Source organism: Candidatus Fukatsuia symbiotica, assembly GCF_003122425.1.
Classification (GTDB): domain Bacteria; phylum Pseudomonadota; class Gammaproteobacteria; order Enterobacterales; family Enterobacteriaceae; genus Fukatsuia; species Fukatsuia symbiotica.
In genome coordinates this window covers 634,385-1,095,757 of record NZ_CP021659.1, presented here as the reverse complement: position 1 = coordinate 1,095,757, position 461,373 = coordinate 634,385, and the positions used below count along the sequence as shown (strand labels likewise).

The 461,373-nt window shown below is 43.8% G+C and carries 408 protein-coding genes, 4 tRNA genes, 4 rRNA genes and 67 pseudogenes (2 of these 483 only partly in view); 235 read left to right on the top strand and 248 right to left on the bottom strand.

Features of this window, described 5'->3' with window-relative positions; translation table 11 throughout:
• Positions 1-88, bottom strand: partial view of a DNA polymerase III subunit psi gene (locus tag CCS41_RS05295; RefSeq protein WP_072550971.1) — the start only. Its footprint begins 350 nt before the window's first position; only the first 88 of its 438 coding nucleotides appear in the window; it begins with the start codon at positions 86-88; its stop codon lies beyond the left edge, outside the window.
• Positions 89-230: 142 nt separating this feature from the next.
• Between CCS41_RS05295 and rsmC the strand changes: the two genes are divergently transcribed.
• The 12 genes and pseudogenes from rsmC to CCS41_RS05235 all read left to right on the top strand — a co-directional run bounded on the left by rsmC (position 231) and on the right by CCS41_RS05235 (position 13,938).
• Positions 231-1,259 (top strand): 16S rRNA (guanine(1207)-N(2))-methyltransferase RsmC, encoded by a 1,029-nt coding sequence (rsmC, locus tag CCS41_RS05290; protein WP_072550965.1) that lies wholly within the window; start codon positions 231-233, stop codon positions 1,257-1,259.
• Positions 1,260-1,384: 125 nt separating this feature from the next.
• Entirely contained in the window at positions 1,385-2,623 is a 1,239-nt protein-coding gene (gene fabB / locus CCS41_RS05285) for a beta-ketoacyl-ACP synthase I (protein WP_072550964.1), read from the top strand.
• 499 nt (positions 2,624-3,122) lie between these two features.
• Positions 3,123-3,515 (top strand): succinate dehydrogenase cytochrome b556 subunit, encoded by a 393-nt coding sequence (sdhC, locus tag CCS41_RS05280; RefSeq protein ID WP_162860099.1) that lies wholly within the window; start codon positions 3,123-3,125, stop codon positions 3,513-3,515.
• Positions 3,509-3,856, top strand: a complete 348-nt coding sequence (gene sdhD / locus CCS41_RS05275) for a succinate dehydrogenase membrane anchor subunit (protein WP_072550962.1) — start codon at positions 3,509-3,511, stop codon at positions 3,854-3,856. Before sdhC ends, sdhD begins: the two co-directional genes overlap by 7 nt.
• Positions 3,857-5,623 (top strand): succinate dehydrogenase flavoprotein subunit, encoded by a 1,767-nt coding sequence (sdhA, locus tag CCS41_RS05270; protein WP_072550961.1) that lies wholly within the window; start codon positions 3,857-3,859, stop codon positions 5,621-5,623.
• A 100-nt stretch (positions 5,624-5,723) separates the two neighbouring features.
• A complete protein-coding gene (locus CCS41_RS05265; protein ID WP_072550960.1) occupies positions 5,724-6,440 on the top strand; it encodes a succinate dehydrogenase iron-sulfur subunit in 717 nt (238 codons plus the stop codon).
• A gap of 318 nt (positions 6,441-6,758) precedes the next feature.
• A complete protein-coding gene (gene sucA, locus CCS41_RS05260) occupies positions 6,759-9,569 on the top strand; it encodes a 2-oxoglutarate dehydrogenase E1 component (RefSeq protein WP_072550959.1) in 2,811 nt (936 codons plus the stop codon).
• A gap of 31 nt (positions 9,570-9,600) precedes the next feature.
• Positions 9,601-10,814: pseudogene (gene odhB, locus CCS41_RS05255) on the top strand (2-oxoglutarate dehydrogenase complex dihydrolipoyllysine-residue succinyltransferase).
• An 81-nt stretch (positions 10,815-10,895) separates the two neighbouring features.
• Positions 10,896-12,062, top strand: a complete 1,167-nt coding sequence (gene sucC, locus CCS41_RS05250; protein ID WP_072550957.1) for an ADP-forming succinate--CoA ligase subunit beta — start codon at positions 10,896-10,898, stop codon at positions 12,060-12,062.
• Complete coding sequence (sucD, locus tag CCS41_RS05245) at positions 12,062-12,940, top strand: succinate--CoA ligase subunit alpha (RefSeq protein WP_072550956.1); 879 nt, start codon at positions 12,062-12,064, stop codon at positions 12,938-12,940. Before sucC ends, sucD begins: the two co-directional genes overlap by 1 nt.
• Positions 12,941-13,304: 364 nt before the next feature.
• A complete protein-coding gene (locus CCS41_RS05240) occupies positions 13,305-13,514 on the top strand; it encodes a cold-shock protein (RefSeq protein ID WP_072550955.1) in 210 nt (69 codons plus the stop codon).
• A gap of 214 nt (positions 13,515-13,728) precedes the next feature.
• Complete coding sequence (locus CCS41_RS05235) at positions 13,729-13,938, top strand: cold-shock protein (RefSeq protein ID WP_083429655.1); 210 nt, start codon at positions 13,729-13,731, stop codon at positions 13,936-13,938.
• Positions 13,939-13,993: 55 nt separating this feature from the next.
• On the opposite strand, the gene speD is transcribed toward CCS41_RS05235, so the two are convergent.
• The 5 genes from speD to can form a co-directional block, all read right to left on the bottom strand.
• Positions 13,994-14,782, bottom strand: coding sequence for an adenosylmethionine decarboxylase (speD, locus tag CCS41_RS05230; RefSeq protein ID WP_072550953.1), 789 nt, complete (start codon positions 14,780-14,782; stop codon positions 13,994-13,996).
• A 108-nt stretch (positions 14,783-14,890) separates the two neighbouring features.
• Complete coding sequence (gene tnpA, locus CCS41_RS05225) at positions 14,891-15,322, bottom strand: IS200/IS605 family transposase (RefSeq protein WP_119797021.1); 432 nt, start codon at positions 15,320-15,322, stop codon at positions 14,891-14,893.
• A gap of 332 nt (positions 15,323-15,654) precedes the next feature.
• Positions 15,655-16,518 carry a polyamine aminopropyltransferase gene (speE, locus tag CCS41_RS05220; RefSeq protein ID WP_072550248.1) on the bottom strand — a complete coding sequence of 288 codons (864 nt, stop codon included), beginning with the start codon at positions 16,516-16,518 and terminating at the stop codon, positions 15,655-15,657.
• A gap of 128 nt (positions 16,519-16,646) precedes the next feature.
• A complete protein-coding gene (locus tag CCS41_RS05215) occupies positions 16,647-16,994 on the bottom strand; it encodes a YacC family pilotin-like protein (RefSeq protein WP_072550247.1) in 348 nt (115 codons plus the stop codon).
• Between the two features lie 75 nt (positions 16,995-17,069).
• Positions 17,070-17,726, bottom strand: a complete 657-nt coding sequence (gene can, locus CCS41_RS05210; RefSeq protein ID WP_072550256.1) for a carbonate dehydratase — start codon at positions 17,724-17,726, stop codon at positions 17,070-17,072.
• Positions 17,727-17,995: 269 nt separating this feature from the next.
• Here can and CCS41_RS05205 point away from each other — a divergent pair, with 269 nt between their 5' ends.
• The 4 genes and pseudogenes from CCS41_RS05205 to CCS41_RS05190 all read left to right on the top strand — a co-directional run bounded on the left by CCS41_RS05205 (position 17,996) and on the right by CCS41_RS05190 (position 25,906).
• On the top strand, positions 17,996-18,913 hold the full coding sequence (locus CCS41_RS05205; protein WP_072550246.1) for an ABC transporter ATP-binding protein: 918 nt from the start codon (positions 17,996-17,998) through the stop codon (positions 18,911-18,913).
• A 20-nt stretch (positions 18,914-18,933) separates the two neighbouring features.
• Positions 18,934-19,703 (top strand): annotated as a pseudogene (locus CCS41_RS05200) (ABC transporter permease).
• 31 nt (positions 19,704-19,734) lie between these two features.
• Positions 19,735-21,078: a TcdA/TcdB catalytic glycosyltransferase domain-containing protein gene (locus CCS41_RS05195; protein ID WP_072550244.1), complete on the top strand. Its 1,344-nt coding sequence runs from the start codon at positions 19,735-19,737 to the stop codon at positions 21,076-21,078.
• 19 nt (positions 21,079-21,097) lie between these two features.
• Positions 21,098-25,906, top strand: a complete 4,809-nt coding sequence (locus CCS41_RS05190; RefSeq protein WP_083429599.1) for a membrane-targeted effector domain-containing toxin — start codon at positions 21,098-21,100, stop codon at positions 25,904-25,906.
• Here the strand turns inward: CCS41_RS05190 and CCS41_RS05185 are convergent.
• From CCS41_RS05185 to CCS41_RS05030, 34 genes and pseudogenes are all read right to left on the bottom strand, one after another.
• The gene (locus CCS41_RS05185) at positions 25,876-26,940 is read right to left on the bottom strand and encodes an EscU/YscU/HrcU family type III secretion system export apparatus switch protein (RefSeq protein ID WP_162860098.1); all 1,065 of its coding nucleotides are present in this window, start codon (positions 26,938-26,940) and stop codon (positions 25,876-25,878) included. The genes CCS41_RS05190 and CCS41_RS05185 overlap by 31 nt on opposite strands.
• A complete protein-coding gene (sctT, locus tag CCS41_RS05180; RefSeq protein ID WP_072550241.1) occupies positions 26,937-27,722 on the bottom strand; it encodes a type III secretion system export apparatus subunit SctT in 786 nt (261 codons plus the stop codon). Before sctT ends, CCS41_RS05185 begins: the two co-directional genes overlap by 4 nt.
• 1 nt (position 27,723) lies before the next feature.
• Positions 27,724-27,993: an EscS/YscS/HrcS family type III secretion system export apparatus protein gene (locus CCS41_RS05175; RefSeq protein ID WP_072550240.1), complete on the bottom strand. Its 270-nt coding sequence runs from the start codon at positions 27,991-27,993 to the stop codon at positions 27,724-27,726.
• A complete protein-coding gene (gene sctR, locus CCS41_RS05170; RefSeq protein WP_119797307.1) occupies positions 27,990-28,640 on the bottom strand; it encodes a type III secretion system export apparatus subunit SctR in 651 nt (216 codons plus the stop codon). Before sctR ends, CCS41_RS05175 begins: the two co-directional genes overlap by 4 nt.
• Positions 28,641-28,673: 33 nt before the next feature.
• On the bottom strand, positions 28,674-28,985 hold the full coding sequence (locus tag CCS41_RS16485) for a FliM/FliN family flagellar motor switch protein (RefSeq protein WP_240313853.1): 312 nt from the start codon (positions 28,983-28,985) through the stop codon (positions 28,674-28,676).
• Between the two features lie 14 nt (positions 28,986-28,999).
• Positions 29,000-29,635: a hypothetical protein gene (locus tag CCS41_RS05165; protein WP_240313852.1), complete on the bottom strand. Its 636-nt coding sequence runs from the start codon at positions 29,633-29,635 to the stop codon at positions 29,000-29,002.
• The gene (locus tag CCS41_RS05160; protein WP_072550237.1) at positions 29,613-29,999 is read right to left on the bottom strand and encodes a hypothetical protein; all 387 of its coding nucleotides are present in this window, start codon (positions 29,997-29,999) and stop codon (positions 29,613-29,615) included. Before CCS41_RS05160 ends, CCS41_RS05165 begins: the two co-directional genes overlap by 23 nt.
• Positions 29,980-30,411: a type III secretion protein gene (locus CCS41_RS05155; RefSeq protein ID WP_083429601.1), complete on the bottom strand. Its 432-nt coding sequence runs from the start codon at positions 30,409-30,411 to the stop codon at positions 29,980-29,982. The genes CCS41_RS05160 and CCS41_RS05155 overlap by 20 nt, the downstream gene beginning before the upstream one ends.
• On the bottom strand, positions 30,360-31,685 hold the full coding sequence (locus CCS41_RS05150) for an EscN/YscN/HrcN family type III secretion system ATPase (RefSeq protein WP_072550236.1): 1,326 nt from the start codon (positions 31,683-31,685) through the stop codon (positions 30,360-30,362). Before CCS41_RS05150 ends, CCS41_RS05155 begins: the two co-directional genes overlap by 52 nt.
• Positions 31,672-33,732: an EscV/YscV/HrcV family type III secretion system export apparatus protein gene (locus tag CCS41_RS05145; RefSeq protein WP_072550235.1), complete on the bottom strand. Its 2,061-nt coding sequence runs from the start codon at positions 33,730-33,732 to the stop codon at positions 31,672-31,674. The genes CCS41_RS05150 and CCS41_RS05145 overlap by 14 nt, the downstream gene beginning before the upstream one ends.
• Positions 33,723-34,094, bottom strand: coding sequence for a type III secretion system protein (locus CCS41_RS05140; protein WP_072550234.1), 372 nt, complete (start codon positions 34,092-34,094; stop codon positions 33,723-33,725). Before CCS41_RS05140 ends, CCS41_RS05145 begins: the two co-directional genes overlap by 10 nt.
• 216 nt (positions 34,095-34,310) lie before the next feature.
• On the bottom strand, positions 34,311-35,315 hold the full coding sequence (locus tag CCS41_RS05135) for a TyeA family type III secretion system gatekeeper subunit (RefSeq protein ID WP_083429598.1): 1,005 nt from the start codon (positions 35,313-35,315) through the stop codon (positions 34,311-34,313).
• Entirely contained in the window at positions 35,315-35,953 is a 639-nt protein-coding gene (locus CCS41_RS05130; protein ID WP_072550233.1) for a type III secretion protein, read from the bottom strand. The genes CCS41_RS05135 and CCS41_RS05130 overlap by 1 nt, the downstream gene beginning before the upstream one ends.
• The gene (locus tag CCS41_RS05125) at positions 35,950-36,522 is read right to left on the bottom strand and encodes a type III secretion system domain-containing protein (protein WP_072550253.1); all 573 of its coding nucleotides are present in this window, start codon (positions 36,520-36,522) and stop codon (positions 35,950-35,952) included. The genes CCS41_RS05130 and CCS41_RS05125 overlap by 4 nt, the downstream gene beginning before the upstream one ends.
• A 99-nt stretch (positions 36,523-36,621) precedes the next feature.
• Positions 36,622-37,353, bottom strand: coding sequence for an EscJ/YscJ/HrcJ family type III secretion inner membrane ring protein SsaJ (gene ssaJ / locus CCS41_RS05120; RefSeq protein ID WP_072550232.1), 732 nt, complete (start codon positions 37,351-37,353; stop codon positions 36,622-36,624).
• On the bottom strand, positions 37,350-37,595 hold the full coding sequence (gene sctI / locus CCS41_RS05115) for a type III secretion system inner rod subunit SctI (RefSeq protein ID WP_072550231.1): 246 nt from the start codon (positions 37,593-37,595) through the stop codon (positions 37,350-37,352). The genes ssaJ and sctI overlap by 4 nt, the downstream gene beginning before the upstream one ends.
• A gap of 15 nt (positions 37,596-37,610) precedes the next feature.
• Positions 37,611-37,907: an EscG/YscG/SsaH family type III secretion system needle protein co-chaperone gene (locus CCS41_RS05110; RefSeq protein ID WP_072550230.1), complete on the bottom strand. Its 297-nt coding sequence runs from the start codon at positions 37,905-37,907 to the stop codon at positions 37,611-37,613.
• Positions 37,904-38,119, bottom strand: a complete 216-nt coding sequence (gene sctF, locus CCS41_RS05105) for a type III secretion system needle filament subunit SctF (protein ID WP_072550229.1) — start codon at positions 38,117-38,119, stop codon at positions 37,904-37,906. The genes CCS41_RS05110 and sctF overlap by 4 nt, the downstream gene beginning before the upstream one ends.
• 9 nt (positions 38,120-38,128) lie before the next feature.
• Positions 38,129-38,830 (bottom strand): helix-turn-helix domain-containing protein, encoded by a 702-nt coding sequence (locus tag CCS41_RS05100; protein WP_072550228.1) that lies wholly within the window; start codon positions 38,828-38,830, stop codon positions 38,129-38,131.
• 116 nt (positions 38,831-38,946) lie between these two features.
• Positions 38,947-39,918 carry a hypothetical protein gene (locus CCS41_RS05095; RefSeq protein ID WP_072550227.1) on the bottom strand — a complete coding sequence of 324 codons (972 nt, stop codon included), beginning with the start codon at positions 39,916-39,918 and terminating at the stop codon, positions 38,947-38,949.
• 27 nt (positions 39,919-39,945) lie between these two features.
• Positions 39,946-40,404, bottom strand: coding sequence for a SycD/LcrH family type III secretion system chaperone (locus CCS41_RS05090; protein ID WP_083429597.1), 459 nt, complete (start codon positions 40,402-40,404; stop codon positions 39,946-39,948).
• A 511-nt stretch (positions 40,405-40,915) separates the two neighbouring features.
• Positions 40,916-41,746: a hypothetical protein gene (locus CCS41_RS05085; protein WP_072550226.1), complete on the bottom strand. Its 831-nt coding sequence runs from the start codon at positions 41,744-41,746 to the stop codon at positions 40,916-40,918.
• A 39-nt stretch (positions 41,747-41,785) separates the two neighbouring features.
• A complete protein-coding gene (locus CCS41_RS05080; protein WP_072550225.1) occupies positions 41,786-42,241 on the bottom strand; it encodes a tetratricopeptide repeat protein in 456 nt (151 codons plus the stop codon).
• Between the two features lie 391 nt (positions 42,242-42,632).
• The gene (sseE, locus tag CCS41_RS05075; protein ID WP_072550224.1) at positions 42,633-43,058 is read right to left on the bottom strand and encodes a type III secretion system effector protein SseE; all 426 of its coding nucleotides are present in this window, start codon (positions 43,056-43,058) and stop codon (positions 42,633-42,635) included.
• 9 nt (positions 43,059-43,067) lie between these two features.
• On the bottom strand, positions 43,068-43,676 hold the full coding sequence (locus CCS41_RS05070; protein ID WP_072550223.1) for a hypothetical protein: 609 nt from the start codon (positions 43,674-43,676) through the stop codon (positions 43,068-43,070).
• 13 nt (positions 43,677-43,689) lie between these two features.
• The gene (locus tag CCS41_RS16040) at positions 43,690-43,833 is read right to left on the bottom strand and encodes a hypothetical protein (protein WP_205411493.1); all 144 of its coding nucleotides are present in this window, start codon (positions 43,831-43,833) and stop codon (positions 43,690-43,692) included.
• A gap of 35 nt (positions 43,834-43,868) precedes the next feature.
• Positions 43,869-45,092, bottom strand: coding sequence for a type III secretion system translocon subunit SseC family protein (gene sctE, locus CCS41_RS05065; protein ID WP_119797306.1), 1,224 nt, complete (start codon positions 45,090-45,092; stop codon positions 43,869-43,871).
• A gap of 1 nt (position 45,093) precedes the next feature.
• Entirely contained in the window at positions 45,094-45,552 is a 459-nt protein-coding gene (locus CCS41_RS05060) for a CesD/SycD/LcrH family type III secretion system chaperone (protein ID WP_072550221.1), read from the bottom strand.
• A gap of 59 nt (positions 45,553-45,611) precedes the next feature.
• Positions 45,612-46,265 (bottom strand): hypothetical protein, encoded by a 654-nt coding sequence (locus tag CCS41_RS05055; RefSeq protein ID WP_072550220.1) that lies wholly within the window; start codon positions 46,263-46,265, stop codon positions 45,612-45,614.
• A gap of 17 nt (positions 46,266-46,282) precedes the next feature.
• On the bottom strand, positions 46,283-46,621 hold the full coding sequence (locus CCS41_RS05050) for a hypothetical protein (protein ID WP_205411492.1): 339 nt from the start codon (positions 46,619-46,621) through the stop codon (positions 46,283-46,285).
• 77 nt (positions 46,622-46,698) lie between these two features.
• Complete coding sequence (locus tag CCS41_RS05045; protein WP_072550251.1) at positions 46,699-46,920, bottom strand: EscE/YscE/SsaE family type III secretion system needle protein co-chaperone; 222 nt, start codon at positions 46,918-46,920, stop codon at positions 46,699-46,701.
• 21 nt (positions 46,921-46,941) lie between these two features.
• Complete coding sequence (gene sctD / locus CCS41_RS05040; RefSeq protein WP_072550218.1) at positions 46,942-48,156, bottom strand: type III secretion system inner membrane ring subunit SctD; 1,215 nt, start codon at positions 48,154-48,156, stop codon at positions 46,942-46,944.
• Between the two features lies 1 nt (position 48,157).
• A pseudogene (locus CCS41_RS05035) lies at positions 48,158-49,653 on the bottom strand (EscC/YscC/HrcC family type III secretion system outer membrane ring protein).
• Positions 49,650-50,048, bottom strand: a complete 399-nt coding sequence (locus CCS41_RS05030; RefSeq protein WP_072550216.1) for a type III effector — start codon at positions 50,046-50,048, stop codon at positions 49,650-49,652. The pseudogene CCS41_RS05035 and the gene CCS41_RS05030 overlap by 4 nt, the downstream one beginning before the upstream one ends.
• 197 nt (positions 50,049-50,245) lie before the next feature.
• Between CCS41_RS05030 and CCS41_RS05025 the strand changes: the two are divergent.
• The 4 genes and pseudogenes from CCS41_RS05025 to thyA all read left to right on the top strand — a co-directional run bounded on the left by CCS41_RS05025 (position 50,246) and on the right by thyA (position 55,545).
• Positions 50,246-53,010, top strand: a pseudogene (locus tag CCS41_RS05025) (two component system sensor kinase).
• 40 nt (positions 53,011-53,050) lie between these two features.
• Positions 53,051-53,788, top strand: coding sequence for a response regulator (locus CCS41_RS05020; protein WP_072550214.1), 738 nt, complete (start codon positions 53,051-53,053; stop codon positions 53,786-53,788).
• A gap of 86 nt (positions 53,789-53,874) precedes the next feature.
• Positions 53,875-54,729 carry a prolipoprotein diacylglyceryl transferase gene (gene lgt / locus CCS41_RS05015; protein ID WP_072550213.1) on the top strand — a complete coding sequence of 285 codons (855 nt, stop codon included), beginning with the start codon at positions 53,875-53,877 and terminating at the stop codon, positions 54,727-54,729.
• A gap of 21 nt (positions 54,730-54,750) precedes the next feature.
• Positions 54,751-55,545 carry a thymidylate synthase gene (gene thyA / locus CCS41_RS05010; protein WP_072550212.1) on the top strand — a complete coding sequence of 265 codons (795 nt, stop codon included), beginning with the start codon at positions 54,751-54,753 and terminating at the stop codon, positions 55,543-55,545.
• A gap of 87 nt (positions 55,546-55,632) precedes the next feature.
• Here thyA and CCS41_RS05005 read toward each other — a convergent pair whose 3' ends face one another.
• The 5 genes from CCS41_RS05005 to CCS41_RS04985 all read right to left on the bottom strand — a co-directional run bounded on the left by CCS41_RS05005 (position 55,633) and on the right by CCS41_RS04985 (position 59,751).
• Positions 55,633-56,313, bottom strand: coding sequence for a DUF1454 family protein (locus CCS41_RS05005; RefSeq protein WP_072550211.1), 681 nt, complete (start codon positions 56,311-56,313; stop codon positions 55,633-55,635).
• Between the two features lie 27 nt (positions 56,314-56,340).
• A complete protein-coding gene (fpr, locus tag CCS41_RS05000; protein ID WP_072550210.1) occupies positions 56,341-57,090 on the bottom strand; it encodes a ferredoxin--NADP(+) reductase in 750 nt (249 codons plus the stop codon).
• 75 nt (positions 57,091-57,165) lie between these two features.
• Positions 57,166-57,675 (bottom strand): PTS glucose transporter subunit IIA, encoded by a 510-nt coding sequence (gene crr, locus CCS41_RS04995; protein ID WP_072550209.1) that lies wholly within the window; start codon positions 57,673-57,675, stop codon positions 57,166-57,168.
• 50 nt (positions 57,676-57,725) lie between these two features.
• Positions 57,726-59,450, bottom strand: a complete 1,725-nt coding sequence (gene ptsI, locus CCS41_RS04990) for a phosphoenolpyruvate-protein phosphotransferase PtsI (protein WP_072550208.1) — start codon at positions 59,448-59,450, stop codon at positions 57,726-57,728.
• Positions 59,451-59,493: 43 nt separating this feature from the next.
• Positions 59,494-59,751, bottom strand: a complete 258-nt coding sequence (locus tag CCS41_RS04985; RefSeq protein ID WP_072550207.1) for an HPr family phosphocarrier protein — start codon at positions 59,749-59,751, stop codon at positions 59,494-59,496.
• Between the two features lie 537 nt (positions 59,752-60,288).
• Here CCS41_RS04985 and zipA point away from each other — a divergent pair.
• Together zipA and ligA are read left to right on the top strand one after the other, a co-directional pair.
• Positions 60,289-61,122, top strand: a complete 834-nt coding sequence (gene zipA / locus CCS41_RS04980; RefSeq protein ID WP_072550250.1) for a cell division protein ZipA — start codon at positions 60,289-60,291, stop codon at positions 61,120-61,122.
• 2 nt (positions 61,123-61,124) lie between these two features.
• A complete protein-coding gene (gene ligA, locus CCS41_RS04975) occupies positions 61,125-63,161 on the top strand; it encodes an NAD-dependent DNA ligase LigA (RefSeq protein WP_072550206.1) in 2,037 nt (678 codons plus the stop codon).
• A 27-nt stretch (positions 63,162-63,188) separates the two neighbouring features.
• Here the strand turns inward: ligA and ubiA are convergent, their stop codons facing one another.
• Together ubiA and ubiC are read right to left on the bottom strand one after the other, a co-directional pair.
• Positions 63,189-64,037 (bottom strand): 4-hydroxybenzoate octaprenyltransferase, encoded by an 849-nt coding sequence (ubiA, locus tag CCS41_RS04970; RefSeq protein ID WP_072550205.1) that lies wholly within the window; start codon positions 64,035-64,037, stop codon positions 63,189-63,191.
• A complete protein-coding gene (ubiC, locus tag CCS41_RS04965) occupies positions 64,037-64,543 on the bottom strand; it encodes a chorismate lyase (protein WP_072550204.1) in 507 nt (168 codons plus the stop codon). Before ubiC ends, ubiA begins: the two co-directional genes overlap by 1 nt.
• Before the next feature lie 442 nt (positions 64,544-64,985).
• Here ubiC and aroQ point away from each other — a divergent pair, with 442 nt between their 5' ends.
• The 3 genes from aroQ to accC all read left to right on the top strand — a co-directional run bounded on the left by aroQ (position 64,986) and on the right by accC (position 67,366).
• Entirely contained in the window at positions 64,986-65,474 is a 489-nt protein-coding gene (gene aroQ / locus CCS41_RS04960; RefSeq protein ID WP_072550203.1) for a type II 3-dehydroquinate dehydratase, read from the top strand.
• A gap of 73 nt (positions 65,475-65,547) precedes the next feature.
• Positions 65,548-66,006, top strand: a complete 459-nt coding sequence (gene accB, locus CCS41_RS04955) for an acetyl-CoA carboxylase biotin carboxyl carrier protein (protein ID WP_072550202.1) — start codon at positions 65,548-65,550, stop codon at positions 66,004-66,006.
• A 10-nt stretch (positions 66,007-66,016) separates the two neighbouring features.
• On the top strand, positions 66,017-67,366 hold the full coding sequence (gene accC, locus CCS41_RS04950; RefSeq protein WP_072550201.1) for an acetyl-CoA carboxylase biotin carboxylase subunit: 1,350 nt from the start codon (positions 66,017-66,019) through the stop codon (positions 67,364-67,366).
• A gap of 69 nt (positions 67,367-67,435) precedes the next feature.
• On the opposite strand, the gene glyA is transcribed toward accC, so the two are convergent.
• Positions 67,436-68,725, bottom strand: a complete 1,290-nt coding sequence (gene glyA / locus CCS41_RS04945) for a serine hydroxymethyltransferase (RefSeq protein ID WP_072550200.1) — start codon at positions 68,723-68,725, stop codon at positions 67,436-67,438.
• A gap of 317 nt (positions 68,726-69,042) precedes the next feature.
• On the bottom strand, positions 69,043-69,774 hold the full coding sequence (gene ubiG / locus CCS41_RS04940) for a bifunctional 2-polyprenyl-6-hydroxyphenol methylase/3-demethylubiquinol 3-O-methyltransferase UbiG (RefSeq protein ID WP_072550199.1): 732 nt from the start codon (positions 69,772-69,774) through the stop codon (positions 69,043-69,045).
• A gap of 182 nt (positions 69,775-69,956) precedes the next feature.
• Here ubiG and gyrA point away from each other — a divergent pair.
• Both gyrA and CCS41_RS04930 read left to right on the top strand, forming a co-directional pair.
• Positions 69,957-72,518, top strand: a pseudogene (gene gyrA / locus CCS41_RS04935) (DNA topoisomerase (ATP-hydrolyzing) subunit A); the annotation flags it as partial.
• 406 nt (positions 72,519-72,924) lie between these two features.
• A complete protein-coding gene (locus CCS41_RS04930) occupies positions 72,925-73,872 on the top strand; it encodes a hypothetical protein (RefSeq protein ID WP_072550198.1) in 948 nt (315 codons plus the stop codon).
• Positions 73,873-74,097: 225 nt separating this feature from the next.
• Here CCS41_RS04930 and nfuA read toward each other — a convergent pair whose 3' ends face one another.
• Both nfuA and gntX read right to left on the bottom strand, forming a co-directional pair.
• Positions 74,098-74,673, bottom strand: a complete 576-nt coding sequence (nfuA, locus tag CCS41_RS04925) for a Fe-S biogenesis protein NfuA (RefSeq protein ID WP_072550197.1) — start codon at positions 74,671-74,673, stop codon at positions 74,098-74,100.
• Between the two features lie 49 nt (positions 74,674-74,722).
• Positions 74,723-75,418, bottom strand: coding sequence for a DNA utilization protein GntX (gntX, locus tag CCS41_RS04920; RefSeq protein ID WP_072550196.1), 696 nt, complete (start codon positions 75,416-75,418; stop codon positions 74,723-74,725).
• Positions 75,419-75,471: 53 nt separating this feature from the next.
• Between gntX and bioH the strand changes: the two genes are divergently transcribed.
• From bioH to CCS41_RS04900, 4 genes and pseudogenes are all read left to right on the top strand, one after another.
• On the top strand, positions 75,472-76,248 hold the full coding sequence (bioH, locus tag CCS41_RS04915; protein WP_072550195.1) for a pimeloyl-ACP methyl ester esterase BioH: 777 nt from the start codon (positions 75,472-75,474) through the stop codon (positions 76,246-76,248).
• Positions 76,249-76,386: 138 nt separating this feature from the next.
• Positions 76,387-76,611, top strand: coding sequence for a ferrous iron transporter A (gene feoA, locus CCS41_RS04910; protein ID WP_072550249.1), 225 nt, complete (start codon positions 76,387-76,389; stop codon positions 76,609-76,611).
• A 354-nt stretch (positions 76,612-76,965) separates the two neighbouring features.
• A pseudogene (feoB, locus tag CCS41_RS04905) lies at positions 76,966-79,262 on the top strand (Fe(2+) transporter permease subunit FeoB).
• 47 nt (positions 79,263-79,309) lie between these two features.
• Entirely contained in the window at positions 79,310-79,555 is a 246-nt protein-coding gene (locus tag CCS41_RS04900) for a FeoC-like transcriptional regulator (RefSeq protein WP_072550194.1), read from the top strand.
• 276 nt (positions 79,556-79,831) lie between these two features.
• Here the strand turns inward: CCS41_RS04900 and CCS41_RS04895 are convergent, their stop codons facing one another.
• Positions 79,832-80,107 (bottom strand): hypothetical protein, encoded by a 276-nt coding sequence (locus CCS41_RS04895; RefSeq protein ID WP_072550193.1) that lies wholly within the window; start codon positions 80,105-80,107, stop codon positions 79,832-79,834.
• Between the two features lie 424 nt (positions 80,108-80,531).
• On the bottom strand, positions 80,532-80,678 hold the full coding sequence (locus tag CCS41_RS15590) for a hypothetical protein (protein WP_162859998.1): 147 nt from the start codon (positions 80,676-80,678) through the stop codon (positions 80,532-80,534).
• An 835-nt stretch (positions 80,679-81,513) separates the two neighbouring features.
• Between CCS41_RS15590 and CCS41_RS17105 the strand changes: the two genes are divergently transcribed.
• Positions 81,514-81,708, top strand: coding sequence for a phage holin (locus CCS41_RS17105; RefSeq protein ID WP_083429600.1), 195 nt, complete (start codon positions 81,514-81,516; stop codon positions 81,706-81,708).
• A 157-nt stretch (positions 81,709-81,865) separates the two neighbouring features.
• Entirely contained in the window at positions 81,866-83,167 is a 1,302-nt protein-coding gene (locus CCS41_RS04880; protein ID WP_119797305.1) for an IS4 family transposase, read from the top strand.
• A 10-nt stretch (positions 83,168-83,177) separates the two neighbouring features.
• Here the strand turns inward: CCS41_RS04880 and CCS41_RS04875 are convergent, their stop codons facing one another.
• Both CCS41_RS04875 and CCS41_RS16035 read right to left on the bottom strand, forming a co-directional pair.
• On the bottom strand, positions 83,178-83,657 hold the full coding sequence (locus tag CCS41_RS04875) for a transposase (protein ID WP_275887690.1): 480 nt from the start codon (positions 83,655-83,657) through the stop codon (positions 83,178-83,180).
• A gap of 25 nt (positions 83,658-83,682) precedes the next feature.
• Positions 83,683-83,829, bottom strand: a complete 147-nt coding sequence (locus CCS41_RS16035) for a hypothetical protein (protein WP_205411491.1) — start codon at positions 83,827-83,829, stop codon at positions 83,683-83,685.
• Positions 83,830-84,021: 192 nt separating this feature from the next.
• Here CCS41_RS16035 and CCS41_RS04870 point away from each other — a divergent pair.
• Positions 84,022-84,770, top strand: a pseudogene (locus CCS41_RS04870) (winged helix-turn-helix domain-containing protein).
• 2 nt (positions 84,771-84,772) lie between these two features.
• On the opposite strand, the pseudogene CCS41_RS04865 reads toward CCS41_RS04870, so the two are convergent.
• The 3 genes and pseudogenes from CCS41_RS04865 to CCS41_RS04855 form a co-directional block, all read right to left on the bottom strand.
• Positions 84,773-85,447 (bottom strand): annotated as a pseudogene (locus CCS41_RS04865) (IpaD/SipD/SspD family type III secretion system needle tip protein); the annotation flags it as partial.
• Positions 85,448-85,545: 98 nt separating this feature from the next.
• Positions 85,546-85,818: a hypothetical protein gene (locus tag CCS41_RS04860; protein ID WP_119797302.1), complete on the bottom strand. Its 273-nt coding sequence runs from the start codon at positions 85,816-85,818 to the stop codon at positions 85,546-85,548.
• A gap of 536 nt (positions 85,819-86,354) precedes the next feature.
• Positions 86,355-87,377, bottom strand: a complete 1,023-nt coding sequence (locus CCS41_RS04855) for an IS630 family transposase (RefSeq protein ID WP_119797301.1) — start codon at positions 87,375-87,377, stop codon at positions 86,355-86,357.
• Here CCS41_RS04855 and CCS41_RS04850 point away from each other — a divergent pair.
• Together CCS41_RS04850 and CCS41_RS04845 are read left to right on the top strand one after the other, a co-directional pair.
• A complete protein-coding gene (locus CCS41_RS04850) occupies positions 87,327-90,002 on the top strand; it encodes a TipJ family phage tail tip protein (protein WP_162859997.1) in 2,676 nt (891 codons plus the stop codon). The genes CCS41_RS04855 and CCS41_RS04850 overlap by 51 nt on opposite strands.
• Positions 90,003-90,242: 240 nt before the next feature.
• Positions 90,243-90,782 carry an endonuclease I family protein gene (locus CCS41_RS04845; protein ID WP_205411490.1) on the top strand — a complete coding sequence of 180 codons (540 nt, stop codon included), beginning with the start codon at positions 90,243-90,245 and terminating at the stop codon, positions 90,780-90,782.
• A gap of 364 nt (positions 90,783-91,146) precedes the next feature.
• Here the strand turns inward: CCS41_RS04845 and CCS41_RS04840 are convergent, their stop codons facing one another.
• From CCS41_RS04840 to CCS41_RS04825, 4 genes are all read right to left on the bottom strand, one after another.
• Positions 91,147-92,046, bottom strand: coding sequence for an ankyrin repeat domain-containing protein (locus CCS41_RS04840; RefSeq protein WP_072551028.1), 900 nt, complete (start codon positions 92,044-92,046; stop codon positions 91,147-91,149).
• An 11-nt stretch (positions 92,047-92,057) separates the two neighbouring features.
• Entirely contained in the window at positions 92,058-92,552 is a 495-nt protein-coding gene (locus CCS41_RS04835; protein ID WP_205411489.1) for a hypothetical protein, read from the bottom strand.
• 127 nt (positions 92,553-92,679) lie between these two features.
• Positions 92,680-93,846 carry a leucine-rich repeat domain-containing protein gene (locus CCS41_RS04830; protein WP_072551026.1) on the bottom strand — a complete coding sequence of 389 codons (1,167 nt, stop codon included), beginning with the start codon at positions 93,844-93,846 and terminating at the stop codon, positions 92,680-92,682.
• Between the two features lie 421 nt (positions 93,847-94,267).
• Positions 94,268-94,669 carry a YchJ family metal-binding protein gene (locus CCS41_RS04825; protein WP_083429662.1) on the bottom strand — a complete coding sequence of 134 codons (402 nt, stop codon included), beginning with the start codon at positions 94,667-94,669 and terminating at the stop codon, positions 94,268-94,270.
• 804 nt (positions 94,670-95,473) lie between these two features.
• On the opposite strand from CCS41_RS04825, the gene CCS41_RS04820 reads away from it, so the two are divergent.
• Positions 95,474-96,412: a hypothetical protein gene (locus CCS41_RS04820; RefSeq protein ID WP_162859996.1), complete on the top strand. Its 939-nt coding sequence runs from the start codon at positions 95,474-95,476 to the stop codon at positions 96,410-96,412.
• Entirely contained in the window at positions 96,361-96,858 is a 498-nt protein-coding gene (locus CCS41_RS04815; RefSeq protein ID WP_072551023.1) for a hypothetical protein, read from the top strand. Before CCS41_RS04820 ends, CCS41_RS04815 begins: the two co-directional genes overlap by 52 nt.
• 1,044 nt (positions 96,859-97,902) lie before the next feature.
• Here the strand turns inward: CCS41_RS04815 and CCS41_RS04810 are convergent.
• From CCS41_RS04810 to CCS41_RS17625, 20 genes and pseudogenes are all read right to left on the bottom strand, one after another.
• Positions 97,903-98,960, bottom strand: a pseudogene (locus CCS41_RS04810) (site-specific integrase).
• Positions 98,935-99,165 (bottom strand): excisionase, encoded by a 231-nt coding sequence (locus tag CCS41_RS04805; RefSeq protein WP_072551021.1) that lies wholly within the window; start codon positions 99,163-99,165, stop codon positions 98,935-98,937. The pseudogene CCS41_RS04810 and the gene CCS41_RS04805 overlap by 26 nt, the downstream one beginning before the upstream one ends.
• 305 nt (positions 99,166-99,470) lie before the next feature.
• Positions 99,471-99,617, bottom strand: coding sequence for a hypothetical protein (locus CCS41_RS15585; RefSeq protein WP_162859995.1), 147 nt, complete (start codon positions 99,615-99,617; stop codon positions 99,471-99,473).
• Positions 99,618-99,721: 104 nt separating this feature from the next.
• Positions 99,722-99,865: a hypothetical protein gene (locus CCS41_RS15580; RefSeq protein ID WP_162859994.1), complete on the bottom strand. Its 144-nt coding sequence runs from the start codon at positions 99,863-99,865 to the stop codon at positions 99,722-99,724.
• Positions 99,866-99,876: 11 nt separating this feature from the next.
• Positions 99,877-100,563, bottom strand: a complete 687-nt coding sequence (locus tag CCS41_RS04800; protein ID WP_240313851.1) for a helix-turn-helix transcriptional regulator — start codon at positions 100,561-100,563, stop codon at positions 99,877-99,879.
• A gap of 153 nt (positions 100,564-100,716) precedes the next feature.
• Complete coding sequence (locus CCS41_RS04795) at positions 100,717-100,983, bottom strand: transcriptional regulator (protein ID WP_119797300.1); 267 nt, start codon at positions 100,981-100,983, stop codon at positions 100,717-100,719.
• 164 nt (positions 100,984-101,147) lie between these two features.
• On the bottom strand, positions 101,148-101,912 hold the full coding sequence (locus tag CCS41_RS04790) for a Rha family transcriptional regulator (protein ID WP_119797299.1): 765 nt from the start codon (positions 101,910-101,912) through the stop codon (positions 101,148-101,150).
• 22 nt (positions 101,913-101,934) lie between these two features.
• The gene (locus CCS41_RS04785) at positions 101,935-102,288 is read right to left on the bottom strand and encodes an ORF6N domain-containing protein (RefSeq protein ID WP_119797298.1); all 354 of its coding nucleotides are present in this window, start codon (positions 102,286-102,288) and stop codon (positions 101,935-101,937) included.
• 62 nt (positions 102,289-102,350) lie between these two features.
• A complete protein-coding gene (locus tag CCS41_RS04780; protein ID WP_119797297.1) occupies positions 102,351-102,950 on the bottom strand; it encodes a Rha family transcriptional regulator in 600 nt (199 codons plus the stop codon).
• Positions 102,951-103,280: 330 nt separating this feature from the next.
• Positions 103,281-103,664: a KilA-N domain-containing protein gene (locus CCS41_RS04775; protein ID WP_240313890.1), complete on the bottom strand. Its 384-nt coding sequence runs from the start codon at positions 103,662-103,664 to the stop codon at positions 103,281-103,283.
• A gap of 83 nt (positions 103,665-103,747) precedes the next feature.
• The gene (locus CCS41_RS04770; RefSeq protein ID WP_205411488.1) at positions 103,748-103,957 is read right to left on the bottom strand and encodes a hypothetical protein; all 210 of its coding nucleotides are present in this window, start codon (positions 103,955-103,957) and stop codon (positions 103,748-103,750) included.
• Positions 103,958-104,094: 137 nt separating this feature from the next.
• Entirely contained in the window at positions 104,095-105,084 is a 990-nt protein-coding gene (locus tag CCS41_RS04765; protein ID WP_119797294.1) for an Rpn family recombination-promoting nuclease/putative transposase, read from the bottom strand.
• 107 nt (positions 105,085-105,191) lie between these two features.
• A complete protein-coding gene (locus CCS41_RS04760; protein WP_119797724.1) occupies positions 105,192-105,812 on the bottom strand; it encodes a lambda exonuclease family protein in 621 nt (206 codons plus the stop codon).
• Between the two features lie 150 nt (positions 105,813-105,962).
• On the bottom strand, positions 105,963-106,649 hold the full coding sequence (locus CCS41_RS04755; protein WP_119797220.1) for a group II intron maturase-specific domain-containing protein: 687 nt from the start codon (positions 106,647-106,649) through the stop codon (positions 105,963-105,965).
• Entirely contained in the window at positions 106,597-108,276 is a 1,680-nt protein-coding gene (locus tag CCS41_RS04750; protein WP_119797219.1) for a recombinase family protein, read from the bottom strand. The genes CCS41_RS04755 and CCS41_RS04750 overlap by 53 nt, the downstream gene beginning before the upstream one ends.
• Before the next feature lie 306 nt (positions 108,277-108,582).
• Entirely contained in the window at positions 108,583-109,302 is a 720-nt protein-coding gene (locus CCS41_RS04740) for a reverse transcriptase domain-containing protein (protein ID WP_119797293.1), read from the bottom strand.
• A 510-nt stretch (positions 109,303-109,812) separates the two neighbouring features.
• Positions 109,813-110,163, bottom strand: coding sequence for a hypothetical protein (locus tag CCS41_RS04735; protein WP_119797292.1), 351 nt, complete (start codon positions 110,161-110,163; stop codon positions 109,813-109,815).
• Positions 110,160-110,510, bottom strand: a complete 351-nt coding sequence (locus tag CCS41_RS04730) for a helix-turn-helix domain-containing protein (protein ID WP_119797291.1) — start codon at positions 110,508-110,510, stop codon at positions 110,160-110,162. The genes CCS41_RS04735 and CCS41_RS04730 overlap by 4 nt, the downstream gene beginning before the upstream one ends.
• Before the next feature lie 395 nt (positions 110,511-110,905).
• Complete coding sequence (locus tag CCS41_RS04725) at positions 110,906-111,928, bottom strand: IS630 family transposase (protein WP_119797078.1); 1,023 nt, start codon at positions 111,926-111,928, stop codon at positions 110,906-110,908.
• Positions 111,929-111,970: 42 nt separating this feature from the next.
• Positions 111,971-112,039 (bottom strand): annotated as a pseudogene (locus tag CCS41_RS17625) (hypothetical protein); the annotation flags it as partial.
• A 142-nt stretch (positions 112,040-112,181) separates the two neighbouring features.
• Here CCS41_RS17625 and CCS41_RS04715 point away from each other — a divergent pair.
• The 8 genes from CCS41_RS04715 (at position 112,182) to rrf (CCS41_RS17895) (ending at position 118,832) form a co-directional block, all read left to right on the top strand.
• Positions 112,182-113,036, top strand: coding sequence for a carboxylate/amino acid/amine transporter (locus CCS41_RS04715; protein WP_072551178.1), 855 nt, complete (start codon positions 112,182-112,184; stop codon positions 113,034-113,036).
• Between the two features lie 361 nt (positions 113,037-113,397).
• Positions 113,398-114,944: ribosomal RNA gene (locus tag CCS41_RS04710) — 16S ribosomal RNA — on the top strand.
• Positions 114,945-115,056: 112 nt separating this feature from the next.
• Positions 115,057-115,133 (top strand) — tRNA-Ile (locus tag CCS41_RS04705).
• A gap of 114 nt (positions 115,134-115,247) precedes the next feature.
• Positions 115,248-115,323 (top strand) — tRNA-Ala (locus CCS41_RS04700).
• A gap of 172 nt (positions 115,324-115,495) precedes the next feature.
• Positions 115,496-118,408: ribosomal RNA gene (locus CCS41_RS04695) — 23S ribosomal RNA — on the top strand.
• A 70-nt stretch (positions 118,409-118,478) separates the two neighbouring features.
• A 5S ribosomal RNA gene (gene rrf / locus CCS41_RS04690) occupies positions 118,479-118,594 on the top strand.
• A gap of 22 nt (positions 118,595-118,616) precedes the next feature.
• Positions 118,617-118,692, top strand: a tRNA-Thr gene (locus CCS41_RS04685).
• A gap of 32 nt (positions 118,693-118,724) precedes the next feature.
• Positions 118,725-118,832, top strand: a 5S ribosomal RNA gene (gene rrf / locus CCS41_RS17895).
• Together the 16S, 23S and 5S rRNA genes with 3 tRNA genes alongside form the textbook arrangement of a ribosomal RNA operon.
• 45 nt (positions 118,833-118,877) lie before the next feature.
• On the opposite strand, the gene clpB is transcribed toward rrf (CCS41_RS17895), so the two are convergent.
• The 3 genes from clpB to rluD form a co-directional block, all read right to left on the bottom strand.
• Positions 118,878-121,466, bottom strand: coding sequence for an ATP-dependent chaperone ClpB (gene clpB, locus CCS41_RS04680; RefSeq protein WP_072550501.1), 2,589 nt, complete (start codon positions 121,464-121,466; stop codon positions 118,878-118,880).
• A 245-nt stretch (positions 121,467-121,711) separates the two neighbouring features.
• Positions 121,712-122,449 carry a purine nucleoside phosphorylase YfiH gene (gene yfiH, locus CCS41_RS04675; protein ID WP_072550500.1) on the bottom strand — a complete coding sequence of 246 codons (738 nt, stop codon included), beginning with the start codon at positions 122,447-122,449 and terminating at the stop codon, positions 121,712-121,714.
• Positions 122,449-123,426 (bottom strand): 23S rRNA pseudouridine(1911/1915/1917) synthase RluD, encoded by a 978-nt coding sequence (rluD, locus tag CCS41_RS04670; RefSeq protein WP_072550499.1) that lies wholly within the window; start codon positions 123,424-123,426, stop codon positions 122,449-122,451. Before rluD ends, yfiH begins: the two co-directional genes overlap by 1 nt.
• Before the next feature lie 168 nt (positions 123,427-123,594).
• Between rluD and bamD the strand changes: the two genes are divergently transcribed.
• The 4 genes from bamD (at position 123,595) to epmA (ending at position 127,518) form a co-directional block, all read left to right on the top strand.
• Positions 123,595-124,350, top strand: a complete 756-nt coding sequence (bamD, locus tag CCS41_RS04665) for an outer membrane protein assembly factor BamD (RefSeq protein ID WP_072550498.1) — start codon at positions 123,595-123,597, stop codon at positions 124,348-124,350.
• 346 nt (positions 124,351-124,696) lie between these two features.
• Positions 124,697-125,014 carry a heat shock protein HspQ gene (gene hspQ, locus CCS41_RS04660; protein WP_072550497.1) on the top strand — a complete coding sequence of 106 codons (318 nt, stop codon included), beginning with the start codon at positions 124,697-124,699 and terminating at the stop codon, positions 125,012-125,014.
• Between the two features lie 117 nt (positions 125,015-125,131).
• On the top strand, positions 125,132-126,094 hold the full coding sequence (tal, locus tag CCS41_RS04655; protein ID WP_072550505.1) for a transaldolase: 963 nt from the start codon (positions 125,132-125,134) through the stop codon (positions 126,092-126,094).
• A 437-nt stretch (positions 126,095-126,531) separates the two neighbouring features.
• A complete protein-coding gene (epmA, locus tag CCS41_RS04650; RefSeq protein WP_072550496.1) occupies positions 126,532-127,518 on the top strand; it encodes an elongation factor P--(R)-beta-lysine ligase in 987 nt (328 codons plus the stop codon).
• On the opposite strand, the gene lnt is transcribed toward epmA, so the two are convergent.
• The 5 genes from lnt to CCS41_RS04625 all read right to left on the bottom strand — a co-directional run bounded on the left by lnt (position 127,480) and on the right by CCS41_RS04625 (position 132,331).
• Positions 127,480-129,042, bottom strand: a complete 1,563-nt coding sequence (gene lnt / locus CCS41_RS04645; protein WP_072550495.1) for an apolipoprotein N-acyltransferase — start codon at positions 129,040-129,042, stop codon at positions 127,480-127,482. The two genes, epmA and lnt, sit on opposite strands and share 39 nt — an antisense overlap.
• Before the next feature lie 6 nt (positions 129,043-129,048).
• Positions 129,049-129,927: a CNNM family magnesium/cobalt transport protein CorC gene (gene corC / locus CCS41_RS04640; RefSeq protein ID WP_072550494.1), complete on the bottom strand. Its 879-nt coding sequence runs from the start codon at positions 129,925-129,927 to the stop codon at positions 129,049-129,051.
• Positions 129,928-129,994: 67 nt separating this feature from the next.
• Positions 129,995-130,471 (bottom strand): rRNA maturation RNase YbeY, encoded by a 477-nt coding sequence (gene ybeY, locus CCS41_RS04635; RefSeq protein WP_072550493.1) that lies wholly within the window; start codon positions 130,469-130,471, stop codon positions 129,995-129,997.
• Positions 130,472-130,746: 275 nt separating this feature from the next.
• The gene (locus CCS41_RS04630) at positions 130,747-131,475 is read right to left on the bottom strand and encodes a LuxR family transcriptional regulator (RefSeq protein WP_072550492.1); all 729 of its coding nucleotides are present in this window, start codon (positions 131,473-131,475) and stop codon (positions 130,747-130,749) included.
• Between the two features lie 94 nt (positions 131,476-131,569).
• A complete protein-coding gene (locus tag CCS41_RS04625; protein WP_072550504.1) occupies positions 131,570-132,331 on the bottom strand; it encodes a LuxR C-terminal-related transcriptional regulator in 762 nt (253 codons plus the stop codon).
• Between the two features lie 149 nt (positions 132,332-132,480).
• Here CCS41_RS04625 and CCS41_RS04620 point away from each other — a divergent pair, with 149 nt between their 5' ends.
• Positions 132,481-133,782, top strand: coding sequence for a cytosine permease (locus tag CCS41_RS04620; RefSeq protein WP_072550491.1), 1,302 nt, complete (start codon positions 132,481-132,483; stop codon positions 133,780-133,782).
• A gap of 456 nt (positions 133,783-134,238) precedes the next feature.
• On the opposite strand, the pseudogene smrB reads toward CCS41_RS04620, so the two are convergent.
• The 7 genes and pseudogenes from smrB to CCS41_RS17100 form a co-directional block, all read right to left on the bottom strand.
• Positions 134,239-134,768, bottom strand: a pseudogene (gene smrB / locus CCS41_RS04615) (endonuclease SmrB).
• A 156-nt stretch (positions 134,769-134,924) separates the two neighbouring features.
• The gene (locus tag CCS41_RS04610) at positions 134,925-136,814 is read right to left on the bottom strand and encodes a DEAD/DEAH family ATP-dependent RNA helicase (protein ID WP_072550489.1); all 1,890 of its coding nucleotides are present in this window, start codon (positions 136,812-136,814) and stop codon (positions 134,925-134,927) included.
• Positions 136,804-136,878 carry a protein YrbN gene (gene yrbN, locus CCS41_RS17620; RefSeq protein WP_420836470.1) on the bottom strand — a complete coding sequence of 25 codons (75 nt, stop codon included), beginning with the start codon at positions 136,876-136,878 and terminating at the stop codon, positions 136,804-136,806. Before yrbN ends, CCS41_RS04610 begins: the two co-directional genes overlap by 11 nt.
• A 182-nt stretch (positions 136,879-137,060) precedes the next feature.
• A complete protein-coding gene (gene nlpI, locus CCS41_RS04600) occupies positions 137,061-137,945 on the bottom strand; it encodes a lipoprotein NlpI (RefSeq protein ID WP_072550488.1) in 885 nt (294 codons plus the stop codon).
• A gap of 130 nt (positions 137,946-138,075) precedes the next feature.
• On the bottom strand, positions 138,076-140,241 hold the full coding sequence (gene pnp, locus CCS41_RS04595; protein WP_072550487.1) for a polyribonucleotide nucleotidyltransferase: 2,166 nt from the start codon (positions 140,239-140,241) through the stop codon (positions 138,076-138,078).
• A 100-nt stretch (positions 140,242-140,341) separates the two neighbouring features.
• On the bottom strand, positions 140,342-140,611 hold the full coding sequence (gene rpsO, locus CCS41_RS04590) for a 30S ribosomal protein S15 (RefSeq protein ID WP_072550486.1): 270 nt from the start codon (positions 140,609-140,611) through the stop codon (positions 140,342-140,344).
• A gap of 223 nt (positions 140,612-140,834) precedes the next feature.
• Positions 140,835-140,966 (bottom strand): hypothetical protein, encoded by a 132-nt coding sequence (locus CCS41_RS17100; protein ID WP_275887682.1) that lies wholly within the window; start codon positions 140,964-140,966, stop codon positions 140,835-140,837.
• A 451-nt stretch (positions 140,967-141,417) separates the two neighbouring features.
• On the opposite strand from CCS41_RS17100, the gene CCS41_RS16030 reads away from it, so the two are divergent.
• From CCS41_RS16030 to fre, 3 genes are read left to right on the top strand one after another with little or no spacing between them, the layout of a single operon-like run.
• Complete coding sequence (locus CCS41_RS16030; protein WP_205411487.1) at positions 141,418-141,555, top strand: hypothetical protein; 138 nt, start codon at positions 141,418-141,420, stop codon at positions 141,553-141,555.
• Positions 141,556-141,606: 51 nt separating this feature from the next.
• Positions 141,607-143,097, top strand: coding sequence for a 4-hydroxy-3-polyprenylbenzoate decarboxylase (gene ubiD / locus CCS41_RS04585; protein ID WP_162860097.1), 1,491 nt, complete (start codon positions 141,607-141,609; stop codon positions 143,095-143,097).
• Between the two features lie 16 nt (positions 143,098-143,113).
• The gene (fre, locus tag CCS41_RS04580; protein WP_072550484.1) at positions 143,114-143,815 is read left to right on the top strand and encodes an NAD(P)H-flavin reductase; all 702 of its coding nucleotides are present in this window, start codon (positions 143,114-143,116) and stop codon (positions 143,813-143,815) included.
• Positions 143,816-143,873: 58 nt separating this feature from the next.
• Here the strand turns inward: fre and nadA are convergent, their stop codons facing one another.
• From nadA to thiB, 4 genes are all read right to left on the bottom strand, one after another.
• Positions 143,874-144,929 carry a quinolinate synthase NadA gene (nadA, locus tag CCS41_RS04575; protein WP_072550483.1) on the bottom strand — a complete coding sequence of 352 codons (1,056 nt, stop codon included), beginning with the start codon at positions 144,927-144,929 and terminating at the stop codon, positions 143,874-143,876.
• Between the two features lie 140 nt (positions 144,930-145,069).
• Positions 145,070-145,783, bottom strand: coding sequence for a thiamine ABC transporter ATP-binding protein ThiQ (gene thiQ, locus CCS41_RS04570; RefSeq protein ID WP_072550482.1), 714 nt, complete (start codon positions 145,781-145,783; stop codon positions 145,070-145,072).
• Positions 145,770-147,377: a thiamine/thiamine pyrophosphate ABC transporter permease ThiP gene (thiP, locus tag CCS41_RS04565; protein WP_072550503.1), complete on the bottom strand. Its 1,608-nt coding sequence runs from the start codon at positions 147,375-147,377 to the stop codon at positions 145,770-145,772. The genes thiQ and thiP overlap by 14 nt, the downstream gene beginning before the upstream one ends.
• Complete coding sequence (gene thiB / locus CCS41_RS04560) at positions 147,353-148,348, bottom strand: thiamine ABC transporter substrate binding subunit (protein ID WP_162859992.1); 996 nt, start codon at positions 148,346-148,348, stop codon at positions 147,353-147,355. The genes thiP and thiB overlap by 25 nt, the downstream gene beginning before the upstream one ends.
• 301 nt (positions 148,349-148,649) lie before the next feature.
• Here thiB and sgrT point away from each other — a divergent pair, with 301 nt between their 5' ends.
• Positions 148,650-148,817: a glucose uptake inhibitor SgrT gene (gene sgrT / locus CCS41_RS04555; RefSeq protein WP_072550480.1), complete on the top strand. Its 168-nt coding sequence runs from the start codon at positions 148,650-148,652 to the stop codon at positions 148,815-148,817.
• 74 nt (positions 148,818-148,891) lie between these two features.
• On the opposite strand, the gene CCS41_RS04550 is transcribed toward sgrT, so the two are convergent.
• The 5 genes from CCS41_RS04550 to leuA all read right to left on the bottom strand — a co-directional run bounded on the left by CCS41_RS04550 (position 148,892) and on the right by leuA (position 154,480).
• On the bottom strand, positions 148,892-149,209 hold the full coding sequence (locus tag CCS41_RS04550; RefSeq protein WP_162859991.1) for a hypothetical protein: 318 nt from the start codon (positions 149,207-149,209) through the stop codon (positions 148,892-148,894).
• 546 nt (positions 149,210-149,755) lie between these two features.
• The gene (gene leuD / locus CCS41_RS04545; RefSeq protein ID WP_072550478.1) at positions 149,756-150,376 is read right to left on the bottom strand and encodes a 3-isopropylmalate dehydratase small subunit; all 621 of its coding nucleotides are present in this window, start codon (positions 150,374-150,376) and stop codon (positions 149,756-149,758) included.
• Positions 150,376-151,803: a 3-isopropylmalate dehydratase large subunit gene (leuC, locus tag CCS41_RS04540; RefSeq protein ID WP_072550477.1), complete on the bottom strand. Its 1,428-nt coding sequence runs from the start codon at positions 151,801-151,803 to the stop codon at positions 150,376-150,378. The genes leuD and leuC overlap by 1 nt, the downstream gene beginning before the upstream one ends.
• A 2-nt stretch (positions 151,804-151,805) precedes the next feature.
• On the bottom strand, positions 151,806-152,912 hold the full coding sequence (gene leuB / locus CCS41_RS04535; protein ID WP_072550476.1) for a 3-isopropylmalate dehydrogenase: 1,107 nt from the start codon (positions 152,910-152,912) through the stop codon (positions 151,806-151,808).
• Between the two features lie 2 nt (positions 152,913-152,914).
• The gene (gene leuA, locus CCS41_RS04530; protein ID WP_072550475.1) at positions 152,915-154,480 is read right to left on the bottom strand and encodes a 2-isopropylmalate synthase; all 1,566 of its coding nucleotides are present in this window, start codon (positions 154,478-154,480) and stop codon (positions 152,915-152,917) included.
• Between the two features lie 1,012 nt (positions 154,481-155,492).
• Here leuA and leuO point away from each other — a divergent pair.
• The gene (gene leuO, locus CCS41_RS04525) at positions 155,493-156,449 is read left to right on the top strand and encodes a transcriptional regulator LeuO (RefSeq protein ID WP_072550474.1); all 957 of its coding nucleotides are present in this window, start codon (positions 155,493-155,495) and stop codon (positions 156,447-156,449) included.
• A 72-nt stretch (positions 156,450-156,521) separates the two neighbouring features.
• On the opposite strand, the gene sbcB is transcribed toward leuO, so the two are convergent.
• Positions 156,522-157,964, bottom strand: a complete 1,443-nt coding sequence (sbcB, locus tag CCS41_RS04520) for an exodeoxyribonuclease I (protein ID WP_162859990.1) — start codon at positions 157,962-157,964, stop codon at positions 156,522-156,524.
• A 109-nt stretch (positions 157,965-158,073) separates the two neighbouring features.
• On the opposite strand from sbcB, the gene barA reads away from it, so the two are divergent.
• A complete protein-coding gene (gene barA / locus CCS41_RS04515) occupies positions 158,074-160,890 on the top strand; it encodes a two-component sensor histidine kinase BarA (RefSeq protein WP_072550473.1) in 2,817 nt (938 codons plus the stop codon).
• 165 nt (positions 160,891-161,055) lie between these two features.
• Here the strand turns inward: barA and CCS41_RS04510 are convergent.
• Together CCS41_RS04510 and radA are read right to left on the bottom strand one after the other, a co-directional pair.
• Positions 161,056-161,879, bottom strand: a protein-coding gene (locus CCS41_RS04510) for an IS5 family transposase (RefSeq protein ID WP_240313850.1) whose coding sequence is annotated in 2 segments (ribosomal slippage) — positions 161,056-161,492 and positions 161,492-161,879 — 825 coding nt in all. Because the reading frame shifts where the segments join, the coding sequence is not laid out codon by codon here.
• Between the two features lie 189 nt (positions 161,880-162,068).
• The gene (gene radA / locus CCS41_RS04505; protein ID WP_119797288.1) at positions 162,069-163,457 is read right to left on the bottom strand and encodes a DNA repair protein RadA; all 1,389 of its coding nucleotides are present in this window, start codon (positions 163,455-163,457) and stop codon (positions 162,069-162,071) included.
• Positions 163,458-163,486: 29 nt separating this feature from the next.
• Between radA and CCS41_RS04500 the strand changes: the two genes are divergently transcribed.
• Positions 163,487-164,398, top strand: coding sequence for a sulfatase-like hydrolase/transferase (locus CCS41_RS04500; RefSeq protein WP_119797287.1), 912 nt, complete (start codon positions 163,487-163,489; stop codon positions 164,396-164,398).
• A 44-nt stretch (positions 164,399-164,442) separates the two neighbouring features.
• On the top strand, positions 164,443-165,264 hold the full coding sequence (locus CCS41_RS04495) for a sulfatase-like hydrolase/transferase (protein ID WP_240313889.1): 822 nt from the start codon (positions 164,443-164,445) through the stop codon (positions 165,262-165,264).
• Here CCS41_RS04495 and CCS41_RS04490 read toward each other — a convergent pair.
• The 6 genes and pseudogenes from CCS41_RS04490 to CCS41_RS04465 form a co-directional block, all read right to left on the bottom strand.
• Positions 165,248-166,033: pseudogene (locus CCS41_RS04490) on the bottom strand (TatD family hydrolase); the annotation flags it as partial. The gene CCS41_RS04495 and the pseudogene CCS41_RS04490 sit on opposite strands and share 17 nt — an antisense overlap.
• A gap of 180 nt (positions 166,034-166,213) precedes the next feature.
• Positions 166,214-166,864 (bottom strand): molecular chaperone OsmY, encoded by a 651-nt coding sequence (gene osmY, locus CCS41_RS04485; RefSeq protein WP_119797284.1) that lies wholly within the window; start codon positions 166,862-166,864, stop codon positions 166,214-166,216.
• A 146-nt stretch (positions 166,865-167,010) separates the two neighbouring features.
• A pseudogene (prfC, locus tag CCS41_RS04480) lies at positions 167,011-168,599 on the bottom strand (peptide chain release factor 3).
• Between the two features lie 126 nt (positions 168,600-168,725).
• A complete protein-coding gene (locus tag CCS41_RS04475; protein WP_119797283.1) occupies positions 168,726-169,034 on the bottom strand; it encodes a phage filamentation protein Fil family protein in 309 nt (102 codons plus the stop codon).
• A complete protein-coding gene (locus CCS41_RS04470) occupies positions 169,031-169,240 on the bottom strand; it encodes a hypothetical protein (protein ID WP_119797282.1) in 210 nt (69 codons plus the stop codon). Before CCS41_RS04470 ends, CCS41_RS04475 begins: the two co-directional genes overlap by 4 nt.
• 7 nt (positions 169,241-169,247) lie before the next feature.
• Positions 169,248-169,607 (bottom strand): hypothetical protein, encoded by a 360-nt coding sequence (locus CCS41_RS04465; protein ID WP_119797281.1) that lies wholly within the window; start codon positions 169,605-169,607, stop codon positions 169,248-169,250.
• Positions 169,608-169,701: 94 nt separating this feature from the next.
• Between CCS41_RS04465 and CCS41_RS04460 the strand changes: the two genes are divergently transcribed.
• Positions 169,702-170,010, top strand: a complete 309-nt coding sequence (locus CCS41_RS04460) for a helix-turn-helix domain-containing protein (protein WP_119797280.1) — start codon at positions 169,702-169,704, stop codon at positions 170,008-170,010.
• Between the two features lie 168 nt (positions 170,011-170,178).
• Here CCS41_RS04460 and CCS41_RS04455 read toward each other — a convergent pair whose 3' ends face one another.
• The 3 genes from CCS41_RS04455 to CCS41_RS04445 all read right to left on the bottom strand — a co-directional run bounded on the left by CCS41_RS04455 (position 170,179) and on the right by CCS41_RS04445 (position 172,620).
• Complete coding sequence (locus CCS41_RS04455; RefSeq protein WP_119797279.1) at positions 170,179-170,751, bottom strand: type III secretion apparatus protein OrgA/MxiK; 573 nt, start codon at positions 170,749-170,751, stop codon at positions 170,179-170,181.
• Positions 170,744-171,499, bottom strand: coding sequence for an EscJ/YscJ/HrcJ family type III secretion inner membrane ring protein (locus tag CCS41_RS04450; RefSeq protein ID WP_119797722.1), 756 nt, complete (start codon positions 171,497-171,499; stop codon positions 170,744-170,746). The genes CCS41_RS04455 and CCS41_RS04450 overlap by 8 nt, the downstream gene beginning before the upstream one ends.
• Before the next feature lie 236 nt (positions 171,500-171,735).
• Complete coding sequence (locus CCS41_RS04445) at positions 171,736-172,620, bottom strand: PrgH/EprH family type III secretion apparatus protein (RefSeq protein ID WP_119797278.1); 885 nt, start codon at positions 172,618-172,620, stop codon at positions 171,736-171,738.
• Between the two features lie 170 nt (positions 172,621-172,790).
• Between CCS41_RS04445 and crcB the strand changes: the two genes are divergently transcribed.
• Positions 172,791-173,186, top strand: coding sequence for a fluoride efflux transporter CrcB (crcB, locus tag CCS41_RS04440; RefSeq protein WP_119797277.1), 396 nt, complete (start codon positions 172,791-172,793; stop codon positions 173,184-173,186).
• A gap of 180 nt (positions 173,187-173,366) precedes the next feature.
• Positions 173,367-173,813, top strand: coding sequence for a hypothetical protein (locus CCS41_RS16475; protein ID WP_240313849.1), 447 nt, complete (start codon positions 173,367-173,369; stop codon positions 173,811-173,813).
• A 364-nt stretch (positions 173,814-174,177) separates the two neighbouring features.
• On the opposite strand, the gene CCS41_RS04430 is transcribed toward CCS41_RS16475, so the two are convergent.
• Together CCS41_RS04430 and envC are read right to left on the bottom strand one after the other, a co-directional pair.
• Positions 174,178-175,110 (bottom strand): divergent polysaccharide deacetylase family protein, encoded by a 933-nt coding sequence (locus CCS41_RS04430; protein WP_420836479.1) that lies wholly within the window; start codon positions 175,108-175,110, stop codon positions 174,178-174,180.
• A gap of 57 nt (positions 175,111-175,167) precedes the next feature.
• A complete protein-coding gene (gene envC, locus CCS41_RS04425; RefSeq protein WP_420866973.1) occupies positions 175,168-176,499 on the bottom strand; it encodes a murein hydrolase activator EnvC in 1,332 nt (443 codons plus the stop codon).
• Here envC and CCS41_RS16470 point away from each other — a divergent pair.
• The 10 genes and pseudogenes from CCS41_RS16470 to asmA all read left to right on the top strand — a co-directional run bounded on the left by CCS41_RS16470 (position 176,405) and on the right by asmA (position 185,124).
• A complete protein-coding gene (locus CCS41_RS16470; RefSeq protein WP_240313847.1) occupies positions 176,405-176,716 on the top strand; it encodes a hypothetical protein in 312 nt (103 codons plus the stop codon). The two genes, envC and CCS41_RS16470, sit on opposite strands and share 95 nt — an antisense overlap.
• Before the next feature lie 375 nt (positions 176,717-177,091).
• The gene (locus CCS41_RS04415; RefSeq protein WP_119797273.1) at positions 177,092-177,535 is read left to right on the top strand and encodes a rhodanese-like domain-containing protein; all 444 of its coding nucleotides are present in this window, start codon (positions 177,092-177,094) and stop codon (positions 177,533-177,535) included.
• A 113-nt stretch (positions 177,536-177,648) separates the two neighbouring features.
• On the top strand, positions 177,649-178,230 hold the full coding sequence (locus CCS41_RS04410) for a protein-export chaperone SecB (protein ID WP_119797272.1): 582 nt from the start codon (positions 177,649-177,651) through the stop codon (positions 178,228-178,230).
• A pseudogene (gene gpsA / locus CCS41_RS04405) lies at positions 178,230-179,224 on the top strand (NAD(P)H-dependent glycerol-3-phosphate dehydrogenase). Before CCS41_RS04410 ends, gpsA begins: the two are co-directional and overlap by 1 nt.
• A gap of 65 nt (positions 179,225-179,289) precedes the next feature.
• Entirely contained in the window at positions 179,290-180,084 is a 795-nt protein-coding gene (gene cysE / locus CCS41_RS04400; protein WP_119797271.1) for a serine O-acetyltransferase, read from the top strand.
• 322 nt (positions 180,085-180,406) lie between these two features.
• A complete protein-coding gene (locus CCS41_RS04395) occupies positions 180,407-180,904 on the top strand; it encodes a lysozyme (RefSeq protein WP_119797270.1) in 498 nt (165 codons plus the stop codon).
• Complete coding sequence (locus CCS41_RS04390; RefSeq protein ID WP_119797269.1) at positions 180,889-181,383, top strand: lysis protein; 495 nt, start codon at positions 180,889-180,891, stop codon at positions 181,381-181,383. Before CCS41_RS04395 ends, CCS41_RS04390 begins: the two co-directional genes overlap by 16 nt.
• Before the next feature lie 127 nt (positions 181,384-181,510).
• The gene (apbC, locus tag CCS41_RS04385) at positions 181,511-182,674 is read left to right on the top strand and encodes an iron-sulfur cluster carrier protein ApbC (protein WP_119797268.1); all 1,164 of its coding nucleotides are present in this window, start codon (positions 181,511-181,513) and stop codon (positions 182,672-182,674) included.
• Positions 182,671-183,252: a dCTP deaminase gene (gene dcd / locus CCS41_RS04380; protein WP_119797267.1), complete on the top strand. Its 582-nt coding sequence runs from the start codon at positions 182,671-182,673 to the stop codon at positions 183,250-183,252. The genes apbC and dcd overlap by 4 nt, the downstream gene beginning before the upstream one ends.
• A gap of 52 nt (positions 183,253-183,304) precedes the next feature.
• Positions 183,305-185,124 (top strand): annotated as a pseudogene (gene asmA / locus CCS41_RS04375) (outer membrane assembly protein AsmA).
• A gap of 36 nt (positions 185,125-185,160) precedes the next feature.
• On the opposite strand, the pseudogene CCS41_RS04370 reads toward asmA, so the two are convergent.
• Positions 185,161-186,743 (bottom strand): annotated as a pseudogene (locus tag CCS41_RS04370) (TerC family protein).
• A 310-nt stretch (positions 186,744-187,053) separates the two neighbouring features.
• On the opposite strand from CCS41_RS04370, the pseudogene galU reads away from it, so the two are divergent.
• Positions 187,054-187,940, top strand: a pseudogene (galU, locus tag CCS41_RS04365) (UTP--glucose-1-phosphate uridylyltransferase GalU).
• 15 nt (positions 187,941-187,955) lie between these two features.
• Positions 187,956-189,367 (top strand): annotated as a pseudogene (gndA, locus tag CCS41_RS04360) (NADP-dependent phosphogluconate dehydrogenase).
• A gap of 166 nt (positions 189,368-189,533) precedes the next feature.
• Here the strand turns inward: gndA and CCS41_RS04355 are convergent.
• Positions 189,534-190,277: pseudogene (locus CCS41_RS04355) on the bottom strand (integrase core domain-containing protein); the annotation flags it as partial.
• A 17-nt stretch (positions 190,278-190,294) separates the two neighbouring features.
• On the bottom strand, positions 190,295-191,254 hold the full coding sequence (locus CCS41_RS04350) for an IS110 family RNA-guided transposase (RefSeq protein WP_162859989.1): 960 nt from the start codon (positions 191,252-191,254) through the stop codon (positions 190,295-190,297).
• Between the two features lie 381 nt (positions 191,255-191,635).
• On the opposite strand from CCS41_RS04350, the gene CCS41_RS04345 reads away from it, so the two are divergent.
• The 4 genes from CCS41_RS04345 (at position 191,636) to CCS41_RS04330 (ending at position 200,035) form a co-directional block, all read left to right on the top strand.
• Entirely contained in the window at positions 191,636-194,263 is a 2,628-nt protein-coding gene (locus tag CCS41_RS04345) for a hypothetical protein (protein WP_119797264.1), read from the top strand.
• 55 nt (positions 194,264-194,318) lie between these two features.
• A complete protein-coding gene (locus CCS41_RS04340) occupies positions 194,319-196,970 on the top strand; it encodes a hypothetical protein (RefSeq protein WP_119797263.1) in 2,652 nt (883 codons plus the stop codon).
• A gap of 91 nt (positions 196,971-197,061) precedes the next feature.
• Positions 197,062-198,753 (top strand): hypothetical protein, encoded by a 1,692-nt coding sequence (locus CCS41_RS04335; protein ID WP_119797262.1) that lies wholly within the window; start codon positions 197,062-197,064, stop codon positions 198,751-198,753.
• The gene (locus CCS41_RS04330) at positions 198,671-200,035 is read left to right on the top strand and encodes a glycosyltransferase family 32 protein (protein WP_162859988.1); all 1,365 of its coding nucleotides are present in this window, start codon (positions 198,671-198,673) and stop codon (positions 200,033-200,035) included. The genes CCS41_RS04335 and CCS41_RS04330 overlap by 83 nt, the downstream gene beginning before the upstream one ends.
• On the opposite strand, the gene CCS41_RS04325 is transcribed toward CCS41_RS04330, so the two are convergent.
• Positions 200,016-200,324, bottom strand: coding sequence for a hypothetical protein (locus tag CCS41_RS04325; RefSeq protein WP_119797260.1), 309 nt, complete (start codon positions 200,322-200,324; stop codon positions 200,016-200,018). The genes CCS41_RS04330 and CCS41_RS04325 overlap by 20 nt on opposite strands.
• 60 nt (positions 200,325-200,384) lie before the next feature.
• Here CCS41_RS04325 and CCS41_RS04320 point away from each other — a divergent pair, with 60 nt between their 5' ends.
• The 3 genes from CCS41_RS04320 to CCS41_RS04310 all read left to right on the top strand — a co-directional run bounded on the left by CCS41_RS04320 (position 200,385) and on the right by CCS41_RS04310 (position 208,205).
• On the top strand, positions 200,385-202,967 hold the full coding sequence (locus CCS41_RS04320) for a hypothetical protein (RefSeq protein WP_119797259.1): 2,583 nt from the start codon (positions 200,385-200,387) through the stop codon (positions 202,965-202,967).
• A gap of 136 nt (positions 202,968-203,103) precedes the next feature.
• Entirely contained in the window at positions 203,104-205,323 is a 2,220-nt protein-coding gene (locus CCS41_RS04315; protein WP_162859987.1) for a hypothetical protein, read from the top strand.
• Positions 205,324-205,718: 395 nt separating this feature from the next.
• Positions 205,719-208,205 carry a dermonecrotic toxin domain-containing protein gene (locus CCS41_RS04310; protein WP_119797257.1) on the top strand — a complete coding sequence of 829 codons (2,487 nt, stop codon included), beginning with the start codon at positions 205,719-205,721 and terminating at the stop codon, positions 208,203-208,205.
• A 333-nt stretch (positions 208,206-208,538) separates the two neighbouring features.
• Here CCS41_RS04310 and CCS41_RS04305 read toward each other — a convergent pair.
• A pseudogene (locus CCS41_RS04305) lies at positions 208,539-208,682 on the bottom strand (recombination factor protein RarA); the annotation flags it as partial.
• Positions 208,683-208,913: 231 nt separating this feature from the next.
• Here CCS41_RS04305 and CCS41_RS04300 point away from each other — a divergent pair.
• Positions 208,914-209,099 (top strand): transposase DNA-binding-containing protein, encoded by a 186-nt coding sequence (locus CCS41_RS04300; protein ID WP_119797256.1) that lies wholly within the window; start codon positions 208,914-208,916, stop codon positions 209,097-209,099.
• 14 nt (positions 209,100-209,113) lie between these two features.
• Here CCS41_RS04300 and CCS41_RS17615 read toward each other — a convergent pair whose 3' ends face one another.
• Both CCS41_RS17615 and CCS41_RS04290 read right to left on the bottom strand, forming a co-directional pair.
• Positions 209,114-209,305: a transposase gene (locus tag CCS41_RS17615; protein ID WP_240313880.1), complete on the bottom strand. Its 192-nt coding sequence runs from the start codon at positions 209,303-209,305 to the stop codon at positions 209,114-209,116.
• Between the two features lie 265 nt (positions 209,306-209,570).
• The gene (locus tag CCS41_RS04290) at positions 209,571-209,939 is read right to left on the bottom strand and encodes an IS630 transposase-related protein (protein WP_072549715.1); all 369 of its coding nucleotides are present in this window, start codon (positions 209,937-209,939) and stop codon (positions 209,571-209,573) included.
• Positions 209,940-209,956: 17 nt separating this feature from the next.
• Here CCS41_RS04290 and CCS41_RS04285 point away from each other — a divergent pair, with 17 nt between their 5' ends.
• The gene (locus tag CCS41_RS04285; protein WP_119797255.1) at positions 209,957-211,045 is read left to right on the top strand and encodes an IS4 family transposase; all 1,089 of its coding nucleotides are present in this window, start codon (positions 209,957-209,959) and stop codon (positions 211,043-211,045) included.
• 30 nt (positions 211,046-211,075) lie between these two features.
• Entirely contained in the window at positions 211,076-211,957 is an 882-nt protein-coding gene (locus tag CCS41_RS04280) for an IS630 family transposase (protein ID WP_119797254.1), read from the top strand.
• 58 nt (positions 211,958-212,015) lie between these two features.
• Here CCS41_RS04280 and CCS41_RS04275 read toward each other — a convergent pair whose 3' ends face one another.
• The 11 genes from CCS41_RS04275 to CCS41_RS04230 form a co-directional block, all read right to left on the bottom strand.
• Positions 212,016-213,083 (bottom strand): tyrosine-type recombinase/integrase, encoded by a 1,068-nt coding sequence (locus CCS41_RS04275; RefSeq protein ID WP_119797253.1) that lies wholly within the window; start codon positions 213,081-213,083, stop codon positions 212,016-212,018.
• Entirely contained in the window at positions 213,058-213,237 is a 180-nt protein-coding gene (locus CCS41_RS04270; RefSeq protein WP_240313846.1) for an excisionase, read from the bottom strand. The genes CCS41_RS04275 and CCS41_RS04270 overlap by 26 nt, the downstream gene beginning before the upstream one ends.
• Before the next feature lie 337 nt (positions 213,238-213,574).
• A complete protein-coding gene (locus CCS41_RS04265; RefSeq protein WP_119797251.1) occupies positions 213,575-213,772 on the bottom strand; it encodes a hypothetical protein in 198 nt (65 codons plus the stop codon).
• Between the two features lie 104 nt (positions 213,773-213,876).
• The gene (locus CCS41_RS15575; RefSeq protein ID WP_162859985.1) at positions 213,877-214,020 is read right to left on the bottom strand and encodes a hypothetical protein; all 144 of its coding nucleotides are present in this window, start codon (positions 214,018-214,020) and stop codon (positions 213,877-213,879) included.
• Positions 214,021-214,031: 11 nt separating this feature from the next.
• Positions 214,032-214,670 carry a helix-turn-helix transcriptional regulator gene (locus tag CCS41_RS04260; RefSeq protein WP_240313845.1) on the bottom strand — a complete coding sequence of 213 codons (639 nt, stop codon included), beginning with the start codon at positions 214,668-214,670 and terminating at the stop codon, positions 214,032-214,034.
• 400 nt (positions 214,671-215,070) lie between these two features.
• A complete protein-coding gene (locus tag CCS41_RS04255; protein WP_119797145.1) occupies positions 215,071-215,334 on the bottom strand; it encodes a helix-turn-helix transcriptional regulator in 264 nt (87 codons plus the stop codon).
• Between the two features lie 130 nt (positions 215,335-215,464).
• On the bottom strand, positions 215,465-216,181 hold the full coding sequence (locus CCS41_RS04250; RefSeq protein WP_119797248.1) for a Rha family transcriptional regulator: 717 nt from the start codon (positions 216,179-216,181) through the stop codon (positions 215,465-215,467).
• Positions 216,182-216,536: 355 nt separating this feature from the next.
• Positions 216,537-217,508 carry an Rpn family recombination-promoting nuclease/putative transposase gene (locus CCS41_RS04245; protein ID WP_119797250.1) on the bottom strand — a complete coding sequence of 324 codons (972 nt, stop codon included), beginning with the start codon at positions 217,506-217,508 and terminating at the stop codon, positions 216,537-216,539.
• Between the two features lie 110 nt (positions 217,509-217,618).
• Entirely contained in the window at positions 217,619-218,239 is a 621-nt protein-coding gene (locus CCS41_RS04240; protein WP_119797720.1) for a lambda exonuclease family protein, read from the bottom strand.
• A gap of 150 nt (positions 218,240-218,389) precedes the next feature.
• Complete coding sequence (locus CCS41_RS04235) at positions 218,390-219,076, bottom strand: group II intron maturase-specific domain-containing protein (protein WP_119797220.1); 687 nt, start codon at positions 219,074-219,076, stop codon at positions 218,390-218,392.
• The gene (locus tag CCS41_RS04230) at positions 219,024-220,703 is read right to left on the bottom strand and encodes a recombinase family protein (protein ID WP_119797219.1); all 1,680 of its coding nucleotides are present in this window, start codon (positions 220,701-220,703) and stop codon (positions 219,024-219,026) included. The genes CCS41_RS04235 and CCS41_RS04230 overlap by 53 nt, the downstream gene beginning before the upstream one ends.
• A 175-nt stretch (positions 220,704-220,878) precedes the next feature.
• Here CCS41_RS04230 and CCS41_RS04225 point away from each other — a divergent pair, with 175 nt between their 5' ends.
• The 10 genes from CCS41_RS04225 to CCS41_RS04185 all read left to right on the top strand — a co-directional run bounded on the left by CCS41_RS04225 (position 220,879) and on the right by CCS41_RS04185 (position 228,025).
• Entirely contained in the window at positions 220,879-221,697 is an 819-nt protein-coding gene (locus tag CCS41_RS04225) for a group II intron maturase-specific domain-containing protein (protein WP_119797721.1), read from the top strand.
• Between the two features lie 150 nt (positions 221,698-221,847).
• Positions 221,848-222,468, top strand: coding sequence for a lambda exonuclease family protein (locus CCS41_RS04220; RefSeq protein ID WP_119797720.1), 621 nt, complete (start codon positions 221,848-221,850; stop codon positions 222,466-222,468).
• A 110-nt stretch (positions 222,469-222,578) separates the two neighbouring features.
• A complete protein-coding gene (locus CCS41_RS04215; RefSeq protein ID WP_119797249.1) occupies positions 222,579-223,538 on the top strand; it encodes an Rpn family recombination-promoting nuclease/putative transposase in 960 nt (319 codons plus the stop codon).
• Positions 223,539-223,894: 356 nt separating this feature from the next.
• Positions 223,895-224,611 (top strand): Rha family transcriptional regulator, encoded by a 717-nt coding sequence (locus CCS41_RS04210; RefSeq protein WP_119797248.1) that lies wholly within the window; start codon positions 223,895-223,897, stop codon positions 224,609-224,611.
• A gap of 130 nt (positions 224,612-224,741) precedes the next feature.
• Positions 224,742-225,005, top strand: coding sequence for a helix-turn-helix transcriptional regulator (locus tag CCS41_RS04205; RefSeq protein WP_119797145.1), 264 nt, complete (start codon positions 224,742-224,744; stop codon positions 225,003-225,005).
• A gap of 400 nt (positions 225,006-225,405) precedes the next feature.
• Positions 225,406-226,044 (top strand): helix-turn-helix transcriptional regulator, encoded by a 639-nt coding sequence (locus CCS41_RS04200; RefSeq protein ID WP_240313844.1) that lies wholly within the window; start codon positions 225,406-225,408, stop codon positions 226,042-226,044.
• Positions 226,045-226,055: 11 nt separating this feature from the next.
• Positions 226,056-226,199, top strand: a complete 144-nt coding sequence (locus CCS41_RS15570; protein ID WP_162859984.1) for a hypothetical protein — start codon at positions 226,056-226,058, stop codon at positions 226,197-226,199.
• A gap of 104 nt (positions 226,200-226,303) precedes the next feature.
• Complete coding sequence (locus CCS41_RS04195) at positions 226,304-226,501, top strand: hypothetical protein (RefSeq protein ID WP_119797247.1); 198 nt, start codon at positions 226,304-226,306, stop codon at positions 226,499-226,501.
• A gap of 260 nt (positions 226,502-226,761) precedes the next feature.
• Complete coding sequence (locus CCS41_RS04190) at positions 226,762-226,992, top strand: excisionase (protein ID WP_119797246.1); 231 nt, start codon at positions 226,762-226,764, stop codon at positions 226,990-226,992.
• Positions 226,967-228,025, top strand: a complete 1,059-nt coding sequence (locus CCS41_RS04185; RefSeq protein WP_119797245.1) for a site-specific integrase — start codon at positions 226,967-226,969, stop codon at positions 228,023-228,025. Before CCS41_RS04190 ends, CCS41_RS04185 begins: the two co-directional genes overlap by 26 nt.
• Before the next feature lie 298 nt (positions 228,026-228,323).
• On the opposite strand, the gene CCS41_RS04180 is transcribed toward CCS41_RS04185, so the two are convergent.
• Positions 228,324-228,398 (bottom strand) — tRNA-Arg (locus CCS41_RS04180).
• A gap of 99 nt (positions 228,399-228,497) precedes the next feature.
• Positions 228,498-228,626 (bottom strand): hypothetical protein, encoded by a 129-nt coding sequence (locus tag CCS41_RS17090; RefSeq protein WP_275887681.1) that lies wholly within the window; start codon positions 228,624-228,626, stop codon positions 228,498-228,500.
• Positions 228,627-228,720: 94 nt separating this feature from the next.
• Between CCS41_RS17090 and CCS41_RS04175 the strand changes: the two are divergent.
• Positions 228,721-229,810 (top strand): annotated as a pseudogene (locus CCS41_RS04175) (IS481 family transposase).
• Between the two features lie 85 nt (positions 229,811-229,895).
• Here CCS41_RS04175 and mutS read toward each other — a convergent pair.
• From mutS to CCS41_RS04160, 3 genes are all read right to left on the bottom strand, one after another.
• Positions 229,896-232,460 (bottom strand): DNA mismatch repair protein MutS, encoded by a 2,565-nt coding sequence (gene mutS / locus CCS41_RS04170; protein ID WP_072551167.1) that lies wholly within the window; start codon positions 232,458-232,460, stop codon positions 229,896-229,898.
• A gap of 237 nt (positions 232,461-232,697) precedes the next feature.
• Positions 232,698-233,711, bottom strand: a complete 1,014-nt coding sequence (locus CCS41_RS04165) for an IS630 family transposase (protein WP_119797244.1) — start codon at positions 233,709-233,711, stop codon at positions 232,698-232,700.
• A gap of 72 nt (positions 233,712-233,783) precedes the next feature.
• Positions 233,784-234,806: an IS630 family transposase gene (locus CCS41_RS04160; RefSeq protein WP_119797243.1), complete on the bottom strand. Its 1,023-nt coding sequence runs from the start codon at positions 234,804-234,806 to the stop codon at positions 233,784-233,786.
• Between the two features lie 403 nt (positions 234,807-235,209).
• Here CCS41_RS04160 and yaaA point away from each other — a divergent pair, with 403 nt between their 5' ends.
• The 5 genes from yaaA (at position 235,210) to CCS41_RS04140 (ending at position 237,961) form a co-directional block, all read left to right on the top strand.
• Complete coding sequence (gene yaaA / locus CCS41_RS04155) at positions 235,210-236,049, top strand: peroxide stress protein YaaA (RefSeq protein ID WP_083429680.1); 840 nt, start codon at positions 235,210-235,212, stop codon at positions 236,047-236,049.
• Positions 236,050-236,176: 127 nt separating this feature from the next.
• Positions 236,177-237,000 (top strand): IS5 family transposase gene (locus tag CCS41_RS04150; protein WP_240313793.1). Its coding sequence is split into 2 segments (ribosomal slippage): positions 236,177-236,564 and positions 236,564-237,000, totalling 825 coding nucleotides; the frame shifts between segments, so codons are not numbered across the junction.
• A gap of 139 nt (positions 237,001-237,139) precedes the next feature.
• Entirely contained in the window at positions 237,140-237,319 is a 180-nt protein-coding gene (locus CCS41_RS17085) for an IS630 transposase-related protein (protein ID WP_119797570.1), read from the top strand.
• Positions 237,310-237,504: an IS630 transposase-related protein gene (locus CCS41_RS17080; RefSeq protein WP_205411424.1), complete on the top strand. Its 195-nt coding sequence runs from the start codon at positions 237,310-237,312 to the stop codon at positions 237,502-237,504. Before CCS41_RS17085 ends, CCS41_RS17080 begins: the two co-directional genes overlap by 10 nt.
• The gene (locus tag CCS41_RS04140) at positions 237,428-237,961 is read left to right on the top strand and encodes an IS630 family transposase (RefSeq protein ID WP_323586501.1); all 534 of its coding nucleotides are present in this window, start codon (positions 237,428-237,430) and stop codon (positions 237,959-237,961) included. Before CCS41_RS17080 ends, CCS41_RS04140 begins: the two co-directional genes overlap by 77 nt.
• A gap of 184 nt (positions 237,962-238,145) precedes the next feature.
• Here the strand turns inward: CCS41_RS04140 and thrC are convergent, their stop codons facing one another.
• From thrC to thrA, 3 genes are read right to left on the bottom strand one after another with little or no spacing between them, the layout of a single operon-like run.
• The gene (gene thrC / locus CCS41_RS04135; RefSeq protein WP_119797241.1) at positions 238,146-239,462 is read right to left on the bottom strand and encodes a threonine synthase; all 1,317 of its coding nucleotides are present in this window, start codon (positions 239,460-239,462) and stop codon (positions 238,146-238,148) included.
• 3 nt (positions 239,463-239,465) lie between these two features.
• Positions 239,466-240,395 carry a homoserine kinase gene (gene thrB / locus CCS41_RS04130; RefSeq protein ID WP_072550345.1) on the bottom strand — a complete coding sequence of 310 codons (930 nt, stop codon included), beginning with the start codon at positions 240,393-240,395 and terminating at the stop codon, positions 239,466-239,468.
• 2 nt (positions 240,396-240,397) lie between these two features.
• Positions 240,398-242,866, bottom strand: a complete 2,469-nt coding sequence (gene thrA, locus CCS41_RS04125; protein WP_072550344.1) for a bifunctional aspartate kinase/homoserine dehydrogenase I — start codon at positions 242,864-242,866, stop codon at positions 240,398-240,400.
• Positions 242,867-243,370: 504 nt separating this feature from the next.
• Here thrA and arcA point away from each other — a divergent pair.
• Entirely contained in the window at positions 243,371-244,087 is a 717-nt protein-coding gene (arcA, locus tag CCS41_RS04120; protein WP_072550343.1) for a two-component system response regulator ArcA, read from the top strand.
• Between the two features lie 12 nt (positions 244,088-244,099).
• Here arcA and gpmB read toward each other — a convergent pair whose 3' ends face one another.
• The 11 genes and pseudogenes from gpmB to CCS41_RS04065 form a co-directional block, all read right to left on the bottom strand.
• Positions 244,100-244,738, bottom strand: a complete 639-nt coding sequence (gene gpmB, locus CCS41_RS04115) for a 2,3-diphosphoglycerate-dependent phosphoglycerate mutase GpmB (protein ID WP_072550342.1) — start codon at positions 244,736-244,738, stop codon at positions 244,100-244,102.
• A gap of 78 nt (positions 244,739-244,816) precedes the next feature.
• Positions 244,817-245,125: a trp operon repressor gene (gene trpR / locus CCS41_RS04110; RefSeq protein ID WP_072550341.1), complete on the bottom strand. Its 309-nt coding sequence runs from the start codon at positions 245,123-245,125 to the stop codon at positions 244,817-244,819.
• Positions 245,122-245,697 carry a UbiX family flavin prenyltransferase gene (locus CCS41_RS04105; protein WP_072550340.1) on the bottom strand — a complete coding sequence of 192 codons (576 nt, stop codon included), beginning with the start codon at positions 245,695-245,697 and terminating at the stop codon, positions 245,122-245,124. The genes trpR and CCS41_RS04105 overlap by 4 nt, the downstream gene beginning before the upstream one ends.
• Positions 245,698-245,950: 253 nt before the next feature.
• Complete coding sequence (gene purF / locus CCS41_RS04100; RefSeq protein WP_072550339.1) at positions 245,951-247,468, bottom strand: amidophosphoribosyltransferase; 1,518 nt, start codon at positions 247,466-247,468, stop codon at positions 245,951-245,953.
• A gap of 52 nt (positions 247,469-247,520) precedes the next feature.
• Positions 247,521-248,009, bottom strand: coding sequence for a colicin V production protein (cvpA, locus tag CCS41_RS04095; protein WP_072550338.1), 489 nt, complete (start codon positions 248,007-248,009; stop codon positions 247,521-247,523).
• Positions 247,996-248,505, bottom strand: coding sequence for an SPOR domain-containing protein (locus CCS41_RS04090; protein ID WP_072550337.1), 510 nt, complete (start codon positions 248,503-248,505; stop codon positions 247,996-247,998). Before CCS41_RS04090 ends, cvpA begins: the two co-directional genes overlap by 14 nt.
• Positions 248,506-248,581: 76 nt before the next feature.
• On the bottom strand, positions 248,582-249,862 hold the full coding sequence (gene folC, locus CCS41_RS04085; RefSeq protein ID WP_072550336.1) for a bifunctional tetrahydrofolate synthase/dihydrofolate synthase: 1,281 nt from the start codon (positions 249,860-249,862) through the stop codon (positions 248,582-248,584).
• Positions 249,855-250,760: an acetyl-CoA carboxylase, carboxyltransferase subunit beta gene (accD, locus tag CCS41_RS04080; RefSeq protein WP_072550335.1), complete on the bottom strand. Its 906-nt coding sequence runs from the start codon at positions 250,758-250,760 to the stop codon at positions 249,855-249,857. Before accD ends, folC begins: the two co-directional genes overlap by 8 nt.
• Positions 250,761-250,825: 65 nt before the next feature.
• Positions 250,826-251,502: pseudogene (locus CCS41_RS04075) on the bottom strand (DedA family protein).
• A 198-nt stretch (positions 251,503-251,700) separates the two neighbouring features.
• On the bottom strand, positions 251,701-252,495 hold the full coding sequence (truA, locus tag CCS41_RS04070; RefSeq protein WP_072550333.1) for a tRNA pseudouridine(38-40) synthase TruA: 795 nt from the start codon (positions 252,493-252,495) through the stop codon (positions 251,701-251,703).
• A gap of 11 nt (positions 252,496-252,506) precedes the next feature.
• A complete protein-coding gene (locus CCS41_RS04065) occupies positions 252,507-253,634 on the bottom strand; it encodes a DUF3410 domain-containing protein (RefSeq protein ID WP_072550352.1) in 1,128 nt (375 codons plus the stop codon).
• 221 nt (positions 253,635-253,855) lie between these two features.
• On the opposite strand from CCS41_RS04065, the gene guaB reads away from it, so the two are divergent.
• From guaB to CCS41_RS04040, 5 genes are all read left to right on the top strand, one after another.
• A complete protein-coding gene (gene guaB, locus CCS41_RS04060) occupies positions 253,856-255,325 on the top strand; it encodes an IMP dehydrogenase (protein ID WP_162860096.1) in 1,470 nt (489 codons plus the stop codon).
• Positions 255,326-255,342: 17 nt separating this feature from the next.
• Entirely contained in the window at positions 255,343-256,923 is a 1,581-nt protein-coding gene (gene guaA / locus CCS41_RS04055) for a glutamine-hydrolyzing GMP synthase (RefSeq protein ID WP_072550331.1), read from the top strand.
• Between the two features lie 13 nt (positions 256,924-256,936).
• Complete coding sequence (yebS, locus tag CCS41_RS04050) at positions 256,937-258,184, top strand: membrane integrity lipid transport subunit YebS (protein ID WP_072550330.1); 1,248 nt, start codon at positions 256,937-256,939, stop codon at positions 258,182-258,184.
• Positions 258,153-260,495 carry a PqiB family protein gene (locus CCS41_RS04045; RefSeq protein ID WP_072550329.1) on the top strand — a complete coding sequence of 781 codons (2,343 nt, stop codon included), beginning with the start codon at positions 258,153-258,155 and terminating at the stop codon, positions 260,493-260,495. The genes yebS and CCS41_RS04045 overlap by 32 nt, the downstream gene beginning before the upstream one ends.
• Before the next feature lie 180 nt (positions 260,496-260,675).
• Complete coding sequence (locus tag CCS41_RS04040; RefSeq protein ID WP_072550328.1) at positions 260,676-261,632, top strand: hypothetical protein; 957 nt, start codon at positions 260,676-260,678, stop codon at positions 261,630-261,632.
• 71 nt (positions 261,633-261,703) lie between these two features.
• Here the strand turns inward: CCS41_RS04040 and CCS41_RS04035 are convergent, their stop codons facing one another.
• Complete coding sequence (locus tag CCS41_RS04035; RefSeq protein ID WP_072550327.1) at positions 261,704-262,330, bottom strand: hypothetical protein; 627 nt, start codon at positions 262,328-262,330, stop codon at positions 261,704-261,706.
• Between the two features lie 188 nt (positions 262,331-262,518).
• Between CCS41_RS04035 and btuC the strand changes: the two genes are divergently transcribed.
• Positions 262,519-263,535, top strand: coding sequence for a vitamin B12 ABC transporter permease BtuC (gene btuC, locus CCS41_RS04030; protein WP_072550326.1), 1,017 nt, complete (start codon positions 262,519-262,521; stop codon positions 263,533-263,535).
• Positions 263,513-264,304, top strand: a complete 792-nt coding sequence (gene btuD, locus CCS41_RS04025) for a vitamin B12 ABC transporter ATP-binding protein BtuD (protein WP_072550325.1) — start codon at positions 263,513-263,515, stop codon at positions 264,302-264,304. Before btuC ends, btuD begins: the two co-directional genes overlap by 23 nt.
• Before the next feature lie 66 nt (positions 264,305-264,370).
• On the opposite strand, the gene recO is transcribed toward btuD, so the two are convergent.
• The 6 genes and pseudogenes from recO to relA form a co-directional block, all read right to left on the bottom strand.
• Positions 264,371-265,075 carry a DNA repair protein RecO gene (gene recO, locus CCS41_RS04020; protein ID WP_072550324.1) on the bottom strand — a complete coding sequence of 235 codons (705 nt, stop codon included), beginning with the start codon at positions 265,073-265,075 and terminating at the stop codon, positions 264,371-264,373.
• Positions 265,076-265,078: 3 nt separating this feature from the next.
• Positions 265,079-265,990 carry a GTPase Era gene (gene era / locus CCS41_RS04015; protein WP_072550323.1) on the bottom strand — a complete coding sequence of 304 codons (912 nt, stop codon included), beginning with the start codon at positions 265,988-265,990 and terminating at the stop codon, positions 265,079-265,081.
• Complete coding sequence (rnc, locus tag CCS41_RS04010; RefSeq protein WP_072550322.1) at positions 265,983-266,669, bottom strand: ribonuclease III; 687 nt, start codon at positions 266,667-266,669, stop codon at positions 265,983-265,985. The genes era and rnc overlap by 8 nt, the downstream gene beginning before the upstream one ends.
• Before the next feature lie 193 nt (positions 266,670-266,862).
• Positions 266,863-267,840, bottom strand: a complete 978-nt coding sequence (gene lepB, locus CCS41_RS04005; RefSeq protein WP_072550321.1) for a signal peptidase I — start codon at positions 267,838-267,840, stop codon at positions 266,863-266,865.
• An 8-nt stretch (positions 267,841-267,848) separates the two neighbouring features.
• Positions 267,849-269,647 (bottom strand): annotated as a pseudogene (gene lepA, locus CCS41_RS04000) (translation elongation factor 4).
• Positions 269,648-269,795: 148 nt separating this feature from the next.
• On the bottom strand, positions 269,796-272,027 hold the full coding sequence (relA, locus tag CCS41_RS03995; RefSeq protein ID WP_072550320.1) for a GTP diphosphokinase: 2,232 nt from the start codon (positions 272,025-272,027) through the stop codon (positions 269,796-269,798).
• 734 nt (positions 272,028-272,761) lie between these two features.
• Here relA and cspE point away from each other — a divergent pair.
• Positions 272,762-272,974 carry a transcription antiterminator/RNA stability regulator CspE gene (cspE, locus tag CCS41_RS03990; protein WP_072550319.1) on the top strand — a complete coding sequence of 71 codons (213 nt, stop codon included), beginning with the start codon at positions 272,762-272,764 and terminating at the stop codon, positions 272,972-272,974.
• A gap of 358 nt (positions 272,975-273,332) precedes the next feature.
• Here the strand turns inward: cspE and CCS41_RS03985 are convergent, their stop codons facing one another.
• From CCS41_RS03985 to CCS41_RS03975, 3 genes and pseudogenes are all read right to left on the bottom strand, one after another.
• Positions 273,333-274,058 (bottom strand): amino acid ABC transporter ATP-binding protein, encoded by a 726-nt coding sequence (locus CCS41_RS03985; RefSeq protein ID WP_072550318.1) that lies wholly within the window; start codon positions 274,056-274,058, stop codon positions 273,333-273,335.
• A 66-nt stretch (positions 274,059-274,124) separates the two neighbouring features.
• Positions 274,125-275,041: pseudogene (gene lpxP / locus CCS41_RS03980) on the bottom strand (kdo(2)-lipid IV(A) palmitoleoyltransferase).
• A gap of 168 nt (positions 275,042-275,209) precedes the next feature.
• On the bottom strand, positions 275,210-275,818 hold the full coding sequence (locus tag CCS41_RS03975) for a TfoX/Sxy family DNA transformation protein (RefSeq protein ID WP_119797240.1): 609 nt from the start codon (positions 275,816-275,818) through the stop codon (positions 275,210-275,212).
• A 650-nt stretch (positions 275,819-276,468) separates the two neighbouring features.
• On the opposite strand from CCS41_RS03975, the pseudogene ompA reads away from it, so the two are divergent.
• The 3 genes and pseudogenes from ompA to CCS41_RS03955 all read left to right on the top strand — a co-directional run bounded on the left by ompA (position 276,469) and on the right by CCS41_RS03955 (position 280,887).
• Positions 276,469-277,526, top strand: a pseudogene (gene ompA, locus CCS41_RS03970) (porin OmpA).
• Between the two features lie 169 nt (positions 277,527-277,695).
• Entirely contained in the window at positions 277,696-278,361 is a 666-nt protein-coding gene (folE, locus tag CCS41_RS03965) for a GTP cyclohydrolase I FolE (RefSeq protein WP_072550315.1), read from the top strand.
• 639 nt (positions 278,362-279,000) lie between these two features.
• On the top strand, positions 279,001-280,887 hold the full coding sequence (locus CCS41_RS03955; RefSeq protein ID WP_072550314.1) for an ankyrin repeat domain-containing protein: 1,887 nt from the start codon (positions 279,001-279,003) through the stop codon (positions 280,885-280,887).
• Between the two features lie 488 nt (positions 280,888-281,375).
• Here CCS41_RS03955 and bla read toward each other — a convergent pair.
• From bla to CCS41_RS03940, 3 genes and pseudogenes are all read right to left on the bottom strand, one after another.
• A pseudogene (bla, locus tag CCS41_RS03950) lies at positions 281,376-282,262 on the bottom strand (class A beta-lactamase).
• A gap of 142 nt (positions 282,263-282,404) precedes the next feature.
• Entirely contained in the window at positions 282,405-282,875 is a 471-nt protein-coding gene (locus CCS41_RS03945) for a YehS family protein (protein ID WP_072550312.1), read from the bottom strand.
• Positions 282,876-283,060: 185 nt separating this feature from the next.
• The gene (locus tag CCS41_RS03940) at positions 283,061-283,309 is read right to left on the bottom strand and encodes a GlsB/YeaQ/YmgE family stress response membrane protein (protein ID WP_072550311.1); all 249 of its coding nucleotides are present in this window, start codon (positions 283,307-283,309) and stop codon (positions 283,061-283,063) included.
• 191 nt (positions 283,310-283,500) lie between these two features.
• Between CCS41_RS03940 and CCS41_RS16450 the strand changes: the two genes are divergently transcribed.
• On the top strand, positions 283,501-284,103 hold the full coding sequence (locus CCS41_RS16450; protein WP_240313843.1) for a glycosyltransferase family 39 protein: 603 nt from the start codon (positions 283,501-283,503) through the stop codon (positions 284,101-284,103).
• 5 nt (positions 284,104-284,108) lie between these two features.
• Positions 284,109-284,951, top strand: a complete 843-nt coding sequence (locus CCS41_RS16445; protein ID WP_240313842.1) for a hypothetical protein — start codon at positions 284,109-284,111, stop codon at positions 284,949-284,951.
• 21 nt (positions 284,952-284,972) lie between these two features.
• Here the strand turns inward: CCS41_RS16445 and rhlE are convergent.
• A pseudogene (gene rhlE, locus CCS41_RS03930) lies at positions 284,973-286,184 on the bottom strand (ATP-dependent RNA helicase RhlE); the annotation flags it as partial.
• 478 nt (positions 286,185-286,662) lie between these two features.
• Between rhlE and CCS41_RS03925 the strand changes: the two are divergent.
• Both CCS41_RS03925 and CCS41_RS03920 read left to right on the top strand, forming a co-directional pair.
• Positions 286,663-287,486 (top strand): IS5 family transposase gene (locus CCS41_RS03925; protein WP_240313821.1). Its coding sequence is split into 2 segments (ribosomal slippage): positions 286,663-287,050 and positions 287,050-287,486, totalling 825 coding nucleotides; the frame shifts between segments, so codons are not numbered across the junction.
• A gap of 20 nt (positions 287,487-287,506) precedes the next feature.
• A pseudogene (locus CCS41_RS03920) lies at positions 287,507-288,238 on the top strand (IS5 family transposase); the annotation flags it as partial.
• Between the two features lie 82 nt (positions 288,239-288,320).
• Here CCS41_RS03920 and ftsH read toward each other — a convergent pair.
• Together ftsH and rlmE are read right to left on the bottom strand one after the other, a co-directional pair.
• Positions 288,321-290,237, bottom strand: a pseudogene (ftsH, locus tag CCS41_RS03915) (ATP-dependent zinc metalloprotease FtsH).
• A 57-nt stretch (positions 290,238-290,294) separates the two neighbouring features.
• The gene (rlmE, locus tag CCS41_RS03910) at positions 290,295-290,924 is read right to left on the bottom strand and encodes a 23S rRNA (uridine(2552)-2'-O)-methyltransferase RlmE (RefSeq protein ID WP_072551037.1); all 630 of its coding nucleotides are present in this window, start codon (positions 290,922-290,924) and stop codon (positions 290,295-290,297) included.
• Between the two features lie 216 nt (positions 290,925-291,140).
• Between rlmE and yhbY the strand changes: the two genes are divergently transcribed.
• A complete protein-coding gene (yhbY, locus tag CCS41_RS03905; protein ID WP_072551036.1) occupies positions 291,141-291,434 on the top strand; it encodes a ribosome assembly RNA-binding protein YhbY in 294 nt (97 codons plus the stop codon).
• 137 nt (positions 291,435-291,571) lie between these two features.
• Here the strand turns inward: yhbY and greA are convergent, their stop codons facing one another.
• Positions 291,572-292,048, bottom strand: coding sequence for a transcription elongation factor GreA (gene greA, locus CCS41_RS03900; protein ID WP_072551035.1), 477 nt, complete (start codon positions 292,046-292,048; stop codon positions 291,572-291,574).
• 293 nt (positions 292,049-292,341) lie between these two features.
• Here greA and dacB point away from each other — a divergent pair, with 293 nt between their 5' ends.
• From dacB to lysS, 6 genes are all read left to right on the top strand, one after another.
• The gene (gene dacB, locus CCS41_RS03895; protein ID WP_072551039.1) at positions 292,342-293,763 is read left to right on the top strand and encodes a serine-type D-Ala-D-Ala carboxypeptidase; all 1,422 of its coding nucleotides are present in this window, start codon (positions 292,342-292,344) and stop codon (positions 293,761-293,763) included.
• A gap of 94 nt (positions 293,764-293,857) precedes the next feature.
• The gene (nlpD, locus tag CCS41_RS03890; RefSeq protein WP_083429664.1) at positions 293,858-294,787 is read left to right on the top strand and encodes a murein hydrolase activator NlpD; all 930 of its coding nucleotides are present in this window, start codon (positions 293,858-293,860) and stop codon (positions 294,785-294,787) included.
• Between the two features lie 56 nt (positions 294,788-294,843).
• A complete protein-coding gene (gene rpoS, locus CCS41_RS03885) occupies positions 294,844-295,863 on the top strand; it encodes an RNA polymerase sigma factor RpoS (RefSeq protein WP_072551033.1) in 1,020 nt (339 codons plus the stop codon).
• 137 nt (positions 295,864-296,000) lie between these two features.
• A complete protein-coding gene (locus tag CCS41_RS03880) occupies positions 296,001-297,545 on the top strand; it encodes a hypothetical protein (RefSeq protein WP_119797239.1) in 1,545 nt (514 codons plus the stop codon).
• Positions 297,546-297,667: 122 nt separating this feature from the next.
• A protein-coding gene (gene prfB / locus CCS41_RS03875; RefSeq protein WP_119797238.1) for a peptide chain release factor 2 occupies positions 297,668-298,766 on the top strand; the annotation gives its coding sequence in 2 pieces (ribosomal slippage) (positions 297,668-297,742 and positions 297,744-298,766; 1,098 coding nt in all).
• A 9-nt stretch (positions 298,767-298,775) separates the two neighbouring features.
• A complete protein-coding gene (gene lysS / locus CCS41_RS03870; protein WP_072551031.1) occupies positions 298,776-300,326 on the top strand; it encodes a lysine--tRNA ligase in 1,551 nt (516 codons plus the stop codon).
• A gap of 90 nt (positions 300,327-300,416) precedes the next feature.
• Here lysS and mlaA read toward each other — a convergent pair.
• Positions 300,417-301,060 (bottom strand): annotated as a pseudogene (mlaA, locus tag CCS41_RS03865) (phospholipid-binding lipoprotein MlaA).
• 714 nt (positions 301,061-301,774) lie between these two features.
• On the opposite strand from mlaA, the pseudogene CCS41_RS03860 reads away from it, so the two are divergent.
• Positions 301,775-302,796 (top strand): annotated as a pseudogene (locus tag CCS41_RS03860) (IS630 family transposase).
• A gap of 70 nt (positions 302,797-302,866) precedes the next feature.
• On the top strand, positions 302,867-303,151 hold the full coding sequence (locus tag CCS41_RS03855; protein ID WP_205411486.1) for an IS630 transposase-related protein: 285 nt from the start codon (positions 302,867-302,869) through the stop codon (positions 303,149-303,151).
• Positions 303,152-303,229: 78 nt separating this feature from the next.
• On the opposite strand, the gene CCS41_RS15565 is transcribed toward CCS41_RS03855, so the two are convergent.
• The 5 genes and pseudogenes from CCS41_RS15565 to djlA all read right to left on the bottom strand — a co-directional run bounded on the left by CCS41_RS15565 (position 303,230) and on the right by djlA (position 307,402).
• Positions 303,230-303,493 (bottom strand): helix-turn-helix domain-containing protein, encoded by a 264-nt coding sequence (locus CCS41_RS15565; RefSeq protein ID WP_162859983.1) that lies wholly within the window; start codon positions 303,491-303,493, stop codon positions 303,230-303,232.
• 407 nt (positions 303,494-303,900) lie between these two features.
• Positions 303,901-304,133: pseudogene (locus CCS41_RS03840) on the bottom strand (M15 family peptidase); the annotation flags it as partial.
• Positions 304,120-304,239 (bottom strand): annotated as a pseudogene (locus CCS41_RS17610) (holin); the annotation flags it as partial. The pseudogenes CCS41_RS03840 and CCS41_RS17610, both read right to left, overlap by 14 nt.
• Positions 304,240-304,710: 471 nt before the next feature.
• Positions 304,711-306,306 carry an anthrax toxin-like adenylyl cyclase domain-containing protein gene (locus CCS41_RS03830; RefSeq protein ID WP_072550579.1) on the bottom strand — a complete coding sequence of 532 codons (1,596 nt, stop codon included), beginning with the start codon at positions 306,304-306,306 and terminating at the stop codon, positions 304,711-304,713.
• A 262-nt stretch (positions 306,307-306,568) separates the two neighbouring features.
• Positions 306,569-307,402 (bottom strand): co-chaperone DjlA, encoded by an 834-nt coding sequence (gene djlA / locus CCS41_RS03825; protein ID WP_072550578.1) that lies wholly within the window; start codon positions 307,400-307,402, stop codon positions 306,569-306,571.
• A gap of 130 nt (positions 307,403-307,532) precedes the next feature.
• On the opposite strand from djlA, the gene lptD reads away from it, so the two are divergent.
• The 7 genes and pseudogenes from lptD (at position 307,533) to uvrB (ending at position 316,384) form a co-directional block, all read left to right on the top strand.
• The gene (gene lptD / locus CCS41_RS03820; RefSeq protein WP_119797237.1) at positions 307,533-309,863 is read left to right on the top strand and encodes an LPS assembly protein LptD; all 2,331 of its coding nucleotides are present in this window, start codon (positions 307,533-307,535) and stop codon (positions 309,861-309,863) included.
• Positions 309,864-309,904: 41 nt separating this feature from the next.
• Positions 309,905-311,206: a peptidylprolyl isomerase SurA gene (gene surA / locus CCS41_RS03815; protein WP_072550576.1), complete on the top strand. Its 1,302-nt coding sequence runs from the start codon at positions 309,905-309,907 to the stop codon at positions 311,204-311,206.
• Entirely contained in the window at positions 311,184-312,233 is a 1,050-nt protein-coding gene (gene pdxA, locus CCS41_RS03810) for a 4-hydroxythreonine-4-phosphate dehydrogenase PdxA (protein ID WP_119797236.1), read from the top strand. The genes surA and pdxA overlap by 23 nt, the downstream gene beginning before the upstream one ends.
• A gap of 36 nt (positions 312,234-312,269) precedes the next feature.
• Entirely contained in the window at positions 312,270-313,097 is an 828-nt protein-coding gene (gene rsmA / locus CCS41_RS03805; protein WP_072550574.1) for a 16S rRNA (adenine(1518)-N(6)/adenine(1519)-N(6))-dimethyltransferase RsmA, read from the top strand.
• Positions 313,097-313,474, top strand: a complete 378-nt coding sequence (apaG, locus tag CCS41_RS03800) for a Co2+/Mg2+ efflux protein ApaG (protein ID WP_072550573.1) — start codon at positions 313,097-313,099, stop codon at positions 313,472-313,474. The genes rsmA and apaG overlap by 1 nt, the downstream gene beginning before the upstream one ends.
• 2 nt (positions 313,475-313,476) lie before the next feature.
• Positions 313,477-314,279 (top strand): annotated as a pseudogene (apaH, locus tag CCS41_RS03795) (bis(5'-nucleosyl)-tetraphosphatase (symmetrical) ApaH); the annotation flags it as partial.
• An 86-nt stretch (positions 314,280-314,365) separates the two neighbouring features.
• Positions 314,366-316,384, top strand: coding sequence for an excinuclease ABC subunit UvrB (gene uvrB, locus CCS41_RS03790; RefSeq protein WP_072550571.1), 2,019 nt, complete (start codon positions 314,366-314,368; stop codon positions 316,382-316,384).
• Positions 316,385-316,652: 268 nt separating this feature from the next.
• Here uvrB and crl read toward each other — a convergent pair whose 3' ends face one another.
• The 5 genes from crl to efp form a co-directional block, all read right to left on the bottom strand.
• Positions 316,653-317,051 carry a sigma factor-binding protein Crl gene (gene crl, locus CCS41_RS03785; RefSeq protein ID WP_072550570.1) on the bottom strand — a complete coding sequence of 133 codons (399 nt, stop codon included), beginning with the start codon at positions 317,049-317,051 and terminating at the stop codon, positions 316,653-316,655.
• Between the two features lie 183 nt (positions 317,052-317,234).
• Complete coding sequence (gene nhaA, locus CCS41_RS03780; RefSeq protein ID WP_072550569.1) at positions 317,235-318,416, bottom strand: Na+/H+ antiporter NhaA; 1,182 nt, start codon at positions 318,414-318,416, stop codon at positions 317,235-317,237.
• Positions 318,417-318,745: 329 nt separating this feature from the next.
• Complete coding sequence (gene dnaJ, locus CCS41_RS03775; protein ID WP_072550568.1) at positions 318,746-319,855, bottom strand: molecular chaperone DnaJ; 1,110 nt, start codon at positions 319,853-319,855, stop codon at positions 318,746-318,748.
• A 109-nt stretch (positions 319,856-319,964) separates the two neighbouring features.
• Positions 319,965-321,923 (bottom strand): molecular chaperone DnaK, encoded by a 1,959-nt coding sequence (dnaK, locus tag CCS41_RS03770; RefSeq protein ID WP_072550567.1) that lies wholly within the window; start codon positions 321,921-321,923, stop codon positions 319,965-319,967.
• A gap of 200 nt (positions 321,924-322,123) precedes the next feature.
• A complete protein-coding gene (efp, locus tag CCS41_RS03765; RefSeq protein ID WP_072550582.1) occupies positions 322,124-322,690 on the bottom strand; it encodes an elongation factor P in 567 nt (188 codons plus the stop codon).
• Positions 322,691-322,724: 34 nt separating this feature from the next.
• Between efp and epmB the strand changes: the two genes are divergently transcribed.
• The 4 genes and pseudogenes from epmB to lpdA all read left to right on the top strand — a co-directional run bounded on the left by epmB (position 322,725) and on the right by lpdA (position 329,512).
• On the top strand, positions 322,725-323,747 hold the full coding sequence (gene epmB / locus CCS41_RS03760) for an EF-P beta-lysylation protein EpmB (protein WP_072550566.1): 1,023 nt from the start codon (positions 322,725-322,727) through the stop codon (positions 323,745-323,747).
• Positions 323,748-323,948: 201 nt separating this feature from the next.
• Positions 323,949-326,638 (top strand): annotated as a pseudogene (gene aceE, locus CCS41_RS03755) (pyruvate dehydrogenase (acetyl-transferring), homodimeric type).
• Positions 326,639-326,690: 52 nt separating this feature from the next.
• Positions 326,691-327,997, top strand: a pseudogene (locus CCS41_RS03750) (2-oxo acid dehydrogenase subunit E2); the annotation flags it as partial.
• Positions 327,998-328,033: 36 nt separating this feature from the next.
• Entirely contained in the window at positions 328,034-329,512 is a 1,479-nt protein-coding gene (lpdA, locus tag CCS41_RS03745) for a dihydrolipoyl dehydrogenase (protein ID WP_072550563.1), read from the top strand.
• 94 nt (positions 329,513-329,606) lie between these two features.
• Here lpdA and CCS41_RS03740 read toward each other — a convergent pair whose 3' ends face one another.
• Positions 329,607-329,894, bottom strand: coding sequence for a GrxA family glutaredoxin (locus tag CCS41_RS03740; protein WP_072550562.1), 288 nt, complete (start codon positions 329,892-329,894; stop codon positions 329,607-329,609).
• An 896-nt stretch (positions 329,895-330,790) separates the two neighbouring features.
• Between CCS41_RS03740 and CCS41_RS03735 the strand changes: the two genes are divergently transcribed.
• From CCS41_RS03735 to potI, 5 genes are all read left to right on the top strand, one after another.
• Positions 330,791-331,333 (top strand): type III secretion system chaperone family protein, encoded by a 543-nt coding sequence (locus tag CCS41_RS03735; protein WP_072550561.1) that lies wholly within the window; start codon positions 330,791-330,793, stop codon positions 331,331-331,333.
• A gap of 236 nt (positions 331,334-331,569) precedes the next feature.
• Positions 331,570-332,673 carry a spermidine/putrescine ABC transporter substrate-binding protein PotF gene (gene potF / locus CCS41_RS03730; protein WP_072550560.1) on the top strand — a complete coding sequence of 368 codons (1,104 nt, stop codon included), beginning with the start codon at positions 331,570-331,572 and terminating at the stop codon, positions 332,671-332,673.
• Positions 332,674-332,694: 21 nt separating this feature from the next.
• Positions 332,695-333,828, top strand: coding sequence for a putrescine ABC transporter ATP-binding subunit PotG (gene potG / locus CCS41_RS03725; RefSeq protein ID WP_072550559.1), 1,134 nt, complete (start codon positions 332,695-332,697; stop codon positions 333,826-333,828).
• A 1-nt stretch (position 333,829) separates the two neighbouring features.
• Positions 333,830-334,798, top strand: a complete 969-nt coding sequence (gene potH, locus CCS41_RS03720; RefSeq protein ID WP_072550558.1) for a putrescine ABC transporter permease PotH — start codon at positions 333,830-333,832, stop codon at positions 334,796-334,798.
• Positions 334,799-334,939: 141 nt separating this feature from the next.
• Positions 334,940-335,827 (top strand): putrescine ABC transporter permease PotI, encoded by an 888-nt coding sequence (potI, locus tag CCS41_RS03715; RefSeq protein ID WP_119797235.1) that lies wholly within the window; start codon positions 334,940-334,942, stop codon positions 335,825-335,827.
• On the opposite strand, the gene CCS41_RS03710 is transcribed toward potI, so the two are convergent.
• The 7 genes and pseudogenes from CCS41_RS03710 to artP form a co-directional block, all read right to left on the bottom strand.
• Entirely contained in the window at positions 335,787-336,533 is a 747-nt protein-coding gene (locus CCS41_RS03710; protein WP_205411485.1) for an ABC transporter permease, read from the bottom strand. The two genes, potI and CCS41_RS03710, sit on opposite strands and share 41 nt — an antisense overlap.
• 79 nt (positions 336,534-336,612) lie before the next feature.
• A complete protein-coding gene (locus CCS41_RS03705; RefSeq protein WP_072550555.1) occupies positions 336,613-337,461 on the bottom strand; it encodes an ABC transporter ATP-binding protein in 849 nt (282 codons plus the stop codon).
• Positions 337,451-338,491: an ABC transporter substrate-binding protein gene (locus CCS41_RS03700; protein ID WP_072550581.1), complete on the bottom strand. Its 1,041-nt coding sequence runs from the start codon at positions 338,489-338,491 to the stop codon at positions 337,451-337,453. The genes CCS41_RS03705 and CCS41_RS03700 overlap by 11 nt, the downstream gene beginning before the upstream one ends.
• A 32-nt stretch (positions 338,492-338,523) precedes the next feature.
• Complete coding sequence (gene artM / locus CCS41_RS03695; RefSeq protein WP_072550554.1) at positions 338,524-339,279, bottom strand: arginine ABC transporter permease ArtM; 756 nt, start codon at positions 339,277-339,279, stop codon at positions 338,524-338,526.
• Positions 339,272-339,994 carry an arginine ABC transporter permease ArtQ gene (gene artQ / locus CCS41_RS03690; protein ID WP_072550553.1) on the bottom strand — a complete coding sequence of 241 codons (723 nt, stop codon included), beginning with the start codon at positions 339,992-339,994 and terminating at the stop codon, positions 339,272-339,274. The genes artM and artQ overlap by 8 nt, the downstream gene beginning before the upstream one ends.
• A gap of 20 nt (positions 339,995-340,014) precedes the next feature.
• Positions 340,015-340,760, bottom strand: a pseudogene (gene artJ, locus CCS41_RS03685) (arginine ABC transporter substrate-binding protein).
• Positions 340,761-340,779: 19 nt separating this feature from the next.
• Entirely contained in the window at positions 340,780-341,508 is a 729-nt protein-coding gene (gene artP, locus CCS41_RS03680; protein ID WP_072550551.1) for an arginine ABC transporter ATP-binding protein ArtP, read from the bottom strand.
• Between the two features lie 187 nt (positions 341,509-341,695).
• Between artP and CCS41_RS03675 the strand changes: the two genes are divergently transcribed.
• From CCS41_RS03675 to CCS41_RS03655, 5 genes are all read left to right on the top strand, one after another.
• Positions 341,696-342,100 carry a hypothetical protein gene (locus tag CCS41_RS03675; RefSeq protein ID WP_072550550.1) on the top strand — a complete coding sequence of 135 codons (405 nt, stop codon included), beginning with the start codon at positions 341,696-341,698 and terminating at the stop codon, positions 342,098-342,100.
• Positions 342,101-342,148: 48 nt separating this feature from the next.
• Positions 342,149-342,481, top strand: a complete 333-nt coding sequence (locus CCS41_RS03670) for a heavy metal-binding domain-containing protein (protein WP_072550549.1) — start codon at positions 342,149-342,151, stop codon at positions 342,479-342,481.
• Between the two features lie 365 nt (positions 342,482-342,846).
• Positions 342,847-343,200 carry a hypothetical protein gene (locus CCS41_RS03665; RefSeq protein WP_072550548.1) on the top strand — a complete coding sequence of 118 codons (354 nt, stop codon included), beginning with the start codon at positions 342,847-342,849 and terminating at the stop codon, positions 343,198-343,200.
• A gap of 465 nt (positions 343,201-343,665) precedes the next feature.
• Entirely contained in the window at positions 343,666-344,640 is a 975-nt protein-coding gene (locus CCS41_RS03660) for a hypothetical protein (protein ID WP_072550547.1), read from the top strand.
• Positions 344,612-345,202 (top strand): hypothetical protein, encoded by a 591-nt coding sequence (locus CCS41_RS03655; RefSeq protein WP_072550546.1) that lies wholly within the window; start codon positions 344,612-344,614, stop codon positions 345,200-345,202. Before CCS41_RS03660 ends, CCS41_RS03655 begins: the two co-directional genes overlap by 29 nt.
• 438 nt (positions 345,203-345,640) lie before the next feature.
• Here CCS41_RS03655 and CCS41_RS03650 read toward each other — a convergent pair whose 3' ends face one another.
• The gene (locus CCS41_RS03650) at positions 345,641-346,663 is read right to left on the bottom strand and encodes an IS630 family transposase (protein WP_119797028.1); all 1,023 of its coding nucleotides are present in this window, start codon (positions 346,661-346,663) and stop codon (positions 345,641-345,643) included.
• Positions 346,664-346,788: 125 nt separating this feature from the next.
• On the opposite strand from CCS41_RS03650, the gene CCS41_RS03645 reads away from it, so the two are divergent.
• From CCS41_RS03645 to CCS41_RS03635, 4 genes and pseudogenes are all read left to right on the top strand, one after another.
• Complete coding sequence (locus tag CCS41_RS03645) at positions 346,789-347,433, top strand: DUF1640 domain-containing protein (protein WP_119797233.1); 645 nt, start codon at positions 346,789-346,791, stop codon at positions 347,431-347,433.
• 59 nt (positions 347,434-347,492) lie between these two features.
• Positions 347,493-347,828: pseudogene (locus CCS41_RS03640) on the top strand (helix-turn-helix domain-containing protein); the annotation flags it as partial.
• Positions 347,829-348,062: 234 nt separating this feature from the next.
• On the top strand, positions 348,063-348,188 hold the full coding sequence (locus CCS41_RS17075) for a hypothetical protein (protein ID WP_275887647.1): 126 nt from the start codon (positions 348,063-348,065) through the stop codon (positions 348,186-348,188).
• Positions 348,152-349,021 carry an IS110 family RNA-guided transposase gene (locus tag CCS41_RS03635; protein WP_338025031.1) on the top strand — a complete coding sequence of 290 codons (870 nt, stop codon included), beginning with the start codon at positions 348,152-348,154 and terminating at the stop codon, positions 349,019-349,021. The genes CCS41_RS17075 and CCS41_RS03635 overlap by 37 nt, the downstream gene beginning before the upstream one ends.
• Before the next feature lie 39 nt (positions 349,022-349,060).
• Here the strand turns inward: CCS41_RS03635 and CCS41_RS03630 are convergent, their stop codons facing one another.
• From CCS41_RS03630 to radC, 4 genes are all read right to left on the bottom strand, one after another.
• On the bottom strand, positions 349,061-349,678 hold the full coding sequence (locus CCS41_RS03630) for a trimeric intracellular cation channel family protein (protein ID WP_072551107.1): 618 nt from the start codon (positions 349,676-349,678) through the stop codon (positions 349,061-349,063).
• A 241-nt stretch (positions 349,679-349,919) separates the two neighbouring features.
• Positions 349,920-350,093, bottom strand: coding sequence for a 50S ribosomal protein L33 (rpmG, locus tag CCS41_RS03625; RefSeq protein ID WP_072551106.1), 174 nt, complete (start codon positions 350,091-350,093; stop codon positions 349,920-349,922).
• Positions 350,086-350,367 carry a 50S ribosomal protein L28 gene (gene rpmB, locus CCS41_RS03620; RefSeq protein ID WP_083429672.1) on the bottom strand — a complete coding sequence of 94 codons (282 nt, stop codon included), beginning with the start codon at positions 350,365-350,367 and terminating at the stop codon, positions 350,086-350,088. The genes rpmG and rpmB overlap by 8 nt, the downstream gene beginning before the upstream one ends.
• 413 nt (positions 350,368-350,780) lie before the next feature.
• Positions 350,781-351,449, bottom strand: coding sequence for a RadC family protein (gene radC / locus CCS41_RS03615; protein WP_072551105.1), 669 nt, complete (start codon positions 351,447-351,449; stop codon positions 350,781-350,783).
• Positions 351,450-351,673: 224 nt separating this feature from the next.
• On the opposite strand from radC, the gene coaBC reads away from it, so the two are divergent.
• Positions 351,674-352,906: a bifunctional phosphopantothenoylcysteine decarboxylase/phosphopantothenate--cysteine ligase CoaBC gene (gene coaBC / locus CCS41_RS03610; protein ID WP_119797718.1), complete on the top strand. Its 1,233-nt coding sequence runs from the start codon at positions 351,674-351,676 to the stop codon at positions 352,904-352,906.
• Positions 352,884-353,342: a dUTP diphosphatase gene (gene dut / locus CCS41_RS03605; protein ID WP_072551103.1), complete on the top strand. Its 459-nt coding sequence runs from the start codon at positions 352,884-352,886 to the stop codon at positions 353,340-353,342. The genes coaBC and dut overlap by 23 nt, the downstream gene beginning before the upstream one ends.
• 328 nt (positions 353,343-353,670) lie before the next feature.
• Here the strand turns inward: dut and zitB are convergent, their stop codons facing one another.
• Positions 353,671-354,600: a CDF family zinc transporter ZitB gene (zitB, locus tag CCS41_RS03600; RefSeq protein WP_072551102.1), complete on the bottom strand. Its 930-nt coding sequence runs from the start codon at positions 354,598-354,600 to the stop codon at positions 353,671-353,673.
• Positions 354,601-355,667: 1,067 nt separating this feature from the next.
• Between zitB and CCS41_RS03595 the strand changes: the two are divergent.
• A pseudogene (locus CCS41_RS03595) lies at positions 355,668-356,407 on the top strand (dermonecrotic toxin domain-containing protein).
• Between the two features lie 10 nt (positions 356,408-356,417).
• Positions 356,418-356,678: pseudogene (locus tag CCS41_RS17605) on the top strand (dermonecrotic toxin domain-containing protein); the annotation flags it as partial.
• Here the strand turns inward: CCS41_RS17605 and CCS41_RS03580 are convergent.
• A protein-coding gene (locus tag CCS41_RS03580) for an IS5 family transposase (protein ID WP_240313793.1) occupies positions 356,631-357,454 on the bottom strand; the annotation gives its coding sequence in 2 pieces (ribosomal slippage) (positions 356,631-357,067 and positions 357,067-357,454; 825 coding nt in all). The pseudogene CCS41_RS17605 and the gene CCS41_RS03580 sit on opposite strands and share 48 nt — an antisense overlap.
• A gap of 124 nt (positions 357,455-357,578) precedes the next feature.
• Between CCS41_RS03580 and CCS41_RS03575 the strand changes: the two genes are divergently transcribed.
• The 8 genes from CCS41_RS03575 (at position 357,579) to CCS41_RS03535 (ending at position 363,125) form a co-directional block, all read left to right on the top strand.
• Complete coding sequence (locus tag CCS41_RS03575; protein WP_119797231.1) at positions 357,579-358,016, top strand: hypothetical protein; 438 nt, start codon at positions 357,579-357,581, stop codon at positions 358,014-358,016.
• A 28-nt stretch (positions 358,017-358,044) separates the two neighbouring features.
• On the top strand, positions 358,045-358,290 hold the full coding sequence (locus CCS41_RS03570; protein ID WP_240313841.1) for an IS630 transposase-related protein: 246 nt from the start codon (positions 358,045-358,047) through the stop codon (positions 358,288-358,290).
• A 387-nt stretch (positions 358,291-358,677) separates the two neighbouring features.
• The gene (locus tag CCS41_RS17600) at positions 358,678-358,896 is read left to right on the top strand and encodes a transposase (RefSeq protein ID WP_240313886.1); all 219 of its coding nucleotides are present in this window, start codon (positions 358,678-358,680) and stop codon (positions 358,894-358,896) included.
• A 175-nt stretch (positions 358,897-359,071) separates the two neighbouring features.
• Entirely contained in the window at positions 359,072-359,788 is a 717-nt protein-coding gene (locus CCS41_RS03555; RefSeq protein WP_119963832.1) for a hypothetical protein, read from the top strand.
• Positions 359,789-359,961: 173 nt separating this feature from the next.
• A protein-coding gene (locus CCS41_RS03550; protein WP_240313840.1) for an IS5 family transposase occupies positions 359,962-360,785 on the top strand; the annotation gives its coding sequence in 2 pieces (ribosomal slippage) (positions 359,962-360,349 and positions 360,349-360,785; 825 coding nt in all).
• A 25-nt stretch (positions 360,786-360,810) separates the two neighbouring features.
• The gene (locus CCS41_RS03545; protein WP_162859981.1) at positions 360,811-361,527 is read left to right on the top strand and encodes a phage tail tip fiber protein; all 717 of its coding nucleotides are present in this window, start codon (positions 360,811-360,813) and stop codon (positions 361,525-361,527) included.
• 130 nt (positions 361,528-361,657) lie between these two features.
• The gene (locus CCS41_RS03540) at positions 361,658-362,680 is read left to right on the top strand and encodes an IS630 family transposase (protein ID WP_119797227.1); all 1,023 of its coding nucleotides are present in this window, start codon (positions 361,658-361,660) and stop codon (positions 362,678-362,680) included.
• A 172-nt stretch (positions 362,681-362,852) separates the two neighbouring features.
• Positions 362,853-363,125, top strand: a complete 273-nt coding sequence (locus CCS41_RS03535; protein WP_240313839.1) for an IS630 transposase-related protein — start codon at positions 362,853-362,855, stop codon at positions 363,123-363,125.
• Between the two features lie 35 nt (positions 363,126-363,160).
• On the opposite strand, the gene CCS41_RS17595 is transcribed toward CCS41_RS03535, so the two are convergent.
• Both CCS41_RS17595 and CCS41_RS03525 read right to left on the bottom strand, forming a co-directional pair.
• Complete coding sequence (locus tag CCS41_RS17595) at positions 363,161-363,352, bottom strand: transposase (protein ID WP_240313880.1); 192 nt, start codon at positions 363,350-363,352, stop codon at positions 363,161-363,163.
• Positions 363,353-363,617: 265 nt separating this feature from the next.
• Positions 363,618-363,986 carry an IS630 transposase-related protein gene (locus tag CCS41_RS03525; protein ID WP_119797717.1) on the bottom strand — a complete coding sequence of 123 codons (369 nt, stop codon included), beginning with the start codon at positions 363,984-363,986 and terminating at the stop codon, positions 363,618-363,620.
• A gap of 107 nt (positions 363,987-364,093) precedes the next feature.
• Here CCS41_RS03525 and CCS41_RS03520 point away from each other — a divergent pair, with 107 nt between their 5' ends.
• From CCS41_RS03520 to CCS41_RS16430, 10 genes and pseudogenes are all read left to right on the top strand, one after another.
• Positions 364,094-364,315 (top strand): hypothetical protein, encoded by a 222-nt coding sequence (locus CCS41_RS03520; RefSeq protein WP_119797090.1) that lies wholly within the window; start codon positions 364,094-364,096, stop codon positions 364,313-364,315.
• A 21-nt stretch (positions 364,316-364,336) separates the two neighbouring features.
• Positions 364,337-364,678 (top strand): phage tail protein, encoded by a 342-nt coding sequence (locus CCS41_RS03515; protein WP_072551155.1) that lies wholly within the window; start codon positions 364,337-364,339, stop codon positions 364,676-364,678.
• 15 nt (positions 364,679-364,693) lie between these two features.
• Entirely contained in the window at positions 364,694-365,446 is a 753-nt protein-coding gene (locus CCS41_RS03510; protein WP_072551154.1) for a phage minor tail protein L, read from the top strand.
• Positions 365,447-365,448: 2 nt separating this feature from the next.
• Positions 365,449-366,156, top strand: coding sequence for a C40 family peptidase (locus tag CCS41_RS03505; protein WP_072551153.1), 708 nt, complete (start codon positions 365,449-365,451; stop codon positions 366,154-366,156).
• Positions 366,153-366,293 (top strand): hypothetical protein, encoded by a 141-nt coding sequence (locus CCS41_RS15560; protein WP_162859953.1) that lies wholly within the window; start codon positions 366,153-366,155, stop codon positions 366,291-366,293. Before CCS41_RS03505 ends, CCS41_RS15560 begins: the two co-directional genes overlap by 4 nt.
• Before the next feature lie 297 nt (positions 366,294-366,590).
• The gene (locus tag CCS41_RS03500) at positions 366,591-366,791 is read left to right on the top strand and encodes a cold-shock protein (RefSeq protein ID WP_072551152.1); all 201 of its coding nucleotides are present in this window, start codon (positions 366,591-366,593) and stop codon (positions 366,789-366,791) included.
• A 604-nt stretch (positions 366,792-367,395) separates the two neighbouring features.
• A complete protein-coding gene (locus CCS41_RS03495; RefSeq protein WP_162859952.1) occupies positions 367,396-367,842 on the top strand; it encodes a DUF3757 domain-containing protein in 447 nt (148 codons plus the stop codon).
• Positions 367,843-368,028: 186 nt separating this feature from the next.
• Positions 368,029-368,605: pseudogene (locus CCS41_RS03490) on the top strand (tail assembly protein).
• A 61-nt stretch (positions 368,606-368,666) separates the two neighbouring features.
• Positions 368,667-371,196 (top strand): annotated as a pseudogene (locus tag CCS41_RS03485) (TipJ family phage tail tip protein); the annotation flags it as partial.
• Positions 371,197-371,421: 225 nt separating this feature from the next.
• Entirely contained in the window at positions 371,422-372,633 is a 1,212-nt protein-coding gene (locus CCS41_RS16430) for a phage tail tip fiber protein (protein WP_323586429.1), read from the top strand.
• 57 nt (positions 372,634-372,690) lie between these two features.
• Here CCS41_RS16430 and CCS41_RS03480 read toward each other — a convergent pair whose 3' ends face one another.
• The 13 genes from CCS41_RS03480 to CCS41_RS03430 all read right to left on the bottom strand — a co-directional run bounded on the left by CCS41_RS03480 (position 372,691) and on the right by CCS41_RS03430 (position 383,083).
• On the bottom strand, positions 372,691-373,689 hold the full coding sequence (locus tag CCS41_RS03480; RefSeq protein WP_119963819.1) for a hypothetical protein: 999 nt from the start codon (positions 373,687-373,689) through the stop codon (positions 372,691-372,693).
• Positions 373,690-373,748: 59 nt separating this feature from the next.
• The gene (locus CCS41_RS03475) at positions 373,749-374,150 is read right to left on the bottom strand and encodes a hypothetical protein (RefSeq protein ID WP_119797225.1); all 402 of its coding nucleotides are present in this window, start codon (positions 374,148-374,150) and stop codon (positions 373,749-373,751) included.
• Between the two features lie 526 nt (positions 374,151-374,676).
• A complete protein-coding gene (locus CCS41_RS03470) occupies positions 374,677-375,687 on the bottom strand; it encodes a tyrosine-type recombinase/integrase (RefSeq protein ID WP_119797153.1) in 1,011 nt (336 codons plus the stop codon).
• Positions 375,687-375,920, bottom strand: a complete 234-nt coding sequence (locus tag CCS41_RS03465; RefSeq protein WP_119797152.1) for a DUF4224 domain-containing protein — start codon at positions 375,918-375,920, stop codon at positions 375,687-375,689. Before CCS41_RS03465 ends, CCS41_RS03470 begins: the two co-directional genes overlap by 1 nt.
• Positions 375,921-376,275: 355 nt before the next feature.
• On the bottom strand, positions 376,276-376,419 hold the full coding sequence (locus CCS41_RS15555) for a hypothetical protein (RefSeq protein ID WP_162859961.1): 144 nt from the start codon (positions 376,417-376,419) through the stop codon (positions 376,276-376,278).
• A gap of 11 nt (positions 376,420-376,430) precedes the next feature.
• On the bottom strand, positions 376,431-376,739 hold the full coding sequence (locus CCS41_RS16425) for a helix-turn-helix transcriptional regulator (protein WP_240313817.1): 309 nt from the start codon (positions 376,737-376,739) through the stop codon (positions 376,431-376,433).
• 75 nt (positions 376,740-376,814) lie between these two features.
• Positions 376,815-377,132 (bottom strand): PAS domain-containing protein, encoded by a 318-nt coding sequence (locus tag CCS41_RS16420; protein ID WP_240313816.1) that lies wholly within the window; start codon positions 377,130-377,132, stop codon positions 376,815-376,817.
• Positions 377,133-377,268: 136 nt separating this feature from the next.
• On the bottom strand, positions 377,269-377,535 hold the full coding sequence (locus tag CCS41_RS03455; protein WP_119797224.1) for a transcriptional regulator: 267 nt from the start codon (positions 377,533-377,535) through the stop codon (positions 377,269-377,271).
• A gap of 167 nt (positions 377,536-377,702) precedes the next feature.
• Positions 377,703-378,467 carry a Rha family transcriptional regulator gene (locus CCS41_RS03450; protein WP_119797223.1) on the bottom strand — a complete coding sequence of 255 codons (765 nt, stop codon included), beginning with the start codon at positions 378,465-378,467 and terminating at the stop codon, positions 377,703-377,705.
• A gap of 462 nt (positions 378,468-378,929) precedes the next feature.
• On the bottom strand, positions 378,930-379,886 hold the full coding sequence (locus CCS41_RS03445; protein ID WP_119797222.1) for an Rpn family recombination-promoting nuclease/putative transposase: 957 nt from the start codon (positions 379,884-379,886) through the stop codon (positions 378,930-378,932).
• Between the two features lie 111 nt (positions 379,887-379,997).
• Positions 379,998-380,618 (bottom strand): lambda exonuclease family protein, encoded by a 621-nt coding sequence (locus CCS41_RS03440; protein WP_119797221.1) that lies wholly within the window; start codon positions 380,616-380,618, stop codon positions 379,998-380,000.
• Positions 380,619-380,769: 151 nt separating this feature from the next.
• Positions 380,770-381,456 carry a group II intron maturase-specific domain-containing protein gene (locus CCS41_RS03435; protein ID WP_119797220.1) on the bottom strand — a complete coding sequence of 229 codons (687 nt, stop codon included), beginning with the start codon at positions 381,454-381,456 and terminating at the stop codon, positions 380,770-380,772.
• Positions 381,404-383,083 carry a recombinase family protein gene (locus CCS41_RS03430; RefSeq protein ID WP_119797219.1) on the bottom strand — a complete coding sequence of 560 codons (1,680 nt, stop codon included), beginning with the start codon at positions 383,081-383,083 and terminating at the stop codon, positions 381,404-381,406. Before CCS41_RS03430 ends, CCS41_RS03435 begins: the two co-directional genes overlap by 53 nt.
• Before the next feature lie 175 nt (positions 383,084-383,258).
• Between CCS41_RS03430 and CCS41_RS03425 the strand changes: the two genes are divergently transcribed.
• The 8 genes and pseudogenes from CCS41_RS03425 (at position 383,259) to CCS41_RS03390 (ending at position 389,233) form a co-directional block, all read left to right on the top strand.
• A complete protein-coding gene (locus tag CCS41_RS03425; protein WP_119797716.1) occupies positions 383,259-383,810 on the top strand; it encodes a reverse transcriptase domain-containing protein in 552 nt (183 codons plus the stop codon).
• A gap of 146 nt (positions 383,811-383,956) precedes the next feature.
• Positions 383,957-384,373, top strand: a complete 417-nt coding sequence (locus CCS41_RS03420) for a hypothetical protein (protein WP_072551120.1) — start codon at positions 383,957-383,959, stop codon at positions 384,371-384,373.
• Positions 384,374-384,598: 225 nt separating this feature from the next.
• Positions 384,599-384,939: pseudogene (locus tag CCS41_RS03415) on the top strand (phage tail protein).
• A 30-nt stretch (positions 384,940-384,969) separates the two neighbouring features.
• On the top strand, positions 384,970-385,722 hold the full coding sequence (locus tag CCS41_RS03410) for a phage minor tail protein L (protein WP_072551118.1): 753 nt from the start codon (positions 384,970-384,972) through the stop codon (positions 385,720-385,722).
• A gap of 2 nt (positions 385,723-385,724) precedes the next feature.
• The gene (locus tag CCS41_RS03405; protein WP_072551117.1) at positions 385,725-386,444 is read left to right on the top strand and encodes a C40 family peptidase; all 720 of its coding nucleotides are present in this window, start codon (positions 385,725-385,727) and stop codon (positions 386,442-386,444) included.
• A 72-nt stretch (positions 386,445-386,516) separates the two neighbouring features.
• On the top strand, positions 386,517-387,500 hold the full coding sequence (locus tag CCS41_RS03400) for a Tle-like phospholipase domain-containing protein (protein ID WP_072551116.1): 984 nt from the start codon (positions 386,517-386,519) through the stop codon (positions 387,498-387,500).
• A gap of 614 nt (positions 387,501-388,114) precedes the next feature.
• Positions 388,115-388,570, top strand: a complete 456-nt coding sequence (locus CCS41_RS03395) for a hypothetical protein (RefSeq protein WP_119797218.1) — start codon at positions 388,115-388,117, stop codon at positions 388,568-388,570.
• Positions 388,571-388,654: 84 nt separating this feature from the next.
• A complete protein-coding gene (locus CCS41_RS03390; protein ID WP_072551114.1) occupies positions 388,655-389,233 on the top strand; it encodes a tail assembly protein in 579 nt (192 codons plus the stop codon).
• 170 nt (positions 389,234-389,403) lie between these two features.
• On the opposite strand, the gene CCS41_RS03385 is transcribed toward CCS41_RS03390, so the two are convergent.
• On the bottom strand, positions 389,404-390,210 hold the full coding sequence (locus CCS41_RS03385) for a hypothetical protein (RefSeq protein ID WP_119797217.1): 807 nt from the start codon (positions 390,208-390,210) through the stop codon (positions 389,404-389,406).
• Between the two features lie 231 nt (positions 390,211-390,441).
• Here CCS41_RS03385 and CCS41_RS03380 point away from each other — a divergent pair, with 231 nt between their 5' ends.
• Positions 390,442-390,846, top strand: coding sequence for a helix-turn-helix domain-containing protein (locus CCS41_RS03380; RefSeq protein WP_162859980.1), 405 nt, complete (start codon positions 390,442-390,444; stop codon positions 390,844-390,846).
• On the opposite strand, the gene CCS41_RS03375 is transcribed toward CCS41_RS03380, so the two are convergent.
• Complete coding sequence (locus CCS41_RS03375; RefSeq protein WP_119797215.1) at positions 390,829-391,851, bottom strand: IS630 family transposase; 1,023 nt, start codon at positions 391,849-391,851, stop codon at positions 390,829-390,831. The two genes, CCS41_RS03380 and CCS41_RS03375, sit on opposite strands and share 18 nt — an antisense overlap.
• A gap of 562 nt (positions 391,852-392,413) precedes the next feature.
• Between CCS41_RS03375 and iscR the strand changes: the two genes are divergently transcribed.
• From iscR to pepB, 3 genes are all read left to right on the top strand, one after another.
• Positions 392,414-392,908, top strand: coding sequence for a Fe-S cluster assembly transcriptional regulator IscR (gene iscR / locus CCS41_RS03370; protein WP_119797214.1), 495 nt, complete (start codon positions 392,414-392,416; stop codon positions 392,906-392,908).
• A gap of 82 nt (positions 392,909-392,990) precedes the next feature.
• Positions 392,991-394,175: an IscS subfamily cysteine desulfurase gene (locus CCS41_RS03365; RefSeq protein WP_119797213.1), complete on the top strand. Its 1,185-nt coding sequence runs from the start codon at positions 392,991-392,993 to the stop codon at positions 394,173-394,175.
• 26 nt (positions 394,176-394,201) lie between these two features.
• Entirely contained in the window at positions 394,202-395,509 is a 1,308-nt protein-coding gene (gene pepB, locus CCS41_RS03360; RefSeq protein ID WP_162859979.1) for an aminopeptidase PepB, read from the top strand.
• 147 nt (positions 395,510-395,656) lie between these two features.
• Here pepB and CCS41_RS03355 read toward each other — a convergent pair whose 3' ends face one another.
• From CCS41_RS03355 to CCS41_RS03345, 3 genes are all read right to left on the bottom strand, one after another.
• Complete coding sequence (locus CCS41_RS03355; RefSeq protein ID WP_119797212.1) at positions 395,657-396,379, bottom strand: SDR family oxidoreductase; 723 nt, start codon at positions 396,377-396,379, stop codon at positions 395,657-395,659.
• A 596-nt stretch (positions 396,380-396,975) separates the two neighbouring features.
• Positions 396,976-397,989 (bottom strand): IS630 family transposase, encoded by a 1,014-nt coding sequence (locus tag CCS41_RS03350; RefSeq protein ID WP_119797211.1) that lies wholly within the window; start codon positions 397,987-397,989, stop codon positions 396,976-396,978.
• A gap of 10 nt (positions 397,990-397,999) precedes the next feature.
• Positions 398,000-398,266, bottom strand: a complete 267-nt coding sequence (locus CCS41_RS03345) for a hypothetical protein (RefSeq protein ID WP_119797210.1) — start codon at positions 398,264-398,266, stop codon at positions 398,000-398,002.
• A 17-nt stretch (positions 398,267-398,283) separates the two neighbouring features.
• Between CCS41_RS03345 and CCS41_RS03340 the strand changes: the two are divergent.
• The 3 genes and pseudogenes from CCS41_RS03340 to CCS41_RS03330 form a co-directional block, all read left to right on the top strand.
• Positions 398,284-398,651, top strand: a pseudogene (locus tag CCS41_RS03340) (phage antirepressor N-terminal domain-containing protein); the annotation flags it as partial.
• Positions 398,652-398,835: 184 nt separating this feature from the next.
• The gene (locus tag CCS41_RS03335) at positions 398,836-399,072 is read left to right on the top strand and encodes a TA system antitoxin ParD family protein (protein ID WP_119797714.1); all 237 of its coding nucleotides are present in this window, start codon (positions 398,836-398,838) and stop codon (positions 399,070-399,072) included.
• A pseudogene (locus CCS41_RS03330) lies at positions 399,041-399,375 on the top strand (type II toxin-antitoxin system RelE/ParE family toxin). Before CCS41_RS03335 ends, CCS41_RS03330 begins: the two are co-directional and overlap by 32 nt.
• Positions 399,376-399,449: 74 nt before the next feature.
• Here the strand turns inward: CCS41_RS03330 and CCS41_RS03325 are convergent.
• The 4 genes from CCS41_RS03325 to CCS41_RS03310 form a co-directional block, all read right to left on the bottom strand.
• Positions 399,450-399,974 (bottom strand): calcium-binding protein, encoded by a 525-nt coding sequence (locus CCS41_RS03325; RefSeq protein WP_162859978.1) that lies wholly within the window; start codon positions 399,972-399,974, stop codon positions 399,450-399,452.
• Positions 399,971-402,316 (bottom strand): hypothetical protein, encoded by a 2,346-nt coding sequence (locus CCS41_RS03320; RefSeq protein ID WP_162859977.1) that lies wholly within the window; start codon positions 402,314-402,316, stop codon positions 399,971-399,973. Before CCS41_RS03320 ends, CCS41_RS03325 begins: the two co-directional genes overlap by 4 nt.
• Positions 402,313-405,036: a C80 family cysteine peptidase gene (locus tag CCS41_RS03315; protein WP_119797206.1), complete on the bottom strand. Its 2,724-nt coding sequence runs from the start codon at positions 405,034-405,036 to the stop codon at positions 402,313-402,315. Before CCS41_RS03315 ends, CCS41_RS03320 begins: the two co-directional genes overlap by 4 nt.
• A 101-nt stretch (positions 405,037-405,137) precedes the next feature.
• Positions 405,138-406,232, bottom strand: a complete 1,095-nt coding sequence (locus tag CCS41_RS03310) for an ISAs1 family transposase (protein ID WP_119797205.1) — start codon at positions 406,230-406,232, stop codon at positions 405,138-405,140.
• Between the two features lie 196 nt (positions 406,233-406,428).
• On the opposite strand from CCS41_RS03310, the gene CCS41_RS03305 reads away from it, so the two are divergent.
• The 5 genes and pseudogenes from CCS41_RS03305 (at position 406,429) to CCS41_RS03285 (ending at position 410,133) form a co-directional block, all read left to right on the top strand.
• The gene (locus CCS41_RS03305) at positions 406,429-407,109 is read left to right on the top strand and encodes a hypothetical protein (RefSeq protein ID WP_119797204.1); all 681 of its coding nucleotides are present in this window, start codon (positions 406,429-406,431) and stop codon (positions 407,107-407,109) included.
• A gap of 71 nt (positions 407,110-407,180) precedes the next feature.
• Positions 407,181-407,527: pseudogene (locus tag CCS41_RS03300) on the top strand (transposase family protein); the annotation flags it as partial.
• Between the two features lie 957 nt (positions 407,528-408,484).
• A pseudogene (gene tehB, locus CCS41_RS03295) lies at positions 408,485-409,350 on the top strand (SAM-dependent methyltransferase TehB).
• Positions 409,351-409,456: 106 nt separating this feature from the next.
• Positions 409,457-409,699: a hypothetical protein gene (locus tag CCS41_RS03290; protein WP_205411483.1), complete on the top strand. Its 243-nt coding sequence runs from the start codon at positions 409,457-409,459 to the stop codon at positions 409,697-409,699.
• 17 nt (positions 409,700-409,716) lie between these two features.
• Positions 409,717-410,133 carry a hypothetical protein gene (locus tag CCS41_RS03285; RefSeq protein ID WP_205411482.1) on the top strand — a complete coding sequence of 139 codons (417 nt, stop codon included), beginning with the start codon at positions 409,717-409,719 and terminating at the stop codon, positions 410,131-410,133.
• A gap of 35 nt (positions 410,134-410,168) precedes the next feature.
• Here the strand turns inward: CCS41_RS03285 and CCS41_RS16015 are convergent, their stop codons facing one another.
• Positions 410,169-410,384 carry a hypothetical protein gene (locus CCS41_RS16015; protein WP_205411481.1) on the bottom strand — a complete coding sequence of 72 codons (216 nt, stop codon included), beginning with the start codon at positions 410,382-410,384 and terminating at the stop codon, positions 410,169-410,171.
• The gene (locus CCS41_RS17590) at positions 410,309-410,581 is read right to left on the bottom strand and encodes a hypothetical protein (protein WP_420866977.1); all 273 of its coding nucleotides are present in this window, start codon (positions 410,579-410,581) and stop codon (positions 410,309-410,311) included. Before CCS41_RS17590 ends, CCS41_RS16015 begins: the two co-directional genes overlap by 76 nt.
• Before the next feature lie 62 nt (positions 410,582-410,643).
• Between CCS41_RS17590 and CCS41_RS03275 the strand changes: the two genes are divergently transcribed.
• Complete coding sequence (locus CCS41_RS03275; protein WP_119797201.1) at positions 410,644-411,666, top strand: IS630 family transposase; 1,023 nt, start codon at positions 410,644-410,646, stop codon at positions 411,664-411,666.
• A 17-nt stretch (positions 411,667-411,683) separates the two neighbouring features.
• Here the strand turns inward: CCS41_RS03275 and CCS41_RS03270 are convergent, their stop codons facing one another.
• Complete coding sequence (locus tag CCS41_RS03270; RefSeq protein WP_119797200.1) at positions 411,684-412,058, bottom strand: hypothetical protein; 375 nt, start codon at positions 412,056-412,058, stop codon at positions 411,684-411,686.
• A gap of 1 nt (position 412,059) precedes the next feature.
• Here CCS41_RS03270 and CCS41_RS03265 point away from each other — a divergent pair, with 1 nt between their 5' ends.
• Together CCS41_RS03265 and CCS41_RS17585 are read left to right on the top strand one after the other, a co-directional pair.
• Entirely contained in the window at positions 412,060-412,428 is a 369-nt protein-coding gene (locus tag CCS41_RS03265; protein ID WP_072549715.1) for an IS630 transposase-related protein, read from the top strand.
• A gap of 265 nt (positions 412,429-412,693) precedes the next feature.
• Entirely contained in the window at positions 412,694-412,885 is a 192-nt protein-coding gene (locus tag CCS41_RS17585) for a transposase (protein WP_240313880.1), read from the top strand.
• 7 nt (positions 412,886-412,892) lie between these two features.
• On the opposite strand, the pseudogene CCS41_RS03255 reads toward CCS41_RS17585, so the two are convergent.
• Positions 412,893-413,461, bottom strand: a pseudogene (locus CCS41_RS03255) (DUF4055 domain-containing protein); the annotation flags it as partial.
• A gap of 98 nt (positions 413,462-413,559) precedes the next feature.
• Between CCS41_RS03255 and CCS41_RS03250 the strand changes: the two are divergent.
• Together CCS41_RS03250 and CCS41_RS03245 are read left to right on the top strand one after the other, a co-directional pair.
• Complete coding sequence (locus CCS41_RS03250; RefSeq protein WP_119797199.1) at positions 413,560-413,871, top strand: type II toxin-antitoxin system RelE/ParE family toxin; 312 nt, start codon at positions 413,560-413,562, stop codon at positions 413,869-413,871.
• A gap of 2 nt (positions 413,872-413,873) precedes the next feature.
• Positions 413,874-414,164: a helix-turn-helix domain-containing protein gene (locus CCS41_RS03245; protein ID WP_119797198.1), complete on the top strand. Its 291-nt coding sequence runs from the start codon at positions 413,874-413,876 to the stop codon at positions 414,162-414,164.
• A gap of 26 nt (positions 414,165-414,190) precedes the next feature.
• Here CCS41_RS03245 and CCS41_RS03240 read toward each other — a convergent pair.
• Positions 414,191-414,721: pseudogene (locus CCS41_RS03240) on the bottom strand (terminase); the annotation flags it as partial.
• A 29-nt stretch (positions 414,722-414,750) separates the two neighbouring features.
• Here CCS41_RS03240 and CCS41_RS03235 point away from each other — a divergent pair.
• The 7 genes from CCS41_RS03235 to CCS41_RS03210 all read left to right on the top strand — a co-directional run bounded on the left by CCS41_RS03235 (position 414,751) and on the right by CCS41_RS03210 (position 418,417).
• The gene (locus CCS41_RS03235; protein WP_072549715.1) at positions 414,751-415,119 is read left to right on the top strand and encodes an IS630 transposase-related protein; all 369 of its coding nucleotides are present in this window, start codon (positions 414,751-414,753) and stop codon (positions 415,117-415,119) included.
• A 265-nt stretch (positions 415,120-415,384) separates the two neighbouring features.
• Positions 415,385-415,576, top strand: a complete 192-nt coding sequence (locus tag CCS41_RS17580) for a transposase (protein WP_240313880.1) — start codon at positions 415,385-415,387, stop codon at positions 415,574-415,576.
• A 32-nt stretch (positions 415,577-415,608) separates the two neighbouring features.
• On the top strand, positions 415,609-415,767 hold the full coding sequence (locus CCS41_RS17575) for a phage antirepressor KilAC domain-containing protein (protein ID WP_323586526.1): 159 nt from the start codon (positions 415,609-415,611) through the stop codon (positions 415,765-415,767).
• Positions 415,768-415,777: 10 nt separating this feature from the next.
• Positions 415,778-416,656, top strand: coding sequence for a helix-turn-helix domain-containing protein (locus CCS41_RS03225; protein WP_119797011.1), 879 nt, complete (start codon positions 415,778-415,780; stop codon positions 416,654-416,656).
• A gap of 4 nt (positions 416,657-416,660) precedes the next feature.
• Positions 416,661-417,533, top strand: a complete 873-nt coding sequence (locus CCS41_RS03220; RefSeq protein ID WP_119797197.1) for an ATP-binding protein — start codon at positions 416,661-416,663, stop codon at positions 417,531-417,533.
• A 36-nt stretch (positions 417,534-417,569) separates the two neighbouring features.
• Positions 417,570-417,932 carry a RusA family crossover junction endodeoxyribonuclease gene (locus tag CCS41_RS03215; RefSeq protein ID WP_119797012.1) on the top strand — a complete coding sequence of 121 codons (363 nt, stop codon included), beginning with the start codon at positions 417,570-417,572 and terminating at the stop codon, positions 417,930-417,932.
• Positions 417,929-418,417, top strand: coding sequence for an antiterminator Q family protein (locus CCS41_RS03210; protein ID WP_119797196.1), 489 nt, complete (start codon positions 417,929-417,931; stop codon positions 418,415-418,417). The genes CCS41_RS03215 and CCS41_RS03210 overlap by 4 nt, the downstream gene beginning before the upstream one ends.
• A gap of 306 nt (positions 418,418-418,723) precedes the next feature.
• On the opposite strand, the gene CCS41_RS03205 is transcribed toward CCS41_RS03210, so the two are convergent.
• Positions 418,724-419,980, bottom strand: coding sequence for a hypothetical protein (locus CCS41_RS03205; RefSeq protein WP_119797195.1), 1,257 nt, complete (start codon positions 419,978-419,980; stop codon positions 418,724-418,726).
• A gap of 549 nt (positions 419,981-420,529) precedes the next feature.
• On the opposite strand from CCS41_RS03205, the gene CCS41_RS03200 reads away from it, so the two are divergent.
• From CCS41_RS03200 to CCS41_RS03140, 13 genes and pseudogenes are all read left to right on the top strand, one after another.
• Positions 420,530-420,733 carry a class II holin family protein gene (locus CCS41_RS03200; RefSeq protein ID WP_119797194.1) on the top strand — a complete coding sequence of 68 codons (204 nt, stop codon included), beginning with the start codon at positions 420,530-420,532 and terminating at the stop codon, positions 420,731-420,733.
• Positions 420,730-421,248, top strand: coding sequence for a lysozyme (locus tag CCS41_RS03195; protein ID WP_119797099.1), 519 nt, complete (start codon positions 420,730-420,732; stop codon positions 421,246-421,248). Before CCS41_RS03200 ends, CCS41_RS03195 begins: the two co-directional genes overlap by 4 nt.
• Positions 421,249-421,310: 62 nt before the next feature.
• Entirely contained in the window at positions 421,311-421,700 is a 390-nt protein-coding gene (locus tag CCS41_RS03190) for a lysis protein (RefSeq protein ID WP_119797100.1), read from the top strand.
• A 142-nt stretch (positions 421,701-421,842) separates the two neighbouring features.
• Positions 421,843-422,085, top strand: coding sequence for a hypothetical protein (locus tag CCS41_RS03185; RefSeq protein ID WP_162920494.1), 243 nt, complete (start codon positions 421,843-421,845; stop codon positions 422,083-422,085).
• 17 nt (positions 422,086-422,102) lie between these two features.
• The gene (locus CCS41_RS03180; protein WP_119797193.1) at positions 422,103-422,663 is read left to right on the top strand and encodes a hypothetical protein; all 561 of its coding nucleotides are present in this window, start codon (positions 422,103-422,105) and stop codon (positions 422,661-422,663) included.
• A complete protein-coding gene (locus CCS41_RS03175) occupies positions 422,626-424,116 on the top strand; it encodes a terminase large subunit (RefSeq protein ID WP_119797103.1) in 1,491 nt (496 codons plus the stop codon). The genes CCS41_RS03180 and CCS41_RS03175 overlap by 38 nt, the downstream gene beginning before the upstream one ends.
• Positions 424,117-424,158: 42 nt before the next feature.
• Positions 424,159-425,533 (top strand): annotated as a pseudogene (locus CCS41_RS03170) (DUF4055 domain-containing protein).
• A 94-nt stretch (positions 425,534-425,627) separates the two neighbouring features.
• Entirely contained in the window at positions 425,628-426,722 is a 1,095-nt protein-coding gene (locus CCS41_RS03165; protein WP_119797091.1) for a hypothetical protein, read from the top strand.
• 201 nt (positions 426,723-426,923) lie between these two features.
• On the top strand, positions 426,924-427,844 hold the full coding sequence (locus tag CCS41_RS03160; RefSeq protein WP_240313838.1) for a transposase: 921 nt from the start codon (positions 426,924-426,926) through the stop codon (positions 427,842-427,844).
• Positions 427,845-427,878: 34 nt separating this feature from the next.
• Entirely contained in the window at positions 427,879-428,103 is a 225-nt protein-coding gene (locus CCS41_RS16405) for a transposase (RefSeq protein WP_240313837.1), read from the top strand.
• A gap of 30 nt (positions 428,104-428,133) precedes the next feature.
• Positions 428,134-428,757 (top strand): annotated as a pseudogene (locus CCS41_RS03150) (phage integrase central domain-containing protein); the annotation flags it as partial.
• Between the two features lie 59 nt (positions 428,758-428,816).
• A pseudogene (locus CCS41_RS03145) lies at positions 428,817-429,838 on the top strand (IS630 family transposase).
• A gap of 8 nt (positions 429,839-429,846) precedes the next feature.
• Positions 429,847-430,065 (top strand): annotated as a pseudogene (locus CCS41_RS03140) (site-specific integrase); the annotation flags it as partial.
• 265 nt (positions 430,066-430,330) lie between these two features.
• Here CCS41_RS03140 and CCS41_RS16400 read toward each other — a convergent pair.
• Positions 430,331-430,444: pseudogene (locus CCS41_RS16400) on the bottom strand (site-specific integrase); the annotation flags it as partial.
• 61 nt (positions 430,445-430,505) lie between these two features.
• Here CCS41_RS16400 and vapB point away from each other — a divergent pair.
• The 4 genes from vapB to CCS41_RS03110 all read left to right on the top strand — a co-directional run bounded on the left by vapB (position 430,506) and on the right by CCS41_RS03110 (position 433,670).
• Positions 430,506-430,739 (top strand): type II toxin-antitoxin system VapB family antitoxin, encoded by a 234-nt coding sequence (gene vapB / locus CCS41_RS03130; protein WP_119797192.1) that lies wholly within the window; start codon positions 430,506-430,508, stop codon positions 430,737-430,739.
• Complete coding sequence (locus tag CCS41_RS03125; RefSeq protein ID WP_119797191.1) at positions 430,732-431,157, top strand: type II toxin-antitoxin system VapC family toxin; 426 nt, start codon at positions 430,732-430,734, stop codon at positions 431,155-431,157. The genes vapB and CCS41_RS03125 overlap by 8 nt, the downstream gene beginning before the upstream one ends.
• Positions 431,158-431,713: 556 nt before the next feature.
• Positions 431,714-432,537 (top strand): IS5 family transposase gene (locus tag CCS41_RS03115; protein WP_240313836.1). Its coding sequence is split into 2 segments (ribosomal slippage): positions 431,714-432,101 and positions 432,101-432,537, totalling 825 coding nucleotides; the frame shifts between segments, so codons are not numbered across the junction.
• A 110-nt stretch (positions 432,538-432,647) separates the two neighbouring features.
• Positions 432,648-433,670: an IS630 family transposase gene (locus CCS41_RS03110; RefSeq protein ID WP_119797190.1), complete on the top strand. Its 1,023-nt coding sequence runs from the start codon at positions 432,648-432,650 to the stop codon at positions 433,668-433,670.
• 17 nt (positions 433,671-433,687) lie between these two features.
• Here the strand turns inward: CCS41_RS03110 and CCS41_RS17570 are convergent.
• A pseudogene (locus tag CCS41_RS17570) lies at positions 433,688-434,326 on the bottom strand (IS982 family transposase); the annotation flags it as partial.
• A 128-nt stretch (positions 434,327-434,454) separates the two neighbouring features.
• Here CCS41_RS17570 and CCS41_RS03095 point away from each other — a divergent pair.
• Positions 434,455-434,565: pseudogene (locus tag CCS41_RS03095) on the top strand (IS5/IS1182 family transposase); the annotation flags it as partial.
• Positions 434,566-434,739: 174 nt separating this feature from the next.
• On the opposite strand, the gene CCS41_RS16010 reads toward CCS41_RS03095, so the two are convergent.
• Together CCS41_RS16010 and CCS41_RS16005 are read right to left on the bottom strand one after the other, a co-directional pair.
• The gene (locus tag CCS41_RS16010; protein WP_240313884.1) at positions 434,740-435,096 is read right to left on the bottom strand and encodes a hypothetical protein; all 357 of its coding nucleotides are present in this window, start codon (positions 435,094-435,096) and stop codon (positions 434,740-434,742) included.
• 17 nt (positions 435,097-435,113) lie between these two features.
• A complete protein-coding gene (locus CCS41_RS16005) occupies positions 435,114-435,818 on the bottom strand; it encodes a S66 peptidase family protein (RefSeq protein WP_205411479.1) in 705 nt (234 codons plus the stop codon).
• Positions 435,819-435,820: 2 nt separating this feature from the next.
• Between CCS41_RS16005 and CCS41_RS16390 the strand changes: the two are divergent.
• Positions 435,821-436,057, top strand: a pseudogene (locus CCS41_RS16390) (integrase core domain-containing protein); the annotation flags it as partial.
• Between the two features lie 7 nt (positions 436,058-436,064).
• Here CCS41_RS16390 and CCS41_RS16385 read toward each other — a convergent pair.
• From CCS41_RS16385 to srmB, 3 genes and pseudogenes are all read right to left on the bottom strand, one after another.
• A pseudogene (locus CCS41_RS16385) lies at positions 436,065-436,339 on the bottom strand (phage integrase); the annotation flags it as partial.
• Between the two features lie 5 nt (positions 436,340-436,344).
• Positions 436,345-436,696, bottom strand: a pseudogene (locus CCS41_RS03075) (transposase); the annotation flags it as partial.
• 244 nt (positions 436,697-436,940) lie between these two features.
• The gene (srmB, locus tag CCS41_RS03070) at positions 436,941-438,266 is read right to left on the bottom strand and encodes an ATP-dependent RNA helicase SrmB (protein WP_072550917.1); all 1,326 of its coding nucleotides are present in this window, start codon (positions 438,264-438,266) and stop codon (positions 436,941-436,943) included.
• Between the two features lie 1,082 nt (positions 438,267-439,348).
• On the opposite strand from srmB, the gene CCS41_RS03060 reads away from it, so the two are divergent.
• Entirely contained in the window at positions 439,349-440,134 is a 786-nt protein-coding gene (locus CCS41_RS03060) for a GNAT family N-acetyltransferase (RefSeq protein ID WP_072550918.1), read from the top strand.
• Between the two features lie 41 nt (positions 440,135-440,175).
• Positions 440,176-440,967, top strand: coding sequence for a class I SAM-dependent methyltransferase (locus CCS41_RS03055; protein WP_072550919.1), 792 nt, complete (start codon positions 440,176-440,178; stop codon positions 440,965-440,967).
• Between the two features lie 133 nt (positions 440,968-441,100).
• Here CCS41_RS03055 and CCS41_RS17565 read toward each other — a convergent pair whose 3' ends face one another.
• The 6 genes and pseudogenes from CCS41_RS17565 to CCS41_RS03030 all read right to left on the bottom strand — a co-directional run bounded on the left by CCS41_RS17565 (position 441,101) and on the right by CCS41_RS03030 (position 447,471).
• On the bottom strand, positions 441,101-441,235 hold the full coding sequence (locus CCS41_RS17565) for a hypothetical protein (RefSeq protein ID WP_420836481.1): 135 nt from the start codon (positions 441,233-441,235) through the stop codon (positions 441,101-441,103).
• Between the two features lie 327 nt (positions 441,236-441,562).
• Complete coding sequence (fhuB, locus tag CCS41_RS03050) at positions 441,563-443,548, bottom strand: Fe(3+)-hydroxamate ABC transporter permease FhuB (RefSeq protein WP_072550920.1); 1,986 nt, start codon at positions 443,546-443,548, stop codon at positions 441,563-441,565.
• Positions 443,545-444,459 carry a Fe(3+)-hydroxamate ABC transporter substrate-binding protein FhuD gene (gene fhuD, locus CCS41_RS03045; protein WP_072550921.1) on the bottom strand — a complete coding sequence of 305 codons (915 nt, stop codon included), beginning with the start codon at positions 444,457-444,459 and terminating at the stop codon, positions 443,545-443,547. The genes fhuB and fhuD overlap by 4 nt, the downstream gene beginning before the upstream one ends.
• Complete coding sequence (gene fhuC, locus CCS41_RS03040) at positions 444,459-445,241, bottom strand: Fe3+-hydroxamate ABC transporter ATP-binding protein FhuC (RefSeq protein WP_119797713.1); 783 nt, start codon at positions 445,239-445,241, stop codon at positions 444,459-444,461. Before fhuC ends, fhuD begins: the two co-directional genes overlap by 1 nt.
• A gap of 115 nt (positions 445,242-445,356) precedes the next feature.
• Positions 445,357-446,242: pseudogene (locus CCS41_RS03035) on the bottom strand (siderophore-interacting protein).
• Between the two features lie 5 nt (positions 446,243-446,247).
• Positions 446,248-447,471: an MFS transporter gene (locus tag CCS41_RS03030; RefSeq protein ID WP_072550923.1), complete on the bottom strand. Its 1,224-nt coding sequence runs from the start codon at positions 447,469-447,471 to the stop codon at positions 446,248-446,250.
• Positions 447,472-447,600: 129 nt separating this feature from the next.
• On the opposite strand from CCS41_RS03030, the gene CCS41_RS03025 reads away from it, so the two are divergent.
• The 6 genes and pseudogenes from CCS41_RS03025 to CCS41_RS03000 form a co-directional block, all read left to right on the top strand.
• Positions 447,601-449,370, top strand: coding sequence for an IucA/IucC family protein (locus tag CCS41_RS03025; RefSeq protein WP_072550924.1), 1,770 nt, complete (start codon positions 447,601-447,603; stop codon positions 449,368-449,370).
• Positions 449,352-450,298: pseudogene (locus CCS41_RS03020) on the top strand (GNAT family N-acetyltransferase). The gene CCS41_RS03025 and the pseudogene CCS41_RS03020 overlap by 19 nt, the downstream one beginning before the upstream one ends.
• The gene (gene iucC / locus CCS41_RS03015) at positions 450,295-452,043 is read left to right on the top strand and encodes an IucA/IucC family protein (RefSeq protein WP_072550926.1); all 1,749 of its coding nucleotides are present in this window, start codon (positions 450,295-450,297) and stop codon (positions 452,041-452,043) included. Before CCS41_RS03020 ends, iucC begins: the two are co-directional and overlap by 4 nt.
• Positions 452,040-453,383 (top strand): lysine N(6)-hydroxylase/L-ornithine N(5)-oxygenase family protein, encoded by a 1,344-nt coding sequence (locus CCS41_RS03010; protein ID WP_072550927.1) that lies wholly within the window; start codon positions 452,040-452,042, stop codon positions 453,381-453,383. Before iucC ends, CCS41_RS03010 begins: the two co-directional genes overlap by 4 nt.
• A gap of 17 nt (positions 453,384-453,400) precedes the next feature.
• Positions 453,401-455,596: a TonB-dependent siderophore receptor gene (locus tag CCS41_RS03005; RefSeq protein ID WP_072550928.1), complete on the top strand. Its 2,196-nt coding sequence runs from the start codon at positions 453,401-453,403 to the stop codon at positions 455,594-455,596.
• Between the two features lie 54 nt (positions 455,597-455,650).
• Positions 455,651-455,776 (top strand): annotated as a pseudogene (locus tag CCS41_RS03000) (IS5/IS1182 family transposase); the annotation flags it as partial.
• Between the two features lies 1 nt (position 455,777).
• Here the strand turns inward: CCS41_RS03000 and CCS41_RS02995 are convergent.
• Positions 455,778-456,439, bottom strand: a pseudogene (locus CCS41_RS02995) (IS5 family transposase); the annotation flags it as partial.
• Positions 456,440-456,636: 197 nt separating this feature from the next.
• Here CCS41_RS02995 and CCS41_RS17560 point away from each other — a divergent pair.
• A pseudogene (locus CCS41_RS17560) lies at positions 456,637-456,852 on the top strand (transposase); the annotation flags it as partial.
• Positions 456,853-456,880: 28 nt separating this feature from the next.
• Here the strand turns inward: CCS41_RS17560 and CCS41_RS02985 are convergent.
• The 4 genes and pseudogenes from CCS41_RS02985 to CCS41_RS02970 form a co-directional block, all read right to left on the bottom strand.
• A pseudogene (locus CCS41_RS02985) lies at positions 456,881-457,587 on the bottom strand (IS5 family transposase); the annotation flags it as partial.
• Between the two features lie 114 nt (positions 457,588-457,701).
• Positions 457,702-457,809: pseudogene (locus tag CCS41_RS02980) on the bottom strand (phage tail length tape measure family protein); the annotation flags it as partial.
• Between the two features lie 63 nt (positions 457,810-457,872).
• Positions 457,873-458,631, bottom strand: a pseudogene (gene istB / locus CCS41_RS02975) (IS21-like element helper ATPase IstB).
• The gene (locus CCS41_RS02970; RefSeq protein WP_162859974.1) at positions 458,576-458,737 is read right to left on the bottom strand and encodes a hypothetical protein; all 162 of its coding nucleotides are present in this window, start codon (positions 458,735-458,737) and stop codon (positions 458,576-458,578) included. The pseudogene istB and the gene CCS41_RS02970 overlap by 56 nt, the downstream one beginning before the upstream one ends.
• 19 nt (positions 458,738-458,756) lie before the next feature.
• On the opposite strand from CCS41_RS02970, the gene CCS41_RS02965 reads away from it, so the two are divergent.
• The 3 genes from CCS41_RS02965 to CCS41_RS02955 form a co-directional block, all read left to right on the top strand.
• The gene (locus CCS41_RS02965) at positions 458,757-459,203 is read left to right on the top strand and encodes a hypothetical protein (protein WP_119797185.1); all 447 of its coding nucleotides are present in this window, start codon (positions 458,757-458,759) and stop codon (positions 459,201-459,203) included.
• A 418-nt stretch (positions 459,204-459,621) separates the two neighbouring features.
• On the top strand, positions 459,622-461,055 hold the full coding sequence (locus CCS41_RS02960; RefSeq protein WP_162859973.1) for a hypothetical protein: 1,434 nt from the start codon (positions 459,622-459,624) through the stop codon (positions 461,053-461,055).
• A 14-nt stretch (positions 461,056-461,069) separates the two neighbouring features.
• On the top strand, positions 461,070-461,373 hold the 5' portion of the coding sequence (locus tag CCS41_RS02955; protein WP_119797183.1) for a YadA C-terminal domain-containing protein. 8 nt of this gene lie beyond the right edge of the window; the window shows 304 of its 312 coding nt (coding positions 1-304); its start codon is at positions 461,070-461,072; its stop codon lies beyond the right edge, outside the window.

The window sequence follows — 461,373 nt, the reverse complement described above, 5'->3', positions numbered from 1 at the left end:
TAACATCACCCCGCAAGACGGTTGGGCGATACAGTGTCCACTGCGTTATCCCAAGCTGTTGTAACAGCCAGTCTCGTCTTGATGCCATTCTTTTTCCTGTCAACAACAAGCCTTCATTCATTGCTATGCTAACAAACCCATCGGATATACGCCAACAAACCTTTATAATAATCAAGCCACGTGACACGGCATTCATAACGATTTCGAACAGGTTCTAAGGAAAAATTCTGATGTCAACACTAACCCCCGCCAGTGAAATGATACTGCGCCATCGTGATGAATTTGCTCAACGCTCTATTTTATTTGCCGGTGATTTACAAGACAACCTACCAGCACAATTCAAAGCAGCAAAAGTGCAGGTTCACACTAGTCAGTATCATCATTGGCAAGCACTAAAAAATACTTTAGAAGAAAAAGTTCAATTTGGCCTACTAGCAAGTAGAAATATGATTGCAGAGTGCAATACGTTACTTTATTACTGGCCAAAAAGTAAACAAGAAGCCGAATTTCAACTGTCCAACCTACTTTCTTTGCTAGCAATCGGTAGCGATATTTTTATTATCGGAGAAAACCGTAGCGGTGTGCGCAGCGTAGAAAAAATGCTGACCCCTATGACAACACTGAGAAAAACTGACCGTGCACGCCGTTGTGGACTTTATTATGGTCGCTTGGATAGACAGGTCGAATTTGATCATAATAGTTGGTGGCATAACTACCAGGTTGGTGACACGATAATAAAAACTCTGCCAGGTGTTTTTAGCCGTGATGGCTTGGATGCAGGTAGCCAATTACTACTTTCCACTTTCAGACCAAATCTAGAAGGAAACGTGTTGGATATCGCGTCTGGTAGTGGTGTATTAGCCGCAATTTTGGCTAAACATTCACCCAAAATTAAGCTGACCCTCAGCGACGTTAGTGCTGCCGCGATCGAAGCCAGTCGTGCCACTTTAATCATCAACAATATTGAAGCAAAAGTGATCGCCAGTAACCTTTATTCTGATATTGACGGTCGTTTTGATCTCATTATCTCTAATCCGCCATTTCATGAAGGATTACAAACCAGCCTACACACCACAGAGAGGCTGATCCACGGTGCCAAGGCACATCTCAATATCGGCGGAAAATTGCGTATTGTCGCGAATGCGTTTTTGCCTTATCCCTCTCTGCTCGATGCCACCTTCGGCAGCCATGAAACCCTTGCGCAGAATGGTCGCTTCAAGGTCTATCAAGCCACGTTAAGCAGACAGAGAAATCAATAGCAAAATATGAAACAGGTTCCAGGTGATCAGTGAATTTTATTCTGATCGGACTTGTTCAGCGTACAACTGTACGCTAAAGTGCGGGATAACGTCCCGGATATAATAAAATTTTGAAGAGGTATTGAATGAAACGTGCGGTGATCACTGGCCTAGGTATTATTTCCAGCATAGGTAATAACCAGAAGGAAGTGCTAGCATCTTTGGAAGCAGGACGTTCTGGCATCACTTCATCGCAAGAGTTTAAAGATGCCGGTATGCGGAGCCAGGTATGGGGTAACATTAAATACGAGACCGATCCTATTCATTTGATTGAACGCAAGGTGTCACGTTTTATGAGCCATGCATCCGTTTATGCTTACCTCGCCATGCAAGAAGCCATTGAAAATTCCGGCCTCGAACCTGACCAGATATCCAATGAACGTAGTGGTCTGGTGGTCGGTTCTGGTGGGGGGTCTCCCAAAAATCAAGTTGCCGGCTCCAATGCAATGTGTTCTCGTGGTTTGAAAGGTGTTGGCCCTTATATGGTGACTAAAGCGATGGCTTCTGGGGTTTCAGCTTGTTTAGCAACCCCTTTTAAGATCAAGGGCGTAAATTATTCCATTAGCTCTGCCTGTGCTACCTCTGCTCACTGTATCGGTCACGCCGTTGAATTGATCCAGCTGGGTAAACAAGATGTGGTTTTTGCTGGTGGAGGTGAAGAGCTTTGCTGGGAAATGGCGTGTGAATTCGATGCTATGGGTGCACTTTCGACCAAATATAACGACGAACCGGAGAAAGCTTCACGTCCTTACGATCAGGATCGAGATGGTTTTGTTATCGCCGGTGGCGGCGGTATGGTGGTAGTTGAAGAGCTTGAACACGCGTTAAAGCGTGGTGCTCATATCTATGCTGAAATCATTGGCTATGGTGCAACTTCTGATGGTGACAATATGGTGGCACCTTCCGGTGAAGGCGCCGTTCGTTGCATGAGAATGGCAATGACAGGTATGGATGGTGATACCTCCATCGACTATATCAATGTACACGGCACTTCCACACCTTTGGGTGATCTGAAAGAATTAGGTGCTATCGAAACAGTCTTTGGCAATCACACACCAGCGATCTCAGCAACCAAAGCACTGACCGGCCACTCTTTAGGTGCCGCGGGGGTACATGAAACCATTTATACTTTACTAATGGTTGAACACGGTTTTATCGCCCCTAGTATCAATATCGACAACATCGACGAAGCGGCACGAGGCATGAACATCATTACCGAAATGACGAAGCGTGAATTAACCACAGTGATGTCGAACAGCTTTGGTTTTGGTGGTACTAACGCCACCTTGGTAATGCGCAAATACCCAGCACATCTTAATTTGTAATAAAAATCAATAAATTTTAAAAAGGTCACAATCAATCGAACTGAATTGGCCGTGAATGCGCATGGTATGCCCGTCAGAATTTTATTACATCAAGTACCACAGCAGATTGTACAAAGGCTGTGGACTTAACCGGCGGATACTATTCTCAATACTACCGGGTCCAACCTACCTATGATCCCTCGTTGCCGTTGCATTGTACATCTTCCAGAATAACAAAGACTATGCTCTCTAAAGAGTCAATCTTATCACAGATTAAATCGTGATCTTAATCACTGTTCAGGGGAAATATCACCAATCATTTTAGGGGAGAATTGTAATAAGAATGTGAACCCCTTATACTCTCGCTGGGTTTTCGGATTCCCCTGAAGTAAGAACATCCAGCGTTATAGCGATCATAGCGTTTAAGCATACTGTTTGTTTACACACTACCTCGATGATTTTCTGCCCTTAGCGCTGCTTGAGCCTTATCCAGAGCCGGAAGAAATAAAATAATATAAAGCTGTATAGGCAAACCGTGAAAAAACAAAGACCTGTCAATTTGGATCTACGAACGATTCAAATGCCTGTTACTGCGATAGCGTCCATCTTACACCGTATCTCCGGCATAATCACCTTCGCCGCCGTCGGTATCCTCCTGTGGTTGTTGAGTATTTCTCTTTCTTCTCAAGAAGGATTTATGCAAGCTGCTACCATTCTGAGTAGCCCCGTGGTCAAATTTATTTTTTGGGGAATACTCACCGCACTTGCCTATCACATTTGTGGAGGCATACGTCACTTATTAATGGATTTCGGTTATATCGAAGAAAATTTAGCAACAGGTACCCGCTCTGCCCAAGTGGCAATGATGCTAACCTTAGTGCTATCAATTTTGGCTGGGGTGCTTCTATGGTAGGCAATGCCTCTGCGTTAGGGCGTAATGGTGTACATGATTGGTTGTTACTGCGTGCTTCCGCAATTATTATTCTTTTATACATTCTTTATCTCTTCGGCTTTATTGCCACTGTTCCGCATATCACCTATGAAATTTGGCGCAGTTTTTTCTCTTTGACCCTCACTAAGGTGTTTACCCTGCTGACATTGCTCTCGATTCTAGTGCATGCTTGGATCGGGTTGTGGCAAGTACTTACTGACTATGTCAAGCCTCTGGCGATACGACTGGTATTACAACTGGTGGTCGTTATCGCATTGTTGGTTTATTTACTGTACGGAACCATTGTGATATGGGGTATTTAAATGAAACTGCCCGTCAGAGCGTTTGACGCTGTTGTTATCGGCGCTGGTGGTGCCGGTATGCGTGCTGCACTACAGATTTCTCAAATGGGGCTATCTTGTGCACTGATATCTAAAGTTTTTCCTACTCGTTCTCATACAGTATCGGCGCAGGGTGGTATCACCGTCGCGCTGGGTAATAATCATGAAGATAATTGGGAATGGCACATGTATGACACCGTTAAAGGCTCCGATTATATCGGTGATCAAGATGCCATCGAATACATGTGTAAAACTGGTCCAGAAGCAGTGCTAGAACTCGAGCATATGGGGTTACCTTTTTCTCGTTTAGACGATGGACGTATTTATCAACGTCCTTTCGGTGGGCAATCTCTCAATTTTGGCGGCGGGCAGGCGGCACGCACTGCCGCGGCAGCTGACCGTACAGGGCACGCTTTGCTACACACCCTCTATCAGCAGAACCTAAAAAATCACACTACCATTTTTTCTGAATGGTATGCACTGGATCTGGTCAAGAATCAAGACAATGCTATCGTTGGTTGTACTGCCATTTGCATCGAAAGCGGCGAGGTAGTTTATTTTAAGGCACGTGCCACTATCTTGGCTACTGGGGGAGCTGGACGTATTTATCAATCTACCACCAATGCTTACATTAATACCGGCGATGGCGTAGGTATGGCGTTACGTGCGGGTGTTCCGGTGCAAGATATGGAGATGTGGCAGTTTCATCCGACAGGCATCGCTGGTGCCGGCGTATTGGTCACTGAAGGATGTCGCGGCGAAGGCGGCTATCTGCTGAATAAGCAGGGCGAGCGCTTTATGGAACGTTACGCCCCTAATGCCAAAGATTTGGCAGGGCGTGATGTGGTAGCACGTTCCATCATGATCGAAATCCGCGAGGGTCGCGGTTGTGACGGTCCCTGGGGGCCACATGCTCAGTTAAAACTGGATCACCTAGGTAAAGAAGTACTGGAATCACGTCTGCCAGGTATTCTTGAGCTATCACGCACCTTTGCACATGTAGATCCAGTAAAAGAACCCATTCCGGTTATTCCCACCTGCCACTATATGATGGGTGGTATTCCAACAAAAGTCAGTGGTCAGGCCATTACCGTTAATGAAAAAGGAGAGGATGTGGTGATACCAGGTTTGTTTGCCGTGGGGGAAATTGCCTGTGTTTCTGTACATGGGGCTAATCGTCTCGGCGGTAATTCACTACTGGATCTCATTGTATTTGGTCGTGCCGCCGGTATGCATTTAGAAGAATCACTGCAGGAACAAGGTGTAAGCCGTGATGCCAGTGAATCTGATATTGAAGCTTCTTTGCAACGGATGAACCGTTGGCAGAGTACCCGTACTGGCGAAGATCCCGTTACAATCCGCAAAGATCTACAATCTTGCATGCAAAATAACTTCTCTGTATTCCGTGAAGGGGATGCAATGGCGAAAGGGTTAGCCGAACTGAAAGACATTCGTGAACGTCTGAAAAATGCGCGTTTGGATGATACCTCCAGCGAGTTTAATACTCAGCGTATTGAGTGTCTTGAACTGGATAATCTGATGGAAACCGCGTTTTCAACAGCCGTATCGGCCAATTTCCGCACTGAAAGTCGGGGCGCCCATAGTCGTTTCGACTTTCCAGAACGTGATGATGCTAATTGGCTATGTCACTCATTATACATGCCACAAACCGAAAGCATGACACGGCGTGAAGTGAATATGCAGCCAAAGCTACGCGCGCCCTTTCCGCCAAAAGTACGCTCTTACTGAGACGACTTGAGGATCGAGGGAACTTGAATCAGGGGAGCGAAAGCGCCGTCGATGCGGCGTGAATTCTGTATTGAGTTAACCGGTTGCAGAGGAATAGGTGATGAAACTCGAATTTTCAATTTATCGTTACAATCCAGATGTAGATAATGCACCACATATGCAAGATTATAGCCTGGAAACGGTAGAGGGTCGGGATATGATGTTGCTGGATGCACTTATCCAATTAAAAGAAAAAGATCCGACCTTGGCCTTCCGCCGTTCATGTCGTGAGGGCGTCTGTGGCTCTGATGGTCTGAATATGAATGGTAAAAATGGCCTAGCCTGTATCACGCCCTTATCAACGCTGACGAGAGGTAATAAAAAGGTCGTCATTCGTCCACTGCCGGGTTTACCGGTGGTGCGTGATTTGGTGGTCGATATGGGGCAGTTTTATACTCAATACGAGAAAATCAAGCCGTATCTGCTCAATGATGGCAAAAATCCGCCGGCGCGCGAACATTTACAGTCGCCGCAAGAACGAGCAAAACTGGATGGATTGTATGAATGTATTCTCTGTGCCTGTTGTTCAACATCCTGTCCGTCATTTTGGTGGAACCCAGATAAATTTGTTGGTCCCGCAGGGTTACTGGCAGCCTATCGTTTCCTGATCGATAGCAGGGACACGGCAACACAATCACGTTTGGATGATTTAGACGACGCTTTTAGCGTTTTTCGCTGCCACAGTATTATGAATTGTGTCAGTGTTTGTCCTAAAGGTCTTAATCCAACGCGGGCAATCGGCCACATTAAGTCAATGTTGCTGCAGCGCAGTGCATAATAGCGTAGTACTAAGAGCCTGTTCCAAATCTTTTTCTCTGTGCTCAGAAGAGGAAAAAATGGGTGAAAAGACGTAGATTACTCTTTGTATACAACAAAAAAGGAGTGAGTGAGCATTTTGAGCGTGTTTTTGGCGAATGACTTAACCAAAACACGGCGAGCACAAGAGATTTCGAATAGGTTCTAACAGAGTAAAGTGTATAACAAACAGTAGACCTCTTGCTTAATCTGGCATGAGCATCTCCGGTGAGCCGTTTTAATAACGGTGTAGATATTAACCACAGTGAAAACTAAAGCTTCAAAACTTTAAGGGATCATAATGCAGAACGGCACCATGAAGGCTTGGCTGGATTCCTCCTATCTGGCTGGCGCGAATCAGTCTTATATAGAACAGCTCTATGAAGATTTTTTAATCAACCCTGCTTCCGTTGACGATAGTTGGCGTATGATTTTTAATCAACTGCCAACGACGACGGAAAGAAAACCTGATCAACTTCATTCGCAAACACGTGATTATTTCCGCCGTCTGGCACAAAATGCCACTCGTCATCACTCCCCGATTAGCGATCCTGATACTGATGCTAAGCAAGTCAGGGTGTTGCAGCTGATCAATGCCTTCCGCTTTCGTGGTCACCAACACGCAAATCTTGATCCCCTTGGTTTATGGCAACAAGAACCTGTTCCTGATCTTGATCCCGCCTATCATCATTTGACTGAAGGCGATTTTCAGGAAACGTTTAATGTCGGTTCTTTTGTTATCGGCAAAGAAACCATGAAATTAGCTGATCTATATGATGCTCTTAAGCAGACTTACTGTGGTTCGATCGGCACTGAGTACATGCATATTACCAATACTGAAGAAAAACGCTGGATCCAACAGCGCATTGAATCAGTAGTGGGTGAATCTATGTTCGAAGAACATGAAAAACGCCGTTTTCTCGACGAACTCACTGCAGCTGAAGGTCTAGAACGTTATCTTGGAGCAAAGTTCCCAGGCGCTAAACGTTTTTCATTGGAGGGCGGTGATTCACTGGTCACTTTACTAAAAGAAATGATCCGTTATGCCGGTAAAAACGGCACCCGTGAAGTCGTACTAGGCATGGCTCATCGTGGGCGTTTAAATGTTCTTATCAACGTGTTGGGTAAAAGACCCGACGATTTATTTGATGAATTTGCCGGTAAACATAAAGAAAATTTGGGCACCGGTGACGTTAAATATCACCAGGGCTTTTCATCTGATATAACAACAGACGGCGGCCTGGTTCACCTCGCGTTAGCTTTTAACCCATCCCATTTAGAAATTGTCAGCCCGGTAGTGATAGGCTCGGTACGTGCCCGTCGTGATCGTCTGGATAAAACACAAAGTGATGGGGTACTGCCGATCACTATTCACGGGGATGCTGCAATTACTGGCCAAGGTGTGGTGCAAGAAACACTGAATATGTCACAGGCTCGTGGTTACGAAGTGGGAGGTACCGTACGTATTGTGATTAATAATCAGATTGGTTTTACTACCTCTAACCCGCAAGATGCCCGCTCTACACAATATTGCACCGATATTGCCAAGATGGTACAAGCGCCGATTTTTCACGTTAATGCTGATGATCCTGAAGCTGTTGCCTTTGTCACCCGCGTAGCATTAGATTTTCGTAACGAATTTAAACGCGACGTGATGATTGATCTCGTCTGTTATCGTCGACACGGCCATAACGAAGCGGATGAGCCCAGTGCGACACAACCGGTTATGTATCAGAAAATCAAAAAACACCCCACTCCGCGCAAAATCTATGCTGATAAGCTAATTGAACAAAAAATAATTAATCAGGAAGATGCGACGGAAAGAGTCAATTTATACCGTGATGCTTTGGATCGCGGTGATTGCGTCGTCGAAGAATGGCGTCCGATGACATTGAACTCTGCCACTTGGTCTCCTTATCTCAATCACGAATGGGACGCCAAATACCCCAATAAAGTCGACAAAGCACGTTTAAAAGAGCTAGCCGAGTCTATTAGCAAAGTGCCGCTGGAAGTCAAAATGCAATCCCGCGTCGCTAAAATTTACAGTGATCGCACCGAAATGGCGGGAGGAAATAAAGCATTTGACTGGGGTGCCGCGGAAACGTTGGCCTACGCTACCCTGGCTGATGAAGGTATTCCTGTGCGTCTATCTGGTGAAGATGCCGGACGCGGTACTTTTTTCCATCGTCATGCCGTTGTTCATAACCAGGAAAACGGCTCTGTTTATGTACCATTAGCGAATATCAAGAAGACACAAGGCGAGTTTCAAGTATGGGATTCCGTGTTATCAGAAGAAGCGGTATTGGCCTTTGAATACGGCTATGCGACAGCTGAGCCACGCACCCTGACTATTTGGGAAGCCCAATTTGGTGACTTTGCCAATGGAGCGCAGGTGGTTATCGACCAGTTCATCAGCTCAGGCGAACAAAAATGGGGCAGGATGTGTGGTCTGGTGATGCTATTGCCGCACGGTTATGAAGGGCAAGGCCCTGAACATTCCTCGGCGCGTTTGGAGCGTTATCTGCAGCTCTGTGCTGAACAAAATATGCAAGTGTGTATTCCGTCAACACCCGCACAGGTTTATCACATGCTGCGTCGTCAAGCCTTGCGTAGTATGCGCCGCCCCTTGGTGGTCATGTCACCGAAATCATTGCTACGTCATCCATTGGCTACCTCTTCTCTTGATGAGTTGGCTAGTGGCTGTTTCCAACCCGCAATAGATGAAATTGATAAATTGAAAGCGAATGAGGTCAAACGTGTCGTTATGTGTTCAGGCAAAGTCTACTATGATTTATTGGAACAGCGCCGTAAAAATAATCAAACAGATGTCGCCATTATACGTATCGAGCAGCCTTATCCGTTTCCACATGAAGCCATCGAACTGTTGCTGAAAAAATATGTTGGAGTACGTGATTTTGTTTGGTGTCAGGAAGAGCCACTCAACCAAGGAGCCTGGTATTGTAGCCAACATAATTTCCGCGAAGTGATACCACATGATGCCTCTTTACGTTATGCCGGTCGTCCCGCTTCGGCGTCACCGGCCGTGGGTTATATGTCAGTACATCAGAAACAGCAACGAGATCTGGTGAATGACGCGCTGAACGTTGAGTAGCTAAACATTTAATAACAAGGTATGGAGAGATATGAGTAGCGTAGAGATTTTGGTTCCTGATCTACCTGAATCCGTCGCTGATGCGACAGTGGCCACCTGGCATAAAAAACCAGGCGATGCTGTCCAGCGTGATGAAATTCTGCTAGAAATTGAAACTGATAAGGTGATTTTAGAAGTACCGGCCAGCCAATCGGGTATTTTGGGTGATGTTTTACAAGATAAAGGGCCACCGTGACTGCGAAACAGGCTGTTGGCTCTATTCTTTCAAGTGATAGTTCAAATAAAACAACAGAACAGAAACCGCCAGAAAAGAAGACCGAGAATAATATCACTCAGGATCAACCCGTTAACCCAACAGAAGTGGCTAACGATACGCTTAGCCCTGCCATTCGTCGTTTGATAGCAGAGCATAATCTGGATGCCAGTACAATTAAAGGCAGTGGTGTCGGTGGTCGTATCACACGTGAAGATGTCGATCAATGTTTAGCCCATCGGAAAAACTCAACGGAATCAAAGATAAAATCTGACATCCCTGTGCTAGGTCAACGCAGTGAAAAGCGGGTACCAATGACACGTCTGCGCAAACGGGTCGCTGAACGTTTGCTGGAAGCAAAAAACAATACCGCCATGTTGACTACCTTTAATGAAATCAACATGAAGCCAATTATGGATCTGCGTCAACAATATGGCGAATCTTTTGAGAAACGCCACGGTGTTCGTTTAGGTTTTATGTCTTTCTATATCAAGGCAGTGCTTGAAGCGCTAAAACGCTACCCAGAAGTGAATGCTTCCATCGATGGTACAGATGTGGTGTATCACAGCTATTTTGATATCAGTATTGCGGTTTCCACGCCACGAGGTTTGGTCACCCCCGTGCTACGTGATGTTGACGCCCTGCATATGGCAGAGATTGAAAAACAAATCAAAGCACTCGCAGTAAAAGGGCGTGATGGCAAACTAACAGTAGAAGAATTAACCGGCGGTAATTTCACCATTACCAATGGCGGCGTATTCGGCTCCTTGATGTCAACACCGATCATCAACCCGCCACAAAGTGCGATCCTCGGGATGCATACGATTAAAGATCGTCCGATGGCGGTCGATGGTCAGGTGGTGATCCTTCCTATGATGTATTTGGCACTTTCTTATGATCACCGTTTGATCGATGGTCGAGAATCAGTAGGCTTCCTGGTTACAGTAAAAGAAATACTGGAAGATCCCATTCGTTTGCTACTCGACATATAAAAAAATCATCGGCAAGGCAAAATCCGGGTGTCAGATCGTGCGCTTTTGGCATCTTTCCAGCGTTTATATGGATAAAACAACATGAATTTACACGAGTATCAGGCAAAACAATTATTTTCTAAAAATAACTTACCGGTTCCAATTGGTTACGCTTGTAGCACAAAACGAGAAGCTGCTGACGCCACCACAAAAATCCCTGGTAATAAATGGGTAGTTAAATGCCAGGTACATGCTGGCGGGCGTGGTAAAGCCGGGGGAGTAGAAGTGGTGAATAGCAAAGAAGCTGTCGAAGCTTTTGCTGATAAGTGGTTAGGTAAAAATCTGGTGACTTACCAGACAGATGCCACTGGTCAGCCTGTTCGCCAGGTTTTAGTTGAAGCGGTCACGGATATCGATAAAGAATTGTATCTCGGTGTTGTCGTCGATCGTTCTTCACGCCGTGTGGTGTTTATGGCATCGACTGAAGGTGGTGTTGAAATTGAAGAAGTGGCAGAAAAAACACCTGAATTGATCCATAAGCTGGCATTAGACCCATTAACAGGGCCACAACCCTTCCAAGGGCGTGAATTGGCATTTAAATTGGGCCTGAGCGGTAAACAGGTGGCTCAGTTTACCAAAATCTTTATGGGACTCGCTGAGTTGTTCTTGACACGTGATCTTGCGTTAGTTGAGATCAATCCCCTCGTCATCACTAAGCAAGGGGATTTTATTTGCCTCGACGGTAAATTATCGGTTGATGGTAATGCGTTGTTTCGTCAAGCAGAATTACGTGACATGCGTGATCCAAGCCAGGAAGATGAACGTGAAACTCATGCCACTGAATGGGAGCTGAACTACGTGGCACTGGATGGCAATATTGGTTGCATGGTCAACGGTGCCGGTTTAGCCATGGCCACCATGGATATCGTAAAACTGCACGGTGGTAAACCCGCTAACTTTTTGGATGTCGGCGGTGGTGCGACTAAAGAGCGTGTCACTGAAGCCTTTAAAATTATTTTGTCGGACGACAGCGTAAAAGCAGTATTGGTCAATATTTTTGGTGGTATCGTACGCTGTGATCTGATCGCAGACGGCATTATTGGGGCAGTGAGTGAAGTGGGTGTTAAAGTGCCGGTGGTGGTGCGTCTTGAAGGGAATAACGCCAAATTGGGTGCCAAAAAATTAGCCGACAGCGGTTTAAATATCATCGCTGCCACTAGCCTGACAGATGCCGCGCAACAAGTTGTTGATGCAGTGGGGACTAAATAATGTCTATTTTAATCGATAAAAACACTAAAGTTATTTGCCAGGGCTTTACTGGTAGTCAAGGGACTTTCCACTCCAAACAAGCGATCGCTTACGGTACTCAAATGGTGGGCGGTGTAACACCGGGTAAAGGGGGCACAGAGCATTTAGGTTTACCTGTGTTTAATACTGTCCGTGAAGCAGTCGAAAAAACAGGCGCTACAGCATCAGTTATCTACGTACCGGCACCCTTCTGTAAAGATTCGATTCTAGAAGCGATTGATGCAGGTATCGAGTTAATTATCTGTATTACCGAAGGCATACCAACATTAGATATGTTAACGATAAAAGCCAAGCTGGATCAAAGTGATGTACGCATGATCGGCCCTAACTGCCCAGGGGTGATCACACCAGGTGAATGTAAAATCGGTATCATGCCCGGACATATACACTTGCCCGGTAAAGTCGGTATCGTTTCTCGTTCTGGTACTTTGACTTACGAAGCAGTAAAACAAACCACTGATATTGGCCTAGGTCAATCAAGCTGTGTCGGTATTGGTGGTGATCCGATCCAGGGATCTAACTTTATTGATATTCTTAACTTGTTTCAGCAGGACGAAAAAACTGAAGTGATTGTTATGATCGGTGAAATCGGCGGTAATGCGGAAGAAGAAGCCGCTGCTTACATCGCCGAGCATGTTACGAAGCCTGTGGTTGCCTATATTGCAGGTGTTACTGCACCACCAGGCAAGCGTATGGGACATGCAGGTGCAATCATTGCCGGTGGTAAAGGTACAGCAGAAGATAAATTTACTGCGTTAGCCGCAGCGGGAGTAAGAACAGTCCGTAGTCTGGCAGAAATTGGTGATGCGGTGAAAAAAGTATTATCTAATAACGAATAAAAATAAAGAGTAAAATCATTGACCACCTTCGGGTGGTCTTTTTTGTCGTAATGCTGCGTTCCAGGCACTTTGACTTCGCATAACGAACTACGGTTTCGCAAAAAGTCTAATAAAATAGTTGCACTCTTGGTATATTTATGGGTAAAATGCGCCCGGCCTGTAGTGCAGAGCTATTTATGAGTATGAAGTAGAGAATAAAGCAGTTCCTCCCAAATCGTTATCTTTTTGATTCCGCTGTAAAGACGAACCTTCGATAATCTCCAATAAACAGCTCCCATAAGTAACCTTGCTCAATGTGGTCAAGTTGCTTGAAAATAGCGATGTGCTTTTGTGGCAAATTTATTCAGATTTGAAGGTAAAAATTATGTCGAAGAAAACGGGTAAAGTGAAGTGGTTCAATGAAGGTAAGGGTTTCGGCTTTATTGAACAGGACGATGGGGAGAAAGATTTATTTGTACATTTCTCTGCAATCCAAGCGGGAGGCTTTAAAACTTTGCAGGAAAATCAGCGGGTTGAGTATGATATTCAGGATAGCCCTCGCGGGGCGGCCGCCGCAGACGTTACTGCTATTTGACAATGATGTCTCAGTTATATCAGGAAAATAAAATGACAACGTGACTACGTTGCGTGTCCCTGAGTAACCAAACTTTGAAACCCGCATTAAGGCGGGTTTTTTCTGTTAATACTGCTCACGAGAGGTTTAATTAAGAAAACTTTAGGATGGGCAACTGCATCTAAACAATAAATAAAAATAATTTGTTAGGATGCCCAAGAAAAGGAAATTTATCATGATGTTAAAAATGGGTCGAGTGAAGTGGTTTGATCAAGGTGCAGGCTATGGTTTTATTTCACTCTACGGTGATGAGTTGGATGTTTATGTCAACAAAACTGCTATTGCCAATACTAAGAATAAGTCGTTAAAGGAGAATCAGCATGTTGAATTTTCTCTTTATCACGGCGCTCATGGACTTTCAGCCGCAGATGTGATTGCTCTATAATCGATATTAACCCGCCCTATTGGGCGGGTTAATAAAGTCATGACAACCATGACAACTAGGAAAAATTGCACCCGTAGTAAATTTCTTGCATTTCTTTGTACAGTCTGTCACTAATCCTCTTCTTCTCTTCCCCACTCAGTTGTTCCAGTTTGGCATCAAACAGATAGTGCTTTAAATCAAGATTTTTTACCATCATCTTGGTATGGAAGATATTTTCTGAATAAACGTTGGCATCTACCATGTTGTATAATTCCTCTATATCTTTAGGTATAAAATTTTGGATAGAATCGATTTTATGATCGATGTAATGTTTAACGCCTGTTGTATCCCGAGTAAAACCACGTACCCGGTAATCTACAGTGACAATATCGGATTCCAATTGACGAATCAGATAGCCAAGCGCTTTCAACGGAGAAATAAGACCACAGGTAGAAACTTCAATATCAGCACGAAAGGTACACAATTCGTCTTCGGGATGACTTTCCGGATAGGTATGAACACAGATATGACTTTTATCCAAATGTGCTACCACTGAGTTTGACGATGATCCAAGGTGTTTTGCAGGATCAGTGGCACCTGAGTCAATAGGTTCTTCACTAATTAATACAGTGACACTGGCACCTTGGGGATCGTAATCCTGTGGAGCAATATTTAAAATGTTAGCACCGATAATCGAGCAGGTTTCTTTCAGGATCTCGGTCAGACGCTCGGCATTATATCGTTCGTCAATGTAGGTGATGTACTCTGCACGGCCATCTGCAGTTTTAGCATAACAAATATCGTAAACACAAAAACTTAAGCTTTTAGTCAGATTATTGAAGCCATGTAGTTTAAGCTTATGCAATTTTATCTCCTCATGGATATGATAGTAAATATCCCCGGCAAAGCCGGGGGCTTTAATTATTAGCCCCTAGAAGAGGCCAACAAACCTTGAACCGCCTGAAGGCGGTCATTACATCCTAAGCTTCAATTGTTCATAATGATTGTCTTGTTTTTCTTGGTATCGAATGTAAGCTCGTATCAGCTCTTCGTTCAAACCCACTGTAGATACAAAGTAACCTCTAGCCCAAAAATTCTCACCACTATAATTCCGGACTTTACCCATAAACCGTCGTACGATTGAGATTGCACTTTTTCCTTTTAGATAACCCATTACATATGACACTGAATATTTCGGCGGAATACTTATGCAAATATGGATATGATCAATCATCAAATGTCCTTCAATAATTTTGCATTCCTTCTGACTTGCTAACTCGTGAAACATCTCACCGAGATGCTTTCTAATTTCACCAAATATTGTTTTTTTACGGCCTTTCGGGATAAAAACAATGTGATACTTACAATCCCATTTCGTATGGCTAAGACTCTGGTAATCTTTCATTTGAATTTCCTATCTCTTGGTCGAGATAGAAGATTCGGGTGACCGCACCACACGGTCAAACCTTACGGAGTCCCCCGGCAAAGCCGGGGATTACCTAATTTTATTTAACAGACCTCTTTCGAAATCGACTACGCAGCACAGGATCACGTAGGTCGATTTCGGAAGAGGTCTCATGTCTTATTAGACTTCTTGCAAAACCGTAGCGAGTACTGCAAATTCAAAGCGCTTGGTGCCAGTAACACGGTGTACAGGCGAGGACATGAGAATTGCGAGCACCACGTAACGCAGAATCTGCTGCACACAGTCGATTTTGCAAGAAGTCTATTGATTCCTTATTTAGGTGACAGTGTATCAAGCAAATATTGTGGCAGCGCAAAACTGCTAATATGGATGGTTGGATTATAATAACGGCATTTTTCCAGGTTAGCTGTGGCAAAACGTTGTTGCAACGTTGTGAGATCTAACTGATGTAAGGCCGAATTGTTTGATGCCCAAGCGAACGTCATCACACCACCGTAATAGCTTGGAATAGCAGCCTGATAAAAACCGACATCAGTAAAAAGCTCTTTCAGTCTTTTGTCGCTGTTAATCACTTCTTCTTCCTGTAAAAAACAGACTCCATTTTGCGCAACAAAGATACCGTCGTCATTTAAACAACGCTCACAACCTTTATAGAACTCAGAAGTAAACAGACTGCTACCTGGACCCACAGGGTCGGTACAATCCGAGATGATCACATCGAACTTTTCTACTGTGTTCTGAACAAAATCAGTCCCATCATCAATCACCAGCTTAAAACGTCGATCGTTATAAGCCCCAGCGCTATGATTGGGTAAATATTTTTTGCAAAGCTCAACGACCTTGGTATCAATTTCTACCATAGTAATCTTGTCAATTTGTTTATGGCGACAGACTTCACGTAACATGCCACCATCACCACCACCGATAATCAATACATTCTTCGTTTTTCCATGAGCCAATAACGGCACATGAGTCATCATTTCATGATAAATAAACTCATCGCCCTCAGTAGTTTGTACCACACCATCGAGCGCCATCACCCTACCAAAAGCCGCATTTTTGAAGATAATGATATCCTGGTGTTCGGTTTTTTCAGTGTATATCCTTTCTTCGACTGAAAAATATTGACCGACGTTGTTATGTAACCTTTCACGCCAGAACTCTGTTGCTGACATCTTTAGCTCCTCTGCTGACGGTAAATACCATAAAAAGGTAACTGCTATAAAAATAAGCGCAGTATGATAGCCAACTTTGCTGGATGTTGCACGACGGAATTTCAAGTAGTGGGATAATCCACGGGATCTTACTTAGTGTGAGACAACGGTACCAATGAGCTACGTGCTAAAAAGCGGCATTTTTTCTGTCTTGAAATGGCAATGCCTCTGAGATCGTGATAACTGTCGTTACCTAACTTGCTCATATTAAAACTGTTATAGTTACTTAAATCCCAACGATTTTGTTGTGCAAAATAAACCAAAGCCTGTTTAATATCGGCATTTGGCAAATTGTTATAGCCACATTCATTTTGCAGATAAACGAAAACAGCAGCCAGATTAGCAAATTCCTCTGCCTCCGGTTGACTCAACGCTTGAGTGATAGAGGAAAATCCAATAAAAAAAAGAACTAACGCAATCAAAGTGATTTTTTTCATCATTGTTAGAGTTATCTCGCAACGTATCCTGTTCACGGATCTTGCTTTTTATTTGCTGTACAGCAACCCGACTATTTATGGCACTGTATTATTATGTAGCGTAGCAATAGCTTTACGGTAATTCATTTCCAATGTTTCCTTGCTGGTTGAGGAGATGTTTAAATCACTGAGACGACCATCTTTAATACCGTAAATCCACCCGTGTAACACCACTTTTTTTCCACGTTTCCAGGCAGAGTTAACAATGGTTGAATGCCCAAGATTATAAACTTGCTCAATCACATTGATTTCACACAGCCTATCGGGGTGAACTTCCACAGGCAGTGTACCGAGTATATCTTTATGCTTATACCAAAGGTCGCGGATATGTAGTAGCCAATTGTCGATCAACCCTCTCTCCTCGTTTTCTAGCGCCGCTTTAACACCGCCACAACCGTAGTGACCACACACAATGATATGTTCGATGGCTAATATATCGACTGCGTATTGCACTACGGACAGACAGTTGAAATCGGTGTGAATCACTAAATTAGCAACATTACGATGAACAAACAATTCTCCTGGCTTCAGACTCGTCAAGCGTTCTGCAGGTACACGACTGTCGGAACAACCAATCCACAGAAAGCGGGGCTTTTGCACTTGAGCAAGACCGGTGAAAAACCCTGGATCTTCTTTGTTCACTAAGTCTGACCAAGTTTGATTATTGGCGAGAAGATCTGTTATTTCTTTCATCGATGGAAATGACCTGTAATAAATGGATTGGCGTAGGATGTTATCAAGAGGTAGCGAACGCAACAACTTATTTGCAAATACATGAGGGTTAACAACAGCACGCACCGCGCTCCATGCGCTTTGACTTCGCAGCACTCTCTGCGGTCTTGCAAGAAGTCTATTGCAAAGATTTACATTAATACATTGATATGAATTAATAAAAACAATCATGTTACCTAAACCACGCTATATACTATAGCCAAGAAATATTCATTAAATAAGGTCTTTTTATGGCTTACGCACTGGAATTATCCCGACTCACCAAAATCTACTCAGGAGGGGTACAAGCACTACGAGGTATCGATTTGCAGGTCGAAGCAGGAGATTTCTATGCTCTACTTGGCCCAAACGGGGCGGGTAAATCCACAACCATCGGTATCATTAGCTCTCTGGTTAACAAAACAGCCGGTAAAGTTCAGGTGTTTGGTTACGATACTGATAAAAATCCTGTTCATGCTAAACATCAGCTTGGCTTAGTACCACAGGAGTTTAACTTCAACCCATTTGAAACTGTGCTACAAATTGTTACAACTCAAGCTGGTTATTACGGTGTCACTCGCAAGCAAGCCAAAATAAGAGCAGCAAAATATCTCGGGCATCTCGATCTTTGGCACAAGCGTAACGAACGTGCTATCCGTTTATCCGGCGGGATGAAACGCCGTTTAATGATTGCTCGCGCACTCATGCATAAACCCAAATTGCTGATCCTAGATGAACCGACTGCCGGAGTGGATATCGAATTGCGACGCACCATGTGGAGCTTTCTAAAAGAACTCAATACCGAGGGAACAACCATTATTCTGACGACACATTATTTGGAAGAGGCAGAAATGCTGTGCCGCAATATTGGTATTATCCAAGGTGGGGAGTTAGTGGAAAATACTTCAATGAAGAAGCTATTGAATAAACTAGAATCGGAAACATTTATTTTTGATCTGGCACCCAAAAGCCCACTGCCGCAGTTAGCGGGTTATCGCTTTTGTTTGCAGGATACTTCTACACTAGAAGTTGATGTCAAACGTGAACAAGGGCTAAATAGCCTGTTTAGCCAACTCAGCTCACAGGGTATTCAGATACAAAGTATGCGCAATAAAACAAACCGCTTAGAACAACTATTTGTTGACCTGCTCAATAAGCCTGATCAATAAAAGGGATGGGAGAAAACAATATGATCCGCTTATGTTGGATTGCATTACAAAGTATTTGGATCAAAGAAATTACGCGTTTTAGTCGCATCTGGATCCAGACACTCGTACCACCGATTATTACCATGTCACTTTATTTCGTTATTTTCGGCAGTCTGATTGGTCCAAGGATTGGTGAAATGGGCGGCGTTGATTACATGCAATTTATTGTCCCAGGGTTAATTATGATGGCGGTTATTACTAACGCTTACGCGAATGTTGCAGCATCATTCTTCAATGCCAAATATCAACGCAATATTGAAGAACTCCTGGTGGCACCCGTACCAACACATATCATCATTATTGGCTACATCGGAGGGGGGTAGCACGAGGGATTATCGTCGGCATATTGGTGACGCTGATCTCTCTATTTTTTGTGCCATTACGGGTGCATTCCTGGTCAATGCTGGCTTTGATCTTACTGCTAACCGCGATTTTATTTTCGCTGGGTGGTTTGTTAAATGCCGTATTTGCTAAAACTTTTGACGATATTAGCCTGATGCCTACCTTCGTTCTCACCCCACTGACTTATCTGGGAGGTGTCTTCTATTCGTTGACGTTATTGCCTCCCTTCTGGCAAGCAGTTTCCAAACTTAACCCGATCGTTTATATGATCAGCGGTTTTCGTTATGGTTTTCTCGGCGTTGCTGAAATGTCACTGACTGTTACCATTGCAGTATTGGCCACCTTTATTGCTGTTTTTTATGCTTTTGTCTGGTATTTGATCAACCGTGGTTGCGGTTTACGTACGTGACTATTGCAAATAGTCTCTTGGAGACAGGCTCATGACTTATCCCGTTAATGTCAGCCCCTCTGCACAACGACAAGATATCGTCAAAAATTTACATTTCGTTTGGTTAGGTAAACTGGGTGGCATACAACAAGACTATATTCAGGCCTGGGGCGGCATCAATGGCGGTGAGCAGGGTTACACAATAAAAGTCTGGTATGATCCTCAAGCACTATTAGCGAGTGAACTGGGTCGACAGATAAAAAGTTTTGCCGCCAAAGATACCTTAATCGGTGAAGGAGATTGGGTTGATAAAGTCATTCAACTGCAAAATCAAGCACACAGAGAAATCAGTCTCGCACTGAGTCATCAAACCTTTGATCAGGCTGCGTCCCATTTTATCTGTACCCATTTAGCAGGATCAGCAGAAAAGCTTGAGCGTATCAAATCTGATAATCAGGCTTCTTTCGATCATTTCATCGCTAACGCCGGTACAGACTATGTACTGCAAGACATTAATAGCCTGGCGTGGCAAGGGATAGATAAAAGATACTACTATCAGGAACTGGCTTTACGACAAAACTTCGCGGCGGCTTCCGATCTTTTACGACTAGAGATACTGCATCAGCAGGGAGGCGCCTACTTTGACATCGATTTTTTACCTCAATGGAAACCCCTCCCCTTCCCCGCAGAGATAACGACAAAAATTGAACACTTGCAGGTGAGAGGCAGTGTCAATCTTCTGAAAACACAGTTAGTACTGGAACATTTACAGGCAGATTTTCCCCATCGGCAGGCGTTGGCTAATGCGAATCAATATCACAATTATGCTGCCGAATTTGCCAGGCAAAGTACAGAACATGCCGCTCTCGTCAATAGGCTGCGTACCTTTCTCCAAAGTGTCGGTCACTCACCAAGTCATTTCTTCCAAGCATTAGGGCAACAAAAATTACCGCCAGACGGTATTCAACTGGCAAAAATATTATGGGGTACCTCGAATGCCGCTATTGTAGCACCGGCTAACAGCCGATCCTTAACCGAGGTGCTGCGACAAATAGGCAACAATTATCGCCGTTTGTCAGAAGCTGGACTGATTAATATTAAGCAAAGCAGTGATATTAGCCAAAAAAAAGGTCTTGAGTACGCCAGTAAATTCGAGCACGATTATGGTTATGCACGGAATGCTGATCCTCAGCTTTTCCTGGCAATGGATTACCGTTTGGATGGTCTTGCCGACGAAGCAAAAGCAACCATCGGTATTAGTGGGCCAGGCGCAGTAAAACGTGCTTTACAAAAGTTATCACATGAAAGCGATCCAACACTCCCCTTTAGCGGTGATGTGTTTGAGCAATTTAATGCGAATACCGAAGAGGATAGAATAACACTCCTGGCTTATTAAAACAGAAAGCATCTCAGATATGGGATTTCGACGGGTGATGTCTCGTGATCAACTGTTGAAAGAAGCGAGGGTACCCTTGAAACCCATAGGTACGTTATATCAAAATATTCTTACTTCCCTGTACAAGCTTCATCGCACTCGAGGTACCGAACGTGTCGAAACGGCCTTTATCCTGAAAAACCAAATACGCACTTATATTGAAAAAAATCCGAATTCTAATCGTCGTCGTGCAGCTTTTTTACAGTTGGAAAAGCAAATTAATCAAGCACTCTTCCCCGTTGCTGTAGCAGATTTCGCCGAAGTGATCACGCCTATTGCGATCGAACAACCGACGCTAGCAAAAGAACTTTATCGCGATACCTTTAATACAACCAGAAGTTACCTCCTCGATAATCCCGTACAAGGTCAGCATCTCGATCTAACTGATTTGTCCTTAACCCATAATCTGGCGATACGATTGGAGAAAATTATTATTCTGGTAGATAATTTAGCATCAGGTAACAAAAAATATCATTCACTGGATACGCAAGATTACCTTTTGCTCACTGATTTTTTCCACCAACATGACGGTAAGTTGGACATCAAACGCGTCATACTGACCGCCTTTAATGAAGTACATTATTTAGCCTGGCGTAAAAATGTACATCATGGGCTGCAACTCCAAGACCTTTCTCCTCAGTCAGGTTTAAGTGGTCAAGCAGCACTGCAACAGATTCAACACTGGAATGAGATACAAACTGAAGGAGCCGTGGCTCTGATAGATGCGGGAAGAAATAATCACGAACCGCGGGTAAAAATCGACACACGACTTGTCTTACAGGGGCTGTATACCGACAACAAGGCATCTCATACCTCTCACCAAACACCTTCGCACACTGCAACCTTAGCTCTGGCATGGCTTGATGCCCGCTCTCAAGGAGAGAGAACGGCAAACCAGTTTTTGACAGGATTAGAAATTCATACCGCATTAAACGAACAAAGAGCCGATAGCCTTCTTTCACAGCAAAAAACACAACAAACAGATCACTTGCGTGAGTTATTTAATCAGATAAAAAGAACACTAGGCAATCAACCATTTTTTACCCACCAGCAGATAGCGGCTTTTAACGGAGAGACCGGTCATTATTTATTAAAAGTGGGTAACCATGTCCTGGCACTGACCCATCAGCAGCAAGGTGAACAATACACTTCGTTGCTCTACGCACCCAATATCGGGGAAATGCGCGTCACGGGTTCAGATCCTAACGATAATATGCGAGCACTTTATGCCGCTGTACAGCAATACCTGGCAGGAAAAAATAGCGTTTGGGGTAGCACAACTCGAGCGGAACACTGGGGATTAACGCAGGTAGAGGGTCAGTATCCCGTTGAGGTTTTTAAGGTCAATATCGATACGACCAAGGAAAGGTTTCCTGAGCTGGCTAAGCTAACGAAACTGTTGGTAGATGCCGACACCAAGCCAACACAAATCGACGCTACATCGGATACATTATGGTCATCATTGCATAAAAAACGGACTGACTGGCAACAGATCAGACAAATGAACCACTATGCTAACAAAATAATGAAAAAATACGGTTACTGGAGCGGAATATCCGGCATTTTTCAATATAGCAGCCTGTTAACACGTAATGATCTGACAAAAAGGCAAAGGGAAGATTTAATCTTTGAAAGAAACATTACTATCGCATCTATGGGTTTAGATAAAGTACAGGATATCAGTCTGACTGGTATGAATCGCTATCTCGCTCGCTTACAATCCGCCAATCACGTTATTCGGGCTGGCCACACCCACCTTGGGATCAAACTGTTCGGCTCCCGCACCGGGCAGATCAGTATTCACACGGCGACTAAATTAACTAAATTTGCTGCCCCAACCTTAGGGCTTTTATCCAGTAGTCTAGACATCGTCAACGCTGCCCGTTTATTTTCCCAACTGTCATCAGAAATTAATCCCGATGTCCGACGTGATATTATCGTTAATGCTTCCCTTTCTACAATCAATGCCGCTGTCGGCATCAGCAGTGGTGTTGCTTTAGCAGCAGGAGGCAGAGTAGCGGTAATCGCCACGCCAGCATCGATTGCCATTAGCATGGCGATTACCGTGGTAACACAAAATTATGCTGCTATTCGCACACTTCGGACAATCGAAAAATATACCCGATTAACTTTCTCTGAAAAAATAGATAATTATGTCCAATTATTCTGGGGAGCAGGGCCAAGAGCCGAGGTGCAAAATCGCATACAGAGGGAACAGACCAGGGAAAATGCGCGTGCATACTATGATCGCATTGTAGATGAATACGCAGATAAAATGGTCAACACATCAACACGCGGTATCAATACAGTCTATTACAGCCGCGGTGATTTTGATCTGCAAAAAAATAACTATCGCATATTATTCGTTTATAAAATAATTGGTCGAAAAAGAAATAAACTGAGAATACTGCCACTCACCAATCAGGACAGGATATACCCAGAAGATATACCTCGTGTCAAAACAGAGTACCGTAATCATCATAAATATAAATACTTTAAACTTCATTTTTCAGAGAGAAGCAGCCAGTATCACTATTTTACGCCAACTAATCTGCATGATGTTGATGATGTCGTTGATGCAAGTGATCCACTGGGTGGCCTGACGGCCAGTGTAAGAAAAACGCTAGCAGTACCCACCAGTGCGGATCAGAGACAGCCCGATCAACAAGCAGGAGCGATGGTACAAGAAGGTGCCATTCTTTTTTATCTTGGCGGCGGTAACGATGTTGCCATTGGCCACCCCAACAAAAAAAACATATTTCAAGTGGCTGCAGGCAGTAAAGACTACACCGGTGGTCAATTAGCTGATGTTTTTTACCTCACAGGCGCGGCAGCACCGACAACAGCCAGCAAACTCAATGGCGGCAAGAGTCATGGCAATATTATTATTGCTGACAGCAAACCTTCGGCAGGCACAGGTTATAACATCGATCTCAAACTGGGTACTGTTCGCTATCACGAACAAGAGGCTTTAATTGCCCGTATTGATAATATTGAACATGCGGTTGGGCATGCTGAGACTAACGATATTCTGATCGGTAATCAAGAGAGCAACCATCTCGATGGTAAAGGGGGTGACGACAAACTCTATGGTAACGATGGCGATGATATCCTGGTATTAGCCAGAGGCTTCGCTGACGGGGGTAACGGAATAGATACCTACCATATTTTGCAAAACCCAAAAACTGATCTGAGTGTTATCAATATAGATGAAAGCTCATCGCAAGAAACATCCAGGCAAGAAGTTAGTAATATCATGCTCGATTATCACGTTGATCACATCAAGGCCGTCACATTTATTAAGCCAGACAAAAGGATAACCGGGCTTAATACAAAAAGCAGGCGCTACGGAATTGAAATATTGTTGCAAAACGATAATGGTACAGAAACGATTTTGAGATTACAGGATGTCTATCGGCTCGCTGATAATGACGAAACTCAGGTTGAGCAGGTTAAACAGTATCTTTTATCAACCCGTGATGGCATGCAGCTATTCCCTGAATGGCCATCAGTCATAAAGTGGAATACTGAAGATAACTGCTGGCCATTTTCACCCTCATTCAAAGCACAATATAGGGTGACTTATGATCACAGAAAAAGCAGCCTCGATTTTTTCAACACCCCCACAACAAACGGTTTTATTCATCTAAAACAACAGTATATGGAGCAACCAGGAGAGGTAACGGTGGCGGGTACTAGGGTGGTCTTGCCCAGCTTTGTCCAGTTGATGGCTGAAGATACTGCCTTTAATGATCACCTGGAAGGGAATAAACAAAATAACCAATTATACAGCCGCTACGGCAATGACAGATTGAAAGGAGATGCTGGGACGGATATCTACCATATTTACAGCAATCAAATTTCGCCAAACCGGGCTACCTTGCGCCGAGAAATAACCCTCGATAACCAGGACACCCAACCCGATCCTCAATTAGATCTGTTGGTACTACATAACCTATCTATTGAACAACTGAATAAAATTGACCGAGACGGTGACGATATTCTTTTGAGCAGAGCGATTGCTGATCCAGATAATAATGTCGATATGGCAATACGTATTAAAAATTTTATGCGTGATGCCAGTTATCGCCATATTGCCTTGATGGATAAATCAGGAGGTTTTTATCAATTAAATGTTGACCAACAAGAACAACCCTATCTTGATAAGACACAGAGTGACATGCAGGCGACAGAAGGGAACGACATCATTAGATTATCTGGCGCAGTAGTCCTCACTGACAATACCTTTGATGCGTTGGACGGTGACGATATTATCATTGATATCAGTGAACGCGATCGGTGCTTAATCGGTGGTGCAGGTAATGATATTTTAATCGCCACGGGCGCAGGAAAAAAAACATTTATCGGTGGCCTTGGAGACGATAAATTATTTGGCGCTAACGGAGATGACACCTATCATTTTGCCCGTGGTGATGGTTATGATGAAATTGAAGACAGCGGCGGTACTGATACCTTGTTGTTGAGTGGAGCGATATGGAGAGAAGAAATGCTTTTTCAAAGAAATAAAGATAATTTGCAAATTATGATCAGATGGCGAAATACCTATGATGCTATTACCATTAAAAACTATTTCACCTCCTCGGAAAATAAAATCGAAAAAATACGAACAGAGGAAGAGGAAATAACTGCTGCCGAGATAGAAACCTTAGTACAGACGATGCCTCTATTCCCCACTGATGCACCCAGCTCTCTTCAGCCGACACCAACGGCGGCAATCAACGGTGCAAACCTGCTCACTCATCCCTCTTCCTCTTCCTCAGCTTGGTAATCCAATTGCAATACCATCCGCAATAATGCGGCGACAGGTTCAAACAGATGTTCGGGGATAACATCACCACAATTGACATCACTATGTAATGCCCTCGCTAGCGACACATTTTCTACTACTGGCACCTCCATTTGTTCCGCTAGCCTGATAATGGTTCTTGCCACCTCAGCATGTCCCTTTTCGATCACCACGGGCAAAGGCGCTTCTTCTGGATGATAAAACAAACAAACGGCAAAATGCGTGGGATTACGCACCACAGCGGTTGATCGCTTCACATTGGACGCCAAACTACCGCTCTGTATTTGCTGTTGCAATTCCCGCCGTTTCTGTTTGATATGGGGATCGCCCTCGGTATCTTTATGTTCCCGTTTAACTTCTTCCTTCGACATTCTTAGCTGCTTCATCACGCTATGGCGTTGAAAAGAATAGTCGAGCAGAGCAAACAATAAATAACAGGCAATTAATGAACCGAGCAGCCAGCTCATTAACGTACCAAATACCGGAACGGCGCAGGCACTGCCACAATAGGATAAATAGCCAAAGGTAGGAGCATAACGACTGAGTAAATAACCGAAAATTAATGACAGTAAAATAATTTTAGTTAATGATTTCGCCAATTCGAACAGGCTACGTAATGACACTAAATTACGCAAATTACTGATAGGATTAATCCTCTCCCCTTTAAAAGAAAGCGCCTTGGTTGCCAATAAGGGGCCCACTTGGACAATCCCCATCAATAAGGTTATCAATACTAAGGCACCGCCCAAAATACCTGTCACATGCACCAGCAGTGACGTTGCTTCTGAACCAAGACGCAATGCCGCAATATTGAGCGGCTGATTTAGTTGTTCAATACTACTCATAATTAACGCAGCGACTTGATCGACCAGATCGTAACCCGTCAACATAAAATAGACCAACACCACTACCAGCTGTGCACCCGAAGTGATTTCCACACTTTTAATTACCTGTCCTTTTTCACGGGCGTCCTTAATTTTTTTCGGGGTGGGTTGTTCGTTTTTTTCAGCCACTATTCACTACTCCTTAATGACTGAATGATCCTACCCATATCTTGCTCAATATTATCAATTTGAGACAAATAATGGTGGAACGCAAAGGGCAAACCAATAAGTAATAAAAATAGGGCCATCGCGCTTTTGATCGGCATAGCGAGAAAAAAAACATTAAGTTGCTGTGCTGAGCGGTTAATTAACCCCAAGGCTAAATCTGTTAATAACATCACCAATAATGCAGGCAAGGCAAAAGTCATACAGAGTTCAAACATGAGTCTCCACTGTATTTTAATAAAGGTAAAAAAGGATGCAGAAGGCATGATCCCTTGCCCAAGAGGCAACAGTTTATAAGAACCGTACAGCACCAAAAGTAATTGATTAAAACCACCAGAGATCAAAAACAGCACGGATAAAACCTGGGTGAATAAAATACCGAAAATAGAGGATTGCATCCCCATCGTCGGGTTAAGCAAGGTCGCCATAGTGGCACCGCGCATGGTATCTATCAAAAAGCCGGCCATATCTATCGCCCAAAACGGCAAAGCGGCAAAAAAACCAATGATCACCCCGATCAATAATTCGACCAACACCAGTGAAAACCAGGCGATCAGTGAGCCGGAAGTAATCAATGGCGATGAAACAAACAACGGCGTCATGGGTAAAGCAATCGCCACCACTAAACCATTACGCAGTAAACTACTACCCAGACTACGAGCAGTAAACAAAGGTAAAATCAATAACATACCAAATGGTCGCACCATCGCCAGTGCTAATGCTGCTACCCAAAATAGATGCTCAGCCACTTCAGTTACGCATATTGCCGATTTGTGAAAAAACCTGGTGGGTATAGTTCAACAGCGTACTGCCCATCCAATGATAGCTGGCTAACAAAGTCACCGAGACTGCCAATAATTTAAGCAAAAACTGTAATGTTTGGTCCTGTATCTGAGTTAAGGCCTGAAACAGGCTGATCAATAATCCAACGACTGAAGCAACGACCACGACTGGCATGGAAAGCATTAAAACAATCCACAACACCTGGGTGGTGAGTTGAACAACAATGGCATTACTCATGTGTATGATCCTACTAATTGCCCCAACAACAGATGCCACCCACCGACCATAAGAAAGACAAGTAGCTTAAAGGGTAAAGAGATGGTCATCGGTGATACCATCATCATTCCCATCGCCAGTAATATATTAGACACAATGAGGTCGATAGCCACAAAAGGCAGATAGAGTAATAGCCCAATTTTAAACGCCTCTGTCAGTTGGCTGACAGTAAAGGCTGGCATCAATATCAGCAATGAATCAGATTTAATTTTATCGCGATATTTTTCCGGCCAATCGTTTTTAACGATATCAGAGAAAAAACTGGTTTGTTCGGACGCCGTATGACGCAGTAAAAAAGCGCGATAAGGCTCCAATGCTTTTTTATCAATTTCTTGCGCAAGAGCGGCAATATCATCTGGCAATTTTTCTCCTTGCAGGCGTTCATACGCATCTAACCCAACCGGTGCCATAATAAACACCGTTAATACTAACGCCAGGCCATAAATAGCAATATTCGGCGGCACTTGCTGCACGCCGAGCGCGTTACGTAGCAGAGAAAATACCACTGATAACTTTAGAAACGACGTCCCCATCACCACCAAGAGTGGTAATACAGATAATAAAAACAGCAAAACGATCAACTGGTAGGAGCTATTAAGTAATTCCATTGCCGATTCCACTAGGGCTTGTTGTTTATACCACTAAGGTGTTAGCCACCACTGTTCGATTTTCACCAATAATTCATCGTCACAGCTGACTAGGTAGCCAGAGCCTACTGGCTGCCCACGTAATCGAATGCTGACTTCACCGTAGTGATTGCTTTGACAGTTCAATGTCTGCCCCACCTTGAGTTGACCAATTTTAGCCGTCGGGAGGGTGAGGCAGCCAATCTCCATCGTTAGTGTCTGAGGCAATTGATGTAAAGAAACGGATTGGTTTTTTGATGGCGACAGAGCGGCACTATCCAGCTCCAGTAATTCATCAATATCCTGATTTATATTTAGTATTGTCATCTGGTTTTCCTCACTTAACCTGATATGAATCTGCGGCCCCGCGACCTGCCACAACCAGCAGCAGCCCCCTCAAGATCGGCAGCAGCAGATAACCGCAACCCATCACCAACGTGAATCCTTTGCAATTGTACCAACGATAAGCGACACCAACCCACCACCAATCCGCATTGATACTGCAATGGTAGACGCTCACCTGACGCAGACGATTTATTACGTGGCCAATCCGCTAAAATTTGAGATAACACCCGCAACGGCCAATCGACTAACACAGCATGAAATTGCCGATCTTCCTGGCTAAACGTGCAGACCACTGCCCACTGTTTTAATAAATGCTCTTCACGCGGCAACTGATCAGTCACCGCCAATGGAAGAAATACCGATGTTAATGGCGCAAGCGCCCAGTGAGACACACCAACCAATAAATCCTCGTCCAGACAGCTGGCGTCAGGAACAGCAAGCACAGTTTCTAGCCAGTCAGTCCACTCTTGTTGAGGCAGCCAAACGCCAGCGCTAACCCGATCCAGCGTCACCGGCAGATAAACGCCAGCACCTTCGACCACTTTCAGACTCACTGTTACCGCATTTTGTGTCCGGCCGTCTCCCAGTAGTGAACTTAACGATGTTAACTCAGGGGATAGATTCAACGGCATCAACGACCTCCAACGAACAGGGAACACCAAGCCGTGTTAGCGCGCGCTGCCAACGCGCTTTGAACCGGGACAGCAAGCGTTTCGTCTTACTGTTGGAACAGCGCAACTGTAACACCCAGCCGCTTGCGGTTAGCGTGACACGCACTTGCGTTCCATTAAGGACCCCAGAAACAATACGGTAATCCGCCCACTGATCCGGTGATGCCAATCCGTGTTGCGCGGCCTTAGTTGCCACCAATTTATGAGATAACTGTGGTTGCAGATAACCGGCAAAACGTTCTCGGTCTCGCTGATCGCCCTGTTTAGGGTCATTAGCGATGCTTGCCCTCACGGGTATGGCACCTTCAATATCGATTCGACTCATCTTCAATCAGTATCCGTAGTTTTTCCTGCTCACGCAAATTACGCTGCAACAATGCTCGTTGTTCTTCTACCTTTTCGGCAAGCTGCTGACCTTGTTCCAACAATTCACTAATTTGCGATTGTTGACCACGTTCTTGTTGATAAAGCTGGTGTAATTGATCTTTTTGTTCACTGAATTCAGCCGGCGCTAACAAACCACACCATTGTGTCAGCTCACGTAATTGCTGGCAAAGTTGTTGACGTTTAACACGACTGGCCGCTAGCTGCTCATTCAGCTCCGCTTGTTGTTGACAATACTGCGCAATACCACGACGCAAACTTTGTTCCCTGCGCTCGCGGATCCCCAACAAACGGCCCAGGGTTATGACTCCAGCACGTGCTCGAGCTGCTTTAATGTTTGTTCCAGATCGCAATGTGTCTCTCTCCCCTGTTGCAAAAAAGCACAAACCGCGGGATAACGGCGCAAGGCTTCATCCGCCTCAGGATCATGACCGGTTTGATATTCACCTACACGGACCAATAATTCAATCTCCTGATAGCGTGCCTGTATCAGGCGTAGTTTTTGCGCCAGTGCCAAATGCTTTGCGGATACCACCTGTGGCATAATTCGGCTGACACTGGCCGCAATATCGATCGCTGGATAATGCCCCGCTCCTGCCAATTGCCGTGACAAAACGATATGACCATCCAAAAGTGAGCGAACTTCGTCAGCTACCGGTTCGTTCATATCATCCCCTTCGACCAATACCGTGTAAAACGCAGTAATACTGCCGCGATCGCTATTGCCGGTTCGTTCCAGCAAACGCGGCATCGCTGCAAAGACGCTGGGAGGAAAACTACCGGCTGCTGGCGTTTCACCCGCGGCCAGGCCGATTTCGCGCGCCGCCCTGGCATAACGTGTTAACGAATCGGCCATCAATAATACTTTTAAACCCCGGTCGCGATAATATTCGGCAATGGTGGTTGCTGTGTAGATACCTTTGAGGCGTTCCAATGCCGGACGATCAGACGTTGCGACCACCATTACCGTGCGGGCGCGCGCTTTTTCTGTCAGCACCTGTTCAAGAAATTCCCTGACTTCACGTCCACGCTCGCCGATCAGCGCTAGCACCATCACATCGGCATCACTGCCCTCACACAACATACCGAGTAAAGTACTTTTCCCAACACCCGCAGCAGCGAAAATGCCAATACGCTGACCTTCTCCACAGCACAACATAGCATCAATTGCACGTACACCCGTGACCAAGGGTTTTTCTATCGGATTACGCGTCAGCGGGTCCGGGGGCGCACGATCCAGTTCACGCCAATTGCCACCCAATGGCGCACCATTATCCATCGGTTGCCCTAACCCATCGAGGATTCGGCCCGTTAACCCCGATCCTACCGCTACACGGTGAGCATGTCTTAAAGGAGACACTCTTTGCCCACTACGCAACCCTTCGGAGGAGGAGAAAGGTGACAACAGTGCCACCTGTTGTTCAATAGAAACCACTTCAGCCAGTATCCCCTCAGGCTCTATGCGGCAAAGTTCCCCCATGCTGACTCCTGGCAAGCTAGCGCGCAGCAAAGTGGACCCGACATCCAGTATCGAACCACTGTAACTTAAGCCACTCGGCGGTGAGGTTGCAAAACTCAATTGCCGTTGTAAATTTGCACTCAGTAGATGAATATCAGGCAAATTCATCGAGTTCTTCCCCAATCAGCTCAACCATACCCACCACTTTAATATTAATTTCATCACCCAATTCCTGCCAGGAAAGCACGGGTAAGATAAACATGTCACGTTCAATAATTTTGCGCAAAAAACGGCGTACATCAATAGCCGTTAATAATGCAACATCAGGGTGCTCTTCAACAGCAGCTTTAATTTTATCCAAGATCAAACGTGATTGCTTTGGATCCAACGACGAATAGGTTCCCGCAGAAGTCTGGCGGATAGATTCACGGATAAGATTTTCGACTCCCTCACCAATACGCAACGCTGGCAACCAACTGTTACCCTTACCGAAACGTAAACAGAGATGACGGCGCAAAGCAATACGCGCATATTCTGTCAACATGATGATATCTTTTTCTTTGGGTGCCCATTCCACCAAAGCACCAAAAATCGTCCGTAAGTCACGGATTGAAATACCTTCTTCTACTAGCCGTTGTAAAATCTCTGTCACTTTGCCTACGGGCATCTGACGTTGTAATTCTTTCACCAGTTCGGCATAACGCCCTTCCATCGCATCCATTAAATAACGTGCTTCCTGCACACCGATAAACTCTGAGGTATGGCGTTCCAACACCCGTTTCAAACAGTGAATGATACGTTGATTCCCTTCGGTATAGGGGATACCTAGCGTTTTTGCGCGTTCTTTCTGGGAGGCGGGGATCCAATGTAATTCGCCTATATTATGAGCCAGTGTCTCGCTACGTGATCCTAATTGTACATTAGGCGTATTGAGCAACAGATCGTCAGGCGGTAACACCAGTTTAAGTACCTGCTCTTGATAAACACGAATCGATAAACTGTTATCCGCCCAAGAAGGATCACAACGTATCACCACCTCAGGGAGCGGCACGCCAAGATATTCAAAACGTCGCCAACGGAGTCCGTCCACATCACGCTTTAAATCCTTGTGATGCAGATTGGTAGAACAGTACAACATCAGTGGTACTGCCCCTGGTGTCATTTCTGCGCCTTCCTGATAGTCAACATCTTCACCGTCCACACTCATGCTATTGCCTGCTTGCGTGCCACGGCGTTTTTTACGGTAGATAATAAAAGCCGGGGCCACAATAAGTGCCGCCAGCCCGGCGAAATCTAGAAACGGAAAGCCAGGCAATAACGCAAACATCAACAGTAGTCCTGCAGCCATCCACAATGCTTCTGGTTGTCGAACAATCTGACTGGCCACATCTTTCGCCAGACTCTGCTTTTCATCGGCAGGAACACGTGTAACCACAATCCCGGCAGTAATCGAAATCAGCAATGAAGGAATTTGCGCCGCTAACCCATCACCCACGGAAAGCACGGAATAAGTCTGTACCGCATCTCCTGCCGACATCTGATGCTGAAAAACACCGATGGCAATACCGCCAATAATATTGACTAAAATAACAATGATGCCAGCGATAGCATCACCTTTAACAAATTTCATCGCACCATCCATGGCACCAAATAGCCGACTCTCTTTTTGCACCCTCGCCCGCTGGCGACCCGCTTCCGCGGCGTCGATAACACCTGCTCGCAAATCACCATCGATGCTCATCTGTTTGCCTGGCATCCCATCGAGAGAAAAGCGTGCGCTGACTTCGGCTACCCGTTCAGAACCCTTGGTGATGACAATAAACTGTACCACGGTGATAATGGTAAAGATGATCAAACCCACGGTGAGATTTCCACCCACGACAAATTGACCAAACGCCTCAACAATTTCTCCCGCATCATGCTGTAGCAATACCAAACGGCTGGTACTGATGGTTAATGCCAGCCGATATAAGGTGGTAATCAACAACAATGAAGGAAAAACCGAAAAATCCAGCGGATCACGTAAGTAAATCGCAATCATCAATAAAGTAACGGAAAGCGCGAGATTGATAACAATCAACACATCGACCAATGCCGTCGGCAATGGCAGGATCATCATAAAGATGGCGACCAACAACATCACCGCCAGAAATATATCTTGCCGGGCAACTATCAGCATTAGCCCACGTTTAATTGGTTCGAACATTATGACCATTCGCCTTGAAGAGATCTAAGTAGTACACATTGCTGCTTATAGAGTTGATACCAGAATTCAGCGCCAGCAGCGGCATGAGGACAGCAACTTACCATAATACCCGTACCCAATCGATAGATGCGTTGCGGGATACCCTGAAAACGCTCAAGCCGCCAACGTTGCTGTAAAGTACGCAATTCATCGAGACTCGGCATGGCTTTTAAACGCCCCGTCGTCAGTAGTAACCTTTGCTGCTTAATCTCAATAAATACTGCACGCTGACCTATGCGCCATTCCATACAGGATGCAACCGCTTTACAGGGTAATTCCGCTAATTTAACAAATAATTGCAAATTGCGGGTCATTACCAAATCCATATCCACTCTCGGCTCCGCTTAAAACCTGTTCGACATCTCTCGTACTCGCTGATACACCGTTAAAAACGCGCTCAACATGTTCATTGACTCCCTTTTGTTGTATACAAAGAGTAAACCGCGCGCCTTCGCCCGTTTTTTCCTCTTCTGAGCACAGCGAGAAAGATTTAGAACAGGTTCTGATAGATAATTGAGTGCCCTCTCCAGTCTAGCAGAGGAAAACACTCATGAGGATTCAAAATTAACCAACGTCTCTAGTATTTGCTCACGTTGATCATCATCTTTAAAGCAGGTCGCTGGCATCAGTTTAAACAGCTCACATAATCGCAAGACAAAACCGGGTTGTCGCTGCGGTGTTAACTGTTCCAATTGAGAAAACCGCTGCTGTAACCATTCACTGAATAGCCACGATTGCCCAACAATAGTCAATACTTCCTGCAACACCACTTCCCCTTGCAAACCACATGCACACCCAACCTGGTTACAATGATCTTCTAATCCAAGAAACAGCAGCACACGCCGCAGTTGGCGGAGCATGGCAGCCAATCGATGGCTTCGCCTGGAGGTGGGTGGTTGAGTGCTCATATCAAACGCTAACGCACGCAACAATACGCGGATCTTACGTTTACGATCCTGCCACCGGCTTACCCGTTTAAACCATTCATCGAGTGATTGCTCTTCTTCATCATCAATGCTTTGTTGAAACAGCCGTTTCATCTGGCGCAACGCAGCCGGATTGAGCTGACCGAATTCTAACAAACCAAACAACTCGACTTCCCAACCGGCTTCTTCCATCAATGCTGCCAATTGTTGAGACAAGGTACGGCGACGTGCGGGATTATCGTGGTACTGCAATAACAGGGAACTGATCTGTAACATTTTCTGGGCGCGATTTAACTCGCTATCCTGCCCAGCAAAGGAGAATTTTGCTAATAGGTTTTTATCGCCACTGCTCTCAAGCATTTTCTGAATCAGTGCCAACAAGGCCTGCATACTGCGCTCTTGACGTGTGGTTTTTGCCTGTTTCTCATCTTGCCGTCTTGTGCCTAAGAGCAGGCTCATTTCTTCTACGGTTTCGTACAATGCTCCAGCCCTTGTTTCTTCGGCGATAAGACTCATTATTGAGCTGGCATTTAAAACTTGACCCTCGTCATGAGGCTGCCCGGGATGCGGATCGTTACGGTGAATAACTGGCTGAATACCTTGCACCGAGTTGAGTGGTGTAACCATTAACTTTCATCCTGTAATATCACCGATGACTCATGTAGCCATGATACTAACTGCGACAAATGATCACTGAGCGAGATTTTCAGCGAAAGCAGTGGTGAAGCCAAAATCGCTTGATCCGGCGCGAGATTAGCGTCGGCACGCAGCTTGAGTCGATCGCCCATCGCTTGCTCTAACGCGGTGAGTTGTTGTGGATGGGCACTGAGTATCATCACCCCTTGTTCCGCCATTTCCTCAACCTGATCACTCAGACGCGTGATCAAAATCTTATCGACCGACTGTTCACCTGCCCAGGATTGGACCACAGTCGTGATCGCTTGCATGATCCTGCTGCGTGCCTGTTCCACCAGCACCTTATCAAGCTGTTCAGCCTGAACTAACCAGTTAACATGGCGTTGCAGCAAGGTGCTTTCCATTTCAATCCGCTTTTGCTCCACGATTTCTGTCGCCTGCTGTTGAGCGGCAGCCAAGAGTGCTTTTTTTTCTTTTTCTGCTTGCTGCACAATCAATTGTGCCCGCGCGTGAGCCTGTGCCTCTATTTCCAGGCTAATATCTATTTTTTTAAAGATATCTGCGGGGATATAAGTACCAAGCGGCAAAACGTAATGACGCTTTTGTATACTGATGTGGAATGGATTCATAATAGACGTTCCAGTCTGGCTAACCAGAGATCTGCCGATGGTAGCCACAGAGCACGTGGCAGAGGCGGTAACAAAATAGATAAAGCCTGCCAGGTGATCGCCGCTGACGTTGTCGCATGCAAAATACCGCGACCGAGCTGTAATGCGACAGCGGGTAATTGCTGTGGACTAAAGATAGCAGCGCGCCCTCCTGGACAACCCATGCCTAAAAGTTGACACAGATGCTCATCAGTTAACAACGGATGTAACGCCTCTCGATAGCTGCGTATCCGCAAATAGTCAGTGCAACGCAAACTCACCAACCCCAATGCCATACATAATGCATCCAGTCGTGGCTCTAATGCCATTTGTGCGATTTGTTTATCCGTTAAAACGGCAGGAAGGGGTTGCCTGGGAAAACCACGCAAACGGATCAAACACCGGTTTACAGCCCGATCACGCGCATGACAGTCTCCATAACGGTATTTTTTACTCTGTAACCCCATTCTGACGAGCCACAATGGATGCGCGAAACGCACGGGTTGCCAAGCCAATTGGTGTAACCGTATTACCGGTTGGTTAAGGGGCATCTGTTGACCGGAAATTGTCCGTCGTTCGACAGCCACCGATTGTTCAGGCATGCTGTTATGATCAGAAACTCTCTGTGGGTCAACCATAATCAAATACCATCATCTGCGTAAATATTTGATCCAAGCGATAAACGCCAAAGCACCGATTAACACACCCAACCCTGCCAATACAATCTGAACCGTTTTGACGTTTGCCAACAACCATTGAATATTCCACGAATGGGCTGGCTTCAATTGTGCTGTTTGCGCGCTAAAACGAAAATTAGCGGGCTGCATCAATACACTGATTTGTTCATAATCAATACCTGGGATAGCATCATGAATCAAACTTTTTATCTGTGAGCTGTAGCTTTCCAGGTTAACTTCTGGCGAAAATTTGATAAACACCGAGGCAGCATTTGGCACACTGCTTTTGCCGTCGGTAGGTGCGGCTATGGCAATGGTCACATCAGCACGGATCACACCGTCCATATGACTCAGCATGCTTTCTAATTGCTGCTCCTTCAGATAAACCATTTTGGCTTGTTCTTGCACCGGTGACGTGACCAACTGGTTAGAAGGAAAGAGCTGATCGACAGTCACATAACTTTTGCGTGGATAACCGTTTTGCCGCAGTAACTCAACCGCATTGATAAAGTGATCGCGGTCAACTTTCAGTGCCACCGTTCCACCTTTTTCCTGCTCTTTTTCGGCACTGATACTGTGCAACATCAACAGCGCAAGCATCTGATTGGCTTCATTCTCGGCTAAACCGGAATACAGCTCGACCTTACAACCGGCAAGTGATAACACTATCAGTAACATCACTACACCACGTTGCATTATTCTCATGACATATTGACCAATTTGTTAATACATTCACCACCTTTCCCAACGACTTTCGCCAGTAGATTCACTTCCACATCAATACGTCCTATTGTTACTTGATCGGATGCCGTTTTTTCTAGTGTCATAGGTTGAGCATTAAGCATCTGCGTGAAAGTATCAATTTGTTTCTGAGTAGCGTTAAGTGGCGCTTGAGACGCTACAGGCTTGGTCACTGCTTCAATGGCTTCAACAGGAACATAACTCATAATGTATTTCTCCTATCAATGAGATAGACGGCCCGGCTGCTGTGTATCTGCTGGAAACAATTCCGGCGCTAATAACTGACGTAGTGCCAAAGCGTCTGCCGATTGACTTTTCTCCAGTAACTGCAACGCTTGCTGACGTTCTCCCAAGCCAAATAATAACATTGCCTGGCATAACAAACGCACTTCAGGATCGGGCACCAATAGTGGTAAGGCTTCCAGGATCGTGCGTGATTCTTTGAACAAACCGTGATTAACCCCAGCCAGAGCGGCTTCAACCACCAGTTGTCGACAAGATTGAGTCAATAATGTCATATTTTAGCAATTATCCCACTGCATACATCGAAAATCTTTTTCGTTACTGAGCTTCCAAAAGAAACAAAATTTGAATATTGCTGAAGAGCGAACTGCATTTTCATCATTTCTGCCGGATTTTGCAAATCGCTAGTCGACATTTTATTTTCAACACTTTGAGAAGCTCGTGCTATCTGACGGCTAATACTATCTAATATTTGTTGAATGTCCATTTGCTTCTCCTAATCCGTCAACGTACGTAGCTGTGAAGGACACTGCTGATAACGGCGACGAAAGCTGTCAGAAAAGTGAGCATGATTGCTAAAGCCACACTCCATAGCGATGTCTGCTACCCGTAAACGAGTCGAAAGCAATAATTCACACCCTTTTTTCAAGCGCTGATCCAGTAACCATTGCTTTACTGACATACCAAATTTCTGATAGAAAAGAAAATTAAGTTTACGGGTTGAAATGCCCAGCTCATCGGCATAACGCGAAACACTCCAAGGATTGAGACTATTCTGCTCAAAGAATTCTAGCAGCTCATTATTGGTTCCGACGATCAAATTGAGTAGGCTTGAGAAATAAGCGTTTTCCATGCCTAGGCAATAGAGATAAAGAAAGCGCAATGATACGCCACGTTCCATATGCGTTAACTGCTCAGCAGCCTGCATCATATCTGCTTGTAGCGGCAACATTTTACAGGTCTCAAATACCACGCGCTGACGCTGTTTAGATTGTACTGACTGTTCCGCCAGTGTTTGATACAGCGGTAATAAATCGATGGGGTAACAAAATACGGTGGTCAATGTGCTACGGCAGAAAGTAGAGGCAATGGCGTTTTCATCTGCCACAACCAGGTGACCCGCGGGTATGGTGCTACGTTCACTACCACACCGTAATGTCCCGTCTTGCCGGAATAAAATAAATTGAATTGATTTCATGTTCACCTCCGGAGGACTCTTGACTCTTACAGTCTTGCTCAATTTCAAGCATTACCCCATCAGGTGTATACCTCATATTTTCTGATATAAGGTATATGGAATTTTATTGATATCCTTTATGCGTATGTATAGGCACGATGACGCCGCGTGGCGGAAGCTTCTTTGAGTATGTGATGGCAAGCACCCAGTAGGGTCTCTATAAGTTCGCTATTACTTTCTGCCCTTTCTGCCCTTTTTAGCCTATTGGCTTCTTCCTCTCTTTGTGCACATTCTATTTCTGCCTGACATTTTGCCGCTGCCTGTGCAAGTGATGCCTCTCTTCCTGCATCACATCCCTCTGTAACAATTTGAGTGCATTTCAGGGCGTAATTTAATACGTTGAGCGCTGCTGTTGCCAGCCCCCCCACAGTACTCGGAACACTAAATAGACTGAACGATGGCAGAAAAGCTAAAATCCCACGGATAATTACCGAAATCACAGCCGATGCAATGGCAGCTTGTTTTTCCGGTAGTTTGAGAAGAACAAAAATTTTATTAACAAGGAAAGCAAGACAATCATTGCCGGTAGACAACTCATCCTTTCCTGATTTACTCTGCTTAAAATTATAATATTCACAGCCGATATCACCTAAGGCCACTGCCAATTGGACGCAGGCCAATATCAAAAAGGGTGATGTTGCCCCTCCAGTTAACACTGTTGCGATTGCAGCTACCACCACTGCCGTTGCAGGAAGAATTGTAGCCATAAGCGTTTTTCGCAATCCCCTCAAGGCTTCGCTAACCTTAATAATTTTTAAGTTTTCTTTTTTAAGAAATGCTACATCTCTTGGCGGTATTGTCTCTTCTAATCCTACCTTATCACTATTTGAAGCTCCTGGATGGCAAAGATCCCTAAGAACGGTAGTAACCGCAATAATTTCTTGTTCTTTTTCAAGCGGTGTTATATTTCCTGGCAATCTTTCCTTTTCTAACCCCTCCTTAGAAGGCAATGGGATTTCTAATTTATCGGACGCTACTACATCATGGTTATAATTTCTTTTATCTATTTCATCGCCAATAATCTTAATAGATGTTGTAGGATTTAACATACTGTTTTACCTCGCTACATATATACATTAAATTTTAGCCAATAATCGATTTGCTTTTTCTCTTATCGTTGTATAAGCAGGATCAACGTAGCTTATTTCAATCACTGTTTGCAGTACTTCTCTAGCATCTGCTTTTCTTCCCAGAGCTTGTAAACAGACTGCCATTTCACATAACGGTGCTGGGTCGCAAATATCTAATGCCTGTGCATGGTCGTAACAGGTTAATGCTTTGAGATACTCTCCTTGCATCTGTAAAGCACCCGCCATGGCCAAATGAAAGCGGCGTTCTCCAGGATAATGTTGCGTTAGCCAGGTAAAATCGGTCAATGCCGCCACATAATCTTTTTTTTGCCATGCCTCATAGCCACGGGCATAGAGTTGTTCCGCATCTAGTCCATCGTCATGGTGAACTTCTTGTCGTGTTGTCAATAAATTAGTACGGGAAATTTTTTTTCGATTATTCGCAGCTTGGTAAGAAATATTCACAAATAATTCTCCACTGGCCGACTAATTTTACGAATAGCAATAAAATATCACACTTGCGAATATAAAAAAATAATCAATTAGAATATTTTTATTATATTTTCATATCATTTATACCCAATGAATTTCGAGTTACGGCAAGGCGGCAATCAATCGAATCCCAGGCGTGTACAGGTAGTACATGACTGGGATGAGTGCGAGCAACCAACGCCGCCGTAACTTGAAAAGCGAAGGGTATATTTGTGATAATGAATCAATCAATCAATCTTTATTATCTAATGGTTTTTACTTATTGCATTTTTAGAAAAAAATAGAATGTATCATAGTGATTAAATATAAATCACAGATTGTTTCTATTATAAACAAGAGGACTATCCTTACAAAAAATAAGGATAATATATATCGGTTTTATTATAAGTTGGATGGGAAATTTAATAATATTTAACTTAGTCTGTGCCTATTATTTTGCCCAATGTATATGTTTTTCGAGATATTTGAGAGGGTGTGATGTTTATCAATCTCCAGTAGGAACAGTAAAAATAGAGGGTCCATGATCTATGTTGTCTACCTTGGATGACATTAACAGTGTTTGTAATGATCTAAATCTACCTTCAGCTGCCTCAGCTCGTTGTAAAGCGGCGAGGTATTCTTCTTGAAAAAGCGTTGTAACGTTTGTTTGCTGTTGAGAAGAAGGTTCGGTTTCGCTATCTTCTTTTGGTTCTTTTCTATTGAAATATGCCTCTATCCCTGCTTTAAGCAGGGTCATCACATTAAGTAGCCAAGTGATCCCCATAATGACTGCTGGAGGCATGGCGGCAACCTTAACTATACTGGAGGTTCCTCCGACAACGATAAGAGACACACGAGTAACAGATGCAATTATGGATGAATATTTAAGATTGTTTCTACGCGACATACCGCAGCAACTGAATATTTTAAAAAATAGGTTAGCGATAGAATCAGAATGCATAGGCAACAGCGCATGGCCAGATTTAGCGGCTTCCAAATCATGCCATGCGCATAAAAAATCGGCCGAAACGACCATAAAATAAACACCAGCCAGTACTACTGGCAGAATCGGGCATGCCACGCCCGTTGCTACTATTGCTGCAAAGGCTGCAGTAAGTCCTAAAGCGGATAAGACTAACTTACCAATATTTAAGTAAAATGCACGACGAGAAAATTCAACCAGGGACTTATTATGCTCAGTCTTAGCGATCTTTGCTTGCTGTATATTTATCACCTCAAAACCGGGTGCGATAAGTGTTGGTTTTTCATCTATTGCGAAAGAATGATAATCTGTATCGCCCTGTATAGACATAGCTCTGCCACAAACCTCGCCCATATTTCCTCCAAAGATGATGAAAATGGTAAATACAGGGTATTAAATCTCGGCAAGTAACCGATTAGCCTTTTCCCTTGTCACCGCATAAGCGGGATCGCAATAACTCATTTCAATCGCTGTTTGCAATGCTTCTCTGGCGTCGGTTCCTTCTCCCAGTTTCTGCAAACAAATCGCCATCTGATATATTGGCTCTGGATCACAAGGCTCTAAGGTTTGGGCATAGTGGTAACAAGCTAAGGCAGCAATATATTCTTTTTCCATTTGCAATGCTCCTGCCATTGCTAAATGAAAACGCCGTTCATAAGGATAATTTAATGCCAACCAAGAAAAATCGACTAATGCCGCTGCATAATTTTCTTCTTGCCATGCTTGATAACCCCGTGCATAAAGCTGTTTTGCATCGAGACTACCGTTATCATGCACTGCCAACCGTGCCAGTTTCTCCGTAAGTGACGTGTTTTCTCGATGATGGGTTGCTTTATAATGAATACTCATCGCTCATCTCCCTTTAGCACAATCAATTTTACTGACAGTAATAAAATATTATGTTTCTGAACATTAAGAATTGACGAATACTATGCCTTTTTACTTAGCATAATAGTAATAATATTGTGTATTAATTTGTCGCAACTTATTACAGACATAAAAAAAGTAAACAAGAAGATGTTTACTTTATCAGATGTGCAATTTTCGTTTATCGCCCATTAATTTTTCGATAATTCTTCACCATTATGCCTTAGAGCCTGTTCGAAATCTCTTGTGCTCGCCGTGTTTTGGTCAAGTAATTCGTCAAAAACGCGCTCAAAATGCTCATTTACTCCCTTTTTTGTTATATACAAAGAGTAAACTGCGCTTTTTCGCCCGTTTTTTCTCGTCTGAGCGTCGCTCAAGAAGATTTGGAACAGGCTCTTAGCTTATTTAGGCTGAACACTAGCCAGTTGTCGCCATTTTCATCTGTTGAAAATTCAGCACCTTTTTTCAATAATAGTTGGATCAATCTCGCCCTTATTTCATGCAGCTTGTCATCAAAGACATTATCGATCACCATGCCTTTTATTTCAGTGAGTTCACCTTTTTCCAGGGTCATTTTTTTCAGCAAAGAAAATAAGCGTAATAATCCTGTTGGGGACGTTGTTTCATCGTCCAAGCGTGCCAAGTCACATATTATCAAGCCACCCTGTTCGATACGATAAGTGATTTTGTAGTTATCGTATTCGAACTGGTAGCCTAATAATATTTTACTGCCCAAAAAATAGGAGGGTTGCACAGGGATCCCTCCCTGATTTAAGTAATTAGCGATGGGATCTGTCATGGTTTTCTCTCATCCCCCCATTGCTTTTGTCATAGCACCCGTATTTGCTCGCATAATTGTTTCACACGTATCTTGCAACTGCTTAAGATAATCCCGAATCTTATTGATAGATTCCTGCACCAATTTTTGAATTTGCTGCGCCATCTTTTCTTGCATATCAGCGTTTGCTCTATCGATATTTACTTGGTTATTGATCGAATTAACTGGAATTTTTCCAACACTCGTTACAAGTTTATCTGCCATTTGAGCTAAACTATTGACCAGTTCTGTGAGTTTGAAACTACTGCCCGCAGCGGCTACTCCGATCACTCCCATCACTATGCCTATAATAGCTTCAACATTACCCGCCTTTCGCTGCTTTTCTGCTGCTTCCAATTTAGTCTCGAAGTTTTTTACCATCATCTTAAATTCAGCCAATACATTCGCCGTAAGAGTTTCAGATGCAGTTTGAGCCAATTTATTAAAAAGTTTTTTTACCTCAATCATTAGCTGATCCATATTCATGAGAAGATCAGAAATGGAGGTCGCTAGACGCTTATCTTGATCCAATTCATTAACATTTTTTGTTTCACCGAGTGCATTTGAATACACTTGGTCTACTGTTGTTATCTTGCACATAATAACTTCCTCTCTATATAAATGATGCTGATAACCCTAATTGAGTAAATTTGATATTGTTGTCTACGATAAATTGCACAGTGTCTTGAGTTTGTTTATTTGCATTTTCCATTACGCTCTGTTGTCTTTCTTGTATCTCTTTAGCCCACTCTTGCATCCATTCCAGGACACTTCGACTAGCACTCAGATCGTTTATTTGTTTTTCAATGTTATTGTTAATAACAGCATGAGCATGTTTACTGATAGCCTGCCCCCGTGTGCTGCACCGGACACAACAGCTAACACGTTAGAACTCAACATCACATTTTTAAGCATCTTGAGGGACATGTCTTTACATAGACTCAGTATAATCTGCTGGGTCAATTTCTTGGCTGAAAGTCGAGCTCCCTTCTGAATTGTCTTAACCACGGCCTTTTCAATAACTTCAACGACCAGTTTTTCCATCACCTCTTTAGTCAAAGATTTTCCTATCGTACCCGTCATTTGTTCAGTCGCTGTTCTCGCTACAACTGTTGCCGTACGTTGGACACTCTCTTGTAAAAAAAGATTAGCAGAGCCTTTTGTTGCTGTACTGGAAACTGCGCTTAGTGCTTCAGCAGCTCCCTCTTTCAGAGCACTTGATGCTCCTTTAACCACAGTATAAGCACCTTTAACCATTCTACCAATCTGCAAGACATCTAACGCCATTGCCGCCATCTCAAAGCCAAATTGCACTTCTCCTGCTTTTTCAATCACTTGATCTAGTGTTTTTTTATCCCCTACACCGGCCAACAGACAGGTCTCTGCCGCGGCCTTGACTAAACAGGCAACACCCGCCGTGACGTAAGAGACCCCTGCTGCTAAAGATAGAGGATCGAAAGTTGCCAGTGCTGCCGCGATTTTAAATGCACCATATACCACTTCTGCGGCACCTATTACCCAATCAAAAACTGCGGAAAAAATCCCCCCTTTTCTCGCTTTATCGGCTTGGTCTACCGATTTTTCAAATTGTTCCATGTACTCCTTAGATTGCTTTGTACGTAACAGCTGCTCTAAGTCAGCATTACTTTTTATCTGTTGACCCGATCCGGTAGAAATTTTATTCTGCGCAGACACTACAGTCACTGAAGCTTCTTCAGCGATAGACATCATCCCGCCAGCAAGTAAATTTTCCAAATTTGTACCAGGCAGTAGACGTGCCAATACTTCGTTGACCCGAGACTCTGAAATCTTCGGACCTAGAACGTTTGATCGATCAACATAAAATTCAACTTTATTAGCATCGTTCTCCCAGTTAGCAAAAGGAGTACTTAACGACTTGTCGAGGTGCCGCCGTCGTATCTGGCTCTTATCAGAACCTACCTGATCAATATCAGACGGACCAAAATTTGAAGGTGTTGCTGCGCTACTTACCTGGTTTTCAGTGTAGGTATCCATTTCATACCTCTAGTGTCAAACTCGCCAATCCATTTTCTGCGCGTACCCGAATATCATTCATTTCAGGATGAACACAGCACCAATTTAAAGCAGCCCGGAACGCTTTTTCTGCATAAGCCTGGTTACCACAGGCAAGATAACACTCACCTGCCAAACAAGACGGTCGAGGATCGTCAACACATATTTGCCCTGATCTGCTGAAACAATAAATGGCTTGATGGTAATCACAAGTCTGTTTATAGCATTGACCTAATGTTTGCCAATATGAAAAATTGTGATGATCCAAATGCACCAATAAAGTCAATAATACTTTGGCATTTTCATATTCGTCCCCTTCACATAACTGAATACAGTATCGATATAATAATGCTAAGTCTTCCGGTGCTCTATCCGCTAATACATGTAGAGAGCCACCACGGCGCATAAAATTAATTAATGCCTCATTGTGTTGATCACTCATAGTCTATCAGTTCCTATATTAATCACCAACTATGGAGAATGTGTTTCAGCAAATCTATATTAACGCCATATCGTCTTAAGTAAGTCGTTATTATCAGATTGTTGTTTATTAATGAAACCCACTAGCATTTGATAAACCTGAGTGATTTTTTGTATCTGCAAATTATCACTGGTGACCTGACTATTATTACGTGTCACCATGTTATCCAACGATGCTTTTATTGCCTCAAGTTGACCTTTATTCAGCTTACCATCGGTTTTTAATCCGTTTATATAGTCATCAATACTCTGATTATTGACGGTAAGATGCAAATCACGTAAAGCTTGACGTATGTCATCTGGCAATACTAGGGTGTCTTTGGTAGGATCTTTACCACCACTCAGAGTGTTAATATCCACGTTAATATTATTCGCCTCTTCTTGAGCCTCATCCACTATTTTTGATCTGCTCTGCATCGCTGCAAGTTGTTCAGCTCCCAATTTGTTTTGCTGTTCCATCAGTCCATATGCTTCCGCAGCGGCTGCTAGCAATAAACCACAGTCTTCTATAGATTGTAAAAATTCGTTAGTAAAATCATTAATCCCAGCTGTCAATTTCCCACTATTTCCGGCACCCGGTGTAAGTCCAGAAGGAGAAGTCGCTCTATTGCTATTTGGTGTAGAAGGTAGTTCATAAGGTAGTGGTGCATAACCAGGTAACATTGTAGAAGCCATAATCTTATCCCTCTGATTTACATCATTGATAATCGAATATTGTTTATTTTTGTTTTCAACTGATTAGTTTGATTTTTAAAATTCGCTACAACAACTTTAAGTGCTTCCCGTTCTTTCTTAAAACCATCGGGATAGGTTACTGCTAATTCAGCTAATTTCCTTTTCGCTTCAGGATCATGAGCAGCCCTTGCATCCAGAGAAGATATTTCTTGTTGTAACTTTTTAAATTTTTTATAATCTTTTTTTATTTTTTCATACTGAATTTTCATCACGTGCAAAGTAGATTCAAACTGCTCTGTGTTTGTCATATTTGCCTCCTGATACCAATTTGTATAATTTATATCTGCTATAAACACATCCTAGTCAACAATTTTTTTCCTGTCTTTCACTTTTCTACGCTTTCTAACCGAAATTAGCCAAAATGATATTTTTTTTAAGATTTTTTGTGATAACGGTATTCCAATGTCTCAATTATCTTTTTAGCACTGAGAACTGCTTCGGCAAGTTGACAATATTCTTTTTGAATCTCAGGTTTTTCCGGTATTGTAATAACTTTTTTTAATTCGATCAGCGCTTGTATTAATTCATCCAGCTTGGCCTGAGTTTGTTCTGGATTAGATTTGATACAACGTTCAAGATCCGTAATACGTGGCATGGTAATCATTACTCCAAAAAATTAAAAATCAAGTGGGATGTGCACCAGATTATTTCCTCTCATTAATTGAATACCATGAGCACTGAGAAAAATAACTTTATAACCATTCGGTAAAATCGTGCCTTGCTGTAAACGCAAACCGTTCGCCAATTCCATAAATGCAGATTCCTGATTGCCACCATAACTGACAATTTCCGCGGGAAGTAATTGTTTAGATTGGTCTGACGCAGGAATATTTTGATAAACGATCGGCAGGAAATCAGGTTGTTCCTGATGAACGACGGTCAATATGTTGTTGAGTTTTTGCTGCTGTTCGCCAGAAAGTTGCCCACTGATGACAATATTTTTTTTATTTTGTGTCAAGCTGAGGTAACCCAACAATCCTGAAGACCGTAATTTACCAACCAGTAATTGCAACAATTCTCCATCATGGTTGATAACGTTCCATCCTTGTAATCCAGGCATCGCCGTTAGCACATCCTGTACCTTTTTCCACTGGGGACCCGCCTGAATGGTGCCGTGAATGGTCACACGACCCGGTTGATTACCTTCGCTTACCTCGGCGTCCTGATACCCATATTGACGTAACACATCGCTAACACTGACAATCAGATGATCATCGCAAACCAGTTCGTTACGGTATACCACCGCATTCATCGTCAAAAAATTTTGCAGCCGCCGCATAGCTTCGGAAGATAAGCAGTAGCCACTCAGTTGTACACTGCCATCAGGCTGCCAGCTACTTTTAATATCTTTCAATTTCAGCAACTGAAGTTGATGTGCCAATTGACTTTCGATACCTGTCGGTTGATCCGACTCGTCAACTTTATGATGGCCAGATAACCAAAATAAACCGATGGAGACGACCAGCAATAGCAACAATGCACAGCCCGATAGCAACAGCAACGATCCCCGCCCAGAACTTGAGGGGATACTGATCCCACTCAACGTATCGTTATGCTCACCTAACACCATCATGACACCAGACGCTTCGATCACTTGGTGCAAAGGCAGCGCATTTTTTACATCGAAAACGCGACCATTGACCCAAACACGCCCTGGCGCTTGCATGAAAACCTGATTTTCTGCGACTTTCAGGATCAGGATCTCGCCTTTTTGTAAAGGCAGGAGGACATCACATCCTTGTTCTCCGAGCGTAAAATCTCCGGCAGGCAAACGAACTTCACGCCCATTGAGCTCCCCGTTTAACAGACGCACTTTCAGCTGTGCATTCATTTTAATGCCCCGTGTTAACCGGTACTGCTTTAATTAAGAAAAGTCTGACTACGCTATGTGATTGTTTATCGGTACTACGGAATAATCCACCGATTAAAGGAATATCGCCCAATAATGGAATTTTGTTTTGTATTTCACTTTGTTTATCCTGAATAAAGCCACCCAACAGTAAACTCTGCCCCACCCTTAAGGTCGCTTGGGTCGATATTTCAGATTTTTGTATTTGTGGTAAGGGTTCATTAACGATCTCCGACGCTTTTTGTACCCCATCCTGAATATTCAGATTAAGTAGTACCTCTTGTTGACCGTTATCGTTAATCATACGTGGCGTGACTCGCAACAAAGAGCCGGAAGTCACAGACTCAAGTTTTGCTACTTTATCGCCTTGTAATTTTGTATAAAAAGTGATGTTTTTATCCAGCACCGCCTGAATATTATTCAGCGTAACAATAGAAGGCCGAGATAATACCCTAGCCCGAGAATTTTGCTGTAATGCATTGAGACGCACCATAAAATTACCGGTATTACCAATGACAGTAGAAAAACCATTACCGCCTTGCGGCATTAAGCTGCTATTGAAAGAGATTTTGCCCCCCCTAAAGAGGCGGACGCTGCCCAATCAATCCCCAGCTGGTTGATGTTGGCGGCATCGACGTCAATGATAGCAACAGAAATTTCTATTTCAATCGGACGTACATCCAGTTGATTAATCAGACTTTGGTAGATCGGCATGTTCAGCTGACGATCGCGGACAATAATCGCATTCTGCCGTGGATCCGCCGAGAAAAGAGGCAATCCTGTGCTTTGGGCCTTCACACCATCAGTAGCGGCAGCCGCCATACTACCCATAGGCAAACTACTTGAGGCGCTCATCTCACGTAAAACACTGACCAGGCCTGGCACTTTAACTTGTTGATCGCGATATTGATAATCTGAATCTGTTGCCGAGGCATATTTAAGCGTGAAGACTTTTACCGCTTCTTTATTATTGCCGTGCTCACGCACCTGTTCATTAAGGAGTTTTGTTAAGCGGGAAGCACGTTCAATACACACAGGAACCCCGCTAACTTCGAGGGCATTGAGCGGAGAGACAGCCCTTATAGCGCAATTTTTTCCATCGGATAAACCACTTTTTTTGAGATAGTTGATCAAAGTGGTCATGGACAAACCTTCTGGCGAGATGATTTTTTTTCTCACTTCCTGTGTTTTATAAACATAAAGCACATCGCCGTCGGAATACCACGTCAGATTATATTTGACTGATAATTCGGCTAATATCTCTCCGGGGGTTTTATCCTGTAACTTGCCACTAAAGCTGTCGGTGATCTCAGGGCTAACCATAACCGGAATACCGTAGTTTTTTCCGAGTTCCTGCAATAAATTAGCAACCGTGATCCCTTTGCTGTAAATAAAAAAAGGAGAACCCTGCCAATTAATCGGCTGTGCGTAGACCAATGACCCTGATAGCAGACAAATCAAGCCGGCAATTTTCTTCATGCCGTGATCCCGCCTGTTTTTTTTCCGCCAAAAGACGTCACCATAGGTACCTGGGAAACCAGATAGCGATTAAGCGCCACCAGCTGTTCTAACAAAACAGCCACTTCATCGGTTTTACTGTCAGAATCATAACGCCGCCATAACCACCAGCCGTCTTCACCGAGCTGCAAAGCATAGTCTTTAGTCTCTTCTATCGATGCCAATAATAGGGTGACATGTTGTAATGCTGTATCGGGTAAGCCATTTTTTTCTAATAAAAACAATCCAATACAAATAGAATGGGCAAAATCTTTCGCCATACCCTGAATTTCATCCACTTCGAAGCGAACCATATTGGAGCTGGCTACTACTAGTATATTAGTAATCAACGGTTGCATTTTCAATATTTCGAGCATTAAGTATACTGGCTCCTACGCTGCCTTTTTGTATTATTCATCACATGAAACCTTACCCTATCGGTAGAAGACCTGAACTTAGTAATAAATTACCTGATTTTGCTCTAAATATACCAAAATTTGCAACAAAATGCACTTAACCCTTGATCTCCATTACCTCCTATGGCGTACTGATAAAAAGAATTGGATGACTTTCTATGGGAAATACCTCATCACTGGTCACTAGGTTGACATTATTATTGGGCGCCACACTGGTAGCAATATGGTTAATATCGATTGCTACCAATGCTTTTTTTTCGTTTGAAAACACGCGTCATCGCCTGATTGAAGATTTAACACATGTTGCCATGCTACGCGCTGACTTAAGCAATCAGCAATTCGAAGGCGCAGAACGTGATGCTAATTTGCTTGTTCACCGTCGTGAACATTACCAGACACAGAAAGAGGCCCCCTACCACAATCTTCTAACAGTTATGACAGCTTTTATATCCCGTTGGTGAGAACAGGAAGCTGTACTTCACCAGAGAATAGCGATGACTGTTGGGTTATTCAGGCTTATGGTGCTGCCGATCAAACCTATTATCTTGATAGCTTCATTATGAATCGCGGCACGGGCATTGCCTTACTGCCTCCACAGAAAATCTCTAAAGACTATCTTGCTAAACGCCGTCGTGAACTGTTTCAGCTACCTGCTTTTCCAACCCATGGCAATGTCTTTTGGGGAACGCCAGTCTATACACCCAACAATGGATGGCATGTTTCTGTTGCTGTCTGTGGTAAAAACGGAATACTGGCTGGCTTTGCCTTAAAGCTCAACGGTATACTTTCTTATGGTCAATCGACAGAACAAAAAGATATTAATCTACTGCTGGACAGTAACGGTGACCTCCTCCCCATTTCTCAACAGGCTGCGCCTGCTGCACAACTCGATAAAATCCTCGAACAGTTGGGCAGAATAAAACTGCATGATGGATGGCAACAGAGCGAGGATTACCTGATATTTCGCACTCAGCTTAAGGGACCAGGATGGCAACAATTGGTGATCTACCCACGTCTCGGGTTTGCCTGGGAAGCCGCAAAACCAGCATTACATCAATTACCTTTCGCGCTGGCTATTTTAGTCTTACTCACACTGGCGCTGTTTTTCCTACTGCGCTACTACTTGGCTATCCCATTATCGAATTTTGTTAACATCATTGGTGCCACTGGCCCAGATGCGATGGATGCACGGCTACCCATAATCCGTGCTGATGAGTTGGGACACATCGCCCGAGCGTATAATCACCTGTTAGATACCCTCAACGAGCAATACGATACCCTAGAACTAAAAGTGAAGGAACGTACCTTGGAACTGGCGGAGGCAAAACAAGAGGCAGAACAGGCTAGTAGCCGTAAAAGCCTGCATCTGACAACCATCAGTCACGAGATCCGCACACCTCTCAACGGCTCGCTTGGTGCCATCGAATTATTACAAAACACGCCACTGAGTCCAGCCCAGTCAAGACTGGCAGATACCGCGCGATTATGTTCACTTTCCTTGTTGGGGATTATTAATGATTTACTCGATTTTTCACGTATAGAATCGGGTCAAATGATGTTGGCACTGGAGGAAACCGCCCTACTACCGTTGTTAGATCACGTCATGCTGGCTATTCAAAGTTCGGCAACGACTAAATCGTTAACCCTATATACACAGGTTGGTCAAGATGTTCCTCTGAAATTGCAATTAGATGCCCTACGTTTAAGACAAATTTTGATCAATTTATTAGGTAATGCGGTAAAATTTACTGAATCGGGTAACATCAGCCTTCATGTTAAACGTAAGAACGATAAACTGTGTTTTATTGTTGAAGATACTGGCTGTGGTATTGATGCCGCAAATCAGCAAAAAATATTCGAACCTTTTTTTCAAAGTGGTACTCATGGTCAGGGAACCGGGTTGGGGCTGGCGATAGCCAGTAATCTTGCCAAACTGATGCAGGGCACTTTGCAATTACAAAGCACGCCTGATTTGGGCACCCGTGTTTCATTACTACTGCCACTGAACGAAACACGTGCTTCCCTCGTTTTCAGCGGCAGTTTAGCGGCACCTGCGCTGTTGCATCCACAGCTAACAGCCTGGGGGATCACCTGTCTACTGGATGACGATAATGAACATCTCTCTGATGCAGAACTTGCCTATCTACCAGGGCGCCTCTATGCACGTGTCAAACGTCTCCTTTTTGAATACCAACCACAAACTCCAGCTGCACTACCAATACAACCCTGGCGGATGAAAATCCTGCTAGTGGATGACGCGGAAACCAACCGTGATATTACCGGAATGATGCTCACTCAATTAGGTCATCACGTCGAATTGGCTGAAAGCGGTGAGCGCGCTCTTGAATTAGGTCGTCAACAATATTTTGATTTGGTTCTGATGGATATCCGCATGCTCGGATTAGATGGATTAGAAACCACTGTTCGCTGGCGTGCTGATGAGAAAAATAAGGACAGAGCCTGTATGATCACCGCCCTCACCGCAAACGCCAGCCCGGCAGAAAAAGAGCGCGTGCAGCAAGCCGGGATGAATGACTATTTATCGAAACCTGTCACTATGGCACAATTGGCTGAGATGCTCGATTTAGCAGCACAGTTTCAGTTGCAGCGTGATATTGTGCTTTCACCCCAACTGTCAGCATCCAAGTCAATATTAGATCTGACTGATCAAAACTTTACCCTAAAAATACATCAGGCATTATTGACGTTAATACAGCAGGTTGCTCAATCAATCGATGATCCCGCCGCGCTATCACATTATCTCCACACATTAAAAGGTTGTGCAGGGCAAGCAGGATTAACCGAACTTTGGGACAGTACCAGCAAATTGGAAGCGCGCATCCACAATGGTGACACGGTAACGCCGGAAGATATAGAAAAGTTAGATCAGATAATCAGTTTGGTAACAGAGTCTAAACTATAATCTGGGCTCTTGGAAAACTCGAGGAAAAGGAAATGCATTTATGAATCTCACAGCTAAAGTCAAGGTAGTCATTGCTGATGACCATGAGCTTATTATTGATGCGATAAAAAACATCATCAACCTCCTGCCAAATTATCAAACCGTTGGTCAGGCAAAAAATGGGCTTGAGGTTTATGGTGTATGTCTTGAAACAGAACCGGACATGATCATCCTTGATTTAGGACTACCAGGGATGCATGGACAGGATGTGATCACGCAATTGCTACGCCGTTGGCCTTCGTTGCGCATTCTCGTATTCACAGCACGAACAGAAGAACACTGCGCGAGCACAATATTAAACAATGGTGCATTAGGTTATGTACTAAAAAACAGCCCACAGCGTACTTTGCTTACTGCAATGGATACCGTAAGGCTAGGTAAACGTTATATTGACCCCAAACTAAAAGAGGATGTGGTACAACAATTGATGGAACAATGTCCTGATAGCGATCCTTCATGGCTCGCCGCTCCAACAAGCACCGCACCAGCGACAACAGCTGCAGACAGAAAAATCATAACAAGAAATGCGCAACTTATTCCAAATAAAAAACTCACTACACGCGAGCGGCAAGTGCTTAAACTCATCACAGAGGGCGCTTGTAACCGTATCATCGCTGATCAGCTCTCTATCAGCCAAAAAACGGTAGAAACTCATCGTCTCAATATGATGAGAAAACTCGATGCACACAAAGTCGCTGACCTTGTCCGATGTGCATATCGAATAGGATTAATCTATTAGAAATCGTCATCCCTAGCCAACGGAGCCATGTCATCATGCAACTCCATTGATTTTATTGAGTAAAAACAGACATTTCGGGGTGATAGATGAGCAATAGCTATCTGGCGTTTCCTGACTTCGATCCGATCATTTTCTCCATCGGTCCGATTTCCCTTCACTGGTATGGTCTAATGTACCTGGCGGGCTTTATTTTTGCCATGTGGCTTGCTGTTCGCCGAGCAAATAAGCCAAATAGTGGTTGGAGCAAAGAAGAAGTCGAAAACCTACTGTATGCGGGTTTTTTGGGTGTTTTTGTCGGTGGTCGTGTTGGTTATGTATTGTTTTATAATTTCGAATATTTTCTAGATAATCCGCTTTATTTGTTTAAAGTGTGGGATGGTGGTATGTCATTCCATGGTGGGCTGATTGGGGTTATCTGTGTCATGATGTGGTTTGCCCGACACACCAAGCGCAATTTTTTGCAAGTATCGGACTTTGTCGCTCCCCTGATCCCTTTTGGCTTGGGCGCGGGTCGTTTAGGTAATTTTATTAACGGTGAACTCTGGGGTAGGGTAACAACCAACACCCCTTGGGCAATGTTATTCCCTGGTTCCCGTAACGCAGATATCGCCATCGCTTCCACCAATGCCGATTGGCAAAGCATATTCAACCAATACGGTCTTTTACCACGTCATCCATCACAACTCTATGAAATGATCCTTGAAGGCTTGGTACTATTTATCCTCCTGAATCTATTTATTAGAAAACCACGTCCAATGGGCAGTGTTTCCGGTTTTTTTCTAATAGGTTATGGATTTTTTCGTATTATTGTCGAATACTTTCGTCAACCAGATGCACAAATCGGTTTGTTCGATGGGCTGATCACCATGGGGCAAATTCTCTCTATGCCGATGGTGTTAGCGGGTATGATAATGATGATTTGGGCGTATCGCCGTATTTAGCCGTAACTTTCGTGAGGTAATATGCAACAGTATCTGGATCTGATGAACAAGGTGTTAACCAAAGGCGCTGAGAAGACTGACCGTACCGGTACGGGTACGTTATCAATCTTCGGGCATCAGATGCGTTTTAACCTACAGAATGGTTTTCCACTGGTAACGACTAAATGTTGCCATCTACGCTCCATCATACATGAGCTGTTATGGTTTCTTAAAGGTGAAACCAACATCAAGTCTTTAAAAGACAATAATGTTAACATCTGGAATGAATGGGCGGATGAAAAAGGTGATCTTGGGCCAGTATATGGCAAGCAATGGCGTGCCTGGTCCACTGCTGATGGACATCAAATTGATCAGCTTGCTAGAGTGATTGAACAATTGAAGTGTGATCCCGACTCGCGCCGTCTCATCGTTTCCGCGTGGAATGTCGGCGAATTGGAGCAGATGGCGTTAGCACCTTGTCATGCTTTTTTTCAGTTTTACGTAGTAAACAAGGTGCTTTCATGCCAATTGTACCAACGTTCATGTGATGTCTTCCTCGGTTTGCCGTTCAATATTGCCAGCTACGCATTACTGGTACACATGATAGCTCAGCAGTGTGGTCTCACTGTTGGGGATTTTGTTTGGACTGGAGGAGATGTTCACCTTTATAACAATCATCTGGAACAAGCAAGATTACAACTGAGCCGAAAGCCACACGCGTTACCTAAATTGGTAATAAAAAACAAAAAAGAATCGTTATTTGATTATTGCTTCGATGATTTTACCATCGAAGACTATCATCCTCATCCAGCGATTAAAGCCCCGATTGCCATCTAAGGATCTGTCCGAAACCTACTGCACCACTCACACAACGCGCAATACAGGATCTACCTGACACAATAGGCGCCGCAAGAAATCCCGTGATTAGCTGGTGCTGTCATGTTCAGACAGCACCAGCTTAACAGGTTCAACAGCAAAGGTTAGCCCCTTTTTATCATTATCCACTACCACATAACGAACGGCTCCCACCGAATAAGCATAAAAATGAACACCTTTTCCACGTTCCAATAAATTTACAATGTCGCTGATGCTCTGTTGTACAGAAAGCCTGGCCTGGAATTGACGCATTAATGCCGCCATGTAGCTGATCGCCACTGATTTTGCTTCCTTTCCTTTTTCACCGTTGATGGGCAAGTAAGTTATTTGTAACGTCTTGATTTTACTGCTACCGTTTTCTAATACAGTCGAGGCATAGAGATTTTCATTAATTTTGCTGGCCGCTCGTGTGAACGGGGTAAGGGATCCTTTTTCATGGACAGCTCGAAATTTATTGATTGGTAGTGTTGGATTTGTCTGGTTATAGTGTTTACGAAATTGTATGAGTGTTACACCAAAAGTCGGGGCACTAGCAAGCAAATAAGGTGCGGTAGAGGATTTGCTATGGATGCTAATACTGGTGGCGACGGTATTGGCTGCATTAGGATTGGCGATAGCAGCATTGACAGAATGGGCGAGAGCAGCATCGGCACTAACACTACTCGCTGTCACTACTAGCAGTAATAGGACTAGCACAGCCGCCCTCTTTTTCTTCGTCGCTGACACCATAGTGATACCTTGATTTTTATCAGATAATTACCAATATTGTTCGCTACTAATATGCCCTACTTTACTACTCCTCAGATATTTTTTCATCTGGCGGATATCTTGCAGCATTTGTTGTGTATCACGTACCATTTGCGGATTACCACATAACATGACATGACTGTCTTTGGCAGCGATTTTTAACCCCACAGCTTTTTCCAGAGCATCATTTTCAATCAGTGCGGGTATACGTCCATGCAATGAGCCGACGAATTTTTCTCTACTAACGAGGGCACAGGTACGCAATTTGCCGTTGTACTCCTCTTCAAGCCGTTGCATCAAAGGTAAATAGCTGAGATCACAGCCTAATCTGACAGAATGTACCAACACCAGATGCTTAAAGCGTTCCAGATCCTTTTTTTCCTGCAAAATCGACAAATAAGGGCCAATACCCGTACCCGTTGCCAGCATCCATAAGGTATCACACTGGGGGATTTCCTTTAAAACGAAAAAACCAGCGGCTTGTTTACTCACCATGAGCGCCGCTCCGGCCGATAACCGACACAGGTGAGGGCTAAGTTCGCCTTGGGGTACGTCAATCAGATAAAACTCGAGATTATCATCACTTGGAGCATTAACGTAAGAATAAGCACGTTGTATCCGTTTCTCATTAATCTTCAACGCCAATTTAGCGTATTGACCGGGGAGAAAAGGATCTACCGGCGCCGTGACTTTAATACTGTATAAACTACCCGCACAATGCACAACATTAATGACTTTGCCACTAACCCATTCAGCCATAACTTTTTACTGCTCCCTATCAGACTACATTTTTTATTCAATCTACTTCTGCATAATGTGATGTTTCTTCATTTTTTATTTTTTGATGCGAAGAATGGGTGTCTTGCCCACGATGACAGTGCCAGAGAGTTTAATCAGTCCTTTCATTTCATCCATGTTGGAAATAACCACTGGTGTTAAAATAGATTTCGCTTTTTTTGTCAGCAAGGCGAGATCGAACGTAATGACAACATCACCTTTTTTAACCCGTTGGCCTTCTTTAGCAATACGCGTGAAACCGTCGCCTTTGAGTTCAACCGTATCAATACCAAAGTGGACAAACATCTCAATACCATCATCAGATTCGATAGAAAATGCATGATTAGTCTCAAAAATTTTACCAATAACCCCATCAACCGGAGCGACCACTTCATTGCCAGTGGGGTTAATGGCAATCCCATCGCCTACGATTTTTTCAGCAAAAACAACGTCGGGTACATCTTCAATATTAACGATTTCTCCGGACAACGGTGCGACAATCTCAATGGTACTGTCGTCTTTCTTATCATCTGAAACCAGAGATTTTAGTCTATCAAACAACCCCATGATTTTCTCCTAGTTATTGATTTTGGGTTATATTCCATAAATTAACGGTATTAAGCTTTTTTTGCTACGACAAAGTCGTTGATCAATTTCATTACGTCCGACACCGTCGCTTGAGCAAGAGCTTCTTCTGCTAATGCTTTGACATCTGCAAAACGAGTATTACGAATGATTTGTTTGATACGCGGAATTGAAGGGGCACTCATGCTAAACTCATCCAGTCCCATGCCAAGAAGCAACAGTGTAGCGCATTTATCTCCTGCAAGTTCGCCACACATACCTGTCCATTTACCTGCGGCATGCGAAACATCGATAACCTGTTTGATTAAGCGCAAGACGGCTGGAGACATTGGCTTGTAGAGATCAGAAATCAGCTCGTTACCACGATCGACGGCCAAAGTATACTGAGTTAAATCGTTTGTCCCAATACTAAAAAAATCAACTTCTCTTATTAAGTGATCGGCAATAACCGCAGCTGCCGGTGTTTCCACCATAATGCCCACTTCGATATTTTCATCGAAAAGCTGACGTTCTTTTTGCAATTGCTCTTTCAGCTCGGCAAGCTCTGTTTGCAATTGACGCACTTCTTCAACCGAGATAATCATCGGAAACATAATACGCAGTTTACCGAAAGCCGATGCACGTAAAATCGCACGCAATTGAGTACGCAGGATCTCTCTGCGATCAAGACAAATACGGATGGCCCGGTAGCCTAAAAAGGGATTATCTTCTTTCGATAGCCTCATATAGGGCAAATTTTTATCACCACCGATATCCATAGTGCGAATGATCACTGGCTGTGAACCGAACGCTTCTGCAACAATTTTATATGCCATGAACTGTTCTTCTTCTGTTGGCAGATTATCACGATCCATAAACAGAAATTCGGTGCGATACAGGCCAATACCTTCTGCACCATGGCGCTCAGCCATCGGAATATCACGCGGGGTACCAATATTAGCTACCACTTCAACCTGATGCCCATCCAGCGTCATGGCAGGGAGATTTTTCCCTTGCGCTAAAGCATTTTTCTCCGAGAGATAGCCATTCCTCTGCTTTGTTAACAGAGCGATCACCTCAGTGGTTGGATTAATATAGATACAGTTTTTAATCGCATCGAGGATCAAATAATCATCATTTTTCACTTTTTTACTGATATCACCCGTGCCGACAATCGCGGGTAATTCTAAAGAGCGTGCCATAATTGATGTGTGGGAAGTACAACCGCCGACGTCGGTAACAAAACCGAGTACCTTGTTGAGATCAAGCTGTGCAGTTTCGGATGGCGTCAAATCTGTCGCTACTAGGATCACTTCTTCTGAAATAGTACCCAGATCGACAATGGCCAAACCAAGAATATTTCTTAGCAGGCGTTTGCCAAGATCAGCCGTATCGGCAGCACGTTCCCTGAGATATTCATTATCTAATTCCTGCTGCTCTTTTACTTGTTTTTGGAACACGGAGTCAACAGCAGCACCTGCCGTTATATGCTGTTCCTTAATCAAGATAATAATTTCCTGCTCAAGTTCTTCGTCTTCTAACAGCATGATATGGCCTGCGAAAATATCTGCTTTTTCTTCTCCCAAGCTTTCAACCGCTTTGCTTTTAATCACAGCCAGCTGCTCACAAGCTTTCGCCCGACCCGCCCTAAAAGCAGCGATTTCTTCTGCCACTTGTTCACTCGAGATCTTTTCTCGATCGAGAACAATTTCATCTTCTTGCAACAAAAGTGCTTTACCGAAAGCAATACCTGGTGATACTGAAATGCCTGACGTCATACCTTACCTTACTCATATACTGGTTTAAAAAAATGGCGCTCTCTTATTCAAGCTCACTCATTAGCTTTACTAGGTGTTCCACAGCCTCCTTTTCGTCTTTACCCTCAGCGGAGATAGTCATGACAGTTCCTTGATTCAGATCCAAAATTTGTAGTTTAAATAAGCTTTTCGCATTGGCAGTCTTATCGCCTGTAGTGATGGTAATCTCAGCAGAAAATTTTTTCGCTTCTTTGACAAATTGGGCAGCAGGGCGGGTGTGCAAACCATTGGGTGAGGTAATAGTAACTTTTTGCTTGAACATGATATTTTCTCAACTTATTGGATTGATATTATAAGGATCAAGTTTAATGTAAAGTGTAGAGTTAAACCTATTAAAATAATGGGGCAGTTAACTACTAAACCCCGAGGGCTAAATCAACCATAGTGCGGTAAAAACCTTTATCTAGTCTATACAAGAACTATTTAGATCAATGTTTTTTAAGTTTTTAGTGTAATAGTGCCGCTTTTTATCGTTCAACCGTTCTTGATGACATCCATGATGTTCACCATGCCTCTTAATTCTCTACAATATCGAAACTTAGGCTATCATATCGGTAAGCTTTTTCATTAGCTAGCCATAAGTTATGTGAGTAATACGTCAAACAACGGGTATAATTTTTTTGTTAGTAGAAAATTGAGCACAGATTTGTACTGGTGTACATTAGACTTGTTGTTTAGCGGCTCGATTATGTAACAGAGTAACAAAACCTGTAGTGGATCTGTTGGCAACAAGAGTTAAAGGATGGATGTACGCCCTGGCGGCAATCTATGGAAACCCCAAAAAATTGTAGAGATTCTAATGATGCAAGATTTGCGTCTGATATTAATCGTTGTTGGCTCGAGCGCCATAATCGCCTTGTTGTTGCACGGCTTGTGGATCAACCGTAAAGAACGTTCTTCATTTTTTCGCGATCGCCCGGGTAAACGTCCACGACAGGAAGATAAAGAAATCCTGTTTGACGAAGGTGTAGGAGAAGTGCGTGTGGTTGCGCCCTCTTCTCGTCAAGCGGATCCTGTCTCATTGGCCACAGCTTCGGCAACTTTACAACGGATCGAGGACAATCTTGCATCCATGCCAACAGCATCGACGAATGAAAATAACCCAATTACACCACCGATACCACAAACTGTAACAACACCGTCAGCACCGGCTAGAGAAACCAAACAGGAAACAAAAGCCGAGCAAAAAACAGAAACGGAGCAAGAAATATTGAAAGAAACCGTACTGGTACTCAATGTTGCAGCTCATCCGGGTGGTTTAATTGCAGGGGAGCCACTATTGCAAAGTATTCTTCAAGCGGGCTTCCGCTTTGGCAAGATGAATATCTTTCATCACCACTTCAATTCAGCGGGCAATGGTGCGATATTATTTAGTCTGGCAAACATGGTTAAACCAGGATCTTTTGATCTTGGAGCTATGACCAATTTTACCACGCCCGGTATCTCGCTCTTTATGGTAGTGCCCTCTTATGGCGACGCCCATCAAAACTTTAAGCTCATGTTGCAATCAGCTCAGCGTATTGCTGATGATGTTGGCGGCGTAGTGCAAGATGATGAACACCGTATGATGACACCGCAGAAACTGGAAACCTATAAGGCGCGTGTCCGTCAAGTGTTGGATGAAATTGGCTAACTATGAAACCGATAATTCAACAAATCAATCAACTACGAACTGTACTGCGCCGTCATGAACATCAGTATCATGCTTTGGATACCCCAGAAATACCGGATGCAGAATATGATCGTTTGATGAATGAACTGTGTCAATTAGAAACCGAATACCCTGAATTTATCAGCGCGGATTCACCGACTCAGCGAGTTGGTGCAACGCCGCTGAGTACGTTCGAACAGGTGACACATGTGGTTCCGATGTTATCACTGGATAACATCTTTAATGAAGAAAGTTATTTAACCTTTAATAAACAGTTACATGAAAATTTAAACAGTAAATACTTCAATATTAGTGAGCAACTGGCTTTCTGCTGTGAACTTAAAATAGACGGTGTGGCGATCAGTTTGTTGTATGAAAATGGTGAATTGGTGCAGGCAGCAACCAGGGGCGATGGTAACATTGGAGAAAATGTTACGCGTAATGTAAAAACCATTCGCAGTATACCGTTACGTCTACATGGTGATGATATTCCACAGAAAATCGAGATCCGTGGTGAAATTTTTATGCCGCAACGCGATTTTATACGCTTCAATGAAGAAGCAAGGCGCAAAGGGGATAAGGTTTTCGCTAATCCACGTAATTTGGCAGCAGGTTCTTTACGTCAACTTGATCCTCGTATCACGGCTAAGCGACCATTGGCATTTTTTTGCCACAGTGTGGGATTATTGAACGGGGGATTGTTGCCACAGAGCCATATGCAGTGCCTACTACGATTTAAAAACTGGGGTTTACCGGTTAATGATCACACCAAACTTTGTATTAGCAGCGATCAAGTTATCGCTTTTTACCGTCAGATTGAACAACAACGGGATAGCTTAGGTTTTGATATTGATGGCCTAGTGATCAAAGTTGATGATCTGTCATTACAAAAACAATTAGGTTTTGGCACCCGAGCACCCCGTTGGGCAACAGCGTTTAAATTTCCGGCTCAAGAGAAAATGACGCAAGTGCATGACGTGGAATTTCAAATCGGGCGAACGGGGGCTATCACTCCAGTCGCTCGGTTAGAGCCTGTTCAGATAGCGGGCGTGGTGGTGAGTAATGCGAGCTTACATAATGCCGATGAGATAAAACGCTTAGGTTTACGTATCGGTGATACCGTGATAGTGCGGCGTGCGGGTGATGTTATTCCACAGATTGTTAGCGTGATAATCGATGCACGACCGACAGATACACGAGAAATCATTTTTCCTTTGCGTTGCCCAATTTGTGGTTCAGATATTGAGCGAATTGAAGGTAAAGCCATCGCGCGTTGTAGTGGTGCACTGTCTTGTGCTGCACAACGTAAAAAGGCGATAAAACATTTTGTTTCTCGCCGAGCATTAGATATAGAAGGTATAGGTGAAGAATTAATCGAACAATTGGTAGAAAAAGAGTATGTGCAACATCCCGCTGACTTATTCCATTTAACCGTCGAAAAATTAATCGGACTGGATAGGATGGGTGCTAAATCGGCGCAAAATCTGATTTCCGCATTAGACAAAACGAAGCAAACAACGTTTGCCCGTTTTCTTTATGCGCTGGGTATCCGTGGTGTGGGCGAAGCGATGGCAGTAAATCTGGCCACACATTTCCGCAATCTGGAAAATTTACAAGCCGCTGATGTTGAGGTGTTAAAAAAAGTACACAATATGGGCACGGTGAATGCTGCACACATCATCCATTTTTTAGCGCAAAAACATAATCAACAGGTTATTGCCGCACTTGAAACCATTCTCTGTTGGCCGGAAGCCTCGGAACCGATGGAAAATACTGCCGCCAAAATTGATAGTCCATTCGCAGGTAAAACCGTAGTATTAACCGGTCGTTTAACTATGTTAACCCGTAGTGATGCCAAAGATCGCCTACGCGCCTTAGGCGCGGAAGTCAAGAGTTGTATTTCGAGTAAAACCGATTTAGTCATTGCGGGTTTAGCTGCTGGCGAGAAACTGCAAGAAGCGCAGAGACTGAATATCAAAATTATCAACGAAACTGAAATGATGAGTCTATTCGACGATTGATCTTTCTGCCCCCCCTCTGGGCGGGCGTCAGTAACTGAAGAAAATACCAAGAAACAGGCTTAACCCCACATAATTATTGTTCAAAAAAGCGCGCAAATAGAGATCAGACTCAGATTTCCACATGATTTTTTGCTGATAAATAAAGAGTAAAGCGGCAACTAAAATCGCACCATAATAGAGATTGCCAAACTGCATTACATAGCCCAGTGTCATCATCAGTAGCAACGTTATCAGTTGCAATAACCCAATGATTAATTGGCTATATCGACCAAATAGGATCGCTGTGGATTTCACATTAATTTTTAGATCGTCGTCACGATCGACCATGGCATATTGAGTATCGTAAGCCACAGTCCAACACACATTCACCAGCAATAACAACCAACAAACCCAGGGTAGACTACTGTTAACCGCGGCGAATGCCATCGGAATCGACCAGCTAAACGCCATCCCCAATACCAGTTGTGGTAATTGGGTGATACGTTTCATAAACGGATAAATCCAGGCTAATACCAAAGCAACCAATGATAAGCCGATAGTCATCAGGTTTAGCGTTAATACCAAAGTAAAAGCCAGTAGCAGCAATAGAACGAATAAAATTTTGCTCTCTTTTTCGCTGACAGCACCACTGACTAAAGGCCGCACCGCAGTGCGTTTTACATGACCATCAATATAGCGATCAACATAGTCGTTGATCACGCAGCCAGCACTGCGCATAAGGAAAACACCCAATACAAACACGAGCAATATTTTTATCTCAGGCACGCCTTTTTGTGCTAACCATAACGCTGACAAAGTTGGCCACAGTAAGAGTAATGACCCAATGGGTTTATCGAGTCGTATTAAACGACAATACGCTTTCCATTTGTGTAGCATTATATTTGATACATTGGTGATGCCGATAAAAAAACTTCCGTCAGTAATAACGGCTTACCGGATAAACGTAATAATGAGCGCCTCGCCCATAGATCATCCTGTCGCCCAATTTGGATGTAATCACGGGTTAACTTATTATCTCTAAATAGATAGCGTCCAAGCGGAGTGCTACCCAAATCCAATAACTTTTCATGAACGCCTGAGAAGGTTTCCTCTGGGATCACAGTACGCCCCTGTAACCAGGGCATGCCATCTCCATACATAATCACTTCCCGCAACCAATAGCGTTGACTCTCTGGCAACAGTGCCTGCTCATTACCCAAGTCTTGCCGCGTAATAAAACGCTGTTGCTGTGGCTCGACAGTAACACTCCGGCAATAGCGTTCAAAACGTTCCGTCATCGAACCTTGTTCGTGCAACCAATCAGTAATATTTGTAGCCAGTTTTTGTGGCTCCATCGTCCACCATTGGACAGGCTTTAGAATTGATACCCCGCCATCGATCATTTAAATTACTCCCTGCAATGAGTAAAAGAAGAAACATTGTAGCTCAGAATAGAGTACTTTCGAAACCAGTGCTTATCGTGCTCAGTGCGTCTCGATTTTGGAATATTGGCAAAGTTTTATACCCAATGAATTTCGAGTTACGGCAAGGCGGCAATCAATCGAATCCCAGGAGTGTACAGGTAGTACATGACTGGGATGAGTGCGAACAGCCAACACCCCCGTAACTTGAAAGACGAAGGGTATACAAGCACCATATGAAATATCTTCGCTGATAAATGCAGTCTTTTGCTGCTAATTGCTACGATATCATTATAATGCTCGACCTTAACACCGATTGTTATAGCAATCTCATGGTAAAGGGGTGACAAATCGGCCATATCGGGTTATTTTGAAGACAATCAAAAAATTGCTGAGAATGACAGAATGATAATTAGGATAGAGAATGTCAGATAATTTTCATATTTTGCTGCTGAACGGGCCTAATTTGAATTTACTCGGATCCCGTGAAACGGAAAAATACGGTGCTACTACTTTAGAAGAGGTAGTTGATCGATTAAAGGAACAGGCACGATGCCTGAAAGTACAGCTATCTCATTTGCAAGCGAACGCAGAGCCAGCGTTAATCGATAAAATTCATCAAGCACGGGGTAACACCGATTTTATTTTGCTTAATTTTGCTGCGTTCACCCACACCAGTATCGCGCTGCGTGATGCATTGTTGGCGGTAAAAATTCCTTTTATTGAAATCCACCTGTCTAACCTGTATGCCCGTGAAACTTTCCGTCATCATTCCTATTTTTCCGATATTGCGCTTGGCGTAATCTGTGGGCTAGGGGTAGACGGCTACCATTTTGCTTTACAAGCGGCAGTCAATAGACTTCGTGCAAACCGTAGTTCGTTATGTGAACTCAAGACACCTGACACACAGTAGGGTTTGCAAGAAGTCTAATCATTTATCAGCATCTCATTAAATTACAACATGTAAAGAGTACGGAATCATACTTATGGATATTCGTAAAATTAAAAAGCTTATCGAACTGGTTCAAGAATCTGGCATTGCAGAATTGGAAATTTCAGAAGGTGAAGGGTCAGTACGCATCAATCGAACGCCAGCAACACCCTATTACCCCATGATGCAACAACCCCCTTCTACACCCGCACAACAGCCTATGTCTGTAACCCCAACAGGACCCACAGCAATTGAACCCTCTGCATCGGTTGCGACTAGTGGTCACATTGTGTGCTCACCCATGGTCGGTATCGGCTACCTCTCTCCAAGACCAGGAGAGGAAGCGTTCGTTAAAGTGGGACAACAAGTGACTGTCGGTCAGACTCTGTGCATTGTTGAAGCAATGAAAATGATGAACCAAATTGAATCAGATAAAGCCGGTACAGTAAAAGCTATTTTAGTAAAAAATGAACAACCGATTGAATATAACCAACCTCTTATCATCATCGAATAAAGAGGCATCTATGCTGAAGAAAATTGTTATTGCCAACCGAGGTGAAATTGCGTTACGTATCTTACGAGCCTGTCAAGAACTCGGAATCCACACGGTGGCGGTTCATTCCACTGCCGATCGTGATCTAAAACATGTATTACTGGCAGATGAAAGCGTGTGTATTGGTCCTGCGCTTTCAACACAAAGTTATTTGAACATTCCAGCGATCATTTCAGCCGCTGAGATCACCAATGCGGACGCCATTCATCCCGGCTATGGCTTCCTGTCTGAAAATGCAGATTTTGCTGAACGGGTAGAACGTTCAGGATTTGTTTTTATCGGTCCCGAGCCAGAAGCTATTCGTATGATGGGAGATAAAGTGTCGGCAATCACTGCCATGAAAAAAGCCGGTGTCCCCTGTGTGCCTGGTTCTGATGGTTCATTGCAGGATGATACAGAACAAAATAAAAAGATTGCAAAACAAATTGGCTATCCCATTATTATTAAAGCATCTGGTGGGGGCGGCGGCCGTGGAATGCGTGTGGTGCGTAGCGAGGCCAACCTGGAACAGTCCATCACCCTGACCCGTACGGAGGCCAAAGCCGCTTTCAATAACGATAGTGTTTATATGGAGAAATATCTTGAAAATCCACGCCATATCGAAATTCAGATCCTAGCTGATGGCCAGGGTAACGCTATTTATTTGGCTGAACGTGATTGTTCGATGCAACGCCGTCATCAAAAAGTGCTCGAAGAAGCGCCAGCTCCTGGTATTCTCAGCAGTGTGCGGCATCGTATTGGTAAACGCTGTGCAAAAGCTTGTATTGACATCGGCTATCGTGGTGCCGGTACTTTTGAATTCCTCTATGAAAACGAGGAGTTTTATTTTATTGAAATGAATACTCGGATCCAGGTTGAACATCCAGTCACCGAAATGATAACCGGTGTGGATATGATTAAAGAACAGCTACGTATTGCTGCCGGTCAAATACTTAGCATGAAACAAGACGACGTAAAAATCTCTGGTCATTCCATTGAATGTCGTATTAACGCTGAAGATTCGAACACTTTTCTACCCAGCCCCGGTAAAATCACGCGTTTCCATGCACCAGGCGGATTAGGCATACGTTGGGATTCACATATTTACGCAGGTTATACTGTGCCACCTTATTACGATTCGATGATTGGCAAACTTATTACTTATGGTGAAAATCGTGACGTCGCTATCTCTCGCATGAGGAATGCACTAGGCGAGTTAATCATTGATGGCATCAAAACCAACATTGAGTTGCAAAAGCGGATTATTGATGATCCCTCTTTTCAACAGGGAAGCACCAATATCCACTATTTGGAGAAAAAACTCGGATTACAGGAAACCTGATTTCGAACAAGTTCTAAGGAGCTGTCCGCTCCTTAGACTCTTTCCATCAACAAAATATACCTGGAAAAATCAGCCGTAAACTGGGAATTTTTTGCAAATCTCCAGAACTTTTGCTTTAGTTGCCTGGATAACGCCTTCGTTCTTGATATTGTCCAAAATATCACATATCCAACCCGCTAATTCACGAGATTCAGTCTCTTTGAAACCCCGACGCGTGATCGCTGGCGTGCCAATGCGAACACCCGAAGTAACAAATGGGCTAAGAGGATCGTTAGGCACCGCATTTTTGTTGACGGTAATATTAGCGTGACCTAAGGCAGCATCGGCGTCCTTACCAGTCAGTTCTTTACCCACTAAACTTAGCAAAAACAAATGATTATCGGTACCACCTGAAACCACTTTGTAACCCCGCTCCAGAAATACCTTCACCATCTCTTTGGCATTCTTAACCACTTGCTGCTGATAAGTCTTAAAGTCAGGTTCCGATGCTTCTTTAAACGCGACAGCTTTAGCAGCAATCACATGCATCAGTGGCCCTCCCTGAGAACCAGGGAATACGGCAGAATTCAGCTTCTTGTGGAGAGCTTCACTATCTAGCCTTTTATCATCGTACGCAGCAACACTCGCTCTACTTTTAGCAAGGATCAGACCACCGCGTGGACCCGCCAACGTTTTATGGGTGGTGGTGGTAACAACATGAGCATGAGGAAGCGGAGTATCATAGACTCCAGTAGCCACTAATCCCGCAACATGAGCCATATCAACAAATAAGTAGGCGTTGATGCTATCGGCAATTTCACGCATTTTAGCCCAATCAATCACACCAGAATAGGCGGAAAAACCACCGATAATCATTTTTGGTTTATGAGTACGAGCCAAATGTGCCAGCTCCTGATAATCAATTTTTTCAGACTCATCAACACCATAGGGAATGATATGATAAAGCTTGCCAGAAAAATTTACGGGTGAACCATGAGTCAGATGACCACCGTGAGCCAAATTCATCCCCAGCACGGTATCACCTGGTTCAAGCAGTGCCATATAAACAGCCGCATTCGCTTGCGAACCAGAATGCGGCTGTACATTCGCGTAATCAGCACCAAACAATTGCTTGGCGCGCTCAATCGCCAACTGTTCGACCAGGTCGACATATTCGCAACCACCATAGTAACGCTTGCCTGGATAACCTTCAGCGTATTTATTCGTCAACTGTGAACCCTGAGCCTGCATCACCCGCGCACTGGTGTAATTTTCAGACGCAATCAACTCAATATGCTCTTCCTGACGCTCTACCTCTTGCTCCATTGCCTGCCATAATTCTTTATCATAATCGGCAATGTTCATTTCACGCTTTAACATCCGGATCTCCTGACTAAATGCACCTAATGAGCTACCCACTTGGGTTGGTGAGCCTAGTATACTCTGGTATGCCAGAAAATTTAACACAAGTTAGATCAGGAACAGTCGCTTGCTTTCACATAATAGACCTCTTGCATAACCTGCTATGTGATGTGAACTAGTTTGCCTGATAGCGCGAAAAAACAAATAAAAAAGTAGATTTTACCTTTAAAAGGTGTATATTGTCCTCTTCCCTGGTGTTAGCCAATTGGCAACCCTTCTCCAAGTTACACTTGCAGAAGGTTTTTTTTTGCATCAACGGCTCATGATGACACAGGTTAGTCCTGAGTATCTCGTTGAGTATGCAACATATAATTAACGTCCACATTTTGTCCTAGTTTAAAACGGTCACTCAACGGGTTGTAATGCAGTCCGATAATATGGCGTTCATTTAGTGATGCCTGATCGGCCCATCTTATCAATTCTGCAGGACGGATAAATTTTTTCGCGTCATGCGTACCCTTCGGAACCAAACGTAAAATATATTCCGCAGCCACCACCGCCATTAACCAGGATTTTATATTACGGTTGATAGTGGAAAAAAAAACATGACCACCTGGTTTAACCAGATCGGCGCAAGCACGGACAACCGACTCAGCATCAGGAACATGCTCAAGCATCTCCATACAGGTGACGACATCATATTGCTGTGTATGATTTTTTGCATGCTCTTCAATAGGTTGCTGAATATAATCCACCTTTACACCGCTTTCCAATGCATGTAACCGTGCCACTTTCAATGGCTCACTACCCATATCTAACCCAGTCACCAACGCTCCTTCACGCGCCATACTTTCGGCTAAAATACCGCCACCACAGCCAACATCCAGCACTTTTTTCGCAAAAATCCCCCCAGCACGTTGCAAAATATAATCAAGACGCAAGGGATTGATGCGGTGTAACGATTTAAGCTCACCGTTTAAGTCCCACCAACGCGAGGCGACTGCCGCAAATTTAGCGATTTCCTGTTGATCAACGTTTACTGGATTATCTGTATATTTTGTCTGCATAAATAAATATCACACTAGTTTGTTCGTTATGCCAAGATTATACTTGTTCTTTACTAGACTTCTTGTAAAACTGTTAGTGGACCGCAACTAATCAATAACCTTTGAATTTCCCCAAAAATGACGCTTTGTGGTATAGTTTGTTACCTTTGAACCCGGTAATTGTGTAGAGGGATAGCGGCTTAATGAACGACCTTGCCAGAGAGATCACCCCGGTCAACATCGAAGAAGAGCTGCAATGCTCCTATTTGGATTATGCGATGTCCGTGATTGTGGGACGCGCGTTACCTGATGTTCGTGATGGACTAAAGCCCGTACACCGTCGTGCACTGTTTGCAATGAGTGTATTGGGTAATGATTGGAATAAAGCATACAAAAAATCTGCCCGCGTAGTCGGCGACGTTATCGGTAAGTATCATCCCCACGGTGACAGCGCAGTCTACGACACCATTGTGCGTATGGCTCAACCGTTCTCACTACGCTATATGTTAGTAGATGGACAGGGTAATTTTGGTTCAGTTGATGGCGATTCTCCTGCCGCAATGCGTTATACCGAAATTCGTATGTCAAAAATTGCTCACGAACTGCTGGCAGATTTAGAAAAAGAAACTGTCAATTTCGTGCCCAACTATGACGGTACGGAGCAAATTCCAGAAGTCATGCCAACCCGGATCCCCAATCTTCTGGTTAACGGTTCAGCGGGTATTGCTGTGGGGATGGCAACCAATATCCCGCCACATAATCTTTGCGAAGTCATTGATGGCTGCCTTGCTTATATTGAAGATGAAAATATTAGCATTGAAGGTTTAATGAAACATATTAAGGGCCCGGATTTCCCTACAGCAGCGATTATTAATGGTCGACGAGGAATTGCAGAAGCCTATCGTACTGGACGTGGCAGAATTTATCTTCGGGCGCGGGCCGAGGTGGAAACCGATGCCAAAACCAAGCGTGAAACCATTATCGTGAGGGAAATCCCCTACCAGGTGAATAAAGCACGACTAATCGAGAAAATTGCTGAGTTAGTGAAAGATAAGCGCATGGAAGGCATTAGCGCACTGCGGGATGAGTCTGATAAAGACGGGGTGCGTATCGTCATTGAAGTAAAACGTGATGCCACTGGAGAAGTGGTGCTGAATAATCTCTACTCACTCACGCAATTGCAAGTAACTTTCGGCATCAATATGGTGGCTTTGTACAAAAATCAACCCCGGTTACTGAATCTGAAAGATATTTTGCGGGCATTTATCCGTCACCGCCGTGAAGTTGTCACCCGTCGTACTCTCTTTGAATTGCGTAAGGCACGTGATCGCGCCCATATTCTCGAGGCTTTAGCGATTGCTTTGGTGAGTATTGATGCCATTATCGAACTTATCCGCACAGCAAAAGACAGTGCTGAAGCAAAAGATAACCTGATGAAACAGCCATGGCAGCTGGGCGATATTGCCAAGATGTTGGAACAAACCGATGGTGGTGCCACACGTCCTGAAACACTGGAAAATAACTACGGTATTCACGAAGGACGATATCATTTTAGCGAACAACAAGCACAGGCTATTTTGGATCTACGCTTACAGAAGTTAACTGGTATTGAGCATGGAAAGCTGATCAATGAATATGAGGATCTGCTGAAAAAAATTGGCGAGCTGATTTTTATTCTGGCTGATCCGGAAGAACTTTTAAAAGTTATCCGTGAAGAATTAACGAAGATTAAAGACCAATATAAGGATGAGCGTCGTACCGAGATCACCGATAATGCTACAGATATTAATATGGAAGATTTGATTGATCAGGAAGATGTAGTCGTGACTTTATCACATCAAGGTTACGTCAAGTATCAGCCACTGACCGATTATCAAGCGCAACGCCGCGGTGGTAAAGGTAAATCAGCAGCACGGATCAAGGAAGAAGATTTTATTGATCAACTGCTGATCGCAAATACCCACGATACCATCCTATGCTTCTCCAGCCGAGGTCGCCTCCACTGGATAAAAGTTTATCAGCTGCCAGAGACCAGTCGTAACGCACGTGGTCGCCCGATTGTCAATTTATTGCGATTGAAAGAAAATGAACGTATTACCGCTATTCTTCCGGTACAGGCATATGAAGCGGAGCGCCACGTTTTTATGGCCACAGCCTGTGGTACTGTGAAAAAAAGCGCCCTGACTGATTTTCGCAATCCGCGCAAGGATGGTATCAATGTCATTAATCTGAAAGAGGATGATGAATTGATAGCCGTTGCGCTAACAGATGGCAACGACGAAGTAATGTTATTTGCTACCTCCGGTAAAATGGTGCGTTTTCCAGAAGAACGCGTGCGCTCTATGGGGCGTGGTGCGACAGGTGTACGAGGGATGAAACTCGAACGTGATGATCGTCTGGTATCACTCATCATCCCACGTGGTGAAGGTGAGATCCTGACAATCACTGAAAATGGCTTTGGTAAGTGTACCCCGTCCGACAAGTATCTAACGAAGTCCGGTCGTGGTAACGGGGGAGTACGCTCGATCAAAGTCAGCGAGCGTAATGGCAAGCTCGTCGGTGCTATTCAGGTTGTGGCCAGCGATCAAGTCATGATCATTACTGATGCAGGCACATTGGTACGTATCAGAGTAGCCGAGATAGCCACTGTGGGTCGTCAAGCTCAAGGAGTGACCCTGATCCGCACGAAAGAAAATGAGCATGTGGTTGGCCTGCAACGCGTAGCAGAACAGGACGACGAAACCTTTGATAGTGAAGACGATGATCAGGGAGCACTACCTACGGAGTAATCGACACCAAACAGGGAGGTTCCTCCCTGTTTGACCTTCCTTTAACAACGATCCAATAGACCTCTTTCCAAACCCTAGCGAGTGATGTGAAGTCAAGGCGCACAGCGCACAGCAACCGTCGTTAACACACAGTACATGAGGATTGTGCGCACCGGGCAACGCAGGATTCGAGTCACACAGCAGGTTTGGAAAGAGGTCTAATATCATTACTGACTATTTATAATAATGTCATGGTCACAAGGTATAAGCGCAATATTTTTTTATAATAGAAAGTGCTCTTTTTCAACAGCAGAATAAAAATTTTTTAACTAAGTTTTAAAGAAGCTTAATAATTCGTATTGTTCATCGCGGCTACAGTTGTTTATACAACGAGGATATGCATATGACGACGTCTATTAGTTCTTTGCATGGTTCATTTAATTTTAGTCACTACAATATCCTTTCATTATGTAATGATAATTATAAGGTAAATTTTAAACCCGATTTAACTCAGTGCGATAAATTCGTTAATTTTTTTAAACGCATATTTTCATCCACACGCAAGGAAAAAGCGCTAACCGAGTTATACCATCGTATACATTCAAATTGTCGAGAGAATCAATTAAACGCATTAATTGAATTAAAAAATAATACTAAAAAAGAACTGCAAGATAATTATAAGACCACCATCATTTATGGTGAAGACTATGTTTATAGTGTTAGATTTACCTATGATAATCATCTATTGCAAGAAATTTCACTGAATGCAGATAATATTGAAATAGAAACTAAAAATGACTTTAAAACATCCATTACGGAGGGTAATTTTATAATAGAAGAAGCATTTCATGGTACCTACTTCATTGCTCTCAATAAGGTTTTACACAAATTATTGGCTAATGTTGAAGAAATGGTGAAAATTGTTAGACAGTATAGGGATGAGTTTCACAATACTTCTGATAATGGTGTAGGCAGTTACATACAGATAACGATATCAGAGAGTGTAATGAAAATTTTGACGAAAATAGCAGAACCCATCCCGTATTATTCAATGATAATAGAAAAAATTTTTCAACTGGATTCGCATCACCGTTCTTTATCTGTTGATGATAAAAAAATATTTTTATCTAAGTTAAAACGTGAAGTTATATCATCACAAGCCCTCACTGACAGCATAAAAGGGACAAGTTCAAGGCTGTATCCGGCAAATATAAAAGAATTTGACAGCCAGTTAAAAACTCTGCACAACAATACCCGTGATACTACAATGGCATTCTACAACGGCTTCATCGAAAATCCGGGACGGTCCGCCACAGACCCTACTATTCCACGTGATATTATTTGGCAATAATCATACGTTCAAACGGCCTCCTGATTAGCAAGAAAGCTAAGCCATGCTAATCAGTCATTTCGGTGGAGCCAGTACTGAAGCCATTTTTTGATATGGAAAGATAATTCTCTCACTGAAATTGAAATATTTTTAAGTCAATGAGTTACTTGTTTTAGGCATTGGAGGCTTGGCTTCGGTTCCTTGCTAATCAGTAACGGCCTTAACTGGCCGTTACTGATCACTAAATCAATAGTAAGAATGTTCACCACGCTGATGTTCAGTGATATCTCTCACTCCTTTCAGTTCAGAGAATGTTTGCAATAACTCTTTCTCAATACCCTCTTTCAAGGTGACATCAACCATAGAACAGCCGTTACAGCCGCCACCGAATTGTAAAACAGCGAACGCATCATCAGTAATCTCAATCAAGGTTATCCTCCCACCGTGGCTTGCCAACTGTGGATTAATCTGTGATTGTAATACGTACTCTACCCTTTCCATTAACGGCGCATCGTCGGCGACTTGACGCATTTTCGCATTAGGGGCTTTTAGGGTAAGCTGGGAACCAAGCTGATCGGTAACAAAATCAATTTCAGCATCTACCAGATAAGGTGCACTCAGTTCATCAACGAAGGCGGACATCTGTTCGAACTTCAGCTCAGTATCTGTTACTTCAATCGCGTCTTGAGGGCAATAGGACACACCACATTCAGCCGTAGGGGTACCAGGGTTGATAACAAATACACGAATTTGCGTCCCTTCTTTTTGATTTGCTAACAATTTGGCAAAATGATTTTGGGCGTTGTCTGTTATTTTTATCATGGCATTTAACTCAACAATTAATTTTTTTCTGTCAGCTATAATACGCCCATTAATGGCGTGACGACAAGGTACGGCAGATACACCATATTTGTAACGATGCAGCTCCTTGGGCCAGGAGCAGATTGGCAATTTCGGTCACAGTACTGCCAGTAGTCACAACATCGTCTAGCAAGGCAAGATGTTGCCCACGGATAGGGTCAACACAGTGAAATACACCGCGTAAATTTTTTCGGCGCGTGGCTGCATTCAACTGCTGTTGCGGCGGTGTCGAATGTAAACGTATTAAACTGCGGGGGTGATAATCACAATTGAGCCAGCGTGCCAATGGACGTGCTAGCAGATCGCTTTGATTAAACCCCCGTTGCCAACAACGGTACTTGTGTAAAGGAACACTGATGATCCGTTGCGGTTTTATTCTCTCACCATGACGCTTGGCATTTAGCCAACGTAACAGTAACAAGCGAGCCAACAGCGGGGCCAATTGTGTCATACCATCAAATTTCATTCTTTTTATCAACGTACTCAGCGGTGGTTGATAGTTGCTGACAAAGGTGATGTTCGTCCAGCAGGGCGGATTGAGCAAACAACGACCACAAGGCAAGCTCGGCGTCTCTGAAGGCAAACCACAACACGCACAGCACGAAGGCGTATTAGCCAAGTTACGGAGACAAAAACAACAAATTCCATGATGGGACAAATACAATGGCTGCATGCATAACCAACAGTGACTCGCGATTGTTAACATAGCTCCTCCTTGAACAGTAACCATTTGATAGTGACACAACAGGATAATAACCCATGACACAACTTTATTGGCATACCTGTGGTAAAGGTCATCACGATTTTGTGTTGTTACACGGATGGGGGCTGAATGCTGAAGTATGGCGTTGCATAATTGATAGATTTGTACCGCATTTCCGCTTACATCTGGTGGATCTTCCCGGTTACGGCCGGAGCAACGGATACGGCGCAATGTCCCTTGCTGAGATGTCAGCACGAGTATTAACTCAAGCTCCGACCAAAGCGTTATGGCTAGGTTGGTCGATGGGAGGACTGGTTGCTAGTCAGATTGCATTGAGCCAGCCAGAACGGGTGCAAGGGTTAATTACCGTTGCCTCTTCACCTTGTTTTAGCGCACAGGATCAATGGCCGGGGATCAAACTAGAAGTACTGAATGAATTTCAGCAGCAATTGAACAATAATCTCCAACGCACCATTAAACGTTTTCTATCACTGCAAGTCTTAGGTACTGCAAGTGCACAGCAAGATAGGCAGTTACTACAATCATTGGTGCTTCATCACCAGCGTCCAGAGGTACTGACTGCCGGACTAAAAATTCTACACACTACTGATCTGCGAACCGCATTGACCGATTTTTCACGGCCTTTCCTACGTATTTACGGTAATTTGGATGGACTAGTCCCCTCTAAGATAGCCACATTGCTGGATGGCGTGTGGCCAACAACCCAATCAGCGATTATAGATAAAGCAGCTCATGCTCCATTTATCTCCCATCCTGATGATTTTTCATCACTTATTATCCGTTTTTCTCAGCAAAATGATCTTTGTGATTAAAGTATGGTTGCGGCGCAACCGCTTCTTGATATAGATTAGAATAATAAGGATTCTCATTAAGATTTTTATTGAGTAGGTTATGCAAAAAGTCTAATGTATTCCATCAGCAACTATCCAGAGGTTAACATGAGAGATCATATGCAGCTTATTCCTAAAAAATGTTACAAAATCATCAAATTCTTTCCTGAGATTAGCCCCACCTACCGGCAAAAATTACTCTCCTTGGGAATGCTACCAGGTTCGTCATTTAAGGTCATTCGCTCGGCTCCCTTTGGTGATCCTCTACAAATTGAAGTCAGGGGAGTCAGCTTACTATTAAGACAAAAAGATTTGTATCTCTTGAGTTTAGAACCCCAATCCTAGACCATGACCTAGAATGGCATCAACTAGCAAGATGTCTGATGAAAGATTTTAAGCAGTCAGGACAAACAGTATCAGAATTTAAAGACCTGTTCGAAATCTTTTTCGCTGTACTTAGACGAGGAAAAAACGGGCGAAAGAGCCGCAGTTTACTCTTTGTGTACGACAAAAGGGAGTAAATGTGCATGTTAAGCGCGTTTTTGACGAATTACTTGACCAAAACACGGCGAGTACAAGAGATTTCGAACAGGTTCTAAGGGCTAGCGAGTGGATAGAAGTCACAGTATGATGATAACCCCACGTCAATTGTACTGACCTGTAAATTTTAATTTATTGAATTTTAAAGAATAAAAAACAATGATAACAATCGGTTTAATTGGAAATCCCAATGCGGGTAAAACTACGCTGTTTAACCAGCTAACGGGGGCGCGGCAACGAGTAGGTAACTGGGCTGGAGTAACGGTGGAGAAGAAAGAAGGCCATTTTTCCACAGCCAAGCGTCAAGTGACTTTAGTGGATTTGCCCGGAACCTATTCTCTTACCACCATATCAGAACACACTTCACTTGATGAACAGATCGCCTGCGATTACATACTGAATGGTCAAGCTGATCTGCTGATCAATGTCATCGATGCTTCTAACCTGGAGCGCAATCTCTACCTGACCCTGCAATTAGTCGAATTTGGTATCCCTTGTATTGTCGCTCTCAATATGCTAGATATCGCTGAGAATCAAAAAATCAAGATTGATATCAATGTGTTGACTCAACAGTTAAGCTGCCCCGTCATTCCATTGGTTTCTACTCGTGCAGCAGGCATTAACGAATTAAAAAATAGCATTGATCACTATCCCTCAGCGCTGTAAAAATACAGGGTAACTCTCTGGTTAACTATTCACCAGTCCTACTAAAAGAAGTGAATAAATTGGCACAAGCTATGCCAGAATCGCTCTCTTTGCAGCAGCGTGACTGGCTAGCTTTACAAATATTGGAAGGCGATATCTATGCGCTAGCACATTCAGGTATCCCGCAGATTTATTAACCGATGCACACCAACGGCTACAGCAGCAAAATGAAGATCCAGAGCTATTGATTGCCGATGCTCGCTATCAAAGTATCGCCAAGATCTGTGAAGCGGTCAGCAATCCACAACAGGCAGAACCCAATCTTTTGACACAACGGCTCGATAACATCATCCTTAACCGCTGGTTGGGCGTGCCTATCTTCTTGTTTGTTATGTATCTGATGTTTGTTCTAGCTATTAATATCGGTGGTGCGTTACAGCCAATATTTGATATCGGTTCCTCGGCAATTTTTATTCAGGGATTACAATGGCTAGGTTATACCCTACATTTCCCACAATGGTTAACTGTTTTTCTGGCTCAAGGCGTAGGTGGCGGTATCAATACCATGCTACCGTTGGTACCACAGATTGGCATGATGTACCTTTTCCTTTCTTTCCTTGAGGACTCAGGTTACATGGCTCGAGCTGCATTTGTCATGGATCGGCTGATGCAAGCACTCGGACTACCTGGCAAATCTTTTGTGCCGTTGATTGTTGGTTTTGGCTGCAATGTGCCATCCATTATGGGGGCACGCACCCTGGACGCGCAGCGCGAACGTTTAATTACTATTATGATGGCTCCATTTATGTCATGCGGCGCACGCTTAGCTATTTTTGCCGTTTTCACTGCCGCATTTTTCGGTAAAGGGGGAGCCAGCGTTGTTTTTTCCCTCTACTTGTTAGGTATTGTAGTCGCAATCTTTACCGGTTTGGTATTGAAATACACGGTTATGCGCGGGGAAGCCTCTCCCTTTGTGATGGAACTGCCCGTCTACCATGTTCCACATTTAAAAAGTTTGTTATTACAAACCTGGCAACGGCTGAAAGGTTTTGTGCTGAGAGCCGGTAAAGTGATCATTCTTGCCTGTATCTTTATTGGTGGACTCAATAGTTTCTCTTTCAAAGGTCAAGCGGTAGACAGTATTAATGACTCTGCACTCGCATCCGTCAGTAAGGTTCTGACCCCGTTATTAACACCTATGGGGGTTCATCCTGATAACTGGCAAGCGACCGTAGGTTTGATCACCGGTGCCGTTGCTAAAGAGGTGGTAGTGGGTACTTTAAACACCCTTTACACTGCTGAAAAAATCACCAACGAGCCCTTTGATGTAGAGGGATTTAACCTCTTCGAGGAACTCAGTGGAGCGTTAAACGAAACCTGGCAAGGGCTAAAAGATACTTTCAGCTTTGATGTGCTATCCAACCCGATAGAAGCCAGTAAGGGTGATGGAGAAATGGCTACCGGTTCGATGGGGGTCATGAGTAGCAAGTTTGGCTCTCGTCTCTCCGCTTACAGTTACCTGATATTTGTTTTGCTCTACGTACCCTGTGTTTCTGTAATGGGTGCCATCGCTCGAGAAACTAGCCGTGGCTGGATGATTTTTTCGATTTTGTGGGGCCTAAATCTTGCTTATTCGTTATCGACCCTGTTTTATCAAGCCGCAACCTTTGGCAACCATCCACAGCAAAGCTTTATGATTATCACTATTGTTATTGTTATCAATGTACTGATTCTATTCGGTTTACGCCGTTCACGCAGTAGGATCATCACCAGATTCAAACAGGAAAACAAGCAGTTGCTGCAATAATTAAGTAAACTGTCGTTAATGCGTCGGAGGTCTGTTTTGGGAGATTAATCTATGGCGAGTCTATTACAGGTGCGGGATGCAATAGCGCTCAACGGCATTGCAGAAGCACATCAACTTAGCCGACAATTGGCGACACCTTTACGCCTGGTAGAGGCCATGTTAGAACGATTGAGCATCATGGGAAAAATCGAACGTATCGAACAAAATGACCGCAGCTGTCTATGCGGTGGTTGCAAGCGCTGCCCTGAAGGGCAGCGACATCATAGAATGATGTATCAATTAACCACACCTCGCTGAGAGCCTTTTCCAAACCCCTTTCGCTATGCTCAGACGAGGAAAAAACGGGCGAAGAAACGCAGTTTACAGAGAGTCAATGAGCATTTTGAGCCCGTTTTTGACGAAGTACCAGCAAGCATAAAAAATTTCGAATAGGTTCTAATAAAAATCCGAATATTTTTTAGGCATTTTTAGGGGTGCGTTTTGCATTACCTTGCGCGAAAAAATCACTTAGAGGCCCTTTAGACGCCCATTGTTACTTAATAAACACCTAACCGCTATTAGGCAACAAATCTACTACAGAAAAAGAGTCAATTTTCTCAATCTACGCAATTCGTTTCTATTCAATTCATTTCTACGGTGATCATCTTTTACTCGTACAGAAGATGAAGCATCTGTATCTGAAGGTATTGCTTTTTCTGTAAGCATTTGTTGTTCCACGCATGAAAAAAAAGGAAGACCTGGCTGAAATTTACAGACAAAGACCGCCGGGGCTTTTTCTTGATAAGCCGAAACAAACAGAGGTAATAGCAAAATCGGTAACACTGTTAACACAGCCTTTATTTTTTTCATCGGATGCCTTTTTATTTTGTCATATTTAGTGTGACTCTATTATAGCAGAACGACTCTCTTCTGATTACACCATCAAAGATGAATCGTGCCATATATTCATATCGAATGGTATTCATTATGTAATCAAAACTACACCGCACCGCTATACTGTCTATTCTACTCACATTCACCCCCATAATAGGTGAGCAAAGATAAGCTGGAAAAGACTTAATTTAGGCTTCTCACGTTTATTTTCACCAGAGGAACTAGAAGATTTTGTTTGCTCTGGGATAATTTCTTGTTTGTTACACACTTTTACGAGACCCCAAAAAGTGACCTCCCACGTGGTAGTGGGACAAACAACGGAAGAGGCCCAAAGCAGGTGTTGATAATGCTGGCAATGATAAGATGAGTAATATTCCTAATGTATTAACTATTTTTGTTATCACCATGACCAGGCTCTCCACATTTTTGCATTGAATTCATCTTCTTGTTTTTGCATAGAGAAAGATTGGCGTTCTCCACTAGAGAGTATTATTTCTTGCACTGAATCTTTTTCTTCGATGCATACTGATACTGATGAAATCCCCATATATTTATGCTTCTACTGAATTTTACAACTAATAAGACTATCAGTAGCATAAGCCCAAGTGGACATTGGCAATAATAAAATGACCAATATTCTTAAAAAAGTCTTTATCTTTTTCATTTAATACTCCTTATTTTCGTAATAATTTGAAAAAACAGACTACCCAACCTACTGGGAAGAAATAGAGAGACGGTACAAAGCTTTATCGTATATAGCAGAACGATTCTATTTTAATTACAGCATAAAGATCAGTCGTGTCGTATATTTATACTTAACAGTATTCAGTATGTAATCAAAATTACACCGTACCGCTATATATGCTTCATATTCTGATTAAGAAAATGTATTATCTGCATCAACAGGGGGTTTCTCATATGAACATATTTTTGATGGGAAGAACTGGATCCCACCCACCTTCCAAAGTTCTTGGCATACATTCGAAATTGTTTTTTCATGAGAAGCCCAAATAGATGTTGGCAATAATAAGATGGATAATAATTTTAATAGAATCTTTATTTTTTTCATATGCTCATTTCCTATTTTTCGATTAGCGTCATTTGAATATGCACTGGATCTCTGTCTCCTATTAAGCATAGTCACAAAACCAGTTGTTTTCCTTTTCAATCTTTATTACTTGTTTATCGCTTAAATTAATTGACTGCTTTTGATTTCAAGGGCTGCGCATGACGTGGCCTTTTTTACTTTTAGCATCTAGCCCATTACCTATCAGTGCTCAACCCTTTTAATTCACGAGAGTTTAGGGTGCGACGCTATTTCTATAACACCACCCCCGACTCTTAGTGGAAAACGGTATCCCCACTGAGAGACGAAAATGACCATGGAAAAACTGACCACCGGTGCAGCCTATGGTGTTTCCGCCGGTAGCATCTTGAATGGTTTGCTAAACAGCTACAGCCCAGAACAATGGAACGCCATTGGTGTACTCGCGGGCGTCTCACTTGCTGCATACATGAAAAACATAATAATAATCACATCATATATTCTAAAAATAAGGTATCGATGTCGCAATTGAGGTCTCTTCTTTTACTTTTAGCCTGGGCCCATTTATGTTCAATGGGATTGAGGTCTCACTTTTACCCACAACGTTGAATGAAAAATGATTCAGGTGGAATTGGATTATTGGTAGAGTCAATAGTAAAGAAGAACAAGGTAAATCAGGAAACAGGCACATGAAAACAGTAACGGGTAATGGGAATGAGTGGATCCGTGAAGAATTTCATCAAATTGATTTCGGAGATAAACGCCTTAAAGAGCGTTTTTTTGAAACAGCGGGCTTATTATCATCAAAAGCGTCAGGTTCAATTTACCCAAGCTGTCATGGCTCCTGGTCACAGGCCAAAGGAGCTTATCGATTTTTTAGCAATGAGAGAGTGAGCGAGAGCGCGCTATTCCGTACACATTGTGTGCAAACACAAAAACGTCTGGAGGGGCATTCACTGGTTTTTTCTCTTCAGGACACATCAGAGTTGAACTTTGACTCACATAAAAAGACAGAGGGGTTGGGAAGTATATCTAAAGCCTATCACAAACATAAAATGGGGTTGATGCTTCATGCAAGTTTGATGGTAACTCAGGAGGGCTTGCCGCTTGGGTTATCCTCGCTTAAATGCTGGTCACGTGTTTCCCGAGAGGAACCCCCTCAGGAAAAACAGCGGCGGCTTTATCAATCGACAATGAAAGAGAAAGAAAGTATTAAGTGGATAGAGACCCTCTACGAGACAGCGGCGCTGATACCCAAAGATACCTGCTTAATCACGCTGGGAGACAGAGAAGTGGATATTTTCGAACTTTTTCGGGTTGCAAGCTCACTAAAAACATTTTTTATTATCCGCAACCGGAAAGACAGAAAATTTATCGATGAAAAGGGGAAAAAAACAACGGTGCAAACCGCCTTGTCAAAGACGCCGATTTTAAAAACCATAGCACTCACCCTGCCCAAAAATCAGCAAAGGGTAGCAAGAACGGCTTATGTGGATATTCGCTCCATTTCAGGCTGGCTCCCCATTAGAAATAATCTAGTTTATGGGCCTACCAATAAAGACGCTTCACGGCATATCCATGAAAAGGTTCACGTATCTGCCATCAGTGTTAAAGAACAGCCTCCTCCAGAAGGAGTAGCGCCTGTCGAATGGGTATTATTGACCAATTTGACGGCCACTGACGCCTTTGAAGCAGAAGAGAAAGTGAATTGGTATAGACTGAGATGGAAGATAGAAGAGTTCTTCAAAACACTGAAATCAGGATGTTGTGTTGAACAATGTCGTTTAAATACGGCAACCAAACTAACGAAAATGATCACCCTCAAAAGCATTATCGCCTTCAAACTGATGCATATGACCAAAATGGCAGCGTTGTGTCCTGAGGCTACCTGCACCGATGTGTTGTCAAAGATAGAATGGCAAACGCTGTATTGCAGAATACAGACAACAAGCCGCCTTCCCGAGCATCCCCCACAGTGCTTCAGGCAATAACATGGCTGCGTCAATTGGGAGGATTTCTTAACCGACGTGCCGAGGATTTACCGGGAATCATGTCGCTTTGGCGAGGGTATGAGATCCTGCAAGAAAATGTGAGATTGTTCATTATTCTTAATAACAAAAATTGTGGGTAAAAGTGAGGATTGAGAGCAGGTGAGTAGGGAGTGAGATATTCAATCCAATGCCCGGCTTTACTGATAGCCTGCTGAATGTCGAGACGTTTGTGGAAACTGGCGTTATCCATCACGATGACACAATGAGGAGGACGAGTAGGCAAAAGGCGCTGGGTAACCCAGGCGTAAAAAACATCACTGTTAATGGAACAAAAAAATAATCCGACCGCCATCAGGACGGTTCCCAGTAACGCGCCAATGACATTTGTTCGGCCCTTAGGCTGCCCATCCTGGGTACCCCAACAGCGTTGACCTCGTGCAGCATAACCGTGGGTTCGTGGCATATCGTGTGCGAAACCGCTTTCATCCAGATAAACGACCGGTTTTCCCTGCTTTTTATAGCAGGCTATCGTGTCCTGGAAGGCGCGCCGTGTCTCTTCGTCTGCCTTGGGATGACGCAGGGTTTTTTTTATAGGTGACGCCCAGGTTTTTCAGTGCCTGCCAAATGGCTTTCTTGTTCTGGTCAAGTAATTTTGGACACAAATTCAGGTGTTTTATGCCGCCTGGTATCTTTCATCATTGGCGTTTGGTAATCATTAACACTATGTAGCCTGACTTGATTGTAATAATGAGTGAGGTAGGGAAGTACATCAGCTTGTGCTTGTTGAACGGTACTATACCCGTGATCAATGAAGATGCTTGATTTTGAAGTCGATAAGGATCATGCTCATAGCCATGAAAATAGAGCTGACTGCTGACCAGAAAATTACCCTCGAAGCCCAACATCGTCAAAGCCATGACCGCCGTGTCTGTGACAGGATCCGGTGTGTTTTGTTGTCCGCAGACGGCTGGACTTCCCCTATGATTGCTCACTCACAGCTCATTAATGAAACCACGGTGCGGCGCCACCTTACAGACTATCATAAACTCAACAAGCTCAAGCCTGAAAATGGCGGCTCCGATGGCTATCTCAATGCGGAACAGACCACGTCGCTGGTTGAACATCTCACCCAGCCGCTCTACCACCACAATCACCAAATTGTGGCCTATATCGCTGGACGCTGGAACATCACCTTTACCGTATCAGGTCTGTATAAAGGGTTGAAGCAGCATGGCTTTAGCTATAAAAAGCCGAAAGGTGTTCCGCATAAATTTGCCGTTGAGAAACAGCAGCAATTTATAAAGACCTACAGCGAATTGAAAGACGCCGCGGGTAATGACCCCATACTGTTTATTGATGCCGTTCATCCGACACAAGCCACCAAAATAAGCTACGGCTGGATACGAAAAGGCCAGGATAAAACGAGATAGAGCGATTGTGGAAGGTGATGAATGAGCAAACACGAAACAATAGATATTACCCATCTAAACAGAGTTTTAAGAACGATATCTTAAACTTCTTTGAGGTGAAGCTACCACAAATGGCAAGTTCTCTGGTATCTCGCTTAAACGATAATTTCCAGGCGCTAAATCCTGCATCTTGATTTCACTTGGGTATATCAATACCAACAACATGTCCTACTCCTTCAACTTTAACAATATCCGTGGATAATCCCAGATTTTCTACCCACTTTTTCGTTCTCTTATCACTATCATCAACATATAACTGTCCAGCCTTTTCCGTAACAGCATATTTATCTTTCAATTTGATTAAATCAAGGTATATTTCTCCCGTCTGGATAACAACCTTATCACCACTACTGCTATTTGATTTACCCATTTTGGTAACAATATCACTAAATTCTTTATAAAAATCAGAATATTTTTTCGAGGCATTTTGATGAATATCTAAATAATGCTCTTTTACAGTGTTGATTCCTTCAATAAGTTTGTTAGCAATTTCAGAACTGGATAACATCTTTTCTTTCGTTGCTCCCTTTGGCTGTATAGGAGAAGAAAACAGATAATTACTAGATAATGCATCGGATACAGTCTGCATTTCAAGCTCTTTCAGTACTGTAGCCATCTCTCCCTTTATTTCTTCTTCTAATTTTTCTGGGTCTATTTTAGATAACCAAGGCGTTACCTGTTTTAAAATAGTCTGATATGCTGCTGCACTGCTTGACATTGAGTGTGTGGCTAATTCTATTTTAGCATCACTACTGGATAAATGTTCTTCTAAACTGGCGAGACGTCGTAACTCGCGATTTTTTTTCTGTTTAAATCTTCTAGTTTTTTGCTGGTCTCTTTTATTTCTTCGCTATTTTTTTCTATATCATTTTCTGAACTGCTGTTACCCTGTAATAAATGATCTCTTTTTTAATTTAACCTGGTTAATTTTTCAATGTTCTGATGTATTACTATATTATTTTCACTGTGTTCTTTTCTTAATTTAAAGACAGAAGATAAAAAACTATGTTCTTCCTGATTTAATTCATCAACTTTTTTGTTGTCAATCCTTAATTCTCTGGTGAATTTTTTTAACTCTTCTACTCGTTCATTACCTGTCGTAAGGCTATTAACGCTTTCTTTTTTCAATTGGACCAAACCGCCAGCCGGCTTGGTATCTGGTTCAATGACCCCTTGTTGCATTATGAAGCCCCACAGAAAGAAATGTAATATTATTTGATGTATTAAGAACCTCACCCATAGTAGAGTATCCTTTTATCTGTTGCTTAATTTAAGCATTAAAATTGCCTGATGCTATTATAATGAGATTATTTTGATTAACCGTCAGGAAATGTAATTTCATGACGGTGATTATTAAAGTTATTTAAAGAACAATCCGAAAATAAAAGCATGTCGTCTTTATCATTGGAAGTGTTAGAAATTCTGTGTTATTCCTATAATATAGCAGGCGCCGTATAAGTTGATTATGAAAATTAGCAATAACATATTGATATTAAATAATATTTATTAACAAAAGTGATCACGTTACATGGCGCCTGCTATAGCAGCTCAAGTGAAAGCGATAGTAGCATGGAAGGGATTGATGCTTGATCTGAAGGTATTCGTTTTGGCATTTGGAGACTATTGTTTACTTTTATAAAAATTATAATTTTGTGTCCTATTAAATAATTTATTTTTTCCAGTGTTTTGAATGGTGATAAGTATATACCCAAGTGAAATCAAGATGCAGGATTTAGCGCCTGGAAATTATCGTTTAAGCGAGATACCAGAGAACTTGCCATTTGTGGTAGCTTCACTTCAAAGAAGTTTAAGATATCGTTCTTAAGACTCTGTTTAGATGGGTAATATCTATTGTTTCGTGTTTGCTCATTCATCACCTTCCACAATCGCTCTATCGGGTTTAGATTCGGGCTATACGGCGGAAGGTAATGAAGCTGGATATTCAACGTAAGCGCGGCGTCTTGCACAAGCTGTGAACGGTGATAGCCTGCACCCTCGAGGATCACATGTGCCGTTGTCGTGATGGGATAATGCGCGCGAATGGCAGACAGGAAGTGAACCACATTTTCGCTGTTAATCGTCTCATCATCACGGATTATGGGGTTAGCCACATTCTGGATGTTCAAGGCTCCCATGATATTCAACCGCGTTCTGCTCCCGGTGGTCTCTATCGTTTTATCCTGGCCTTTTCGTATCCAGCCGTAGCTTATTTTGGTGGTTTGTGTCGGATGAACGGCATCAATAAACAGTATGGGGTCATTACCCGCGGCGTCTTTCAATTCGCTGTAGGTCTTTATAAATTGCTGCTGTTTCTCAACGGCAAATTTATGCGGAACACCTTTCGGCTTTTTATAGCTAAAGCCATGCTGCTTCAACCCTTTATACAGACCTGATACGGTAAAGGTGATGTTCCAGCGTCCAGCGATATAGGCCACAATTTGGTGATTGTGGTGGTAGAGCTGCTGGGTGAGATGTTCAACCAGCGACGTGGTCTGTTCCGCATTGAGATAGCCATCGGAGCCGCCATTTTCAGGCTTGAGCTTGTTGAGTTTATGATAGTCTGTAAGGTGGCGCCGCACCGTGGTTTCATTAATGAGCTGTGAGTGAGCAATCATAGGGGGAGTCCAGCCGTCTGCGGACAACAAAACACACCGGATCCTGTCACAGACACGGCGGTCATGGCTTTGACGATGTTGGGCTTCGAGGGTAATTTTCTGGTCAGCAGTCAGCTCTATTTTCATGGCTATGAGCATGATCCTTATCGACTTCAAAATCAAGCATCTTCATTGATCACGGGTATAGATGGGGCGATCCCGTTACCGGGGCATATTATTGCTGTCGCCGATGAAATGTTATCAGGCAGAAAAATAGGAGGGCGCATCAATCAAGCAGCGGACTGTGACATCACGTTAGATCGATCCGCTGACGTCAAACCCGGCGATCGACTTCTGGTTAATCTGCCCAGTGGCACCGCCCAAGCACGCACCGTCCACGCGGTTAACGGTCAACTTATCACCGTCAGTGTGGCTTACAGTGAAACGCCGCAAGCGGAGGCGATTTGGTCGGTGGAGGCCGATGACTTAGCCCTTCAACACTACCGTGTGACGCGTATCGAGGACAATAACGACAACACTTATCGTATTAACGCTGTCCAACATGACCCCGATAAATATGAACGTATCGACAGCGGTACACGTCTTGACGAGCGGCCTATCAGTGTTATTCCGTTGACAATTCAAGCGCCTCCGACGCACATCACGCTGACCAGTCATGCGGTGATTGCTCAAGGTCTAGCCGTCACCACTTTACAGGTTAATTGGCAGGCAGCCAGCGGTGCGACCGCTTACGACGCCCAATGGCGGCGGGATAAGGGCAATTGGACGCCGCTGTTGCGGGTATTAACTTGCGGCTTTGAGGTCCCCAACAGTTATGCCGGGTGCTATCAGACCAGAGTGAGAGCCATTAACGCGACGGGCAGCGCTAGCCTGTGGGTTACGACGCCAGAGACGACTCTCCAGGGGAAAGAAACCCCGCCGCCTCAGCCAATTGGCTTGACGACCACGCCGATTGTGTTTGGCATCACGCTAAACTGGGCCTTTCCTGCGGGAGCCGAAGACACTTTAAAAACCGAGGTGGAATGCAGCCATTCTGCCCATGATGCTAATCAGAAGCCACTGACCGACATCGCCTACCCGCAGCGTCATTACACCATGCAGGGTCTGGCTGCGGGCAGAACCTTTTACTTTCGTGCCCGTCTGGTCGATCGACTGGGCAATCAAGGCGCCTGGACACTGTGGGTGCAGGGTAAATCGAGTGACGATGCGGATATTGTGCTCGATCACATCCGTGATGATATCATGACCACGCAGGCCGGTAAAAGACTGACTTCTCAACTCGATACGCTCATAAAAACCAACCAGGCCAATGAACAAAAACAGGCGCGCACCCGTATTACCCTCGAAAATGAGGTAAAAAGCAAGATAGAAGAAACATTGCTACAGGTGAATGAGAGGCTAGAGCGACAAGACAAAACATTGCAACGGTATAATCAGGGACTTAAATCCCGCTTCAAAATAAGCCAATTACAAACACAAGACGTGCAAAAGACCGCCACGCATCTGGATACCGCATTTGTCACCTACAAAGAGGAGATGGACACGCAATTTGACCGTGCTAACGCGGATATGCTGGCACTCAGACAGGCTCAATCCGATGCTCAGCAGGCGTTCAGCCTTTACCGCCTGGATATCACTGCCCGCTTTGATAAAAATGACTCGTTAATAACCGACATCCACACGGCGCACGCCACGGCGACCCAGGCCCTGGCCGACTATCAAAACCGGATAAGTGCCCGATTCGGCAAAAATGAAACGGCGATAAGTCAGACTAAGCGTGCTCAAACCCTGGCGACCCAGGCGTTAGCGGAATATAAAAACATGATTGCGGCGCGATTCCGTGACAATGACGCGGCCATTGAAACCAAAGCCACAACACAATTTACCTCATCAGGCGGTAATGCCCTGTACAGTATTAAGGCAGGGATTACTCACCAGGGTAAGTATTATGATGCCGGCATGGTGGTAGGTGTGGAAACCCAGGGGGGCAAAGTGAAATCGCAAATCGGTTTTAATGCGGATAATTTTATTCTGTTAAGCGGGCAAAATGGCAAAAAATTCTCGCCCTTTGCGGTAAAAAATAATCAGGTCTTTATACGCGAAGGCTTTATTCAAGATGCGACCATTGACACGGCTAAAATAAAAGATGCCGCCATCACTCATGCGAAAATTGGCGGGCCTCTCCAGTCGACCAACTGGGCGGCAGGCCGTTCTGGGTGGAAAATAGATAAAGCCGGTCACGCTGAGTTCAACGATGCCACCTTCAGAGGGACGATTTATGCCACCCATGGCTGGTTTAAAGGGACGGTGTATGCGGATAACATTGAAGGGGATATTCTGGACATGTATCCCAATTTTTTAAAAGAAGAAAGGAGGGGACTTTTAGGTGATTACCAATCTATAATATTACCCCTGTTTTATGTAAAGAAATCACACTCACCGAGAAGAGTACTGCTATTAGGAAGAGAAGGAAAAGGGATCGTTGTCAATGCTTGGGCAAGAATGGGGGTCATCGTGAATATCACCTGTGATGGTGTTAATCTTCAATACCTCGGGCGGACAGGAAATGTCGAAGATTACGTCGGCCCCAGTCCCGTCAGGGCAGATATTGATATCATCATTCCGGCAGGTGAGGGGGAGGCATTAATTGGATTAAACTTGCGGGCCGTAGAGGACAGTTGCTATTTTTCCTGGAAGGCAAGTGGTAACATATTCACCATGAAAAACGCATCCAGTATAAAACTGGCTTGATTAAGATGAATACCCACCGATGAATTTTACCGTATGTGGGATGACGTTTTCTGTCATCCAAAGTTTTATATAAAAATAGATGATACATGATCATACCAATGAAGAGGAATAAGAATGACCTGATATAGCTGGGCAATTTAATTTTAATTGGCACACAAATATGAGCCACTCCCTAGATTTACTCTTCAATGTATGCGTTAGGCAATCAAAATTAAATCGTACAGCTATACAGGCCGCTCGGTGCCCCAAAATTTTAGGTCAGGACAAACGGACGATCAGGATGCTTGGAGCCGCGAGCATGTTTGGGCTAAAAGCCACGGCTTTCCTAAACCTAGTCAGTTTGCTTATACCGATATTCACCATTTACGACCGGCTGATATCAGTGTGAATAATACACGCCGGAACAAGGATTTTGATTGGGGCGGCACTCCCTTGGCAGAGTCACCGGAAAATAAAACTGATCGCGACAGTTTTGAGCCTGCCGATAATGTCAAAGGTGATGTCAGTCGAATGCTGTTTTATATGGATGTGCGCTATGAAGGCGACATTGATTCCAAAGTGGGTGATTTGAGTCTGGTCGATGAAGCGGGCACCAATGGCAACGAGCTGGGAAAACTCTGCACATTGCTAGAGTGGCATAGGCAAGACCCTGTTTCCGACTGGGAACGCCGACGTAATGAGCGTATCTACGCGCGTCAAGGAAACCGCAAGCCTTTTATTGACTATCCCAAATGGGCAATCGGTATTTACGGGGAGAGGTGTGGGAAAGACGCGAAATAACATGACCGTTTTTAGAGAATAAATATGTTGCCTAGGTCTGTCGACGTTTCGCTATAATTGATTGAATATGATATTTCACTTTTTTCCAATTAATTATAGCGGAACGCTAACAACCCATCGGCAAATAACGAAAATATTGACACTACAATATTCCTGCTCGTTTCAGGATATCACTCATTTTTGGGTTAATTCTATCGCGTGCAATATTGTAAGGTTTCTTCCCTTCATTATTAGGTTGGTTGAGCACACGGACAATATCAATATGATTCTTCAATAAAAAATCGACTATTTTTACTAAGTTTCTTTGAACTAAATAATGAAGAAACGTATTTCCCGACTGACTTATAATCTCTTTCAGATAAATTTAAAAGTTTTCTTTATCGAGTATTCTAGCTATATTTTTTAGGCGATTATAAGATATATCAGCGTCTGAAAGATGAATACCAAGAGCAATCCAAGAAGGGATCCTATTATTGTGATTATGCTGAGTGATAAGATCAGGGGCAATTTCGAGCAATCGATCAATTTGTTTCGCTTTCCTTCCTTCAACGGCATAGTGAAGAGCCGTATTTCCCTTTGCATCAACATGCTTGCATAGGCGCGTGAGAATCTCCAAGTTCTTTTTATCGAGTGCAATATCTAAAGACGTTTTTCCTGCATGATTAGTTAGTTTGAAAACAAGATTATCAAATTGATTTGTATTGAGTAAAACCTCGACCATTTTTTCTCGCCCATTTATAATTGCCTGATGAAGCAAGGAATTTCCCTTTGCATTAACCAGCCTGGGCAGATGTGAGAGAATTTCTGGATTATTTTTAACGAATGTATCATACGTTTCATCTGGAAGATTAAGCAACCAGTCGAAAAAAGGAGAAAGTTGAACACCCCCAGTAGCGCTAGTACGTGCCACTGAAAATCCTGTTCCTAACCGCATCAATGTTACTTCCTCATCATTAAAGTTGATTTTGCTAATTACGCGAAAGGCTGTATCGTGAATTATTCCCTTTTCGCTAAATACATTCAATTGTCGTGCTAGTAAACGAGGGCTTATATTTGCATCGATTTCATATAAGTTATAGTCGTCATTACTTTCTTCTACAAGCGTCGAAAAATACTGTGCGGATACGCCTAAATTCTTTTCAACTTCTTTTACTGCTTTCATGTGATCTTCAATCTCTATATTGTATATATTTCCACCAATCTTTTGCCGAAGAGAATCTAACTCCTCTTGAATTAATTTTTTTGCTATATTTAAGGGACTCACAAGTAAACGTACTATGGGTCAGGAGGAAAGGAAATTAAGTCTTTTATCTCTAACAGTAGTTTTTGAGCTGTATGTATGTTACCAAATTCATACTTTATCACTAATTCTTGTGCATACGCTTTGGCAATCGTTCTTATTGTCTTTGGTACTCTCGTCAACAAGTTCTCCTCGTGTGAATTCAAAGTTGTAACTACTTCTTGAATACGGTCACTTATAGCGGTAGTGCAGTAACCCCATACTTTTTCATCATCTAACAATTTGATGGTATCCAAACGAACCTGATTAAGGATATTCTCATCTTGTAACGTTTGATTCAAAATCTGAAGGGTGTTTATCCACAGAGTGGCGTCGCTCTTTTCCTGTCTGTTTTTTGCCTTTAACATCCACGTTCTTATTCTATTTGTCATATCCTGCTGCTGATGATCTTTTAGAAACTTTAAAAAGTCTTCTATGGGGTCATCACCGAGTACCTGCATTGTTTGTGTCTTTGGAATTACAGGGTTCAAAAAACCATGAATATACCCAGGTATTAGATAGTCTTGATCAATCAGAAAACCTTTGATGTTTAAATCCTCTGTATAAAAGACTAGATCTTGACCTTTATTACCAAAGAGGAACTTTATCAGTATGTTATTAAATAATGTACATTTCGATATTCTTTCCGGCTTTGAGGTAGCCTATTATCAGATTCAGTAGCGATCTTATGTACGTTTTCTCTTCGACCGTAGCAGGTATTTTAATTTTCTCCAGTTTTTGCAGGATTTTGCTTAAATTTGTATCAAAAAAGAAATGCATAGCTTTCAGATTAAGATTGCTGAGATTAGTACTGATCTGTTTTAGATTAATGTCAGCAAGTAACGTGTCACGCAGTGCGATCTCCTTATAGAGATCAGGCCAGTCATTGCAATTTTTACCTTTTATGTCCAGAATTGCTATGGCTTGGTTCTTATCTTTTCTGTGATTGACTTCTTTTTGGCTGTATTTCACCATATCGTTAAACAATGATTCGATTCTTTTTCTTTGACCAGGGATACCGATAAAAGAACGCCAACCAGAGAGAAATAGCTGTGGGTGCTTCTCCAGCATATTGTCAGTGAAAGCACGAAGGGCGCAGTCTTCATTCCAAGGAAAAGGGTTTGTGTCTGTTGGCGCCGTATTACTATGCAGGAACCAATGTATCTCTTGCATAACATCTTTGGCTGCATGTTCATCTAAGTGATACTTAGTATTTAATTGCCGGAGAATACGGTAAGAAGGTTCGATGTCGGAGACATTATGTTTGTTATCTTTAAACACTTGTATATTTTTTTTTGTGTTTTCTGATAGTGATAGCTTGGCCAGGCAAGCAGGTAGATGATGAGAAACAATTTTTATTGGCTTCTTTCGTTCCGCTATTTTGTTTAACAATTCCAATAAGATCTTCTGGCTGTCATCACTTTTATCCCCTGTTAACAGCTCGCTTTGATCGACTGGATTGCCTGTAATGTTTACTTCTTCCAAGTGAGGTGACGCTAATATGAAGCTGAGTAGGTCTTGCAAAGAATTTATACCGTTATTACTGAAGCTTACCTTAGTTGTCTCCGCTGATGTCGGCAGAGATGTGATCTTCTTGAGCTCACATCCTTCTAGATCTAGATACTTTCCCCCACATAACACTCTTGCTTTTGTCATGGAATAGTCTGTACCCTCTCCTGCTTGGCATTGTTCTTCCCATGCGTCGAACTTATTTTCTAGTGATGACGATGGGTCAAAGCATGGAAAACAGGATGAGATGAGAGAATAAAAACCATTTATTAGCATGATGAAAAACCTGTTAAATAGTAACTAGCTTACAATAAGTGCTTAGAGCCCGTTCAAAATCTAACATCAACCACATTACACAGTAGTTAATGCCTTATTTTTCAATTATGAAGTAACCTTGTAGCATAAAAATATATTTATTTTTGTAATGAAATGTATCTAAATAATTACAATGCTCCGTTTCACAAATATTCAATAAGCTAAACGGTTATTAACCATTTCATGACAGACAACGATAAGACGAAAACAGAAAGGGGCACATATGGGACAAAAAATTATCGCAAGCTCACTCGATATCGAATTTTTCTTGCGGTAATATGTTTATTCTCTTTAGAATAAACTGGTATCTTCAGATAAAATGGGTATATCCAGTGCCAGAGAAGTATCATAACAGTGTCACTGGTTTCACGTCATTGTTTTACTACCTGGAGTATTTAGAAATACCATCTATATAATACCAACGTTTTTTTAGACGGAGAAAACGTGAACATTCATATATCATACTTGTTTTTGTAGTATTCCTATCAGTAAAGCCCGCACAGAATTCAACAAAACCTTCATCGGTATGAGATCCTGCCATTTCTTTTATCACGATCAGTCCATGCCATTCAGTGTCACATTGTATTAGCATTGTACGAAATTTTTCTGCATGACAATCCGGATGCCAACTGATAATCAAATAATCAACATTGTGTTTCACATAGGCACTATAGCGTGAACGCATCAAAATTCCGGGCGATGAGGCTATTTTTTCACCTATTACATAGGGTTCACAGCAAACATTATATTTTAATATACTACCGCATGGGCACAATTCTGACACGATATCCCCCTGGTATAAGCAAATTGATGCCAGACATACTACGTAATTTTAACTTAAAATTCAAAGTCATTGCTCAATTGACCCCGGGCTGAAGTTATTTATGAATGTCAAAAAAGCCGTAGTCCATTTATTGACTATCCTGAATGGGTAGTCAGTCTTTACGGGGAGAGTTGTGGGAAAGAGGCTCTTCATTGATTTAACTTTTCAAGTTTCTTCGCTAACTGTCGCTTAACCCTCCCTTTTTTTCAATCGTGCATATGATAATCGATGCCCGCACAAAACGGGCGTCAGACACACAGTCATTTTATGATTATATACTCGTAATAAGTATACAAGTATTTACGATAAATAGGTAGTTACACAATTGAATCAGGGCAAGAGCGCGAATATTTTTTAATCTAAAAATGCGCATTATTTATATTTTATTAGTTCAGTAAATGGAAGAGAGCATTATTCTTTAGGTGTTTTTTAGATTAAAAATTAATCAATCTGTTTATTTTTTGCCAACTCGTACTCTCGTCCTAGACTGTGTGTAGAATCCATTCAGTTAGAGTCAGGTATTTCACTGATTGAGTTATAGCAATTTTAGTCACTATAATCCGGAACTGTATTCATTTATATAAACGAATTTATAGTATCACGTATCTTAAAAAAATCAACAATGACAAATTCAGTTGAAACAGAATTATTTAAACTGACATTGCGATATCTAAATATGTTATCCATACAGTTAAATATAAAAACTTTATGTCATAACCAGACATAATATATGTATTAATGAAACATTTTAGTAATAAATTCAATATGATAGGTACCGTTACACAAAACAATTTTTTTGTTAGTTATGATAATACTAATAGATATAATATTTTTTTAAAAAAACAAGTTGTTAATTATGGACATGCTTTGAAAGAAAAAATATCTAATCATAATAAAGTCGTTATTAATAGTAAATTAAATAATATTGCGACAAGAATTCAAAAAAGGATTAATCGAGCCAATTTGAGTAGTGATGATTTATCAAGATACCCAAAAGAGTTAGATAACTTGCTTAAAGAAGACTCTGGATCTCAAAAAGAAAATATAAGAAATTTTTTTAAATGTTGTATTTTTTTATCTAAGCACAATACTGAAAAAAGCACTAAAAATAATTATTTTTACTTTACAAATAAAACACATTCATTAAGAATGCTATCTAAAATGGATTGTTTATATTCAAACATACCTGAGATTACAGAAGAAAAGTTAAATGTAGTACTAAGTGATATACTCCTTCATATAGATTATTTTCGTGAAGATCAGTCTATAGAAATAGAGAAAAAGACAGAATCATACGTTGTAGAAAGAAAAAAAGAAAATATATATTCATATAATAAATTTAAATTTCTATATAGTTCTGAAGAGTTAAGTGTTACAGAAAAAATGGTAGAAGAAGATACCTATGCGCTTAAAATACTCAATTCTGAAGACAGTAAAAAATCAGTAATTAGTGTAGCTAGAATGCTTCATTATTATCTAAAAAAGAACCTGTCTTCTATTCGAAAGCAAAATGATTTCTTTGAAACATATAAATTTTGCATGCAAAATAGAATTGGAACATATCCTATTTTTAAAATAAAAAACCATTCTTTTAAGGATATTTTAGAAATCTTTAAAAAAAATGAGGATCATATTATTTTGCTATCTTTAATATGGCCTATTTTTATAGAAGGAAATGGAACCGGTTCAGATATAAAAAAATAAACAATATTTATTCAAAAAAAATTCGCCCAACCAAAGATTATATTGATGTTCATATAGACGTAAAAATAAATGAACTATCTAGTAGATTTGGAAATTATAAAACTATTTGTAGTAATATTTTTTCTGACCAAAAATTTCATCCTTATTATAGAGATGTGGATTATAGAAAAATAAATATTAATTCAACAAACAAAAAAGTAAGAAAATTTATAGAGCGTAAGATCCCTTACATTGCTGGCAATTCTGGGATGGCAAACATGACATGCAAGGTTCTTAGTAAATTACATATCCCCCCTTATTCAGAAGAAGGGCGTAGCTTTTGTGAAGCCATGTCAGCTTTTATAGTTGGGAGTGGTATGCATTCCTACTATGAAGTATATAAATCATTTAATCTCTATGCGAAAGAAATTCATTATCCTTGGCTATTTTCTTCTAAAATGGCTTAAGCTTAATAAAAATTCATTAAAACCATGAGATTATTTAGTCAATATTTAAATAGTGTCGTCACGTAATAAAAAATAGATTATCATTCCCATTGAGAAGAAATGGACTCATGCCAAAGCCCAGTGTAGAAAAGAGAGGTGTGATGTCGATCACCTCTTTTCCTTCTTTAATTGAACCATTTTATAAGGCCACCGCTATATGTACTCCTTAGTTGTCACTCAAGTAAATTGAATATAAAAATGAGTAGCAAATAAAACAAGAAAATTTTGAACTTGTTGTACATGAGCAACAATAATCTTGGGAAATTGAGAGGGGTACTATTATGCAAAGGAAAAGGTAACGATCACTTTGATAAAATGATTATGTGGAAGTTGTTTGGGGGTGATAATGACTGTGTCGTATTTGTGTCGTCACTGAACGGTGTTAAATGCCGATCAAGGACATTAGAATGCACTTAATGACATAAACCACGCCACTGACATAGATTTTATCAATAATGACAATAAGTTAAATTATCACCCGTGGATTTTTAAGCCGTAGGTCACAGGTTCGAACTCTGTAGGGCGAAGCAATCTTTTCAATTAGTTAGCATCCTTTTTCTTACCTGTTTTTAAAAGTGTCAGATGGGTGACATGAAGATCGAAGAAAAAGATAACATTACCGATGCCGATGAAACAGGTTTCAAACAAGGCTACCTTGGATGCTGGGAAAATGAGTTATTTTACGATGAATGACAGAAAGGAACCTTCGCTCGGTGCAAGACGATAGGTCGAAATGAAGAGGCAACATATTGATAAATAATGGCTGAAAAGTTGTGCTTTGTTGTGTTTTGTCACCTATTATATAAGCAATAATATTTTATCTTTTTGTTTTTTATTGGTTATTTCATCACAGGGGTATAGGCGTTAGTGGACGTATTTTATTTGTTATAAAAATCAATAAATTAAAAACAAAAAGTCACAATCGATCGAAATTAGGTCAAAATGTCGAGTGGATTATCTCATATCTAACGTCTCATTCTATAACCCAAGAATCATAAAAATGTATCAGATCTCGTCCCATTCACTTCCTCGGCTATCACGGTATTTGTCCGTCATGGCAGAGGATTTGTGTCCCAGTAATTTCTGTGCAAAATCCTTACCTCTGGCTTCACTGTGTAGCCTGGCGGATAAAATTCTGATTTCGTGAAATGAAGGCGGTGTGCCTTGCCATTTCAAGCCAGATTGTTCTCGTGAGTCTGTAAATCCTTGCGACAATCTTTTAGGATTGAGGTTAATTTTCTTGTTTCCTATAAAGACATATTCTTCTCCGCCTATTTGTTGTCGACACGCATTAAGAATACCTTCAAGGTTTTTATTAATTATCTCCAAACTCAAGGTTAAGGGTATCACCAATTTCATCCCGGTTTTCTGTTGCTCTACCCACCATTTCCCACCATAAACATCTTGCCATTTCATCCGTTGGATATCCCCTACTCTCTGACCCGTCAGTAAAGCCAAGTCCATGCTTAAACCTATCCAAGGCTGCCGTTGGTTTGCTGCCTCTCTGATCACAAGAAACTCTTCTAGAGATAAACGCTCTCTCTGTACCTGTATACGAGGGCTTCTCGTGGCTGTGACGGGATTGGTTTCCAGATGCCCCTCTGCAATGGCCTCATTAAACATATCAATCAACAAGCTGTGGATTAATTTTGCGCTGGTAGTTTTACCTTGATCACTGTAACTATTTAGAAATTCAGCAATCTCTTTAGTTGTGAGGGTATTCAGTGCCTTATCAGAAAAAGCACGGGTGATGGCCGTTAATCTTGATTGGTAGTCTCTGAGAGTGTTAGACCGCAGGCCGCGTTGATGCAATTTTCTGTAAATTTAGCGACCCATTCTGTCACCGACAGCGTATTCACCTCGTTGATTCTATCTACTAAACTGTAGCGTTGGTCAAAAATCTGCATGTTCATGGCAATCGCTTCGTTAATCGCGATACGTTTCACGCTCCCTACGCCGTATTCCTTACCTGTGCGGGGGTCTCGGTAGCAATAGTAGCCGTTATTACGGACATACAGATTGGGCGGCAGGTCTCGGTTAGCCGGCTTTCTTTTGCGTGCCATGATACAGTCTCTCCATTAAGCGTTTTCCGGCGTAACTGGCGGGGTTTGTTGGGTCAATTTTTACGGCATGCGCCTCGACAAGGTATTCTCGGCCATCAAGCCGTGGTGGCGGTTGAATGACGCCAGAGCGTGCCCATCGACGTACTTGTTCCATGCAACGCGGACGAGGCTGGTTTTGATTCCATTGCTTGAGGCTGATTTCCATATAGCGGCTCTCTCTTTATTAAAGTGAAAAATGTCATCACGGCGTCCGTATTTTAGACGGAAAAGTCATAGAGGGTAATGTGAATAAATTTATTTCAAGAATAAAAAATAATGAGAGGAATAATCAATATTAATAAATAATAGCGTCCTTCATTGTTATGAGGGGTAGTATTAATAGGGTCCAATTTATTCAATAAAAATAGCCTTGACGAGCAAGGCTATCCTATTTTATTTATTCTTTAATAAAATCCATTTTTACTCTTTCAATGTAGCAATAATCCTGTCTTTGGCTATTTAACCGTAATGTTAGATAAGGTATTCAGTGAAATGAGCCACAGTGATTCCGTGTTCACAGTGAGCATTGATAGATGCAGAAAATGTTTCAAGTTCTTTGTATAGTGTTATTCCAATATAAATCATTTCTGACGGTTCTCTCATCACTTCTTGTAACATAAGGCTTCCTTTTTTTAGAGATAAAATATAAGCCTTCCACTTGTTTTGACAAGACGAAACCCTACGTTAAACGTATTATTTTTTAAAAAATAAATAAAATGTATTTATGGCAATCTACGTTCAATCTTCTTTTTGTTCTTGAACCAACTTCTTAATCGATTAAACCAATTTTTATTTTCATTTCTCTTAGCTTCCAAGAGTTTATTTTTTAACTCTCTTTTTCTCGCTCTGCTCTGTCTGTTGCTCATAATTAAATCTCCTACTCAATAAACTGTATTCCAAGAGGGATAAGCACTTGAGGAATAGTGCGATCAAAGCCGGTTTGATGACAAAAGTGTTTAAAGTCTCGCAATGAATGCACTTTCGCTTTTTGGTATAGAATCCGAATTCTATTTTCGATTGTGCGATGAGAACGTGCCAATTTTTTACCTATTTCCTTGGCACTCATCGTGCGTAATAAATAAAAGATTATCCTCAATTCAGATTGTGTGAAGAGAGTCGAGGGAGGTTCAAATAATAGCGTGGCAGTCAGCTTATCTACGTAGTGGGGCAGTGAAATAATAGCCAATTTTCTGCCATAAAAAACGGTGCCGATGCATTTGTTTCTTTTATTATTCAACGGAAAGGTTTCGTATAAATAAGGTTGCAGTTTTTGCTCACGACCAAAGAAATGCGTTTTAATGAGGGTAATTTTTTGTCCGCTTTTTATAACCTCTCTTTCCAGTTTTTCAATTATTAAAGCAAATTCTGCAATACACGTAGGAAGTTCATCATCACGTCGCCCTACCACATCAAATCCTTGTGGCAAATTTAAAAAGTCAAAAAAAGCACGATTGGTATAAATAAAGCGTGAATCACGGTCTTTTATTCCCCAAACATCTTGACTGTTTTCCATAATAGATGTCAGAGGCAATGAACTTGATACCTTTGCTATTTTTTTCATCATCTGTCCTAACTCTATTCAGTCCCTTTCATTGTGGATGACGCTCTATCTAGGAGAGGGTAAATTACTTAGTCAGTGCGAAAGTCTAATTAGAAAAATAAAATGAGATAGTCTCCACAAGAGAGACTATCTTTTCTATTTTTATCATGCTAAACGCTATCGCTTTCTACATCCCTTCAAAGCAAAAAGCGCAAGGCGGACATGAAATACGGTAAACAGACCATGCAGCGAATACGGTTCAAATTTGAGTTTTGCACTTGCCAATGTCTGTTTCACGGCGGGATAGGACACCGAGCGTAATAAAGCGATGTCTTTTTGTGATACGCCTAACGCGAAAAGCATCGCCGTTTCAAATTGAACAGTCGTTAACTCAGGAAACACTTCCCGTAATTCAGGAAATTGGGTAATATCGATGTTAGCCATTGTAGCCTCCGCTAGAGGTTATGGTGGTTAGCTACAGGGGTGGTTCGAGCCACCTCTGTTAGCGCTAGGGTTAATATGTATATGGAAAGGCGATTGGGGTCGCCGTTACTATCTTATAACTTGTTGTGAATGTTTATGTTTTCATGGTGTATGGCTCCATTAATTTATGATGCGATGTTGAGTTCTTTGTCATGGGTCAATTGCCCATCCCAATAAGTTTTCATTGGCAACTTATTTTTGCGATAGAGGTCAAATAGTCGGATTGCCCCTTTGCGCAGTAAAACCGGTTGGTATTTGATAAAGTCATCGCTCCCGTGCACACTGATTTTATGCTGATGTTCCGTCAAATATCGGTCACGTGCATAAGAGGTTGCACGCCAGCGGATATGGGATTTACTTTCGTTATAGAGCCAATTTTTTTCTGCCAAACAGTGATTAATCTGTTGTGTATTAATACCGTTGAGCATTTTGCAAAACTGAGTCGTCGTTATTCCTTCCTTAAACAGGCTCTTCAACTCCTGTAATTCCGCTTCCTGTGCTTTGTTCACTAAGGCTAACCTGGTTTTTTCACGAAACTGCTCTGCCCATGCCATAGCCGCAACAGGGGGATCTTCGAAATTAGGTAATACGCAGACAGGCCGTGTTGCTTTCTCTTCCAGCTCCCGCCAGCGAGTGGCGACTTTATAGCGTAGCGAAATGCTGTAGCCCATGACCAATGTCATGGTTAAATCCTGGTCAAGCACATACTCTTGATAGGTGCGCCCATTGGCGTCTTTATAATCAGCCGAAAACTCGGCCGATTGAATGTTGATCGATTCGAACATTTTTCGACAATCATCGAGAACATGTTTATGCTGTTTGCCCGTTAGTTGATCAATTTCACGGCTAGACATTTTTACCTGTTGATAGATATTAATGACATTTGACATGCAGAAATTCCTTATCCTGAATTTATGTGGTGATTAACTCATAAGAAGTGTGATTTGCGGGCACTTCCCACCCTATGACCGAAAAGGTACCTATTTTGGGATAGCTCCAGCGTGTTGTGTGTTTATTAACCGACTGACTGTCTGTCAATTGGTTCCTGAACGCTTTAAGCTCTTCACCTTCTACCTTGTGGTAATGCTTACCCGCAATGAACCTTTCTTTGTCCCGTTTAAAATTTTGCTGAATATTATTACTATCCGTACCGTATCCTTGTGCCAACAGTTCGGTGGTGATAACACGTTGTTTGTGGTAGGTGATCACCGGTAAGTTTTCGGAATTTAATGGGGCTTGTTGATGAATATCAATGATATTTGGCATGCAAAATTCCTCACAAATGAATTGCGATTCATAAAACCCCTGTAGGTTACAGGGGTAGGGGATTAATTATGTCTTGGTATTGCGCCGACGGGGAGCTGGGCTTTTAGGCTTCTATTAACAAAATTGGCGAATATCATCCCATCTTTGAAACGATCACAAAGACGATAAGCTAAAGGTGAATTTAGTTTTACTAATGCTGGATATATTTCATGCCACCACGCATCAGAAATGACGGTGAAATGTTTCATAAATATTTGAATATGATAGCAATCTATTTCAATCTGAGTGGGTTTGCTATTGTTCTTGGATATTCTTGAAGTATCGTACAATTCAGCCTCCATGCGATTAAATTCTGCAACGTAGGCTTCTTTAAATGCTGCTGCTCTCTTGCCGGTGAAGCCCATAACCAGGAAGATGAAGCCGTCTTTGGTCATTTGGTAAAATTTAGATTTTCGGGTTGCACCATTGCCGATAGTTACAATCTGAGCATCAGCCGAAAAGTTGGCTGATGTAAATGTCTGCGAGCAGTCCAATTTTTCTATCTTGGCAATAACATGTTTGTGCTGCTTACTGAAGTAGTTTGCAACTGCCTGTGAGGTAGTAACAACTTTACCGTTATGGATAGTGATTTCAGGGGTTAATGCGAATATTTGAGTAGTCATTTTTACATCCTCTTTGTTTGTTCATTACCCCATGTTCATCGGGGCGGTCGGGCACTTGAACACCGCAAAGAGACGGCCAGTAGATTTCCCTCCTCGGCAGAGGTGTTATATAGCTACTCGCTACCCGACCATAATACTCTATGGACGTAAAAAAACCGCATAACTTTCGGGCGCGGTATCCGCTCTTTGAAGGTGTGTTCAGCACCTGTAGCGAATGTAGCTTACAGCTGAGTAACAGTCAACCCACGCTAGTTTCTCATTCAAATTATTCGTCAATATTTGCGAGGCAGCATGAAGATTTTCTCCAACTCGCTGCTGCTATTATGTACTTTAGTAACCCTCCATCGCTATTTGCATCGCTCTTGCCTTCCGAAATTCCGGTAATCCACTGCCTTCGTCACGGTGGGTTTTTCTTTTTTGCTCTTTATCTGCTAATTTTCCACTGTGGTAATCAATAAACGTCTGGTTAACCATGATCCGAAAGTCAGGGCGTATCCAGCCTGCGTATTCAACAGCAAGGATTTCATGAGCGTAGGTGCCTGGATTTTTTCCACCATGTTTAACATTGATGACTTTATGAGCAAAGCCCGAATTCGGGCTTTGACTATTCTTCAAGAGGCTGGACTCTAATTCTGTCATTAATTCCCGAGCCTGAGCGGTGGCAAGCCATTTGGAAGGGCGTTTATGTTCACCTTCGCTACTTGCTTTATGAATATAGCCGCGACTGTATAAATTGATTGTGAAATTTATACTAATGCACTGATATTAAATAATATTTTTTTAAAAAATCAATCATATTACATAGCCACTGCTATAGCATTGAGGTTAAAACGGTTCTCTTCATCGGTTGTCACTGCAACACCTGCAACGACGGGCAGATTTTCTTTAGACATAATCAGTTTTCGTTGATTGATTTGTTTATCTGGGAAGGTGTAAATAGGTTTACACGAATGTTTATTGCGCACGATATTTTCTAACGTTGTCTGGTGACAGTGAGCTAATGGCAATTTATGGGCGTAAAAAAACCGCACTACTTACGTATGCAGCATTCGCTAGTTAAAGTTATTTAACACCTTTAACGAAACACTCCCCCGAGGCTGAATCATCATTCAGCCCGTCCGGGTATAGCAGGTGCTAAGACACCTTAATGTAGCAATACTTCAATATCTTTAATATCTTGGTCAGAAAGTCCAGTATATTTTTTAATCTTTTCTTTGCTTGCTCCGTCAGCAAGAAGTTCTTTCGCGATTTTTAAGGACGCTTGTTTTTCTCCCTGTTGCATGCCCTGTTGCATGCCCTGTTGCATGCCTTGTTGCATGCCTTGTTCTATGCCGCGTTTTTCGCCCCGTTTTTCGAGTTGTTGTGCAAATGTCATAATGTCTTCCTTTGCTTGTGGAACGGAATTAAGCCACAGTGCTAATGACTTGTCCAGCTCATCTGATTCTGCCAAATCACTGGCTCTACCACATATTTCAATAAAGTACCTCAGTACGTCTTTGAAATAGTCACGGCTCACTTGTGTGTAAATTGTAGTCATTTTCTCTTCAGATAACAACGCCTCTAACCAGGTGAGGGGAGATTGCTTTTCGCGGTAGTGTTTGAATAAGATTTCCATCACTGACGCTAAACCATGTCGATTTATCTCTTCATCTGACATGACCGTTAAATCAATCAGTTGAAAGGGCTTCAGGGCCAATTTTTTTGCTAATTTTGGCTCCTCAAAACATTCCCAGATTGCTCGTGAGTGGGGATAAGGCGATTTTTCTCCGTGATAGAGCACTAAGGGCAACACAATCGGCAATTTTTTATGACCCTGCTTTAAGTGGTAGTTCATCAACTCGACAACGTAACAGAGGATACGAAATGCCATCATTTCATCATCACTGCTTTGATGTTCCGCCAAAATATAGATGTAGCTCAGTTGGCCTTTAATCTTACAACTGAAAACCACATCGCTATACAGTGTATCAGGCCATTTAGGGGATAACTCGTTGGGTACCATCTTTAACGTGGAGATATCAATTAACTTCAGGATCCTCTTTGGAAGATGTGCCTTCAACCAATCCAACGTAATCTGTTGATGCTGTAGGGTCCCTTTAAATAATTTGTCATGAGGCTTCGATATGTCAGGCACGGTCTCTCCCTGTGGTTCTCTCTACAATGTGGCGTTGATATTATCGACAGGCAACTCTACGCGTATTTCATCCGCTAAACGATCACTTTTTTTCAGTGGCGTTATCTTCATGCCACTTTTCCATACGTTTTAATCTGTTCGATTTCATCTTCAAGTTCCTGCAGAAATTTTCGCACTTCTGTTTCAATTTCCTTGCCCAGTGCCTCATCAAAGTGAATGCGCTTTTTGAAGTAGGCTAATGTGTCAGGCAGTCGATTATCATAACTGACAAAGTCACACCATCTTCGCCCCGTACACAGCATTTGCGCGTGCATTTGCAGGAGGTATTTTTTTTCGAGTACACCTGTTCTTATCGTTTTCAGATGCGTCCAGGTTTTGGGGCATTTAATCTCGATCAGGCCATCCTCATTAACCAGTCCGTCGGGACTGGCGGCAAACCCCTCAATAGTGGGGTGGTCGACGAGACCGACCTCCGTGACTTCTACTGCAAATTCACGCAAGATGTAAGCCTCACGTGCGACGGGTTCCAGTGCCGTCCCGTGCTTCATTTCAGGTGTGACAAAGGTGTCTTCCCGTTGCCCCGTCAGACGCTGGCAAATCAGCTCGGCCCTGTATTTTTTTCGCGTTGCGGCATCGCCGGTTTTGACTTTTGCCATCACCTCTGCCAATTTGCTGGCTGTGACCTTGCCGCTTCTTGCAGCAAACCAGGCTTCTGTTCGTTGTTCCATTTTTACCTCGATAAATTGTCTTGTCATCAAAACGGAGAACCCCTCGTAGAGTAGGTCTCTGGTTTGACATCATCTCCCCAGCGACCTCTCGTCAAACCGTGCTTGCAGTTTTCCCGCACACGGCTTTCCGACTGTCTTCTTTCCACAGCGTTACGACGGCACAGGTCGGGCATACCGACTCCCTTCATCTCCGGTTACGGACAGGCTGTACAGCTTAAACAGCCCGTGGTAATCGTAGAACCAGGACGGCGGGTGGTCCCTCCACCCCTTACCCCGTTTCTTGTGCTTCTTCCGCAACATGATGCAGAGTGTCCATATCGTGTAATTCGCTATGCTCAAGAAATGCTTCCTTGAATTACCTGTCTTGAAGTAATTCCCCCATCCGCGAAGAATCGGGTTTACCTTTTCTTTCAACAATGTGGGCCAATCCCAGTGCTGCCCTTTTCGGACAACATCACGGATTTTCTGCTTAACAGACTTCATAGCCTTGGGAGTCGGATAGTAAAAGGTCTTCAACTCGCCCGTCACTTTCGATGGTTGAACTGCGAACCTGTGACCTAGAAAGTCAAACGGCTCTTTCATGGCATTAACTATCCGCGTTTTCTTGGCATTAAGCGTCAACCCAAGTCGGTCTAAGACTTTCTTGGCCTGATCCAGATAAAACTCCGGGCGCTTGCTGCACAAAATCACAAAATCGTCGGCATATCGCACGATATGAGCATCATGCGGACGTTTACCGAACGCCTTTTTCTCCCACGTCGAATCAAGCCAGTGCAGGTAGAGATTAGCGAGCAAGGGAGAAATTACTCCGCAAACAATCTGGCAAACTTCTGCCATATGTTTTGTCTGATCCTGCTTCTAGGCTGGTATCATTCCCGGGATTCACCCGAAAAACCACCACAATTTCATCACGATAAATTTCTATCCGTTTCACCAGCGCACGCAGAATTTCTCGCTTCATCAGAAAATCGTCCGTACTCAGGCGTTCCGTGACCGCAGCAGCAAAATCCTCCACCCGGTTAACCAGTAGCAGCAACTCATGCTGGTTCTCTGTGGCCTGTTTCACCTTCACTCTCTGGCGCGCAAGTTCCGCCAGCCTGAGCGTCATCACTCTGATCCGTGGTTCAAAGTCTGTTTTGCCAATCAGCCCTTCGGCAAAACTATCAATCAATCGGGATCGCCCCACGTTTAGCTGATTTTCTTGCTTTTTCAGACGCTCAGCATCTGCGGTCTGTCCACTGTGCTCTGACGCCTGCGTTAGACGCTGCTCATATTCTTTTTTCAGCCGTTCCGGCTCAGACAGCAGCGCAATGACCTGTGCCCAGACCGTTTCATCCAGCATGGATGTCCTGACCTGTTTATTGTCACACACCCGAATGCCCCCAAAGCGGTAAGCATCCGTCCCAGTACAGTGGTAATAAGAATACTGCGCCCCCCCTTTTGCCGCAGATTTACTGACTTTTTTGCCATAATACGCATAGCGACAGTGGCCGCACACAGTCAGCCCCTGTAAGAGATAAGCGGCTCCCCGGCGCCCCTGTCGTGCATGTCGGCGGTTTTCTTCCAGCTGTTCGTTGACCGTCAAGAAAAGAGCGCTGTTGATGATGGCAGGCACAGGGATCCCGATGCCGTCATCCGGCTTACTTCGTATTACTGAATAACCGTTCTTGAGGATATCTGCACTGTTGCGCGCTGCTCTCACCCGGGGACGGGGGGCGCAGTTTTTCGTTTTTCCGAACACAGCAAGTCCTTTGTAAGCGGGGTTCTTTAACATGCCCCATACCGTACTGCGGTCCCAGCCGGGTTTGCCGGTGGCGCTTTCTATGCCTTTCTCAGCCAGACGTCTGACCACACCGCCTAGACTCAGGCGCTCTATGCCCGCCCAACTAAATATCTTCCTGACCACGGAGGCTTCATGAAGGTTGACAATATACTGTGCGGGTGTCCCGTCCGGCTGCCTGCGGATATACCGATAACCGTAAGGTGCACCGGAAAGGACACCGACATTACCACAGCGTGCACCGTGAAGCTTACCACGCCGGTTGCGCTCCATAATCTTTGCCCGCTCATATTCAGCAAACATCCCCTGCATCTGCAGAAGCATCATGTCTTCCGGCGTGTCGCCGGGGGTGTGACAGATAAAGATAACCTCCACGCCGCAGGCGCTGAACTCTTCCATCAGCAGAGCCTGATAGGCGTATTTACGGTCTAGCCTGTCGGGCGACAGGATGTACAGGCATTCAATATCGCCTGCCGCCGCGTAGTCCCTCAGGCGCTCTAGTTGCGGGCGGATAAGTGTAGCACCGCTGACACCATCATCGATAAAGAGCATGGCGTCAGGCAACACGTGGCCGTCCTCACGGATGCGGTCCTTGATTGCTGCAAGCTGACTGCCGATGGTGCCATTTTTTACCTGTTGCCCGGAAGAAACGCGGGCGTAGAGTGCGACCAGTGCCTTGTTCATAACATTTTGCTCCGTCTAGCGGTTGAGCGGGCAGGAGCCCGGTGAGGTTTGGCCTGGGCCTGGTCGTGAGGGGTAAGCACGTGGTGGTTAACGGGAGTCAGCTGTTCATAAACATCCGTCAGCTGGTCGTCAGAAAACCGGCTGGGCTCGAAAGTGATACGTACGTGTTGTGAAAATGGCTTCGGTTTCATTGCTGAGGGTCACTCCGTGTGCCGTTATCAGTCTCAATAACGAGGGAAAACTCAGTGATGCTCCCATCCGGATGACCAGACTTGAGGCAGCGCCGGTGAAAACGCAGGCCCCAGCTTACGCGAAAGTTTGCACTATTGTTTGCGGAGTAATCACTCCCCCTTGCGGCGTACCGGTCGTCTCCTTCCGGATTTTCATCTCTTCCATCGCTCCAGCTGTAAGCCACATCTCGATCAGCTTTACAACCGAGCGATCAATGACTCTGGTTCGAACGGACAGCAGTAATTTATCGTGCGGAATTGTGTCAAAGTACGACTTCAAATCCGCATCTACCACCCAGTGGCACTTGAAATTCAGCCACTTGTAGATTTCCCGCAATGCTTGTTGTGCATTCTTCCGAGGCCGGAAGCCATACGAGCAATCCTTGAAGGTAGCCTCAAAAAGAGGTTCGATAACAATTTTCACCGCTGCCTGAACAACACGATCTGCGATAACGGGAATGCCTAGAGGTCTTTGCGTTCCGTCAGCCTTGGGGATGTACACCCGTTTGACCGGCAGAGGCGTGTACCTCTTTTCCATGAGTTTTGTTTGGATTTCAGCCAAGAATGACCCAACTCCAACTTCCTTTTCAATGACTTCAAAAGTCTGCTGGTCGATGCCTGGGGCACCTTTGTTGGCTCGGACTTGCTTGTAGGCCATCCATAACACATCGATCTGACACACCTTGTCATACAGCACGCCGAATTTCCGTGTTGGATTCGTCTTGGCTGCTAGGTATAACTTTCGTTGCAGTACTCGCACTCTTTCTAGCGACGTGTTTTCAGCTTTCGCAATCACGTAATGCCTCCTACAAAAAATAGCATGACAGAAGCAGAGGCCCTTCTCTCCGACGAGGTTATGTTGTCCTCATCATCAACAGTACTATGGCCTCCTCCGACTCCTCTATCCCGCGTCTATTCGAACTTCGGCGGTTACCTTATATCTTCAATTACGCGGTGGGTTAAACCACGACGGGTAGAGGTCTCGTTCGTTCCGCTCAGTTCTATGCGCACATCCCATCCTCAATACCCCGAGTTCCCGTTCTAGCTTCAAGTGGTTAGTTAATCCACTAGAACTCGATGACCTTCGCCCCCATTCCAAAGGCTCGGCGGAACCACCCTACACCACACTCTCCCAGCATTGCCGTGTGGCTGACATTTACGAGGCTTGTTCAGGTTCACTTTCGTTACGGGCTGTGTGCTTGCGCGCGCCCACGGACTGGGTCAGGGGCAACGTTTATCCGGCGTTGCTTCCATGTTTCAGTCGCCCTCCACATGTACGCCATAGCTACGCAATCAAACTAACCAATTATTGCAGCAGGACTCGCACCTGCAAGAAACTGAGCAGCTTAGCGAACCGCTCAAAATGGGATGTCATCATGGTGCTCAATTCAATGGCACCCATGACATTAACCCGTGTTTTTGCCCCTGTTTTGACCAGCGGCTTATCTTTGCCTTTCCTTATCCAACCGCAGACCACTTTGGTGGCCATCGTTGGAGGGGCTGAATCCATAAAAACAATCGGTTCATTCTTAAGAGCACTCTCTAGCAAAGTGAAATAAGACGCGATAAACGCTTCTTGCTGAGCAACATCCACTTTAACCGGCGTCGCTTTGGGCTGCTTATAGCTAAAACAATGCGCTTGCAGCCATTTTGTCATGCCAGATACGGTGTAACAGACGCCAAATTATAAGCACAGATATCGATGACACGGCTATAAGTCGTGCTTTCAATGTGTTTTTCAAGCAATAAAGATTCATGCACGCTCAACTTACTATACGAGCCGCCATTTTCAGGCTTTAATTTTTCGTCTGAAAGCCAATCTGTTACATGTTGCCTCACTGTTTCTTCATGAATACGTAATGCTTGGGCAAGCGCTTTGTTATTCCAGCCTTCATTTTTCAACAACACGGCTTTGATTCGATCTCGAACACGGCCATCGTGTTCGTAACGATGAAGGCGTTCCAAATCTTGTTTTTGAGAGGCTGTCAGTGAGTTTATTTTCATGACCTTATTTTTAATCTAGTTGAGCAAATTTTCCAGTGGTTTTGATGCCGATGGGTATAAACTGTATTTTTTGTAGGAAAATCAAGATGCAACATGTTCCATTGATAACCATTTCTGAGTCAATACAAAATGGCGCTAAAAATGTCGTATAAGTCGATTTGTCTTGGTCTTCTTTTCTTCCGGGCGTTCTCTGGTAACGGTTTTATCTTGTTAAATTCTTCTTCACGGATGTCGCTTAAGTATTTTTTTTCATCCTCTCGATTTACAGTAAAACAGATAAAATTTAAAAAAAATTTCGAACAGGCTCTAACGCTCTCACTGTTCTATCGATCATGTGCCATTCGTGATCCCCTCTTTTTTTAAAACGCTAAGATGGCGTCTATACCCAAGTGAAATCAAGATGCAGGATTTAGCGCCTGGAAATTATCGTTTAAGCGAGATACCAGAGAACTTGCCATTTGTGGTAGCTTCACCTCAAAGAAGTTTAAGATATCGTTCTTAAAACTCTGTTTAGATGGGTAATATCTATTGTTTCGTGTTTGCTCATTCATCACCTTCCACAATCGCTCTATCGGGTTTAGATTCGGGCTATACGGCGGAAGGTAATGAAGCTGGATATTCAACGTAAGCGCGGCGTCTTGCACAAGCTGTGAACGGTGATAGCCTGCACCCTCGAGGATCACATGTGCCGTTGTCGTGATGGGATAATGCGCGCGAATGGCAGACAGGAAGTGAACCACATTTTCGCTGTTAATCGTCTCATCATCACGGATTATGGGGTTAGCCACATTCTGGATGTTCAAGGCTCCCATGATATTCAACCGCGTTCTGCTCCCGGTGGTCTCTATCGTTTTATCCTGGCCTTTTCGTATCCAGCCGTAGCTTATTTTGGTGGCTTGTGTCGGATGAACGGCATCAATAAACAGTATGGGGTCATTACCCGCGGCGTCTTTCAATTCGCTGTAGGTCTTTATAAATTGCGGCTGTTTCTCAACGGCAAATTTATGCGGAACACCTTTCGGCTTTTTATAGCTAAAGCCATGCTGCTTCAACCCTTTATACAGACCTGATACGGTAAAGGTGATGTTCCAGCGTCCAGCGATATACGCCACAATTTGGTGATTGTGGTGGTAGAGCTGCTGGGTGAGATGTTCAACCAGCGACGTGGTCTGTTCCGCATTGAGATAGCCATCGGAGCCGCCATTTTCAGGCTTGAGCTTGTTGAGTTTATGATAGTCTGTAAGGTGGCGCCGCACCGTGGTTTCATTAATGAGCTGTGAGTGAGCAATCATAGGGGGAGTCCAGCCGTCTGCGGACAACAAAACACACCGGATCCTGTCACAGACACGGCGGTCATGGCTTTGACGATGTTGGGCTTCGAGGGTAATTTTCTGGTCAGCAGTCAGCTCTATTTTCATGGCTATGAGCATGATCCTTATCGACTTCAAAATCAAGCATCTTCATTGATCACGGGTATACACCGTCTTCCAAGGTCCAAATTCAGGGGGCAAATCACGCCACGGGGCGCCTGTCTACGACTGTAGTACTCGTAAGGTCCTGCGAGCAGCTGGGGGGAGGTTTCCACGGTCTATTCACCACTTTATTTACACTAAATATTCCGTTGACTTTCGTTACAATAAGCGCTCGTTTCTCTGATGAGTAAAATTTATTGTGTTATTACTAGTTATTACTACCTTGATATGGGCGTTTTCTTTTAGCCTCGTTGGCGAGTATCTAGCTGGACAGGTGGATAGCTGGTTCTCTGCGCTGATACGTGTAGGCTTGGCAGCTTTGGTTTTTTTACCATTTCTACGCTGGCGTCATCTTACCCTACGAGTGATTTTGTTTTACATGGTGGTAGGTGCTATTCAACTAGGTATAATGTACCTGTTTAGTTTCCGTGCTTATCTTTATTTATCAGTACCAGAGTTTCTATTGTTTACCGTAATGACTCCGTTATATGTGACACTGATTTACGATTTACTTAAACGTCAGCATTTACAGCGGAGTTATGTACTGAGTGCGTTATTGGCAGTGCTTGGTGCGGTAATTATCCGTTATGATCACCTAAGTGAGCACTTCTGGCTAGGGCTACTACTAGTACAGGCTGCTAATCTCTGTTTTGCTATCGGGCAGGTGGGTTATAAACGCCTGATGGAAGTGTATCCGATACCGCAACATGTCGCGTTTTCTTGGTTTTACCTCGGAGCATTAGTGATAACTTTTTTCGCTTGGTTTCTCTTTGGTGATCTCCAGAAATTACCCACTACCCAGATTCAATGGGGGATTTTACTATGGCTAGGTATCATTGCTTCGGCATTAGGTTATTTTATGTGGAATTATGGTGCCACTCAGGTGGACGCGGGTACCTTGGGTATCATGAATAATATGCATATTCCTGCGGGATTGTTAGTGAACTTTGCTCTTTGGCAACAACAGCCTAATTGGTCTCATTTTGTTATCGGAGGGGGATTGATTATGGTTTCATTGTGGATTCACCAGCGTTACATCGTTCAACGTCCATAATAAACGGTGCTGTATAGTCATTTAGTGGGACTGATTTGCATTAACACTGCTCGTATTGATTTTTTTTACCTAAAAATATTCGGAATAGTTTTTTTTTCAAATTAAGGGTTGCAGGTTGAGATAAACTCCCTATAATGCGCCTCCACTGACGTAAGGTGATTTAACGAACCTTCGCAGTAGCTCTTTAACAATTAATCAGACAATCTGTGTGGGCACTGGCAATATGCTATCGCTTGGTTTTGAAAAAGACTGGGCAAAAGCAAGAATAAAGTGCTGAAGAATGTATGAATCCGTGATCGTTTTGTTTTTTACTGCAAAGTGGTTGAGGCTGATTTCATATTGAAGCGCAGAGCAGTAAATAAAATTGAAGAGTTTGATCATGGCTCAGATTGAACGCTGGCGGCAGGCCTAACACATGCAAGTCGAGCGGCATCGGGAAGGTAGCTTGCTATCTTTGCCGGCGAGCGGCGGACGGGTGAGTAAAGTCTGGGGATCTGCCTGATGGAGGGGGATAACTACTGGAAACGGTAGCTAATACCGCATGATGTTACGCGACCAAAGCGGGGGACCTCCGGGCCTCGCGCCATCAGATGAACCCAGATGGGATTAGCTAGTAGGAGAGGTAATGGCTCCCCTAGGCGACGATCCCTAGCTGGTCTGAGAGGATAACCAGCCACACTGGAACTGAGAGACGGTCCAGACTCCTACGGGAGGCAGCAGTGGGGAATATTGCACAATGGGCGCAAGCCTGATGCAGCCATGCCGCGTGTGTGAAGAAGGCCTTCGGGTTGTAAAGCACTTTCAGCGAGGAGGAATGAAGCAATGCAAAGAGTGTTGCTAATGGACGTTACTCGCAGAAGAAGCACCGGCTAACTCCGTGCCAGCAGCCGCGGTAATACGGAGGGTGCGAGCGTTAATCGGAATTACTGGGCGTAAAGGGCACGTAGGCGGTTTCTTAAGTCAGATGTGAAATCCCCGAGCTTCACTTGGGAACGGCATTTGAAACTGAGAGTCTAGAGTTTTGTAGAGGGGGGTAGAATTCCAGGTGTAGCGGTGAAATGCGTAGATATCTGGAGGAATACCGGTGGCGAAGGCGGCCCCCTGGACAGAGACTGACGCTGAGGTGCGAAAGCGTGGGTAGCAAACAGGATTAGATACCCTGGTAGTCCACGCTGTAAACGATGTCGATTTGTAGGTTGTGGTTATAAACTGTGGCTTGCGGAGCAAACGCGTTAAATCGACCGCCTGGGGAGTACGGCCGCAAGGTTAAAACTCAAATGAATTGACGGGGGCCCGCACAAGCGGTGGAGCATGTGGTTTAATTCGATGCAACGCGAAGAACCTTACCTACTCTTGACATCCAGAGGAGTCGACAGAGATGTTGACGTGCCCTTCGGGGAGCTTTGAGACAGGTGCTGCATGGCTGTCGTCAGCTCGTGTTGTGAAATGTTGGGTTAAGTCCCGCAACGAGCGCAACCCTTATCTTTTGTTGCCAGCACGTAGAGGTGGGAACTCAAGAGAGACTGCCGGTGATAAACCGGAGGAAGGTGGGGATGACGTCAAGTCATCATGGCCCTTACGAGTAGGGCTACACACGTGCTACAATGGCGTATACAAAGAGAAGCGAGCCTGCGAGGGTGAGCGGACCTCATAAAGTACGTCGTAGTCCGGATTGGAGTCTGCAACTCGACTCCATGAAGTCGGAATCGCTAGTAATCGTGGATCAGAATGCTACGGTGAATACGTTCCCGGGCCTTGTACACACCGCCCGTCACACCATGGGAGTGTTTTGCAAAAGAAGTAGGTAGCTTAACCTTTGGGATGGCGCTTACCACTTTGTGAACCATGACTGGGGTGAAGTCGTAACAAGGTAACCGTAGGGGAACCTGCGGTTGGATCACCTCCTTACCTGAAGATAGGTATTGCGTGGTGTCCACACAGATTGTCTGATGAAGTAATGAGTGTTTTTTATAGAAAAAGCGAGCCGAGCTAAGGAATTGGTTTGGTTTTGTACCTTGTTGGGTCTGTAGCTCAGGTGGTTAGAGCGCACCCCTGATAAGGGTGAGGTCGGTGGTTCAAGTCCACTCAGACCCACCAACAGGCTCCGATGTTGCGTTAGTATGGTATTTATTGTGCCATCAAGGGTTACGTCTCTGCGTTTTGCTTGGGGAGCTGTTGCGATGAGGTCGTCGCTTTTTTTATACGTTGCATGGGGCTATAGCTCAGCTGGGAGAGCGCCTGCCTTGCACGCAGGAGGTCAGCGGTTCGATCCCGCTTAGCTCCACCATGTAAAACCGTTTCAGAATATATTGATGCTGCAAGGTGGAAATGTATTGTGGAACAGTTGCTCTTTAATAATCTGGAACAAGCTGAAGCTGAGGCGATGAAGTCATGCGTGATGAAAATTAGGCGTGTGTCGTTGTGAGAACTCAGTACCCGAAGACAATTTCGGGTTGTAAGGTTAAGTAATGAAGCGTACAGGGCGGATGCCTAGGCAGTCAGAGGCGAAGAAGGGCGTGCAAATCTGCGAAAAGCGTCGGTAAGCTGATATGAAGCGAGAGAGCCGACGATCCCCGAATGGGGCAACCCAGTGCAATAAGTTGCACTATCGTTAGATGAATAAATAGTTTAACGAGGCGAACCGGGGGAACTGAAACATCTAAGTACCCCGAGGAAAAGAAATCAACCGAGATTCCCCTAGTAGCGGCGAGCGAGGGGGGAGCAGCCCAGAGTGTGTATTGTTAAGAGTGGTTAGGGGAATGACCTGGAAAGGTCGGCGATAAAGGGTGATAGCCCCGTACCTAAAAATGCGCTGACATTGCACTCAAAGAGTAGAGCGGGACACGAGAAATCCTGTTTGAAGACGGGGGGCCCATCCTCCAAGGCTAAATACTCCTGACTGACCGATAGTGAACCAGTACCGTGAGGGAAAGGCGAAAAGAACCCCGGCGAGGGGAGTGAAAGAGACCCTGAAACCCTGTACGTACAAGCAGTGGGAGCCTTGAATAGGGTGACTGCGTACCTTTTGTATAATGGGTCAGCGACTTATATTTTGTAGCAAGGTTAACCGTTTAGGGGAGCCGTAGGGAAACCGAGTCTGAATAGGGCGACGAGTTGCAAGGTATAGACCCGAAACCCGGTGATCTAGCCATGAGCAGGTTGAAGATAGGTTAACGCCCGTTGGAGGACCGAACCGACTTATGTTGAAAAATGAGCGGATGACTTGTGGCTGGGGGTGAAAGGCCAATCAAACCGGGAGATAGCTGGTTCTCCCCGAAAGCTATTTAGGTAGCGCCTCGTGAGATTATCTTCGGGGGTAGAGCACTGTTTCGGCTAGGGGGCCATCCCGGCTTACCACCCCGATGCAAACTGCGAATACCGAAGAATATATCACGGGAGACACACGGCGGGTGCTAACGTCCGTCGTGAAGAGGGCAACAACCCAGACCGCCAGCTAAGGTCCCGAAGTCATGGTTAAGTGGGAAACGAAGTGGGAAGGCGAAGACAGCCAGGATGTTGGCTTAGAAGCAGCCATCATTAAAAGAAAGCGTAATAGCTCACTGGTCGAGTCGGCCTGCGCGGAAGATGTAACGGGGCTAAACCATGCACCGAAGCTGCGGCAGTGGTGATTACAGATGTAATGACTGTTGGGTAGGGGAGCGTTCTGTAAGCCGCAGAAGGTGAATAGAGATGTTCACTGGAGGTATCAGAAGTGCGAATGCTGACATAAGTAACGATAAAGCGGGTGAAAAACCCGCTCGCCGAAAGACCAAGGGTTCCTGTCCAACGTTAATCGAGGCAGGGTGAGTCGACCCCTAAGGCGAGGCTGAAAAGCGTAGTCGATGGGCAACAGGTTAATATTCCTGTACAGTTTGTTATGACGAAGTGGTGACGGAGAAGGCTATGTTATCCGGGAGACGGTTTACCCGGTTCAATCGTGTAGGGAGTGCAGTTAGGCAAATCCGGCGGCACACAATCTTGAGGCGAGATGAGGAGGTACGTAAGGTACGTAAGTAACAGATGCCCGGCTTCCAGGAAAAGCCACTAAGTGAGATGTAACAGACGATCGTACCCGAAACCGACACAGGTGGTCAGGTAGAGCATACTAAGGCGCTTGAGAGAACTCGGGTGAAGGAACTAGGCAAAATGGTGCCGTAACTTCGGGAGAAGGCACGCTGATGTAGGTGAGGCACTGAGAACGTGCTGAGCGTATGTGAGTCGCAGAGACCAGCTGGCTGCAACTGTTTATTAAAAACACAGCACTGTGCCAACACGCAAGTGGACGTATACGGTGTGACGCCTGCCCGGTGCCGGAAGGTTAATTGATGGTGTAATCTGCGAGGAGAAGCGCTTGATCGAAGCCCCGGTAAACGGCGGCCGTAACTATAACGGTCCTAAGGTAGCGAAATTCCTTGTCGGGTAAGTTCCGACCTGCACGAATGGCGTAATGATGGCCAGGCTGTCTCCACCCGAGACTCAGTGAAATTGAACTCGCTGTGAAGATGCAGTGTACCCGCGGCAAGACGGAAAGACCCCGTGAACCTTTACTATAGCTTGACACTGGGACTTGAGAACTAATGTGTAGGATAGGTGGGAGGCGACGAGATGTGGACGCCAGTTTGCATGGAGCCGTTGTTGAAATACCACTCTTTATTTTTTGATTTTCTAACTTAGCGCCGTGACCCGGCGCAAGGACAGTGTCTGGTGGGTAGTTTGACTGGGGCGGTCTCCTCCTAAAGCGTAACGGAGGAGCACGAAGGTTAGCTAATCACGGTCGGACATCGTGAGGATAGTGCAAAGGCATAAGCTAGCTTGACTGCGAGAGTGACGGCTCGAGCAGGTACGAAAGTAGGTCTTAGTGATCCGGTGGTTCTGAATGGAAGGGCCATCGCTCAACGGATAAAAGGTACTCCGGGGATAACAGGCTGATACCGCCCAAGAGTTCATATCGACGGCGGTGTTTGGCACCTCGATGTCGGCTCATCACATCCTGGGGCTGAAGTAGGTCCCAAGGGTATGGCTGTTCGCCATTTAAAGTGGTACGCGAGCTGGGTTTAGAACGTCGTGAGACAGTTCGGTCCCTATCTGCCGTGGGCGTAGGAAGATTGAGGGGGTCTGCTGCTAGTACGAGAGGACCGGAGTGGACGCATCGCTGGTGTACGGGTTGTCATGCCAATGGCATAGCCTGGTAGCTAAATGCGGAAGAGATAACCGCTGAAAGCATCTAAGCGGGAAACTTGCCCCGAGATGATTCTTCCCAGAGATAGTAATCTCCGAAGGGACGTTTAAGACGAAGACGTAGATAGGCTGGGTGTGTAATTGCAGTGATGCATTGAGCTAACCAGTACTAATGACCCAGGAGTCTTAACCTTACAACACCGAAGTTGTTTTATGTTGATTCAGCTTGCTTCTAGAAGCAGACATGTTGAGAGAAAGAATTTGCCTGGCGGCCCTAGCGCGATGGTCCCACCTGATCCCATTCCGAACTCAGAAGTGAAACATTGTAGCGCCGATGGTAGTGTGGGGTTTCCCCATGCGAGAGTAGGACACTGCCAGGCATCCATTTTAATTTATCAATGCGCTGATATAGCTCAGCCGGTAGAGCACACCCTTGGTAAGGGTGAGGTCCTCAGTTCAAATCTGGGTATCAGCACCAGTGGTTTTGATTGATCTTGCTAAAAGAATTTACTTGGTGATAGTAGCGCGCTGGGACTACCTGAATCCATGCCGAACTCATAAGTGAAACACTGTAGCGCCGGTGGTAGTGTGGTGTGTCCCCATGTGAGATCGCCAAGCTACTAATAAGAAATAAAACCCTGCGTGAGAGCGCGGGGTTTTGTTTTACTGTTTGGCGATAATGTATCTGTTCTCCGCATCTAATTCAGTATCTAAAGTGATCGGCATATTTGGTATTAATTTGCCCGAAAGTATTTTTTGTGCCAGGGGATTTTCGATTTCTCTCTGAATGGCTCGTTTTAATGGTCGTGCACCATAGATAGGGTCAAAGCCCGTCTTGCTCAATAATTCTAATGCAGATTCACTCATGTTGACCTGGTGATAACCTTGTTCTGCTAAACGTTGATATAATCGTTGCAGCTGTATTTGCACGATAGACGTTAAATGTGTTTTTTCTAGCGGATGAAAAATAATGAGTTCGTCTATACGGTTGATAAACTCAGGACGGAAATGCTTACCCACGATTTCCATGACCATATTTTTTATTTTAGCGAAGTCCATTTGAGTGGAATATTCTTGAATTAACTCCGAACCTAAGTTAGATGTCATAATAACCACAGTGTTACGAAAATCGACGGTTTTCCCTTGTCCGTCAGTTAAGCGACCATCATCCAATACTTGTAATAAGATATTGAATACATCGGGGTGTGCTTTTTCTACTTCATCGAGCAAGATGACAGAATAGGGGCGACGGCGTACTGCTTCTGTTAGATAACCTCCTTCCTCGTAGCCGATATAACCAGGAGGTGCTCCAAGTAAGCGTGATATCGAATGTTTCTCCATAAATTCGGACATATCAATCCGTACTATGGCATCGTCACTCTGGAACAAAAAAGCGGCGAGCGCTTTGCATAATTCCGTTTTACCGACCCCAGTTTGACCGAGAAATAGGAAAGAACCGATGGGGCGACTAGGATCTGCCAAACCGCTACGACTCCGCCGAATTGCATTGGATACTGCTTCGACCGCCTCGTTTTGACCAATGACTCGTTTGTGTAGATCCCGTTCCATGTGCAATAGTTTACTTCGCTCACTTTCCATCATGCGGGATACTGGGATCCCTGTCCAACGTGCTAATATTTCGGCAATTTCAACGTCAGTGACCCGATTACGTAGCAGTTTTATGGTTTTGTTTTCTAGCTGAGTGGCTGCGGTGAGTTTTTTTTCTAATTCTGGGATCTTACCGTACTGGAGTTCGGACATCTGTGCTAAATTGCCGATACGCCGAGCTTGCTCTAAGGTAATTTTGGCTTGCTCTAATTCTGTCTTGATATTTTGAGTGCCAATCAATGAAGCTTTTTCGGCTTTCCACTCTTCTTCAAGTGTCGAATACTCAAGCTCTTTTTGTTCTAATTCGCCATTGAGTATTTCCAACCGCTTTTTGCTGGCCTCATCAGATTCCTTCATTAACGCTTGTTTTTCCAATTTTAATTGAATAATCCGACGATCTAATCGATCGAGTGATTCGGGTTTCGAATCTATCTGCATACGTATACTGGAACCTGCTTCATCAATCAGGTCGATGGCTTTGTCGGGTAGTCGGCGATCTGTAATATAGCGGTGTGATAGGGTTGCTGCTGCCACAATTGCCGGATCAGTGATTTGTACATGATGGTGTAATTCATAGCGTTCTTTCAAACCACGCAAAATGGCAATAGTGTTTTCTACGCTGGGTTCGTCAACATAAACTTGTTGAAAGCGGCGTTCTAAAGCAGCGTCTTTTTCGATATATTCGCGGTATTCATCTAGGGTGGTGGCACCCACGCAATGTAACTCACCTCGAGCTAGCGCCGGTTTTAGCATATTGCCGGCATCCATCGCACCATCACTTTTCCCTGCACCGACCATAGTATGCAACTCGTCGATAAACAAGATCACGTTGCCTTCTTGCTTCATTAGCTCGTTAAGTAATCCTTTCAATCGTTCTTCAAAATCACCACGGTATTTGGTACCTGCTACTAGTGTTCCCATATCTAGTGACAGTACTCGTTTATTTTTTAGACCTTCTGGTACTTCACCATTAATAATACGTAGTGCTAAGCCTTCGACAATGGCAGTTTTGCCGACACCCGGTTCTCCAATGAGTACTGGATTATTTTTGGTTCGACGTTGTAATACTTGGATGGTACGACGAATTTCTTCATCTCGACCGATAAGTGGGTCAAGTTTGCCTTGTTCAGCGCGTTCGGTTAGGTCGATGGTAAATTTTTTCAAAGCCTGGTATTGATCTTCTGCTTTAGGACTGTTCATTTTATTACCACCACGGATATTCTCAATAGCTTTAGTTATTTTTTCTATTGAAGTACCTGCTGTCTTTAACAGATCAGCTAAGGTACCCTGTTTTTCAAGTGCTGCTAAAACGAATATTTCGGAAGAGATATATTTATCCGCTCGTTTTTGTGCACATTTATCGCAAAGGTTGAATACTTGTATCAGATCTTTTGATATTTGCACATTGCCGTCAGTACCGTTAACCTGTGGAATTTTTTCTAAAGCATGATCGATTTTAATATTCAAATCGTCGGTATTAATACCGATGCAAGAGAGCAAGGGTAAAACTGTTCCTCCATCTTGATTGAGTAAAGCACTCATTACATGGAGTGGTTCAATAAATTGATGATCACGACCGATGGCTAAAGAGTTAGCCTCAGAGAGGGCAGATTGGAATTTTTCGGTAAGACGATCCGGATGCATAATACTTCCTCATCGGTTGGAATTTATACTAGAAATAAAGTAAGGTCATCCCTCAAATTTTCAAGGTTATCTTAGAGTATATTCCGAGTTATTGATTATGCTTTATAGAGCCTGTTCGGGATCTATTGCGTTCGCTGATACTCGGTCATAAATAGGCTTAAACTGCGTATTTATTACTCAATTTGTATATAACAAAAGGTAACTGCGTTTTTTAGAGCGCAATAAGTCTAATAGATCAGTTAAATTTAGATCCTCCAAATTAAACTGGCCATACGTCCAGTAATAGCCTGACGTCTATAAGAAAAAAATTGCTGTGATTCAGTCATGGTACAGCGGTTCCCATCGTAAATAGCGTGAATACCGCTGGTTTGTAGCCGTAACCGTGCCAGCAAATAAATATCGGCAAAATATTTAGTGCCGTAGGGGGTAAAAGCGAGTGTAGATTGTTCATCAACATTAATAAATGTTTGTTTGACTTCTTCACCTACAATAAATTGCTGTGCGCTAATCGCCGCGCCTAGCCAGGCAATTATAGTGTCCGGTTTAGCGTGAAATTGCGCCAAAGTATTTTCAAGCACACCAGCGCATAAACCACGCCACCCGGCATGAACCGCAGCAATTTCATTGCCGTCTAATGAACAAAGCAGCACTGGCAGGCAATCTGCTGTCATGACGGCACAAATCTGTCCTCGCGTGTTGCTATATACGGCATCTGCTTGCAGATCTAGACTTGATGGGGGAGAGTGGGTCAGATGAAGTACATGGGTGCCGTGTACCTGATGGGGCCAGATGGGTATTTGGGGTAATTTGGCTAGTATTTTCAGGCGTTGGCGGTTTGCCGCTACACTAGCAGGATCATCACCGACTTGAGTGCTTAAATTTAACGAATCATAGGGAGACTGACTGACGCCACCATGACGTGTGGTACTATAGGCTTTGATGTTAACAGGTACCGGCCAATCAGGGATTATGAGAAAACTCATTATGGATCCATTTGATCTTTAAATGCTTCTTTATCGGCCTGGAGTGCGGTGATTAAAGTAACCATATCTTCTGGCAAAGCCGCGTGCCATTCCATTTGAATCCCGCTAATAGGATGATACAGACGCAACATTGTGGCATGTAGTGCCTGACGATCAAAACTACGTAGTGTATTGATAAAGAGATCGGATGCGCCTTTAGGATGACGTGATCGACCGCCGTACAGTGGATCGCCTACCAATGAATGTTGAATATAGGACATATGAACACGGATTTGATGAGTTCGCCCGGTTTCCAAACGTAGTCGCAAGCGAGTATGTGCGCGAAAATGCTCCATAATGCGATAATGTGTAACTGCGGGTTTGCCCGTTGGATGTACCGCCATGTGAGTGCGCTTGGTCGGGTGGCGTGCGATTGGTTTCTCGACCATGCCTCCTGATGTCATATTGCCGATAGCAATGGCTTCATATTCCCGTATGATCTTATGCTCTTGTAATGCTTGTACCAAATGAGTCTGTGCAGGTATGGTTTTGGCGACGACCATTAAACCTGTAGTGTCTTTATCCAAACGATGGACGATACCCGCACGCGGGACGTCGACGATTGCCGGATAAGAGTGTAGTAAAGCATTTAGCATAGTGCCATCGAGATTGCCTGCGCCAGGATGGACGACTAAGCCACGAGGCTTATTAATTACCAAAATGTCGTTATCCTCATATACAATATCCAAAAAAATTGCTTGAGGTATCCAACGGGTATCCTCTTTGGTTTGAGCGTCAATGCTGATAAGTTCGCTACCTAAGACCCTTTCTTTGGGTTTATTGATTTTTTTGCCATTGACCATGACTTGGCCTGCCAAAATCCATTTTTTTATGCGTGATCTTGAATAATCTGGGAACAATTCGGCTAAAGCCTGATCTAACCGTTGTCCAAGCTGTGATTCAGCCACCGTTGTGTTAAGTTGTAATTTTTTTGCCATGTGCAGTTTCTTTTGTTAGCGTTGAGTTTTGACGGCAGAGCCGTTTAATATAATAGACTTCTTGCGAAATGGTATAGAGAAGTCTAATGTGCTGCTGTGTTTACATCTTTATCGGACACTTAATTGGTTAGTCTCTGATAATAACACTTTGAGGATAATCAAAACGTAATGATGCGTATGACATATCTGGTGGCAGTCGCCACACTGAGCTTGCTGCTTATGGGGTGTTCCAGCAACAAAGACAGGGTTCCTGAAAAACCGCCTGCTGAGCTTTATGCTGATGCTCAAAAAAAATTGCAAAACGGTAACTTTGGAGGAGCTATTACGCAACTAGAAGCATTAGATAGTCGCTATCCTTTTGGCCCCTATTCTCAACAGGTACACTTTGATTTAATTTACGCTTATTACAAATCTGCTGATCTGTCGATGGCGCAAGCTTTTATCGATCGCTTTATACGTCTTAACCCCACACATCCTAATAGTGATTATATCTTGTATATGCGTGGTTTGACTGATATGGCACTGGATGACAGTGTGTTACAAGGTCTTTTCGGGATTGACCGTTCAGATCGTGATCCAATATATGCACTAGCCGCATTCCGCGATTTCAATCAGTTACTACGGAACTATCCGCACAGTCAATATGCGCCGGATGGTCAAAAACGGCTACTATACATAGTAAATCGTTTGGCGAAGCATGAATTAGCAGTCGCGCAATACTACACTAGGCGGGGGGCTTATGTCGCTGTTGTTAATCGCATAGAACAAATGTTACAGGATTATCCTGATACACAGGCAACCCGTCATGCTTTGCCTCTGATGGAAAATGCCTATAGACAGCTGCAATTAAATGAACAAGCCGATAAAGTTGCTCACTTGATTTCTGCTAATCCTACGGAAAGCGTCTTGACGGAAAATTTCTAGTTTATTGATAATTAGATAAAAAATTAAATTTATTGAGTAGTAAAGCAAAGTTTTGGCTGTTTAACGCTTAAATATCATAGATATGCTAGAATGCTTCAAGGTGACTACCGGCAATGTAGCAGCAAGGGTAAGGATAAAGGATTGAAATGGCATACTCGGTATAAGTAAGGAACCAAGCAAATGGGCAGGTTCTAGGCTGGATGTGGGAGCCTAGCATGACGATTTCAAATAGGTTTTAGGGCGGAATAGGTGTTAACTGAAAGTATTTTCTTGTTGGATAATATAACTTGAAATATCCTGCGTTGCCCTTATATATGTAGCAACTCAATATTTTCCAGAGGTTATCATGATCGCTAGCAAATTTGGTATTGGTCAGCAAGTTCGCCATAAACTACTTGACTACTTAGGGGTGGTGATTGATATCGATCCTGAATATTCACTCGAACAACCGCAACCCGATGATTTAGCGAGTAATGATAATTTACGCTTATCTCCTTGGTATCATGTAGTGATGGAAGATGACGATGGGCATCCTATTCATACCTATCTGGCAGAAATTCAGCTAGCTTATGAAGCATCAGAGGCACACCCTGAACAGCCTTCGTTGGATGAATTAGCAGCGTCTATCCGTGGTCAGTTGCAAGCTCCTCGTTTACGCAACTGACTATTTTCTATGAAAAGCCGACTAATGTGAGTCGGCTTTTTGGCGTTCTGCGCTTTCTGTTCTTCAGATTCTATTTTTTAGGGCAGAGGTAGCAGTTGCTTAATGAGAAATGACAAAATGAGCGATAAACTGACTTCCCTGCGTCAATTGACAACTGTCGTTGCTGATACTGGGGATATTGCGGCGATAAAGCGCTACACACCACAGGATGCAACTACTAACCCTTCTCTGATCTTGAATGCGGCTCAGCTCCCTGAATACCGTAAACTTATCGATAAGGCTATCGTTTGGGCGCGTCGTAACAGTCGCGATCACTGTCAGCAACTTATTGATGTTGTCGATAAGCTGGCAGTAAATATTGGTTTGGAAATTTTGCAGCTGATCCCCGGTCGTATTTCTACTGAGGTGGATGTACGCCTCTCTTATGATACACAAGCCAGTGTAATGAGAGCAAAACGACTGATTGAGCTTTATAACGAAGCGGGTATTAGTAACGACCGTATTTTAATCAAACTCGCTGCTACTTGGCAGGGTATCCGTGCTGCGGAACAATTGGAAGAAGTAGGCATAAACTGTAACTTGACGCTCCTGTTTTCGTTTGCGCAGGCGCGCGCTTGTGCTGAGGCGGGTGTTTACCTGATCTCGCCTTTTGTTGGTCGTATTTTGGACTGGCATAAAGCGCATGGTGATCAAAAAGAATTTGCGCCGGATAATGATCCTGGTGTGATTTCTGTCACGAAAATTTATCAGTATTACAAACAACATGGTTATACTACTGTGGTGATGGGAGCGAGCTTCCGTAATATAGATGAAATTATCGGACTGGCGGGTTGTGATCGTCTGACCATTGCACCAGGACTATTACAGGAGCTTGCTGATAGCACTGGTGCTTTAGAACGTAAATTGGTGTATGGCGGTGAAAAGCAACCGGAACCTGTGCCACTAACCGAAGCTGAATTCTATTGGCAGCACAGTCAAGACACAATGGCGCTTAATAAATTGGCAGAGGGTATTGTTAAATTTGCAGAAGATCAGGGTAAACTAGAGCAAATGATTTCTGATCTGCTGAAAGCCTACTGATAAGATAATCTTTCAGCAGCGCCGCAATCCAGGATCTGTTCTAAGAGCTTGTTTCAAATTTTCTTGAGCGACGCTTAGACGAAGAAAAAATGGGCGGAAAAGCACAGTTTATTTTTTGTATGCAACAAAAAGGGAGTAAATGAGCATTTGAGCTCGTTTTTGGCGAGTTATTTGACTAAAACACGGCGAGCACAAGAGATTTCGAACAGGTTTTAACAACTTATGTGATCTTTCCCGACTATAAATCACTACCTGATTAGCAAGGAATCTAAGCTAGGTCTCCAATAATTATGCTTAAAATAAATAACTCATTGATTTTAAATTATTTTAATCCCAATGAGGGAATTATCTTTCCATATCAAAAAATGGCTTCAGTACTGGCTCCACCGAAATGACCGATTAGCATGGCTTAGCTTCCTTGCTAATCAGGAATCACTATGAACGTAAACAAAAACCAAATAGTAAGCTGGCGGCCGAGTGCGCCTATCGAAAATTTGCGGAAGCGTGCGGTAATCTTGACAGAGATACGGCGGTTTTTTGCTGATCGACATGTACTAGAAGTTGAAACGCCCGCTATGAGCCAGGCGAGTGTTACAGATGTTCATCTTTTTTCTTTTCAAACTCAATTGATTAGTTCAGGTGTGGCTGTCGGGCGGACGTTATATATGATGACCAGTCCAGAGTACCATATGAAACGTCTGCTGGCGGCAGGTAGTGGCTCGATCTATCAACTAGGGCGCAGCTTCCGCAATGAAGAATCGGGACGTCTCCATAATCCAGAATTTACCATGTTAGAGTGGTATCGCTTAGATTACGATATGATGCAGTTAATCAATGAGGTTGATGAGCTGTTACAGCGGATCCTGGACTGTGATGTTGCTGAGAAATTATCTTATCAGCAGGTTTTTCTAGACTATTTGGCCATTGATCCACTTGTTGCCAATATACAACAGCTCCGTGAAGCGGCGGCTAAGTTGAATCTAAACGATGCAGATAAAGAAGAAGACCCTGATACTCTGCTCCAGTTTTTATTTGTTGAAGGAATCGAACCACTCATCGGGCGCGATAAACCGGTCGTTATATATCATTATCCGGCGTCACAGGCTGCACTGGCAAAGATCAATGATAAGGACTGTCGGATTGCAGAACGTTTTGAGTTTTATTTCAAAGGAATAGAATTGGCCAATGGTTTTCACGAATTAACGAATTTTACTGAGCAACGGCAGCGTTTTGAGCAAGATAATCGTCGTCGGGTTGCTCGAAGTTTAACAGAATCTTTGATCGATGAAAATTTTATTGCCGCTTTACAATATGGTTTACCCGCCTGTTCTGGCGTAGCTCTGGGTGTTGATCGCCTGGTGATGCTAGCACTAAAAGCAACAAAATTAAGTGAAGTCATGGCTTTTACGGTCGAAAGAGCGTGATCTTTGCATGCTACACCATAATGTACTTACTCCGAGGATCAGAGTGATAATCCATAATGGCCAGGAACCGAAACGAACGTAGGGAGTCGTGCCAAAGGTGGGTGCTATTTTAACCTCTAATACTTGGCGAGTGAACTGAGGGATCTCCTCTAGTACTTTGCCGTTGGCTCCAACTGCAGCTGTAATGCCATTATTGGTGCTGCGTAGCAACGGGCGCCCTGTTTCCAAAGCTCGCATACGTGCCATTTGAAAGTGTTGCTGGGGTCCAATGGAGTGCCCAAACCAGGCGTCATTGGAGACGGTTAATAGAAAATCAGTATTTGGGCGGATATTATTTCTAATCTGCTGACCTAGGACGATTTCATAGCAAATAGCCATAGTTAAATTGAAACCGGCTACGTTAAGCGGTGGTTGTCGGTAATTGCCGCGGCTAAAAGAAGACATGGGCAGGTCAAAGAAGGGTGCCAGCGGACGCAGTAAACTTGCTAGTGGCACGAATTCGCCGAAAGGCACCAAATGATGTTTACTATAGCGTTGAGTTGTTGGGTACTGATAATGTTCTTTTCCTCCTAGTACAATGATATTGTTAAAGAAATGGTCGCCAGTTTTTGTATGGCGAGCATCGACAATACCACTGATAAGACTACTGTGATTAGCACGCATTAGCCGATCCATCATCGACAGGAAGGAGAGTTGATCGGTTTCAATATCGGGAATAGCGGTTTCTGGCCAGATAATAATAGGCGCTTTACCTACGTAAGGGCGAGTTTGATCCAGATAGATTTGTAGAATATTAGCTAAGGTCTTTGGATCCCATTTCATTGATTGGGCAATATTACCTTGTACCATAACGATGTTGACTGTTCGCTCTGGTTGTGGTGTGAACCAGGATAACTGGCGTAAAGGCCAAGGCAACAGCAAGAGCGCTAAAGCGATAATGGCAGCCGTAATACATCTTTTCTGACATGCATATACCAGTAAACCACTGATAGCGACTAGCATAAAAGTGATGCCATCAACACCTAAAATTGGTGCAATTCCCTGTAGCGAGCCGTTTATCTGGCTGTAACCAAATTGCAGCCATGGGAATCCGGTTAATACCCATCCCCGTAAAAATTCTGTGATTTGCCATAATACCGGTGCTCCCATTGCTAATCGCCACCAGGTCGCTTGAGGATACAGACGTGCCAATAGACCGGCAAATAATAGGGGATACAGAGAGAGATAGGCTGCCAGCAGCACCACTAGAAAAATATTTGTTGCCATTGGCATTCCGCCAAATTCGGCAATACTGACATAAACCCAATTAATGCCGCTGCCAAAAAGTCCCATTCCCCAAAAAAATCCGATCATCGCGGCCGGTGCGCTACGGCGATTGAGTGTTAGGCTGAGTAAACCAAATAAAGAAACAATAGCGGCAGGCCAAAAATCGAATGGGGAGAATGCAAGCGTACCACAAATCCCGAACAACAATGCCAGTAGCGCCCGTATCCACTGGCGTTCAAGTAATAAGGTGATGGCCATTAGAATTTATTTTTCCAACTTCGGGGGTGCTGCGTCGTTTGGAATTTTAAGATTAATTTGGATAATACGCCTGCTATCGACTGTTGATATTTTGAATAAATGGCCGTCAATTTCAATGGATTCACCTGGAGTTGGTAAATGACCAAAGGCTTGCAGCACGAAACCACCAATGGTATCGACTTCATCGTCACTAAAATGGGTACCAAAAACCTGATTGAAATCTTCAATATCGGTTAGTGCTGAGACGCTGTAGCTGTCATGGCCGATCTGACGAATATTTTGATCGACTTCATCATCATATTCATCTTCAATCTCACCAACGATCAGTTCTAAAATATCTTCAATGGTCACTAGGCCAGAAACACCCCCAAATTCATCAATCACGATAGCCATGTGGTAACGTTGTAAACGGAACTCTTTCAACATGCGATCAACATGTTTGCTTTCTGGTACGACTACGACATTACGTAATACTTTGCTAATACTGAAAGGCTCGGCGTCAGTACGCATAAAAGGCAGCAAATCCTTTGCCAGGAGCAAACCTTCAACGTGATCTTTATCTTCACTTATTACCGGAAAACGGGAATGGGCTGATTCAGTAATGACTTGTAAGCATTCATCCAACGTTTGATTAAGCTTTAGCGTGACCATCTGAGAACGAGGGATCATGATATCCCGTAGACGTTGGTCGGCGATATTCATCACGCCTTCGAGCATGTCACGAGTATCGGGATCGATCAGGTCTTTTTGTTCGGAGTCACGGATAAGTTCTAGCAGATCGTCACGATTTTTAGGTTCATTGTGGAACAAATGGCTCAGGATAAGAGTCAAGAATCCTTTCTTAGGAATAGGGTTATCGTTGCTTAATGGATGGTCGTCGCTCATGGCGTTTTAATTAAGATTACCTATGTTAAGTAATTTATTGTTAGCCGGATTTGCACAGCTAACTCGGTTATTCGGGATTTTTCTCCGCAAGATAAGGATCGGTATAACCCAAAGTTTGCATGATTTCAGTTTCGAGAATTTCCATTTCTTCTGCTTCGTCATCAGTGACGTGGTCATACCCTAGCAGATGCAGGGTACCATGCACAACCATATGTGCCCAATGAGCCAATAGCATTTTATTCTGTTGTGTTGCTTCTTGTTCAACAAGTTGCCGACAAATGACCAAATCACCCAGTAATGGCAATGCAATTTTTGCCGGCGCTTCAAAGGGGAAAGATAGCACATTGGTCGCTTTATCTTTACCACGGTAAGTCAAATTTAGGTGATGACTTTCGGCGTCATCCACCAGTCTAATCGTCACCTCGGATACTGTCTGAAACTGTGGAAGCACGGCGTCTAACCAAGATTGAAATGCAGCTTCAGAGGGTAAATTTTGTTTGTCAACACAGGCAATTTGTAAATCTAGAATAACTTGTTGGTTCATCGAACTTCCTGTTGTCAAGATGATCTTTAGGGTTCTATATACTACGGAAAAGCATCACCTTTGTCTTAAACACCGATAGTATGTTGTTAGCGTTGGGGGGTTAAATCGATTAGAAGAGGTGGGCAATAAATTCGTTGTAGTTGTTGATACTTGCGAACTGATAGCCGCCTGAGTGTTTACATGAACGATCAAACTGGCAAAGATTACCGCGCAGGAAACCCGAAGCTAAAATGACGCCACCCTTTTAGCTTCATTTGGTAACATTTAACGTTAATTTAAAGGAATGTGCAACCAGGAGATATGAACCTTTCTGGGATATGTTGGCCGAAACCCTCACACAGACAAAATTCTCTCAGTGAGCTTAATGAATTTACTTTGGACTTTCCATATATCGCCTGCAGTCTATTTTCTACTGTTCGATCAGAAAGGCACAGCTTTCGTGCTGTTTTTTTAGCGGTCATATCCGGTTTTAACATAAAAAATATCACCTCAAGTTCTTTGTCAGTGAACAGTCCCGTAGGGGGTTCTGTGACCAGTATAGGCGGTATTTTCTTGTCAAATAATTCATACAAAGAGACAAAGTTGAACTTTGTTACATGGTAAACTGTGCCGATACATTTTTTTCCTTTGAAAAAAGGAAATTTTTCGCAAAGAGTATGTTCCTGACCCCACAAATTGGTTTGAATCATTGCTCTGCGCTTTTTCTTCTGTTCTACATCTCTATCTTGCTTTTGTAGCTCCGGAGCAAAGTCCCCCCAAGCAGTAGGACACTCATTATCCAATCGCCCTTCAACATCAAAACCAGCGGGCAATTTGCTAAGCTCAATGGTGGCTCTATTTGCGTACATAAAACGCGATTCGAGATCTTTTATCCCCCACGGCTCTTCATTGTATTCCATAAACGACACGAGCGAACCAAAAGACTTTACGGAGATTCCTTGAGAAGAGTCCACATTTTTTTCTTCTCTATTCTCATTTTCTCTATGATGAGCGTCAGTTGTCATAATTAATCCCCTTTTGAGGCGTTACTTCCAGACGTAAAAAGTACTTTATTTGTACAAATATTGCAAGGCTATCAGAAAATATTCTGTATTTTTTTTAAGCAGTTTTACGTTTTGTCTCACCTAAGTTCCATGCAGTTAAGGGTATTATTATAGAACAGGGTTTGAAAAATCTTTGTGGGACGTAACGGTTATAATTATTTTTCTTGCAAAATTCCTCCAAATCATCTAGCGAATCAACATTCGCTTTTTGGTAAATGGCTTGCCGATAATCAGCGATTTCTTGTTCAGACGTGGGTAATTTTTGCGCTATAACCTTATTGTTGTTGCCTTGAAGTAAATAAAATATTACATCAAATTCTTGGTCCGTGAAAAAATCATCTGGTTTTTCAGACAACAGCGTAATAGGTAATGTTCGATCAAAATATTGACAACATGTAAGAAAATCCATTTTTCTGCCATGAAACATGATACCAATGTATTTTTTTTCACTGTTCCACAATGGAAATTTGTCAAATAGGTAAGACTGTATTTTTTTTTCTCTACCAAAACAATAGGTCTCGATAGAACAAACTCTCTTCTCGGTTTTCTTGGCCAGCTTCTCTTGTTTGCGGAATTCCAGTGCAAATTTGGCAAAAGAAGTCTTTTTCGATTTGCTATCGAACAAATCACTGTCGAGCAAACCTGTAATATTAAATTCGGGATCCAGATTTAATAGATCAAAAAAAGGAGCATTAGCATACACATAACGGCAATTATGGTCTTTGAAGCCCCAGACTTCATCACTGGTTTGCCACAGTGAGACGAATTGTGGCGGGACTTCGTCGGGGAGATATATTGAGCGGATATTATTGGGCATATGACCACCTATAAAAAATTTCATCAATATATTCTAAGATAGGCCTGGGATCCTATTATAGTAAGAGTAACCGTCTCTCTCATTTATAGATATAGGCGAATTGTTTAGCTTTTTGACGCTCATTTTAAAATATTATAAGGATATCAAAGATGAACAAGAATACACTGATTGCTGATGATTATTCCCTGAGCCGTGTTCCCTTGAGTGCTAGGACAAGTCTTCTCAGTGTCACGTTAGTTCGTGTAGGAGCTATAACGACCTTGGCTCAATTTATGTTAGGTGCCACCCTAGGGCATTCAATGACGTTTGGTGAGGCCATGCTAGCTACTTTTCTTGGGAGTTTAATCCTTGAATTCATTAGCTTAGGGCTTGGTGTGGCCGGAGCGCGGGAGGGACTATCAACCAGCTTGTTGGCTCGTTGGTGCGGTTTTGGTCGTGTCGGGTCGATTATTATTGGCGTAGGGATCGCGGTTAGCCTGACAGGTTGGTTTGGCATATTGAACGCAGTGCTTGCGAAGAGTTTGGATCATGCATGGGACATAGGTTTTGTCTGGTCGGCTGGGATCTCAGGAATTGGATTTACCATACTGGTTGCTTTTGGATTTAAAGCATTAAGTTGGACGGCAAAACTGGCGGTTCCACTTTTTTTCCTGGCGATTGGATGGATTTCAGTCAAGCTTCTGGCAGGGCATAGCATTGCCGAGTTGATGGCTTTTGTGCCTACTAGTGCGAAGATGACCATTGGTGCGGGTGCAACCATTGTTGCCGGTGGTTACATTGTCGGAGCCTTGATGACGCCAGATATTAGCCGCTATTGCCAAAACAGTAGGCATGTACTTTGGATGACGATAATTTGTATCCTTATCGGTGAATTTCTCGTCAATAGCATCGCCATATTGATAGCACATGCGCTCAATACGGAAGATGTGGTAACGATAATGACACATACATCAGGGTGGCTAGGGTTGCTTACTGTTATTCTTGCTACCATCAAGATTAACGATGTTTGCTTGTATTCTTCATCACTTGCCTTGGCAAATGTTATGGAAGGCATCACTCGCTATAAGTGGAATCGTACATGGTTGACGGTGGTGTTGGGGAGTGTGGGTACTGTGCTGTCAATGATAGGAATTTTAGATAAGTTTACCTCTTTTCTTATCTTGCTGGGTGTGGTGTTTCCTCCGATAGCGGGTGTCATGTTAGTTGATTATTACGTTTTACGTTCCAGTCGTCATATGCTTGATGCCACACGTCAGAGCCAAACGTTGCCAGAATCAACACAGTTAATTGGTTGGCATGCTCTTTTTGCTTGTAATCTAGGCGTGATAGGAGGTTTACACATTGAATTTGGGATCCCGTCTTTCAATTCCATCATTATTGCCAGTTTCGCCTATTGGATTACCTGCTGTGTAGGCTCCCTTGTCTCAAAAAAGAGACGCTTAATGTATTGATTTTAAATAACTTAAATTTTTCATTTATTTTATGTCGTCAAATAGAGACATAAATGGCGTTTTGTTGTACATTTTTTATTGAATAAACTAAGTTATATCAGTGATGAAAACGAGTTTATCAAAATAATCATAGTGTTATTATTTTTTTGTAATAACTGGCACACTATTTGTGTGAGTGCTGATGAGTTGCTCATTCACCTTTCTATGATAGCGCTGTGATTAAACGGACATACGCTTCATAAGCCACCGAATGATGCCTAAAAACCTGTTCGAAGTCTTTTGTGCTCGCTGATACTTCGTCAAAAACGAGCTCAAAATGCTCGTTTTTGGCGAAGTATCAGCGTCGCGCAAGAGGATTTGGAACAGGCTCTGAGAAATGGTGCCTATTGTCCACTTTTAGCGATATAGTTGCGCAAGTGATTTATCAAAAATCGGACGACACATTGAGTGGGGCACCTATTCTTCTGAGGCTATCAATACCAGTAGCGCGGCGCTTCCCCCCACTTTTTAGGTGCTTGATGAAATGCCAGTACGTCTGGGTGTTGAGCTAACCATAGTGGTATTTGCTGTTTTAAAATATGTTTGCCGTGGCCGTGCATCACACTGGCACAATGTATGTGTTCGTGTTTGCAAACCACAATCATGGCTGCCAGCTCTTGTTTGGCCTGCCTTTGGGTTAAGCCATGTAGATCGAGAAATATATCTGGTGAATAGTCCCCACGACGAAGTTTTTTGATTTCAAAATGTGCAGTGTCCTGGCGGATGTAGCGGGTGGGGCCTTCGTTATCCAGTTGTGGTTGGTATTCATCAGAGAAATAATAGTGGGTGGCAATCTGTTGTTGTAACAGGTGAATAGGCTGCTTTTGCTGTTGTTTTCGAGGCTGGTAATGATGTACGAACGTATCTTGCTTCAGCTTTTTAGTTCCCACTATCGATGTTTTAAAGAGCTGTTGTTCCTCATCACTCAGCTGATATTTTTTCTTCATCTTGTCCGTTGTTCCACTTATTTGTTGTGAATCATCTATCTCATACCTCCATCTGATGATGTTCTTTTTGTTGATACCCCGGTGAACGGATCTTAATAAATTAATAAAAACTAGCCCGGAGGCCAGTTTTTATTATTATTTAAGTTGATCTAATCATTATACATCAGCAAAGCGAGGCCGTACTGGTGCCGCAGAAACTGCCGCATCGCCACCACGAGGCGTGAAACGTAGCGTATCACGACCGTTATTATGACCACGCCGGCCGTTATTTTCACGACGCTCACCACCGTAAGAACGATGCGGAGCAGCATTTTCAGCACCAAATGGGCGACCACCACCACGACGCTCATTGCGTTCGCGCTCCCGCGGCTGTACGTCACCTAACAGTTGCATATTCATAGGTTTATTCAAAATGCGGGTGCGAGTGAAATGTGACAAGATATCCTTTGGCATTGCTTTTGGCAGTTCGATGGTTGAATATGCGGGAAACAATTTAATGTTACCGATATAACGGCTACTGATATCACCTTCGTTAGCGATAGCACCAACGATATGACGCACTTCAACACCATCATCACGACCCACTTCAATACGATATAATTCCATATCGCCGATATCGCGACGCTCACGTCGTGCTGGGCGGTCGCCACCTTCTCGATTATCACGACGGCGTTCCCTACTGTGATCACGATGGTGTGTTTCATGGCGCGGACGCGGTGCTTCAGGCGGTAGAATAAGCGGCCGCTCACCCTGTGCCATTTTCAACAATGCTGCTGCCAGCGTCTCTATATCAAAGCTCTCTTCCGGCTGCAATTTGGCTAGCAGTGCGCGATACTCATCCAAATCACGGCTTTCCAGTTGTTGGCCTACTTTAGCGGAAAATTTAGCTAAACGGCGTTCACTGAGCAATTTCGCGTTGGGTAGTTCAACTTCAGTAATGGTCGAATCTGTTGTACGTTTAATATTGCTCAGCAGACGGCGCTCACGGTGCTCAACGAACAGTAAAGCACGACCTGCACGACCGGCACGACCGGTACGACCAATACGGTGAACATAAGATTCTGCATCCATTGGGATATCGTAGTTAATGACTAAACTGATACGTTCGACATCTAAGCCACGAGCCGCGACATCAGTGGCGATCAAAATATCCAGGCGACCGTCTTTCAAACGCTCTAACGTCTGCTCACGTAGTGCCTGATTCATATCACCGTTCAAGGCTGCGCTGTTGTAGCCACTACGTTCCAAAGCTTCAGCGACTTCCAGTGTTGCATTTTTTGTGCGCACAAAAATGATGGCTGCATCAAAATCTTCAGATTCCAGAAAACGTACTAGTGCTTCATTTTTACGTACACCACCGTAAACCATCCAATGGCTTTGGCTAATGTCGGGGCGAGTCGTCATGCTTGATTGAATACGGACTTCTTGTGGTTCTTTCATAAAGCGGCGAGTAATACGACGAATGGCATCTGGCATAGTGGCAGAGAACAGGGCTGTTTGATGCTCCGCCGGGATCTGCGCCATGATGGTTTCTACGTCTTCGATAAAACCCATGCGTAGCATTTCATCGGCTTCATCCAGCACTAATCCACTCAAGCTAGACAGGTCAAGATTACCACGTTTTAGGTGATCTAGCAGGCGGCCTGGGGTGCCAACGACAACTTGTGGTTTTTGGCGCAGAGCACGTAATTGAATATCGTAACGTTGACCACCATAGAGTGCGACGACATTAACGCCTTTAATATGTTTAGAAAAATCGGTCAATGCTTCAGCAACCTGAATGGCTAACTCACGTGTTGGTGCTAGAACCAGTACTTGTGGAGATTTGAGATCCGCTTTAATATTATGCAATAGGGGCAACCCGAAGGCCGCGGTTTTACCACTACCCGTCTGTGCCATGCCGAGAACATCGCGGCCGTTTAATAGCTGTGGGATACACTGCAGCTGGATTGGAGAGGGTTTTTCATATCCCAAATCAGTGAGAGCAGTAAGAATAGGAGCAGACAGCCCCAAAGCAGTAAAAGAGGTTTCAAACTCAGTAGTCATGTACAAATGCCTCATTAACAATGGCGGCCAGTCTACATAACTCGTCGAAAAAATTTTCTGTCATTTTCATTGAAAAGTGTTAACTGGCTCGATTTAGATTATAAAACAAACAACAAAACCACCCTTTGTCAAGATGATTTTCATTGATAAAAACCAAGATATATCAGGATAATAGTTGCTTGTCAGTTAGTAGACCTCTTTCGAAACCTCCGACAATGCCTCACTCACCAAGGTTTTGAAAGAGGTCTATTGTTGGTACGATTCCGACAGATCGTCTTGCTCTTGGCTCAAAAGTGCCAACTCCAACAATGCATAGCGGTGCTCAACAAAATTATGGATATTGTTAGCTACCGTCAGTTTAAACAACGCGGAAGCGGTGCTCTTATCTCCCTGATTCAGGTAATATTTACCTAAATAGAAGTTAGTTTCACTGAGGTGTTCAGCGAGAGAAGTGTTATCTATCGCATCTTCCTTAAGCTCTTTCAGCAAGGTTTTTTCGCTGATTTTGCTAAGGTAAAACTCGATAATATTCCATCCCCATTGCCCTCTATCCGATTTTTCATAACGCTGTTGCAACGCCACCCTGGCTGCTTTGGTATCGATTTCACTTTCTACCAGATACAGCCACAACAAACGGAAGGGATCATTTGGATTGTCTTCATAAAACGCTTGCAAATCTTTCAGCGCTAACAGAAAACGACCACCGTAATACAGCGAAATACCCCGATTTAAACGTGCGTAATTGTAAGTTGGATCAAGCTCTAACACAGAATCAAACGCTTCATAAGCAGCATCAAAGTTGCCTGCCTGTGTCAAATAAATGCCCAGATAGTTAAAAACCTCTGGCATATCAGGACGAAGAGCCAACGCTTGCGAAAAATCATTTTGCGCTAATGCTCGTAGCCCGAGGCTATCATACAGTACTCCGCGTTCATATAAAAGCTGTGCGCGTTCATCATCTGTTAATGTTCGGCTGATGAGGATTTGTTCCATTCGAGCTAAAACGACTTCCTGCTGCAATGTAGCTTGGATTGGGGTGGCTAAAATTTCGTCTTTACGCCAATCACGGTCGCTACATCCTACCAATATGATCGCTACTGTGAAATAACACCAGCGTAAGAGAAATTTCATTTTTCAACTCCCGAAGATAGACATGGCACAAATATCCTTCATCTTTTTGCTTCGATAAGAACTTTCTCCAATTCGCTACGGTTGAGCACCAGAGGTCTAGGGTAAAACGCTATTTACTTTGCGTCAGGTTTTATTCTGCTTTAGGGGCATTGTCTGTTTCTATATCCGAATTCGAGCTCAGGTTTTCTGGATTGGAGACAGTACCATTAGGGGTACTGAGGGCTTCTTTGATGCTAAGACGTACACGGCCTTGACGATCAATTTCCATCACTTTAACCGATACTTCTTGCCCCATTTGCAGATGATCAGTCACTTTATCTACACGTTTATCAGTGATTTGAGAAATGTGAACCAGGCCTTCTTTACCGCTCCCAATGGCAACAAAAGCACCAAAATCAACGATACGGGTGACTTTACCTGAATAGATACATCCAATCTCAAGTTCGGTGGTAATTTCGTTGATACGGCGGATAGCATATTTTGCTTTTTCGTTGTCCGTTGCTGCAATCTTGATGGTGCCGTCATCTTCAATCTCAATAGTGGTGCGGGTTTCTTCAGTTAATAAACGGATCACTGAACCTCCTTTACCAATAACTTCCCTGATTTTATCAGGATTGATCTTAATGGTATGAATACGAGGTGCAAATTCTGAAATATCACTACGAGAGGTACTAATTGCTTTTTCCATTACCCCTAGAATATGTAAACGTGCTCCTTTTGCTTGATTCAGTGCTTTTTGCATGATTTCACGGGTGATACCTTCAATTTTAATGTCCATTTGCAGTGCTGTGATCCCTTCACTGCTACCGGCTACTTTAAAGTCCATATCACCGAGATGATCTTCATCTCCAAGGATATCCGACAGGACAACAAAATTTTCACCCTCTTTGACTAAGCCCATAGCAATCCCAGCGACAGCCGCTTTGATCGGTACACCGGCATCCATCAACGCCAAAGAAGCGCCACAAACAGAGGCCATCGAAGAGGAACCATTAGATTCGGTGATTTCTGCAACGACACGTATAGTATAAGGGAAGACCTTTTGATCTGGCATCACGGCTAACATGCCACGCTTCGCCAAACGACCATGACCGATTTCACGGCGTTTGGGTGATCCCACCATTCCGGTTTCACCGACACAGTAGGGAGGGAAATTATAATGTAGCAGGAATGTATCAGTACGCTCCCCCATAAGCTCATCGATACTTTGCGCATCACGGGCGGTGCCTAGGGTAGCCGTAACCAGCGCCTGAGTTTCACCACGGGTAAAGAGCGCAGACCCGTGAGTACGGGGCAAAACACCAGTACGTACATCCAAGCTACGTATCATATCTTTTTCACGGCCATCAATACGTGGTTTACCTGTTAATACACGATCACGAACCAGTTTTTTTTCAATGCTGCCCAAAATGTCTTGAATTTCCGATACATTCAAGGTTTCATCTTTCTCTAATAGTTCGTCAATGATTTTAGCTTTGATGGCATCGACTTCAGCATAACGTTCTTGTTTTTCGATAATGCAGTAAGCATCTCCAAGGGATTTGGTGACTAACCCCTCAACGAATTCGTATAATTCCCGGTCAGCTTCTTCTGGTTGCCATTCCCATTTGGTTTTGCCGGCGTCTGCAACCAGAGCGTTGATGTTTTCAATGACAATTTGTTGTTGCTGATGACCAAAAACTACGGCACCTAGCATGTGATCTTCGCTTAAGATATCGGCTTCTGACTCAACCATCAATACTGCGTCAGCAGTGCCGGCAACGACCAAATCGAGACGACTGGTTTTTAATTCTGTCGTCGTCGGGTTAAGTACATATTGATTGTCAATAAAACCAACACGCGCTGCACCTATGGGGCCATTAAATGGGATCCCTGAAAGGCAAAGAGCGGCAGACGCTCCTATCATTGCGACGGTGTCCGGATTAATTTCTGGATTTACCGACACAACAGTCGCAATAACCTGGACTTCGTTAAGAAAGCCTTTTGGAAATAACGGACGAATCGGGCGGTCAATAAGACGTGAAATTAAGGTTTCACCCTCACTCGGGCGACCTTCACGGCGGAAGAAACTGCCTGGGATACGCCCGGCGGCATAAGCTCGTTCTTGATAATTAACTGTTAGCGGGAAGAAATTTTGATCTGGCTTGGCTTTTTTTTGACCGACAACGGTGACAAATACTGCGGTATCATCGACGCTGACCATTACGGCTGCCGTTGCCTGGCGCGCCATCATACCGGTTTCAATGGTCACAGTATGTTGGCCGTATTGGAACTTACGGATAGTCGGGTTTAGCAAAATAGCATCCTTATTACTTAACGAGGGTGTTTGATCGTGAGGCGATCGTCAGAAGAAAAGGGGCCTAAAATTGGCCCCCTTTTTTACGAAATCAGGTCAACTAGCGACGTAAACCTAAACTTTCAATCAAAGTAGAATAAGACTCTACCTTTGTGCGTTTTAGGTAGTCTAAAAGCTTACGGCGCCTGGCCACCATACGCAGCAAGCCACGACGGCTATGGTGATCTTTTTTGTGTTCGGTAAAATGACCTTGCAAATGATTAATTTGAGCAGTCAAAAGCGCGACCTGAACTTCACTGGAACCGGTGTCGTTAGCATTACGACCGAACTCAACAACAATATTAGCTTTTGTTTCAGCATTTAGAGACATTATGTCACTCCAGGTAATGAAATTAAGACAGGTGCCGATCTCTAATTCAGCAACCTAGGACAAAACTGCGCCATTCTACTCCTTGGTATTAGGGATCGCAAGATAACCGTTTATTAATAAACCTCGAAACTAACGCTATTTTGCAAGGCATTAATAATAAAGACAGCTACGACTAACGAGAAAGTTTATCCAGCGTGCCCTAAATCCCCTCCCCTTTAGTTCTTCAGGCATAGGTATCTACACAGCCCCCACTCAGGCTGTCTGGCGATTTTTCAACAATGACCGTATTACCTTCAGCCAACTCAACGCTTCGGTCATGACGCTCGCCCGTGAGGGCATTGCTTCCAGCCCACATTCATACGCCCTCGTGAGATTCATGACGGGTCACATTTACAGTTCCAATCGCATCATAAAAAGCAGAACCGCCTGCAGATGAGTCACGGCAGGGATGTAGGGTATGAACGACAAAGTAGCCTGCTGGTTGATGCCGCCTCCGGCTTGATGGTTGCCCCTCTAGCTTAGACGTTGATAGACAGTGCGGTTTGTCACTCAACGCCGAAAGACGGCACATCTGCCTCGCAGACCCATATAAAAGGTGCAGGGCATAACGTGAAGGCCTGGCTTCAGTGCAAATGCGGATGTAGTGCTGCGTAGGTTACTGATAGCGAGTATGGCGTGTGTGCTGGCGAAGAACTGACCCGGATGGTGGCAAGAGCCCTGGGCCAGTTTGAAAATGTGTAGATACCTATGGTTCTTCAGGACGGGGATATAAGTGCGGTTTTCCAACTAACATGTGTTAAAATGCCGTGGCTGACAGCGGCAGCTTTGGCATAGCTATGACGGCAATCAGTACCGCAGGGCATGCGGGATTGCTCGATGAAACAAAAACCCATCGAAGTGAGTCAGACTTCGGTCTGAATACAGTAGGGATCCTCGCCCTTTAGGGCGGTGAGGAAGTCAAAATGGCTTACCTTGGGAAGATTAAAATAATAAGTATGAAATACAAAGATTTACGTGAATTTATTAAATTGCTTGAACGGGAGGGGGAACTTAAACGTATCCATCAGCCGATTAATCCCTATCTGGAAATGACTGAGATTGCCGATCGCACTTTGCGTGCCGGCGGGCCTGCGTTGTTGTTTGAAAATCCCACCGGCTACAAGATACCAGTGTTGTGTAACCTGTTTGGTTCTGCCAAACGAGTGGCGTTGGGTATGGGGCAGGAAGATGTGAGCGCTTTACGTAATGTAGGCGAATTATTAGCTTTCTTAAGAGAACCGGAACCACCAAAAAATTTCCGTGCTTGGCTTAATGATTTGCCAAAATTTACGCAAGTGCTCAATATGCCCACCAAACGTATCGCTAAAGCACCTTGTCAGGAGCAAATCTGGCAGGGAAATGATGTTGATTTGTACCGTATTCCGATCATGCACTGTTGGCCGGACGATGTAGCACCGCTGGTATCGTGGGGGTTAACCATTACCCGAGGTGCGGATCCCAAAAAGACACGGCAAAATTTGGGTATTTATCGTCAACAGCTGCTGGCAAAAAATAAATTGATTATGCGTTGGTTACCCCATCGTGGTGGTGCCTTGGATTATCAACAATGGTGCGAAAAAAATCCCGGTAAACATTTTTCGGTGGCGGTTGCTTTGGGTGCGGATCCTGCGACCATTCTTGCAGCGGTCACCCCGGTGCCGGATACCTTATCCGAATATGCGTTCGCTGGTTTGCTACGTGGTCAGAGAACGGAAGTTGCCCAATGTCTTTCTAACGATCTTGAGGTTCCTGCTAGTGCTGAAATAGTGCTGGAAGGCTATATTGAGCAAGGCGAAATGGCGCCAGAAGGTCCCTACGGCGACCATACTGGATACTATAATGAAGTAGATAAGTTTCCTGTTTTTACTGTTACCCACATAACGCAACGACAAAATGCGATTTATCACTCAACGTATACCGGTCGACCACCTGATGAACCGGCGGTGCTGGGGGTGGCATTAAATGAGGTGTTCGTTCCTATTTTACAAAAACAGTTTCCAGAAATTGTTGATTTTTATCTGCCACCAGAAGGGTGCTCCTATCGTATCGCCGTGGTGACGATAAAGAAGCAATATGCCGGTCACGCCAGGCAAGTAATGATGGGAGTCTGGTCATTTTTACGCCAATTTATGTACACTAAATTTATTATTGTTTGTGATGATGATATCAATGCTCGCGACTGGAATGATGTTATTTGGGCAATGACGACCCGTGTGGATCCGGTGCGTGATACGCTGTTGATAAAAAATACTCCGATCGATTATTTGGATTTTGCTTCTCCGGTGTCTGGATTGGGATCGAAAATGGGGATCGATGCGACTAATAAATGGAAGGTAGAAACTCCACGTGAATGGGGGCGTCCGATTAAAATGGATCAAAAGGTTTGCGCTTATATCGATGAAATTTGGGATGAGCTAGCTATATTAAACTTGTCGCCTAAGCGCTGATATAGAGAAAGAATGCATGACAATTTTGAGCTGTAAGGTTGCCTCTGTGGAGAGCATTACTGAAACGGTGTATCGGGTGCAATTGGTTCCTGCTGCGCCGTTTTCGTTTCGTGCTGGTCAATATCTGATGGTTATCATGGATGAACGTGATAAACGTCCGTTTTCAATGGCATCGATACCCTCTCAGCAGAAATATCTTGAGCTCCATATTGGCGCTTCGGAACTGAATTTATACGCGATGGCTGTGATGGACAGGATCCTAAAAAATAAAACACTCGACATTGATATACCTCATGGTGATGCCTGGTTCCGTGAAAACCGCCAGCGCCCTTTGTTATTGATAGCTGGCGGCACAGGTTTTTCGTATACTCGTTCTATCTTACTGGCGGCATTGGATGAACAACCGAATCGTGAAATATCCCTTTATTGGGGGGGACGTGTAGCCAAGGATCTTTATGATTTGCATGAGCTGAGAACACTGATGATCGAATATCCACAATTGCATGTAGTTCCGGTAGTTGAACAATCAACCGAAAGTTGGCAGGGTAGAACCGGTACCGTACTGAGTGTGGTGTTGCAGGATTACTGCTCGTTAGCAGAACAGGATATTTACATTGCTGGTCGTTTCGAAATGGCTAAAATCGCGCGTGAGCGGTTTTGTACGGAACGCGCTGCACAAGGATCCCACATTTATAGTGATGCTTTTGCCTTTATTTAGCCCAAATGCGCTCCAGGCGCTTTGGTTTCGTATAACGAACGATGGTTTTGCAAGAAGTTTATCTATTGGAGGATAATTTTAGCCGTTTGGCGAAATCTAACATGCGGTTCAGCGGTAGCAACGCCTGCTGGCGCAATTTTTCATCGATATGGATTTCATGCATCAAGCCGCCTTGCTCTAATCCCTCAGCTATTGCTCTAAAGTCGTTCATTGCCATCCAAGGGCAGTGTGCGCAGGTTTTGCATGTGGCTCCTTCGCCGGCCGTCGGCGCTGCAAATAATTCTTTATCAGGGCAGGCCTGTTGCATTTTGTAAAAAATACCCCGATCGGTAGCCACGATCAGTTTTTTTTGCGTTAATCTCTTGGCGGCTTCAATCAATTGACTGGTTGATCCCACTGCGTCAGCCATATCGACTACCGCAGCAGGAGATTCAGGATGAACCAATATAGCAGCATCGGGATAAAGCGCTTTCATCTGTATCAGGGCTTGAGTTTTAAATTCATCATGCACGATGCAGGTAGCCTGCCAGGATAATATGTCGGCACCGCTTTTCTTTTGTACGTAGTGACCCAAATGACGATCGGGTGCCCAGAGGATCTTTTCTCCCAAACCATCCAGATACTCGACTAATTCTAACGCGATACTTGAGGTGACGACCCAATCCGCTCTTGCTTTGACAGCTGCGGAAGTATTGGCATAAACCACCACGGTACGATCAGGATGACTATCACAAAATGCAGTAAACTCATCAGCAGGACAACCCAGATCTAAAGAACATTCTGCGTTCAATGTTGGCATAAAAACGCGTTTTTCTGGATTGAGAATTTTGGCAGTTTCCCCCATAAAACGCACTCCCACGACCAGCAAGGTGGATGCCGGGTGGCGATTGCCAAAACGTGCCATCTCCAATGAATCCGCTATGCAACCACCGGTCTCTTCTACCAGTGCCTGGATCTCAGGATCGGTATAATAGTGAGCGACCAACACCGCATCTTGTTGTTTCAACAATTTTTTGATTTTTTCACCATAAAACCTCTGCTCATTCGTATCGAGCGGAGCAGGTTTTGCTGGGAATGGATAGCCGGTTGTATTTACATCAAAAGTTTGTTTCATGATTCACATCTCTGTTACTAAGGTCACCATAACCGAGAGTAGACGGCTTGCTTTTTCTTTACCTGAGCGTCGCCTATGACGGTTTCGAATAGGTTGTCACCCTGGACAAAGTAACCAATATCTTGCTAAAAGTCGCCGAATTATACCACGCCTACTGTCTTGTTGATGCCAAGTATTTTTGCTTCGGGTGCAGTACCTTCGAGTAATGCTTGTGTGCTGCCATCGTAATAAATGCTACCGTCGACAACGAGCAAAGTACGTTCGGCAATACGAGCAGCATCGTCCAGATTATGCGATACCATCAACAATGTCAGTTGACGACGGTCGCAGATTTGCTGCAATAATTGTAACATCTCGCTACGTAACGCCGGATCCAGTGCTGAAAAGGGTTCATCCAGCAACAGGATTGGTTGACTACGTATCATACAGCGCGCCAATGCTGTTCGCTGACGCTGACCGCCGGAAAGCTCGGCGGGTAAACGATCAACACAGTGTTGTAGCCCGACTTGCTCGGTGATTTGTATTAACTGTTTACGCTGCCTAGCATCGAGTTTTAGCCCCGGATGTAATCCTAAAGCGATATTTTCCTTTACTGTCAAATGGGAGAACAGATTATTTTCTTGAAACAGCATTGATACGGGTCGTTTGGCGGCAGGAGTCGTACTATGATCCTGATAATTCAATAATATATTACCATCAGTGGGTGTTAAAAATCCGGCGATCAAATTTAGCAAACTGCTTTTACCCGCACCGCTAGGGCCCAAGATGGCAATGCGTTCGCCACTTTGAACCTGCAAATCAAATTTTATCGGCAAGCGTTCATACAAATAGGTAATTTTTTTAAGGGTTATCATGGCGGCTCGGCAATCGTTCTATCAAAGTAAACAGTGATAAACAGAGTAATAGTAATAACAGTGCGGTAACGGCGCCATCATGACTGCGGTAAGCCCCTATTTGTTGATAGAGATAAAAAGGCAGAGTGCGGAACTCGTCATTACCAAATAAAGCGACTACGCCAAAATCTCCAATCGACAAGACACAGGTGAAAGCCAGTGTTTGCGTTAACGGGCGTTTCAGTGCTCGACATTCTATCTGCCGTAGGCGACACCAACCATGAATATCCAATGATAAACATAATCGATTGTAGCGCTCGGCGAGATCTTGCATGGGGTTATCCAGTATTTTTAATGCATAAGGTAGCGCCATCAATGCATTGGTCAGGATCACCAATCCGTAGGGTGATGATGGTAATCCCGAGCTTTCATTCAACAGTAGAAAAAAACCGGTTGCCAGTACAATGCCCGGCATCGCTAAAATAATCATGCCACTTATTTCAAGCGCCTGTCCGTAAGCAGCTTGTTGGCGTAATTTTAGCTCGCGGCTGCTCCATAACAACATCATGGTTAGCATAATACAGAGTATCCCCGCGCCAAGTGCAATCGTTAATGACGTCATAAAGGCTTGCCAGAGCGCCCTTTGTTGCAACACTGTTATCAGTGCCTGATTACAACCATCAATGACGACTGCCAGTAACGGCGGTAACAGCAGCAATGATGCGCAGATAATTAGCAAGTTATCGAGGATACGACACCATCCATGATCTTGTGGATCACGCCAGTATTGATGATGGCTATGCCCGATCGCTAGTACGTTATTTAATCGTTGGCTCAATAATACGAGGCCGAGACAACAGACCAATTGAATCAACGCGAGTATCGCCGCCCGGTTTAAATCGTAGTCGTAACTGAGTGCTTGATAAATCGCCAATTCGATGGTGGTCGCTTGGGGTCCGCCGCCAAGAGAAAGTACGGTAGCGAAACTGGCAAAACATAGCATGAAAATCAGTGCACTACTTGGCAAGATTTGGCGGCGTAAATATGGCCATTCAAGCCAACGGAAATAGTGCCAAGGGTTCATGCCCAGCTGAGCGGCAAGCTGTCGTTGCTCCACGGGGATGGCCTCTAACGATTGTAAGAGTAATCGGCTGGCGAGGGGTAAATTGAAAAAAACGTGCGCTAATAGAATGCCTGGTAGTCCGTAAGGTGAAAAAGAGTAATCGATGCCCAGTTTGTCACATAACTGAGCTAACCAACCTTGACGACCGTAGACACTTAAGATGCCAAAGAGTGCCACTAATGTCGGAAGAACTAATGTCATAGCACAGAGGCGTAGAAACAGTTGTCGCCCAAAAAAACGCCGTCGATAAAGCGCTCGTGCTAGAAAAATAGCAGGTAATACGGCCATCAATGTGGATAACAACGCTTGCCAAAAGGTAAAACGGACCACATGCCATAAATAGCTATCGTGCCATATATTTTGCCAATCGCTGGCGGGGGCATGATGCCAGATGGCGGCAAAGATAAGCAGTGCCAAGCTGATCAACAGACCTGAAGCTAATAGCCCCGGCCATAACCAGCCAGAAATTAGCGGCTGACAGCGTTTTGCCACAGTTGGATCCATGTATTACGGTTTTCCGCCACTTCTTTGGCATCGTATTGTAATGCTTTTTTCGGTACGGTCAGATGGTTGAAACCCGTAGGCAAATCCATTTTTATCATTGGATACATCCAATTACCTGTAGGAATATGCTGTTGAAAAGCCGGGGTGAGAATAAAGTGCATAAAGCGTTGTGCCAGTTTAGGGTGTTTACTGGCGGCCAGCTGGGCAGCGACCTCGACTTGCAGATAATGGCCTTCGCCAAAGTCAGCCGCGGCATAATGATCGTTTTTTTCTTCGATACTGTGATAGGCAGGGGAAGTGGTGTAGCTGAGCACGAAATCGCCTTCACCCTTTAGAAATAAGCCGTATGCCTCGTTCCAACCGCGGGTAACGGTGACGGTTTTTTGCGCTAATTTTTGCCAGGCCTGCGGTGCCTGTGCACCATAAACTTTTTGCATCCAAAGTAATAAACCTAAACCTGGTGTACTAGTACGCGGATCCTGATAAATCACTGTCCATGGTGTTGTACTTTCTACCAGTTGTCGTAGGCTTTTGGGTGGATTTTTTACTTTATCTTTGTGATAGATAAAAGCGAAATAGCCATAGTCATAAGGAACAAAAGTTTTATTCTTCCAAGGTGTTGGCAGATTCAGCACGCTGCTATCGATTTGACTGGTAGCAAACAACCCTGTTTGTTGTGCTGTTTGCAACAGATTATTATCTAAACCCAACACGACATCAGCAGGGCTGTTTTTGCCTTCCATCCGTAAGCGGTTAAGCAAGGAAACACTATCATTCAACGGTACCCATTTAAGTTGACAGTCACACTCAGCCTCAAAAGTTTTTTTGATGGCGGCCCCGGGCCCCCAATCGCTGGTGAAAGCACTATTGGTATAGACGGTCAAAACGGGTTGCTCCGCTGCGACTGTAAAAACAGCAGTAAAAACTAACAGCGTAGAGAGCAAAAATAGTTTAACCACTTTATATTCCTTAGATATAAAGAACCGGATTCCTTGAGCATAAAGGCATTTGACATCGTTGGGTACTTGATAATAGAAATTTTTAAAAATCAGTTAGCCGGCGCATTGCCTGTTAGTACTGTGAAAAAATGATCGGTTGTTACGTGCAGTCAAGTCACAGAGAGTTTTGTCGCCTCAGTTAAAGTACGTAAGGATGGTAAGTGTTTCGGTTTCAAATAAACATCCAGTAAAAGTGTGTGAATTATCTACCCACTATACTATGCTTATAATCGTTTGCTGTAAAAGTTGTGGAGGAAAGATTATGCAAGCTTACTTATCTAGAGAATTTTATCAGCGTTATTTCTCTGCTATTCAGGATGCCGATTGGTTACCTTGGGTGTCAACACAGTGGCGATTACAAACTTTAGCACAATTAATTCAGTGGAATGCTTCACAACTGTCAAACCCAAAGTATAGCCAAAAGCGATGATTACTGATCAATTCGGTGGATTTGCAGGCAGCAAATCCACCCGTGTTCTACGGAGAAACACTATTCTGATAGGGTTATGTAGGGGAAAAGGCTCCTGTAGTAAAATTGCCCATCTTTACGCTGCCTAGTCGGTGGGAAGCGAGTTTGCCTCCCTCCTGATTGTCACTTTCCTGATCTGCCTGACGACCTGGTTTCCGTGGTGTCTCCTCTTTTGTCTCGGCAAGACGATTATGCATCAATGGTGCTGATGAGGACCGAGGGGCTGGTACGCCGCTGCTTTCGTTGAGAATACTTGCGATGTTTACGACAAAACTATGTTTTTGATTTTTTGGAGGATAATTTTTTTCATAATCAGCTAGAGCGAGGTCAGCTTTTGGTTTTATTTTTTTCATTCTTTCCTCCCCCAGTATCAGTTTTTGAAAGCTATTGTTACAAGTTTCTATGAGTCTATAAAAGCAACTCTTAGGACGTGATTGTTGTGAGCTATCGGGTTGCATATTGTGCGTTTGTGAGGCACTGCTGGCAGGGATAGAGGCTGGTTCTGGCATCATTTAATTCCTCTTATTTTTTGTAGGCGAGTTGTCAAAGTAATCTGGTCAATAAAAATTAGCGACAAACAGGTTGATAATTTTATTATTTTGATATCTGTTTTGGTGAAAAAAGCCAATGGGTGGTCTGTCGCTAGTGGACAATATCTCTACACATTGTGCTAGATCGGCACAGTAAAGCGTGTTCATAAGCGGTTACGCAAATAATATTAATTGTATAACTTATTTATAATTAAAGAAAATAGCGATCTAATTATTAGTTATGTTTAAACAGATAGTTTGAGTTTTCTGCAGAAATAGTGTCAGTACAAAAAAGCAGATACCGCTCTGTCACTTTGTTGTCAAGGTGCTATTAAAGGGCATCTGCTTGTAATCACTGATTGATTATCATCAACGCAAAAACGCCGGTTGTTGTTGTTCGTACGCAGAAATATTACTCTCATGCTGTAGTGTTAAGCCAATGCTGTCTAATCCATTGATCATACAATGACGATGAAAGCTGTCGATTTCAAAGGAATAACTTTCCCCCGCCGCGTTAACGGTTTGTGCTTCTAAATCAACAATGAATTCGATGCCTTCATTTTCTGCAACTAACTGGAATAACCTATCGATATCCTTTTCGTTGAGTATGACCGGCAACAGCTGATTGTTAATCGAATTGCCATAAAAGATATCGGCAAAACTTGGCGCAATCATCACCCTGAAACCAAAATCACTCAGTGCCCAGGGCGCGTGTTCACGCGAAGAACCACAACCAAAATTCTCACGAGCTAACAGAATACTCGCTCCCTGATAACGTGGATGATTCAGTACAAATTCAGGGTTGGCTACTTGGCCTGCATTATCCAGAAAACGCCAATCATTAAATAAATGTTGTCCAAAACCTGTACGGCTGACTTTTTGTAGAAATTGCTTTGGGATAATCGCATCAGTATCCACGTTAGCGATGTCTAATGGCACAACCAAACCTTGGTGTTGAGTAAAACAGGGGTGTTGAGTAGGTACTGTCATTATGCTGTCTCCGATGAGTGGCTGATTGTAGAAAATTTGCGCACATCAGTGAAATGACCATTTACTGCTGCCGCTGCCGCCATCGCTGGACTGACCAGATGTGTACGACCACCTCGCCCTTGACGTCCTTCGAAGTTGCGGTTGCTGGTGGAGGCACAACGTTCACCGGGTTGCAAACGGTCGTTATTCATCGCTAAACACATTGAACAACCGGGTAAACGCCATTCAAAACCCGCCTCGATAAAAATTTTATCCAATCCTTCTGCTTCAGCCTGTGATTTTACCGGGCCTGAACCCGGTACTACTATCGCTTGTACGCCGCTGGCCACTTTATGCCCCCGTGCGATCACAGCGGCAGCGCGTAAATCTTCAATACGTGAGTTAGTACAGGAGCCGATAAAGACTTTGTCAATAGCGACCTCGCTTAATTTAATACCTGGGCACAGATCCATATAAGCCAATGCTTTTTCAGCAGATGCTGGTTCAACGGGATCATTGAAAGATTCTGGCGAGGGGATCGTTTGGTTGACCGCGATGACTTGCCCGGGATTGGTACCCCAAGTGACTTGTGGCGCGATAGTACTGGCATCTAGGGTGATAACCGTATCGAATTGCGCATCATTATCCGATTGCAATGTACGCCAGTCATTGAGGCTTTGTTGCCATAATTCACCCGTTGGTGCGAACTGACGGCCTTTTAAATAGGCGAATGTGGTTTCATCTGGTGCCACTAAACCTGCCTTGGCACCCATTTCAATCGCCATATTACATAATGTCATGCGGCCTTCCATACTCAGTGCGCGAATTGCGCTGCCGCAAAATTCCACCACATGACCGGTGCCACCGGCACTGCCGGTTTTGCCAATAATGGCGAGTACGATGTCTTTTGCGGTAATACCTGCACCGACATCACCGTTAACCTCGATTTTCATCGTTTTCGCCCGTGCTTGTTTCAGCGTTTGTGTAGCGAGTACATGTTCGACTTCCGAGGTGCCGATGCCGAAAGCCAGTGCGCCAAAGGCACCGTGGGTTGCGGTATGTGAATCACCACAAACGATGGTCATCCCGGGTAAGGTCATCCCTTGTTCTGGGCCGATAACGTGCACGATCCCTTGATAAGGGTGATTTAAATCATATAAGGAGATACCGAAATCGGCACAATTTTTGATCAGGGCTTGCATCTGGATACGTGCCATCTCACCACTGGCATTAATGTCTTTGCTTTGTGTCGATACGTTATGATCCATGGTGGCAAAGGTTTTTCCCGGTTGACGCACTGGGCGTCCTGCTGCGCGTAAACCATCGAACGCCTGCGGTGAAGTCACTTCATGCACCAAGTGGCGATCAATATACAACAACGGGATTTCATTCTTCGCTTGGTAAACAATATGGGGATCATACAGTTTTTGATACAGTGTCTTGCCCATTTTTATGCCTCCTGGGTAATTAAGCGGGTAATCACATCACCCATTTCGTGCGTTCCTATTGTGTTACCCTCACCGGCCAAATCAGCAGTGCGATGACCTTCTTCCAGTGCTCGGGTGATTGCCTGTTCGATAGCCGTGGCTGCCGCTTTTTCCCTTAAACTAAAACGTAATAACAAAGCCAGAGACAGGATCTGGGCGATAGGGTTGGCAATGTTTTGACCGGCTATGTCCGGTGCCGATCCGCCGGCCGGCTCATACAGCCCAAAGTTTTTTTCGTTTAAGCTGGCAGAAGGCAGCATACCCATAGAACCTGTGATCATTGCGCATTCGTCGGACAGAATGTCACCGAATAAGTTGGAACATAACAACACATCAAATTGAGAGGGATCTTTAATCAACTGCATGGTGGCATTATCAATATAAAGATGAGACAGTGTGACATCTGGGTAATCGGTCGCAATACTGTTGACGACTTCGCGCCATAACATCGAGCTTTGTAATACATTGGCTTTATCGACTGACGTTACCTTGCTGCGGCGTTGACGGGCAGATTCAAAGGCGATACGTGCGATCCGTTCAATCTCATAACGATAATAGATTTCGGTATCAAAGGCGTGTTCTTCCATGCCTTGGCCTGCACGTCCCTTGGGCTGACCGAAATAGATGCCCCCGGTTAGCTCACGAACACACAGAATATCAAAACCTTTAGCCGCAATATCGCTGCGTAGTGGACAAAAATTTTCTAAACCTGGGTATAAGCGAGCAGGTCGTAGGTTGCTAAATAATTTAAAATGTTTACGTAACGGCAACAAAGCACCCCGTTCCGGTTGTTCTGCGGGTGGCAAATGCTCCCACTTTTTCCCCCCGACGGAGCCAAATAAGATCGCGTTAGCTTGTTCACATCCAGCGAGTGTAGTGGCAGGTAATGGGCTGCCGTGGCGATCAATGGCAACGCCCCCGACATCATATTCTGTCGTGGTGACAGTGATAGCAAAGCGTTGTTCAATCGCCTGTAATACTTTTTTTGCCTGAGCCATGACTTCTGAACCGATTCCGTCTCCAGGTAATAGGGCGATATGATATTTTTTTTCCTCGGCGACATTATTCATGCTTATATGACCTCCTGATGATTTTGTTGTAGATATTGTTTTTTCTTTTTTTCGACTTGTTGAGCACGCCAAATATTGTTTAATGCGTGAATCAAAGCATGAGCGGATGAGGCGACAATATCGGTCGCCAGACCTACCCCGTGGAAGTGATTTCCCTGAGATTCGACCGAGATATTGACTTGACCGAAGGCATCTTTACCCTGTCCATTTGCTGACAGTTTGTAACTTGTGAGTTTGATGGCATATCCACTGATGCGGTTGATGGCCTGATAGAGTGCATCGACGGGACCATTACCGGTAGCGGCTTCGGCATTAATTTTTTCTCCGCAGGCCAATTTAACCGACGCCGTTGCTAGAATATTGGAACCTGATTGAACACTAAAATAATCAAGACGAAAATATTCAGTGTCTTCTTGTTGTTTATTAATGAAAACTAAGGCCTCCAGATCATAATCAAAAATTTGTCCTTTGTTATCTGCTAACTTTAAAAAGGCACTGTAGAGAGAATCCAAATTATAATCTTTATCTTGATAACCCATTCTTGTCATCCGATCTTTCACCGCAGCACGGCCTGAGCGAGAAGTTAGATTAAATGGAACTTCTTTCAGGCCAATGGATTCCGGGGTCATAATTTCGTAATTTTTACGGTTTTTCAGCATGCCATCTTGATGAACACCGGATGAATGGGCAAAGGCGTTACTACCCACGATGGCCTTGTTGGCAGGGATTGGCATGTTGCACAATTTACTCACCAATTGACTCGTACGATAAATTTCTTGGTGATTGATGCCGGTATGCACTGCTAACATTTTTTGACGGACTTTAATCGCCATAATAACTTCTTCTAACGAACAATTACCGGCTCTCTCACCCAAACCGTTAATAGTACCTTCTACTTGACGCGCTCCGGCTTGCACCGCAGTAATTGAATTGGCCACTGACATACCTAAATCGTCATGACAATGGACAGAGATAATCGCCTTATCAATGTTAGGAACTCGTTGATATAAATTGCTGATGATTCCACCAAATTGATAAGGTGTGGTAAAGCCAACGGTATCGGGAATATTGATGGTAGTAGCACCTGCATTGATTGCCGCTTCAACAACACGACACAAATTATCAATCGGTGTGCGCCCGGCATCTTCACAAGAAAATTCCACATCATCCGTATAATTGCGAGCGTGTTTTATTGAGGCAATAGCCATTGCCATGACATCGGCAAAAGTTTTCTGTAATTTTGATTCGATATGCAAAGTGGATGTAGCTAAAAAAACGTGGATACGAAAAGCCTTGGCGACACGTAATGCGGCGGCAGCAACATCAATATCGTTAGTAATACAACGTGCTAGCGCACAGACACGGCTATTTTTTATTTCTTGCGCAATAGTTCGTACCGACTCAAAGTCTCCTGGTGAGGAAACAGGAAAACCCACCTCCATCACGTCAACGCCCATTTTTTCCAGTGCCAAAGCAATTTGTGGTTTTTCTTTTACGCCGAGGCTGGCTTGTAATGCTTGTTCACCATCACGCAAAGTGGTGTCAAAAATAATCACTTGTTGGCTCATTGAATTATTCCTTTTTATCGTTGTTTTTGCGTTGGACGAACAAAAAAAAACCGCGCATTTGCGCGGCTTGGTTAATCTTGATGTTCTAATCAGCTTCGATTTCCATCCACCAGGCTACCGCGCAAAAAAGAGGCGCTGAGCAGTAGGCTGAGTAGTAGGTCTCTGTAGAACATAAAAGTTGATCTCAAATTTGATAACCGTTTCGTTAGTCAAATTAGTACGTGAATTTTAAAATGATGTCAACTTGTTTTTTTATGATAAATCACGTGATTTTCATCATAGGATAAGATAGAACAGGCTGTTGTTTATAAATCGAGTTCATTACTTATATTCTTTTAATTGATCTTATTACTCATTCTTGCGCAATAGATAAGCTCAGTAAATAGTATTAGGCTAGTGTGGTATTTTTCAGGTTAGGAGAAAGGTAATATTTTTAAACTATCAGTAAATGTTAAAAATTATCAGTAATGTTAAAACGAATGAGTCGTTACTTTTTTTCGTATTAATTAAAGAGATAATTTACTCTTTACATTTTAATTTTTTTAAAATCATTATAAAAAAATATTTTTCTGTTGAATCATTTGCTCTTTGAATTAATAATTCATAAGCGTTAATTGATGAATTAATTATTTACTAATGGCATGATTAGCGTGAATCACATTTTTTAATATGATTATTCACTGATTCATGCTAAATTTTTTGGCGTGTAACTGTGTTATCATCACGGTGAATCAATGGTATTCGACTTGTAGTCGTAATTAAAAGACATACTTATTTGTATTCTTGTTTAATAATAAATTTATTAATGATTAGGGAGGGTAAATCAGGTAAAAAAATTTAAATTTTGGCAAGGACGAGACTCAATTGTTATCTATAAAAGTGACAACAATTTAGATCATTGATTCTATTAGTTGCGAGAGCTTCAGCATTTCTACCCTCTTGTGTTTAGGATGGTTTTTGTAAAGCTCCTCGGCTGATAGCATCATTTGCATAAAGCTTAGTGGAGTTAAGCATGTCTGAATATAACTTAGTAACAGCTAATCAAGTAACGCGAAAAGAATCATTTGACGTACATCTGAGAGGAGTTGACCTAAATTTGTTAACAGTGTTCGATGCTGTGATGCAAATGCAGAACGTAACGCGTGCGGCACAATCGTTAGGGATGTCACAACCTGCAGTAAGTAATGCGGTAGCGCGCTTAAAAATCATGTTTGATGATGAACTTTTTGTTCGTTATGGTCGCGGTATACAACCAACTTCACGGGCGCGTCAGCTTTTCGGCCCAGTGCGTCAAGCGTTACAATTGGTACACAACGAATTACCCGGTGCCGGTTTTGAACCCACAAACAGTGAGCGTGTATTTAATTTATCAATTTGTAGCCCTTTGGATGTTCGACTCACTGCTCAGATAGTGAACCGTGTGCGACAAGCCGCGCCTTACGTACAGTTGGCGATCAGATCCTATCTGAACGACAATATTGAACATCAATTACGTTACCAAGAAACTGAATTTGTTATTAGTTACACCGAGTTTGAACGTCCAGATTTTCATCAGATACCGCTATTTAATGATGAACTGGTTTTGGCCGTTTCAAAAAATCATCCGCGTATTCATGATGCTATCTCTAAGGAGCAGCTGTTTCTTGAATCTCATGCTGTTGTTTCACTGGATAAAAAAGGTTCATTTAGTGAACCTTATTATCAATCGAGTGAAAGTACGCAAGCGATCGCCTATGAAAGCACAGATATGAATAGTGTGCTCAGTATTGTATCACAAACTTATTTTGTAGCCATTACTCCTCGTTGGTTGCTGCTGTCATGTGGTGAAGCGCTTAATTTAAAACTCATTGAATTGCCTTGGGAAAATACTACCCGAGCTTGTCATCTTACTTGGCATGAATCAACTGACAGAGATAAAGGTCATCAGTGGATGAAAAAGCTATTGGGGCAATTTAGTTTATCGGCTTAATACTGTCACATTGATTTAGTCACCGCTTTAAGTGGCGCTTCGTCAACATTCATGGTGCGCCACGCCATCACATCATTCCGCTAACTGACGGGTATACGCAAATAAGGCTTTCAGCAAGGCCAACTTTTCTTTGTCATCTTGATATTGATTATAAAATAGCTCCAGTTGTAGCACATATTTGTTGATACGTTCTGGGTTGAGAACGGCTTTCCGATGATGTAGCCAGCACTGTTGTTCACCGTCATCCAACGTACTGGGATAATTTCTGGCACGGAACCGGAAAAATAACGTCGCTAATCTTGGATCTTGAAAGTGCAGATCCAATGCAGGCAAATTTTGTGGCAAGGTTTGTTGGATGATTTTCATCGTTGTTCGATCCGCATCGTTGAAAAATCCATCGTACAACTTGGCATCGACATCGTCGATCACAGGAAAAGGTTGTTGTTGTGCAAACAGTGTTACTATTTTTTCCCTTACTTGAGGGTTCTGTAATAATAACTGTCTATTTTTTAAACAAGTTTGGCAATCGATATTCAGTCGTTCACGATTTTCTTCTAGCAAAGTATTCATTTTTGCCAGTACCGGACACTTGTTAATATGCACTAATTTGAGTGGTATTGCCGTTTGCTCTGCGCTGAGTTGATCGTGGCGGGTATAAAGGCGTTGGCGCAAGGTATCGCTATCCAAATTCAATAATGGCGAGATATCAGCGGTCAAATCACAGGTAATCACTTGGTTTTTATTCTCAGGGTGCCAAGCGAGTGGTGCCACCACACTAGTATTACTTTTCAATGCACCAAACATACCAGAGACGTGTACCAAAGGTGTCATCTCCACGATATCGATCAGTTCACTGATTTTGTGTTTATTGCGATATTGGTAAAGATAGTCGAATAAACGGGGTTGTTTTTGCTTTACCAGTTTAGCGATAGCGATGGTGGCATAGACATCCGACATGGCATCATGTGCGTTTAGATGTTCGATACCATTTTCTTTGGTCAAATGTTCCAGTTTAAAACTGGGTAATCCCTCGTTATTTTTTGGCCAGTTAATACCTTCTGGTCGTAGAGCGTAGCAAGCACGGACAACATCGAGCAGATCCCAGCGTGAATTACCGTTTTGCCAATGATAGGCGTACGGATCATAGAAATTGCGGTAAAAAATATTACGACTGACTTCATCGTCGAATCGAATATTGTTATAACCGAGAATACAGGTACCGGCAACGCTAAAAGCTTGATGGATCTGGCGGGAAAACTCGGCTTCTTTAACACCCTGAATCAGGGCATGTTGTGGAGTAATGCCGGTTATCATTACCGCTTCAGGTTGAGGAAGATAATCATCAGCCGGTGCACAATAAATAATCAATGGGTCCTCAATAATATTGAAATCCAGATCAGTGCGTACCCCTGCGAATTGTGCTGGCCGATCCAACGCTGGATTTTGACCAAAGGTTTCATAATCATGCACGTAAAATGTCGCTTGTTGGGTTCTTTTTGACAGGGTATTTGACATAATGTTTGGCTCGTTTAAATGTAAGTTTCGGTGGCTTGGCTGCGCTTTTTCGCTTTCACGCCCCTCGCTACGGTTTTGCAAGAAGTCTATTTTTTCACATTGGAATATCATGACAAAATACAGCCTCCGTACGCGTATGATGGTCTTAATCTTGGCACCTACACTTTTGCTTGGGTTGTTGCTGAGTACTTCCTTTATGATAAATCGTTATAACGACCTGGAAAATCAGGTTGTGAGTGCCGGTACCGGTATTATTGAGCCGTTAGCTGTTGCCAGTGAATATGGGATGACTTTTCGTAATCGGGATGCCATGAGGCAGCTAATTAATTTACTGCATCGTCGACATTCGGATATTGTGCGCTCAATTGCCGTATTTGATGCAGATAATAAGCTTTTTGTCACCTCTAATTATAATTACAATTCTTCACAGCTTCGTTTGAAGCTGCCGGTATTTCACTCATTGATATTGACCAAGCGGGGTAATTCGTTACTTCTGCAAATGCCGATCGTCTCTGAATCCTATTTATCGCGTGATCATTTGCCGCCAAATGATCCGCGAGCCAATATGGCACCTCACTCATTAGGTTATATTGCCATCGATTTGGATCTGCAAGCCGCCCATTCGCAACAATTCAAAGAAGTCTTGATCGCCGTATTATTACTGTTGTTTTGCCTCGGTGTCGCCATGTTATTTGCTTATCGTTTAATGCTCGATGTTACCGAACCTATTCGCAATATGGTGAATACCGTGGATCATATTCGTCGTGGTCAGCTAGACAGCCGTGTAGCGGGCAGTATGCTCGGTGAGTTGGATATGCTAAAAAATGGCATTAATTCAATGGCCATGTCGTTGGCGGCTTATCATGAAGAAATGCAGCAGAATGTTGATCAGGCCACCTCAGATTTACTTGAAACGCTTGAGCAAATGGAAATTCAGAATGTTGAACTGGAATTAGCGAAAAAACGTGCGCAAGAGGCGGCGCGTATTAAATCTGAGTTTGTCGCTAATATATCTCACGAGTTACGCACACCACTGAATGGCGTGATCGGTTTTACTCGTCAGACACTAAAAACATCATTGACACCGACCCAAATCGACTATTTGCAGACCATTCAGCGGTCAGCCAACAATTTGTTGGCTATTATCAATGATGTACTAGACTTTTCAAAGTTGGAAGCAGGAAAATTAATATTGGAACAGATCCCCTTTCTGTTACGAACAACCCTGGATGAAGTGATTATTTTATTGGCGCATACTGCGCATGAAAAAGGTTTGGAACTCATTCTTCATGTCAATAATGATGTGCCAAATCATTTGGTCGGCGATTCCATGCGTTTACAACAGATCATCACCAATCTGTTGGGAAACGCCATTAAGTTTACTGAAAAAGGAAATATTTCTATCTGGGTTAAGGTATCGAGCCAGACCGAAGGTAATGTTAGATTAACGATAGAAATTCACGATACTGGAATTGGAATTTCTGAGGCACAATATCCTCGTTTATTTCAAGCATTTGGTCAGGCTGATGCCAGTATTTCACGTCGTCACGGTGGTACTGGCCTGGGTTTAACTATCACAGAAAGATTGGTACAAGAGATGGACGGTAACATCAATTTTTCCAGCCAATTAAATCATGGTTCGATATTTAAATTTGACATTACTTTAGCAGTGAATGAAAACATGAGCCATCAACCTATTTCAATGAAATCACTGGTAGGTAAACACTTAGCATATATCGAAAGTAACCCGCTTGCAGCGCAGGCCACGTTGCATATTCTAGATAATACGCCATTACATCTCACTCATAGCTTAAATCTGGAGCAACTGCCCAAGCAACATTATGATTTTCTGCTGGTTGGTGTGTCGCTTAATACGGTAGATCATCAGGATAAATTAATCACCGCGCTAGGACTCGCCGATCAGGTGATCCTGGCATTACCCAGTCAATCACAGGTTGATGCAGAACAGCTCAAACAAATGGGCGCAAAAGCCTGCATGATTAAGCCGATATCTGCCAACCGATTATTTCCCTTACTGTTATCGGAAAATTCAATTTGTTATTTGACTCAGCAAAAAGAGCAACCTATCCGGCAGCGTTTACCTTTTCGTGTGATGGCGGTAGACGATAACCCCGCCAATTTGAAACTGATTGGCACTTTGCTGGAAGAACAGGTAACAGAAACTATTTTATGTGAAAGTGGCAGTAAAGCGTTGGCGATTGCCGAAAAGATGGCACTGGATATTATCTTAATGGATATTCAGATGCCGGGGATGGATGGTATCCGTGCCAGTGAATTAATTCATAAGATACCCCAACATCAGAATACACCTATTATTGCAGTGACTGCTCATGCAGTCAGTGGTCAACGGGAACATTTTTTAAAAATGGGTATGGTTGATTATCTCGCCAAACCTATTGACGAAGCACAGCTAACGTTGGCACTTTCTGGTTATCATTTGTCGCATTATCCCTCCTTTCACCGTGATTGTGGTCAGGCCCTTCCTGGCTATGATCAGGTTGATAGCCAGGAGACAACAGAGCAAACAACGATTCAGCTGCACACAGAATCGACACTGAAATCATTAGATTGGTCGCTTGCGGTGCAGCACGCGGCGAACAAAGAGGATTTAGCTCATGACTTACTGCGTATGCTGCTGGAATTACTGCCGCAAGTGACCCTGTGTGTACAAGCTATTGTTGATGATGAAAAAACTCCAATGATCAGTGATGAAGATTTTTTATCTTTAATCCACAAACTGCATGGCAGTTGTGCATATTGCGGTGTACCTCGTTTGAAACAAATTTGTTTCACTATAGAACAACAATTACGCCGACAGCTAGATTTACAAAGCTTACAACCGGAATGGTTGGAATTATTAGATGAGATTAATAATGTCACTCAAGCGGCACGACTGCATTTATAAATATATTATTATAGTTAATCAAAATAATAATCTTATTTCTATAAGATGTTTTTTATAAAAAGTCTACTAACACTTTGCCATAATAAAGCGTGTTGCAACAGAGATAGAATGATATATTGGCAACCAAATTAGCGTGACACAATAGACCTCTTCGGAAACTCTGATTTATCTAATTTCCATGTTATAAATTGCTGCAATCAGATTAAATCGTAATCCAAAACGTTTTCGCCTGTTTCGATAACGATCTGATACGATTTTAAATCGTTTAATCATACCAATGACATTTTCGTTTAATACACGCTGGCTTGATAACTCACGATTGTTGCGTTTATCTTCTTTTGTTAAGGGATTTTTCTTTGTCTTTTTCTTAGGCAACGCCGAGTTTGAATGGATCTTGCCAAGCCCTTGGTAACCTGTATCTGTCACTGTTTTGATTTCAGGATGTATTCGCACGCCAGACTCTTTGAACAACCTAAAATCATGACGCCTCCCATGAGTAAAGCTTGTACAGATGACTGCTTTGCTTTTTTTATCGACGATCACTTGGGTTTTTAAGGTGGGTCGTTTCTTTTTTCCTGAGTAAAACTGCTTTTGTTTTTTTTGGGACGTTCAATCGGCGTTTCTGTGGCATCAATAAGAACGAGCTCATACTCCCTATCACTTTTTAATAAAGCTTTGCGTCCAGGGAGTGCAAAATCAGGATGCTTTATTAGCGTATTTTCTATCCATTTAATCGTTTCATAGCAGGTGCTCTCACTCACCCCATCGCTTCGGCTAACATGAAAATAAGTGCGATATTCGCGTAGATACTCAAGGGCCATTAATAAGCGATCTTCTAAACCCAGCTTGGGTTTCTGACCTCCTTTCCCTTGCTTACATTTATCTGCTTCATTCAATATCTTTATCATCTTTTCAAATGTACTGCGTTTAACTCCGGTTAAGCGCCGAAATTTTTCCTCTTCCAATACCTTTATTTGTTCATATTTCATGGGGGCTCCTTGTTCAGGAGATTTTTAACAACATTCCTACATGAATGCTATAGCAGGCGCCGTATCAGTTGATTATGAAAATCAGAAATAACATATTGATATTAATTAATATTTATTAACAAAAGTGATCACGTTACATGGCGCCTGCTATAGTTTCCGAAGAGGTCTAATAAATAAAAAAGCTATTGATTAAAAGTCATCTAATATTTCCAATGCCGCCGCCAATTTTTTCACACCAAATACCTGCATTGTGGATGGTTTTTTTTTCGGCATATTGGCATAAGGGACAATGGCACGGGTAAAACCGTGTTTAGCGGCTTCAGCGATACGCTCTTGTCCACTGGGTACTGGCCGGATTTCCCCCGACAGACCTACTTCACCGAATACAACGACGTCTTGTGGTAAGGGACGATTACGAAAGCTGGAAACCAAAGCCAGTAATAACGCCAAATCAGCACTTGTCTCGGTGACTTTCACTCCGCCGACAACATTGACGAAGACATCTTGGTCTGACATTTGCAGACCGCCATGACGATGTAAAACCGCCAACAATATCGCCAGACGATTTTGCTCGAGTCCCACGGCTACACGGCGTGGATTAGACAGCATAGAATGATCTACCAATGCCTGGATCTCAACTAATAGAGGGCGGGTGCCTTCCCACACCACCATCACTGAGCTGCCAGCGGTCATTTCATCGCCACGACTAAGGAAAATTGCAGAAGGGTTATTCACCTCACGTAGCCCTTGTTCTGTCATCGCAAATACTCCCAGTTCGTTAACGGCGCCGAAACGATTTTTATGGCTACGTAGCGTACGAAAGCGAGAATCACTCTCGCCGTCGAGCATCACAGAACAATCGATACAATGTTCTAGCACTTTGGGGCCAGCTAGCGCGCCGTCTTTTGTCACGTGCCCGACCATAATAATTGCCACTCCGTGGGTTTTAGCAAAACGGGTCAGATGAGCAGCACTTTCCCGCACCTGTGCTACGCTGCCTGGTGACGAATGGATGTCGGCGATATGCATCACCTGGATCGAGTCGATAACCATCAGTCGTGGCTGCTCTTGCTGAGTGATCAAACAAATCTGTTCAATGCTGGTTTCCGATAGCATATTCAGATTAGCGGTAGCCAGACCAAGACGGTGAGCGCGCATTGCTATCTGTTGTAACGACTCTTCGCCGGTAACGTACAGGGTTTTCATTTGGGGGGCGAGTTTGCATAGTGTCTGCAATAATAAGGTACTTTTACCGGCACCGGGGCTACCACCGATAAGAATGGCGCTCCCGGGGACTATGCCACCACCTAGTACGCGGTCGAATTCCTGAAATCCGCTAGAAAAACGAGGAAGTTCTTTGAGACTGATTGCCGATAATTGTTGCACTTTATTGATACCGCTCTCGCCAGCGTAGCCTACAAAGCGCTCATTACGCATAACAGAAGGAGAGGATGTTGCCGCTATACGCACTTCAGTAATGTTATTCCAGGCGAGACAGGCGCTGCACTGCCCCTGCCAACGTGGGTAATCTGCACCACATTCATTGCAGACAAATGCGCGTTTTGCTACTTTAGCCACTGTGCTTACCTCTATTTGGTTAATGTTAAATGAGTAACAAAAAACTGTCGCATTGCTTTTTATTTGCGTTACTGAACGCGATTGGCATTACCGGTGTGATAAGTGGGTTGTCTTTTGTCGATCTTAACAATCTGTGGGCATTTAAATATCACCTGTTTTTGATAATACAGCTTAATTTGATAATTTTGCCACCGATGGTCGTGATTAATCACTTTTTTTGCCAAAAAAGCGCGCGTATAGTCATTGTGTTGTTTGTTGCTTTGCTAACAATACTGTTTTATACCGATGCGTTGGTTTACAGCCAATATCGTTTCCATCTATCGATCAATGTATTGCGCTTATTTTTTTCTGGTGGTGTCAATTTTGATATTAGCGTGATGTTACGTTTTGCTCTCTATTTTATCGGATTGATTGTTTTACAACTGATTCTATTATGGGGATTGTTGTTGATGGAGAGCAGTGTGGCTAAAAAGATTACGCTGGTGTTATTGTTGTTAATAGGAACAGCTTTGATCACCAGTTTCATTTTTAATAATAAAGGCAATAACGATGCGTTGCGTAAATCCTTTCCGCTGTTATGGATCCCGGTTCATCGTACCGGTAATGATTCTTCGGCTTTCGATTTTCAGCAACTAAGACAACAAATTAATAATTCGACAGCTAATTATCCACGTCATCCGATCAATTATGCGACGGCACAGCCACTAAATTTGCTGTTTGTGGTGATAGATGCCTGGCGTGCCGATGATATGAATATGATAACTACTCCGAATGTGGCGGCTTTTGCCGATAACTCACGGGTGTATAAAAATCACTGGTCGGGAGGGAATGGCACACCTCCGGGTATGTTTTCGCTGTTCTATGGTTTGCCCGAAATTTATTCTTCACTGTTTGTTAAAGAGGGGTACGCCCGTTGTTATTACAGCGGCTTGCAGAGCTGAATTATCAATTTCTTGTTTATGGATCAGCGGCCTTAACCTCACCGGTGTTTAGAAATGGGCTATTCCTCGGTATTGATCATCTGCGTCGTTATACGCCCGGTGATACCCCGTGGTTGCGTGATGTACAAATCACTAAAGACTTTATTAACCATCTAGATGACCGTAAACCTTTCTTTGGTCTGCTATTTTATGATGCTGCTCACGGTTATAGTCTACCCGAAAATAGTACACCGCATTTTCAGCCCTCCTGGACGGCTTTGGATGTATTGAAGTTGACTCCCAATGCTTCATCGGTGGAAGTACATAATCTTTACCGCTCGGCACTGTACAATATCGATGGTTTAATCGGCAACGTCTTGACCCATTTAAAAAACAGGAAGTTACTGGATAACACCATAGTGATCATTACCGCTGATCACGGTCAAGAGTTTAATGATAATAAAAAGAATTATTGGGGGCATGGCAGTAATTTTAGTCGTACTCAACTTCAGGTACCGTTAGTGATCCATTGGCCGGGCAAAGACAAACAGCAGGTGTTAGCAAAGACCCTGCACTATGATATTTCTGCCACGCTACTCAAGGAATTTTTACATGCTCAAGGGAAGACAGATAACTACAGCAGCGGTCACTCGTTATTTGAACCCATTCCAAACTCTGAATGGATGGTTGCCACTGCGTATGGGGAATGCATAGCCTTTATCTCCAGGGATATCATCAAGGTGTTTTATCTTGATGGGACGACAGAAACCTTAAATCCACATTTGGATCCGATTAGCAGCGGCAAAACCCCTCCTTCACTGGGAGCACTGATGGCATCGCTGACTGATTATGTAAAGCCGTCGATTGATAAAGCGGCGGTAAATTAAATAAACGTTGACTGTTGGCATGAAGTTGCTGAGCGATATGTTGTGGTGACTCTGGTCTTAGCCGACACAATGCAGCAAAAACATCGGTTATTCTCTCTGGTCGATTCGCCTGTCCTTGGAAACCAGACAATGGCATGTACGGGGCATCTGTTTCTAATAATAATACGTTCAGGGGGAGCTCTGCCATTACTTGCCGCGTTTTTTTCGCGCGTTGATAGCTGATGATCCCTCCGACGCCGATATAATAACCTAGCCGGATAAAAGTCCGCGCCTGTGCCAAACTACCGGCAAATCCATGTATTACACCGGTGCGCGGTAATGCTATTTTACGTAATAATGCTGCTAATTGATCATGTGAGCGGCGTGAATGTAATATCACGGGAAGATCATATTGCTTTGCTAGCATCAACTGTGCTTGTAGCATTTTAAGCTGTTGTCTTACAGATAGCGCATTGTCTTGGTATAAATCTAAACCAATTTCACCCACTGCCACTAACTTTTCTGGCATTGTCGCTAGTCGATCAGCTAACACTGTCAATTCTGCATCCTGATGTGGGTTTAGATAAAGCGGATGCAACCCTAAAGCAGCAAACAGTGCGGGATAATCACGCGCTAGCGCGAGTACACGATCGAAATAACGCGCCGCCACGGCGGGAACAATCAGTTGTTTAACCTGTGCTTGATGTGCAGCAGCCAAGCTATCAACTTCGGTACCGCTAAAAGGGGAGAAATCAAAATGACAATGGGTGTCGATAAAATAAGATGGCATGTAATTTTATTTATTTAAGCTGGTCGGTGAAAATAGTAGATTCCTTGCAAAACCGTAGTGAGTGCTGCGAAGTCAAGGTGCCTGGCGCGCAGTAACTGCGCGGTACAGGCGAGCACTAGGTAACTCAGAATTTCGCAGCACGTATTTACAAACACGTATGTAAGTTTTGCAAAAAATCTATCAGTGTTTGACCTTTATATCGTTAATGACTTTATTCACGCCGTCAGTCTCTTTGGCAACTTTCTCTGCATTTTTAGATTGCTCTGCATTTTCTACATCACCGGTAAGTTGTACAACACCGCCAGTGGTAACAACTTTGATATCATGCGAAGGCACGCCACCAGTCGTCAGCAATTTTGCTTTCACTTTACTGGTGATGGTTGCATCATCTGTATACGCACTGATGGATTGAGCGGTATTTTCTTTTACTACCTCTAGCTTATTATTGACCGACTTAACACCCATGACTTTAGCTGCCACTGCCATTGCCTTTTCAGACTGAGCGAGGTTATGAACTGAGCCACTGAGAGTAACCACACCGTCTTTGGTTGCGACCGAGATATTACCACCCTGCTTCAAGCTTTCATCCTCAAGCAACGCTTTTTTAACTTTCATGGCAATGCCACTGCTGTCCTCCGTGGCAGCGTTATCGATTTTTTTGAGCGAATCATCCACTTTTTTGAGCGAGTTATCTATTTTTGCACCGGCGTTTTCCATCGTGTTTGATACTTGACTACCGATGGATCCTTCAGCAAGAGTTCCACTACTCAGCGACAATGTACCTAAAGCAGCCACAGCTATCAGCGAATGAATAAATTTTGTATTCTTCATCGATCTCTTCCTTTGTTATCACGAATCCATAAAATTTTGGATCCTCAAAACGAACCCCAGCACTCTAGAGCAAGGCCGTAACAAAATATTTCAATAAACAATATAGACTATAACCAAAATAATGCTGCCAAAGTTGATCGCTATTGTTAATGTTCACGTGTTTCGTGGAATATTACTTCGGGATAACGTTTTTGTGTGAGGTTAAGATTGACCATTGTGGGTGCGATATAACTGAGATTATTCCCCCATCCCAGGCTAGATTCTGTTCGTTCTTATGTTTAAATTCTGCAAACTTTTTCATATCGTTGCACTCTACCCAACGAGCAGTAGAAACATTGATTGATTCGTACACCGCTTCAACTTTGTATTCACTTTTCAGCCGTGCAGCGACCACATCAAATTGCAGTAGCCCCACTGCGCCGACAATCAGATCGTTATTGGTAATGGGGCGGAATATTTGTACTGCGCCCTCTTCCGAAAGCTGAACCAGGCCTTTCAACAGTTGCTTTTGCTTAAGTGGATCACGTAGGCGGATACGGCGAAACAGTTCAGGGGCAAAATTCGGAATACCGGTAAATTTCATTTCTTCACCCTGAGTAAAGGTATCACCAATCTGGATAGTGCCGTGATTATGTAGCCCAATGATGTCACCTGCGAATGCTTCTTCAACCTGGGTGCGATCACCTGCCATAAAGGTCAGTGCTTCGGAAATCACCACTTCTTTTTTGGTGCGCACCTGGCGTAGTGTTATCCCTTTTTTATAACGACCGGAAACGATGCGCATAAAAGCCACCCGATCTCGATGTTTGGGATCCATATTGGCCTGAATTTTGAATATAAAACCGGTAAATTTTTCTTCCGTGGCGACGACTTGCCGTACATTGGTTTGACGTGGCATGGGTGTAGGCGCCCAAGTGGTCAGTCCATCTAACATATGATCGACGCCAAAATTGCCCAAAGCTGTGCCAAAGAATACCGGTGTCAGATCGCCTGACAAAAAATCAGTGTGAGAAAATCTGTGTGATGCTCCCCACACGAGTTTTACTTCTGCACGTAACTGATCTGATAGATCGGCTCCCACTGCTGTATCTAATTCTGTATTATATAACCCTTTGACAAGGTGTACTTGCTGAATGGTATGACCTTGACCTCTCTGATACAGATAAACCTCATCCTTATAGAGGTGATAAACGCCTTTAAATAACTTACCGCAGCCAATGGGCCAAGTAATGGGTGCACAGGCAATATTCAGTTCCTGTTCAACTTCATCCAACACTTCCATAGTGTCTCGGGTATCCCGATCTAACTTATTCATAAAAGTTAAAATTGGCGTATTGCGCAATCGAGTCACTTCCATCAATTTACGGGTACGATCTTCAACCCCTTTGGCTGCATCGATCACCATCAAACAACAATCGACAGCAGTTAGCGTACGGTAAGTATCTTCGGAAAAATCTCCATGCCCAGGTGTATCGAGCAAATTCAGCAAACAGTCACGATAGGGAAACTGCATCACTGAGGTGGTGATCGAAATACCGCGCTGTTTTTCCATTTCCATCCAGTCAGATTTGGCATGATGGCTAGAACCCCGCCCTTTTACCGTACCTGCGGTCTGAATCGCTTGTCCAAACAGCAATACCTTTTCAGTGATGGTAGTTTTTCCTGCATCGGGGTGTGAGATGATAGCGAAAGTTCTTCGGCGAGAAATGTGTTGTTGGATTGCAGTATTTGACATTGATTAAAATCTTCTAATGTATATGCGGTTGATTTCGTAGTGTACCGCAAATGACACTACCGGATACAGTAACCCCATTTTCTAAAGATGAATTCAAAAAATGGGATCAGGGTAGATTTGATGCCATTAATGGAACGTCAATAAACGCTGGTACCAGCAACGTTTTGATCTTGGTTTGACAATAAAAGGTCTACTGTATCCCTTAATAAATGGTACTGCGTGGGTTTTAGGTTGGAAATGGCGCGCGTCAGGTGTTTCTAGCCAGCCCCGTTGTGCGCGCTGTTCTACTGCCATTTTTATTTCTGCTTCATGTTGCAGAAACTGTTGCCAACCTTTTGTCATCTCCTTTTTCTTCGCTTTTTTTCTTGGTGGGTTAAGTGAGACTACCACGAGAATAATGGCGACCAGGATGAGTAATGCGTTGCTATAATTCATCGTAAACTTTCCTCCTCCTTCATCTGATGAAGCCAATCGATATGCTTTGTTGCCTGTTCCAATGTATCTACTTTGCCAAACGAGTGGTTGTTAAACCACAAATGATAACGATTCACCAGGTTGGTTACCGTTTTCGGATGGCGAATAATGACGAATTCACGGTATTGGTGAGAATGGCGGCTTAGTGTAGTCAGACTATGTATCATTATTTTTTTAAGCCTCCATTCCCATTACGTCAAAACCTTCGATAAAAGGGATGGCATAGAGCGCAACCATATTAACGCGTTTTAATTCGCGACGATTGCTGACTGCTGGTTTTAATAATGGAAGGTAACGACGTTCGGCGTCACTTTGAACTTGACGTAATGACATACCGGAAAATTTTGCATATTCATTCAGCGTCATACTAGGCTTTATATTATTCGTTATTAGGTAAGATAGTGCCAACTCCATGGCTTCATTTATCGATGGGCGTAAATTTATATTTTTCTTCAATGGAATTATCTCCCTTTTTAATTTTTCCACTGAAATTCCCTTGTTTTCCCTTAGTTTATTTTGCTGCATTTCTTTCATGAGTTATCCTTACTCTACGGATTGAAGATCCTTTATAATTTCTCCTTGTATGGAGTATTGGTTGAAGGTTAACTCCTATATAGGATATATGTCAATGACACTAAGCGAAAAAGTCAAAGCAATAAGGAAAGCCGAGGAAATGAGTAAGGCTACGTTTTGCAAACTTACTGGCATCCCTTTGAGTACATTAGATAAATATGAAATGGGTAAATTTGAGCCGAGTGGCACAGCACTAACGAAAATTACTCAACATCCCATTTTCATGAAGTACACTTTATGGTTAATGACAGATCATGCAGCACCTGAAGCCGGGCAAATATATCCGGCGCTCTCCCCTGATGGGCACGAAAATATATTCAATCTCCTAAAAAGCCAGAAGGTTGGTTGGTTGCGGAAAAAATAAAGAGAATGTGGGGAAAAGGCGGTATTTGCTACGAAAGGAATTATTTCGATTGATATTGATATCTGTTAGATGTAAAGAAGCTCAATTTTTTCTAAATGTGATTGAGCGATCTTTATCAATATCTCTGTCACACCTCTTTTTTTTGCGATGGAGGCAGAGTACAGTTAGTCATGCACCGATAAAATCGAGAACATAAGGGTGCTTTTGGGCATGTTGTGTGGCTAGAGTAATAAGTAATGATCTTGGATTAGTGTTTTTATTAATATTGGGTGTGATGGTCAGTGTAGAGGGAAATAGAAGCGATATCCGTTGTGATATTGCTGGTGGTATCTCGTTGCTCCCGATCCCGAGTTCACTGACCCCATCAGCAAGCAGTTGGATAAAATCAATTTTTTTATTTACCTGACAGGGTAGTGCAGCAGCAATCTCAAGTTTTGCGAATTGCTGTACCCAGGAAGGTAAACTTTGTAATACTCCCCGCCTTGATAGCAACGCGCGATGGCGCTGACAGGCAATCAAAAAACTAATCTGTGGTAAAATATACCAATGCTTGACCAATTGTTGGTTAAAATCGGCAATGACCGGTCGCTCAATATCCAATTTATATTGATTTATTAACATGTCATTCAGTACTGAACGGGATCGACTCCCACTAAAAAAAAGTGGCAAATGAAATCGGGTGTGATGAATATACGATACAGGGTCGAATAATATCCGATCAATAGTCGTGAGCTTAAGCATCAGACTTTTCCTTATTTTTATTTTTCATCGGTTGTATTTTTATCGGTAATAATTGCTTTTTCCAGGCCAGTAACAACGCTGCAATCAGCATAATCAGGACAATAACAATATAAATCCAGCTTTGATTACCCTGACTCTGTTGTAGCTTGACAGGAGCTTGATGCTGAATGACTGATCGTTTTGATAACACTACTGAAATATTGTCATAGTCAACATCATGAAAGCTATTTTTCAAAAAACGTTTAACATCTCCGATTAATAAACTGGGGTCGACACCTTGATCGTAAGTGACCAAAGTTGTCATATGTATCGGCACTACTTTTCTTCCGCCCTCACCTGAATCCAAATCATAGCTAACATGAACCCGGGCGGTAACGATACCATTCATTGTTTGTAATGATTGTTCCAACCGTTGTTCTATTCCTGAATATAAACGCGCTTTTTCTTCTCGCGGAGACGATATTAATGAATCGCTGGGAAACATGTGCGAAATTTCCATTCGTGGTTTAGAAGGTAAATTATAAACTTTCATTAGATCGACAGCAGCCACAAAATCGACAGGATCTACCGTAATACGATAGCCTTCTTTCACACCATCGATTTTATTGGATGCAATATTATTGCGCTGTAATAGCGCGGAGACTTCATTAGCTTGCTGTTGATCCAATCCTTTAAGCAAATCTTGCTGTTTACAGGCTGCTAGTAGCAAAATAAGTGAAAGGATAATAAGTCGTTTTGTCTTTATCATGGGTGTCATAACGCTTCTATTTTGATGTAAATAAATAATAGACTTCTTGCAAAACCTACTACGTGTTGCAAACTGTGTGCTGCAAATTCGGTGTTACCTGGTGCTCGCAATCCTCATGTATTCGCATGTCAGCGAAGGTTGCTGCTCCAGGCTCCTTAACTTTGCATAACGAACGACGGTTTTGCAAGAAGTCTGATGAAACACAAAAAGGAAAATCAGGTAAAGCCTTATCTTTTTTATAAAGGTTTAGGAAAGTACCAGTAACCAGGAGTCACCTTTATATAACCTTGGTTACCGTATTTAAATGATTCACCTTTTAGCCAATCATCTTTTAATTCAACGGAAAATTTCACATAGTGTTCGCCCCAAGCCTGAATGTAATGAGCGACAAACCTGCGTAGTTGTTGTAGTTGTTCATCATTCAGCGCGCCTTGAATAATAAAGGTGACACTATCTCCATTATCATAGCAGGTGTAAGGAACGGCCATTTTTTTAATTCCAGATTCAGCCTGATAAGAGACTTCTTTATCACTAATCGACAGCAATTGACTTTGACTGGCATAAGGAATTTGTTTATTTAAATTGTTTATCAGCTGTGCCCGTTTTTCATTATTGAGTTGATTACGCTCTTCACTGATTAGTATTATCGGTGCTCGAGGCGTATCTATTCTGACACGATGATATTTCACTGTTGGCCAATTCTCAGCTAACCATGATCCTATCCGTTCTTCTTCGTTTTGAATATTGAGCACTTTCACCGGCTTGGAAAAATGAAGTTGTATCAAATATTGCTGCACCCATGCGGCTTTTTTTTCATTATTTGCCAGGATATAAATCCAACCATCATGACCGTAAAAAATATGGTATTGTTCTCTGCTATCACCAAGCAGTGATGAAAGTTCACGGATTTGCTGTTGCCTGGTATCTCTGGAGTGAACATAAGCAACCATCAACGCTGAAATTAATGCGAATATGCTTAAAGCATACCAAAGAATAGCATGAGATTTTTTTTCTAATGGTGCCACTACTTTTTTTTCCTTGCCACAGCCTTTTAACAAACCATTAAACAGGCGAATAACGACTTGTGGTATCCTGGTTTCTTTTTTTATTTTTCTATGCATAATCGCTTATTACTTTGTTTTAGCAACCTGGTGTGAAATCTGGTCATGTAAATAGTATGAGAAGAGATTAACAAAAGGTGATTATCACATCCTGATAAGAATCTTATGAATTATCCTGATAACCATCATTTTTCGTTTTATTTTTTCATCGAAACAAAGGAGAACGTACCATGTGGAAACCCATTGTTAGCATTATACTAGGTTCAGCACTTGGCGGACTCTTACGCTGGGATCTCGGATTGAAGCTCAATAGTTTGTTTCAGACAGTGTCATTGGGTACCCTGGTTGCTAATTTGATAGCAGGATATGTCGTTGGCGTGGCGGTCGCTTATTTTTCCCAGGCTCAGGGGATCGCTCCAGAATGGCGCTTACCGATTGTAACAGGTTTTTGCGGCGGGCTTTCTACTTTTTCGATGTTCTCTGTTGAAGTGGTGGTGTTAATCCAGCAAGGAAGAGTCGCTTGGGCGGTGGGGGTCATTGCTATTCATATTATTGGGTCGCTGCTGATGACGTTACTCGGTATGGTTTCGTGGCAAGCGCTCGCTACGGTTTTGCAAAAAGTCTAATGTTATAGCTGCGCGATTTAATTTTGATTGGTATTCAAATATGAGCCACTCCATAGATTTATTCCTCAATGTATCCGTTAGGAAATCAAAATTAAATCGTGTAGCTATATTTGTAATTAAATTTATTTAATTATTAATCATTTTTTTTCGTTATACGTTTAAATTAAAAAAGATGATAAAATGGACAGTTCTGTATTTACATTACCTAATAATGTGCAAGTGAAATATAAATTCTCTCCGGCTAAATATGATTGTAAACACCTTTTGATTGTTATGTCTGGATTTAATATACCTGATCCAACGATTTATGATTTTCAGAATACCTTGGCACATTGTCGTTCTAATATTTTATGGATAACAGATGATTTTAATGGGCTACCCGCTTATTGCTTATGTAATGATATGAGATTTGATATTGAGTTAGGTGTCAGTAAATTAATTGATAGTGTAATCATTCTTCTTGACTCTTGTCATGTATCAATTCTAGGTGCTTCTAAAGGAGGGAGTATTACGCTGTATTATGGTATAAAGCATAAGATAAAAAATATTATTTCAGTAGTACCTCAATTTAATATTGGCAGTTATGTTGCAACAGGAACCTATTGGGAACACGTTGGAAAAAAATGATGGGCAATATCAATCAGAAACATGTTGATTATCTTGATAAAATTTTATCTGAAAGTATATATTGAATGATAATGAATTAGATAGAAGTATATATCTTTTTACATCTCCGACAGATACCCAATTTATAAAAGAGATAGAACCTAACTTGTCATTATTTGAAAAATATAATAATTTTAACCTGGTGATGACGGAATCAGAATATGTAACACAGCATGTTGAGGTAACTCCATATAATTTATTATTAATTCTTTCATTAATTTATTAATTTGAAAATGGTATATTTCCAGTATGGGGAGAAATAAAGAAGGGTACTTTATGACGAACAGTTTGATATAACTCTTCCAAGAAGACCTAACCCGCAATGTTACTGAATGTTTCTAGATCTATATTGTTGCCAACGTTTTTTCACGAATATTATTGCTGGATTTTGTCGCAAACTTTCAGCGAGTACGATAAACATTCGATCAGCATAAATTTTTTCGCTTGGCTGTTGAGGTTTTATCTTACACTGCCTGATGTTTTTCATCCTGTTTCGTGCTCGCTTGACTGTTGTCACTGCTTTAGTCTCATGAAGTAATGGTTGTGTTAATAACATACTGGGAGGGACTAAAACGATATCAGAAGGTAATGTCGGTAGCATCTTTTGCAATACATGGATAGTCGTGGGATGAGGATGACCAATAGCGATGACTGAACCATGGCGGTTGGCGAGTTGTAGTGCATGGTTAAATTGTTGACGAATAGCCGCCTGATTGATGACATCATCAAGAAATACCTGCCGTTTGAGTACCTTGACACTGGTACCTATGGCAGCGTGGCTAACCTGACTATTACTCGTGGTCCGGCTATCGAGAAAATACAAGGGATACTGATCTAATATCCGCATCACTTTTTGCATCGCGGATAAACTGGCCGTCATCGCACTACCCATATGATTATTTATTCCCACAGCATAAGGCACATTAGCCAATGCATTACGGATAATACGCTGAATTTCTTCAAGATCCATATCCGGCTTTAGGGTATCAGGTTCCAATCGTTGTTTGCTGAAGGGTGCCATGGGCAGATGAATCAGAATTTCTCGCCCCTGATTATGGGCTTTAATTGCCATTTCTCTGGCATAAGGCGCATTAGGCAGAATGGCTATTGAAATGGCGATCGGCAGCTGTAATATCTGATTTTCATTATCGGGACGATAGCCAAAATCATCCATAACGATGGAAAGTTTACCGGCTTGGGTGCTGTAGGCGATAAACAAGAGTACCGACAGCAATGAGGACATGTTGAAGTAACACAATATCTTTTTCCCTCGTGTTGTTCGATCTGCGGCAAAATTGTCGCGAGGGGCGTTCATTTATCGCCCTAACCAGGGTAGAGGATTAACCGCTTGTCCCTGGCGGCGTATTTCGAAATAAAGCGAAGGTGTTCCCTGACCACCACTGTTGCCAACCAAGGCGACAGGTTGCCCTGCTTTAACCTGTTCTCCAATATTGACCAGTGCACTCTGATTATAACCGTACAGACTCATATCACCTTTACCGTGTTCAACCACCACGACCAGCCCGTAGCCTTGCAGCCAATCTGCCAGTAAGACGCGTCCATCAGCAATCGCTTTGACTTCACTGCCTTCGGCGGCGGCAATAACCATACCTTTCCAGCGTAATTCTCCTTGCAAGGCTTCACCAAAACGGTGGGATAAATGACCATGCACAGGCCAGATAGCTTGCCCATTGGGTTGACCAAGGCCACCGGTCCTTGCCATAAGCGAGCGCTCGCTTTCGCTGGGTGTATATTTGCTGCCGCTTTTCTCTGCCTGCTGTTTTTTGGTTTTTATTTGCGCTCGCACTCGAGCAGCTTCTTGCTCTTCCCGTTTAGCGCGTGCCTTGGCTCTACGTTCAGCTTTGACTATTTTATTGCGTAACCGCTTTTCATTTAATTTTAACTCAGCCAAACTTTGTTGATCTTTTTTTAGTGAGGCTTCCAACGACGTTAGGGTTTGTTTACGTGCTGTACGGGTGTACTCCAATTTTTGCTGTTGGTTCTTTTGTTTATTTAAGAGGACGCTTTGTTGATTCTGTTTTTGTAGCAAACTACTTTTTTGTTCTTTCAGACTCGTGCTAATTTGTTGTAGTTTGCTAATTGAGGTTTCTCGCGCTTGATTAATATAGTTAAAATAGGCGAGAATGCGTTCATTGCGTTGACTTTTTTCACCGTTTAATATTATCCGTAACCCACTGTTTTTCCGTTGCTTAAAGGCGGTATTAAGCTGTTTGGCAAGAAGATGTTGTTGTGTGGCTTGCTGATTTTTGAGGTCATCGATGGATATCGTGATATCAGCAATATTTTTATCGAGTTGTTTGAGTGTGGATTGTGTTTCACGCAGTGTACGGCTAACTAGCGCGATGCTGTTTTCTTGTTGTTTCAGTCGCCCCAATAATGTATTGCGCTGCTGTTCTTGCTGTTTAACACTTTTTTCTTTTTCTTCAATACCTTGTTGAAGTGTCTTCAGTTGGTTTTTACTGTCGATAGTTTTATTAGGCATTGTTTTATCAGCGGTATGACCAGTTATTGGCAATAGGCTAAGGTAAAAAATGCTAGCACAGAACATAAGGGAAAGACATAGTGTAAAACGGTTAGCTTGTTGTTTAGTAAGTACTTTATTTCCCTTGGCGCTTGCATGCTCCATAATTATTGATAAAGAAAATAATATCTTATTAATCATAATGCTAAATTATTCCATGATAAGTAGCCGTTTACCCGTTATTTTGCAGGTGTTTGAACAATTTCCTCTAAGTTTAACAGGATTTAATGGTATCCAAGATATTCTGCTGCCAACATTGCCTGGAACCTATCAAACACAGCGATTTTTTGTATGCGATAACGGCAGTAAAGGCGCATGTTGAGTGCATTTTTGAAGCAGTATCGGCGAATACAACAGAGTTCGAACAGGCTTCAGATAGAGGGTAGTCATCAAAGTAACACTTTGTCGAATGGAACATATTTTGGCGAGTTTCCTCTCAGTTTTTGCATTTGCATTGGCTTACTGGCTGTATTTACTACAGCACGCAGGTATACTCTGCGGTCTTAAATTCTGTGATTTAAATATTAGACCTCTTGCATAGCCTGCTGCGTGGTGTGAATTCGGCGTTACGTGGTACTCGCAATCTTCATGTACTCGTATGTTAACGGAGGTTGACGTGTGCGCTTTGACTTCACATAACGAACGACGGTTCTGCAAGAAATCTGTTGCCTCTTAGCCCACGGGAGTTTTTACCTCAATGTTACAAGAAATGACGCAATTTATTGGTCAACATCCTATTTTAAGTCTGGCTTGGGTAGCGCTGCTGGGTGCTGTAATTATCATCATGCTTAAAAGTTGTTTTTCTAATGTTAAAGAGACGACCCGTAGTGAGATAATACGATTGCTTAATAAAGAAAATGCTACTGTGGTTGATATCCGTAGCCGTGAAGATTACCGTAAAGGTCATATTGCTAATTCGATCAATATAAGTCCAAGCGATATAAAAAATGGCAATTTGGCTGAGTTAAAAAAGCGTAAGGCGCGGCCTGTTGTTGTGGTTTGTGCCACGGGTACGACGGCTGGCAGTGTGGCTGGTGATCTAAATAAGGCGGGTTTTGAACGTGTTTTTATCCTAAAAGAGGGGATATCGGGTTGGAATCGAGAAAATTTGCCTCTGGTATGGCTCAAATCAAAAAAATAGGGTAAGTGGAAGGCAGGGTGAAAATTTGCGTTATTACTGTAACGAGGTGACACCGGTATCTTGACGGCGATTGCCATCTTTCAGAAATGTTTAACTTAAGGGTGTTTATATAAATGTCAGCACAAGGCAAGACAGATATGGTGTTCCATATCCAACGGATTTACACCAAGGATATTTCTTTCGAAGTCCTCCATGCGCCGCAGATTTTTCAGCAAGAGTGGTTGCCGACAGTGAGTATTGATCTTGATACGCATTACGAAAAATTATCGTCATCAGAGCAAGTATCATCATCAGAGAATGAGTTGTTTGAAGTGATGTTGCGTATCACAGTGAAAGCAACTCTGGATGAAGCGGCGAAAAAAGTAGACAACAACACAGGCAAGCAAGACAAAAATCAAGAAGAGAAAGAAGAAGATGGAAAAACCGCTTTTGTCTGTGAAGTTGAGCAAGCAGGTATTTTTTCCATCGGAGGGACTAACAGTGATTCACTGGAGCTTTGTTTGCGTGCTTATTGCCCGAATATACTGTTTCCTTATGTGCGTGAATGTATCACGAGTCTGGTTGCTCGCGGGACCTTTCCTCCACTGTATTTGGCGCCGGTTAACTTTGATGCCTTGTATATGGATTTCCTGGCACAGAAAGCGGAAAGCAAAAAAGCTAAAGGCCAAAATTCTGAATCCCATCAGGATGCTTGATGAATACGAATGATATTTCAATGACGGTTATTGGTGCCGGATCTTACGGCACCGCGTTAGCGATAGCTTTGGCACGTAATGGTCACAAGGTGGTGCTATGGGGACGTAACACCCCCATATTCAGGAACTACAACGCGTTCGCTATAATCAGACTCTGTTGCCTGATGTTTCCTTTCCCAAAAATTTGCTACTAGAAAGTAATTTGGCTCAGGCGCTTGCTGGCAGTCGTAATGTATTGGTTGTGGTTCCCAGTCACTGTTTTAAAAATGTGCTAAAGCAATTACAACCCCATTTACATGCTGATGCGCGTATTGTATGGGCGAGTAAAGGATTAGAAACTGAAAGGGGGTGTTTATTGCAGCAAGTGGCGCAGGAGGTTGTCGGTAAGTCTGTGCCTTTGGCGATTATTTCCGGCCCTACTTTTGCGAAAGAGCTGGCTGCTGGGCTACCGACGGCGATTACACTGGCTTCTAAAGATGACGGCTTTCGTCAGGATTTGGAGCGGTTATTCCATTGTGGGAAGAGCCTCCTTGTATACAGCAGTACTGATGTCATTGGAGTACAGCTTGGTGGCGTGGTAAAAAACGTGATAGCTATCGGGGCGGGTATATCTGATGGTCTTGGTTTTGGAGCCAATGCGCGTGCTGCCCTGATCACTAGAGGTCTAACTGAAATGAGCCATTTAGGTATTGCTTTGGGGGCTGATGCGGCTACATTTATGGGTATGGCTGGGCTAGGCGATTTAGTGCTAACTTGCACGGATAATCAATCCCGTAACCGTCGTTTTGGCATTGAGATCGGTCAAGGTTGTAGTGTACAGCAAGCACAGACAAAAATTGGTCAGTTGGTTGAAGGATATCGTAATACTCAGGAAGTATCGGTTTTGGCAAAACGTTATGCTGTCAGGATGCCAATTACTGAACAAATTTATCAAGTATTATATTGTGATAAAAAAGCGAGTGAGGCTGCGTCTACCTTGTTAGAGGGTTGTTAAATCTCGAACAGGTTTTGTTGATAAAAATCTTCTTCCTGAAAGGATACATCCTGAGAGCTAAAATAATGTTGGCAAAAGAGTTAAAACAGTTATGGAGCAGTATTCAATTAGAAGCGCAAGCACTCTGTAATAATGAACCTATGCTAACTGATTTTTTTCATGAAACATTACTCAAGCATGAAAGTCTGGCGGATGCGTTAAGTCATATGTTGATTAAAAGATTAGCCGATCTTCATATGAGGCCTAGCATAATGGGTACAGTAATAGAAGATGCGTATTGCGCGGATCCTCATCTTGTTATTTCTGCTGCCAGAGATATTCTCGCTGTTCGTTTACGTGATCCTGCTGTTGATCAATATTCAACGGCATTGCTTTATCTAAAAGGTTTTCATGCTTTACAGATTTATCGCGTCGCTCATTGGCTCTGGTTGCAGGATCGAAAGGCACTGGCGATATATTTACAAAACCAGGTTTCACTGATCTTTAATGTCGATATTCATCCTGCAGCAACCGTTGGTTGCGGCATTATGTTGGATCATGCCACTGGTATTGTAATTGGTGAAACTGCGGTAGTGGAAAATGATGTTTCTATTATGCAATCAGTGACATTAGGGGGAACGGGTAAAATGGGCGGAGATCGTCATCCGAAAATCCGTGAGGGGGTGATGATTGGTGCTGGGGCGAAGATCCTGGGTAATATTGAGGTAGGAGTAGGCGCTAAAATTGGTGCGGGTTCTATCGTGCTCCAGTCTGTTCCAGCACATACGACCGCTGCGGGTGTACCTGCTCGTGTTGTCGGAAAACCGGCAAGTGAAAAACCTTCATTTGACATGGATCAATATTTTAATAATCTTGGATAGCTTATCTGAATACGGTAATGAGGGTATTCCATCCATTAGGTAACTTTTGCATTTTGCATAAAATTGGTGTAGGTTAAACCGACAGTAGCGCATGGTCGCATTGGTACCCTTCTTCCAACTATGAGGTTCCGGTTAATAGCCGGAGCCTTTGTTTTTATTATCTTGCCTTAGCTTGTTATCTATAGCGGGTTGTCCAGCCAGGTTATGCAAGAAGTCTATTTTATTCGTCGACATAAATGGGTTGATCTCTATCAGCTCATTAAGTCTATTTTTTGAAAATTTCCCTCCAACGAAGCACCGTCATTTTTTAGGAGACGTGACGATGAGCATATTGAGTAAAAAGATTAAGGAGATGATCGTCACCGGAGCCAGCGCATCGATACTTTTGACGGCTTTTTTAAACGAATGTGAAGGTGATAAACTTCATGCTTATCAGGATAGCAGCGGTATTTGGACTATTTGTCAAGGTGTCACTACTGGTGTTTACGAAGGTATGACACTGACTAAAGCTCAATGTGCGATCAGAAACAAAGTAGAGGCAGAAAAAGCGCTAGCACTTGTCGAACACTATACTGAAGTGCCGTTGACTGAGCCACAGAAAGCCGGTGTGGCTTCTTTTTGTGCCTATAACATTGGGATTGGTCGCTGTCGCCAGTCCGCTTTTTTTCGCAAGTTAAATAGCGGTGATCGTCAGGGTGCTTGTGCTGAAATGAAACGCTGGATATTCGATGGCGGCAGAGATTGTCGTATCCGATCGAACAATTGCTACGGACAAATTATACGTCGTCAACAGGAGAAAGAATTATGTATGGTCGATTAATGATTTTATTTATCACCGTGTTAATTGGGTTGCTCTTTTATTACCACGGACGGTATCTTCAGCAAGAAAAATACTATCAAGGAAGAATGGCAGAAAAAGACACAACCATTACCACTTTGAATGGAGAACTTACCACTAGCAGAAAAAATCTTATAAAACTGAAAAAGTTGCAGGAAACTGTTGCTGCCACAGATAAAAAATACACTGAGGAGTTAGCCTATGCCAAAGCCAATATCGATAGCCTACGTGTTGCTCTTGCTCATGGCAATAAGCGGTTGCGTCTCAACGCCAGCTGCGATATGTCCAAAACCACCACCGCCACCGGCGTGGATGATGCTCCCCGCGCCCGACTTACTGACGCCTCTCAATGGGATTATCTCAATCTCAGAACCAACATAGCCATAGCGACGACCCAGATTGCCGGATTACAGATTTATATCAATAACTTATGTTTAGCTAAATCACCCCCAAAAAACTAACTACTCTCCGCGCATAATTATCCTTGCATGGTTTTATCAAATAAAATTTGATGGGACAGTCCTGTTACGGCAACAGAGTTCTGATATGCTACTGGCTATTGTCTTTAGATCAATTCAAGGAATTAGGATGAGCCGAAAATCTTCTGAGCAGAGCATTCCTGATCTGTTGCGATCACAGGTTATTGAGATACTCACCCGCTTTGTTCATCCGACGCTGAAAAAAGATCTGGGTAAGCTAAATGCTGTACATCATTGCGCTTTGCTCGATAATACGTTGCATATCGAACTGATCATGCCTTTTGTCTGGGTTTCTGCTTTTGCAGCGTTGCAAAAAGAAACCAATAAGAAACTATTGAAAGTGATCGGTGCTAAGGCCATCGACTGGAAGCTTTTACATGATATTAAGAGATTACGTCCACTTAACAAGCAGGCAAACATACAAGGCGTGCGCAATATTTTAGCGGTCAGCTCCGGTAAAGGTGGCGTTGGCAAATCCAGTATTGCAGTCAATTTGGCGTTAGCGTTGGCAAAAGAGGGTGCTAAGGTGGGCATTTTGGATGCAGATATCTATGGTCCATCAGTGCCTAATATGTTGGGGACTATGGGTAAACGACCGACTTCGCCTGATGGTAAACATATGGAGCCGGTTATGGCATATGGGCTGGCAACCAATTCCATTGGTTATTTAGCGAACGATGAAAATGCGATGGTTTGGCGTGGTCCAATGGCGAGTAAAGCGCTAATACAGATGTTGCAAGATACCTTGTGGCCTGATTTAGATTATCTAGTTGTCGATATGCCGCCCGGCACTGGTGATATTCAACTGACGCTGGCACAGCACATTCCGGTCACTGGCGCATTGGTGGTGACTACGCCGCAGGATATTGCATTGATCGATGCACGGAAGGGTATTGTAATGTTTAAAAAGGTGGAAGTACCTGTATTAGGCATTATCGAAAATATGAGTGTGCATATTTGTAGTAACTGCAATCATTCAGAAGCGATCTTTGGCAGTGGTGGGGCAAAAAAACTGGCAGAACAATATGATTGTGAACTGCTGGGTCAAATACCCCTGCATATTGCTTTACGTGAGGATTTAGATTGTGGCGAACCGACGGTGATCCGTCATCCAGGCAGTGATTTTAGCGATATTTATTGTCAATTAGCTTCTCGAGTGGCGGCTGAAACGTACTGGTGTTGTAGTGAGGAGATACTACCAGATATCCCCCTTTCGAGCCTTGTGATTATCCCTTCATCATTCACGACTAAATTAAATGAGAATTTGCAATGAGACTCTGTGATCGTGATATAGAAGCCTGGCTGGACAATGGCACGTTGGCGATTACTCCACGTCCGCCAGTTGAGCGTATTAATGGTGCTACTGTTGATGTCAGTTTGGGCAACCAGTTCCGTGTTTTCTGTGGCCATACCGCTCCTTTTATCGATTTAAGTGGCCCCAAAGAGAACATCAGCGCTGCATTGGAGCTGGTAATGAGTGACGAAATTATTTTAGCGGAAGGAGAAGCTTTCTTTTTGCATCCTGGTGAGCTAGCGCTGGCGGTAACGTTGGAATCGGTAACGCTACCGGATAATTTGGTTGGTTGGCTTGACGGTCGTTCATCTTTAGCACGTTTAGGATTGATGGTTCATGTTACCGCGCACCGTATCGATCCCGGTTGGCAAGGTACTATCGTCTTGGAGTTCTATAATTCAGGTAAGTTGCCGCTGGCACTGCGCCCGGGGATGTTAATTGGCGCGCTAAGTTTTGAGCCGCTTTCTGGTTCTGCCGCTCGTCCCTATAATAGCCGACAAAACGCTAAATACCGCGATCAACAGGGTGCTGTTGCTAGCCGTATCGATAAAGATTGATTTAGAACTTATTCGAAGTCGTCGTAAGCGACGCTCTAAACAAGAGGACGTCATGAGAAGACTACTGACAACGTTGGTTATTTTGTTAGCTGTGCTGGTGGCGGGTATGACTACATTGGTGCTGCTGGTAAATCCTAATGATTTTCGAGCCTACATGGTTAAACAGGTCGCTAGAAAAAGCGGCTATCAGCTTAATTTTGATGGTGATCTGCGTTGGCATGTCTGGCCGCAATTTAGCATTATTGCTGGCAGAATGACATTAACCGTTCCTGGTGCACCCACACCTGTGGTGAGTGCAGAAAATATGCGTTTGGATGTTAAACTATGGCCGTTATTATTTCATCGACTCGAGATCGAAGAAATAATGTTAAAAAGGGCTGTGATCAGTTTAACCCCTGAAAGTCAACCTCTTGATATTCCGGTAGCTGTTGTTAACAGTCGTAGTCCCACTAACGGTAGCAGCGCTTGGGCGTTGGATATTCGTACGGTAAAACTGGTTGATAGTTTGCTTATCTGGCAGAAAATTAACGATGATCAAATCAATATACGCAGCCTTAATCTCGACCTGGTACAAAATAAACCTCGTCAACTAACGGTATCAATTTCCAGCCAGGTGAACCGTAATCAACGAGATTTGACCTTCTCTCTAGGTGCTGATCTCGATTTACGAGATTATCCACAGCAAATTAATGCTAATGTTAATCAGTTTACTTACCGGCTAGAAGGTGCTGATATTCCAGTGATAGGGATCAGTGGAGAAGGAAATACGCAAGCCAGCTACCAGGCTGCTTCTCGACGTTTAGCGTTAAATCAGCTGCAGGTACAGGTTAACAATAACCTGTTCACTGGCAATGCGAGTGCCACGTTAGACGACATTCCTGACTATTTGATAAAATTAACAGCAAAAGACATCAATCTTGATAGCATCGAGGGCTGGCAACCACCACAAGATAAGCGCCAAACAACGGCTGAATATCGGGTGATAACAGCACCGGTTATCGCCAATCAGGATGAAGATATACGGCAGGGTTTACAAAAATTGCGTGATTTTAACGCCCACTTGACCTTGAATGCTGACACTCTGGTTTATCGTGGGATAAAAATAAATCAACTGGAATTGGCGGCGGAAAATAAGCGAGGTAACTTAGTAATACAACGATTATTGGGTCATGCACTCAATGGCGATTTTTCCATATTGGGTACGGCTAACGTCATCGGTAATAGAATGCAACTTGCTATTGAACCTGTAGTCAATCATATGGAGCTCGCACCGATATTGAGTGCATTTGGGCTACCGCCGTTGTTGAGTGGTGCCGGTTCCATGAAGGGGGAATTATCAGGTGATGGCTTGAATATGGAGGCTTTTAGCCGGCGTTGGCAAGGTTATGTAAAATTTGGCATGGAAAAAGCGCAATTTCATGGCATCAATATACAGCAACTTATCCAACAGGCGGTGACCAATAGCACCAGTGAAGTGAGCGGGAAAGATGATTATGTTACTGATACTTCGATACAGAAATTGCGAGCTGATCTCACGTTGCATCAAGGGATATTGAAAGTGAGTAACCTCAGTGGTGATTCAGCATTACTTGCTCTTAAGGGAAGGCTATGATTGATTTACCGATGCAACAATGTGATATCAACTTAAATGTACGGGTGATACAAGATTGGAGAGGAAACTCAGATTTGATCAGGATATTACAAAATACTGAGATACCTCTGCGTATTTATGGTTCCTGGCAGCAATTAAAATATAAATTGGATGTGGAATCATTATTGCGTGATGAGCTAAGGCAAAAAGCCAAAGAAGCATTCGACGGCTGGGTTGAACGCAATATAATCGAAGGTAATAGACCTCTTGTGCAACCGTAGATAGTGGCGTGACGGTTTTACAAGAAGTCCACTGAGTTATGATATGTTATTTTGATTAATGTTAAGCGAAGTGATTTTTACTTTATTGATACGGTGGCTACTGACTTCCAGTGATTCAAACAGATAATTACCGATTTGTAATTGTTCTCCGGTTTGAGGAACCCGTTGACTATATTCCATCAGTAAACCCGCTAAAGTGTGATATTCGCGTTTTTCATCAATAGGGAGTGGTAGATGCAATACTAAATCTTCGAGCGGCATATAGCCATTGGCAATCCAGCTGCCGTCTTCCATTTGTTGGATATCGTGGCGTGCATCCGTTACTTCCCCGCGACGGGTAGATTACCTGCGATAGTCTCCATCAGATCAGTTAATGTCACCACCCCTTCAATGGTACCAAATTCATCGACGACAAAAGCAAAATGTGTTTGAGCTTGACGAAATTGCTCCAGAGCCATTAACAGTGAAGCTTGTTCGGGAAAAATCAAAGGCTGGTGGATCAGGGCACGTAGATCCAGGGATTTTTTTTCTAATTGCTGTTTCAATAGGTCAATGACATGGATCACGCCTAATGGTTCGTCTGTCGTACTGTCCTCGGTCACTACCAGGCGAGTATGCAGATTTTTTGTTAATAGCTGAGTCAATTTTTCAGGTGGATCATTGAGATCCAGGTACTCCACATCATGACGGGAAGTCATAACACTGTTGACGGTACGCTGTGCTAACCCCAGGACTCGCTCAATCATCCGTCTTTCCTGTTGATTGAACACTTCCTGACCTTCACGGGTATTGTCGGCAATCAGATTGGCTGTATGATTATCCAGTTCTGCTTCTTCATGTTTGCCACTTAACATACGTAACACTGCTGCTGCGGTACGTTCTCGTAGTGGTCGTACAGTAGAAAGAAAGCGACGGCGATTAAATTGGGCAAATTGATTGAGGGATTCAATCACGACGGAAAAACCTATTGCGGCGTACAGATAGCCTTTCGGAATAAGATAACCAAAGCCTTCGGCGAGTAGGCTGAAACCAATGGTTAACAAAAAACTCAGACAGAGAATAACAATGGTGGGGTGTGCGTTGATAAAACTGGTCAACGGTTTACTGGCCAGCAGCATCACACCGATGGAAATGACCACTGCTGCCATCATAACGGCGAGGTGATTGACCATACCGATAGCGGTGATCACAGAATCTAATGAAAAAATGGCGTCAAGCACCACGATTTGTGCGATAACAGGCCAAAAACGCGCACTTTTATCTTGACCAGGTTGTTGGTGATCCTTCCCTTCTAAACGAGCATTCAGTTCGACAGTGGCTTTAAAAAGCAAAAATATCCCACCGATTAACATAATCAGATCACGAGCACTAAACTGATGAGCATAAAGTGTTATCAGTGGTGTCGTCAGGCTCGCTATCCATGAGATACCCGTCAGTAACAATAATCGCATCAAGAGTGCACAGACCAACCCGCTAACACGCGCCTTATCCCGTAGATGAGACGGCAGTTTTTCTGCCAAAATAGCAATAAATATTAGGTTATCAATACCTAATACAATTTCGAGCACCACCAGAGTTGCCAAGCCTGCCCAAATAGTTGGATCCAGGATCCATTCCATAGGTTTCGTTATACCTTTTCGTCACGGCTTATACCGTAGCCAGAATAATGGGTACTGATGAGATAAAATTCAACTAGCAATCAAGGATATTGATCCATTAATAAAGCTATCTAGCATGTCATTCTGTAATCAAATTGGTAATAATGATGATTTTTTATTCAATATTAGGCGAATAAATCAGCAGTAGATTTCTTATGAGTGAGCGACCTGGATGCTATATTACGTTAGCGATCCTCAACCTGTGTTAAAGAAGCAAGGCTTGGATTACAATTCAATTGATAAGGTCTATCATCATCAAGGTTAGAAGAAAATGAGAAAAAGATGGAAAGCGGTTATCCCGGTGGCAGGTCTTGGCACGCGTATGCTACCGGCAACCAAGGCGATCCCAAAAGAAATGTTGCCGATTGTTGATAAACCGTTAATTCAATATATTGTCAATGAATGTGGTGCTGCCGGTGTAAAAGATGTTGTCTTTGTTACCCACTCATCAAAAAATGCCATAGAAAACCATTTTGATACTTCTTTCGAATTAGAAACCCTGTTAGAGAGGCGAGTCAAACGTCAATTATTAAAAGAAATCAAAGAGATCTGTCCGCATGACGTTAACATTATGCACGTACGTCAAGGGCAAGCACAGGGATTAGGGCATGCGATACTCTGTGCTAAGCCAATAATCGGAGAGGTTCCTTTTATTGTTCTGCTGCCAGATGTCTTACTCGATGATAAGCTAGCAGATCTTAAGCGCGAAAATCTGTTTTGTATGATTGAAAAATTTGAACATACGGGTCGCAGTCAAATTATGGTAGAACCGGTGCCAGCAGAGGATGTGTCTAAATACGGCATTGCCAGTATTGATGGTGTGGATTTATTACCAGGGAAGAGCGCAGTCATCACCAATATCGTTGAAAAACCTGCTGTAAATAAAGCACCGTCAAATTTGGCAGTGGTAGGGCGTTATGTTCTTGCGGCAGATATCTGGTCATTACTGGAAAAAACCCCGCATGGAATTGGGGGGAAATTCAGTTAACCGATGCTATAGCCATGCTGATAAAACAGCAGTCAGTTGAGGCATTTCATATGACCGGTAAATCATACGATTGTGGTGATAAACTGGGTTATATGAAAACCTTTGTCAGCTATGGTAGGCGTCATGAGACCGAGGGTGAGGCATTCTCGGCTTGGTTAAAACAGCTTTAGAAAGGAGTTTTTGATATGTCGAAACAACAGATTGGTGTTGTCGGTATGGCGGTGATGGGGCGTAACCTGGCGCTCAACATTGAGAGTCGTGGTTATTCAGTGGCGATTTTTAACCGTTCAGAGGATAAAACAAAGGAAGTCGTCAACGAACATCCTGGAAAAAATGTATTTCCTTGTTATAGCATCGAAGAATTCGTTGAGTCACTGGAAATACCGCGGCGTATTCTGCTGATGGTGAAAGCGGGTGAAGCCACTGATAAAACCATTGCCTCTCTGATTCCTCATTTAAAGCGAGGTGATATTCTGATCGATGGTGGCAATAGCCACTATCAGGATACCCTTCGTCGTAATCGCGAATTATCTGCGCAAGGTTTTAATTTTATTGGTACCGGTGTTTCTGGTGGTGAAGAGGGGCATTGAAAGGACCCTCGATCATGCCCGGTGGTCAGAAAGAAGCATACAAGTTAGTGGCCCCGATCTTGGAAAAAATTGCGGCCAAAGTGGATAATGAACCCTGTGTCACCTATATCGGCGCCGATGGTGCCGGACACTATGTCAAAATGGTACACAACGGTATTGAATATGGTGATATGCAACTGATTGCTGAAGCCTATTCATTGCTGAAACTGAAATTGAAGGGTGATAATGACCAATTAGCAGAGATTTTTAGTGAATGGAATAAAGGTGAACTGAATAGTTATCTAATTGAAATAACAGCAAATATACTCATAAAAAAAGGCGATACAGATCGTTATCTGGTTGATGTGATACTCGATGAAGCGGCGAATAAAGGAACAGGCAAATGGACCAGTCAAAGTGCGCTAGATCTTGGCATTCCATTAACATTGATCACTGAAGCGGTTTTTGCCCGTTATCTCTCCTCGTTGAAAGAGCAACGTGTAGCGGCTTCCAAGGTGCTCCAGGGTCCGAACAGTCAGCCTTTTAATGGTGATAACAGCGAATTTTTTGAAAAGGTTCGGTGTGCATTGTATTTGGGTAAAATTGTTTCTTATGCACAAGGTTTTCAGCAACTGAAAGCGGCAGCAAAGGAGCATGGCTGGATGCTGAACTACGGTGAAATTGCGCGTATCTTCCGTGCTGGGTGCATTATTCGTGCCCAGTTCTTACAAAAAATTACTGATGCTTATACTGAAGATAAGGATCTTGCCAACCTACTGTTAGCACCTTACTTCACAAAAATCGCGAATGATTATCATCAGGCATTGCGTGATGTGGTGGCTTATGCGGTACAAAATGGCATCCCAACCCCTACTTTTTCTGCTGCGATTGCCTACTACGATAGCTACCGTGCTGCGGTGCTACCTGCCAATCTGATTCAGGCACAGCGCGACTACTTTGGCGCTCATACTTATAAACGCACTGATAAAGAGGGTGTGTTTCATAGTGAATGGACGAGTATTGACTAGATTATTAAGATAACGATCCCCAGTTAACGTTAAATTTATTAATGTCAGCTGGGGAGTTGGTGGTTGATTATGAATGCTATACGATCTTCTTCTTCATCTGAGTGTGCATGACGATCTCGAATGGTCTTTGAGTGTAGTAGCTCAAACTTAACCTGACAGACACAAGCTAAGCCATCGAATTTGTCAGAGTAGTCTGACTGTGCGATGGTTCAAATAAATTATCGAGTTGTTTTTCTTTTACTAACTCTTTTGATGCAATCCAAGTTTCCCAGGGGGTTTTGCCATAACAATACCAGCCTGAATGAGGTCGCTCTCTGTTGTAGAATGCGAGCCATTTATCGATGTCTTGCTGAATGTCTTCCAATGATGAATAAATTTTACGCCGAAACATCACGTCATAGCCTTCATTTTTCATCGTCTTATGAAACCGCTCACAGATACCATTAGTCTGCGGGCTGTATGCCTTGGTCCGCGTATGCTCGATATCTTCTAGCTCCAGGTAAAGCTGATACGCATGGGTTTCCTTTTTCCCCGAGTATTCTGACCCTCTGTCGGTCAGGATACGCAATAAGGGAACCGCTTGCTCATCATATAATGGCAGCACCTGATCGTTTAACATATCTGCGGCAACCAAGGCATTTTTCTCTGTATAGACCTTGGCAAAAGCGACTCTGGAATAGGTATCAACAAAGGTCTGCTGATACATTTTACCCACACCTTTAATGTGCCCCACGTAGTAAGTATCCTGAGAGCCGAGATAGCCCGGATGTTGCGTTTCAATTTGTCCATGAGCTTCTCGTTTATCCTGCACTTTTTCTAATGCTTGCAGTTGGGCTTCCGTCAGTAAGTACCCCTCCTGCGCTACTTTGGCTTCCAAGGCAGAAAGGCGTTTCTTGATATTTTCCAGGTCAGATACCGTCTTGCCCATCATGATGCAAGTGCTATTTTTGTATCGAATGGGATGCCTGATTTCAGCACACCATACGCCAGTTGGAGTAATTTGCGCATTGCTGCACAGACGCCCATTTTACCCCCTTTATGGCGTGATACGAGTCGTTGCCACTGTGCTTTCACTATCGGATTACAAGAAAGGGCAGCCAGAGCGGGCATATACAACGCTTTCCTGAGCTCGGTATGACCCCGTTTTGATAGGCGGCTCCGTCCTTTAAATAAACCTGATTCACAAAGTTTTGGGTTAAGCCCGGCATAGGCCACCACTGCCTTACTGTTAGTGAATTTTGACACATTACCCACATACGCCAGCAAACTGGCACTTAGTATTTCACCGATACCAGGAATACTCTCCAGCAACGCTTTATTTTTCTTTAAGTCAGGATCGTTATCGATATGGTTTTTTATTTTTTCTTTGGTGGCCTGGATTTGTTGTTTAAGTGCAGAAATGATTTCAAGCAGTGAGGATTGAACGACATCGTCAGCCACTGATTGCCGATTTTCTTGCATTTGCCTCATTTCCTCTAAACTCTTTAGATGGCGTACTAGCGCGGTTAATTGACGTTCGCTCAAGGGAGGAGGAGTCCAGAGGACAGGTGTATGCAGTGCGCAGTAGCGCACTATCATTTTTGCATCCCCCTGATCCGTCTTGTTCCGACTCAGTTCACTCTCACCAAAGGCATGAATACGTGATGGGTTTTCTAGGCTGACGTCAATGCCATTATCAACTAAGAACATAGCCAGTGGAACACTGTAACTCCCTGTGGCTTCGAGACAAATATGACAATCCCCGTAAGGGATAAGCCATTTCAGTAGTTGGCTAAATCCAGAGGGGGTATTCGGGAATGCTTTTGTTTTATACTTTTTTCTCTCTACCCACACTGCAACATCGAATTTTAATTTGGCAACATCAATACCCACTGAGGTCTTGTCCATGGCTGATTCTCCCATGAAAAACAGATAATTAAATGATCGCCCCGACCTTCCTTATAAATACGTGCTCTTAGCACAAGATACCGTTCGGTCTTACAGGCGACGATAAATATGTCACCGGGGTTTTATCTGACTGCACAAGCTTTAAGCCTAAGGGCGCAAACAAACTCTCCGGTGACATCCCAATGATCAGTTGGGGATCATCAACCTTTGAAAGTTAATAATCAAGATATAAGATATAAGGGCGCAAACAAACTCTCCGGTGACATCCCAATGATCAGTTGGGGATCATCAACCTTTGAAAGTTAATAATCAAGATATAAGGGCGCGATTAAAATTGAGAGTAATAATCAAAAAATTGAGTGGATCATTGAAGCTAGCCATTTGCCGTTGATTGAAGTGCGCGATGCTAAAGAAGGCACTAATGGTCGAAAACTCACCTTTTCGAGCAAAAAATTACTCGCCAATGGGTCCTATGAGGATGAAACCATCGCCATCATTACCATTAGCGATAGAACGAAAACCACACTGCGCATTCAGCTAAAGCGAGGCACGATAACATTGGATATTCCACAAGATAGCCATCACTATCCGGTTCGCCACGCGCTGCCTGTGCCAGGTAATGGCAATAGCCATACGCTGCAAGAAGTCAATCAATTCATTAGTGCCGAAGCGAGCTACCCGCGGATCATTCATTATTTGAAAGTAGATAAGTTTAAGTTCAATGGCGTTAACAATGAAAACTGCTTTTATCTTAAAGATCCGGATAAAGTGGTTTATATCCCAGACAGCACCGATCTAAAATTTAATCAAGTTAAATTAATGTTTTACAATGATAAATACGTTTTTTACCAAGGTGACATCACCTTTTCTGTATTGAATGAGCACGCTAATCAAACCTTAAAACAGGTATTTTGGATCAGCTTGTTAAACACCAATCAAGTGCATCGGATCTATCTGCCAATAGTCCATCTTATGGATCATCAGCAAGACGTCAAAACCTCCTCGACCATGATCCAAACGCAAGTGTTAGAAAAAGGCATTCTGTTTAAGCAACAGTTTACTGATTATAGTGGGAAAAAGACGATTTTTTTAACCTATCTGATTGATACCACCAAGACAAGCGATAAACTATATCTACTTGAAATTGAAGGACAAGGGCTGAGCGACCAAGAGCAGCAGACATTAAAAAATAGTGACATCAATCAATTAAAAAAATTAATGAAGAACTTGAAAAAATATCAATGGAAGGAACAGTGGGGAGCGGGAGCCCAACCCTTAGAAGATCCGAAATATACAGCATTAAAACTCTTCTCTCCTTTGGAAATAAAAGAAGCTCTCGGTATTTCAACAGCAACCAAGGCTATTTTTTTACCACCACAGCTACCGCAAAACACCAGCAGTATCACCATCGGTGATCGGCTGATCTGGCCGATGCCAAACAGCTTGAAGGGGGTTACTGGCACCATCACCGCCAGAATAGCAGCGGCAACACTGGATAATGCTAAATACCATATTCATCTGGTAGGAATAGTGCCAGGAACGACAGCGGCTGATCACTATTATTATTGGCAAGTCACTGAAGCGGATAACTACAATCAATTCCATGCGCTATATCTGCAACACGCAGATAATAATGCCGAAGAAATTGATCTCCTCAGACTGGGTTTAACCAAAAAACAGATCAAAAACATCACCGGGGCCAATAAAGGGGTTTACCTGCATAGGCGTGATGGCCTGCGCGCTTACCTCACCAGTCATAGCCTGGAAGACGGCACATTACTCAATGCCAATAGCGCCAGTGCAGTAGCAGCAACGCAGACCAGCATCACCCGCTTCGGTCAATTTTTACTCTGTAAAGAAGATAAAATTTACCTGGGCCACGCCAATGAGAGGCAAGGGGTCTGGATGCTCGACAGCCCGATTACGCGTGAAAAAGTGATCCGCTATCTGCCGGGAGAAAATATTACCGCTGAGATGTTTAGCTACAATGGCAAACCAAGAGGGATCAATACCTTACTCAGCAACGCGGTTATTTTGCCCGCCAGCAGCACAGAGGAGAGTGAAACCGGTAAACTGCCGTACGGTGAAAAGGTAGACGAAGCCAGCATGGCCGCCAATGGCAGTTTGCAAGTGATCACTACCAGCGGATTAGTTTTGGCGGTTACAGTCAATACCCCCTCAAATCCACCCGATTTTACGTTTGATTTAATCGGTGTCACCACCGTCTTTAGTAGGAAATACCAACAGAAGGAGACACAAATCAAGACCCTGTTTTCTGGCATATTCAGTAAACTAACCTTGCCTGAGATCATCACGCTGCCTTATGACCAACAAACCGACTGGTATCATCCTAAAAGTCAAACCCTGTTTATACCACGATCTCATGCGCCCTACCTAGGCTGTAATACAGCAAGCAAAACCGCTTATTTTAGTACCACCAACAGTGCCGGTGACCGCGCCCAACTGAGGACGGCTACCACACAAATTTCAGCAACAGCAAGCTATACTGGAACGTCGGATTTTGCATCATCAGGTCACTATAGCCGTCAAGGCGATATACTGATGCTCAATGCCGATCACATTGACCAACCGCACGATTATTTTAGCCTAGATGGGGTGTCGCATTTTTTGCTGCAGATCCGGCAACCGAAAACTGAAGCCTTCACTTTTGAATTAAAACTCCTCCCCTATCCCGTAATCGGCCTCTTTCATGATGCCGATCGGCAGGTCATTTGCAAAATTGACGCGACCATCACGCCACAAAAGGTGTTGATGAAGCGCCAAAACACAGCACTCTGTTTGTCGATAGGGACAAAATGGCTGGTGATTAATGATGCCTTCGCCCCGATGAAACCAAATCTTGACAAACTGAAATTTACTTTCACTTATGATGGTATTCAACCCACCGCTCAGCAGTTGGTTAATCACTATATTAAAACGCTGGGTGAGCAAAATATCACTGATCGTGCTAATGCGGGGATCAAGATCCCGATATTATTATCGGCCTGATATTTGATTGTAATGATCCGCAACCCGTTTATTTCCGCTCTTTTGGAGAACCAATATGTCTATTACCAACACCACAAACGATCTTGCAGACCATGAAGTAGAATCGACCACCAACCTCTCGAACCTTAATATGCCTAATATGTCGTATCTAACGCGCCTGACAGATGATCAATTATTACAAGCAGTTATTAATGAGTTAGGTAATGATAATGAAAGCGAAATATCCAATGAGATTCGACCTAATATTACTGCCCAATCCGCATTAGTCACTTCCGCAAAGGCATTAAAACACTTTAAGGTGGTCAGGCTCGTGCTAGCGCATCTTTTCGGCGCAGAGATCACTTTCCCTATTGCTGATGTAGTCGCTGGCTCCCATGCCGGTCAGGAAGCCAAGTTGTTAACACTTTACTGCTCGACGCGTAGTAAAACCCTGGTAGAAAAAGTGCTCGGCTGTCCTGCAAATGAGGTCACGCCAGCGCTGGTACATCATTTTTTCGGGCGTCTAGCCTGGATAGACGAATCAACGTTGACTGGCACCAGTGCGCAAGCACAGCTGGAGAAGTATCTATTCGGAATAAATCCTTTTTGGGATAAAGAAATCCAGCTGGGAGCCGGTGATTACTCGGAGCTTGGAGGGCTATTAACCCCTGTCCCTACGGATCTACGTTCATGGATGATACAGTTCAAACGTGGAGAAAGACTTTATATTGCCGCTGAATGGCTTGCCACAGTATCAGCAGCGGATCTGTACGATGGCTTTGCTCAAGGCGAAGGAAAAAAAGATGCCGCTCCCTTACTGGTCTTTACCACTGCTTTTGATCGGTTATTAGCACCGCTACCCCATGAATACCAGGACAATTTGCTCGTACCGGCACTGACTAAACAAATAAGCTCGGTTGCCTCGTGGCTTTCGATCGAGATTTATCTCTCTAAAATGGCTGATGCTAGCACAATCGATTTGGGAGAGCCGGTATCTTTAGCCACAAGAATGTTGTTTTATCATAAGATCACACAATATGTTATCAACCCTGATAATGGAACCTGGCTCGCGACTGATATCGAACGGGCACAAAATGCGCCCGGTATGCAAACCTTATCTCTTGCCATCTCACTGCGTAGAGAGCATTCAACCCTCAAACCGGAGCAAGCATTAAAGATCGCCGCTCTGCTATTAGCACCGATGATCATACAGGCGGGAGAGTCTCAGGAAGTTGAAAATGCGCCTAACCCACTACCACTGATTGATCCATTGCCTAAGCTCAATGTTCTACTGGCAGCGAGCAGCAGCACTGCCCCTGCTGATCAACTTTTTAACCTGATCGGGATCGACACACTTTGTCAGCACAATGGCACACAGCGGCAATTGCGCAAATCGGCGCGTGATACCTGGCAGGCATTGATGCAAACCACACAGTTCACTGAATTTTCCGCTCCTCTGCTAAAAAGAATCGGCTGGTACGGTGGTGAGGCAAAAGAACGCACTTCACCGAGAGTGACTCAGGCACTGGTTGGTAAAGTCATCATTGAGCATTTTCTCGGTGCTACCGTGGGCACCACGCGTTCTATCATGCAAGAGTTCCGAGATAACCAAGCGACGGAATATACCCACGCCCAGATGTTTGATCGACTCAAAGCCTCGATAACATTGCGTAACCCGGGTGTCTCAACCGCTACCCTGGATATGCTGCACTACCTGCTATGCCGTGAAATAGCCCCCGAATTATTCATACTCAATGTGCCAGATTCCCTCTGCTATGGTCGTTCATTGCAAAGTGTAGCCTTGCTACACGGTATAGCACTGTTAGAGGCGATGACGCCGGGAGCCTCTCATGGGGCAAAATTTGACGACGTCGTTACCTTATCTGCCCAGCTAGCGAGTAGCCAGGATCCATCAATCCAAAAATTATGGGTAGAGACGCAGGTGTATCCCGCATTACGCTATGCACAGGCACACAACGCTATCACGCCAATTAATGACATTCACAGGGCAACCACAGAGCAGATCACCACGGCGGTAAATTATCTGCGTGATCAGCAAAATCAGCATGCCAATGCCCTCAATAAATTGCAGAGCAAAGCGCCTGATCGCCGCGCGATAGCCGAGCACCAACTCACCAATGCAGGGGTGGATCAACAGTATTGGTCGGGTGATCCACGACCTCATCAGGAATATTTAACGCGATGTCATGTGTTAGAGGCAACTGAAGAGACATGGGATGAAAGTAAAGCGAATTTCTTTACTAACTGGGGTGCGGGACCACATGAGCGGGGGGGCTATATACCTCACACTCCTGAAGCCTATCCTTCTTTGGTGGATCTGATGATGATGGGTGATCGTTATATAGAGGGCGTTCAAGATGTCCCTCATGCTTTTGACAGCGCTTTTACGCTTTTTTCTCAGACGATAACCGCTGCCGAAACCGATATTATACAGCGGTTATTGTTAGAATTACCGGCCAGTGATCGTACACTACTGGCTACGTCAACCTGTGAACTGAGTCGACTAAAATTTGCTGACGAGCAAGCCTATCAAGGCATTTTTATCCGCTGCCAATCTGGCGATCATAGTCATGATTTTAAACAGCATAACACCGCTACCGAAGCTTATTTTGAAATTATTCCCGCGGCAGGGGTGGCGAGGAAAATCGAGCAGAGTTTTGACTATGGTCATCATTACATAGCAGATCAGCCGGACCGAGCGCAATGACGAAGAGGCGACACGGAGACAGGCCGCGATCATCACTCCACAGCTCCCTTTTGATAGCAGTGCCTATTTGCACGGCACGCCGGCGCGCTCGATGAAAGAGGTGCCCGATCCACGTAAAGCAACACTACTCCCTGCTGCGCCACTGATTTTCACTGCTTCTGCCGATCAAACAGCAGCGATGAATCAAATAGCGACTGCCGCTGCACAACATTTGTTGGCTGATCCCTTGACGGCGACGAAAAAAGTACATTCCGGTGAAACCCGATGGGAGCAGGTATTTGCATCAGAACGTGCCATTGTCGATTTTATGGCCCGTACCTTGATCCCCTTCTTCGGTTGTATTACCGATCTGGCTCAGGGAAAGCGTAGCGCGGGCGTGATTGGCGGCTGTGCATTGGATATTGCTTTTGCTCTGATCCCGCTGGGTCAGTTCGTTGGCTCAACCGCACGAATTATCTGGCGCGCGGGAGAAATGACCCTGCTTTCGCTAGGCGAAGCGATGAGTGACGCTACGGTTAAATTAATTAGCGGCCTAGCGCAACAAAGCACGGTATTCGCCTTGCCGGATATGATCAAAGGTGGCAGATGGCTGCTGACCTCGGCATGGCGGATATTATTGGATCAGGTCCCCACACTCGCCAAATTAACCCAGGCAAGTAGCCGTCTTATAGAAGAGGGCATTATACTTAATGGCAGTTATTATCGCGCGCCACAAGGCTTAACCGCCACCAAATTCCCCACGACTCTGCTGGGTGATCTGGAACAGAAGCGTCATGTATTAACCCGTTCAACCAGCGAAGGTAGCGTTCATGCGGTGGATGCCACCAACAATCTGCCCTACGGGCCTTTATTATCCTTACCCGGCTACGCCGGTGAGCACGCAACATTTTTCTATCCCCGGGAGATCAAGCTAGTACCGAATGTACATAACGGGGGTTTTATCACCGATGTTGCATTAAACGAAACGGCGAGAATTGTTGATCGTGATAGCCTAGGGATTGATTTTGGCGTTGGCAGCCACGTTTATCGCGCCACACCACATCAATCCATTTTACGCGATTTGGAACACCGAGTTTCGACCGAGGCCGAGAATTTAGAATCTGTTTCCTGTGGCCTACGGGTACGACGTAGCCTTGGTAAGCAGTGTTTAGAGAAAGAGCTTAAGTCATTCGATGATCCGCGAGAACTTCGTTACCAGGCACTGACCCACCAACGCTATCAGCATGGTCAGACCGGCGAACAAACTGCAGGCTTACTAGTCTTGGAACGACGCATTTATCGCTACGATCCAGCAGGAAAACAACAGCTAGCATTAGCCGAAGAAAACACATCATTAATTTATAAAAAGGAGGTGCGGGGGCGAGTCGAGTCAGAGCCTCTGTTCGGCAAACCTCATGCGTTTGCTGATCAAGTGCTGGATAAAAACACCTACGTGATAAAACTTGAGGGTATTGTCGACAACATAGCGGATAAACGCACGCTGCGCGCACTCATTATTACAGACCCAGGCAAGGAAGGGGCTGAAATAATTATGTTAGAAGCCGATCCTTTGATTTTTTACGGCGCGAAGATGCCAAATGCACGTAACCTAAAATGGTATGACCAAGTGCAATTTGTTCGCTATAGAGAAAAAAATACACAGGAAAAGGAGATTATCGACCATTATTTGGCAACTATAAAGAAAGAGTATCACCCACAAGGTGAAAACGCATTATTACCTGTTGAAACCGGTACCCGGTGTTATTCCGTTGCCTCTGGCACGCTTCAATGCTCCACTCAGTGAGGATATTGCCCTCGCGTTTAAAGCCAAAGAGGTTAGACTCCCACGGTATCGTGGAATACAGCTAGAGATAGAACCAGATGACTTTGGCAATACAACGCGGCAATTTTCACTTTATCGCGGTCAGACGCGTGATCCCATCTCTGTGGTATACGATACCGATTGGGGCACATGGCGAGAGGTAACAGAGACAACGGTAATGAAAAGAGGACGTGCAATATCTATAAAACAGCTGGGAGATCCCATCTGGCCAGACCCGTCAGGTCAATGGAAATCGGGCAGCTATGCTGATTTTCAACAAATAAAAAATCAATTGCCGAGCGCAATAAGGCACGAAATCATCACATTAGGCAGTATCTCATCAGTACCTCCTGCTCAGGCAGCATTGATCCCACAGCAGATCCATTATATTTGGGTCGGTGAGGTGATACCGGATAAATTGCTCGATAACATCGCTAAAAATGTGAAAAACAGCCCGAACTACAAATCGATTATTCACGTTGATGCGGATAGTTCAACTATTTTCAAAGAGATAAAACGGCAATTAAACAATAAAATTGCCACTAAATTTTCCGAAAAAATAAAGGCTAAGTTGGGCTATAAAGTGGGTAATATCGAAATCCGCGATCTGCACCAAAACGAGTTTTTTCGTAATTTTAGAAAGACAGACTCAGGAGAAATGTATCAACATTTTCGCGCCGGTATCGGAAAAAATTACTCAGCAACATCAGACACATTGCGTTACCCCCTAGTCGATGAGCACGGGGGGATTTACCTCGATACAGATGACACCATTGTACGCAAGGTGCATGGTATTCAACTGAAAGCAATGCCTAATGACATACTGCTAAATGGCGTGGTAACGCATGAACCCACTTTATTCAAAGGTCATAACACCAGTTGTTTTGCCAGTCAGCCGAATAATCCGGTATTAAAGGAAATGATCAAAGAGATGAATCAGCGTTATAAAAAAAATGAAGCATTTTTTGCTACCCCTCGTCCTTATATAAATCAGGGAGCATCCCGAGCGGAATTTAAGGCTTACCAACGAAAAATTTTCGACGTCACTGGCCCCACAATGTTTAATGATGTACTGCGCCAACAGCGACCTGATTATTACTTTCTAGACAAGCTACATGAGAAACACCTCGAGTTTTCATCTGGGGTGGTATCAAAAGACTATATCAAGGCAGCAAAGAACGCGTCTGACTATTACTTCCCTTTCGACTCGATGTTTTTTGAGGTTAATATCGGTGCTGAACAATCTATGCAGCATACGCGTTAGGGGCTATCGCAATCCAATAAGTAAACATTTTCTGGCAGTCGTATTTCAGCTCTTTTTCCCAGTGAAGTACGACCTCGCGTATTGATGCACAGTTTTCCGCTGATGATCTCTGCCGAGGGATGCACAGACAGTCGTTCATCGATAAATCCTTTAACCACATCCCTGATCTCGCGGAAAGCATTGCCCGTACTAGCTGTTGAGCACCTTTCCTGAGCCAGCGCTGTCGCCCGGCGGCAAAATTATGTGCATTTCGCCTGGGATCGGGCCCTATTGCACTCTGAATGCTCACTTTCCAGGTATTAATTCAACCAGTGATCAATCATCCGACATAAAAATAAAGAGGCAACCTATGCTTAAAACTAACGTTAACCAATCCGATATCAATAACCTGACTATTGCCGAGCTGCGTAACAACTCACCCTTTGCTAACACCGCACTGCCAACAGAGACCGAAGCACAGGCCGCTTTTTCTCTTTTATCAAACCTGCTCAGAGAGGCGAGCTTTATAGCCATCCCGGGAGGGATGATAAGCAATATTGATGCATTCAATTCAAGTTCAGTGTGGAGTGACGATGATAGCTTTGCTACTTTCGCGCAAAAACAAAAAGTAAAAGAATTTGTTACTGGCGCCACAAAAATTGAAGGAACAACACCGAGTGAACAGGACGTGCTATTTTTTTGTTTTAAACTCATTCGCCCGATCGTGAATTTATTATCGACTCAGATTCTCTCGCAAACGGCAGCTCAAAGTGCGCCCACGGAGGCAGCGATAGAAATTCAGCTGCATGAACAAGTTGCACGGCTATCTGATCCGCAGATGAAAAAAAACTTAACCGTTGACCCCGGATACTTCTCTTTTATCGCTGAAGTACAAGCCTGTTACTATCAAGAATTAACCAAAGTGGCCTCAGAACAGATAACAGCGATGACCGGTGAAACCATAGTGGCGGCCTGGTGGCGTTATCATAATGCGAATCAAACCTTGCCGACGGCTCACCAAACTCTATTACCCAATTTAAATGAGGTGTTAGGTTTTATTCAGAGCGGTATTTTCGATAAAGATTCCGATTATCGTCGTCATGAATTCGTGCTCTTGATGCTGCAACTCCATGGCGATAAAATCAGGCGCTTTTCTCGCCATCTGGCCAGCAGCCAATTATTTGAACCCTACCTCGGTAAGATCAGCGACAAAGACGCCTGGCAGCTATTAAAGAAAATAGCTACACAATTCTTAGCACAAAATTCGGTGTCATGGTCATTACCAGAAAACAGCCGCCAACAAAAAGCCTTGGTGCTCGCCGAAACATTATTAGACTCGTCTTTATTTGATAGAAGTAACGATGATGATAGTAATATGGCGTATCAGGTCGCCACCTTGCTCACCCGAGAGGCGGAGGGGGAAGTATTTGCATCACCTGCGATCATCTCAGCTGAAGAGCAAGAAACCGCGCGTGCGCAAGTTAGGAATGACAGCACCACCCCACCGGCATTGAAATCGGAGGTCAGCACGGCCTTGACCACTCTGAGCGGTGCGGCGACCAAAAGTGCGTTAATTCGTTATTTGGGCAGTGTTTTACTCAAAAATAAATTATTCAAAGCAGGCCAGCTATCACTGAATAAAATTTTTACTATCGTCACCGATCTGCCGGCGTTTTATCAATTAGCGAACGACTGTGCCGATCAAACTAATCCCGATGACAGTGAAGAAACTTTGCCCGCCAATGATATTGGCAGACTGGAACAGGCACTGAACCCCGTTAATACAGAACGCCCTTTGCCCGCCAATGATATCGGCAGACTGGATCAGGCGCTACAACCCGTTAATCCAGAACGCTCTGCTGGTGAAATTAAAGCGATAGGCCTGGCTGTGATCACCGATTATTTATACCCGCCAAATGAATATAAAGCGGGCTATATTGCTAACTTTAACTTGTATACCGGCGCGCTGGGGAATGATACTTTTACTCAGGTCACCGCTAATTTAGCCATTCGCCTAAGCATCTATTTAAAAATCCCTCTATCCAATACCACGCGCGCAGAAAGCCGGCTGGCGCTGGCGCTTCTGGCCAGCCGCTATGCGCCGGAATTGCTGGTTCGCGATATTCGGCCTCAACAAACCTATGGCTTCGAGATGACTTCCGTCGATTTTCGCCACGGTGTGACCATGGCAGAACGGGTACAACCCGGTTCATCAACCGCTTATTCTTTCAACGCGATCTGTAACCTGGCGACGAATGATGATATGGAATGGGCAATGGATGAACAAAAAATCGCCGTGACATCAGCACGCCTGGCGCCGTTACTACAACATGCGATGAGCCGACGACTGATCCCCGCAAGCGATCTGGATAAAGTGACCGCCGCCAATCAAAAGGTAGCAGTTGACTATGAAATCAATCGTAAAACACAAGAAGCAAAAGATTTGGAGGCCTTAATGGCGTCCGCGCCCGATCGCAAAGTGACCGCTAGCGCACAACTGAAACAATATCATCCGCATATTAGTATCGATGAGAAGATATCCGTCCCTAAGCTACTCAATGCCGGTTCACTTGAAATGACCCGGATTGAACAATATATGACCTACTCAGGCAAGTTTTACTATAACGATCAAGATCTCGGTTTTCAGCGAGGTCAAGCGATGAGCGCCGAAATATTAGATCATGACTTTAATGAGGACTACGCTTCTTTTGAAATAAAATATAAAGCGGCGCTTATTTCGCGCCTATCATGGGCGATTAAAGATTTATTTCGCGTCGATCGGCATCGCTTACTGGGTATCACGGCAAAAAATCTCAAATTGGTTCAGGTTGCTTTTAGCAACGATAAGGATGAAAAAGAAAAAGGGTATCGGGGGCAATCATCAAAGGTGAAGATAACGGTAAGCGATTTGCCTATCAAGTATTGCCATTGGCAGGGAGAATTAAATCATTAACGCTGGAGCCGGGTAAAATACCAGTAACGGTCACCACGACCGAGCAAACAATTCTTCCTGGAACACATGGGTTAGTACAGCCTACCCCCCACCACCACTTTATGTCAATGAAAAAGTGGATGTTAACGCTTACGGGGTGGAAGTCAAAATAAGCAATAAAAAACAGCAAATTCCACAACAGGTCAAATCTTTTAACTTTCCCCCATTGGTTACCACTGATACTGACGATGAGAAAATTGAAAAACTCTCTAAACACATGGTTGACAACGTATTTGGCCTACCTGTTACCGAGGCCCGTAGTTATTATCGCCGTGATACCCCAAAGGAAAAACATGACGCTGCCGCTAATGTGAGAAGTGATGTCGCCAAACGAGTATTGATTCCCTTTTACAGCACTGCCAAAGATTATCACGATGGGCAACTGACTTTTCTGGGAGCGGTATTTGGTCTGCTCGAATTGGCTAGCTTTTTGGTGCCCTTTGGACTGGCGTTCAAAGCGGGGATGAGGGCGGCGCTAGTCGCCAATAAAATCACGGTCACCACCAAAACACTGGCGACGTTAAGAGCTATTTTGGCGGCGAAACAAACGGGTAAAACGTTATTTTGGGGACTGCTTGACGCAGCTAATCCGTTTGGTTTTCTCGTGCCACTCTATCAAGGTGGTAAAAAAATCACCTTAGGACTATACAAAGGTTACCAATGGATGCGTGATAAATTAGCGCTGATCCCTTGTTTAGCACAACTCAAAAAACTGCAAAATTTGCCGCTGCAGACACTGAAAAAAACCATCAGCTATGTCGATGATCTTGATCGCCTCCGTCCTCCCGCCACCATGTTACTCAAGCCGACGGTGATCAACACGGTAAAAAAGATCCGCACTGTCCCTGATATGACAGCGGCAAAGGCCGAAGAATTGATAGAAAAAACATTCCACTATAGCGGCGATCTGGAGAATACATCGATCACAATGGAGATTGTGAGTTATCTTGATAACGCCGCTCAACACAGCCCAACCTTTAGGCGCTTGCTACAACGGCATAAATTTTCAGGTTCAGCACCGATCCACGTCAATCTCTCCAGCACCCACACCCGACCACGCGCTTACCTGGATCCAAAAACCCTAAGTCGCGACTATTTCAACTCACACGGAACTGAAAACCTGACACAATTATTGAATAAACATAAAGCCCATACCATTGACATGCCTTCTGCTGAAAAAATCAGCCAGCTGAAGTATTTTTCCTACGATGGGGAGCATTCATTTACTGTGGCTCAAGCCATGACGCATGAAACCGTCCACATGCTGACCGGTTTAAAAAATATTGATGCGATGGCAATCAATGGTGTCTCCATTGCGGGTCGAGGTGTAGGTCCAGTCGATCATTTAACCGATATTATCCTCGTTGAAATGGGTCAAAAAAACCCAATGCGTATCGTTCACGCGACTGAAGAATTTAAACAGGCCTACACGGCAGGGAGAATGCGCACTCAAGCGCTACAAACCGCTTTTGAACAGACGCTGGCGGAAAGGCGAGTAATTAATCAACAGCTTAAGGAAATATTAGCACAGAGTGACAAGTATACCGTGCTCTTCCGCACTAAAATTGACAAACGGCTCACCGTAGCTCAAACGCTATTTTTTATCAAAGATCTCAATACCATCAGAGATGCCATCGAAAGACTCAGCCCACAGGATACGGCCAACGCATTCAACGGGCTAGTGAAGTGGGAATTCGATGCTGCTTTAGATCCCACTTTACACGCCCGCTATCAGCAAGATTTTCAGAGTTTACTGACGCAAAGCAAAGAAATAAAACAAGATGCCCTGTTGTGGTGGCATAAAAAAGGCCGTGATGTGACAGGCTTCTGGACTCTTCGCGTCGAGCCGGCGGTAATCACCGCCACCTCTACACCGCTAGTGCTAGAGGTAAAACCAGACGAGAAAAAAATCATCGTTCGTCACAGTGATAAGTGGGTCTATTTATCGGATCAAGGCATAAAACCGCTGGAAACCATCAGACTGGCTGCCTTAGCGCTACAAAAAATGTTTATCCAGCCGTTTAAAAGTCAATTACCCACTATATTTTCGGCGGATGTTCCCCCTATCAGCGCAACGGATCGAGGTTACCAGGTGGTGCGCGCCCAGGCAGCATTAATTGATATCGGCTACAGCGCATTGCCGATACAAATCTCACATTTTATAGCGAATAAAGATAATCAAAGCGAAGAAAATTATGACGAAGACGAAGACGATGAAGACAACAACATCAGCATAAAAAAATTATTACAGATACAATACCAAGCCACCTTGGCGGCCTGGAAGGAAGATAGTTTTTTAGCAAAGCCAGACAATTGAAAAAAAACATTAACTGTCTACTGAAGACCAGATTTTATACTCCAGAGAGCGCAAGACTTACTACCCGGTGGCACTAACTGGCTTACGCCCGTAGCCTCCATGCAGAAAATAGCCATGTGGTCTACGATTGAGGATGGGTTTTTCATCCTGTCCTGATGGACAGTGTGTGCGCGACCAAGACACTATCAGTAATTGAAAAATTCGTTACCCTGAGCCTGTTCCAAATCTTCTTGATCGACGCTTAAACGAGGAAAAAATGAGCGAAAAAGTGCAGTTTACATGGCGTAAATGAGCATTTTGAACTCGTTTTTGACGAAGTATCAGCGAGCACAAGAGATTTCGAGCAGGCTCTCAGAATAACGCTTTTATCACGCCTTAATATGAGGGGAAAAAACATGCAATCTCAAACTACGACTGTGCAGCCATTACAAGATCCTGATGCTTCCATCTTAAAAACGGAATGGTATATGAAGCCTTTAGGTCATTCGAGTCCATTCCGCTTAGTGCCTGCTGAAGGTGCTGTTAACGTGCATCAGGAAGATTTTCTCACCAGAGAGCGGAAAAGTTACCTCGAAAAAGTAAACAGCCTGAAAGAGAATTATCCACAAATAATCCAGTCAGCTGCAAACTATCTCAAAGATGCGATCAAAGAAAAATACGGTTTAGAGATTGACCCCAATAAAACTTTTTTTAACAGATTTAATTATGCATCCAGTTCATCTGAAACTTTTACTGGCTGGGAGCATAATGATCCTCCCGCGGAATCAAAAACATTAACGGAACGGTTGTTAAGTAATTTTGGTGCCGAAGACCGCCTTAATTTCGACGAGCTCAGCAGTAACTCCGGGATTTATACTGAAGGTCGTTCAGCCCGTGGATTTGGCAAACATAATGAGGTTCGCCTGTTGCCGGTTGATTTTATGAAAATCGTCACCGAAAGTAACTTTAGCAAGAAATATATCGATAAACTCAGTGAATTCTGGCGAGCGAATGAAGAGACGTTTCGCATCGTGAATAAAGGATTATTTATCGCTTCAGCCAAACATCAGCATGAAGCGGGGGATTTATCTGTACAAGGGCTAGCGCTGGTATTGAAAGCAACGGCAGGAAATCCCCTCAATGATCGAAAAATTTTCATGGCAGAGCTGGAAAAAAGATTTTATGACAGCAAAGAAAACCGCCTGACTACCTTTGATATTTATGGCTATCCGGCAAACGACATGCTGTTGATCCACGGCGACAACGGAAAAATGATTTTATACAAACCCGGTGACGATAAAACATTTCATGAGTTTGATAATAAACAGCAGCTTGGTAATTGGGTGCTGGAACGGGCTCGAGACAGCCATAAGCGCGCGGAACTTGCCAGTCACTTTTCACTCTATAATCGGCAGGATGGTAATACTTATTGTGGCGTTGATACGGCTCTCAGGGAACTTGCCCAAAATCGCTGGGACAGTAAATACATTAATTATGATCCGAAACCCCTCAGAGAAGACGCATTTACCTGGTTAACGCAGCAGGCCAAAGCGCGCACACTAGCGGATGCCAATACGCTGACGACCACTAATGGTGAGGTTTTCAAAGAACAACTCTTAATGAATCTGAGGCCGGTGGCAGATACCGCCGCCGTAAGCGCTCTTCTTTTTCCAGGACTGGGCAGCCTGACGCTGTTGGGAATTGGCCTAACACAGTCTGAACTGGGTACAGATGAAATCATCAACGGTGATACGCAGTCACAACGCAGCCAAGGGGTCAGTGATATTATTAACGGCGGGGTTAATATACTGTTTGGCGCGCTGGGGACAGGAGCACAGATTGATGAGCCTGGCGTCTCAGGCCCAAGAACTTTTGATGTCAATGAGCCCCTGCCAGATTCTTCAAGCGGATCTTCATCACCTGAGATGCCTGTAGAGGAGGTTTCAGGCACATTGATCAATCGAATGTCAGACCATATCAATCGTATGTTAAGTCGAACTGTGGTACATGAACGAGGACTAAAAGCTATCTGGAAAAAAGATATGGTTAATGGCCGGGCAATTAGTGAGGCGGTAGATGAGATGAGAGAGAGCCTTCAGAAGGCAAAGGATGCACTTGATACTAAAGAAGGAAAAAAAATAGCGGCTGAGCATTTGGGATATGAGGATCCCAATGAATTGACTGCTATAGATATTAACAATATTAAGAAAAATATAGAATCTATTGAAGGTACTGGAGAATGGTTGAAGAACGACGACATGAGTGTCAAGAGAGTGTCGATCTACGATCAAAAAAGAGAGGGTGTTGTTGCCTATTATAATCCAGCAGACAAGAAAATAGCGTTTAATGATGCGTTTTTCAAAAGGGATCCAATAGAAAGGTTACAAGTCCTGTTACACGAAAGTGTGCATGCGAGTATTCAAGTGGATGGTGCACCCGTGCCCGATTACTATTATGTGAAAAGTACAGGTCAAAACGGGCAAGAGCACCCTACTACGGACAGAAGAAAACAGCAATTAGGGATATCCCATGGATTCTTAAAGGGTGCGCATATACTAGACAGTAATTTCATGAAAGCAATGGGCGCTGATACTATAGGCCGTGCAAAGAGCAAGTTCCTTTTTGACTCAGAGACCCGACGCGGCTTATTAATGAAAAATCCAGATACGCAATCACTTTTGATAATGGATCTGGCGGGCAAAATACCAGAGACAATACGTAACAGGCGCTCTATTATTGGGAGAGATTTCGCCCCTGCCAATCCGTCTTATACGACATTGACAACAGAAAAAAAGAGAGTCAGACGCGATGCCAATTTGAGTGGTGATCACAGCAAAATTGCGGAAGATCGTGGTACAAAAAACAGTTTACTGCCTGAACAAATGGCGGCCTTCACTTCGTAACCTGACAGGGTATGGGCATCGTCTACATCGGGTATCGCCGTAGATAAAATGGCTCCGCCATTGCTGTCATGTAGCAATAGTCCAGGCAGCTATTCGCCTGCGGCATAATGACGCTGATTCGGTCGCATTAATCTGGATACGTTAACAGAATTTGTGCGGCCGTTTTTTTTGACCGTTGTTTGAGCAAAATCGCTGGCGAAAATGAAAAAACCTTCGATGTGATCTCAAAAAACAGCGAGTTATCAATCATGAAGGCGTCATTAGAGCCAAGGCTGTTGGCAAATATAAGAAAATCCTCCATTGGATCTCAACTCCCAAGTCACTCTCTGATTATCAGTAGCGTTTTACCGGGCTATTTTCATCTTGTTGCGCTAACCATGCCAATTGTTCAGTGATTTTACCTTCAAGGCCACGTGAGGATGGAAAATAATAGCGCGTTTTTGCCATTTCCGCTGGAAAATAACTTTCGCCCGTGGCTAACCATCCGTCAATAAATGCCCCCTTGCGCAGAGAAGTGATTGATACCTACGTCTACATGATAGGCCTTGTCAGTATTTTCAACATATAGCTGAACGACATAATAATGATTATGCACTATATTGAGAGAATAAGGCGTCAAGGCTGCAATTTAAGTCCCTTCTTTTGCTTTTGGCTTGTGCCCATTTATGTTCAATGGGATTGAGGTCTCACTTTTACCCACAAAGTTGAATGAAAAATGATTCAGGTGAAATTGGATTATTGGTAGAGTCAATAGTTAAATCAGGAAACAGGCACATGAAAACAGTAACGGGTAATGGGAATGAGTGGATCCGTGAAGAATTTCATCAAATTGATTTCGGAGATAAACGCCTTAAAGAGCGTTTTTTTGAAACAGCGGGCTTATTATGGCTGTAGCCGTATAAATTGATTCAAAACAAAGGGTCAGAAAAGAGAGTGTCGATATCGCATTGTCGTTTCCTACGAAGGGCTTTAGCCTGAGCCCATTTGTGCTCAATCGGGTTGAGGTCAGGAGAATACGTCGGGAGATATTCCAGAATAAAACCAGATTTTTGTATAGTAGACTGGATATCCTGGCGTTTGTGAAAGCTCACATTATCCATCACGATAACAGCCCCTTGAGGGATTTTTGGCAGTCAGTCTTGGGTTACCCACGCATGAAAAATATCGCTATTGATATTGTATTCAAAGGCACAAACGGTGGTTAATTTTCCGTTAAGCTGAGCGCCAATGACATTGGTACGTGCTTTAGCGTGCCAATCATGTTGACCGTAACACCGCTTACCTTTAGCTCAATAGCCGTAGAGGCGGGGCATGTCATGAGCAAAACCGCTTTCATCAACGTAAATAATAGGGGTCTCGCTGGCTTCATAGGCCTGGATCTTGATCTGAAAATCTTCTCGGGATTGGGCGTTGGCTTTTGGATGATAAAATGTTTTTTTTATAGCTAAACCCTGCCCGTTTCAACGCATGGCAGATACCTCTAGCGCTCACTCCCATACGTTGGGCTCGCTCGTATTGAGACGCGTCAGGGTAGGTTTCCACATCAAGAATCAACGCCGCTCGAGCTATTTTACTGGCGGGTTTATCACGTGTCAGACAGGGTTCTATTCGTTTAGCCCAGCGCATCAGACTTGCGGTCCCAATACAAAAACGTGTGGCCGTTTGGGCATATGTAAGCTTTTCTTGCTCTTTAATAGCCAATACATGTTGGCGAAATTTTAATGGATAAGTCATCTTGAAATTATACATCAATTTATACAGCCTACGCTATATCATCAAAAGCGTCAGGTTCAATTTACCCAAGCTGTCATGGCTCCTGGTCACAGGCCAAAGGAGCTTATCGATTTTTTAGCAATGACAGAGTGAGCAAGAGCGCGCTATTCCGTACACATTGTGTGCAAACACAAAAACGTCTGGAGGGGCATTCACTGGTTTTTTCTCTTCAGGACACATCAGAGTTGAACTTTGACTCACATAAAAAGACAGAGGGGTTGGGAAGTATATCTAAAGCCTATCACAAACATAAAATGGGGTTGATGCTTCATGCAAGTTTGATGGTAACTCAGGAGGGCTTGCCGCTTGGGTTATCCTCGCTTAAATGCTGGTCACGTGTTTCCCGAGAGGAAACGCCTCAGGAAAAACAGCGGCGGCTTTATCAATCGACAATGAAAGAGAAAGAAAGTATTAAGTGGATAGAGACCCTCTACGAGACAGCGGCGCTGATACCCAAAGATACCTGCTTAATCACGCTGGGAGACAGAGAAGCGGATATTTTCGAACTTTTTCGGGTTGCAAGCTCACTAAAAACATTTTTTATTATCCGCAACCGGAAAGACAGAAAATTTATCGATGAAAAGGGGAAAAAAACAACGGTGCAAACCGCCTTGTCAAAGACGCCGATTTTAAAAACCATAGCACTCACCCTGCCCAAAAATCAGCAAAGGGTAGCAAGAACGGCTTATGTGGATATGCGCTCCATTTCAGGCTGGCTTCCCATTAGAAATAATCTAGTTTATGGGCCTACCAATAAAGACGCTTCACGGCATATCCATGAAAAGGTTCACGTATCTGCCATCAGTGTTAAAGAACAGCCTCCTCCAGAAGGAGTAGCGCCTGTCGAATGGGTATTATTGAACAATTTGACGGCCACTGACGCCTTTGAAGCAGAAGAGCAAGTGAATTGGTATAGACTGAGATGGAAGATAGAAGAGTTCTTCAAAACACTGAAATCAGGATGTTGTGTTGAACAATGTCGTTTAAATACGGCAACCAAACTAACGAAAATGATCACCCTCAAAAGCATTATCGCCTTCAAACTGATGTATACCCGTGATCAATGAAGATGCTTGATTTTGAAGTCGATAAGGATCATGCTCATAGCCATGAAAATAGAGCTGACTGCTGACCAGAAAATTACCCTCGAAGCCCAACATCGTCAAAGCCATGACCGCCGTGTCTGTGACAGGATCCGGTGTGTTTTGTTGTCCGCAGACGGCTGGACTCCCCCTATGATTGCTCACTCACAGCTCATTAATGAAACCACGGTGCGGCGCCACCTTACAGACTATCATAAACTCAACAAGCTCAAGCCTGAAAATGGCGGCTCCGATGGCTATCTCAATGCGGAACAGACCACGTCGCTGGTTGAACATCTCACCCAGCCGCTCTACCACCACAATCACCAAATTGTGGCCTATATCGCTGGACGCTGGAACATCACCTTTACCGTATCAGGTCTGTATAAAGGGTTGAAGCAGCATGGCTTTAGCTATAAAAAGCCGAAAGGTGTTCCGCATAAATTTGCCGTTGAGAAACAGCAGCAATTTATAAAGACCTACAGCGAATTGAAAGACGCCGCGGGTAATGACCCCATACTGTTTATTGATGCCGTTCATCCGACACAAGCCACCAAAATAAGCTACGGCTGGATACGAAAAGGCCAGGATAAAACGATAGAGACCACCGGGAGCAGAACGCGGTTGAATATCATGGGAGCCTTGAACATCCAGAATGTGGCTAACCCCATAATCCGTGATGATGAGACGATTAACAGCGAAAATGTGGTTCACTTCCTGTCTACCATTCGCGCGCATTATCCCATCACGACAACGGCACATGTGATCCTCGAGGGTGCAGGCTATCACCGTTCACAGCTTGTGCAAGACGCCGCGCTTACGTTGAATATCCACTGTATTTTATTTATAATAAAAATCAATAAATTACAACACAAAGGTCACAATCGATCGAAATAAGGTCACAATGCCTTCTCTCTTAACGTCTTACTCGATAACCCAAACATCATAACTTGTATCAAACTTCCTCCCATTCACTCCCTCTGCTGTCACGGTATTTATCCGTCATGACAGAAGATTTATGTCCCAGTAATTTCTGCGCGAAATCCTTACCCCTCGCTTCACTGTACAGCCTCGCGGATAAACTTCTGATTTCGTGAAATGAGGGCGGTGTACCCTGCCATTTCAAACCGGATTTTTCTCTTGAATCTGCAAACCCTGTCGATAGAAGTCCCTGACTAAAACACGTTTTCGTCCTTCCCACAAAAACATAATGTTCACCCTTTATGTGTTGCCGACAATCATTGAGAATGCCTTCAACGTTTTTATCAATGATTGCCAAACTCAAGGTTAAGGGTATCGCCAGTTTCATCCCGGTCTTCTGTTGCTGTAACCACCATTTTCCGTCATGAATATCTTTCCACTGCATCTGCCGGATGTCCCCCATTCGCTGACCTGTGAGTAAGGCTAAATCCATGCTTAACCCCACCCACGGTGGTCGCTGATTGGCAACCTCTCTAATCACGAGAAACGCTTCCAGTGATAAGCGCTCACGCCGTACTTGTACACGAGGATTCCTTGTGGCTTCTACCGGATTCGCTTCCAGATGACCTTCTGCAATCGCTTCATTAAACATATCGATAAGTACACTACGGATTAACTTTGCACTGGCGTTTTTACCTTGCTCGGTGTAACTGTTTAAAAAAATAGCAATCTCTTTGGTGGTCAGTGTACTCAATATCCTATCAGGGAAAGCATGAGCGACGGGCGCTAATCTTTTTTGGTAGTCCTGAATCGTCTTAGGACGAAGACCACGTTGGTGCAATTTTTCCGTAAATTGGGCTATCCATTCTGTCACCGATAGCGTATTGCCCGTATTGCCCACGTTGATTCTGTCTACCAGGCTATGGCGTTGGTCAAAAATCTGCATGTTCATGGCAATCGCTTCGTTGATCGCGATACGTTTCACGCTCCCTACGCCGTATTCCTTACCTGTGCGGGGGTCTCGGTAGCAATAGTAACCGTTATTGCGGACATACAGATTGGGCGGCAGGTCTCGGTTAGCCGGCTTTCTTTTGCGTGCCATGATACAGTCTCTCCATTAAGCGTTTTCCGGCGTAACTGGCGGGGGTTGTTGGGTCAATTTTTACGGCATGCGCCTCGACGAGATATTCTCGGCCCTCGCGCCGCGGTGGCGGTTGGATGGCACCAGAGCGGACCCATCGACGTACTTGTTCCATGCAACGCGGGCGAGGCTGGTTTTGATTCCATTGCTTGAGGCTGATTTCCATAGCAGCGCTTTCCTTATCAACGTTAAAAATGTCATGACCTCGTCCGTGTTGTAGACGGAAGAGTTATAGAGGGTCATGTGAATAACTTTATTTTAAGAATAAAAAATAATGAGAGGAATAATCAATATCAATAAATAATAGCGTCTTTCATTGTTATGAGGGGGTAGTATTAAAATAGGGTCTTCTCTTTATAGGTCGAATAATGAGGCAATCATATAAAATTTATCAAATAAAAATAGCCTTGATGAAGAAGGCTATTTTATTTATTCTGTAATAAAATCCATTTTCAATTTTTCAATGTGGCAATAATCGTGTCTTTGGCTATTTCACCATAATGGTCGATAAGGTATTGAGCAAAATGAGCTGCAGTGATTTTATATTCAGAGTGAGCACTGATAGATGCGGCAAAGGTTTCAAGTGCTTGGTGAAGTGTTGCGCCAATATAAATCATCTCTGACGGTTTTCTCATTACTTCTTGTAACATAACGCTTCCTTTTTTTAGAGATAATATGTAAGTACTCCACTTGTATTGATAAGACGAAGCCCTTCGCTAAACGCATTATTTTTCGAAGAAGCAATAAAATGGTTTTATGGCAATCGATGTGTAGGCTTTTTTCTCTTTTTAAACCAACTTCTTAATCGAGTAAACCAATTTTTCTTTTCATTTCGCTTAGCTTCCAATACCTTATCTTTTAACGCTCGTTTTCTCGCTCTGCTCTGTCTGTTGCTCATAAGAAAACCTCCTACTCAATACACTGTATCCCAGGACGTATAAACGCGTGGGGAACAGTGCGGTCAAAGCCGGTTTGATGACAAAAATGTTTAAAGTCCAGCAATGAATGCACTTTCGCCTTTTGGTATAGAATACGAATTCTATTTTCTATTGTGCGATGAGAACGTGCCAATTTTTTACCTATTTCCTTGGCACTCATCGTGCGTAATAAATAAAAGACTATCCTCAGTTCAGATTGTGTGAAGAGATTCGAGGGCGGTTCCAATAATAGCGTGGCAGTCAGCTTGTCCACGTAGTGTGGCAGTGAAATAATAGCCAGTTTTCTGCCATAAAAAACGGTGCCGATGCATTTCTTTCTTTTATTATGCAACGGAAAGGTTTCGTATAAATAAGGTTGCAGTTTCTGTTCACGACCAAAAAAATGCGTTTTAATGAGGGTAATTTTTTGCCCGCTTTTTATAACCTCTCTTTCCAATTTTTGAGTTATTAAAGAAAATTCTGCAATACACGTAGGAAGTTCATCATCACGCCGCCCTATCACATCAAATCCTTGTGGCAAATTGAAAAAGTCAAAAAAAGCACGATTGGTATAAATAAACCGTGAGTCACAGTTTTTTATTCCCCAAACATCTTGACTATTTTCCATCATTTGATGTCAGAGACAATGAACGTAACGACAAGTTAATCTTATTCATAAATTATTCTATGAGTTTTTTTTTGTTTTTTTTCGTGCACATGAGTCGCGAATAAAATAGATAACCGATATTAAAATAAGCGGGGCTAATAGGATGAGAAAAGGCACCGTCATCCAGAATACAACGTTTTCAATCACGGGATTGTTCATCACGGTTTCTCCTTTGAAGTAACATCGGCTTTTGCGTTAAAAATGCGCCTTTTTTCCAATGCAGATTGGAACGTATTAATTACTTAAGCCAGATAATACTAAAGGGAACAAACGGGATGCTGTAGGTGCCTTTAAGGCACCTATGCTCCTATTTTTATTTTGTAGTACGGGTTTGCCGTTGCTATTTAACAGAACGAGAGTCCATTCATTTTACACATTGCTGCAAAGCAAATAACACAAGACGCACATGGAAGATAGTGAGTAGACCATGAAGTGAACGAGGCTCAAATTTGATTTTTGCCGCCTCCAGTGTCTGTTTCACCACTTTGTACGAAATTGATCGCAATTCTGAAATTTCTTTTTGTGACACACCCAAAGAGAACAGCATCGCCGTTTCAAATTGCACCGGTGTTAATTCAGGAAACACTTCCCGTAATTCAGGAAATTGGGTAATATCGATGTTAGCCATTGTAGCCTCCGCTAGAGGTTATGGTGGTTAGCTGACAGGGGTGGCTGAAGACCACTTCTGTTAGCGCTAGGGTTAATTGATGTAAACGGTGATTACGTTGCCGTTGTTGTTTTGCAATTTATTGTGAATGTTATGTTTTCATTGGCAGCTTATTTTTGCGATAGAGATAAAACAATCGAATTGCCCCTTTGCGCAGTAAAACCGGTCGGTACTTGATAAAGTCATCACCGCTATGAATGCTGATTTTATGTTGATGTTCCGTCAAATATCGGTCACGCGCATAAGAGGTTGCACGCCAGCGGGTATGGGATTTACTTTCGTTATAAAGCCAATTTCTTTTCGCCAAACAGTGATTAATCTGTTGTGTATTAATACCGTTGAGCATTTTGCAAAATTGAGGGATCGTCATCCCTTCTTTAAAGAGACTTTTTAACGCGTGTAATTCCTCTTCCTGTTCTTTATTTACTAAGGCCAGTCTCATTTTTTCGCGAAACTGCTCTGCCCATGCCATAGCCGCAACCGGTGGATCTTCGAAATTAGGCAATACGCAGACAGGCCGTGTTGCTTGCTCTTCTAGCTCCCGCCAGCGAGTGGCGACTTTATGGCGAAGTGGAATACTGTAACCCATGACCAATGTCATGGTTAAATCCTGGTCAAGTAAATATTCCTGATAGGTGCGACGACTGGCGTCTTTGTAATCGGCGGAAAAGTCCGCCGATTGAATAGTGAGCACTTCAAACATTTTTCTACAGTCATAAAGTACGTCCTTATGCTGTTTACCCGTTAGTCGAGCAATTTCGCGGCTAGACATTTTTACCTGTTGATAGATAGTGATGACATTTGACATGCAGAATTCCTTGCAAGTGAATTGCGATTAATGACTTCCGGTACGTTACCGAAGCGGAAGATTAATTAAGCTTTGATGTTGCGTCAGCGGGGGGCTTTGCTTCTATTAACAAAATTAACGAATACCATCCCATCTTTGAAACAGTCACAAAGACGGCAGGCTAAAGGTGAATTTAGTTTTATTGAAGGCGTATAGTTGCTCGCTATCTGACCATGACACGCTATGGACGTAAAAAAACCGCACTACTCGCGTATGCGGTATTCGCTAGTTAAGGGTATTTAACACCTTTAACGCAATATTCCCCGAGGCTGAATCATCATTCAACCCGTCCGGGTATAGCAAGTGTTAAGACACCTTAATGTAGCAATACTTCAATATTTTTAATATCTTGGTCAGAAAGTCCAGTAGCCGTTTTAATTACATCGCGATTTATCCCTCGAGAGAGAAGTTCTTTCGCAATTTTTAAGGATGCTTTTTTTTCACCCTGTTGCATGCCCTGTTGCATGCCTTGTTGCATGCCTTGTTGCATGCCTTGTTCCAGACCTTGTTCTATGCCCCGTTTTTCGCCCCGTTTTTCGAGTTGTTGTGCAATTGTCATAATGTCCTCACGGTAAGTGGGTGTCTGATCCACGAGCGCTTTGAAGAACTTTTCAGTATTCTTCGTTTCCCCTTGGTAGGTGATATAATAGAGCAAAGCGTGGAACAATTCACGGTTTGTATAACCTTTATTCAATAGTTCTGCAATGGGTCCGACAATGTTTATCATATCACGCATGTAAATGTGTTTTTGCACCAGTTCCATCAACGCCACATGGCCGTGTGTCATGATTTCCTCATCAGGAATAACGCTAATATCCACCAAAGGAAACGGCTTGGTGTAGATTTCTCTGGCTAGCTCCGGGTCAACAAAACAATCCATCAAATCCCTGCTGTAAGGATAGGGCCGCCTTTTTCCGTGATAAAACAATATCGGCACCACAATAGGTAATTTTTCGTTCGGGTTTTTGTCAAAATATTTTTGCCAAATCCCCACACAATAGCGTAATTCACGAAACGTCATCAAAAGTTGCGGGTTGCTTTGATGTTCGATAATACACTGAATGTACGCCTTGCTGCCGTCGTTCATCTGCATTGAATAAACAATATCAGAGAAATATTGTCTCAAATTTTCATCAACAAAGGAGCAATCTTCTACTTTCAGTGTAGAAAGGTCACATTTCTCCAAAATAGCGGGCGGTAAATGTGTTTTCAAAAAGTCTCGTGCCACCTCAAGATTGCCCAAAAACTTCTTACAGAAGGCGTCGTGAGGAGAAATTATTGCTTTCATCGCTTTATCCTAAGCTTAATATAACGACGTTTCAGAAAGGCATGCCCTGGATCATACCATCTTTGCCCCTGTTTTGATGTTGACGACCACTTTTTTCCGTGGCGTTATTTTCAAGCTGCCCGCCCATAAGTTTTAATCTCTGCGATTTCACGTTCAAGTTCCTGCAGAAACTGACGTACTTCTGTTTCAATTTCCTTGCCGAGTGCCTCATCAAAGTGAATGCGCTTCTTGAAGTAAGCCAATTCCGGTGGCAGTCGATTATCAAAACTGACAAAGTCACACCATTTGCGCCCTGTACACAGCATTTGCGCGTGCATTTGCAGGAAATATTCTCTTTTGAGTTCGCCGGTTCTTAATGTCTTCAGATGCGTCCAGGTTTTGGGGCATTTAATCTCGATCAGGCCATCGTCGTTAACCAGTCCGTCGGGACTGGCCGCAAACCCCTCGATGGTAGGGTGGTCGACGAGACCCACCTCCGTGACCTCTACTGCAAATTCACGCAAGATGTAAGCCTCACGGGCGACGGGTTCCAGTGCCGTCCCGTGCTTCATATCGAGCGTGACAAAGGTGTCTTCCCGTTTCCCCGTCAGGCGTTGGCAAATCAGCTCGGCCCTGTATTTTTTTCGCGTTGCGGCATCGCCGGTTTTGACTTTTGCCATCACCTCTGCCAATTTGCTGGCCGTCACTTTGCCGCTTCTTGCAGCAAACCAGGCTTCTGTTCGTTGTTCCATTTTTACCTCGATAAATTGTCTTGTCATCAAAACGGAGAACCCCTCGTAGAGTAGGTCTCTGGTTTGACATCATCTCCCCAGCGACCTCTCGTCAAACCGTGCTTGCAGTTTTCCCGCACACGGCTTTCCGACTGTCTTCTTTCCACAGCGTTACGACGGCACAGGTCGGGCATACCGACTCCCTTCATCTCCGGTTACGGACAGGCTGTACAGCTTAAACAGCCCGTGGTAATCGTAGAACCAGGACGGCGGGTGGTCCCTCCACCCCTTACCCCGTTTCTTGTGCTTCTTCCGCAACATGATGCAGAGTGTCCATATCGTGTAATTCGCTATGCTCAAGAAATGCTTCCTTGAATTACCTGTCTTGAAGTAATTCCCCCATCCGCGAAGAATCGGGTTTACCTTTTCTTTCAACAATGTGGGCCAATCCCAGTGCTGCCCTTTTCGGACAACATCACGGATTTTCTGCTTAACAGACTTCATAGCCTTGGGAGTCGGATAGTAAAAGGTCTTCAACTCGCCCGTCACTTTCGATGGTTGAACTGCGAACCTGTGACCTAGAAAGTCAAACGGCTCTTTCATGGCATTAACTATCCGCGTTTTCTTGGCATTAAGCGTCAACCCAAGTCGGTCTAAGACTTTCTTGGCCTGATCCAGATAAAACTCCGGGCGCTTGCTGCACAAAATCACAAAATCGTCGGCATATCGCACGATATGAGCATCATGCGGACGTTTACCGAACGCCTTTTTCTCCCACGTCGAATCAAGCCAGTGCAGGTAGAGATTAGCGAGCAAGGGAGAAATTACTCCGCAAACAATCTGGCAAACTTCTGCCATATGTTTTGTCTGATCCTGCTTCTAGGCTGGTATCATTCCCGGGATTCACCCGAAAAACCACCACAATTTCATCACGATAAATTTCTATCCGTTTCACCAGCGCACGCAGAATTTCTCGCTTCATCAGAAAATCGTCCGTACTCAGGCGTTCCGTGACCGCAGCAGCAAAATCCTCCACCCGGTTAACCAGTAGCAGCAACTCATGCTGGTTCTCTGTGGCCTGTTTCACCTTCACTCTCTGGCGCGCAAGTTCCGCCAGCCTGAGCGTCATCACTCTGATCCGTGGTTCAAAGTCTGTTTTGCCAATCAGCCCTTCGGCAAAACTATCAATCAATCGGGATCGCCCCACGTTTAGCTGATTTTCTTGCTTTTTCAGACGCTCAGCATCTGCGGTCTGTCCACTGTGCTCTGACGCCTGCGTTAGACGCTGCTCATATTCTTTTTTCAGCCGTTCCGGCTCAGACAGCAGCGCAATGACCTGTGCCCAGACCGTTTCATCCAGCATGGATGTCCTGACCTGTTTATTGTCACACACCCGAATGCCCCCAAAGCGGTAAGCATCCGTCCCAGTACAGTGGTAATAAGAATACTGCGCCCCCCCTTTTGCCGCAGATTTACTGACTTTTTTGCCATAATACGCATAGCGACAGTGGCCGCACACAGTCAGCCCCTGTAAGAGATAAGCGGCTCCCCGGCGCCCCTGTCGTGCATGTCGGCGGTTTTCTTCCAGCTGTTCGTTGACCGTCAAGAAAAGAGCGCTGTTGATGATGGCAGGCACAGGGATCCCGATGCCGTCATCCGGCTTACTTCGTATTACTGAATAACCGTTCTTGAGGATATCTGCACTGTTGCGCGCTGCTCTCACCCGGGGACGGGGGGCGCAGTTTTTCGTTTTTCCGAACACAGCAAGTCCTTTGTAAGCGGGGTTCTTTAACATGCCCCATACCGTACTGCGGTCCCAGCCGGGTTTGCCGGTGGCGCTTTCTATGCCTTTCTCAGCCAGACGTCTGACCACACCGCCTAGACTCAGGCGCTCTATGCCCGCCCAACTAAATATCTTCCTGACCACGGAGGCTTCATGAAGGTTGACAATATACTGTGCGGGTGTCCCGTCCGGCTGCCTGCGGATATACCGATAACCGTAAGGTGCACCGGAAAGGACACCGACATTACCACAGCGTGCACCGTGAAGCTTACCACGCCGGTTGCGCTCCATAATCTTTGCCCGCTCATATTCAGCAAACATCCCCTGCATCTGCAGAAGCATCATGTCTTCCGGCGTGTCGCCGGGGGTGTGACAGATAAAGATAACCTCCACGCCGCAGGCGCTGAACTCTTCCATCAGCAGAGCCTGATAGGCGTATTTACGGTCTAGCCTGTCGGGCGACAGGATGTACAGGCATTCAATATCGCCTGCCGCCGCGTAGTCCCTCAGGCGCTCTAGTTGCGGGCGGATAAGTGTAGCACCGCTGACACCATCATCGATAAAGAGCATGGCGTCAGGCAACACGTGGCCGTCCTCACGGATGCGGTCCTTGATTGCTGCAAGCTGACTGCCGATGGTGCCATTTTTTACCTGTTGCCCGGAAGAAACGCGGGCGTAGAGTGCGACCAGTGCCTTGTTCATAACATTTTGCTCCGTCTAGCGGTTGAGCGGGCAGGAGCCCGGTGAGGTTTGGCCTGGGCCTGGTCGTGAGGGGTAAGCACGTGGTGGTTAACGGGAGTCAGCTGTTCATAAACATCCGTCAGCTGGTCGTCAGAAAACCGGCTGGGCTCGAAAGTGATACGTACGTGTTGTGAAAATGGCTTCGGTTTCATTGCTGAGGGTCACTCCGTGTGCCGTTATCAGTCTCAATAACGAGGGAAAACTCAGTGATGCTCCCATCCGGATGACCAGACTTGAGGCAGCGCCGGTGAAAACGCAGGCCCCAGCTTACGCGAAAGTTTGCACTATTGTTTGCGGAGTAATTTCTCCCTTGCTCGCTAATCTCTACCTGCACTGGCTTGATTCGACGTGGGAGAAAAAGGCGTTCGGTAAACGTCCGCATGATGCTCATATCGTGCGATATGCCGACGATTTTGTGATTTTGTGCAGCAAGCGCCCGGAGTTTTATCTGGATCAGGCCAAGAAAGTCTTAGACCGACTTGGGTTGACGCTTAATGCCAAGAAAACGCGGATAGTTAATGCCATGAAAGAGCCGTTTGACTTTCTAGGTCACAGGTTCGCAGTTCAACCATCGAAAGTGACGGGCGAGTTGAAGACCTTTTACTATCCGACTCCCAAGGCTATGAAGTCTGTTAAGCAGAAAATCCGTGATGTTGTCCGAAAAGGGCAGCACTGGGATTGGCCCACATTGTTGAAAGAAAAGGTAAACCCGATTCTTCGCGGATGGGGGAATTACTTCAAGACAGGTAATTCAAGGAAGCATTTCTTGAGCATAGCGAATTACACGATATGGACACTCTGCATCATGTTGCGGAAGAAGCACAAGAAACGGGGTAAGGGGTGGAGGGACCACCCGCCGTCCTGGTTCTACGATTACCACGGGCTGTTTAAGCTGTACAGCCTGTCCGTAACCGGAGATGAAGGGAGTCGGTATGCCCGACCTGTGCCGTCGTAACGCTGTGGAAAGAAGACAGTCGGAAAGCCGTGTGCGGGAAAACTGCAAGCACGGTTTGACGAGAGGTCGCTGGGGAGATGATGTCAAACCAGAGACCTACTCTACGAGGGGTTCTCCGTTTTGATGACAAGACAATTTATCGAGGTAAAAATGGAACAACGAACAGAAGCCTGGTTTGCTGCAAGAAGCGGCAAAGTGACGGCCAGCAAATTGGCAGAGGTGATGGCAAAAGTCAAAACCGGCGATGCCGCAACGCGAAAAAAATACAGGGCCGAGCTGATTTGCCAACGCCTGACGGGGAAACGGGAAGACACCTTTGTCACGCTCGATATGAAGCACGGGACGGCACTGGAACCCGTCGCCCGTGAGGCTTACATCTTGCGTGAATTTGCAGTAGAGGTCACGGAGGTGGGTCTCGTCGACCACCCTACCATCGAGGGGTTTGCGGCCAGTCCCGACGGACTGGTTAACGACGATGGCCTGATCGAGATTAAATGCCCCAAAACCTGGACGCATCTGAAGACATTAAGAACCGGCGAACTCAAAAGAGAATATTTCCTGCAAATGCACGCGCAAATGCTGTGTACAGGGCGCAAATGGTGTGACTTTGTCAGTTTTGATAATCGACTGCCACCGGAATTGGCTTACTTCAAGAAGCGCATTCACTTTGATGAGGCACTCGGCAAGGAAATTGAAACAGAAGTACGTCAGTTTCTGCAGGAACTTGAACGTGAAATCGCAGAGATTAAAACTTATGGGCGGGCAGCTTGAAAATAACGCCACGGAAAAAAGTGGTCGTCAACATCAAAACAGGGGCAAAGATGGTATGATCCAGGGCATGCCTTTCTGAAACGTCGTTATATTAAGCTTAGGATAAAGCGATGAAAGCAATAATTTCTCCTCACGACGCCTTCTGTAAGAAGTTTTTGGGCAATCTTGAGGTGGCACGAGACTTTTTGAAAACACATTTACCGCCCGCTATTTTGGAGAAATGTGACCTTTCTACACTGAAAGTAGAAGATTGCTCCTTTGTTGATGAAAATTTGAGACAATATTTCTCTGATATTGTTTATTCAATGCAGATGAACGACGGCAGCAAGGCGTACATTCAGTGTATTATCGAACATCAAAGCAACCCGCAACTTTTGATGACGTTTCGTGAATTACGCTATTGTGTGGGGATTTGGCAAAAATATTTTGACAAAAACCCGAACGAAAAATTACCTATTGTGGTGCCGATATTGTTTTATCACGGAAAAAGGCGGCCCTATCCTTACAGCAGGGATTTGATGGATTGTTTTGTTGACCCGGAGCTAGCCAGAGAAATCTACACCAAGCCGTTTCCTTTGGTGGATATTAGCGTTATTCCTGATGAGGAAATCATGACACACGGCCATGTGGCGTTGATGGAACTGGTGCAAAAACACATTTACATGCGTGATATGATAAACATTGTCGGACCCATTGCAGAACTATTGAATAAAGGTTATACAAACCGTGAATTGTTCCACGCTTTGCTCTATTATATCACCTACCAAGGGGAAACGAAGAATACTGAAAAGTTCTTCAAAGCGCTCGTGGATCAGACACCCACTTACCGTGAGGACATTATGACAATTGCACAACAACTCGAAAAACGGGGCGAAAAACGAGGCATAGAACAAGGTCTGGAACAAGGCATGCAACAAGGCATGCAACAAGGCATGCAACAGGGTGAAAAAAAAGCATCCTTAAAAATTGCGAAAGAACTTCTCTCTCGAGGGATAAATCGCGATGTAATTAAAACGGCTACTGGACTTTCTGACCAAGATATTAAAAATATTGAAGTATTGCTACATTAAGGTGTCTTAACACTTGCTATACCCGGACGGGTTGAATGATGATTCAGCCTCGGGGAATATTGCGTTAAAGGTGTTAAATACCCTTAACTAGCGAATACCGCATACGCGAGTAGTGCGGTTTTTTTACGTCCATAGCGTGTCATGGTCAGATAGCGAGCAACTATACGCCTTCAATAAAACTAAATTCACCTTTAGCCTGCCGTCTTTGTGACTGTTTCAAAGATGGGATGGTATTCGTTAATTTTGTTAATAGAAGCAAAGCCCCCCCGCTGACGCAACATCAAAGCTTAATTAATCTTCCGCTTCGGTAACGTACCGGAAGTCATTAATCGCAATTCACTTGCAAGGAATTCTGCATGTCAAATGTCATCACTATCTATCAACAGGTAAAAATGTCTAGCCGCGAAATTGCTCGACTAACGGGTAAACAGCATAAGGACGTACTTTATGACTGTAGAAAAATGTTTGAAGTGCTCACTATTCAATCGGCGGACTTTTCCGCCGATTACAAAGACGCCAGTCGTCGCACCTATCAGGAATATTTACTTGACCAGGATTTAACCATGACATTGGTCATGGGTTACAGTATTCCACTTCGCCATAAAGTCGCCACTCGCTGGCGGGAGCTAGAAGAGCAAGCAACACGGCCTGTCTGCGTATTGCCTAATTTCGAAGATCCACCGGTTGCGGCTATGGCATGGGCAGAGCAGTTTCGCGAAAAAATGAGACTGGCCTTAGTAAATAAAGAACAGGAAGAGGAATTACACGCGTTAAAAAGTCTCTTTAAAGAAGGGATGACGATCCCTCAATTTTGCAAAATGCTCAACGGTATTAATACACAACAGATTAATCACTGTTTGGCGAAAAGAAATTGGCTTTATAACGAAAGTAAATCCCATACCCGCTGGCGTGCAACCTCTTATGCGCGTGACCGATATTTGACGGAACATCAACATAAAATCAGCATTCATAGCGGTGATGACTTTATCAAGTACCGACCGGTTTTACTGCGCAAAGGGGCAATTCGATTGTTTTATCTCTATCGCAAAAATAAGCTGCCAATGAAAACATAACATTCACAATAAATTGCAAAACAACAACGGCAACGTAATCACCGTTTACATCAATTAACCCTAGCGCTAACAGAAGTGGTCTTCAGCCACCCCTGTCAGCTAACCACCATAACCTCTAGCGGAGGCTACAATGGCTAACATCGATATTACCCAATTTCCTGAATTACGGGAAGTGTTTCCTGAATTAACACCGGTGCAATTTGAAACGGCGATGCTGTTCTCTTTGGGTGTGTCACAAAAAGAAATTTCAGAATTGCGATCAATTTCGTACAAAGTGGTGAAACAGACACTGGAGGCGGCAAAAATCAAATTTGAGCCTCGTTCACTTCATGGTCTACTCACTATCTTCCATGTGCGTCTTGTGTTATTTGCTTTGCAGCAATGTGTAAAATGAATGGACTCTCGTTCTGTTAAATAGCAACGGCAAACCCGTACTACAAAATAAAAATAGGAGCATAGGTGCCTTAAAGGCACCTACAGCATCCCGTTTGTTCCCTTTAGTATTATCTGGCTTAAGTAATTAATACGTTCCAATCTGCATTGGAAAAAAGGCGCATTTTTAACGCAAAAGCCGATGTTACTTCAAAGGAGAAACCGTGATGAACAATCCCGTGATTGAAAACGTTGTATTCTGGATGACGGTGCCTTTTCTCATCCTATTAGCCCCGCTTATTTTAATATCGGTTATCTATTTTATTCGCGACTCATGTGCACGAAAAAAAACAAAAAAAAACTCATAGAATAATTTATGAATAAGATTAACTTGTCGTTACGTTCATTGTCTCTGACATCAAATGATGGAAAATAGTCAAGATGTTTGGGGAATAAAAAACTGTGACTCACGGTTTATTTATACCAATCGTGCTTTTTTTGACTTTTTCAATTTGCCACAAGGATTTGATGTGATAGGGCGGCGTGATGATGAACTTCCTACGTGTATTGCAGAATTTTCTTTAATAACTCAAAAATTGGAAAGAGAGGTTATAAAAAGCGGGCAAAAAATTACCCTCATTAAAACGCATTTTTTTGGTCGTGAACAGAAACTGCAACCTTATTTATACGAAACCTTTCCGTTGCATAATAAAAGAAAGAAATGCATCGGCACCGTTTTTTATGGCAGAAAACTGGCTATTATTTCACTGCCACACTACGTGGACAAGCTGACTGCCACGCTATTATTGGAACCGCCCTCGAATCTCTTCACACAATCTGAACTGAGGATAGTCTTTTATTTATTACGCACGATGAGTGCCAAGGAAATAGGTAAAAAATTGGCACGTTCTCATCGCACAATAGAAAATAGAATTCGTATTCTATACCAAAAGGCGAAAGTGCATTCATTGCTGGACTTTAAACATTTTTGTCATCAAACCGGCTTTGACCTCACTGTTCCCCACGCGTTTATACGCCCCGGGATACAGTTTATTGAGTAGGAGGTTTTCTTATGAGCAACAGACAGAGCAGAGCGAGAAAACGAGAGTTAAAAGATAAGGTCTTGGAAGCGAAAAGAAATGAAAAGAAAAATTGGTTTAACCGATTAAGAAGCTGGTTCAAGAAGATAAAAAAGCCTACACATCGATTGCCATAAAACCATTTTATTGCTTCTTCGAAAAATAATGCGTTTAGCGAAGGGCTTCTCCTTGTCAATACAAGTGGAGTGCTTACATGTTATCTCTAAAAAAAGGAAGCGTTATGTTACAAGACGTGATGAAAGAACCGTCAGAGATGATTTATATTGGCACGACACTTCACCAAGCACTTGAAACCTTTGCCGCGTCTGTCAGCGCTCATTGTGGATACAGTATAACTGCAGCTCATTTTGCTCAATACCTTATCGACCATTATGGTGAAATAGCCAAAGACACGATTATTGCCACATTGAAAAATTAACAAGGGATCGACCGTCATCATGATATTGTAATAATAGGTTTTCTAAGCACAACGACGCGTTATTATTTCTATTATCCGCGTTTATTTATATTTATTATCCCTTCCTTTATTTTCATCACTGACAGCTTTCTCTTAGCAGAGAGAGCCTGTCATTATTTTTTATTTTTGAAATGCATTTATTCAAATTACCTTCTATGACTTTTCCGTCTAAAACACGGACGAAGTGATAACGTTTTAACCTTAATAAAGAGAGAGCCACGATGGAAATCAGCCTCAAGCAATGGAATCAAAATCAGCCTCGCCCACGTTGCATGGAACAAGTACGTCGATGGGTCCGCTCTGGTGCCATCCAACCGCCACCACGGCTCGATGGCAGAGAATACCTTGTTAACGCTAATGCCGTGAAGATTGACCCCACAACCCCCGCCAGTTACGCCGGAAAGCGCTTAATGGAGAGACTGTATCATGGCACGCAAAAGAAAACCGGCTAACCGAGACCTGCCCCCCAATCTGTATGTCCGCAATAACGGCTACTATTGCTACCGAGACCCCCGCACAGGTAAGGAATACGGCCTAGGGAGCGTGAAACGTATCGCGATCAACGAAGCGATTGCCATGAACATGCAGATTTTTGACCAACGCTACAGTTTAGTAGACAGGATCAACGAGGTTAATACACTATCGGTGACGGAATGGGCAGCTAGATTTAAGGAAAAATTGCATCAACGCGGCCTTCGGTCTAACACTATCAGAGACTACCAATCAAGACTAACGGCCATCACTCATGCTTTTCCTGATAGTACATTGAACACCCTTACCACTAAAGAAATTGCTGAATTTTTAAATAGTTACAGTGTTCAAGGGAAAACCTCTAGTGCAAAATTAATCCGCAGCTTGTTGATCGATATGTTTAATGAAGCCATTGCAGAAGGGCATTTGGCAACTAATCCGGCTACAGCGACGAAGAATCCTCGCGTACAGATACAGCGAGAACGTTTATCACTGGAAGAATTTCTTGCGATTAGAGGGGTAGCAAACCAGCAGCAACCGTGGGTGGGATTAGGCATGGATCTAGCGTTACTGACAGGTCAGCGGGTGGGAGATATCCAACGGATGAAATGGCAAGATATTCATGATGGGAAATGGTGGGTAGAGCAACAGAAGACAGGGATGAAATTGGCGATACCTTTAACCTTGAGTTTGGAAATAATTAATAAAAACTTTGAAGGCATTCTCAATAATTGTCGACAACAAATAAAGGGAGAAGAGTATGTCTTTATGGGAAGTAAAAAAATTAACCTCAGTCCTACACGTTTGTCTAAAGGTTTTGCAAGGTCAAGAGAAAAATCAGGCTTAAAATGGCAGGGTACACCACCTTCATTTCACGAAATCAGAAGTTTATCAGCGAGGCTGCACAGTGAAGCCAGAGGTAAGGATTTTGCACAAAAATTATTGGGACACAAATCCTCTGCCATGACAGATAAATACCGTGATAGCAGAGGGAGTGAGTGGGACAAAATTTGATACTAATTATTATCTTTTGAGTTATCGAGTCGGACGTTAAGAGAGAGATTACTTCACTCGGCATTTTGACCTAATTTCGATCGATTGTGACTTTTTGTTTTTAATTTATTGATTTTTATGATAAATAAAATACTTCCACTTATCACCATTAATAGGACTGCCTATTTGGGGGACTAAAAAATAGAGTATAACCGTGCCATACTAGAAGAGAACAGGCAACAAAAAGCCCGCAAACCTAGTCAGAATGCAGGTTTCTTTAAAACTATAGCCAGTAAAAAATACTAGCTAACATTATGTTTGGTGTCCCCAACTGGAATCGAACCAGTAACTAGCCCTTAGGAGGGGCTTGTTATATCCGTTTAACTACAGGGACAGACAGAGCCAATTTCAGCACATCATACCTATTTTATTAAAATCAGGATTTGCGTAAAACGACCATTTTGCAAATCTATTCAAATTCTCACGAACGACGTCATAGATTCAGGGTAAGCTTTACGGCAAGGATATCAGCTTCAATCCCTTTATTGCAAAGAGTTTTCACCGGACCAAGCGGCAAGTCAATACGAGTGATCTGTTTGATTAATTTATCATCAATATCCACAATAGTTGGATTAAATGATGTTGATATATCTGTAAAAGTTTGAATTTAATCTGACATTTCAATATATTTAATATTAAATGAAGGCGTGTTAGAAATGAATCAAACAGCAAAAATAATCAAACCGAAACTCGGCTTACTTGACCTGGCAAAACAGCTGTGTAATGTTCAGTCAGCGTGTAAAGTCATGGACTACAGCAGAGACAGTTATTACCGTTTTAAAAAGCTGTATGAGCAGGGAGGTGAGCCAGCCTTGGTGGAAATAAGCCGTAAAAAACCACTCGAAAAAAATCGAGTGGAGCCGCATATAGAACAAGCGGTGGTGAATATGGCTTACGACTATCCTGCTTATGGTCAGCACCGTGTGGCGAATGAACTTAACCGACAGGGGATAATGATTTCCGGCAGTGGTGTTCGCTCGGTTTGGTTGCGCCCTTATATCTGACCTGGAAAATATCAAGAAACGCCTTTCTGCCTTGGAAGCCAAAGTAGCGCAGGAGGGGTACTTACTGACGGAAGCCCAACTGCAAGCATTAGAAAAAGTGCAGGATAAACGAGAAGCTCATGGACAAATTGAAACGCAACATCCGGGCTATCTCGGCTCTCAGGATACTTACTACGTGGGGCACATTAAAGGTGTGGGTAAAATGTATCAGCAGAGCTTTGTTGATACCTATTCCAGAGTCGCTTTTGCCAAGGTCTATACAGAGAAAAATGCCTTGGTTGCCGCAGATATGTTAAACGATCAGGTGCTGCCATTATATGATGAGCAAGCGGTTCCCTTATTGCGTATCCTGACCGACAGAGGGTCAGAATACTCGGGGAAAAAGGAAACCCATGCGTATCAGCTTTACCTGGAGCTAGAAGATATCGAGCATACGCGGACCAAGGCATACAGCCCGCAGACTAATGGTATCTGTGAGCGGTTTCATAAGACGATGAAAAATGAAGGCTATGACGTGATGTTTCGGCGTAAAATTTATTCATCATTGGAAGACATTCAGCAAGACATCGATAAATGGCTCGCATTCTACAACAGAGAGCGACCTCATTCAGGCTGGTATTGTTATGGCAAAACCCCCTGGGAAACTTGGATTGCATCAAAAGAGTTAGTAAAAGAAAAACAACTCGATAATTTATTTGAACCATCGCACACTCAGACTACTCTGACAAATTCGATCGCTTAGCTTGTGTCTGTCAGGTTAAGTTTGAGCTACTACAATTATACCGCATGGTACTAGCCACACACCTGGTGTATGCCCAAAATCTATTTCATTCAATCATGTTTTTCAAGCGATATAGCCATTCTAAAGCTTGACGAGGGTTTAATATATCTGGATCTAAATCTTCGAGTGCTTTTAGCGCTGGGGAAACTTCCTCGTTTAATAAAATCGCAGGAGAGCTGTCGATACTATTTACTGTGGCATTATTGGTAAGCGATTCCAGCTCTTTTAACTTTTGCCGTGCACGCTTTACTACTTCACGTGGTACACCCGCTAAGGCAGCCACTGCCAGACCATAACTTTTACTGGCGGCACCCTCCTGTACACTGTGCATAAAAGCGATAGTCTCACCGTGCTCTCTGGCGTCAAGATGAATATTCACTACAGCTGCCGTTTTTTCTGGCAAAGTTGTTAGCTCAAAATAATGAGTAGCAAACAATGTCATTGCTTGAATACGGTTGGCGAGGTCTTCTGCGCAGGCCCAAGCGAGAGATAAACCATCATAGGTCGATGTTCCACGACCAATTTCATCCATTAATACCAAGCTTTGCTGCGTTGCATTATGCAGGATATTTGCTGTTTCCGTCATTTCTACCATAAAGGTTGAACGCCCAGACGCGAGATCATCTGCTGCGCCAACGCGCGTGAAAATACGATCTATGGATCCAATGGTCGCCTGTTCTGCGGGAACAAAACTACCTATATGGGCAAGCAGCACTATCAGCGCAGTTTGACGCATATAGGTACTTTTCCCTCCCATATTAGGCCCGGTAATAATCAGCATGCGACGTTGTGGAGAAAGTAATAGAGGGTTGGAAATAAAAGGTTCTTTTAATACTTGCTCAACAACAGGATGGCGCCCAGCGATAATAGTAATCTCCGGCTTATTGCTCAAAATCGGGCAAACATAATTGAGTGTTTCCGCTCTTTCAGCCAGATTGGTCAATACATCTAATTCAGCTAGGGCACCAGCACTACATTGCAGTGCAGCCAAATAGGGCAATAAAAGATCGAAAATTTCTTCATATAAGCTTTTTTCAATGGCTAACGCTTTACTTTTGGCGGTTAACACTTTGTCTTCGTATTCTTTCAATTCAGGAATGATATAACGTTCCGCATTTTTGAGTGTTTGTCTACGCACATAATGAATGGGAACCGCATGGCTTTGGGCACGGCTAACCTGAATATAATAGCCATGCACACCGTTAAAACCCACTTTAAGCGTATCTAGTCCTAGTTTTTCACGTTCACGGATCTCCAAGCGATCCAAATAGTCAGTAGCACCATCTGCTAGTGCTCGCCATTCATCTAATTCAACGTTGTAGCCGGGCGCAATAACACCGCCATCACGCACTAATACCGGCGGTGTTTCAACGATAGCATGTTCCAATAAAGCCAGTAAATCATCAAATTGACCAATTTTTGATCGTAGGGTCTGTATATGAGGCACTTCAATTAATGCTAACGAAAGATGGATCCCAGGAAACTGCTGGAAGGCATGGCGTATTCTTGCTAGATCTCGTGGTCGAGCGGTACACAATGCCAAACGAGCTAAGATACGTTCTAAATCGCCTACCTGGCGCAGAAGCGGTTGTAAATCAGCAGTAATATTTTGTAATCCACTGATAGCCTGCTGGCGATGAGTTAACACTTCGCTATCTCTAATCGGCATATGTAACCAACGTTTCAGCATCCGACTACCCATTGGAGTGACACTACAATCCACAATAGCGGCGAGCGTATTCTCGCTACCACCGGATAAATTTTGTGTGATTTCCAGATTACGACGAGTAGCAGCATCCATAATAATGCCATCTTGCTGACGCACCATAATAAGATCGCGGATATGTGGTAAAGCAGTCAGTTGCGTACTTTTGACATATTGTAACAAGCAGCCCGCTGCCCGTAGTGCCAGAGGAGCTTGCTCTACACCAAAACCGTTTAGATCTTGCGTACCAAATTGTTGGTTTAGCTGTTGCCGTGCCGTCGCAAGCCCAAACTCCCATGCGGGACGACGACGTAACCCGTGGTGATTTTCTATCAACCACATTGCTTTTTGTGAAAAATCTTCAGAATATAATAATTCAGCCGGATTTGTGCGCTGCAACTCTGCGGCTACAGTCGTAGCGTCTACCAGTTCAGTCAACAAAAATTGACCCGAGCTAATGTCTAATGTGGCATAACCAAAACCTTGTGCATCCTGCCAAATAGCTGCCAATAAATTATCTTGTCGTTCTGGTAACAAAGCTTCGTCACTGATTGTGCCCGGAGTAACAATACGAACGACTTTGCGTTCTAGCGGCCCCTTACTCGTCGAAGGATCGCCCATTTGTTCACAGATAGCGACGGATTCACCTAATTGAACCAGCTTTGCTAAATAATTTTCTACCGCATGATAAGGTACACCCGCCATAGGGATGGGATCACCCGCAGATTGACCCCGTTTGGTCAGTGAAATATCTAACAGTTTCGATGCCCGTTTAGCGTCGTCATAAAATAGTTCATAAAAATCTCCCATACGGTAAAACAATAATATCTCAGGATGTTTCGCTTTTAAACGAAGGTACTGTTGCATCATAGGTGTGTGAGCATCTAATTTTTTATTATTATTCATAAGGTTATTTTATCTAATCCATTGAATTTAAAATTAACTGCAATTTTTTAGTACAACCCGCAATGTTATCCTAGTGATTAGTAAACTAACACCGGAAAAAATGCGAAATTTCTCGCAAATTTCGTTTGTAACAACGAATCATGTTGTAGGAGCCTATTTTTGACGACGTATCAGCGAGCACAAGAGATTTCAAACAGGCTCATAGGCATTTATACTCATTCAACTTGAAGGTCTGGATTAGATGGTTTGGAAATTATCGTTAATTCTGCCCCTGAGAAAGGGAGCAATTTTTGCCAATGTACTATCAAAAAATTCGGCTATAGCCCCACGAAACTCTTTGGCTGAAGAGAAAAATCGGTTGTTTCTGACACGCTCGTTCATGACCTTCCATAATCGCTCGATGGGATTAAGATTAGGGCTATAAGGGGGTAAATAATGGAGTACGATAGCCTTCTCTAATGCGGCGTCTTTGACTCGCTGACGGCAATGATAGCCAGAATTATCTAAAATAATGTGTATCTTTTGTGCATCAGGATAAGCAGCTTTGAGCTGCTCAAAAAAAGCGACGGTGGTTTCTGAATTCACCTGCTCAGGACGGGCACTGACCACCTTCATGGTGCTCAATTCAATGGCTCCCATGACATTAACCCGTGTTTTTGCCCCTGTTTTGACCAGCGGCTTATCTTTGCCTTTCCTTATCCAACCGCAGACCACTTTGGTGGCCATCGTTGGAGGGGCTGAATCCATAAAAACAATCGGTTCATTCTTAAGAGCACTCTCTAGCAAAGTGAAATAAGACGCGATAAACGCTTCTTGCTGAGCAACATCCACTTTAACCGGCGTCGCTTTGGGCTGCTTATAGCTAAAACAATGCGCTTGCAGCCATTTTGTCATGCCAGATACGGTGTAACAGACGCCAAATTGGGTTTCCACATAAGCACAGATATCGATGACACGGCTATAAGTCGTGCTTTCAATGTGTTTTTCAAGCAATAAAGATTCATGCACGCTCAACTTACTATACGAGCCGCCATTTTCAGGCTTTAATTTTTCGTCTGAAAGCCAATCTGTTACATGTTGCCTCACTGTTTCTTCATGAATACGTAATGCTTGGGCAAGCGCTTTGTTATTCCAGCCTTCATTTTTCAACAACACGGCTTTGATTCGATCTCGAACACGGCCATCGTGTTCGTAACGATGAAGGCGTTCCAAATCTTGTTTTTGAGAGGCTGTCAGTGAGTTTATTTTCATGACCTTATTTTTAATCTAGTTGAGCAAATTTTCCAGTGGTTTTAATGGCGATGGGTATATACCCAAGTGAAATCAAGATGCAGGATTTAGCGCCTGGAAATTATCGTTTAAGCGAGATACCAGAGAACTTGCCATTTGTGGTAGCTTCACTTCAAAGAAGTTTAAGATATCGTTCTTAAAACTCTGTTTAGATGGGTAATATCTATTGTTTCGTGTTTGCTCATTCATCACCTTCCACAATCGCTCTATCGGGTTTAGATTCGGGCTATACGGCGGAAGGTAATGAAGCTGGATATTCAACGTAAGCGCGGCGTCTTGCACAAGCTGTGAACGGTGATAGCCTGCACCCTCGAGGATCACATGTGCCGTTGTCGTGATGGGATAATGCGCGCGAATGGCAGACAGGAAGTGAACCACATTTTCGCTGTTAATCGTCTCATCATCACGGATTATGGGGTTAGCCACATTCTGGATGTTCAAGGCTCCCATGATATTCAACCGCGTTCTGCTCCCGGTGGTCTCTATCGTTTTATCCTGGCCTTTTCGTATCCAGCCGTAGCTTATTTTGGTGGCTTGTGTCGGATGAACGGCATCAATAAACAGTATGGGGTCATTACCCGCGGCGTCTTTCAATTCGCTGTAGGTCTTTATAAATTGCGGCTGTTTCTCAACGGCAAATTTATGCGGAACACCTTTCGGCTTTTTATAGCTAAAGCCATGCTGCTTCAACCCTTTATACAGACCTGATACGGTAAAGGTGATGTTCCAGCGTCCAGCGATATACGCCACAATTTGGTGATTGTGGTGGTAGAGCGGCTGGGTGAGATGTTCAACCAGCGACGTGGTCTGTTCCGCATTGAGATAGCCATCGGAGCCGCCATTTTCAGGCTTGAGCTTGTTGAGTTTATGATAGTCTGTAAGGTGGCGCCGCACCGTGGTTTCATTAATGAGCTGTGAGTGAGCAATCATAGGGGGAGTCCAGCCGTCTGCGGACAACAAAACACACCGGATCCTGTCACAGACACGGCGGTCATGGCTTTGACGATGTTGGGCTTCGAGGGTAATTTTCTGGTCAGCAGTCAGCTCTATTTTCATGGCTATGAGCATGATCCTTATCGACTTCAAAATCAAGCATCTTCATTGATCACGGGTATATATAGCAGGTGCCGTATAAGTTGATTATGAAAGTTAACAATAATATATTGATTTTAATGAATATTTGTTAACAAAATCGCTCAGGTTACATGGCGCCTGCTATACCTAATGAATTTCGAGTTACGGCAAGGCGGCAATCAATCGAATCCCAGGAGTGTACAGACTGGAATGAGTGCGGGCAGCCAACGCCGCCGTAACTTGAAAGGCGAAGGGTATAGGGTACAAAAAATTATTGATGCGAAGCAGTTCAGGCATGTTGTTGCATGGAGAACAGGGTGCAACTACCTATTCTTGTCGACTGTTTGCTACAGTGTCCTCTTATGTTGATCAACTGGATGTTATTATGCTAATTATTATTTCTCCGGCAAAAACGCTTGATTATCAAAGCCCGTTAGCCACCGATAAATTTACTCAACCTCAATTGCTGGATCAATCCCAGGCGTTAATCAAAATTTGCCGTACACTAACACCGTCACAAATCGCCAGTCTAATGGGGATAAGTGATAAACTCGCCACGTTAAATACTGTCCGTTTTAATGAGTGGCATCCTGAATTTACCTTGGAAAACGCACGTCAAGCTATTTTGGCTTTTAAAGGCGATCTGTATAGCGGTCTCCAGGCTATAGACTTTACTGACGCTGATTTTGGTTTCGCGCAAAGCCATCTGCGTATATTGTCTGGATTATACGGTTTATTGCGTCCACTCGATCTAATGCAACCTTATCGTCTTGAAATGGGGACTAAACTGACAAACCCGCGAGGTAAAGATCTGTACGCTTTCTGGAGATATAGCCTAAACGAACAATTAAATCAGGCGTTAGAACAGCAAGGAGATGATGTGCTGATTAATCTCGCCTCTGATGAATATTTTAAAGCGGTGGATACGAAAAAATTGACAGGAAAATTGATCAAACCCGTGTTTCTTGATGAAAAGAGTGGTAAATACAAAGTCATCAGTTTTTACGCAAAAAAAGCCCGTGGATTGATGAGCCGTTTTATTATCCAAAATCGCTTGAGTAAAGTAGAACAACTCCTCGATTTTGATTTGCAGGGTTATCGCTTTGATCCCTTGTTGTCGCTAGAAAATCAGCTGGTATTTAAACGACCTGAACACAGATCACTTGCTACGATTTCAAATACATTAGACCTCTTCGGAAACTATAGCAGGCGCCATGTAACGTGATCACTTTTGTTAATAAATATTAATTAATATCAATATGTTATTTCTGATTTTCATAATCAACTGATACGGCGCCTGCTATAGCATTCATGTAGGAATGTTGGTAAAAATCTCCTGAACAAGGAGCCCCATGAAATATGAACAAATAAAGGTATTGGAAGAGGAAAAATTTCGGCGCTTAACCGGAGTTAAACGCAGTACATTTGAAAAGATGATAAAGATATTGAATGAAGCAGATAAATGTAAGCAAGGGAAAGGAGGTCGGAAACCCAAGCTGGGTTTAGAAGATCGCTTATTAATGGCCCTTGAGTATCTACGGGAATATCGCACTTATTTTCATGTTAGCCGAAGCGATGGGGTGAGTGAGAGCACCTGCTATGAAACGATTAAATGGATAGAAAATACGCTAATAAAGCATCCTGATTTTGCACTCCCTGGACGCAAAGCTTTATTAAAAAGTGATAGGGAGTATGAGCTCGTTCTTATTGATGCCACAGAAACGCCGATTGAACGTCCCCAAAAAAACAAAAGCAGTTTTACTCAGGAAAAAAGAAACGACCCACCTTAAAAACCCAAGTGATCGTCGATAAAAAAAGCAAAGCAGTCATCTGTACAAGCTTTACTCATGGGAGGCGTCATGATTTTAGGTTGTTCAAAGAGTCTGGCGTGCGAATACATCCTGAAATCAAAACAGTGACAGATACAGGTTACCAAGGGCTTGGCAAGATCCATTCAAACTCGGCGTTGCCTAAGAAAAAGACAAAGAAAAATCCCTTAACAAAAGAAGATAAACGCAACAATCGTGAGTTATCAAGCCAGCGTGTATTAAACGAAAATGTCATTGGTATGATTAAACGATTTAAAATCGTATCAGATCGTTATCGAAACAGGCGAAAACGTTTTGGATTACGATTTAATTTGATTGCAGCAATTTATAACATGGAAATTAGATAAATCAGAGTTTCCGAAGAGGTCTATTCTAATAAAAAAACCGCGCCACCGGGAGCTACCCAGGTGGCGCGCTTGCTTTTATAGCGTAACGTATTAATTTTGATTACAATGTATAGCTAAATTATTTAACAGGGAGTTAGCGATGAGCCACTCTGTCGATTTTCGCCGTAAAGTTCTGGGTATTCGAGAGCAAGAAAACTTGAGTATCAGAGAGACCGCTAAACGCTTCCACATTGGTTCAGCTTCCGTTACTCGCTGGCTCAGTCGTATCGAGGTTAAACCTTCTTCCCCCGTCGGCGTAAGCTTGATAAAGTGGCGTTAGCTGAAGATGTTGCACTTTATCCCGATGCTTACCAACGGGAACGGGCGGCGCGCTTTCAGGTGTGCCAGAAAGCCATTTGGCAGGCACTGAAAAACCTGGGCGTCACCTATAAAAAAAACCCTGCGTCATCCCAAGGCAGACGAAGAGACACGGCGTGCCTTCCAGGACACGATAGCCTGCTATAAAAAGCAGGGAAAACCGGTCGTTTATCTGGATGAAAGCGGTTTCGCACACGATAGGCCACGAACCCACGGTTATGCTGCACGAGGTCAACGCTGTTGGGGTACCCAGGATTGGCAGGCCAAGGGCCGAACAAATGTCATTGGCGCGTTACTGGGAACCGTCCTGATGGCGGTCGGATTATTTTTTTGTTCCATTAACAGTGATGTTTTTTACGCCTGGGTTACCCAGCGCCTTTTGCCTACTCTTCCTCCTCATTGTGTCATCGTGATGGATAACGCCAGTTTCCACAAACGTCTCGACATTCAGCAGGCTATCAGTAAAGCCGGGCATCGGATTGAATATCTCACTCCCTACTCACCTGCTCTCAATCCCATTGAACATAAATGGGCACAAGCCAAAAGCAAAAGAAGGGACTTAAATTGCAGCCTTGACGCCTTATTCTCTCAATATAGTGCATAATCATTATTATGTCGTTCAGCCATATTACACTCTGGCAATAGACTCCTCGCATAACCCGCTTGCGTAGTGTGAATTCGGCGTTACGCGGTGCTCGCAATCCTCATATACTCGTATGTACCCATTACTGTGCTTCAGATGCCTTGACTTCACATAGCGAATTACCGTTTTGCAAGAAGTCTAGTATCTATTTTTTTATCGATTCCGTTGATGTTGCCGATGCCAGCAGGAAGGCCCGTAATTGGGTATATTTTGCGGGCAAATGGTGAGAAAGCAATGGCAAAGTTGCCCGTGTTTCCAAGGCTTGCGGTAATGGCAGCGTTTGTTGCAAAATGTCTTCGACGCTTTCTTTGAATTTCGCCGGATGCGCGGTACCGAGAAACAAACCAAACTCTCCTTCCTGTAGCTGATCACGCAATACGCGGTAAGCAATGGCCGTATGAGGTTCAGAGATATACCCCAAATCGGCAAGCTCACGCATTGTTTCTTTGGTTTCTTGATCGCTAACAGTACCATGCGCTAAATCTTTTAAGCGCCAAATTTTACGGTGAAATAACTCTTCAATGCGCGGCCAGTTATTGGGTGAACTGACATCCATAGCGTTAGATAAAGTGGCAACCGTCTGGTTAGGCTGCCATTGTCCGCTCTTTAAGAAACGCGGGACAGTGTCGTTGGCGTTGGTGGCGGCAATAAAACGTCTGATCGGCAGCCCCAGTGATTTTGCGAGTAGTCCGGCAGTTAAATTGCCAAAGTTGCCACTGGGCACGGAGATAACCAATTGTTTACGTGCTTCAACCGGTAATTGTGCTACTGCTTCAAAGTAATAACAGATTTGTGCCAGTAACCGGCTGATATTGATCGAATTTGCTGAATTAAGACTGAGTGTCTCCTTAACTTCTGTATCATCAAAAGCTTGCTTGACTAACGCTTGGCAAGCATCAAAATCACCGTCGATAGCGACAGTATGAATATTACCACCCAATGTACAAAATAGTTTTTCCTGTAATGGACTGATTTTACCTCGAGGATAGAGGATCACCACGCGTACATTTTTCAAGCCATAAAAAGCATGAGCGACCGCCGCACCAGTATCACCGGATGTCGCCGTTAAAATGGTGACGGGCTGATCAGTTGCCACTTCAGCCAGCATCTGTGCCATAAAACGGGCACCAAAGTCCTTAAATGCCAGTGTAGGACCGTGAAACAATTCCAGTGCCGCAACATCTTGATCTTTCCCTATCATGACCAGAGGCGCAGGAAACGTAAAGGCTGCTTCAACTCTTTTGGTCATCACTTGCGAAACAATTTCATCACCGATAAAGGCAGAGAGGATACGACTACTGCGGGTAATAAAATCCTGTTTTAATAGATCCTCGATTTCTGTCAAGGTAAATTCAGGCAGTTCTAGTGGGAAAAATAACCCCTGCTGCTTGCCAAGACCCTGTTGCAGTGCCTCTATGAAGCTAACATGTTGTTTGTGATCTTTCAGATTATACAGTTTCATACCTTATCCCAGTAATCGTGCGCCTTTTTTGTCCAGACGGCAAATATGAATAAAACCTTCCTCGTTGTTTTGCAGATAGACTTCTTGCAGGCAGTCTGCAACACATTTTGCTGTTTCTTTGTCACGACAAACGGCAAACATAGTTGAGCCAGAGCCAGAAATTCCACAGGCCAGAGCACCTTTAGCCTGTGCGGCCTGACGTGCCTTAATAAAATTAGGCAGCAACTCGGTGCGGTAGGGTTCGGCAATCACATCTTTCATTAATTTAACAGCTAAATCCGTGTTCTTGCTATGACAGGCATGGATAAAACCGGCAAGATGACGTCCATGATTGATACAATCTTGCAGTTTGTATTTCTCCGGTAAAACGCCCCGTGCGGCAGCAGTAGAAACTTTGATTCCCGGATAGGCCATTACCCAAAACCAATCTAAATCAGGAACCTGTTCGATAATGTCGCCGTCTTCTTCCAATATCAATTGCATGCCACCGAGATAACAGGGGGCAACATTGTCGTAGTGAACACCGTTAGAAATTTTTCCTTCCAGTGCGCCCATCATGGTGAGTAGTGTCATTTTATCGAATCGCTGACCACAATATTCATTCAGTGCCATCAGCGCCGCCACTATTGAACAAGCACTCGAACCCAGCCCAGATCCGATTGGCATGTTTTTTTCCAATATTATTTCTACCGCTATGTCTTTGCCGATTTTTTGACAAAAACTCTGCCAACACCGATAGACGATATTTTCTTGCATTTCTTGTGGCAGCTTAGCTGCAAAGCGTCCTGTATTAAATAAGCTGAATTTGTCGGCCGCTTTGACCGTGACGCAATCACCGAGCAGAGTACCATCAATGGGCGAGACTGCGGCACCCAAAACATCAAAACCCACGCTGACATTACCTATTGACGCTGGCGCAAAGACTTTAACCATGATTAATTTCCTTGTTTCCAGGATAAGGTACGTAAAAGATCGGCAAAGACCCCCGCGGCGGTAACGTTATTGCCAGCACCATAGCCACGCAATACCAAGGGTAAAGGTTGATAGTAACGGCTATAAAATGCTAATGCATTTTCACCATTTTTGACTTTATACAGCGGATCATTGCTATCAACCGCCTCAATCTTTACCTGGCAGCAACCCTTCTCGATAACACCGACATAACGCAATACTTTACCCTGTTGCCGCGCTTCTGTTATTTTTTTGTTAAAATCTTCATCCAGTGATGGCAAACGATCCAAAAAGGTTGCTACATCTCCCGACTCATCAAAGCTAGCGGGTAACACCGATTCAACGACGATATCGCACAATTCTAATTGATAACCCGCTTCTCTAGCAATAATCAGTAGCTTACGGGCAACATCCATACCTGACAGATCGTCACGTGGATCCGGCTCGGTGTAGCCTTGCTTCTGTGCTGCTAGGGTGGCGGCAGACAAGGTCATGCCTTCTTCATCTAATTGGCCGAAAATAAAGGAAAGCGAGCCGGATAAAATACCGCAGAATCGCTCCAATTGATCACCGGCATTGAGCAGATTTTGCAAATTTTCGATAACCGGTAAGCTAGCACCGACATTGGTATCGTACAGAAATTTACGGCAGGATTGCGCTGCTGTCGTCCGCAACTGGCGGTAATAATCCATTGAAGCAGTATTGGCTTTTTTATTCGCTGTCACTACATGGCAACCTGCAGCCAGAAAATCGGCATATTGCTTGGCAACAACCTCACTGGAAGTACAATCGACAATGACCGGGTTGAGCAGATAATTTGTTTTCACTAGATGAATCAACTGGCTCATGTTAAAAAGTTGTAGAGAGAGCTTGAGTTGCTCTCTCCAGCCAGTCAGATCGATGCCTCGGATATCCGTCAACATGCTTTTGGAGTTGGCGATACCACACACCCGTAAGTCAATATGTTTTTGTTTCAACCAACGTTGCTGACGACAAATTTGCTCGACTAACGCACCGCAGACACCGCCAGCACCAATGACAAAAACTTCAATCACTTGATCAGTATTGAACATCATTTGGTGACAAATACGCACGGCAGTGGTTGCCATATCGTTATTGATCACCGCAGAAATAGATCGTTCAGAAGAACCTTGCGCGATAGCAATAATATTAATGTTGGCATGCGCCAGTGCCGAGAAAAAGCGGGCGGAAATACCACGTTGTGTACGCATACCATCGCCGATGACCGAAATAATGCTGAGTTGTTCCACTATCGCCAGTGGATCCAGCACTCCCTGTTTGCGTTCCAAATAAAATTCTTCCTGCAGAGCATTATCGGCGCGTAATAATTCACTCTGTGGCACACAAAAACTGATGCTATATTCAGAGGATGATTGCGTTATTAAAGCCACGGAGATACCGCTGCGTGACATGGCAGAAAATACCCGTGCTGCCATGCCAACCATCCCTTTCATGCCTGAGCCGGATACATTAATCATCACCATATTATTGAGATTAGTGATCCCTTTTACTAAATGACCATCATCACTTTTTTTACCGCTAATCAGTGTGCCAGGTGCCTCGGGATTAGTGGTATTTTTGATCAAACAGGGGATCTCAAATTGAGCAATGGGAGTGATGGTACGCGGGTGCAAAACTTTGGCACCGAAATAAGATAGTTCCATTGCTTCCTGATATGACAGTGATTGCAGTAATTTTGCATCTGGTACTGTCTGCGGATCACAGGTGTAGATGCCATCGACATCCGTCCAGATTTCACAACCTTCCGCTTTTAAGCAGGCAGCGAGTACAGCCGCTGAATAATCCGAACCGTTGCGGCCCAGTAGCACCAATTCACCTTTATCATTACCCGCGATAAAACCCGCCATCAAAATAATATGATCACAGGGTATTTTGTGTACGTTAATGCGTAAGGTCGATGCCGCAATGTCAACGGTCGATCCAAGATAGTGCCCACGTGCCAGTAAGTTTTCAACAGGGTTGATAACGGTGACGAGACAATCTTCCGTTCGTAATAATGCGGCCATGATGGCGACAGAAAGTTTTTCACCACGGCTGATAATGGCGGCATTAATGGCTGCTGGACACTGCCCTAGTAAAGAGATGCCACGTAACAGTTGGTTAAGTTGATCGAATTCTTGTTTTAGCAAGTCGTTTAATGGCTCTTTAGCAAGCTTTGGCTGTGCTTCAGTCAGGCCACACAATAAATCAGAAAAAATTTGTTGCGTCTCTCCGATCATCAGAGAAATATCTTGTTCAGGTTTGGCGATGGCACTCTCGATCATCGCAACCAGGTGATTGGTGATTTTTGCCGGTGCAGATAATACACTCGCGATCTGTTCCTGACCCGCCCTGTCTTCAATAATCTTAGCAACGGACATAAACCGTTTTGCATTCGCCACCGAGGTTCCGCCAAATTTCAGCACTCGCATTTTCCATTTCCTCCTGTATTAATTTGAACCACGAGTATCATGGCATTGTTAACCTATAATTTATAACTAGTTGATAAATATACGCACTATTAATATTGCTTACCAGAAAAATAAGTATATATTTCAGATTGTTAATTTTATATACTAACAGCGCCATAATAATTAGCTTGCTATAAACATTATCTAGCCATTTATTAGACTGCTTGCATAACCGTCATTCGTTCTGTGAAGTCAGGGGCGCCCGGCAACCGCCGTGTACGTACGAGTACATGAGTATTACGATCACTGCGTAACGCCGAGTTCACATCACGCAGAGGTTATGCAAGCGATTTATTTTATTTTCCTCGTCTGAACGTCATTGATGGCGATTTGGAACAGGTTCTAAGTGTTTTTCACCAAAGTGTTCACGTGCTACAATTCAACTTCCTCTCGTTCTGTTATATTACCGTTAACACAGTGAAGGGTCGCGCTTTTTTATTTTGTTGGCAATTTTAGGTCGTAAACATGCAAACCCCGCACATTTTGATTGTAGAAGACGAGTTGATCACTCGTGATACCTTAAAGAGCATTTTCGGAGCGGAGGGCTATGTCGTTCACGAGGCCAATGATGGTGTAGAAATGCACCGTATTCTGTCTGAAAATCTCATCAATCTGGTTATCATGGACATCAACCTGCCAGGTAAGAATGGGCTGCTACTCGCTCGGGAATTTCGTGAACAAGTCAGTGTCGCCTTAATTTTTCTGACCGGTCGCGATAATGAAATCGATAAGATCCTCGGTTTAGAAATTGGTGCTGATGACTACATCACCAAGCCTTTTAATCCGCGCGAGTTGACCATTCGTGCTCGTAATCTGCTCTCACGAACCATGAACTTGAGCAGCGTCCGTGAAGAACCAAAGCAGGTAGAAAGTTATAAGTTCAATGGCTGGGAGCTAGATATTAACAGCCGTTCGCTGATAGATCCCACCGGCGAACACTACAAACTACCACGCAGCGAATTTCGTGCCATCCTGCATTTTTGTGAAAATCCGGGAAAAATCCAATCTCGCGACGAATTATTGAAAAAAATGACGGGGCGTGAACTCAAACCTCATGATCGCACCGTTGATGTCACTATCCGCCGTATTCGTAAGCATTTTGAGTCGATGTCAGGTACACCAGAAATCATTACCACCGTTCATGGTGAGGGCTATCGCTTTTGTGGTGATCTGGCGGGATAAGCCAATATTAATTTAGTGGCCAGAGATAGGTGAGAAATGCGCAACGTCTCCGGTGCTTTCAACAATCCAGCCGTCAGCAAGCCACAAACTTTGTTGGTAATCAACCCGGGACAGTGAGCCATTGCGTAAACGCAAGCGGCGCTCAGAGTGAGCCGGTAACCCGAGCAGGGTGTTTATCAGGCAGCTCAACGCGATACCATGACTAACCAGCAATGGCCGACTACCCGGCGGTAGGTTGTGGCAACTGTCCAGTGCGCTGCGCATCCGTGACGCTAATTCTGCCATCGACTCACCGCCCCCGGGAACCCGGGCATCAACAGTGCCATCCACCATATGCCGACGCCATGATTCTTGTTCTTTTGTTAGGCTGTCAATTTTACACCCTTCCAGTTCTCCCATGCGCAGCTCACGCAGACGAGAATCGAAACTAAGCTCGCAACGGCAGATATTAGCAATAATTTCTGCGGTTTGCTTGGTGCGTCCTAAATCACTGCTGATAACATGAGTTATGCCTTCAGAGCGAACCCTTTCAGCCACCGAGTTGATCTGATTTTTACCTTGGATGGTTAGTGGGCTATCAGAGCAGCCCTGAATACGGCCATCGGTATTAAATTCCGTTTCGCCGTGACGAACGAGATATACCTGTAGCATTTCTGTTTCCCGTTATAGTGCATCAAATAAGCTTTCTAATTCATTATGTATCATGTTGTGGTTGCCTGCTAGCTCTGTTCATAGTAAATGAATCGCAAGCCATTCTTTAAGCTCAGACGAAGCTGCCTTGAGGCTATGAGATCCTCGAGTTATGGTGGCAATCCCTGCACCCAGTTGATCTTTTAATTCACGTTGGCTCAGATCACCGTTAATTAACTCTCCAATAATACGCACACGCGTACCCAAAGCAGCACGTTCATCTTCCGTCAGCATCAATTCTAGTAGCGCTTGATGGCAGTCTTGCTGCACTGCATGTTTCAATAGCGTAACAAAATCTACCCAGTTTTTATCCTCTCCAGGGGAAGATCTAGGGCCAGTTTGCATCATAGTCCACTACCTTGCCAACGCTGAAAGAGATCATTGGGTAACTCGATGTCGAATTGATCAATGACTCGGTTGACATTTTGATTGATGATCTCGTCTATAGTCTGTGGCCGATGATAGAAAGCGGGTAGCGGTGGCATAATAACAGCACCTAATTCAGCTGCCTGTACCATCAAACGTAAATGCCCCAGATGCAATGGTGTTTCTCGCAAACCGAGCACTAAGGGACGTCGCTCTTTCAATATTATATCCGCCGCACGGATCAATAAATTATCAGTATAACCATGAACAATGCCTGATAGCGTTTTAATCGAGCAGGGTAATATTACCATCCCCGCAGTTCTAAACGAACCCGAAGAAAGCGAAGCGGCAAGGTTGCGCACATCATGTACCATATTGGCCAAGGATTGTACATCTTTTAAGCAAATATCGGTTTCTGAAGCAAGTGTCCGCCGCGCCGCATTGCTAATAATTAAATGCGTTTCTATTTCGGAAACATTTTTTAATATCTCTAACAAGCGGATACCGTAAATTGCCCCGCTAGCACCTGAAATACCAATAATAAGTCGTTTCATGATACATTGCCTCAATAGACCTCTTTCCAAACCCTAGCGAGTGATACGAAGTCAAGGCGCACGGCGCACAGCAACCTTCGTTAACACACAGTACATGAGGATTGCGCGCACCGGGGGCAACGCAGGATTCGAGTCACGCAGCAGGTTTGGAAAGAGGTCTAATGTCAGATTGCCTCAAACCGGCCAAATACACGACCATCGAAAGCGGGGATGCCCCTATTTGAGTTTAAAAACGTTAATCCGCGAAAAAAAATTAGCCTTCGTTGTACATTTCAAGATTTTCTGCTTCATTTTGGCGATGTAATGCCTGAGCATCATCACGGCGTAGTAATGCAAGAGAATCCAGATAATTCTGATCGACATCTTTGGTGATGTAACTGCCATCGAACACTGAGCACTCAAATTGAGTAATATTGGGATCATTTTCTCTCACCGCATCGATAAGATCAGCCAGGTCCTGAAAAATCAACCCATCTGCGCCTATTAGCTCCCTGATTTTATCCACTTCACGACCATGAGCGATAAGTTCATTGACACTTGGCATATCAATACCATACACATTAGGAAAACGGATTTCTGGCGCCGCTGAGGCAAAATAAACCTGTGTCGCGCCCGCGTCACGTGCCATTGTCACAATTTGTTCTGAAGTAGTACCACGTACAATAGAATCATCCACCAATAATACTTTTTTATCTTTAAACTCTGCCCGATTAACATTCAGCTTACGGCGTACTGATTTACGGCGCTCCTGTTGACCTGGCATAATAAAAGTGCGACCTACATAACGGTTTTTTACAAATCCCTGACGGTAGGGCTTATCTAGAATACGCGCGATTTCTAACGCGATATCACAGGAGGTCTCAGGGATAGGAATAACCACGTCAATGTCTAACTCTGCCCATTTATCAGCGATTTTTTTACCCAGCCTCTGTCCCATACGCACCCGAGCACTGTAGACAGAAATGTTATCCATATAAGAATCTGGGCGAGCAAAGTAAACGTACTCAAACAGGCAAGGATGATACTGAGGATCAGCAGCACATTGGCGAGTAAATAACCCGCCTTTTTCAGTGATGTATACTGCTTCACCTGGTGCGAGATCGCGCAATAATTTGAAGCCTAATGTATCAAGAGCGACGCTTTCTGAGGCGACCATGTATTCAATGCGATCATCTTCTAAAATGCGGTTACCCATCACCAAGGGTCGTATGCCATTAGGATCACGAAAAGCGACCATGCCATGACCGATGATCATCGCCACGCAAGCATAGGCACCCTTTACCAACTCGTGAGTTCTGGTTACGGCGGCAAAAATATCCTCCTCTGTTAAAGGATAGTTCTGCGAGCTATCCAGTGCACTGGCAAAAATATTCAATAAAACTTCTGAATCAGAAGTAGTATTCACATGACGACGCTTTTTTTTGAATAGGTATTCTCTCATTTCCTTCGCGTTAGTTAGATTGCCATTGTGCGCCAAGGTAATGCCAAATGGGGAATTCACGTAAAAAGGCTGTGCTTCTGAAACGCTGGCACAGCCCGCCGTTGGATAACGTACATGACCCAGCCCCATAGTACCCTGTAAGCGCAGCATGTGGCGGATTTCAAAGACATCCTTCACTAAACCATTAGCTTTACGCAAACGGAACCTATTATTGGCGTCAAGGGTAACGATGCCAGCAGCATCTTGCCCCCGGTGCTGAAGCACCATCAAGGCATCGTAAATCGACTGGTTTACCGGTGTAAAACCAGTGATACCGACAATACCGCACATATTGTTTTTCCTTATCAGCGTTAACGGATCCTTACAAGGTTACGTACGAGCTTTACCGATCCGGCAAGAAATTCGACGTGTTCTGCAAGTAGTTAAAGAACCCTCTGATTATATCACTGAACTGCGGGATTAATTGTGACTGTTTCCACTCTATGCTTTGCGCAAAGTCGGTGAAGGTATCCACAAAGAATAATATGGCGGCGACGATGAGAACACCACGTAACGCCCCGAAGCATACGCCAAGCACCCTATCGGTTCCTGATAATCCGGTGCGTACAACCAGGCAGCTCATCACCGAGTTAACAACAGCACCGATAATTAAGGTAGCGATGAACAGGATACCGATGGCAGTACCGTTGCGAATCAATTCATTCTCAAAAGAGGTGAAATAAACTGCAAGGTAGGGATAAAAATGACGAGCGATAAAAAATGCACATCCCCATATCACCAGCGATAACGCCTCACGGACAAATCCCCGGTTCAGGCTGACCAAAGCTGAAAATACGATAATGCCGATAATAACGTAATCAATCCAGACCATGATAAGACTCCAATGCTTTTACCTGGCCGTTGAGGCCACTAAGCGCATTAAGCTCAGGTAGCGCTGCCTGTAATTTCTGTTTCGAATTATTTACCTCTACCATAATACGGGTTATTTGACCGTTCACCGGTGTAGGTGGCAAGGTATAGACGTGATAGCCCGATAAGCGTAATTTCGCGACAATTTCGTTGACATTAGCGGCGTTCTTCAAGGCACCCAATTGCACCACATAAGCGGCACCTCGCTCTGATTTCTCCTCCCGTTGCAGTTTGGCGGCGTTGGCGGCACCCTCCGGTGGTTGCACCGGTAAGGATTGGTTAAGCGGCATTCCCACATCGATTTCTTCGGGATCACCGGGTCTGGATACCAGTGGAATAGCGGCAAATTGATCCTCGTAATGCTTCTTTTTACCGTCAAATAACATCGGCAGTACTGTGATCCCCACAGCGACCAAAATGACAGTACCAACCAAACGGTTCTGAAATTGACTTGCCACTCACCCCCCTCACAGCTAAAAAAGTGTTTACCGCCTGTTGTGTTCGATAAATTACCAATTTTGATGACGACGGCCATTAAACCGTTTTTAACGCTGTCATGACATAAGCAACAGTGTGAAAGGATCCGCAGACAATAATGACATCCTGTGGATCTGCATCCTGCATTGCCTGATGCCAGGCATGGGTAACATCAGCAAATAAACAAGGCACATCTTGATTTGCACGTTGCTCTGGTAAATGTTGTGCTAACCATTCCACGGATGCACCGCGCAGATCGGTTAATGATGCACAGTACCATTTATCGACTTGTTGAGATAAGCAAGCGAGGGTCGCCGCAATATCTTTATCAGCTAGCATCGCCACAACAGCACGTACTTTACCTAATCGTTCTGGCAACTGAGCAAGCCGTCGAGCCAGATAAGCAGCTGCATGAGGATTATGGGCAACATCCAGGATCAACATGGGTTGTTCACTGACGATCTGAAAACGCCCTGGCAAATAAGCGGCCTGCAAACCTTGATGAATAGCTAACTCACTGATCGAAAAAGTAGAATAATGCAGTACCGCCAATGCCGTCGCGGCATTTTGTAGGGGTACTTTGGGCAAAGGCAAATTGGCTAATCGGTATGAGCCACTCTGCCAGCACCAACCGTTATCCTGTTGGCTAAATTGCCAAGCGTCATGATAGCGATAAAGCCTAGCCCCTAACGTTGTGGCAACTGTCTCAATGGAATGAAGCCTATCAGGTTCACCCACTATTGCCGGTTTATCGCGGCGGAATATCCCCGATTTCTCACGCGCAATACTTTCTCGATCAGTGCCTAACCGATCAGTATGATCAAGACCGATACTGGTGATCGCAGCGACGTCGGAATCAATAATATTGGTGGCGTCTAAACGTCCGCCAAGTCCAACTTCTAGGATAACGACATCAAGTGCTGCCTGTTTAAACAGATGCAACGCTGACAAAGTGCCAAATTCAAAATAAGTCAATGAAATATCACCGCGTGCCGCTTCAATCTCAGCGAAAGAGTAACAGTGTGCTGTTTCACTGAGTTCCCGCCCCTGAATACGCACACGCTCGGTGTAACGTAAAAGATGCGGTGAACTGTAGACTCCTACCCGTAAACCTGCAGCAAGTAGAATCTTCTCCAATACGCAGCAGGTTGTACCCTTACCGTTGGTACCCGCGATAGTGAATACATGAGTTGCAGGCTTTAGCAGATCGATACGTTCGGCAACCTTTTTGATGCGTTCCAGGCCTAAATCAATCTCCTGATGGTGCAATGATCCTACATAGGACAACCAGGTTGCCAGAGAAGAAGTCGGCTGAGGGAGAGGAGGAGGATTATTCATTTGGCATCACTGCAAGCTGTTCAACGTTAGCGGCAGTGATGACTGGCTGCGGTTGATGAGTAAGTTTAGATAGGAGACTTGCCAGGGTTTGGCGCATTTGCAGGCGATGCACGATCATATCAATCGCCCCTGTTTCGATCAAAAATTCGCTGCGTTGAAAACCAGAGGGTAATACTTCTCTTACTGTTTGTTCAATCACCCTGGGGCCAGCAAAACCGATCAGTGCTTTTGGCTCCGCGATATTAATATCACCTAGCATTCCCAGACTAGCAGAAACGCCTCCCATCGTTGGATCGGTCAGTACCGAAATATACGGCAGGCCCGCTTCTTGCATTTTGGCCAGCGCGGCGCTGGTCTTTGCCATTTGCATCAGTGACATCAACGCTTCTTGCATACGTGCGCCACCACTGGAAGAAAAACAGACTAATGGGCAGTGATCTTGCAACGCCTGTTCAACCGCGCGCACAAAACGTGCTCCAACGACAGATCCCATCGACCCTCCCATAAAAGAGAACTCAAAACAGGCCGCCACGAGAGGCATAGTAAACAAGGTTCCTTTCATGACGACGAGAGCATCTTTCTCATTGGTTGCTTTTTGTGCCGCAGTATATCTGTCACTGTATTTTTTAATATCTTTGAATTTTAAAGTATCCTTTGGCGTCAGTTCTTCTCCCAGCTCTATCATATCGCTATCTTTGTCCAGGAAGGCGAGTAAACGCACACGTGCGGAAATACGCATATGATGATTACAATTAGGACAAACTTCCAGATTATGCGTCAATTCGATACGGTAGAGAACTTTCTCGCAACCGCTGCATTTGGTCCATACCCCTTCAGGAATATTCGCTTTACGGGAGAATGCAATTTTATTAGTAAGAATTCGTTCAATCCAGCTCATCGTTAATTTCCTATCACAATATTGCTTATAAAACCGCTCCGGGCGTACCGGTTTCACAGCACAAGCTACGGTTTCGCAAAAGGTTTATTTTTTTGATGTATTGCTGCACGCCGATGTCGATAAATTTCAAGCACCGCCGGCAGAATTGAAAACACAATAATCATAACAATTAATAACTTAAGATTTTTCTGTACTATCGGCAAATGACCAAAAAGATAACCAGCATAGGTAAATGACAGCACCCATACTAGCGCCCCAATCAGGTTGTAGGCAGTAAAGCGACGATAGGACATTTTGCCCATTCCGGCGACAAAAGGAGCAAACGTACGAATTATAGGCGCAAAACGTGCCAAAATGATGGTTTTCCCACCGTATTTTTTATAAAAATCATGGGTTTTATCCAGGTAAGCCTGGCGAAATAGTTTGGAATGGGGGTCACTGAAAAGTTTTTTGCCGAATAAATGACCAATAGTGTAGTTGAGTGCATCACCTGCAATAGCCGCAATGACCATCAAAGCAACCATCAGATGGACATTCAAATCATTAGAAGGCAGTGTCGCCAGCGCGCCAGCGGCAAACAATAATGAGTCCCCGGCAGAAAAGGTGTCACTACCAGGCCGGTTTCACAAAACAGGATCAAAAAAAGTATAGCGTAGACCCAAAGGCCGTATTGCGTCACTAGCTCCGCCAGATGGACATCAATATGTAAAATAAAATTGATCACTAAGCCTATAAATTCCATGTGCTACTCTCAGGTTAAATAAACGCTCGTCGAATAGACCTCTTGCATAATCTACTGCGTGGTATGAATTCGGCGTTACCTGGTGCTCGCAATCTTCATGTACTCGTATATTAACGAAGGTTGTAGTGCACCAGCGCCTTAACTTCACATAACGAACGCCGGTTTTCAAGAAGTCTAATGAATCAATTATCGCTACCGTTAGCCATAAAAAAAGGGTACTGATGTGCTTTGTGGCAACGCAAATCTCGTTGGATAATCAACACCCACTAAATACAGGCCATTTGCTTTTGCCGTCGCGGCAGCTTGGGTACGATCTTTTAACATGAGTAGCTGTGCTAACCAATTCTCATTTTTATGACCCACACCAATTTCTATTAAACTACCAACGATATTACGCACCATATGATGTAAAAACGCGTTAGCTTTGATATCTATCATAATATAATCACCATAGCGACTTACTATGACATGTTTCACCTCCCGTCGCGCAGTTTTCGCTTGGCATTGTAACGCTCTAAATGAGGTGAAATCATGCTCTCCCAACAGATATTGTGCTGCGCGTGCCATTTTTTGTGCATCGAGTGATTTCGGGTAATGGGTAACCCCGTGCGCAAGAATAGCGGGACGATAGCGATGATTAAAAATAATATAATGATAACGTCGAGCGTTGGCACTAAAACGGGCATGAAAATCTTCAGTGACAGTTTTCATCCAGCGAACGGTAATATCTGCAGGCAGATGCGTATTAGTTCCTATCGTCCAGGCAGATTCTTCACGTGAAGTCGTAGTGACAAAATGAACCACTTGACCTGTAGCATGGACACCTGCATCAGTGCGCCCAGCACAAAATACGTTTATTGATTGATCAGCGATCTTGGATAAAGCCGCCTCAAGACAACCCTGTATGCTGGCACTCTGTTTTTGGCGTTGCCAACCATGATAGCCGTTGCCATTATATTCAATTCCCAAGGCAATATTATAGTGCTTAGACATGTTGCTTAAAATTATTCCAGTTGAGTATTAAAACCCAGTCGTTGCAAAAGGTCAGCGCTAGCAGCGTCGTCACACTGCACACAGAGAGATGACCATTCCCGTCGCTCCTGATAGTGTTTTCGTAAGCTATCAAACTGAGAAACGTCCCCCGTTATGCGGCACAAAGCACTATCGTCAAGGCGCACATCATACACTAAGTGCATTAATCGTCTTAATTTGCTTTCATCCAATACCGCATGAAGCCGTAGCAGATTCAGCTTTGCGGGCGGTAATAAAGAGGTCAAGGCAATCGACTGGGCCTGACCACAATAATGGCTAAAGGCTTCGAAAAGTTGCGTGGTTCCTCGGGTCTTACCTTCCAAAGTGTAACCGGCAATGTGAGGTGTACCGATATCTACTCGGGCTAGCAAGGGTAAGGAAAGTTGCGGCTCATTTTCCCAAACATCCAAGACCACACTGAGTTTTTTACCTTTTTGTAAGGCCTGTAACAGTGCATTGTTATCTACTACAGCACCACGACAGCTGTTAATCAAAATACGGTTATCCGGTAGTGCTGCCAACAACTCGTGATCAACCAGGTGCAGGCTACGGTAAGCGCCATCTTTATGCAACGGAGTATGAAAGGTAAGTATATCGGCTTCACACACCAGTTTTTCTAGTGGTAGGAACGTTCCCTTATCTCCACGATCAGCACGTGGTGGATCACACAATAAGGTAGTAACACCCCATGCATTGAGGCGTGCATTCAACCGCGATCCCACATTGCCAACACCGATAATACCGACCGTTTTATCTCGTAATGCGAAACCATCACGCTCCGCCAGTGCCATGAGCGCAGAGAAAACGTATTCTACCACTGCAATAGCATTACAACCTGGTGCAGAGGCAAAGTGGATCTCTTGCTGATGTAACCAACTCTCATCCACATGATCCGTACCGGCAGTGGCAGTTCCAACAAATTGGATCTTGGTGTTCTGCAGTAGTTCCGCATTGACTGTCGTCACTGAACGTACCATCAAAGCATCAGCGTCAACCAATGCTGATTGTGGTATCGGACGACCGGGCACAGTCTCAACAACACCCATGCGCTGAAACAAGGGTTTTGCATATGGCATATTTTCATCAACTACAATTTTCACTTTATGCTCCAACAAGATACTGCTTGCTCGATAGATAACGGGGAAACCATTTTGCCACGCCATGAGCGGAAACCCAATCGTCCTACTAAACTCCACAGCACAGCCTTATTTTGGGATCCGTAAAAAATTATATAAAAATGCTGGAGGCAACAGGTGACGCTCTGTATAATGCCACGGCAATATTTTGTCTTTTCTACCTCCACTCTGGTGAGATATTGCCCATGTTGCGTATTTTGAAAGAAGCACTAACCTTTGATGACCTTCTCCTGGTTCCCGCCCATTCGACTGTTTTACCTAATAACGCGAAGCTTGAGACTCAGCTAACCCAAACCATCCAATTGAATATTCCTATGCTCTCCGCGGCTATGGATACCGTCACCGAGTCTCGTCTCGCCATTGCATTAGCACAAGAAGGCGGTTTGGGCTTTATCCATAAAAATATGTCTATTGAACGGCAGGCTGAAGAAGTCCGCCACGTGAAAAAACACGAAAGCGGTGTGGTCACTGAACCGCAAACCGTCACCCCAACAACCACCCTGCGTCAAGTAAAAGAACGAACCGACCGTAACGGTTTTGCCGGTTATCCCGTGGTCACTAAAGATCGTGAGCTGGTAGGCATTATCACTGGACGTGATGTCCGTTTTGTTACCGATTTAGATCAACCCGTCACAGCAGTCATGACGCCAAAAGAACGCCTGGTCACCGTTAAGGAAGATGAAGCACGTGAAGTTGTTTTGCAAAAAATGCATGAAAAACGGGTGGAAAAAGCCTTGGTTGTGGATGAAAACTTTCATCTGCTCGGTATGATCACCGTCAAAGATTTCCAAAAAGCGGAACGTAAGCCGAATGCCTGTAAAGATGAACGGGGACGCTTGCGTGTTGGTGCTGCTGTCGGTGCTGCTGTCAGTAGTGATAATGAAAAGCGAATTGATGCGCTAGTGGCGGCAGGTATTGATATTTTATTGATCGATTCTTCCCACGGTCATTCAGCAGGCGTACTACAGCGTATCAGTGAAACACGTGCTAAATACCCTGATTTGCAAATTATCGGCGGTAATGTCGCGACCGCAGCCGGTGCGATAGCACTAGCCGAGGCGGGTGTTAATGCAGTGAAAGTCGGTATTGGCCCCGGATCAATTTGTACCACTCGAATCGTAACCGGCGTAGGCGTGCCACAGATTACCGCCGTTTCTGACGTAGTGGATGCACTGGCGGAAAGAGACATCCCGGTTATCGCCGATGGTAGTATTCGTTTCTCTGGTGATATTGCCAAAGCGATTGCTGCCGGGGCATCCTGTGTGATGGTGGGATCAATGCTCGCAGGAACAGAAGAATCACCGGGTGAAATCGAGTTGTATCAAGGGCGCTCATTCAAATCTTATCGTGGTATGGGATCACTGGGAGCGATGTCTAAGGGGTCATCCGATCGTTACTTCCAAACTGACAACGCAGCAGACAAACTGGTACCCGAAGGCATTGAAGGGCGTGTTGCCTACAAAGGTTTACTGAAAGAGATCGTTCACCAACAAATGGGAGGGCTACGTTCATGTATGGGGCTAACCGGTTGCGCGACCATCGTTGAATTACGTACCAAAGCGAAATTCGTCCGTATTAGCGGGGCAGGTATTCAGGAAAGCCACGTACACGATGTGACTATTACCAAAGAATCACCTAATTACCGTATGGGCTAATTTTGGAATACAGCAAAATGACAAAAAATATCCACCAGCAGCATCGCATTCTTATTCTTGATTTTGGTTCTCAATATACTCAACTGGTGGCACGTCGAGTGCGTGAGATTGGTGTTTATTGTGAGCTATGGGCGTGGGACGTAACTGAAGAAAAAATCCGTAGATTTCAGCCAAGCGGTATCATTCTCTCTGGCAGCCCAAAGAGCACGACTGAAGATAACAGCCCACGCGCACCAGACTACGTATTCACCGCAGGTGTTCCCGTATTAGGTATATGCTATGGCATGCAAACGATGGCGTTACAATTGGGCGGAAAAGTAGCAGGTTCCGAACAACGTGAATTTGGGTATGCTCAAGTTGAAATTAAAACAAAGTGTGCTTTGACCGATAATCTTCAGGATGCCCGCAACCCTGCCGGCGATCCATTACTGGATGTTTGGATGAGCCATGGAGATAAAGTGATCGCGACTCCGCCAGACTTTGTCACTGTAGCCAGTACGGATAGCTGTCCCTTTGCCATTATCGCCAATGAGACAAAACATTTTTATGGCGTACAATTTCATCCAGAAGTCACACACACCACGCAAGGGCAGCACCTGCTGAAGCATTTTTTGCTGCACATCTGTCATTGTGCAGCGTTATGGACACCTGCTAATATCATTGAAAATACAGTAGAAAAGCTGCGTAAGAAAATTGGGGATGACCAGGTTATCCTGGGTTTATCCGGTGGTGTTGATTCATCGGTGACGGCCATGTTGCTGCACCGCGCGATTGGTAAACGCCTAACTTGTGTTTTTATTGATAACGGTCTGTTGCGTCTAGGAGAAGCAGAGCAAGTACTGGCAATGTTTGGCGATCAATTTGGCCTTAATATTATCCCTATTGCCGCAGAAGATCTTTTTCTAGAGGCGTTGTCTGGCATTGATGATCCCGAAGAAAAACGTAAGACTATCGGACGGGTGTTTGTTGAAGTGTTTGATAAACAGGCCAGTAAACAACAAGGCGTCAAATGGTTAGCACAGGGCACTATCTACCCTGATGTTATCGAATCTGCAGCGTCCGCCGCTGGCAAAGCGCATGTTATTAAATCTCATCATAATGTCGGTGGTTTACCGAAAGACATGAAATTAGGTCTGGTTGAACCGCTAAAAGAACTCTTTAAGGACGAAGTGCGTAAAATCGGTTTAGCACTGGGCTTACCGTATAACATGTTATACCGCCATCCCTTCCCTGGCCCAGGTCTCGGCGTTCGCATACTAGGCTCAGTAAAAAAAGAATACTGTGATTTACTACGACGCGCCGATGCTATTTTTATTGAAGAACTACATAAATCTGATTTATATGACAAAGTCAGCCAGGCATTTACCGTCTTTCTACCGGTACGTTCAGTCGGGGTGATGGGTGATGAACGCAAATACGATTGGGTCGTTTCTCTGCGAGCGGTGGAAACTATCGATTTTATGACAGCACATTGGGCACACCTGCCGTATGATTTTCTGGGTCGCGTTTCTAATAGAATCATTAATGAGGTCAAAGGTATTTCTCGCGTGGTATATGATATTAGTGGCAAGCCTCCAGCAACAATAGAGTGGGAATGATAGACAGAGGTTTATGAAAATAGCAGCTATTCAGCGACCATTATCCACAGAACGCATTCAGCGATGCAGCCAATGTGACCTGTTGCTTAGCTTGCCCGTTTTGCATAATAAACAAAGCGCTTATTGTCCGCGTTGTCGTGCAAAAATAGCCAGTGGACACGACTGGTCACTGATACGTTTGAGTGCGATGGCGGTGACAATGCTGTTATTAATGCCATTCGCTTTTAGCGAACCATTAATCAGTATTCGTCTGCTCGGTACCTGGATCGATGCCAGTTTGCTGACCGGCATTTGGCAAATATCTCGCCAGGGAGACCCGCTGACAGCTGGCATGGTTTTTTTCTGTACTATTGGTGCACCGGCGGTCCTGATATTTTCCATTCTCTATTTAAAGATTGGACGCCGTATTGGCCTCAATTTACGTCCGGTATTACTGATACTCGAACGGTTAAAAGAATGGGCCATGCTCGATATCTATCTTGTTGGTATCGCGATAGCTTGTATAAAAATAAAAGAATTTGCAGTTATTACCGCTGGTGTGGGTCTAATCGCTTATTTATTGTTGACACTACTGACTTTGCTGACGTTAATACATTTGAATGTCGAGCAGTTGTGGGAACGCTTCTACCCTCAGCGACAGGTTGACAGATCTGCAACGACCTTAGAGATTTGTTTGCCATGTCACCATACCTGCTGTCCTGATGAACGTGGCCGCTGCCCACGCTGTCATACCTCGCTACACCATCGTCGTCTTCATAGCTTGCAAAAAACCTGGGCGGCGCTGATTGCCGCGATGGTGTTATTACTACCCGCTAATTTACTGCCTATCTCAGTGGTCTATGTTAATGGAATGCGCGTAGAAGATACTATTTTCTCTGGCGTGGTTGCGTTGGCATCTGCGGGTCATGTGCCGATTGCACTGGTGGTTTTTATCGCCAGTGTGTTAGTGCCACTGACCAAAATTATCGTATTGGTCACGTTATTGCTCAGTATTCATCTAAAAACACAGCATAGCTTAAGAACACGGATACGCTTGCTACGCGTGATTACCTGGATTGGTCGTTGGTCAATGCTCGATTTGTTTGTTATTGCGTTAATGATGTCGCTGATTAATCGCGATCAGCTGATTGCTTTTACTATGGGACCTGCTGCTTTTTATTTTGGATCGGCGGTTATTTTGACTATTCTTGCTGTTGAGTGGCTAGACAGCCGATTAATTTGGGATGCACATGCAACAGGAAACGCCGAATACACCGATTAAGGCTCAGATTAAGCATAAGAGCCGGATTTCTCCCTTCTGGTTATTGCCTTTTATTGCGCTTCTGATCGCGGGTGGACTAGTTTATAACAACTGGCAACAACGTGGTACAGAAGTCACTATCGATTTCCAGTCTGCTGCCGGAATTGTCGCCGGACGTACACCTATCCGTTATCAGGGGGTTGATGTTGGCGTGGTGCAATCTGTCAATCTGAATCAAAATCTGAGCAACATTGAAGTCAAGGCCAATATCAAAAATGACTTGAAAAACGCGTTACGTAGCGGTACCCAATTCTGGCTGGTGACACCTAAGGCCTCTTTGGCCGGCGTCTCTGGGCTGGATGCTTTAGTTGGCGGTAATTATATCGGTATTATGCCGGGTTCTGGCAAACTACAAACACATTTTACTGCATTGGATACCCAACCCAAATTCCATCAAAACACCGGTGAATTGATGGTTCATCTTTATGCTGATGATCTGGGATCACTGAATACAGGCTCGCTGGTTTACTATCGTAAAATTCCAGTGGGCAAAGTTTACGATTATAACATTGCACCACAGCCCCATTATCAGCAAGGCAATGATCAAAAGCACGGTGGTGTTATCATCGATGTCCTGATCGATCGCCGTTTCGCCAAATTAGTCAAAAGTGAGAGCCGTTTCTGGAATGTGTCCGGTTTTAAAGGCACACTCAGCTTGAATGGCCTATCGGTACAAATGGAAAATATGAGCGCGTTAGTCAATGGTGCTATTGCCTTTGATTCACCGCCGCACAGTAGCAACGCCGGTATGGACCAACAGTTCCAACTTTATGATGATTTAGCACAGAGTCAACGTGGGGTATCGATTACACTGGATTTACCCAATGCTAATAACCTAAATGAAGGGCGTACCCCGCTAATCTACCAGGGATTACAGGTAGGAACATTAACCACAGTTACGCTGCAAGCAGATAATAAAATCACAGGCGAACTCACCATTGATCCTTCCGTCGTTGATTTAATGCGCAGTGGTAGCCGTATTGAAATGAGAAGTCCACGTATCAGCTTTAATGAAATAAAATTAAGTGAGATCCTAACGGGTAATACCTTGGAATTATTCCCGGGTGGCGGTGAGCTGCAAAAACATTTTACTGTGCTCGATAGCATCAGTAGTTTGTTACAACAACCTAATGTGTTACAGCTACAATTGAACGCGCCGCAAAGTTATGGCATTGATGTCGGTCAGCCAATTACTCTCAACGGCATTAAAATTGGTCAGATATTGAGCCGTCGTTTGAATAATAAAGGGGTGATGTTTACTGCGGCAATCGAAGCGGCATATCGCCATTTAGTGCACCAGGACAGCAAATTTGCGGTCAATAGCCGAATTAGTGTCAAACTTGGCTTTAACGGTATCGATATTGAGGGAGCCAGTGCGCAGGAATGGATCGACGGCGGTATACTTCTACTACCGGGCAGCAACAGTGGCAAGCCATTGAAACAATATCTACTTTATGGCAGTGTGTCTAAAGCACAGCAGGGTTTGTTTGGTGCTACACCAATAACGCTCACTTTGGTCGCTAATAGCCTGCCAGACGTACAAACTGGCTCGGTGGTGTTGTACCGCAAATTTCAAGTCGGAGAAATCGTCAATATTCGTCCAAAAGCCGAGCAATTTGAAGTAGATGTGTATATTCAACCGCAATACCGTAACTTATTGACAGATAACAGTATTTTTTGGACAGAAGGGGGTGCAAAAATACAACTTGACACCAGTGGATTAAATATTCAAGCCTCGCCACTTAACAGAGTATTAAAAGGTGCTATCAGTTTTGATAATCTGGCTGGAATAACAACAAATAAAAGTGCTAAGCCCCTACTCTATATATCAGAGTCCGTTGCACGTGCCAGGGCGGTAAACCAGGCTACCGAAGGTTTAATTATCGTGCTCGATACAGTAGAAGCAGGGTCATTACAAGTTGGGACGCCGTTGCTGTTCCGTGGGATAGAAGTGGGTACGGTCAGGGCACTCAATCTAGGTGGCATGTCGGACAGGGTACAGATTACGCTATGTATCAGCCCCAAATATCAACACTTGGTGCGGCAGAATAGTGTATTTTGGTTAGCCTCTGGTTATAACCTGGAATTTGGTTTAACCGGTGGTGTATTAAAGAGTGGAACCTTTGGACAATTTATTCGTGGAGGCATTGCTTTTGCCACGCCCCCTACGGTTCCGTTAGCACCCAAGGCTCAAGTTAATCAACATTTTCTTCTAAATACCGAAGCACCTAAAGGTTGGAAAAACTGGGGGACGGCGATCCCCACTCTTTGAAATAAATACTCACTAGACTTCTTTCGAAACCGTAGTTTGTTATGTGAAGTCAAGGTACCCGGAGCACAGTAACTTTGGTTAACATATCAGTACATGGGAATTGCGAGCACCGCGTAACGCCGAATGCGTATCACGCAGTAGGTTTCTAAAGAGATCAATTAATCATCAAGGGATCATCGTATGAACTTATCACGATTTATAGGTATTAGTACCCTGTTATCTGTGCTTTCATTTTCTGGGTTAGCGGCTGTACCACAAAATTATCTCTATACTGCTTCTGATGATTTAAAACAGCTTCAAACATTAATTACTAGACCTGATATTGTAGGTGTACAAATTGTTTACAATTGGAAAATTTTAGAAAAGGGCCAAGATGAATATGATTTTTCTCGTATCGAACAAGATTTAGCGTATCTCAATGGCCTGAATAAAAAATTAGTCATTCAAATCCAGGATCGTTTTTTTGAACCTGATGCTAAAAATGTTCCCGCTTATTTATTGCAACAACCCATTTATCAAGGAGGCGTAGTAGCACAATATGATAATCCGGGCGAAGGAAAGCCAATCGGTCAAGGGTGGGTGGCGCAACAATGGAACCCTGCAGTACAACAACGCTATCAAAAATTGATTGCGGCATTAGCTAAAAAATTTGATGGTCAAGTTTTTGCTGTGAATCTACCAGAAACTGCCATTGATTTGGATATCAAGCATGATAAAACCGGGTTTAGTTGCGATAAATATTTCCAGGCAGAAATAGATAATATGCGTTTTGCCAGAGAAGCATTTAAAAAATCTCACGTGGTGCAATATGTTAATTTCTGGCCTTGTGAATGGAATAATGATCATCAATATATGTCACGGCTTTTCGCTACCGCTGCGAAAAATAATATAGGATTGGGTGGGCCGGATATTGTTCCCAACAAAAAGGGTCAGATGAAAAATGCTTATCCTTTTTTTCATCAATATAAAGGAAAATTAAGCCTAGTCGCAATGGCAGTGCAAGAACCGACCCTGACTTATACTAATCCAGCCACTCAGAAACCCTTTACACGCGCCGAATTTACCGATTATGCCGAGCATTATCTTGGTGCGAATATTATTTTTTGGAGCACGTCATCGCCTTGGTTGAAGTACTAACCTGTGTAACAAAAATGTATTGTTATGCAGGTGTACACCTTTAACGGATATTTAAATATAATTGATATCTGTTAGAGTTTAGTTTCAAGTGTCTTTTCATTGTATATTTTATTTAGTTCATGAACTGTAAAGTCAATTCTTTTAACATTATTTTGCAATGTTTTTATTGCTTTTAGATCGAAAAGATTTCGTTTGTAGCTCGGAGAACCCTTTTCTGTCTTACCCCTATTTTTTATTTGCTTTTCAAGATAAATTATTTTATTTTCTAAATTTTTTTTACATTCGTCAAGTTGACTTATTGTATATTGTTTTTGTATAGTATCGATACTTCTATTTATAGTGCGACACTCATGAATCTCTTTAGTGAGTTGAGTGATTTTTCTTCCTGTGATAGTTGGATTTTGAATTTCATCTACTAATTTTTTAGTCTTAACTTTCATACTCTCTCTTAAATTATCAACCAATTTTTTTCTGTTTTCTCCAGTTTCTTTACTAGCAAGGTTGAGCTGAGAGATTGCTCTACCACCCGCTGCACGTACTTGTGTTATTCTATGATTTATGTGCATTATTGCTTGTGATTGATTTATGCTAAATAATCCTTTGATAAAAGTATCAGCTTTTGGATTCTTCTGCCGTAATAATCCTATACCATGCATTAATACAGGTTTTATTTGATTGTTTAAATTTATAATGCCCATGATTACCTCAATATTAATTTTTTTAAAAATCTAGACAATATTAAATTCAATTTCATGTAAAAAATATAAAAAAACGCCCATAAGACAGATAATAATTATTAAAAATAAAGAAAACACAGCTTTATTTTACTTATTTTTACAAATCTTTTAAAATAATAACCTTAATAGATATTGGGCAAAAAATAATTATGCAACCCCGTGAATTATTTATTTCATTGCACAAAGACCAGCGCAGACGCGATCAGCATTATCTTTGTTTATTATTGACAGCAGCGATAATGACATTTTTGCTGCATTTATGTACGGGCGATGCCTGGATTTGGCCAACACAATGGTTTAGTGAACAAGGACGGTTGTTTATCTGGCAATTGCGGCTACCTCGAGCACTGGCAGTGATGATGGTAGGTGCGAGTTTGGCGGTATCTGGCGCGGTCATGCAAGCGCTATTTGATAACCCTCTAGCAGAACCTGGATTATTAGGGGTGGCTAACGGTGCAGGTGTGGGTTTGGTTTTGGCGATTTTGTTCGGTGGGAGTTTATTAACAGTAAGCCTACTCAGTACCAGTGCGGTTATCGGCGCATTATTGATGACGTTATTGTTATTAGCTTTTGCCCGATATCAGCTCACTAACTCGCATCTATTACTGGTAGGTGTGGCACTGGGCATTGTCTGTGGGGCTATCATGACTTGGGCAGTCTATTTCAGTAGCAGCCTCGATCTGCGCCAGCTCATGTACTGGATGATGGGTGGATTTGGTGGTATAGATTGGCGTCAACAAGGAGGGGTGCTGGCATTATTGCCGGTGGTTTTGTGGTTATGCTGTCAGGGACGGGCACTCAACTTCATTGCCTTGGGTGAACAACAGGCACGGCAATTAGGTATCCGCTATCATTTGTGGCGCAATCTATTGATACTGGCTATAGGTTTATTAGTAGGGATAAGCGTGGCACTGGCGGGTGTAATTAGCTTTATCGGCTTGGTGATTCCGCATATTTTGCGGCTAACGGGTCTAACCGATCAGCGGAGGTTATTGTTGGGTTGCGCCCTGGGTGGCGGTAGTGTGTTGTTGTTAGCCGATATCGTGGCGCGTGTTGCCTTATCCTCGGCGGAGATACCTATTGGTGTGGTAACAGCGACTTTGGGTTCACCGGTTTTTATCTGGTTATTAACGCGGGTACAAAATGGCAGCCAAAATACATGGTAGCACAACTGATTACAGAAATATTATGCAACTTGACAAGGTGGGGGTCCGCTCCCGTCTCGCACCTTTTTCTGCTCAAGTTGAAGCAGGGTTACAAATTCATCTTATTGGTGCGAACGGAGCGGGTAAAAGCACACTACTGGCGCGGATAGCAGGTCTGCTACCAGGAGAGGGAACCGTTCTTCTGGCGGGAAAATCATTACCAGACTATCAGGGGCATGAATTAGCGCGCTATCGAGCTTATCTCCCTCAACAGCAACCGGCGACGGCGGTAATGCCACTATTACAATATCTTGCTTTACATCTGCCAGGCGGCACCTGTGTCGATCGGCCTACTGTAGTGGCCACTATCGGTTATCTATGTCAAAAATTACGTTTAGTAGATAAATTGCCGCACAGGCTAAACCTGTTGTCTGGTGGTGAATGGCAACGAGTTCGGCTAGCGGCGATTTTTTTGCAGGTGTGGCCGGATATTAATAGCGATAGCAAAATATTATTACTCGACGAGCCTGCTAACAGCCTGGATGTGGGGCAAAAAGCAGCGCTGAACGACTTGGTAAGAAAATTTTGTCAGGCCGGACGCAGTGTCATTATCAGTACCCATGATTTAAATCATAGTTTGCAACAGGCCGATCAGATTTGGTTATTAGCTGCTGGTCGAGTTGTTATTCAAGGAAAGGCTAAACAAGTGATGCAGCCCAAAATCTTGTCTAAAATATTCGGCATCGAATTTCAACGACAACGTTTTCATCAACGTGATTGGATTATATAGCGGCTATTATCACCAATGGTAAATTGTCGGTCTAAATATAAATAGAATATTGACACGTACTTCGCTTTATAGAAATAACTCACGGCTTTTCAATGGCTTGTTGCCTAAATAAGGCCGCAACGCCATGCGAGTAAAACGTTTCGCGGCTCGTAAGGTTTCAACATCAGGAAATTCTCCACAAGCCAGAGCCTGTAGCTCTCGACCCGTAAAACTATCATTACTTATTACCGAACTAACGATAAAACCTTTCTTTTGTTGATAGTGGTAAATCATGCCCGCCTTCACCTTTTGTCCACTGAGTGCACAGTGAAGAAAATCGACGCCGTAACCCAGGTTGGCTAACGTCGCCAGTTCAAATTGACGTAAGGCATGTTCAGGTGATCCTTTGGTGAGGCTCTGTAAACTAAGATTTTTTAAACAATGGAGATAGGCAAAAAATAGCTCCGAATAATTGGTGCCAGGCTCCAAAAGACGCGATAATAGCTCATTTACATAGAAGCCACTGTATAACAGGTTGCCACTGAGGGGCAAAGCAAGAGAAATCGGTTCCGCATAACACAAGATTTTTATTTCTCCACGGCCACTCCAACGGGCTAATAACGGGACAAAAGGTTGTAAGCAACCTTTCAGATTAGAATTTCGTCCACGCGCACCCTTGGCGAGGACGGTTATCCGTCCTTCTTTTTCAGTGAAAAGATCCAGTAGTAAGCTGGTTTCACTGTAGGGGCGCCGATGTAAAACAAATGCGCGGTGCCAGGCTTCTCTTAGCACTGCTTATTTCAAATCATCGATGTAGCCTAGGCTACGTAATGCGCGTTCGTCATCTGCCCAGCCCGATTTCACTTTTACCCATAATTCAAGATGGACTTTAACCATAAACATCTGTTCCATATCTTGACGCGCTTCGATACCGATAGTTTTGATTTTTGCCCCTTTATTGCCAATAACCATTTTTTTCTGGCCTTCTCGCTCCACTAAAATTAAACCGTGAATGGTGTAACCACCGCGCGCATTGATTATAAATTGTTCAACTTCAACTGTTACGGAATAAGGCAACTCTTCACCCAAAAAGCGCATCAGCTTTTCACGAATGATTTCCGATGCCATAAAGCGTTGTGAACGATCGGTAATGTAATTTTCTGGGAAGTGATGTTCCGCTTCTGGAATATATCGGCGCACAATATTGGCGATAGTTGTCAGGTTTATGTTCTTTTCCGCCGCAATGGGAACAATATCAAGGAAAGACATTTGTTGGCTAATAAACTGCATATGCGGTAATAGCTTTGATTTATCGATGACATTATCAATTTTATTGATCGCCAACAATACTGGGCACTGTACATGACGCAGTTTATTAACCACCATTTCGTCATCAGCTGTCCAGTGGGTTCCCTCAACCACAAAAATCACTAATTCAACGTCTCCGATGGCACTGCTCGCTGCTCGATTCATTAACCTGTTGATGGCGCGTTTTTCTTCAATGTGTAGCCCAGGTGTATCAACATAAATAGTTTGATAAACCCCTTCAGTATGGATCCCCATAATGCGATGACGTGTAGTTTGTGGTTTGCGCGAAGTAATGGAAACTTTTTGCCCCAGTAACGCATTAAGTAGAGTGGATTTCCCAACATTCGGGCGCCCAACAATAGAAATAAACCCACAGTATTTTTTTGGTACTTCACTCACCTTGCAGCTCCAACTTTATTAATGTTTGTTCCGCTGCTGCTTGTTCAGCTTTACGGCGACTTGATCCACTCCCCACCACAGGTTCACTCAAGCCACTGACGTGGCAGTGGATAGTAAATTTTTGATCATGAGCCTCACCGCTGACCTGGGTAATCAGGTAAGAAGGCAAGGACCTATGCAAACGTTGCAGGTATTCCTGCAAACGTGTTTTTGGATCTTTCTGTTTTTCACCGGGGCTGATTTCTGCTAAACGCTCGGCGTACCAGGTTAGAACTAACTGTCCAACCTTTTGTATATCACTGTCCAAAAATATGCCGCCAATAATTGCTTCCACGGTATCTGCCAAAATAGATTCGCGGCGAAAACCACCACTTTTCAGCTCGCCAGGCCCCAGGCGCAAACATTCACCCAGGTGAAATTCACGCGCCATTTCAGCCAAGGTACCCCCCCTGACCAAGGTCGCACGCATTCGGCTCATATCACCTTCATCTACCAAAGGAAAACGTTGATAGAGTGCATTAGCAATAACAAAATTCAAAATAGAATCACCCAGAAACTCTAAACGTTCATTGTGTTCACTGTCGGCACTACGATGCGTCAACGCTTGCAGTAAAAGTGCCTGTTGCTGAAAAGTGTAGCCCAGCTTGTGCTGTAGCCTATCTATTACGATGGGATTCATGAGTTACCAATAGTTCAACAATACGTTAGAAATAAGACAAATCTCTTTCATTCGGCTTCTTGCAAAACCATAATTCGTTATGTGAAGTGAAGTCAAAGCGCCCCGAGCACAGCAACCGACTGTAGTACATGAGGATTGCGAGCTCCACGTAACGCAGAATTTGCAGCACATAGTAGGTTTTGCAAGAAGCCTATTAATGAATGCCGCCAATACGGTTTAGACGTACTCCCGTTGGCCATTCACCTTCCTGCTTATCAAAACTCATCCAGATAGCCGTTGCTTTACCCACCAGGTTACGTTCAGGTACAAAGCCCCAATAACGGCTGTCTGCACTGTTATCCCGATTATCACCCATCATAAAATAGTGACCTTCAGGCACCACCCACACGCCAAAAGACTGACCAGGTTGTTGATAATAGGAACTTAGCTGATCGTGAGCACCCGGAACGGTTAAAATAGGATGCGTGACTGAACCAATGCGCTCATCACGAGTACGCAGACGTATCCCCTCTTCGGGTATTTCCCGATCCAGTGGGATCTGAAAAAAACCTGCTGATGACTCGCTGTTACCCAGAAAACGGAACGTCTGTACGAGTTCACTCGGTAAGAGTGTACTGTAAGTCATCACCAGTTTACTCTCACAAGTATTGCCACTGCTGCAGGACGGCTGTACCGTGACTTCTTTGCTGACAGGATCATAGCTCACTCGATCACCGGGTAAACCAATAACACGTTTAATATAGTCGAGTCGCGGATTTAACGGATATTTAAAAACGGCAATATCACCACGTTTAGGATGACCGGTTGGGATCAGTGTCGTTAAGCTGATAGGATCTTTAATGCCATAAGCATATTTCTCCACCAAAATAAAATCACCTATCAATAATGTCGGCATCATTGAACCCGAAGGGATCTGAAAAGGTTCGTAAATAAACGAACGCATGATGAATACCAGTGCCAATACGGGAAAAATCGAGACAGTATGCTCGATCCAACCAGGTTGTTTGGCTGCTTTTTGCTGCGCATTATTATCCAGCAGATCACCACCAGCGGTATCAATAGCGGCAACTTTTGCCTGACGAGCCGGTGCCCATTTTAAGCGTTCTAAACACCAAATAATCCCTGTCACCAGCGTTGCTATAGCTAAAAGCAAAGCGAACATGTTAGCCATACGATCTCCTATTTGCTATTTTTACCCACGTGTAAAATGGCCAAAAAAGCTTCTTGTGGAAGTTCAACGTTCCCAACCTGCTTCATCCGTTTTTTGCCTTCTTTCTGTTTCTGCAACAGTTTCTTTTTACGACTGACATCGCCACCGTAACATTTGGCAATGACATTTTTGCGCAATTGTTTTACTGTCGATCGTGCAATAACCTGATTACCAATAGCAGCTTGAATCGCAATATCAAATTGTTGACGTGGGATAAGTTCTTTCATTTTTTCCACTAAATCACGACCACGGTATTGCGCGTTATTACGATGAGTAATCAATGCTAACGCATCGACACGCTCGTTATTGATCAACACATCGACCCGCACCATATCCGCAGTTTGGAATTTGCTGAAATTATAATCCAGAGACGCGTACCCACGAGATGTTGATTTCAGACGATCAAAGAAATCCAGCACCACTTCTGCCATTGGAATATCGTAAGTTAAAGCGACTTGATTACCGTGATACACCATATTGGTCTGTACACCACGTTTTTCGATACATAGCGTGATCACATTACCCAGGTATTCCTGCGGTAACAACATATGACATTGAGCAATAGGCTCGCGCAATTCTGTAATATTGTTTAACGGAGGGAGTTTCGATGGGCTATCAATATGCAGGGTTTCTTTGCCTGTAGTCTGTACTTCATACACTACTGTTGGTGCGGTGGTGATCAGATCAAGATCGTATTCACGTTCCAAACGTTCTTGAATAATCTCCATATGTAATAATCCAAGAAAGCCACAACGAAAGCCGAAACCCAGTGCAGTGGAACTCTCGGGTTCATAAAAGAGAGAAGCATCGTTCAAACTCAGTTTACCCAGTGCATCACGGAAAGTCTCATAATCATCAGAACTGATCGGGAACAAGCCCGCATAAACCTGAGGCTTAACTTTTTGAAAGCCAGGCAAAGCGCTTTCTGCCGGTTGGTGGTTCAATGTCAATGTATCACCAACCGGTGCGCCAAGAATGTCTTTGATGGCACAAACTACCCAACCCACTTCACCGCAATTGAGCTTATCACGATCAATACGTTTCGGAGTAAAAATGCCCAAACGATCCGCATTATAACTTTGACCCGTACTTATTACTTTAATTTTATCACCTTTGCACAGAGTGCCGTTTTTAATACGAATTAAAGAAACAACACCTAAATAATTATCAAACCATGAATCGATAATCAGTGCCTGCAACGGGGCACTGGCGTCTCCTGTTGGAGGGGAATATCACGAACCAGGCGTTCCAGTACATCGCTGACACCCACGCCCGTTTTTGCTGAACAACGCACGGCATCAATTGCGCTAATACCCACGATGTCTTCAATTTCTTGTGCGACGCGATCGGGATCAGCAGCCGGTAAGTCAATTTTATTCAGCACTGGAACCACTTCTAGATTCATTTCCATTGCGGTATAACAATTAGCTAATGTTTGCGCTTCTACCCCTTGACCGGCATCAACCACCAACAGTGCTCCTTCACAAGCAGCCAGTGAGCGGGAGACCTCATAAGAGAAATCAACATGTCCGGGGGTGTCGATAAAATTAAGCTGATAGCTTTGACCATCCTTAGCGTGGTAATCCAAAGTTACACTTTGTGCTTTAATAGTAATACCGCGTTCACGTTCGAGATCCATCGAATCAAGAACTTGTGCTGCCATCTCACGTTCAGCTAAACCACCGCAAATTTGGATAATACGGTCGGATAGTGTCGACTTGCCATGATCGATATGGGCAATAATGGAGAAATTTCGTATGAATTTCATTTGTAAATTTTTTCTCTTAAGAGGCTGTTCAGAACTCAAAAAAACCACCCTGCAAATTTGCCTGCATATTACAGCTTTATCCGATAGGTAGAAAGGACGCAAAACAGAGTGAATGAAGCAAACCGACCAAAAATAATCCAAGGGCTGTTCAATCACCATGTAAACGCCGAGCATCAATCACATCCGGCAACATCTTGAATTTGGCTAATACGCGCCCCTGTACTTCTGCATTATAGATTTCAATATCCATATCGAGGGACGCTAATTGTTTTTTGACATCACAGTGGCTGCTAATCCGCAAAACATTCACTTTCTCATTAGCCAAGACTGTGGTGATATCACGTAATAATCCGCTGCGATCATTAGCGATAACTCGTACTACTAAAGAATAACCGTTCGAGTAATTGTCTCCCCATGTTGCTTCTATGATACGTTCAGGTGCATGAGATCTCAGCTCTGCCAGTTGCTCACAAGCGACCTGGTGAATGGAGACTCCCCGTCCTTGGGTGATAAAACCAACAATTTCATCTGCGGGTATTGGCTGGCAACAACGGGCGATATAGTGCATTAGATTACCTATTCCTTGCACAATAATACGCCCGTTGTCTTTGCTACTGGTATGTAAAGAGTGCTGAGTCTTATGGGTTAGCTGATGTAGAGCCTGCTGATCAGCTTCTTCCGCACTGGGTTTCTTAAACGTGCCCTGTAAGAAATTAACCATTTGGTTAACACGGACATCACCACTGCCAATAGCTGCCAATAATTCATCCAGTGAATTGACGTTATAACGTGAGATCAACAGTTTTTCGGCTTTTTTCAAGCTAATATTGAGTTGTTCCAACTCATTGTCCAATATCTGACGTCCAGCCAGGATGTTTTTATCCCGATCCTGTTTGCGGAACCAATAATGAATTTTAGAACGTCCACGGTGAGTAGTGACATAGCCTAAATTAGGATTCAACCAGTCACGGCTCGGATTCGGTTGCCTTTGAGTAGTAATTTCAATCTGATCACCCATTTTCAGGTGATAGGTAAAGGGGACGATGCGACCACCCACTTTAGCGCCAATACAACGATGCCCAATATCACTATGGATATAGTAAGCGAAATCCAGTGGTGTAGAGTTGACTGGTAAATCAATCACATCACCTTTCGGTGTAAAAACGTAAACTCGATCATCAAATACTTGGCTGCGTACTTCGTCAAGCATCTCTCCTGAATCTGCCATTTCTTCTTGCCAGGCAATCAGTTTACGCAACCACGCGATCCGGTTTTCGTAGCCTGAATGCCCGACCGCGGCCGCACCTTCTTTATATTTCCAATGAGCGGCAACGCCCAATTCGGCATCTTCATGCATTCGTTCAGTACGGATTTGGATTTCTAACGTTTTTCCCTTGGGTCCCAGTACCACGGAATGAATCGATTGGTAGCCATTGGGTTTAGGATTAGCGACATAATCATCAAACTCATCCGGTAAATGGCGGAAATAGGTATGGACCACGCCTAATGCCGCATAACAGTCTTGCAGGCGTTTGACGACGATGCGCACTGCGCGCACATCAAAAAGTTCATCAAAGGTGAGCGATTTTTTCTGCATTTTGCGCCAAATGCTATAGATATGTTTGGGGCGGCCATAAATTTCCGCCTCTATGTTTTCATCCGCCATAGCACTACGCAACGTGGTGGTAAAATTGTCAATAAACTTTTCACGATCAATACGCCGCTCATGAAGTAATTTGGCAATTTGTTGATATCGGGCAGGATGCAAATAGCGGAAGCAGAGATCTTCCAGTTCCCATTTGATTTGACCGATACCCAATCGATTCGCCAGAGGAGCATAAATATTGGAACATTCTTTAGCGGCCAAAACCCGTTCATCTTCTGGAGCATCTTTCACTTCCCGCAGATGTGCGATTCGTTCTGCCAGCTTAATCACTACACAGCGAAAATCTTCTACCATCGCGAGTAACATACGACGAACATTGTCCACTTGTTCGCAACCCATCGTATCATTGTGGGTTGCTTTTAACTGGCGAATCGCGTCCATATCACGCACCCCACGGATCAGTGTCGTGATGCTTATGCCCATATTTTCGTTAAGGGTTGCTTCCTCTACTAAATTGGCATCCACTAACGGAAATAGCAACGCGGCACGCATACTGTCGTTATCCATACTGAGAGTGGCAAGAATTTCTACCATTTCCAGACCACGCCACAGCAACAGAGAAGCATCTGGATGATTTTTCGTCTGCTGTTCACAATAGTGCCACGTTTCAGCCAGTCGCTCGGACGACTGAGGATTCAGCCGTAGATTGGCGATCCACAGATCAAGAGCAAATTCACCCGCCGGGTTCAAATGTGTATTTCTGACAGCAACCATAATTTCCCCGTTATTAAGCGGCCTGTTACCGTTACTTATCTTTGATGGTTTATTACTGACTATGCGAGGCTATTCGAAATCTATGGAGAAACATGTTGCGTGACGTGGATCCTATGTTGCGCGGTGCTCACAATAGACTTCAAACAGATCCTTACTCACCCAAACAGTGGTATATACCCAATGAATTTCGAGTTACGGCAAGGCGGCAATCAATCGAATCCCAAGCGTGTACAAGTAGTACATGACTGGGATGAGTGCGAGCAGCCAACGCCGCCGTAACTTGAAAGGCGAAGGGTATATCTGTATAGAAAACCTCGCCGGATTTTAGTACAACATAAGCCAATGGAGAATACAAATTTCTCGCCTTGACTTCACCCCCTCGCTACGGTTTTGCAAGAAGCCTAATGATAAAAAATGCTTTTTTTCGAAAGGATTTTTTCCTAAATTAGACTAGAATGCCCAGCCGGTAGCGATTTTGTGTAACCACACTGACATGAGCCTAGAAGAAAAAAATATTGCTATTAAAAGCAGTTCATGAGTTAATGCGCCCCAGCCTGTGGTACAGATCTGCCTATTTATGCACGACATCTTGAGTAAAGTAGTTCATATTTAAAGCGTTATCGTTGATAGCCCTTCACTGACGAATTTTCTTCAATAAATGCCTCCATAAGTAACGACTGATAGCTGGCTATAACACGCCCGTGGCGGCAAATTTTTTAATAAAGGAAATACACATGTCTGATACAAAAAAAGGCTCAGTAAAGTGGTTCAACGAGTCTAAAGGTTTTGGTTTTATTACACCAGAAGACGGTAGCAAAGATGTCTTCGTGCACTTTTCTGCAATCAAGAGCGATGGCTTTAAAACCTTAGCTGAAGGGCAACAGGTACAGTTTACTATCGAAAACGGTGCTAAAGGTCCATCTGCAGCAAACGTCACTACTGATTGATATTTAATCATTTTGCTTTGCTGATGCTATGAACCCGCTGATAGGCGGGTTTTTTGAAGCCCCTCACCCAAGTAACCTGTTCGAAATCTCTTGTGCTCGCCGTGTTTTGGTTAAGTCACTCGTCAAAAACAATCTCAAAATGTTCACTTGTTACCTTGTGTTGTATATGAAAAACGCAACTACGCTTTCTCGCCTATTTTTCCCTATCTGAGCGTCACACATGACGATTCCGAATAAATTCTAATATCACTGCATATTAAATGATTTTACTCATCCGATACCTACAGGAATGCTATCATTCGGTGAAAAAATAAAAAGGAGCTGTAGGTTAATACGGATAATACGGATAATACGGAAATTAATGCAAAATCTTCGCCAAAAAATCTTTAGCACGATCTGATTTGGGATTAGTGAAAAAGTCATCTTTGTTACTGTCTTCGAGGATTCTCCCTTCATCCATAAAGATTACCCTGTCAGCCACTCTACGTGCAAAGCCCATCTCATGAGTAACCACCATCATGGTCATACCCTCTTCAGCTAATTTCGTCATTACGTCCAGTACTTCGTTGATCATTTCTGGATCGAGAGCGGAGGTGGGTTCATCAAATAATATGGCAACAGGATCCATACACAGCGCCCTTGCAATAGCTACACGCTGCTGCTGACCGCCAGATAACTCGGATGACAATTTTTCTGCATGCGCAGTAAGCCCAACACGTTGTAACAATTGTAGACCTTTTTCACGAGCTGTCGTTTTATCACGCTTGAGTACTTTCACTTGTGCCAACGTTAGGTTTTTAATGATAGAGAGATGCGGAAATAACTCAAAATGTTGGAACACCATACCAATTTTTGCACGTAATGCAGCCAAATTGATATCCTTATCATTCACTGCAATTCCGTTAACTTTAATATTTCCCTGCTGAATGGACTCCAGGGCATTAACTGTCTTAATCAAGGTGGATTTCCCTGAACCTGAAGGACCACAGACCACCACAACTTCACCTTTTTTCACTTCAATGGAACAGTCGTGCAAAACTTGAAAATGGCCGTACCACTTAGACACGTTTTTCAAGGAAATCATAAAGTTATCCTTTGTATGTTAAAGAGTCAATCAGCATCACAAAAGAAATCAGCGAATACAAGAGATTTAATAAAGCGACTCAGCCCCAAGCGGACGTGTTTTAAAACGACGATGCAACCACAAGTATTGTTCTGGTGCACGCATAATTTCTTTTTCAACCACTTTATTCATAAAACTCGCGGCAGCTACATTATCATCCACTGGATATTCCTTCAGTGCTGGCTGGATCAATAGCTCGTAACCACAACCATTTTGTTTTCTGATCAACACCACGGGTACCAAAGCAGGATTTGCCATCCTCACTAACATAAAAGTACCGTTGGTAGTAGCAGCGCGATCAACCGCAAAAAATGGCGCAAATACACTGCCTTTGGCGCCGTAATCCTGATCAGGGGCAAACCATACCGCTTCACCTTTCCTCAGGGCATGTACCATACCACGTAGATCTTTACGCGCCAACATAGCCTTATTGGAACGCATACGCCCCAAGTTTGTACAAATTCCAGTGCCTTATTGTTGTGAGGACGATACATTGCCATCATTGGCTGACATTGTCCCATCACTCTTCCTCCCAACTCTAATGACATAAAATGTATGCCGATCAGTAACGCACCACGATTATTTTCTTGTGCATGCTGTAAATGATGTAAACCAGACACCGTAAACCAACGTTGAATTCGGGCGTTCGACCAGAACCACGCCATACCTGTTTCCAACAACCCCATGCCAAGTGATTCAAAATTGCTTGTAATAGTCTGTTCCAAAAGCTGTTTATCCATTTGAGGAAAACAAAGTTCCAGATTACGCCTGGCAATAAAAACACGCCTTTTAAGGAACCGCATGGATAAACGTCCCAGGTAGACACCGAGCCTAAGCAGCAGTGGATAAGGAAGCTGGATTAACAAAAAAAGGATACCCAAACCAAACCAGGTCAACCAGTAATAAGGATGCAATAGCAAAAACTTAAACCTTGGTGATCTCATCACATGTAGCCCCGTTTTCATCTATACACTTATACGCTTCCAAGAAAACCTTATCGTGCCATGCGCCAGGCGGGGAAGAGGAGATTTTTTCAGTTAATTTGAGCATGGCAGCTATTTTATTGAAACAAATGAAAATATTTGTAGTGTAAAACCTTTAGCGCCCACCATTCATGGGCCTTTTATCTCTTCAAACCACTCAAGTAATTCATGACGCAAAACCTTTGGTAACACCGCATGATGATAACCATTGATGGCACCCGCCAAAGCTAATAACATATTAACACCCAACGAACTCTTAAGCGCGCGTAGTTGCAAATAACTGCATTTTTCCCCTTTGAGTCGCAGTTCATGAACATTTTTGATGCCCACTTTCCATAACAACCGCTCAATACCAAGACTTAAATTAGGCAAATCTTTCAATCTAATAGCTTTTTGTTTCTTCCTTAAGGCTTCTGCCTCAGCTCCCTGATGGGCAAGATGAACAAAATGGGTTAAGGTCTCCTTTTCTTGCCACAACGTTTGATCGACCCAGTAGTATCGTAAGAAAACTGGTATACCTCGTTTGTAATAAACCAGATTTGTCATTTTCCGTGCCTGGAAAAGATGTTCAACATTATCATTAGCCCGTAAATACAATTCACCGTCAGAAACCAACGCAAACATAATGCCATTAGATAACAAACCATATCCACCGAACTGTGAACGAGAAGTGATAGGTTTTAGGAAGGTAAAATAATCCTGAACCTGAGCTATTTTTTTTTCTGATAAATGCTTCATTACTGCTCCTTTAGTAAAAGCCAGATCACTATTCCGTTGCAATAAGTATTAGAGGAACAACTAACTAGAAAATACGCAATATATATCGAGGATCCAAACACAAAATGAATTTGCATTGGCTTACATCACAATTCTGCGAGGCGCCTTGAAAAATTCTGTTGATCTTCTATCTGACATTAGAAACTGTGCTTAAATACAGCATGGGTAACACAGTTTTCCTAAATAGAGGGGTGGGTGACGGTAAAAACAATAGAAAAACTTGATTAACAAGGAATTTCACAATATTTTTTAAACTTTCAGCCGATTCATTATGCAAATTTTAACACGCATTCCAGATCCACCTTGTCACACTGCCAAGCCAGGTAGAATGCGATTTGTCGGTTAGAATTACGCTGTAATATGGAGCCATTTATGACCATAATTGTTAAACGTCACATACAATTTTGCTTTTTTTTCGGGCACTTTATCACATCATACTTGTAAGTTTTCTACTACGTTGTAGACTTTACATCGCCAAGGTTGCTTTAAAATGCCAAATTAAACTGGCAGCGTCATGAACGGAAGCATAAAAATCTTGGCTGAGAATTTTAACCAAGGGCTTAAAAAGCTTTTAAGGCTCATTGCCTATTTGGATGATAACGAGGCGTAAAATGAAAAAGACAGCTATCGCATTAGCAGTGGCACTGGCTGGTTTCGCTACAGTAGCGCAAGCCGCTCCCGCAGATAATACTTTGTACACCGGTGGTAAACTAGGCTGGTCGTGGTATAGCGATACAGGTATGACTAATGCCTATCAAGGTGTCGGTAACGGGCCTACTCATCAAAGCCAATTGGGTACAGGTGCGTTTGTGGGCTACCAGGTAAACCCATACTTCGGCTTGGAAGGGGCTATGACTGGCTTGGCCGCATGCCTTACAAAGGCGATGTCAACAATGGTGCCTTTAAGGCACAGGGCGTTCAGCTTTCTGCCAAGCTGAGTTACCCCGTTGCTCAGGATCTGGATGTTTATACGCGCCTGGGGGGCATGTTTTGGCGTGCCGATTCTAAGGGCAATTTCGCTAATGGGTCTGCCGGTAGGGTAAGTAACCACGACTACGGCATCTCTCCACTGGCCGCCGTCGGTCTTGAGTACGCACTTACCAAAAACCTGGCTACCCGTGCCGAGTACCAATATACTAACAATATCGGTGATAAGGGTACTGTTGGTGCTCATCCAGACAACGGCCTGTTGAGCCTAGGTCTTGCTTACCGTTTTGGTCAGGATACACCTATACCCGTCGCACCCATCGTCCCCGCCCCAGTGGTTGAAACCAAGCGTTTCACCCTGAAGGCTGATGTTTTATTTAATTTCAATAAGGCAGAACTCAAACAGTCAGGTCAGCAAGCACTGGATCAACTTTATGATCAGTTAAAACAGATGGATCCTAAAGACGGTTCTGCTACGATCGTGGGTTATACTGACCGTATTGGTTCTGAACAATACAACCAAAAGCTGTCTGAAAAACGTGCCCACAGCGTGATGAATTATCTGGTATCTCAAGGTATCCCAGCAGAGAAAATATCTGTGCGTGGTATGGGTAAAGCAAACCCAGTGACGGGTTCTACCTGTGATAGATTAAGAGGAGCAGCTGCACAAGATTGCTTGGCTCCAGATCGTCGCGTAGAGATCGAGGTGAAAGGTATCAAAGAAATTGTTGTACAGTCATAATCTCAACATATTGCTTACGTACCAAACCCCGCACAGCGGGGTTTTTTTAATAGACTTCTTGCAAAACTACCGTTTTCACAGCAGATTATGCAAAAAATCTCATGAGCGTTGATTGGATAAAATTTAGCTATGATTGGGCCGAGGGAACATATGTCCGTTGGAGAAAATAATGTCAGTACTGAGTGAAGAAGCCAAGCTGGTTTATGCAGCGTTGAAAGCCAAGGGCTTTGAAACGCCATTGTGTGGGGAAATGTTAGATGTCAAAACGCGTAAGACACGTATTCAGCAACATATTACCGAGATTATGAAATTACTCAATCTTGACTTAACCAACGATAGTCTAGCGGAAACACCAAACCGTATTGCGAAAATGTATGTCGATGAAATTTTTTCTGGGCTGGATTACACGAATTTTCCCAAAATTACCGTGATTAAAAATAAAATGAAAGTTGACGAAATGATTACGGTGCGCAACATCACCATGACCAGCACCTGCGAACACCATTTTATTACCATTAATGGTAAAGCAACCGTGTCTTACATTCCAAAAGAACATATCATTGGTTTATCAAAGATAAATCGCATTGTGCAGTTTTTTTCCCAGAGACCACAGGTGCAAGAGCGGCTTACCCAACAAATTTTGCTGGCATTACAGACTTTGCTTGAAACCAATCATGTAGCGGTATCCATTGATGCTATTCACTATTGCGTAAAAGCCCGGGGTATCTGTGATGCTACCAGTACCACCACCACCACATCTTTGGGAGGGTTATTTAAATCCAGTCAGAATACACGTCAGGAATTTCTGCGGGCTGCCACCTATCATACTAACTAATACGTATGAAATTGAGATCCTGTTGGTTATGAAATAATTAAAATCCACAATTATTACGTAAAGAATTAGCCTCAATTTGCGTGCTGATTTAATCGGCACACCCGTACGCGTCACCAACGCGGAACCGGCTCTCTGCGGCGATATTGAATTTTCCAAAGTACGCTATCTATTATCAATCAACGGTATTGACTCACAATACCGTTATTCACTATGGAAAAATTTACTCGCAATCTACGATCTAAATTTGCAGAGATAGTATGTGTTACTCTGGATATAAATTGTTACAATAGGTAAATTTATGTTATAAATATGTAAACATATAGTAATTATCTACAATGTAGCAACATTAGGTTAGACCTGAAAGATCCAGGCCATGACGACTGCTGTCATATTCTTGGCATGCTTGATTTTCTACATTTCGTAACAATCCTACATTAACCTGAGTTCGGGATAAATATGAAACTAACTGATTGAAATTATCCTGATATTAAAAATATCCTGACAAAAGGAAGCAGAAAAAATAGCTCTGTATATTTCCAACATTTATTTTTTTAATTATCCAATGGATATTTCCATTGGGTATTTTAAAAAATAGTTATGCAGTTTCTTATCCCAAACTAAGGTTATATTAAAAATACCATGCAAAACAATTCTTCTGATCAATATCGCGCTCTGTTTAATGATATCAAAGCAGGTAAGACAGACAAGTTATCAACGCATTACGCTAATGGCGGTAAAGGTGTTCAAAAAAATGGTCAGACTCTATTGATGTGTGCGATTGATGCCGGGAACCAGGCAGCGATCAATATGATATTAAAAACCCCTGCAGGTCAATGGGGATTAAAAAATCTGGTTGATAAACAAGGTAATACTGCGCTCCATTATGCTGTTGCCGCACGCAACCTCACCCTGGCACAGTATTTAACTTTGAAGGAAGGAGTCGATCCACAGATCGCTAACCATAACGGCGAAAAACCGGCTGATTGGCTACAACAGTATCAAATTAATCTTCATATTCAACAGGATGAATTGCCTCAAAAAATCGCCACAGGGGATCTGTCTGCCATCACTGCGCTATTGAAAATGGGAGGTTCTGTCACATTACCCTATAACGGAGGCAATACCGCGCTCCATTTGGCTATTATTCATAACCAGACTGAAATAGTCAGAGAGCTCCTGAAATATTCTGACAGTACTGCACTGACGAAAAAGAATTTTGCCGGTCAAACTCCTGTTGAGCTTGCGCAAAATATACAACCTGCTGAGCACAGTGAGGGTAACACTATCAGGCAATTATTGCTTGATGCTGAAAATGGAAATTTTCCTTCAGGGCGTGTTCAATTACCCACCTTATTAGAAATTGATTCACAAAAAGTGACTGAATTATCCAGACTGATTGTTCAAGGGGTGTCAGAAAATAGTTTATCCACATTAGAATCCTATTTGCCCACGCTAGTGACTTTAGCCCAAATCGCTTGCCAAAAAAGCATCCAGATACTTAATATGCTACGCACGACTGATGGTCATCTTTCTGAACTATACCCTTCTTATAATAAGTTACTGACCAAGCTTTTTGGGGAAGATTATAATCGCCGTGATTTAGCAGAATTAGAAAGAAAAGCCAGTAATGTTGCACATTATTTAAATGAGATCCAAAAAGGTCATCATAAAATCGTATTGGAATACAAATCTGGAGTATTAGGGCAAGCATCAAAATACACATATAAAACAGTTTCTTTAGATATAGGAGCTGGCACTCTTGAAAAGTTAGTCTGGACTCTGATCCATGAATCTTCTCATCAAGCGAATGGTAACCTGGATTTCTGTTATACCTCGGGAGAGGATTTACAAAATTTACAACGTTTAGCCACTCAGGGAGTACTGCAATATCCGGACAGCACTGGATACTATACACAGGATATCGTGAGAATATTATCTACTCAAGCGTTGTTATCAGGTAACTTCCATAGAGAAAAACTGCCGGAATTAAACACTCTCTTGAATGAGTACGAACAATTTTATCTGCAAAAGGACAGTTTAAACACACAGCTGGCAGAATTAAAAGAAAAATCCGATCAATTATTTGAACAATTTGAGGCACAAGAAAAAAAATTATATGCACAATCAGATAAATCTGATAGTGAAATTAATATTGAAATTGAGGAAATTACTGAGGAACATGATGCAGCTCAAGAAGTATTGAAAAATAAAATCAAGGATGTTGAAAGCAAAATTTATGGTGACTATGAATCAGATATTAATGTATTGATAATCAAAGAAACTAGAAAATTACAGCCACTCAATAATACCGATACGATATCAAGTGTTATTACATACATGCCAGCTATTGAAAGTGGTAGTCTTTATTTTGATCAACAGGATCAACTAGTCCGTAGCAAAGCATTTTTATATAGTCCCCCACAGTCGCAACTCAACAGCAGTGAAAGTGAATTGCTCGATACTGCTGATAATCAAAGGCAGACTTCAACAATGAATAGCAATCAGGATGGAGAGATACAACCTTAAAGCATTCAATGGCTGCTATGGTCACTGATAATAAAACAGTGATATCAGGTAATCAGATCGGCGATAATATGTCTGGCTCTCCTTTATTCTCAGGTATTACTCACAAAACATTAACTTAATTAGATAGTAAACTGGTTGCTTAATAGTATCCTATTACATTCTCGATAAGATTGGAGAAAATAATAAATGTATTGATTCGATGGCATTGGCGATATAAATAACCCGACGTATCGGTCCCATTCCAGGCTATCACATGCACCATTTGGTTTCAGCTCGAATGTTTTGTTACCTACGCTTCACCCTCCAAGTTACCCGGAAAGGCACAAGACTTACTACTCGGTGGTGCTAGCTTCACCTTCCGAGACAAGACGGTAGCTTTCACCTGCAAGATAGGTGCGGCTTTACCCAGCGCACCCTACCGCAAGAGAACAAAATCGCCACTGTTGCAATAGATTTTCTGCAAAAACAGAGCAAATGCTGTGGTACCGTCAATCGAACGCACTGATCAGTATTCGAGTCGCTGATGCGATCACGTCTTTACGTGTCTGAGCATCTTTTTCATTTTGTGTGAAGTAAATAGCGACGACGATAGGTGCTGCCGTGGGCGGCCAAAGCACGCCAATATCATTGGTGGTGCCATAATCACCGCCCCGGTTTTATCGCCAACAACCCAGCCTTCGGGGATCCCTGCACGAATACTCGCATCACCGGTAGTATTGCCTTTGAGCCAAACCTGTAGTTTTTCACGCTGGGCAGGCGGCAGAGCATCACCTAGTACCAGGCGCTGCACACTTTTTGCCATTGCTACAGGCGTGGAGGTATCACGCAAATCACCCGGGATTGCCGAATTTAAATCCGTTTCCCAACGGTCGAGTCTGAAAGTATGATCACCGATTGAACGTGCAAACTCAGTCACTGCTTTTGGTCCACCGAGTAATTTCATCAAAAGATTAACTGCAGTGTTATCACTGTATTGAATAGTAGCAGCACAAAGCTCCTCAACGGTCATACCAAGATGTTTCTCAGTAATCGGCGAATAAGAAACGAGATCTTTAGGATTATAAGTAATACGTTGTTGCAGTAGCTGGCGGTCTGTAACACTTTGTTTTAAAATTGCCGCAACAGCCAATACTTTAAAAGTACTGGTTACAGGAAAACGCTCTACCGCGCGATATTGGACCGTTAAATTATTCGCCGTATTTATCGCAAACAAGCCAAGTCGTCCGCCGGAGATTTTTTCCAATTCTGACAGTTTTTCTTGTATAGATGCTAGGTTAACACCTTGATTACCTGCAAATAAAAGCGGGCAAACACCAACAAAAAGCACAATAATAGTAGCGAGGAACAATGAACGCCGAAGTAGAGAGTGAATCATATATATTTATCCTAATCTTTGAAAAGAACATCATAACTAATGTGATATAACACTCAATTTTTTCGGTCAAAAGAGACGTAGCATCGAATGTTTCAATAAATTGGAAGACTTTCCCTATCTTCAGCTCTTATTAATTCAAACGTTATTTTTTAATGACACGGGTGCGTAAAGTTAGCCCTTTTAAAAAATTGCGTAATAGTTGATCGCCACATAAACGAAAATTTTTGCTACCCTCTTTACGAAAGAGGGTATTTAATTCAGGTTTCGTTACCGGAAAACCAACCGAAATAAAAATATCATGCATATCTGTATCTCTTAGCTCAAAAGCCACGCGTAATTTTTTTAACACAATATTATTGTTTAGTGGGATCTCAATGGCAGGAGCAGGAAATTTATCATCTTTACCACGCTTAAAAAAAATCAGACCATTTAAAAAATGTGCCATCACTTCATCAGGGCAATGCTGATAATTTTTTTCGTCATCTTTTTTAAGAAAATTAATAACATCTGCATTGTTCACTCGATAATTGGTTAATTTAATAATTTCGGTTATTTTAGCATCGTTCACATCAAGCATATAACGAACACTACGGAGTACATCATTATTTATCATTTTTTACCCTATTTTTGCTACGTGCATAAAAACGATCCATTTTAACAGCTAACTAGGGTAGTATAATAATTAATGATTATTTTCTCAATATAAAACAACTAACAATCTGTCTATTATCTAATAGATACAGCAAGGTGGCAATGATTGCCACCTTTAAAAAAAATAAAAAAATATAACAAATAAAATTAACCTTTTATTTTTCGGTAAACAAATAATATAATTAAAGCACCGATTACAGCGACAATAAAACTACCAAAGTTAAATCCATCTACCTTCCCCATTCCGAAAAAGGTACTGATATAGCCACCCACCACGGCTCCAACAATCCCTAAAATGATAGTGATAATAAGCCCACCATCATTTTTACCTGGCATAATCCATTTAGCAAGAATACCCGCTATCAAACCAAAGATAATCCACGATAGGATACCCATATAAGACCTCCAGTTAAAAGCACATTATTAGACAAGCAGGTTATTTTTATACAACTCTCCCTAAGTTAAGACCCTATTAAGTAAATACGCAAATTTGAGTTGCAGTTACCCTCATCTTGATGATGGTAAGTCGTCACCTTCTACGTTAAAATCAAGCGGACATGACGGAAAAAAATTGAGGCATTTGATTGATGAGAGTACCTAATACGAGAAAATTTCGGGTTCTAGCCATTCTTTTTATTGTTCTTTATGCCATGGTATGGACATTCGTTTCTTATTCTTTTGATCCCACAGTACCTTATGATGCTGTTGAAGCGTTAAATTGGGCAAATAATCTGGAATTTGGTTCACCCAAAAATCCTTATATGGTCGGGGCAGTGATGCTCCCAGTGATATTGTTTAGCAAATTCATCCCATTCGATTTCTATTGGTATGCGACACATTTTATCGCGGTTTCTATTGGTATGCTGGGTATATGGCTGCTCAGTCTACGCGTTTTTGGTTGTCATATTATTGCTTTCTTTTTGCTGATGAGTCTAAATTTAAGTGGTGTGATTAATTTTGATATTATTTCCTATAATGACAATTACCTACTAATTATGTTTTGGCCATATTTATTTCTCTTTTTTATCAAAGCACTTTATGACGATAAAAAATATTGGTTATTACTCGCGTTAGTCTGTGGCCTAGCCGTAATGTCAAAATATTCTTCATTGTCTTTCTTGCCGTTTATGCTGTTTTATACACTGATTACTAAGGAAGGAAAGCATTTAAATATAAAGAATTCTATCTAGCCATTTTGCTTTTTTCCTGCATTATTGCACCTAATGCTTGGTGGCTTTATCAACATGATTTTGCAGCATTTGGTTGGGTAGACTCACAAATAAAACCAGGGCTGAATAGCAAAGTTATCGTCGCTTTTTTGTCCGTTTTTTACCCGGTTGTTTTAATAGGATTAATTTTACTGCCACTCGGTGCCCAAATAGCTTCACCACAGACAGCAGAAAAAAAGGCGGTTATCGCTATTTTATTACCCCCTCTTCTGATCATTTTTCTTTATTTTCTTTTTAACAGTGGTGGTCGTATTACAGAATGGTTACAACCTTTTTCATTATTAGCACCGGTGGCAACATTATTATTTATCAATGTAGATAAAATAAAAAATTGGCGAAAAATTAATTTATCCTTATTATCTGTGGCTATCCTTATTTGTTCTGGTTACACCCTCGTATTAGTAAAAAATATTCGTGGAGCAGGGACAAAATTTTATTATATAAAACCCATCAGCCTTGAGCTAAATAATTTATGGCAACAAAATTACCATGTTCCATTAAAGTATGTAGGTGGGGGCTATCTGTCCCAATGGTTGACATTCTATGCGCCTGATCATCCGAAAACTGCAACCCAGTGGTCAAATGAACAAAAACCCAATATTTATAATGTACATCTCACGGAAAATAATATTATTACTGATGGAGGCTTATTTCTTAGTGAACGTGGGGTCGATTGTACTGAAGCCGACTTTGGTGGTGTAAAACAATCTTTTCCAACTATCAATTTGTCAAAAAAACATGACTACAGTTTTACAACGGAGCAGGGCGACACCATCAAACTGTGTTTAGCCTTTGCTCCGCCAAAATAATCCTCTGAGTTACACCACACGCCGCTTTTTACTCGGGCGTGAGGTGCTGCTACGCCCTTGGCGTCCATTTTGAATCGGAGCAGCTTTAATTGTTGGATCTGGCTGATAACCTTCAATAGTGATACGTGGGATCTCACATTTGAGTAAACGTTCAACATCTCGCAATAATTTATGCTCATCGACACAGACCAAAGAAATAGCTTCGCCGGTACAATCTGCACGCCCAGTACGACCAATACGATGCACATAATCTTCAGGTACGTTTGGCAGCTCATAGTTAACAACATGAGGCAATTGATCGATATCCAACCCTCGAGCAGCAATATCTGTTGCTACTAGCACGCGAATTTCACCATTTTTAAAATCAGCCAGTGCACGTGTGCGGGCACCTTGGCTCTTATTCCCATGAATAGCAGCGGTAGTAATACCGTCCTTATTCAATTGCTCGGCCAAATGATTAGCGCCATGTTTAGTACGATTAAACACTAATACTTGCTGCCAATTCTGACTACCGATCATATAAGAAAGCAGTTGCCGTTTACGGTTTTTATCCACAAAATGGACGCTCTGCTTGATCCGCTCAGAAGCAGTATTACGTGGAGCTACTTCAACAGAAGCTGGATTATGTAATAATTTATTGGTTAATAACTTTATTTCATTTGAAAATGTTGCAGAAAATAGCAAATTTTGGCGTTTTGTTGGCAATTTAGCTAACACTCGGCGGATATCATGAATAAAACCCATATCTAGCATACGGTCAGCTTCATCTAACACCAATATTTCAACTTTTGATAAATCGACAGCATTTTTCTGTTCCAAGTCCAATAAACGACCTGGAGTAGCGATTAAAATATCAACACCACCACGTAATTTCATCATCTGAGGATTGATATTAACGCCACCAAAGACCACCAACGAACGCAGTTTAAGACATTGACTGTAATCTCTTACATTTTCAGCAACCTGTGCCGCTAATTCACGTGTTGGCGTAAGGATAAGTGCACGCACTGGACGACGTCCCTTAATTGGAGACTGATTATGACTCAGCAATTGCAGCACCGGCAGGGTAAAAGCTGCCGTTTTTCCCGTACCTGTTTGCGCACAGGCCATTAAATCACACCCCGCCAATACCACGGGGATGGCCTGCTGTTGAATTGGCGTTGGCACAAGATAGCCTTGTTTGGTAACAGCATCCAGGATATTAGCGTTTAAGCCGAGAGAATCAAATGACATAATGATGAAAAGCTCCAAATCTCCCTTTCCCAACGACAATATCAGGGGCAGTTTTTAAGGAGGATTGTCAGACGAGGGATTACCACGAGGGATCGGTACAAACTGCATTGTACTATTTTGAGCAACTGTAACAGATTTTTAGCAGGAAATGATATTTTTATTGATTAGACTTCTTGCAAAACCGTAGTTCGTTATGCAAAGTCAAGGCACTAGAGCACAGCAGCCCTAGTAACATAACGAATACATGAGGATTGCGAGCACCAGGTAACGCGGAATTTACAGCACCTAGTAGGTTTTGCAAGAAGTCTATTAGACCTCTTCGGAAACTATAGCAGGCGCCATGTAACGTGATCACTTTTGTTAATAAATATTAATTAATATCAATATGTTATTTCTAATTTTCATAATCAACTGATACGGCGCCTGCTATAGCATTCATGTAGGAATGTTGGTAAAAATCTCCTGAACAAGGAGCCCCATGAAATATGAACAAATAAAGGTATTGGAAGAGGAAAAATTTCGGCGCTTAACCGGAGTTAAACGCAGTACATTTGAAAAGGTGATAAAGATATTGAATGAAGCAGATAAATGTAAGCAAGGGAAAGGAGGTCGTAAACCCAAGCTGGGTTTAGAAGATCGCTTATTAATGGCCCTTGAGTATCTACGGGAATATCGCACTTATTTTCATGTTAGCCGAAGCGATGGGGTGAGTGAGAGCACCTGCTATGAAACGATTAAATGGATAGAAAATACGCTAATAAAGCATCCTGATTTTGCACTCCCTGGACGCAAAGCTTTATTAAAAAGTGATAGGGAGTATGAGCTCGTTCTTATTGATGCCACAGAAACGCCGATTGAACGTCCCCAAAAAAACAAAAGCAGTTTTACTCAGGAAAAAAGAAACGACCCACCTTAAAAACCCAAGTGATCGTCGATAAAAAAAGCAAAGCAGTCATCTGTACAAGCTTTACTCATGGGAGGCGTCATGATTTTAGGTTGTTCAAAGAGTCTGGCGTGCGAATACATCCTGAAATCAAAACAGTGACAGATACAGGTTACCAAGGGCTTGGCAAGATCCATTCAAACTCGGCGTTGCCTAAGAAAAAGACAAAGAAAAATCCCTTAACAAAAGAAGATAAACGCAACAATCGTGAGTTATCAAGCCAGCGTGTATTAAACGAAAATGTCATTGGTATGATTAAACGATTTAAAATCGTATCAGATCGTTATCGAAACAGGCGAAAACGTTTTGGATTACGATTTAATCTGATTGCAGCAATTTATAACATGGAAATTAGATAAATCAGAGTTTCCGAAGAGGTCTATTGAATAAAGCGGATAAGTGTCAGCAAGGGAAAGGAGGTCGGAAACCCAAGCTGGGTTTAGAAGATCGCTTATTAATGGTACTTGAGTATCTACGAGAATATCGCACTTATTTTCCTGTCAGCCAAAGCGATGGCGTGAGTGAGAGCACCTGCTATGAAGCGATTAAATGGATAGAGAATACGCTAATAAAGCATCCTGATTTTGCCCTCCCTGGACGCAAAGCTTTATTAAAAAGTGATAGGGAGTATGAGCTCGTTCTTATTGATGCCACAGAAACGCCGATTGAACGTCCAAAAAAACAAAAGCAATTTTACTCAGGAAAAAAGAAACGACCCACCTTAAAAACCCAAGTGATCGTCGATAAAAAAAGCAAAGCAGTCATCTGTACAAGCTTTACTCATGGGAGGCGTCATGATTTTAGGTTGTTCAAAGAGTCTGGCGTGCGAATACATCCTGAAATCAAAACAGTGACAGATACAGGTTACCAAGGGCTTGGCAAGATCCATTCAAACTCGGCGTTGCCTAAGAAAAAGACAAAGAAAAATCCCTTAACAAAAGAAGATAAACGCAACAATCGTGAGTTATCAAGCCTGCGTGTATTAAACGAAAATGTCATTGGTATGATTAAACGATTTAAAATCGTATCAGATCGTTATCGAAACAGGCGAAAACGTTTTGGATTACGATTTAATCTGATTGCTGCAATTTATAACATGGAAATTAGATAAATCAGAGTTTCCGAAGAGGTCTATTGTGAAAATCCAAACAGCCTTGGGGCTTTACCCAAGACTGTGTTTTGTTACGTTATTTTTATGAAGCAGTATTACTCGCATTTGGTGTAGCAGAGTCGTCCATTGGAGTCGGTGCTTGTGGTGTCGCATCATTATCAGACGAATTATCCTTCACGACATCGCGTCCCAACCGGCAGGAGCTCGGACATCTTTACGGCTCATAAGATCATCGATCTGAGGGCATCAATAGTCTCATACTTCATTAACGCGTCTTTCATGGTATGTAAAATATCCCTGTTTTCCATGAGCAGATCACGCGTACGCTGATAGTTACTATCTATAATAAGTTTGACTTCCTGATCAATAATACGTGCGGTTTCATCGGACATATGCTTAGCTTTGGCTACAGAACGCCCCAAGAATACTTCGCCCTCTTCCTCGGCATACAACAACGGGCCCAATTTTTCGGAAAAACCCCATTGCGTCACCATGTTACGCGCGATAGACGTGGCTACTTTGATATCATTCGAAGCACCGGTAGAAACTTTTTCCACACCATAGATGATTTCTTCAGCAAGACGACCACCATACAATGTAGAAATCTGACTTTCCAATTTCTGACGACTCGCACTAATCGCATCACCTTCCGGCAAGAAGAAAGTCACCCCGAGTGCACGTCCTCGGGGATAATGGTGACTTTATGCACTGGATCATGCTCTGGTACTAAACGACCAATGATTGCATGACCTGCTTCATGATACGCCGTCGATTCTTTTTGTTCCTCGGTCATCACCATAGAGCGCCGCTCGGCACCCATCATAATTTTTTCTTTAGCTTTTTCAAATTCAACCATAGAAACCGCACGTTTGTTACCTCGGGCAGCAAACAACGCAGCTTCATTAATCAAGTTAGCTAAATCAGCCCCAGAAAAACCAGGAGTACCACGGGCTATAACAGAAGCATTGACATCAATCTCAAGTGGTACACGACGCATATGCACCTTTAGGATCTGTTCACGACCGCGAACATCAGGTAAACCGACCACAACCTGACGATCGAAACGCCCCGGACGTAGTAGCGCGGGGTCTAAAACATCAGGGCGGTTTGTCGCAGCGATAACAATAATACCTTCATTGCCTTCAAAACCATCCATCTCAACGAGCATTTGGTTTAATGTCTGCTCACGCTCATCATGACCGCCGCCTAAACCTGCACCACGCTGCCGCCCCACGGCATCGATTTCATCGATAAAAATGATACAAGGTGCCGTTTTCTTGGCTTGCTCAAACATGTCTCGGACACGGGAGGCACCGACACCAACAAACATCTCGACAAAATCAGAACCTGATATGGTGAAAAAAGGAACTTTTGCTTCTCCGGCGATGGCTTTCGCCAACAACGTTTTACCGGTTCCTGGCGGCCCTACCATCAATACGCCTTTAGGAATTTTACCGCCTAACTTTTGGAAACGAGCCGGCTCACGCAAATACTCAACCAGTTCACTGACTTCCTCCTTTGCTTCGTCACAACCTGCAACATCCGAAAAAGAAGTTTTTATCTGATCTTCTGTCAACATTCGCGCTTTGCTCTTGCCAAAGGACATGGCTCCCCCTCTGCCACCGCCCTGCATTTGACGCATGAAGAAGACCCATACCCCAATCAACAGCAACATTGGGAACCAAGAAATAAAGATAGAGACCAGTAAACTGGGTTCTTCCGGTGGCTCGCCGACAACTTTTACATTTTTTGCCAATAAAGTGTCTAACAACTTAGGATCATTCACCGGAATGAAAGTTGTATACCGACTATTATCCTTTTTGTTGACGCTGATTTCACGCCCATTTATCTGTGTTTCACGAACCTGATCCTGGATCACGTCGGACATAAAAGTAGAGTAGTCTACTCTACGGCCGTTTGATTCGCTGGGGCTAAAACTCTGGAATACAGTCATCAATACGACTGCGATAACTAACCAGAGAATTAGGTTTTTCGCCATGTCACTCAAGGGATTAGCCTCATATTACAACTGTGTTAACAAACAGCGGTTAGGGTACTATAGTTTTCGTCCCGTCGCTACAATGTACACTTCACGCGATCGCGCACGTGAAGCATCTGGCTTACGAACTTTTACTTTCGTAAACAGGGAGCGAATTTCCCGGAGGTATTCATCAAAGCCATTTCCCTGAAACACTTTCACCAAAAAACTACCACCTGGCGAGAGTACATAACGACACATATCTAGCGCTAATTCAACTAGATACATCGATCTTGGTATATCAACTGCTGGAGTCCCACTCATATTCGGAGACATATCAGACATCACCACCTGAATTTTTTTATCCGTTATCCGATCAAGTAAAGCCTGCAATACACGCTCATCACGGAAATCACCTTGAAGAAAATCGACACCGACGATGGGATCCATCGGCAGCACATCACAGGCAATGATGTGTCCTTCCTCCCCGATTTGCTGAACGACATATTGTGACCAACCCCCCGGTGCGGCGCCTAAATCGACAACTGTCATCCCAGGCTTAAAAAGCTTATCACTTTGCTGTATTTCATCAAGTTTAAACCAGGCACGCGAACGTAGCTTCTTTTTCTGTGCCTGTAGTACATATTTATCGCTAAAGTGTTCTTGTAACCAGCGACTAGAGCTAGCTGAACGCCTTTTATTAGCCATATCGTTTTCCAATTATTGCTTTTCAGCTACTCTTTTCAACTCATTGTTTTAAAAAAATTTATTTTCATATTGTCCGTTCTCAGAACATCATGATAAAACCGGTGTAGACCGTTTGATTCCCATAAGGCTTCACATCAGAAGTTAAGTGATTTGGTGATACCTACAAGATGGCGTTAGAATGCGTGCTTTTCAATCCCAAGTTAAGTAAAAAAGAAAATGGACCTTAATAATAAACAAAAACAGTACCTAAAAAGTTTAGCTCATCCGCTAAAACCGGTGGTTATGCTGGGCAACAACGGCTTAACCGCAAAGGTACTGGCAGAAATCAATCAGACACTGGAACATCATGAAGTTATCAAGGTCAAAATTGTCACTGAAGAGCGTGAAGCTAAATCCTTGATTGCTGATACCATAGTTCGTAAAACGGGCGCAAGTAACGTGCAAATGATCGGTAATATTTTGGTGCTTTATCGACCTGCTAAAGAACGTAAAGTCATTCTACCTCGCTAGTGGTCCTTACCTATTTTTTAATCCAGTATTCTGCTAGATCCTCAGACATACCCCAGCCCACCATCCTTGGCGGGCCTTCTGGGTGTTACATAACACCCGTTGAGAAATAGAACATAAGCATGCGTGAGCAAAAGAAATTATAAATGCTCCACTTTAAGAATTTGATACGTAACCTCGCCACCAGGTGTTGCAATGATCACCTCATCGTTGATTTTTTTACTCATTAAGCCTCGTGCTATTGGTGAACTAACCGAAATCAAATTTTGTTTAAAATCGGCTTCATCATCGCCGACAATACGATAAACCAATGTCTTATCTGCATCCACATTGCGTACAGTAACGGTGACACCAAAAATAACACCACCAGTAGGCGTGACTTTAGTAATATCAATGACAGCAGCATGGGAAAGCTTGGTCTCAATTTCTTTAATACGACCTTCACAAAAGCTTTGCTGCTCACGCGCAGCATGATACTCCGCGTTCTCTTTTAAGTCACCGTGCGCACGGGCATCTGCAATAGCCGTAATAATTTCAGGACGGCGTGTGCTTTTTAAATATACTAACTCTTTATTTAGTTTATCGGCTCCATAAACCGTCATCGGGACCTGTTTCATCAATAAATACCTCTAACATTTGTTCTGTTTACATAATCGCCACTAGACCTGTTGTGTAACCTCTTTACATTTTAACGTAGAGTTCCCTTTCGATCATCGTTTACTTTCTCTTGGTTGCACCCTACTATTTGTTGTGGCTTATTATTTATTGTATTTTTACTATTTGTTGCACTTTCCCATTTATTGCTCTTTACTATGGCCCCCTGACTATGGCAGCACCCTATTTGGCAATGATGCGAACTACGTATTTATCACGAATTGTTAGTAGACTGATTTATGCTATTACTCTCACTATGACGCCCAGCATTGGCATTGTAAGCTCTCATGCTGTACCGGTTGCAAGTTATATGCAATCTTTGCCCGATGGTGCGAACCTGGCGTTAGTGGTACAAAAAATAGGTGCCAGCACGCCATTAATAAATTACCACGCTGATCAAATGGCGCTGCCTGCCAGTACTCAGAAAATATTAACCGCTCTGGCAGCTTTATTGCAACTCGGGGCAGATTTTCGTTTTAATACGACGTTAGAAAGTACGGGAACTGTGACCATGGGTGTGCTGCACGGCGATTTAATTGCCCGCTTTGGTGGTGATCCTACTTTAACCCGTCAGAAATTACGTAATATGGTGGCGATGCTCAAAAAAAACGGTATCCATAGAATTGCTGGCGATTTAATTATCGATACTGCTATTTTTTCTAGCCACGATAAAGCACCTGGTTGGTCATGGAACGATATGACCCAATGTTTTAGCGCCCCTCCGGCAGCAGCTATTGTTGATCGTAACTGTTTCTCCGTTTCACTTTCTAGTGCGCCCACAGTGGGTGATATGGCCTTTATTCGTGTCGCTTCCTATTACCCGGTACAGATGTTTAGCGAAGTTCGTACACTGGCTAAAGGTTCAGCAGATGCACAATACTGTGAGCTAGATATTATACCTGGTGAACTAAATCGTTTTACTCTTAAAGGATGTTTGACACAGCGTAACGAACCTTTGCCACTTGCCTTTGCTATACAAAATGGTGCCAGTTATGCCGGTGCCATTCTAAAGGATGAATTGCAAAAGGCAGATATTGACATCGATGATAATTTGCGACATCAAACTGTGTTGCAAACCTTACCTACATCAACAAATACTATATTGGCACGAGCTCAGTCTGCACGTTTGCATGATTTGCTAAAAATCATGTTGAAAACATCAGATAACCTGATCGCAGATACCGTTTTCCGCACCATAGGCCATCAACGTTTTAATGTACCGGGAACCTGGCGTACGGGGGCTGATGCGGTTCGGCAGGTACTAAGGCAAAAAGCGGGATTTGATCTGGGTAACAGCATTGTAGTGGATGGATCAGGGTTATCACGTCATAATTTGATCTCACCTGCGACCATGATGCAAGCATTGCAATATATTGCGCAACACGATAAAGAACTTGATTTTATCTCTATGCTACCTTTATCCGGCCATGATGGTACCTTGCTTTACCGGAGCAGTTTACATGAAGCAGGAGTGACCGGTAAAGTATCGGCAAAAACGGGGGCGTTGCAAGGTGTTTACAATTTGGCGGGTTTTATCACCACCACCACTGGGCAACGTATGGCGTTTGTCCAGTTTTTGTCAGGTTACGCTGTCTCTCCCGGGGAGCAACGTACTCGTAGGGTACCGTTGCTTCGTTTTGAGAGCCGTCTATATAAAGACATTTATAAAAATAACTAATTTTTGCGCTAAACTTTCTGCAAAAGCACAGTGTGTTATGTAAAGTGTATTCGCACCTGTCTCACTAGGGGAAAATATGAGCACGGAAAACCCCATGATTATTTTACGTCGGGTTGTAGTATGTACGGTTATTAGTCTATGGTTGGTCGGTTGTAGCAATGATACGCCAACCTCCGCACCGATCAGCACCGCAGGAGGCAAAACTTTCGGAAAAAAATCGGGTGATAAGAAAAACGCCACTGCTCCTATAATTTATAACCGTAGCTATAATAATATCGCCAAGGGAAGCTACAATGGCAACGTTTATACCGTTAAGCGGGGTGATACTTTATTCTATATCGCATGGATTACCGGTAACGATTACCGCGAGTTGGCAAGTAAAAATAATATCCCCCAACCTTATAGTCTCAACGTAGGACAATCTATTCAATTGGACAACGTATCCGGTCAGAGTATGTTGACAGCCGGTAACACAACGACCAATAGAATAGCCATACCACCATCGGATAAGGCGATGCAAACCAAGCCGGTTGATTTTAAAGTAACGAGCGAGTATTCTCCTTACCCAGGTAAGCAAAATGTTAGTAAAATGTTGCCAAAAATTGATACAACAGCGTCGGCTACTGCTCAGGGGGGCACCCGTGGCGCTTTTGATAATGTCAGTCCAGTTAAGGAGTGGAAATGGCCGGCTGATAATTTCCGAGCTGTTCGAGAAGGCAGTAAGGGGATTGAAATCGAGGGTAAACGTCAGCAACCAATATTTGCGACTGCTCAGGGTAAAGTGGTGTATTCCGGCAACGCGTTACGAGGTTACGGCAAGCTTATCATTATTAAACATAGTGATGACTATCTGAGTGCTTATGCTCATAACGATACTATACTGGTTCAGGAACAAGAAGAAGTGAAGGCAGGGCAAAAAATAGCGACTATGGGTAGCACCGGAGCTGATTCAGTTAGATTACATTTTGAAATTCGTTACAAAGGGAAATCCGTTAATCCGCTGCGTTACCTTCCGCAGCGATAAGTGGGACGGAATACGTTGAAATTCTGTTCTCGGTGTCACCGGAGTAGGAGCTGCATATGAACCAAAACACGCTGAAAGTCGATGAGTTGCTAGATGAAGACGCAGATTTTTATGAGGGTAGTTCGGTGGAGGTAGAGGATGATTCGGTAATAGAGATTTTTGATGAAAAATCATCCCTAGATGAAGTTATTGAAGACGAACTGGCGGAAGATGATCTGCTGCTGCAGGGTGTAACTCAACGTGTACTGGATGCCACCCAGCTTTATCTCGGTGAGATTCGCTATTCGCCTTTGTTGACAGCTGAAGAAGAAGTTTATTTTGCCAGACGTGCACTATGTGGTGATGTGCAGTCGCGGCAACGGATGATCGAAAGTAATTTACGGTTGGTAGTGAAAATTTCCCGTCGTTACGGTAACCGCGGTTTGGCACTGCTGGATCTGATTGAAGAAGGTAATCTTGGTCTGATCCGCGCAGTGGAGAAATTCGATCCTGAGCGTGGCTTTCGTTTCTCTACCTATGCCACATGGTGGATCCGTCAAACGATTGAGCGGGCTATCATGAATCAAACTCGAACGATTCGTTTGCCTATTCATATCGTTAAAGAATTAAATGTCTATTTACGCACCGCGCGCGAACTCGCCCATAGATTGGATCATGAACCCAGTGCGGAAGAAATTGCTGAACAACTTGATAGACCCGTTGATGACGTGAGTCGCATGTTGCGCCTTAATGAACGTATGGCTTCGGTTGATACTCCGTTAGGGGGTGATTCAGAAAAGGCACTGCTGGATGTGCTTCCTGACGATCATGAGAATGGGCCTGAAGACACAACACAGAATGACGATATGCGACACAGTATCGTTAAGTGGTTGTTTGAACTCAATGCTAAACAACGTGAGGTGTTGGCTCGTCGTTTCGGTTTACTGGGGTATGAAGCCGCAACTTTGGAAAATGTCGGTCGAGAAATTGGGTTAACACGTGAGCGCGTGCGCCAAATACAGGTTGAAGGGTTACGTCGTCTACGTGAGATCCTACAGACACAAGGCTTAAGCATCGAAGCACTATTTCGCGAATAACTCCTGCTATAATTTAATTACTAGATTAGTATCGTCCACGGATGAATTAAGGCCATGCCAAAACGTGGTTTTAATTCTTTCCTTCGGGCGTAGTGCGCGGACACAGCAGATTTCGAGTAAGTCCCGAGGAGTTATTTATGCCAATACTCGTATCTTTTAAAGAATATAGTCATATTCATCTGACTTCAGAACGTGTGGCTCGGCTTATTAGAGGAGGTAAAAAAGAGGCCATGTATTTGGGCCCTCTAGATCGAACGAAAGAAATTTTTCGCAAAACTAAGAAAAGAGGGATGTTACTAGCACTTCACGAGTTTCTTCATCAACTTCAGCAGAAAGATAAATTTACAGATCTAGATCTCAACCATAATCCCTATTCAAAAATGGCAGCACTGGTCAATTCTTTTAATAGATTCGTAGAGTTGCTTCCTCCAGACAATCAGCCATTATGTAAAATAAAGCATGATATTAATGCGAACAGTTCAGAATTTATCATTAATAATGAAATGCTGTGTGTGGTACATAATTTAACGACAGACTATCTTCTGTGTTGTGAGGAGCGATTAAATTGTGATGAATATATAAGAAAAGCGCTTTCTTCATCAATTAACAAAGACTACAATACGACTATTGAGAGCAAAAAAAACAATAATAATCAACAATTATTTGCTGATATTTGCAGAGCTAGCTATTACATTGATGGCAATAGAATGCTTATTGATGATCAACTGACATGTTGTCAAAAGAAAAAAAATACAGAAAATTTCTTAAAAAAACTCACTCCAGAACAAAGAATTGCTGTGGATATCTTGTGTACACAAACATTATCGGCCCATATTATAGAGTTACTGGATGAAAATAGCGAAACACATATTTTGTTTACAGGAAAAAATCAGCATTGGAACATAGAGACAGATAATACAGACGGAAGTATTAAAGTAGAATTCCTGATAACACAGGATTTAACTGATAACTTATTTACTGAACGCTGTAAAATGAAAACAGAAAATCAGTATTATCACGAGAAAAAATACAAGGTATCATTGAAAAAACACAATGCCAGTTTTCCTCGATTACACATAAGAGCGGCTTTTTCTATTGACAAAGCCGGTCAGACGAGTTGTCAGGATTTTAATGTTAACGACACCTTAACCTGTTTATCGCAGAAAAATCCCAGTGAAATATTACCATTAACCTATTTTAATAAAATGATCATAGAGACCAATAATGCCTGGCAAAATCTTGGTGAAGAAGGACAAAAAGAATTTTCTTTTGATCAAAGTAATTTTTATCATGTTCAGTTAAATAAGTATTTACAAATTTATTCAGATGAAGAAAAAAAAAAAATGTTAGAAAATCTAGAAGAAAAATCGGGGAAACGTTGGCGTGATATAATGAATTTCGTGGCACAGCAAGTGAAAAAAAATGTAACAAATAATAACAAGTTAGTTGTTACCGTAGAAAAACACGCTTTAATGTGGAACGTTTTACTATCTATGCTACGTGAAATGCACGGAGAAGAAAAAAAGGCAGAAGGAAAGGCAGGTAAAGCGAGTTTGATGAAAGATATGAATGAATTGCAAGCATCAGAAAATATTATATTATCGAGGATCGGCATTGAATCTTCAATGCTGGCATCCCCAGTAAAAAAATTAAAAATAATAAATTACACGCAATATTTATAAACCAATCAATACATTATTGATATATTTTACGGAACTCGCTATAAACCGTCGAGTGGATCCGTTAGAATCGATACTTCGAATAATATTCAGCCATCAAAGGCTTAACGTAAGACGCTAAAATCATGTTTGAAATAAATGCAGTAAAAAATAGCATTCAAGATCTGTCTGAGCGAACGTGCGTTCTTAGGGGGTATCTTTGACTATGACGCCAAGAAGGAAAGATTAGAAGAAGTCAACGCCGAGTTGGAACAGCCTAACGTTTGGCAGGAACCAGAACGTGCACAGGCGCTGGGTAAAGAACGTTCCGTACTCGATGAGATGGTTGCTACTATCGATCAGCTTGAAAAAGGATTAGATGACGTTGCTGGTTTGTTAGAGTTAGCGCTAGAAGCCGAAGATGAAGAGACGTTTAACGAGACACTCACTGAATTAAAAACGCTTGAGGATAACCTCATTCAGCTAGAGTTCCGTCGTATGTTTTCTGGTGAATATGATAGCGCCAGTTGTTATTTAGATCTGCAAGCAGGGTCTGGTGGCACTGAAGCACAAGACTGGGCGAATATGTTACAGCGCATGTATCTGCGTTGGGCCGAGGCAAAAGGTTTCAAAACTGAAATTATTGAACAATCTGACGGTGATGTCGCTGGATTAAAATCGGCAACCATCAAGATTATTGGCGATTATGCTTTTGGCTGGTTACGTACTGAAACGGGAGTGCATCGTTTAGTGCGTAAAAGTCCTTTTGACTCGGGTAATCGTCGCCACACCTCTTTTAGCTCTGCTTTTGTTTACCCTGAAGTTGATGATGATATTGATATCGAAATTAATCCAGCAGATTTACGTATTGATGTATACCGTGCATCGGGTGCGGGTGGTCAACATGTTAACAAAACGGAATCTGCTGTCCGTATTACCCACCTCCCCACGAATATTGTGACTCAATGCCAGAGTGATCGCTCACAACATAAAAATAAAGATCAGGCGATGAAACAGCTTAAAGCGAAACTGTATGAATTTGAGATGCAGAAAAAAAATGCTGATAAGCAGCAGTTAGAAGATAATAAATCAGACATTGGTTGGGGAAGTCAAATTCGCTCCTATGTCTTGGACGATTCCCGTATCAAAGACCTGCGCACTGGCGTAGAAATACGTAATACAGAGTCCGTCCTCGATGGTGATCTGGATAAATTTATTGAAGCAAGTTTGAAAGCCGGGCTATAAGGAACACAAATGTTAGAGCAAAAACGATCGGTTGTTGGACAAACGGTCACTGAAACAGCGCAAGAACTCAATGATGAGCTACGAGTTCGTAAAGAAAAACTGGCTGTATTGCGGAAGGGTAATGGTGTTGCTTTTCCGAACGATTTTCGCCGTAATGCATTATCTGATAAATTGCATCACACATACGGTAGCAAAGAAAATGAAGAATTAGCCACGTTAGAGAGTGAAGTCACTGTTGCCGGCCGCATGATGAGCCGTCGTCTTATGGGTAAAGCTTCATTCGTTACTTTACAGGATATGGGTGGACGTATTCAGTTGTATGTTACCCGTGACGATTTTCCAGAAGGTTTCTACGATGGAGAATTTAAAAAATGGGATCTCGGCGATATTCTAGGCGCTCGCGGCAAACTGTTTAAAACAAAAACCGGTGAACTTTCAATCCACTGTACTGAACTGCGACTTCTGACGAAGGCTTTACGGCCACTGCCAGATAAATTCCATGGTTTAACCGATCAGGAAACTTGCTACCGTCAGCGTTACCTGGATCTGATTGCTAATGATAAATCACGTCGTACTTTTAAGACACGTTCAAAAATCATTGCGACTATCCGCCAATTTATGGTGGAAAAAGACTTTATGGAAGTTGAAACGCCAATGATGCAGGTGATTCCCGGTGGTGCGGCGGCACGCCCGTTTGAGACTCATCATAATGCCCTAGACATTGACATGTACCTGCGTATTGCGCCGGAACTCTATTTAAAACGTTTAGTGGTGGGAGGATTTGAACGCGTATTCGAAATTAACCGTAACTTCCGTAACGAAGGTATTTCGCCGCGCCACAACCCAGAGTTCACCATGATGGAACTCTATATGGCATATGCGGATTACCGAGATCTTATGGCTCTGACGGAAGAACTATTCCGCACACTAACTAAAACCGTGTTAGGCAATAATGTGGTCACTTATGGCGATAATATTTTTGATTTCTCAAAGCCATTTGCCAAATTGACGATGAAAGAAGCGATTTGCCAATATCACAAAGATACTAATATTACCGATTTGGAGGATATCGACAAAGCCAAAAAAATTGCGGGTTCCTTGGGGATTAAACTGGAAAAAAACTGGGAGCTGGGTCGTATTCAGTGTGAAATTTTTGAGGCGACAGCTGAAAGCCATCTAATACAGCCAACTTTCATCACCGAGTACCCGGCAGAGGTCTCGCCATTGGCACGGTGCAATAATGAAAATCCGTTTTTTACCGATCGCTTTGAGTTTTTTATCGGTGGTCGAGAAATCGGCAATGGCTTCTCTGAGCTAAACGATGCACAGGATCAGGCAGACCGTTTTGACACACAGGTACAGGCTAAGAAAAGCGGTGATGACGAAGCCATGCTCTACGATGCAGACTATGTAACGGCATTGGAACATGGCTTACCGCCGACCGCAGGCTTGGGTATCGGTATCGACCGTATGGTTATGTTGTTGACTAACAGTCATACTATTCGTGATGTGATCCTTTTCCCGACAATGCGTCCGGTTGATGTCAGTGATAAAAAATAAAAAAATACCGGCGTCAGATGCGCGCCGGTTTATAAAACCTAAAAGGTTTTTATTTTTGGAACAGCTTATAAAGGTCTAGCGTACATTCTATCAATGACTAGCGTCAATACTCTGCAGATCATCTTGAATCGCTAAAGCGTTCGGGTTAGCTTCAGGGCTTAATACGCCACCATTAGCAAGAAAATCATAACGCTGAAAATAAGCATCTCGCACTATCTGGTAAGGATCGGATGAATTACGCAATAAACCATCGGAATCCAGCAATTGAGCACGGGTTTCTACCCCTTCGATGACCCACTTACCGGCAGACATCCAGAATGTCAGGTAGCTGAGCATGGGGTAAAGCGTATCCACCCATTTTCCGCCATCCTGACGAAGCGTCGCGCTACCGTAAACAGGCAAAACCGCATAAGGACCATAGCCGACATCATAACGACCCAATGTAGAACCAAAGCGATAAGGAACCTCTTTCACCAACTTAGGATTAGCCATACTAGCAACATCGATGAATCCCCCATGCCTAACAACGTATTTAAAAAAAAGCGATTGAAATGCTTCATTGCTTTGTAGGGATCACCAATCAAAAAACCGTTGATCATACTGGCTGGCTCTTCAAGATTACTGAAAAAATTGCTCAAACCATTACGGGCGGGCTGGGGCATACCATCACGCCAAACCACCGCTACCGGACGTATCAGATAAGGATCCACGATATTGTAGTTAAAATTAAACATTGCCCGGTTAAAACATTCTAGCGTATCGACATGCTTTTGTTCATTTTGATGTGGAGAACGACTGGCACAACCTATTAATAATAAAACCGTACAAGCTAGCCCTATTAGGCGATAATTCATATCTCTCTTTTGAACACATCCCGTTTGCAGAAACTACCGGGCGTTTTGACTAAAAAGTTCGGTTACAACCTGTTCCTTTCTTTATCATCACATCCAGTTATTTGAGCAACCTTTCAGCATTCACCCTATGGTAAAAAAATTAATTTTTATGCCAAACATTTTATCAGACTGACCTGACGCCAAGGTAACTTTGATCAAACAGAAAATCAATCAGGCTGACTGGACATTCACCACCACGACACATACCTTAAATGACAACGGTTTTACCACAGCGCGACCATAAAGACCCGCATTCTCACTAGGTTTGCGGTTTTTTTGTTGTCTATTATCTTCTAATATGGCAGCTATACTCTGTTTTTAAGGACTAGATTGACTATTTCCTTTATCAATTGCCTATTTTAACCTGTGTTCGGAACAAGAAGACTATTTTAACCCAAAGGGTGCCGCGTCCCTCTTTTTGAGGCACGGGACACCCTTCAATTAGAAGCCCTTGAAACACCAGGAGCCAGCTCTTGGTGTAGTTTTGTAATACCATATACCCGTGATCAATGAAGATGCTTGATTTTGAAGTCGATAAGGATCATGCTCATAGCCATGAAAATAGAGCTGACTGCTGACCAGAAAATTACCCTCGAAGCCCAACATCGTCAAAGCCATGACCGCCGTGTCTGTGACAGGATCCGGTGTGTTTTGTTGTCCGCAGACGGCTGGACTCCCCTATGATTGCTCACTCACAGCTCATTAATGAAACCACGGTGCGGCGCCACCTTACAGACTATCATAAACTCAACAAGCTCAAGCCTGAAAATGGCGGCTCCGATGGCTATCTCAATGCGGAACAGACCACGTCGCTGGTTGAACATCTCACCCAGCCGCTCTACCACCACAATCACCAAATTGTGGCCTATATCGCTGGACGCTGGAACATCACCTTTACCGTATCAGGTCTGTATAAAGGGTTGAAGCAGCATGGCTTTAGCTATAAAAAGCCGAAAGGTGTTCCGCATAAATTTGCCGTTGAGAAACAGCAGCAATTTATAAAGACCTACAGCGAATTGAAAGACGCCGCGGGTAATGACCCCATACTGTTTATTGATGCCGTTCATCCGACACAAGCCACCAAAATAAGCTACGGCTGGATACGAAAAGGCCAGGATAAAACGATAGAGACCACCGGGAGCAGAACGCGGTTGAATATCATGGGAGCCTTGAACATCCAGAATGTGGCTAACCCCATAATCCGTGATGATGAGACGATTAACAGCGAAAATGTGGTTCACTTCCTGTCTGCCATTCGCGCGCATTATCCCATCACGACAACGGCACATGTGATCCTCGAGGGTGCAGGCTATCACCGTTCACAGCTTGTGCAAGACGCCGCGCTTACGTTGAATATCCAGCTTCATTACCTTCCGCCGTATAGCCCGAATCTAAACCCGATAGAGCGATTGTGGAAGGTGATGAATGAGCAAACACGAAACAATAGATATTACCCATCTAAACAGAGTTTTAAGAACGATATCTTAAACTTCTTTGAGGTGAAGCTACCACAAATGGCAAGTTCTCTGGTATCTCGCTTAAACGATAATTTCCAGGCGCTAAATCCTGCATCTTGATTTCACTTGGGTATAGATATGCACTTTAATTTTGATTACAATGTAAAAAAATAATCCAAACGAGCTAAAGATGAGTTATTCAGTTGATTTTCGGCGAAAAGTCCTCAGTGTTCGAGAGCAGGAAGGCCTGAGCATAAGAGCCACCGCGAAGCGTTTCCACATTGGCACGGATTCACTAACACGTTGGCTGAGGCGAATAGAGCCGCAACAGTCTGGCTCATGTCGGCGTAAGAAAAAAGCCCTGGTCAAAGATGTTGAGCTTTATCCAGATGCTTGCCAACGGGAGTGCGGCCCGTTTTGGGGTGTGCACGAAATCCATTTGGCAAGCCTTGAAAAAATGGGGCATCAGCTATAAAAAAACCCCTGCATCATCCCAGGGCAAACGAAGACGCACGGCACAGCTTCCAGAAAAAGAGAGACGGCTATTGTGACATCATATAGCAGGGGCTTTATAAATTGATTCAAATAAAGTCATAAGAAAACAGAGAGTCAATGTGACATTGTTGCTTTCTACGAAGTGCTTTGGCTTGAGCCCATTTGTATTCGATAGAATTGAGGTCCGGGGAATAATACGACTGAGCCAGCGAGTAACGGAAGCTGAACCAATGTGGAAGCGTTTAGCGGTCTCTCTGATACTCAAGTTTTCTTTCTCTCGAATACCCAGAACTTTACGGCGAAAATCGACAGAGTGGCTCATCGCTAACTCCCTGTTGAATAATTTAGCTATACATTGTAATCAAAATTAATACGTTACTCTATAACGCTGCCATATCTATCTTAGTGGCAGGTTTATTACGCGTTAAGCAGGGGGCGATTCGTTTGGCCCACCGCATCAGACTCGCACTTCCTATACTAAAGCGCATTGCCGTTTGAGCATACGTTAGGGCTTTTTTTTCTTTGACGGCCAACACATGTTAACGAAATTTTAATGGATAAGTCATCTTGATATTGTGCAAGGATAAATCATTTCCACATTATATATCAAGTTATAAGGCCCCTGCTATAAATGGGCTCAAGCCAAAGCGCTCCGTAGTAAGCGACAATGTCACATTGACTCTCTGTTTTCTGATAACTTTATTTAAATCAACTTATAAGGCCCCTGCTATAGGCTTCAGATTTAGTTTGATAAACACCATCAATAAATAAGTTAAAATCAATCGCTAAACGGTCAATATGCAAACTGTTTTTTATCCCAATACCCACTTTGGCATTGCGTTCTGCTTGTTCCTTTAAGCGATAAGCTGCACCGAAAGTAAGCTGATAATTTTGTTCCGTCGCCCAGATGATCAATTTAGCAATAAGTCGAGTAATTTTTTTTGTTTTTCAATTAATGTCATTATCTTTCCTTTTTAATATGCTCTGACTATAACGGCGGAGCCATAACTCGATCGTTTGATACCCGACAATGCCTAATACAGCGCCCAAACCAGCAATAGCTAAAGGTGAAAGACCCGGTGTCTAAATCAGGACAGCTGCAGCGGAAGTTGAAGCAGCCGACCCTAATATCATACGACCCAAAATAATTCGTACTTTAATGGGATCCTTTCTCATTCATGCTTGACCTAAAGCAATAATGGCACCCATGATAGCCAGGCCGATAATAGTAAAAAGATCCATATAGTTTTTTTTGAATTAATAAAAAATAGATTTTTACATAAAAATAAAGATAAAAAACACATAGAGGTTAAACAGATTTTATATATTTTATTTTTTATAATAAAATAATGCGATTGATTAATTCCAATTAGGCATTAACGAGGTTCAGTCACATTAAGCAAGAATCTTGGGTAAAATGTTATTATTTTGTTTATAGTTTTTAATGAAATACCCTCTTGTAACACTAAAAAAGGGCCATGGATTTAGAATAAATTCCAATAAATCGATGTTGTTTCCAACACCGATCTATTCACTCGATTAAGATCTGACAGTATGCAATATTCTATCCACACAAACATCTATACGTTGATATAGCCCATCCAACGCGATAGATAAACCCTCTGACTGACTACTGTGGCGCGCAACAACACCTTTTATTTCTTCTCTAATCACCCTTATTTTCTCTGCTTGAATCGATGGAGTCCCTTTTTTATCTGCATAATAATCAACAAACTGATTTCTAATCATCTTGAGATCATTTAATGCTGCATTACTACCTGATATTTTATCGAATACAGTAAGGTATTGATCAAACTCTTCCAATGAAGGTAAAGCTTCTCCCCAAGGAATTATTTTAACCTGTTGGTTGCCATTTATATCTTCGTTAATAGCCAGTGCATTATAATTACGATTACTGTAACCGATATATCCTCTTTCCTTGACATCATCGATAACAGCCTGTGTTTGCTGCCAATTTTTAGTCATTAACACTTTTCCTTCTGGCGAAATTACAAACAGACACTGGTCTGATTCAGGAAATGGATTATCCATTTCAGAACCATGATTGACCACATTTCCGCCGGTATATCCTACTTCTTTTGCTTTATTATTTAATCCTGCCAGATAGCCGGGCATCCATGAGGTAACACTGCCCATTTCTGGATCTACCGTACGTCTGGTTTTTTGACTGAGTGCTTTTGTCGTTATTAATTCAACAACATTTTTAAATTTTTTCCCTTTATTTTTTAACGCTTTTTTTACCTCGTCACTGTTTATAATTTCCTTCAATTTTGGCGCTACCATAAATAAATCATAATCAGCGGTTAGGGGTTTAATCTGATCACCGATCTTTTGTCCCATTAATTCTAATGACCGCCAAACTGAATGATCCTTTTCCATCATATCAACCTGCCGGTATTCAACTAAATAACCTTGCTGATGTTTAACTAAACGGAACTGATAATCACCTGCCCCCTTACTTAATTCAGTAATCTGCAAGCGGTTCTCATCCCATTTCAACAAACCTTGTTGTTGCAGTTCATTTAATCGTGCCGGCGTAATATAAAGCTGTGTTTTGGCAAAACGCTCACTTTTCTTTTGTAGAGAATCCTGGTTATCTTGATTTCCTTTTGCTACAGCAACCTCATCTCCCAGTTTTTTACTTAAATTTTGATCGAATGGAATATAACCCGCCATCGGACCCCAATCAGAGCTTTTACCATGGACATCCAGCCCTTTAGTCGCCGCACCCTCAGCAATGAGAGAGGTTGAAAAACCATTTACCGGACGAAAAATAAAATAAGTATCTTGCTCTTTTGCTAGTTGAGCAAAAGCAGAAACATGTTCAGCCACCATACCCGATGCTTTGATTGCTGCTTGCCCTTCAACACTGATTGGATCAAAGGAATGATAAGTAACGTTATTATTATCTAGATTTTGCGGTTTTTTAATTGCAACAGCACCATGACATAAAGAGGTAGCGAAATAGAGAATGTCCTCAGCAAATTGAGATGATGGCAAGCCACCTGTACCACCATTAGAGAGTGAGTTGGGTGGATTTTGTTTAGTATCTTTCGCAGTACCGGTATTTAAATGCTTTATTAAGCTACTCCCAATGTAAGATATATTAGACATAGATTATTTTTCCTTGGTGTTAAACTATAATTATTTTCCACAGCTATACAGCAGCAGTGATATTGCGTTAATCACTGTGTTTTTGCCGTAATTTAATGGTTTTTAATATTTTTATTAATACCTTTATCAATATAATCTCTTACAATTGCAAATAACATCAGTGTAACTACTTAGCCAGGACTTAACAGATCTTACTCATTTTTAAATAATAATAGAGAGAGGGTTGATACTCCAAGGAATGATAATCAACCTATCGGGTAATTCACCTAAACCCAAGCTGACGCTTAATTAAATCATAAGCCGCCTGGATCTCCTGGGTTTTTTCTTTCGCCATTTCCATCATTTCAGGAGGTAAACCTTTTGCCAGTAACTTATCAGGATGATGCTCGCTCATTAATTTTCTATAGGCACGCTTAATGACCACACTGTCATCACTAGGCTTCACCCCTAATACTTTACAAGCATCCGCTAATGTAGGTACCTGAGTTGTCTGTTTAAAACTGCCCTGTTGATTTCCACCAGCATAACCTTGCCAATTTTCCTTGCTACCAAACTGACGCCCTCCTTCCATCATACTAATAAACTGATCAAACTGGGTACGAGAAATACCCAGTTCTTCGGCAATCACATACAATACCTGCCGCTCATTCGGATGGAGAGAGCCATCAGCAAAAGCCGCCTGGAATTGGATCTCTAGAAACATGCGGATCAGATCAAAATGTCCAAAACACATGTTGCGCAATTCTTTTAGCTTAGCTCTGAGTGGAAAATGCTGTTGCTTACCCTCACGAAAGGCTTGCTGTGCCGCGATACGTGCGGAACCATGCAAATGCATACGCTCCATTAATTGATTAGCGAGCTGAATATCAACCTCTGTCACTCGCCCTTTGGCTTTACTCAGGTGCCCCATCACTTGAAAAGTGCAACGGAAAAAAAGCGATTGTCGTGTTTGTTGATCGGCAAAAAACCCCCGGCGCCGCATATTGCACGCCTTGTCTACCGTATGACCAATAAACAACCCTAATAATATCCCCCAGAAACCGATACCGGACATCAATCCTAATATCAGACCGAGCAGTTTTCCCCAATACTGCATATACTCCTCAATTCATCATGCCGTCAGTTAAAATTTGCATTATCATACTCGGCATCTAGTTCATAACCCGACGGCGAAACCGACAAACAGCCTAACTTAATCTTAGCGTAACGGTGATGAGTCATAAAATATGAAAAAAAAAGCCCCAACACTGCTGGCTACCCTGATCTGGACGGTATTTTATGGCCAATACGCATTGGCTGATCTCGCCGAGCAATGTATGCTCGGTGTACCTACATACGATGAACCCTTAGTGAGCGGTGATATTAATCAACTTCCCGTTGATATCCAAGCAAATAAAACCGAAGGCCATTATCCATACAATGCGCGATTTATTGGTGACGTCATCATACAGCAAGGTAACAGTACACTGACTGCCAATCAAGTCGAACTACATCAGACGCAAAAAGACCGTCAGACCGTACCAGTACGCACTCTAACTGCAACAGGTAATGTCAACTATGACGACCCAGATATCAAGCTAAAAGGATCGAAAGGCTGGTCGAACCTGAATACCAAAGATACCAATGTGGATCAAGGTCAGTACCAAATGGTCGGTCGTCAGGGCCGTGGTGATGCCGATGTGATGAAGTTGCGCAGTGAAAACCGTTATACTATTTTAGAAAATGGAACCTTCACTTCTTGCCTGCCTGCCGATAACAGCTGGAGCATCAAAGGCTCCGAAGTCATCCATGACCGTGAAGAACAAGTTGCCGAAATATGGAATGCTCGCTTTAGAATTGGTGGAGTCCCCGTGTTCTATAGTCCTTACTTACAATTGCCTGTAGGAGATAAGCGCCGCTCCGGTTTCCTGATCCCCGATGTTGCTTACACTAGCAGTAACTATTTCGAGTTCAGCCAACCTTATTACTGGAATATTGCCCCGAATCTTGATGCCACAATCACTACGCGCTATCTGCGTAAACGGGGGATTCAATGGCAAAATCAGTTCCGTTATCTGTTAGCACCCGGAAACGGTTCTATGGCGTTAGAATGGCTACCCAACGATAAAGCTTATACGGGTACTGACATCCATGATAAAAATAAGACCCGCTGGTTATACAATTGGCGACATGGTGGTGTAATGGATAACGTATGGCGTTTCAGTGTCAATTATACCAGGATCAGTGACGCAAAATATTTTAGCGATCTGGTTTCTCCCTATGGCTCGACCACTGATGGTTATGCCACACAAATATTCAGTGCCGGTTACGCACAAAAAAGCTGGAACGCGACTCTCTCTTCTAAACAGTTCCAGGTATTTACTGGTGGGGGTAATGAAGATGCCTATCGCGCTCAGCCGCAGCTAGATATAAATTACTACAAAAATAATATCGGGCCTTTTGATCTGTATACCTATGGTCAGGTGGTGAAGTTTACTAGCGTTAACCCAAATAATCCTAAAGCTAATCGTTTTCATGTCGAATCGGCAATTAATTTGCCTTTGGCTAATAGCTGGAGCAGCCTAAATACTGAAACCAAACTGATGGCTACCCATTATCAGCAAGACGTTCCCGCGAATTTTGCCGATACCTATAAAGATTCCGTCAATAGGGTAATACCGCAATTTAAGGTTGATGGAAAAGTGGTGTTTGACCGAGTGATGGATTGGAATAGTCGCTTTACACAAACGTTGGAACCGCGAGCGCAATACCTCTACAGCCCTTACCGTAACCAGGACGATATCTATATTTACGACACCACCTTACTACAAACCGATTATAACGGTTTATTCCGTGATCGTAGCTATAGCGGTCTGGACCGCATCGCCTCTGCCAATCAAATTGCTACGGGTTTAACCTCACGTATTTTTGATGATACTCTAGTAGAACGTTTTAACGTTTCTCTTGGTCAGATTTATTACTTCAGTCATGCGGGTTCTGGGCGTAGCACTGTGATCGATGACAATGATGATATTGGCAGTCTGGTCTGGGCAGGAGACAGTAACTGGAAAATTACCGACGAATGGAGGGTGAGAGGAGGAACACAATATGACACCCGGCTAGGAAGTTTGACACAGGGTAATGGAATAATGGAGTATCGACACGATGCCGAGCGAGTATTTCAATTGAACTATCGCTACGCCAGCCCAGAATATATCAAGGCTTCGCTACCAAAACGAAAAGACAACCCCTTCTATCAACAAGGTATTTCACAGATCGGTGTTGCAACCAGTTTGCCACTAGCTGATCGTTGGGCCGTAGTGGGTGCCTATTACTATGATACCAAAGCACGTCAACCGGCTAGCGAGCTAGTCGGTTTACAATACACCACCTGTTGTTGGGCAGTAAACTTCGGTTACGAACGCAAAATCACGGGTTGGGATGGAAAATATAACAACAGTAAATATGACAACCGTATATCATTTAATCTTCAATTACGTGGTTTGAGTAGCAATTACAGCCTGGGTACTCGTGACATGTTAAGTGCAGGAATTTTGCCCTATCAAAGTGCATTTTAATTTTAACCCGCACATGCGGATGACATAAGTGGAAATAAGATATGAAGAACTGGAGAACGCTAATCCTCGGGCTAGTGGTGTGCACCAATAGCGCGTTCGCAGCACCACAGGAGATCGATAGAACCGCAGCCATCGTCAATAACGGCGTAGTACTACAAAGTGACGTCACTAATCTGATGCGGTCAGTGAAGTTGAATGCCCAGCAAACAGGCCAACAACTTCCTGACAATGTAAAATTACATCATCAAATCCTTGAACAATTGATCATGGACAGTATCCAGTTACAGATGGCCCAAAAGATGGGTATCAATATATCTGATGACGATTTGGATAAAGCCATCACCAATATTGCGATACAAAATCGGATGACGATTGATCAAATGCGCAGCCGGTTGGCAAAAGAAGGCATCGATTATAAAAACTACCGCACACAAATCCGTAAAGAAATGCTGACATCAGAAGTGCGCAATAATGAGGTTCGACGCCGTATCACCATTTTGCCACAAGAGGTTGAATCACTGGCACAACAAATCTCTAGCCAGACAGATGAAGACACAGAGCTGAATCTCAGCCACATTCTCATCCCGGTGCCAGAAAATCCGTCTCAGCAACAGAAAGATCAAGCTGAAAGACAGGCGAATAAAATCGTAGCTGAGATCAAGGAAGGCGCTGATTTTGCCAAGTTGGCTATCGCCAACTCGTCTGATCCACAAGCACTAAAAGGCGGTCAAATGGGCTGGAGTAAACGGCAAGAGCTACCAAGCTTGTTTGCCGCAAAATTACATTCAGCCAATAAAGGCGATATTATCGGTCCGATACGTTCCGGGATAGGTTTTCATATTTTAAAAATCAATGATATACGTGGAGCAGATAAAGCGATATCGATAACCGAAGTACATGCACGGCATATCCTACTCAAACCTTCGATTATGATGACCGACAATCAAGCACAAGCCAAATTACAGGCCATCGCGCAGGAAATAAAAAATGGTAAAACTCATTTTGCTACTGTCGCGAAAGAAATTTCTGAAGATCCCGGTTCTGCGGGGCAGGGTGGTGATCTCGGTTGGGCTGCACCCGATATCTATGATCCCGCTTTCCGTAATGCATTACTAAAACTCAAAAAAGGAGCGATTAGCGCGCCCGTTCATTCGTCATTTGGCTGGCATTTGATTGAATTACTTGATACACGTAAAGTAGATCGAACCGATGCTGTGCAAAAAAATCGTGCCTATCGGATGCTTTTTACCCGTAAATTTGCTGAAGAAGCTCAAAGTTGGATGCAACAACAACGTGCAGCGGCCTATGTGAAAATTCTTGATGGTCATGATGTACAAAAATAAGCCGACAAGTTATCAACCCATCGTCATTACCCCTGGCGAGCCTGCTGGGGTCGGACTGGATCTGGTGATCGCCCTCGCCCAACAGACTTGGCCGATTGAACTGGTGGTCTGTGCCGATCGTGATGCATTGCTTGAGCGTGCCGAACAACTACAGTTACCATTAAAATTGCTCGAATATCAGCCGGTTTCTCAGCAAACAAACCCGCCAATAAAAGCAGGTAAATCACAGTTGGCTAGGACATTAACCGTGCTACCAATCAAAACCAACGCGCCTGTGGTGGCAGGTAAACTTGAGGTACAAAACGGCAGTTACGTCGTGGAAACATTGGCGCGTGCCTGTGATGGTTGCCTAAACGGTGAGTTTTCAGCATTAGTTACCGGTCCAGTACAAAAAAGCATTATCAACGAAGCTGGTATTCCCTTTATCGGGCATACCGAGTTTTTTGCGGCGCGTAGCCACTGCCCAGCTGTCGTCATGATGCTAGCCACAGAAGAGCTACGAGTTGCACTGGCGACCACACATTTAGCCTTGTCACAGGTGCCCATAGCCATTACCCAAACGAGTCTGCGCCAAGTTATTACCATTCTCCATCATGATCTTAAAAATAAATTCGCTATTAATCAGCCTAAAATTTATGTCTGTGGATTGAACCCTCATGCAGGCGAAGGGGGTCATATGGGGCGTGAAGAAATAGATGTTATTATCCCGGTATTGACATCATTGCGTGAAGAAGGAATGCAACTTATTGGTCCACTGCCTGCAGACACGTTATTTCAGCCGAAATATCTGAAAGAGGCTGATGCAGTACTTGCTATGTACCATGATCAGGGATTACCGGTGTTAAAATATCAAGGCTTTGGTCGGGCAACGAATATTACTCTTGGCTTACCTTTTATTCGTACCTCAGTCGATCACGGCACTGCATTAGAACTCGCCGCAAGTGGTCAAGCCAATGCCGGCAGTTTTACCATGGCATTAAATTTAGCCATTAAAATGATAACTGACACAGGGACGCTCAAAATATGATCACAAAATTGCGTAACATCCAAATGATAAATAATAATGCATAATAGAATCCACCAAGGGCATTTTGCCCGTAAACGGTTTGGGCAAAACTTTTTAAACGATCACTGTGTTATCGATAGCATCGTTTCGGCTATTCACCCTCTGCCAGGCGAAGCAGTGATTGAAATTGGGCCAGGCTTAGGGGCATTAACCGAGCCAGTAGTAGATCGTCTGGACAAGATGACGGTCATTGAGTTGGATCGCGACCTCGCTACCCGTCTTATTAATCATCCTAAACTCAAAGATAAGCTGATTGTCCATCAGCAAGATGCCATGAAAACAGATTTTTCCGCACTCGCGAAGCTTGCAGGGCAACCGCTGCGTGTATTCGGTAATCTGCCCTATAATATTTCTACCCCATTGATGTTTCGTCTTTTCGGCTATACTAACACAATCAGTGACATGCATTTTATGTTGCAAAAAGAGGTGGTTAAGCGTTTGGTTGCCGCGCCAGATAGCAAGGCATATGGCCGTTTAACGGTAATGGCACAGTATTATTGCCGAATTATTCCCGTGCTAGAAGTACCGTCGACGGCGTTTACGCCCGCTCCTAAAGTTGACTCTGCAGTGGTGCGCTTGACGCCACACCGACAGCAACCTAATCCAGTGAGCGATATTCGTCTTCTTGGGCTCATTACCACTCAGGCGTTTAATCAGCGGCGGAAGACCATTCGTAACAGCTTAGGAGAATTATTCACTCCCGAGCAATTGACCAAGCTTAGTATCGATCCCGCTTTTAGAGCTGAAAATGTCACTGTAGCGCAATATTGTAGACTGACTAATTGGCTTTCAGATCAAGCGACCCATAGCAACAGGAGCCTTTGATGATTGAACAGCCCTTGATTTGTACACAAATACAAAGTGTCTATTTAGAAAGCCAATCGATACCTGAAGAGGAACGCTATGTCTTCGCCTACACCGTGACTATTCGCAATTTAGGACGTTCAAGAGTCCAACTACTCAGTCGTTATTGGCTCATCACGAATGGTAATGGCAGTAAAACTGAGGTTCGAGGTGATGGCGTCGTGGGAGAGCAGCCCGTCATCTTACCGGCGAGTGAATTCCAATATACCAGTGGTGCGGTTCTTGAAACACCTTTGGGTATGATGGAAGGATATTATGAAATGGTTGATCATCTCGGTCATCCGTTTCAGGTTTTGATCCCGGTTTTTCGCCTAGCTATTCCGATTATGATCCATTAATCATGTCTACCTATCTTATCGGCGATGTTCATGGCTGTTTTGCTGAACTTCGTGCTCTATTAGCACAAGTTAATTTTGATGTGCAACAAGATACATTGTGGCTAACTGGCGATTTAGTCGCCCGTGGATCCGCATCATTGGCGGTATTACGTTATCTTCGTGCTCTCGGATCTGGTGTACGCATCGTGTTGGGTAACCATGATCTGCATTTATTGGCAGTACACGCCGGTATCAGTCGTAATAAGCCGAAAGACCACCTTACCGAGTTGCTCAATGCCCACGACATCGATGAGTTGATCAATTGGCTACGCCGTCAACCCCTGTTGCAAATTGATCACGCGTTAAAACTTATCATGGTCCATGCAGGTATCAGCCCACAATGGGATATCAAAACAGCACAAAGCTGTGCCCGTGAAGTTGAAGCCGTACTCAGTAGTGACAGTTATTCACTGTTTCTCAATGCCATGTACAGTGATACACCCAATAGTTGGGATCCTGAACGTTCAGGATTGGCACGCCTACGTTTTAGCACTAATGTACTGACACGAATGCGTTACTGTTTTCCACATGGGCAACTGGATATGCTCTGTAAAGATAAACCTGAAAATGCTCCCTTTCCTTTGGCACCCTGGTTTGAGCTGCCGCGTTTGATTGATGCCGATTATGCTGTTGCTTTTGGTCACTGGGCATCCTTGCAGGGAACAGGAACACCAACAGGTATTTATGCATTGGACACGGGCTGTTGCTGGGGGGTCAACTAACCCTGTTACGTTGGGAAGATAAACGTTATTTTACACAGCCCGCAGAACATATCCCTGTTTAGTCATTATCCGTTACACACCACCCGCATACTTAATCTTCTAACCCGATGTTGTTGCAGGTAGCTAATTCATGAGTAAAGCATTTAAACTGCATACCGATTTAAAACCTGCCGGTGATCAACCCGAAGCAATCCGTCAACTGGAAAAAGGGTTGACAAACGGCCTGGCCCATCAAACCCTGCTAGGCGTAACGGGCTCGGGTAAAACCTTTACTGTGGCTAATGTCATCGCCAATGTTAACCGACCCACCATGATCCTCGCACCCAACAAAACACTGGCGGCACAACTGTACGGCGAAATGAAAGCATTTTTTCCTAACAATGCAGTGGAATATTTCGTTTCTTATTACGATTACTATCAGCCTGAAGCTTATGTCCCCAGTTCAGATACCTTTATTGAAAAAGATTCAGCGATCAATGAGCATATCGAACAAATGCGTTTATCTGCTACCAAAGCTTTGCTTGAACGACAGGACGTGATCGTTGTTGCCTCGGTATCGGCAATTTATGGTTTGGGCGATCCAGAACGCTATCTGAAAATGATATTACATCTTACTCATGGCATGATTATTAATCAGCGTAAAATCTTGGCCAGTCTGACGGAATTACAATATAAACGTAATGATCAGGTATTTCAGCGTGGTACTTTCCGGGTACGTGGTGAAGTCATCGATATCTTCCCTGCCGAATCGGATAAACAGGCGGTGCGAGTGGAATTATTTGATGAGGAAGTAGAGCGTTTATCATTGTTTGATCCCTTGACCGGTCAGTTGTTGTGTGAAGTGCCTCGTTTCACTGTGTATCCAAAAACGCATTATGCCACGCCACGTGAATCTATCCTGCAGGCAATGGAAGCAATAAAAATAGAGTTGCAACAGCGACGCCAAACCCTGTTGTCCAATAATAAACTACTGGAAGAACAGCGGATTACTCAGCGGACTCAATTTGATCTTGAAATGATGAATGAATTGGGCTACTGCTCTGGTATTGAAAATTACTCACGCTATCTTTCAGGCCGTGCGGAAGGAGAGCCACCACCGACGCTATTCGATTATTTGCCAACTGATGGCGTATTAATCGTTGATGAATCTCACGTCACTATACCGCAAATCGGCGCGATGTATAAAGGCGACCGTTCCCGCAAAGAAAATTTAGTGGCCTATGGTTTCCGCTTGCCTTCAGCATTGGATAATCGCCCAATGCGTTTTGAAGAATTTGAAGCCTTGGCACCACAAACTATCTATGTATCAGCGACACCCAGTCAATATGAATTGGAGAAATCCGCCGGTGATGTGGTTGAACAGTTAGTGCGCCCGACAGGTTTACTCGATCCTTTAATTGAAGTACGACCGGTTATCACTCAAGTCGATGACCTCTTATCAGAGATACGCAAACGAGTTGCGAGCAATGAACGAATACTGGTGACAACGCTAACCAAACGTATGGCAGAAGATCTGACCGAATATTTGCAAGAACATGGTGAACGGGTACGTTATTTGCATTCGGATATTGATACCGTAGAACGTGTTGAAATTATCCGCGATTTACGCCTTGGCAAATTTGATGTGTTAGTGGGGATTAACTTATTGCGCGAAGGGCTAGATATCCCTGAAGTCTCATTAGTCGCTATCCTGGACGCAGATAAAGAGGGCTTTTTACGTTCTGAACGTTCACTGATCCAGACTATTGGTCGTGCTGCTCGCAATCTGAATGGTAAAGCTATTTTATATGGCGATAGCATTACCGTTTCAATGGAAAAAGCCATTAATGAAACAGAACGACGACGAGCCAGACAGCATGCCTATAACGAAGAACGCGGGATCACCCCTCAGGGTCTAAACAAAAAAGTTGGCGATATACTGCAATTAGGGCAGTCTTATTCTTTACGTGGTAAGGGAAAAAATCGAGGAACGAGAGCAGAGGAGACTACAGGTAGCTATCAGGCTCTAACAGCGAAAGCGCTGGAACGTAAAATTCGTGAGTTAGAAGAGCAAATGTATATCCATGCACGAGATCTCGAGTTCGAACAGGCCTCAGTGCTGAGGGATCAAGTACAGCAGATGCGCCAGCAATTTATTGCTACTTCCTGACAAGATTCCTTTCCTCACAACAAAGTAGAAGGAGAGATTATTCTCATCGTCTTGTCATATAGCTGCGCGATTTAATTTTGATTAGCACTCAAACATGAGCCACTCCATAGATTTATTCCTCAATGTATCCATTAGCAACAAAATTAAATCGCGCAGCTATACCCTCTACCGGTTACCGCATCATAAAGCCGTTTATTAGACTTCTTGCAGAACCTACTGCATGCTGCAAGAAGTCTATTGATAGGCAACCATCATGCAAAAACACAGTTTATACCAAAAGCTCAGTACACTGATCGCTGTGATCTTGTGCTGCTTCGAGTGTCATTTCCATAGTGATTAACATATCATGCAATCGTTTATGGAAAGTTCGTAACGTGGTTTTTAACGCTTCCTGTGTTTCAGGATCTTTAATCTTTTCAGTCCGCCAGCCTTTCTCTTTACTGTATAAACCTAGCTGATAGCTGTAGGTAAATCCCTCTTCTTTAAATTTGAGTTCCATCCACCACCCCCAAAATTGACGCTTCTCTGCCATCAGTTTCACATTGACGCATATCGCTAAACAATCAAAGAAAAAATAATCGTTTTGACACTGCTCCTCACGCAAATAAGGGCCTAACACTGAGAAACTCTTCATCAATTTACTTTTTGGATGAGCGCTTAACGTCATTCTTCAGTCTCCTTGTTTTCCATCAACTTTTTTCCTAGCGCAACCTGTGACTACAGTAGACTTCTTGCAAAACTGTAGCGAGTACTGCAAAGTCAAGGCGCCTGAGTGCAGCAACCGCGCAGTACATGAAGATTGCTAGCACCCCGTAACGCAAAATGGGTATATCCTGACATATCGATAAATTTAATCGCCTTTCACCGCTCTCAGTGGCGGTAATGTGAAACGTAGCAGAAAGTAACCGACGACTGCCGCGGCAGTCGAACCAAGCAATATTCCCAGTTTAGAATAAGTGAGTAAACTGATATCCACACCGTCAAAAGCCAGTGAAGCGATAAATATTGACATAGTGAAACCGATACCACAAAGGACAGCAACCGAAAAAATCTGTTTGAAATTAATCGAATGAGGCAATTTAGCGACACCGGATTTAACGGCCAGCCAGCTAAAAACAAAAATTCCCAGTGGCTTGCCTATAAATAAACCACAGGCAATGCCTAATGGCAGTAACGCCGTTAACCCTGGGATCGACACCCCTGTTAAAGACACGCCGGCATTAGCAAAAGCAAATAAAGGTAAGATAAGGTAGGCGACCCATGGATGTAAACTGTGTTCCAGAGTCTCAGAAGGCGAGCGTTTATCCGATGTATGTAATGGTATCATAAAGCCAAGGATCACCCCTGCCAAGGTAGCATGTACGCCAGATTTAAGAATACTCACCCACAATACCAGACCGACTATCACATACACCGAGGTTTTCCCTACCCCACGCCAGTTCATATAAGCCAGTAATGCGATAGCCACCGCAGCAATACCAAGCGCCGGCAAAGAAACTTCATTAGTATAGAAAAAAGCGATGATAATGATGACCCCAAGATCATCAATAATAGCCAATGCCAACAAAAAAACTTTTAGGCTGGTTGGCACTCTATTACCCAATAAAGCCATCACCCCAAGGGCAAAGGCAATATCGGTCGCAGCAGGGATAGCCCATCCCTGACGGGTAATCTCATCCGCACCATTAAACAGTAAATAGATCACAGCAGGCACTAACATACCTCCCAGAGCAGCAATAGCCGGAAACACCGCTTTATCACGCCCCGCGAGAGATCCTTGCAATAACTCACGTTTTACTTCCAATCCCACGACCAGAAAGAAAATCGCCATCAAGCCATCGTTAATCCATAGTAATAGCGGTTTATCGATCTCCAATGAAGCAATTTTTACCACAACCGGTGTATCGATAAACATCTGATAAAAATTATACAATGGACTATTTGCGAGAGTCAGTGCCACAATTGCAGTCATTATTAAAATAAGGCCACCTGCTGCCTCTAAACGCAAAAACTGACGAATAATATTTTTCACAATGAATACCCCTTAGCATCGGATGAGGACACCAGTAGACTTCTTGCAAAACCATAGCAAGTGTGATGAAGTCAAAGCGCCTGACGTGTGCCGCAACCGCAGTGTACATGCGAGTACATGAAGATTACGAGCACCACGTAACGCAAAATTCGCAGCACGTAGTCGGTTTTGCAAGAAGTCTAGTACTTTTCCCCCGGAGTCTACACCGATTACACCACCATTACACTTAAGTGTTGATCTAACAACGAAATAAAAAATCCTCGACGAATACCGAGGATTTTTTATTTTACTCACACAGCCTGAATAGACAAGCGATAAAAATATTTTTATCAACGAGTTAAATCATCAAAAAACTTTTTAACACCGTCCAGGAAACTTTTCGAACGTGGACTATTTTTTTCATCCGCCGTACCTGAAAAACTACGCAACAACTGTTTTTGTTCTTCATTCAAGTTAACGGGTGTCTCAACGACAACACGACAGAATAAATCACCTTTATCACTACCACGGACAGATTTAACACCTTTGCCACGGAGACGGAACGACTTGTTCGTTTGCGTTTCCGCGGATATTTTTAATTTAATCCGACCCTCTAAGGTGGGTACTTCAATTTCACCCCCCAAGGCAGCTGCTGCAAAATTAATAGGGACGTCACAATACAGATCATTGCCATCACGCTTAAAAATCGGATGGGATTTTACTTCTACCTGAACGTATAAATCGCCATCACCAGCACCTTCACCAGACAAACGAATACGGTCTCCTGTATCCACGCCAGCAGGAACTTGCACCGACAAAGTTTTAGATTTTTCTCGCTGTCCCTTTCCACCACATTTACTGCACTTATCTTTAGTGATTTTGCCACTACCCGCGCAATGAGGGCAAGTTTGCTGTACAGTAAAGAAGCCTTGTTTTATACATACTTCACCATTGCCTTTGCAAGTAGGACAGGCCGGCTGAGAACTACCGGGTCTCGCACCACTGCCGTGGCAACCATCACAGGTCTTCAGGGTTGAGAAGCTAATTTCTTTGGTAACACCGCGCACAGCTTCTTCCAGTGTCAACTTCAGGTCATAACGCAGATCCGAACCACGGCGGCGTTGGCTGCTGCTCTGGCTACGCCCTCCCCCAAAAAAACTCTGAAATATATCACCCAGGTCTTCGCCAAAATCGCCACCGAAACCGGCAGCTGATGAAGGTCTCCCCATTCCGCCAGCTTGGAAAGCGGCATGACCGTATTGATCGTATGCCGCCCGTTTTTCCTTATCGCTTAAAATTTTATTAGCTTCGTTAACTTCCTTGAATTTAGCTTCAGCGTCCTTCTCCTGATTACGATCAGGATGGTATTTATTTGCTTTCTTTCTATAGGCTTTTTTGATTTCATCATCTGTCGCATTTCTACCGACGCCTAAAACCTCGTAATAATCTCTATCCGCCATTATTTCTTCCTACCCTTCACATACGCGCACGGGCGCAGAGTTGCCTCAACGCCCGTGCCGGTTTTCAGCCGTAGTAACTACTACTACCACCGTGCCCGCTTAAAGGCGATTATTTTTTATTCTTTTTTTGCTCGTCATCTTTTACTTCTTCGAACTCAGCGTCAACAATGTCATCTTCTGTTTTAGCCTTAGCACCGTTATCACTCGATCCCGATGTATCGGCTTGTTGCTGCACCGCTTCCAGTAGTTTGCTTGAGTATTGTTCCAGCTTCTGAATTTTTGCAGTCATTTCATCTTTGTCTTCACCTTTAGCCGCAGTCTTCAGTGCAGTTAACGCTTCTTCAATGGCAGTTTTATCTTCTGCCACCAACTTGTCGCCAACGTCTTTTAGCTGCTTTTCCGTGCTATGAATCAGATGATCAGCCTGATTACGTGTCTGCACCAATTGCTCAAACTTAAGGTCATTTTCAGCGTTAGCTTTCGCATCCTCTACCATTTTTTGGATTTCTGCTTCTTCCAGACCCGAGGAAGCTTTAATGGTGATCTTTTGCTCACGCCCACTGTTTTTGTCTTTCGCAGAAACATGCAAAATACCATCGGCATCAATATCAAAGGTAACTTCAATTTGAGGCATACCACGCTGTGTTGGTGCAATACCATCGAGGTTAAATTGACCCAAGGATTTATTGTCACTAACACGTTTACGTTCACCCTGTAGCACATGAATAGTTACTGCAGACTGGTTATCTTCCGCAGTAGAAAAAACTTGGCTGTGCTTGGTGGGAACAGTCGTATTCTTGGTGATTAATGCTGTCATCACCCCACCCATCGTCTCAATACCGAGTGATAACGGAGTCACATCAAGCAATAACACATCTTTCACGTCACCAGCAAGAACACCACCCTGAACGGCTGCACCGATAGCGACAGCTTCATCTGGGTTGACATCTTTACGGGGTTCTTTACCAAAGAATTCAGCAACTTTCTTCTGTACCATCGGCATACGCGTCTGACCGCCAACCAAAACGACATCCTGAATCTTATCAACAGACAGGTTAGCATCTTTCAACGCCACTTTTAACGGTTCGATGGAACGTTTGACCAAGTCCTCTACCAGTGACTCCAGTTTTGTCCTCGTCACCTTAATATTCATGTGTTTTGGACCAGAAGCATCGGCAGTAACATATGGCAGGTTAACATCCGCCTGTTGAGCGGAAGAAAGTTCGATTTTCGCTTTTTCTGCCGCTTCTTTCAGACGCTGCATTGCCAAGGGATCCTGACGTAAATCAATACCCTGTTCTTTCTTAAACTCTTCAACCAGATAATTAATCAAGCGGTTATCGAAGTCTTCACCGCCGAGATGCGTGTCGCCATTGGTTGCCAGCACTTCAAAGGTTTTCTCACCATCAGTGTCGCTGATTTCAATAATAGAGATATCGAAAGTACCCCCACCCAGATCATAAACGGCAATCGTGCGATCACCCTTTTCTTTATCTAGTCCGTAAGCCAAAGCAGCGGCGGTAGGTTCATTGATAATACGCTTTACTTCCAAACCAGCAATACGACCTGCATCTTTGGTTGCCTGACGTTGAGCATCGTTAAAATAAGCAGGTACAGTGATAACCGCCGCAGTAACCGTTTCACCGAGATAATCTTCCGCCGTTTTCTTCATTTTTTTCAGTATTTCGGCAGAAATTTGCGGAGGCGCCATCTTCTCGCCTCTCACCTCGACCCAAGCATCACCGTTATCAGCGGCAACGATCTTATACGGCATGATACCTTTATCACGTTGTGCTTCCTCGTCTTCAAAACGACGACCAATCAAACGTTTGATGGCATACAGTGTATTTTGTGGATTGGTGACAGCCTGACGCTTAGCCGGTTGCCCCACCAAAATTTCTCCATTTTCAGTATAGGCAACAACAGAAGGCGTAGTACGATCACCTTCGCTGTTTTCCAGAACACGTGCCTTTTTACCATCCATAACAGCGACACAAGAGTTCGTCGTACCCAAGTCGATACCAATAATTTTAGATCTATTCTTTTTTTGCTGCTGTTGTTCAGTCATCTGAAATTACCCCAAAAAAATTTATCATCAACCTGCGGAAGGATGGTTAATTCTCAACTGCCTATTAATTCCATCACACCACAATATTAGTTATTACAGTTAGCAGATAAGATGGGGTCATGCATCACAGCATCAAGGGGAGAAATGAAAAAAATTATTTTTTATCGCCTTAGGCCGTCTTTTTCCCAAGTTAAAAACTGTTATTTAACACGAGAAACATATTCACCAGAGCGGGTATCCACTTTAATTATTTCACCTTGTTGCACAAACAACGGTACCTTAACCACCGCACCCGTACTCAAGGTTGCCGGCTTACCACCGGTACCTGCGGTATCCCCTTTCAACCCCGGATCAGTGTCAACAATTTTAAGTTCAATAAAATTCGGCGGACTCACTGCAATTGGCTGACCATTCCACAAAGTCAAAACACATTCGGCCTGTTCCACCAGCCATTTTGCATTTGCAGCAACAGCCTTCTTATCGGCAGCTAATTGCTCAAAATTGTCGTTATTCATGAAATGCCAAAATTCACCGTCGTTATATAAATAGGTCAAGTTCATATCGACCACATCCGCCGAGGGAACAGTATCAGTAGACTTGAAAGTTTTTTCCAATAATTTACCGGAAACCAGCTTACGAATACGGGTACGGGCAAATGCCTGCCCTTTGCCTGGTTTAACGAATTCACTGTCAATAATGGAACAGGGTTCGCCGTCTAACATGATTTTAAGACCGGAACGAAATTCGTTGCTAGAATAAGTCGCCATGATGGCCCTCTCGGAGCTAGTAGCTAAATAAAAAATGACACGCATTGTAACCCTAAATACATCTGCTAGAGAAGATTGGTTGCAGCAACTCGCTGACGCCATCACCGATCCTGACGAATTGTTGCATCTTTTAGCGCTCAATAAACATCCAGATTTACCACAAGGCCGTGATGCACGTCGCCTATTTCCTCTGCGCGTTCCCAGAGCCTTCGTCGCACGCATGCAAGCCGGTAATGCCAAAGATCCCCTGCTGCTGCAAGTTCTCACCGCCCGGGAAGAGTTTATAGTTGCACCCGGTTTTACGCACGATCCTCTGGAAGAACAACGCACTGTAGTACCCGGTCTGCTGCATAAATATCATAATCGTGCACTGCTATTGGTGAAAGGAGGCTGCGCTATCAATTGTCGCTACTGCTTCCGCCGTCATTTTCCTTATCAGGATAATCAAGGCAATAAAGACAATTGGCGTCAATCATTACAATATATTCGTCAACACACTGAACTTGATGAAATCATTTTCTCCGGTGGTGATCCTTTGATGGCAAAAGATCATGAACTCAATTGGTTAATCACTGAGCTTGAAAACATTCAGCATATTAAACGACTACGTATTCATACTCGTCTGCCTGTGGTGATCCCGGCACGCATTACCAAAGCGTTGTGCCAACAGTTTTCTGATTCAAACCTACAAATATTGATGGTGACACATATCAACCATGCAAACGAAATCGATCAGCCATTGTGTGACAGCATGGCACAATTGAAACGTGCAGGAGTAACATTACTGAATCAGAGTGTCTTGCTAAGAGGTATCAATGATACTGTGATAGCACTGGTAGAACTTAGTAATGCTTTGTTTGATGCTGGTATTTTGCCCTACTACATTCATCTATTGGATAAAGTGCAGGGCGCAGCACATTTTATGATCGATGACAATGAAGCACGGCATCTAATAAAAGGACTATTAAGCCGTGTATCTGGTTATCTGGTGCCGCGCCTCGTGCGAGAAATTGGCGGTGCGATGAGTAAAACACCACTGGAACTCAAGCTCACGTAAAACTGGGTTTAAACTGCTGAGTTTGAAAATAGACGAATAGATTTGGTAAGAGGTCTACTGATATATTGTTAATGTTAAAATGAGTTGAGTATTGAGTATAATGACTTCGGTGTTTTCACCAAGAGCATGTGCTTTGTCCCTGAGAATTAAGCACAGGGTAACCGAGTATAACCCATTGAAAGACAAAGAAGGAATACCACCGTGTCAGATCGTTTACATAACGACCCAGATCCGATCGAAACCAGCGACTGGCGACAGGCTATCGAATCGGTCATCCGTGAAGAAGGTATTGAGCGTGCTCGATACCTACTAGATCAGGTTTTGAGCGAAGCCCGTAAAGGTGGCGTTAACGTGACTCCTGGTTCAATGAATATAAATTCGACAAATAATGATTACATCAATACCATTGCCGTAGAGGATGAACCCGCTTACCCCGGTAATCTCAATCTAGAGCGACGTATCCGCTCTGCTATACGTTGGAATGCCGTGATGACCGTATTACGTGCTTCGAAGAAAAATCTTGACCTAGGTGGGCACATTGCCTCTTTCCAATCTTCGGCAACTTTCTACGACGTGTGTTTTAATCATTTTTTTCGTGCTCGCAACGAAAAAGATGGTGGCGATCTGGTTTATTTCCAAGGTCATATTTCTCCGGGGATCTACGCACGTGCTTTTCTTGAAGGTCGTTTGACGCAAGAACAGATGGACAACTTCCGCCAAGAAATTGATGGAAAAGGACTTTCTTCTTACCCACATCCCCAATTAATGCCTGAATTTTGGCAATTCCCTACAGTTTCCATGGGACTAGGGCCTATCAGTGCTATCTATCAGGCAAAATTTCTCAAATACCTCGATCACCGTGGCTTGAAAAACACCTCAGCGCAAACGGTTTATGCCTTCCTGGGTGACGGTGAAATGGATGAGCCAGAATCCAAAGGCGTGATCACCATCGCCACCCGCGAAAAACTGGATAACCTGATTTTCGTTATCAACTGTAACTTACAGCGCCTTGATGGCCCGGTTACAGGTAATGGCAAAATTATTAATGAATTAGAAGGTATTTTTGCAGGTGCTGGCTGGCAAGTTCTGAAAGTTATCTGGGGAGATCGTTGGGACGCCCTATTGCGTAAAGATAGCAGCGGTAAATTGATCCAATTGATGAATGAAACTTTAGACGGTGATTATCAAACCTTCAAATCTAAAGATGGTGCTTATATTCGTAAACATTTCTTCGATCGTTTCCCTGAAACCCAAGCATTGGTCGCAGACATGAGCGACGATGAAATCTGGTCGCTAAACCGTGGTGGACATGATCCCAAGAAAGTTTTTGCCGCGTTGAAAAAAGCACAGGATACTCAGGGTAAACCGACGGTTATCCTCGCCCATACCGTCAAAGGTTACGGTATGGGTGAAACAGCAGAAGGTAAAAATACCGCTCACCAGGTGAAAAAGATGAATATGCTTGGGGTCAATCACCTGCGTGATCGTTTCGATGTGCCTGTTACCGATACTGATATCGAAAAAATGCCGTATATCACCTTCGATAAAGACTCTGAAGAATATAAATACCTACACGCCCGCCGTCAGGCATTGTCTGGCTATTTGCCAACCCGTTTAAGAAATTTCACTGAAAAACAGAAACTGGAATTGCCTGTGCTGGCAGATTTTAATTCACTGCTAACAGCACAAACGAAAGAAATCTCTACCACCATTGCCTTTGTACGAGTGTTGAATTTACTGTTGAAGAATAAATCGATCAAAGACCGCATCGTGCCTATTATTGCTGATGAAGCACGTACCTTTGGTATGGAAGGTCTGTTCCGCCAGATCGGTATTTACAGCCCCAATGGTCAACAGTACATCCCACAGGATCGCGAACAAGTTGCTTACTATAAAGAGGACGAAAAAGGGCAGATTTTGCAAGAAGGCATCAACGAGTTGGGGCGGCCGCTTCCTGGCTAGCCGCAGCGACATCATACAGCAGCAATGACTTCCCGATGATCCCGTTTTACATCTACTACTCTATGTTCGGTTTCCAGCGTATTGGTGATCTGTGCTGGGCGGCTGGTGATCAACAGGCGCGTGGCTTTCTTATCGGTGGTACTTCAGGACGTACTACTCTCAATGGTGAAGGTTTACAACACGAAGACGGTCACAGTCATATTCAATCACTGACTATCCCCAATTGTCTTTCTTACGATCCTGCCTATGCCTATGAAGTTGCGGTCATTATGCATGACGGTTTAGAACGTATGTATGGCGAAGCACAAGAAAATATTTACTATTATCTGACGACGCTCAACGAAAACTACGCAATGCCAGCGATGCCAGAAGGGGTTGAAGAAGGTATCCGTAAAGGTATTTACAAATTGGAGACGACCGATAAGGAGGGTGGCAAGGGTAAAATTCAATTAATGAGCTCAGGCGCTATTCTGCGTCATGTCCGCAAAGCGGCGCAAATCCTCTTTGAGCAATATGGTATCACTTCTGATGTTTATAGTGTCACTTCGTTTACTGAACTAGCACGTGAGGGTCAAGATTGTGAACGTTGGAATATGTTGCACCCAACAGAAAAACCACGTATCCCTTATGTCACAACAGTCATGCATGATGCACCCACGATTGCCTCTACCGATTATATGAAATTATTCGCTGAGCAGATCCGAAACTTTATTCCTGCTGGTCAATTCCGTGTATTAGGTACTGATGGCTATGGTCGCTCCGATAGCCGTGAAAACTTACGTCACCATTTTGAAATTGATGCTTCTTACGTGGTGGTTGCCGCACTGGGTGAATTGGCTAAACGTGGTGACATCAATACCAATATCGTTGCAGAAGCCATCGCTGAATTTGGCATTAATGCCGATAAAGTCAACCCACGCCTGGCGTAACAGACACACAACAGACCTAGAAATAAAAGGTAACGTATTTATGTCTATTGAAATAAAAGTACCGGATATTGGTGCCGATGAAGTGGAAGTCACCGAAATTATGGTAAAAATAGGTGATCCCGTTGAGATTGAACAATCGCTGCTCACCGTTGAAGGTGACAAGGCGTCAATGGAAATCCCTTCCCCACACGCAGGTATCATAAAAGAAATCAAAGTTGCGCTTGGTGACAAAATCGAAACCGGCAAACTGATCATGATCTGTGAGCGTGGCACCGATAGTGACACCGCGTCTGCTAATGAGGAAGAAAAACCGGCAGTGGAGCCTCCCTCAACACCTATTGCTATCGATAAAAACAATATCAATAATAACAATACCGATAGCAGTAAAATCGATAACAGTAGTGTTAGTAGCAGTAAGACAGAAAGCACAAATGAGTTTACGGAAAATTCCTCTTACGCACATGCAACACCGCTGATCCGTCGTTTGGCGCGTGAATTCGGTATTAATCTGGCAAAAGTGACCGCAACGGGCCGTAAGGGGCGTATCCTACGTGAAGACCTACAGACGTACGTGAAAAACCTGGTTAAACATACCAGCGAGGGAGGGATGTCAGATATCGGCATCTTACCTTGGCCAAAAGTTGATTTCAGTAAATTTGGTGACATCGAAGAAATCGAACTGGGTCGTATCCAAAAGATCTCTGGCGCTAATTTAAGCCGCAACTGGATCATGATCCCACATGTCACACAATTCGATGAAACCGACATCACAGAGCTTGAAGCTTTCCGTAAACAACAGAACATTGAATCAGAAAAGAAGAAATGGGATGTAAAAATCACCCCCCTGGTCTTCCTGATGAAAGCGGCGGCGCAAGCGCTAGAAACTTACCCACGTTTTAATAGCTCTCTTTCTTCCGATGCTCAAAAATTGACACTCAAAAAATATATTAATATTGGTGTCGCCGTTGATACAGCTAACGGTTTGGTCGTTCCGGTGTTCCGTGATGTTAATAAAAAAGGCGTGATTGAATTATCACGTGAACTGGCATTGATTTCCAAAAAAGCACGCGACGGTAAGCTAACCGCTGCCGATATGCAGGGGGATGCTTCACCATATCCAGCTTAGGAGGTATCGGCGGTACAGCATTTACACCTATCGTCAACGCACCGGAAGTAGCAATCCTCGGCGTCTCTAAGTCATCGATGAAGCCGATTTGGAATGGTAAGGAGTTTGTACCACGCTTAATGTTACCGCTATCACTTTCCTTTGACCATCGTGTCATCGATGGTGCTGCAGGTGCTCGCTTTGTCAGTCATATTGGCTGCCTGATGGCGGACATCCGTCGTCTTATTATGTAACGTTTTATCACCAAATAAACCCTATGAGAGAGCATAATGAATACTGAAATAAAAACTCAGGTCGTAGTACTTGGAGCAGGCCCCGCAGGATACTCTGCGGCTTTTCGCTGCGCAGATTTGGGTCTTGAAACTGTATTGGTTGAACGCCATGAGACCTTGGGCGGTGTTTGCCTCAACGTGGGTTGCATCCCCTCCAAGGCGTTATTGCATGTTGCAAAAGTCATCAACGAGGCCAAGGCACTAGGTAATCACGGCATTACATTTGGTGATCCTACCATTGACATGGAAAAAGTACGGGGCTGGAAACAAAAAGTGATCTCTCAACTGACCGGTGGTTTAGCAGGGATGGCAAAAGGCCGTAAAGTCACAGTGGTGAATGGAACAGGTAAATTTACTGGTGAGCACACATTGGTAGTAGAAGGCGAGAAAGGGATAACTAGGACTATTAATTTCGATAATGCGATTATCGCAGCAGGTTCATATCCGATTCAACTCTCGTTTATTCCCCATGATGATCCACGTGTATGGGATTCTACCGATGCACTGAAACTAGACACGATTCCTGAAAAATTACTCATCATGGGTGGTGGGATTATCGGCTTGGAAATGGGTACGGTTTACCATGCGCTAGGTTCTAAAATTGATGTGGTTGAAATGCTTGACCAAGTGATCCCCGCAGCGGACAAAGACATCGTTAAGGTATTCACTAAACGGATCAGTCAGCAATTCAACCTAATGCTGGAAACCAAAGTCACCCAAGTAGAAGCGAAAGAAGACGGTATCTATGTGACGATGGCAGGCAAAAAAGCACCCGCTGAAGCACAGCGTTATGACGCAGTACTGGTCGCGATCGGTCGAGTGCCCAACGGCAAGTCACTGGATGCGGAAAAAGCAAGGGTTAACATTGATAAACATGGCTTTATCCATGTCGACAAACAGTTACGCACCAATGTGCCACATATTTTTGCTATTGGCGATATTGTAGGCCAACCGATGCTGGCTCATAAAGGGGTACATGAAGGTCATATCGCGGCTGAAGTTATCTCGGGGAAAAAACATTATTTCGATCCTAAGGTGATCCCCTCTATCGCTTACACTGAACCAGAAGTTGCCTGGGTTGGTTTAACAGAAAAAGAACTCGTAGCAAAAGAAAAACTACAAGCAGAAAAAGATGGCACTATTTATGATGAAAAAACCAGCGAGAAAAAATATGAAACCTCTACTTTCCCGTGGGCAGCATCAGGGCGTGCGATTGCTTCTGATTGTGCCGAAGGTGTTACCAAACTGATTTTTGATAAAGAAACGCATCGTGTCATCGGAGGTGCCATCGTCGGTACCAACGGGGGCGAGCTATTGGGTGAAATCGGCCTGGCTATTGAGATGGGTTGTGATGCTGAAGATCTCGCCCTCACCATTCATGCCCATCCAACCTTGCACGAGTCTGTGGGTCTGGCTGCGGAGATCTACGAGGGTAGTATTACTGACTTGCCGAATCTAAAAGCCAAAAAAAAATAAATTCTTACCCCATTAAACCCACAAGCACCCGAGAAAATCGGCATAGGAAACAGCAGACGTCCGCTGTTTCCCTATTGTGATCCAAAGTGCCCCATCAAGGAATGCAGGATGCGCTCGTTTGATCAGTTTGACACAAGTATTTTTTAGCATAAGCCTCAAAATCTGTGCAACCACCGATATGTTGTTTATCAATAAAAATTTGTGGCACAGTCTCAACCGGTTTACCCACGCTCTTCTCCAGATCTGCTTTGCTAATACCTTCTGCGTGGATATCAATGTAACTAAATTTAAAATCATTACGTTGCGCCGCAAGCTTTTTTGCTAATTCTTGTGCACGAACACAAAAAGGACATCCAGGACGTCCAAATATCACGGTATACACACCAACATTCCTCATTTTTAAACAGGCTTTTACAAAATTATCCGGTTTTTTGACGTCTCTACTACCATCTAACTATCTAACAGCCTTGGAAAGATGTCAAATGTCATCCCATCCACACCACGCAGCAGGTTATGCAAGAGGTCTAATATTGAGTACATATTTAGCTCAAAACATGACGACACCGCCCACTATTAAAAAATAGAGGCAGAAATTTATAATTATTGTGGTCCAAGAAAAATGAAATATGCTAGATTATTCAGAATGCTATTTTGTAAACTCACAAACAAAAAAAATAGAGATCATTTTCAAAACATTCGTACCACTTTTAATATACTATAAATACACTCTACATTTTGCCATCTGAATATAAAAAAATGGATCTTAATTGGGATTAAGAATTAGAAATCTATCCTAACCATGTTAAGTCAAAACGGTATCATTTCAACTTGCCATTTTGTATATTCATTCTATTGGCAAATAGTTAATTTTTAAATATTGGACAATATAAAGTGATATGATAAACAAACAGCAATATCAGTGTATTGAGATATGAACTACAAGCTAAATAGAGATATCACAGTCTTCATCCTTTATTTAGGTTAATGACTTTGTCAATTAATTTAAACAAAATATTACTCACGCTTACTGTATTTATTGTTGAGGAGAAAAAATTCACAGGAAAAAAAGTAGCAATTATCTGTTATTCTGATTAATAATAGACCTCTTGCTAAGCCCATAGCTTGTGGTACGTACGAGAGCCGCAGATTTCGAATAGGCTCTAAGGAGTGTAAAGCTACGATGGATGCTTATTCTTTAATTTGTCAGAATTGATGATGGCGCTTGTCGTAAATATTCCGTAAGCTATGCCACTTTTCGTCTTAATGAGGTTGATTGTAATGAGTTCACTCAATGCTCTAGATTTCAAGGTTCCAGATTTGGCCTTATTGCGCTGTTGGCTAAGTCAACTGGGATGCCCGTTTTTCGAGTGTGACTCCTGCCAAGCGCTCCACTTATGCCACATGCAAAAATGTGACGGTGTGTCTGATGCCAGAATTGATCTCAAGGATGACGTTATCCTGTTTTCAGTGCTGGCAGAAATCAGGCCAACGGCATTGATCCCGCTAAGCAGCAATTTAAGCCAGATTAATACTCTCTCTCTGACAGCAAAAGCATTTATTAATATCGAAGAAAATGACAATCTGGCACAGCTGATCGTATGCCAATCTATCAGTATCGCCACCGGCATCACTGAACAGCAATTTGACCACTTTATGCAGCAATCTACAGAACAAATCTCGATGATTATTTCCACAGTGGCAGAAAATGATATGCTATTTCTTAGTGACGACTATGAATATGAGGACGACGAAGAAGAGGAGGAAGAGGAGGAAGAAAAAAACTCGCCACCGGTGTCAAGATTTCGTCCAATTATCCATTAATCTTGGAATAGGCGAAAAAACGTCGTCACTTCTTGTATACAACAAGAATACTCATTTTTGATGAAGTATCAACGAGTGTAATAAATTCCTAAGAACCTGTTCCAAATCTTCTTGAGCGACGCTCAGACAAGGAAAAAATGAGTATTTTGAGCGCGTTTTTGACGAATTGCTTGACCAAAACACGGCGAGCACAAGAGATTTCGAACAGGTTCTAATAAGCTTCTAAGGAGTTGTAGATGTTCAACACAAAGTGGTTATCCGCTATAGCTATGGGTCTGTTAATGGCCACATCCGTCTCCGTTGCTGCTGAGGGGAAAAGGTTGCATGTCTACAATTGGTCTGATTACATCGCACCCAATACACTGGCTAATTTCCAAAAAGAAACCGGCATCAAAGTGGTCTATGATGTGTTTGACTCCAACGAAGTGCTGGACGGTAAGCTTATGGCAGGCAGCACCGGTTTTGATTTGGTGGTTCCTTCGGACAGTTTTCTTGAACGCCAATTGACAGCTAAGGTTTTCCAACCTTTGGATAAAAGTAAGTTACCCAACTATAAAAATCTTGATCCACAATTGCTAAAATTGGTAGCCAGTTACGATACAGATAATCAATTTTCTATCCCCTATATGTGGATGACTACAGGGATTGGTTATAACGTTGATAAAGTCAAAAAGGCATTAGGTAACGATGCACCGGTCGATAGCTGGGATTTAGTGCTAAAACCGGAAAATTTGGCGAAACTGCAAAACTGCGGGGTTTCTTTTCTTGATGCACCCAGTGAAGTTTTTGCTACCGTACTGCATTATTTAGGCAAAGATGCAAACAGTTCATTGGCCTCAGACTATACCGGCACGGCAACTGAGCTATTATTAAAATTGCGACCCAGTATCCGTTATTTTCATTCTTCCCAATACATTAATGATCTGGCAAACGGGGATACCTGTGTAGCTGTTGGTTGGAGTGGAGATATGATCCAAGCAGCCAACCGAGCAAAAGAAGCAAAGAATGGTGTTAATTTAGCTTACAGCATTCCTAAAGAAGGTGCGTTAGTGACTTTTGATCTGTTTGCTATGCCTGCGGATGCAAAAAATCCACAGGAAGCCTATCAGTTCCTGAATTATTTGATGCGCCCAAATGTCATTGCCGATGTCAGTAACCATATCTACTACGCCAATGCTAACCAGGCGGCCACACCCTTGATGAATGCAGTGGTACGAGATAACCCTGAGATCTACCCTCCAGCGGACATCCGCGCCAAAATGTTTACTCTGAAATTACACCCACCAAAATTGGATAGAGTAATTACGCGCGCTTGGACTAAAGTTAAAAGCGGTAAATAGAACCATTGGAGAGTCCACTGAGTGAACGAAGTTACTGGCCGCCTACCACCGAAATCCCAGAAGGTTTTTACTCCTTTGCTGGAGATACGCAATTTAACCAAATTTTTTGATGGTCACGCCGCAGTCGATGATGTCGATTTAACCATCTACAAGGGTGAAATTTTTGCGCTGCTAGGCGCATCGGGCTGCGGAAAATCAACGTTATTACGTATGTTGGCGGGCTTTGAACAACCGACTCAAGGACAGATAGTGCTTGATGGGCAGGATTTATCCCGTGTGCCGCCCTATCAGCGTCCCATCAATATGATGTTTCAGTCCTATGCACTGTTTCCTCATATGACGGTAGAGCAGAATATCGCTTTTGGATTGAAGCAAGACAAACTCGCAGCGCAGGAAATTAAAAATCGCGTCGCCGAGATGCTGACGTTGGTACATATGGAAGAATTTGCCAGACGTAAACCACATCAACTCTCCGGTGGTCAGCGACAACGTGTAGCTTTAGCACGCAGTCTGGCTAAGCGACCCAAATTACTGCTGCTGGATGAACCTATGGGTGCGCTGGATAAAAAACTTCGTGACCGTATGCAATTGGAGGTGGTCGATATTTTGGAAGGTGTCGGTGCAACCTGTGTCATGGTGACACATGATCAGGAAGAAGCGATGACAATGGCCGGGCGTATAGCCATTATGAACCGTGGAAAATTTGTACAAATCGGTGAACCGGAAGAAATCTACGAACATCCAAACAGTAGATTCAGTGCCGAATTCATTGGCTCGATAAATGTGTTTGAAGGTTTATTGATTGATAGGAAAGATGATGCATTGCGGATCCATAGCCCTGGCTTGCGCCATTCGCTAAAGGTCCCTTCTGATGCTTCGGTAATCGATGGTGTTCCAGTATTGATCGCACTGCGCCCAGAAAAGATTATGCTTTGCGAAAACATACCGCAAGATGAATGTAATTTTGCAGTGGGAGAAGTAGTAGATATCGCCTATCTGGGAGATTTATCTATCTATCATGTAAAACTGCACAGTGGTCAGATGATCAGTGCCCAATTACAGAACAGTCATCGCTACCGTAAAGGCATGCCAACCTGGGGCGACACAGTACACTTATGTTGGGATGCCGACAGTTGTGTGGTTTTGGGGAGTTGATATGGCAACGTTAGATCCTGCACGTACCTCAGCAAAATCCATCGCTCGCGTTATCCTGTCGGTTAAAACACTATTGCAACGCATTCAGCTGACCCAAGGCCGTAAACTGGTAATAGCACTGCCGTATCTCTGGCTATTTTTGCTGTTTATGTTGCCCTTCCTGATCGTGTTTAAAATCAGTCTGGCCGAGGTAGTACGCACCATCCCACCCTACTCTGATCTCGTTACCTGGTTGGACGGCAAGCTAAGTATTGCGCTGAATCTGGGTAATTACCTGCAATTACTCAACGATCGACTGTACATCGATGCTTATCTACAATCCTTGCAAGTTGCACTTATCTCGACGCTATGTTGTCTACTTATTGGTTACCCACTGGCGTGGGCGATTGCTCAAAGTAAATCTTCTACACGCAATATTTTTCTTTTGCTGATTATCCTGCCATCTTGGACATCATTTTTAATCCGAGTTTATGCTTGGATGGGGTTGCTAAAAAACAATGGCATCCTAAATAACTTGTTGATGTGGTCAGGTATTATTGATCAACCCTTGGTGATCCTGCATACCAATCTCGCGGTATACATTGGGATCGTTTATTCCTACTTGCCTTTCATGGTATTACCTATCTACACCGCGTTAACACGGCTAGATTATTCATTAGTAGAAGCAGCATTAGATCTCGGTGCTAAACCATTTAAAACATTCGTCAATGTCATTATCCCACTGACTAAAGGCGGTATTATCGCCGGCTCGATGCTGGTCTTTATCCCAGCGGTGGGAGAATTTGTTATCCCTGAATTATTGGGAGGACCGGATAGCATTATGATCGGTCGTATCCTGTGGCAAGAATTTTTTAATAATCGCGATTGGCCGGTAGCTTCAGCGGTGGCGATAGTCATGCTGGCCTTACTGATTATGCCAATACTCTGGTTTCATAAGCATCAAAACAAGAGACTTCTTGCAAAACCGTAACAAGTGGTATGAAGTCAAGGCACTCGGAGCACAATAACTGCGTGGTATATATGCGTACATGAGGATTGTGAGCACCACGTAACGCCGAATTCACACCAAGCAGTGGGTTTGCAAGAAGTCTAAGACAATAGGAGCCAGGATGTGAAAAACTCAGTACACTCGGTATGGCGTCGCCTGATCCTATTGATAGGCTACACCTTCCTCTATGCTCCGATGTTAATACTGGTCGTCTATTCATTTAACAGTTCCAAATTGGTGACAGTTTGGGCGGGCTGGTCGGTTCGTTGGTACAGTGAATTATTTAATGACTCGACGATGATTTCAGCCGTAGGGCTCAGCTTGACAATAGCAGCAGCATCGGCAACGATGGCAGTGGTGCTCGGTACCCTGGCCGCTGTTGTGATGATCAGATTTGGGCGTTTTCGCGGTTCAACCGGTTTTGCCTTTATGTTAACGGCACCTTTGGTTATGCCAGATGTGATCACCGGTCTATCATTACTATTGCTATTTGTTGCTATGGGACATGCCATTGGCTGGCCGGCGGAACGCGGCATGGTCACCATCTGGTTAGCACATGTTACTTTCTGCAGCGCCTATGTCACTGTGGTGGTCAGCTCAAGATTACGCGAATTAGACCGTTCGATTGAAGAAGCGGCAATGGATCTCGGCGCAACACCACTGAAAGTATTCTTTGTGATCACTGTCCCCATGATTACCCCAGCATTGGTATCTGGCTGGCTACTTGCATTTACACTCTCTCTAGATGATTTGGTGATCGCCAGCTTTGTTGCTGGCCCTGGCGCGACTACCTTGCCTATGTTGGTGTTCTCTAGCGTACGGATGGGCGTTAATCCAGAAATCAACGCGTTAGCGACATTGATCCTATTAGTCGTGGGTGTTATCGGTTTGATCACATGGTGGTTTATGTCACGAGTAGAAAAACAGCGACTACGTGACCTGCGTAGAGCCGCGCGGGTTGATATTATACCTATTTCACTTGCCGATATCTTAACGCCTTACGTTCAATGACATTAACGCCGACATCTAGTAATAACGCACATAGGGTTAATAATAAGGTACCTGCCAATATCGTATTGATATCAAAGTTACCTTCTGCTTGCAGAATCAAGTAACCAATGCCACGAGAGGATCCCAAATACTCACCCACAACGGCACCCACAAAGGCCAGGCCGATCGCAGTATGCAAGCTGGAGAATACCCATGACGTAGCGGATGGCAGATAGACTGTCAATAATTGCTGTCGCCGGCTCGCACCTAGCATACGCACATTGGCTAACAGTGTAGGATTAACGTCACGCACACCCTGATAAACGTTAAAAAACACGACAAAAAATACTAATGTGATAGCAAACGCAACTTTTGACCAAATGCCCAGACCAAACCACATGGCAAAAATGGGTGCCAAAATCACACGTGGTAGCGAATTCACGGCTTTGATATAGGGCGCTAATAGCGCAGAAGCCAACGGAGAGACACCAAGATAAAGCCCAGCCAACATGCCAGCCAAAGTTCCCAAGGTAAACGCAAGTAAAGTTTCCGTTAACGTAATAATTAAATGAGGGTAAATCTGCGCCGGAAAAGAGAGAGAGAAAAGCAGCCTATCCCCCCACTCAATATCCATTTTTCCTTCTCCCTGAGTAAACCATTGCCAGAGATTCATCAGTACCTTACAAGGTTCGCCGAAAAAAAATGCCAGTTGCGGGTTCCATGACATGATCTCCCATAGCGTCAAAAAACAGCCAAGCAATAGAAGTTTTCCCAGTAACAAGGCGGTCGGGGAGATGTTAACGTTTTTACACTTCATGATCATGAGACAAACCATGTTGATAGTTTTTAAGCACTTCGCTACGTAGCACATCCCAAATATTACGATGTAGTGCAACAAAATCGGGATGGCTTCTGATTTCTGCCACATCTCGTGGACGTGGCAGAGAAACATCAAATTCTCCTATCGGGCGCGTAGCGGGGCCAGCCGAAAGCACAACCACCCGGTCTGCCAGAGCAATCGCTTCGTCCAGATCGTGGGTGATAAATAGCACCGCACTTTTTTTCTTCTCCCACAACGCCAGCAATTCATTTTCCATCAGCTGACGTGTCTGTATATCTAGTGAAGAAAAAGGTTCATCCATCAAAATGATATCTGGATCAAGGATCAGTGTTTGTGCCAATGCCACACGCTTACGCATTCCGCCAGAAAGCTGAGAAGGATAGCGATCTGCTGAGGCTGCCAGCCCTACACGTGTCAACCATTCCCTTCCTCGAGTACTAGACTCTCCGGGTGACATACCACGGTAGGTTAACCCTAATACCACATTTTCCAGCACGGTGAACCAAGGCATTAACACTTCGTTTTGAAACATGTACCCTGCACGCTGATTAATACCGTTCAATGGTTCATTAAATACCAGGATGTGCCCCGAAGAAGGCGCTATCAACCCCGCACAAAGATTCAGTAACGTCGATTTTCCGCAACCCGTTGGACCAACGACAGCAACAAACTCTCCGGCATTGACCGTCAAGGTGGTTTCCGCCAGTACAATCAACCTTTCCAAAGGATCCAGTGAGTTCACATAGTGATATGAAACCGCATGCAACCACAGTGCCTTGTCTTCTATTTTTCCAGAAGGCTGATTAAAGTGCATGCTGCTGCTCAGATAATACCTGTTGTGCAACTAATACATAGTGATTAGTCCAGGTACGAGAAAGATCGATATTTTCAGGGTGAATACTGGGGTTGAATGTCGCCAGCGCATGTAATGCTGTTTTCGCCGCAGCAGGGGAGAATAGCCCATCTTTTGATATAGCATGACGGATATTAGCGTAAGCCGTTTTATAAAGTTCGGGATCGCCTTGTAAATAATTTTTAGGCACCACAGCTGCAACTTCCTCGGGTGAAGCTGTGCTGAGCCAGTGTAGTGCTTTAAGCATGGCTTGGGTCAGTGCCTGTACGGTAGCGGGGTTATCCTTTAGAAAGGATCCTTGAGCGTAAAGAGAACCCGCTGGCATCGCACCACCGAAAATGGCTTCAGTGCCTGACAATGTGCGAGTATCGGCAATAACAGTAATCTCGTTATTTTTTTCGAGTAAAGAAATGACAGGTTCTGTGTTGGCGATAGCATCAATACGTCCTGAGCGTAGCGCATCAACAGCACCAGCTGAAGTGCCAACACCAATAAAAGAGACGTCCTGTGGTGTTAAACCTCCTTTTGCCAGGACAAAACTCGCCACCATATTGGTGGAGGAACCTGGTGAGCTAATACCGATTTTCTTTCCTTTTAAATCGGCAATCTGACGATAATTGGGCAAGGTTTTTCGTGAGACGCCGACAACAATCTGTGGTGCTAAGCCTGTCATGATGAACGCGGTAATGTACTGATTTTTTGCTTGTAATTTGATCGTATGCTCGTACGCACCACTGACCACATCGGCACTGCCGCCAATCATCGCTTGCAACGCCTTGCCGCCACCTGCGAAATCAACAATTTCAACGTGCAATCCGGCCTGTTCGAAATAGCCTCGCTGCTGTGCAATGGTCAGCGGGAGATTATAAAGAACACTCTTTCCTCCCACCGCAATAGTGACACGGGGTTTTTCTAACAAGGTCGATGATGAAATAGCCTGAGCACTAAACAATAATAAGACAACCAAAATTCCTTTAAAAATAGATTGCACCACGTGATCTCCTATATCCAAGCGGTTAATTATCAATTACAGCGTTCAAAAGCCAAGGCGCGCTGCTCGACTAAACGCATTAACAACGTTAATAACCCGTTAATACACAAGTAGACGACAGCGGTTGCAGCAAACACCATGACGTCATAAGTACGACCGTATATCATTTGGCTGTAACCCATTACCTCCATCAACGTAATGGTATAGGCCAAAGAAGTACTTTTAAACACCAATATTACTTCATTAGAGTATGAAGAAAGCGATCGTTTCAATGCGAAAGGAAGTAAAATCCGCAAGGACTGCATCCTTGACATACCTAGAGCAACACAAGCTTGCCACTGACCTTGGGGAATGGCCCGCACTGTGCCATAAAACAACTGAGTACTGTAAGCAGCACTGTTTAGTGCCAGTGCTATCATGGCACACAGCCAAGGTTGTGACAGCAGATCCCATAGCCACGGGTACTCACGAATTGACGGGAATTGCCCTGAACCGTAATAAATCAAAAAAATCTGAACCAGTAGAGGAGTACCGGTAAACAGGGTGATATAGATTTTTACTAAAGGTGCTAGCAACGGTGTTTTGATGATACTTCTTGCCATGAAACCCGCTACAGGGTGTGCATCCTGCATCTTGACGCCACAACACTCGCCACGCTGTCGTAAAAAATCCATTGTCAAAACGATGGTAAATAGCACGGCCAGCAACAATGCAAGCAACAGTGATGCCATAGTCAGCGTCAGACTGGTGTACAATCCTTTGATTATCTCGGGTAAATATTCAAACATCAGCCAAGTTCCGTTCAAAATCTGTAGTACGGAATTCAATCCACTTAATCAGGTACTGACTCAGTAAAGTGATCACCAGATAAATCATTGCCACAATAAGATACCAGGTGAAAGGTTCCTGAGTACGGGTGGCAATGCTTTTAGTTTGTAACATCAAATCGTTAACGCTGATCAATGATACTAATGCGGTATCCTTCAATAACACCAACCATTGATTACCCAAACCAGGCAGTGCATGACGCCACATTTGCGGCATAATCAGCCGGAAGAAAATCACGGCGGGCTTGAGAGCCAATGCCTGAGCCGATTCCCACTGACTGATCGGCACGGCTTTCAGTGCACCACGTAGAGTTTGTGAAGCATAGGCAGCATAGAGCAAAGCCAGAGCAATCACTGCACATAAAAAAGGACTCACTTCAAAACTATCGATATTCAATCTGAGCGGTAATTGAAACAGATAAAAATTCAACGTGAATCCATCAGACAACAACATCAATAACTGAGAAGAGCCAAAATAGATGAAAAGAACCACCAAAATTTCTGGTAATCCGCGTAACAACGTGACAAGAGAGGTACCGAGATAACGAAAAAACCGCCAACGTGACGACTCCCAAACAGCAAATAGCATCGCTAACAGCAAACCAGAAATTAATGCACAGACAGCGAGGCCAACGGTCATCCCTGCAGCATTAACCAAAGACTGAAAGTCATTCATAAAACCCACCCCCGAGCCGTCTACTGTTTAAACCACTTATTGTAGAGGGTTTGATAAGTGCCATCCTGTCTTACCTGTACCAAGGCCGCATTTAATTTATTCAGCAACTCAGTATTGTTGTGACGCACTGCAATCCCCAAACCACTACCGAAATAATGAGCATCGGTAATCTTATCGCCAACAGCGACCAGGGTCTTATTCTTTTTTAGCCACTCATTCACCACGGCGGTATCACCAAATACCGCATCCAGACGATCATTTTTTAGATCTAGGATCGCATTTTGATAGCTGTCATAGGGAACGGTAGTAATTTCGGGATGTTCTTGCTGTAAAAATTGTTGGTGAGTCGTGCCATTTTGCATACCAACACGTTTACCACGCAATGAACCGATATCCGTGATTGTGTTTTTCTGCTTAAGCACGTTACGCGTAATAAATAGCGCGGAATTTTCATAATAAGGTTTACTGAAATCAACTTGTTTCAAACGCTCGGCAGTAATATCCATCCCCGAAATAATTGCGTCAAAACGACGAAATTTCAAACTTGGAATCAAACTGTCAAACGCTTGATTAGTAAAATTACAGGGGACGTCCATTTTTTTACACAGAGCCTGTGCCAATTCAATATCAAAACCCTGTATTTCATTATCGGCGCCAATAAATTCAAAAGGGGGTAAGAGGCTTCTGTCGCAAAGCTAATCGGCTTAGCAGCAAAAACAGTAAAATTGAGACTGGCAATAAACACAGTAATGATTAATTTTTTCATCTTATATCCTTAATAAATATCAATGTGACAAATAATGAGCAAAAGCTGCGGTTTTGGGCGCGGTAAAATGACTGGCATTACCTTGCTCGATCACATGCCCCTTTTCCATATAAACTACTCGACTGGCAGTTTTACGTGCTACTTCAACTTCATGAGTCACTATCACCTGCGTGATCCCGGTTGCCGATAATTCACGGATAATGTTCACTATTTGTGCGGTTATTCCCGGGTCTAATGCCGCGGTAGGCTCATCAAATAACAATACCCGAGGTTCCATCATTAGCGCACGGGCAATCGCCACCCGTTGTTGCTGACCACCAGAGAGATGCAAAGGAAAACGCTGAGCAAAATCGGTTAAACCTAAACGGCTCAGCAATCTTTGCGCACGCTCTCGTGCTTCTTCTTTTGACAGATCTAATACCCGGCAAGGCGCTTCTATCAGATTTTGCATGACATTGAGATGTGGCCACAGATGATATTGCTGAAAAACAATGCCCACATTACGGCGCAGTTCGCGGATAGCGGTTGCTTTCAGCTTTTGGCTAAAATCAAATTGGTTACCCGCAATCGCCAGTGACCCTGAGCGGGGTATTTCCAACAGATTCAACACCCGCAATAACGAGCTTTTACCGGCACCACTGGGCCCCAGCAACACCAATGTTTCTCCTGCAGGGCAGTCTAAGGTAACGTTGAACAATGCCTGATGTGAACCGTAGTAACAATTAATGGCGTTAAGTTGAATATTCATGCTAAAAATCTGAATAATTAATGATGCTGATAAGGGTAACTGTTATCGAATAATTATGCAATTTTTGTGCGTTAATCACAAAATAATCGCATGAAACCATTATCGAACTAGGTTGCATCTAGAGGAAAGATTCAGTACCTTTACCGGATTCGAAGCATTCTACTGCCAAACAATAAGGAGCATACAAATGGCATTGGTCGCATTTGATACACAACAAGTTGTAGAAGACCTTGAAAAGGCCGGTGTCTTGACATCTCATGCTAGAGCCATCTCTTTCGTTATTCGTAAATCTCACGAAGCTGTAGACGTCGCCACTAAGCGTGACCTTGACGACTTACATAGGGATATCGATGCCAGATTTGGAAAGACTGACACAGCAATAGCCGAAGTCCGTAAAGATCTGTCGGCTGCAATAGCCGAAGTCCGCAAGGATATGGATGTACAGTTTGAACAAGTTGATAAACGTTTTGATCAATCTGAAAAACGTTTTGATAAGCTTGAATCCAAATTCGACCGCATTCAATGGTTTCTTTATGCTGCGACCTTGGGTTTGCTGTTCAAGGAACAAATTACCCGGTTGCTTGGCATCTAGTCTAAATGCGAGCACAAGAGATTGCGAACAGGTTCTAAGGAAGCGTGCATGCAATTATCTACTACCCCAACCCTGCAAGGGTTTATCATTAGCGAATACTGCAGCATCGTCAGTAGTGAAGTCATGCTGAATATCAATGCGTTTCAAGGTTTTCTCACCGGTATACGTGATCTCATTGGTGGTCGGGTAAAAGGCTATGAATTAGCACTGCGTAAAGCCCGTGAGAATGCTTTTACTAAACTGCAAATACAGGCTGAAGAATTAGGCGCGCATGCGGTTGTTGGCATCACTATTGATTATCAGATGATAGGTAAAGGCGGTAATATGCTGATGATCTGTATAAAGGGTACGGCAGTAAAACTATTAGCCCAAACCCCGTAGAGCCTGTTCCAAATCTTCTTGAGCGACGCTCAGACGAGGAAAAAACGTGCGAAAAAGCGCAGTTTACAGAGAGTAAATGAACATTTTGAGCGCGTTTTTGACGAAGTATCAGCGAGCACAAGAGATTTCGAACAGGCTCTTAGTAATTATTTTCCACTTATTTACCTGGCAGTAGCATTAATAATATAACATAAATATAATAAATGAATTAATAGAGAAACCTCGATAATTATGTCGTGTTTTTTCTATTTATGTTTTTATTTTAAAATTTTAACCCTTTTTTGATATTTTGAAAATACAACAGGGTGTAATGTGGTTTTACTTTTTAAAAATAACAGTGAGAAAATAACTATGCGAGGATAATTATGAATATTACAACATCTTGTTCAGGAACATTTTTACCTGAAACATCAAAAACCACCGGTGATTTTGGACATTTTGGTCCTTTAACTGCAGTAAGAAATTCCAAATTAAAATTTGAAAAAAGTATACTAAGCCATATAAGTGGACCAATATGTCACTTAATTCGAAGAATAAGTAATAAGAGAGAAAAAATAGAAAAAGAAAAGGAAGAGGAAAGAAAGGAATTTTTAATGATGTTGAAAAAAACATTTGCGTCAGGAGAACTAAAAGACCGCATGGCAGGACTACCTGAAGGAAGTCTAGATGTTGGCCTGAAAATAATAAGACAAACAAGGAGAAATATTGGATTTTCCTAATCTGATGTAGATAATACAAATAGATTCACCTCAATATAATTTACAACAACATCATGCTCAATAATATATTTTCAATGACGAAAAGGGAAAATAGTCTAGCAAACTGATTATACAGTAACAACTCAAGTAATTTGGTAGCCTGTACGTTTAGCTGCTCTGATAAGATTAACTAAACGTACCTCACAATTATAATTTAACCCCATCTCACCTACGTTTAGTTTCTCGTTGACTCTCGCATAAATTCTGCTAACATCCAGAAAATCATTATTACCAAATCGTCAATGTGATTATTTTTAAAGTTTTGTATAAATAAGTAAAATAAAGTCATTTTTTTCTTGAATCAAAAATTATTATCTATTTAATGGGCGTTTTTTGATATTTTTAAAATCAAATAAAATGTAATATTTTGACTATTGAAAATAAATCTTTTAAACCGTTTTTTTAAATAACAATGAGATAATAATTATGTGTCTTCAGGCAACATCACAGCATCAAAATACAATTTCTATAGAGCAAATACGTGGAAAATTTAGTGAGGATAACGGGACGCTCACTGCTACATTCAGTTTTCAGATAACAGGGACAGGTATGTATCCTAAAGGTCCGAGTAGCAATGTATCTGCTAGTACATCTACTGCACCCGCTGCATCTACTGCACCCAAAGGTTTAATAAGAAGAAATCGTTTCACAGAATTTTTCATCGGAAAAATTCTAAATAAAGAACTCAGTTCAACTAAAAAATATGAAATAGCACTCCATAATATAGAGTCTATCAACAAGAAATTGCAAAAACCGGGTCTATCTGCTATTAAAAAAGGAGAATTACAAAATCTTTTAGCTGGACAAGAATATAAAAAAAATAAACATGCAACTGCCCCTACCACAACTCCTGTAGCCACAGATACGACGCTACCCACTAATCCTGCTACAGCGGCTGTGCCTTTACATCCTAGTCGTCCTGCTCCTTCTATTCCTGCTGCAGCGATTGAATCTAATACTGCTTTAACAGCCCCTGTATCAGACTCTAACCTGAAGAAAACTATTCGTTCTTTTGATAACACACTTTCTTCAGAGAAACTGACAGAACTGAATAGATTGCGTGACACCTACAAAAAAGATATGGCAACTGCGGTATTAAGTGGTGATATAAAACAGCCTGAATTAGATAATTTTAAAGGCTTTTTTTATGTACTTAATTTATCTTCAGAGCTGAATCGGCTCATGCCAGAACAACCTAGTAAAGAAGAGAAAATTAAATTTCTTAAAACAATAATTCAATTAGATGAAGATGCAGATTTTGTTGTAAAGGATCAGATGACTACAAAGAAATTCGTAGAAAGAAACGCTTCTGTATACGAAAAAATAAAAGCAGGTAAATCTAATTGCGAAACCGCCTATCAGGCTGCGGAACGTGCGTCAACATCCTCATCTAATATCTAATGCACAGATAACTGCAGATACCGCAAAATCATATGCTAAGATAGCAGAAGAATGTAAACAATTTGCAGGAATACCTAAAGCGATATCTTCAAGTTATGATCCAGCTACGGAAGTTGAAAAACACGCTTCCAACGCTTCAGACGCTGCACATACCGCCCAATCTTATGCAGAAAAAGCTGGAATAGCTGAAGGAGCTGCAAAAACTGCAACAGAAACTGGAGATGCTATAAAAGCTGAAAAAGCAGAACAAGAAGCCAAACAAGCAGAATTAAAAACGGAAAAACATCTTAGTATAGCTAAATTAGAACAAGACAAAGCATTAGAAATAAGTGGATATAAAGTACCCAATAGTGATAACCGAATTACAGAAGCCCAAAAAGAAGCCCAAGCATCAACAATAAGTCAATATACACATCCTATGGCTGCTCACTACGCTACTACCTCTGCACAAGTACAGAATAATACCACTTTACTTGAAAAAATGGCTCAGGATGCAGAAACACAAAGTAGAATAGAGGACGAAGAGTTAAAAATTGCATTAGGCATGTTGAATAAATCTTAATACTTTGGAAACAGCTTTAACAATTATCCGTTACTATAACAGGATCTGTCAGAGCTGGATTTCAAAAGATTAAAACAGAATCAATGATTCTATAAAACACTCACCCCCAATTAAAATTAGTATTGCTAACGTTAACTAGGGGGTTAATTATTTTAGACTACTCATAAAATTTCAACAAAATTTAATATACCAACAATATTAACAGACTCCTCCAATCTACTAAATTTTTGAGTTGATAAATTAATTTTCTATTTCGAAAATAGTTATCTCAAACACGTATCAATGCGAAATTAGCAACAAAGCTGCATTGAAAGCGATAGCATCAGAATTAGATGCAGATAAACATGGCAGAGCTTATGACTTAGGCGTCATTGTCCTGACATAAGACGAAAAAATCTGACTCCCTCAACAAACAAAGAAGTATATACCCAAGTGAAATCAAGATGCAGGATTTAGCGCCTGGAAATTATCGTTTAAGCGAGATACCAGAGAACTTGCCATTTGTGGTAGCTTCACCTCAAAGAAGTTTAAGATATCGTTCTTAAAACTCTGTTTAGATGGGTAATATCTATTGTTTCGTGTTTGCTCATTCATCACCTTCCACAATCGCTCTATCGGGTTTAGATTCGGGCTATACGGCGGAAGGTAATGAAGCTGGATATTCAACGTAAGCGCGGCGTCTTGCACAAGCTGTGAACGGTGATAGCCTGCACCCTCGAGGATCACATGTGCCGTTGTCGTGATGGGATAATGCGCGCGAATGGCAGACAGGAAGTGAACCACATTTTCGCTGTTAATCGTCTCATCATCACGGATTATGGGGTTAGCCACATTCTGGATGTTCAAGGCTCCCATGATATTCAACCGCGTTCTGCTCCCGGTGGTCTCTATCGTTTTATCCTGGCCTTTTCGTATCCAGCCGTAGCTTATTTTGGTGGCTTGTGTCGGATGAACGGCATCAATAAACAGTATGGGGTCATTACCCGCGGCGTCTTTCAATTCGCTGTAGGTCTTTATAAATTGCGGCTGTTTCTCAACGTCAAATTTATGCGGAACACCTTTCGGCTTTTTATAGCTAAAGCCATGCTGCTTCAACCCTTTATACAGACCTGATACGGTAAAGGTGATGTTCCAGCGTCCAGCGATATAGGCCACAATTTGGTGATTGTGGTGGTAGAGCGGCTGGGTGAGATGTTCAACCAGCGACGTGGTCTGTTCCGCATTGAGATAGCCATCGGAGCCGCCATTTTCAGGCTTGAGCTTGTTGAGTTTATGATAGTCTGTAAGGTGGCGCCGCACCGTGGTTTCATTAATGAGCTGTGAGTGAGCAATCATAGGGGGAGTCCAGCCGTCTGCGGACAACAAAACACACCGGATCCTGTCACAGACACGGCGGTCATGGCTTTGACGATGTTGGGCTTCGAGGGTAATTTTCTGGTCAGCAGTCAGCTCTATTTTCATGGCTATGAGCATGATCCTTATCGACTTCAAAATCAAGCATCTTCATTGATCACGGGTATATACTGTGGGACATATTTAGCATTATGCCGGGAATAGCATGGTGATCGATTAAGGAGCATGTAAAAATGGCATTGGTTACACTTGATACACAACAGGTTGTAGAAAACCTTGAAAAGGCAGGTATTTTAACGCCTCACGCTAGAGCAATTTCTTTCGTTATCCGTCAATCTCACGAAGCTGTAGATGTTGCCACTAAGCGTGATCTGGATGATTTAGGTAAGGGTATAGATGCCAATTTTGAAAGAACCGATGCTAAAATAATCGATTTACGTAAGGATATGGACGCCGGATTTGAAAAAACCGATGCTAAAATAACCGACCTACGTAAGGATATGGGCGCCAATTTTGAAAAAACAGATGCTAAAATAACCGACCTACGTAAGGATATGGACGCCGGATTTGAAAAAACTGATGCTAAAATAACCGACCTACGTAAGGATATGGACGCCGGATTTGAAAGAACCGACGCTAAAATAACCGACCTACGTAAAGATATGGACGCCGGATTTGAAAAAACCGACGCTAAAATAACCGACCTACGTAAGGATATGGACGCCGGATTTGAAAAAACAGATGCTAAAATAACCGACCTACGTAAAGATATGGACGCCGGATTTGAAAAAACCGACGCTAAAATAACCGACCTACGTAAAGATATGGATATACGGTTTGAGCAGATTGATAAGCGTTTTGAACAGGTTAATATGTAAAAGTTTGAATTTAATCTGACATTTCAATATATTTAATATGAAATGAAGGCGTGTTAGAAATGAATCAAACAGCAAAAATAATCAAACCGAAACTCGACTTACTTGACCTGGCAAAACAGCTGTGTAATGTTCAGTCAGCGTGTAAAGTCATGGGCTACAGCAGAAACAGTTATTACCGTTTTAAAAAGCTGTATGAGCAGGGAGGTGAGCCAGCCTTGGTGGAAATAAGCCGTAAAAAACCACTCGAAAAAAATCGAGTGGAGCCGCATATAGAACAAGCGGTGGTGAATATGGCTTACGACTATCCTGCTTATGGTCAGCACCGTGTGGCGAATGAACTTAACCGACAGGGGATAATGATTTCCGGCAGTGGTGTTCGCTCGGTTTGGTTGCGCCCTTATATCTTGATTATTAACTTTCAAAGGTTGATGATCCCCAACTGATCATTGGGATGTCACCGGAGAGTTTGTTTGCGCCCTTAGGCTTAAAGCTTGTGCAGTCAGATAAAACCCCGGTGACATATTTATCGTCGCCTGTAAGACCGAACGGTATCTTGTGCTAAGAGCACGTATTTATAAGGAAGGTCGGGGCGATCATTTAATTATCTGTTTTTCATGGGAGAATCAGCCATGGACAAGACCTCAGTGGGTATTGATGTTGCCAAATTAAAATTCGATGTTGCAGTGTGGGTAGAGAGAAAAAAGTATAAAACAAAAGCATTCCCGAATACCCCTCTGGATTTAGCCAACTACTGAAATGGCTTATCCCTTACGGGGATTGTCATATTTGTCTCGAAGCCACAGGGAGTTACAGTGTTCCACTGGCTATGTTCTTAGTTGATAATGGCATTGACGTCAGCCTAGAAAACCCATCACGTATTCATGCCTTTGGTGAGAGTGAACTGAGTCGGAACAAGACGGATCAGGGGGATGCAAAAATGATAGTGCGCTACTGCGCACTGCATACACCTGTCCTCTGGACTCCTCCTCCCTTGAGCGAACGTCAATTAACCGCGCTAGTACGCCATCTAAAGAGTTTAGAGGAAATGAGGCAAATGCAAGAAAATCGGCAATCAGTGGCTGACGATGTCGTTCAATCCTCACTGCTTGAAATCATTTCTGCACTTAAACAACAAATCCAGGCCACCAAAGAAAAAATAAAAAACCATATCGATAACGATCCTGACTTAAAGAAAAATAAAGCGTTGCTGGAGAGTATTCCTGGTATCGGTGAAATACTAAGTGCCAGTTTGCTGGCGTATGTGGGTAATGTGTCAAAATTCACTAACAGTAAGGCAGTGGTGGCCTATGCCGGGCTTAACCCAAAACTTTGTGAATCAGGTTTATTTAAAGGACGGAGCCGCCTATCAAAACGGGGTCATACCGAGCTCAGGAAAGCGTTGTATATGCCCGCTCTGGCTGCCCTTTCTTGTAATCCGATAGTGAAAGCACAGTGGCAACGACTCGTATCACGCCATAAAGGGGGTAAAATGGGCGTCTGTGCAGCAATGCGCAAATTACTCCAACTGGCGTATGGTGTGCTGAAATCAGGCATCCCATTCGATACAAAAATAGCACTTGCATCATGATGGGCAAGACGGTATCTAGCTTGAAAAACAGCGAAGAATCTATCTATCCTGATGTTCATAATTAAAAATAGGCAAGCCTAAACGAAATCGTAATGCAAGTAATCGGGCGCTCAACCCCACTACCAGGGTAATAAAGACAATCCAGTTGTGTGGCAAAACAGTGTACTGAAGTGCTATATAAATCCATGACGCAGCAAAAGATATCCCCGCATAAATCTCCTTCTGGAATACTAAGGGAATACAGTTGCAAAACATATCACGTAATACACCGCCAAAAACACCGGTGATCACCGCAGAGATAGCTGCGATAATGTTACTGTACCCCATATCTAGAGCAACCTGGGTACCAATAATTGAAAACACAATTAATCCGATGGCGTCAAGCACCAGAAACAGCCGCCGCAGATGTTTCATCAGGGGGGCAACCCAAGTAGTGATGATTGCGGCAACGGCAACAATAACAATGTATTTAGGATGTTCGACCCAGCTCAAAGGATAATGACCTAACAACATATCTCTAACTGATCCCCCGCCTATAGCGGTTACAGAAGCAATAATAACGACACCAAAGGTATCCATCTGACGACGACCGGCAGCTAATGCACCTGTCATCGCTTCCGCGGTGATGCCAACAATATAAAGGATACTAAGTAACATAGTGGCTCATAACGATTTTAAATAGGCTCTAAGAAAAAATAAACCTCGCATAACCCGCTATGGTGTGCATGCAAGGTTACGTGATACTAGCAATCCTCACGTACTCGTATGTACACAGCGGTTGCTGTGTGCTTTTACTTCACATAACAAACAGACAGTTTTGCAAAAAGTCTAATATAACACTGATGCTACATGGAAAAAAAAACCCGACCAAGGCCGGGTTTTCATTACGCCAACAAAACTACTTAATCTTCGCTTCTTTATACATTACGTGTCGACGGACAGTTGCAGTAGGATCAAATTTCTTCAATTCTAATTTTTCCGGCTTAGTACGTTTGTTCTTTGTGGTGGTATAAAAATGCCCCGTACCAGCAGAAGAAACGAGTTTGATCTTTTCGCGAGCATTTTTAGCCATGATTCAGCTCCTCAATACTTTTTTTTCCAAGATTTTTCTTTGTGGGATCGGAGATGATGCCGAGGCCGATTAAAACCGTTTCGACACCCTTTTTATCAATAACTCGCATACCTTTAGCAGACACACGCAAAGTGATAAAGCGTTTTTCCTGTTCAACCCAAAAACGGTGACGATGTAAGTTAGGTAGAAAACGGCGTTTAGTCGCATTCATCGCATGAGAACGTTTATTACCGCTCATCGGGCGTTTGCCAGTAACTTGGCAGACTTGAGACATATTTATTTCTCCAAAAATCAAATCAGATCGAGCTTCACAGCAGAATATAGCTGCTTCATCAGGTTTTAGAACAGGCCTCTTGCGAAAGCTGAAAGCTACCTAAAAGCCGAAGGCTACTTGAAACCGGCCACTTGCTGCGTAATGTGGATCCTGCATCACAAGGCATCCCCAATCTTCATGTATTCTGCTGTATACATTCCGCTTGCTGTACTTCGTATGCTTTTCTCCCTCCGCTACAGTTTCGCAAAAGGTCTAATCAAATCAGAAACAGCCAAACGGGTCAAAAACCTACCTAGAGATAGATCCTTCACACCGAACCCAGAGTTCCTAAAAGTCGCGTAGTATACGCCTTACAACGTCAGTGCTCAAGTCCCGAACGAGCAAACACCTTCGAAGGACAGCGAAAAATATCTTTACATCCAACCACGTTCAGCAAAGGAGACACATTCACCATGACCGATAACAAAATGATCTAGCACCCTAATATCTAACAGCGAACAAGCTTTAATCACTTGTGCAGTCATCAAACGATCGGCTTTACTCGGTTCCGCCCTTCCTGATGGGTGGTTATGAGCCAAAATCAATGCTGCAGCATTAAATTTTAATGCTTCCCGCACAATTTCTCGTGGATGAACTTCAACACTGCTGATGGTACCAGCAAACAATTCCTCATGGCGAATAACACGATGCTGGTTATCCAGAAACATCACTAAAAAAATTTCACGATCGCGATGAGAAAGAATACTTTGTAGAAACTCACGGGTGACTTTAGTGTTACACAACGCACTTTCTTTCGCCAAATAGGAAGCGGAGCAGCGGCGCGCCAGCTCCGATATTGCCTGAATTTGCGTATATTTAGATTTTCCCATCCCTTTTTGAGCACAGAGCGTCTGATAGTCGGCAGACATCAAACTGTACAATGAACCAAACTCTGTAACCAGATTTTCAGCCATCGCCATCACGTGCAGTCCTGACATTCCAGTACGCAAAAAAATAGCCAACAGTTCCGTATCAGTCAGTGCCACCGCCCCAAATTTTAGTAATTTTTCCCGAGGTGGCATAACACCAGACCATCTGTCCATCCATGACTCCTGTTTTTTTACGCACCGCAACTTTTCAATATTATTCGGTACTCTTCAAGACCTTTTAGCACCACATTGATTCAATATTATCGGTTGATAAGTATGACATTGAACATTTTCCAGGACGATCTTCCTAACAGGAACATGCGAAGTACCTCGCAAATTTGTTCAACGATTATGCTAACATATTGTTTCTTTCTTCTCTGATAAGGATAATTGTGATGATGGGGTTCGTCGACAATCGTACCGAACTCACTGGCAAACGTATTGTGCTCGGTATTAGTGGAGGGATTGCTGCTTACAAATGCCCAGAGCTAGTGCGCCGTTTACGTGATAAGGGTGCAGTAGTACGTGTTGTAATGACCGAAGCGGCTAAGGCTTTTATTACTCCACTCACATTACAGGCGGTTTCGGGTTATGCCGTCGCTGACAATTTGCTCGATCAGGCCGTAGAAACGGCAATGGGGCATATTGAGTTAGCTAAATGGGCTGATCTTATCGTTATAGCGCCGGCTAGCGCGGATTTACTGGCACGTGTTGCTGCCGGTATGGCGAATGATCTGTTGACAACCCTTTGTTTGGCCAGTTCTGCTCCCGTTGCCGCTATCCCCGCGATGAACCAACAGATGTACCATGCCAGCGCTACTCAGGCTAATCTACAAGTGCTAGCAAGTCGCGCGATTCTACTGTGGGGGCCAGGTAGTGGCAGTCAAGCTTGCGGTGATATTGGCCCTGGTCGGATGCTTGAACCTTGTGAAATAGTTGCTCTAGTACAGAGTCATTTTTTTAGCAAGCAAGACTTAAAGAAGCTACGCATCATGATTACTGCTGGACCAACACGTGAAGCACTGGACCCGGTACGTTTTATCAGTAATCAAAGTTCAGGCAAAATGGGTTTTTCTATCGCTCAAGCAGCGGCAAAACGTGGAGCACAAGTGACCTTGATTTCTGGGGTGGTGCATTTAGCAACGCCGCCAAGCGTAAAACGTATTGATGTGATCAATGCATTGGAGATGCAGCAAATTGTGCAGCGAAACGCGGCAACACAACATATTTTTATTTCTTGTGCCGCCGTCGCTGATTATCGTGTTGAACAGGTATCAGATAAAAAAATCAAAAAACAGGGCGAAGAAATCATGCTAAAAATGGTCAGAAATCCAGATATCGTTGCTGGTGTAGCATCAATGATGGATGACCGTCCATTTGTCGTTGGATTTGCCGCCGAAACCGATAATGTGGAAGAATACGCTCGACAAAAATTGGTACGAAAAAATCTGGATCTTATTTGTGCTAACGATGTATCCCTTGAAAAAAATGGGTTTAATAGTGATACCAATGCATTGCACCTTTTTTGGTCGACAGGAGAAAAACGTTTATCGCACAGCGATAAATCTCTCCTCGGTCAACGTTTATTAGATGAGATTATTAGCCGTTATGAAGAAAAAAATCGACGTTAAGATAATGGATCCTAGAATGGGTAAAGAATTTCCCTTACCGACATACGCAACTGCCGGCTCGGCGGGGCTGGATTTGCGGGCCTGTTTAGATGAAGCGTTAGATTTAGCACCAGGAGAAACCACGTTATTGCCAACCGGATTAGCTATTCATATCGCCGACAGCAGCTTGACTGCCATGATTTTGCCGCGCTCTGGATTAGGCCATAAGAACGGCATTGTTTTAGGTAATCTGGTCGGATTAATTGACTCAGATTATCAAGGGCAATTGATGGTATCTATATGGAACCGCGGTAAAAAATTTTTCACTATCGAGCCTGGTGAGCGTGTTGCTCAAATGGTGTTGGTGCCTGTGGTACAGGCTGGATTTAATATTGTTGAAGAATTTACCAATAGTGAGCGTGGCACTGGTGGTTTTGGTCATTCAGGGCGTCAATAAACATTAGACTTCTTGTAAAACCGTAATTCGTTATGCGAAGTCGATGCACCCGAAGCACAGTAACCGCAGTGTACACACGCAAACATGAGGATTGTGAGCACCATGTAACACCGAGTTCATACCACGCAGTAGGTATGCAAAAGGTCTATTTAGTAAAACTGTAGCAAGCACCGTGACATTAATTTGAGTGATTTTGATTGAACCTGTTCGAAATCGTCGTAAGCACCGCCCACAAGCCCGCCAAAGATGGTGGGCTGAGGTGTGCTTGAACAAGGTTTCATCCTATCATGTAACATTAGTGATAAGTAATGGCTCGACGTAATGTCAATTAATGATGATGTACCTTACAGGTAGTGCTAACTAACTGGCCGATATCACAATCTGCTTTCTTGCAATGTTGATATTCTGTCTGGATAGTGGCGTGGGCAATATTATAGTGTGTTAACAGATACTGTTGAATTCGCTGCAATAAATCATCGTGATCATTGGGTGGAGCAACCTGCACGTGTAGCGTCATTAAACGCTGTTCACCCGCTTGCCACAAATGAACATGATGAACGTCACGAACTTCATCGATGTTAGTGCACAATGCCTGACGTAATTTATCGATATCTACGTCGTGCGGGGCACCTTCGAGCAATTCGTGAAAGCTTTCTTTCAGTAAACGCCAGGCACTACGTAATACTAGTACTGAAACTAAGATAGACAAGATAGGATCTATCGGTGTCCAACCCGTCATTAGGATCACAATCGCAGCGACAATCGCACCTACTGAACCCAATAAATCGCCAAGTATGTGCAAAGTTGCAGCGCGTACGTTGATATTTTTTTCTTCCGTGCCACGATGCAATATCCAGAAAGAGAAGAGATTAGCAAAAAATCCAGCGATAGCAACTATTAGCATAGGAACGCCCAGTACGTCATGTGGTTCCACAAAACGGTGCATCGCTTCCCAGACAATCAATAAAACGATCAAAAATAAAGCGCCGGCGTTAACGAACGCCGCTACGGTGGTCAAACGCAGATAACCAAAAGTATGGCGCATATTGGGTTTACGCTGTGCAAAGTGAACGGCAACCAGTGCGAGCAGTAACGCCATCGCATCAGTTACCATATGACCCGCATCCGCTAATAGTGCTAGCGAGCTAGAGAGTAAACCGCCAATGACTTCTGCAACCATAAATAAGGTGGTGATTATAAAGGCTATCAGTAAACGTCTACTATTACTGTCTTGTAGAAAAAATGAGGAATTAGCCATCGTTTATCCTAAAGTTATGTGCCAAATTTCATTATGGCGGATTTTTTATGATCTGGGATTGTACATCACTTCGCATTATCCACCCGCGGGTGGATGCTTTTTTTATCATTTAGTGGAATGGCTACAGGCTATCAATTACTTTGCCTACGCCAGTGTTTTGCCTTCGTCGCTGATGGCACCTCTAAGATTGGCCCGTGTTTGTCTCTAACAGTGTAAAAAATAAGGCTATCAGCGCACATTAAAGTGGTACTTCACAAGGTTTTAGATGCCCCTATTAGAAAAAAAATTGCCGAGGGAGCCTTTTAGATTAGAGTACCGCCTGGTTATTCACTGTACAATATGGAGGAATGATGCTTAACGTCTACTGGTACAAACTCATATCCATGGTACAAATAAAATTGCGCATAAGGAAGTATAGCCTTTCAAGTCATTTGTTCTGAACGCAACAACCATCACCGTGATGGAAGGAATCTGTACTGATAAATTAGAAACGGTGACGACTGAGGAGATTCGAGCTACCATTAATGCGAACAGTTAAAAAAACTGGACGGTTCGATGCGATAAACCGATTTGGAACGACAAATAACACCTCAACTCCTGTGGGGCAATATACGTGATTCGATCTTTCTTTATGATGATGGCTGTCTCGTGTTCGACAAGATTACTATATCGTTGATAAAAATTTCCTGCATCACATTGAGTTGGTTAGGTGGTAATATAAGGGAATTATTAAGGGAATTGGGGTGGTAATTTGTGTCTATGTTGATGCAAACACACAAGGCCACTGGATTATTGATTACCGTATTTACGATCCATAGGTTGATGGTAAGAAGAAAATCTAAACAATTAACCGGTCTTGAACACTGTCAACACCGTAAAGCATGTATTCAAATCATATCACTTGTGCTTTTTTATTTTGAATACACCTCGCTGATATAAATAGAAAAAATAAACGAACTCTCCATCAAGTTAAATTTGGAGTGCTTGGTGATTCTTTCTATCAGCAATTGAAAAATCCCTCACAGGGAACGACGCTTTTGTAAGTCCTGATATTAAGAGAAAAAAACATGCAAACTAAACCTACTAATGTGCAACCATCTCAGGATGCTCTTGCCTTAACAACCGAATGGCATATGGTACCTTACAGCGAATATAATGCTGGTACATCTTGCTCAGCGCCTGCTGAAGGCGTTATTCAGGAAGATTTGTTGCTCAGGGACAGAAAAAGCTATATCGAAAAAGTAAATAGACTGAAAGAGAATTACCCACAAATAATCCCATCAGCCGCAAAATATCTCAAAGATGCTATTAAAGAAAAATATGGTTTAGATATTAATCCCAATAAAACTTTTTTTAACAGATTTAATTATGCATCCAGTTCATCTGAAACTTTTATTGGCTGGGAGCATAATGGTATTCCCGTGGAATCAAAAACATTAACGGAACGTTTGTTAGGCAATTTTGGTGCCGAAGATCGCCTTAATTCCGACGAACTCAGTAGCAACAATTTGGCAAACACAATGAGGTTCGCCTGTTGCCCGTTGATTTTATGAAAATAGTAATCGAAAGTAACTTTAGCAAGAAATATATAGATAAACTCCGTGAATTCTGGAGAGCGAATGAAGATACTTTTCGCATCGTGAATAAAAGATTATTTATCGCCTCAGCCAGACATCAGCACGAGACTGGGAATTTATCTGCGCAAGGGCTGGCGCTGGTACTGAAGACAACTGCAGGAGACACCCTGAACGATCGGAAAATTTCCATGGTAGAATTGGAAAAAAATTTTCTGACCGCAAAAAAATAGCCTATCTACCTTTGATATTTATGGCTATCCGGCAAACGATATGCTGTTGGTTCACGGTGCCAACGGAAAAATTATTTTATACAAACCAGGTGGTGATAAAACATTTCATGAGTTTGATGATAAACAACAGCTTAATAACTGGGTTCTGGAACAGGCTGGAGACAGTCATAAGCGCGCGGAACTTGCCAGTCACTTTTCATTAGACCTCTTCGGAAACTCTGATTTATCTAATTTCCATGTTATAAATTGCTGCAATCAGATTAAATCGTAATCCAAAACGTTTTCGCCTGTTTCGATAACGATCTGATACGATTTTAAATCGTTTAATCATACCAATGACATTTTCGTTTAATACACGCTGGCTTGATAACTCACGATTGTTGCGTTTATCTTCTTTTGTTAAGGGATTTTTCTTTGTCTTTTTCTTAGGCAACGCCGAGTTTGAATGGATCTTGCCAAGCCCTTGGTAACCTGTATCTGTCACTGTTTTGATTTCAGGATGTATTCGCACGCCAGACTCTTTGAACAACCTAAAATCATGACGCCTCCCATGAGTAAAGCTTGTACAGATGACTGCTTTGCTTTTTTTATCGACGATCACTTGGGTTTTTAAGGTGGGTCGTTTCTTTTTTCCTGAGTAAAACTGCTTTTGTTTTTTTGGGGACGTTCAATCGGCGTTTCTGTGGCATCAATAAGAACGAGTTCATACTCCCTATCACTTTTTAATAAAGCTTTGCGTCCAGGGAGTGCAAAATCAGGATGCTTTATTAGCGTATTTTCTATCCATTTAATCGTTTCATAGCAGGTGCTCTCACTCACCCCATCGCTTCGGCTAACATGAAAATAAGTGCGATATTCCCGTAGATACTCAAGGGCCATTAATAAGCGATCTTCTAAACCCAGCTTGGGTTTCCGACCTCCTTTCCCTTGCTTACATTTATCTGCTTCATTCAATATCTTTATCATCTTTTCAAATGTACTGCGTTTAACTCCGGTTAAGCGCCGAAATTTTTCCTCTTCCAATACCTTTATTTGTTCATATTTCATGGGGGCTCCTTGTTCAGGAGATTTTTAACAACATTCCTACATGAATGCTATAGCAGGCGCCGTATCAGTTGATTATGAAAATCAGAAATAACATATTGATATTAATTAATATTTATTAACAAAAGTGATCACGTTACATGGCGCCTGCTATAGTTTCCGAAGAGGTCTATTATATAACCGACAGGACGTTCATTCTTATTCTGGAGTTGACACTGCTCTCAGGGAACTTGGCCAGAATCACTGGGACAGTAAATACATTAATTATGATCCAAAACCCATCAGAGAAGACGCTTTTACCTGGTTGACACAACAGGCTAAAGAGCGCACGGAAGCTGATGCCAATACACTGACTACCACCAATGGTGAGGTTTTCAAAGAACAACTATTAATGAACCTGAGAGCGGCGGCAGATATAGCAGCCGTGAGCATGCTCATTTTTCCAGGACTGGGGAGCCTGACGTTGTTGGGCATTGGCGCAACTCAGACTGGACTGGGTACAGATAAAGCCATCAACGGTGATACGCAGTTACAACGCAGCCAGGGTGTGGGTGATATAGCGTAGGCTTTATAAATTGATGTATAATTTCAAGATGACTTATCCATTAAAATTTCGCCAACATATATTGGCTATTAAAGAGCAAGAAAAGCTTACATATGCCCAAACGGCCACACGTTTTTGTATTGGAACCGCAAGTCTAATGCGCTGGGCTAAACGAATAGAACCTTGTCTGACACGTGATAAACCCGCCAGTAAAATAGCTCGAGCGGCGTTGATTCTTGATGTGGAAACCTACCCTGACGCGTCTCAATACGAGCGAGCCCAACGTATGGAGTGAGCGCTAGAGGTATCTGCCATGCGTTAAAACGGGCAGGGTTTAGCTATAAAAAAAACATTTTATCATCCACAAGCCAACGTCCAATCCCGAGAAGATTTTCAGGTCAAGATCCAGGCCTATGAAGCCAGCGAGCCCCCCATTATTTACGTGGATGAAAGCGGTTTTGCTCATGAGATGCCCCGCCTCTACGGCTATTGAGCTAAAGGTAAGCGGTGTTACGGTCAACATGATTGGCACGCTAAAGCGCGTACCAATGTCATCGGCGCTCAGCTTAACGGAAAATTAACCACCGTTTGTGCCTTTGAATATAATATCAATAGCGATATTTGTTATGCGTGGGTAACCCAAGACTGACTGCCAAAAATCCCTCAAGGGGCTGTCATCGTGATGGATAATGTGAGCTTTCACAAACGCCAGGATATCCAGTCTGCTAGACAAAAATCCGGTTTTATTCTGGAATATCTCCCGACGTATTCTCCTGACCTCAACCCAATTGAGCACAAATGGGCTCAGGCTAAAGCCCTTCGTAGGAAACGACAATGCGATATCGACACTCTCTTTCTGACCCTTTGTTTTGAATCAATTTATACGGCTACAGCCATATGATTAACGGCGGGGTCAATATGCTGTTTGGCACGATGGGGACAAGAGCCCCCATTGATGAATCTAAAGTATTAGACCCTCAAATTTTTGATGCATATGAAATCCAACCAGGCCTTTCAGCCGGATCTTCTCCACCTGATATACTTCAGAGGATGTTTCAGGAACATTTGCCAATCGTATGTCTAGCCGTATCAATCGTATGTTAAGTCGGACTGTGGTGCATGAACGAGGACTAAAAGCTATTTGGCAAAACGATGTTGTTAATGGCCGAGCAATTCATGATACTGTAGATGATATGGTGGAAACCCTTCGGAAAGCTAGGACTGCGCTTGATACTGAAAAAGGGAGAAAAATAGCAGCTGCGTATTTGGGATATGACACGCCCGGTGAGTTGACTGATATAGACATTAAAAATATTAAGAAAAATATAGAATCTCTTGAAGAGACCGGAAAATGGTTGCAAAGCAATGAAAAGAGTGTAAGGAGGGTGTCGATCCACGATCAAAAAAGAGGGAACGTCGTTGCGTATTATAGTCCAAAGAAAAATAAAATAGCGTTCAATGATGCGTTTTTCACAAAGGATAGAACGGAAAGGTTACAAATTCTGTTACACGAAAGTGTGCATGCAAGTATTAAAGTGGATGGTGCACCAGTACCAGATTACTATTATTTGAGAGGCACTGGTCGACCAGAAGCAGAGGGCATCCTTCCGCACCCCACTACGAGCAGAAGAAATGAGCAATTAGGTATATCCCGTGGATCATTAAGGTTAAATTATTTCATGGGACGGGATGGGCATCTTTTATACAGTAATTTCATTAAAGGAATGGAAGCCGAAAATATAACACATGCTGCGATCATTTTTATGGAAAACCCAGAGGTTCGGCGCGGTTGATTAATAGACCTCTTCGGAAACTATAGCAGGCGCCATGTAACGTGATCACTTTTGTTAATAAATATTAATTAATATCAATATGTTATTTCTAATTTTCATAATCAACTGATACGGCGCCTGCTATAGCATTCATGTAGGAATGTTGTTAAAAATCTCCTGAACAAGGAGCCCCCATGAAATATGAACAAATAAAGGTATTGGAAGAGGAAAAATTTCGGCGCTTAACCGGAGTTAAACGCAGTACATTTGAAAAGGTGATAAAGATATTGAATGAAGCAGATAAATGTAAGCAAGGGAAAGGAGGTCGGAAACCCAAGCTGGGTTTAGAAGATCGCTTATTAATGGCCCTTGAGTATCTACGGGAATATCGCACTTATTTTCATGTTAGCCGAAGCGATGGGGTGAGTGAGAGCACCTGCTATGAAACGATTAAATGGATAGAAAATACGCTAATAAAGCATCCTGATTTTGCACTCCCTGGACGCAAAGCTTTATTAAAAAGTGATAGGGAGTATGAGCTCGTTCTTATTGATGCCACAGAAACGCCGATTGAACGTCCCCAAAAAAACAAAAGCAGTTTTACTCAGGAAAAAAGAAACGACCCACCTTAAAAACCCAAGTGATCGTCGATAAAAAAAGCAAAGCAGTCATCTGTACAAGCTTTACTCATGGGAGGCGTCATGATTTTAGGTTGTTCAAAGAGTCTGGCGTGCGAATACATCCTGAAATCAAAACAGTGACAGATACAGGTTACCAAGGGTTTGGCAAGATCCATTCAAACTCGGCGTTGCCTAAGAAAAAGACAAAGAAAAATCCCTTAACAAAAGAAGATAAACGCAACAATCGTGAGTTATCAAGCCAGCGTGTATTAAACGAAAATGTCATTGGTATGATTAAACGATTTAAAATCGTATCAGATCGTTATCGAAACAAGCGAAAACGTTTTGGATTACGATTTAATCTGATTGCAGCAATTTATAACATGGAAATTGGATAAATCAGAGTTTCCGAAGAGGTCTATTTTGTTAAGTGGGCAAAATGGCAAAAAATTCTCGCCCTTTGCGGTAAAAAATAATCAAGTCTTTATACGTGAGGGCTTTATTCAAGATGCGACCATTGGCAGCGCTCAAATAAAAGAGGCCGCCATCACTAATACAAAAATTGGTGGGCCTCTCCAGTCGACAAACTGGGCGGCAGGCCGTTCAGGATGGAAAATAGAGAAAGCCGGACACGCTGAGTTTAACGATGCCACCTTCAGAGGGACGATATATGCCACCGATGGCTGGTTTAAAGGGACAGTGTCTGCGGATAAAATAGAAGGGGATATTCTGGACATGTCTCCTAATTTTTTTAAAACAAAAAAAGGCAGCATTCCCGATAGCCAATCTGTAATATTCCCTTTGTTTTATATAAAAAAAACAGCCTCACCACGAAGAGTGTTGCTATTAGGGAGAAAAGAGAAAGGGATAGCCTTGAGCGTATCACCTGATTGGGTCAGAGCAACGATAACCCGTGATGGCATGGATGTGCAATACCTTGGGAAAGCCGGGGCGGGGCTATTAGGAGAGTATGTTAACGCTGTCAACGAAGATATTGATATCACCATCCCGGCAGGTGAAGGGGAGGTATTAATTGGTTTAAGATTACAATCTACAAGGGGTAAGCTTAGAATGTTCAACTGGACGGCAAGCGGTGATATCTACACCATGAAAAACGCAGCCAGTATCAAAATAGCCTGATTAAGATGAATATCCTCCTATGAATTTTACCGTATGTGGGAGGACGTGTTCTGTCATCCAAAATTTTATATATACCCGTGATCAATGAAGATGCTTGATTTTGAAGTCGATAAGGATCATGCTCATAGCCATGAAAATAGAGCTGACTGCTGACCAGAAAATTACCCTCGAAGCCCAACATCGTCAAAGCCATGACCGCCGTGTCTGTGACAGGATCCGGTGTGTTTTGTTGTCCGCAGACGGCTGGACTCCCCTTATGATTGCTCACTCACAGCTCATTAATGAAACCACGGTGCGGCGCCACCTTACAGACTATCATAAACTCAACAAGCTCAAGCCTGAAAATGGCGGCTCCGATGGCTATCTCAATGCGGAACAGACCACGTCGCTGGTTGAACATCTCACCCAGCCGCTCTACCACCACAATCACCAAATTGTGGCCTATATCGCTGGACGCTGGAACATCACCTTTACCGTATCAGGTCTGTATAAAGGGTTGAAGCAGCATGGCTTTAGCTATAAAAAGCCGAAAGGTGTTCCGCATAAATTTGACGTTGAGAAACAGCAGCAATTTATAAAGACCTACAGCGAATTGAAAGACGCCGCGGGTAATGACCCCATACTGTTTATTGATGCCGTTCATCCGACACAAACCACCAAAATAAGCTACGGCTGGATACGAAAAGGCCAGGATAAAACGATAGAGACCACCGGGAGCAGAACGCGGTTGAATATCATGGGAGCCTTGAGCATCCAGAATGTGGCTAACCCCATAATCCGTGATGATGAGACGATTAACAGCGAAAATGTGGTTCACTTCCTGTCTGCCATTCGCGCGCATTATCCCATCACGACAACGGCACATGTGATCCTCGAGGGTGCAGGCTATCACCGTTCACAGCTTGTGCAAGACGCCGCGCTTACGTTGAATATCCAGCTTCATTACCTTCCGCCGTATAGCCCGAATCTAAACCCGATAGAGCGATTGTGGAAGGTGATGAATGAGCAAACACGAAACAATAGATATTACCCATCTAAACAGAGTTTTAAGAACGATATCTTAAACTTCTTTGAGGTGAAGCTACCACAAATGGCAAGTTCTCTGGTATCTCGCTTAAACGATAATTTCCAGGCGCTAAATCCTGCATCTTGATTTCACTTGGGTATATATAGCATCGGCAGTATAAATTGATTTATACTGTTGAAATGAACTCTCCATTAAAGTTTCACTTTCTATAGATGACTTATCCCTTAAAATTCCGCCAACATGTGTTGACTATTAAAGAGCAAGAAAAGCTCACCTATGCCGAAACAGCCACCCGTTTTTGTGTGGGGACAGCGAGCCTAATGCGCTGGGCTGGGCTAAACGTATCGACCCTTGCCTAACTCGTGATAAACCGGCGACCAAAATAAATCACGCCGCGTTGCTCCTTGATGTGGAAACCTATCCTGACGCGTCTCAATACGAACGCGCTCAACGTATGGGGGTCAGTGCTCGAGGGATAGGCGATGCGTTAAAACGGGCTGGGTTTAGCTATAAAAAAAACATTTTATCATCCCAAAATCGACGTCCAAGCACGAAAAGATTTTCAGACTAAGATACAGGCTTATGGCTGTAGCCGTATAAATTGATTCAAAATAAAGGGTCAGAAAAGAGAGTGTCGATATCGCATTGTCGTTTCCTACGAAGGGCTTTAGCCTGAGCCCATTTGTGCTCAATCGGGTTGAGGTCAGGAGAATACGTCGGGAGATATTCCAGAATAAAACCAGATTTTTGTATAGTAGACTGGATATCCTGGCGTTTGTGAAAGCTCACATTATCCATCACGATAACAGCACCTTGAGGGATTTTTGGCAGTCAGTCTTGGGTTACCCACGCATGAAAAATATCGCTATTGATATTGTATTCAAAGGCACAAACGGTGGTTAATTTTCCGTTAAGCTGAGCGCCAATGACATTGGTACGTGCTTTAGCGTGCCAATCATGTTGACCGTAACACCGCTTACCTTTAGCTCAATAGTCGTAGAGGCGGGGCATGTCATGAGCAAAACCGCTTTCATCAACGTAAATAATAGGGGTCTCGCTGGCTTCATAGGCCTGGATCTTGATCTGAAAATCTTCTCGGGATTGGGCGTTGGCTTTTGGATGATAAAATGTTTTTTTTATAGCTAAACCCTGCCCGTTTCAACGCATGGCAGATACCTCTAGCGCTCACTCCCATACGTTGGACTCGCTCGTATTGAGACGCGTCAGGGTAGGTTTCCACATCAAGAATCAACGCCGCTCGAGCTATTTTACTGGCGGGTTTATCACGTGTCAGACAAGGTTCTATTCGTTTAGCCCAGCGCATCAGACTTGCGGTCCCAATACAAAAACGTGTGGCCGTTTGGGCATATGTAAGCTTTTCTTGCTCTTTAATAGCCAATACATGTTGGCGAAATTTTAATGGATAAGTCATCTTGAAATTATACATCAATTTATACAGCCTACGCTATATGAAGCCTTATATCTGATGCGCGGTTATGCGGAAGGGGGCCCGGTCAGTCATCGCCAAACAAAATCACCGTGCCCCCTTCATTGGGGAGGCAAGGGAAAGCTACAGCGGTAGCAATCAACGTGGGGGATATTAATATTTTGAATCAAGGGATGGGACAGCAATCCAGCCCAAGCACACAGGATAGCGCCGCCCTGCGAAAACAAATCAAAACAGCGATTACCACGACTATCAGTGAACAGCTCAGCAAGCCCGGTACGCCTTTATGGATGGCGATGCACGGGCGGGGGTGATTAAATAATCAGGATACAATTATGGCAATCGATACCTTCACCTGGCGTACTCAGGGTACCCCGGAGGGCAGTTTTTTACATCGCGTCAGGGTGGCGCAGTTCGGTGATGGCTACAAACAGGTTGCGGGCGACGGAATCAATCCCGAAAGCCAATCTTGGCCGCTAACCTTTCAGGGCACCGAAACAGACATGCTGCCGTTACTCACCTTTGTTCGCCAACACTGCATACAACCTTGCTTGTGGACACCACCCTATGGGGTGCTGGGCCTCTACCGCGTGGCAACCGATTCTATCCGGGTCACTCCGTTGGGAGGTAATATCCTGTCCATCAGCTTTATCTTTGAGCAAGCCTTCCAGCCTTAAATAGCGAGTAACATCATGGCAATCCATACCGACCTGCAACGTCTGTTGCCAGGCAATCGCATTCGTCTGTTCGAAGTCGATGGCACACAATTTAATGCCGATATTTTGCGCTTCCACGCGGATACCTTAGCCCATACACCGGAAGAACTGACCACCGCTGCAGCTGATGAAACCAAGCTCAACGCAAAATCCATCTGGTGGCAAGGTAAGGAATATGCTCCCTGGCCCGTACAGATAGAAGGACTGGAAACCGCCAGTGATGGACAACAAGCGCAACCCAGATTAACCGTTGCCAACCTCGATGGCAGCATTACTGCCCTGTGCTTGAAATTTGACGACATGGTACAAGCTAAAGTTATTATTAACGACACCTTCAAACACTATCTGGATGCGCGTAATTTTCTAGAAGGCAATCCCGAAGCCGATCCGACACAAGAAAAAGTCCAAGTCTACACCATTGACAGTAAATCCATGGAAACCAGCGAGATGGTTGAGTTTACCCTCTCCAGCCCGGCGGATTTGCAAGGCTTGTTAATTCCTACACGGCAAATCCATTCGCTGTGCACCTGGGCGATGCGTGGTGACTACCGCAGCGGCAGCGGCTGTGATTATGCGGGTAGCCAGTATTTTGATGAGCAGGGCAACCCCACCGATGATCTGACCAAAGACAGATGCACTGGCCGGTTAGTGGAATGTAAAAAACGTTTCGGCAAACATAATCCGTTACCTTTTGGCGGGTTTCCAGGCTCAGCACTGATAAAGAGATGATGATGCGTAAAAGAACGCTACAGGCGATGCTGGCTCATGCGGCTGCCGCTTATCCCTTTGAGTGTTGTGGTGTCATCGCGCAGCAATCACGACAAGAGCGTTATTTCCCTTGCAACAATTTAGCAGCCAAACCAACAGAGCAGTTTCATCTCGATCCTCAAGGCTACATGGATGCCGAAAATTGGGGCACCGTCACCGCGATAGTGCACAGTCATCCCGATGCAACTAGTCAGCCATCGGAATTGGACAGGGCACAATGTGACCATACCCAACTGCCCTGGTATATCGTCAGCTGGCCCGAAGGCGATGTGCGCACCATTCAGCCACGGGGTGAGCTACCACTGGTAGGGCGTGAATTTGTCCTTGGGCATACCGATTGTTGGGGATTGATATTGTCTTATTTTCGCCAGACGCATGGCATTGAACTGAACGATTATCGGGTAGCGTACCCTTGGTGGGAGTCCGGTAAGGAAAATTATTATCTGGATAATTGGTATGCCTGTGGATTTCGTGAATTTAGCGGAGAATACCAGCCAGGTGATGTAGTGATGATGCAGGTATCCGCACCGGTTGCCAATCATGCGGGGATTTTGCTGGCAGACGGCATGTTATTGCATCACCTGTATGGCAAACCCAGCCAACGCGTGCCTTACGGCGGCTATTGGCAAGAGCGTACGGTGAAAATGGTCAGACATAAGAGGTTATTATGAGAAGATGTACAGTTAATAAAGACAAATTAAAAAATGATTGTATTCACCGCGCCATTGAAGCAGTGAATATCTCTCCTTCTATAGAGAAACGTCACATCAACTGGATAGTGTCTTCTTTATCTGACGTCATTCAATAAACAGACTTGATGGGTCTTTAACTTCATTTCTTCAGTAATGTCGGTGCCTGAACAAATACCAAATATCACAAAAATACCTTTTGTTAATTAAAACGTGTGCTCCCATTCGACGCGCTACTGTTAATCAATAACAAAAAAGGGTGCTATCATTTTTTAAATTGATAATACAGTGGACGAGAAATGGCGAGTAGAATCAATTTGAGGTGATTTTATATCACAAGCTCATTTGCTAGATTATGACAATCACTGTGCTTTTTTGTCTAATATTCCCCTGTTTATAAACTAGAGGTGATTTTTATGAAAGGTAGTGTTAAGTGGTTCGACGAAAAGAAGGGCTTTGGTTTTATTACTCCTGGTGATGGTAGTCATGATGCATTGGTCTGTTCTGCAGATATTGTTACTGATGGTTTCAAGATACTTAACGAAGGTCAGATAGTAGAGTATGACGTAGAGGAGGGCGCAAAAGGTCCTGTAGCGAAAAACGTCAGATCGACATAACATTTAAACGCCAATCAGCAATCTTAGGCATGAAAGCGTAAACAAATCGTCACTGTAGTTTGAATACCATTTTTTGATAATGGTGCGTCAGTGTGATCTAACCTCCAAACAAAGAGAATATTGCCAGGCTGAATGATATCCGTAACGGTACCACCTTGAGTTGGCAATATGTCAACTTGCATAGAGAATACGATTTCACCATTCAAATGGGAACTAATGTTGTCCGAAAATAGCGCTGCATACACACCAAGCTTACACGAGTCTTTGAATGCGACACAACTGAACTAATTACTGTAAAAAATGATCTCTCATAACGTTTTTTGAAATGGACAGTTTATTTATTTTTTTCTACGTTAGTAGTCCGAAATGGCAAAATTTCATCTTCATTAGCAATGAATAACATTGCATTGTTATTACTGCTGCGATAGAGCTGTAGCCCCGGACCTCATCTTGATAAAGTTATTTTATTTTTTGATGATAAGGTTCACAGCCCAGTAGAACTACAAGGGCTTCATTATTTTTTTAATCTGTATTAATTTGGTCACTTGATGATCCCTGAATGGGATTGCTTGTGTGGTAAAGTGGATATTATGAGGTTAATAAATTGAAAATTATGAAAGTTAGTCATGCTCTTTTTATGATCGTGTCGTACATGAGTGTTACCAGCTCATGGGCAATAGACGGCAGTTGTCCACCATCCTCACAGATAACCAAGCAATGTAATGATAAGGAGTGCACTTATACAGCAACCTACCCTCCTGAGGGACTTGGTTGGACAAGCGCACGACAACGTAAAGAAAATTTAGATAATTCAAGGCCGGAGCTCAATTTCAAAGAAGCCATTATTCTTATTGATAAAAAAGTTGCTCCATTCGTATGTGTCTATAGTTCTGCTGGGTATGATAACAAAGACTTGCGATTGTTGGTTTCAAGTCCTGTCAAATCAACCGTAAATAAAGATAGCAATCATTGGAAAGAGAACAAACAATTAAATCGGTGGTCATGTGTCGATTCCGATCCTGCCAGTTGCGTGTTTGAGTATTCACAATGATGTGGTGTCAGGGCTAATGATAAAATGAGTCTTCCGCAAACAATGTTAGCGACATTAGCAAAAATTACTCAGTATTCTTCTGCTGAATAATTCAAGCTGTGCCCGACTTTAATATCATCTTAACTTTGAACAAGAAACCCTTCTGGCTGCCCCTGCAGCCTTTTTTATTTTTCGGGAGCCAATACCATGGCTGCACTCCACCAAACGTTACGAACAATCCGCCTGTACGGAAAACTCGGGCACCTGTTTGGCCGTGTGCATCAACTCGCGGTCGAGACCCCAGAGAAGCGATAAAAGCGCTGTCGGTTATCCTGCCTGGGTTTGAGCAATTTATGTTACGCAGTCAAGCACAAGGCCTGACCTTTGCAGTATTTAACGGCCAGCACAATATTAGCAGAGAAGAATTAGCCAGCGCCCACGGCAGCCAGGATATTCGCATTGCCCCGGTGATTATCGGCAGCAAACGGGGTGGCGTGTTTCAAACCATTATCGGTGCGATGTTAGTGGCGGCGTCATTTATCCCCGGCGCTCAATTTTTGGCCCCTGTTGGCATTTCCATGATGGTCGGCGGGGTGATTCAGATGCTATCCCCACAACAAAGTGGGTTATCACGCCGTGAGGACCCTGATAACAAGCCGAGCTACGCCTTCGGGGGCCCGTGAATTCCACCGCACAAGGCAATCCGGTACCGATTGGCTACGGCAAGCGGCGTATCGGGGGTGCAGTGATTTCTGCGGGCATTTACGCGGAAGACCAGATGTAAAAATAACAAAGCAGCGAACACAATCCAGGTCGCCAAGGCGATCTTTTTTTATGGGTAAACTATGGTCATCACAGGAAACAAAGGCGGTAGCCAGCGGCCACCTACGCCCACAGAATCCCCGGACAGCCTGCATTCTACCGCCAAAGCTAAAATATTATTGGCCCTGGGTGAAGGGGAATTTGCGGGCGAATTAGACGGCACCCGTATTTATTTGGATGGCACCCCGCTTAATAATGCAGACGGCAGCGCTAATTTTACCGGTGTCACCTGGGACTACCGCCCCGGCACCCCATCGCAAGACTACATTACCGGGATGCCGAACGTTGAAAATGAAGTTACGGTCAACACCGAGTTAAAGGCCGACACCCCGTGGGTGCGGGCTATCAGCAACACCCAGTTATCTGCGCTGCGTATTCGATTTAGCTGGCCGGCGCTGCAACGTCAGACTGATAACGGCGATGTTAACGGCACTCGCGTTGAGTATGAGATAGAGATGGCGACCGATGGCGGGCTTACCATACTGTCCTCAAGACCACAGTGGAGGGCAAAACCAGTACAGGGTATCAGCGTTCACACCGTATTAACTTGCCTGACGCGAAAACCGGTTGGCAACTCCGTGTCCGTCGTCTGACACCGAACAGCACCAGTAACCGACTCGCCGATAACATGCACATTGAGGCATTGGCCGAAATCATTGATGCCAAGTTGCGTTATCCCAACACCGCTCTGCTGTATATCGAATTTGATGCCAGCCAGTTTCAGCACATTCCCGTGATTGCCTGTGAGCCCAAGATGCGTACAATACGGGTGCCCACGACCTACGACCCCGCAACGAGGACGTATAAGGGCACGTGGGATGGCACTTTCAAATGGGCGTACAGCAATAATCCGGCCTGGGTGTTCTATGATATTTTGCTCGCCGACCGCTTCGGTCTCGGCCATCGGTTAACCGCTGCACAGGTGGATAAATGGGAGCTGTATCGCATCGCGCAATACTGTGACCAATTCGTCCCGATGGCAAAGGGGGTAACGGGACCGAACCGCGCTTTCTGTGTGATGTTTACATCCAATCGCAGGCCGAGGCTTTTACCGTATTACGTGATTTGGCGGCGATATTTCGTGGCATGACGTACTGGGCGAATAATCAACTCTGTGCCCTGGCCGACATGCCCGTGACCGAGATTACCTGTACACCCGTGCCAATGTCATCGACGGACGTTTTTCCTACTCGAGTAGCTCAGAAAAAAGCCGTTACAGTACGGCAATGGTCAGCTGGAGCGACCCGGCTAACAGCTATCAGGGTACCCTTGAAGCGGTCTCGGATGAAGCCTTGGTGCGACGCTATGGCATCAATCAACTGAGTACCACGGCAATCGGCTGTGTCCGTCAGACAGAAGCTCACCGGCGGGGTCGTTGGGCGCTGTTGACTAATGCCAAAGACCGCTTGGTGACCTTTGATGTCGGCTTGGATGGCGCTATTCCGTTACCAGGGCACATCATTGCGGTTGCCGATGAAATGTTATCAGGAAGAAAAAGTGGGGGCGACTTCGTCATGCCGTCGGCTGCGACATCACCTTAGAGAGACCCGCTGACGTCAAACCCGGCGATCGGCTGCTGGTTAATCTGCCCAGTGGCACAGCTCAGGCTCGAACCGTCCACGCGGTTAACGGTCAACTTATCACCGTCAGTGTGGCTTACAGTGAAACGCCGCAACCGGAGGCGATTTGGTCGGTGGAGGCCGATGACGTAGCCCTTCAGCACTACCGGGTGACCCGTATCGAGGACAATAACGACAACACTTATCGCATTAATGCTGTCCAACATGACCCGATAAATATGAACGTATCGACAGCGGCACGCGCCTCGACGAGCGGCCTATCAGTGTGATTCCGTTGACCCTTCAACCCCCTCCGACACACATCACGTTGACCAGCCATGCGGTGATTGCTCAAGGTTTAGCCGTCACCACTTTACAGGTTAATTGGCAGGCAGCCAGCGGTGCGACCGCTTACGACGCCCAATGGCGGCGGGATAAGGGCAACTGGACGCCGCTACTGCGGGTATTGACTTGCGGCTTTGAGGTGCCCAACAGTTATGCTGGGTGCTATCAGGCCAGAGTGAGAGCCATTAACGCGACGGGTAGCACCAGCCTGTGGGTCACGACGCCAGAAATCCCTCTCCAGGGGAAAGAAAATCCACCACCCCAACCGGTTGGCTTGACCACCACACCAATTGTGTTTGGCATCACGCTCAATTGGGCCTTTCCTGCGGGCGCCGAAGATACCTTAAAAACCGAGGTGGAATGCAGCCGTTTTGCTCATGACGCCCATCAGAAGCCACTGATTGACATTGCCTACCCGCAGCGTCATTACACGATGCAGGGTCTGGCTGCGGGGAGAACCTTTTACTTTCGTGCCCGTCTGGTCGATCGACTGGGCAATCAAGGCGCCTGGACACCGTGGGTGCAGGGGGCATCGAGTGACGATGCGGAGATGGTGCTCGATCACATCCGTGATGATATTATGACCACGCAGGCCGGTAAAAGACTGACCTCTCAACTCGATACCCTCATAAAAACCAGCCAGGCCAATGAAAGAAAACAGGAACACAGCCGTATCACACTCCAAAAGGAGGTCAAAGACCGGGTAGAAGAAACGCTGCTGCAGGTGAATGAGAGGCTAGAGCGACAAGATAAAACATTACAACGGTATAATCAGGGACTTAAATCACGCTTCAAAATAAGCCAATTACAAACGCAAGATGTGCAAAAGACCGCTACCCATCTGGATACCGCATTTATCACCTACAAAGAGGAAATGGACACGCAATTTGACCGTGCCAATGCTGATGTTCTAGCGGTCAGACAGGCGCAATCCGATACCCACCAGGCATTCAGCCTTTACCGCCTGGATATGACTGCTCGCTTTGACAAAAATGACGCACTGATAACCGACATCCACACCGCGCACGCCACAGCGACCCAGGCCCTGGCTGACTATCAAAACCGGATAGCCGCCCGATTTGGCAAAAATGAAACGGCGATAAGCCAGACTCAGCGTGCTCAAACCCTGGCAACCCAGGCGCTAGCGGAATATCAAAACATGATTACTGCACGATTCCGTGACAACGACGCCGTCATTGAAACCAAAGCCACAACACAATTTACCTCATCAGGCGGCAATGCCCTGTACAGCATCAAAGCGGGCATTCATCATCAGGGCAAATATTATGATGCGGGTATGGTGGTGGGTGTGGAAACCCAGGGTGGCAGTGTGAAATCACAAATAGGCTTTAATGCGGATAATTTTATTCTGTTAAGCGGTCAGAACGGCAAAAAGTTCTCACCCTTTGCGGTAAAAAATAATCAAGTCTTTATACGCGAAGGCTTTATTCAAGATGCGACCATTGACACGGCTAAAATAAAAGAGGCCGCCATCACTAATACAAAAATTGGTGGGCCTCTCCAGTCGACCAACTGGGCAGCAGGCCGTTCAGGATGGAAAATAGAGAAAGCCGGACACGCTGAGTTTAACGATGCCACCTTCAGAGGGACGATATATGCCACCGATGGCTGGTTTAAAGGGACAGTGTCTGCGGATAAAATAGAAGGGGATATTCTGGACATGTCTCCTAATTTTTTTAAAACAAAAAAAGGCAGCATTCCCGATAGCCAATCTGTAATATTCCCTTTGTTTTATATAAAAAAAACAGCCTCACCACGAAGAGTGTTGCTATTAGGGAGAAAAGAGAAAGGGATAGCCTTGAGCGTATCACCTGATTGGGTCAGAGCAACGATAACCCGTGATGGCATGGATGTGCAATACCTTGGGAAAGCCGGGTCGGGGCTATTAGGAGAATATGTTAACGCTGTCAACGAAGATATTGATATCACCCTCCCGGCAGGTGAAGGGGAGGTATTAATTGGTTTAAGATTACAATCTACAAGGGGTAAGCTTAGAATGTTCAACTGGACGGCAAGCGGTGATATCTACACCATGAAAAACGCAGCCAGTATCAAAATAGCCTGATTAAGATCAATATCACTGGATTTAAGCGATACACCTAATTAACGGATTATTACCTACTCAGATTTCTGGTATAAAATTTTCCACACTGGTTAATTCGGCAAGATTATATTCGTTTTTATAACGTATATGAAAATATGTTTGCATATCTGCAACACTATTAAACGAAATAGTGAGATCATTATAATCAAAGAATTTGAAAGTATTAGAGGATTTATCAATATACATGCCAACAACATGTGAATATGTAGTATCATGAGAACGAAGAGTAATTCTATGTCTACCATTGTCACTGGGCCACTCTTTTGTTTTTTCTATTTTTGTTTTGCCAATTTTAGACTCCATATGATTATAAAAATCATGTGTTTCATTTATTTTATTTCTGATTATATTATATCTTTCTTCCATATTTGAACTGTTATCATTAGAGGTATAGTATCTACTTATTTCATTGTATTTCTCATGTATAGGTTTATTGTACATACTATAGTTAGTATAATGTTGAAAAAATAATTTATCTATTTTTTCCTTGGTTATTTCTTTTCCATAAGTATTGATGTATTTAATCGCTGAATCAATTGAACCTGCAATTTTAGTGAAACAATGGATTACCAAATTATGCACTTCTTCTTTGTGAGTTAGACAATATTGAATTGCTGATTCAATTATTCCCGTATCATTTTTGTTTGGGTATTTATTTGCTAATTTTATAATTTCATCATTGTTTTCACCCAGTTCATGAATGAGATTAATAAGAAGACTATCGTTTTTATTACATAAATCAGTTATATTGTTTATATCTTCTTTGTAAGTGTTAAAAATATATTGAATGGGGAATTTAGCTATTTCTTTATTATTTATCCCGAAATATTTAACAAAACCCACTAAATCATTGTGATGCCGATTATAATGTTCAACACACGTGTTCACGAAATCTCTTTTATATTTAAATTTTTCTATTATATTAAGTTCTGCTATTTCTTCAATTCCTCCCTCTGTTTTTAAATCACTCAAAAAATTTTCTTCTAATGGTGTACCCTCTTCAGATAGCCATTTCATTGTAATAGCGGCACACAGTCCAGCTTTCGTTAATGTTGAATTTTTAAAGGAGTCATTTATCAAATCATTTCACAACGACCATTACACTCTTTAGCAAGCTTTATCCATTTATTAATCTCTTCCAATTTTAAATAAATACTATTCCCTTCATATATTTTAATAGCATGAGTATCTTCAACTTTTTGTTTTTTCTGTTTAGTATACAGTTCATTTTTTTCATTAACCTGTTCTAGTGTATCTGTTTTTCTTTTTTTTTGATTGTTAGGATTTGTTTTGTTAAATGAATGAGGTTTAAACAAATCTGCACTCGCAGAGTTTGAAGCCCCGACAATTCTCTTTAAAGAGAGTGTATAATTTTCACCTTTTTTAAATTTTTCTTTTTTATTATCGAGTACTCTACCCAGTTCATTTTTAAATGATGGATCAATATTCATTCTCGATAAAAGAGCATCAATTTTCATTATATTAAAAATCTTTTAGTTTATATACATACCTTTATATTAATTACTCTATGAATAAAAGTATATTATGATTTGTGGTAAAGATACTACATCAAATTTTATTTTATAAATATAAAAAAACGCTCATATCACACCATCGAAGTGTATGGCAAACTCATATAAGTTTCCAGTGACGAAAAAAGCATAAGGTTATGTTCCCTATTAATGAGTGACATGACTGATACAGTAAGTAAGAGCCAAGTCTCAAAAATTCTTCATAATATTGTGACTCAATTTATCTTAACCGATTGATGATTAATGGTCTAAAAACAGTAAAATATTATGAAAAATCAGTTTAACTGATTGATTTTAAATAGAATCAAGGCTGGTTTAAAATCCCTCGGCCTTAAGGCCGTGCGGGTTCAAGTCCCGCCCTGGGCACCACTGGTTTTAAGTTTTAAATCAAATAGTTGTCTTTAAACAAATTGATGATGAGAAGTACATTTTTTAATCAGCTGCACGGTTTTCAGAATATCGCTTCAGAATATTATTGACCTCCTACCACCGGAACTACGTTAATTTTCCTGTCGTAGCGAGCGGTTTGTGCCACATTCTTATGACCTGAAATAGTCTGTTTTTCATACAATGTGCCTTCGAGATCGGAAATTCCCTTCGCTTTTAAATCGTGAAAAGTGAAGTCAAATGCCAGTTCAGGGTATTTCATTTTTGCCTCTTGCTTGGCCTTTAGCCACCGGCTGTTAAATCCATCCCGCGTATACCGCGCACCTGAAACCTGGTGAATAACAAAAATGCTGCTCATTCCCGTATTGAGTGGAAGTGACTTTGCTTGATTAATCACGGCTCTTAGTCGCTCAGTCCAACCTTTTATTTGTGCGACACCTGTTTTACTTTGTTGCAGCAATATACCTTCTTCAAGAACGTGCTCTTTTCTTAAAGCAAGAATGTCTGATTGCCTCGCACAACATAAATAAGCCAGCTCCATAGCAATTTGAACCACCCAAGGTGAAACATGATATAACGCGTCATATTCTTTATGCGTGATATACCGGGTTCTCGCTATTTCTTTGAACTGCTTGACACCTTGGCAAGGATTCATTTTGACTTTTCCTCTCTCATAACCCCAGCGGAATACACGAGAGATAAACGCCTTCTCGCGATTCGCCTGTATCCGACTTTTCACCCCACGGTGGTCCATATATTTCCTAATGTGCTCAGGTTTAATCTTATCAGCAGACATCTTACCGAAAACGGCCAGCGCGTTTTGTGCATATTTTCGGTAATCCTTCTGTGTTTCCCCTGCTAATTCAACAAAATCACCCGAATTAAAAAATTGCTCAACCAGGCCGGAGAAAATACTTTCGTCTTGCTTATGATTTAATAACGCTTCATAAGCCGCCCATACTTGTGAAGGCGTTGCTGTCAAATCACACAGTCTCAGGGTACCACCCAACTTGGGTTTAAACTCATAGGCTGAACGCCCTCTGTAAGTCCGAGGAGGCATCCAGTTATCTGCTGGCTTGCTCCGTTTTCTTCCCATCAGTTCAGTGCCCCAAAGTTAGGTGCAGCTGTTTCTTTGATAGGGTTTAGATGACGGAAACTGAGTGGATTTTGGAAGTGTCCCCATGTCGTCTGTGGACGCCCATCTCGGCGGGTGATAAAAAATATTCCCGCTGAATGTAATGATTCACACTGTTTTGAGGGGATTTTATAGCCTGTCAACTGTATTAAATCTTCAATGCTGATTATCTCATTGGCATCATGTTGAAACATCGTTATTTCCTTAGTCTTGTTATGAGTGAGTTGGTTTTGTAGCGTGAAGTGATATTAGAATTTCAGTTAGGGTGGAGTAATTGGGTAAGTTTGATCATTTGATTGTATTTTCCCATCACGCCTATTTTTTTCTTTATGCAGGTTTCTATAAACGTTTTTGTTACTTCAGCATTGATAGTATTTCTGGAGATTTGTAATCGTACCTTGGGTGGGTGATCCGATTAGCCTCCGGGAATGTGCCGGATCCAGCTGGCCTCCACTTTTATTTAAGGAAAAAAAATCTTGGCAAAATATTTCTGCCAAGATAGAGTTATTGAACAATAAAATTTTTATATGAATAACGGAGAAGGAAATATTAAGGCAATCGATGTTTAGGCTTTTTTTTCTTATTGAACCAACTTCTTAATCGGGTAAGCCAATTTTTCTTTTCATTTCTTTTCGCTTCCAAGGCCTTATCTTTTAACTCTCGTTTTTTCGCTCTGCTCTGTCTGTTGCTCATGAGAAAATCTCCTACTCAATACACTGTATCCCAGGACGTATAAACGCGTGGGGAACAGTGCGGTCAAAGCCGGTTTGATGACAAAAATGTTTAAAGTCTCGCAATGAATGCACTTTCGCTTTTTGGTATAGAATACGAATTCTATTTTCTATTGTGCGATGAGAACGTGCCAATTTCTTACCTATTTCCTTGGCACTCATCGTGCGTAATAAATAAAAAATTATCCTCAATTCAGATTGTGTGAATAGAGTCGAGTGAGGTTCAAATAATAGCGTGGCCGTCAGCTTGCCCACGTAGTGAGGCAGTGAAATAATAGCCAATTTTCTGCCATAAAAAACGGTGCCGATGCATTTATTTCTTTTATTATGCAACGGAAAGGTTTCGTATAAATAAGGTTACAGTTTCTGCTCACGACCAAAGAAATGCGTTTTAATGAGGGTAATTTTCTGTCCGCTTTTTATAACCTCTCTTTCCAGTTTTTGAATTATTAAAGCAAATTCTGCAATACACGTAGGAAGTTCATCATCACGTCGTCCTATTACATAAAATCCTTGTGGCACATTTAAAAAATCAAGAAAAGCACGATTCGTATAAATAAAGCGTGAGTCACAGTCTTTTATTCCCCAAACATCTTGACTGTTTTCCATCATAGCTGTCAGAGGTAATGAGCGTGATACCTTTGCTATTTTTTTCATCATCTGTCCTAACTCCATTCAGTCCCTTCATTGTGAATGACGCCCATTTAGGAGAGGGTAAATTACTTAGTCAGTGCGAAAGTCTAATTAGAAAAATAAAATGGGATAGTCTCCACAAGAGAGACTATCTTTTCTATTTTTATCATGCTAAACGCTATCGCTTTCTACATCCCTTCAAAGCAAAAAGCGCAAGGCGGACATGAAATACGGTAAACAGACCATGCAGAGAATACAGTTCAAATTTGAGTTTTGCACTTGCCAACGTCTGTTTCACGGCGGGATAGGATACCGAGCGTAATAAAGCGATGTCTTTTTGTGATACGCCTAACGCGAAAAGCATCGCAGTCTCAAATTGAACAGCCGTTAACTCAGGAAACACTTCCCGTAATTCAGGAAATTGGGTAATATCGATGTTAGCCATTCTAGCCTCTGTGGTAGGTTGTGGTGGTTAGCTGACAGGGGTGGTTGCTGCCATCTCTGTTAGCGCTAGGGTTAAGTGATATAAACGGTGATTGCGTCACCGTCGCTATTTGCAACTTGTTGTAGCTATTTATGTTTTCATGGTGAGTGACTCCGTGGGTTTATGATTTATGACGCAATATTGAGTTCTTTGGTGTGTGTGAATTGCCCGTCCCAATGGGTTTTCATTGGCAACTTATTTTTGCGGTAGAGGTCAAATAATCGGATTGCCCCTTTGCGCAGTAAAACGGGTTGGTATTTGATAAAGTCATCACCGCTATGAATGCTGATTTTATGTTGATATTCCGTCAAATATCGGTCACGTGCATAAGAAGTTACACGCCAGCGGATATGGGATTTACTTTCGTTATAAAGCCAATTTCTTTCTGCCAAGCAGTGATTAATCTGTTGTGTATTAATACCGTTGAGCATTTTGCAGAACTGAGTCGTCGTTATTCCTTCCTTAAACAGGTTCTTCAACTCCTTTAATTCCGCTTCCTGTTCTTTGTTCACTAAGGCTAGCCTGGTTTTTTCACGAAACTGTTCTGCCCATGCCATAGCCGCAACAGGGGGGTCTTCGAAATTAGGTAATATGCAGACAGGCCGTGTTGCTTTCTCTTCCAGCTCCCGCCAGCGCGTGGCGACTTTATGGCGAAGTGGAATACTGTAACCCATGACCAATGTCATGGTTAAATCTTGGTCAAGCAAATATTCCTGATAAGTGCGACCACTGGCGTCTTTATAATCGGCGGAAAAGTCCGCCGATTGAATAGTGAGCACTTCAAACATTTTTCTACAGTCATAAAGTACGTCTTTATGCTGTTTGCCTGTTAGTCGAGCAATTTCACGGCTAGATATTTTTACCTGTTGATAGATAGTGATGACATTTGACATGCAGAATTCCTTGCAAGTGAATTGCGATTAATGACCTCCGGTACGTTACCGGAGCAGAAGATTAATTAAGCTTTGATGTTGTGTCAGCGTGAGGTTGGGCTTTGCTTCTATTAACAAAATTAACGAATACCATCCCATCTTTGAAACAGTCACAAAGACGGCAGGCTAAAGGTGAATTTATAGCAGGGGCCATGTAAAATGATTTACTTGACCAGTAAATATTATTTAATATCAATATATTAGTGTAAATTTTTACAATCAACTTATACGGCCCCTGTTATAGTTTTATTGAAGGCGTATAGTTGTTCACTATCTGACCATTACACGCTATGGGCGTAAAAAAACCGCACTACTTGCGTATGCGGCATTCGCTAGTTAAAGGTATTTAACACCTTTAACGAAATATTCCCCGAGGCTGAATCATCATTCAGCCCGTCCGGGTATAGCAGGTGTTAAGACACCTTAATGTAGCAATACTTCAATATCTTCAATATCTTGGTCAGAAAGTCCAGTAGATGTTTTAACCAAAGCCCTATCCACACCATTCTTAAGAAGCGCTTTGGCAATTTCTGTGTTTCTTTCCTGACGTCCCTGTTGCATGCCCTGTTGCATGCCCTGTTGCATGCCCTGTTGCATGCCCTGTTGCATGCCTTCCTCACGGCCCTCTCTTCTCAAGTCTTGTGCAATCGTCATGATGTCCTCACTGTAAGTCGGTGCGTGCTCCACAATCGTTTTGAAAAATTGCGGTGTATCCGCTGTTTTTCCTCTCTGAGCAATATAATACATTAATGTCTTAACCAGTTCACTCTCTGTATAACCCGTATTCAGTAAATGTGCAATAGACTGACTTATCACTATGATATCACGCGCATAAATGTGCTTTTGTACTAATTCAAGAAGAGCAACACTGCGGTGAGTCAAGATTTCTTCATCGGGTATCGTGGTCACATCCACCAAAGGAAAAGGCTGAGAATAGACTCTTTGTGCTAAGTCTCTGTCAGCAAAACAATCCAGCCAATCCATACTGTAGGGATAAGGGCTTGTTTCTCCATGATAAAAGAGGATCGGTATTACCACCGGCAACTCGTCATGGCCTTGGTCAAGATGCTGTTGCATGATGGGAATACTGTAGCGGAACAAGCGGAAAGCCATTAATTTTTTTGGCGTGCTTTGATGTTCGATGAGACAATGAATGTAGCAACGCTTACCCTCCTTCGTTTTGAGTGAATAAACAATGTCAGAATAATGTTGTCTCAAATTCGGCTCAATGAATGAACCCGGTTCGATCTTCAACGTAGAAAAATCGCATTGCTCCTTGATTTCAGGCGGTAAGTGGAACTGTAGGAAATCACGGGCAACGTTAACATTGCTCATGCACTTCCTAAATGTTGCATCATGTGGGTTCGGTACCTGAGGCACGGCGCAATCTCCCTGTGATTATTCTCTACAATGTGGCGTCGATATTATCGACAGGCAACTCTACGCGTATTTCATCCGCTAAACGATCACTTTTTTTCAGTGGCGTTATCTTCATGCCACTTTTCCATACGTTTTAATCTGTTCGATTTCATCTTCAAGTTCCTGCAGAAATTTTCGCACTTCTGTTTCAATTTCCTTGCCCAGTGCCTCATCAAAGTGAATGCGCTTTTTGAAGTAGGCTAATGTGTCAGGCAGTCGATTATCATAACTGACAAAGTCACACCATCTTCGCCCCGTACACAGCATTTGCGCGTGCATTTGCAGGAGGTATTTTTTTTCGAGTACACCTGTTCTTATCGTTTTCAGATGCGTCCAGGTTTTGGGGCATTTAATCTCGATCAGGCCATCCTCATTAACCAGTCCGTCGGGACTGGCGGCAAACCCCTCAATAGTGGGGTGGTCGACGAGACCGACCTCCGTGACTTCTACTGCAAATTCACGCAAGATGTAAGCCTCACGTGCGACGGGTTCCAGTGCCGTCCCGTGCTTCATTTCAGGTGTGACAAAGGTGTCTTCCCGTTTCCCCGTCAGACGCTGGCAAATCAGCTCGGCCCTGTATTTTTTTCGCGTTGCGGCATCGCCTGTTTTGACTTTTGCCATCACCTCTGCCAATTTGCTGGCTGTGACTTTGCCACATCTTGCAGCAAACCAAGCTTCTGTTCGTTGTTCCATTTTTTACCTCGATAAATTGTCTTGTCATCAAAACGGAGAACCCCTCGTAGAGTAGGTCTCTGGTTTGACATCATCTCCCCAGCGACCTCTCGTCAAACCGTGCTTGCAGTTTTCCCGCACACGGCTTTCCGACTGTCTTCTTTCCACAGCGTTACGACGGCACAGGTCGGGCATACCGACTCCCTTCATCTCCGGTTACGGACAGGCTGTACAGCTTAAACAGCCCGTGGTAATCGTAGAACCAGGACGGCGGGTGGTCCCTCCACCCCTTACCCCGTTTCTTGTGCTTCTTCCGCAACATGATGCAGAGTGTCCATATCGTGTAATTCGCTATGCTCAAGAAATGCTTCCTTGAATTACCTGTCTTGAAGTAATTCCCCCATCCGCGAAGAATCGGGTTTACCTTTTCTTTCAACAATGTGGGCCAATCCCAGTGCTGCCCTTTTCGGACAACATCACGGATTTTCTGCTTAACAGACTTCATAGCCTTGGGAGTCGGATAGTAAAAGGTCTTCAACTCGCCCGTCACTTTCGATGGTTGAACTGCGAACCTGTGACCTAGAAAGTCAAACGGCTCTTTCATGGCATTAACTATCCGCGTTTTCTTGGCATTAAGCGTCAACCCAAGTCGGTCTAAGACTTTCTTGGCCTGATCCAGATAAAACTCCGGGCGCTTGCTGCACAAAATCACAAAATCGTCGGCATATCGCACGATATGAGCATCATGCGGACGTTTACCGAACGCCTTTTTCTCCCACGTCGAATCAAGCCAGTGCAGGTAGAGATTAGCGAGCAAGGGAGAAATTACTCCGCAAACAATCTGGCAAACTTCTGCCATATGTTTTGTCTGATCCTGCTTCTAGGCTGGTATCATTCCCGGGATTCACCCGAAAAACCACCACAATTTCATCACGATAAATTTCTATCCGTTTCACCAGCGCACGCAGAATTTCTCGCTTCATCAGAAAATCGTCCGTACTCAGGCGTTCCGTGACCGCAGCAGCAAAATCCTCCACCCGGTTAACCAGTAGCAGCAACTCATGCTGGTTCTCTGTGGCCTGTTTCACCTTCACTCTCTGGCGCGCAAGTTCCGCCAGCCTGAGCGTCATCACTCTGATCCGTGGTTCAAAGTCTGTTTTGCCAATCAGCCCTTCGGCAAAACTATCAATCAATCGGGATCGCCCCACGTTTAGCTGATTTTCTTGCTTTTTCAGACGCTCAGCATCTGCGGTCTGTCCACTGTGCTCTGACGCCTGCGTTAGACGCTGCTCATATTCTTTTTTCAGCCGTTCCGGCTCAGACAGCAGCGCAATGACCTGTGCCCAGACCGTTTCATCCAGCATGGATGTCCTGACCTGTTTATTGTCACACACCCGAATGCCCCCAAAGCGGTAAGCATCCGTCCCAGTACAGTGGTAATAAGAATACTGCGCCCCCCCTTTTGCCGCAGATTTACTGACTTTTTTGCCATAATACGCATAGCGACAGTGGCCGCACACAGTCAGCCCCTGTAAGAGATAAGCGGCTCCCCGGCGCCCCTGTCGTGCATGTCGGCGGTTTTCTTCCAGCTGTTCGTTGACCGTCAAGAAAAGAGCGCTGTTGATGATGGCAGGCACAGGGATCCCGATGCCGTCATCCGGCTTACTTCGTATTACTGAATAACCGTTCTTGAGGATATCTGCACTGTTGCGCGCTGCTCTCACCCGGGGACGGGGGGCGCAGTTTTTCGTTTTTCCGAACACAGCAAGTCCTTTGTAAGCGGGGTTCTTTAACATGCCCCATACCGTACTGCGGTCCCAGCCGGGTTTGCCGGTGGCGCTTTCTATGCCTTTCTCAGCCAGACGTCTGACCACACCGCCTAGACTCAGGCGCTCTATGCCCGCCCAACTAAATATCTTCCTGACCACGGAGGCTTCATGAAGGTTGACAATATACTGTGCGGGTGTCCCGTCCGGCTGCCTGCGGATATACCGATAACCGTAAGGTGCACCGGAAAGGACACCGACATTACCACAGCGTGCACCGTGAAGCTTACCACGCCGGTTGCGCTCCATAATCTTTGCCCGCTCATATTCAGCAAACATCCCCTGCATCTGCAGAAGCATCATGTCTTCCGGCGTGTCGCCGGGGGTGTGACAGATAAAGATAACCTCCACGCCGCAGGCGCTGAACTCTTCCATCAGCAGAGCCTGATAGGCGTATTTACGGTCTAGCCTGTCGGGCGACAGGATGTACAGGCATTCAATATCGCCTGCCGCCGCGTAGTCCCTCAGGCGCTCTAGTTGCGGGCGGATAAGTGTAGCACCGCTGACACCATCATCGATAAAGAGCATGGCGTCAGGCAACACGTGGCCGTCCTCACGGATGCGGTCCTTGATTGCTGCAAGCTGACTGCCGATGGTGCCATTTTTTACCTGTTGCCCGGAAGAAACGCGGGCGTAGAGTGCGACCAGTGCCTTGTTCATAACATTTTGCTCCGTCTAGCGGTTGAGCGGGCAGGAGCCCGGTGAGGTTTGGCCTGGGCCTGGTCGTGAGGGGTAAGCACGTGGTGGTTAACGGGAGTCAGCTGTTCATAAACATCCGTCAGCTGGTCGTCAGAAAACCGGCTGGGCTCGAAAGTGATACGTACGTGTTGTGAAAATGGCTTCGGTTTCATTGCTGAGGGTCACTCCGTGTGCCGTTATCAGTCTCAATAACGAGGGAAAACTCAGTGATGCTCCCATCCGGATGACCAGACTTGAGGCAGCGCCGGTGAAAACGCAGGCCCCAGCTTACGCGAAAGTTTGCACTATTGTTTGCGGAGTAATTTCTCCCTTGCTCGCTAATCTCTACCTGCACTGGCTTGATTCGACGTGGGAGAAAAAGGCGTTCGGTAAACGTCCGCATGATGCTCATATCGTGCGATATGCCGACGATTTTGTGATTTTGTGCAGCAAGCGCCCGGAGTTTTATCTGGATCAGGCCAAGAAAGTCTTAGACCGACTTGGGTTGACGCTTAATGCCAAGAAAACGTGGATAGTTAATGCCATGAAAGAGCCGTTTGACTTTCTAGGTCACAGGTTCGCAGTTCAACCATCGAAAGTGACGGGCGAGTTGAAGACCTTTTACTATCCGACTCCCAAGGCTATGAAGTCTTATGGCTGGCTGTGCAGGGGCGGGGGTGATCACGGCGAGAGTAACGAAGAAAAATAGATGCGTAGTTCTGCTCACTTCATCATGTTAATCAGAGGATAAAAAAATATCAGCATGAGATAGTCTGATAAAGTCGTTTATATTAATAATTATTTTATATGTTATAGCTAATAATATTATTTTTAATAAATGAATGGGGCATTCTCATGAAAGCTGTTAATTTAAGCATGGTACATGGTTCTACTGTGCCAAAGCCATGTCAGAAAATTGTCAAACCGAGTCATGAAAATCCGGTATTCGTGGGGAATAATTCTCTAACAATGTCGGATAAATTGAGTTCTTTTAGAGATGCAATTTATTGCCGGGCACATCTTTTCAATCCTCTGAGAATCACTGATGTTGCAGTGCTTGGTATACGCGATACAGTTGGGGGTTTGATAGTAGGATTAGTCCGATACGGTTCTTTTAAATATATGGTGATCGGGGCTAAGTCAGTTGGTAATGAAATAAAAAACACTGTTAATATAGTAGGGGACATTTCCACTGCGGTTAAAAAAGACCTAGAAACAAAAGAAAATAGAAGGGTGCTTGCAGAGCAAAATACCTTACAGTCTCAAGCTTAGCACTGTGAAAAAATGGTAAAAAACTCGGCAAAATACAATGTACAGAGTAAGAAAATACAAGGGTATTTATTGCCCTTTTTTAAAAAATTTATATTGCAAGTGATTCACTACATACGTAGTGACTTTTTCTGATTTTTTAAAAATGAACACCGCTTTTTCTCCGGGGTATTTTCATGAAGAAGATCAGTTAATCATCAAACCGACTCTTTCTTATTGGTACACATCATGACAATCGACACCTTCATCTGGCGTACTCAGGGTACGCCGGAGGGTAACGTTTTACATCGCATCAGAGTAGCGCAGTTCGGAGACGGCTACAAACAGGTCGCAGGCGACGGCATTAACGCTGAAAGCCAATCCTGGCCGCTAACCTTTCAGGGCTCTGAAAAAAACATGCTGCCGTTACTCACCTTTATTCGCCAGCACTGCACACAATCTTGCTTATGGACGCCACCCTATGGGGTGCTGGGTCTCTACCGCGTGGCAGCAGATTCCATCAGAGTCACCCCTTGGGTGGCAATATCCTGTCCATCAGCTTTACCTTTGAGCAAACCTTCCAGCCTTAGTAGCACATAACCCCACTAGCGAGTAACACCATGACAACCCACATTGACCTGCAACGTCTGTTGCCAGGCAATCGCATTCGTCTGTTCGAAGTCGATGGCACGGCGTTCCAGGCAACTATTTTACGCTTCCACGCGGATACCTTAGCCCATACACCGGAAGAACTGACCACCGCTGCAGCTGATGAAACCAAGCTCAACGCAAAATCCATCTGGTGGCAAGACAAAGAATATACCCCCTGGCCGGTACAGATAGAAGGACTGGAAACCGCCAGTGATGGACAACAGGCTCAGCCCAGATTAACCGTCGCCAATTTGAACGGTAGTATCACTGCCCTGTGCTTGAAATTTGACGACATGCTACAAGCCAAGGTGATTATTCACGACACCTTCAAACATTATCTGGATGCGCGTAATTTTGCGCACGGCAATCCCGAAAGCGATCCGACACAAGAAAAAGTCCAAGTCTACACCATTGACAGCAAATCCATAGAAACCAGCGAGGTGGTTGAGTTCACCCTTTCCAGTCCGGCGGATTTGCAAGGGTTGTTAATTCCTACACGGCAAATTCATTCGCTGTGCACCTGGGCGATGCGTGGTGACTACCGCAGCGGCAGCGGCTGTGATTATGCGGGTAGCCAGTATTTTGATGAGCAGGGTGATCCCACCGATGATCTGACCCAGGACAGATGCACTGGCCGGTTAGTGGAATGTAAAAACCGTTTCGGCAGACATAATCCGTTACCTTTTGGCGGGTTTCCAGGCTCCGCGCTTATCAAGAGGTGAGGATGCGTAAAAAAACGCTACAGGCGATGCTGGCTCATGCTGCTGCCGCTTATCCTTTTGAGTGTTGTGGTGTCATCGCACAGCAATCACGGCGAGAACGTTATTTTCCTTGCCGCAATTTAGCCGCTAAACCAACAGAACAGTTTTATCTCGATCCTCAGGGTTACATGGAGGCCGAAAATTGGGGCACCGTCATGGCGATCGTGCACAGTCATCCCGATGCCACGAGTCAACCCTCGGAGCTGGACAGAGCACAATGTGACCATACCGAACTGCCCTGGCATATCGTCAGTTGGCCCGAAGGCGATGTGCGCACCATTCAGCCACGGGGTGAGCTACCACTGGTAGGGCGTGAATTTGTCCTTGGGCATACCGACTGTTGGGGGTTGATACTGTCTTATTTTCGCCAGACGCATGGCATTGAATTGCATGATTATCGGGTAGATCACCCTTGGTGGGAATCAGGTCAGGAAAACAGGTATCTGGATAATTGGTATCAATGTGGATTTCGTGAATTTAGCGGAGAATACCAGCCAGGTGATGTAGTGATGATGCAGGTATCCGCACCGGTCGCCAATCATGCGGGAATTTTGCTGGCAGACGGCATGTTACTGCATCATCTGTATGGTAAACCCAGCCAGCGCGTGCCTTACGGCGGGTATTGGCAAGAGCGTACGGTGAAAGTGGTGAGGCATCGGACACTGCAACATCATTTAGCGTGAATTATATTGCATGTAGTATGCTAGATTGGATATTATCATATCTTATATCATATTGAATTAAAAGAGATTAAAATGCATCAATCACCTAGTTGTTCTTTTCAACCCCAGCCCCCCGGCAATACCTCAACTAATCAACTTCTTCCTCGTCTTCCTGCTAGCCTAAGGAATATTGAGAGTATTGGTAATCAAAATATAAACTTAACACCGCCTGGTCTAACGGTTGTATCGACAAGCAATTTTCAATTACAGGAGGGCGAATTGGGCGAATTGATTGCAAATGTCGCTTTGGCTAATTATTCCTATATGAGAAGTGAGGGAGACTTAAAAGATTATGCTCCAAACTGGACACTGCAAAAAGAACTTGCCAACAGTTTGGCTACAAAGGAACTAACGTTTAACGCTGCTAACGGCATGTTAATGGATAAAAGTTCAGGATTGGTTGCTTATGTGTTTTATAACAAAAATGATAAAGAAATACGCGTTGTTTTTGGTGGTTCCAGTAGTGGTGAAACTGCTGGAGAAATTTTAACACGCTCTTGGGGCAATGCGGTGAGCACCTCACAACAATGGATAAACAACATAACCAACGCAATAGACAACAAAATGCCTAGAAGCTATTGTCAAGCAGCAATCTTAACAGGAAGGCTTATCAATATCTTGAATACGGATCCTCGATATGAAGGTTTCAATGTATCGACGTCAGGCCATTCTAAAGGAGGTGGAGAAGCTGCTTATGCTGCGGTGATGAACTATACAGAGGGAAAACCAATAAAAGCAGAATGTTTTTGTAGCGCAAAATGGGGTACGGCTACTCAGAAAGAAGTGTGCAGGAAATTGGGGACTCTAGACCACGCTAAAAAAGGGACAGCGAAGATAAGACATTATCTGATCGAGGGAGATGTAATAAATACTGTTCAGCGATGGTTTAGTTGGTTAATTCATGTAGGTAACAATACTACTTTGCAGACGAACGTTTCTAGGAAAAACGCGGGGGCAGCTCGTCACGTTCATTTTTTTGAACACGTTCTATCATATAGCAGGGGCCGTATAAGTTGATTATAAAAATCAGCAATAACATATTGATATTAAATAATATTTATTAACAAAAGAGATCACGTTACATGGCGCCTGCTATATGGTGTCGTCAATGGGATTTAGATACGATTACCTTGATATAGCTGTAAGATTTAATTTTGATTTCTTAACGGATACATTGAGGATTAAATCTACAGAGTGGCTCATATTTGTATGCCAATTAAAATTAAATCGTGCCGCTATATCAATACCCGCGTGTTTTGCCTGTGGAACAAATTGAATCATTGTCACTCTTTGACAGTGAAACTTATGCGGCTTTTAAAGTTAACAAACCAGCTTTACCTATCGTGGCAAGTAAGACAGAGTAAACAGCGTCTCCCTACCTGATATTCAAGTGTTCTCGCTGAGGGTTCTGTAACATTCGTTATATTTTATTACGTAATTCTATTGTACATAATATGATCAAACAGGGCATTATTGTTGATAATCCATACAATTAAGAGAGATTAACATTTTGGGTGTTTCTATTGTACCTGCCGTACGCTAGACCCTTATACCCGATTTCATTCCCGCTTAGTATTACAAAGCAAGGTGGCTATTTAGGGGGATTGAGAAAAAGTCGTAATGTTGAGGATATGCCAGCCAATCCTCTAGTGAGAGCTGAAAGCGAGAGTTTAACTGGTAGAAATGAGCTTAGAGCTTCCAAAAAAAGACCTGTAGATGATCGTACTCATCAATCAGCAAAGCGTATAAAACCTTCTGATTCTCCAAATTCCTTCGATGAAAAAGCAAGCTCACTAGTTAGGGTTTCTAATAGGAAGGCTAGCTCTCCTTTGAATGATCCATTTATGCGAGCTCAAATAAAAAAAATACAAAAATTACAGGCGAGCCATAAAGATAACGTTATTCATCCGGTTAGTACCGAAACTGGTCTCTGTAATACACCTAGGTGTTCATTTAACAAAAAAATACAAGAAAAATTTGTCGACCTCATAGAGCCTTATCCAACATCAACTCAAAAGTTTGTTCGCAAGAAATTAAATCTAAAATCAAGCACTGTTTCTAACTGGCAAAAACCTAAAAAAGAATAAACTCAAAACCTCAGGATTAATATCACATTAACTCTGAACAAGGGCTGCCCCTGCAGCCTTTTTTATTTTTCGGGAGCCAATACCATGGCAGGATTCCACCAACCGTTACGAACAATCCGCCTGTACGGAAAACTCGGGCACCTGTTTGGCCGTGTACATCAACTCGCGGTAGAGACGCCGAGAGAAGCGATCAAAGCGCTGTCGGTTATCCTGCCTGGGTTTGAGCAATTTATGTTACGCAGTCAAGCACAAGGCCTGACCTTTGCAGTATTTAACGGCCAGCGTAATATTGGCAAAGAGGAATTAGCCAGCGCCCACGGCAGCCAGGATATTCGCATTGCCCCGGTGATTATCGGCAGCAAACGGGGCGGCTTGTTTCAAACCATTATCGGTGCGATGTTAGTGGCGGCGTCATTTATCCCCGGCGCTCAATTCTTAGCCCCTGTGGGCATTTCCATGATGGTCGGCGGGGTTATCCAGATGCTGTCACCACAACAAAGCGGGTTATCACGCCGTGAGGACCCTGATAACAAGCCGAGCTACGCCTTTGGCGGCCCCGTCAATTCCACTGCGCAAGGCAATCCGGTGCCGATCGGCTACGGCAAACGGCGTATCGGTGGCGCGGTGATTTCTGCGGGCATTTACGCGGAAGACCAGATGTAAAAACAAACAAACAGAGAACACAATCCAGGTCGCCAAGGCGATCTTTTTTTATGGATAAATTATGGTCATCACAGGAAACAAAGGCGGTAGCCAGCTTTTATTAACATGAGCAAAATCTTCGATGCTGACCCAGTCTTCTTAACCACTGAGGACCGCACAGAACGTTATCATCAAGATTCCAGATTTGTCCAAAAAGGGTTTGTGGCAGTCTTGATAACGGGTTCCCACCGGTCATAGGGATTTCTTCCCCTTTCAACTCGGATGAGTTGTTGATGGAAGTAGCGTTTTATCCGCCCTGTTAAGGTAGAATGATCTATTTCGCCGGTAATAACATCAACACCATTCGGGAAGAATTGATCGTGGATTTTTTCTGAATCCCCATATTTTTTGATCAATTTTTCGCTTAATGGGGTCCCCTTGGTACGTACTGTTACCATGGGAGTGAGAGACAGTGTTGGGTTGCGACTACAGTGCCCTATAATCATGCTGAAGTGTTGTACAGCGTCGTCCTTCTGCCCTAATTCTTTGTTATGGGAGATATTCAGTTCTTGTATATTCTTGTGCATTAACATAGTAGTGAGGGAGGATAAGAACTGGTCGGTCAGGCCGGTATTAGATATATCCAACTTCGTTAGATTATGTAACGTTGCTAAATCAGCCAATGCTTTTGGACTAAGGCTTAGAGGATTATTACTGAGATCTAAAGACACTGTTTCTAATGGGATAGGTGGTACTCCTGTCAGTCCAAGGCCTTCAAGACGGACATGAAGCTCTCCCCCTCGTTGCTTACAAACTATAAGATCACCTACTACCATTTCACGTATGCGTCGTTGTTCTGGATCTTCCGCTTCATTTATGAATTTATTGCATGACTTCTGATATTTCTCTGATACTTCTGGTTTATCTGCTTCTCCAGTAGTGAGGAGGGGGGGGGGGGATGGATATAATGCTAAAGCACCATGAACGTGAGAGAACATTAGTTTTTATCCTTATTCAGATGAAAATGATTTCTAAATACAACGCGAAATTAATTATTAGCTAACTTATTATTTAATTCTAACGAAAACAAGACCCCTAATGTAAGAGAATATTAAAGACAAAGGACAGGGATTTTTGAACGGAACCCACCGGCTGAAGCCGGTCAGCCTTACTAAAAGTTATATACCCGTGATCAATGAAGATGCTTGATTTTGAAGTCGATAAGGATCATGCTCATAGCCATGAAAATAGAGCTGACTGCTGACCAGAAAATTACCCTCGAAGCCCAACATCGTCAAAGCCATGACCGCCGTGTCTGTGACAGGATCCGGTGTGTTTTGTTGTCCGCAGACGGCTGGACTCCCCCTATGATTGCTCACTCACAGCTCATTAATGAAACCACGGTGCGGCGCCACCTTACAGACTATCATAAACTCAACAAGCTCAAGCCTGAAAATGGCGGCTCCGATGGCTATCTCAATGCGGAACAGACCACGTCGCTGGTTGAACATCTCACCCAGCAGCTCTACCACCACAATCACCAAATTGTGGCCTATATCGCTGGACGCTGGAACATCACCTTTACCGTATCAGGGCTGGCATATACCCAAGTGAAATCAAGATGCAGGATTTAGCGCCTGGAAATTATCGTTTAAGCGAGATACCAGAGAACTTGCCATTTGTGGTAGCTTCACTTCAAAGAAGTTTAAGATATCGTTCTTAAAACTCTGTTTAGATGGGTAATATCTATTTTTTCGTGTTTGCTCATTCATCACCTTCCACAATCGCTCTATCGGGTTTAGATTCGGGCTATACGGCGGAAGGTAATGAAGCTGGATATTCAACGTAAGCGCGGCGTCTTGCACAAGCTGTGAACGGTGATAGCCTGCACCCTCGAGGATCACATGTGCCGTTGTCGTGATGGGATAATGCGCGCGAATGGCAGACAGGAAGTGAACCACATTTTCGCTGTTAATCGTCTCATCATCACGGATTATGGGGTTAGCCACATTCTGGATGTTCAAGGCTCCCATGATATTCAACCGCGTTCTGCTCCCGGTGGTCTCTATCGTTTTATCCTGGCCTTTTCGTATCCAGCCGTAGCTTATTTTGGTGGCTTGTGTCGGATGAACGGCATCAATAAACAGTATGGGGTCATTACCCGCGGCGTCTTTCAATTCGCTGTAGGTCTTTATAAATTGCTGCTGTTTCTCAACGGCAAATTTATGCGGAACACCTTTCGGCTTTTTATAGCTAAAGCCATGCTGCTTCAACCCTTTATACAGACCTGATACGGTAAAGGTGATGTTCCAGCGTCCAGCGATATAGGCCACAATTTGGTGATTGTGGTGGTAGAGCGGCTGGGTGAGATGTTCAACCAGCGACGTGGTCTGTTCCGCATTGAGATAGCCATCGGAGCCGCCATTTTCAGGCTTGAGCTTGTTGAGTTTATGATAGTCTGTAAGGTGGCGCCGCACCGTGGTTTCATTAATGAGCTGTGAGTGAGCAATCATAGGGGGAGTCCAGCCGTCTGCGGACAACAAAACACACCGGATCCTGTCACAGACACGGCGGTCATGGCTTTGACGATGTTGGGCTTCGAGGGTAATTTTCTGGTCAGCAGTCAGCTCTATTTTCATGGCTATGAGCATGATCCTTATCGACTTCAAAATCAAGCATCTTCATTGATCACGGGTATAAAGGTCTTTCGTACAGGGATAGTCTGACATCTCATTACCATTCTTATCTTTTTTCCTACTCTCCTTTTACCATCATTTAAGTACAGTGCGAAACTCGTGTTTATATGAGTGCAAGTTCTGTCGGCTATCTGAAGCGGACAGCACTACAAATAAAATTTCACTAAGGGTAGAGTTTTCCTCCCTCTATTTTCAAGTCTTCTCGTTCTTCAAAGCACTCTGTAAATTCTTCATTGACTCTACTTTCATTTGCTCTGTCATGCTCTGGTAAAAAAAGAGATAAAAATTACCTTATATAAGACTCGTCAAGTGACATTCGATGGGACAACCATTGAGATCAATGGTTAAATAGTTGACTAAAACACTCAGGAATGACAGACTTCGCGCTTGTTTTCATAATTTATTATGACTTCTTGCAAGACCACTGCTCGTTAGTGAAATCAAGGCTCATAATGTGCAATAGCCGCGGGCAAGAAGTCCATTTTAAAACAGGTGCCCTAAAACTATGAGACTTACATCCAAAGGTCGTTATGCCGTAACAGCTATGCTTGATGTTGCATTACACTCCCAAGATGGATCAGTACGGCTGGCAGATATCTCTGAACGCCAGGGGATTTCGTTGTCCTATCTGGAACAACTTTTTGCAAAATTACGTAAACATGATTTAGTCACCAGTGTACGTGGCCCAGGGGGTGGTTATAAATTGGGTCAAGAAGCCGCACAGATAGCAGTCGGCGCAATCATTAACGCCGTTGATGAGTCTATCGATGCTACCCGTTGTCAAGGCAAAGAGCCCTGCCAGGCGGGTGAACGCTGTTTAACCCATACTTTGTGGTGTGATCTGAGTAAACGAATCAGTAGTTTTTTGAACAATATTACTTTGGCAGAATTAGTTGATAATAAAGATGTTTTAGCCGTCGCAGATCGGCAAGATAATGATATTCTTGGTATCAATAAGCGTCGATCACAAGAAAAACTTAACATTAAGCTGCCGCTCTAAAATTTAGGAGTCAGGTGTCCACAGTTTCCGTGGGATCTATCGTATCACAACGGTTTTCATGTATGGAGTCAGGTGTATTGTAATGAATTTACCTATTTATCTGGATTATGCAGCTACAACACCGGTTGATCCTCGAGTGGCTGAAAAAATGATGCAGTGTCTAACATTGGACGGTATTTTTGGTAATCCTGCTTCCCGATCTCACCGTTTTGGTTGGCAAGCGGAGGAAGCCGTTGATGTCGCACGTAACGATATTGCCACATTAATTGGCGCGGATCCACGTGAGATAGTTTTTACCTCCGGTGCCACTGAATCAGATAATCTGGCAATTAAAGGTGTGGCCAATTTTTACCAAACAAAAGGTAAACACATCATTACCTGCCGAACTGAGCATCCCGCGGTGTTAGATACGTGCCACCAATTGGAGCTCCAAGGCTTCGAGGTCAGTTACCTGTCTCCACAACCTAACGGGATTATCGATGTAGAACAGCTGACAAAGACTCTACGGCAAGAGACTATTCTCGTTTCTATTATGCATGTAAACAATGAAACCGGTGTAATACAGGATATTGCAGCTATTGGAGACATCTGCCGTGGTCAGGGTATTCTTTTCCATGTCGATGCGACACAAAGTGTAGGTAAATTACCGATTGATCTCACAAATTTAAAAGTAGATTTGATGTCTTTTTCGGCACATAAGATTTATGGACCTATGGGGATTGGCGCGCTGTTTGTGCGACGTAATCCAAAAGTACGTATCGAGGCTCAACAACAGGGAGGAGGTCATGAACGTGGTATGCGTTCAGGGACGTTGCCAGTGCATCAAATTGTCGGCATGGGAGAGGCGTGTCGTATCGCCAAAGAAGAAATGAAGCGTGAATCTCAGCATCTGACAAATCTACGTAACCGTCTATGGCATGGAATCAAAGAAATAAAAGGCGTTCATTGTAACGGCGAGATAACACAGCTAGCACCTCATATCTTGAATGTCAGTTTTGACCGTATTCCCGCGGAATTACTGATACTCAATCTGAGAAATTTAGCGGTTTCTTCCGGTTCAGCCTGTACCTCCGCCCGTGTGGAACCTTCACATGTGCTACGCGCATTGGGTGTCAGCGATGAATTGGCTCACAGTACGCTCCGCTTTTCTCTCGGACGTTTTACCACCGAGGAAGAGATCGACTACGCCATTAAATCAGTGTGCGAATGCATTGAGAGTCTGAGTAAGCTCTCTCCAATAAAGTTAGGCAGCTATAAGATGCTCTAGACTACAATCAATTCTGTTGGAATATTATGACTGAAGAAATTATGCAGGTATCGTTATCAAACAAAGCTGCTGATGCCCGTTGGGGCAAAGTGGTGCTTGTCAGCAGCAACGACCAGGGTATCACTGTTCATTTAAACGCTACAGTGAACGGCACTAAATTGAACGCTATCCAGTGTGCTGCTCGTAAGATCGCGGTTCAAGGTATCAAAAAAGTAAAATTGGCAGGTGCCGGTTGGCAGTTAGAAGAAAGCTGGGTCTTCTGGCAAGGGTTTCGTGATGCCAAAAAACAGCACAGAATAGAATGGGCAGCGCTCTCAGTAGATGAATGCCAGGAATTGAAATGGCGTCTAAAGACTATTGACTGGCTTCGTGACACCATCAACATGCCAGCAGAAGATCTCTCCCCTGAGCAACTAGCGGCAGAAGCTATCTCTTTGATGAAGAATGTGACGCCAGAAGGTGCTTTCAACTATCAAATCATTAAGGGAGAAAATCTGCATAAACAAAAGTATCACGGTATTTATACCGTAGGTCGTGGCTCGGATCGTCCGCCACTGTTGTTAATACTGGATTATAATCCGAGCCGTGATGCAAGCGTGCCAGTATTTGCATGTTTGGTAGGTAAAGGGATCACCTTCGATTCAGGTGGCTACAGTTTGAAACCCAGTTCTGCTATGGATTCAATGAAATCCGATATGGGTGGAGCCGCAACCGTTACCGCTGGGTTGGCATTAGCAGCAGCGAGGGGCCTGCGACAACGTGTTAAACTTTATCTGTGTTGCGCGGATAATATGGTTAGCGGCAATGCTTTCAGACTAGGTGATATTATTCATTATCGTAATGGCAAGACGGTCGAAGTCATGAATACCGACGCTAAAGGGCGTTTAGTGTTAGCCGATGGTTTGATTGATGCGGCTCAACAGAATGCACCCTTGATCATTGATGCCGCAACCTTGACTGGTGCTGCAAAAGTGGCACTGGGTAACGATTATCATGCATTGTTCAGCTTCGATGATCAATTGGTACAACAGATGCTCATCAGTGCTAATAGTGAAAACGAACCTTTTTGGCGTTTACCACTGGCAGAATTTCATCGTCAGCAATTACCTTCCCAGTTTGCTCAATTAAATAATGTCGCTATCCCTAGTGCTACCGGTGGTGCCAGCACCGCCGCGGCGTTTTTATCACGTTTTGTAAAAAATTATCAGCAAGGCTGGTTACACATCGACTGTTCAGCAACTTATCGAAAAACAGCGGTAGAACAATGGGCGGCAGGTGCCACCGGTTTAGGAGCCCGCACCCTGGCGAATCTTTTAATAGCCAGAGCAAAATGACAGTACTCTTACACAAGCTGGCGTGTGCTGTAGGTTGAACGCACCACACCGCTGGCCGTTGTTCCGGTGGAAGATGACACCTAGCCTCGCCTGATCACCTTTTTTATATAGATCCTACGGTAAAATAAATTTTTTCATCATGAGCTGTTAATTTTGTTGCTTAGTGGGAGCAATAGCAATTTCACGAATACAGACATTTTGGGGTAATTGGTAACAAAAAACCACAGCTTTTGCTACATCTTGGGCTGAAATAACACCGTTAATACTCGATTTCCACTCAGTGTAACCCTGTTTAATATCCTGTCTAGATGTATGTTCTAGCAACTCTGTTTCCGCCGCCCCTGGTGAAACAGTTATCACTCTTACATTGTAAGGCGCCAGCTCCCAGCGTACGGTTTCAGTGATACCATGTACCGCAAATTTAGTACCAGAATAGGCAGCATGATGCTCAAATGTTTTCCTTCCGGCAAGAGAGCTGATGTTGATTATTGTCCCTGATTGGTTCTTTTTCATTTTTTTCAGAACGAGTTGCATCCCATGTAATAATCCCAATACATTGGTTGCAAACATATTTTCCCATTCTTCGGCGTCTTGTTGCTCTATATTTCCGAGCAACATGACACCCGCGTTGTTAACCAGACAATCCACGTTGCCAAATTGAGACTCTGCCTCCTTAATAGCTTGTTCAAAACTATGACGATCCGTTATGTTTACTTGGCGACAAAGCGTTTTTGGCAATTTCAGCGCTTCAAGACGTTCAATTCGACGAGCAAGAAGCAAAAGAGGGTATCCTAACTCGCTTAATTGTTTAGCAATTTCAGCACCGAATCCAGAACTCGCACCAGTAATAACCACTAATTTCTTTTCCATTAAAAACCTCAGCACTCGCTATAAAATTTGGTGGAGAATTACCAGACAAAAGATTGTCTATAACATATCGTTTCAACCACTTTTGATGGGACTCTCCGTCATACTAACACTTTATTTTTGGGTTCCATCCTATATTCCTTCAGTATGGACGTAAAAAAACCGCACTACTTACGTATGCGGTATTCGCTGGTTAAGGATTCAACAACTTTAACGAAACATCCCCTGTGGCTGAATCATCGTTCAGCCTGTCTGGGTAACGGGTATTCTGGCTTAAGAAATTTGGACCCTGAAACGGGGAAAAACTTTAGTGAACAAATTGAAGGTATAAAAGCAGACCTGATTAGCAAGAAACCTAAGCCATCCGAAGCGTTCGTAATGGGTGTGGCGCACATTAGACCTCTTCGGAAACTATAGCAGGCGCCATGTAACGTGATCACTTTTGTTAATAAATATTAATTAATATCAATATGTTATTTCTGATTTTCATAATCAACTGATACGGCGCCTGCTATAATGGCAGCACCTGATCGTTTAACATATCTGCGGCAACCAAGGCATTTTTCTCTGTATCTACTCATTCAACTTGAAGGTCTGGATTAGATGGTTTGGAAATTATCGTTAATTCTGCCCCTGAGAAAGGGAGCAATTTTTGCCAATGTACTATCAAAAAATTCGGCTATAGCCCCACGAAACTCTTTGGCTGAAGAGAAAAATCGGTTGTTTCTGACACGCTCGTTCATGACCTTCCATAATCGCTCGATGGGATTAAGATTAGGGCTATAAGGGGGTAAATAATGGAGTACGATAGCCTTCTCTAATGCGGCGTCTTTGACTCGCTGACGGCAATGATAGCCAGAATTATCTAAAATAATGTGTATCTTTTGTGCATCAGGATAAGCAGCTTTGAGCTGCTCAAAAAAAGCGACGGTGGTTTCTGAATTCACCTGCTCAGGACGGGCACTGACCACCTTCATGGTGCTCAATTCAATGGCTCCCATGACATTAACCCGTGTTTTTGCCCCTGTTTTGACCAGCGGCTTATCTTTGCCTTTCCTTATCCAACCGCAGACCACTTTGGTGGCCATCGTTGGAGGGGCTGAATCCATAAAAACAATCGGTTCATTCTTAAGAGCACTCTCTAGCAAAGTGAAATAAGACGCGATAAACGCTTCTTGCTGAGCAACATCCACTTTAACCGGCGTCGCTTTGGGCTGCTTATAGCTAAAACAATGCGCTTGCAGCCATTTTGTCATGCCAGATACGGTGTAACAGACGCCAAATTGGGTTTCCACATAAGCACAGATATCGATGACACGGCTATAAGTCGTGCTTTCAATGTGTTTTTCAAGCAATAAAGATTCATGCACGCTCAACTTACTATACGAGCCGCCATTTTCAGGCTTTAATTTTTCGTCTGAAAGCCAATCTGTTACATGTTGCCTCACTGTTTCTTCATGAATACCTAATGCGTGGGCAATCGCTTTGTTATTCCAGCCTTCATTTTTCAACAACACGGCTTTGATTCGATCTCGAACACGGCCATCGTGTTCGTAACGATGAAGGCGTTCCAAATCTTGTTTTTGAGAGGCTGTCAGTGAGTTTATTTTCATGACCTTATTTTTAATCTAGTTGAGCAAATTTTCCAGTGGTTTTAATGGCGATGGGTATATATCTTTTATTGCGGGGAAGCTGTTCAGTTGGCCCAGGTTTGGGCGGTATAGGATTTTTTGCCGGCATACTGGTAAGATTACGAGTTTCGCTCAATCGTGTTGAGAGGTCATTTGGCTGGTCATGATTTTGCTCTAAAGGTGGATCCGCCGCTGCAGCTGCAGTAAAAACCGCATAAGTTTCACTGTCAAAGAGTGAGAGTGACTCGATTTGTTCCACAGGCAAAACACGCAGCTATAACGAGCCAGAAGAATAATTTCACTATCACAGTTCCATTCTATGTTCCAATCTATATCTTGTTAATTATAAAGGTGAACGATATACCCCAATGCGCCCCATAATTGATGGTATGGAGTTGACTTGGCAAGAGCAAATCGAAAAACTTAAATCGCGGTTTTCCAAAGGAGTCAGGGAAATCATGATCCCTACTGCTGGAGGTGATCAAATTATGTGGTGTCTGGCTCTGAGAAAGCTTGCTGCATGGCTCAACACAATCAGCCCGAATAAAGTTAAACCAGAAATCCGTGATAAGGTTATTCAGTATCAGGAAGAATGTGACGATGTTTTGTACGAGTACTGGACGAAAGGAAAGGTTAAAAAACCAACGCACTTGTTCTAAGTCCCCTGAACTGCTTAGCGGCGACGATATTGGCAGTCTCTTAGAACTAGTGGGCTGGCCTGCTGTTGCTGCCTGTTTGTCGCATTATGCAATATTTTGTTGCTTTTCGCATTTTTTTGCTTATTATGCTCTTAACAATAAACAGGGCAAACAACATGGGGGTATGAATATGGCTATCAGTATTCGTCTTGATGAAAATTTCGTAACTGACGTTAAGATTTATGCCGATGTTTCCAGTAGAAGTGTACCAAAACAGATCGAACACTGGGCGAAAATTGGTCGCATAGTTGAAGACAATCCAGATTTACCGTATGGTTTTATCTTGGAAACGTTGCTAGCAAAGAGAGAAATCGAAAAAAATAAGGTATCGCGCTATGTCAGAAGGACTAAACGGACAGAAGGTTGATGTTTATGAATCTAACCGTTTTTCCAAAGCATTAGCCAGACTCCCCGAAAAACTATTGAGACTTGTAGAAGATGAGATTGAACGGGTTATCATAAATCCTGAACTCGGAGAACCAAAAAAAGGTGACCTCAATTATTTACGGGTGCATAAATTCCAACTCAATAGTCAACTTGTTTTATTAAGCTATAGCTGGATAGGGAGTAAGCTGGCGTTATATTTTTTAGGTTTAGTTTAGGCTCACATGAAAATTTTTATCAGGAACAAAAGCGTCAACGAAAATCAGATCTCAAACTGATCGAATAGATTAAAGCCTAGGTTGATCACAGAGGCTTTTGCATTTTGAGTGAACCCGCTTTATTAAACATTTTTTCGGCTATTTAAGATACCATCTTGCTTACATTTGACCACAAGGTTGCATAAAGATGAGAGAACCTTTCATTTTCTGACATCAGGTTCAAACGTTGTTTAGCATCGAATGAAGAAAGGCTGGATACCAATGTATCAATATTATCACCCCTGAGTTCACCATCTATTGTCTGGATTTTTTCGATTCTATTCGCGGGCGATTTAAAATATTCTTCTACTGTGATGCTATGTTCGGCCAGGAGTATTTCTAAATCGTCGCCATTCTTCTGAAGAAAAATTTCTTTTTTGGTGATCCCGCCAATAAAGACAATAGTATCATTCCCCCCTATATCATTGATGAGATCCCAGCCATCATCAGGATCAAAAAGATAGCTATCATCTCCTTGACCGCCAAAGAGATCATCATTGCCTCTGCCACCATAAAGTTTATCGTTTCCTGCATTACCATAAAGTTCATCATTGCCTTTATCGCCAAATAGCTGATCGTCTCCTTCTTCACCATCTACTATTTTTATTCCTTTACCACTGGTGATCAAAATATCATTACCCGTCCCCCGAATAAGCTACGATCGTATTCACTGGTATCAATAACAATATCGTCACCGGCCAGGGCAAAAAAGGTGTTATCCGTAAGTGTGACGGCATTGGATAAGAGAATAACGTCATCCCCTTCCGTTGCTTGTGTTTCACTCAGTTTATGACCGAGATAAGGACGCCCTTGTTTGTCAACATCCAGCTGATGGAAATCCCCTTTTTTATCAACTAGAAAAATATGGCGGTAACTGGCATCACGCATAAAATTCAGCATACGTACCTCAACGTACCCGCCAGATGATTCGAAGGGACCTAAAATAATATCGTTATTTTCTTGTCTAATATGCTTGATCTGTTCAATAAAGACCGGAAGTATTAGCAAATCCAGCTGAGGGTTCCCTGCTGTGTCTTCGTTATTAATCGAAATTATTCGAGAGATATTTTTTTCTATCGGATCATCATGAAGATAATAAATGTCAGCACCTTCTCCACCTGTCAAGACGTCATTACCTCGACGACTGTGGAGCATGTTATTGAATTTATCACCCTTGATGTGATCATTAAACGGGGAATCTTCCGCGACCAGCTGGATATATTCAGGCAACAATTTGACGGTATCATTGATGGTGATTTGTCCTTGCCCGCGCCCATTATCCTGTTGTAGCTCAATTTTTGGCGTTGCGGATGGGTTATTGGCAAAAAATTCTTGCAGGCTTTGATCATGTACAATGCTGTATTGTGCTTTAAAGGTAGAAAAAAACAGCCAATTGCCGCTATTATCTTGTTCAAGGATTTTTGGCCATTCAGGAAATAATAATAATCCGTCACGGGTTGATAAAATGTATTGGTTAACCTGTTTAAGCTGTTTATTATTACCAGCAGCAAGCTGATAAGCGTTTTTTAATAATAGCGTCGTTTGCGTGCCATTATCGTTTCGTAAGCGGATGGATACTGAATACTGTGATCTGCTATGATTTTCTGCTAATAATGAGATGGTTTCTATTTGATCAATATTATGGTTGAGCATAATATTATTGACCTCTGGCACGCCATTATTTGACATTAAGGGATCATACAGCGTTATTGTGACGTCTCCTGCTTGTGAATTCTGCAAAATACAATAAGTATCGATCCCCGTGCCCCCTTCCGCGGCCCCCTGCTCGAGTGACAGAACATCATTGCCTCCCCTCCCCTGAAGATTATCGAAGCCTCCTCGGCCATTGAGCTGGTTGTCACCCTCATCTCCTATCAGAATATCACCCCTTTTATGATGCCCCAACGCATGCTCAATATTAGCGACAGTGGCAACGAGACCGCTCAGGCCAATATAACGGACTTCACCATAGGTAAGATCGATCATATAACCACTGGCTCCGATAGGCGGGGAGCCTGCGGCAACCAGTGTGTCGTTATCTGTTAACTGATTTTTATCAAAAATATGTCCGTCTTGCGGTGCAGCAGCTAATGGCACAGCTTCTTCACCATTGAGGATACTATACCGGTGCGGAGCAAGAGCACCCATTAAATAAAAAGTATCCGCTAATTGACCACCGGTATATTGTTTAAAACCTGCCCCCACGGTAAAGATATTTTTTTTATTCCGATAACCGATGACGGTATCATTACCTTCCCCAAGTTCAAAAAAAGCAGCAGTACCCGCCTGTTGATTTCGATTAATCGCCAAGGGATCATGCGCATTGCCAAGAATATTTTCTGTATCATGGTTTTCTAAATAAGGATTAGTATCACTTGGCTGGTTTAATAACATCTCTGATAACGTCAGCCTTCTCACGCTGCCCTGCGTATAATGGTTAACTGTATCAGTGCTAACATTAATGTTATCGTCAACACTCTGTAACACGGTTGGCTCAAAATAAAGTAATCCACTTTTATGGGTGGCAAACGCTCCCTCGTTTAATCGATGAGCCTGTTCAAGCTGTGCTTTATCGAGGTCTTGTAGCCGAACTTTTTCGCTCAAAATAATCAAATGCTGATCAGCCGGTTTGACAAATGTCACACCAGGAGAAACCAATATTAAGGTCAAATACTCTTCTTCTAATAAAGTAAAACTCCCACGGCTATAATAGACGACATCAACCTGTTGCCCAGATTTTTCCAGAATTTTACCTGCGTGCTCATCTAATTGTCGGTCATATTCTTCACGTACCGCTTTTTGGCTTTCCAATTTTGCCAATCTATTTTGCACGTCTTTGTTCAGATCCATGCCGAAAAAAAGCCGGCCCGTATTTTCCAATTGTTCAAGTGTGGTTAATACGATATTTTTGTTGATTTTTTCCATGGTACGGTTAGCAAAATAAGCTTGACTCACCGCGATGATAGTCATACCCAAAGCAATGCCCAATGGGCCAGCCAGTGTGGCGGATGCTCCCCCATAGCAAAGGCAATGCCAACACTAATATTAACAGCAGCAGAGATAACTGCTAGTGACCCGCTGAAGATAAGATCTTGCCGGGTTTCAGTATTAGCCGTGGTCGCTAGCTGAGCGAATGCACGATGAGTACTATAAATATCAAAGCCACTCGATAGAATAGTTAACGTTGGCCCACCAAATTTTGCTATCCCGGTACTGGCATTAAAGCGCATCTGCCCTAGGCGAGCACCGGTACGCATGGTTGCGCCCGTTATTCTATTCCCGCGAACAAATTTACTGAACACATGCTGGGTGCGGTTGATCATGGCTGCCGGGCCTGTGGAAATAAGCTGTTGTCCCCATTTAACCAAGCCGTATTGGGTCGCATCAATCAAGACATTGGAGCCAAACGAAGCCAGCGCTAAATTTCTTTCGTAGACCAGCTCATTTTTTTCTTCGTCAGTGAGAGAGTCACGTTTGAGCATTTCACGATATTTAATCAAATCATAGATACCGCGAGTGTAGCCATATCCTTGCATTCCTACACCAACACGATGGACTGATCGGTTAAAACGGCTCCAGGCTGTTGCATCATGTAACGATGGCCATAAGCCAGACATGATATGCCCATTTTTTACATGGTAATTAATTTTATCCAATAGCACGATGGAGGCTTCGAGCGTACTGTTATTCTTGCCTGTGGTTAACAGACCGGCCAGCCTCCCTTTTTGCAGAAAAATTTGTTGTTTGAGTAATAGCACCGTCTGGGTGGCAACAGGATCATTTTTATCCAGTTGCATTAGGTAGTTATTCAGTTGCGCGGGGAAAAAACGTAACCTGGCAAGCAGAGAGGTATCAGTGAGATGGCGGGGAGAAAGCGGCTCTCCGTCAATGTTTGCGCCAATTTGGCTAAGTACGCGAGCAGGCAGGGTAATATTACCAAGACGGACATCTCCTGCCTCTGTCATCCTCTGGCGGTGAGTACGAAAATCCATCAACAATGTTTGCAATTGAGTCAGTGCAGGTAACCGCCGAGCGGCATGAGTGACATTCACTTCGTAGATAGTAAAATGATATTGATTGTTTTTTTGTGTGACCCCGTATTGCTCTGCTCGAGTGTCAGGATCCAACAGCGCGTTTCTACCTTGCAGGTAGTCGTTCAGTATCGCTTTAAGAGCCAGACTACTATTACCGCTGTCTTTACCGCTACAGCGTATTTCACCAACATGGGGATCGTACAGATAGTAAGTAGGTTGCCCGTTTTCAATCTGGCTGACTAGCATCAACGCATGGTGTTGGCTTTTAAATAAATAATAGCCGGGTTTCCAATCAAAGGGTGATACCAGCTGCTGAGTAAAAATTTTTTGGTCATTTAAATCAAAATTTTTTAATTCGATAAATTGCTGACGGAAAAGATTGGCCTGGCTCATTTCACCGTCGGTAATCATCCCATCGGTATCCGCTTTTTGTTCGTTAATCAGAGCATGGGTGAGTAAACCATTTAATAGGCGACGGGTTTCCGGTGTTCCCAAACATCGAGCATGTAGCCAGGCCAGCCCTAAACTGATGGCGTTAGATTGCGTGTGCAGCTCATTGCCACCGATATATAAGCCTTGTGGCGCTATTTGCATTTTAACACTGACACCGCTGTTATTTTGTTTCATGCTCGCTTTAGCCAGTGCGACGATATTTTTTTCTTGGATTTTGTTCCAGTATTGGCTCTGCTGCAATGCAGCCTGTACGCTTAATCCGGATAATTGAGGATGATGAGTGTCCTGTAGTTGTAGCAGTTGATAGATTTCGTGACGCCACGCCAAATGTTCCATGTTATTGAACGCGGTTAGCATTAACTGTTTAACATCCAACCTCCCTTGTTTTGATTGAAACGCATCGGTCAGATCAGCCAGCTCTTCCAGATTCAATGCACTATATTTCAGTTCACCTGAGGCCAGGTTATCGACCAGGCTTAATACCCGCTGCAAACGTATCGACAGATCCGTGGTCGGGACTAATCTGCCTTGTTTATTCCAGGTTAGAACTAATTTATTCTCACTGACCTTATGATTCCAGAGGCCTTTGCTATCCAGTGTAATTTTTTGACCATGAGGCGTAACAGCCATGTCAGTACGGTGGGCGGAGACATTGGGGTAGATATCGTACTTACCGAGTTCTTGAGCAAATTGCCAGGCAAAACCCCTTTCTTTACTCATCTCGATCAATGAACAACCCACCAGGCTAACGGAGTGGGGATTGCGATTAATTCTAAATTTAGCACCGAAGGAGTAATGAAAGCCTTGCAGATTGTTCGCCAGTGCTCTAGCGGACTGATATGCCAAGGTCACCTCTCTGTCCTGGACAGAACCATGACTAACCAGCTGCCAACGCAGTTTTCCCTTCAATTTTTTTGCATCACCAAAAACGACACGGTAATAGCCATTTTTATCTAATTGTACTAATACTGACTTCTTATGTTTGCCTGCCAAATAGGCGGCGGATTTGGCAACAACCCTATCATTTTCTAACTGAATAATGATTTGACCGTCATAATGAGTGTCGCCACCATTGTGCGCGGTAACTTCGGGGATATCCCAAAAATCCACCTCAGAGGCGGGGCTACTACTGTCCCTGCTGCTATAACTATTTGTATCATCGAGTAAATCGTTTTGTATTCTATTGCTTCCTTGCATAAACATTGCTTCCTTTCATAAACGTTAAATAAATTCTATATTTAGATTGCATTAAAAATAATTAAGATAGTTCTCTGGTCAGGGCGGGATTCCACTTTGCTAATTTTTTAACCAAAAATAAGTTTACTACGAAAATCGGCTGACCAGGCGGCACGTCTACGTTTACTGGCAATACTATCTTGTTTACCTTTGTGCTGTTTAATCACACCCAACGCGACGCGATTGAAAAGAGCGACATGGGCTGCTCCATCCGGAGCTTTTATCAAGAGTTCATCTTCTCTAAACACCACATCCAATACCCAGTGAAGTTGATTTTCTATCCCCCAATGCAGCCGAATTGCCTGTGCCGCTTGTTCTGCATTCAGCGGTAATGAGCTGACATACCAACGTGACCGACAGTGGGTGACATTATTTTTTGTTCGTTCACTAGCGACCTCAATGAAAGTACGAATGGTAGGCCATTTCGCTTTTAATTCATTGGGTAATTCCGCATTAATTTGCATAACCGTACGTTTTTCTATCCGGCCATGCCACTGATTAGTCTGCGTATATTCGTGCAATTTATCGCTATCATAGGCAAAAGCAAATTGCTGTTTTACCTGTTCAAACAGCTTCTTTTGAGTCGCTTTAAGCTGCACCACAAAATTGCCTTTACGTTGCGTGATAAGTGATAAAGTTGAGGTTTGGCAATGCAATGAATCGAGCGTCACAATAGCATTATCCAGCGCTAACGCGTCAATGCTCTGACGGGCTAATTCTCCTTTTTTTCCCTTATTGTTCGCCGCTTTTTGATAAAGCGTAATACCAGCATCAACATCATAGGCACTCACCACATGCAGCGCAGTGCAAATCTCTTCAGACCAGGTTCTCCGCAAGGTTTTACCGTCGATGGCGAGCAACGTCTTACCGGCTCGTTGGCGTCGTTCGTTAATCCATAAAAACAAGGATTGAATCAGCAAATTTGTATCTAATGCATTGATGATTTTAGCAATACAATGACGACGTGGGCTCCCACCATGATAAGAGCCATATTTTTTTAGCCAATCGAGCTGAGCTTCGCCAAAATCCTGGATGGATTTCCATCCCGAGGCCCCACTTAACACGGCGGCAAAAAACAGGAAAATAACATCAAGCAGGTGATGTTTGATATTAATATCTTTACGCGGGTCAGGGATCAGGGCTAATTGCTTTAAAATACTCATGATTACATATTCTTTAGGATACATAATATTATGATCTTACTGCCTATTATTAGTTCACATTAAAGTGGGATCCCGCCCTGGTTCTCTGGTAGAGATAGATTTATATTCACGGCACCTGGTGAATATCGCTCTGCCGGGTTAAATTTGAGCTACTATATAATAAGTATTCATTTGATATATTATAGAGGAGCTTTCTATGCTTTCAATTACTTCCACGGCACTCGATTTAAATCACGATAGTCAGCCACCACTCAAGACCCCGATAGAAAATCTCGAGGATCTTGTAAATGCAGTTATACAATCACCAAAGCCGGTGAGTAATGAACCACTGGTATTTAACGAAAGTATTAAAAAGAGTTACGATTCCGCAAGGGGTCTATCATTAAATGAGATCGGTGAGGGATCCTACACACGTATTTTGGCGCCTTTGCAGCCTGTCGATGGCGCTTCATGTGATATGAAATTTCTTGAATCAGTTTTAAAGGAATCTAAAGATGAGAATAAAAAGATAGAGGATTCTTTATCTCTTCTAATCTATGATAAATACCTAGTCTTAATTAATAAAGATTATCTAACAGTAGAGCGGCTCAAAGAGCGAGATGATCTTAGTCGTACGTTTAATAGCCTTTTGCTCGAGCTTTCACTATCTGCGCAACATTATGGCTCTGCCGTTCGAACTTTATTTGTTCAAGGGGTTTCCCATTTAATGCGTTACTCGATTGATGAATCTAAATTGGAAAAACTAAAAAAAACCATCTTTGCTTTTCCGATACCAACGCCTGGAAGCGAAAAAACATTAGAAGATTTTGCTGTTCCACCTGGTACAGACGACCCTTTAGATAAAATTGATGCTTATGTTGTGAATAATCATCAGTGAATATGTGTTACTCAGAGCCTCGGCAGACATCTTATTTTAAAGAACGAGTGGGCAACTGCCTGAGTACTTATTGTACAAATTTCAGTAATGGAAAGCCCCCCGATTTTTGGTTATTTAAAGCATCAAAGATTCTCTTTAAAATGAGCACCAAGGTATTGACGAATACGGGTTATCAAGGGTTACATAAGCTCCATGCCAATAGTGCGTGGCCAAAGAAAAAGTCAAAAAAATGCCCACTGACTATTGAGGATAAAAAACAAATAGAGCACTATCAAGTCAGCGAGTTCTGAATGAGAATGTCATTAGAATGTTGAAACGGGTTAAAATTATTGCAGATAAATATCGAAATAGACGAAAGCGATTTGGACTGCGGTTCAATTTAATTACCGGAGTTTATAACTATGAATTGGATTTTTAGGGTTTGGAAAGAACTCTATTAATAAAAATGGCACTATTTCGCCAATGAACAAAAGTGGAGATTGCTACACCCTTTACCCTCATTTCGATGAACTTATCCTGCTTAATTTTGAGTTAATTGATTTCATCGGTATTTCTCAGAATGCAAAATCGCACTCTGGAATAAAATCCACCGGTTGGCTAGGGTTCACGCTGTTTCTTCATGTTCATTTTATTATACCTGATTAGCAAGGAACCTAAGCTAGGTCTCCATAATTATGCTTAAAACAAATAACTCATTGATTTAAAATTATTTAATTTCAATGAGGGAATTATCTTTCTATATCAAAAAATGGCTTCAGTACTGGCTCCACCGAAATGACCGATTAACATGGCTTAGCTTCCTTGCTAATCAGGTAATTATATGTCAGTTAAATGAGCGTATTGCTCTACAACTGGTTGCGGGTTTTTTTAGGCGGTCAAATTGGCGTTGGTGCTGCTCTCCCTGATTATCGTAGGGGTTGCCCTGATGTTAATATTTGACCCGCTGCTCTCTTATTTACGTCAATACGATGCCTGTGCTTAATGGCACTGAAGGGACCGTTATCATTATTTTCGCATTCCTGGTACTGTCCAATGCTGTTTCTGCCACATTGGAGTGTGGGGTTGGTCTGTATGTCGATAACCCTGTATAGTATCAGTTATTTAACAGTTACAAGGGCTCAAGCCCGTAATACGTGCGGGGGTGGCCATCTCTTTACTTGTAAACAAAATATGAGCGCAATTCTGCTTCTTTAGGGGCGGGTCAAGCGAACGGTGTTATCTAAATTTTGCCCAATCTCTTCGGTGCTTTAACCTCATTTTTAGAAGGGGATATTTGTTGGTTTTTTATCCGTTGTAGGTACTACCTATCTGCTGAGAAATAGAAACCTGCGCAATTTCATCCGTTGTTCACAATACCCCGTATTTGGAGAAATCTATGCAACAATTGCTGTGTTATAAGACACTGCTGCAGTGGAATAGTCAGACAGTCCCGGATAATTTTAAACAGAAACATAATACTAAACCAACAACTTGGTCAAAATTGACCGTCCTGCACGGCACATTGACCCTTGCCTTAATGACCGAAGCTGGCAAGGTGACCGAAACCTTAATTTTTAATCCGCAAAGCCGGGTACCGTTTATTGAACCACAGCAGTGGCATCGTATCGTCTCGTTTTCGGATGATATGCAGTGCCAGTTAGCGTTCTATTGCACTGCTGAAGATTATTACAGTAAAAAATATGATCTGACAGCGACGCATTCTGAAGTCGTCGAGGCGGTAAAACTGATACCTGCAGGTAAGACATTGGATCTCGGTTGCGGAGGGGGACGAAATGCACTTTACCTCAATCTGAAAGGTTTTGAGGTTACTGCATGGGATAAAAATGCGGGGGTATAGATGCGCTCAATCGGATCATTGCATCGGAGCGGCTGTCGCATATCAATGTCGAAGTTAGAAATTTGAATACTCATCGCTTTAATGGTGCATATGATTTCATTTTATCGACCGTAGTACTAATGTTTCTTGACCGTCAAAGCATCCCCCAGTTAATTGGAGATATGCAAAACAGTACTATCAGCGGAGGTTATAACTTGATTGTTGCCGCTATGGATATGCCTGATCACCTTTGTACGTTGCCATCGTCGTTTACTTTTACTTTTAAATCCCAAGAACTTGTAAATTATTATCAAGGGTGGAACATTATCAAATATAATGAAGACATAGGGCAATTACACCAAACGGATGCACAGGGTAAAAGGATCACATTACGTTTCGCAACACTGGTGGCGTGTAAAGCATAAATAAGTAGGGAGTAATCCCTATTAAGAAGGGCGTTCTGTTTTCGCTCCGGATGAAGCGTTGGTGCATGGATGATAGCTTTAACTTTTATCGACATCATCTTATGACATGTCGATTGCATCAACACAGGAGCACAATATGTACACGATAAAAGTCAGTTTCGGCGACGATCAAGGCGAAACCGGTTATCCCACCACAGAATGGCACTGGAACCGCAACACCAAACACCTCAATATTGTCTCCAACGGTATCAGCGATGCCATCCATTTTGCACCTGCCGATACGGTCTCGGTGCTTAATGCCGCAGGCCAGACGGTGGTGAGCTACAGCCACCTCGATACCTCCCCCTAACCTAAGGAGCTCTCACAATGGCAAAACCCGATTGGGAGGCCATCGAATCGGCTTCTGTTGTCTTGTCTCATCGAGTTGATTTGGCAGGCTGGCGGCAGATTGCCAACCATCTGAAAACCTTCCTCGCTCGTACCGTTATCACCGAAGACAATCATGCTGCTCTTGTGAGAACGCTCAGCGCCGGGGTGGATGCCCAGCTGAAACTGATTAAGGGCGAGCGCGATGCCTATGGCTTGAACAACGAGACTGCCCCCGGCGCAGAGAAAGAGTTGGCACAATGGATGAAAGACCTCGCGGAAGACGACGCACATGGCATTCAATTCGACGCTGAAAACACAGTTATAGCTGAACAACATAATAATAATGACATCATATATTCTGAAAATAAGGTATCGATGTCACAATTGAGGTCTTTTTTCTTACTTTTAGCCTGAGCCCATTGATGTTCAATGGGATTGAGGTCTCACTTTTACCCACAATTTTTGTTATTAAGAATAATGAACAATCTCACATTTTCTTGCAGGATCTCATACCCTCGCCAAAGCGACATTATTCCCGGTAAACCCTCGGCACGTCGGTTAAGAAATCCTCCCAATTGACCCAGCCATGTTATTGCCTGAAGCACTGTGGGGGATGCTCGGGAAGGCGGCTTGTTGTCTGTATTCTGCAATACAGCGTTTGCCATTCTATCTTTGACAACACATCGGTGCAGGTAGCCTCAGGACACAACGCTGCCATTTTGGTCATATACATCAGTTTGAAGGCGATAATGCTTTTGAGGGTGATCATTTTCGTTAGTTTGGTTGCCGTATTTAAACGACATTGTTCAACACAACATCCTGATTTCAGTGTTTTGAAGAACTCTTCTATCTTCCATCTCAGTCTATACCCGTGATCAATGAAGATGCTTGATTTTGAAGTCGATAAGGATCATGCTCATAGCCATGAAAATAGAGCTGACTGCTGACCAGAAAATTACCCTCGAAGCCCAACATCGTCAAAGCCATGACCGCCGTGTCTGTGACAGGATCCGGTGTGTTTTGTTGTCCGCAGACGGCTGGACTCCCCCTATGATTGCTCACTCACAGCTCATTAATGAAACCACGGTGCGGCGCCACCTTACAGACTATCATAAACTCAACAAGCTCAAGCCTGAAAATGGCGGCTCCGATGGCTATCTCAATGTGGAACAGACCACGTCGCTGGTTGAACATCTCACCCAGCCGCTCTACCACCACAATCACCAAATTGTGGCCTATATCGCTGGACGCTGGAACATCACCTTTACCGTATCAGGTCTGTATAAAGGGTTGAAGCAGCATGGCTTTAGCTATAAAAAGCCGAAAGGTGTTCCGCATAAATTTGACGTTGAGAAACAGCAGCAATTTATAAAGACCTACAGCGAATTGAAAGACGCCGCGGGTAATGACCCCATACTGTTTATTGATGCCGTTCATCCGACACAAACCACCAAAATAAGCTACGGCTGGATACGAAAAGGCCAGGATAAAACGATAGAGACCACCGGGAGCAGAACGCGGTTGAATATCATGGGAGCCTTGAACATCCAGAATGTGGCTAACCCCATAATCCGTGATGATGAGACGATTAACAGCGAAAATGTGGTTCACTTCCTGTCTGCCATTCGCGCGCATTATCCCATCACGACAACGGCACATGTGATCCTCGAGGGTGCAGGCTATCACCGTTCACAGCTTGTGCAAGACGCCGCGCTTACGTTGAATATCCAGCTTCATTACCTTCCGCCGTATAGCCCGAATCTAAACCCGATAGAGCGATTGTGGAAGGTGATGAATGAGCAAACACGAAACAATAGATATTACCCATCTAAACAGAGTTTTAAGAACGATATCTTAAACTTCTTTGAGGTGAAGCTACCACAAATGGCAAGTTCTCTGGTATCTCGCTTAAACGATAATTTCCAGGCGCTAAATCCTGCATCTTGATTTCACTTGGGTATATATCAATTCACTTTCTCTTCTGCTTCAAAGGCGTCAGTGGCCGTCAAATTGGTCAATAATACCCATTCGACAGGCGCTATTCCTTCTGGAGGAGGCTGTTCTTTAACACTGATGGCAGATACGTGAACCTTTTCATGGATATGCCGTGAAGCGTCTTTATTGGTAGGCCCATAAACTAAATTATTTCTAATGGGGAGCCAGCCTGAAGTGGAGCGAATATCCACATAAGCCGTTCTTGCTACCCTTTGCTGATTTTTGGGCAGAGTGAGCGCTATGGTTTTTAAAATCGGCGTCTTTGACAAGGCGGTTTGCACCGTTGTTTTTTTCCCCTTTTCATCGATATAGCGTAGGCTGTATAAATTGATGTATAATTTCAAGATGACTTATCCATTAAAATTTCGCCAACATGTATTGGCTATTAAAGAGCAAGAAAAGCTTACATATGCCCAAACGGCCACACGTTTTTGTATTGGGACCGCAAGTCTGATGCGCTGGGCTAAACGAATAGAACCTTGTCTGACACGTGATAAACCCGCCAGTAAAATAGCTCGAGCGGCGTTGATTCTTGATGTGGAAACCTACCCTGACGCGTCTCAATACGAGCGAGCCCAACGTATGGGAGTGAGCGCTAGAGGTATCTGCCATGCGTTGAAACGGGCAGGGTTTAGCTATAAAAAAAACATTTTATCATCCAAAAGCCAACGCCCAATCCCGAGAAGATTTTCAGATCAAGATCCAGGCCTATGAAGCCAGCGAGACCCCTATTATTTACGTTGATGAAAGCGGTTTTGCTCATGACATGCCCCGCCTCTACGGCTATTGAGCTAAAGGTAAGCGGTGTTACGGTCAACATGATTGGCACGCTAAAGCACGTACCAATGTCATTGGCGCTCAGCTTAACGGAAAATTAACCACCGTTTGTGCCTTTGAATACAATATCAATAGCGATATTTTTCATGCGTGGGTAACCCAAGACTGACTGCCAAAAATCCCTCAAGGGGCTGTTATCGTGATGGATAATGTGAGCTTTCACAAACGCCAGGATATCCAGTCTACTATACAAAAATCTGGTTTTATTCTGGAATATCTCCCGACGTATTCTCCTGACCTCAACCCGATTGAGCACAAATGGGCTCAGGCTAAAGCCCTTCGTAGGAAACGACAATGCGATATCGACACTCTCTTTTCTGACCCTTTGTTTTGAATCAATTTATACGGCTACAGCCATAAGGGGCGGTCTCGACGACAATCTCTTCTTTAATCCGCAGTTCTGTCAGCTGGACCGGCCCTCCCTGGTGGCTGGATTGCCAGCCGATGACCTGACGGGGATTAATCAACACCGCATAGGGACGGGCGCCACGGGCTTTTTCCTCAGCACGGGTTTTCAATGCTTCCACACGGGGGTAGTCAACCAGCGCATGTGCCACGCCGTATTGCAGCGCCAGACTAAAATACGCTTGCGCCCAGACATCCAGTCGGTTGCCCAGCAAATCTATATCCTGGCAGTACTCGACCATCACGGCCGGGGTGGACTCACTCAATTGGGTGGGTTCTGAAAAAACACGACCTAAGTTATTTTTGAGGGTTTCCTCGTAAGCCGGCAGCAGCGTGGCGACGGAGAGACGTTGCTGATAGCTGTGTTTATCTTCATTCGTCCAGCGCGGTAAATAAGTTTCACCCTGTTGCCGTAGGCATAACGTGCCACCCATCAGGGCATCGTTAATATCCCAGGCGGCCAGCAGGCTGGGGTAGTCGAGATGGGGGTGGAAATATCGAACATAATAGCTTTCCAGAGAATAAAATAGCGCCATATATCGGATTGACGTCGTCATTTTAATCTGTACACTGTGTTTACAGTACACCAATGACGTATAAACAATGATTTTTATTGAAACCGATATATTCACAGAAGATTGCAAAGCATTACTTCGCGACGATGAGTATCGGGAATTACAACAATATCTTACTGATAATCCAGAAGTCGGCGATGTCATTACACATACTGGCGGATTACGTAAAGTACGCTGGGCGGCAAAAGGTAAAGGTAAGCGCAGTGGTGTTAGAATTATTTACTATCATAAGGTCGCTGTGTCTCACATCAGGTTGTTGCTGATTTACAAAAAAGGGATAAAAGACGACTTAAGTACGGATGAAAAAAAAGTATTACGTATTCTGAATGAAAGGTGGTAACAATGGATAAAAAACTCTTTTCTCGATTAACCGAAAGCATGAAGCAGATGAACAACATTATCGAGGGTAATGCCTCTCCTTCTCGTGAAACTGTTTGCAGTAATGTCAAGGTAAAAACTATCAGACAGGCAACCGGTTTGACTCAAAGCGGGTTTGCTCGGTTACTGGCTGTTAATGTGGGCACGTTACGTAACTGGGAACAGGGACGACGTGAACCCACAGGCCCAGCTAAAGCTTTATTACGAGCCATTGATAACGATCCGACGCATGTACTAAAAGCACTGTCAGCCTGATGATACCGCGCTAATGGTATTCTCCTCTACATTCTTAATGGTGTCACTTGCCCCCGAAGCTGACGGTGATTTCTTTTGGCGACGGCAAAATAACGAAAGGCATCGGCGGCGTGGGAACTGGCATCGTGCAACGGTTTGTCTTTCCAGCAGCCGTACTGGTTATCCCAGGCTTTGCGGTAGCGCTCCAGGTGGCTGAGGCCTTGTTCACAGGTCACGCTATCAAACGCACAACGTGGCAGGATTTCGCGTACCGATTCAATGCCTTCATCGACACGCAATCGGGGGACTACCTTGAAATTGATGCGGTAAATGTCACCGTCCAGCGCATAACCTTCGTAAGCCAGTTGCCGACGGCTTTTGCCGTCGCCAGCCAATTCTCGATTATCAATATCGTGTGGTGCCCAATGTTCACCGTAGTGATAGGCGCGGGCTTTCAATACCTGCATGTAATGCCGTAGGCCTTCGCCACTGTTTTCGTAATAATCCATCAGGTGAAATTCACTGCCGACTTCACGGACAAACCAGATAACCGTGGCATCGCCTACTCCTATAGCGTAGGCTGTATAAATTGATGTATAATTTCAAGATGACTTATCCATTAAAATTTCGCCAACATGTATTGGCTATTAAAGAGCAAGAAAAGCTTACATATGCCCAAACGGCCACACGTTTTTGTATTGGGACCGCAAGTCTGATGCGCTGGGCTAAACGAATAGAACCTTGTCTGACACGTGATAAACCCGCCAGTAAAATAGCTCGAGCGGCGTTGATTCTTGATGTGGAAACCTACCCTGACGCGTCTCAATACGAGCGAGCCCAACGTATGGGAGTGAGCGCTAGAGGTATCTGCCATGCGTTGAAACGGGCAGGGTTTAGCTATAAAAAAAACATTTTATCATCCAAAAGCCAACGCCCAATCCCGAGAAGATTTTCAGATCAAGATCCAGGCCTATGAAGCCAGCGAGACCCCTATTATTTACGTTGATGAAAGCGGTTTTGCTCATGACATGCCCCGCCTCTACGGCTATTGAGCTAAAGGTAAGCGGTGTTACGGTCAACATGATTGGCACGCTAAAGCATGTACCAATGTCATTGGCGCTCAGCTTAACGGAAAATTAACCACCGTTTGTGCCTTTGAATACAATATCAATAGCGATATTTTTCATGCGTGGGTAACCCAAGACTGACTGCCAAAAATCCCTCAAGGGGCTGTTATCGTGATGGATAATGTGAGCTTTCACAAACGCCAGGATATCCAGTCTACTATACAAAAATCTGGTTTTATTCTGGAATATCTCCCGACGTATTCTCCTGACCTCAACCCGATTGAGCACAAATGGGCTCAGGCTAAAGCCCTTCGTAGGAAACGACAATGCGATATCGACACTCTCTTTTCTGACCCTTTATTTTGAATCAATTTATACGGCTACAGCCATAGGAGTACCTGGAGCGGGACTATTTCACCTTCAGAGAAACGCCCATCGAGACGGAGCACGGGATGAAAATCACCTTCACCCCGCTACTGACCGGCAAGGGCCAAGCGTGGCTAACAAAAAAGCTATGTGAAGCAGGCTTATTGAAAACGATCACAAACGCGGCATAGGGAATAGACAATGAGTATGAAATTAATGACACACGCCATGAGTATCAAAGTGGGGAATCCGCTGAGAAAACTGATTTTACTCAAATTGGCTGATAATGCCAACGACCAAGGCGAATGCTGGCCGTCAGTGCCCTATATCGCTCATCAGTGTGAAATGACAGATCGCTCGGTACAAAAACATCTTCACCAGTTGGCAGTAGACGGCTTGCTGTGGATTGAATATCGTAAAAATGAGCAGGGCGTGAATAAATCGAATGTTTATCATTTGACGTTAAACAATGCCCCAAAAGTGAAGGGTGAAAATAAGTCACCCGGGGAGGATACAGGTTCACCTCCTGGTGAATCAAGAACGCTGGGTGGAGTATCTGGCACACGGGGTAGCGCATCTGGAACACCAGGAAGGGGTGAATCAGGAACACCCAGAATCAGTCATTCTTTTGAACCAGTCATAGAACCTGTCATAGAACCTAACACCCCAACTGCGAGCAAAATTTGTGCAATCAAAGTCGATGAGTGTCCTGCCAAGCGAGAAGACCCCATCCCCCACCCTGACTGTTTTCCTGCTCAGCGTAATTCCCCTCACGTTGACACTCAGACCAGCCTAGCGAGCCGTTACGCCTTCGAAGGGAAGATAATCCGCCTGACCCCGCAAGATTTCGACAGCTGGCAAACGCTATTCCCGCATTTGGACTTGGTCTACGAGCTGACACGATTGGATTTAGAGTTTCGTCACGACACGCCTAAAAGCTGGTTTTGCACCGCCAGTCAGAAACTGAATTACCAGAACAAACGGGCAGTGGATGGCACCACCTTCAAACGGGTTTCTGGCGACCGCTTCGCCAAAAAAGACTACGGCACCACGGTATTTCCGGCGTGGATGGAAGGGTAATGTGATGAATGTCATTGAAAAAATAGAAAATTCGCGTCAGCAGCAAGACCTCACTTTTCTTGAAGACCGGTTGAAAAGTGCCCGTGCCCCGCTGAAGGAAATAGCAGGGGTTCGGGTTGATGTAGCAGAGGTCCTCTGCCCACAACACGGGGCTTTTGAACAACGCTGTCGAACCCTGCAGGGCTTTGCCAACGTGCAACAGAAAACGGACTGTCCGGCGTGTTTACACGAAAAAATCACCGTATTGAAAAAGAATATCGCCTCAGACCAGCAGCGAAATCAGGCCCAATTGATTAAAAATTTGCTGAGCCAGACGGGTATCCCTGCGCGCTTTACCACTGCCAGTTTTGAGTCTTATCAGCCGATTAATGCTGAATCCTTGCGTTGCCAGAAGGTATGCCAGGCCTATGCACAAAAATGGCATGAGCGTTTAGCGCAAGGCGGTGGGTTGGTGATGTGCGGCAAACCCGGGACAGGAAAAAATCATCTGGCGGTTGCGATTGCTAAACACATCATTACGACACACCACGCCTCGGTTGTTCTGACATCCGCGCTACGTATTACTCGAGAGGTCAAGAGCACCTGGGCGAAAGACGCCACCCAAACCGAATCCGAGGTGATTAAGCACTACACCGGTGTCGACATGTTGATTATCGATGAAATCGGTGTGCAGTTTGGCAGTGAGGCGGAAAAGCTGATTTTATTTGAAATCATCAACACCCGCTATGAAAACATGAAACCGACGCTGCTGCTGAGCAATTTGCCGAAAGAAGACTTAACGACTTACCTCGGTGAGCGAGTACTGGACAGAATGAACGAAGGTGGCGGTTGTACCTTGGCGTTTACCTGGGAGAGTTATCGAGCCAGAGCCGTGTAACAAAAATCAACCGGCGCCAGTAGAGACAGATGAAACATGAATGAATATCGAATAGTGCTGCCTTACCCGCCGACAGTGAATACCTATTGGCGACATGCCAGAGGCCGACATTACATCAGCAAACAGGGCAGGCAGTACCGTACCGAGGTTATTGCGTTAATTGCACGTAAGGGGCTTACCCTGTGCCTAAAAAGCAAACTTCGTGTCAAGGTACGAGTTCATGTCCCAGACCGCAGGAAACGCGATTTAGATAATCTGCTAAAGGCACCGTTGGATGCCTTGGTACACGCGGGCATGATTGCCGATGACAGTGTGATTGATGACCTGCACATCATTCGGGGTGAACAGGTGCAAGGCGGCAGGAGGGAGATAATCATAACGGAACAGGAGGCAGCATGAACGTCACACAACTTAGGCTCAATAATGAGCAGTATCACTGGGTTAACAGCTGGCTGGAACGCTGGGGAGCCTGGGTATACAGCGGTCGATTGGAGAAGCCACAGAGTAGCCTCATCGCCCACTGTATGGCGACAAAAAAGCCGCAAGCAAGTCCTACCAGGCCAATGTGTAATGATGATGACGGGTTGTTGATTTCTCGGGTCGTGGATACGGTGATACCGGTGGATAACCAGGCTTTTGGCATCCTGCTCAGTTACTACGTACAACGCCTTTCCCGCTATTCGATAGCGGCTTATAGTCAGAAAGTCGCCATCCCTCGTAATGTCAGCACACGAGGAGGCAACCGCTTTAAAACCCCCTCACTGGCTACCTGTCGTAGAGAAGTCGACCAGATACTAGAGGAAAGTCTATATCTACTCCATCCTTCCCTCGAACAGGCATTTAAATGTCGCAAACGTGTCGGTAAAATTAAAAAAGTGGCGTAATGCTATTGACTGAAAAGAGCAAATGAGCAATGATTGCAGGGTACCCTGCCGTGTCTATGTATTGATAACGAACAACCGTAAAACCCTGACCTTCTCTGTCGGGGTTTTCGCCTTTGATTATAATAAGTACTCGGAGCGACATTGATCTCGTAACCGTGAAATCGGCTACCGAGATTGGTAGCTCGGATATCAACAGAAAAAACGAACGTGTAAAATGTTTTTTACTCTCACATCACGGCCACATTTCGAGAAAGAGTAACTATCTACTTACTCTATAATGCCTTAATTCCAGTCAAAAGGATTAATTTATATATAGAATTGTCCACTATTGTAACTGTGGAATAATATTTCGGCAGAATTCTCTTTCTCTCTAGATACACCTAAATAGAATGCCATCTTGGTAAAGGATGGAATGTTTTTTTCTGTTAATTTGCAAAAAAATAACTTAAATAGGGTTGGAGATGTAATTATATCTAGATTACGTCCATCCTGACACTTAATAATTTCCTGAGACCAGTCTTTCAAAATACTGAATTGCTCTTCTAGACTGTACGCATTCAAACTTTCATTCATCTTAGGAATTTTCTGAGATAGTATCTGCTCTTCATCTTGTCCTTTCGGCAATTCAGCTATTAATTCATCTCTACTTGAGCGGCTCGTTAAATAATTCTCAAATTCTTTACACAGGACTGATGGTTCCTTTCCACCCCTTTTCGCAAGTTCTAAAAAAATAGTGTTTAATTTATCAGACCCCAACGGCAACAATTCTTTTGGATCTAGGTTATTAGCTAGTAATTTATTTATAACATTGTTTATATTATCCTCCGTTAATACTGCTTCCCTGGGGAGTACTTGTTTAGTATTTCCTTGACAAAGAGATTGTTTTTTTATATCCAAGATTTTTAATGCCATAGAACTGATTCTATCTTTTTTACACTGTTCCAATTCCTGGACCTTTGATAAACCTTTAAAAGGTTCATCTAGAGTTTTAGAAACCATATTCCCGGATTCATTTTGCTTTGGGGTAGTTGTCTCTACCGTATATAAGGAACTGGTTTGTAGATCATGTGTGTGTGGATTTGCCACTTGAGACACAAAACGTAGCGATCTACTATAAGGATGATAACGATAATCTCCGTGCGTACTCGATCCTACAAAACCTTTATGAAAAGCAGGTACATCTGTTGCACTAGTTTGATAATCTGTAGGAAGACAGGGATATATTTGAGTATTCTCATTATTATTATTTGTAAAAATGGTTGATGAAATTTCTTCAGACCTTCTAGAAAGTTCTTTAACAATTATGGTTAGCGTCTCGGCTCCTAAAGATAGAAAATATTCCGATTTGAAGTTATCAACTACCAATAGTTGTATAACCTCCTCTGTCGTTAATGCTTTTAATTTGATTTCCTTTTGTACGGTATAATTTGTTTGGTCCGAGGAGTAAGCTTTATCGTTAAGTTTTCTTATTATATTTATTAAGTTGCATGCAATCATTTGCATTTTAATAGGAAGGCGAATACCGTTAACAACACTTGGATGGTCTCGATGGAAAGTAGCCATGGATTCCGGTGAGAGTGGTGTATTATCTACGGACCGGAATTCTTGTGAAAATGGCAGTTTGTCAGATTGCCTCTCCGACGAAGAAGAGAAATTTTGTATATGATTAGTTTGGGATGAATGTGATACGTTACCTGGCATTTTACTCTTCTCTATTGTAATTTAATGAACGTGAACGATAAATTTTTATGTAGTTAAATGAAAAAATTAATTGCCTTTATTTATTCGATGATAATTAAAGATATTTAAAAATAGCAATCCAACCGAGCATAATTGATAAAACTCTTCTTTCAAATAGCATATTTACGTTTGGAGATGTAATAATTACGTATCTTTACATATTAATACAAAGAAACGTTATACAGAATATTTTTGTAACATGCTTGCAAAAAACGCTTATTTAAGGCTGTGCATCACGTGGCCTTTTTCATTTTAGCGCCTACCCAAAATACCCATCAGTGCTCAACCCTTTTATTCACAGGGAGGTGACGCTATTTCTATGACACCCCCCCGACCCCTAGCGGGAAACGGTATCCCCACTCAGAGACGAGAATGAGCATGGAAAAACTGACCACTGGCGCAGCCTACGGGGCTTCCGCCGGTAGCATCCTGAATGGTTTGCTAAACAGCTACAGCCCGGAACAATGGAACGCCATTGGCGTGCTCGCGGGCGTCTCTCTGGCGGTGCTGACCTATTTGACCAATCTGTATTTCAAGATTAAAGAAGACAGACGCAAGAGCGGGACAAGCCAATGAGTAAGTTAAGCAAACCCATGCTGGGACTGATTTTGGCAGGGACGACAGCGACCGCCATTCTTGCACAATTTCTGCATGAAAAAGAAGGTAATCGGCTGAAGGCCTATCGAGATGGCGCGAATGTGTGGACAATTTGCCGCGGTGCGACACGAGTTGATGACAAGCCGGTAATGCAAGGCCTGCAACTCAGTGCAGAGAAATGCGAGCAGGTTAACAAATTTGAGGTGAATAAGGCGATTGCCTGGGTAGAACGTCATGTTCAGGTGCCGTTAAGCGACGCCCAGAAAGCCGGTATTGCCTCGTTTTGTCCGTATAACATCGGTGCAGGCAAATGCCTTTCCTCTACCTTTTATCGCAAACTCAATGCCGGTGACTACCACGGTGCCTGTGCTGAAATTAAACGCTGGCTATTTGACGGCGGTAAAAATTGCCGCATTCGAGCTAATAACTGTGCAGGTCAAGTGATGAGACGCGCGCAAGAAAGTGAACTCACCTGTTGGGGACTCGATGTTTAATCGCTTATTTTTTATCCTGATGAGTCTCATTCTGCTCGTCAGTCTGGTGGCGGTTTATTACCATGCTGAATCAGAAAAAAAAAGACAGCGTCATCAAAATGATAAGGAATGAGCGCGATAACCTCTTTATCATGCTCCAAACAACGCAAAAGCAACACCAACAAATAGCCGTGCTTGATAACAAACACACCCAGGAATTAACCGATGCTAAAACTCAGCTCGCGGCCCTTGAACGTGATGTTCTTGCTGGCCAGCGTCGGATGCAGCTCGCTGCCCGCTCTGAAAAATTGCCCGCCACCCCCACGGCCACCCGCCTGGATGATGCTGCCGGTGCCCGACTTGACGACGCCGTTGTCAACGATTATTTCCGTCTCCGAAAAGGCATTGAAATAGTCACGCAGCAAATTGCAGGCTTGCAGGCGTACGTTACCCAGGTTTGTTTGGCTCAATAAATAATCGAAAAGATAACGTTGGGTTACGGTGTTAGCGCCATGCGCATTTCAAATGCCGAGGGTAAATTCACCCGTAATAACCATGATTCAAGCTATTTCTTCATGTTCATGAAATTCACTTTTATCGACATAACGCGACGACATGTCGATCGCATCAACACAGGAGCACCCTATGTACACCATCAAAGTGACTTTCGGCAACGGTCAAGGCGAAGTCGGCTATCCTAGCGCCCATTGGGGCTGGAACCGCAATGCTCAGCGCCTTGATATCGTTTCCGAGGGTATCAGTGATGCCATTCATCTTGCGCCCTCCGATACGGTCTCGGTGCTTAATGCCGCAGGCCAGCCGGTAGCGACCTATACCCATCTCGATAAATCCCCCTAACCCAAGGAATGCTCACCATGGCAAAACCTGACTGGGAGGCCATCGAATCGGCTTACCGCGCGGGTGCGTTGTCTGTCCGTGCGATAGCAAAACGCTATCAGGTACCTGAATCGACCCTCAGGAAGTTTGCAGTAAGAAACGCGTGGCAAAGAGACCTGACCGAGAAAGTGGCAGCAGCCACAAAAGATAAAGTGGTGCGCAGTGCGGCTGTGCGCACTTTTTCTACTAAAAATACCGTGCGCACCGACCACGATATTATTGAACAAGCTTCGGATGAAGCCTTATCTGTCGTCCTGTCCCATCGTGTGGCCTTAGCCGGTTGGCGGCAGATTGCCAACCATCTGAAAGCCTTCCTCAGCAGCATCGTTATCACCGAAGACAATCATGCCTCGCTCGCTAGAACGCTCAGCGCCGGGGTGGATGCTCAGCTGAAACTGATTAAGGGTGAGCGCGATGCCTATGGCCTGAACAACGAGACGGCCCCCGGCGCAGAGAAAGAGTTAGCACAATGGATGAAAGACCTTGCGGAAGGCAACGCCCATGGCATTCAATGCGACGCTGAAAGCACAGTTAGCTGACCGTTTTTGGCGTCTTAACCACCTGTATTTTATTACCGATAAACACGGTCGCAAAATCCGTTTTACGATGACGGCGCAGCAGCGTGCCTATTTCACGGGCATGCATACCCGTAATCTGATTTTGAAAGCCCGCCAGCTGGGCTTTACCACCGAGGTGTGCCTTATCCAACTGGATGCCGCACTCTTTGAGTCAGCCAAATGTGCCTTGATTGCACATACCTTAAACGATGCCAAACGCCTGTTCCGCGAGAAAGTGAAATACGCCTACGACCATTTGCCTGACCTTCTTAAACGTGCTAATCCCGCCCGCAATGATTCCGCAGGCGAATTGGTGTTTCACAACGGCGGCTCACTGTACATCAGCACCTCCTTTCGCGGTGGCACCTTGCGCTATTTGCATATTTCCGAATTCGGCAAGCTGTGTGCCAAATTTCCTGAGAAAGCCCGTGAAATCGTCACCGGTGCCTTTGAAGCGGTCGCCACAGACTGCGTGGTCACCATTGAATCGACAGCGGAAGGGCGTGCGGGGTATTTTTTCGATTATTGCCAAACAGCGGAAAAAGCCTTACTCAGCAACAAACCCTTAGGCCCATTGGATTGGAAGTTCTTCTTCTTTTCCTGGTGGAACAATCCGCAGTATGCCTTGCCAGTGAGCAGTCCGTTGCCGCCGCGCTTGCAAGCCTACTTTAGCGAGCTGCAAACCAAACAGTCGATTAGGCTAACGGCGGAACAAAAAGCCTGGTATTACGCCAAAGAAAGCACACTGGGTGACGACATGAAACGCGAGTATCCGTCAATCCCGAGCGAGGCCTTTCAGCAATCGATTGAGGGCGCATATTACGCCAATCAGTTCCGTTATCTCTATGAGAATCAGCGCATTGGTACCTTACCGGCTAATCCGCACCTGCCGGTGCACACCTTTTGGGATTTAGGAGTAGGCGATGCCACGGTTATCTGGTTTGTCCGTGAGGTCGGCAGTGAATTTCACCTGATGGATTATTACGAAAACAGTGGCGAAGGCCTGCGGCATTACATGCAGGTATTGAAAGCCCGCGCCTATCACTACGGTGAACACTGGGCACCACACGATATTGATAATCGAGAATTGGCTGGCGACGGTAAAAGCCGTCGGCAACTGGCTTATGAAGGTTATGATTTGGACGGTGACATTTACCGCATCAATTTCAGGGTAGTCCCACGACTGTGTATCGATGAAGGCATTGAATCGGTACGCGAAATCCTGCCGCGCTGTGCCTTTGATAGCGTTACCTGTGAGCAAGGATTGAGCCACCTGGAGCGCTACCGCAAAGCCTGGGATAACCAGCATGGCTGTTGGAAAGACAAACCCTTGCACGATGCCAGCTCCCATGCCGCCGATGCGTTTCGCTATTTTGCCGTCGCCAAAAGAAATCACCGTCAGCTCAGGGGACAGGTGACCCCCTTAAGACTGTAACGGCCCTCCACAGTCGCGTTGACAACCCATGAGAGTCAAACCATGTCCGATATTGCTACTCCCCATCTCGACTACCCCAGCCTGTTGGCTGCCTGGGACATCAATGACGCCCTGATGGGCGGCACCTTATTCCTGCGGCAACAGGGCGAAAGTTATTTACCGCGCTGGACTAACGAAGAGGCACACAGTTATCAGCAACGCCTTGCTGTCGCGACCTTACTGCCCGCTTACGAGGAAACTCTCAAAAATAACTTAGGTCGTGTCTTTTCAGAACCGACCCAATTGAGTGAGTCCACCCCCGCCGTGATGGTCGAGTACTGCCAGGATATGGATTTGCTGGGCAACCGGCTGGATGTTTGGGCGCAAGCGTATTTCAGCTTGGCGCTGCAATACGGCGTGGCGCATGCACTGGTTGACTATCCCCGTGTGGAAACATTGAAAACCCGTGCCGAGGAAAAAGCCCGTGGCGCCCGTCCCTATGCGGTGTTGATTAACCCCGTCAGGTCATCGGCTGGCAATCCAGCCACCAGGGAGGGCCGGTCCAGCTGACAGAATTGCGAATTAGAGAAGAGATTGTCGTCGAGACCGCCCCTTACCGCCAACAGAAAATCGCGCAAATCCGCAAGTTGACGCCCGGTCGGGTTGAACTCTACCGTAAAATCAGGCAAGCCGACGGCACTGACCGCTGGGCACTGCACGACAGCTGGGCCACCTCTTGCCCGCGTATTCCGCTGGTCACGTTGTACAGCAAACGCACCGGTTTTATGTGTGGCGCCCCGCCGCTATTGAATCTGGCGTTACTCAATATCAAACACTGGCAAAGTCAGAGTGAGCAAGACAATATTTTGCATGTGGCCCGGGTGCCCATCCTCAATGTGTTTGGTCTTGAAGCCGGCGAAAAGTTGACCATTGGTGCCTCAAGCGCGACACACTTTACTGACCGCACCAAACAGGGCAGTGCGTACACCGAACATTCGGGCGCCGCCGTAGGAGCAGGCAAAGAGGCACTGACGGATTTGGTCGAGCAGATGCGTCAAGCCGGTGGCAAGCTGTTGCGCAGTCAAAACAGTAGCACCAAGACCCTCGACCAAGTGAGCGAAGAGCGCCTACAAGAACAATCCCCGCTCTACACCCTGTCTAACTCGCTAGAAGATGCCCTCGATACCCTGTTGCAACTGATGGCAGACTGGTCAGGCGAAAAAGACGGCGGCAAGGTGAACATTCGCACCGAGCTTGAAACCACCCAGCAAGCCTTCAATGCCCCGGCCGCCCTGGCGATACAGGCACTGCGGCAAGGCGGGATATTCGTCAGGTGGATGCCATCCGCGCCTTACAGGCACTGAACCTTATTGATGCCGATGCCAACCCGGAAACCCTGTGTGATGAACTTAACAATTTGCCACCGGATTTGCTGTAACGCCCGCGTGGCATCGTGAGGTAACGCGCAGGCTGTATAAAAACACCCCGTTATCCTCATGCCATCAAACCGGTTTTTCTATTAAGGGGTTACCATGTCCACTGTCAACCAGCGGCTGCGTGATGAAGCCCTTGCACACAGTCTGTTTCAATCCCGCTACGCCCACGGTGTGGCTAAAGAAAAGGTGGCGATACTCAATCAATATGATGCTGAACTAACCGCCCGACTTTTCGGGAAATTGGAGAAGGTTAATCCGCAACACATCGAAGTCAAACAGTTAGCCCGCTTGTTAGCCTGTGTCCAAGAGGTGAATCAGCAGGCAATGAGTACCCTGTATTTATCGCTCAGCGAGGAATTGCTAGCCTTTGCCGAGCACGAAGCGGGTTATCACTGCCGTCTTGTTGATAAGCTGCTGCCTGATGTGGTGCTACACCGCTATCCCTTAGCGATTATCACCGCAGAACAGGTTTACGCGGCAGCGATGGCGCAGCCCTTTCAAGGGCGTTTACTGCGCGACTGGGTCAGTCATCTGGAAAGCGATCGCTTTCAGCGTATCAACAACGCGGTAAAAAACGGGTTTCTCTTGGGTGATACCATCGAGCAAATTACACGCAAAGTACGCGGGAGCAGGGCAAAACAGTATCAAGATGGGGTACTGGACATCAGTCGCAAAAATCTCACCAGTGTGGTCAAAACCGCTGTTAACCATGTTTCAGCGGTAGCACGGGATAAATTTGCTGAAAATAACGCCGCAATGATAGACAGAAAACAGTGGCTCAGTACGCTGGATAACAAAACCTCATCACCCTGTGTTATCCGTGACCGTTTGTGCTACACCCTAGCCGGCCAGCCACTCGGCCACAAAATCCCCTATCTGCAAGGACCGGGACGCCTGCACTTTTGCTGTCGCTCAACGGAGACACTGGTCATCAAATCCTGGCGCGCCCTGGGCATTGACTTAGATGAGCTGGACCCGGGCACACGCGCCAGCCTGGACGGGCAAGTGCCTGCGGATACCACCTATGCTGACTGGTTACAGCAACAACCCTACGCACGGCAAGTCCAAGTCCTGGGTAAAACCCGCGCTAAAATGCTGCGAGAGGAGGGACGGCGTCCCGATGACTTTTTCAGCGACAAAGGGGAATGGCTCACCTTGGAACAGCTGCGCGAAACCCTCCATATAGAGTAAAAAATCAACATGTCAGCACAACTTAACATGTTCTCTCATCACGTAAAGTAGCAAAAACTGGACATTTTAAAATAGCGTTGATAACCAACTTTACACAGGCCACCCCAGGGTGACTTTTTTTATGAACAGCTGTGAGCGGAGGCGCCACAGCGCCCGGGTCGGATGACCGGTTAACCCAGCCTGCGGGCGGAGACAATAGCAATGAAATTACACCTCGATACAGAAGGAAAAGCGGTACTGGAAAACGGCATGCCGGTGTATTTGCATGAGGACGGCAAAGCGATCCCCTTTGATGCGGTGGCAGCCTTGAACAAAATTAGCGCCCTCAATGGGGAAGCCAAAAGCCACCGTGAGGCCAAGGAAGCACTCGAAGCCAAGCTCAAGGCGTTTGCGGGCATTGACGACCCGGCGAAAGCCCGTGAAGCACTGCAAACGCTCACCCACATCGATCAAAAGAAATTAATCGAGGCCGGTGCGGTCGACCAGGTGAAAGCACAAATCACCCAAGCCTTTCAAACTCAGCTTGACGAGGCCAGCAGCAAAAATAAAACCCTGGAAGCCCAGTTGTATCAAGAGATGATTGGCGGACGTTTCAGCAGTTCGGCGTTTATCCAGGATAACCTGGCTATTCCGGCGGATTTGGTGCAAGCGCGGTTCGGTCACGCATTCAGCATTGACGCGGGCAAGGTGGTTGCCACGGATGCGGCAGGCAACAAGGTGTTCTCACGCCGTCAGCCCGGGGAAATCGCGGAGTTTGAGGAAGCCTTAGAATACCTCATCGAACAGTATCCGCACAAAGACCACATTCTGAAAGCCTCCGGCCACCGTGGCGGCGGCTCGCAGCCCACACCCCAGCAGCACGGACACAAAACACTCAAACGCAGCGCCTTTGATGCCTTGGACATCGGCAGCAAACAGGCCGCACTCAAAGACGGTATCTGTAATACCCCGATAATTTACGTGGATGAAAGCGGTTTTGCCCATCATATGCCTCGTCTTTATGGTTATTCAATTAAAGGTAAGCGCTATTACGGCCAACACGATTGGCATGCCAAAGCACGAACTAACGTCATTGGCGCTCAGCTTAACGGAAAATTAACCACAGTTCTGCCATATCAATAGCGATATTTTTTATGCCTGGGTCACTCAAGATTTATTGCCAAAATCCCCTCGAGGGGCCGTCCTCGTGATGGATAATGCAAGATTCCATAAACGCCAAGACATCCAGTCTGCTAGACAAAAAGCCGGCTTTATTCTGGAATATCTCCCCACTTATTCCCCTGATATGAACCCCATTGAGCATAAATGGGCTCAAGCAAAAGCACTTCGGAGAAAGCGACAATGTGATATCGATACCTTGTTTTCTGACCCTTTATTTTAAATCAATTTATATCGCCTGAGCCATAAGCAAGACGAAAATATTTTCTCTGGTCTGGTTGAGCAATTTTTTAATTCGGGTGATTTTGTTGAATTAGCAGGGGAAACACAGAAGGATTACCGAAAATATGCACAAAACGCGCTGGCCGTTTTCGGTAAGATGCCTGCTGATAAGATTAAACCTGAGCACATTAGGAAATATATGGACCACCGTGGGGTGAAAAGTCGGATACAGGCGAATCGCGAGAAGGCGTTTATCTCTCGTGTATTCCGCTGGGGTTATGAGAGAGGAAAAGTCAAAATGAATCCTTGCCAAGGTGTCAAGCAGTTCAAAGAAATAGCGAGAACCCGGTATATCACGCATAAAGAATATGACGCGTTATATCATGTTTCACCTTGGGTGGTTCAAATTGCTATGGAGCTGGCTTATTTATGTTGTGCGAGGCAATCAGACATTCTTGCTTTAAGAAAAGAGCACGTTCTTGAAGAAGGTATATTGCTGCAACAAAGTAAAACAGGTGTCGCACAAATAAAAGGTTGGACTGAGCGACTAAGAGCCGTGATTAATCAAGCAAAGTCACTTCCACTCAATACGGGAATGAGCAGCATTTTTGTTATTCACCAGGTTTCAGGTGCGCGGTATACGCGGGATGGATTTATACCCGTGATCAATGAAGATGCTTGATTTTGAAGTCGATAAGGATCATGCTCATAGCCATGAAAATAGAGCTGACTGCTGACCAGAAAATTACCCTCGAAGCCCAACATCGTCAAAGCCATGACCGCCGTGTCTGTGACAGGATCCGGTGTGTTTTGTTGTCCGCAGACGGCTGGACTCCCCTATGATTGCTCACTCACAGCTCATTAATGAAACCACGGTGCGGCGCCACCTTACAGACTATCATAAACTCAACAAGCTCAAGCCTGAAAATGGCGGCTCCGATGGCTATCTCAATGCGGAACAGACCACGTCGCTGGTTGAACATCTCACCCAGCCGCTCTACCACCACAATCACCAAATTGTGGCCTATATCGCTGGACGCTGGAACATCACCTTTACCGTATCAGGTCTGTATAAAGGGTTGAAGCAGCATGGCTTTAGCTATAAAAAGCCGAAAGGTGTTCCGCATAAATTTGCCGTTGAGAAACAGCAGCAATTTATAAAGACCTACAGCGAATTGAAAGACGCCGCGGGTAATGACCCCATACTGTTTATTGATGCCGTTCATCCGACACAAACCACCAAAATAAGCTACGGCTGGATACGAAAAGGCCAGGATAAAACGATAGAGACCACCGGGAGCAGAACGCGGTTGAATATCATGGGAGCCTTGAACATCCAGAATGTGGCTAACCCCATAATCCGTGATGATGAGACGATTAACAGCGAAAATGTGGTTCACTTCCTGTCTGCCATTCGCGCGCATTATCCCATCACGACAACGGCACATGTGATCCTCGAGGGTGCAGGCTATCACCGTTCACAGCTTGTGCAAGACGCCGCGCTTACGTTGAATATCCAGCTTCATTACCTTCCGCCGTATAGCCCGAATCTAAACCCGATAGAGCGATTGTGGAAGGTGATGAATGAGCAAACACGAAACAATAGATATTACCCATCTAAACAGAGTTTTAAGAACGATATCTTAAACTTCTTTGAGGTGAAGCTACCACAAATGGCAAGTTCTCTGGTATCTCGCTTAAACGATAATTTCCAGGCGCTAAATCCTGCATCTTGATTTCACTTGGGTATAACAGCCGGTGGCTAAAGGCCAAGCAAGAGGCAAAAATGAAATACCCTGAACTGGCATTTGACTTCACTTTTCACGATTTAAAAGCGAAGGGAATTTCCGATCTCGAAGGCACATTGTATGAAAAACAGACTATTTCAGGTCATAAGAATGTGGCACAAACCGCTCGCTACGACAGGAAAATTAACGTAGTTCCGGTGGTGGGAGGTCAATAATATTCTGAAGCGATATTCTGAAAACCGTGCAGCTGATTAAAAAATGTACTTCTCATCATCAATTTGTTTAAAGACAACTATTTGATTTAAAACTTAAAACTAGCTGGTGCCGGGGCGGGACTTGAACCCGCACGGCCTTAAGGCCGAGGGATTTTAAAAAATAAAACGTGAACAATAAAAACAAACACTTAATTAATATCAAATAGTTAGTTTTGAGGATAGGTCAGTGTATTTACTTATCAGTCAGATCTGTCGCCATCAAATATCAGTCATTTTCAAGCTGATTATAAGGGTTTAACGTCAACACCGCGTCAAGGTGATCGGGAGCAAAATGAGAATAACGCATCGTCATCACAACGGTGCTATGTCCTAGAATTTGTGATTGACATATGTTTGGCATATGTTAAGGTATTTATGTGATTCAAAGAAGGAGCATGAAAATGAGAACAGTATCTATTTTTAACAATGGTAAAAATAGGGCTATTAGATTACCAAAAGATATGGATTTTGACAATATCACTGAATTGGAAATCATCAAAGATGGCGACAGCTTAATATTGCGTCCCATACGCCCGACATGGATTTCTCTTATAGAACAAGAAAAAGTAGTAGATGATGATTTTCTGTCAGAAAGAGAAAATATTATCGATGAGGGGCGTTTTTGTTATGATTAAAAGAGTTTATATGCTTGATACCAATATTTGTTCATTCATTATGCGAAAACGTCCCACTGAAGTGATAATCAAGTTACAACGGTGTGTCGAACGGAAAGATAAAATAGTAGTATCTGCAATAACCTATGCTGAAATGCGGTTCGGTGCTATTGGTAAGAAGGCGTCCCCCAAACATATTTATCTGGTTGATGAGTTTGTTAAGCGTTTTGATTCGATTCTTCCTTGGGATGTTGCGGCAATTGATGCAACCACTTCAGTTAAACTTGAACTGGCAAAATTAGGGACTCCAATAGGTGGCAATGATGCAGCCATTGCAGGTCATGCTCTTTCTGTTGGTGCCATATTGGTGACAAATAATGTAAAAGAATTTGAACGAGTTAAAGAATTAACAATAGAAGATTGGGTGTCTACCAGTTAACCCACAATATGTGCTAAAGCTAAAGCCAAGATCTGGTAGTCCATTCAATATTATGGTCGGTAAAGCCAAGTAATTAACAACTTTCATAACGGACTGCCACGCCTTTGCGTGAGCTTTATTACGTAAATCATAATGATGTATCTGTGCTAAATTTGTGATATTGATCACAAATTTTATCAAGGCTTCATTCGTGTTACTCTCGGTTTTTTTTAATAAGACATGAGCAATATAAGATAGTTAAGTAATACCAAATTATTACCCGTGAGAATATGCTGGTGTATTTGCGGATAAATCGAAATTTGTCGCCATCAAATATCAGTTGTTTTCAATTTGATCATAAGGGTTTAAAGTCAACGCGGCGTCAAGGTGATCGGGAGCAAAATGAGAATAGACCTCTTCGGAAACTATAGCAGGCGCCATGTAACGTGATCACTTTTGTTAATAAATATTAATTAATATCAATATGTTATTTCTGATTTTCATAATCAACTGATACGGCGCCTGCTATAGCATTCATGTAGGAATGTTGGTAAAAATCTCCTGAACAAGGAGCCCCATGAAATATGAACAAATAAAGGTATTGGAAGAGGAAAAATTTCGGCGCTTAACCGGAGTTAAACGCAGTACATTTGAAAAGATGATAAAGATATTGAATGAAGCAGATAAATGTAAGCAAGGGAAAGGAGGTCGGAAACCCAAGCTGGGTTTAGAAGATCGCTTATTAATGGCCCTTGAGTATCTACGGGAATATCGCACTTATTTTCATGTTAGCCGAAGCGATGGGGTGAGTGAGAGCACCTGCTATGAAACGATTAAATGGATAGAAAATACGCTAATAAAGCATCCTGATTTTGCACTCTCTGGACGCAAAGCTTTATTAAAAAGTGATAGGGAGTATGAGCTCGTTCTTATTGATGCCACAGAAACGCCGATTGAACGTCCCCAAAAAAACAAAAGCAGTTTTACTCAGGAAAAAAGAAACGACCCACCTTAAAAACCCAAGTGATCGTCGATAAAAAAAGCAAAGCAGTCATCTGTACAAGCTTTACTCATGGGAGGCGTCATGATTTTAGGTTGTTCAAAGAGTCTGGCGTGCGAATACATCCTGAAATCAAAACAGTGACAGATACAGGTTACCAAGGGCTTGGCAAGATCCATTCAAACTCGGCGTTGCCTAAGAAAAAGACAAAGAAAAATCCCTTAACAAAAGAAGATAAACGCAACAATCGTGAGTTATCAAGCCAGCGTGTATTAAACGAAAATGTCATTGTTATGATTAAACGATTTAAAATCGTATCAGATCGTTATCGAAACAGGCGAAAACGGTTTGGATTACGATTTAATCTGATTGCAGCAATTTATAACATGGAAATTAGATAAATCAGAGTTTCCGAAGAGGTCTATTATCCTTTCAAAGCTAATAATCAAGATATACCCGTGATCAATGAAGATGCTTGATTTTGAAGTCGATAAGGATCATGCTCATAGCCATGAAAATAGAGCTGACTGCTGACCAGAAAATTACCCTCGAAGCCCAACATCGTCAAAGCCATGACCGCCGTGTCTGTGACAGGATCCGGTGTGTTTTGTTGTCCGCAGACGGCTGGACTCCCCCTATGATTGCTCACTCACAGCTCATTAATGAAACCACGGTGCGGCGCCACCTTACAGACTATCATAAACTCAACAAGCTCAAGCCTGAAAATGGCGGCTCCGATGGCTATCTCAATGCGGAACAGACCACGTCGCTGGTTGAACATCTCACCCAGCAGCTCTACCACCACAATCACCAAATTGTGGCCTATATCGCTGGACGCTGGAACATCACCTTTACCGTATCAGGTTTGTATAAAGGGTTGAAGCAGCATGGCTTTAGCTATAAAAAGCCGAAAGGTGTTCCGCATAAATTTGCCGTTGAGAAACAGCCGCAATTTATAAAGACCTACAGCGAATTGAAAGACGCCGCGGGTAATGACCCCATACTGTTTATTGATGCCGTTCATCCGACACAAGCCACCAAAATAAGCTACGGCTGGATACTAAAAGGCCAGGATAAAACGATAGAGACCACCGGAAGCAGAACGCGGTTGAATATCATGGGAGCCTTGAACATCCAGAATGTGGCTAACCCCATAATCCGTGATGATGAGACGATTAACAGCGAAAATGTGGTTCACTTCCTGTCTGCCATTCGCGCGCATTATCCCATCACGACAACGGCACATGTGATCCTCGAGGGTGCAGGCTATCACCGTTCACAGCTTGTGCAAGACGCCGCGCTTACGTTGAATATCCAGCTTCATTACCTTCCGCCGTATAGCCCGAATCTAAACCCGATAGAGCGATTGTGGAAGGTGATGAATGAGCAAACACGAAACAATAGATATTACCCATCTAAACAGAGTTTTAAGAACGATATCTTAAACTTCTTTGAAGTGAAGCTACCACAAATGGCAAGTTCTCTGGTATCTCGCTTAAACGATAATTTCCAGGCGCTAAATCCTGCATCTTGATTTCACTTGGGTATATAAGGCTTCATGTTGCGACGAACTCGAGTGTTCAAGGCGCCTCCCTTTTCTTTCAGCTGTTGTAACAATGTGTTAGAAATATCTCCTTTATCTGCATAAAGCTGGCCAAAAAGCCCTGTGACCAAGTCAGGAAGGGGTTTTCTATCGTCACCATTCCCACGGGTTAGACGAATACTGAGTAGTTCTCCCCGATGCTTAATCAGCACATGTCATTTAAAGCCAAAAAACCAGCCGGTTGAACTTTTCCCCCGTTCTGCCAAGCCTTGAAAAACATAGGTTATCGCAAACGGCCAGCGGCGTGGAGTCGACAATAGAGAGCCCTGAACAGTCTCCCTTAACTGTGTCAAAGAAAGCATAAAGCGCTATTACACAGCGGGTAAGGGGTTCAATACAGCGAGAATAAGAGGGAAGGGTTGGAAATTCAGCCCTGAGATGCTGACACACATGATGAAGATAGAATGATTTGAACTGGCGATAACGAATTGGATGGAACAATACCACTAGCGTCATCAGCTCTGCCAAAGAAAGAGAACTGGCACGGATACGCCGCTTGGACCCATCAGGAGCTTTGCATTGAGTAGTGGCTCAAATTTTTTGCAAAAATCATCCATTAAGCAATAAAGTTCGGTAATATCGTTCATGAGTGTCTCGCTATTTCGTGATGAATAATGTTCGCAAACATCATTATCTTGAAGTACGAGGCACTTATCTCTTCTTGAGCAAAAAATTAGAGAAAATAAACGTCAATTCCTTATCCCGAACTCAGGTTATGCTTAAGCGTTTCAGAACTATCGCTGAAAAATATCGCAACAGGCGAAAAAGGTTTGGACTCAGATTTAATCTTATTGCCGGAATATATAACTGGGAGCTCAATTTATAAGTTTCGAAAGAGGTCTACTGATGAAAGAATATCAAGCGGCATAAAACTCCTGAATTTGTATCCAAAATTACTTGACCAGAACACGCGACAATCTTTGCCACCATCGAATACCAGTGTTTGATTTCAGCGTACGCCCCGAGGTAGTTTGAGTTTACGATAAAAGGTAGCAGGTTCTCAGCGCTGATTATTGTATTTTAACGTCGTTTTTTCATCACCTACTGTGATGGTGACCGTTGCACCAATAATAAGGGGTTGCGTATCTGCAATATGCCCATTAGGAAAACCAAAGATCTTAGGAATGTTATATTTATTTACATTTTCAGCAATAATTTTATATGCTTTATCGTCATATGGTTCTGCTGCTCCACCTATATTTTTCATCCCACCGACCACAATACCTTTTATTTTGCTTAAAGCGCCAGACAACTCCAAACTTTGCATATACCGGTCTATCTTGTAATAGCCATTTTCCCCAATTTCCTCTATAAACAAGATTGCTCCTTTATAAGAGAAGTCGTATTTTGTCCCCAGAAGAGCGGCGACTATAGTTAAGTTCCCCCAATTAATATTCCTTCAGCGCTTCCTTTCTGGTTGTGCGAGTTTTTCTTAATCTCGTAACAGAGTTTTTTTCCTGCGAGTATATCGAAAATCTTTTCATAAGATACAGGTTTTAGGCTAGGAGTATTAGTAGTCTGAATAACATTTTGCCCATGTATGGAAGGAACGCCATGTTGGGCAAGGTAGCTTTGCAAATAGGTATTATCTGAATGACCAATAAACCACTTGGGGTTATCTAAAAATTTCTTGGGGTTTATTTTTTCAAGTAACTGAACACAGCCATATCCTCCTCTTGTCGCCCAGATTGCATCTATTGAATTGTCATCCAATGCCCACTGCAAATCTTTCAGCCTTTCCTCTACTGTTCCTGCATAACGATAGTGGTTCTGATATGTTTTGTCGACATGTGGTCCAAGTTCTGGTTTATATTCCTTAGCTGTTATTTTCTTTTTTGTGTCATCTAAAATAGCCAGGTCCTTTATAGCACCAGCAGGAGACACAATTGCAATTTTACTGCCTATAGTTAAAGGCTTGGGCCACTTTAGCTGCGTTGATGTCATTGATGTCATTGATGTCATTGATGTCATTGATGTCATTGATGTCACCTCATTTTTATGGTTAAAGTAACAAAATCCTGCCATTTTTGCTGTTATTTCAGTGTAGTAAATATAAAAAATAATATAGCTACGCGACATAAGGGTCAGAATACTCGGGTAAAAAGGAAACACACGCGTATGAGCTTTACCTGGAGTTAGAAGATATCGAACCTACGCGGACTTAGGCGTACAGCCCACAGACCAATGGTATCTGTGAGCGGTTTCATAACACGATGAAAAATGAATGCGATGACGTCATGTTTCGGCGTAAAATTTATTCATCACTGGAAGACATTCAGCAAGACATCGATAAATGGCTCGCATTCTACAACAGAGAGCCCCTCATTCAGTAAAAATGACCCACCCCGGCATGAGTTGTGATTGAGATAACCTTTGTGCCTCACTCCATCTTGCTCCTGTCGCTAGACATAAACGTACAACATGTCCTAAATCTTTATTTGCCGGCTCATCACAAGCCTCCAAAAGTCGTTTTATATCCTCGGATAAAAGAAAGCCAGTTCTTGATATTCCTCTTTAAACTGACGAATTCCATCAAGTGGATTATCTTCTTTCCATTCCCCTGACCGCTTTAATTCAGAGAATACGGCACGGAGATAGGAATATATTTATAGAGACCCCAGTCCATTTTTCCATTACCAATAACTGAGTTACATTTTCTGGGTATGAACCTTTTCACTCCTTTATTTGTAATGTATTCTCTCACGTGTTCACTGTCATAACCTTTATCTGCCACCACAACCCCGAAAGGGGGAGTTTATCCCAAAGAGCGGGTGCCGCTGTACAATCATTAATTTCACCCCCGTGATTTCAAAAGCAATAGGTAATCCATAAGCATCCACACCGAGATGAATTTTTGTGGTGTTACCTGCTCTACTTTTTCCAATTGCCTCCGTACCACTGCTTGCAGCACCTGCACTGTGTTGATGTGTTTTTACATAACTGTCATCATTGAATATCAATTGTGGCACACTAAACTCGTTTTATTGGGTGTTGGAACCGTAATATTACGAGTTTACTCTTCTCTTTCAATTCTTTATTATCAAATGTCAACAGCCTCTAATACCGCTCCCACAAGAAGCGATCCATAACCAAGCCCAAGATAGGTAGAGGAAGTGATAGGTTGTTTTGTCTGCGCTTTCTCGAACCGACTCGTCAAATAAGGGTCAAAATTTATTAGGCCAACCCACCCGGATTGCTGGTTTATTTAGCACCGGTATTTTCAGATTTCTTTGTAGGCTGACGACGCTTACCAATATTTTTACTATCACGATGACGAATTTTAACCTTTATTTTCTCTTTGCTAGCTTTTTGTTTCGCTTTGCGTTTGGCGAGAACTTTTTTCGATGGTTTACCCGTGACTCTGTTGCTCGGTGCTTTACTGGTAGGACGTAACTCATCGATCACGCGCGCTTTAAGCGGTTCGTTAAGGTAACGGCCTATTTTCTGCAGTAATAAATGGTCATGGTTTTCAATTAAAGAAATCGCCACGCCTTTACGACCTGCACGAGCGGTACGACCAATACGATGCAAATAAACATCGGCAGTGTGTGGCATGTCGAAATTGAAAACATGGCTGATATCATCAATATCCAGGCCACGAGAAGCGACATCGGTTGCCACCAACACTTTAATTCGACCATCACTTAAACGTGCCACCGCTTCGTTGCGTTTTGCCTGCACCATTTCGCCTTCGAGATACCAAGCATTAATATTCGCCTCACGCAACCAGCGAACCAATTCATGCACCCGTTCACGGGTACGCACAAAAATGATGGATTTTTTTGCCTCTGATTGGAGAAGCAAATGGCATAACAATGCTATTTTATGTTGAATATTATCAGCGCGGTAATACCATTGGGTAATTTTTTTACGTTCTTTCCGTGATGGATCAGCGTCCAATTCTATGGGATCATTGAGAATGTGTTGAGCAAATTCACGAATAGCTTCGCCTTCTAATGTGGCGGAAAAGAGTAAGGTTTGTTTACGCTCGACAGTTTTAGCAGCGATAATTTCGATATCCCGTGCAAAACCCATATCCAACATACGATCAGCTTCATCAAGGATCAAAATTTCTATGGCACGGCAGTCAAAATTTTCTTCTTTGATATATTGCAGCAAACGACCAGTGGTCGCAACCACGATATCTTGGTTTTTGCTGAATACTTCTGCATGATTCATATAAGCGACGCCACCGGTGATGGTAGCGATAGCCAGTCGAGTATGCACTGCCAATTCATGAGCCTGTTCCGCCACTTGCATCGCCAGCTCGCGAGTGGGTGTGAGGACCAAAATACGTGGCGCTCCCGGTTCTTTACGAGGAAAATCCAGTAAATGCTGCAAGACAGGCAGTAAAAAGGCGGCGGTTTTGCCGGTTCCCGTAGGAGCAGACCCTAAAACATCACGCCCGTCCATTGCTGCCGGGATAGCCATTGCCTGAATAGCAGTCGGGTGCTGGTAGTCTTTATCACATAAAGCTTTAATCAAGCGTTCATCGAGATCAAACGCCGAAAAATGGGTCACAGTCATGGTGTTCCTCTGTTTGGGGCGTCGATTATAGACGGCTTGGCCTACTTCTTCACTTGTTTCAGTGGCAATAATGGTTTTTTAATCAATTATGCGTTGCTAGGGGCTATTGACATTTTATCGTAATCATTTGAAAAAAAGATGAAAACTCGTAATATTACGGTTCTGATACCCAATAAGATGAGTTTGCGATGTCCTGATCGATGTTGAATGATAAAATCTACTCGAAGCTGAAAAGTATCATGCTTCAACACACTATTTATGACAAGCCAAAATTACGTTTAATGGTAGAAGGCATGTTTTATTGACTACGATGAGCAAAAGATGACGTATTCAGTTGATTTTCGGCGAAAAGTCTTCAGTATTTGAGAGTAAGAAGAGTTGAGCGTAAAAGAAACGGCTAAGTGTTTTCACATTGGCACGGATCTGCTAACAAAAACGTGACGTCATCCCAAAGCGGACAAAACCGCCCGGCTCCGGTTCCAAGAAAAAATAGAGGGCCACAAGAAAGAGGGAAAATCCGTCGTTTATCTTGATGAAAGCGGTTTCGAAAAAGATATGCCACAAACCCATGGGTATTCTACACGGGGTCAACGCTGTTTTAGTGTTCAAAATTGGCAGGCCAAAGGCCGTACCCATGTAATTGTATAATAGACCTCTTTCTAAACCTGCTGCGTGACTCGAATCCTGTGTTGCCCGGTGCACGAAATCCTCATGTACTCTGTGTTAACGAAGGTTACTGTGCGCAGTGCGCCTTGACTTCGTATCACTCGCTAGGGTTTGGAAAGAGGTCTAACGAAAAATGAACCATTTTCAAAGAAAGCCTGTGTAGAAAGCTGTAATTAACTTGCTGTTTATAGTGTACATAAGAACATTTTTCTTAATGTGATTAAAAGTATACAATCAGCCTGTTAATGGATTATGTATATCAACACTCTGATTTTAATACATGATCCTTGATAGTCGGATACGTTTTCTGACCCTGACTGAGTCTCATGAATTGTCAGCTCAATACACATTGTCCCTAGGCTAAAAAAGAGGACTATATTTAAAGGAACGTCAAAAAACAGTGTGTTTTATAAACTATGAATTATAAAAACCGTACGCCATTATTTTCTCTTTATTACCAGATAGAAAACTATTTTTTTACATCGATTAGCCAACGCCATCATTACGTTACTGATGGCGCTTGTGCCTATTTCACTGGTGTCGAATCAAGTGGTCTTAATTTGTTGATCGTAAACAAAAAAAATTGCCATATGGATATAGAAGCCGTTTTACAAAGGGGTATACATTTTTTACACACAACTGAATACCCCTTTAGCATTATGATTCGAAGTGAACTGATTGATATTAAAATAAAAAATAAATTAAACAAAGAAAATTTTCACACTGATGATACATCAACTGCTATGCAACTAAATATGGAGAATTTCCCATCGAGTGACCTGCGCAACAATGATAATATTCAATGCACAGACAGGTGTTTGACAGATTGGACCACGCCGCTAGAAAGTGCGTTTGCATCGATCCCAACAGTCATAAACCAATATCAGGAAAGGCATCAAGCCGCGATAGATGCCAAAAAGAATCTTGTCCACTTTTCGCTCTATGTAAAGCAACAGCCTGTTTGTTCACTCACACTTTCCATGCAAAAGGATATTGCTCGTTTGGACGACATTGGAACAAAAGTTGAGTTTCAGGGGCAAGGACACGCTAGTGCTTTAATGCAGCATGCGCTACGCTATGCGAAGTCACGAAGTATTTCTCGATGTTTTCTGGATGCGTCTACTGAAGGTATTTCCCTTTATAAACGTACAGGTTTTTCAACGCTATTTGAGTACATTATTTTTCATCGCGAGCGGTGTTGATTATACAGCCGAACGCCTAAGTAAGAGAGATTAGTTTAATTATGTCAGACCCTAATTTTGATTATCTGACCCATAATTGTGCTGCATGGGATCAACAAGCCATAAATGAAAAAGAATGGTCACGTCCGGTAAGCAGCGACTTGATTGAGAAAGCCCGGAATGGGCAATGGCAAGTACACCTCACACCTCGCCCATTGCCTCGGGAATGGTTGGGTAATGTCAGTGGCAAACAAATTCTTTGCCTAGCTTCTGCAGGTGGTCAGCAAGCCCCTGTTTTAGCTGCAGCAGGGGCCCAAGTGACCGTCTTTGATATTTCAGACAAGCAACTTGAGCAAGATCGCCGGGTTGCACAGCGTGATACTCTCAAACTGGAAACGGTACAAGGTGACATGTGTGATCTGAGCCCCTTTTGCAATTCACGCTTTGATCTTATTTTTCACCCAATTTCCAATCTCTATGTCCCAGATGTTCGCTCTGTATGGAAGGAATGCTACCGTGTTTTGAAGACGGGCGGTGCTTTACTTGCCAGTTTCTATAATCCTGTAGTGTTTATTGGTGATCGCGACCCAGTTTATGCTGAAAAGGGAATTATTCGACCACGGTATACACTCCCTTATTCAGATCTTAAAGACCTTGATCAAGCCATGCTCAATAAAAAATGCGAGTGTGGCGAAACCGTTGTGTTCGGACATACATTGACGGATTTGATCGGTGGCCAACTTGAGGCAGGGTTCAGCATCGACGGATTTTATGAAGACAAACAACCTAATCCTCGCTTTTTAGTGGATAAGTTCATGCCAACTTTTTTGGCTACGCGAGCCGTTAAAAGATAGAAAATTTTGTTTCTTTGGTATGCCAATATTCTGATCCAATAAATTTGGACACTAAAAAAGGCAAACACTTTCCTGTAAAAACAAGGTATCAGAAGGTGTCTGCAGAAGAATCTAACACGAATTTCGCACTGAGCTAGCGGTTGAACGCCAAAACAGCGCTGACCCCGCGTAGAATACCTGTGGTTTCGCGGCATATCTTTTGCGAAATCGCTTTCATCATATCACTGGCATTATCCGCACTTTCTTCGGCATAAACCTGCCAACCCACAATTTTACGGCTAAAAATATCAAGGAAAACTTAGAGGTAAAAATAAATACTGTTCTTTAATACAGCTGGGTAAATAGCTGATGTCCCAACTGTACAGCTGATTGGGCGAGTTAGCACAGAGTGCCCGGGGTTTACTATTTGCTTTGGTCGGGCGTGACATTAGACCACTACATTCGTCGTAACAATTGTATGCCGGATTAAGTGAATAAAAGCGCTTTAATTTCAACATTTCTGGTATCAAGTTGTGCAACAAAATCCTTGATACAATAACCATTACCTATCAGAATAGCTTCTAAATCATCTAGTTAGCGCGGTAATACTGATTCCTCATTTGTCTTGCTTGCGTAGCAGTAAGATAAAGTATGGTACTCCAATCAAAGTTGCAAGCAACCCTGCAGGGATTTGGTATGGGAACATCACCATACGACCACTCCAGTCGGCAAACATCATTAGAACACCACCGATTAAAGCGGCTATCGTCAGTTGTGGCATCGCACGTTTAAAGCCTAACAACCGTGCCATATGTGGAGCCATCAGGCCAACAAAACTTAGTGGACCCGTCATTAGTGTAGCGGCAGCGGTCAGAGACGAAGCAATCAGCAGAATAATAATACGTGACTGTGCCAGCGCCATACCAACGGCTTTTGCCGTAACCGTACCCAACGGTAATAGTACCAGCCAACGACGGCATAACGGTGTTGTTGCAATCAGGATCACTGCCAAGATTAGGGTGCGCCACGCCTGTGCCGCACTTACGTTGTAAGTCGAACCCGCTAGCCAAGCCAGTAGTATCCCCGTTCGTGGATCACCGCTGGCCAATATCATCACCACCAGCGTAGTAAATACAGTGCTCACCGCAATCCCTGCCAGTAACATACGTTGTGCAGAAAAACCGTTACGTCGTCCCGCAACGACCATGACCAACAACAACGTCAATGCCGCACCAATACTTCCTGCAGGTAAAAACCAGACAATAGTATTCTCTGAAACCAACATCATGAGTACCAGTACACCAAGTGCAGCACCAGAACTAATCCCCAACACTTCGGGACTTGCCATCGGGTTGATGGTAAGTTTTTGGATCAGGCTACCTGCGACTCCCAGCATCATACCTGCCGCCAATGCGGCAATAACTCTCGGTAAACGCCAGGGCAACAGTTCCTGAATTTGTTTACCCTGTGCCCAAAACCAGCCGTTACTGCCACGTCCAAACAGCAACGCTACCACGAAGGTTAAAACCAATATCGCTATGCCAATTGTTATCCAGGAGAATACATGGTTGTGCCCTTTCGCCACGTAATAGCCCTGACGTACGGTGGGTAAATTAGCATTGGTAAGCAGCTTGGGTAGAAATAATAACAGTACTGGCGCTCCGACCAAAGCGGTAGCGGAACCTGTTGGAATGTCGTGCCAAACATGAGCCAACGACTGAACGACTTGATCAGTCAGCCAAAGCAGTAGTGCCCCGATCAATGGAGCTAGTACTATGCGTTGTGTCAAACGGCGAGCACCACAGATACGTGCCAGTAAGGGTGAAAACAAACCGATAAAACCGATCACACCGACAGCATTGACTATCTCCGAACTGATAAGTACCGCCAGTGCCAGTGCTGCCAAACGGGCACACTTAAGTCTTAACCCCAAATTTTTAGCTATGCCGTCGTCTATACCGAGCAGCGTCAGAGGACGGATCAACAATGCCGATAGGATCAGGGCCACCAGCAATAGGAAGATCAGTCCAGTCACATTGTGCCAATCATGCTGGTTCAGTGCACCACTGGCCCAGACGAACATACTTTGCAACTTTTCATGGTTGAATAATGCTATCAGCGAGTTGAGCGCACCGCAGTACAGTCCCATTACCAGACCTGCGAGGATCAGTGTGACAGGAGATATTTGTTTTCCCCAAGACAATCCTATCACCATCAGCGCAACCAGTATCGCGCCACTCAGGGCGGCGATTGACATCATCCAGCTGTCTGAGGGAACTGCCAGTAATATCGCCGCTGTAATACCCAATTTGGCACCAGCAGAAACACCAAGCGTTGCCGGTTCTGCAAGCGGATTTTTCAGAACCTGCTGAAACAAGAGTCCAGCCAGGCCGAGCCCTGCCCCAACCAGAAGAGAAACCACGCTCCGTGGCAAGATACTGTAGTGCATCACTATCTGACTGATATTGTTGATATCTGGTGCTGTCATTGCCTGCCACCACAGGGAAAATGGCAGTTGATATTGCATGTTATATAGCGTTAATGCCAGTGCGGGTAACGCCAGTAGTATGGGAAGTAGCCATATTTTGATATTTACGCTCATGCTTGCACGCCCGCCGCAGATTCCAACAGGTCGCAAAAACGCATCGCTGAAAGAGTAGCGCCATAAAACCAGACACCTGGTTGAATGAAAACTTTGCCTTGACGGACAAAAGGTAACGCTTGCCATAACGCTGTTTTTTGTACCTGAGTAAACAATGTGTCATTTCCATGACTAAAAAAAATTGCCTGTGCTTTAGGTACTATAGCCAATTGTTCAATACCGATAGTAGCACTACCCCAAAAATTGGTATGTCCGATCCAAGCATTTTCTAGGTCGAGATCATTCATCACTTCCTGAAACAAACTGCCCCGACCAAATACCAAGACATGGTTACTGTCCAGTAAGGTAAACAACAATAGCGGTGTATCACGCCATACTTGAATCCTCTGTTTACTTTGATTGATACGTTGCTTGTATTGCTCCAAATGTACCATAGCACGATCTTCTACACCCAGGTGAGTAGCCAGTCTGTACAGTGATTGCTTTGCCAGTTTTAGTGGTTTGCCTGACCCATCGTTGAAGGTGAAGCCCATGATTGGCGCGATACTTTTCATTTTTGTTACCGGCGGTCCAAAGCCTGTCGTATGGAGGATCAACGATGGATTGATATACTGGATAAGTTCCATATTGGGTTCCGTTCGGCTACCAACATCCAGGACTGATACAGGTAGTTTTGGTTGCTGTACCCAACGATGGTAGTTAGCGATTTCAGTCACACCAAAAGGGATAATCCCGAGAGTAAGTAGTAATTCGATCGGTAGCCATTCCAATGCCACTATGCGATTAACATCAAAATGAGTATCAGAGGAACAGGCCGCACCCGCTGCTAGAGAGAATTGCGGTAGCGACAAAGGAAATAATGCCAGCACTGTTAATAAACGCCGCCGCATAAGATCGGGATAATTTTTCATTAATAAATAAAGCTCACTGGCGCACCACCGTTCGGATGAGGTAACGTCCCCATCGGAATACCATAGATTTTTTCTAATACTTCAGCGGTCATTAGTTCCTCTGGCGCGCCCTGTGCGATTAGCTGTCCACTACGTAAAGCTATCAGCTGATCACAGTAGCGCGCCGCCATGTTGATATCATGCAGTACGATAATCACAGTGATCCTCTGTTGACGACTCAGACGTTGAATCAATGACAGCACCTCAACCTGATGCATAATATCCAGCGCCGAAATTGGCTCATCCAACAGTAGGCAGCGGCTATTTTGGGCAACCGTCATTGCCAGCCACGCGCGTTGGCGCTCGCCACCGGATAGGCTATCGACTAGGCGTCCTGCCAAAGGTTTGAGGCCGACCATTGCGATGGCTTCTTCTACATATTGATGGTCTTCACACCGAAAACGTCCTAGCGCACCGTGCCACGGATAACGCCCCAATGCTACCAATTCGCGTACGTTCATACCTTCTGCACCCGGCAGTTGCTGCGGTAAATAGGCCACTTCACGGGCAAAGGTTTTACAGTTCCACTGCGTTAGCGGCTTATTGCCTAACAGAATTTCTCCTCCGCTGGGAGAGAGATGGCGTCCAAGCATTTTCAGCAGTGTGGATTTACCCGATCCGTTGTGACCAAGCAGGCCACATACACTACCTTGAGGAAAGGTTAGGGAAACATTCTGTAGCAAAGTGCGATCGGAAATCGTAAAACTGATCTGTTGCAAAGAGAATACTATTGGGATAGACATCACGGTTTTACTCATCATAGGGTTTCCCAGAAACCTCGACCTTGAAGCCTGGGAGGAAGAGGAGTCGGGATCTCCCCTCTCTTTAAGAGGGGAATTGTCAAATTCAGAAATAACCTTAAAATTTACACCAGTACGCCATGAAATTTATTGTTAATCGATCCAGTTTACACTCAGAAAGAAGGTAATGGCGTAGCATCTTAACAGTCGAACATTCCGCCGCCACCCAAGCGTAAAAATCTGTCGTGCTTTCCGCACGTTCCCACAGTAGATCACCATTCTGACTCCTTTCCGCTAGCGCCGGAGTATCTGTACACGCAGCATCAGAGATGTCTACGTGCTGACGCACAGCCTCTACTAGTAAGGTCCCATGTCGCTGTTGCTGGCTAATATCACGAGGTAACCAGTAAACCTCGGCGAACGAAAATTGTGCAACGTTAATGCAGTCTTTCGCCATTGGCACTTCGAAGAAAGCCTGCACGGGCGGCGGGTTTACCTGTAACGACAATTGCTCCAGGATTCCCATTACAGCCGGCACTGCCGTTTCGTCAGCAATTAACAGAATTTTTTTCACCTGTGCGGACGGCATCCACTCATAACCCCCACTTTTTTCCTTTAAAATCAGCATTCGGAGCTACCATTTGGATAGGATCACCTGGGTTAGCATGAGTTACCCAGGCCGAAGCAGGGCCCTTTACACCGTGTAATACGAACTCCACGTCCACCTCACGCTGCTCGCTGCGTAAGGCCCGCAACGTATAAGTGCGCATCACCGGACGCTGTTTTTTCGGGATCACCATGTAGTTACGGTACCAGTCGTCACTGTTTTCCAACTGTCGCAGCTGTCCATCCTCGTTCCGGAACAGTAGCTTAATGCGCTGGTCAGGCGCTTCCAGCTTCATACGATCCACCTCTGGCCCAGTGAAAATACAGCGTAGCAACGAGGGAGAAATATGCTCCTTATGCTTCAGGGTAACATTAAAAATACGATAGCTTGCGGACATGTAAATTACTCTTTAAAAGTATTGATCGTTATTTGTTGCCGACACCATAGCCAACCGCTAAAGCCGCCTAACAGGACGGCCATTACCAGTGCTGCCGCGACCAATTGCGACTCGCCATAGAGTGTTATCACCATCGGCACCATCAATGCGCTCATGCCGTATCCCAGTGTATGGCTGGTTGCGATCATCCCAGCTCCTTTGCCGGTGGATAATTTATCGTTCAGCATGAGCTGGTAACCCGGTGTTGCCATTGCCGCGCCAAACGACGTCAGTGCACACCCTGCATAAAAAATCACCAGTGGTGAGGTACACATCAGCGCCAGGCCAGCAATCATGAGCACTGTGGCAATCAGCAATAACTGTGCCGGGCTAAAGCACTGTGGGCGCACCACTAGGAACTGGGCCAGCAAGGTACAACTGGCCGCCACGCTGAGTAGCAGCGCCACATGATGACTGACGGTAGTGGCATAATCACGAAACAGCAGCATCAGATGTGGCGCTAGACCCAGTTGCATTAGGCTGACCGTTGCCGCCAGCAGCAGCGCACACATAAGGTAAGGTAGGACCTCCCATGTTAGACGGTTTTGTTGGTGTGGTACTGGAGGCAACGGCAGATCATTCTGCTGGCAGCAGATCACCCACAGCGCAATCAAGGGGGCAACGGCCATCAACCACAGAGGTGCCATTGGATGAAGAGCTAACGCAAGTGCGGCACACAGTGGGCCAAGCAAACGACCACAACTCAAGCCAGAGCTGATGGTTGCCAGAGCCGTCATGCGTTGTTCATAACCTGCTCTCTGCAGCGCCCAGATCTGACTAGCGGGCACCATGCCTGACACCGTCAGCCCATAAAGAATCCGTGCGATAATTAGGCCGCCCAAGCCGGTCATTTCCCTCAACCAACCTGCCGACAGCCCCCATACTGACAGTGCCAGTAAAGCAAAACTCAGCAAATAACCGACCAGCGCCATTACCACCACAAATTTACATCCGCGAATTTCTGACTGACTGCCCCAATAAGGAGAGCTAATCAAAAACAACATTGAGCCGAGTGTTAACAGCCCAGCCCAGACAGAAAGGGGAAACTGTGTCATACTGACCAGCATCGGCAATGCCACCAGTAAACCGTTTTGCCCAATGCCCAGCAACCCGGCACAAAACGCCAGCGGCCAATTACCAGCAGACGCATTTCTGACAGTGACGTGTTTCGATTTAGGAGATACGCTCATAAAAAAATCAAAATAATTATTAAGAAAATAAGTACCTTACAAGTAGGCACGAACAAAAATAATTATAATCCAATTGATAATAATTACTATTAATATTACTATTATTATTATTTAAAGTGACTAGGTATCATGACTATCCAGTTTGAAACCACAACAACCGATGTGGCTATACAATGTTTCCTCAACGCATTTATGCGTGAAACTCGGGATTGGCAAATTGTCCCGACGACAGATATCCAGCAACATACTCAAGTGCATATTCCTCTTTCCCATTCCCAAACAATCCGTATCGCCTTACAACATATCTCTCCAACCCAGCATCATCAATACATCTTCCCTGCACGCCTGCATGAGCAGGGTGATGGTAAGGGTGTTGCACTGAGTGTGGAGCAACTGGTGACGCTATTGTTAGAAAAACCGGCGGTACGAGGTGAATTGACGGATGAGGTTATAGCTCGCTTCCGCCAGCGAGTGCTGGAAAGTCATGACAATACCCACAATGCCATTAATATTCGCCTCGAATGGCCTATGCTACGCGATAAGCCGCTAAACTTTGCCCAGGCGGAGCAGGGATTGCTGGTCGGGCACGCTTTCCACCCTGCGCCAAAATCCCGTGAACCCTTTGATAAACAACAGGCACGCCGCTACCTACCCGATTTTGCCGCTCAATTTCCACTGCGCTGGTTTGCTGTGGATAAACGTTATGTGTGCGGTGATAGCCTGGTGCTCACGCTGCAACAACGCCTGCAACGCTTCGTTACTGAAAGTGCACCGCAGCTACTAAAACATTTTACTGATAATGTCTGGCTGGTACCGATGCACCCGTGGCAAGCCGACCATCTGCTGGCACAAGCATGGTGTCGGCAATTAATTGCGCAACAACGGATGCGGGATCTGGGTGAAGCGGGTGAACGCTGGCTGCCAACCAGTTCATCACGTTCGTTGTATAACGCTTCCAGTCACGACATGATTAAGTTTTCTCTCAATGTGCGCCTGACCAACTCAATACGTACCTTGTCGGTGAAAGAAGTGAAACGCGGCATGCGCTTGGCACGGCTTGCGCAAACACCACGCTGGCAGGAACTTCAGGCATGTTATCCCACTATGCGGATAATGCAGGAAGATGGCTGGGTCGGCCTGCATTCAGTCAATGGCGTGATCCAAGAAGATAGCTTGATGACATTCCGCGACAACCTTTTGTTCAGTCTGCCGGAAAGCCAAACCAATGTGCTAGTGACATTGACTCAGGCTGCACTGGACGGTGGTGACAGTTTGCTGGCTGCCACAGTACGACGTTTGGCCGAGCGTCTCAAGCTACCTGAGCAGTGTGCAGCCCATTGTTGGCTAGATGCCTACTGCAACCACGTACTATTGCCACTATTCAGCATCGAGGCCAATTACGGCCTAGTGCTGCTGGCTCATCAGCAAAATATCCTGGTGGAGATGCAGCAGGATCTGCCGATTGGCATGCTGTATCGCGATTGCCAAGGCAGCGGTTTTACCCGAAACGCTATGCCATGGCTGGAAGAGATCGGTGAGGCCGATGCGGAAAACCTTTTCAGTGAGCAACAACTGCTACGTTACTTCCCCTATTACCTTTTAGTGAACTCCACTTTGGCAGTTACCGCTGCGATGGCGGCTGCCGGTTTCGACAGCGAAGAGAACCTGATGGCAAAGGTACGCGATTTACTCAGCCGCCTGCGCACCATAACGGAAAACACTCTGTGCTTGGACTACGTTCTGGATAGTACATATTGGAATTGCAAAGGTAACTTTTTTTGCTATCTGCACGATCACAATGAAAACACCATCTTAGATCCTGCAGTGATTTACTTCGATTTCGTCAATCCATTGCACGAGAGTCAAGGAGGGAGACAATCATGCAGCAGGCCAAACTGATATATGCCGTTGGGGGTTACGCTGTGAAACCCAAGGAAAAAAACTGTCGCTCAGCTTGGGGCTGGATGGAAGCGCAATACTCCATTACCCTGGTCCCCTAACCCAAGGCTGGTTAGTGCAGGCGCTAGACCAACTGTTAGTTGCTGCGCCACAGCTCACCGGCATTGTCCTACCGCACGCCGAATGGCACGAAGAACCGCAGGCTAAGGCGTTATTTACCCTGGCAAGCAGTGACTATTTGGCACGTGAAGTTTTTTACCAGTTGCCACTTTGGTTAATGACAAAGCGTAACAGCGCTTCCAGCAAAATGCAGTACAATGCTGAATGCGAACTCTGGTCCCCGAAACGTCCGGCGCGCCCGGTGGGTGAAGTTTACCGCCGTTTCGATCCGCAAACTCAACACACTTTGAGCTTCCGTCTACCGGAAGTAGCACAAGATGTTGAACAGTTTACTCGTTGGATGAACTTGGCACGTGTCGATGCTTTTTGGAAAATGAGTGGTCCACTGGACATGCAGGCTGTTTATCTGCAACGCCAGCTGGATTCCAGCTATTGCTACCCACTGTTGGGTTGCTTCGACGATCAGCCGTTCGGGTATTTCGAAGTGTACTGGGCGCCAGAAGACCGTATCGGCCGCCACTACCGCTGGCAGCCGTTTGATCGTGGTCTTCATATGCTGGTCGGTGAAGAAAACTGGCGGGGTGCACGCTACATCCGCAGCTGGCTGCGTGGCCTGACCCATTATCTGTACCTTGACGAGCCACGCACTCACCGCGTGGTGGCTGAGCCGCACGTCGATAACCAGCAACTTTTCCGTCATCTGCCAACTGCAGGTTACCAGACCATCAAGGAATTTGATTTCCCGCATAAACGCTCACGTCTTGTCATGAATCAGCGTTGGAATTTCTTCCAAGAGGCATCCGTATGATAAAAAATGACTACGCTGACTGGCAATGTGTCAACCGCCAGATGATCGCTAAAATTCTGGCCGAATTGGAGTACGAACATGTATTCAGAGCTGAAACACAGGGTAGAAAATGGCGTATTATGTTGGGCGACGCTACCTACACTTTCAGCGCTCGACGTGGCATCTGGGGCTGGCTGCATATCGATCCGACTTCACTGACATGTGACAACCCGCCATTATCAGCCGATCAGACACTTCGCCAGTTAGCACAAGTGCTGGATATGGACGATGCACAGATCGCTGAACATCTGGAAGACCTCTACGCCACGCTGCGTGGTGACATGCAACTCCTGGCCGCGCGCAATGGCATGAGTGCGCAGGATCTGATCGCTCTCGATGCCGATATGTTGCAATGCTTGCTGATCGGACACCCAAAGTTTATCTTCAATAAAGGCCGCCGTGGTTGGGGGCTCACAGCGTTGCAGCAATATGCACCCGAATACCAGAGTCAGTTCCGTTTGTACTGGGTGGCAGCAAAACGTGGCAACTTTGTCTGGTGTGCTGACGAAGGTTGCCCGTTGGACAATCTGCTCAATAGTGCAATGGAGCAGGGCGAACGCCAACGTTTTAACCTTCGCTGGGACGAGCTGAAACTAAGCAACGACTGGGTACCTGTGCCGCTGCACCCATGGCAGTGGCAACAAAAAATTGCCCTACATTTTTTGCCACAATTGGCATCCGGTGAATTGGTGGAGCTGGGAGAGTTTGGTGACTACTATCTTGCACAACAGTCACTACGCACCTTGACCAACGTCAGTCGCCACACACCGTTCGATATCAAGCTGACACTGACCATTTACAATACCTCATGTTATCGCGGCATCCCGGGTAAATATATCAGCGCCGGACCCGCAGCATCACGCTGGTTACAGCAGCTCTTCGCCGAAGACCTCACGCTGCAGGCCAGTGGTGCGCAGATCCTCGGCGAGCTGGCAGCGGGCTATATGGCACACCAGACGTATGCCTCTCTGAAGCAGGCTCCATACCGCTACCAGGAGATGCTTGGGGTCATTTGGCGCGAAAACCCTTCCTGTTATCTGCGAGATGGTGAGCAAGCAATCCTTATGGCTACACTGATGGAAACTGACAATGGTGGTGAACCGTTGATTGGCGCCTATATCACACATTCCGGCCTGAGTGCTGAAACTTGGCTGGAGAAAATGTTCCAGGCCGTGGTCATCCCGATGTACCACCTAATGTGCTGCTACGGTGTAGCGCTGATCGCCCATGGGCAGAACATCACGCTAGTGATGAAAGATCACGTTCCGCAGCGTGTGTTACTGAAAGATTTCCAGGGTGACATGCGCCTAGTGGATCAGGAGTTTCCACAGGCGATTTCACTGCCGAGGGTGGTGAAAGAGGTTACCGTGCGACTGTCCGCCGATTATTTGATTCATGACTTGCAAACTGGGCATTTTGTCACCGTACTGCGTTTTATTTCGCCACTGATGGCTGCTTTCGATGTGGATGAATCACGTTTCTACCAAGTGCTGGCGCAGGTGCTAAAATGCTACATGGCTCAGCACCCACAGTTAGTCGAACGCTTTGCCCTTTTCGATCTGTTTACACCACAAATCATTCGTGTGGTGCTCAACCCAGTGAAACTCATCTATTCAGAACATGACGGCGGTAGCCGTATGTTGCCGAATTATCTGAAAAATCTTGATAGCCCTCTTTATCTGGTTACTAAGGAGTTTGACCAATGAATCACCCCCTCGATTTCATCGGCATCGGTATCGGCCCCTTCAACCTCAGCATTGCTGCTCTAAGTAGCGAGGTTCCCCGCTTTAACAACAAGTTTTTCGAGCGTAAGCCAAATTTTTCTTGGCACCCGGGCATGATGGTACCGGATTGTCGCATGCAGACCAGTTTTCTGAAGGATTTGGTCAGCGCAGTATCGCCTACGAATCCGTATAGCTTTCTTAATTATCTGGTTAAACGGAAAAAATTCTATCGCTTCCTGACGACTGAGCAACGCACTGTTTCACGCGAAGAATTCGCCGATTACCTTAATTGGGCCGCCAACGACTTGAGTTCACTGGAATTTAGCCAAAACATCCAAAGCGTGGATTTTGACGACCAGCAACGCCAGTTTGTCGTTACAAGCCATAGCAGCGTCTACCGTGCTCGCCATATCTGTTTGGGTATTGGCAAACAAATCAAACTACCGGAATGCGTGGTCGAGCAGAACGAACGTTGCTTCCACGCCAGCGAGATGGCTCAGCGTAACCCAAACCTGACTGGTAAGCGCGTCACCATCGTTGGCGGTGGCCAAAGCGGTGCTGATCTGTTTCTGAACATCTTCCGTGCCGAATGGGGACAACCGCAGCAGCTGAATTGGATCTCTCGCCGCAACAATTACAACACACTGGACGAGGCAGCATTCGCCAACGAATACTTCACACCTGAATACGTAGAAGGGTTCAATACCTTAAACGATGGCGCCAAGCAACGTATGCTGACGGAACAAAAGATGACTTCCGACGGTATAACCAGTGAATCGTTGCTGACCATTTACCGCGCAATATACCACCGGTTCGAAGTACTGGGCGAAAAGCCTTGGGCGCGCTTACTACCAAGCCGTACGCTTGCCGCACTCCACACCCAGGGTAATGGCTATCAGCTAGTGACCCATCACCATCTCGATCATGGCAAAGAAACTTTCGATACAGACATAGTGATCTTCGCCACAGGCTATCAGCAGGATCGCCCGGCATTCCTCGAGCCGTTAGCTTCTCGCTTGTTTATTACTTCAGACGGTAATTACCATGTAGCGCCTGACTTCACGCTGGGGTGGAACGGACCGCGTGACAATTGCCTGTTTGCCGTCAATGTCGGCATGCACAGCCACGGCATCGCGGAACCACAGCTCAGCATGATGGCCTGGCGTTCGGCTCGCATTCTCAACCGGGCATTAGGACGTGATCAGTTTGATTTAACGTCTACCCCGACAGTGATCCAATGGCGTAGTCAGCAGCAAGACGCCCCTACCTGCACTGAACACACGATGCTCAATATACATCGAGTTTTGGCATACCAACCATGAGAACAATATAAATAAAGATGAAACGCAAACACCTCTGGGGATTAAACATGGGCTTGCTAGCGATACTCCCCCTTGCAGCCTGGGCAGAAGAAAAAAAGAATGAGGAACAAATCGTTGTCTCCGCCAGCCGTATACAACGTCCGGTCGCAGAAATGGCTCAAGCTATCTGGGTAATCGAAGACCATGAAATCGAGCAACAGATGCAAGGTGGTAAGGAGATAAAAGATATCCTGTCTCAGTTAATTCCAGGTATAGACGTCAGTAGTCAGGGGCGCACCAACTACGGTATGAACGTACGTGGTCGTTCGATGATGGTGATGATCGACGGCGTACGGATAAACTCATCACGTAGCGACAGTCGCCAGCTGGATTCGATCGATCCGTTCAATATTGATCATATTGAAGTTATTTCCGGTGCTACCGCTTTGTATGGTGGCGGCAGCACCGGCGGCCTGATCAACATCGTTACCAAAAAAGGCAAGGAAGAGAAGCAGGTCGAACTACAGATTGGTAGCAAAACCGGCTTAAAAAACCACAATGACCACGACGAAAATGTGTCTGCTGCTGTCAGCGGTGGCAATGACTATGCTGCAGGCCGCTTGTCTGTTTCCTACCAGCGCTATGGTGGCTGGTACGACGGTAAAGGCCAAGAGGTGCTGATCGATAACACTCAGACCGGGTTGCAGTATTCCGATCGCATCGACGTGATGGGTACCGGTACCATCAACATTGATGACCACCAACAAATGCAGTTGACCACACAGTATTTTAACAGTGAATCGGATGGTAAACACGGCACGTACCTGGGTAAGAATTTCTCTGCGGTCACCAGCACGAATCGGGCGTCCAACAGCGGAGGCCTGAATGCCGACCGTATCCCGGGTACCAAACGTCATCTGATTAACCTGCAATACTCTAATACCGATTTCTGTGGCCAAGATCTGGTAACTCAGATCTATTATCGAGACGAAAATCTAACCTTTTACCCTTTCCCTAAACTGAGCAAAGGTACGGTGAGCAGTATTAGTGCTTCAGAACAAAAAACCGATTTCTACGGCGGAAAAATGACGCTAAACAGTAAGCCAAGCGACAACCTGGCGCTGGCTTATGGTATCGACGCCGATCACGAAAGCTTTAACACTAACCAACAGTTCTTCAACCTAACGAAGGCACAGCAGTCTGGTGGTATGACGCTAAAAAAAATCTACAATGTTGGCCGCTACCCAAGCTACACGACCCTCAACCTTGCACCGTTCCTGCAGAGCAGTTACGACATCAATCCAATCTTCACCTTAAGTGGGGGTATACGTTATCAGTATACCGAAAACAAGGTAGATGATTTCGTTGGTTATGCACAGCAGCAGGCGATTGCCAACGGAACGGCCGCTTCTGCCGACACAGTGCCAGGCGGCAAGACTGATTACAATAACCTCCTGTTCAACGCCGGTTTGCTGGCGCACCTGACTGAACAGCAGCAAACCTGGTTTAACTTCTCACAAGGCTTTGAGATCCCGGACCTGGCAAAATATTACGGTTCCGGCACCTATAGGCTGGTCAACGGCCATTACCGGCTGCAAAACAGCTTGAACGTCAACAACTCCAAGCTAAAAGGTATAAAGATCGACTCCTACGAGCTGGGTTGGCGTTATACCGGGGATACCCTGCGCACCCAGGTTGCAGCATATTATTCGTTGTCAGATCAGACCATTTCAATTAACAAGACCGATATGAGCATCAATGTACAGTCGTCTAACCGCCGGATTTACGGAATAGAAGGCGCTGTAGATTATTTCTTCGAAGACAGCGACTGGAACATTGGCACCACCTTTAACCTGATTAAATCGGAGACCCAAACCGATGGCAAATGGCGGAAATTAACCATCGATACCGCCAGCCCATCGAAAGCTACAGCTTACGTCGGTTGGACGACTGACAACTGGGAGCTACGTGTACAATCGCAGAATACCTTTGACATGTCCGACGGTCAGGATCGCAAAATCAATGGCTATAATACCATCGACTTCCTTGGCAGCTATGCCCTGCCGGTGGGCAAAGTCAGCTTTGGCGTGGAAAACGTGCTGAACAAGGAGTACGCAACCGTCTGGGGACAGCGTGCACCAATCCTTTACAGTCCAGCCTATGGCTCACCAGATCTCTATAACTACCAGGGCCGTGGCAGAACTTTTCGTTTAAACTATTCTGTGATTTTTTAAAATTAGAAACCCGGCGCTGTTGTTCTGAATACCATCAGTGTAACGACAGCGGATGTGACGGATAGGAAATTTGCTTGGCTCGAAAAATGCCGAAGGGTATGGAAAAACTGCGAGCAACAGCTCAATACCAGCCTGCAGTTCGTTAATCGTCTCTTCATTAGACCTCTTCGGAAACTCTGATTTATCTAATTTCCATGTTATAAATTGCTGCAATCAGATTAAATCGTAATCCAAAACGTTTTCGCCTGTTTCGATAACGATCTGATACGATTTTAAATCGTTTAATCATACCAATGACATTTTCGTTTAATACACGCTGGCTTGATAACTCACGATTGTTGCGTTTATCTTCTTGTGTTAAGGGATTTTTCTTTGTCTTTTTCTTAGGCAACGCCGAGTTTGAATGGATCTTGCCAAGCCCTTGGTAACCTGTATCTGTCACTGTTTTGATTTCAGGATGTATTCGCACGCCAGACTCTTTGAACAACCTAAAATCATGACGCCTCCCATGAGTAAAGCTTGTACAGATGACTGCTTTGCTTTTTTTATCGACGATCACTTGGGTTTTTAAGGTGGGTCGTTTCTTTTTTCCTGAGTAAAACTGCTTTTGTTTTTTTTGGGACGTTCAATCGGCGTTTCTGTGGCATCAATAAGAACGAGCTCATACTCCCTATCACTTTTTAATAAAGCTTTGCGTCCAGAGAGTGCAAAATCAGGATGCTTTATTAGCGTATTTTCTATCCATTTAATCGTTTCATAGCAGGTGCTCTCACTCACCCCATCGCTTCGGCTAACATGAAAATAAGTGCGATATTCCCGTAGATACCCAAGTGAAATCAAGATGCAGGATTTAGCTCCATCACTTACAACCCAATAATAAAATCTCAATGGAAACGATGGGTAAAACGAAATAAAGGGGGAAAAGTCGGTGTCTGTGCTGCAATGCGTAAATTACTCCAACTGGCCTATGGCGTGCTGAAATCAGGTCTCCCTTTTGATACAAAAATAGCGCTTGCAAAGACGTAATCAAGACGGTATCTGTCGAGCACACGGTGTTTGATAACGCCCTTTTGCGTAAACGGTCATTGGTTGAAACCGTTTTTGAACAACTACAAAATATGTGACAAATAGGGCAGATTCGTCACCGCCCACCACAGCATTTTATCGTCAATTTACTCGGCGGCATCGACGCTTACTGCCTTACACCATCCAAACCAAAATTAGCTCTGCATTGTGCAAATATCGTCACATTATAAAATAGTCGGCTTATTCCGAACTCAGGTTAAGCATACCGCTCACATTTTCGTTAACCACTCTTTCACTGGCTAATTGCTGATTACTCTTTTTGTCTTCTTTCGTTAATGGATCATTTTTGCGCTGTTTTTTAGGCAAACAGGTGTTTTCATGAACCTTCTTTATTCCCTGATATCCCGTATCAGTGATGACTTTAATTTCAGGATGAAGGTGAGTACCTGATTCTTTAAACAACCGAAAATCATGGCGTTTTCCGTTTGAAATACTTTTTTGTTTTTCTGTCGACCACTACCTGGCTTTTTAACGTATGTTTTTTCTTCTTGCCTGAATAAAAGTGCTTTTGTTTTTTTGGGGCGTTCAATCGGGGTTTCCGTCGCATCTATTAGTACAATCTCATGCTCCACCTTACTTCCTTGTAGCACTTTACGTCCAGGCAAGGCAAAATTCCGATGTTTTATAAGCGTGTTTTCTACCCACCTACTCGTTTTATACGCTGAATTTTCGCTTACCCCATAATTTTGGCCAATATGAAAGTAGATTCGATATTCCCTGATATATTCCAGTGCCATTAGTAGCTGCTCTTCTAGGGTAAGCTTATTCTTGCACCCCCCGCGCGATTTTTTCTGTTGGTCCGCATCACGGAAAATATCAATCATTTTTTCAAATGTTGGGCACTGTACACCCGTTAACCGCCGAAAGTTTTCATCTTCTAATTCTTTAATCTGATTGTATTTCACACACAGTACCTCCAGTCAGCTATTTTTATAAAATTTCCGCTTTTAACGCTAGTTTCGAAAGAGGTCTAGTGCATTGGCAATACCGCCAAAGCTGTCCCGGATTTTTCCCCCTTACTGGATGGCAATCAGGTACAGCGGCATCCCCCCGCCGGCAATCGAGGTCGCAATGTCGGTAAACTGCATCGGCAATTGATGTAATGCCATCCGGTATTGACCTGCCAATACGGTCCCTTTTTCCACGTGGCTTCTTGCGCGTTATATCAACAACAATCTAAAAGTGATCCACTACACTTTTGGTTTGTCCATTAATCCGGCTTGTTTTTTTTCTCTGATCCGATAGCTTTCTCCTTTGATTTGCAAGATATGTGAGTGGTGTAGTACCCGGTCTAACATAGCGGAGGTGAGTGCTGTGTCGTTTGCAAACACCTGGCCCCACTGACCAAACGCAAGTTGCTCGTTAAGATCACTGAAGCTTTTTCATAGCGTTTGGCTATGACATCAAACAGCAATTTGGCTTCATGTACGGTAAAGGGCAGATAGCCGATTTCATCAATAATTAGCAGCCGGGGTGCCTGTACGGCGCGCAGCATGACCTGTTTATAGTTGTCTTGTCGCTGCGCTGTGGCCGGTTGCAGAATTAAGTCAGATTCACTGATAAACCGGGTTTTGATTCCTGCCTGCACGGTTTTGTAACCTAGCGCTATGGGTCTTGCCCACTCCTGAGGGCCCCAGCATCACCACATTCTCCTGGCGCTCAATAAATGACAACGACGCTAACTCAATGACCTGTTTTTTTGGCATACCAGCGGCGAAGGTAAAATCAAAATCCTCCCGCGTTTTCAGGCTGGGGAATCCAGCCATTCGGGTGAACATATGCTGCTTCCGTTGATGGCGTGAACGCTTCTCACACTGCAGAATCTGCTCCAGGAAGGTCAAGTAATCCCACTCTTGTTGCGCAGCTTACTGGGCTAAATCGCAGGCATTTGCATCAATCCCCGGCAGTTGCAGTTCTGACGTAAGTTCGCCAATACGCGATAATTGCAGCTATATCTTTTGCGAAACCGCGTTCGTCAAGATAAACCAACGATTTTCCCTGCTTTTTATAGCCGTCTCTCTTTTTCTGGAAGCTGTGCTGTGCGACTTCACCCAATGTAGCGATCAGCGATCCTTTGGTTTTTATTATCAATAATCCTTGGGGCTTACAATTCGCTCGGCTAATAAAAAACAGTCGATTTCAGTCGGAGACAATTAAAAGCCAGGAAGAAGAAAAATATTGGTATAAGGTGTATCGATTAGAAGCGGTGGTGCAATTGCAAAATCTGCTGGAAAGCACCATGCATAAGCTGACTTTTGACCAGATCCGGCAGCCTGTTTTAAATCTGTATTATTACAAAAACAAACAACAGCAAGATTCAGTGGTAAAAGTACCCGCCATACTGAAAATGCATCAAGAACTCGCGACAGCGCAACGCAACAAACAAGCCGTGGCTATCCCCAATGCCAATACGCATAAATTAGGTTCTGGAATCCATGCGTACGACTTACCTGCCGTGAAAAATGCTATTAATAAATTTATTGTTGAGGTGTTGAAGTTATCACCTGTATTAAATAAATGACGAACACCAAGCACAGCAAATGGTGTTGAATCCACGGGGCTATCCCACTGAATGAACAGGTTTTCCGGCACACCGGATAAGAGTACAAAACGTGTGATTTTTCTGAAAAATTTGAAGATTGCGTAATATTAGTCCACTCACTGAAAAAAACAGTTCCTATTTTGGTAACTATCGCGTTTTATTTCTTACCCTTAGTCTGAATGCGCTTATCACGAATATATGCATGCATCACTAAGTGGAAAAGAAGTATGAAACATTCAATTTCCCAGCTCCAATCTTGCTCCATAAAAAATAAATTTGCCTGTAAAAATAGGACGTTGCCATTGCGCAACGAAATAATATTATGAATAACAAATTAATTTTATTGTCCATGTTACTAACTAACATGATTCTAGCCAATTATTCATACGGAGAGGAAGTGACTGACGAAACTGGCGACAAGAAGCACATAGATACAGCTGAAATTAAGAATGATAACTATGGAATTATGAGAAAAAATGCTCTTGCAGCAGGTCATCAAGCTACGACTGATGGAGATAATACTGTTGTGTTAGGTAGTCATTCTACAGTTAAGCAGTACGGAAGCACAGCTGTTGGAGCTAGCGTTACAGTATCTGGTATTAATGCCACCGCAATTGGTAATAATGCAAAGGCAGAAGTAGACGAATCTGTAGCCTTAGGTGCTCATTCTATAGCAAACAGATCATCAAAAACCATGACTGAAGCATTTTCGAATAAGGCCGTTAATTCGGAAGGTGAAGTTTCTGTTGGTAATGATGATTATGAAGAATTACGTCAAATAACTCATGTTGCGGGGGGTACTGAAGACACTGATGTCGTTAATGTTAGACAATTAAGAGCGGTAGATAACAAAATCCATGATATGCAGAACGCCATCAGCCATAACGAAACTAACGCCAAAACAGCTTTAACCAGGACGCAACAGCATGAAACTACGGCCAGTACACATGCCACGAATGCTAAAACAGCTTTAGACGCCGTCAGTGATCACGAGGCTAAAGCCAAGACAGCCTTAGACAATATTCAGGAGCATGAAACTACGGCCAGTACACATGCCACGAATGCTAAAACAGCTTTAGACGCCGTCAGTGATCGCGAGGCTAAAGCCAAGACAGCCTTAGACAATATTCAGGAGCATGAAACTACGGCCAGTACACATGCCACGAATGCTAAAACAGCTTTAGACGCCGTCAGTGATCACGAGGCTAAAGCCAAGACAGCCTTAGACAATACTCAGCAGCATGAAACTACGGCCAGTACACATGCCACGAATGCTAAAACAGCTTTAGACGCCGTCAGTGATCACGAGGCTAAAGCCAAGACAGCCTTAGACAATACTCAGCAGCATGAAACTACGGCCAGTACACATGCCACGAATGCTAAAACAGTTTTAGACGCCGTCAGCGATCACGAGGCTAAAGCCAAGACAGCCTTAGACAATATTCAGGAGCATGAAACTACGGCCAGTACACATGCCACGAATGCTAAAACAGTTTTAGACGCCGTCAGTGATCACGAGGCTAAAGCCAAGACAGCGTTAGACAATACTCAGCAATATGAGGCTGATTTCAAGACAGCTATCGAGTCGACTAAAAATTCCGCTCAATTGACCCACTCCAGCGCCCATCAGGCGCGAGCGTTAGTGGGGCAACTCGAAAGTGAAATATCGCACATCGGTAAGATGGCTAAGCAAGCCCCTGATAGCGTCATTCATATCGGTCATGATTTAGGGGCAATGCCATCTCTGTCGCGGGAAAGCAGGGGGATAGAGTGCTTACCGGTGTTACCGATGGCATCAGAGATCATGACGCCGCCAATATCTCCCAGTTAAATCGCGTTAACAGAATGACGACTGTCGCACATGCATTAGCCTATAAAAATGCATCAAAAATTAATAATCTTCAATATGAGTTATCTAAGACAAACAAAAAAATTGACCGAGGACTAGCCACATCTGCGGCGTTAACAGGGCTTTTTCAACCCTATAATGTAGGGAAAGTAAACGTTACGGTTGGAGTTGGAGGGTATAATGCCTCTACGGCCATCGCTATCGGTACCGGATATCGCTTCAATGAATATACGGCGGTGAAAGCGGGTGTCGCTTATTCTGGAGAAAATAACCTCATGTACAATACTTCTTTTAACCTTG

Excerpts from the sequence above, each read along its gene's own strand:
- CCS41_RS03265 (WP_072549715.1), top strand. The coding sequence starts at position 412,060 with ATGACTTATCCATTAAAATTTCGCCAACATGTATTGGCTATTAAAGAG.
- tal (WP_072550505.1), top strand. The coding sequence starts at position 125,132 with ATGAGCGATAAACTGACTTCCCTGCGTCAATTGACAACTGTCGTTGCT.
- CCS41_RS04270 (WP_240313846.1), bottom strand. The coding sequence starts at position 213,237 with ATGGAACAAGTACGTCGATGGGTCCGCTCTGGTGCCATCCAACCGCCA.
- CCS41_RS04210 (WP_119797248.1), top strand. The coding sequence starts at position 223,895 with ATGTCAAATGTCATCACTATCTATCAACAGGTAAAAATGTCTAGCCGC.
- epmA (WP_072550496.1), top strand. The coding sequence starts at position 126,532 with ATGAACGTAAACAAAAACCAAATAGTAAGCTGGCGGCCGAGTGCGCCT.
- thrB (WP_072550345.1), bottom strand. The coding sequence starts at position 240,395 with ATGGTTAAAGTCTTTGCGCCAGCGTCAATAGGTAATGTCAGCGTGGGT.
- artM (WP_072550554.1), bottom strand. The coding sequence starts at position 339,279 with ATGTTTGAATATTTACCCGAGATAATCAAAGGATTGTACACCAGTCTG.
- CCS41_RS16430 (WP_323586429.1), top strand. The coding sequence starts at position 371,422 with ATGGACACGCAATTTGACCGTGCCAATGCTGATGTTCTAGCGGTCAGA.
- CCS41_RS04620 (WP_072550491.1), top strand. The coding sequence starts at position 132,481 with ATGAACAAGAATACACTGATTGCTGATGATTATTCCCTGAGCCGTGTT.
- vapB (WP_119797192.1), top strand. The coding sequence starts at position 430,506 with ATGAGAACAGTATCTATTTTTAACAATGGTAAAAATAGGGCTATTAGA.
- zitB (WP_072551102.1), bottom strand. The coding sequence starts at position 354,600 with ATGGCTAATTCCTCATTTTTTCTACAAGACAGTAATAGTAGACGTTTA.
- yebS (WP_072550330.1), top strand. The coding sequence starts at position 256,937 with ATGAAAATAGCAGCTATTCAGCGACCATTATCCACAGAACGCATTCAG.
- CCS41_RS17075 (WP_275887647.1), top strand. The coding sequence starts at position 348,063 with ATGGACAAGACCTCAGTGGGTATTGATGTTGCCAAATTAAAATTCGAT.
- CCS41_RS03985 (WP_072550318.1), bottom strand. The coding sequence starts at position 274,058 with ATGATTTCCTTGAAAAACGTGTCTAAGTGGTACGGCCATTTTCAAGTT.
- CCS41_RS03060 (WP_072550918.1), top strand. The coding sequence starts at position 439,349 with ATGAATTATAAAAACCGTACGCCATTATTTTCTCTTTATTACCAGATA.
- CCS41_RS03235 (WP_072549715.1), top strand. The coding sequence starts at position 414,751 with ATGACTTATCCATTAAAATTTCGCCAACATGTATTGGCTATTAAAGAG.
- nadA (WP_072550483.1), bottom strand. The coding sequence starts at position 144,929 with ATGAAACAAACTTTTGATGTAAATACAACCGGCTATCCATTCCCAGCA.
- CCS41_RS03435 (WP_119797220.1), bottom strand. The coding sequence starts at position 381,456 with ATGGCAGAAGTTTGCCAGATTGTTTGCGGAGTAATTTCTCCCTTGCTC.
- CCS41_RS03705 (WP_072550555.1), bottom strand. The coding sequence starts at position 337,461 with ATGCACTTTAATCAGCCTTCTGGAAAAATAGAAGACAAGGCACTGTGG.
- guaB (WP_162860096.1), top strand. The coding sequence starts at position 253,856 with ATGTTGCGTATTTTGAAAGAAGCACTAACCTTTGATGACCTTCTCCTG.
- CCS41_RS03190 (WP_119797100.1), top strand. The coding sequence starts at position 421,311 with ATGCTGAATCAGAAAAAAAAAGACAGCGTCATCAAAATGATAAGGAAT.
- CCS41_RS03285 (WP_205411482.1), top strand. The coding sequence starts at position 409,717 with ATGGCAAAACCCGATTGGGAGGCCATCGAATCGGCTTCTGTTGTCTTG.
- CCS41_RS04445 (WP_119797278.1), bottom strand. The coding sequence starts at position 172,620 with ATGCATAGAAAAATAAAAAAAGAAACCAGGATACCACAAGTCGTTATT.
- mutS (WP_072551167.1), bottom strand. The coding sequence starts at position 232,460 with ATGAATAATAATAAAAAATTAGATGCTCACACACCTATGATGCAACAG.
- CCS41_RS03390 (WP_072551114.1), top strand. The coding sequence starts at position 388,655 with ATGGCAGGATTCCACCAACCGTTACGAACAATCCGCCTGTACGGAAAA.
- CCS41_RS03630 (WP_072551107.1), bottom strand. The coding sequence starts at position 349,678 with ATGTTACTTAGTATCCTTTATATTGTTGGCATCACCGCGGAAGCGATG.
- CCS41_RS15560 (WP_162859953.1), top strand. The coding sequence starts at position 366,153 with ATGAGAAGATGTACAGTTAATAAAGACAAATTAAAAAATGATTGTATT.
- CCS41_RS04755 (WP_119797220.1), bottom strand. The coding sequence starts at position 106,649 with ATGGCAGAAGTTTGCCAGATTGTTTGCGGAGTAATTTCTCCCTTGCTC.
- ubiG (WP_072550199.1), bottom strand. The coding sequence starts at position 69,774 with ATGCAGACAAAATATACAGATAATCCAGTAAACGTTGATCAACAGGAA.
- CCS41_RS05100 (WP_072550228.1), bottom strand. The coding sequence starts at position 38,830 with ATGAAATCAATTCAATTTATTTTATTCCGGCAAGACGGGACATTACGG.
- CCS41_RS05205 (WP_072550246.1), top strand. The coding sequence starts at position 17,996 with ATGGCTTACGCACTGGAATTATCCCGACTCACCAAAATCTACTCAGGA.
- CCS41_RS04395 (WP_119797270.1), top strand. The coding sequence starts at position 180,407 with ATGAGCATATTGAGTAAAAAGATTAAGGAGATGATCGTCACCGGAGCC.
- greA (WP_072551035.1), bottom strand. The coding sequence starts at position 292,048 with ATGAAACAGGTCCCGATGACGGTTTATGGAGCCGATAAACTAAATAAA.
- fre (WP_072550484.1), top strand. The coding sequence starts at position 143,114 with ATGACAATTTTGAGCTGTAAGGTTGCCTCTGTGGAGAGCATTACTGAA.
- CCS41_RS17615 (WP_240313880.1), bottom strand. The coding sequence starts at position 209,305 with ATGGATAATGTGAGCTTTCACAAACGCCAGGATATCCAGTCTACTATA.
- CCS41_RS04200 (WP_240313844.1), top strand. The coding sequence starts at position 225,406 with ATGATGGAAAATAGTCAAGATGTTTGGGGAATAAAAAACTGTGACTCA.
- CCS41_RS05020 (WP_072550214.1), top strand. The coding sequence starts at position 53,051 with ATGAATCTCACAGCTAAAGTCAAGGTAGTCATTGCTGATGACCATGAG.
- djlA (WP_072550578.1), bottom strand. The coding sequence starts at position 307,402 with ATGCAGTATTGGGGAAAACTGCTCGGTCTGATATTAGGATTGATGTCC.
- CCS41_RS03320 (WP_162859977.1), bottom strand. The coding sequence starts at position 402,316 with ATGACTATCATCGCGGTGAGTCAAGCTTATTTTGCTAACCGTACCATG.
- CCS41_RS03500 (WP_072551152.1), top strand. The coding sequence starts at position 366,591 with ATGAAAGGTAGTGTTAAGTGGTTCGACGAAAAGAAGGGCTTTGGTTTT.
- CCS41_RS04500 (WP_119797287.1), top strand. The coding sequence starts at position 163,487 with ATGAGTAACAAAAAACTGTCGCATTGCTTTTTATTTGCGTTACTGAAC.
- CCS41_RS04215 (WP_119797249.1), top strand. The coding sequence starts at position 222,579 with ATGAAAGCAATAATTTCTCCTCACGACGCCTTCTGTAAGAAGTTTTTG.
- CCS41_RS03510 (WP_072551154.1), top strand. The coding sequence starts at position 364,694 with ATGGCAATCCATACCGACCTGCAACGTCTGTTGCCAGGCAATCGCATT.
- CCS41_RS05060 (WP_072550221.1), bottom strand. The coding sequence starts at position 45,552 with ATGAGTGATCAACACAATGAGGCATTAATTAATTTTATGCGCCGTGGT.
- bamD (WP_072550498.1), top strand. The coding sequence starts at position 123,595 with ATGATGCGTATGACATATCTGGTGGCAGTCGCCACACTGAGCTTGCTG.
- CCS41_RS04265 (WP_119797251.1), bottom strand. The coding sequence starts at position 213,772 with ATGTTACAAGAAGTAATGAGAAAACCGTCAGAGATGATTTATATTGGC.
- guaA (WP_072550331.1), top strand. The coding sequence starts at position 255,343 with ATGACAAAAAATATCCACCAGCAGCATCGCATTCTTATTCTTGATTTT.
- potF (WP_072550560.1), top strand. The coding sequence starts at position 331,570 with ATGTTCAACACAAAGTGGTTATCCGCTATAGCTATGGGTCTGTTAATG.
- CCS41_RS04790 (WP_119797299.1), bottom strand. The coding sequence starts at position 101,912 with ATGTCAAATGTCATTAATATCTATCAACAGGTAAAAATGTCTAGCCGT.
- CCS41_RS03940 (WP_072550311.1), bottom strand. The coding sequence starts at position 283,309 with ATGGGTATCCTATCGTGGATTATCTTTGGTTTGATAGCGGGTATTCTT.
- potH (WP_072550558.1), top strand. The coding sequence starts at position 333,830 with ATGGCAACGTTAGATCCTGCACGTACCTCAGCAAAATCCATCGCTCGC.
- CCS41_RS03355 (WP_119797212.1), bottom strand. The coding sequence starts at position 396,379 with ATGGAAAAGAAATTAGTGGTTATTACTGGTGCGAGTTCTGGATTCGGT.
- CCS41_RS03025 (WP_072550924.1), top strand. The coding sequence starts at position 447,601 with ATGACTATCCAGTTTGAAACCACAACAACCGATGTGGCTATACAATGT.
- fabB (WP_072550964.1), top strand. The coding sequence starts at position 1,385 with ATGAAACGTGCGGTGATCACTGGCCTAGGTATTATTTCCAGCATAGGT.
- CCS41_RS04805 (WP_072551021.1), bottom strand. The coding sequence starts at position 99,165 with ATGGAAATCAGCCTCAAGCAATGGAATCAAAACCAGCCTCGTCCGCGT.
- CCS41_RS03650 (WP_119797028.1), bottom strand. The coding sequence starts at position 346,663 with ATGAAAATAGAGCTGACTGCTGACCAGAAAATTACCCTCGAAGCCCAA.
- CCS41_RS04350 (WP_162859989.1), bottom strand. The coding sequence starts at position 191,254 with ATGGACAAGACCTCAGTGGGTATTGATGTTGCCAAATTAAAATTCGAT.
- CCS41_RS03710 (WP_205411485.1), bottom strand. The coding sequence starts at position 336,533 with ATGTCATGGAACCCGCAACTGGCATTTTTTTTCGGCGAACCTTGTAAG.
- CCS41_RS04290 (WP_072549715.1), bottom strand. The coding sequence starts at position 209,939 with ATGACTTATCCATTAAAATTTCGCCAACATGTATTGGCTATTAAAGAG.
- CCS41_RS16040 (WP_205411493.1), bottom strand. The coding sequence starts at position 43,833 with ATGCAAGAGTGGGCTAAAGAGATACAAGAAAGACAACAGAGCGTAATG.
- CCS41_RS05130 (WP_072550233.1), bottom strand. The coding sequence starts at position 35,953 with ATGAATCCATTCCACATCAGTATACAAAAGCGTCATTACGTTTTGCCG.
- CCS41_RS03010 (WP_072550927.1), top strand. The coding sequence starts at position 452,040 with ATGAATCACCCCCTCGATTTCATCGGCATCGGTATCGGCCCCTTCAAC.
- CCS41_RS04195 (WP_119797247.1), top strand. The coding sequence starts at position 226,304 with ATGTTACAAGACGTGATGAAAGAACCGTCAGAGATGATTTATATTGGC.
- CCS41_RS04880 (WP_119797305.1), top strand. The coding sequence starts at position 81,866 with ATGAAAACAGTAACGGGTAATGGGAATGAGTGGATCCGTGAAGAATTT.
- CCS41_RS03250 (WP_119797199.1), top strand. The coding sequence starts at position 413,560 with ATGATTTTTATTGAAACCGATATATTCACAGAAGATTGCAAAGCATTA.
- CCS41_RS05030 (WP_072550216.1), bottom strand. The coding sequence starts at position 50,048 with ATGCTCGAAATATTGAAAATGCAACCGTTGATTACTAATATACTAGTA.
- rnc (WP_072550322.1), bottom strand. The coding sequence starts at position 266,669 with ATGAATCCCATCGTAATAGATAGGCTACAGCACAAGCTGGGCTACACT.
- CCS41_RS03645 (WP_119797233.1), top strand. The coding sequence starts at position 346,789 with ATGGCATTGGTTACACTTGATACACAACAGGTTGTAGAAAACCTTGAA.
- sdhA (WP_072550961.1), top strand. The coding sequence starts at position 3,857 with ATGAAACTGCCCGTCAGAGCGTTTGACGCTGTTGTTATCGGCGCTGGT.
- CCS41_RS03290 (WP_205411483.1), top strand. The coding sequence starts at position 409,457 with ATGTCGATTGCATCAACACAGGAGCACAATATGTACACGATAAAAGTC.
- CCS41_RS04830 (WP_072551026.1), bottom strand. The coding sequence starts at position 93,846 with ATGCTAATAAATGGTTTTTATTCTCTCATCTCATCCTGTTTTCCATGC.
- CCS41_RS16420 (WP_240313816.1), bottom strand. The coding sequence starts at position 377,132 with ATGGAGTTAGGACAGATGATGAAAAAAATAGCAAAGGTATCACGCTCA.
- CCS41_RS04460 (WP_119797280.1), top strand. The coding sequence starts at position 169,702 with ATGACACTAAGCGAAAAAGTCAAAGCAATAAGGAAAGCCGAGGAAATG.
- CCS41_RS04040 (WP_072550328.1), top strand. The coding sequence starts at position 260,676 with ATGAACTTATCACGATTTATAGGTATTAGTACCCTGTTATCTGTGCTT.
- fpr (WP_072550210.1), bottom strand. The coding sequence starts at position 57,090 with ATGGCTGAATGGGTTAGTGGCAAAGTCATTAATGTTGTGCATTGTGCG.
- CCS41_RS04185 (WP_119797245.1), top strand. The coding sequence starts at position 226,967 with ATGGCACGCAAAAGAAAACCGGCTAACCGAGACCTGCCCCCCAATCTG.
- sctR (WP_119797307.1), bottom strand. The coding sequence starts at position 28,640 with ATGGAATTACTTAATAGCTCCTACCAGTTGATCGTTTTGCTGTTTTTA.
- crl (WP_072550570.1), bottom strand. The coding sequence starts at position 317,051 with ATGACGTTAAGCGCTCATCCAAAAAGTAAATTGATGAAGAGTTTCTCA.
- CCS41_RS04190 (WP_119797246.1), top strand. The coding sequence starts at position 226,762 with ATGGAAATCAGCCTCAAGCAATGGAATCAAAATCAGCCTCGCCCACGT.
- sseE (WP_072550224.1), bottom strand. The coding sequence starts at position 43,058 with ATGACAGATCCCATCGCTAATTACTTAAATCAGGGAGGGATCCCTGTG.
- surA (WP_072550576.1), top strand. The coding sequence starts at position 309,905 with ATGAAGAACTGGAGAACGCTAATCCTCGGGCTAGTGGTGTGCACCAAT.
- CCS41_RS16485 (WP_240313853.1), bottom strand. The coding sequence starts at position 28,985 with ATGACAATACTAAATATAAATCAGGATATTGATGAATTACTGGAGCTG.
- CCS41_RS03675 (WP_072550550.1), top strand. The coding sequence starts at position 341,696 with ATGGCATTGGTCGCATTTGATACACAACAAGTTGTAGAAGACCTTGAA.
- CCS41_RS04260 (WP_240313845.1), bottom strand. The coding sequence starts at position 214,670 with ATGATGGAAAATAGTCAAGATGTTTGGGGAATAAAAAACTGTGACTCA.
- envC (WP_420866973.1), bottom strand. The coding sequence starts at position 176,499 with ATGGAGCATGCAAGCGCCAAGGGAAATAAAGTACTTACTAAACAACAA.
- CCS41_RS03215 (WP_119797012.1), top strand. The coding sequence starts at position 417,570 with ATGAATGAATATCGAATAGTGCTGCCTTACCCGCCGACAGTGAATACC.
- CCS41_RS03125 (WP_119797191.1), top strand. The coding sequence starts at position 430,732 with ATGATTAAAAGAGTTTATATGCTTGATACCAATATTTGTTCATTCATT.
- CCS41_RS17585 (WP_240313880.1), top strand. The coding sequence starts at position 412,694 with ATGGATAATGTGAGCTTTCACAAACGCCAGGATATCCAGTCTACTATA.
- CCS41_RS04230 (WP_119797219.1), bottom strand. The coding sequence starts at position 220,703 with ATGAACAAGGCACTGGTCGCACTCTACGCCCGCGTTTCTTCCGGGCAA.
- CCS41_RS04035 (WP_072550327.1), bottom strand. The coding sequence starts at position 262,330 with ATGGGCATTATAAATTTAAACAATCAAATAAAACCTGTATTAATGCAT.
- CCS41_RS03660 (WP_072550547.1), top strand. The coding sequence starts at position 343,666 with ATGTGTCTTCAGGCAACATCACAGCATCAAAATACAATTTCTATAGAG.
- CCS41_RS03200 (WP_119797194.1), top strand. The coding sequence starts at position 420,530 with ATGAGCATGGAAAAACTGACCACTGGCGCAGCCTACGGGGCTTCCGCC.
- truA (WP_072550333.1), bottom strand. The coding sequence starts at position 252,495 with ATGTCTAAGCACTATAATATTGCCTTGGGAATTGAATATAATGGCAAC.
- CCS41_RS15570 (WP_162859984.1), top strand. The coding sequence starts at position 226,056 with ATGAGCAACAGACAGAGCAGAGCGAGAAAACGAGAGTTAAAAGATAAG.
- CCS41_RS05135 (WP_083429598.1), bottom strand. The coding sequence starts at position 35,315 with ATGGTTACACCACTCAACTCGGTGCAAGGTATTCAGCCAGTTATTCAC.
- CCS41_RS04160 (WP_119797243.1), bottom strand. The coding sequence starts at position 234,806 with ATGAAAATAGAGCTGACTGCTGACCAGAAAATTACCCTCGAAGCCCAA.
- CCS41_RS04450 (WP_119797722.1), bottom strand. The coding sequence starts at position 171,499 with ATGATAAAGACAAAACGACTTATTATCCTTTCACTTATTTTGCTACTA.
- CCS41_RS15580 (WP_162859994.1), bottom strand. The coding sequence starts at position 99,865 with ATGAGCAACAGACAGAGCAGAGCGAGAAAAAGAGAGTTAAAAAATAAA.
- CCS41_RS04320 (WP_119797259.1), top strand. The coding sequence starts at position 200,385 with ATGCTTAAAACTAACGTTAACCAATCCGATATCAATAACCTGACTATT.
- CCS41_RS04275 (WP_119797253.1), bottom strand. The coding sequence starts at position 213,083 with ATGGCACGCAAAAGAAAGCCGGCTAACCGAGACCTGCCGCCCAATCTG.
- CCS41_RS03195 (WP_119797099.1), top strand. The coding sequence starts at position 420,730 with ATGAGTAAGTTAAGCAAACCCATGCTGGGACTGATTTTGGCAGGGACG.
- CCS41_RS04630 (WP_072550492.1), bottom strand. The coding sequence starts at position 131,475 with ATGACAACTGACGCTCATCATAGAGAAAATGAGAATAGAGAAGAAAAA.
- clpB (WP_072550501.1), bottom strand. The coding sequence starts at position 121,466 with ATGCATCCGGATCGTCTTACCGAAAAATTCCAATCTGCCCTCTCTGAG.
- sctD (WP_072550218.1), bottom strand. The coding sequence starts at position 48,156 with ATGAATGCACAGCTGAAAGTGCGTCTGTTAAACGGGGAGCTCAATGGG.
- CCS41_RS03425 (WP_119797716.1), top strand. The coding sequence starts at position 383,259 with ATGGCTTCGGTTTCATTGCTGAGGGTCACTCCGTGTGCCGTTATCAGT.
- folC (WP_072550336.1), bottom strand. The coding sequence starts at position 249,862 with ATGAATAATCCTCCTCCTCTCCCTCAGCCGACTTCTTCTCTGGCAACC.
- CCS41_RS03475 (WP_119797225.1), bottom strand. The coding sequence starts at position 374,150 with ATGAAAATTGATGCTCTTTTATCGAGAATGAATATTGATCCATCATTT.
- thiQ (WP_072550482.1), bottom strand. The coding sequence starts at position 145,783 with ATGATAACCCTTAAAAAAATTACCTATTTGTATGAACGCTTGCCGATA.
- CCS41_RS04250 (WP_119797248.1), bottom strand. The coding sequence starts at position 216,181 with ATGTCAAATGTCATCACTATCTATCAACAGGTAAAAATGTCTAGCCGC.
- CCS41_RS04255 (WP_119797145.1), bottom strand. The coding sequence starts at position 215,334 with ATGGCTAACATCGATATTACCCAATTTCCTGAATTACGGGAAGTGTTT.
- dacB (WP_072551039.1), top strand. The coding sequence starts at position 292,342 with ATGACGCCCAGCATTGGCATTGTAAGCTCTCATGCTGTACCGGTTGCA.
- CCS41_RS04985 (WP_072550207.1), bottom strand. The coding sequence starts at position 59,751 with ATGTTCAAGCAAAAAGTTACTATTACCTCACCCAATGGTTTGCACACC.
- CCS41_RS03975 (WP_119797240.1), bottom strand. The coding sequence starts at position 275,818 with ATGAAGCATTTATCAGAAAAAAAAATAGCTCAGGTTCAGGATTATTTT.
- rsmC (WP_072550965.1), top strand. The coding sequence starts at position 231 with ATGTCAACACTAACCCCCGCCAGTGAAATGATACTGCGCCATCGTGAT.
- CCS41_RS04310 (WP_119797257.1), top strand. The coding sequence starts at position 205,719 with ATGCAATCTCAAACTACGACTGTGCAGCCATTACAAGATCCTGATGCT.
- CCS41_RS03180 (WP_119797193.1), top strand. The coding sequence starts at position 422,103 with ATGGCAAAACCTGACTGGGAGGCCATCGAATCGGCTTACCGCGCGGGT.
- CCS41_RS04610 (WP_072550489.1), bottom strand. The coding sequence starts at position 136,814 with ATGACTACTGAGTTTGAAACCTCTTTTACTGCTTTGGGGCTGTCTGCT.
- CCS41_RS04105 (WP_072550340.1), bottom strand. The coding sequence starts at position 245,697 with ATGAAACGACTTATTATTGGTATTTCAGGTGCTAGCGGGGCAATTTAC.
- cysE (WP_119797271.1), top strand. The coding sequence starts at position 179,290 with ATGTTGGCAAAAGAGTTAAAACAGTTATGGAGCAGTATTCAATTAGAA.
- CCS41_RS03185 (WP_162920494.1), top strand. The coding sequence starts at position 421,843 with ATGTCGATCGCATCAACACAGGAGCACCCTATGTACACCATCAAAGTG.
- sucC (WP_072550957.1), top strand. The coding sequence starts at position 10,896 with ATGAATTTACACGAGTATCAGGCAAAACAATTATTTTCTAAAAATAAC.
- CCS41_RS04625 (WP_072550504.1), bottom strand. The coding sequence starts at position 132,331 with ATGCCCAATAATATCCGCTCAATATATCTCCCCGACGAAGTCCCGCCA.
- nfuA (WP_072550197.1), bottom strand. The coding sequence starts at position 74,673 with ATGATAAAAATAACAGACAACGCCCAAAATCATTTTGCCAAATTGTTA.
- CCS41_RS03455 (WP_119797224.1), bottom strand. The coding sequence starts at position 377,535 with ATGGCTAACATCGATATTACCCAATTTCCTGAATTACGGGAAGTGTTT.
- CCS41_RS03440 (WP_119797221.1), bottom strand. The coding sequence starts at position 380,618 with ATGGAACAACGAACAGAAGCTTGGTTTGCTGCAAGATGTGGCAAAGTC.
- CCS41_RS04800 (WP_240313851.1), bottom strand. The coding sequence starts at position 100,563 with ATGATGAAAAAAATAGCAAAGGTATCAAGTTCATTGCCTCTGACATCT.
- CCS41_RS17600 (WP_240313886.1), top strand. The coding sequence starts at position 358,678 with ATGGATAATGTGAGCTTTCACAAACGCCAGGATATCCAGTCTGCTAGA.
- CCS41_RS04415 (WP_119797273.1), top strand. The coding sequence starts at position 177,092 with ATGTTACAAGAAATGACGCAATTTATTGGTCAACATCCTATTTTAAGT.
- sctI (WP_072550231.1), bottom strand. The coding sequence starts at position 37,595 with ATGAGTTATGTTCCTGTTGAAGCCATTGAAGCAGTGACCAAGCCTGTA.
- purF (WP_072550339.1), bottom strand. The coding sequence starts at position 247,468 with ATGTGCGGTATTGTCGGTATCACTGGTTTTACACCGGTAAACCAGTCG.
- CCS41_RS03405 (WP_072551117.1), top strand. The coding sequence starts at position 385,725 with ATGCGTAAAAAAACGCTACAGGCGATGCTGGCTCATGCTGCTGCCGCT.
- zipA (WP_072550250.1), top strand. The coding sequence starts at position 60,289 with ATGATGCAAGATTTGCGTCTGATATTAATCGTTGTTGGCTCGAGCGCC.
- CCS41_RS04300 (WP_119797256.1), top strand. The coding sequence starts at position 208,914 with ATGAAAAATGATTCAGGTGAAATTGGATTATTGGTAGAGTCAATAGTT.
- CCS41_RS17100 (WP_275887682.1), bottom strand. The coding sequence starts at position 140,966 with ATGTGGGCTGGAAGCAATGCCCTCACGGGCGAGCGTCATGACCGAAGC.
- ubiA (WP_072550205.1), bottom strand. The coding sequence starts at position 64,037 with ATGCTACACAAATGGAAAGCGTATTGTCGTTTAATACGACTCGATAAA.
- CCS41_RS05215 (WP_072550247.1), bottom strand. The coding sequence starts at position 16,994 with ATGAAAAAAATCACTTTGATTGCGTTAGTTCTTTTTTTTATTGGATTT.
- artP (WP_072550551.1), bottom strand. The coding sequence starts at position 341,508 with ATGAATATTCAACTTAACGCCATTAATTGTTACTACGGTTCACATCAG.
- CCS41_RS15555 (WP_162859961.1), bottom strand. The coding sequence starts at position 376,419 with ATGAGCAACAGACAGAGCAGAGCGAAAAAACGAGAGTTAAAAGATAAG.
- CCS41_RS03205 (WP_119797195.1), bottom strand. The coding sequence starts at position 419,980 with ATGGCTACTTTCCATCGAGACCATCCAAGTGTTGTTAACGGTATTCGC.
- CCS41_RS03160 (WP_240313838.1), top strand. The coding sequence starts at position 426,924 with ATGAAATTACACCTCGATACAGAAGGAAAAGCGGTACTGGAAAACGGC.
- barA (WP_072550473.1), top strand. The coding sequence starts at position 158,074 with ATGACAAAATACAGCCTCCGTACGCGTATGATGGTCTTAATCTTGGCA.
- crcB (WP_119797277.1), top strand. The coding sequence starts at position 172,791 with ATGTGGAAACCCATTGTTAGCATTATACTAGGTTCAGCACTTGGCGGA.
- radC (WP_072551105.1), bottom strand. The coding sequence starts at position 351,449 with ATGGACAGATGGTCTGGTGTTATGCCACCTCGGGAAAAATTACTAAAA.
- CCS41_RS04815 (WP_072551023.1), top strand. The coding sequence starts at position 96,361 with ATGGCCTATTTTTATAGAAGGAAATGGAACCGGTTCAGATATAAAAAA.
- lnt (WP_072550495.1), bottom strand. The coding sequence starts at position 129,042 with ATGGCCATCACCTTATTACTTGAACGCCAGTGGATACGGGCGCTACTG.
- CCS41_RS03335 (WP_119797714.1), top strand. The coding sequence starts at position 398,836 with ATGGCTATCAGTATTCGTCTTGATGAAAATTTCGTAACTGACGTTAAG.
- CCS41_RS05235 (WP_083429655.1), top strand. The coding sequence starts at position 13,729 with ATGATGTTAAAAATGGGTCGAGTGAAGTGGTTTGATCAAGGTGCAGGC.
- CCS41_RS04855 (WP_119797301.1), bottom strand. The coding sequence starts at position 87,377 with ATGAAAATAGAGCTGACTGCTGACCAGAAAATTACCCTCGAAGCCCAA.
- CCS41_RS04850 (WP_162859997.1), top strand. The coding sequence starts at position 87,327 with ATGTTGGGCTTCGAGGGTAATTTTCTGGTCAGCAGTCAGCTCTATTTT.
- CCS41_RS04860 (WP_119797302.1), bottom strand. The coding sequence starts at position 85,818 with ATGCAACAAGGGGTCATTGAACCAGATACCAAGCCGGCTGGCGGTTTG.
- gpmB (WP_072550342.1), bottom strand. The coding sequence starts at position 244,738 with ATGCTACAGGTATATCTCGTTCGTCACGGCGAAACGGAATTTAATACC.
- CCS41_RS05045 (WP_072550251.1), bottom strand. The coding sequence starts at position 46,920 with ATGCCACGTATTACGGATCTTGAACGTTGTATCAAATCTAATCCAGAA.
- CCS41_RS04465 (WP_119797281.1), bottom strand. The coding sequence starts at position 169,607 with ATGAAAGAAATGCAGCAAAATAAACTAAGGGAAAACAAGGGAATTTCA.
- CCS41_RS04750 (WP_119797219.1), bottom strand. The coding sequence starts at position 108,276 with ATGAACAAGGCACTGGTCGCACTCTACGCCCGCGTTTCTTCCGGGCAA.
- glyA (WP_072550200.1), bottom strand. The coding sequence starts at position 68,725 with ATGTTAAAGCGTGAAATGAACATTGCCGATTATGATAAAGAATTATGG.
- CCS41_RS04470 (WP_119797282.1), bottom strand. The coding sequence starts at position 169,240 with ATGATACATAGTCTGACTACACTAAGCCGCCATTCTCACCAATACCGT.
- ligA (WP_072550206.1), top strand. The coding sequence starts at position 61,125 with ATGAAACCGATAATTCAACAAATCAATCAACTACGAACTGTACTGCGC.
- CCS41_RS04475 (WP_119797283.1), bottom strand. The coding sequence starts at position 169,034 with ATGAATTATAGCAACGCATTACTCATCCTGGTCGCCATTATTCTCGTG.
- CCS41_RS04410 (WP_119797272.1), top strand. The coding sequence starts at position 177,649 with ATGTCAGCACAAGGCAAGACAGATATGGTGTTCCATATCCAACGGATT.
- CCS41_RS04235 (WP_119797220.1), bottom strand. The coding sequence starts at position 219,076 with ATGGCAGAAGTTTGCCAGATTGTTTGCGGAGTAATTTCTCCCTTGCTC.
- CCS41_RS16470 (WP_240313847.1), top strand. The coding sequence starts at position 176,405 with ATGCTAGCACAGAACATAAGGGAAAGACATAGTGTAAAACGGTTAGCT.
- sdhD (WP_072550962.1), top strand. The coding sequence starts at position 3,509 with ATGGTAGGCAATGCCTCTGCGTTAGGGCGTAATGGTGTACATGATTGG.
- CCS41_RS04045 (WP_072550329.1), top strand. The coding sequence starts at position 258,153 with ATGCAACAGGAAACGCCGAATACACCGATTAAGGCTCAGATTAAGCAT.
- sctF (WP_072550229.1), bottom strand. The coding sequence starts at position 38,119 with ATGGACATTCAACAAATATTAGATAGTATTAGCCGTCAGATAGCACGA.
- CCS41_RS03310 (WP_119797205.1), bottom strand. The coding sequence starts at position 406,232 with ATGAGTATTTTAAAGCAATTAGCCCTGATCCCTGACCCGCGTAAAGAT.
- lptD (WP_119797237.1), top strand. The coding sequence starts at position 307,533 with ATGAAAAAAAAAGCCCCAACACTGCTGGCTACCCTGATCTGGACGGTA.
- CCS41_RS03175 (WP_119797103.1), top strand. The coding sequence starts at position 422,626 with ATGGCATTCAATGCGACGCTGAAAGCACAGTTAGCTGACCGTTTTTGG.
- CCS41_RS17085 (WP_119797570.1), top strand. The coding sequence starts at position 237,140 with ATGAGCCACTCTGTCGATTTTCGCCGTAAAGTTCTGGGTATTCGAGAG.
- CCS41_RS04550 (WP_162859991.1), bottom strand. The coding sequence starts at position 149,209 with ATGAAAAAAATAAAACCAAAAGCTGACCTCGCTCTAGCTGATTATGAA.
- epmB (WP_072550566.1), top strand. The coding sequence starts at position 322,725 with ATGACACGCATTGTAACCCTAAATACATCTGCTAGAGAAGATTGGTTG.
- CCS41_RS03525 (WP_119797717.1), bottom strand. The coding sequence starts at position 363,986 with ATGACTTATCCATTAAAATTTCGCCAACATGTATTGGCTATTAAAGAG.
- leuD (WP_072550478.1), bottom strand. The coding sequence starts at position 150,376 with ATGACAGTACCTACTCAACACCCCTGTTTTACTCAACACCAAGGTTTG.
- dnaJ (WP_072550568.1), bottom strand. The coding sequence starts at position 319,855 with ATGGCGGATAGAGATTATTACGAGGTTTTAGGCGTCGGTAGAAATGCG.
- CCS41_RS03515 (WP_072551155.1), top strand. The coding sequence starts at position 364,337 with ATGGCAATCGATACCTTCACCTGGCGTACTCAGGGTACCCCGGAGGGC.
- CCS41_RS05080 (WP_072550225.1), bottom strand. The coding sequence starts at position 42,241 with ATGAGTATTCATTATAAAGCAACCCATCATCGAGAAAACACGTCACTT.
- fhuD (WP_072550921.1), bottom strand. The coding sequence starts at position 444,459 with ATGAAAAATTATCCCGATCTTATGCGGCGGCGTTTATTAACAGTGCTG.
- CCS41_RS03005 (WP_072550928.1), top strand. The coding sequence starts at position 453,401 with ATGAAACGCAAACACCTCTGGGGATTAAACATGGGCTTGCTAGCGATA.
- CCS41_RS03450 (WP_119797223.1), bottom strand. The coding sequence starts at position 378,467 with ATGTCAAATGTCATCACTATCTATCAACAGGTAAAAATATCTAGCCGT.
- CCS41_RS03315 (WP_119797206.1), bottom strand. The coding sequence starts at position 405,036 with ATGTTTATGCAAGGAAGCAATAGAATACAAAACGATTTACTCGATGAT.
- rlmE (WP_072551037.1), bottom strand. The coding sequence starts at position 290,924 with ATGGCTAATAAAAGGCGTTCAGCTAGCTCTAGTCGCTGGTTACAAGAA.
- CCS41_RS03470 (WP_119797153.1), bottom strand. The coding sequence starts at position 375,687 with ATGGGAAGAAAACGGAGCAAGCCAGCAGATAACTGGATGCCTCCTCGG.
- CCS41_RS16450 (WP_240313843.1), top strand. The coding sequence starts at position 283,501 with ATGAGAGTACCTAATACGAGAAAATTTCGGGTTCTAGCCATTCTTTTT.
- CCS41_RS05175 (WP_072550240.1), bottom strand. The coding sequence starts at position 27,993 with ATGAGTAATGCCATTGTTGTTCAACTCACCACCCAGGTGTTGTGGATT.
- trpR (WP_072550341.1), bottom strand. The coding sequence starts at position 245,125 with ATGATGCAAACTGGCCCTAGATCTTCCCCTGGAGAGGATAAAAACTGG.
- ssaJ (WP_072550232.1), bottom strand. The coding sequence starts at position 37,353 with ATGAGAATAATGCAACGTGGTGTAGTGATGTTACTGATAGTGTTATCA.
- srmB (WP_072550917.1), bottom strand. The coding sequence starts at position 438,266 with ATGACTGTGACCCATTTTTCGGCGTTTGATCTCGATGAACGCTTGATT.
- osmY (WP_119797284.1), bottom strand. The coding sequence starts at position 166,864 with ATGAAGAATACAAAATTTATTCATTCGCTGATAGCTGTGGCTGCTTTA.
- CCS41_RS03955 (WP_072550314.1), top strand. The coding sequence starts at position 279,001 with ATGCAAAACAATTCTTCTGATCAATATCGCGCTCTGTTTAATGATATC.
- rpoS (WP_072551033.1), top strand. The coding sequence starts at position 294,844 with ATGAACCAAAACACGCTGAAAGTCGATGAGTTGCTAGATGAAGACGCA.
- leuO (WP_072550474.1), top strand. The coding sequence starts at position 155,493 with ATGTCTGAATATAACTTAGTAACAGCTAATCAAGTAACGCGAAAAGAA.
- CCS41_RS03945 (WP_072550312.1), bottom strand. The coding sequence starts at position 282,875 with ATGATAAATAATGATGTACTCCGTAGTGTTCGTTATATGCTTGATGTG.
- crr (WP_072550209.1), bottom strand. The coding sequence starts at position 57,675 with ATGGGGTTGTTTGATAGACTAAAATCTCTGGTTTCAGATGATAAGAAA.
- uvrB (WP_072550571.1), top strand. The coding sequence starts at position 314,366 with ATGAGTAAAGCATTTAAACTGCATACCGATTTAAAACCTGCCGGTGAT.
- CCS41_RS04335 (WP_119797262.1), top strand. The coding sequence starts at position 197,062 with ATGAAAGAGGTGCCCGATCCACGTAAAGCAACACTACTCCCTGCTGCG.
- cvpA (WP_072550338.1), bottom strand. The coding sequence starts at position 248,009 with ATGGTCTGGATTGATTACGTTATTATCGGCATTATCGTATTTTCAGCT.
- rluD (WP_072550499.1), bottom strand. The coding sequence starts at position 123,426 with ATGGCAAAAAAATTACAACTTAACACAACGGTGGCTGAATCACAGCTT.
- CCS41_RS05190 (WP_083429599.1), top strand. The coding sequence starts at position 21,098 with ATGGGATTTCGACGGGTGATGTCTCGTGATCAACTGTTGAAAGAAGCG.
- CCS41_RS17580 (WP_240313880.1), top strand. The coding sequence starts at position 415,385 with ATGGATAATGTGAGCTTTCACAAACGCCAGGATATCCAGTCTACTATA.
- CCS41_RS03275 (WP_119797201.1), top strand. The coding sequence starts at position 410,644 with ATGAAAATAGAGCTGACTGCTGACCAGAAAATTACCCTCGAAGCCCAA.
- CCS41_RS05085 (WP_072550226.1), bottom strand. The coding sequence starts at position 41,746 with ATGGGCGAGGTTTGTGGCAGAGCTATGTCTATACAGGGCGATACAGAT.
- CCS41_RS05055 (WP_072550220.1), bottom strand. The coding sequence starts at position 46,265 with ATGGCTTCTACAATGTTACCTGGTTATGCACCACTACCTTATGAACTA.
- CCS41_RS16005 (WP_205411479.1), bottom strand. The coding sequence starts at position 435,818 with ATGTCGCGTAGCTATATTATTTTTTATATTTACTACACTGAAATAACA.
- CCS41_RS03665 (WP_072550548.1), top strand. The coding sequence starts at position 342,847 with ATGAATATTACAACATCTTGTTCAGGAACATTTTTACCTGAAACATCA.
- CCS41_RS04390 (WP_119797269.1), top strand. The coding sequence starts at position 180,889 with ATGTATGGTCGATTAATGATTTTATTTATCACCGTGTTAATTGGGTTG.
- rpmB (WP_083429672.1), bottom strand. The coding sequence starts at position 350,367 with ATGTCTCAAGTCTGCCAAGTTACTGGCAAACGCCCGATGAGCGGTAAT.
- CCS41_RS04340 (WP_119797263.1), top strand. The coding sequence starts at position 194,319 with ATGTCTATTACCAACACCACAAACGATCTTGCAGACCATGAAGTAGAA.
- hspQ (WP_072550497.1), top strand. The coding sequence starts at position 124,697 with ATGATCGCTAGCAAATTTGGTATTGGTCAGCAAGTTCGCCATAAACTA.
- thyA (WP_072550212.1), top strand. The coding sequence starts at position 54,751 with ATGCAACAGTATCTGGATCTGATGAACAAGGTGTTAACCAAAGGCGCT.
- CCS41_RS05160 (WP_072550237.1), bottom strand. The coding sequence starts at position 29,999 with ATGAGTCGAATCGATATTGAAGGTGCCATACCCGTGAGGGCAAGCATC.
- CCS41_RS03670 (WP_072550549.1), top strand. The coding sequence starts at position 342,149 with ATGCAATTATCTACTACCCCAACCCTGCAAGGGTTTATCATTAGCGAA.
- btuC (WP_072550326.1), top strand. The coding sequence starts at position 262,519 with ATGCAACCCCGTGAATTATTTATTTCATTGCACAAAGACCAGCGCAGA.
- iucC (WP_072550926.1), top strand. The coding sequence starts at position 450,295 with ATGATAAAAAATGACTACGCTGACTGGCAATGTGTCAACCGCCAGATG.
- nlpD (WP_083429664.1), top strand. The coding sequence starts at position 293,858 with ATGATTATTTTACGTCGGGTTGTAGTATGTACGGTTATTAGTCTATGG.
- feoA (WP_072550249.1), top strand. The coding sequence starts at position 76,387 with ATGCAGCTTATTCCTAAAAAATGTTACAAAATCATCAAATTCTTTCCT.
- ubiD (WP_162860097.1), top strand. The coding sequence starts at position 141,607 with ATGAAATACAAAGATTTACGTGAATTTATTAAATTGCTTGAACGGGAG.
- CCS41_RS05265 (WP_072550960.1), top strand. The coding sequence starts at position 5,724 with ATGAAACTCGAATTTTCAATTTATCGTTACAATCCAGATGTAGATAAT.
- CCS41_RS15575 (WP_162859985.1), bottom strand. The coding sequence starts at position 214,020 with ATGAGCAACAGACAGAGCAGAGCGAGAAAACGAGCGTTAAAAGATAAG.
- CCS41_RS03245 (WP_119797198.1), top strand. The coding sequence starts at position 413,874 with ATGGATAAAAAACTCTTTTCTCGATTAACCGAAAGCATGAAGCAGATG.
- leuC (WP_072550477.1), bottom strand. The coding sequence starts at position 151,803 with ATGGGCAAGACACTGTATCAAAAACTGTATGATCCCCATATTGTTTAC.
- CCS41_RS03540 (WP_119797227.1), top strand. The coding sequence starts at position 361,658 with ATGAAAATAGAGCTGACTGCTGACCAGAAAATTACCCTCGAAGCCCAA.
- leuA (WP_072550475.1), bottom strand. The coding sequence starts at position 154,480 with ATGAGCCAACAAGTGATTATTTTTGACACCACTTTGCGTGATGGTGAA.
- speE (WP_072550248.1), bottom strand. The coding sequence starts at position 16,518 with ATGTCAGCAACAGAGTTCTGGCGTGAAAGGTTACATAACAACGTCGGT.
- dut (WP_072551103.1), top strand. The coding sequence starts at position 352,884 with ATGAAGAAAAAAATCGACGTTAAGATAATGGATCCTAGAATGGGTAAA.
- CCS41_RS03210 (WP_119797196.1), top strand. The coding sequence starts at position 417,929 with ATGAACGTCACACAACTTAGGCTCAATAATGAGCAGTATCACTGGGTT.
- CCS41_RS04205 (WP_119797145.1), top strand. The coding sequence starts at position 224,742 with ATGGCTAACATCGATATTACCCAATTTCCTGAATTACGGGAAGTGTTT.
- dnaK (WP_072550567.1), bottom strand. The coding sequence starts at position 321,923 with ATGACTGAACAACAGCAGCAAAAAAAGAATAGATCTAAAATTATTGGT.
- sucA (WP_072550959.1), top strand. The coding sequence starts at position 6,759 with ATGCAGAACGGCACCATGAAGGCTTGGCTGGATTCCTCCTATCTGGCT.
- CCS41_RS03830 (WP_072550579.1), bottom strand. The coding sequence starts at position 306,306 with ATGTCTAATATATCTTACATTGGGAGTAGCTTAATAAAGCATTTAAAT.
- CCS41_RS04220 (WP_119797720.1), top strand. The coding sequence starts at position 221,848 with ATGGAACAACGAACAGAAGCCTGGTTTGCTGCAAGAAGCGGCAAAGTG.
- CCS41_RS04760 (WP_119797724.1), bottom strand. The coding sequence starts at position 105,812 with ATGGAACAACGAACAGAAGCCTGGTTTGCTGCAAGAAGCGGCAAGGTC.
- sucD (WP_072550956.1), top strand. The coding sequence starts at position 12,062 with ATGTCTATTTTAATCGATAAAAACACTAAAGTTATTTGCCAGGGCTTT.
- apaG (WP_072550573.1), top strand. The coding sequence starts at position 313,097 with ATGATTGAACAGCCCTTGATTTGTACACAAATACAAAGTGTCTATTTA.
- CCS41_RS03855 (WP_205411486.1), top strand. The coding sequence starts at position 302,867 with ATGAGTTATTCAGTTGATTTTCGGCGAAAAGTCCTCAGTGTTCGAGAG.
- coaBC (WP_119797718.1), top strand. The coding sequence starts at position 351,674 with ATGGGGTTCGTCGACAATCGTACCGAACTCACTGGCAAACGTATTGTG.
- CCS41_RS03380 (WP_162859980.1), top strand. The coding sequence starts at position 390,442 with ATGCTCATAGCCATGAAAATAGAGCTGACTGCTGACCAGAAAATTACC.
- relA (WP_072550320.1), bottom strand. The coding sequence starts at position 272,027 with ATGGTTGCTGTCAGAAATACACATTTGAACCCGGCGGGTGAATTTGCT.
- aroQ (WP_072550203.1), top strand. The coding sequence starts at position 64,986 with ATGTCAGATAATTTTCATATTTTGCTGCTGAACGGGCCTAATTTGAAT.
- CCS41_RS15590 (WP_162859998.1), bottom strand. The coding sequence starts at position 80,678 with ATGGGGATTTCATCAGTATCAGTATGCATCGAAGAAAAAGATTCAGTG.
- folE (WP_072550315.1), top strand. The coding sequence starts at position 277,696 with ATGTCAGTACTGAGTGAAGAAGCCAAGCTGGTTTATGCAGCGTTGAAA.
- bioH (WP_072550195.1), top strand. The coding sequence starts at position 75,472 with ATGACACAACTTTATTGGCATACCTGTGGTAAAGGTCATCACGATTTT.
- CCS41_RS03305 (WP_119797204.1), top strand. The coding sequence starts at position 406,429 with ATGCTTTCAATTACTTCCACGGCACTCGATTTAAATCACGATAGTCAG.
- CCS41_RS04280 (WP_119797254.1), top strand. The coding sequence starts at position 211,076 with ATGCTCATAGCCATGAAAATAGAGCTGACTGCTGACCAGAAAATTACC.
- CCS41_RS03030 (WP_072550923.1), bottom strand. The coding sequence starts at position 447,471 with ATGAGCGTATCTCCTAAATCGAAACACGTCACTGTCAGAAATGCGTCT.
- tnpA (WP_119797021.1), bottom strand. The coding sequence starts at position 15,322 with ATGAAAGATTACCAGAGTCTTAGCCATACGAAATGGGATTGTAAGTAT.
- iscR (WP_119797214.1), top strand. The coding sequence starts at position 392,414 with ATGAGACTTACATCCAAAGGTCGTTATGCCGTAACAGCTATGCTTGAT.
- CCS41_RS03165 (WP_119797091.1), top strand. The coding sequence starts at position 425,628 with ATGTCCACTGTCAACCAGCGGCTGCGTGATGAAGCCCTTGCACACAGT.
- sgrT (WP_072550480.1), top strand. The coding sequence starts at position 148,650 with ATGCAAGCTTACTTATCTAGAGAATTTTATCAGCGTTATTTCTCTGCT.
- lpdA (WP_072550563.1), top strand. The coding sequence starts at position 328,034 with ATGAATACTGAAATAAAAACTCAGGTCGTAGTACTTGGAGCAGGCCCC.
- CCS41_RS03480 (WP_119963819.1), bottom strand. The coding sequence starts at position 373,689 with ATGAAATGGCTATCTGAAGAGGGTACACCATTAGAAGAAAATTTTTTG.
- CCS41_RS03385 (WP_119797217.1), bottom strand. The coding sequence starts at position 390,210 with ATGTTCTCTCACGTTCATGGTGCTTTAGCATTATATCCATCCCCCCCC.
- rsmA (WP_072550574.1), top strand. The coding sequence starts at position 312,270 with ATGCATAATAGAATCCACCAAGGGCATTTTGCCCGTAAACGGTTTGGG.
- efp (WP_072550582.1), bottom strand. The coding sequence starts at position 322,690 with ATGGCGACTTATTCTAGCAACGAATTTCGTTCCGGTCTTAAAATCATG.
- CCS41_RS05005 (WP_072550211.1), bottom strand. The coding sequence starts at position 56,313 with ATGGTGTCAGCGACGAAGAAAAAGAGGGCGGCTGTGCTAGTCCTATTA.
- fhuB (WP_072550920.1), bottom strand. The coding sequence starts at position 443,548 with ATGAGCGTAAATATCAAAATATGGCTACTTCCCATACTACTGGCGTTA.
- CCS41_RS04785 (WP_119797298.1), bottom strand. The coding sequence starts at position 102,288 with ATGCCAAATATCATTGATATTCATCAACAAGCCCCATTAAATTCCGAA.
- CCS41_RS16475 (WP_240313849.1), top strand. The coding sequence starts at position 173,367 with ATGGACAGTTCTGTATTTACATTACCTAATAATGTGCAAGTGAAATAT.
- CCS41_RS05195 (WP_072550244.1), top strand. The coding sequence starts at position 19,735 with ATGACTTATCCCGTTAATGTCAGCCCCTCTGCACAACGACAAGATATC.
- CCS41_RS03375 (WP_119797215.1), bottom strand. The coding sequence starts at position 391,851 with ATGAAAATAGAGCTGACTGCTGACCAGAAAATTACCCTCGAAGCCCAA.
- artQ (WP_072550553.1), bottom strand. The coding sequence starts at position 339,994 with ATGAATGACTTTCAGTCTTTGGTTAATGCTGCAGGGATGACCGTTGGC.
- CCS41_RS03430 (WP_119797219.1), bottom strand. The coding sequence starts at position 383,083 with ATGAACAAGGCACTGGTCGCACTCTACGCCCGCGTTTCTTCCGGGCAA.
- arcA (WP_072550343.1), top strand. The coding sequence starts at position 243,371 with ATGCAAACCCCGCACATTTTGATTGTAGAAGACGAGTTGATCACTCGT.
- CCS41_RS04245 (WP_119797250.1), bottom strand. The coding sequence starts at position 217,508 with ATGAAAGCAATAATTTCTCCTCACGACGCCTTCTGTAAGAAGTTTTTG.
- CCS41_RS03365 (WP_119797213.1), top strand. The coding sequence starts at position 392,991 with ATGAATTTACCTATTTATCTGGATTATGCAGCTACAACACCGGTTGAT.
- yaaA (WP_083429680.1), top strand. The coding sequence starts at position 235,210 with ATGCTAATTATTATTTCTCCGGCAAAAACGCTTGATTATCAAAGCCCG.
- CCS41_RS03420 (WP_072551120.1), top strand. The coding sequence starts at position 383,957 with ATGAAAGCTGTTAATTTAAGCATGGTACATGGTTCTACTGTGCCAAAG.
- CCS41_RS15585 (WP_162859995.1), bottom strand. The coding sequence starts at position 99,617 with ATGTTACAAGAAGTGATGAGAGAACCGTCAGAAATGATTTATATTGGA.
- btuD (WP_072550325.1), top strand. The coding sequence starts at position 263,513 with ATGGCAGCCAAAATACATGGTAGCACAACTGATTACAGAAATATTATG.
- CCS41_RS05070 (WP_072550223.1), bottom strand. The coding sequence starts at position 43,676 with ATGTGCAAGATAACAACAGTAGACCAAGTGTATTCAAATGCACTCGGT.
- ybeY (WP_072550493.1), bottom strand. The coding sequence starts at position 130,471 with ATGAACCAACAAGTTATTCTAGATTTACAAATTGCCTGTGTTGACAAA.
- CCS41_RS03400 (WP_072551116.1), top strand. The coding sequence starts at position 386,517 with ATGCATCAATCACCTAGTTGTTCTTTTCAACCCCAGCCCCCCGGCAAT.
- CCS41_RS03505 (WP_072551153.1), top strand. The coding sequence starts at position 365,449 with ATGCGTAAAAGAACGCTACAGGCGATGCTGGCTCATGCGGCTGCCGCT.
- ubiC (WP_072550204.1), bottom strand. The coding sequence starts at position 64,543 with ATGATCGATGGCGGGGTATCAATTCTAAAGCCTGTCCAATGGTGGACG.
- rpmG (WP_072551106.1), bottom strand. The coding sequence starts at position 350,093 with ATGGCTAAAAATGCTCGCGAAAAGATCAAACTCGTTTCTTCTGCTGGT.
- CCS41_RS05095 (WP_072550227.1), bottom strand. The coding sequence starts at position 39,918 with ATGTTAAATCCTACAACATCTATTAAGATTATTGGCGATGAAATAGAT.
- CCS41_RS17595 (WP_240313880.1), bottom strand. The coding sequence starts at position 363,352 with ATGGATAATGTGAGCTTTCACAAACGCCAGGATATCCAGTCTACTATA.
- CCS41_RS04240 (WP_119797720.1), bottom strand. The coding sequence starts at position 218,239 with ATGGAACAACGAACAGAAGCCTGGTTTGCTGCAAGAAGCGGCAAAGTG.
- CCS41_RS03410 (WP_072551118.1), top strand. The coding sequence starts at position 384,970 with ATGACAACCCACATTGACCTGCAACGTCTGTTGCCAGGCAATCGCATT.
- CCS41_RS03465 (WP_119797152.1), bottom strand. The coding sequence starts at position 375,920 with ATGTTTCAACATGATGCCAATGAGATAATCAGCATTGAAGATTTAATA.
- pepB (WP_162859979.1), top strand. The coding sequence starts at position 394,202 with ATGACTGAAGAAATTATGCAGGTATCGTTATCAAACAAAGCTGCTGAT.
- thrC (WP_119797241.1), bottom strand. The coding sequence starts at position 239,462 with ATGAAACTGTATAATCTGAAAGATCACAAACAACATGTTAGCTTCATA.
- CCS41_RS03880 (WP_119797239.1), top strand. The coding sequence starts at position 296,001 with ATGCCAATACTCGTATCTTTTAAAGAATATAGTCATATTCATCTGACT.
- CCS41_RS04900 (WP_072550194.1), top strand. The coding sequence starts at position 79,310 with ATGGCGAGTCTATTACAGGTGCGGGATGCAATAGCGCTCAACGGCATT.
- lepB (WP_072550321.1), bottom strand. The coding sequence starts at position 267,840 with ATGGCTAACATGTTCGCTTTGCTTTTAGCTATAGCAACGCTGGTGACA.
- thrA (WP_072550344.1), bottom strand. The coding sequence starts at position 242,866 with ATGCGAGTGCTGAAATTTGGCGGAACCTCGGTGGCGAATGCAAAACGG.
- CCS41_RS04165 (WP_119797244.1), bottom strand. The coding sequence starts at position 233,711 with ATGAAAATAAACTCACTGACAGCCTCTCAAAAACAAGATTTGGAACGC.
- CCS41_RS05145 (WP_072550235.1), bottom strand. The coding sequence starts at position 33,732 with ATGGTCATAATGTTCGAACCAATTAAACGTGGGCTAATGCTGATAGTT.
- apbC (WP_119797268.1), top strand. The coding sequence starts at position 181,511 with ATGAGCCGAAAATCTTCTGAGCAGAGCATTCCTGATCTGTTGCGATCA.
- CCS41_RS04455 (WP_119797279.1), bottom strand. The coding sequence starts at position 170,751 with ATGCTTAAGCTCACGACTATTGATCGGATATTATTCGACCCTGTATCG.
- accC (WP_072550201.1), top strand. The coding sequence starts at position 66,017 with ATGCTGAAGAAAATTGTTATTGCCAACCGAGGTGAAATTGCGTTACGT.
- CCS41_RS05125 (WP_072550253.1), bottom strand. The coding sequence starts at position 36,522 with ATGCCCCTTAACCAACCGGTAATACGGTTACACCAATTGGCTTGGCAA.
- fhuC (WP_119797713.1), bottom strand. The coding sequence starts at position 445,241 with ATGTCTATCCCAATAGTATTCTCTTTGCAACAGATCAGTTTTACGATT.
- CCS41_RS15565 (WP_162859983.1), bottom strand. The coding sequence starts at position 303,493 with ATGAGCCACTCTGTCGATTTTCGCCGTAAAGTTCTGGGTATTCGAGAG.
- dcd (WP_119797267.1), top strand. The coding sequence starts at position 182,671 with ATGAGACTCTGTGATCGTGATATAGAAGCCTGGCTGGACAATGGCACG.
- CCS41_RS03220 (WP_119797197.1), top strand. The coding sequence starts at position 416,661 with ATGAATGTCATTGAAAAAATAGAAAATTCGCGTCAGCAGCAAGACCTC.
- CCS41_RS03055 (WP_072550919.1), top strand. The coding sequence starts at position 440,176 with ATGTCAGACCCTAATTTTGATTATCTGACCCATAATTGTGCTGCATGG.
- CCS41_RS04930 (WP_072550198.1), top strand. The coding sequence starts at position 72,925 with ATGACGACGTCTATTAGTTCTTTGCATGGTTCATTTAATTTTAGTCAC.
- CCS41_RS16015 (WP_205411481.1), bottom strand. The coding sequence starts at position 410,384 with ATGGCAAACGCTGTATTGCAGAATACAGACAACAAGCCGCCTTCCCGA.
- gntX (WP_072550196.1), bottom strand. The coding sequence starts at position 75,418 with ATGTTAACAATCGCGAGTCACTGTTGGTTATGCATGCAGCCATTGTAT.
- CCS41_RS04895 (WP_072550193.1), bottom strand. The coding sequence starts at position 80,107 with ATGAAAAAAATAAAGGCTGTGTTAACAGTGTTACCGATTTTGCTATTA.
- ptsI (WP_072550208.1), bottom strand. The coding sequence starts at position 59,450 with ATGACGTCAGGCATTTCAGTATCACCAGGTATTGCTTTCGGTAAAGCA.
- CCS41_RS03110 (WP_119797190.1), top strand. The coding sequence starts at position 432,648 with ATGAAAATAGAGCTGACTGCTGACCAGAAAATTACCCTCGAAGCCCAA.
- sctE (WP_119797306.1), bottom strand. The coding sequence starts at position 45,092 with ATGGATACCTACACTGAAAACCAGGTAAGTAGCGCAGCAACACCTTCA.
- rpsO (WP_072550486.1), bottom strand. The coding sequence starts at position 140,611 with ATGTCTCTAAATGCTGAAACAAAAGCTAATATTGTTGTTGAGTTCGGT.
- CCS41_RS04725 (WP_119797078.1), bottom strand. The coding sequence starts at position 111,928 with ATGAAAATAGAGCTGACTGCTGACCAGAAAATTACCCTCGAAGCCCAA.
- lgt (WP_072550213.1), top strand. The coding sequence starts at position 53,875 with ATGAGCAATAGCTATCTGGCGTTTCCTGACTTCGATCCGATCATTTTC.
- sbcB (WP_162859990.1), bottom strand. The coding sequence starts at position 157,964 with ATGTCAAATACCCTGTCAAAAAGAACCCAACAAGCGACATTTTACGTG.
- yfiH (WP_072550500.1), bottom strand. The coding sequence starts at position 122,449 with ATGAGTTTTCTCATAATCCCTGATTGGCCGGTACCTGTTAACATCAAA.
- CCS41_RS03570 (WP_240313841.1), top strand. The coding sequence starts at position 358,045 with ATGACTTATCCATTAAAATTTCGCCAACATATATTGGCTATTAAAGAG.
- CCS41_RS03350 (WP_119797211.1), bottom strand. The coding sequence starts at position 397,989 with ATGAAAATAAACTCACTGACAGCCTCTCAAAAACAAGATTTGGAACGC.
- accB (WP_072550202.1), top strand. The coding sequence starts at position 65,548 with ATGGATATTCGTAAAATTAAAAAGCTTATCGAACTGGTTCAAGAATCT.
- accD (WP_072550335.1), bottom strand. The coding sequence starts at position 250,760 with ATGAGCTGGATTGAACGAATTCTTACTAATAAAATTGCATTCTCCCGT.
- nlpI (WP_072550488.1), bottom strand. The coding sequence starts at position 137,945 with ATGAAATTTCTCTTACGCTGGTGTTATTTCACAGTAGCGATCATATTG.
- CCS41_RS03225 (WP_119797011.1), top strand. The coding sequence starts at position 415,778 with ATGAGTATGAAATTAATGACACACGCCATGAGTATCAAAGTGGGGAAT.
- pdxA (WP_119797236.1), top strand. The coding sequence starts at position 311,184 with ATGGTCATGATGTACAAAAATAAGCCGACAAGTTATCAACCCATCGTC.
- CCS41_RS05165 (WP_240313852.1), bottom strand. The coding sequence starts at position 29,635 with ATGCCGTTGAATCTATCCCCTGAGTTAACATCGTTAAGTTCACTACTG.
- CCS41_RS03735 (WP_072550561.1), top strand. The coding sequence starts at position 330,791 with ATGAGTTCACTCAATGCTCTAGATTTCAAGGTTCCAGATTTGGCCTTA.
- CCS41_RS05150 (WP_072550236.1), bottom strand. The coding sequence starts at position 31,685 with ATGAATTTGCCTGATATTCATCTACTGAGTGCAAATTTACAACGGCAA.
- CCS41_RS17105 (WP_083429600.1), top strand. The coding sequence starts at position 81,514 with ATGGAAAAACTGACCACCGGTGCAGCCTATGGTGTTTCCGCCGGTAGC.
- CCS41_RS03555 (WP_119963832.1), top strand. The coding sequence starts at position 359,072 with ATGTCTAGCCGTATCAATCGTATGTTAAGTCGGACTGTGGTGCATGAA.
- CCS41_RS04780 (WP_119797297.1), bottom strand. The coding sequence starts at position 102,950 with ATGACTACTCAAATATTCGCATTAACCCCTGAAATCACTATCCATAAC.
- CCS41_RS04730 (WP_119797291.1), bottom strand. The coding sequence starts at position 110,510 with ATGAAAATAAACTCACTGACAGCCTCTCAAAAACAAGATTTGGAACGC.
- leuB (WP_072550476.1), bottom strand. The coding sequence starts at position 152,912 with ATGAATAATGTCGCCGAGGAAAAAAAATATCATATCGCCCTATTACCT.
- lysS (WP_072551031.1), top strand. The coding sequence starts at position 298,776 with ATGTTAGAGCAAAAACGATCGGTTGTTGGACAAACGGTCACTGAAACA.
- CCS41_RS05110 (WP_072550230.1), bottom strand. The coding sequence starts at position 37,907 with ATGACATTATTGACTCAATCTTGTCGACAACTGGTGGTTGAAGCCGCT.
- corC (WP_072550494.1), bottom strand. The coding sequence starts at position 129,927 with ATGAGCGACGACCATCCATTAAGCAACGATAACCCTATTCCTAAGAAA.
- CCS41_RS04820 (WP_162859996.1), top strand. The coding sequence starts at position 95,474 with ATGATAGGTACCGTTACACAAAACAATTTTTTTGTTAGTTATGATAAT.
- CCS41_RS03395 (WP_119797218.1), top strand. The coding sequence starts at position 388,115 with ATGCCAGCCAATCCTCTAGTGAGAGCTGAAAGCGAGAGTTTAACTGGT.
- CCS41_RS04795 (WP_119797300.1), bottom strand. The coding sequence starts at position 100,983 with ATGGCTAACATCGATATTACCCAATTTCCTGAATTACGGGAAGTGTTT.
- can (WP_072550256.1), bottom strand. The coding sequence starts at position 17,726 with ATGAAAGAAATAACAGATCTTCTCGCCAATAATCAAACTTGGTCAGAC.
- cspE (WP_072550319.1), top strand. The coding sequence starts at position 272,762 with ATGTCTGATACAAAAAAAGGCTCAGTAAAGTGGTTCAACGAGTCTAAA.
- CCS41_RS05240 (WP_072550955.1), top strand. The coding sequence starts at position 13,305 with ATGTCGAAGAAAACGGGTAAAGTGAAGTGGTTCAATGAAGGTAAGGGT.
- CCS41_RS04735 (WP_119797292.1), bottom strand. The coding sequence starts at position 110,163 with ATGACAAAATGGCTGCAAGCGCATTGTTTTAGCTATAAGCAGCCCAAA.
- CCS41_RS04225 (WP_119797721.1), top strand. The coding sequence starts at position 220,879 with ATGGCTTCGGTTTCATTGCTGAGGGTCACTCCGTGTGCCGTTATCAGT.
- yhbY (WP_072551036.1), top strand. The coding sequence starts at position 291,141 with ATGGACCTTAATAATAAACAAAAACAGTACCTAAAAAGTTTAGCTCAT.